The sequence below is a fragment of the Thiorhodovibrio litoralis genome, assembly GCF_033954455.1.
Taxonomy (GTDB): domain Bacteria; phylum Pseudomonadota; class Gammaproteobacteria; order Chromatiales; family Chromatiaceae; genus Thiorhodovibrio; species Thiorhodovibrio litoralis.
The window spans coordinates 3,926,098-4,380,966 of the sequence record NZ_CP121473.1; the positions used below are offsets into that span (position 1 = coordinate 3,926,098).

General features: G+C 61.4%; 435 protein-coding genes, 4 tRNA genes and 11 pseudogenes. 186 read left to right on the forward strand and 264 right to left on the reverse strand.

Annotated features, from left to right (window positions below):
- Positions 1-473: 473 nt before the first annotated feature.
- The 3 genes from Thiosp_RS17750 (at position 474) to Thiosp_RS17760 (ending at position 4,058) form a co-directional block, all read left to right on the forward strand.
- Entirely contained in the window at positions 474-1,565 is a 1,092-nt protein-coding gene (locus Thiosp_RS17750; RefSeq protein ID WP_201067750.1) for a ligand-binding sensor domain-containing protein, read from the forward strand.
- 119 nt (positions 1,566-1,684) lie between these two features.
- Complete coding sequence (locus Thiosp_RS17755; protein ID WP_201067751.1) at positions 1,685-2,359, forward strand: DUF3334 family protein; 675 nt, start codon at positions 1,685-1,687, stop codon at positions 2,357-2,359.
- A 238-nt stretch (positions 2,360-2,597) separates the two neighbouring features.
- Positions 2,598-4,058, forward strand: coding sequence for a hypothetical protein (locus tag Thiosp_RS17760; protein ID WP_201067752.1), 1,461 nt, complete (start codon positions 2,598-2,600; stop codon positions 4,056-4,058).
- A gap of 108 nt (positions 4,059-4,166) precedes the next feature.
- On the opposite strand, the gene Thiosp_RS17765 is transcribed toward Thiosp_RS17760, so the two are convergent.
- From Thiosp_RS17765 to rsxA, 6 genes are all read right to left on the reverse strand, one after another.
- Positions 4,167-4,874, reverse strand: a complete 708-nt coding sequence (locus Thiosp_RS17765; protein ID WP_201067753.1) for an electron transport complex subunit E — start codon at positions 4,872-4,874, stop codon at positions 4,167-4,169.
- Complete coding sequence (rsxG, locus tag Thiosp_RS17770) at positions 4,874-5,599, reverse strand: electron transport complex subunit RsxG (protein ID WP_242518686.1); 726 nt, start codon at positions 5,597-5,599, stop codon at positions 4,874-4,876. Before rsxG ends, Thiosp_RS17765 begins: the two co-directional genes overlap by 1 nt.
- 181 nt (positions 5,600-5,780) lie before the next feature.
- The gene (gene rsxD, locus Thiosp_RS17775) at positions 5,781-6,842 is read right to left on the reverse strand and encodes an electron transport complex subunit RsxD (protein ID WP_207188088.1); all 1,062 of its coding nucleotides are present in this window, start codon (positions 6,840-6,842) and stop codon (positions 5,781-5,783) included.
- The gene (gene rsxC, locus Thiosp_RS17780; RefSeq protein ID WP_201067754.1) at positions 6,839-8,536 is read right to left on the reverse strand and encodes an electron transport complex subunit RsxC; all 1,698 of its coding nucleotides are present in this window, start codon (positions 8,534-8,536) and stop codon (positions 6,839-6,841) included. The genes rsxD and rsxC overlap by 4 nt, the downstream gene beginning before the upstream one ends.
- A gap of 73 nt (positions 8,537-8,609) precedes the next feature.
- Positions 8,610-9,218 carry an electron transport complex subunit RsxB gene (gene rsxB, locus Thiosp_RS17785; RefSeq protein WP_201067755.1) on the reverse strand — a complete coding sequence of 203 codons (609 nt, stop codon included), beginning with the start codon at positions 9,216-9,218 and terminating at the stop codon, positions 8,610-8,612.
- 93 nt (positions 9,219-9,311) lie between these two features.
- Positions 9,312-9,893 carry an electron transport complex subunit RsxA gene (gene rsxA, locus Thiosp_RS17790; RefSeq protein WP_201067756.1) on the reverse strand — a complete coding sequence of 194 codons (582 nt, stop codon included), beginning with the start codon at positions 9,891-9,893 and terminating at the stop codon, positions 9,312-9,314.
- A 173-nt stretch (positions 9,894-10,066) separates the two neighbouring features.
- On the opposite strand from rsxA, the gene Thiosp_RS17795 reads away from it, so the two are divergent.
- Positions 10,067-10,477 (forward strand): hypothetical protein, encoded by a 411-nt coding sequence (locus Thiosp_RS17795; protein WP_201067757.1) that lies wholly within the window; start codon positions 10,067-10,069, stop codon positions 10,475-10,477.
- A 46-nt stretch (positions 10,478-10,523) separates the two neighbouring features.
- Here Thiosp_RS17795 and Thiosp_RS17800 read toward each other — a convergent pair whose 3' ends face one another.
- The 5 genes from Thiosp_RS17800 to Thiosp_RS17820 all read right to left on the reverse strand — a co-directional run bounded on the left by Thiosp_RS17800 (position 10,524) and on the right by Thiosp_RS17820 (position 16,652).
- Positions 10,524-11,075 carry an L-threonylcarbamoyladenylate synthase gene (locus Thiosp_RS17800; RefSeq protein WP_201067758.1) on the reverse strand — a complete coding sequence of 184 codons (552 nt, stop codon included), beginning with the start codon at positions 11,073-11,075 and terminating at the stop codon, positions 10,524-10,526.
- Positions 11,076-11,158: 83 nt separating this feature from the next.
- A complete protein-coding gene (gene topA / locus Thiosp_RS17805; RefSeq protein ID WP_242518687.1) occupies positions 11,159-13,573 on the reverse strand; it encodes a type I DNA topoisomerase in 2,415 nt (804 codons plus the stop codon).
- A gap of 209 nt (positions 13,574-13,782) precedes the next feature.
- Positions 13,783-14,259 (reverse strand): DUF494 family protein, encoded by a 477-nt coding sequence (locus Thiosp_RS17810; protein WP_201067759.1) that lies wholly within the window; start codon positions 14,257-14,259, stop codon positions 13,783-13,785.
- A 98-nt stretch (positions 14,260-14,357) separates the two neighbouring features.
- Complete coding sequence (gene dprA, locus Thiosp_RS17815; RefSeq protein ID WP_242518691.1) at positions 14,358-15,476, reverse strand: DNA-processing protein DprA; 1,119 nt, start codon at positions 15,474-15,476, stop codon at positions 14,358-14,360.
- 45 nt (positions 15,477-15,521) lie between these two features.
- Complete coding sequence (locus Thiosp_RS17820; protein WP_242518692.1) at positions 15,522-16,652, reverse strand: LysM peptidoglycan-binding domain-containing protein; 1,131 nt, start codon at positions 16,650-16,652, stop codon at positions 15,522-15,524.
- A 294-nt stretch (positions 16,653-16,946) separates the two neighbouring features.
- Here Thiosp_RS17820 and def point away from each other — a divergent pair, with 294 nt between their 5' ends.
- The 10 genes from def (at position 16,947) to ubiD (ending at position 29,835) form a co-directional block, all read left to right on the forward strand.
- The gene (gene def, locus Thiosp_RS17825; protein ID WP_201067762.1) at positions 16,947-17,498 is read left to right on the forward strand and encodes a peptide deformylase; all 552 of its coding nucleotides are present in this window, start codon (positions 16,947-16,949) and stop codon (positions 17,496-17,498) included.
- Positions 17,499-17,628: 130 nt separating this feature from the next.
- On the forward strand, positions 17,629-18,570 hold the full coding sequence (gene fmt / locus Thiosp_RS17830) for a methionyl-tRNA formyltransferase (RefSeq protein ID WP_201067763.1): 942 nt from the start codon (positions 17,629-17,631) through the stop codon (positions 18,568-18,570).
- 115 nt (positions 18,571-18,685) lie between these two features.
- On the forward strand, positions 18,686-20,095 hold the full coding sequence (rsmB, locus tag Thiosp_RS17835) for a 16S rRNA (cytosine(967)-C(5))-methyltransferase RsmB (protein WP_323696585.1): 1,410 nt from the start codon (positions 18,686-18,688) through the stop codon (positions 20,093-20,095).
- Positions 20,092-20,733, forward strand: a complete 642-nt coding sequence (locus Thiosp_RS17840; protein ID WP_201067764.1) for a DUF4390 domain-containing protein — start codon at positions 20,092-20,094, stop codon at positions 20,731-20,733. Before rsmB ends, Thiosp_RS17840 begins: the two co-directional genes overlap by 4 nt.
- Before the next feature lie 30 nt (positions 20,734-20,763).
- The gene (locus Thiosp_RS17845; RefSeq protein WP_323696586.1) at positions 20,764-22,998 is read left to right on the forward strand and encodes a sensor histidine kinase; all 2,235 of its coding nucleotides are present in this window, start codon (positions 20,764-20,766) and stop codon (positions 22,996-22,998) included.
- Entirely contained in the window at positions 22,995-24,365 is a 1,371-nt protein-coding gene (locus tag Thiosp_RS17850; RefSeq protein ID WP_201067766.1) for a sigma-54-dependent transcriptional regulator, read from the forward strand. Before Thiosp_RS17845 ends, Thiosp_RS17850 begins: the two co-directional genes overlap by 4 nt.
- A 24-nt stretch (positions 24,366-24,389) precedes the next feature.
- Positions 24,390-25,763: a Trk system potassium transporter TrkA gene (gene trkA, locus Thiosp_RS17855; protein ID WP_201067767.1), complete on the forward strand. Its 1,374-nt coding sequence runs from the start codon at positions 24,390-24,392 to the stop codon at positions 25,761-25,763.
- 302 nt (positions 25,764-26,065) lie between these two features.
- Entirely contained in the window at positions 26,066-27,373 is a 1,308-nt protein-coding gene (gene egtB, locus Thiosp_RS17860; RefSeq protein WP_201067768.1) for an ergothioneine biosynthesis protein EgtB, read from the forward strand.
- Entirely contained in the window at positions 27,370-28,329 is a 960-nt protein-coding gene (egtD, locus tag Thiosp_RS17865) for an L-histidine N(alpha)-methyltransferase (RefSeq protein ID WP_201067769.1), read from the forward strand. The genes egtB and egtD overlap by 4 nt, the downstream gene beginning before the upstream one ends.
- A 27-nt stretch (positions 28,330-28,356) precedes the next feature.
- On the forward strand, positions 28,357-29,835 hold the full coding sequence (gene ubiD, locus Thiosp_RS17870) for a 4-hydroxy-3-polyprenylbenzoate decarboxylase (protein ID WP_201067770.1): 1,479 nt from the start codon (positions 28,357-28,359) through the stop codon (positions 29,833-29,835).
- Positions 29,836-29,876: 41 nt separating this feature from the next.
- Here the strand turns inward: ubiD and pdxH are convergent, their stop codons facing one another.
- The 3 genes from pdxH to Thiosp_RS17885 all read right to left on the reverse strand — a co-directional run bounded on the left by pdxH (position 29,877) and on the right by Thiosp_RS17885 (position 31,564).
- Positions 29,877-30,563 (reverse strand): pyridoxamine 5'-phosphate oxidase, encoded by a 687-nt coding sequence (gene pdxH / locus Thiosp_RS17875; RefSeq protein WP_201067771.1) that lies wholly within the window; start codon positions 30,561-30,563, stop codon positions 29,877-29,879.
- Between the two features lie 75 nt (positions 30,564-30,638).
- A complete protein-coding gene (locus Thiosp_RS17880) occupies positions 30,639-31,151 on the reverse strand; it encodes a DUF2934 domain-containing protein (RefSeq protein ID WP_201067772.1) in 513 nt (170 codons plus the stop codon).
- A 164-nt stretch (positions 31,152-31,315) separates the two neighbouring features.
- Positions 31,316-31,564, reverse strand: a complete 249-nt coding sequence (locus tag Thiosp_RS17885) for a hypothetical protein (protein ID WP_201067773.1) — start codon at positions 31,562-31,564, stop codon at positions 31,316-31,318.
- A 79-nt stretch (positions 31,565-31,643) separates the two neighbouring features.
- On the opposite strand from Thiosp_RS17885, the gene Thiosp_RS17890 reads away from it, so the two are divergent.
- From Thiosp_RS17890 to Thiosp_RS17905, 4 genes are all read left to right on the forward strand, one after another.
- Complete coding sequence (locus Thiosp_RS17890) at positions 31,644-31,769, forward strand: hypothetical protein (RefSeq protein WP_274607944.1); 126 nt, start codon at positions 31,644-31,646, stop codon at positions 31,767-31,769.
- Positions 31,770-31,857: 88 nt separating this feature from the next.
- Complete coding sequence (locus Thiosp_RS17895) at positions 31,858-33,207, forward strand: polysaccharide deacetylase family protein (RefSeq protein WP_201067774.1); 1,350 nt, start codon at positions 31,858-31,860, stop codon at positions 33,205-33,207.
- Positions 33,204-34,670, forward strand: a complete 1,467-nt coding sequence (locus tag Thiosp_RS17900; protein WP_201067775.1) for a glycosyl hydrolase family 57 — start codon at positions 33,204-33,206, stop codon at positions 34,668-34,670. Before Thiosp_RS17895 ends, Thiosp_RS17900 begins: the two co-directional genes overlap by 4 nt.
- 256 nt (positions 34,671-34,926) lie before the next feature.
- Positions 34,927-35,112 carry a hypothetical protein gene (locus Thiosp_RS17905; RefSeq protein WP_201067776.1) on the forward strand — a complete coding sequence of 62 codons (186 nt, stop codon included), beginning with the start codon at positions 34,927-34,929 and terminating at the stop codon, positions 35,110-35,112.
- Between the two features lie 101 nt (positions 35,113-35,213).
- Here Thiosp_RS17905 and coaE read toward each other — a convergent pair whose 3' ends face one another.
- The 10 genes and pseudogenes from coaE to hrcA all read right to left on the reverse strand — a co-directional run bounded on the left by coaE (position 35,214) and on the right by hrcA (position 48,351).
- Complete coding sequence (coaE, locus tag Thiosp_RS17910; RefSeq protein WP_201067777.1) at positions 35,214-35,861, reverse strand: dephospho-CoA kinase; 648 nt, start codon at positions 35,859-35,861, stop codon at positions 35,214-35,216.
- Positions 35,862-36,770, reverse strand: coding sequence for a prepilin peptidase (locus Thiosp_RS17915; protein WP_201067778.1), 909 nt, complete (start codon positions 36,768-36,770; stop codon positions 35,862-35,864).
- Between the two features lie 57 nt (positions 36,771-36,827).
- Entirely contained in the window at positions 36,828-38,066 is a 1,239-nt protein-coding gene (locus Thiosp_RS17920) for a type II secretion system F family protein (RefSeq protein ID WP_201067779.1), read from the reverse strand.
- A gap of 5 nt (positions 38,067-38,071) precedes the next feature.
- A complete protein-coding gene (gene pilB / locus Thiosp_RS17925) occupies positions 38,072-39,784 on the reverse strand; it encodes a type IV-A pilus assembly ATPase PilB (protein WP_201067780.1) in 1,713 nt (570 codons plus the stop codon).
- Positions 39,785-39,946: 162 nt separating this feature from the next.
- Positions 39,947-40,780 carry a LabA-like NYN domain-containing protein gene (locus tag Thiosp_RS17930; protein ID WP_201067794.1) on the reverse strand — a complete coding sequence of 278 codons (834 nt, stop codon included), beginning with the start codon at positions 40,778-40,780 and terminating at the stop codon, positions 39,947-39,949.
- A 148-nt stretch (positions 40,781-40,928) separates the two neighbouring features.
- Positions 40,929-42,875 (reverse strand): acetate--CoA ligase, encoded by a 1,947-nt coding sequence (gene acs / locus Thiosp_RS17935; RefSeq protein WP_201067781.1) that lies wholly within the window; start codon positions 42,873-42,875, stop codon positions 40,929-40,931.
- A gap of 384 nt (positions 42,876-43,259) precedes the next feature.
- Entirely contained in the window at positions 43,260-44,408 is a 1,149-nt protein-coding gene (gene dnaJ / locus Thiosp_RS17940; protein WP_201067782.1) for a molecular chaperone DnaJ, read from the reverse strand.
- A gap of 19 nt (positions 44,409-44,427) precedes the next feature.
- Positions 44,428-46,350 (reverse strand): molecular chaperone DnaK, encoded by a 1,923-nt coding sequence (dnaK, locus tag Thiosp_RS17945; protein WP_201067783.1) that lies wholly within the window; start codon positions 46,348-46,350, stop codon positions 44,428-44,430.
- A 248-nt stretch (positions 46,351-46,598) separates the two neighbouring features.
- Entirely contained in the window at positions 46,599-47,210 is a 612-nt protein-coding gene (gene grpE, locus Thiosp_RS17950) for a nucleotide exchange factor GrpE (protein ID WP_201067784.1), read from the reverse strand.
- An 83-nt stretch (positions 47,211-47,293) separates the two neighbouring features.
- Positions 47,294-48,351: pseudogene (gene hrcA, locus Thiosp_RS17955) on the reverse strand (heat-inducible transcriptional repressor HrcA).
- A 311-nt stretch (positions 48,352-48,662) separates the two neighbouring features.
- On the opposite strand from hrcA, the gene Thiosp_RS17960 reads away from it, so the two are divergent.
- The 3 genes from Thiosp_RS17960 (at position 48,663) to Thiosp_RS17970 (ending at position 51,672) form a co-directional block, all read left to right on the forward strand.
- Entirely contained in the window at positions 48,663-49,610 is a 948-nt protein-coding gene (locus Thiosp_RS17960; RefSeq protein ID WP_201067786.1) for an NAD(+) kinase, read from the forward strand.
- Positions 49,604-51,313 carry a DNA repair protein RecN gene (recN, locus tag Thiosp_RS17965; RefSeq protein ID WP_201067787.1) on the forward strand — a complete coding sequence of 570 codons (1,710 nt, stop codon included), beginning with the start codon at positions 49,604-49,606 and terminating at the stop codon, positions 51,311-51,313. Before Thiosp_RS17960 ends, recN begins: the two co-directional genes overlap by 7 nt.
- Positions 51,314-51,595: 282 nt before the next feature.
- Positions 51,596-51,672 (forward strand) — tRNA-Arg (locus Thiosp_RS17970).
- A gap of 506 nt (positions 51,673-52,178) precedes the next feature.
- Here the strand turns inward: Thiosp_RS17970 and Thiosp_RS17975 are convergent.
- Positions 52,179-52,607, reverse strand: coding sequence for an RpnC/YadD family protein (locus Thiosp_RS17975; RefSeq protein ID WP_201067788.1), 429 nt, complete (start codon positions 52,605-52,607; stop codon positions 52,179-52,181).
- A gap of 77 nt (positions 52,608-52,684) precedes the next feature.
- Here Thiosp_RS17975 and Thiosp_RS17980 point away from each other — a divergent pair, with 77 nt between their 5' ends.
- Together Thiosp_RS17980 and Thiosp_RS17985 are read left to right on the forward strand one after the other, a co-directional pair.
- Entirely contained in the window at positions 52,685-53,032 is a 348-nt protein-coding gene (locus tag Thiosp_RS17980) for an AbrB/MazE/SpoVT family DNA-binding domain-containing protein (RefSeq protein ID WP_242518693.1), read from the forward strand.
- Complete coding sequence (locus tag Thiosp_RS17985) at positions 53,019-53,408, forward strand: type II toxin-antitoxin system VapC family toxin (protein WP_201067789.1); 390 nt, start codon at positions 53,019-53,021, stop codon at positions 53,406-53,408. The genes Thiosp_RS17980 and Thiosp_RS17985 overlap by 14 nt, the downstream gene beginning before the upstream one ends.
- Positions 53,409-54,043: 635 nt before the next feature.
- Here the strand turns inward: Thiosp_RS17985 and Thiosp_RS17990 are convergent.
- Positions 54,044-55,171 (reverse strand): IS110 family RNA-guided transposase, encoded by a 1,128-nt coding sequence (locus Thiosp_RS17990; RefSeq protein ID WP_201068759.1) that lies wholly within the window; start codon positions 55,169-55,171, stop codon positions 54,044-54,046.
- A 736-nt stretch (positions 55,172-55,907) separates the two neighbouring features.
- Between Thiosp_RS17990 and Thiosp_RS17995 the strand changes: the two genes are divergently transcribed.
- From Thiosp_RS17995 to Thiosp_RS18015, 5 genes are all read left to right on the forward strand, one after another.
- Positions 55,908-56,447, forward strand: a complete 540-nt coding sequence (locus Thiosp_RS17995) for a hypothetical protein (RefSeq protein WP_201062934.1) — start codon at positions 55,908-55,910, stop codon at positions 56,445-56,447.
- A gap of 17 nt (positions 56,448-56,464) precedes the next feature.
- Complete coding sequence (istA, locus tag Thiosp_RS18000; protein WP_323696454.1) at positions 56,465-57,964, forward strand: IS21 family transposase; 1,500 nt, start codon at positions 56,465-56,467, stop codon at positions 57,962-57,964.
- A gap of 2 nt (positions 57,965-57,966) precedes the next feature.
- Positions 57,967-58,791 carry an IS21-like element helper ATPase IstB gene (gene istB, locus Thiosp_RS18005; RefSeq protein WP_201062932.1) on the forward strand — a complete coding sequence of 275 codons (825 nt, stop codon included), beginning with the start codon at positions 57,967-57,969 and terminating at the stop codon, positions 58,789-58,791.
- Complete coding sequence (locus tag Thiosp_RS18010) at positions 58,763-58,972, forward strand: hypothetical protein (RefSeq protein ID WP_201062931.1); 210 nt, start codon at positions 58,763-58,765, stop codon at positions 58,970-58,972. Before istB (Thiosp_RS18005) ends, Thiosp_RS18010 begins: the two co-directional genes overlap by 29 nt.
- Positions 58,973-59,789: 817 nt before the next feature.
- Positions 59,790-61,265, forward strand: coding sequence for an ATP-binding protein (locus Thiosp_RS18015; protein ID WP_407702737.1), 1,476 nt, complete (start codon positions 59,790-59,792; stop codon positions 61,263-61,265).
- A 118-nt stretch (positions 61,266-61,383) separates the two neighbouring features.
- Here Thiosp_RS18015 and Thiosp_RS18020 read toward each other — a convergent pair whose 3' ends face one another.
- The gene (locus Thiosp_RS18020) at positions 61,384-61,728 is read right to left on the reverse strand and encodes a hypothetical protein (RefSeq protein ID WP_242518801.1); all 345 of its coding nucleotides are present in this window, start codon (positions 61,726-61,728) and stop codon (positions 61,384-61,386) included.
- Between the two features lie 77 nt (positions 61,729-61,805).
- Here Thiosp_RS18020 and Thiosp_RS18025 point away from each other — a divergent pair, with 77 nt between their 5' ends.
- Entirely contained in the window at positions 61,806-61,943 is a 138-nt protein-coding gene (locus Thiosp_RS18025; protein WP_201068234.1) for a hypothetical protein, read from the forward strand.
- Positions 61,944-61,979: 36 nt separating this feature from the next.
- On the opposite strand, the gene Thiosp_RS18030 is transcribed toward Thiosp_RS18025, so the two are convergent.
- Both Thiosp_RS18030 and Thiosp_RS18035 read right to left on the reverse strand, forming a co-directional pair.
- Entirely contained in the window at positions 61,980-62,402 is a 423-nt protein-coding gene (locus tag Thiosp_RS18030; RefSeq protein ID WP_242518800.1) for a 3-phosphoshikimate 1-carboxyvinyltransferase, read from the reverse strand.
- A 422-nt stretch (positions 62,403-62,824) separates the two neighbouring features.
- Positions 62,825-63,313 carry a hypothetical protein gene (locus Thiosp_RS18035; protein ID WP_201068233.1) on the reverse strand — a complete coding sequence of 163 codons (489 nt, stop codon included), beginning with the start codon at positions 63,311-63,313 and terminating at the stop codon, positions 62,825-62,827.
- Between the two features lie 379 nt (positions 63,314-63,692).
- Here Thiosp_RS18035 and Thiosp_RS18040 point away from each other — a divergent pair, with 379 nt between their 5' ends.
- From Thiosp_RS18040 to Thiosp_RS18070, 7 genes are all read left to right on the forward strand, one after another.
- The gene (locus tag Thiosp_RS18040) at positions 63,693-63,956 is read left to right on the forward strand and encodes an antitoxin (RefSeq protein ID WP_201068232.1); all 264 of its coding nucleotides are present in this window, start codon (positions 63,693-63,695) and stop codon (positions 63,954-63,956) included.
- Positions 63,953-64,363 carry a type II toxin-antitoxin system VapC family toxin gene (locus tag Thiosp_RS18045; protein WP_201068231.1) on the forward strand — a complete coding sequence of 137 codons (411 nt, stop codon included), beginning with the start codon at positions 63,953-63,955 and terminating at the stop codon, positions 64,361-64,363. Before Thiosp_RS18040 ends, Thiosp_RS18045 begins: the two co-directional genes overlap by 4 nt.
- Positions 64,364-64,417: 54 nt before the next feature.
- Positions 64,418-64,936 carry an endonuclease/exonuclease/phosphatase family protein gene (locus tag Thiosp_RS18050; protein WP_323696588.1) on the forward strand — a complete coding sequence of 173 codons (519 nt, stop codon included), beginning with the start codon at positions 64,418-64,420 and terminating at the stop codon, positions 64,934-64,936.
- Positions 64,937-65,253: 317 nt separating this feature from the next.
- Positions 65,254-65,412, forward strand: coding sequence for a hypothetical protein (locus tag Thiosp_RS18055; protein WP_201068229.1), 159 nt, complete (start codon positions 65,254-65,256; stop codon positions 65,410-65,412).
- Positions 65,413-65,454: 42 nt separating this feature from the next.
- A complete protein-coding gene (locus Thiosp_RS18060; RefSeq protein WP_201068228.1) occupies positions 65,455-66,549 on the forward strand; it encodes an Rpn family recombination-promoting nuclease/putative transposase in 1,095 nt (364 codons plus the stop codon).
- A 29-nt stretch (positions 66,550-66,578) separates the two neighbouring features.
- Entirely contained in the window at positions 66,579-67,448 is an 870-nt protein-coding gene (locus tag Thiosp_RS18065) for a DUF2887 domain-containing protein (protein ID WP_323696589.1), read from the forward strand.
- Between the two features lie 73 nt (positions 67,449-67,521).
- Entirely contained in the window at positions 67,522-68,241 is a 720-nt protein-coding gene (locus Thiosp_RS18070; RefSeq protein ID WP_242518799.1) for an RpnC/YadD family protein, read from the forward strand.
- A gap of 363 nt (positions 68,242-68,604) precedes the next feature.
- Here Thiosp_RS18070 and Thiosp_RS18075 read toward each other — a convergent pair whose 3' ends face one another.
- Entirely contained in the window at positions 68,605-69,471 is an 867-nt protein-coding gene (locus Thiosp_RS18075; protein ID WP_201068227.1) for an Rpn family recombination-promoting nuclease/putative transposase, read from the reverse strand.
- 254 nt (positions 69,472-69,725) lie between these two features.
- Between Thiosp_RS18075 and Thiosp_RS18080 the strand changes: the two genes are divergently transcribed.
- From Thiosp_RS18080 to Thiosp_RS18095, 4 genes are all read left to right on the forward strand, one after another.
- A complete protein-coding gene (locus Thiosp_RS18080; protein ID WP_201068226.1) occupies positions 69,726-70,586 on the forward strand; it encodes an endonuclease/exonuclease/phosphatase family protein in 861 nt (286 codons plus the stop codon).
- A gap of 278 nt (positions 70,587-70,864) precedes the next feature.
- The gene (locus Thiosp_RS18085; protein WP_201068225.1) at positions 70,865-71,092 is read left to right on the forward strand and encodes a type II toxin-antitoxin system Phd/YefM family antitoxin; all 228 of its coding nucleotides are present in this window, start codon (positions 70,865-70,867) and stop codon (positions 71,090-71,092) included.
- On the forward strand, positions 71,082-71,522 hold the full coding sequence (locus tag Thiosp_RS18090) for a type II toxin-antitoxin system VapC family toxin (RefSeq protein ID WP_201068224.1): 441 nt from the start codon (positions 71,082-71,084) through the stop codon (positions 71,520-71,522). The genes Thiosp_RS18085 and Thiosp_RS18090 overlap by 11 nt, the downstream gene beginning before the upstream one ends.
- Before the next feature lie 97 nt (positions 71,523-71,619).
- The gene (locus Thiosp_RS18095; protein WP_201068223.1) at positions 71,620-72,276 is read left to right on the forward strand and encodes an endonuclease/exonuclease/phosphatase family protein; all 657 of its coding nucleotides are present in this window, start codon (positions 71,620-71,622) and stop codon (positions 72,274-72,276) included.
- Positions 72,277-72,382: 106 nt separating this feature from the next.
- On the opposite strand, the gene Thiosp_RS18100 is transcribed toward Thiosp_RS18095, so the two are convergent.
- From Thiosp_RS18100 to Thiosp_RS24810, 6 genes are all read right to left on the reverse strand, one after another.
- Positions 72,383-72,514 carry a hypothetical protein gene (locus Thiosp_RS18100; protein WP_274607953.1) on the reverse strand — a complete coding sequence of 44 codons (132 nt, stop codon included), beginning with the start codon at positions 72,512-72,514 and terminating at the stop codon, positions 72,383-72,385.
- Positions 72,511-72,834 carry a hypothetical protein gene (locus tag Thiosp_RS18105; protein ID WP_201068222.1) on the reverse strand — a complete coding sequence of 108 codons (324 nt, stop codon included), beginning with the start codon at positions 72,832-72,834 and terminating at the stop codon, positions 72,511-72,513. Before Thiosp_RS18105 ends, Thiosp_RS18100 begins: the two co-directional genes overlap by 4 nt.
- Positions 72,835-73,030: 196 nt before the next feature.
- On the reverse strand, positions 73,031-73,426 hold the full coding sequence (locus tag Thiosp_RS18110) for a glycosyltransferase (protein ID WP_201068221.1): 396 nt from the start codon (positions 73,424-73,426) through the stop codon (positions 73,031-73,033).
- Between the two features lie 513 nt (positions 73,427-73,939).
- Positions 73,940-74,809 carry an Rpn family recombination-promoting nuclease/putative transposase gene (locus Thiosp_RS18115; protein ID WP_201068220.1) on the reverse strand — a complete coding sequence of 290 codons (870 nt, stop codon included), beginning with the start codon at positions 74,807-74,809 and terminating at the stop codon, positions 73,940-73,942.
- Between the two features lie 227 nt (positions 74,810-75,036).
- The gene (locus Thiosp_RS24805; RefSeq protein ID WP_407702738.1) at positions 75,037-75,504 is read right to left on the reverse strand and encodes an RpnC/YadD family protein; all 468 of its coding nucleotides are present in this window, start codon (positions 75,502-75,504) and stop codon (positions 75,037-75,039) included.
- Complete coding sequence (locus Thiosp_RS24810) at positions 75,468-75,773, reverse strand: hypothetical protein (protein ID WP_407702739.1); 306 nt, start codon at positions 75,771-75,773, stop codon at positions 75,468-75,470. Before Thiosp_RS24810 ends, Thiosp_RS24805 begins: the two co-directional genes overlap by 37 nt.
- A gap of 274 nt (positions 75,774-76,047) precedes the next feature.
- Here Thiosp_RS24810 and Thiosp_RS18125 point away from each other — a divergent pair, with 274 nt between their 5' ends.
- The 3 genes from Thiosp_RS18125 to Thiosp_RS18135 all read left to right on the forward strand — a co-directional run bounded on the left by Thiosp_RS18125 (position 76,048) and on the right by Thiosp_RS18135 (position 78,286).
- Positions 76,048-76,929, forward strand: a complete 882-nt coding sequence (locus tag Thiosp_RS18125; protein ID WP_201068219.1) for an endonuclease/exonuclease/phosphatase family protein — start codon at positions 76,048-76,050, stop codon at positions 76,927-76,929.
- 592 nt (positions 76,930-77,521) lie between these two features.
- Entirely contained in the window at positions 77,522-77,914 is a 393-nt protein-coding gene (locus Thiosp_RS18130; RefSeq protein ID WP_201068218.1) for an FkbM family methyltransferase, read from the forward strand.
- A gap of 111 nt (positions 77,915-78,025) precedes the next feature.
- On the forward strand, positions 78,026-78,286 hold the full coding sequence (locus Thiosp_RS18135; protein ID WP_323696590.1) for a DUF4351 domain-containing protein: 261 nt from the start codon (positions 78,026-78,028) through the stop codon (positions 78,284-78,286).
- A gap of 899 nt (positions 78,287-79,185) precedes the next feature.
- Here the strand turns inward: Thiosp_RS18135 and Thiosp_RS18140 are convergent.
- A complete protein-coding gene (locus Thiosp_RS18140) occupies positions 79,186-80,145 on the reverse strand; it encodes an Rpn family recombination-promoting nuclease/putative transposase (RefSeq protein WP_201068216.1) in 960 nt (319 codons plus the stop codon).
- A gap of 307 nt (positions 80,146-80,452) precedes the next feature.
- Between Thiosp_RS18140 and Thiosp_RS18145 the strand changes: the two genes are divergently transcribed.
- Positions 80,453-81,463, forward strand: coding sequence for an IS110 family RNA-guided transposase (locus Thiosp_RS18145; protein WP_323696591.1), 1,011 nt, complete (start codon positions 80,453-80,455; stop codon positions 81,461-81,463).
- 361 nt (positions 81,464-81,824) lie between these two features.
- On the opposite strand, the gene Thiosp_RS18150 is transcribed toward Thiosp_RS18145, so the two are convergent.
- Positions 81,825-82,595 carry a hypothetical protein gene (locus tag Thiosp_RS18150; protein WP_323696592.1) on the reverse strand — a complete coding sequence of 257 codons (771 nt, stop codon included), beginning with the start codon at positions 82,593-82,595 and terminating at the stop codon, positions 81,825-81,827.
- Between Thiosp_RS18150 and Thiosp_RS18155 the strand changes: the two genes are divergently transcribed.
- Positions 82,594-82,959: a hypothetical protein gene (locus Thiosp_RS18155; RefSeq protein ID WP_323696593.1), complete on the forward strand. Its 366-nt coding sequence runs from the start codon at positions 82,594-82,596 to the stop codon at positions 82,957-82,959. The two genes, Thiosp_RS18150 and Thiosp_RS18155, sit on opposite strands and share 2 nt — an antisense overlap.
- An 889-nt stretch (positions 82,960-83,848) precedes the next feature.
- Here the strand turns inward: Thiosp_RS18155 and Thiosp_RS18160 are convergent.
- The 12 genes and pseudogenes from Thiosp_RS18160 to Thiosp_RS18215 form a co-directional block, all read right to left on the reverse strand.
- The gene (locus Thiosp_RS18160) at positions 83,849-84,976 is read right to left on the reverse strand and encodes an IS110 family RNA-guided transposase (RefSeq protein WP_201068759.1); all 1,128 of its coding nucleotides are present in this window, start codon (positions 84,974-84,976) and stop codon (positions 83,849-83,851) included.
- Positions 84,977-85,124: 148 nt separating this feature from the next.
- Positions 85,125-85,415: a type II toxin-antitoxin system RelE/ParE family toxin gene (locus Thiosp_RS18165; protein WP_201069395.1), complete on the reverse strand. Its 291-nt coding sequence runs from the start codon at positions 85,413-85,415 to the stop codon at positions 85,125-85,127.
- Positions 85,403-85,693: a CopG family ribbon-helix-helix protein gene (locus Thiosp_RS18170; protein WP_201069394.1), complete on the reverse strand. Its 291-nt coding sequence runs from the start codon at positions 85,691-85,693 to the stop codon at positions 85,403-85,405. Before Thiosp_RS18170 ends, Thiosp_RS18165 begins: the two co-directional genes overlap by 13 nt.
- A gap of 147 nt (positions 85,694-85,840) precedes the next feature.
- Positions 85,841-85,975 carry a hypothetical protein gene (locus Thiosp_RS18175; protein WP_274607993.1) on the reverse strand — a complete coding sequence of 45 codons (135 nt, stop codon included), beginning with the start codon at positions 85,973-85,975 and terminating at the stop codon, positions 85,841-85,843.
- Positions 85,976-86,398: 423 nt separating this feature from the next.
- A complete protein-coding gene (locus Thiosp_RS18180) occupies positions 86,399-86,608 on the reverse strand; it encodes a DUF1640 domain-containing protein (protein WP_201069393.1) in 210 nt (69 codons plus the stop codon).
- A gap of 173 nt (positions 86,609-86,781) precedes the next feature.
- On the reverse strand, positions 86,782-87,687 hold the full coding sequence (locus tag Thiosp_RS18185; protein WP_201069392.1) for an O-linked N-acetylglucosamine transferase, SPINDLY family protein: 906 nt from the start codon (positions 87,685-87,687) through the stop codon (positions 86,782-86,784).
- Positions 87,678-88,754 carry a tetratricopeptide repeat protein gene (locus Thiosp_RS18190; RefSeq protein WP_201069391.1) on the reverse strand — a complete coding sequence of 359 codons (1,077 nt, stop codon included), beginning with the start codon at positions 88,752-88,754 and terminating at the stop codon, positions 87,678-87,680. The genes Thiosp_RS18185 and Thiosp_RS18190 overlap by 10 nt, the downstream gene beginning before the upstream one ends.
- Before the next feature lie 20 nt (positions 88,755-88,774).
- The gene (locus tag Thiosp_RS18195) at positions 88,775-89,185 is read right to left on the reverse strand and encodes a putative toxin-antitoxin system toxin component, PIN family (RefSeq protein WP_201069390.1); all 411 of its coding nucleotides are present in this window, start codon (positions 89,183-89,185) and stop codon (positions 88,775-88,777) included.
- A complete protein-coding gene (locus Thiosp_RS18200; RefSeq protein WP_201069389.1) occupies positions 89,169-89,426 on the reverse strand; it encodes a hypothetical protein in 258 nt (85 codons plus the stop codon). Before Thiosp_RS18200 ends, Thiosp_RS18195 begins: the two co-directional genes overlap by 17 nt.
- 9 nt (positions 89,427-89,435) lie before the next feature.
- Positions 89,436-91,262, reverse strand: coding sequence for an O-linked N-acetylglucosamine transferase, SPINDLY family protein (locus Thiosp_RS18205; RefSeq protein ID WP_201069388.1), 1,827 nt, complete (start codon positions 91,260-91,262; stop codon positions 89,436-89,438).
- A gap of 26 nt (positions 91,263-91,288) precedes the next feature.
- Positions 91,289-91,934 (reverse strand): annotated as a pseudogene (locus Thiosp_RS18210) (PD-(D/E)XK nuclease family transposase).
- A gap of 236 nt (positions 91,935-92,170) precedes the next feature.
- On the reverse strand, positions 92,171-92,758 hold the full coding sequence (locus Thiosp_RS18215) for a Uma2 family endonuclease (protein WP_201069387.1): 588 nt from the start codon (positions 92,756-92,758) through the stop codon (positions 92,171-92,173).
- 62 nt (positions 92,759-92,820) lie between these two features.
- On the opposite strand from Thiosp_RS18215, the gene Thiosp_RS18220 reads away from it, so the two are divergent.
- A complete protein-coding gene (locus Thiosp_RS18220; RefSeq protein WP_201069386.1) occupies positions 92,821-93,012 on the forward strand; it encodes a hypothetical protein in 192 nt (63 codons plus the stop codon).
- A gap of 117 nt (positions 93,013-93,129) precedes the next feature.
- Here Thiosp_RS18220 and Thiosp_RS18225 read toward each other — a convergent pair whose 3' ends face one another.
- The 10 genes from Thiosp_RS18225 to Thiosp_RS18270 form a co-directional block, all read right to left on the reverse strand.
- Complete coding sequence (locus tag Thiosp_RS18225) at positions 93,130-93,399, reverse strand: CCDC90 family protein (protein WP_201069385.1); 270 nt, start codon at positions 93,397-93,399, stop codon at positions 93,130-93,132.
- A 76-nt stretch (positions 93,400-93,475) separates the two neighbouring features.
- Positions 93,476-93,736 carry an O-linked N-acetylglucosamine transferase family protein gene (locus tag Thiosp_RS18230; RefSeq protein ID WP_201069384.1) on the reverse strand — a complete coding sequence of 87 codons (261 nt, stop codon included), beginning with the start codon at positions 93,734-93,736 and terminating at the stop codon, positions 93,476-93,478.
- Entirely contained in the window at positions 93,729-93,953 is a 225-nt protein-coding gene (locus Thiosp_RS18235) for a Txe/YoeB family addiction module toxin (protein ID WP_201069383.1), read from the reverse strand. The genes Thiosp_RS18230 and Thiosp_RS18235 overlap by 8 nt, the downstream gene beginning before the upstream one ends.
- Positions 93,946-94,212 (reverse strand): hypothetical protein, encoded by a 267-nt coding sequence (locus Thiosp_RS18240; protein ID WP_201069382.1) that lies wholly within the window; start codon positions 94,210-94,212, stop codon positions 93,946-93,948. The genes Thiosp_RS18235 and Thiosp_RS18240 overlap by 8 nt, the downstream gene beginning before the upstream one ends.
- A gap of 32 nt (positions 94,213-94,244) precedes the next feature.
- Complete coding sequence (locus Thiosp_RS18245; RefSeq protein ID WP_274607991.1) at positions 94,245-94,376, reverse strand: hypothetical protein; 132 nt, start codon at positions 94,374-94,376, stop codon at positions 94,245-94,247.
- Positions 94,377-94,549: 173 nt separating this feature from the next.
- On the reverse strand, positions 94,550-94,765 hold the full coding sequence (locus Thiosp_RS18250) for a DUF2283 domain-containing protein (protein ID WP_009150907.1): 216 nt from the start codon (positions 94,763-94,765) through the stop codon (positions 94,550-94,552).
- A complete protein-coding gene (locus tag Thiosp_RS18255) occupies positions 94,762-95,004 on the reverse strand; it encodes a hypothetical protein (protein WP_201069381.1) in 243 nt (80 codons plus the stop codon). The genes Thiosp_RS18250 and Thiosp_RS18255 overlap by 4 nt, the downstream gene beginning before the upstream one ends.
- 19 nt (positions 95,005-95,023) lie before the next feature.
- On the reverse strand, positions 95,024-95,260 hold the full coding sequence (locus Thiosp_RS18260; RefSeq protein WP_242519071.1) for a Rossmann-fold NAD(P)-binding domain-containing protein: 237 nt from the start codon (positions 95,258-95,260) through the stop codon (positions 95,024-95,026).
- A 148-nt stretch (positions 95,261-95,408) separates the two neighbouring features.
- Entirely contained in the window at positions 95,409-96,344 is a 936-nt protein-coding gene (locus Thiosp_RS18265) for an O-linked N-acetylglucosamine transferase, SPINDLY family protein (RefSeq protein WP_323696595.1), read from the reverse strand.
- A gap of 63 nt (positions 96,345-96,407) precedes the next feature.
- Entirely contained in the window at positions 96,408-97,220 is an 813-nt protein-coding gene (locus Thiosp_RS18270; protein ID WP_201069378.1) for a tetratricopeptide repeat protein, read from the reverse strand.
- A 653-nt stretch (positions 97,221-97,873) separates the two neighbouring features.
- On the opposite strand from Thiosp_RS18270, the gene Thiosp_RS18275 reads away from it, so the two are divergent.
- Positions 97,874-98,305, forward strand: coding sequence for a hypothetical protein (locus Thiosp_RS18275; protein WP_201069377.1), 432 nt, complete (start codon positions 97,874-97,876; stop codon positions 98,303-98,305).
- Positions 98,306-98,626: 321 nt separating this feature from the next.
- Here Thiosp_RS18275 and Thiosp_RS18280 read toward each other — a convergent pair whose 3' ends face one another.
- The 7 genes from Thiosp_RS18280 to Thiosp_RS18310 form a co-directional block, all read right to left on the reverse strand.
- Entirely contained in the window at positions 98,627-99,421 is a 795-nt protein-coding gene (locus Thiosp_RS18280) for an HvfC family RiPP maturation protein (protein WP_242519070.1), read from the reverse strand.
- A 26-nt stretch (positions 99,422-99,447) separates the two neighbouring features.
- Positions 99,448-100,362 (reverse strand): HvfB family MNIO-type RiPP peptide maturase, encoded by a 915-nt coding sequence (locus tag Thiosp_RS18285; protein WP_201069376.1) that lies wholly within the window; start codon positions 100,360-100,362, stop codon positions 99,448-99,450.
- Between the two features lie 17 nt (positions 100,363-100,379).
- On the reverse strand, positions 100,380-100,652 hold the full coding sequence (locus tag Thiosp_RS18290; protein WP_242519068.1) for a low-complexity protein: 273 nt from the start codon (positions 100,650-100,652) through the stop codon (positions 100,380-100,382).
- Positions 100,653-100,863: 211 nt separating this feature from the next.
- On the reverse strand, positions 100,864-102,180 hold the full coding sequence (locus Thiosp_RS18295) for a diguanylate cyclase (RefSeq protein ID WP_201069375.1): 1,317 nt from the start codon (positions 102,178-102,180) through the stop codon (positions 100,864-100,866).
- Positions 102,181-102,277: 97 nt separating this feature from the next.
- Positions 102,278-102,487, reverse strand: coding sequence for an EAL domain-containing protein (locus Thiosp_RS18300; RefSeq protein ID WP_201069374.1), 210 nt, complete (start codon positions 102,485-102,487; stop codon positions 102,278-102,280).
- A gap of 157 nt (positions 102,488-102,644) precedes the next feature.
- Positions 102,645-103,670: an OmpA family protein gene (locus tag Thiosp_RS18305; protein ID WP_201069373.1), complete on the reverse strand. Its 1,026-nt coding sequence runs from the start codon at positions 103,668-103,670 to the stop codon at positions 102,645-102,647.
- A 50-nt stretch (positions 103,671-103,720) separates the two neighbouring features.
- Positions 103,721-104,632 carry an SLAC1 anion channel family protein gene (locus Thiosp_RS18310; RefSeq protein WP_242519075.1) on the reverse strand — a complete coding sequence of 304 codons (912 nt, stop codon included), beginning with the start codon at positions 104,630-104,632 and terminating at the stop codon, positions 103,721-103,723.
- Between the two features lie 107 nt (positions 104,633-104,739).
- On the opposite strand from Thiosp_RS18310, the gene Thiosp_RS18315 reads away from it, so the two are divergent.
- Both Thiosp_RS18315 and Thiosp_RS18320 read left to right on the forward strand, forming a co-directional pair.
- Complete coding sequence (locus tag Thiosp_RS18315) at positions 104,740-104,958, forward strand: hypothetical protein (RefSeq protein WP_323696596.1); 219 nt, start codon at positions 104,740-104,742, stop codon at positions 104,956-104,958.
- A 235-nt stretch (positions 104,959-105,193) separates the two neighbouring features.
- A complete protein-coding gene (locus tag Thiosp_RS18320) occupies positions 105,194-106,786 on the forward strand; it encodes a GAF domain-containing protein (RefSeq protein WP_201069371.1) in 1,593 nt (530 codons plus the stop codon).
- On the opposite strand, the gene Thiosp_RS18325 is transcribed toward Thiosp_RS18320, so the two are convergent.
- Entirely contained in the window at positions 106,775-110,011 is a 3,237-nt protein-coding gene (locus tag Thiosp_RS18325; protein WP_201069370.1) for an ATP-binding protein, read from the reverse strand. The two genes, Thiosp_RS18320 and Thiosp_RS18325, sit on opposite strands and share 12 nt — an antisense overlap.
- Positions 110,012-110,309: 298 nt before the next feature.
- Here Thiosp_RS18325 and Thiosp_RS18330 point away from each other — a divergent pair.
- From Thiosp_RS18330 to Thiosp_RS18365, 8 genes and pseudogenes are all read left to right on the forward strand, one after another.
- A tRNA-Arg gene (locus Thiosp_RS18330) sits at positions 110,310-110,386 on the forward strand.
- Positions 110,387-110,764: 378 nt separating this feature from the next.
- Complete coding sequence (locus tag Thiosp_RS18335; protein WP_242519067.1) at positions 110,765-111,478, forward strand: lipid-binding SYLF domain-containing protein; 714 nt, start codon at positions 110,765-110,767, stop codon at positions 111,476-111,478.
- Between the two features lie 94 nt (positions 111,479-111,572).
- Positions 111,573-112,940: a (Fe-S)-binding protein gene (locus tag Thiosp_RS18340; RefSeq protein ID WP_201069369.1), complete on the forward strand. Its 1,368-nt coding sequence runs from the start codon at positions 111,573-111,575 to the stop codon at positions 112,938-112,940.
- Positions 112,941-113,035: 95 nt separating this feature from the next.
- On the forward strand, positions 113,036-113,686 hold the full coding sequence (coq7, locus tag Thiosp_RS18345; protein WP_201069368.1) for a 2-polyprenyl-3-methyl-6-methoxy-1,4-benzoquinone monooxygenase: 651 nt from the start codon (positions 113,036-113,038) through the stop codon (positions 113,684-113,686).
- Between the two features lie 244 nt (positions 113,687-113,930).
- Positions 113,931-114,233, forward strand: a pseudogene (locus tag Thiosp_RS18350) (Druantia anti-phage system protein DruA); the annotation flags it as partial.
- A 183-nt stretch (positions 114,234-114,416) separates the two neighbouring features.
- Positions 114,417-114,722, forward strand: a pseudogene (locus Thiosp_RS18355) (IS110 family transposase); the annotation flags it as partial.
- Positions 114,723-114,900: 178 nt separating this feature from the next.
- Complete coding sequence (locus tag Thiosp_RS18360) at positions 114,901-115,131, forward strand: type II toxin-antitoxin system ParD family antitoxin (protein WP_323696597.1); 231 nt, start codon at positions 114,901-114,903, stop codon at positions 115,129-115,131.
- Positions 115,128-115,463, forward strand: a complete 336-nt coding sequence (locus Thiosp_RS18365; RefSeq protein ID WP_201069366.1) for a type II toxin-antitoxin system RelE/ParE family toxin — start codon at positions 115,128-115,130, stop codon at positions 115,461-115,463. The genes Thiosp_RS18360 and Thiosp_RS18365 overlap by 4 nt, the downstream gene beginning before the upstream one ends.
- Here Thiosp_RS18365 and Thiosp_RS18370 read toward each other — a convergent pair.
- From Thiosp_RS18370 to Thiosp_RS18380, 3 genes are all read right to left on the reverse strand, one after another.
- Positions 115,449-115,859, reverse strand: coding sequence for a terminase gpA endonuclease subunit (locus Thiosp_RS18370; RefSeq protein ID WP_201069365.1), 411 nt, complete (start codon positions 115,857-115,859; stop codon positions 115,449-115,451). The genes Thiosp_RS18365 and Thiosp_RS18370 overlap by 15 nt on opposite strands.
- A gap of 34 nt (positions 115,860-115,893) precedes the next feature.
- Entirely contained in the window at positions 115,894-116,745 is an 852-nt protein-coding gene (speD, locus tag Thiosp_RS18375; RefSeq protein ID WP_201069364.1) for an adenosylmethionine decarboxylase, read from the reverse strand.
- Between the two features lie 299 nt (positions 116,746-117,044).
- Positions 117,045-117,461: an OsmC family protein gene (locus Thiosp_RS18380; RefSeq protein WP_201069363.1), complete on the reverse strand. Its 417-nt coding sequence runs from the start codon at positions 117,459-117,461 to the stop codon at positions 117,045-117,047.
- 180 nt (positions 117,462-117,641) lie between these two features.
- Between Thiosp_RS18380 and crp the strand changes: the two genes are divergently transcribed.
- On the forward strand, positions 117,642-118,292 hold the full coding sequence (gene crp / locus Thiosp_RS18385) for a cAMP-activated global transcriptional regulator CRP (RefSeq protein ID WP_201069362.1): 651 nt from the start codon (positions 117,642-117,644) through the stop codon (positions 118,290-118,292).
- Positions 118,293-118,373: 81 nt separating this feature from the next.
- On the opposite strand, the gene trpC is transcribed toward crp, so the two are convergent.
- From trpC to Thiosp_RS18400, 3 genes are all read right to left on the reverse strand, one after another.
- Complete coding sequence (gene trpC / locus Thiosp_RS18390; protein ID WP_201069361.1) at positions 118,374-119,177, reverse strand: indole-3-glycerol phosphate synthase TrpC; 804 nt, start codon at positions 119,175-119,177, stop codon at positions 118,374-118,376.
- 7 nt (positions 119,178-119,184) lie between these two features.
- Positions 119,185-120,204 carry an anthranilate phosphoribosyltransferase gene (gene trpD / locus Thiosp_RS18395; protein ID WP_201069360.1) on the reverse strand — a complete coding sequence of 340 codons (1,020 nt, stop codon included), beginning with the start codon at positions 120,202-120,204 and terminating at the stop codon, positions 119,185-119,187.
- Between the two features lie 140 nt (positions 120,205-120,344).
- Positions 120,345-120,935, reverse strand: a complete 591-nt coding sequence (locus Thiosp_RS18400; RefSeq protein WP_201069397.1) for an anthranilate synthase component II — start codon at positions 120,933-120,935, stop codon at positions 120,345-120,347.
- Between the two features lie 331 nt (positions 120,936-121,266).
- Here Thiosp_RS18400 and Thiosp_RS18405 point away from each other — a divergent pair, with 331 nt between their 5' ends.
- Positions 121,267-121,455, forward strand: a complete 189-nt coding sequence (locus Thiosp_RS18405) for a hypothetical protein (protein WP_201069359.1) — start codon at positions 121,267-121,269, stop codon at positions 121,453-121,455.
- 179 nt (positions 121,456-121,634) lie between these two features.
- On the opposite strand, the pseudogene Thiosp_RS18410 reads toward Thiosp_RS18405, so the two are convergent.
- A pseudogene (locus Thiosp_RS18410) lies at positions 121,635-122,330 on the reverse strand (ISNCY family transposase); the annotation flags it as partial.
- A gap of 216 nt (positions 122,331-122,546) precedes the next feature.
- On the opposite strand from Thiosp_RS18410, the gene Thiosp_RS18415 reads away from it, so the two are divergent.
- On the forward strand, positions 122,547-123,266 hold the full coding sequence (locus Thiosp_RS18415; protein ID WP_201069357.1) for a DUF3581 family protein: 720 nt from the start codon (positions 122,547-122,549) through the stop codon (positions 123,264-123,266).
- Positions 123,267-123,297: 31 nt separating this feature from the next.
- Here Thiosp_RS18415 and Thiosp_RS18420 read toward each other — a convergent pair whose 3' ends face one another.
- On the reverse strand, positions 123,298-124,659 hold the full coding sequence (locus Thiosp_RS18420; RefSeq protein ID WP_201069356.1) for an alpha/beta hydrolase: 1,362 nt from the start codon (positions 124,657-124,659) through the stop codon (positions 123,298-123,300).
- Positions 124,660-124,989: 330 nt separating this feature from the next.
- On the opposite strand from Thiosp_RS18420, the gene Thiosp_RS18425 reads away from it, so the two are divergent.
- Together Thiosp_RS18425 and Thiosp_RS18430 are read left to right on the forward strand one after the other, a co-directional pair.
- Entirely contained in the window at positions 124,990-129,153 is a 4,164-nt protein-coding gene (locus Thiosp_RS18425; protein WP_201069355.1) for a PAS domain-containing hybrid sensor histidine kinase/response regulator, read from the forward strand.
- A 169-nt stretch (positions 129,154-129,322) separates the two neighbouring features.
- Positions 129,323-130,228 (forward strand): diguanylate cyclase domain-containing protein, encoded by a 906-nt coding sequence (locus Thiosp_RS18430; RefSeq protein ID WP_201069354.1) that lies wholly within the window; start codon positions 129,323-129,325, stop codon positions 130,226-130,228.
- Between the two features lie 134 nt (positions 130,229-130,362).
- Here Thiosp_RS18430 and trpE read toward each other — a convergent pair whose 3' ends face one another.
- The 3 genes from trpE to rpe are packed head-to-tail and all read right to left on the reverse strand — an operon-like array spanning position 130,363 to position 133,325.
- Positions 130,363-131,868, reverse strand: a complete 1,506-nt coding sequence (trpE, locus tag Thiosp_RS18435) for an anthranilate synthase component I (RefSeq protein ID WP_201069353.1) — start codon at positions 131,866-131,868, stop codon at positions 130,363-130,365.
- The gene (locus Thiosp_RS18440; protein ID WP_201069352.1) at positions 131,865-132,575 is read right to left on the reverse strand and encodes a phosphoglycolate phosphatase; all 711 of its coding nucleotides are present in this window, start codon (positions 132,573-132,575) and stop codon (positions 131,865-131,867) included. The genes trpE and Thiosp_RS18440 overlap by 4 nt, the downstream gene beginning before the upstream one ends.
- A gap of 54 nt (positions 132,576-132,629) precedes the next feature.
- Positions 132,630-133,325, reverse strand: a complete 696-nt coding sequence (rpe, locus tag Thiosp_RS18445) for a ribulose-phosphate 3-epimerase (RefSeq protein ID WP_201069351.1) — start codon at positions 133,323-133,325, stop codon at positions 132,630-132,632.
- Positions 133,326-133,702: 377 nt separating this feature from the next.
- On the opposite strand from rpe, the gene Thiosp_RS18450 reads away from it, so the two are divergent.
- The 5 genes from Thiosp_RS18450 to Thiosp_RS18470 are packed head-to-tail and all read left to right on the forward strand — an operon-like array spanning position 133,703 to position 139,898.
- Positions 133,703-135,376: an NADH-quinone oxidoreductase subunit 5 family protein gene (locus Thiosp_RS18450; protein WP_201069350.1), complete on the forward strand. Its 1,674-nt coding sequence runs from the start codon at positions 133,703-133,705 to the stop codon at positions 135,374-135,376.
- A 13-nt stretch (positions 135,377-135,389) separates the two neighbouring features.
- Positions 135,390-136,187, forward strand: a complete 798-nt coding sequence (locus Thiosp_RS18455; RefSeq protein WP_201069349.1) for a hypothetical protein — start codon at positions 135,390-135,392, stop codon at positions 136,185-136,187.
- On the forward strand, positions 136,184-136,729 hold the full coding sequence (locus Thiosp_RS18460; RefSeq protein ID WP_201069348.1) for a putative inorganic carbon transporter subunit DabA: 546 nt from the start codon (positions 136,184-136,186) through the stop codon (positions 136,727-136,729). The genes Thiosp_RS18455 and Thiosp_RS18460 overlap by 4 nt, the downstream gene beginning before the upstream one ends.
- A complete protein-coding gene (locus tag Thiosp_RS18465; RefSeq protein ID WP_201069347.1) occupies positions 136,726-139,545 on the forward strand; it encodes a DUF2309 domain-containing protein in 2,820 nt (939 codons plus the stop codon). The genes Thiosp_RS18460 and Thiosp_RS18465 overlap by 4 nt, the downstream gene beginning before the upstream one ends.
- 14 nt (positions 139,546-139,559) lie before the next feature.
- Positions 139,560-139,898 (forward strand): P-II family nitrogen regulator, encoded by a 339-nt coding sequence (locus Thiosp_RS18470; protein ID WP_201069346.1) that lies wholly within the window; start codon positions 139,560-139,562, stop codon positions 139,896-139,898.
- An 83-nt stretch (positions 139,899-139,981) separates the two neighbouring features.
- Here Thiosp_RS18470 and Thiosp_RS18475 read toward each other — a convergent pair whose 3' ends face one another.
- The 3 genes from Thiosp_RS18475 to ychF form a co-directional block, all read right to left on the reverse strand.
- Complete coding sequence (locus Thiosp_RS18475) at positions 139,982-140,905, reverse strand: phosphodiester glycosidase family protein (RefSeq protein WP_242519063.1); 924 nt, start codon at positions 140,903-140,905, stop codon at positions 139,982-139,984.
- On the reverse strand, positions 140,895-143,660 hold the full coding sequence (locus Thiosp_RS18480; RefSeq protein ID WP_201069345.1) for a class I SAM-dependent DNA methyltransferase: 2,766 nt from the start codon (positions 143,658-143,660) through the stop codon (positions 140,895-140,897). Before Thiosp_RS18480 ends, Thiosp_RS18475 begins: the two co-directional genes overlap by 11 nt.
- Positions 143,661-143,741: 81 nt before the next feature.
- Positions 143,742-144,833: a redox-regulated ATPase YchF gene (gene ychF, locus Thiosp_RS18485; RefSeq protein WP_201069344.1), complete on the reverse strand. Its 1,092-nt coding sequence runs from the start codon at positions 144,831-144,833 to the stop codon at positions 143,742-143,744.
- Positions 144,834-145,182: 349 nt separating this feature from the next.
- On the opposite strand from ychF, the gene Thiosp_RS18490 reads away from it, so the two are divergent.
- From Thiosp_RS18490 to Thiosp_RS18500, 3 genes are all read left to right on the forward strand, one after another.
- The gene (locus Thiosp_RS18490) at positions 145,183-145,338 is read left to right on the forward strand and encodes a hypothetical protein (RefSeq protein ID WP_201069401.1); all 156 of its coding nucleotides are present in this window, start codon (positions 145,183-145,185) and stop codon (positions 145,336-145,338) included.
- A gap of 237 nt (positions 145,339-145,575) precedes the next feature.
- On the forward strand, positions 145,576-145,827 hold the full coding sequence (locus Thiosp_RS18495; protein WP_201069343.1) for an antitoxin: 252 nt from the start codon (positions 145,576-145,578) through the stop codon (positions 145,825-145,827).
- A gap of 5 nt (positions 145,828-145,832) precedes the next feature.
- Complete coding sequence (locus Thiosp_RS18500) at positions 145,833-146,231, forward strand: type II toxin-antitoxin system VapC family toxin (RefSeq protein ID WP_201069342.1); 399 nt, start codon at positions 145,833-145,835, stop codon at positions 146,229-146,231.
- Positions 146,232-146,434: 203 nt separating this feature from the next.
- Here Thiosp_RS18500 and Thiosp_RS18505 read toward each other — a convergent pair whose 3' ends face one another.
- Together Thiosp_RS18505 and Thiosp_RS18510 are read right to left on the reverse strand one after the other, a co-directional pair.
- The gene (locus Thiosp_RS18505; RefSeq protein ID WP_201069341.1) at positions 146,435-148,798 is read right to left on the reverse strand and encodes a 2OG-Fe(II) oxygenase; all 2,364 of its coding nucleotides are present in this window, start codon (positions 148,796-148,798) and stop codon (positions 146,435-146,437) included.
- Between the two features lie 247 nt (positions 148,799-149,045).
- Complete coding sequence (locus Thiosp_RS18510; protein ID WP_323696447.1) at positions 149,046-150,350, reverse strand: hypothetical protein; 1,305 nt, start codon at positions 150,348-150,350, stop codon at positions 149,046-149,048.
- 48 nt (positions 150,351-150,398) lie between these two features.
- Between Thiosp_RS18510 and Thiosp_RS18515 the strand changes: the two genes are divergently transcribed.
- Positions 150,399-151,172: a YggN family protein gene (locus tag Thiosp_RS18515; protein WP_323696599.1), complete on the forward strand. Its 774-nt coding sequence runs from the start codon at positions 150,399-150,401 to the stop codon at positions 151,170-151,172.
- A gap of 15 nt (positions 151,173-151,187) precedes the next feature.
- Here the strand turns inward: Thiosp_RS18515 and Thiosp_RS18520 are convergent, their stop codons facing one another.
- Positions 151,188-155,117, reverse strand: coding sequence for a DUF3683 domain-containing protein (locus tag Thiosp_RS18520; protein WP_207188078.1), 3,930 nt, complete (start codon positions 155,115-155,117; stop codon positions 151,188-151,190).
- A 331-nt stretch (positions 155,118-155,448) separates the two neighbouring features.
- Here Thiosp_RS18520 and Thiosp_RS18525 point away from each other — a divergent pair, with 331 nt between their 5' ends.
- The 3 genes from Thiosp_RS18525 (at position 155,449) to yhbY (ending at position 157,538) form a co-directional block, all read left to right on the forward strand.
- Positions 155,449-156,000 (forward strand): CREC-EF hand family protein, encoded by a 552-nt coding sequence (locus Thiosp_RS18525; RefSeq protein ID WP_201067527.1) that lies wholly within the window; start codon positions 155,449-155,451, stop codon positions 155,998-156,000.
- Positions 156,001-156,085: 85 nt separating this feature from the next.
- On the forward strand, positions 156,086-157,126 hold the full coding sequence (locus tag Thiosp_RS18530) for an acrylyl-CoA reductase family protein (RefSeq protein WP_201067525.1): 1,041 nt from the start codon (positions 156,086-156,088) through the stop codon (positions 157,124-157,126).
- A 70-nt stretch (positions 157,127-157,196) separates the two neighbouring features.
- The gene (gene yhbY, locus Thiosp_RS18535) at positions 157,197-157,538 is read left to right on the forward strand and encodes a ribosome assembly RNA-binding protein YhbY (RefSeq protein WP_323696600.1); all 342 of its coding nucleotides are present in this window, start codon (positions 157,197-157,199) and stop codon (positions 157,536-157,538) included.
- 6 nt (positions 157,539-157,544) lie between these two features.
- On the opposite strand, the gene Thiosp_RS18540 is transcribed toward yhbY, so the two are convergent.
- From Thiosp_RS18540 to Thiosp_RS18675, 28 genes and pseudogenes are all read right to left on the reverse strand, one after another.
- A complete protein-coding gene (locus Thiosp_RS18540) occupies positions 157,545-158,333 on the reverse strand; it encodes a TatD family hydrolase (protein WP_201067523.1) in 789 nt (262 codons plus the stop codon).
- A 31-nt stretch (positions 158,334-158,364) separates the two neighbouring features.
- Positions 158,365-158,721: a PilZ domain-containing protein gene (locus Thiosp_RS18545; protein ID WP_201067521.1), complete on the reverse strand. Its 357-nt coding sequence runs from the start codon at positions 158,719-158,721 to the stop codon at positions 158,365-158,367.
- Positions 158,722-158,893: 172 nt separating this feature from the next.
- On the reverse strand, positions 158,894-159,946 hold the full coding sequence (locus Thiosp_RS18550) for a DNA polymerase III subunit delta' (protein WP_201067517.1): 1,053 nt from the start codon (positions 159,944-159,946) through the stop codon (positions 158,894-158,896).
- Complete coding sequence (gene tmk / locus Thiosp_RS18555) at positions 159,943-160,638, reverse strand: dTMP kinase (protein ID WP_201067516.1); 696 nt, start codon at positions 160,636-160,638, stop codon at positions 159,943-159,945. The genes Thiosp_RS18550 and tmk overlap by 4 nt, the downstream gene beginning before the upstream one ends.
- Positions 160,635-161,978: an endolytic transglycosylase MltG gene (mltG, locus tag Thiosp_RS18560; RefSeq protein ID WP_242518660.1), complete on the reverse strand. Its 1,344-nt coding sequence runs from the start codon at positions 161,976-161,978 to the stop codon at positions 160,635-160,637. The genes tmk and mltG overlap by 4 nt, the downstream gene beginning before the upstream one ends.
- A 49-nt stretch (positions 161,979-162,027) precedes the next feature.
- Complete coding sequence (gene fabF, locus Thiosp_RS18565; protein ID WP_201067514.1) at positions 162,028-163,266, reverse strand: beta-ketoacyl-ACP synthase II; 1,239 nt, start codon at positions 163,264-163,266, stop codon at positions 162,028-162,030.
- Between the two features lie 151 nt (positions 163,267-163,417).
- Positions 163,418-163,654: an acyl carrier protein gene (gene acpP, locus Thiosp_RS18570; protein WP_201067512.1), complete on the reverse strand. Its 237-nt coding sequence runs from the start codon at positions 163,652-163,654 to the stop codon at positions 163,418-163,420.
- A gap of 98 nt (positions 163,655-163,752) precedes the next feature.
- Positions 163,753-164,493 (reverse strand): 3-oxoacyl-ACP reductase FabG, encoded by a 741-nt coding sequence (gene fabG, locus Thiosp_RS18575; RefSeq protein WP_201067511.1) that lies wholly within the window; start codon positions 164,491-164,493, stop codon positions 163,753-163,755.
- Positions 164,494-164,668: 175 nt separating this feature from the next.
- Positions 164,669-165,607, reverse strand: coding sequence for an ACP S-malonyltransferase (gene fabD, locus Thiosp_RS18580; RefSeq protein WP_201067510.1), 939 nt, complete (start codon positions 165,605-165,607; stop codon positions 164,669-164,671).
- A gap of 301 nt (positions 165,608-165,908) precedes the next feature.
- Entirely contained in the window at positions 165,909-166,865 is a 957-nt protein-coding gene (locus tag Thiosp_RS18585; protein ID WP_201067509.1) for a beta-ketoacyl-ACP synthase III, read from the reverse strand.
- 119 nt (positions 166,866-166,984) lie between these two features.
- Positions 166,985-167,974, reverse strand: a pseudogene (gene plsX, locus Thiosp_RS18590) (phosphate acyltransferase PlsX); the annotation flags it as partial.
- Between the two features lie 214 nt (positions 167,975-168,188).
- A complete protein-coding gene (gene rpmF / locus Thiosp_RS18595) occupies positions 168,189-168,368 on the reverse strand; it encodes a 50S ribosomal protein L32 (protein WP_201067531.1) in 180 nt (59 codons plus the stop codon).
- A 126-nt stretch (positions 168,369-168,494) separates the two neighbouring features.
- A complete protein-coding gene (locus Thiosp_RS18600; RefSeq protein WP_201067508.1) occupies positions 168,495-169,070 on the reverse strand; it encodes a YceD family protein in 576 nt (191 codons plus the stop codon).
- A gap of 85 nt (positions 169,071-169,155) precedes the next feature.
- The gene (locus Thiosp_RS18605; RefSeq protein WP_201067507.1) at positions 169,156-170,289 is read right to left on the reverse strand and encodes a sodium ion-translocating decarboxylase subunit beta; all 1,134 of its coding nucleotides are present in this window, start codon (positions 170,287-170,289) and stop codon (positions 169,156-169,158) included.
- Positions 170,290-170,293: 4 nt separating this feature from the next.
- Complete coding sequence (gene oadA, locus Thiosp_RS18610; protein ID WP_201067506.1) at positions 170,294-172,108, reverse strand: sodium-extruding oxaloacetate decarboxylase subunit alpha; 1,815 nt, start codon at positions 172,106-172,108, stop codon at positions 170,294-170,296.
- A gap of 117 nt (positions 172,109-172,225) precedes the next feature.
- A complete protein-coding gene (locus Thiosp_RS18615; RefSeq protein WP_201067505.1) occupies positions 172,226-172,480 on the reverse strand; it encodes an OadG family protein in 255 nt (84 codons plus the stop codon).
- A gap of 105 nt (positions 172,481-172,585) precedes the next feature.
- Positions 172,586-173,878: an adenylosuccinate synthase gene (locus tag Thiosp_RS18620; RefSeq protein ID WP_201067503.1), complete on the reverse strand. Its 1,293-nt coding sequence runs from the start codon at positions 173,876-173,878 to the stop codon at positions 172,586-172,588.
- A gap of 135 nt (positions 173,879-174,013) precedes the next feature.
- Positions 174,014-175,228: an ATP phosphoribosyltransferase regulatory subunit gene (locus Thiosp_RS18625; protein ID WP_201067501.1), complete on the reverse strand. Its 1,215-nt coding sequence runs from the start codon at positions 175,226-175,228 to the stop codon at positions 174,014-174,016.
- Positions 175,229-175,242: 14 nt separating this feature from the next.
- Positions 175,243-175,428 (reverse strand): DUF2065 domain-containing protein, encoded by a 186-nt coding sequence (locus Thiosp_RS18630; RefSeq protein ID WP_201067499.1) that lies wholly within the window; start codon positions 175,426-175,428, stop codon positions 175,243-175,245.
- Positions 175,429-175,476: 48 nt separating this feature from the next.
- The gene (gene hflC, locus Thiosp_RS18635; RefSeq protein WP_201067497.1) at positions 175,477-176,403 is read right to left on the reverse strand and encodes a protease modulator HflC; all 927 of its coding nucleotides are present in this window, start codon (positions 176,401-176,403) and stop codon (positions 175,477-175,479) included.
- Positions 176,403-177,569, reverse strand: coding sequence for an FtsH protease activity modulator HflK (gene hflK / locus Thiosp_RS18640; protein WP_201067495.1), 1,167 nt, complete (start codon positions 177,567-177,569; stop codon positions 176,403-176,405). Before hflK ends, hflC begins: the two co-directional genes overlap by 1 nt.
- Before the next feature lie 130 nt (positions 177,570-177,699).
- A complete protein-coding gene (gene hflX, locus Thiosp_RS18645) occupies positions 177,700-179,073 on the reverse strand; it encodes a ribosome rescue GTPase HflX (RefSeq protein ID WP_201067494.1) in 1,374 nt (457 codons plus the stop codon).
- A gap of 24 nt (positions 179,074-179,097) precedes the next feature.
- Positions 179,098-179,352, reverse strand: coding sequence for an RNA chaperone Hfq (hfq, locus tag Thiosp_RS18650; protein ID WP_201067492.1), 255 nt, complete (start codon positions 179,350-179,352; stop codon positions 179,098-179,100).
- Between the two features lie 162 nt (positions 179,353-179,514).
- Entirely contained in the window at positions 179,515-180,558 is a 1,044-nt protein-coding gene (gene miaA, locus Thiosp_RS18655) for a tRNA (adenosine(37)-N6)-dimethylallyltransferase MiaA (protein ID WP_201067490.1), read from the reverse strand.
- A gap of 70 nt (positions 180,559-180,628) precedes the next feature.
- Positions 180,629-182,803 (reverse strand): DNA mismatch repair endonuclease MutL, encoded by a 2,175-nt coding sequence (mutL, locus tag Thiosp_RS18660; RefSeq protein ID WP_201067488.1) that lies wholly within the window; start codon positions 182,801-182,803, stop codon positions 180,629-180,631.
- Between the two features lie 314 nt (positions 182,804-183,117).
- Positions 183,118-184,485 carry an N-acetylmuramoyl-L-alanine amidase gene (locus Thiosp_RS18665; RefSeq protein WP_201067486.1) on the reverse strand — a complete coding sequence of 456 codons (1,368 nt, stop codon included), beginning with the start codon at positions 184,483-184,485 and terminating at the stop codon, positions 183,118-183,120.
- A 161-nt stretch (positions 184,486-184,646) separates the two neighbouring features.
- Complete coding sequence (gene tsaE / locus Thiosp_RS18670; RefSeq protein WP_407702796.1) at positions 184,647-185,159, reverse strand: tRNA (adenosine(37)-N6)-threonylcarbamoyltransferase complex ATPase subunit type 1 TsaE; 513 nt, start codon at positions 185,157-185,159, stop codon at positions 184,647-184,649.
- Positions 185,160-185,188: 29 nt separating this feature from the next.
- Positions 185,189-186,766 carry an NAD(P)H-hydrate dehydratase gene (locus tag Thiosp_RS18675; protein WP_201067481.1) on the reverse strand — a complete coding sequence of 526 codons (1,578 nt, stop codon included), beginning with the start codon at positions 186,764-186,766 and terminating at the stop codon, positions 185,189-185,191.
- A 214-nt stretch (positions 186,767-186,980) separates the two neighbouring features.
- Between Thiosp_RS18675 and queG the strand changes: the two genes are divergently transcribed.
- Both queG and Thiosp_RS18685 read left to right on the forward strand, forming a co-directional pair.
- Complete coding sequence (gene queG, locus Thiosp_RS18680; RefSeq protein ID WP_201067480.1) at positions 186,981-188,072, forward strand: tRNA epoxyqueuosine(34) reductase QueG; 1,092 nt, start codon at positions 186,981-186,983, stop codon at positions 188,070-188,072.
- 13 nt (positions 188,073-188,085) lie between these two features.
- Positions 188,086-189,564 carry a 2Fe-2S iron-sulfur cluster-binding protein gene (locus Thiosp_RS18685; RefSeq protein WP_201067479.1) on the forward strand — a complete coding sequence of 493 codons (1,479 nt, stop codon included), beginning with the start codon at positions 188,086-188,088 and terminating at the stop codon, positions 189,562-189,564.
- Positions 189,565-189,719: 155 nt separating this feature from the next.
- Here the strand turns inward: Thiosp_RS18685 and Thiosp_RS18690 are convergent, their stop codons facing one another.
- Positions 189,720-191,759: a putative bifunctional diguanylate cyclase/phosphodiesterase gene (locus Thiosp_RS18690; RefSeq protein ID WP_201067477.1), complete on the reverse strand. Its 2,040-nt coding sequence runs from the start codon at positions 191,757-191,759 to the stop codon at positions 189,720-189,722.
- Positions 191,760-191,803: 44 nt separating this feature from the next.
- Entirely contained in the window at positions 191,804-192,688 is an 885-nt protein-coding gene (locus Thiosp_RS18695) for a sulfurtransferase (protein WP_242518659.1), read from the reverse strand.
- 198 nt (positions 192,689-192,886) lie between these two features.
- On the opposite strand from Thiosp_RS18695, the gene Thiosp_RS18700 reads away from it, so the two are divergent.
- From Thiosp_RS18700 to Thiosp_RS18725, 6 genes are all read left to right on the forward strand, one after another.
- The gene (locus Thiosp_RS18700) at positions 192,887-195,982 is read left to right on the forward strand and encodes an AsmA family protein (protein ID WP_323696601.1); all 3,096 of its coding nucleotides are present in this window, start codon (positions 192,887-192,889) and stop codon (positions 195,980-195,982) included.
- Between the two features lie 3 nt (positions 195,983-195,985).
- On the forward strand, positions 195,986-196,591 hold the full coding sequence (locus tag Thiosp_RS18705) for an AsmA-like C-terminal region-containing protein (RefSeq protein ID WP_201067471.1): 606 nt from the start codon (positions 195,986-195,988) through the stop codon (positions 196,589-196,591).
- Positions 196,592-196,837: 246 nt separating this feature from the next.
- Positions 196,838-197,911 carry a ligand-gated ion channel gene (locus tag Thiosp_RS18710; RefSeq protein WP_201067469.1) on the forward strand — a complete coding sequence of 358 codons (1,074 nt, stop codon included), beginning with the start codon at positions 196,838-196,840 and terminating at the stop codon, positions 197,909-197,911.
- Positions 197,912-198,382: 471 nt separating this feature from the next.
- Entirely contained in the window at positions 198,383-199,264 is an 882-nt protein-coding gene (locus tag Thiosp_RS18715) for a DUF4338 domain-containing protein (RefSeq protein WP_323696489.1), read from the forward strand.
- Entirely contained in the window at positions 199,261-200,631 is a 1,371-nt protein-coding gene (locus tag Thiosp_RS18720) for an IS4 family transposase (RefSeq protein WP_323696602.1), read from the forward strand. Before Thiosp_RS18715 ends, Thiosp_RS18720 begins: the two co-directional genes overlap by 4 nt.
- Positions 200,632-200,680: 49 nt before the next feature.
- Positions 200,681-201,616, forward strand: a complete 936-nt coding sequence (locus Thiosp_RS18725) for a hypothetical protein (RefSeq protein ID WP_201066688.1) — start codon at positions 200,681-200,683, stop codon at positions 201,614-201,616.
- On the opposite strand, the gene Thiosp_RS18730 is transcribed toward Thiosp_RS18725, so the two are convergent.
- Positions 201,577-203,454: a mechanosensitive ion channel family protein gene (locus Thiosp_RS18730; protein WP_201066690.1), complete on the reverse strand. Its 1,878-nt coding sequence runs from the start codon at positions 203,452-203,454 to the stop codon at positions 201,577-201,579. The genes Thiosp_RS18725 and Thiosp_RS18730 overlap by 40 nt on opposite strands.
- 312 nt (positions 203,455-203,766) lie before the next feature.
- Between Thiosp_RS18730 and Thiosp_RS18735 the strand changes: the two genes are divergently transcribed.
- From Thiosp_RS18735 to Thiosp_RS18760, 6 genes are read left to right on the forward strand one after another with little or no spacing between them, the layout of a single operon-like run.
- Positions 203,767-204,870 carry a linear amide C-N hydrolase gene (locus Thiosp_RS18735; RefSeq protein ID WP_201066692.1) on the forward strand — a complete coding sequence of 368 codons (1,104 nt, stop codon included), beginning with the start codon at positions 203,767-203,769 and terminating at the stop codon, positions 204,868-204,870.
- Positions 204,871-204,875: 5 nt separating this feature from the next.
- A complete protein-coding gene (locus Thiosp_RS18740) occupies positions 204,876-205,160 on the forward strand; it encodes a YtcA family lipoprotein (protein WP_201066693.1) in 285 nt (94 codons plus the stop codon).
- 3 nt (positions 205,161-205,163) lie between these two features.
- Positions 205,164-206,231, forward strand: a complete 1,068-nt coding sequence (mdtN, locus tag Thiosp_RS18745; protein ID WP_201066694.1) for a multidrug transporter subunit MdtN — start codon at positions 205,164-205,166, stop codon at positions 206,229-206,231.
- A complete protein-coding gene (locus Thiosp_RS18750; RefSeq protein WP_201066695.1) occupies positions 206,197-208,188 on the forward strand; it encodes an FUSC family protein in 1,992 nt (663 codons plus the stop codon). The genes mdtN and Thiosp_RS18750 overlap by 35 nt, the downstream gene beginning before the upstream one ends.
- A complete protein-coding gene (locus Thiosp_RS18755) occupies positions 208,185-209,765 on the forward strand; it encodes a TolC family protein (RefSeq protein WP_201066696.1) in 1,581 nt (526 codons plus the stop codon). Before Thiosp_RS18750 ends, Thiosp_RS18755 begins: the two co-directional genes overlap by 4 nt.
- A gap of 52 nt (positions 209,766-209,817) precedes the next feature.
- Positions 209,818-210,519: a potassium channel family protein gene (locus Thiosp_RS18760; protein WP_201066697.1), complete on the forward strand. Its 702-nt coding sequence runs from the start codon at positions 209,818-209,820 to the stop codon at positions 210,517-210,519.
- Between the two features lie 100 nt (positions 210,520-210,619).
- Here the strand turns inward: Thiosp_RS18760 and Thiosp_RS18765 are convergent, their stop codons facing one another.
- Positions 210,620-211,087, reverse strand: coding sequence for a trimeric intracellular cation channel family protein (locus Thiosp_RS18765; RefSeq protein WP_242518556.1), 468 nt, complete (start codon positions 211,085-211,087; stop codon positions 210,620-210,622).
- Positions 211,088-211,378: 291 nt separating this feature from the next.
- Between Thiosp_RS18765 and Thiosp_RS18770 the strand changes: the two genes are divergently transcribed.
- Together Thiosp_RS18770 and Thiosp_RS18775 are read left to right on the forward strand one after the other, a co-directional pair.
- Complete coding sequence (locus tag Thiosp_RS18770; RefSeq protein ID WP_323696489.1) at positions 211,379-212,260, forward strand: DUF4338 domain-containing protein; 882 nt, start codon at positions 211,379-211,381, stop codon at positions 212,258-212,260.
- Entirely contained in the window at positions 212,257-213,627 is a 1,371-nt protein-coding gene (locus tag Thiosp_RS18775) for an IS4 family transposase (protein WP_323696602.1), read from the forward strand. Before Thiosp_RS18770 ends, Thiosp_RS18775 begins: the two co-directional genes overlap by 4 nt.
- A 50-nt stretch (positions 213,628-213,677) precedes the next feature.
- Here Thiosp_RS18775 and Thiosp_RS18780 read toward each other — a convergent pair.
- The 4 genes and pseudogenes from Thiosp_RS18780 to Thiosp_RS18795 all read right to left on the reverse strand — a co-directional run bounded on the left by Thiosp_RS18780 (position 213,678) and on the right by Thiosp_RS18795 (position 215,753).
- Positions 213,678-214,747 (reverse strand): annotated as a pseudogene (locus Thiosp_RS18780) (IS110 family RNA-guided transposase).
- A gap of 222 nt (positions 214,748-214,969) precedes the next feature.
- Complete coding sequence (locus Thiosp_RS18785; protein ID WP_201068211.1) at positions 214,970-215,260, reverse strand: type II toxin-antitoxin system RelE/ParE family toxin; 291 nt, start codon at positions 215,258-215,260, stop codon at positions 214,970-214,972.
- On the reverse strand, positions 215,257-215,493 hold the full coding sequence (locus Thiosp_RS18790) for a type II toxin-antitoxin system ParD family antitoxin (RefSeq protein WP_201068210.1): 237 nt from the start codon (positions 215,491-215,493) through the stop codon (positions 215,257-215,259). Before Thiosp_RS18790 ends, Thiosp_RS18785 begins: the two co-directional genes overlap by 4 nt.
- Positions 215,490-215,753 carry a hypothetical protein gene (locus tag Thiosp_RS18795; protein WP_207188112.1) on the reverse strand — a complete coding sequence of 88 codons (264 nt, stop codon included), beginning with the start codon at positions 215,751-215,753 and terminating at the stop codon, positions 215,490-215,492. The genes Thiosp_RS18790 and Thiosp_RS18795 overlap by 4 nt, the downstream gene beginning before the upstream one ends.
- A 245-nt stretch (positions 215,754-215,998) precedes the next feature.
- Here Thiosp_RS18795 and Thiosp_RS18800 point away from each other — a divergent pair.
- Positions 215,999-216,352: pseudogene (locus Thiosp_RS18800) on the forward strand (transposase); the annotation flags it as partial.
- Between the two features lie 354 nt (positions 216,353-216,706).
- Here the strand turns inward: Thiosp_RS18800 and Thiosp_RS18805 are convergent.
- Positions 216,707-216,814 (reverse strand): annotated as a pseudogene (locus Thiosp_RS18805) (transposase); the annotation flags it as partial.
- 178 nt (positions 216,815-216,992) lie between these two features.
- Between Thiosp_RS18805 and Thiosp_RS18810 the strand changes: the two are divergent.
- Positions 216,993-217,337, forward strand: coding sequence for a hypothetical protein (locus Thiosp_RS18810; protein WP_201068208.1), 345 nt, complete (start codon positions 216,993-216,995; stop codon positions 217,335-217,337).
- Positions 217,338-217,367: 30 nt separating this feature from the next.
- On the opposite strand, the gene Thiosp_RS18815 is transcribed toward Thiosp_RS18810, so the two are convergent.
- The 3 genes from Thiosp_RS18815 to Thiosp_RS18825 form a co-directional block, all read right to left on the reverse strand.
- The gene (locus Thiosp_RS18815; protein WP_201068207.1) at positions 217,368-217,589 is read right to left on the reverse strand and encodes a hypothetical protein; all 222 of its coding nucleotides are present in this window, start codon (positions 217,587-217,589) and stop codon (positions 217,368-217,370) included.
- A 46-nt stretch (positions 217,590-217,635) separates the two neighbouring features.
- Entirely contained in the window at positions 217,636-218,244 is a 609-nt protein-coding gene (locus Thiosp_RS18820; protein WP_323696603.1) for a trimeric intracellular cation channel family protein, read from the reverse strand.
- Between the two features lie 239 nt (positions 218,245-218,483).
- Positions 218,484-218,795 carry a YkgJ family cysteine cluster protein gene (locus Thiosp_RS18825; RefSeq protein WP_201068205.1) on the reverse strand — a complete coding sequence of 104 codons (312 nt, stop codon included), beginning with the start codon at positions 218,793-218,795 and terminating at the stop codon, positions 218,484-218,486.
- Between the two features lie 138 nt (positions 218,796-218,933).
- Between Thiosp_RS18825 and Thiosp_RS18830 the strand changes: the two genes are divergently transcribed.
- From Thiosp_RS18830 to Thiosp_RS18840, 3 genes are all read left to right on the forward strand, one after another.
- The gene (locus Thiosp_RS18830) at positions 218,934-220,343 is read left to right on the forward strand and encodes a glutamate decarboxylase (protein WP_201068204.1); all 1,410 of its coding nucleotides are present in this window, start codon (positions 218,934-218,936) and stop codon (positions 220,341-220,343) included.
- A gap of 198 nt (positions 220,344-220,541) precedes the next feature.
- A complete protein-coding gene (locus tag Thiosp_RS18835; RefSeq protein ID WP_201068203.1) occupies positions 220,542-222,401 on the forward strand; it encodes a glycerophosphodiester phosphodiesterase family protein in 1,860 nt (619 codons plus the stop codon).
- Between the two features lie 173 nt (positions 222,402-222,574).
- Complete coding sequence (locus Thiosp_RS18840) at positions 222,575-222,862, forward strand: hypothetical protein (protein WP_242518797.1); 288 nt, start codon at positions 222,575-222,577, stop codon at positions 222,860-222,862.
- Between the two features lie 12 nt (positions 222,863-222,874).
- Here Thiosp_RS18840 and Thiosp_RS18845 read toward each other — a convergent pair whose 3' ends face one another.
- Complete coding sequence (locus tag Thiosp_RS18845; protein ID WP_242518795.1) at positions 222,875-225,382, reverse strand: methyl-accepting chemotaxis protein; 2,508 nt, start codon at positions 225,380-225,382, stop codon at positions 222,875-222,877.
- Positions 225,383-225,729: 347 nt separating this feature from the next.
- On the opposite strand from Thiosp_RS18845, the gene Thiosp_RS18850 reads away from it, so the two are divergent.
- The 10 genes from Thiosp_RS18850 to Thiosp_RS18895 all read left to right on the forward strand — a co-directional run bounded on the left by Thiosp_RS18850 (position 225,730) and on the right by Thiosp_RS18895 (position 240,446).
- A complete protein-coding gene (locus Thiosp_RS18850; protein ID WP_242518794.1) occupies positions 225,730-226,059 on the forward strand; it encodes a pyridoxal-dependent decarboxylase in 330 nt (109 codons plus the stop codon).
- Between the two features lie 190 nt (positions 226,060-226,249).
- Complete coding sequence (gene gltS / locus Thiosp_RS18855) at positions 226,250-227,458, forward strand: sodium/glutamate symporter (protein WP_201068201.1); 1,209 nt, start codon at positions 226,250-226,252, stop codon at positions 227,456-227,458.
- A gap of 2 nt (positions 227,459-227,460) precedes the next feature.
- Positions 227,461-229,131, forward strand: coding sequence for a TAXI family TRAP transporter solute-binding subunit (locus tag Thiosp_RS18860; RefSeq protein ID WP_201068200.1), 1,671 nt, complete (start codon positions 227,461-227,463; stop codon positions 229,129-229,131).
- Between the two features lie 179 nt (positions 229,132-229,310).
- Positions 229,311-229,814: a YybH family protein gene (locus Thiosp_RS18865; protein WP_201068199.1), complete on the forward strand. Its 504-nt coding sequence runs from the start codon at positions 229,311-229,313 to the stop codon at positions 229,812-229,814.
- 12 nt (positions 229,815-229,826) lie between these two features.
- On the forward strand, positions 229,827-230,156 hold the full coding sequence (locus Thiosp_RS18870) for a hypothetical protein (RefSeq protein ID WP_201068198.1): 330 nt from the start codon (positions 229,827-229,829) through the stop codon (positions 230,154-230,156).
- Between the two features lie 63 nt (positions 230,157-230,219).
- Positions 230,220-231,074, forward strand: a complete 855-nt coding sequence (locus Thiosp_RS18875; protein WP_201068197.1) for a hypothetical protein — start codon at positions 230,220-230,222, stop codon at positions 231,072-231,074.
- The gene (locus tag Thiosp_RS18880) at positions 231,071-232,240 is read left to right on the forward strand and encodes a radical SAM/SPASM domain-containing protein (RefSeq protein WP_201068196.1); all 1,170 of its coding nucleotides are present in this window, start codon (positions 231,071-231,073) and stop codon (positions 232,238-232,240) included. Before Thiosp_RS18875 ends, Thiosp_RS18880 begins: the two co-directional genes overlap by 4 nt.
- Positions 232,240-233,877 carry a methyl-accepting chemotaxis protein gene (locus tag Thiosp_RS18885; protein WP_201068195.1) on the forward strand — a complete coding sequence of 546 codons (1,638 nt, stop codon included), beginning with the start codon at positions 232,240-232,242 and terminating at the stop codon, positions 233,875-233,877. The genes Thiosp_RS18880 and Thiosp_RS18885 overlap by 1 nt, the downstream gene beginning before the upstream one ends.
- A gap of 155 nt (positions 233,878-234,032) precedes the next feature.
- A complete protein-coding gene (locus Thiosp_RS18890; RefSeq protein WP_201068194.1) occupies positions 234,033-236,048 on the forward strand; it encodes a PAS domain S-box protein in 2,016 nt (671 codons plus the stop codon).
- A gap of 3 nt (positions 236,049-236,051) precedes the next feature.
- Entirely contained in the window at positions 236,052-240,446 is a 4,395-nt protein-coding gene (locus tag Thiosp_RS18895) for a transporter substrate-binding domain-containing protein (protein ID WP_242518793.1), read from the forward strand.
- 30 nt (positions 240,447-240,476) lie between these two features.
- Here Thiosp_RS18895 and Thiosp_RS18900 read toward each other — a convergent pair whose 3' ends face one another.
- Entirely contained in the window at positions 240,477-241,592 is a 1,116-nt protein-coding gene (locus Thiosp_RS18900; protein ID WP_201068193.1) for a transporter substrate-binding domain-containing protein, read from the reverse strand.
- A gap of 171 nt (positions 241,593-241,763) precedes the next feature.
- On the opposite strand from Thiosp_RS18900, the gene Thiosp_RS18905 reads away from it, so the two are divergent.
- Positions 241,764-242,576 carry a hypothetical protein gene (locus Thiosp_RS18905; RefSeq protein WP_201068192.1) on the forward strand — a complete coding sequence of 271 codons (813 nt, stop codon included), beginning with the start codon at positions 241,764-241,766 and terminating at the stop codon, positions 242,574-242,576.
- 73 nt (positions 242,577-242,649) lie between these two features.
- Here Thiosp_RS18905 and Thiosp_RS18910 read toward each other — a convergent pair whose 3' ends face one another.
- Positions 242,650-244,197, reverse strand: coding sequence for a sensor domain-containing diguanylate cyclase (locus Thiosp_RS18910; RefSeq protein ID WP_201068191.1), 1,548 nt, complete (start codon positions 244,195-244,197; stop codon positions 242,650-242,652).
- On the reverse strand, positions 244,194-246,413 hold the full coding sequence (gene clcA, locus Thiosp_RS18915; protein WP_242518791.1) for a H(+)/Cl(-) exchange transporter ClcA: 2,220 nt from the start codon (positions 246,411-246,413) through the stop codon (positions 244,194-244,196). The genes Thiosp_RS18910 and clcA overlap by 4 nt, the downstream gene beginning before the upstream one ends.
- 318 nt (positions 246,414-246,731) lie before the next feature.
- On the opposite strand from clcA, the gene Thiosp_RS18920 reads away from it, so the two are divergent.
- On the forward strand, positions 246,732-247,415 hold the full coding sequence (locus tag Thiosp_RS18920) for a DedA family protein (RefSeq protein ID WP_323696604.1): 684 nt from the start codon (positions 246,732-246,734) through the stop codon (positions 247,413-247,415).
- Positions 247,416-247,568: 153 nt separating this feature from the next.
- Here the strand turns inward: Thiosp_RS18920 and fdxB are convergent, their stop codons facing one another.
- Genes fdxB through nifE form a run of 6 tightly spaced genes read right to left on the reverse strand, consistent with a single transcriptional unit; the run spans position 247,569 to position 252,372 of the window.
- Complete coding sequence (gene fdxB, locus Thiosp_RS18925) at positions 247,569-247,880, reverse strand: ferredoxin III, nif-specific (protein ID WP_201068190.1); 312 nt, start codon at positions 247,878-247,880, stop codon at positions 247,569-247,571.
- A 22-nt stretch (positions 247,881-247,902) separates the two neighbouring features.
- The gene (locus tag Thiosp_RS18930) at positions 247,903-248,376 is read right to left on the reverse strand and encodes a NifX-associated nitrogen fixation protein (protein WP_201068189.1); all 474 of its coding nucleotides are present in this window, start codon (positions 248,374-248,376) and stop codon (positions 247,903-247,905) included.
- Positions 248,373-248,987: a SoxR reducing system RseC family protein gene (locus tag Thiosp_RS18935; RefSeq protein WP_201068188.1), complete on the reverse strand. Its 615-nt coding sequence runs from the start codon at positions 248,985-248,987 to the stop codon at positions 248,373-248,375. Before Thiosp_RS18935 ends, Thiosp_RS18930 begins: the two co-directional genes overlap by 4 nt.
- Positions 248,984-249,487: a NifB/NifX family molybdenum-iron cluster-binding protein gene (locus Thiosp_RS18940; protein WP_201068187.1), complete on the reverse strand. Its 504-nt coding sequence runs from the start codon at positions 249,485-249,487 to the stop codon at positions 248,984-248,986. The genes Thiosp_RS18935 and Thiosp_RS18940 overlap by 4 nt, the downstream gene beginning before the upstream one ends.
- Positions 249,488-249,497: 10 nt before the next feature.
- The gene (nifN, locus tag Thiosp_RS18945) at positions 249,498-250,883 is read right to left on the reverse strand and encodes a nitrogenase iron-molybdenum cofactor biosynthesis protein NifN (RefSeq protein WP_201068186.1); all 1,386 of its coding nucleotides are present in this window, start codon (positions 250,881-250,883) and stop codon (positions 249,498-249,500) included.
- On the reverse strand, positions 250,876-252,372 hold the full coding sequence (gene nifE, locus Thiosp_RS18950; RefSeq protein WP_201068185.1) for a nitrogenase iron-molybdenum cofactor biosynthesis protein NifE: 1,497 nt from the start codon (positions 252,370-252,372) through the stop codon (positions 250,876-250,878). The genes nifN and nifE overlap by 8 nt, the downstream gene beginning before the upstream one ends.
- 536 nt (positions 252,373-252,908) lie before the next feature.
- On the opposite strand from nifE, the gene Thiosp_RS18955 reads away from it, so the two are divergent.
- The 6 genes from Thiosp_RS18955 (at position 252,909) to Thiosp_RS18980 (ending at position 259,982) form a co-directional block, all read left to right on the forward strand.
- The gene (locus tag Thiosp_RS18955; RefSeq protein ID WP_201068184.1) at positions 252,909-253,295 is read left to right on the forward strand and encodes a hypothetical protein; all 387 of its coding nucleotides are present in this window, start codon (positions 252,909-252,911) and stop codon (positions 253,293-253,295) included.
- A 36-nt stretch (positions 253,296-253,331) separates the two neighbouring features.
- Positions 253,332-254,213, forward strand: a complete 882-nt coding sequence (locus tag Thiosp_RS18960; RefSeq protein WP_323696489.1) for a DUF4338 domain-containing protein — start codon at positions 253,332-253,334, stop codon at positions 254,211-254,213.
- Positions 254,210-255,580 (forward strand): IS4 family transposase, encoded by a 1,371-nt coding sequence (locus tag Thiosp_RS18965; protein WP_323696605.1) that lies wholly within the window; start codon positions 254,210-254,212, stop codon positions 255,578-255,580. The genes Thiosp_RS18960 and Thiosp_RS18965 overlap by 4 nt, the downstream gene beginning before the upstream one ends.
- Positions 255,581-255,584: 4 nt before the next feature.
- Positions 255,585-256,709: a CHASE domain-containing protein gene (locus Thiosp_RS18970; RefSeq protein ID WP_323696606.1), complete on the forward strand. Its 1,125-nt coding sequence runs from the start codon at positions 255,585-255,587 to the stop codon at positions 256,707-256,709.
- A 90-nt stretch (positions 256,710-256,799) separates the two neighbouring features.
- On the forward strand, positions 256,800-258,302 hold the full coding sequence (locus Thiosp_RS18975) for an ISNCY family transposase (RefSeq protein ID WP_323696607.1): 1,503 nt from the start codon (positions 256,800-256,802) through the stop codon (positions 258,300-258,302).
- Positions 258,303-258,428: 126 nt separating this feature from the next.
- Entirely contained in the window at positions 258,429-259,982 is a 1,554-nt protein-coding gene (locus Thiosp_RS18980) for a PAS domain S-box protein (protein WP_323696608.1), read from the forward strand.
- Positions 259,983-260,188: 206 nt separating this feature from the next.
- Here Thiosp_RS18980 and Thiosp_RS18985 read toward each other — a convergent pair.
- Positions 260,189-261,324, reverse strand: a protein-coding gene (locus tag Thiosp_RS18985) for an IS630 family transposase (RefSeq protein ID WP_323696471.1) whose coding sequence is annotated in 2 segments (ribosomal slippage) — positions 260,189-260,898 and positions 260,898-261,324 — 1,137 coding nt in all. Because the reading frame shifts where the segments join, the coding sequence is not laid out codon by codon here.
- Positions 261,325-261,563: 239 nt separating this feature from the next.
- Here Thiosp_RS18985 and Thiosp_RS24815 point away from each other — a divergent pair.
- The 4 genes and pseudogenes from Thiosp_RS24815 (at position 261,564) to Thiosp_RS19000 (ending at position 263,288) form a co-directional block, all read left to right on the forward strand.
- On the forward strand, positions 261,564-262,115 hold the full coding sequence (locus Thiosp_RS24815) for a Uma2 family endonuclease (RefSeq protein WP_201063560.1): 552 nt from the start codon (positions 261,564-261,566) through the stop codon (positions 262,113-262,115).
- A 9-nt stretch (positions 262,116-262,124) separates the two neighbouring features.
- Positions 262,125-262,346, forward strand: a pseudogene (locus Thiosp_RS24820) (ATP-binding protein); the annotation flags it as partial.
- 277 nt (positions 262,347-262,623) lie between these two features.
- Positions 262,624-262,866: a type II toxin-antitoxin system Phd/YefM family antitoxin gene (locus Thiosp_RS18995; RefSeq protein WP_201063562.1), complete on the forward strand. Its 243-nt coding sequence runs from the start codon at positions 262,624-262,626 to the stop codon at positions 262,864-262,866.
- A complete protein-coding gene (locus tag Thiosp_RS19000; RefSeq protein ID WP_201063570.1) occupies positions 262,863-263,288 on the forward strand; it encodes a type II toxin-antitoxin system VapC family toxin in 426 nt (141 codons plus the stop codon). Before Thiosp_RS18995 ends, Thiosp_RS19000 begins: the two co-directional genes overlap by 4 nt.
- Here Thiosp_RS19000 and Thiosp_RS19005 read toward each other — a convergent pair.
- The gene (locus Thiosp_RS19005) at positions 263,280-263,450 is read right to left on the reverse strand and encodes a hypothetical protein (RefSeq protein ID WP_201063572.1); all 171 of its coding nucleotides are present in this window, start codon (positions 263,448-263,450) and stop codon (positions 263,280-263,282) included. The genes Thiosp_RS19000 and Thiosp_RS19005 overlap by 9 nt on opposite strands.
- A gap of 171 nt (positions 263,451-263,621) precedes the next feature.
- Here Thiosp_RS19005 and Thiosp_RS19010 point away from each other — a divergent pair, with 171 nt between their 5' ends.
- The 5 genes from Thiosp_RS19010 (at position 263,622) to Thiosp_RS19030 (ending at position 267,043) form a co-directional block, all read left to right on the forward strand.
- Positions 263,622-263,786, forward strand: a complete 165-nt coding sequence (locus Thiosp_RS19010; RefSeq protein ID WP_242518252.1) for a BrnA antitoxin family protein — start codon at positions 263,622-263,624, stop codon at positions 263,784-263,786.
- A gap of 12 nt (positions 263,787-263,798) precedes the next feature.
- Complete coding sequence (locus Thiosp_RS19015) at positions 263,799-264,869, forward strand: Fic family protein (RefSeq protein WP_201063574.1); 1,071 nt, start codon at positions 263,799-263,801, stop codon at positions 264,867-264,869.
- Positions 264,870-264,939: 70 nt separating this feature from the next.
- A complete protein-coding gene (locus tag Thiosp_RS19020; protein ID WP_201063576.1) occupies positions 264,940-265,266 on the forward strand; it encodes a hypothetical protein in 327 nt (108 codons plus the stop codon).
- Complete coding sequence (locus tag Thiosp_RS19025) at positions 265,250-265,624, forward strand: site-specific integrase (RefSeq protein ID WP_323696609.1); 375 nt, start codon at positions 265,250-265,252, stop codon at positions 265,622-265,624. Before Thiosp_RS19020 ends, Thiosp_RS19025 begins: the two co-directional genes overlap by 17 nt.
- A gap of 168 nt (positions 265,625-265,792) precedes the next feature.
- Entirely contained in the window at positions 265,793-267,043 is a 1,251-nt protein-coding gene (locus Thiosp_RS19030; RefSeq protein ID WP_323696610.1) for a tyrosine-type recombinase/integrase, read from the forward strand.
- A 224-nt stretch (positions 267,044-267,267) separates the two neighbouring features.
- Here the strand turns inward: Thiosp_RS19030 and Thiosp_RS19035 are convergent, their stop codons facing one another.
- The 5 genes from Thiosp_RS19035 to Thiosp_RS19055 form a co-directional block, all read right to left on the reverse strand.
- Complete coding sequence (locus Thiosp_RS19035; RefSeq protein WP_323696578.1) at positions 267,268-267,477, reverse strand: hypothetical protein; 210 nt, start codon at positions 267,475-267,477, stop codon at positions 267,268-267,270.
- Positions 267,449-268,273, reverse strand: a complete 825-nt coding sequence (gene istB / locus Thiosp_RS19040; RefSeq protein ID WP_201062932.1) for an IS21-like element helper ATPase IstB — start codon at positions 268,271-268,273, stop codon at positions 267,449-267,451. Before istB (Thiosp_RS19040) ends, Thiosp_RS19035 begins: the two co-directional genes overlap by 29 nt.
- A 2-nt stretch (positions 268,274-268,275) precedes the next feature.
- Complete coding sequence (gene istA / locus Thiosp_RS19045; protein WP_323696454.1) at positions 268,276-269,775, reverse strand: IS21 family transposase; 1,500 nt, start codon at positions 269,773-269,775, stop codon at positions 268,276-268,278.
- Positions 269,776-269,792: 17 nt separating this feature from the next.
- Positions 269,793-270,332: a hypothetical protein gene (locus Thiosp_RS19050; RefSeq protein WP_201062934.1), complete on the reverse strand. Its 540-nt coding sequence runs from the start codon at positions 270,330-270,332 to the stop codon at positions 269,793-269,795.
- An 834-nt stretch (positions 270,333-271,166) separates the two neighbouring features.
- A complete protein-coding gene (locus tag Thiosp_RS19055) occupies positions 271,167-272,471 on the reverse strand; it encodes a hypothetical protein (protein WP_323696447.1) in 1,305 nt (434 codons plus the stop codon).
- 168 nt (positions 272,472-272,639) lie between these two features.
- On the opposite strand from Thiosp_RS19055, the gene Thiosp_RS19060 reads away from it, so the two are divergent.
- The 7 genes from Thiosp_RS19060 (at position 272,640) to Thiosp_RS19090 (ending at position 277,399) form a co-directional block, all read left to right on the forward strand.
- The gene (locus tag Thiosp_RS19060) at positions 272,640-272,855 is read left to right on the forward strand and encodes a helix-turn-helix transcriptional regulator (RefSeq protein ID WP_201068932.1); all 216 of its coding nucleotides are present in this window, start codon (positions 272,640-272,642) and stop codon (positions 272,853-272,855) included.
- A 10-nt stretch (positions 272,856-272,865) separates the two neighbouring features.
- Complete coding sequence (locus Thiosp_RS19065; protein ID WP_201068931.1) at positions 272,866-275,634, forward strand: DUF3987 domain-containing protein; 2,769 nt, start codon at positions 272,866-272,868, stop codon at positions 275,632-275,634.
- Complete coding sequence (locus Thiosp_RS19070; RefSeq protein WP_201068930.1) at positions 275,631-276,032, forward strand: hypothetical protein; 402 nt, start codon at positions 275,631-275,633, stop codon at positions 276,030-276,032. The genes Thiosp_RS19065 and Thiosp_RS19070 overlap by 4 nt, the downstream gene beginning before the upstream one ends.
- On the forward strand, positions 276,025-276,288 hold the full coding sequence (locus Thiosp_RS19075; protein ID WP_201068929.1) for a hypothetical protein: 264 nt from the start codon (positions 276,025-276,027) through the stop codon (positions 276,286-276,288). Before Thiosp_RS19070 ends, Thiosp_RS19075 begins: the two co-directional genes overlap by 8 nt.
- Before the next feature lie 100 nt (positions 276,289-276,388).
- Complete coding sequence (locus tag Thiosp_RS19080) at positions 276,389-276,709, forward strand: hypothetical protein (RefSeq protein ID WP_201068928.1); 321 nt, start codon at positions 276,389-276,391, stop codon at positions 276,707-276,709.
- Between the two features lie 118 nt (positions 276,710-276,827).
- The gene (locus tag Thiosp_RS19085; RefSeq protein WP_201068927.1) at positions 276,828-277,229 is read left to right on the forward strand and encodes a hypothetical protein; all 402 of its coding nucleotides are present in this window, start codon (positions 276,828-276,830) and stop codon (positions 277,227-277,229) included.
- Positions 277,226-277,399: a hypothetical protein gene (locus Thiosp_RS19090; protein WP_323696611.1), complete on the forward strand. Its 174-nt coding sequence runs from the start codon at positions 277,226-277,228 to the stop codon at positions 277,397-277,399. Before Thiosp_RS19085 ends, Thiosp_RS19090 begins: the two co-directional genes overlap by 4 nt.
- An 82-nt stretch (positions 277,400-277,481) precedes the next feature.
- Here the strand turns inward: Thiosp_RS19090 and Thiosp_RS19095 are convergent.
- From Thiosp_RS19095 to Thiosp_RS19130, 8 genes are all read right to left on the reverse strand, one after another.
- A tRNA-Ser gene (locus tag Thiosp_RS19095) sits at positions 277,482-277,571 on the reverse strand.
- Between the two features lie 158 nt (positions 277,572-277,729).
- Positions 277,730-279,415 (reverse strand): AmpG family muropeptide MFS transporter, encoded by a 1,686-nt coding sequence (locus Thiosp_RS19100; RefSeq protein ID WP_242518209.1) that lies wholly within the window; start codon positions 279,413-279,415, stop codon positions 277,730-277,732.
- Positions 279,416-279,684: 269 nt separating this feature from the next.
- Positions 279,685-280,038 carry a DUF2845 domain-containing protein gene (locus Thiosp_RS19105; protein ID WP_201063302.1) on the reverse strand — a complete coding sequence of 118 codons (354 nt, stop codon included), beginning with the start codon at positions 280,036-280,038 and terminating at the stop codon, positions 279,685-279,687.
- 136 nt (positions 280,039-280,174) lie between these two features.
- Entirely contained in the window at positions 280,175-280,651 is a 477-nt protein-coding gene (greA, locus tag Thiosp_RS19110; protein ID WP_201063301.1) for a transcription elongation factor GreA, read from the reverse strand.
- Positions 280,652-280,884: 233 nt separating this feature from the next.
- Positions 280,885-284,091, reverse strand: a complete 3,207-nt coding sequence (gene carB / locus Thiosp_RS19115; protein ID WP_201063300.1) for a carbamoyl-phosphate synthase large subunit — start codon at positions 284,089-284,091, stop codon at positions 280,885-280,887.
- 82 nt (positions 284,092-284,173) lie between these two features.
- A complete protein-coding gene (gene carA, locus Thiosp_RS19120; protein WP_201063299.1) occupies positions 284,174-285,430 on the reverse strand; it encodes a glutamine-hydrolyzing carbamoyl-phosphate synthase small subunit in 1,257 nt (418 codons plus the stop codon).
- A 282-nt stretch (positions 285,431-285,712) separates the two neighbouring features.
- Positions 285,713-285,952 carry a DUF2835 family protein gene (locus Thiosp_RS19125; protein WP_009146579.1) on the reverse strand — a complete coding sequence of 80 codons (240 nt, stop codon included), beginning with the start codon at positions 285,950-285,952 and terminating at the stop codon, positions 285,713-285,715.
- Between the two features lie 171 nt (positions 285,953-286,123).
- A complete protein-coding gene (locus tag Thiosp_RS19130; protein ID WP_323696612.1) occupies positions 286,124-287,023 on the reverse strand; it encodes a c-type cytochrome in 900 nt (299 codons plus the stop codon).
- A 644-nt stretch (positions 287,024-287,667) separates the two neighbouring features.
- On the opposite strand from Thiosp_RS19130, the gene Thiosp_RS19135 reads away from it, so the two are divergent.
- The 3 genes from Thiosp_RS19135 to Thiosp_RS19145 all read left to right on the forward strand — a co-directional run bounded on the left by Thiosp_RS19135 (position 287,668) and on the right by Thiosp_RS19145 (position 292,853).
- Complete coding sequence (locus Thiosp_RS19135) at positions 287,668-290,565, forward strand: ribonucleoside-diphosphate reductase subunit alpha (RefSeq protein WP_407702797.1); 2,898 nt, start codon at positions 287,668-287,670, stop codon at positions 290,563-290,565.
- 67 nt (positions 290,566-290,632) lie between these two features.
- On the forward strand, positions 290,633-291,178 hold the full coding sequence (locus Thiosp_RS19140) for a hypothetical protein (protein ID WP_201063297.1): 546 nt from the start codon (positions 290,633-290,635) through the stop codon (positions 291,176-291,178).
- A 433-nt stretch (positions 291,179-291,611) separates the two neighbouring features.
- Positions 291,612-292,853, forward strand: a complete 1,242-nt coding sequence (locus tag Thiosp_RS19145) for a ribonucleotide-diphosphate reductase subunit beta (RefSeq protein WP_407702798.1) — start codon at positions 291,612-291,614, stop codon at positions 292,851-292,853.
- Positions 292,854-292,920: 67 nt separating this feature from the next.
- Here Thiosp_RS19145 and Thiosp_RS19150 read toward each other — a convergent pair whose 3' ends face one another.
- From Thiosp_RS19150 to Thiosp_RS19190, 9 genes are all read right to left on the reverse strand, one after another.
- The gene (locus Thiosp_RS19150; protein WP_242518208.1) at positions 292,921-293,313 is read right to left on the reverse strand and encodes a CBS domain-containing protein; all 393 of its coding nucleotides are present in this window, start codon (positions 293,311-293,313) and stop codon (positions 292,921-292,923) included.
- A gap of 220 nt (positions 293,314-293,533) precedes the next feature.
- The gene (locus Thiosp_RS19155; RefSeq protein WP_201063294.1) at positions 293,534-294,793 is read right to left on the reverse strand and encodes a permease; all 1,260 of its coding nucleotides are present in this window, start codon (positions 294,791-294,793) and stop codon (positions 293,534-293,536) included.
- Between the two features lie 137 nt (positions 294,794-294,930).
- Positions 294,931-295,224: a YMGG-like glycine zipper-containing protein gene (locus Thiosp_RS19160; RefSeq protein ID WP_201063293.1), complete on the reverse strand. Its 294-nt coding sequence runs from the start codon at positions 295,222-295,224 to the stop codon at positions 294,931-294,933.
- 124 nt (positions 295,225-295,348) lie between these two features.
- On the reverse strand, positions 295,349-295,585 hold the full coding sequence (locus tag Thiosp_RS19165) for a glycine zipper family protein (RefSeq protein ID WP_201063292.1): 237 nt from the start codon (positions 295,583-295,585) through the stop codon (positions 295,349-295,351).
- Positions 295,586-295,806: 221 nt separating this feature from the next.
- Positions 295,807-296,208, reverse strand: coding sequence for a Rap1a/Tai family immunity protein (locus Thiosp_RS19170; protein WP_201063291.1), 402 nt, complete (start codon positions 296,206-296,208; stop codon positions 295,807-295,809).
- A 192-nt stretch (positions 296,209-296,400) separates the two neighbouring features.
- A complete protein-coding gene (locus Thiosp_RS19175; protein ID WP_323696613.1) occupies positions 296,401-297,153 on the reverse strand; it encodes an NAD-dependent epimerase/dehydratase family protein in 753 nt (250 codons plus the stop codon).
- Positions 297,154-297,434: 281 nt separating this feature from the next.
- Positions 297,435-298,535 (reverse strand): phosphotransferase enzyme family protein, encoded by a 1,101-nt coding sequence (locus Thiosp_RS19180; RefSeq protein ID WP_242518207.1) that lies wholly within the window; start codon positions 298,533-298,535, stop codon positions 297,435-297,437.
- Positions 298,536-298,658: 123 nt separating this feature from the next.
- Positions 298,659-299,849, reverse strand: a complete 1,191-nt coding sequence (locus Thiosp_RS19185; protein WP_201063288.1) for a glycosyltransferase — start codon at positions 299,847-299,849, stop codon at positions 298,659-298,661.
- 50 nt (positions 299,850-299,899) lie between these two features.
- Positions 299,900-300,031 carry a hypothetical protein gene (locus Thiosp_RS19190; protein WP_274607876.1) on the reverse strand — a complete coding sequence of 44 codons (132 nt, stop codon included), beginning with the start codon at positions 300,029-300,031 and terminating at the stop codon, positions 299,900-299,902.
- A gap of 10 nt (positions 300,032-300,041) precedes the next feature.
- Here Thiosp_RS19190 and Thiosp_RS19195 point away from each other — a divergent pair, with 10 nt between their 5' ends.
- The 7 genes from Thiosp_RS19195 (at position 300,042) to Thiosp_RS19225 (ending at position 307,358) form a co-directional block, all read left to right on the forward strand.
- A complete protein-coding gene (locus tag Thiosp_RS19195; protein WP_201063305.1) occupies positions 300,042-301,088 on the forward strand; it encodes a PstS family phosphate ABC transporter substrate-binding protein in 1,047 nt (348 codons plus the stop codon).
- Between the two features lie 171 nt (positions 301,089-301,259).
- A complete protein-coding gene (gene pstC / locus Thiosp_RS19200; protein ID WP_201063287.1) occupies positions 301,260-302,651 on the forward strand; it encodes a phosphate ABC transporter permease subunit PstC in 1,392 nt (463 codons plus the stop codon).
- The gene (gene pstA, locus Thiosp_RS19205) at positions 302,644-304,350 is read left to right on the forward strand and encodes a phosphate ABC transporter permease PstA (protein ID WP_201063286.1); all 1,707 of its coding nucleotides are present in this window, start codon (positions 302,644-302,646) and stop codon (positions 304,348-304,350) included. Before pstC ends, pstA begins: the two co-directional genes overlap by 8 nt.
- Before the next feature lie 430 nt (positions 304,351-304,780).
- A complete protein-coding gene (gene pstB, locus Thiosp_RS19210) occupies positions 304,781-305,527 on the forward strand; it encodes a phosphate ABC transporter ATP-binding protein PstB (RefSeq protein WP_242518210.1) in 747 nt (248 codons plus the stop codon).
- A 100-nt stretch (positions 305,528-305,627) separates the two neighbouring features.
- Positions 305,628-306,062, forward strand: coding sequence for a DUF423 domain-containing protein (locus tag Thiosp_RS19215; protein ID WP_201063285.1), 435 nt, complete (start codon positions 305,628-305,630; stop codon positions 306,060-306,062).
- A gap of 10 nt (positions 306,063-306,072) precedes the next feature.
- Complete coding sequence (locus Thiosp_RS19220) at positions 306,073-306,834, forward strand: 16S rRNA (uracil(1498)-N(3))-methyltransferase (RefSeq protein WP_201063284.1); 762 nt, start codon at positions 306,073-306,075, stop codon at positions 306,832-306,834.
- Complete coding sequence (locus tag Thiosp_RS19225) at positions 306,828-307,358, forward strand: hypothetical protein (protein ID WP_201063283.1); 531 nt, start codon at positions 306,828-306,830, stop codon at positions 307,356-307,358. Before Thiosp_RS19220 ends, Thiosp_RS19225 begins: the two co-directional genes overlap by 7 nt.
- Here Thiosp_RS19225 and Thiosp_RS19230 read toward each other — a convergent pair.
- A complete protein-coding gene (locus Thiosp_RS19230; RefSeq protein WP_201063282.1) occupies positions 307,259-308,002 on the reverse strand; it encodes a SanA/YdcF family protein in 744 nt (247 codons plus the stop codon). The two genes, Thiosp_RS19225 and Thiosp_RS19230, sit on opposite strands and share 100 nt — an antisense overlap.
- 386 nt (positions 308,003-308,388) lie before the next feature.
- Here Thiosp_RS19230 and Thiosp_RS19235 point away from each other — a divergent pair, with 386 nt between their 5' ends.
- The 14 genes from Thiosp_RS19235 (at position 308,389) to Thiosp_RS19300 (ending at position 324,671) form a co-directional block, all read left to right on the forward strand.
- A complete protein-coding gene (locus tag Thiosp_RS19235) occupies positions 308,389-310,317 on the forward strand; it encodes a M61 family metallopeptidase (protein ID WP_201063277.1) in 1,929 nt (642 codons plus the stop codon).
- The gene (birA, locus tag Thiosp_RS19240; protein WP_201063275.1) at positions 310,314-311,393 is read left to right on the forward strand and encodes a bifunctional biotin--[acetyl-CoA-carboxylase] ligase/biotin operon repressor BirA; all 1,080 of its coding nucleotides are present in this window, start codon (positions 310,314-310,316) and stop codon (positions 311,391-311,393) included. Before Thiosp_RS19235 ends, birA begins: the two co-directional genes overlap by 4 nt.
- Positions 311,394-311,439: 46 nt before the next feature.
- A complete protein-coding gene (locus tag Thiosp_RS19245) occupies positions 311,440-312,171 on the forward strand; it encodes a type III pantothenate kinase (RefSeq protein ID WP_201063269.1) in 732 nt (243 codons plus the stop codon).
- Between the two features lie 151 nt (positions 312,172-312,322).
- Positions 312,323-312,398 (forward strand) — tRNA-Thr (locus tag Thiosp_RS19250).
- A gap of 577 nt (positions 312,399-312,975) precedes the next feature.
- Complete coding sequence (locus tag Thiosp_RS19255; RefSeq protein ID WP_201063267.1) at positions 312,976-313,440, forward strand: (2Fe-2S)-binding protein; 465 nt, start codon at positions 312,976-312,978, stop codon at positions 313,438-313,440.
- A 2-nt stretch (positions 313,441-313,442) separates the two neighbouring features.
- Positions 313,443-315,572, forward strand: a complete 2,130-nt coding sequence (locus Thiosp_RS19260; RefSeq protein ID WP_201063265.1) for a xanthine dehydrogenase family protein molybdopterin-binding subunit — start codon at positions 313,443-313,445, stop codon at positions 315,570-315,572.
- 70 nt (positions 315,573-315,642) lie between these two features.
- A complete protein-coding gene (locus Thiosp_RS19265) occupies positions 315,643-316,722 on the forward strand; it encodes an XdhC family protein (RefSeq protein WP_201063264.1) in 1,080 nt (359 codons plus the stop codon).
- Between the two features lie 3 nt (positions 316,723-316,725).
- The gene (locus Thiosp_RS19270; RefSeq protein WP_201063262.1) at positions 316,726-317,262 is read left to right on the forward strand and encodes a nucleotidyltransferase family protein; all 537 of its coding nucleotides are present in this window, start codon (positions 316,726-316,728) and stop codon (positions 317,260-317,262) included.
- A 181-nt stretch (positions 317,263-317,443) separates the two neighbouring features.
- On the forward strand, positions 317,444-318,070 hold the full coding sequence (locus Thiosp_RS19275; RefSeq protein ID WP_201063261.1) for a cation diffusion facilitator family transporter: 627 nt from the start codon (positions 317,444-317,446) through the stop codon (positions 318,068-318,070).
- Positions 318,071-318,167: 97 nt separating this feature from the next.
- Complete coding sequence (locus Thiosp_RS19280) at positions 318,168-319,160, forward strand: aldo/keto reductase (protein ID WP_201063260.1); 993 nt, start codon at positions 318,168-318,170, stop codon at positions 319,158-319,160.
- Entirely contained in the window at positions 319,111-319,473 is a 363-nt protein-coding gene (locus Thiosp_RS24825) for an EAL domain-containing protein (RefSeq protein ID WP_201063259.1), read from the forward strand. The genes Thiosp_RS19280 and Thiosp_RS24825 overlap by 50 nt, the downstream gene beginning before the upstream one ends.
- A 210-nt stretch (positions 319,474-319,683) precedes the next feature.
- Positions 319,684-322,515: a response regulator gene (locus Thiosp_RS19290; protein WP_323696615.1), complete on the forward strand. Its 2,832-nt coding sequence runs from the start codon at positions 319,684-319,686 to the stop codon at positions 322,513-322,515.
- A gap of 152 nt (positions 322,516-322,667) precedes the next feature.
- Positions 322,668-323,525: a metallophosphoesterase family protein gene (locus tag Thiosp_RS19295; RefSeq protein ID WP_201063866.1), complete on the forward strand. Its 858-nt coding sequence runs from the start codon at positions 322,668-322,670 to the stop codon at positions 323,523-323,525.
- 162 nt (positions 323,526-323,687) lie between these two features.
- The gene (locus Thiosp_RS19300) at positions 323,688-324,671 is read left to right on the forward strand and encodes a diacylglycerol kinase family protein (RefSeq protein ID WP_201063868.1); all 984 of its coding nucleotides are present in this window, start codon (positions 323,688-323,690) and stop codon (positions 324,669-324,671) included.
- A 77-nt stretch (positions 324,672-324,748) separates the two neighbouring features.
- Here Thiosp_RS19300 and mobB read toward each other — a convergent pair whose 3' ends face one another.
- The 6 genes from mobB to pilM form a co-directional block, all read right to left on the reverse strand.
- Positions 324,749-325,903, reverse strand: a complete 1,155-nt coding sequence (mobB, locus tag Thiosp_RS19305; RefSeq protein WP_201063870.1) for a molybdopterin-guanine dinucleotide biosynthesis protein B — start codon at positions 325,901-325,903, stop codon at positions 324,749-324,751.
- 151 nt (positions 325,904-326,054) lie between these two features.
- Positions 326,055-328,463, reverse strand: coding sequence for a type IV pilus secretin PilQ (gene pilQ / locus Thiosp_RS19310; RefSeq protein ID WP_201063872.1), 2,409 nt, complete (start codon positions 328,461-328,463; stop codon positions 326,055-326,057).
- 19 nt (positions 328,464-328,482) lie between these two features.
- Positions 328,483-328,941, reverse strand: coding sequence for a pilus assembly protein PilP (locus Thiosp_RS19315; protein ID WP_323696616.1), 459 nt, complete (start codon positions 328,939-328,941; stop codon positions 328,483-328,485).
- Positions 328,942-329,015: 74 nt separating this feature from the next.
- Positions 329,016-329,639: a type IV pilus inner membrane component PilO gene (locus tag Thiosp_RS19320; RefSeq protein ID WP_201063876.1), complete on the reverse strand. Its 624-nt coding sequence runs from the start codon at positions 329,637-329,639 to the stop codon at positions 329,016-329,018.
- Positions 329,640-329,732: 93 nt separating this feature from the next.
- Entirely contained in the window at positions 329,733-330,311 is a 579-nt protein-coding gene (locus Thiosp_RS19325; RefSeq protein ID WP_201063878.1) for a PilN domain-containing protein, read from the reverse strand.
- Positions 330,311-331,405 (reverse strand): type IV pilus assembly protein PilM, encoded by a 1,095-nt coding sequence (pilM, locus tag Thiosp_RS19330; RefSeq protein ID WP_201063879.1) that lies wholly within the window; start codon positions 331,403-331,405, stop codon positions 330,311-330,313. Before pilM ends, Thiosp_RS19325 begins: the two co-directional genes overlap by 1 nt.
- Before the next feature lie 302 nt (positions 331,406-331,707).
- Between pilM and Thiosp_RS19335 the strand changes: the two genes are divergently transcribed.
- Together Thiosp_RS19335 and Thiosp_RS19340 are read left to right on the forward strand one after the other, a co-directional pair.
- On the forward strand, positions 331,708-332,376 hold the full coding sequence (locus Thiosp_RS19335; RefSeq protein WP_242518285.1) for a hypothetical protein: 669 nt from the start codon (positions 331,708-331,710) through the stop codon (positions 332,374-332,376).
- Positions 332,377-332,407: 31 nt separating this feature from the next.
- Complete coding sequence (locus tag Thiosp_RS19340; RefSeq protein ID WP_201063880.1) at positions 332,408-333,022, forward strand: hypothetical protein; 615 nt, start codon at positions 332,408-332,410, stop codon at positions 333,020-333,022.
- 65 nt (positions 333,023-333,087) lie between these two features.
- Here the strand turns inward: Thiosp_RS19340 and galU are convergent, their stop codons facing one another.
- Positions 333,088-333,963, reverse strand: coding sequence for a UTP--glucose-1-phosphate uridylyltransferase GalU (gene galU / locus Thiosp_RS19345; RefSeq protein WP_201063881.1), 876 nt, complete (start codon positions 333,961-333,963; stop codon positions 333,088-333,090).
- 51 nt (positions 333,964-334,014) lie between these two features.
- A complete protein-coding gene (lapB, locus tag Thiosp_RS19350) occupies positions 334,015-335,214 on the reverse strand; it encodes a lipopolysaccharide assembly protein LapB (protein ID WP_201063882.1) in 1,200 nt (399 codons plus the stop codon).
- A 271-nt stretch (positions 335,215-335,485) separates the two neighbouring features.
- Between lapB and Thiosp_RS19355 the strand changes: the two genes are divergently transcribed.
- The 3 genes from Thiosp_RS19355 to Thiosp_RS19365 all read left to right on the forward strand — a co-directional run bounded on the left by Thiosp_RS19355 (position 335,486) and on the right by Thiosp_RS19365 (position 339,045).
- Complete coding sequence (locus tag Thiosp_RS19355; RefSeq protein WP_201063883.1) at positions 335,486-337,327, forward strand: SulP family inorganic anion transporter; 1,842 nt, start codon at positions 335,486-335,488, stop codon at positions 337,325-337,327.
- 123 nt (positions 337,328-337,450) lie between these two features.
- Positions 337,451-338,419, forward strand: a complete 969-nt coding sequence (gene dusA, locus Thiosp_RS19360) for a tRNA dihydrouridine(20/20a) synthase DusA (RefSeq protein ID WP_242518297.1) — start codon at positions 337,451-337,453, stop codon at positions 338,417-338,419.
- Positions 338,420-338,529: 110 nt separating this feature from the next.
- Entirely contained in the window at positions 338,530-339,045 is a 516-nt protein-coding gene (locus Thiosp_RS19365) for a DNA-deoxyinosine glycosylase (protein ID WP_201063885.1), read from the forward strand.
- A 37-nt stretch (positions 339,046-339,082) separates the two neighbouring features.
- Here Thiosp_RS19365 and draG read toward each other — a convergent pair whose 3' ends face one another.
- From draG to nifB, 6 genes are all read right to left on the reverse strand, one after another.
- Positions 339,083-340,039, reverse strand: coding sequence for an ADP-ribosyl-[dinitrogen reductase] hydrolase (gene draG, locus Thiosp_RS19370; protein WP_201063886.1), 957 nt, complete (start codon positions 340,037-340,039; stop codon positions 339,083-339,085).
- Complete coding sequence (locus Thiosp_RS19375; protein WP_242518298.1) at positions 340,020-340,535, reverse strand: nitrogen fixation protein NifQ; 516 nt, start codon at positions 340,533-340,535, stop codon at positions 340,020-340,022. The genes draG and Thiosp_RS19375 overlap by 20 nt, the downstream gene beginning before the upstream one ends.
- A gap of 142 nt (positions 340,536-340,677) precedes the next feature.
- Complete coding sequence (locus tag Thiosp_RS19380; protein WP_201063890.1) at positions 340,678-341,025, reverse strand: 2Fe-2S iron-sulfur cluster-binding protein; 348 nt, start codon at positions 341,023-341,025, stop codon at positions 340,678-340,680.
- A 46-nt stretch (positions 341,026-341,071) separates the two neighbouring features.
- Positions 341,072-341,356, reverse strand: coding sequence for a 2Fe-2S iron-sulfur cluster-binding protein (locus Thiosp_RS19385; RefSeq protein WP_201063893.1), 285 nt, complete (start codon positions 341,354-341,356; stop codon positions 341,072-341,074).
- Positions 341,357-341,454: 98 nt separating this feature from the next.
- Positions 341,455-341,733 carry a 4Fe-4S binding protein gene (locus Thiosp_RS19390; protein WP_201063895.1) on the reverse strand — a complete coding sequence of 93 codons (279 nt, stop codon included), beginning with the start codon at positions 341,731-341,733 and terminating at the stop codon, positions 341,455-341,457.
- A 24-nt stretch (positions 341,734-341,757) separates the two neighbouring features.
- Positions 341,758-343,200 (reverse strand): nitrogenase cofactor biosynthesis protein NifB, encoded by a 1,443-nt coding sequence (gene nifB, locus Thiosp_RS19395; protein WP_323696617.1) that lies wholly within the window; start codon positions 343,198-343,200, stop codon positions 341,758-341,760.
- 345 nt (positions 343,201-343,545) lie between these two features.
- Here nifB and Thiosp_RS19400 point away from each other — a divergent pair, with 345 nt between their 5' ends.
- A complete protein-coding gene (locus tag Thiosp_RS19400; protein ID WP_201063899.1) occupies positions 343,546-344,499 on the forward strand; it encodes a trypsin-like serine protease in 954 nt (317 codons plus the stop codon).
- An 80-nt stretch (positions 344,500-344,579) separates the two neighbouring features.
- Here Thiosp_RS19400 and Thiosp_RS19405 read toward each other — a convergent pair whose 3' ends face one another.
- The 3 genes from Thiosp_RS19405 to Thiosp_RS19415 all read right to left on the reverse strand — a co-directional run bounded on the left by Thiosp_RS19405 (position 344,580) and on the right by Thiosp_RS19415 (position 348,462).
- The gene (locus tag Thiosp_RS19405; RefSeq protein ID WP_242518287.1) at positions 344,580-346,916 is read right to left on the reverse strand and encodes a cytochrome c3 family protein; all 2,337 of its coding nucleotides are present in this window, start codon (positions 346,914-346,916) and stop codon (positions 344,580-344,582) included.
- Between the two features lie 101 nt (positions 346,917-347,017).
- Complete coding sequence (locus Thiosp_RS19410; RefSeq protein WP_201063901.1) at positions 347,018-347,635, reverse strand: cytochrome b/b6 domain-containing protein; 618 nt, start codon at positions 347,633-347,635, stop codon at positions 347,018-347,020.
- On the reverse strand, positions 347,632-348,462 hold the full coding sequence (locus Thiosp_RS19415; RefSeq protein WP_242518293.1) for a cytochrome c3 family protein: 831 nt from the start codon (positions 348,460-348,462) through the stop codon (positions 347,632-347,634). The genes Thiosp_RS19410 and Thiosp_RS19415 overlap by 4 nt, the downstream gene beginning before the upstream one ends.
- Positions 348,463-349,294: 832 nt before the next feature.
- Here Thiosp_RS19415 and Thiosp_RS19420 point away from each other — a divergent pair.
- From Thiosp_RS19420 to Thiosp_RS19445, 6 genes are all read left to right on the forward strand, one after another.
- On the forward strand, positions 349,295-350,605 hold the full coding sequence (locus tag Thiosp_RS19420; protein ID WP_201063903.1) for a hydrogenase small subunit: 1,311 nt from the start codon (positions 349,295-349,297) through the stop codon (positions 350,603-350,605).
- A 15-nt stretch (positions 350,606-350,620) separates the two neighbouring features.
- Positions 350,621-351,655, forward strand: a complete 1,035-nt coding sequence (gene hybA / locus Thiosp_RS19425; RefSeq protein WP_201063905.1) for a hydrogenase 2 operon protein HybA — start codon at positions 350,621-350,623, stop codon at positions 351,653-351,655.
- Positions 351,648-352,781, forward strand: a complete 1,134-nt coding sequence (gene hybB, locus Thiosp_RS19430) for a Ni/Fe-hydrogenase cytochrome b subunit (protein ID WP_201063913.1) — start codon at positions 351,648-351,650, stop codon at positions 352,779-352,781. Before hybA ends, hybB begins: the two co-directional genes overlap by 8 nt.
- 62 nt (positions 352,782-352,843) lie before the next feature.
- Positions 352,844-354,550 carry a nickel-dependent hydrogenase large subunit gene (locus Thiosp_RS19435; protein ID WP_201063916.1) on the forward strand — a complete coding sequence of 569 codons (1,707 nt, stop codon included), beginning with the start codon at positions 352,844-352,846 and terminating at the stop codon, positions 354,548-354,550.
- A 1-nt stretch (position 354,551) separates the two neighbouring features.
- Positions 354,552-355,130, forward strand: a complete 579-nt coding sequence (locus tag Thiosp_RS19440) for a HyaD/HybD family hydrogenase maturation endopeptidase (RefSeq protein WP_207187992.1) — start codon at positions 354,552-354,554, stop codon at positions 355,128-355,130.
- A gap of 180 nt (positions 355,131-355,310) precedes the next feature.
- Entirely contained in the window at positions 355,311-357,380 is a 2,070-nt protein-coding gene (locus Thiosp_RS19445; protein ID WP_201063920.1) for a PAS domain-containing sensor histidine kinase, read from the forward strand.
- Between the two features lie 102 nt (positions 357,381-357,482).
- Here the strand turns inward: Thiosp_RS19445 and Thiosp_RS19450 are convergent, their stop codons facing one another.
- Both Thiosp_RS19450 and pssA read right to left on the reverse strand, forming a co-directional pair.
- Positions 357,483-359,273 (reverse strand): cation:proton antiporter domain-containing protein, encoded by a 1,791-nt coding sequence (locus Thiosp_RS19450; RefSeq protein ID WP_201063922.1) that lies wholly within the window; start codon positions 359,271-359,273, stop codon positions 357,483-357,485.
- An 88-nt stretch (positions 359,274-359,361) separates the two neighbouring features.
- Positions 359,362-360,111, reverse strand: coding sequence for a CDP-diacylglycerol--serine O-phosphatidyltransferase (gene pssA / locus Thiosp_RS19455; protein ID WP_201063924.1), 750 nt, complete (start codon positions 360,109-360,111; stop codon positions 359,362-359,364).
- Between the two features lie 246 nt (positions 360,112-360,357).
- Here pssA and hoxE point away from each other — a divergent pair, with 246 nt between their 5' ends.
- The 8 genes from hoxE to serB all read left to right on the forward strand — a co-directional run bounded on the left by hoxE (position 360,358) and on the right by serB (position 367,847).
- Positions 360,358-360,870: a bidirectional hydrogenase complex protein HoxE gene (gene hoxE, locus Thiosp_RS19460; RefSeq protein WP_201063926.1), complete on the forward strand. Its 513-nt coding sequence runs from the start codon at positions 360,358-360,360 to the stop codon at positions 360,868-360,870.
- The gene (gene nuoF, locus Thiosp_RS19465; RefSeq protein ID WP_201063927.1) at positions 360,867-362,492 is read left to right on the forward strand and encodes an NADH-quinone oxidoreductase subunit NuoF; all 1,626 of its coding nucleotides are present in this window, start codon (positions 360,867-360,869) and stop codon (positions 362,490-362,492) included. The genes hoxE and nuoF overlap by 4 nt, the downstream gene beginning before the upstream one ends.
- A gap of 37 nt (positions 362,493-362,529) precedes the next feature.
- Positions 362,530-363,066, forward strand: a complete 537-nt coding sequence (locus Thiosp_RS19470; RefSeq protein ID WP_201063928.1) for a zinc ribbon domain-containing protein — start codon at positions 362,530-362,532, stop codon at positions 363,064-363,066.
- A gap of 153 nt (positions 363,067-363,219) precedes the next feature.
- Positions 363,220-363,951, forward strand: a complete 732-nt coding sequence (hoxU, locus tag Thiosp_RS19475) for a bidirectional hydrogenase complex protein HoxU (protein WP_201063929.1) — start codon at positions 363,220-363,222, stop codon at positions 363,949-363,951.
- Positions 363,948-364,493 (forward strand): NADH-quinone oxidoreductase subunit B family protein, encoded by a 546-nt coding sequence (locus Thiosp_RS19480; RefSeq protein WP_201063930.1) that lies wholly within the window; start codon positions 363,948-363,950, stop codon positions 364,491-364,493. The genes hoxU and Thiosp_RS19480 overlap by 4 nt, the downstream gene beginning before the upstream one ends.
- A 129-nt stretch (positions 364,494-364,622) precedes the next feature.
- Positions 364,623-366,053, forward strand: a complete 1,431-nt coding sequence (locus Thiosp_RS19485; protein WP_201063932.1) for a Ni/Fe hydrogenase subunit alpha — start codon at positions 364,623-364,625, stop codon at positions 366,051-366,053.
- Complete coding sequence (locus Thiosp_RS19490) at positions 366,050-366,622, forward strand: hydrogenase maturation protease (protein WP_323696620.1); 573 nt, start codon at positions 366,050-366,052, stop codon at positions 366,620-366,622. The genes Thiosp_RS19485 and Thiosp_RS19490 overlap by 4 nt, the downstream gene beginning before the upstream one ends.
- On the forward strand, positions 366,600-367,847 hold the full coding sequence (serB, locus tag Thiosp_RS19495; protein ID WP_201063934.1) for a phosphoserine phosphatase SerB: 1,248 nt from the start codon (positions 366,600-366,602) through the stop codon (positions 367,845-367,847). The genes Thiosp_RS19490 and serB overlap by 23 nt, the downstream gene beginning before the upstream one ends.
- A gap of 29 nt (positions 367,848-367,876) precedes the next feature.
- Here serB and Thiosp_RS19500 read toward each other — a convergent pair whose 3' ends face one another.
- Entirely contained in the window at positions 367,877-368,716 is an 840-nt protein-coding gene (locus Thiosp_RS19500) for a ferritin-like domain-containing protein (RefSeq protein ID WP_201063936.1), read from the reverse strand.
- Positions 368,717-368,948: 232 nt separating this feature from the next.
- On the opposite strand from Thiosp_RS19500, the gene Thiosp_RS19505 reads away from it, so the two are divergent.
- Positions 368,949-369,206, forward strand: coding sequence for a hypothetical protein (locus Thiosp_RS19505; protein ID WP_201063938.1), 258 nt, complete (start codon positions 368,949-368,951; stop codon positions 369,204-369,206).
- A gap of 36 nt (positions 369,207-369,242) precedes the next feature.
- Here Thiosp_RS19505 and tsaB read toward each other — a convergent pair whose 3' ends face one another.
- The 7 genes from tsaB to Thiosp_RS19540 form a co-directional block, all read right to left on the reverse strand.
- Positions 369,243-369,959 (reverse strand): tRNA (adenosine(37)-N6)-threonylcarbamoyltransferase complex dimerization subunit type 1 TsaB, encoded by a 717-nt coding sequence (tsaB, locus tag Thiosp_RS19510; protein WP_201063940.1) that lies wholly within the window; start codon positions 369,957-369,959, stop codon positions 369,243-369,245.
- Between the two features lie 28 nt (positions 369,960-369,987).
- Positions 369,988-370,902, reverse strand: coding sequence for a hypothetical protein (locus Thiosp_RS19515; protein WP_201063942.1), 915 nt, complete (start codon positions 370,900-370,902; stop codon positions 369,988-369,990).
- A gap of 227 nt (positions 370,903-371,129) precedes the next feature.
- The gene (locus Thiosp_RS19520; protein WP_323696622.1) at positions 371,130-372,989 is read right to left on the reverse strand and encodes an ATP-dependent DNA helicase; all 1,860 of its coding nucleotides are present in this window, start codon (positions 372,987-372,989) and stop codon (positions 371,130-371,132) included.
- An 88-nt stretch (positions 372,990-373,077) separates the two neighbouring features.
- Positions 373,078-373,872 (reverse strand): tetratricopeptide repeat protein, encoded by a 795-nt coding sequence (locus Thiosp_RS19525; RefSeq protein ID WP_201063944.1) that lies wholly within the window; start codon positions 373,870-373,872, stop codon positions 373,078-373,080.
- A complete protein-coding gene (mrcB, locus tag Thiosp_RS19530) occupies positions 373,872-376,289 on the reverse strand; it encodes a penicillin-binding protein 1B (protein ID WP_323696624.1) in 2,418 nt (805 codons plus the stop codon). Before mrcB ends, Thiosp_RS19525 begins: the two co-directional genes overlap by 1 nt.
- Positions 376,290-376,348: 59 nt before the next feature.
- Positions 376,349-377,197, reverse strand: coding sequence for an ABC transporter permease (locus Thiosp_RS19535; RefSeq protein ID WP_201063946.1), 849 nt, complete (start codon positions 377,195-377,197; stop codon positions 376,349-376,351).
- A complete protein-coding gene (locus Thiosp_RS19540; RefSeq protein ID WP_201063948.1) occupies positions 377,194-378,156 on the reverse strand; it encodes an ABC transporter ATP-binding protein in 963 nt (320 codons plus the stop codon). Before Thiosp_RS19540 ends, Thiosp_RS19535 begins: the two co-directional genes overlap by 4 nt.
- 154 nt (positions 378,157-378,310) lie before the next feature.
- On the opposite strand from Thiosp_RS19540, the gene Thiosp_RS19545 reads away from it, so the two are divergent.
- A complete protein-coding gene (locus Thiosp_RS19545; RefSeq protein WP_201063950.1) occupies positions 378,311-379,288 on the forward strand; it encodes a UDP-glucuronic acid decarboxylase family protein in 978 nt (325 codons plus the stop codon).
- 87 nt (positions 379,289-379,375) lie between these two features.
- On the opposite strand, the gene Thiosp_RS19550 is transcribed toward Thiosp_RS19545, so the two are convergent.
- From Thiosp_RS19550 to Thiosp_RS19575, 6 genes are all read right to left on the reverse strand, one after another.
- The gene (locus Thiosp_RS19550) at positions 379,376-379,750 is read right to left on the reverse strand and encodes a hypothetical protein (RefSeq protein ID WP_201063971.1); all 375 of its coding nucleotides are present in this window, start codon (positions 379,748-379,750) and stop codon (positions 379,376-379,378) included.
- A gap of 110 nt (positions 379,751-379,860) precedes the next feature.
- Positions 379,861-380,064, reverse strand: coding sequence for a hypothetical protein (locus tag Thiosp_RS19555; RefSeq protein WP_201063952.1), 204 nt, complete (start codon positions 380,062-380,064; stop codon positions 379,861-379,863).
- Positions 380,065-380,437: 373 nt separating this feature from the next.
- Entirely contained in the window at positions 380,438-381,838 is a 1,401-nt protein-coding gene (locus Thiosp_RS19560) for a Fic family protein (RefSeq protein ID WP_201063954.1), read from the reverse strand.
- Between the two features lie 438 nt (positions 381,839-382,276).
- Entirely contained in the window at positions 382,277-382,420 is a 144-nt protein-coding gene (locus Thiosp_RS19565) for a hypothetical protein (protein ID WP_201063956.1), read from the reverse strand.
- 26 nt (positions 382,421-382,446) lie between these two features.
- Entirely contained in the window at positions 382,447-382,932 is a 486-nt protein-coding gene (locus Thiosp_RS19570; RefSeq protein WP_323696625.1) for a hypothetical protein, read from the reverse strand.
- Positions 382,933-383,102: 170 nt separating this feature from the next.
- Positions 383,103-383,435, reverse strand: a complete 333-nt coding sequence (locus Thiosp_RS19575) for a hypothetical protein (protein ID WP_201063959.1) — start codon at positions 383,433-383,435, stop codon at positions 383,103-383,105.
- A gap of 225 nt (positions 383,436-383,660) precedes the next feature.
- Between Thiosp_RS19575 and Thiosp_RS19580 the strand changes: the two genes are divergently transcribed.
- Positions 383,661-384,935, forward strand: coding sequence for an ISAzo13 family transposase (locus Thiosp_RS19580; protein WP_323696627.1), 1,275 nt, complete (start codon positions 383,661-383,663; stop codon positions 384,933-384,935).
- A 15-nt stretch (positions 384,936-384,950) separates the two neighbouring features.
- Here Thiosp_RS19580 and Thiosp_RS19585 read toward each other — a convergent pair whose 3' ends face one another.
- From Thiosp_RS19585 to Thiosp_RS19660, 16 genes and pseudogenes are all read right to left on the reverse strand, one after another.
- A complete protein-coding gene (locus Thiosp_RS19585) occupies positions 384,951-385,088 on the reverse strand; it encodes a type II toxin-antitoxin system RelE family toxin (RefSeq protein WP_323696628.1) in 138 nt (45 codons plus the stop codon).
- On the reverse strand, positions 385,078-385,326 hold the full coding sequence (locus Thiosp_RS19590) for a type II toxin-antitoxin system Phd/YefM family antitoxin (protein WP_323696629.1): 249 nt from the start codon (positions 385,324-385,326) through the stop codon (positions 385,078-385,080). Before Thiosp_RS19590 ends, Thiosp_RS19585 begins: the two co-directional genes overlap by 11 nt.
- Before the next feature lie 390 nt (positions 385,327-385,716).
- Positions 385,717-386,526 carry a DNA-primase RepB domain-containing protein gene (locus Thiosp_RS19595; RefSeq protein ID WP_323696455.1) on the reverse strand — a complete coding sequence of 270 codons (810 nt, stop codon included), beginning with the start codon at positions 386,524-386,526 and terminating at the stop codon, positions 385,717-385,719.
- Positions 386,526-387,377: an ExeA family protein gene (locus Thiosp_RS19600; RefSeq protein WP_323696456.1), complete on the reverse strand. Its 852-nt coding sequence runs from the start codon at positions 387,375-387,377 to the stop codon at positions 386,526-386,528. The genes Thiosp_RS19595 and Thiosp_RS19600 overlap by 1 nt, the downstream gene beginning before the upstream one ends.
- Positions 387,374-388,831, reverse strand: a complete 1,458-nt coding sequence (locus Thiosp_RS19605) for a DDE-type integrase/transposase/recombinase (protein WP_323696457.1) — start codon at positions 388,829-388,831, stop codon at positions 387,374-387,376. The genes Thiosp_RS19600 and Thiosp_RS19605 overlap by 4 nt, the downstream gene beginning before the upstream one ends.
- 93 nt (positions 388,832-388,924) lie before the next feature.
- Complete coding sequence (locus Thiosp_RS19610; RefSeq protein ID WP_323696484.1) at positions 388,925-389,494, reverse strand: hypothetical protein; 570 nt, start codon at positions 389,492-389,494, stop codon at positions 388,925-388,927.
- Positions 389,495-389,800: 306 nt separating this feature from the next.
- Positions 389,801-390,910: a glycosyltransferase family protein gene (locus Thiosp_RS19615; RefSeq protein ID WP_323696630.1), complete on the reverse strand. Its 1,110-nt coding sequence runs from the start codon at positions 390,908-390,910 to the stop codon at positions 389,801-389,803.
- A 92-nt stretch (positions 390,911-391,002) separates the two neighbouring features.
- Positions 391,003-391,194, reverse strand: coding sequence for a hypothetical protein (locus Thiosp_RS19620; RefSeq protein WP_323696631.1), 192 nt, complete (start codon positions 391,192-391,194; stop codon positions 391,003-391,005).
- Complete coding sequence (locus Thiosp_RS19625) at positions 391,181-391,552, reverse strand: hypothetical protein (RefSeq protein WP_323696632.1); 372 nt, start codon at positions 391,550-391,552, stop codon at positions 391,181-391,183. Before Thiosp_RS19625 ends, Thiosp_RS19620 begins: the two co-directional genes overlap by 14 nt.
- Positions 391,553-391,592: 40 nt before the next feature.
- Positions 391,593-391,976: a B12-binding domain-containing radical SAM protein gene (locus Thiosp_RS19630; RefSeq protein WP_323696633.1), complete on the reverse strand. Its 384-nt coding sequence runs from the start codon at positions 391,974-391,976 to the stop codon at positions 391,593-391,595.
- Positions 391,977-392,135: 159 nt separating this feature from the next.
- Positions 392,136-392,660, reverse strand: coding sequence for a hypothetical protein (locus Thiosp_RS19635; RefSeq protein ID WP_323696634.1), 525 nt, complete (start codon positions 392,658-392,660; stop codon positions 392,136-392,138).
- Positions 392,657-392,971 (reverse strand): nucleotidyltransferase family protein, encoded by a 315-nt coding sequence (locus Thiosp_RS19640; RefSeq protein ID WP_323696635.1) that lies wholly within the window; start codon positions 392,969-392,971, stop codon positions 392,657-392,659. Before Thiosp_RS19640 ends, Thiosp_RS19635 begins: the two co-directional genes overlap by 4 nt.
- 117 nt (positions 392,972-393,088) lie before the next feature.
- A complete protein-coding gene (locus Thiosp_RS19645; RefSeq protein ID WP_323696636.1) occupies positions 393,089-393,760 on the reverse strand; it encodes a Uma2 family endonuclease in 672 nt (223 codons plus the stop codon).
- Positions 393,761-394,002: 242 nt separating this feature from the next.
- Entirely contained in the window at positions 394,003-394,290 is a 288-nt protein-coding gene (locus Thiosp_RS19650; RefSeq protein WP_323696637.1) for a hypothetical protein, read from the reverse strand.
- Positions 394,291-394,516: 226 nt separating this feature from the next.
- Complete coding sequence (locus Thiosp_RS19655; protein ID WP_323696638.1) at positions 394,517-395,467, reverse strand: hypothetical protein; 951 nt, start codon at positions 395,465-395,467, stop codon at positions 394,517-394,519.
- Between the two features lie 160 nt (positions 395,468-395,627).
- Positions 395,628-396,035: pseudogene (locus Thiosp_RS19660) on the reverse strand (glycosyltransferase family protein).
- A 94-nt stretch (positions 396,036-396,129) separates the two neighbouring features.
- Between Thiosp_RS19660 and Thiosp_RS19665 the strand changes: the two are divergent.
- The 3 genes from Thiosp_RS19665 (at position 396,130) to Thiosp_RS19675 (ending at position 397,217) form a co-directional block, all read left to right on the forward strand.
- The gene (locus tag Thiosp_RS19665) at positions 396,130-396,408 is read left to right on the forward strand and encodes a type II toxin-antitoxin system RelE/ParE family toxin (RefSeq protein ID WP_323696639.1); all 279 of its coding nucleotides are present in this window, start codon (positions 396,130-396,132) and stop codon (positions 396,406-396,408) included.
- Positions 396,409-396,425: 17 nt separating this feature from the next.
- Positions 396,426-396,728, forward strand: coding sequence for a HigA family addiction module antitoxin (locus Thiosp_RS19670; RefSeq protein WP_323696640.1), 303 nt, complete (start codon positions 396,426-396,428; stop codon positions 396,726-396,728).
- Positions 396,729-397,043: 315 nt separating this feature from the next.
- The gene (locus Thiosp_RS19675; RefSeq protein ID WP_323696641.1) at positions 397,044-397,217 is read left to right on the forward strand and encodes a hypothetical protein; all 174 of its coding nucleotides are present in this window, start codon (positions 397,044-397,046) and stop codon (positions 397,215-397,217) included.
- Positions 397,218-397,319: 102 nt separating this feature from the next.
- On the opposite strand, the gene Thiosp_RS19680 is transcribed toward Thiosp_RS19675, so the two are convergent.
- The 3 genes from Thiosp_RS19680 to Thiosp_RS19690 are packed head-to-tail and all read right to left on the reverse strand — an operon-like array spanning position 397,320 to position 398,755.
- On the reverse strand, positions 397,320-398,189 hold the full coding sequence (locus Thiosp_RS19680; RefSeq protein WP_323696642.1) for a hypothetical protein: 870 nt from the start codon (positions 398,187-398,189) through the stop codon (positions 397,320-397,322).
- 50 nt (positions 398,190-398,239) lie between these two features.
- Entirely contained in the window at positions 398,240-398,572 is a 333-nt protein-coding gene (locus tag Thiosp_RS19685) for a hypothetical protein (protein WP_323696643.1), read from the reverse strand.
- 6 nt (positions 398,573-398,578) lie between these two features.
- Complete coding sequence (locus Thiosp_RS19690; RefSeq protein ID WP_323696644.1) at positions 398,579-398,755, reverse strand: hypothetical protein; 177 nt, start codon at positions 398,753-398,755, stop codon at positions 398,579-398,581.
- A gap of 141 nt (positions 398,756-398,896) precedes the next feature.
- On the opposite strand from Thiosp_RS19690, the gene Thiosp_RS19695 reads away from it, so the two are divergent.
- The 3 genes from Thiosp_RS19695 (at position 398,897) to Thiosp_RS19705 (ending at position 399,932) form a co-directional block, all read left to right on the forward strand.
- Complete coding sequence (locus Thiosp_RS19695) at positions 398,897-399,148, forward strand: type II toxin-antitoxin system prevent-host-death family antitoxin (RefSeq protein ID WP_323696645.1); 252 nt, start codon at positions 398,897-398,899, stop codon at positions 399,146-399,148.
- The gene (locus tag Thiosp_RS19700) at positions 399,135-399,467 is read left to right on the forward strand and encodes a type II toxin-antitoxin system RelE family toxin (protein WP_323696646.1); all 333 of its coding nucleotides are present in this window, start codon (positions 399,135-399,137) and stop codon (positions 399,465-399,467) included. The genes Thiosp_RS19695 and Thiosp_RS19700 overlap by 14 nt, the downstream gene beginning before the upstream one ends.
- 207 nt (positions 399,468-399,674) lie before the next feature.
- On the forward strand, positions 399,675-399,932 hold the full coding sequence (locus Thiosp_RS19705) for a DUF4351 domain-containing protein (RefSeq protein WP_323696647.1): 258 nt from the start codon (positions 399,675-399,677) through the stop codon (positions 399,930-399,932).
- A gap of 79 nt (positions 399,933-400,011) precedes the next feature.
- Here the strand turns inward: Thiosp_RS19705 and Thiosp_RS19710 are convergent, their stop codons facing one another.
- The 42 genes from Thiosp_RS19710 to pepN all read right to left on the reverse strand — a co-directional run bounded on the left by Thiosp_RS19710 (position 400,012) and on the right by pepN (position 440,832).
- Entirely contained in the window at positions 400,012-402,384 is a 2,373-nt protein-coding gene (locus tag Thiosp_RS19710) for a hypothetical protein (protein ID WP_323696648.1), read from the reverse strand.
- A 69-nt stretch (positions 402,385-402,453) separates the two neighbouring features.
- The gene (locus tag Thiosp_RS24830) at positions 402,454-402,702 is read right to left on the reverse strand and encodes a DUF29 family protein (RefSeq protein ID WP_407702741.1); all 249 of its coding nucleotides are present in this window, start codon (positions 402,700-402,702) and stop codon (positions 402,454-402,456) included.
- Position 402,703: 1 nt separating this feature from the next.
- Complete coding sequence (locus Thiosp_RS19715) at positions 402,704-404,146, reverse strand: glycosyltransferase family 4 protein (protein ID WP_323696649.1); 1,443 nt, start codon at positions 404,144-404,146, stop codon at positions 402,704-402,706.
- A complete protein-coding gene (locus Thiosp_RS19720; protein WP_323696650.1) occupies positions 404,134-404,817 on the reverse strand; it encodes a methyltransferase domain-containing protein in 684 nt (227 codons plus the stop codon). Before Thiosp_RS19720 ends, Thiosp_RS19715 begins: the two co-directional genes overlap by 13 nt.
- Positions 404,818-404,826: 9 nt before the next feature.
- Positions 404,827-406,053 carry a glycosyltransferase family 2 protein gene (locus tag Thiosp_RS19725; protein WP_323696651.1) on the reverse strand — a complete coding sequence of 409 codons (1,227 nt, stop codon included), beginning with the start codon at positions 406,051-406,053 and terminating at the stop codon, positions 404,827-404,829.
- Complete coding sequence (locus Thiosp_RS19730; RefSeq protein WP_323696652.1) at positions 406,043-406,741, reverse strand: class I SAM-dependent methyltransferase; 699 nt, start codon at positions 406,739-406,741, stop codon at positions 406,043-406,045. The genes Thiosp_RS19725 and Thiosp_RS19730 overlap by 11 nt, the downstream gene beginning before the upstream one ends.
- A 78-nt stretch (positions 406,742-406,819) precedes the next feature.
- A complete protein-coding gene (locus Thiosp_RS19735) occupies positions 406,820-407,791 on the reverse strand; it encodes a radical SAM protein (RefSeq protein WP_323696653.1) in 972 nt (323 codons plus the stop codon).
- 360 nt (positions 407,792-408,151) lie between these two features.
- Positions 408,152-409,075, reverse strand: coding sequence for a glycosyltransferase family 2 protein (locus tag Thiosp_RS19740; protein WP_323696654.1), 924 nt, complete (start codon positions 409,073-409,075; stop codon positions 408,152-408,154).
- A 643-nt stretch (positions 409,076-409,718) separates the two neighbouring features.
- Positions 409,719-410,147, reverse strand: a complete 429-nt coding sequence (locus tag Thiosp_RS19745; protein ID WP_323696655.1) for a class I SAM-dependent methyltransferase — start codon at positions 410,145-410,147, stop codon at positions 409,719-409,721.
- 4 nt (positions 410,148-410,151) lie between these two features.
- Positions 410,152-411,099: a glycoside hydrolase family protein gene (locus Thiosp_RS19750; RefSeq protein ID WP_323696656.1), complete on the reverse strand. Its 948-nt coding sequence runs from the start codon at positions 411,097-411,099 to the stop codon at positions 410,152-410,154.
- Positions 411,096-412,100, reverse strand: coding sequence for a class I SAM-dependent methyltransferase (locus Thiosp_RS19755; protein WP_323696657.1), 1,005 nt, complete (start codon positions 412,098-412,100; stop codon positions 411,096-411,098). Before Thiosp_RS19755 ends, Thiosp_RS19750 begins: the two co-directional genes overlap by 4 nt.
- On the reverse strand, positions 412,093-412,671 hold the full coding sequence (locus tag Thiosp_RS19760) for a GNAT family N-acetyltransferase (RefSeq protein WP_323696658.1): 579 nt from the start codon (positions 412,669-412,671) through the stop codon (positions 412,093-412,095). Before Thiosp_RS19760 ends, Thiosp_RS19755 begins: the two co-directional genes overlap by 8 nt.
- Positions 412,672-412,702: 31 nt before the next feature.
- Complete coding sequence (locus Thiosp_RS19765) at positions 412,703-413,452, reverse strand: SDR family NAD(P)-dependent oxidoreductase (protein ID WP_323696659.1); 750 nt, start codon at positions 413,450-413,452, stop codon at positions 412,703-412,705.
- 8 nt (positions 413,453-413,460) lie between these two features.
- Positions 413,461-413,685: an acyl carrier protein gene (locus tag Thiosp_RS19770; protein ID WP_323696660.1), complete on the reverse strand. Its 225-nt coding sequence runs from the start codon at positions 413,683-413,685 to the stop codon at positions 413,461-413,463.
- A gap of 22 nt (positions 413,686-413,707) precedes the next feature.
- On the reverse strand, positions 413,708-413,956 hold the full coding sequence (locus tag Thiosp_RS19775; RefSeq protein WP_323696661.1) for a BrnA antitoxin family protein: 249 nt from the start codon (positions 413,954-413,956) through the stop codon (positions 413,708-413,710).
- A gap of 2 nt (positions 413,957-413,958) precedes the next feature.
- Entirely contained in the window at positions 413,959-414,231 is a 273-nt protein-coding gene (locus Thiosp_RS19780) for a BrnT family toxin (protein WP_323696662.1), read from the reverse strand.
- 6 nt (positions 414,232-414,237) lie between these two features.
- Positions 414,238-414,915, reverse strand: a complete 678-nt coding sequence (locus Thiosp_RS19785; protein ID WP_323696663.1) for an LbetaH domain-containing protein — start codon at positions 414,913-414,915, stop codon at positions 414,238-414,240.
- A gap of 2 nt (positions 414,916-414,917) precedes the next feature.
- Entirely contained in the window at positions 414,918-416,489 is a 1,572-nt protein-coding gene (locus tag Thiosp_RS19790; RefSeq protein WP_323696664.1) for an amino acid adenylation domain-containing protein, read from the reverse strand.
- Complete coding sequence (locus Thiosp_RS19795) at positions 416,476-417,177, reverse strand: WbqC family protein (protein WP_323696665.1); 702 nt, start codon at positions 417,175-417,177, stop codon at positions 416,476-416,478. The genes Thiosp_RS19790 and Thiosp_RS19795 overlap by 14 nt, the downstream gene beginning before the upstream one ends.
- A 32-nt stretch (positions 417,178-417,209) precedes the next feature.
- Complete coding sequence (locus tag Thiosp_RS19800) at positions 417,210-418,361, reverse strand: DegT/DnrJ/EryC1/StrS family aminotransferase (protein WP_323696666.1); 1,152 nt, start codon at positions 418,359-418,361, stop codon at positions 417,210-417,212.
- A 72-nt stretch (positions 418,362-418,433) separates the two neighbouring features.
- Positions 418,434-419,543 (reverse strand): FkbM family methyltransferase, encoded by a 1,110-nt coding sequence (locus Thiosp_RS19805; protein WP_323696667.1) that lies wholly within the window; start codon positions 419,541-419,543, stop codon positions 418,434-418,436.
- Positions 419,544-419,682: 139 nt separating this feature from the next.
- Entirely contained in the window at positions 419,683-420,984 is a 1,302-nt protein-coding gene (locus Thiosp_RS19810; RefSeq protein ID WP_323696668.1) for a tetratricopeptide repeat protein, read from the reverse strand.
- Positions 420,985-421,053: 69 nt separating this feature from the next.
- Positions 421,054-422,244 carry an ISAs1 family transposase gene (locus tag Thiosp_RS19815; protein WP_323696571.1) on the reverse strand — a complete coding sequence of 397 codons (1,191 nt, stop codon included), beginning with the start codon at positions 422,242-422,244 and terminating at the stop codon, positions 421,054-421,056.
- 14 nt (positions 422,245-422,258) lie between these two features.
- A complete protein-coding gene (locus Thiosp_RS19820; RefSeq protein WP_201067541.1) occupies positions 422,259-423,812 on the reverse strand; it encodes a tetratricopeptide repeat protein in 1,554 nt (517 codons plus the stop codon).
- A gap of 215 nt (positions 423,813-424,027) precedes the next feature.
- Positions 424,028-424,810 carry a DUF4351 domain-containing protein gene (locus Thiosp_RS19825; protein WP_201067540.1) on the reverse strand — a complete coding sequence of 261 codons (783 nt, stop codon included), beginning with the start codon at positions 424,808-424,810 and terminating at the stop codon, positions 424,028-424,030.
- A 48-nt stretch (positions 424,811-424,858) separates the two neighbouring features.
- Positions 424,859-425,527: an Rpn family recombination-promoting nuclease/putative transposase gene (locus tag Thiosp_RS19830; protein ID WP_242518669.1), complete on the reverse strand. Its 669-nt coding sequence runs from the start codon at positions 425,525-425,527 to the stop codon at positions 424,859-424,861.
- Positions 425,528-425,764: 237 nt separating this feature from the next.
- The gene (locus tag Thiosp_RS19835) at positions 425,765-426,097 is read right to left on the reverse strand and encodes a DUF4351 domain-containing protein (protein ID WP_242518668.1); all 333 of its coding nucleotides are present in this window, start codon (positions 426,095-426,097) and stop codon (positions 425,765-425,767) included.
- Positions 426,098-426,213: 116 nt separating this feature from the next.
- Positions 426,214-426,462, reverse strand: coding sequence for an Rpn family recombination-promoting nuclease/putative transposase (locus Thiosp_RS19840; protein WP_242518666.1), 249 nt, complete (start codon positions 426,460-426,462; stop codon positions 426,214-426,216).
- A 283-nt stretch (positions 426,463-426,745) separates the two neighbouring features.
- Positions 426,746-427,006 (reverse strand): DUF2442 domain-containing protein, encoded by a 261-nt coding sequence (locus Thiosp_RS19845; protein WP_201067539.1) that lies wholly within the window; start codon positions 427,004-427,006, stop codon positions 426,746-426,748.
- 217 nt (positions 427,007-427,223) lie between these two features.
- On the reverse strand, positions 427,224-427,457 hold the full coding sequence (locus tag Thiosp_RS19850) for a hypothetical protein (protein ID WP_201067538.1): 234 nt from the start codon (positions 427,455-427,457) through the stop codon (positions 427,224-427,226).
- A 22-nt stretch (positions 427,458-427,479) separates the two neighbouring features.
- The gene (locus Thiosp_RS19855) at positions 427,480-428,850 is read right to left on the reverse strand and encodes an IS4 family transposase (protein WP_323696669.1); all 1,371 of its coding nucleotides are present in this window, start codon (positions 428,848-428,850) and stop codon (positions 427,480-427,482) included.
- Complete coding sequence (locus tag Thiosp_RS19860) at positions 428,847-429,728, reverse strand: DUF4338 domain-containing protein (protein WP_323696489.1); 882 nt, start codon at positions 429,726-429,728, stop codon at positions 428,847-428,849. The genes Thiosp_RS19855 and Thiosp_RS19860 overlap by 4 nt, the downstream gene beginning before the upstream one ends.
- 255 nt (positions 429,729-429,983) lie before the next feature.
- Positions 429,984-430,922, reverse strand: a complete 939-nt coding sequence (locus tag Thiosp_RS19865; RefSeq protein ID WP_201068687.1) for a hypothetical protein — start codon at positions 430,920-430,922, stop codon at positions 429,984-429,986.
- 52 nt (positions 430,923-430,974) lie between these two features.
- On the reverse strand, positions 430,975-431,832 hold the full coding sequence (locus tag Thiosp_RS19870) for a DUF4338 domain-containing protein (protein WP_201068688.1): 858 nt from the start codon (positions 431,830-431,832) through the stop codon (positions 430,975-430,977).
- Positions 431,829-432,749 carry an IS66 family transposase gene (locus Thiosp_RS19875; RefSeq protein ID WP_201068689.1) on the reverse strand — a complete coding sequence of 307 codons (921 nt, stop codon included), beginning with the start codon at positions 432,747-432,749 and terminating at the stop codon, positions 431,829-431,831. Before Thiosp_RS19875 ends, Thiosp_RS19870 begins: the two co-directional genes overlap by 4 nt.
- Complete coding sequence (locus Thiosp_RS19880; RefSeq protein WP_207188140.1) at positions 432,643-433,578, reverse strand: IS66 family transposase; 936 nt, start codon at positions 433,576-433,578, stop codon at positions 432,643-432,645. Before Thiosp_RS19880 ends, Thiosp_RS19875 begins: the two co-directional genes overlap by 107 nt.
- 242 nt (positions 433,579-433,820) lie before the next feature.
- Positions 433,821-435,926 carry a tetratricopeptide repeat protein gene (locus Thiosp_RS19885; RefSeq protein ID WP_201068691.1) on the reverse strand — a complete coding sequence of 702 codons (2,106 nt, stop codon included), beginning with the start codon at positions 435,924-435,926 and terminating at the stop codon, positions 433,821-433,823.
- A gap of 277 nt (positions 435,927-436,203) precedes the next feature.
- On the reverse strand, positions 436,204-437,124 hold the full coding sequence (gene nikB / locus Thiosp_RS19890; protein ID WP_201068692.1) for a nickel ABC transporter permease: 921 nt from the start codon (positions 437,122-437,124) through the stop codon (positions 436,204-436,206).
- Positions 437,124-437,660 (reverse strand): L,D-transpeptidase family protein, encoded by a 537-nt coding sequence (locus Thiosp_RS19895; RefSeq protein ID WP_407702799.1) that lies wholly within the window; start codon positions 437,658-437,660, stop codon positions 437,124-437,126. Before Thiosp_RS19895 ends, nikB begins: the two co-directional genes overlap by 1 nt.
- A 28-nt stretch (positions 437,661-437,688) precedes the next feature.
- On the reverse strand, positions 437,689-437,886 hold the full coding sequence (locus Thiosp_RS19900) for a DUF2283 domain-containing protein (protein ID WP_201068694.1): 198 nt from the start codon (positions 437,884-437,886) through the stop codon (positions 437,689-437,691).
- Complete coding sequence (locus tag Thiosp_RS24835) at positions 437,886-438,119, reverse strand: hypothetical protein (protein ID WP_407702742.1); 234 nt, start codon at positions 438,117-438,119, stop codon at positions 437,886-437,888. The genes Thiosp_RS19900 and Thiosp_RS24835 overlap by 1 nt, the downstream gene beginning before the upstream one ends.
- Before the next feature lie 25 nt (positions 438,120-438,144).
- Entirely contained in the window at positions 438,145-440,832 is a 2,688-nt protein-coding gene (gene pepN / locus Thiosp_RS19905) for an aminopeptidase N (protein WP_201068695.1), read from the reverse strand.
- A 225-nt stretch (positions 440,833-441,057) separates the two neighbouring features.
- Between pepN and grxC the strand changes: the two genes are divergently transcribed.
- From grxC to Thiosp_RS19925, 4 genes are all read left to right on the forward strand, one after another.
- Positions 441,058-441,324 carry a glutaredoxin 3 gene (gene grxC, locus Thiosp_RS19910; RefSeq protein ID WP_201068696.1) on the forward strand — a complete coding sequence of 89 codons (267 nt, stop codon included), beginning with the start codon at positions 441,058-441,060 and terminating at the stop codon, positions 441,322-441,324.
- 82 nt (positions 441,325-441,406) lie between these two features.
- Positions 441,407-441,829, forward strand: coding sequence for an RNA-binding S4 domain-containing protein (locus Thiosp_RS19915; RefSeq protein ID WP_201068697.1), 423 nt, complete (start codon positions 441,407-441,409; stop codon positions 441,827-441,829).
- A gap of 2 nt (positions 441,830-441,831) precedes the next feature.
- Positions 441,832-442,287, forward strand: a complete 456-nt coding sequence (locus tag Thiosp_RS19920; protein WP_201068698.1) for a hypothetical protein — start codon at positions 441,832-441,834, stop codon at positions 442,285-442,287.
- A 92-nt stretch (positions 442,288-442,379) separates the two neighbouring features.
- A complete protein-coding gene (locus tag Thiosp_RS19925; protein ID WP_201068699.1) occupies positions 442,380-442,817 on the forward strand; it encodes a CoA-binding protein in 438 nt (145 codons plus the stop codon).
- 149 nt (positions 442,818-442,966) lie between these two features.
- On the opposite strand, the gene Thiosp_RS24840 is transcribed toward Thiosp_RS19925, so the two are convergent.
- From Thiosp_RS24840 to Thiosp_RS19975, 10 genes are all read right to left on the reverse strand, one after another.
- Positions 442,967-444,076 (reverse strand): Lcl domain-containing protein, encoded by a 1,110-nt coding sequence (locus Thiosp_RS24840; protein ID WP_407702743.1) that lies wholly within the window; start codon positions 444,074-444,076, stop codon positions 442,967-442,969.
- Positions 444,077-444,084: 8 nt separating this feature from the next.
- Positions 444,085-445,338, reverse strand: coding sequence for a sulfur reduction protein DsrS (locus Thiosp_RS19935; protein ID WP_201068701.1), 1,254 nt, complete (start codon positions 445,336-445,338; stop codon positions 444,085-444,087).
- 63 nt (positions 445,339-445,401) lie between these two features.
- On the reverse strand, positions 445,402-445,716 hold the full coding sequence (locus Thiosp_RS19940; RefSeq protein ID WP_201068702.1) for a HesB/IscA family protein: 315 nt from the start codon (positions 445,714-445,716) through the stop codon (positions 445,402-445,404).
- Between the two features lie 198 nt (positions 445,717-445,914).
- Positions 445,915-447,333: a cobyrinate a,c-diamide synthase gene (locus Thiosp_RS19945; protein WP_201068703.1), complete on the reverse strand. Its 1,419-nt coding sequence runs from the start codon at positions 447,331-447,333 to the stop codon at positions 445,915-445,917.
- A 52-nt stretch (positions 447,334-447,385) separates the two neighbouring features.
- On the reverse strand, positions 447,386-448,624 hold the full coding sequence (gene nrfD / locus Thiosp_RS19950) for an NrfD/PsrC family molybdoenzyme membrane anchor subunit (RefSeq protein ID WP_201068704.1): 1,239 nt from the start codon (positions 448,622-448,624) through the stop codon (positions 447,386-447,388).
- Positions 448,625-448,642: 18 nt separating this feature from the next.
- A complete protein-coding gene (dsrO, locus tag Thiosp_RS19955; RefSeq protein WP_201068705.1) occupies positions 448,643-449,437 on the reverse strand; it encodes a sulfate reduction electron transfer complex DsrMKJOP subunit DsrO in 795 nt (264 codons plus the stop codon).
- Positions 449,434-450,138 carry a cytochrome c3 family protein gene (locus Thiosp_RS19960; protein ID WP_201068706.1) on the reverse strand — a complete coding sequence of 235 codons (705 nt, stop codon included), beginning with the start codon at positions 450,136-450,138 and terminating at the stop codon, positions 449,434-449,436. The genes dsrO and Thiosp_RS19960 overlap by 4 nt, the downstream gene beginning before the upstream one ends.
- 190 nt (positions 450,139-450,328) lie before the next feature.
- Entirely contained in the window at positions 450,329-452,290 is a 1,962-nt protein-coding gene (locus Thiosp_RS19965) for an NAD(P)-binding protein (RefSeq protein WP_201068707.1), read from the reverse strand.
- Between the two features lie 133 nt (positions 452,291-452,423).
- Entirely contained in the window at positions 452,424-453,971 is a 1,548-nt protein-coding gene (gene dsrK / locus Thiosp_RS19970; protein ID WP_201068708.1) for a sulfate reduction electron transfer complex DsrMKJOP subunit DsrK, read from the reverse strand.
- A 136-nt stretch (positions 453,972-454,107) separates the two neighbouring features.
- Entirely contained in the window at positions 454,108-454,839 is a 732-nt protein-coding gene (locus Thiosp_RS19975) for a respiratory nitrate reductase subunit gamma (RefSeq protein ID WP_201068709.1), read from the reverse strand.
- Between the last annotated feature and the right edge of the window lie 30 nt (positions 454,840-454,869).

Below are 454,869 nucleotides of genomic sequence, written 5' to 3' on the forward strand. Positions count from 1 at the left end.
AAAAGTTGAGGCACTGCCGGTCAGTCAGTTAGCAAGACGCAAATTTCCTTGCTGCATCAGCATCGAAAAAGCGATAAATTTCGCACGACTGAGCCGGCTTGTCCTAGATTGGCCGGGAATGCAACTGGGACTAACCTTCGCGCAAGTCAATAGTGGAAGCTTAGTCATGCTGTAAGCCAAAGGCAAGAAAAAGACCGAAAAAGGTAACCTCGACGTCACCGTCAGATGCGCTGGTAGAATCCGCCAAAATTGTTTGGCCACGGCGAGCTCTAACCACCCAATCTGAACGTCCTACCTACCGCAACCGTCGCAAACAAAGTCTGCTGGTCTGCGGCGATTGTCCCAAGGACTACTCAAAACGCGGTGATCGCGCTTGGAGTCAGCACCCGCGCACCCCAATTCGTTAAGGTTAACCCAAACGCTAGCACTGACCCGGAATTGCCGACCGGAGAGCCCCCCGGAGAGAGATCAAGATGCCACCAAAACAACAGAAAACTGCTGCCATTACCGTCGCCGCCATCGGCCTTGTTGTCACCGTCGCCGGGCCGCTGATGCCCGGAGGCGAGCGCCTTGAGCGCAACAGCCCGCCTTACACTGGTCATGTCACCGACCTCGCCGGAGGTAGCGTCAATCCCGCTGACGACCAAAGCCTGCCGTTGCTAGCCGGCACCTCGGCGGGTGAGATCTGGAGCTATCAGGCCGGCCTGTGGCAACACCTGCCGCTCGACTTCGGCGGCCATCCCATCACCACCATTCTCGGCCACCCGAGCGACAACCCGGTGGGCACCGCCGGCGGCGTCTACAACCCGCCGCCCGGCATCAGCTTCACCGGGCGCGTTGGCGACCTGATGCAAACTCCCGCGGGACTGCTCGCCGGCAATGAGCTTGGAATCCATCTGCTCAGCGCCGACGGCAACCGGGTGATGAATCAAGGCATGAACGTTTATCGGTTCATCAGCCAGACCATCAACGGTGAAACCTATCTACACGCCGGCACCGTCGGCGCCGGGGTGCACAGCACCAAGCCGGAGAATATCGCCAGCGACTGGCCGGCTAATAACGCCGGACTGCCAGCCGATGCCTATGTCTACAGCTTTGCCGTCACCGAGGGCGGTAAGCTGATCGCCGGCACCAAATCCGGGCTCTTCTGGCAATCCCGACCGGGCGAGACCTGGCAGCCGCTCGACGCCGAGCATGGCGATACCCGCGTGCTGTCGCTCTACCTGGCACCGTCCAGCAGCAAGCGTTCGCAGCATCTGTGGATTGGCACTGACGGCCACCTGCTGCACGCCGACCTGGTTGAAACCGACACCGACCTGCATGTGCCGGCAACCGCTGTTGCCGTCAAGCAGCCCATGGGCACCCTCCCCTTCGGCATCAGCTGGATTCGCCCGACCCCGGATGGCGTCATGATCAGCGCCGGTGCCGTTTACCACTGGGGCCCGGCGCGCCTCCCCGGCTGGTATTGGATTTCCATCGGCGGCATTGTGCTGCTGCTGATCGCCGGCTGGATGCTTCCCGGCCGGGAGGAGTCATCCGAAGGCGAGCCCGAATCGACAGCCTGACGCCGGGTTTTAGAACCCAACCCACAAGGCCTGCTGCGCGAGCTATACTGAAAGTTCGCGCGGCGTTCTTCATCGACGCCGGTCAACCCTTGAGCGAATCCACCGGCGAAGCCTCCAGCATGCCCAGACCAAAAATTATCTCGACCGAAGCCATCCTGTCCATGCTCTGCAGTTCGGTCACCAAGGTCCTGTCAACCGCCACCAATACCGGCATCAGCTACTCGCCGATGGTGCAGAAGATCACCCGCACCTGTCTGCGCCCCGACATCGGCTGCTTCGTGCTCTTCGATGGCGGTTTTTCCGGCTTGGTCATCATCAACTTCTCGGCCGACTCGGCGATGGAAATCTACCGCGCCTATATGATGACCATGGGCATGCCCGAGTCCGAGCTCGCCACCCAGCACACATCGGAAGAAGTCGGCAACATGCTCGGCGAGCTGATGAACCAGATCGTCGGTGACTTCACCGGCAATGTCGGCCATGAGCTGCTGGTCTCCATCACTCAGAACCAGCCCAAGATGCTCACCATCAACAAGGAGGTCATGGTCAGCATCGACACCAACCTCGACCGCCCCCAGGCCCGGCGCGTCGCCTTCAAGACCAGGGACAATAAGATGTTCTACCTGGAGCTTGCCATGGACAAGACTGAGTTCATCAAGCTCCACGACTTCGAGCGCGAGGAAAACGACCCTGACCGTATCCTCGCCGAACAGGGAAGCCGCGGTGCCGACAAAGAGCCCGACAGCACCCAGTCCGAAGCAGACGCAGCCCTGTTCGACGAGCTAGGAATCTGAGAGACCGATCCCAATCTCGCGCACTCGCGGGCGGATCAACCTCTGGCACTTCCCTTTAAAAAACAAAATTATAAAGAACCTTACGAGATTCCGCCTTCATTAAGACTGAAAATCGTTTCTTTTTCTAGCCTTTTTCCCCTGCAAACACTGCATTTCTGAACTATACTCCAGGCACAGCCGCGGCGTGGGGGACTTTCCAACGCCGGCATTTTTCTGTCCAGGCACTTGGAGGAGTGTGATGAATTTCCAACCTACCCGCTTTTTATTGACCGCGTCCTGCCTAGCGTTGCCCATTGCGGCTTTCGCGGCTATGGAAATCGGTGGCGACCCACAACCAGTCACCGACAACTATAACCTTGGCTATCAAGATGGCTACGCTGCCGGAGTTCCGGTCGGCCGCGAGCAATGCCGGCAAAACCCCTCAAGCTGTTCAATTAATTTAACGAACGTACTACCACCAGCACAATACGGTGAGACCGAACCAAATGACACGTTGATCAGCGCTGACCCATTAACGACAAGTGTCAATTTCTGGGCCCAAAGCTATGGTTGGGAAGACCAAGACTGGTATTACCTGGTTACCCCGGACCAAAATTACAATCTGACCGTCAATTTCTCTTTGCCAGAAGCCAATACTAACCTGATGACCGGATGGAATGTCTCCATTCGAAATGCGGTTGGAATGGTTCTGACTGAGTTCAATACCGACTTCACAACGGTGGAATCTGCCAGGGCCGGAATCTCATACCGCGCGACCGTTGGGCTTGCTGGCGCTTACTATATCGTCGTCAAACCGGTCCTTGACCAATTCAACTACCAGCCCTACAACCTCGCTGTTGCCATGGAGCCATCTCCGTTTGATGGTCCGGCCTTTGCTGGCGGATACTACGACGCCGAAACCGAGCCGAATAACGAATGGAACGCCGCCGACAACATTACGAACGGCGTCTCAATGTATGGCTTGGTCAACCTAGAGTTTTCTGGAGTCGTCGCAGGAGACCCGGACTACACATGGGGCCAGGGCGAAGCTGACTGGTATGTTTACGAAAGTCCCGGCAATGAAATTGTACAGCTTTCGTTTTGTGATCGTCAGTTCTGCTCGAACGGAAATTGGCTGGTGCAATTTTTCGATCAAGCCCGCGCGATGGATCCGCAGGCTTTTGCCGGTAACATCGTATCAGGAGCCGATCCGTACGACGCGGCTGCCCTTGTCAGCTTCAATACGACTAACTGCGGCCTTGAGCCTTGCGACTCTGCATCTGTCTGTCCCACAACATGCGATGCCCGCACAGACCCAGAAGTCTGGAATCTTGGCATTCAACAATCCGGAACATATTACATTCGGGTCAATCACAAACGACTGATTGCGGCACCTTGCGCGGGTTATCAGATTGACAGCAACAACGACGGCCTTCCAGACGGCGGCGCGTGCGGATGTGACACCGGCTATTCTTGCGATATTGACATCCTCAACCCGGGAACGCCGACCACAACTGCAGAGGGAGAACCTGATTATCCGTTTTGCCCCGATGGTAGCGGCGGTGGCACCTCAGCCCAATGCACCGCAGGCTGCATTTGCACAGCATACGGTGGCGTAGTAGCGATCCCCGAAGATTTCTACACCTCTCAATACAACTTCACTTGGATTACTAACCCCTTTGGATCTCCCCTCCCCTTTAACCCTGGACAAACAAATTAGTTGACCAGAACAGAACCTAAGGGCTAGACCCAAGCAAAGAGGGCGCTGGATAAGATCCAGCGCCCTCTTCTTTTTTGACGCCAGAGCGTCTTAAGTAATCTCGAATCGCTAACTATTTGCCAGAACGCCGTCTGGAACCGACTCATGAAGCCCGGCTTGCTGGACCATCCGCCGCCGCTCCGCGCGCTTATCGATCACGTTCTTCAGCGCGACCAGCAGTCCTAGCCCGATAAAAGCTCCAGGGGGAAGAATAGCCAGCAACGCCCCAGGAAAGTTCTCGCCTAGGGACAGGCCGAAGCCGGCAGCGCCCGGTCCGAGCAGCAGATCGGCTTGGTAGAACAGGGTGCCCTGACCCAGCAATTCGCGCAGCCCCCCCAGTACCATCAGCACCAGGGTGAAGCCAAAGCCCATCGCCAGGCCATCGACTAGGGCCTTGTCGAGCGGGGCCTTGGAGGCAAAAGCCTCGGCGCGGCCGATGATGGCGCAGTTGGTCACAATCAGCGGTATGAACAGGCCGAGCACCAGGTAGAGGTCATAGAGGTAAGCCTGCATGGTCAACTCCACCGCGGTGACGAAGGAGGCAATGACCAGCACGAACACCGGCAGGCGCACCTCGGGGCGCACCAGATTGCGGATCAGCGAGACGGTGCCATTGGAGAGCACCAGCACCGCGGTGGTGGCTAGTCCCATGCCGAGGCCGTTGGTGGCAGTAGTGGTGACGGCCAGCAGCGGGCAGAGCCCGAGCATGGCGACCAGGGCCTGGTTATTGCTCCAGAGGCCATCCTGCACGATACCGGCGTAGCTTTGTTCGGCCATCAGGAGGCTCCTGCGCGCTCTGGGTTGGAAGGCCCGACGCGCGTCTGGTCGGTTTGCCCAGGCATCTCCACCCCCTGCTCCTGCTCAGGCGCGTCATCGACACCAATGGCTGGCTCCGCATACAACCGCTGCTCCTGCTGGCCTACATAGATCAAGGTGTCATACACCGCCTCGACGATGGATCGCGGGGTGATGGTGGCGCCGGTGAACTGGTCGAAGACGCCGCCGTCGCGCTTCACATGCCACTGTTCGGCTGGCGGATTGCCAATGGACTTGCCGGTAAATTCCTTGATGATCCAATCGGACTTTTTCTCGTCGATCTTGTCGCCCAAGCCGGGTGTTTCGTGATGCTCAAGCACCCGCACGCCCCCAAGAGTGCCGTCGGGCAGCACCGAGACCAAGAGGCGAATCGCACCGGCATAACCATCGGGAACAATCGGCTGCAGAATCAGCGCGACCGGATCATCACCATCGCGAACGCGAAAGATTTCAGTGGTCTGCCCGCCGAGCAGATCGGGCGCGCTGACTTGAATGCGATCGGCGAGCGGATCATTTTTTACGCGCCCGGCCGGCACAATGGCCTCGAGCTTGTTCAGCATCGCATTGCGTTGGTTGTCGGCGATGCGGTTGTCGGTCATCGCATGGGTCACCGCGACCAGACCAACCCCCGCCACCGAGAAGGCACCGAGGATAAAACCGGCAATCAGGATGGGTGTTTTTTTCATAATGACGCACTCAATTGTCACGATAGCACGCGAGTTTCCAGCAGGAGCTTCCAGTTTCGGGCCGGGTAACGGGCGCGGGGGGTTTCCAGCGGCAGGACGCCGCTGGGAAGCCTACAGGGATGTATTCACGGCGTCCCCCCGCGCCCGTTACCCGGCCCGGAACCAAGCCACTTACTCCCGCCTAGGACTTACCGCGTGCATGGCCAAAGACTCGGGGCTGCGTATAGTGATCGATCGTGGGGGCGGCGATGTTCAACAGCAAGACACCAAAGGCGACTGCGTCCGGGTAGCCGCCCCAGGTGCGGATCACGAAGACGACCGCGCCAATCAGGGCGCCGAAGACCAGTTGCCCGCGTTTGGTGGTCGCAGCGCTGACCGGGTCGGTCGCGATAAAGAAGGCCCCGAGCATGGCGCCGCCGGAGAACAGGTGGAACCAGGGTGCGGGAAAATGATTGGGATCAAACAGCCAGAAGAGCCCGGCCAGCAGTGCCAGACTGCCAAGTAAACTCACAGGGATATGCCAGGTGATCACGCGAATGGCGATCAAATAAAGCCCGCCGAGCAGAAAGCCTGCGGCCACCCACTCCCAGCCCTGGCCGCCGACCCAGCCCCACAGCGGGCTTTGGCGAATGTCCGCCATCAGCACGTTCTGATCCAGCCGGGTGCGCAGTTCATCGAGCGGCGTGGCACCGCTGACAGCATCCCAGGTGGTCTCGAGTGGCAGTCCACCAGTGAAGATCAGCCGCACCGAATCGACGAAGGACAGGTGCACCAGGTCGCGCGCCTCAAGCAAGGATGGCACATCCGGCGGCAGCCAGCTGGTGGTCGCCACCGGGTAGGAAATCAGCAGGAAAACATAGCCCGCCATGGCCGGATTGAAGGGGTTGTAGCCAATCCCGCCGTAGAGCTGCTTGACGATGACAATCGCGAACAGGATGCCAATCAGGGTCAGCCACCAGGGCAGCGTCGGCGGGACCGTGATGGCGAACAGCAGGGCTGTCACCACAGCGCTGAGATCGCGCACAGCGGGCAAGGCTGGACGGCCACGCGCCTTCATCACCAGCGCCTCGGCCGCGACCGCGAAAACGCTTGCCAGCAGCATATTGATGATGATGCCCCAGCCAAAGAACCAGACCATGGCGACCGTGCCCGGAATCAGTGCCAGGCACACCTGCAGCATGACCTGATCGACGCGGCTGATGCGCGCGCTGTGCGGGGAGGATGTCAGTGACCCGGCAATCATGGTGCATTCCCCGCTGTCTCAGTCTGGCGATCGGCCGGCTGTTTGGTGCCTTGAGCGCCAGCGTCGTCTCCACCACCGGCGATGGGTGTTTCACCAGCTCCAGCAGGAGCGGTTTTCTCGGCGCCGCCCACGGAGGCGGATTTGCCCGGCACCGTCTTGGTCTTGGGCGTGATGGCTTCTTTCTTCTTGCGCAGCTTGGCCTTGCGCTCGCGGTCCAGCCGCTCGAGTCGTGCCTCGCGCGCCTCATGACGCTTTTTGGCATGCTCTGATGCGCGTTTTTCGCGCTCGCGCGCCCAGCTCTCGTTCTTGGCGTAGCGGTAATATTGCACCAGCGGGATATGCGCCGGGCACACATGGGCGCAACAGCCGCATTCAATACAATCGAACAGGTTGTAGTCCTGCACCTTGTCGAGATCTTTGGCGCGCGCATGCCAGTAGAGCTGCTGCGGGAGCAGATTGGCCGGGCAGACCTGAGCGCACTGGCCGCAGCGGATGCATGGCGTTGCCGCCCCCGGATCGGGCGACTCCGCCGGTGTCAGCGCCAGGATACAGTTGGTCGCCTTGGTGATGGGCACCGCATCGGTTGCGAGATTTGCGCCCATCATCGGGCCGCCAGCAACCAACTTGGCCAGTTCGCCCGTGTAGCCGCCGCTGGCCGCAACCAGCTCGTTAGCGAGCGTACCGACGCGCACGCGGAAATTGCCGGGTTTGGCGATACCGCGACCGGTAACTGTGACGAAGCGCTCGACCAACGGATGACCACGCAGAACCGCATCCGCCACGGCCGCGACCGTGCCGACGTTCTGACAGACCACGCCGATCTGCGCCGGGATGCCATGGGTGGGCACTTCCTTGCCGGTCAGGATGCGAATTAACTGCTTTTCGCCGCCGCTCGGGTAGAGGGTCGGAATCACCAGCACCTTGATACTCGCGGACGTCTGCGGCTGCTGCTCTGCCACCGCCGCGCGCATAGCGGCTATGGCCTCGGGCTTGTTGTCCTCAATGCCGATCAGGCAGCGCTCAGCACCAAGTAGATGCACAATGATACGCGCGCCGGTGATGATATCCGCGGCGCGATCACGCATCAGCATGTCGTCGCAGGTGATGTAAGGCTCGCATTCGGCGCCGTTCAGCACCAAGGTGTCGATCGGTTGATCCTTGCCCGGATTGAGCTTGACGCTCGAAGGGAAAGACGCGCCGCCCAAGCCGACGATTCCAGCCATCCGCACCCGCGTGCGCAGTGCATCAGCGTCGAGCTGATGAAAATCCGTCACCGGCTCTGGCAGATCGGAGGCCCAGGCATCCTCGCCGTCGGTCTCGATGATCACGCTTGGCGCCGGCAGCCCGGACGGATGCGGCATGGCATGCTGCTCGATGGCCGTCACCACACCTGAGCTCGACGCATGCACGGGCGCGCTGACGTAGCCCTGAGGCTCGCCAATCATCTGCCCTTTAAAGACCCGGTCACCGACCTTCACACAGGGGCGAGTAGGCGCACCGATGTGCTGGGCAAGCGGGATCACCAGGCGCTTTGGCACCGCCGTTGCCACCACCGGCCCTTGGTTGGAGAGATCTTTCTCTTCGGGCAAATGCACGCCACCGTGGAATTTCCACAGCTTTTGCGACGGATTGACCTTGGGATGCGAGGCCAGTCCAGGCGATGCCTGGGTATGTGGTTGACTGCTTGTATTCATATCCGGGTTTTCATGTCCGGAATTTGAGTCCGGGATGGAAATTGGTGATTGCGCCAGATGCGATTATCGACCCTCAGGCCGCCTCACGTTCGTCGTCGCTCTGATTGGAGCTCTCCGCCGGTCGCTCCGACACCACAGACGATGGCGCGAGCGCGATGGGCTGGGGATAGGGCCACTTCCAGTTGGCGAGATTCTCCTCGACCGGGACCATGTGGATGCACTCGACTGGACAGGTGGGGACGCACAGCTCGCAGCTGGTGCACTCGCTGGCAATGACTGCGTGAAGGTTCTTGGCGGCGCCGACAATGGCGTCCACCGGGCAAGATTGCAGGCATTTGGTGCAGCCGATGCAGTCCTGCTCGTTGATCACAGCGAGCGCCTTGGGCTTGGGAACAACATCACCGAGCGCCGCCGGCTCGCGTCCGAGCAAATCGGCCAGCGCCAGCATGGTGCCCTCCCCGCCTGGCGAGCAGAGGTTGATGTCCGCCTCGCCAGAAGCCACCGCCTCGGCATAGGGTCGACAGCCTGGATAGCCGCATTGCCCGCATTGGCTCTGCGGCAACAGCGCCTCGGCCTGATCGGCGATGGGATCGCCGTCGATATGGAAGCGAATGGCGGAGTAGCCGAGCAGCAAGCCGAACACAATGGCCAGCATGGCAACGGCTCCGATGGCAACCAACATGGTGCGATTAACTCCTTCGCAAGTGCGAAACTGTCACAGTCGGGCAGCTGTGCGCCCGCTCTCGCTGTCCGGGCCAGAAGGATCGGACCCTGCTCAATTTGAAACCAATCCAGCAAAACCCATAAAAGCCAGCGACATCAACCCGGCGGTAATCAGGGCAATGGGGCTGCCCTGAAACGGCTCGGGCACATCGGCCACCGCGACCCGCTCGCGCACCGCGGCAAAAAGCGCCAGCACCAGCGAGAATCCGACAGCCGCGCCGAAACCGTAGAGGGTCGCATCGATGAAGCTGCGTTGCTCCTGCAGGTTGAGCAGAGCCACACCGAGCACCGCGCAATTGGTGGTGATCAACGGCAGGAAAATACCCAGCACCTGATAGAGCACCGGGCTGGTCTTGTGCATAACAGTCTCGGTGAACTGCACCACCACGGCGATCACCAGGATAAAAGCGATGGTGCGCAGGTACTCGATGCCCAGGGGCTCAAGCAGGAAGGCATTGACCATCCATGAGGTCACCGACGAGAGCGTCAGCACGAAGGTGGTGGCGAGCCCCATGCCGATCGCGGTCTCGAGCTTCTTGGACACCCCCATGAAGGGACAGAGGCCCAAAAATTTGACCAGAACAAAGTTGTTGACCAGCACGGTGCTGACCAGGATAAGCGCGTACTCGGTCATGCGGGATTCGGGCCTTTTCGGGCAAATGGCATGGGTTTGAAGCGAATCGGCAATCTGCTCGGGGCACTTGGCTTGCTTGACCGACGGATAACAACAGCTGGCCGGATCTAGTCCCGTCTGGCAGCTTCCGGGCACATCGACGCTCGCGCCGATATCGCCCCGGGCGCCGGACCATGACGCCGAACCGCCCGAGCGTTCAAGAACCGCGGCAGCGCCCAACGGCTGCCAAGCCGGAAAGTCTAGCGATCTTTCCGGCGCCAAACAACCGCATAAAACCCTCGCACAGCGAAAGGGCTTTGAGCTTTGCGACCGAGGTCGGCGCCCCAACTGTTCTTGATAGGCAGTTCGCCACCACAGACCGCTCGCGTCGCCGCCTCTATCAGGTCAGACGCCAGCGTTATCAGCAAGCCAGGAGGATCGACCCCGTGGAAATTCATTCTTACGCCAAATTCGAGATGATCGGTTTCTTTGCCTTCGTGGTCTGGTTGTTCTACTACCAGATCACCTCATCGCGCAAAGCGTCGCGCGACGCTGAAGAAAAAAAATCAGACACTGAGTCCTCCGCCAGCACCCCCGGCGAATAACTACGTGTGATCGGCTCGTGCGATCAGCAGGCAAGACAAATGCCGTTCAGGCGCGCAACACCTGGCCGGAACGGCCATCGCGGATGCGCGAGGGTTGGCCGCGACCGCCGCAGTCGCCGACCAGCCCATAATCCGGTTTTGAATCCAGACGCCTGCCGATCTGCCACGCCCGCCGCGCGGGTGGGCGCGAGGCCAGGTTGGCACTGGTCGAGACCAAAGCGCCAGCAAAGGCACGACACAGCGCCGCTGCCAACGGATGGGCCGTGACCCGCACGGCCAGGGTATCGAAACGCCCGGTCAACAGTTGCGATGTGTCGCCGCGAGCCGGGAGCAGCCAGGTATTTGGCCCAGGCCAGCTGGCAAAAATCTCGGCCATGCGCTCGGGCGCAAGCTCCAGCACGAAAGGCCGCAGATCGGCGTAGTCCGCAGCGATGAGGATCAGCCCTTTGTCGGGTGAGCGCTGCTTGAGCGCGAGCAAGCGCTCAAGTGCGCGCTCATTACGCGGATCGCAGCCGAGTCCATAAACCGCCTCGGTCGGATAGGCCAGCACGCCGCCCGAGCGCAGGACATCCCGAGCCAGGCGCAGGCGATGGTTCATGCGCTGTTCCACTGTGATTACAGCTGGGTTTTCCTCTGCGATTCGCGCTGCGATTCTTTAGGCTCCAAGCGCATTCTTTCCGATCAGCCGTCGACCTCGGCCGTCTGTTGGGTCTTGTTGGCACGACTGGCCCCGCCCGTCTCTGGCGCGCTGCTTGATTGCTCAGCATCAGCATTGTCCAAGTTCGCTTCATCCGCCGCCGCCACATAGCCGCATTCCTTTTGCGGGCAAGCAAACTGGGCGCCCTTGGACTTGGTCACCTTGAGCGTCAGCACCGGCCAGCTGCACTGCGGGCAGGGCTGGGCCAGGGGCTCGTTCCAGACCGCGTAGTCGCATTTTGGATAGGTGGAGCAAGAGTAGAACACCTTGCCGCGACGCGAGCGTTTCTTCTGCAAGCTGCCCTTGTTGCACTTGGGGCAGGCGACCCCCGTATCCTCGGGCTTCTCCAGCGGCTCGATATGGCGGCACTTGGGGTAGCCGCTGCAGCCGATGAACTTGCCGTAACGCCCGCGCTTGATTTCCAAGGGCGAACCACAGTCGGGGCAGGTGCGCCCCTCGACGATCTCCGGCTCCTTGGCCGCCGCGTCGCCGTCCTGATGCAGATCGCGGGTGTAGCTGCACTCCGGGTAGTTGGTGCAGCCAATAAAGAGCCCGTTGCGGCCGAGGCGCTTGGACAGCTGCCCTCCGCACTCGGGGCATTTCTCGTCGATGGCCTCCTGGGTCACCTCACTGCGCTGGACGTTTTCCTGGGTGTAATCCACCCGCTCCTTGAACGCCTTCCAGAACTGCTCAAGCACCGGAATCCAGTCGCCCTCCCCGCGCGAGACGGCATCGAGGGAGTCCTCAAGCCGGGCGGTGAAGTCGTAATCCACATAGGAGGTGAAATGCGCGGTGAGGAACTTGTTGACCACCCGCCCCACATCGCTCGGCATGAAGCGCTTGTTATCGAGCGTCACATACTCGCGATCCTGCAATGTGGAGATAATCGAGGCATAGGTCGACGGCCGCCCGATGCCGAATTCCTCCAGCGCCTTGACCAAGGATGCCTCCGAGTAGCGCGGCGGCGGCTCGGTGAAGTGCTGCTCGGGGCGTATTGCCAGCAGATCGACCAGTTCGCCTTCCTCGAGCGCCGGCAACATGCGTTCTTCGTCATCCTCGGCCTGCTTGCTGTCATCACGGCCTTCGAGATAGACGCGCATGAAGCCGGGCTCGGCGACGGTCGAGCCGGTGGCGCGGAAGCGAATCCCCTCGGGCGCGTCGGGCCTGCCGGCGCTCAGCACAATAGCCACCTGATTGATCAGCGCATGCGCCATCTGGCAGGCCAGGGTGCGCTTCCAGACCAGTTCGTACAGGCGGAATTGCTCGGAGCTCAGATGCGCGCGCACCGCCTTGGGCTCACGCAAGATGGACGTGGGGCGCACCGCCTCGTGCGCCTCCTGGGCGTTCTTTGCCTTGGTCTTAAACAGGCGCGGCTTATCGGGCAGATGTTTGGTGTCGTAGCGTTCGGTAACGTAAGCCCGGATTTCATCCAGCGCCTCTTGCGCAAGATTGACCGAGTCGGTACGCATGTAGGTGATCAGACCCACGGCCTCACCGCCCAGATCGACACCCTCGTACAATTGCTGAGCGACGCGCATGGTGCGTTGCGCGGTGAAGCCGAGCTTGCGCGCTGCCTCCTGCTGCAAGGTTGAGGTAATAAAGGGCGGCGCCGGGTTGCGCTTGCGCTGCTTGCGCTCGACCTGATCGACATGCAGCTTGCCTTGGGCCGCATCGGCGATGCGCTTTTCGGCATCCGCCGCCTGCTCGCCATTGACGATACTGAACTGCTCGACCTTCTCCCCGCCCAACTCCACCAGCTTGGCGCTGAAGGGTTTGGGCTCCTTGGCTGCCTCGGGCTTGGCCACATCGGCATCGACGCTCCAATACTCGCGACTGACGAAGGCCTCGATCTCGTTCTCACGCTCGCAAATCAACCGCAGCGCCGGGCTCTGCACGCGCCCGGCAGACAGACCGCGACGGATCTTCTTCCACAGCAGCGGCGAGAGGTTGAAGCCGACCAGATAATCGAGCGCGCGCCGAGCCTGCTGGGCATTGACCAAATCGACCGACAGCTCGCGCGGGTTGGCCACCGCGTCCTGCACCGCGTTCTTGGTAATCTCGTTGAAAACCACGCGGTAGACCGGGCGCTTTCCAATCTGGCGGCGCTTTTTCAGCAGCTCATACAGATGCCAGGAAATCGCCTCGCCTTCGCGGTCCGGGTCAGTTGCGAGATAGAGCGCATCGGCATTCTTGAGCTTTTTGGCGATGGCCTGGACGTGCTTCTCGTTGCGCTCGATGACCTGGTACTTCATCTCAAAGCCATGCTCGGTATCGACCGCGCCCTCCTTGGGCACCAGGTCGCGCACATGGCCGTAGGAGGCCAGGACCTCAAATTCCTTGCCGAGATATTTCTCGATCGTCTTGGCTTTGGCGGGGGATTCGACGATGACCAGATTCATGAAAGCTTCCGTTGGCTCGGCTGGAGCATAAGAGATCGCCGCCGGGGCGGCGCTGTCCTTATCAGGAAAGACGAAGCCGACGCGTACGTCAAGGGATAGAGTGAGATTTACCGCCCTTGTTCTCGGGCGGATCGGCTGCGCCAGCCATGCGCCGGTGCGGAGAATTGGGGGAAACGCTGCCGAAGCAGCCCGCGCGAGCGCGGCGAGCTTCAGTGCAGGTAGGCGGGCGCCTCGTCGTAGACCATGTCTTCCATCTGGAAGAAGGCCTGCTCCTGGCCGGGGCGGTTCATCAGCACCAGCAGGACGATCCACTTGAGCTCCTCGACCGAGACCGCTGCCTGGCGAATGGCCAGGGCGCGGTCGATGACCAGCTCGCGGCTGACTGGATCGAGAATGCCGGTTTGTTCGAGAAACATCAGCAGGCTGCAGCCCTCGACATCAAGCTTGCGCTGCTCGGGCTCGGTATAGACGCGCATGGAGCCGCCGCTGGGCGAGACGCCATCACCGGTGCCCATGCTGCTGGCAAGCTCATCGAGCCAGTTCAGTGCCTGGGAGATTTCCATGGTGCCGAAACCGGCCTGACTGAGCTCCTGTTCAAGCTCGTGTTGGTCGATGGGAGTGGATTCCTCGCCGGCCATGTAGTTCTCGAACAGATAAATCAGGACATCGACCATGGTTTCAGACATGCGTTACCTCAAACTTCGGCTGCTGCACCATTCTACCGGCAAGGCCGGCGCGCGGCGACAGAAAAAAACCACTGCTTACCCAGTATCCCTATTAGCCTTCACGTGCGGCTGTAACGCCCGCCAGGATGCGCGCTGATCAAGCCTTCCAGCTCAAGCAGCAGCAAGGTGGAAGACACCTCGCGCGCTGGCATCCCGCTGCGCGCAATCAGCTCGTCCGCGCTGATCGGATCATAGCCAAGCAGCTCCAGCAGCTTGCGCTGATCGGCATCGAGACCGTCCGCCGCCGACGCAGCGCCCTCGGACGCCCCGGCAAGGTCCGTCAGTGGCTTGAGCTGCGGCAGCAGCTCCTCGAGCAGTTGATCGGTGCTGTCGATCAACTTGGCGCCGTCGCGAATCAGCGCATGGCAACCACGCGCCAGCGGGTTGTGAATGGAGCCAGGAAACGCGAACACATCCCGCCCCTGCTCGACCGCATGCCGGGCGGTGATCAGCGAGCCGCTGCGCGGCGCGGCCTCGGTGACCAGCACGCCCAGACTCAGGCCACTGATAATGCGATTGCGACGTGGGAAGTTGCTGGCATGCGGTCCCACGCCGGGCGAAAATTCCGTCACCAGTGCCCCCGCCTCGGCAATGCGATGCGCCAGGTCGCGATTCCTGCTCGGGTAAATGCGATCCGGCCCTGTTCCGAGCACGGCGATGGTGCGCCCGCTACTCAAAGCCCCCCAGTGCGCGGCACTGTCGACCCCCATGGCCAACCCGCTGGTGATCGTCAGCCCCAGTGCGGCCAGCGCAGCGGCGAACTCGCGTGTGGTCTCAGCACCGCTGCTGGTTGGATTGCGGCTGCCGACAATGCCGAGCTGAGGCTCTTGCAGAACAGACAGATCGCCAACGCCGAACAGCAATGTTGGCGCACCGGCAACCTCGGCCAGCTGGGATGGGTAGGCCGGGTCGGAGAGCGCCAACAGCCAGTTCCCCGCCTGCTCGGCCCAGTCCAGCGTCTGGTCAACTCGCTGCCAGTCGGGTCGGGCGAGTGCAGCCACGACCTCGCCCGGTAAGCCGAGCTCGCGCCACAAACGCTCGCCCGCGCTTAGAGCAGCCTGCGCGCCACCACAGCGCGACAGCAGGCGGTCGATGCGCCGCGGCCCAAGACCTGAGGTCTGTACCAGCGCGATCAGCGCCCGCAAATCGGCAGTGCCTAGCTCCGCCGGAGCCATCATGGGTGCCATCATCCCGGACAGGCAAGGCAGCGCGTGGCACGCACCCTATTGCGGCGGCGCCGATACAAGGTTGCCGACATGGATCGCGGCGCTCGCGGTCATGATGAGCGCGAAGCTCACCCGCGGGAAGGTGCGAAACACCATGGCCGTTCCTGCCGGTAAATTGGGCACGACATAGTTATCAGTCTTCTTGCGCGCCTCGACATGCAGCGGCAGCGGGGCGTTATCGTCGAGCTGATTGCGCCTCCAGCCAGTGATTTCCCAGTCTCCGTACCAAAACTCTGACTTCAGCGGGCTGTCGTTGCGCCAGTTCCACTCGTCCTTTTGTGACTTGACGTTATCGCGCGCCAGATTGCCGCCGCGATAGACACCAAACACGTCTCCCACCTGAACATTATTGTCGCTGCCGCGGTCGATCACTACCACATCATACTGACCGATCTGGGACACACCGTTCATCACCGAGATGATATGGCCCCTGAGCGCCTCGCTCACCGGACGCGGGATGAAGGCGCGAAGTGGTTTTTCCTGCTCAGCGGCGCGCAAACGGTCGCCCGGGGCGGACTGCAGCGCCATGCGGGTGATTTTCAGCGTGGCCGGATCACCGCTCTGTAACAGCTCGGCGCTGCCGACATAAGCCGCCTCAAAGCCCAGGCGCTCGCCGGTTTCATAGTCGAGAAATTCCTTGCCGGGGCGGAGAATTTCCCAGCGCGTTCCGGGCTCGGCGAAGATGCTGCGCACGAAGACCATGTCGCCCACGCCGCCGAGGGCGCGATTGTCCGGAAAACCGACTACATAGGGCGCAGCATCGATTGCCTCCTTCTCCGCCACCACCGGGCGCGACAGGAAGGGCCCCACGGCGCTGACCGGTATCGTCGGGATGGCGGCGTCGAGTTGCTCGGTGCGCACCCGCGGCTGCAGGCGCACCACACGCATGCCGTTCTCCACGCGCACGCGCGGCTCGCCACCGTGGTAAGTGACGGTCAGCACATCGCCCGGGTAAATCAAATTGGGATTCGCCACCCCGGGGTTCTCCTGCCAGATCTCGCGCCAGCGCCAGGGCGCGTCCAGATAGCGCGAGGCGATGTTCCAGAGCGTATCGCCCGACTTGACCGTGTAGCGCTCGGGGTGATCCGGTCGCAGCTCAACCGCGCCAGCGCTAACGATGGCCAGCAAGGAAAGGATCAGCAGCGTAGCTGCCGTCGCGCTTAGCCGCCGCCAGCGCGGCCGGAATTGCTGAATTTGGGATGACCGGGTTTGGAATGGGCGGATTCGGGTTAACCCGAGTTGAACCACTAGCCGAATGTTCCCCAGCATGACGCCTCCTGACGGTGTTTCTGTCGTCCGACCAGGATCGCGGCCGGAACCTGACTCGATGCCTCGCCTGCCCATTTTAATCATGGTGTATCATCTCGATATTAGCATTAAGAGAAAATCTTACCAGTTTTCTGAAGAAAAGAGTTCAACTCCATGGCGAAACTCGAAATCCTGACCTTCCCCGATCCCCGCTTGAGAAAGCATGCAGAAACCGTCGCGCAGGTCGACCAGCGCGTGCGCGACATTGTCGATGATATGCTCGAGACCATGTATGCCGCGCCCGGCATCGGCCTTGCGGCCATTCAGGTTGGCATCGCCAAGCGCATCGTCGTCATCGATATCTCGGAGAACCACGATACGCCGGTGGTGCTGATCAACCCGGAAATTTTTGCCCGCGAAGGCGAAGAGGAAATGGACGAAGGCTGCCTATCAGTGCCTGGCTACTTCGAGACCGTCCAGCGCGCCGAGCGCGTGCGGGTGCGCGCGTTAAACCGCGACGGCGAGCCGTTCGAGCTCGACGCCGACGGCCTGCTCGCGGTCTGCATCCAGCACGAGGTCGATCACCTTGAGGGCAAGCTCTTTGTTGATTATCTCTCGAGTCTCAAGCGCCAGCGCATCCGCCGCAAGCTCGAGAAGGAGCAGCGCGCGCCGCGCCAGCCTCCGCGCCCAGCCTCGACCGTGGCGCAACAGCAAGCCACCATCTGAGCTGGCTGCAACCAACGGGCGCCGCGAGCGCCCGAAGCACTTCGCCTAAGCTCGTCCGCCCCCCTCCTCCGAACAGCGATCAAAAAAATGGCTGTTCGGTTAGTGGTCCCATGCTCGTTCAGGTATTGCCATGTCCGCACCCAAACCGCCGCTGCTGTTCGCCGGCACGCCTGAATTCGCGCGACCGGCCCTCGACGCCCTGCTTGCCGCCGGCTACCCGATCGCATCGGTGTATACCCAGCCCGACCGCCCGGCTGGGCGCGGGCGCAAGCTGCAGCCAAGCCCGGTCAAGCAGGCGGCTCTCGCAGCCGGACTCAGCGTGGAGCAGCCCACCAGCTTCAAGGACCCGAGCGTGATCGCGCGACTCAGAGACAAGCAGGCCGAGTTGATGGTGGTGATTGCCTACGGGCTACTGCTGCCGCCAGCGGTCCTTGACGCGCCGACATTGGGCTGTCTGAACATCCATGCCTCGCTGCTGCCACGCTGGCGCGGCGCCGCCCCGATACAGCGTGCGATCCTTGCCGGCGACAGCCGCACCGGCGTGGAGCTCATGCAGATGGATCAGGGGCTGGACACCGGTCCAGTGTTCGCGCGGGCCGAGACCGAGATCAGCGCCTCCGATACCGGCCGCAGCCTGCACGACCGCCTCGCCGCCCTCGGTGCCGAACTGCTGATCGACACTTTGCCGGACATTCTTGCCGGACGAATCCAGCCGCAACCCCAACCGGCTGAAGGCGCCTGCTACGCGCGCAAGCTGGCTAAGGATGAGGCACTAATCGACTGGACCCAGAACGAGGTCGAGATCGGCCGGCGCATCCGTGCCTTCAATCCCTGGCCGGTGGCCCAAACCCGCCTCGGGGATGAGACCATCCGCCTGTGGGCCGCCGCGCCTGAGCCGCTGAGCACCGCGCACGCGCCGGGCGACATCCTCAGCGCCGACAAGTCCGGCATTCTGGTGGCCACGGGCAGCGGTGCCCTGCGCATCCTTGAACTGCAGCCACCCGGCAAGCGCGCGATGTCAGCGGCGGATTTTCTCAATGCCCGAAAGATTCATGGCGCACGCTTTGGCTAAAGCACCCGCCGCTGGCAAACCGAGCCGCCGCCGACCGCGCCCAACTCGTGGCCTAGGCTCGGGCGCGAATGCTGGTTCGGGCCCTGGCGCTCAAGTCCGCGCGACCGCGGCTCAGGTGCTGACACAGGTTTTGGAGCGGGGACGCTCGCTGACAGCGGCACTGGCCCCCTACAGTTCGCCCCTCCACACGTCCCCCGATAGCGCTGCACCGGCCGCGACCAATGCTTCCCCCAACAACGGCTCTGGCAGCGCCAGCGACTCCACTGGTGACTCCTTTGCTAGCCCCCGCAACAACAGCCAAGACAAAGCCGCCGGCGCACAGCTAACGGCACGCGACCTGCCGCTCCTGCAGGAGCTTTGCTTCGGCGTTCTGCGCACGCTGCCGCGCCTCGACGCCCTGATCGCGCTGCTGCTGCAGCGCCCGCTGAAGGCCCGCGATCAGGACCTGCGCTGCCTGCTGCGCGTCGGTCTCTATCAGCTCGACGCCCTCGCTATGCCCGATCATGCCGCCGTCGCGGCCACCGTCGGTGCCAGCGCGGTACTCGACAAAGCCTGGGCACGGGGGCTGTTGAACGCCACCCTGAGGCGCTTTCTGCGCGAGCGCGATGCACTATGCGAGCATGTCGCGCAGGATGAAACCGCTACCACCCTGTTTCCACCCTGGCTGCTCGCGCGCCTGCGGCGGGCCTGGCCCGATGACTGGCAGCAGGTGGTCGCGGCCAGCAATACCCGGGCGCCAATGTTCCTGCGCGTCAATCCGCTGCGCATTGAGCGCGAAGCCTATCGCGCCCAACTGACTGCCACCGGCATCGCCGCCACGGCCATCGCAGACTGCCCACACGGCCTTCAATTACACACACCTATCCCCGTCAGCCAGCTGCCCGGCTTCCGCGACGGGCTGGTGTCGGTCCAGGATGCCGGCGCCCAGCGGGCCGCGCCCCTGCTCAAGCTGCTGCCCGGTCAGCGGGTGCTGGATGCCTGTGCCGCACCTGGCAACAAAACCGCGCATCAGCAGGAGTTGTCCGACAACCGTCTTGAGCTCCTGGCATTGGATCAAGACCCATCCCGCGTGCAAAGCCTCACCGCCAACCTCGCCCGCCTGAAGCTGCGCGCCGATATCCGCCAGGCCGATGCCACGGCGCCGCGCGGCGACTGGGCCGAGCAGCGTTATGATCGCATCCTGCTCGACGCGCCCTGCTCCGTTACCGGGGTCATCCGCCGCCATCCAGACATCAAGTGGCTGCGTCGCGATGCCGATATCGCTGCGCTCGCCGACACCCAGACCCGGCTGCTCGAGGCGCTCTGGCCGTTGCTTGCCCCTCAGGGCGTCCTTCTTTACGTGACATGTTCCCTGCTGCCGGAGGAAAATGAGCAGCAGATCGCCGCCTTTCTCACGCGCCACGACGACGCCCACGAAGACCCGATCGCCGCTGACTGGGGCCTGGCACGCAGCCACGGCCGCCAACTGCTGCCACGCGAGGACGGCAGCGACGGTTTTTTCTTCGCCCGACTGGTCAAGGAATGACATTGAAGCACGCACCACAAGCCCACTTTCGGGTCTCCAGGGTCTCCCATTTCGCGCAACCGCGGCCAAGCCGCATCCTAAAGCGCGGATGGCTGGCTGCCGTGGCGCTTGCCTTTTTGACCGCTTTCAGCACACTCACTGCTGCCAGCGCTGACTTCAAGGTCATCAGCGCCAGCACCCGCCTGGAAGACGGCCACTTCTTGCTCGACACCCGCATCGATTATGAATTCAGCGACAGGGCACTTGAGGCGTTGGATAACGGCGTACCGCTAACGCTTCTGGTGCACATCCAGGTGCGGCCGGCCAAGTCCTGGGTCTGGACCCCGAGCCTGGTCGATCAGTCGTTTCGCTACCGCATCCGCTACAAGCCGCTGTCGGAATCCTATCTGGTCACGCAGTTGCCGGGCACCAACGGGCGCAGTTATGTCAGCCGCGATGCCGCGATCGATGCCCTGGGCGACATCCGCGACCTGCACTTGCTCAACCGCGACCGCCTCAAGCCCGGCACCGACTACGAGGTGCAAATTCGCGTCTCGCTGGACGTGGAGCAGCTGCCGCTGCCGCTGCGCCCGACGGCCTACCTGCATCCAGCCTGGAAGCAATCCAGCGACTGGACGCACTGGCCACTCGAGCCCTGAGCTCGGCACCCAGCCGCCGCATACTGGTCCATGAGCCGCAAACGCCCGCGCCTGATTAATCCCGGTACCATCGGTATCGGTTTGCTGCTGCTGGTGCTGTTGGTCGCGCTCGACCTGATGAGCAACGCGGTGCAGAACTCCGAGAGTCTGAGCCGAATTTTTGTCCCCCTGCTGTTTCTGGTGCTGATCGGCCTGATCGTGCTGGGCATCACGGTGGTGGTCAGCATCATCCGTCTGGTCAGCCGCTACCGCCGTCAGGCCGCCGGCTCGCGCCTGACCGGGCGCATGCTGGCGCTGTTCGCGCTGATCTCCCTGCTGCCAGCGGGCGTGGTCTATTACTACTCGCTCGGCTTTCTGTTGCGCGGCATCGATAGCTGGTTCGATGTCGAGATCGACCAGGCGATGGAAAACGCCCTGACGCTCAATCAGGCCTCACTCGACCTCAACCAGCGGGTGCTGATGCGCTACGCCTCGCAGTTGCTCGCCGGGGTGGAGGATCGCTCCACCACCGCGCTGACGCTCACCCTGGGGCAATTGCGCCGCCAGGCCGGCGCCCAGGAGCTGACCATCTTCGACAGCTCGGGCGAGGTGATGGGCACCGCCAATGACGACCCCATCCAGCTGGTGCCCGACCGCCCCGAGCGCAAGCTGATGCAGAGCGTGCGCGCTGGCGAGGACTATGTCGGCCTCGAGACCACCGCGGACAATCAACTGCAGATTCGGGTGCTGGTCAATGACCCGCGCGCGCGCCCGATGATCCTGCAGGCCATTTTCCCCACCTCGGCGCGCATCAGTGAGCTCGCCGCCCAACTCGAGGACGCCTACAACCGCTACACCGAGCTGTCCTACCTGCGCCAGTCGCTGAAATTCAGCTTCTCGCTGACGCTGTCCATGGTGTTGATTTTCGGCCTGATGGCCGCGCTGCTGGCCGCCTTTCGCACCGCGCAGCGCCTGGTAGCGCCCATCGCCGACATCGCCCGCGGCACCCGCGCGGTGGCCTCGGGCGACTACGACCAGCAACTGCCGCTGCCGACGCACGATGACGAGCTGGCCTTTCTGGTGTCCTCCTTCAATGCCATGACCAGGCGGGTGGCCCAGGCGCGCGATGAAGCCGCGCGCAGCCAGCAGGAGGTCGAAGAGCACCGCGCCTACCTCGAAACCGTGCTCGGGCGCCTGTCCTCCGGCGTGCTGGCGTTCGACCAGGAGCTGCGCCTGACCACCAGCAACCCGGCTGCGCGGGGGATTCTGCGACTCGAGCCGGCGGCTGGCGAGACGCCCTCGCTTGACGAGCTCGAAGCCCGCCACCCTTGGCTCGGCCAGTGGGCCGAGACGCTGCGGCGGCAGTTCAACGACACCGCCGACTGGCGCGCGGAGGTGACCCTGTTCGGCGGCGAGGGCCGGCAAGTGCTGATGTGCCGGGGCAGCCGGCTGCAGGTCTCAGGCACCGAAACCAGCGGCTATGTGCTGGTGTTCGATGACATCACCCAACTGATCCGTGCCCAGCGCGATGCCGCCTGGGGCGAGGTGGCGCGACGTCTGGCCCATGAGATCAAAAACCCGCTCACCCCGATTCAACTTTCCGCCGAGCGCCTGCGCCACAAGCTACTGAAAAAGCTAGAGGAGCCGGACGCGCGCGTGGTCGACCGCGCCACCAGCACCATCGTTTCGCAGGTCGAGGCGATGAAAGTGATGGTGAACGATTTCAGCAACTATGCCCGCTCACCGGAGATCCAGCACGAGCCGTTTGAGATCGACGCACTCATCCGCGACGTGATCGAGCTCTACCGCAGCGGCCCCGCGCGCATCCAGGCCGAACTTCAGGCGGGGGACGCTCGGATTCGCGGCGACTCCAAGCGGCTGCGCCAGGTCATGCACAATCTGCTCAAGAACGCGATCGAAGCGCTGGATAACCAGTCGCAACCCGAGGTGATTGTGCGCTCGAGCATTCGCCGCGAGCTCGAGAACCCCGCCGTGGTCATTGATGTCGAGGATAATGGCAGCGGCTTCGACGAAGCCCTGCTGCAAAATGCCTTCGAGCCCTACGTCACCAGCAAGGCCAAGGGCACCGGACTGGGACTGGCGATCGTGAAGAAGATCATCGAAGAGCATAGCGGTATCATTGTGGCGCAGAATACGCCGCATGGCGCGCGTATCCGCGCTCAGTTACCCTTGTGGCTGGCGCGGGAAGGACCCGCAACCGCGCATCGCAATCCGGCACCTGAATCACCCGCGGCACCGCCGCGACAGTCCGCAGAGACACCATGAGCGCGAACCACATTTTTGTCGTCGACGATGAGCCCGATATTCGCGAGACCGTCAAGGAGATTCTCGAAGACGAGGGCTTCGTCGTCATCGCCGCCGAGAATGCCGAGGCCGCCCGCCGTGCGCTGCGCGAGCGCCGCCCGGACCTGATGCTGCTCGACATCTGGATGCCCGACCTCGACGGCATCAGCCTGCTGAAAGAATGGGCCGAGGACGGCGACGGACTGCCCTGCCCCATCATCATGATGTCAGGCCATGGCACGGTGGAAACCGCCGTGGAAGCCACCCGGCTCGGCGCCTATGACTTTCTCGAAAAGCCGCTGTCCATGGCCAAGCTGCTGCTCACCGTTGAGCGCGCGCTTGAGGCCGACAAGCTGGCGCGGGAGAACATCGGGCTGCGCCGACGCACCCCCCTGGTGCATGAGCCAGCCGGCCGCTCGGCGGCGATGCAGCGCCTGCGCGAGCAGGTCAAGCGCATCGCGCAACACGACACATGGGTGCTGATCACCGGCGAACCTGGCTCCGGGCGCGAGACCTTCGCGCGTTTTTTGCATTCCCAAAGTGCGCGCAAGGAGCGCCCCTTCGTTGATCTGGGCACCTCGGCTATCACCCGCGGCAATGCCGCGCGCGAGCTCTTTGGCAGCGAGGAGAACGGACGCATTCACTACGGCAGCCTGGAACAAGCCGCCGGCGGCACCCTGCTGCTTGATGAGGTCGCCGACATGGACTTCGAAGCCCAGGGGCAGCTGCTCGGCGCACTCGACACCGGCTCCTTTTTGCGCGTCGCCGGCAGCGAGCCCGTCCCCATTGATGTACGCATCATCGCCGCCACCCAGCGCGACCTCAAGGAGGAAGTCCGCGCCGGGCATTTTCGCGAGGATTTGTTCTACCACCTCAATGTGGTGCCGCTGCACATCCCGCCGCTGCGCGAGCATTCGGAAGACATCCCCGATCTGCTCAACCACTATGTCGACTACTTTTCCGCGCATGAGAAACTCGGCTACCGCCACTTCAGCGTCGGCGCCCAGAATTATCTGCGCAACTACAGCTGGCCTGGCAATATCCGCGAACTCAAAAACCTGGTCCAGCGTGTGCTGATTCTGGGCGCGGGCGACGAGATCACCCTAAGCGAGGTCGAGACCGCGCTCGGCAGCGCCCCCCTGACACCGGCGCAACCGCTCGAGGGCAGTGTCTCCTTCGACCAGCCGCTGCGTCAGGCGCGGGAATTGTTCGAGAAGGCGTACCTCGACTACCAACTCGAAAAGCACAACGGCAATGTCAGCAAAATGGCCAAGGAGGCGGGCATGGAACGCACCCATCTTTACCGCAAGCTGCGCTCGCTCGGCATTGAGATCAAGGAGCGGCGCTGACGCGCTCGTGCTGGACAATCCCCGATGAAAATCATCATCCTTGGCGCCGGTCAGGTCGGCAGCTCGGTGGCCGCCAATCTGGTCAGCGAGGCCAACGACATCACCGTGGTCGACATGGACCCGATCCGCCTGCGCGAGCTGCAGGACCGCTTCGACCTACGCACACTGGAGGGCCACGGCGCCCATCCTGACGTACTCGTGCGCGCCGGCGCCGAGGACGCCGACATGATCATCGCGGTCACCAACAGCGACGAGACCAACATGGTCGCCTGTCAGGTCGCCTATACCCTGTTTCATACCCCAACCAAGATCGCGCGGGTGCGCGCACCAAGCTTTCTCGACCAGGACAAGCTGTTCGACGGCAGCGCCTTCCCGATCGACGTACGCATCAGCCCCGAGCAGTTGGTCACCGACTATGTGATCCGCCTGATCGAGCACCCGGGCGCCCTGCAGGTGACCGACTTCGCCGAAGGTAAAGTCCGGCTGGTGGCCGTGCGGGCCTACTACGGCGGCCCGCTGGTCGGCCACGAGTTAAGCACCCTGCGCGAGCACATGCCGCATATCGAAACCCGGGTCGCGGCCATTTACCGTCAGGACAGGGCGATACACCCGGGGGGAGATACGGTCATCGAGGCCGATGACGAGGTGTTTTTCATCGCCGCGCCCAAGCACATCCGCTCGGTGATGAGCGAGCTGCGGCGACTGGAAAAGCCATACAAACGGCTGATTTTCGCCGGCGGCGGCAACATCGGCACCCGGCTTGCGCGGTCACTCGAAAACCATTACCGGATCAAAATCATCGAGCGCGACCTGTCGCGCTGCCGCCAAATCGCCGAAACCCTCGAGCGGACTATCGTGCTCCATGGCGACGCCGCCGATGAGGAATTACTGCTTGAGGAGAACGTCGCCGACACCGACGTCTTCTGTGCATTAACCAACGACGACGAGGCGAATATCCTCTCGGCCATGCTCGCCAAACGTCTCGGCGCACGCCGGGTCATGGCACTGATCAACCGCCCGGCCTATGTCGACCTGGTGCAGAGTGGCCCCATTGATGTCGCCATCTCTCCCCAACAGGCCACTATCGGCAGCCTGCTGCGCCATGTGCGCCGCGGCGACGTGGTGATGGTCCATTCCCTGCGCCGTGGCGTGGCCGAGGGCATCGAAGCTATCGCCCACGGCGACGCTAACTCGAGCAAGGTGGTCGGTCGCCCGATCGAAGACATCCGCCTGCCCAAGGGCACCAACATCGGCGCCATCGTGCGCGGCAACCAGGTGCTCATCGCCCACCACGACCTGGTCATCGAATCCGACGACCATGTAATCCTGTTCATCCAGGACCGCCAGCGCGTGCCCGAGGTCGAAAAGCTCTTCCAGGTCGGCGTGACCTTCTTCTGATGCCGCGCCCCTGAACAAACCAGAGGGTGACAGCTCTGTTCGCACCATCTCCCGCAGGTCCCTCAGTCAGGTATTCATTTCGACCCCTTGAGATCGGCACTGTCCGCTGACTGCGGCGAGGGGGGTTGCTATCGGGTAGAATGACACAATTTTTTCACGTCTTCTGCCACCAGCCGGCCTGATTTCGAATCAGGATGGCCGATTAGCAATCCCAATCAGGATTTCCGATCAGGATGTCCGATCATAATAGCGGGCGGGCTAATGGCGTTCTTCAAACCTCCCGGTCGATCACGAGTTTTTCCATGCAGACAGCCGACCAGCCCAGGCGCGAGCAACTCGCGCAGCGTTTCCGTAAGGTGCGCGCATTCTCCGAACAACTGTGCGAGCCCCTTGCCCTTGAGGACTACGGACTGCAAACCGCGGTCGAGGCCAGTCCACCCAAGTGGCATATCGCGCATGTGTCCTGGTTCTTCGAGAACTTTTTGCTGCGCCCGCTGCTGCCTGGCTACAAGGTATTTCATCCGCGCTTCGATCACCTGTTCAACTCTTACTACGAGCAGACCGACAGCGGCTTCTGGCCGCGCGCCAAACGCGGACTGCTGTCGCGACCAACGGTCGCCGAAGTCTATGATTACCGCAGACATGTCGATGCCGGCATGCAGCGACTGATCGCGGACTGTGACGCGCAGCACTGGCCGCTCGCGCTCGAACGCATTCACATCGGCCTGAACCACGAGCAGCAGCATCAGGAGCTTCTGCTGACGGACATCAAGCACCATCTGGCCTTTAACCCGCTGCGTCCAGCGTACCGCGCCGATCTCGACACCAGCGCGCCAGAGCAGCCCGTCCCCCTGACCTTCACCACCATCGAGGGCGGCATGACCGAGATCGGTGCCAGCGGCGAAGGTTTCTCCTACGACAACGAGCACCCGCGTCATCCGACCTGGCTCGCGCCCTATCGTTTGGCCGACCGCCTCATCACCAATGGCGAGTATCTGGAGTTCATCGAGGACGGCGCTTACACCAACTCTGCCATCTGGCTCTCAGACGCCTGGGGCATCATCAAGCAGCATGGCTGGCAGGCGCCGCTGTATTGGGAGAAGATCGACGGCGCCTGGCACGAAATGACCCTGGCCGGGCTGATTCCGCTGCGCCAGGCGCTGCCGGTTTGCCATCTGAGCTACTACGAGGCCGAGGCCTACGCACGCTGGGCCGGCAAGCGCCTGCCGAGCGAGGCCGAATGGGAGCATGCCGCGGCTAAGCGGCCAATCACCGGTGAGTTTGTGGACTCCGGCCGCCTGCATCCGCGCGCCGCTGACGCGGGCGAACTCAGCCAGCTTTATGGCGACTGCTGGGAATGGACCGGCTCCGCCTATCTGGCCTACCCCGGCTACCGCCCGGCTGCCGGCGCCATCGGCGAGTACAACGGCAAGTTTATGTGCAATCAGATGGTTCTGCGCGGCGGCTCCTGCGCCAGCTCAAGCGATCATCTGCGCCCGAGCTATCGCAATTTCTTCTACCCGCACGAGCGCTGGCAGTTCAGCGGTCTGCGCCTGGCCGACGGCATCACCGATGGCACAGCTGGGAACACAAATGGAGGGCTGGCATGAAGGTCAGTTTTTTCGATGACCATCCCAAGCCCGCCGATATTCGCGCCGAGGTTCTGACCGGGCTGGCGCTGCCGGAAAAAAAGATTCCGCCCAAGTTCTTTTACGACGAACCGGGCTCGCGGCTGTTCGACGCCATCTGCGAGCTGCCTGAGTATTATCCGACCCGCACCGAAATCAGCATTCTGCGCCAGTATGGCGCCGAGATGGCCGAGTTGCTGGGCCATGAGGTGGTGCTGATTGAACTCGGCAGCGGCAGCAGCCTGAAAATCCGCACCCTGCTCGAAGCGCTGCGCCCGCGCGTCTACATCCCGGTCGACATCTCGCGCGAGCATCTGCTGCGCTCGGCCGAGAACCTGGCCGCTGCCTTCCCGGAGATTGAGGTGCGCGCCGCCTGCGCCGACTATTCGCGCCCCTTCCGGCTGCCCCTGTGTGAAGAAGACCAGCCGCGCGCGGCTTTCTTCCCCGGTTCGTCGGTCGGCAACTTCGAGCCCGCCGATGCCGAGGCCTTTCTGCGCCGGGTCGGCGACATCCTCGGCCCCGGTGGCCATTTGCTGATCGGTGTCGATCTGCGCAAGTCCGAAGACATTCTGCACGCCGCCTACAACGACGCCGCGGGCGTCACCGCCGACTTCAACCTGAACCTGCTCACACGCATCAACCGCGAGCTTGACGGAACCTTCGACCCGGCGGCTTTTCACCACAGTGCCTTCTTCAATCCGCACGACAGCCGGATTGAAATGCACTTGGTCAGCAACGCCCCGCAGGACGTCGAAGTCGCCGGCGAAACCTTCCACCTCACCGAAGGCGAGAGCATCCACACCGAATGCTCCTACAAATACAGCATCGCGGACTTCCACGCGCTGGCGAGCCGCGCCGGTTTTGAGCCAGTGCGCGTCTGGACTGACGATAGTCAGCTCTTCAGCGTCCATGGGCTGCGCCGTCGGGCGGACATCTGACGGAAACTCCGCCCAGACCTCACTCAAATGCAATACCGGGATCTCAGAGACTTCATCGCGCAGCTCGAAACGCGCGGCGAGCTGAAACGCATCCACTTTCCAGTGGACCCTTATCTGGAAGTGACGGAAATCTGCGACCGCACCCTGCGCGCCGGCGGGCCAGCCCTTTTGTTTGAGCGGCCCAAGGGCTCCGACATTCCGCTGCTTGGCAATCTGTTCGGCACGCCCAAGCGGGTCGCGCTCGGCATGGGAGAAGAGTCCACCGAGGCCTTGCGCGAGATCGGCAAGCTGCTGGCATTTCTGAAAGAGCCCGATCCGCCCAAGGGCATGAAGGACGCACTCAGCACTCTGCCGGTGTTCAAAAAGGTGCTGGACATGGCGCCGAAAGTGCGCAAACAGCCTGCCTGTCAGGAGGTAGTGCATGAAGGCGCGGCAGTCGATCTCGGGCGCTTCCCGATCCAGCACTGCTGGCCGGGGGATGCCGCCCCGCTGATCACCTGGGGGCTGGTGGTCACCCGTGGGCCGCACAAGTCGCGGCAGAATCTGGGCATCTACCGCATGCAGGTGCTGGGCCCCAATCGGGTCATCATGCGCTGGCTGGCCCACCGCGGCGGAGCGCTCGACTATCGCGACTGGCAGCAGGCGCATCCGGGCGAGCCTTTCCCCATTTCGGTGGCATTAGGTGCCGATCCGGCGACCATCCTGGGCGCTGTCACCCCGGTGCCGGACAGCCTATCGGAATATGCCTTCGCTGGCCTGCTGCGCGGCAGCCGCACCGAGGTCGCCGACTGCCTGGGCTCGGACCTGCAAGTGCCGGCCAGCGCCGAGATCGTGCTGGAAGGCCATTTGCACCCGGATGACATGGCCGACGAGGGTCCCTACGGCGACCACACCGGCTATTACAACGAGGTCGACCGCTTTCCGGTCTTCACCATTGAGCGCGTCACCCACCGCCACGCCCCCATCTATCACAGCACTTACACCGGCCGTCCGCCCGACGAGCCGGCGATTCTCGGCGTAGCACTCAACGAAGTCTTCATCCCGCTGCTGCAGAAACAATTTCCGGAGATCCTCGACTTCTACCTGCCGCCCGAGGGCTGCTCCTATCGACTCGCGGTGGTGAGCATGAACAAGCAATACCCGGGGCACGCCAAGCGGGTGATGATGGGCGTGTGGTCATTCCTGCGCCAGTTTATGTACACCAAGTTCGTCATCGTGGTGGACGACGACATCAACGCACGCGACTGGAAAGATGTCATCTGGGCCATGACAACACGCATGGACCCGGCGCGCGATACCTTGCTGATCGAAAACACGCCGATCGATTACCTGGATTTTGCCTCACCCGTGTCGGGGCTGGGCTCAAAGATAGGCCTGGACGCAACCAACAAATGGCCCGGGGAGACCAACCGCGAATGGGGTCAACCGATCCGGATGGACCCGGCAGTGCATGCGCGCGTGGACCAGATCTGGGACCAACTCGGTATCGACCTGCCTACGCGCTGAGATCGCCAAACCGCTGCGGTGGGAGAGCAGGTCGCCCCCCTCTAGGGAGCGAGACGCTGCAACGTCCAGCCGGTGTCATCCTCGGCCCGGCGATAGCGAAAGCGGTCATGCAGGCGGTTATCACGCCCCTGCCAGAATTCGATGCACTCCGGCACCACCCGGTAACCTCCCCAGAAATCCGGCAGCGGGATCTGGCCGTCGGCGAAGCGTTCCTTGATCTGCGATACTTTGGCCTCGAGCAGCGCCCGTGAGCGAATCACCTGGCTCTGCGGCGAGGCCCAGGCGCCGATCTTGCTGCCGCGAGCGCGGGTGGCGAAATACTTGAGCGACTCGGCGGTCGAAATGCGCTCGGCGCGACCGTTGACTTGCACTTGGCGGGCGAAGGCCACCCAGGGAAATAGCAGCGCCACACTGGGATGACGCTCGATCTGGAGCGCCTTGTCGCTGCCGTAATTGGTAAAGAAGACAAAGCCTTGCCGATCGTAGAGCTTGAGCAGGACACTGCGCACCCAAGGCTGCCCATTGTGATCAACCGTGGCTAGCGTCATCGCATTGGGCTCGGGAATCTCGGTCGCGCAAGCAAAGGCATACCAACGCTCGAATTGGGCGATGGGGTCCGAGTCAAGATCTGCGCGCCGCAACCCCTCACGCATAAAGTCGGCGCGCCATTGCCCTGGCACGCGGTCGGCCGGGCGGTCGCCAGACGGGTCCAAGGCGGCGTCTGTCATACAATCAACATCCGTGCAATCAACATCCGTGCGGGCGCTTTCGCCAAGAAGCTGCTGCGTCCAGGGTAAAGCCCGTCATTTCGCAACGCGCGAGGCCAGGAGTGCGTCGATCTCCTGCTCGGCGGCCGCCCAGTCATCGGTCTCATGGCCTGCCTCGAATCCGCGGTTCTGCGCGCGATAGTAGGCGGCATCTTGAATCATCTTGTAGCGCTCTTCCGCCGTGACGCCACCGGTTACCTTGGTGGCGCGGGTCGACCCGCGCGCGCTGGTCGCCGTTGTCTTGCGGGGCGCGGTCTTGCTTGTCCTTGCTGCGGTACCCCCGGCGCCCTTGGCCGCGGTGGCAGTCGATGCCTTGCTCGCTGTCGTCTTACTTGCTGTTGTCTTGCTGGGGCTGGCCTTGCCAGTCTGGCTGGTGGCAGCGGCGCTTGCGGACGTCTTGGTCGCCGTGGTCTTGCTCGCGGGCGTGGCGCGTTTCTTGGGCGTGGTTTTCTTTGCCGTTGAACTCGCGCCGGTCGCTGCCGTGCTTCCGATGGGCCGCGCTGCCGCGGTCGATGTCTTGCTGCTAGCGGGTTGCTTTTCTTCAGCCATGATCGTTCTCACTGTTCAGATGGTAGGTAATCGAAAAACGGGATTTCAGACTGAGAATATCCAAGGTTGATCGTGGGCGCTCGCCCGTTTGTTTGTAAGGATACACGAGCAACACGGCGATCCGAAGACCTGACACGCAAAAAATTGATCCTTCTTGTCAGGTATTATTCGGCGCAATCGAGCCAACGGACCAGGTAGTAGAGTTTCTGCCCTTCTGAGGAAGCAGAGGGCCCATAGACAATGGCAGCCTGCCAGCCACGGCACTCCTGAGCTCGTAAGCATGCCTCTTGTTCCGTCGGGGTTGCCTCGACGCAACCGGCCGGAAAACGCGCTCGTGACTTGCGCGTTGCCTTGACCAGCGCCGGCTGCTCGGCCAGGGCGCGGGACTCGGGATCGATGATGATTTGTGCCATGGCAATATCGAGCCGCGAATGAGCGCGGGCCCCTCTGTTAAACTTAGATTCCAGCCCCACCAACGAGGGTTTTAGGGTTGTGATCGCTCTCGCCAAACGTCATTCAAAGGACTGCCAAGTGGACTTCAATATCCTGCGCGTCGCCGCTGTCTTTCTGATCTTCGCGGCCATGTTTGCAACGCCCATCATCGCGCTGCAGCCCTGAGCGCCGCGGCTGCTCCCCGGTCGATGCCGGCTGGCAAGCTCGGCCCTCTGCCCTTATCAACCGGCATTTTTCAACAGGGACAGACGCAATGATCGCCCACCACGCACTGGTTCTCAATCTCCATCAGCCGACTGGGAATCTCGAGCATCTGCTCGACGAGCAAGCCTGGGAGGCGAAGGAGATCCTGTTCGCGCTCGACCGCATGCCGCGCAGCCTGTGGGGCTGGGAGGATCATGCCCGGGTGCACCTGTCGCTTTCCGGCACGCTGCTCGAGACCCTGTCCAACCCGGACTTCCAAAGCCGCGTCTATGGCATCGTCGACTGCGGCAAGTTGCTCTGGCATCTGCAGAATCAAAAGTTGTTCGAGATCCTCGGCACCGGCTACTACCACCCGGTGCTGCCGCTGATTCCGGCGGCGGATCGCGCCGAGCACGTGCAGCGCTGGCACGGCATTGCCCGGCATCTGCTCTGGCGTCAGGATTTCGGCGGTTTCTGGCCGCCGGAAATGAGCTTCTCGCAGGAGCTGATTCCGCTGTTGCGCCGCTTCGGTTATCGCTATGTGATGATCGACAGCGAAAATATCGAGCCCGTCGGCGAGATGAGCTGGCAGGAGTTGCGCTACCGCCCCCACATCGCCCGCCATGGCGAGGACGAGATCATCGTTGTGGTGCGCGACCGCGAGCTGTCCGACGCCCAGGAATCCGGCATGGATCTCGACTGGTTCCTGCGCGAGGTCGCCGAGCGCACCAAGTGGTGCGACTTCCCGCCGCTGGTGGTCACCGCGAGCGATGGCGAAAACGGCGGCTGGTTCCGCAATGTCACCGAGGGGGCCAACTTCTGGAGCGCCTTTTATCTGCCGCTGCTTGAGCAGGCGCGCACCGATCAGGCCCAGGTGCGACCGATCTTCATCGAGGAGTATCTCGATGCGCATGGCGCCCATGGCGAGGTGCGCATCCGCACCGCCGCCTGGAACACCGGCTGGCACAATGGGCTGGGCTTTACCCAATGGACCGGCTCGCAGGCGCAAAGGCGCACCTACTCCGCCTATCAGGACATGAGCGGCCATCTGCATGCCACCCGCAAGCGCCTGGCTGCCCAATCGCACGCACAAGCGGATATCGACGCGGCACTGGAGACCGCGACCTGGCGGCTGCTGCGCGCGGAAACCAGCTGCAACACCTACTGGGGTGAGGCTTGGGTCGAGCGCGCGGAAGCCGACCTCATGGCCGCGCGCGCGGCACTCAAGGAGGCTGAAAGCGCCGCCGCTCAGCTCCGCGCCGCTTCAGCTGCGCAAGAGCCATCAACGTGGAATTCTGACTCCCAAGCGCCCGCGCCCTTGGCTTCCAATTCGCCAGATCCTGATCCGGCCGATTCAGATCACCCGAACTCGGATTCCGAAAGTTCCCTTTCAGCTCATTCACCGGAGACATCCCCATGACCGCACTCCCAGAAACCATCGACGGCCTGCCCAACATCTGCGGCGCCGAGGATCAGATCGCCGCCGCCATGAAGGCCGGCCAGCAACGCAAGCTCGCGCAATCCCCCGGCGGGGTGGACTTCGGGCGCATCCGCGCCGCCGCCGCCATCGCCCTACATCAGCACCAGCCGCTGATCCCGGCCGGCGGTGGCGACCTGCAAACCGCTGCCATCATTAGCAACCTCAAGCACATGATGGACAACCAGGGCATTGGCGATAACCACAACGCCCCGGTGTTCGTCTGGTGCTACAAGCGCATGGGCGAGTTCATCCCGCAACTGATCGGCGAGGGCAAGTCCCCGCGTGTGATGCTCGAGTACTCCGGCACCCTGCTCCACGGCCTGCGCGCCATGGGCGAGGATCACGCTATCGACGCGCTGAAAACCATCACCATGAATCCGGACTTCAACTGGGCAGTGGAATGGCTCGGCATGCCCTGGGGCCACGCGGTCGCGCCCTCCACCCCGGTGCAGGACTACCGGCTGCATGTAAAAGCTTTTCAACACCACTTCGCCGCAATGTTCGGGCTCGAGGCGCTGGAACGGGTGCGCGGCTTCTCCCCCTCGGAAATGGCCCTACCCAACCACCCTGACGTGGCTTATGAGTTCGTCAAGACCCTGCGCGACTGCGGCTATCAATGGGTACTGGTGCAGGAGCACTCAGTCGAGCAGACCGAAAACGGCTGGCATCCGCAGCGCCCACATCTGCCACATCGACTCGTCTGCACCAACTCCAAAGGCGAGACCGCCAGCATCATCGCGCTGATAAAAACCCAAGGCTCGGACACCAAGCTAGTCGCCCAGATGCAGCCCTGGTACGAGGCCCAGAGCCTGGAGCGCTGGGACCTTGCCGGCAAGTCCGTCCCGCCGCTGGTAACGCAGATCGCCGATGGCGAAAACGGCGGCGTGATGATGAACGAATTCCCCGACAAGTTCTTCGAGGCGGTGCGCGGTGCCTCCGGCAGCGATGTCCCCTTGATGAACGGCAGCGAATACATCGAGCAACTCTTCGCCATGGGCATCAAGGAAAGCGACTTCACAGAAATCCGCCCGGTGCAGCAGGGCAAAATCTGGAGCCAGATGCAGCCCGGCGACGGCCCCGAGAAGCTCGAGAAGGTGATTGAAACCCTGAAGAACGAAGACCACCAGTTCCACATGGACGGCGGCAGCTGGACCAATGATCTTTCCTGGGTGAAAGGCTACGACAACGTGCTCGGCCCCATGGAAGAAGCCAGCTCCGCCTTCAATGAGAAGGTGCTCAAGTCCGGTGCCTCAACCAGCGACCCGCACTATCGCAACGCGCTCTACCACCTGATGGCATCACAGACCAGCTGCTACCGCTACTGGGGCCAGGGTGAGTGGACCGACTATGGACGCGAGATCTGCCGCCGCGCCATGGCGATCATTGAGCACGACTTTGCCTAATCGGCCTTGACCAATCTCATCTGCCGCCGCGTTGCGGCAGATGCGGCGATCCGCAACACCGGCTGTATTTGGTCACCGTCCATCGACACCATCGGCCGCAGCGCCATTCATCCGAAGCGATCCTTAAAGAAGCCCCCATGAGGGTGCAGTTTCTTTACTGCGACCAGGATCAATTCGACGGAAAGCCGCTGAAGACTGCCAGAGGCAGTAGCATAGAATCGAAGAGTATTCGAAAACCCATCGAGCAAGGCACCCAATGGCAAAACCCAATTATGCATTCGAGAAGCGCCAGCGCGATCTGGCAAAGAAAGCCAAGCAAGAGGCAAAGCGCCAGCGCAAGTCGGGCACGTCAGAAAACCCGGAAACTACGGACAGCCCTGAACCGGGTGCTCCACCATCGGCAACGGATGATGGGGCAAGCGATGCAAAGACCGATTCTTGAACACCCAATCTGATTCTCGTCTGCAATGCCGACAGCCTTCTGCTTCCCGAGTCAACGCTCACGAAAGCGCAACATCTTCGTAAAAACCGGCGATGGCAAGCTCAATCAGGGCGCAGGTTGGAAGGCACGGAGGATATCCTTCTCTCGTGCGCCGTTGCCAGTTGGCGATACAGGGCATCCAACTCGGCGATCCGCGCATCCAGGGCTTGAACAGCACCTGAGTTGTCGATCAGGTCATCTGCGCCTTCCAGGCGACGCTGGCGGTCGACCTGGCTGTCCAGCACGCCACGGATGGTGGCATCATCCAGGTTGTCGCGCGTGCGTACTCGTTCAATCTGCTGGCGCTCTGGCAGGTCCACCACCAAGACGCGATCAACCAACGCCTGCTGGCTGGTTTCAAAGAGCAGCGGAATGACCAACAGACTGTAGACGCTGGCGGCCTGGTCGCAGCGCGCTAGCATCTCGGTACGGATCATTGGGTGCAGAATGGATTCGAGCTTTTTTCTGGCGCCTGGATCATGAAACACCCGCTCGCGCATCCATGCGCGGTCGAGCGCTCCCGCTAGATTGCTGGCTTTGGGGCCAAAGGCGCTGACGATGGCGGGCATGGCGGCACCATCAGCCGCAGTCAAAGCATGGGAAATGGCATCGGCATCGATTACCGCAATGCCGCGGTGCGCGAAGCAGTTCGCCACGGTGGACTTGCCGCTGCCGATTCCGCCGGTCAGCGCGACGCGCAGCCGCCGCATTCAGGCGAGGCCGCTCCAGCGCAGATAGGCGTTGGTGATATCAGCCCCCCACAGCAGGCTGACCCAACCGGCGATGGCCAGATAGGGGCCGAAGGGCATGGGTGCACGTTGCTGGTGTCGCCCGAAGGCAATCAGCGCGATGCCGACGACGGCACCCGGCACGGCAGATAGCAAGATGATCTGCGGCAGCGCCTGCCAGCCCATCCAGGCACCGAAAACAGCCAGCAGTTTGAAGTCCCCACGCCCCATACCTTCGCGCCCGGTCAGCACCCGGAACAGCTGAAACACCAACCACAAGCTGAGATAACCCGCGATGGCGCCGATGATGGCTGTTTCGGCATCGACGAAGACGCCGAACAGACTCAGCAACAGTCCAAGCCATAACAACGGCAGAGTGATGGCGTCCGGCAGCAATTGGGTGTCGAAGTCGATGATCGCGAGCGCGATCATGGCCCAAGTAAACAACAACGCTGCTGCGGCCTGCGGGGTGAAGCCGAAATACCATACGACCACTAAGCTAAGCGCAGCGGTCAGCATTTCGATCAGCGGATAACGCAGCGCGATTTGCGCGTGACAGGCCGAGCAACGCCCGCGCAGCAGCAAATAACTGATCACCGGGATATTTTCCCACGGGCGAATGCGATGTCCGCAGGCTGGACAGTGCGAGGCCGGGCGCGCGAGGCCGAAGGGTTCGGATTCAGCCGACGGTGGGTCCAGGGATGGCGGCGAGGCCTCGCCGGCAGTGGCCACTTGCAAGTCGGCACAATCGCGCTGCCACTCGAACTCCATCATGCGCGGCAGGCGCAGAATGACGACATTGAGAAAGCTGCCGATCAGCAATCCGAACAGGACGGTGGTGCTGTAGAACAACCAAGGTGTTTCGGCAAAAACGGAAATGAGAGCGGTCATCGGCAAATCCAACACGCGGCTTGCTCTGCGACAAGGTTCCCGGATGAACCCAGCAAATTAAACAACGGCAGCCAACTTAAAGATTGGCAGATACATCGCAACGATCAAGCTGCCCACCAAACCGCCGATGACCACCATGATCATGGGCTCGAGCAGACTACTTAGGGCGTCGACTGCGTTATCCACTTCTTCTTCGTAAAAATCCGCAACTTTTCCCAGCATTGCGTCCAAAGAGCCGGATTCCTCACCAATGGAAGTCATCTGAATCACCATGTGCGGAAACAGGTTGCGCTGGCGCATGGCCAGCTGCAAATTCTGACCGGTCGCGACCTCCTCGCGCATTTTCAGAACAGCATCTGTGTAGACGATATTTCCTGTGGCGCCGGACACGGAACCCAAAGCTTCGACCAAAGGCACGCCCGCCGCAAACATGGTCGAAAGTGTGCGGGCGAAACGGGCAATCGCCGCCTTATTTAGGATGGATCCGATAACCGGGATCTTAAGCGACGCACGATCAACTAACTCACGGAACTTGCGCGATTTTTCGTGCAATTTAGCGATACTGTAACCTGCCGCTCCGAGCCCTATCGCAACGGCCCACCACCATTTCTGCAAAGCATCTGAAAGCCCGATTACCATTAACGTAAAGGCAGGCAAGTCAGCCCCAAAACTATCAAAAAGCTCTTTGAATTGAGGGATGACAAATACCAGCAATACCGCTGTAACGACTATTGCGACCACGATAACCGAAATCGGATAAAAGAGAGCCTTTTTGATCTTACCCTTGATGGATTCGGTCTTTTCTTTATAGGTCGCAATTTTGTCGAGAAGATCGTCAAGCACACCGGCTTGCTCACCCGCGGCGACCAAGTTGCAGACCAGATCGTCAAAATATTTTGGGTGTTTGGACAAGGCGACTGCCATCGCGGAGCCGCTTTCGATGTCGTTTTTGATGCTGAGAATCAATTCTTGCATCGATGGGTTTTCATGGCCGCGGCCAACAATCTCAAAAGACTGCACAAGTGGCACACCAGCACTCATCATGGTGGCCAACTGCCGGGTAAAGACCGAAATATCCCCGGCGGTGATTTTCTTCTTGCCCCCGCCCAGAAGTGGTTCGGCCTTTTTGCGCACCTTGGTTGGATTCACACCCTGCCGGCGCAGATCGGCGCGAATCAATGCAATACTGGCGCCACGGGTTTCACCCTTGACTTTGGACCCGCGCTTATCAAGGCCTTCCCAGGCGAAGTTGTGGCTTTTCTCGACCTTAGCTTTCTTTGTTACGGCGACTGCCATGGCGATTAGTCCTTGGTGATCCGATTGAGTTCTTCAAGACTGGTCACGCCAGCCTTGACTTTGCGCAGACCGGACAGGCGCAAATCGGCATAGCCCTCTTTTGCGGCCAGATCGGCGAGTTCGTAAGAATTACCCCCTGCCATGATCATTTGTCCCATTGCCTCAGACACCTTGATGAGCTGAAAAATACCGACACGCCCTTTGTAGCCATTGTTGCACTGACTGCAGCCCACCGGGCGGTAAATGGTCACACCTTCGTCGACTTCCTCTTGCGTGAAGCCTTCCTCAAGCAGCGCCTCGGCCGGTATCTTCTCGGCCTGACGACACACGGGGCAGAGCTTTCGCGCCAGGCGCTGGGCCAAAATCATCAGCACGGAGGATGCGATATTAAATGGCGGCACGCCCATGTTCGCCAGTCGCGTCAGGGACTGGGGAGCATCGTTGGTGTGCAGGGTAGAGAGCACCAAGTGACCGGTCTGGGCGGCTTTGACCGCGATCTCGGCGGTTTCCAGGTCGCGAATCTCGCCCACCATGACGATGTCAGGGTCCTGACGCAGAAAGGCGCGCAAGGCCGCGGCGAAGGTTAGCCCCCCTTTTGTGTTCAGATTAACCTGATTGATCCCAGGCACCTGAATCTCGACCGGGTCCTCGACGGTGGAGATATTGATCTCCGGCTTATTGAGAATATTGAGCGCGGAATAGAGCGAGACCGTCTTGCCCGAGCCGGTCGGTCCAGTGACCAGAATCATGCCGTAGGGTTTGGCGATGGATTCCAAAAAGTCCTGGCGCTGTTTCTCGTCCATGCCGAGGTTCTCGATGCCCACATTGGCCGCGGAGGAGTCGAGAATTCGCAGCACCACTTTCTCGCCATAGAGAGTGGGCAAGGTATTGACGCGGAAATCAATATCGCGTGAGCGCGATAGCTTGAGCTTGATGCGACCATCCTGGGGCACGCGCCGCTCGGCGATATTCATGCGCGACATCACCTTCAGTCGCGAAATCAGGCGTCCGGCGATATTCAGCGGCGGATTGGCCACCTCACGCAGCATCCCATCCTGGCGAAAGCGCACGCGGAAGCTCTTCTCGTAGGGCTCGAAGTGGATATCCGAGGTTCCACTTGAGATGGCATCGACCAGCATTTTATTGACATAGCGCACGATGGGGGCGTCATCGACATTGGCGTCTGTATCGTCGCGAGTTTCGCTGTCGGGGTCTTGAATGTCGATATTTTCGAGATCGGCATCCGAGACATTGACGCCGCCGGTGGTCGTGCCCTCGATGGCCTTGACCAAGGCGGCGGCCAGCTTGCCCTCCTCCACCAGCACCGACTCGGCGGAAAGCCCAGTGTTGAAGCGAATTTCATCAAGGGCCTGGTCGTTGGTGGGATCGGAGATCGCAAGGAACAGCCGGTTGCCGCGCCGATAAAGCGGCAGGGCGCGGTGCTTGGTAATCAAGCGCTCATCGACCAGAGCGAGCGGCAGCGTTTGGATGTCCATCGCGTTAAGATCGAGCAGCGGCACGCCGAATTCCTGGGAGGCCGCCAGGGCGATGGTGCGGCTATCCAGCGTCTTTTGCTCGACCAGGCTCTGCACGAACGGCTGGCGCCGGCGCAATGATTCTTCTTGAATCTTGAGCGCCGTCTCCTCGGAGATCAGCTCGTCGCGAATCAGTCGGCGCGCGAGCCCTGAGAGATTAACTTCTGACTGTTTGGTCGCCATCGGGCGCTCTTCGCTGCTTGACTGCTCTTAACGTTGCCAGGCTTAGGTTTCGGGTTCTGCGTTTCCCTTATAGTCTAACCGATGATCCGAAATTCGCCGACGCAACATGATGATGAACCCGCACGCTGCGGCTGGGCATCAGCTCAGGGCACCCGTCCCTGACTAGCGATTGACACCAAAGGCCAGGCGCACATTATTCGCGACAAGACCGTTGTCCTTTTGCTCGCTTTCATTCAAATAGAACTCAAAGATGGTTTCGCGATTCATCAACATATCCTCGCTCACGTCCTCGGCCACTTCATTGGCGTGACAGAAAACGCTGGTGTATGGCGAATCCGGCTCGCGCGGATCGGTCACCCAGAGATTGGGGGAGACATGATCCATGAAGCGCAGAAAGCCATAGCCCTTGTCCGGAAACCATTTGGTGCAAACGCCGCGCACGCATGAGCCTGGCTTACCCCAGTCGTTGCGCGGCTCGTAATTGATGGGCAGTAAATCGGGGATCAGATAACCGGACCAGAAAGCATCGACCTGCTTTTGCAGCTGGCGCGATATATTCTTAAAGGCAATCAGCTCCACCCGGCAGCCGGCATTCTGCAGTGCGCTGACCACCTGCAGGAAATCCCCATCCCCGGTGACCAAGATGACCTGCTCCAGCTTGCCGGCCTGCAGCATGGCATCCACCGCCATGTCGAGATCGGCGTTGGCCTTGGTGGAGACGACGCCATTTTCGTCTGTGTAGCGTCGCACATGCTTGACGGTGATCTTCCAGCCGTAATCGCGCACCATCTGCTGATAGGCGCGGGACTTCTTGGCGTATTCAAAATCCTCCCGCGCTCTTTCGCTGTCGTAGGCCAGGTAAGTATTTAAGCGCTGTAGCGGACCATTACAGCGCCCGGCAAAGCGGCGCAGCACGTCATAGCGCATCTGATAGCCGCCGTTGTAGCGGACATTTTCGGCGTCAACAAAGACGCCAACACGTTGAGCGGAATACAAAAACACGTCCTCTATCAAAAACAACAACGCCGCCCTAAGGGCGGCGCTGCCAACAAGTTAACAACATTTAACGCAACAACATGGCGCTACGGCGCATTTTGGACCGGGGCTTCCCCGCGGCAACCTGCCGCAAGCGCCGATTAGCCATTCATTGGTTCGCCCGATTGCCAATCAGATCATCCACCACGGTCGGATCAGCCAGGGTGGAGGTATCGCCCAGGGCGGAGACTTCGTTGGCGGCGATCTTGCGCAGAATGCGGCGCATGATCTTGCCCGAGCGCGTCTTGGGCAGCCCAGGCGCCCACTGGATAATGTCGACGGTCGCGATGGGGCCAATCTCGGTGCGCACCAGCTTGACCAACTCCTGCTTGAGCGCGTCGCTTGGCTCCACACCCGCCATCGGTGTGACATAGGCATAGATGCCCTGCCCTTTGATGTCGTGCGGATAGCCGACTACGGCAGCCTCAGCGACGGATTCGTGCAGCACCAGGGCGGATTCGATCTCGGCGGTGCCCAGGCGATGGCCCGAGACGTTGAGCACATCGTCGATGCGCCCGGTAATCCAATAGTAGCCGTCGGCATCGCGCCGCGCGCCGTCGCCAGAGAAATAATAGCCGGGATACTGCTTGAAGTAGGTATCGATAAAGCGCTGATGGTCGCCATAGACGGTGCGCATCTGCCCTGGCCAAGGACGAGTGATGACCAAGGCGCCCTCGCCGGCACCTTCCATGAGCGTGCCTTCGGCCGGGTCGACCAGCGCCGGCACCACGCCGAAGAAGGGCCGGGTGGCCGAGCCTGGCTTGAGTGGGGTTGCGCCAGGCAGGGGCGTGATCAGATGGCCGCCGGTCTCCGTCTGCCACCAGGTGTCCACCACTGGGCAGCGGCTGTCCCCGACCACCTGGTAGTACCATTCCCAGGCCTCGGGATTGATGGGCTCGCCGACGGTGCCCAGAATCCGCAGCGAGGCGCGCGAGGTGGATTTGACTGGATCGGTGCCGGCGCGCATCAGGGCGCGGATGGCCGTTGGCGCGGTGTAGAAGATATTGACCTGGTGCTTGTCCACCACCTGCCAGAAGCGCGAGTTGTCAGGGTAATTGGGCACCCCTTCGAACATCAGCGTCTTGGCGCCGTTGGCAAGCGGGCCATAAACAATATAGGTATGCCCGGTGACCCAGCCAACATCGGCGGTACACCAGTACATCTCACCGTCCTGGTAGTCGAAGGTGTAGAGGTGGGTCATGGCGGCGAAGACCAGATAGCCGCCGGTAGTGTGCAGCACGCCCTTGGGCTTACCCGTAGAGCCGGAGGTATAAAGAATAAATAGCGGGTCCTCGGCATCCATGGGCTCGGGCTCGCAATCGGGCGAGGCCTCGGCCATGGCCTCGTGGTACCAGAGGTCGCGGCCCTCGGTCCAGACGACATCGCCGCCGGTGCGCTGAATGACCAGACAGGTGCTGACATCGGGGCACTCGGCCAGCGCCTGGTCGGCGTTTTTCTTCAGCGGGACCTGGCGACCACCGCGCAGGCTTTCATCCGCGGTGATCAGCACCCGGCAGTCGGAGTCCAGAATGCGGTCGCGCAGGGAATCGGGCGAAAAGCCGCCAAAGACTACCGAATGCACGGCCCCGATGCGCGCGCAGGCGAGCATGGCAACGGCCGCCTCCGGCACCATGGGCATGTAGATGCAGACACGATCGCCCTTCTTCACACCACGGGATTTCAGCACATTGCCGAGTTTGGAAACCTCGGCATGAAGCTCGCGATAGGTCAGGGAGCGATCGACGCTGGGATCATCTCCTTCCCAGACGATCGCGACCTGATCGCCACGGGTGTCGAGATGTCGGTCGAGGCAGTTGTAAGCCACATTGAGCTTGCCGCCGTCGAACCAGCGGATAAAGACATCATCGGGTCCGTAGCTGTAGTCCATCACCTTGTCCCATTTCTTGAACCAGGTGACGAACTGATCGGCCTGCTCCGCCCAGAAGCCTTCGGGATCCTCGACCGAGCGCTGATACAGGCTTTGGTAGCGGTCGTGATCGATATGGGCGTGCGCGGCGATCTGCGCCGGGACCTCATGGATTTTTGACTCCGACATGCGATGGTCTCTCCTCAAGCGGGCTGCGGTGCGAACCAGCAACAATGACTGGGTCGCGGCCGAAAAATGTGATGAAGCCACCTGATTGGGTCAGCCGCATCATCGGCTGGACAGTCGCCGGTCGATCTATTGGACGATCTCTTCTGCGATCTTTTAGGTGGCGCGCAGGTGCAATACTAACCCCTTGATGGGCCGCCGGCCAGCAATGGGGGCAGCGCCGGTCAGTTCAGCGGCATGGAGCCCAGCGCCGGGAGGAAACGGCGCCGAGCACGCGAGCGGACGCCCTGTTTATGCGGGTAAAAAACCGTGACGAGAGGCCGTGTTGCGACATGTTCCACTGGCACGGGGTTGGGATCATGCCGCGCGGTCAGGCATCATAGCGGCTTACAGGCCCATTTTCTCGAAAAAGTTCTTGGCCTTGTCGACCCAGGAGGTGGAGTTCGGGCTGTGGCGATCCCCGCCGGCGACGAAGCTTTCGTCGAGCTCCCGCAGCAGTTCCTTCTGGCGGTCGGTGAGGTTGATCGGCGTCTCCACCACCACCCGGCAGATCAGGTCGCCGACCGGGCCGCCACGCACCGGTTTGATGCCCTTGCTGCGCATGCGGAACATCTTGCCGCTCTGGGTCCCGTGGGGCACCTTGAGCATCACCTTGCCGTCGAGGGTCGGTACCTGAAACTCCCCGCCAAGCGCGGCGGTGGTGAAGCTGATCGGCACCTCGCAGTAGAGGTTATTGTCATCGCGGGTAAAGATCGGGTGCTCTTGCACCTGGATTTGCACATAGAGATCGCCCGGTGGGCCACCCTGATCGCCAACCTCGCCCTCGCCGGCAAGTCGAATGCGATCGCCGGTATCGACCCCGGCCGGCACCTTGACCGACAGGGTTTTCTCCTCGCGCAGCCGGCCCGAGCCACGGCAATGACTACAAGCTTCCTCGATAATGTGCCCGGAGCCGCGACACTGCGGACAGGCCTGCTGAATGGAGAAAAAGCCTTGCTGCATGCGCACCTGCCCGAGGCCCTGACAGCTCGGGCAGGTCTTGGGCTGAGTGCCGGGCTTGGCGCCGCTGCCACCGCAGTGGTGACACTCCACTGCGGTGGGGATGCGGATTTTGACATCCTTGCCAGAGACGGCCTCTTCGAGCGTCAGGCTCAGGTCGTAGCGCAGGTCGGACCCGCGGTGCACGCGCCGCCCGCCGCCGGGCGCGCGACCACCGCCGAAAATGTCGCCGAAGACTTCGCCGAAGATATCCGAGAAGCTGCCGCCGCCAAAGTCGCCAGGCCCGCCGCCACCAAAGCCGCCCTGAGCGCCACCGACCCCGGCGTGCCCGAACTGATCGTAAGCAGAGCGTTTGCGCGCATCGGTTAAAACATCATGCGCTTCCTTGGCCTCCTTGAACTTGGAAATGGCTTCGGAATCGTCCGGATTGCGGTCCGGGTGGTGCTTCATCGCCAGGCGTCGGAACGCCTTTTTGATGTCCTGCTCGCTCGCGTTGCGGCTGAGGCCCAAGACCTCGTAGTAGTCGCGTTTGGCCATGGTGTGAGCTCAAGATCCCTTATTTCTTGTCGTCCTTGACTTCCTCGAATTCGGCATCGACCACGTCATCGGCAGTCGCATCGGCCGTATCACCAGCGCCATCACCCGGCTCACCGCCCTGCTGGTTGGCATAGAGGCGCTCGGCCATCTTGGAAGACGCCTCGCCCAATGCCTTGGTCAGGGACTCGATGCGGTCCTTGTCCTCGCCCTTCATGGCCTCTTCGAGGTCCTTGATGGCGGAGTCGATGCGGTCCTTCTCGCCGGACTCGAGCTTGTCCTCGCCGATTTGCTCCATGGACTTGCGCGTCGCATGGATCATGCTGTCAGCCTGGTTGCGCACGCCGACCAGCTCCTGGAAGCGGCGGTCGTCCTCGGCATGGGCCTCGGCGTCCTTGACCATGCGGTCAATTTCGCCATCCGACAGACCAGAGGATGCCTTGATGACGATGGACTGCTCCTTGCCGGTCGCCTTGTCCTTGGCCGAGACATTGAGAATGCCGTTGGCGTCGAGATCGAACTTGACCTCGATCTGAGGCACGCCGCGCGGTGCGGGCGGAATGTCGGATAGATCGAAGCGGCCGAGGGACTTGTTATCCGCTGCACGCTGGCGCTCGCCCTGGAGCACATGCACGGTCACAGCGGTCTGGTTGTCGTCGGCGGTGGAGAACACCTGCTCGGCTGAAGTCGGGATGGTGGTGTTCTTCTCGATCAGCTTGGTCATGACGCCGCCGAGGGTCTCGATGCCCAGCGACAGCGGGGTCACGTCGAGCAGCAGCACGTCTTTCACTTCGCCGCCGAGCACGCCGCCCTGAATGGCCGCGCCGATCGCGACGGCTTCGTCCGGGTTCACGTCCTTACGCGGCGCCTTGCCGAAGAACTCCTGCACCTTGGCCTGCACCTTGGGCATGCGGGTCTGGCCGCCGACCAGGATGACCTCGTCGATATCGCCAGCGGTGACGCCGGCATCCTTGAGCGCGGTGCGGCATGGGCCGAGGGTGCGATCAACGAGATCGTCAACCAGAGACTCCAGCTTGGACCGGGTCAATTTGATATTCAGATGCTTAGGCCCGTTCTGATCGGCCGTGATATAGGGCAGATTGATGTCGGTCTGCTGGCTGGAGCTGAGCTCGATCTTGGCCTTCTCGGCGGCTTCTTTCAGGCGTTGCAGCGCGAGCGGATCATTATGCAGATCGACGCCCTGGTCCTTTTTGAACTCATTGGCTAGGAAGTCGATGATGCGCAGATCGAAGTCCTCACCACCGAGGAAGGTGTCGCCATTGGTCGACAGCACCTCGAACTGGTGCTCGCCCTCAATCTCGGCGATCTCAATGATGGAGATATCGAAGGTGCCGCCGCCGAGGTCATAGACGGCGACTTTCTGATCGCCGCGCTGCTTGTCCATGCCGTAGGCCAAGGCAGCAGCCGTGGGCTCATTGATGATGCGCTTGACTTCCAGCCCGGCGATGCGCCCCGCGTCCTTGGTGGCCTGGCGCTGGGAGTCGTTAAAGTAGGCAGGCACGGTGATGACAGCTTCCGAGACTTTCTCGCCCAGGTAGTCCTCGGCGGTGCTCTTCATTTTCTGCAGCACTTTGGCCGAAATCTCCGGCGGGGCCATCTTCTTGCCGTTGACCTCAACCCAGGCATCGCCGTTGTCAGCACGGACGATCTGGTAAGGCACCATGTCCTTGTCCTTGGAGACGACATGGTCCTCATGGCGCCGGCCAATCAGGCGCTTGATGGCAAACAGGGTGTTCTTTGGATTGGTGACCGCCTGCCGTTTGGCGGATTGACCGACCAGTACCTCACCGTCGCTTGAATAAGCAACGATACTCGGCGTGGTGCGATCGCCTTCGGCATTCTCGATCACTTTCGGCTTGTCGCCATCCATCACTGCCACGCAGGAGTTGGTGGTGCCGAGATCGATACCGATGATCTTTCCCATTGTGACTTCTCCGGTTTCTAACTTTTGAATGACTTAATTCGTTGTAAATGCGGCCTGATCCGGCATCGAAGGACCCGGATTAACCGCGCGAGATGTTCTTGCGGACATGCTCAGGCAGGTAAGGCAAAACCCTGCAAAGTTCAAGTCTTACTCTAAGGTTTGCGCCCAATTATTACGCCGAGTTCGGCCGCCAATATCCGGAGCAGACGCCTCTTCAAGCCGCTCCGGCTCTTCGCGCCCCCGCGGCATCAACCCTGCTCAATAGCCTGAGACACCATCACCAGCGCCGGTCGCACCAAACGGCCATTTAGTGTATATCCACGCTGTATCACGGCGACAACGGTGTTGGGATCGACATCGGCGCGTGGCTGCATGGACATGGCCTGGTGGAATTCCGGATTGAACGGCTGATGCATCGGATTGACCTGCTCGACGCCGAATTTGCCCATCACGTCGCCAAGCAGCTTGAGCGTGAGGTCCATGCCCTCGCGCAGCTTGACCAGATCGGCATCCGGCTCGCTCGCCGCGGCCTGCCCGAGTTCCAGGCTGTCGCGCACCTGCAGCAATTCGCGGACAAAGTTCTCGAGCGCGAACTTGTGCGCGTTCTCAAGCTCTTTCGCCTTGCGCCGGGAGATGTTCTCCACCTCGGCGCGGGCGCGCAGGAGCTGATCGCGCGCCGCCTCGCTGCGCGCGCGTTCCTCCTCAATCAGCGCGATCAGCGCGGCCGGATCATCCGGCCAGGCTTCGCCCGTCTGGTCCGCGCCCTGCTCGGTCTGCTGGCTGGCTGGCTCGCCTGCCGGCGTCTCGAACTGCTCGTCAGGCCCTTGCGGTTGTTCCTGTCCCGCCTGGTCATTCATCATGCCCTGTCACCTCCGCGATGGCTCCCGCCGCACCGCGTTCCACTTGTAGGAGCCGCAGCCAGCACGCAAGCCAGGTATCAATGTCAGTTGTGTTGTCTGAGCGCCGCTGCCAGCAGCCGCGCGGTTACGTCCACGACCGGAATCACCCGCTGGTAATCCATGCGGGTGGGGCCGATCACCCCAAGCACTCCGAGCACCTCGCCATCCACCCGGTACGGCGTGGTCACCAAACTGCAGTCGTCGAGTACCTCATAACCGGACTCGCCGCCAAAAAAGATCTGTACGCCATCAGCTTTAATGCAGCGATCGAGCAGGTAGAGAATCTCCCGCTTCTCGCTGAAGGCCTCGAACAACGCCTTGAGCCGGTCCATACTGGCCAGCTCGTCAAAATGCATCAGGTTAGTCTGGCCCGAAACCAGCAGCTGGTCCTTGTGCTCGGCCGACTCCACCACCCGCTGCGCCATTTCCATCGCCTGGTGCAGGAGCTCGTCCATGCGCTCGTGAGTCGCCTGCAAATCCTCCAGCAACCGCCTGCGCACCTCGACCATGTCCTGACCGGTGAACACCTCGGTGAGGAAGTTCGACGCCTCCACCAGCTGCGCCGGAGTGAAGGCGCGCTCGGTGTGGATAATCCTGTTGTGAACCTCTCCCTCACCAGTGACCAGAATGGCCAACACCTTCTTACCCGACAGCGGCAGCAGCTCGATCTGCCGGAAAACGTCGCGCTCGTGCCGCGGCAGCATCACCACGCCGGCCAGACGCGTGACGCCCGAGAGCAATCGCGAAGCTGTATCCACCAACGCCGTGGCGTCATCTAACGGCTCGAACTCGCAACGCAGCGCATTGACGTCGATTTCATCCAGCGGCTTGATGGTCAGCAGACTATCGACAAACAGCCGATAGCCAAGCAGGGTTGGCACCCGTCCCGCCGAGGTATGCGGCGAGGACACCAGCCCCATCTCCTCCAAGTCCGACATCACATTGCGCACCGTGGCCGGCTAAGGTCCAGCCCGGTTTCCTTCGACAGGGTGCGCGACCCGACCGGTTGCCCGTCGCGAATGTGATGCTCGATCAGCGTCTTGAGAAAATGCGACGCTCGCTCGCTGACTTTGGTTTCGCTGCTGCCGTGCGTCCCAGCCATCCCAACCTCTTGTAGAATCAGAGACCGAACAACCAACCGAGCTAACGACCAACAAGGGCGCCCGCCCCGCCGGCCGCAGGCGCCGCAGCTATGGCAACAATGCCGCTGTGCGCCTGCGCGCTTTTGCCGTTAGCACTCACTAACCCAGAGTGCTAACGACCCACCAATTTAGGCACATGCGCCGCGACTGTCAAGCCAGCGGTAGACACCCGCCCTGCTTCGGACCGGAGTTAGCGCCAGCGCCATCCGTTATAATCCCTCGCGTCGCGGTCATTTCGAGCCGCAACCAGCGACCCGGTACAATCACCCGCATGCGCGCTTTTCACACCATCGGCATCATCGGCAAGCAAGAACCGGACACTCGCGTGCCGGCCGCCCTGCAGCGGCTGCTCGAGCACCTCGAGCGGCGCGGCCACCGCACGCTGCTCGAGCCCGCGACAGCCGATCTGCTAAGCGCCGGCCCAGACCACCAGGGCACCCCCTCCCCAGAGGGCGATGCGCATGCCAGTCCCTATGCCGAACTGGCCGCGCAATGCGATCTGATCATCGTCATTGGTGGCGACGGTACTTTCCTGCATGCCGCGCGCGACATCGCCCGCACCGACACGCCGCTGGTTGGCATCAACCTGGGGCGCCTGGGCTTTCTGGTCGACCTGTCACCGGAATGCATCGAGACGCGACTGAATGAAATTCTCGACGGACACTTCGATGTCGAGCACCGCAGCCTGCTCGAGACCCGTCTGCTCGGAGCGGCGGCCGACGCCAGCGACCGCGAAGACAACTGGACCGGCAAGGCGCTGAACGAGGCCGTGATCTCCAAGTGGGATACGGTGCGCATGATTGAGTTCGAGACCTACATCGACGGCGTCTTCATCAACTCGCAACGCTCGGACGGCTTAATCATCGCCACCCCGACCGGCTCCACCGCCTACGCCCTCTCAGGCGGCGGCCCACTCCTGCACCCGGCGCTCGACAGCCTGCTGCTGGTGTCCATCTGCCCCCATACCCTGAGCAATCGGCCGCTGGTCGTCGATGGAGCCAGCGAGATCGAGATACGGCTCTGCCATCGCCACGCCGAAACAGCGCGACTCACCTGCGACGGCCAAGTCGCCTTTTCGCTTGCCGAGGCGCGGGCAGTGCGGATTCGCCGCGGCCAGACCCGGGTGCAGCTATTACATCCGCGCGGGCATGATCACTTTCAACTACTGCGCGCCAAGCTCGGCTGGGGCGCACATGGACAGGAAAGCCCAAGGTGCTAACAGAAATTCTCGTCCATAACCTGGTCATCGTCAGCCGCCTGGAGCTGGAATTCGGCCCCGGCATGACCGCCCTGACCGGCGAGACCGGCGCTGGCAAGTCCATTCTGATCGACGCCCTCGGCCTGACCCTGGGTGAACGCGCCGACGCGAGTATGATTCGCGCCGGCAGCGACAAAGCCGAGGTCAGTGCCCATTTCGACCTGACCAACTGCCCACGCGCACGCGACTGGCTCGCCGAGCAGGAACTGGACGACGACGGCGAGTGCGCCATCCGCCGCGTGCTGCAGCCCAGCGGGCGCTCGCGCGCCTTCATCAACGGCCGCGGCGCCAGCGGCAGCCAGCTCAAGGCTCTGGGCGAGCTGCTGGTGGATATACACGGTCAGCATGCCCACCAATCCCTTCTGCGCGCCACCGCCCAGCGCGAGCTGCTCGATGGCTATGCCGCCCACGGCGACCTGCGCCAGGCAACAGCCCGGCACTTTCGGCATTTCCGCGACTGCGACGAGCGCTGGCAACGCCTGACCGCCGAGGGCGAGCAGCGCGCCGACCGCCTGGAGCTGCTGCGCTTTCAGCTCAATGAGCTCGACGACCTGGCGCTCAGCGCCGGTGAGCTCGACCAACTCGACGTCGACCAACGCCGCCTGGCCAATCAGGAGCGCCTTCAGGAGACCAGCGCGCGCATCCTGCAACTGCTCTACGATGGCGAGCCCGCCCTGCACGACCAACTCGGCCGCGCCGGAAGCGACTTAGCCGAACTCAGCGCCCTGGATGGTCGCCTGGCGCAAAGCGTCGAGCTCGTCGAAGGCGCCGCCGTGCAAATCGAAGAAGCCGCCTCCGACCTGCGCCAGTATCTCGACGCGCTCGACATGGACCCGGCGCGCCTGCAGGAGATTGAAGACCGCCTGAGCCGCATTCACGAGATTGCCCGCAAGTACCGCGTGCTGCCGGCCCAGCTCCCCGAGCTCCACCAGCAGCTCAAGGAGGAATGCGATGCGCTCGAGCAGGCCGACGCCAACCTCGACAGCCTGGCCGCCGAGCGCGACCAGGCCCGCGCGGACTATCTCGCCGCAGCCGAGACACTCAGCGCCGCGCGCCGCGCCGCCGCCGAGCGCCTGGCTGCGACTGTCACCGCCTCGATGCAGGAACTGGGCATGGCCGGCGGCCAGTTCGCCATCGACATCCAACACCAGGACATCGCCAGCGCCGCCGCGCACGGGCTCGATCAGATCAGTTTTCTGGTCAGCGCCAATCCCGGCCAGCCGATGCAGCCCTTGGCCAAGGTCGCCTCCGGTGGCGAACTCTCGCGCATCAGCCTTGCGATTCAGGTCGCCACCGCCAACTGTATTAGCATCCCCGTGCTGGTCTTCGACGAAGTGGACGTCGGCATCGGCGGCGGCGTGGCGGAAATCGTCGGCCGCCAACTGCGCCAGCTCGGCGAGGAGCGCCAGGTGCTTTGCGTCACCCACCTGCCCCAGGTCGCCGCGCAGGCACACCATCAACTGCGAGTGCACAAACAAACCCGCGATGGACAGACCTTTGCCGACATCAACGCCCTCACGGCGGACGAGCGCGTGGAAGAAATCGCCCGCATGCTCGGCGGCACCGACATCACCGCCACCACCCGCGCCCATGCCGCGGAAATGCTGGCACGACCAGAGAAATCTGCCAGCAACAGCACAGACTCATCAGCGCAGGAGTCCTAACCAATGAGCAAAAGCAAAACCAAGGACAAGTGCTGCAAAAACTACAAGAAAGGCAAACGCTGCAAGGACTGCCCCAAGCGCAAGTGACAACGAGGAAGCCTCGGTCTTTTCCGCAAAATGATCGTACCTGGTTATCACCCATGCGTCGCCCCGCGGAAGCGAAGTGAGCTGGGAGGAAAATCGACAGAAATTACCTTGCCGATCGCACGCAGCCGCCAATTCACCAAGACGCCGCGGCGCACCTTTGTTAGGATTTTAACTTCGCCCCCATTAGCTCCACAGGCCCTCGTAGCTCAGCAGGATAGAGCAGCCGCCTCCTAAGCGGCAGGTCACAGGTTCGAATCCTGTCGAGGGCACCATTCGATTCACCACAATACTGATTTATAAAGGCTTTTGTTCCCGCTCGCTTCGATCTAGCCCACACATCCGCCCACACTTTCCGGGCCTGGCTGCGGCGGATGATCGAGGCTGATCTCGGTGGCCTGGTGCTGACGATGGTGTATTTCGTCGGAATACCCATAACCAAGCCATGCCGGAATATGTGCGGCGGTCGAAAAACGCCGAAAATCAACCACTTACTAGCATTGCTACAGCAATGCTAGAGCTTGGCGGGCAGTGTGCGCCCAGATCGACGGGCACAAAAAACCCGACACAGGGCCGGGTTCGCTCGGGGCGTGAAGCTCGTTAAGCCCGAGTCCGCGGTCATCCTGCTCGGTTAACAGGACAACCGCTGCCAGATTACGCTACCCGCGCTTGGCTGTCTACCTGCAATCTTGAATGTTCTCAAGAGTTTAGAGCCGCCAATTTTGGCGACTCTAACTATCTGAGCAAGCAAAAAAAAACCCGGTGCTTGCCGGGGTCTCCATCATTCCTCGCTGATGGGCGGCGGCAATCTCAAATGTTTATGGACTCCATCGGCCAGCACCGCCAGGCTCGCCACCGGCACCTGGTAGGCATCGCGGATTTTGTAATTGTAGGTGAACATCCGCTCGGCAAAGTCGCTTTCCGGATCGCCTTGCACTTCCACATGGGCCAGCACCCAAACCGGCGTCTCATCGCGCCGTGTGACGCCGACGAGTTTGTCGGCATAGCGGCGAGTGGTCCTGGCCTCGCGCACGATCTTCTGGAATTCCTTGTCGAGAAACTGCACGCCTTTGGACCAGTCAATCTCGGCATGGATGGCCGGGAACAGCAGCGCGAAAAACTCCGGGAAGAACTTCTCCACGGCCTCCTTCCAGGGGCTGTCGTAGTCGGGTTTGTCGCCGGTGTCAGCGGCTTGGGTATCGGCTGTCATGGCGGGAGTGTAGCCGATTCGCTGGCGGGGGTGGAGCGCTGCGCCGACGCCTTCTCGCGTCGGAGTGCATTGAAGGCTTGACGTGGGAAAATAATTCGAGCCTGGACCCAATTGTTGCTGGTAAGATCATGTCTTACGTTTTTCGGCCAGCGATCATCAACAACATGGAAACAACACGTCTTTCCAGCAAAGGTCAGGTCATTCTGCCGAAGACGATTCGGGAGAATTATCATTGGTCGGCGGGTACCGAGCTCGAGATCGAAGAATGTCAGGACGGCATCGTCCTGCGGCCGAAGAAGCCGGTCCCGTCAACCCAGCTTAGTGACGTGGTTGGGTGCGCGGGCTACCGAGGTCCGGCCAAATCCCTCGACGAAATGGAGGAAGCCATCGCCCGGGGAGTGCGCGAAAATCATGCTCGCGATTGATACAAATGTCATCGTACGAATTGTCACCAATGACGATCCGGAACAGAGCCCGAGAGCGATAGCACTATTCGAGCGAGAACGTATTTTTCTCACCAAGACGGTGCTGCTAGAAACCGAGTGGGTACTCAGGTTTTCCTACCAACTCTCCCGCGAGGCCATCGTCTGTGCATTGCGAAAAGTGATCGGCCTGCAACAGGTCGAAGTCGAGAATATCGGGGTTGTCGTCATGGCGCTCGACAGGCATGAGCAGGGCATGGACTTTGCCGATGCGTTGCATCTAGCGAGCAGCGCAAAGGCGGCAGAGTTTGCGACCTTTGATGAGAAGCTCGTTAAGTTCGCGAAGAGACTTCAATCGAAGGGCGTTATAGCTCTTTGATAACAATTCAAGCCTGGCCCCTTCTATGAGGCGTGTTTTGTCAAGCCCTTTTGAAAGCCTTGTCCGATTCAGTACCGTCGAGCAAATCAGAACGTTACAGTCGTTCCCGCATTGCATGAGCGCGCAAATCGGCCGATCCGCCGCGCTTCTCTCTCCCCGAAGGGGCGGGCGTGGTTCATCGAAACGCTCGCGCATGGCAACGGCGTCGAGCGCTGTTCACACGCTTTCAAATAGCCTGATCACTCACTTTGAATCGTCACTCGCTTATTCGTTCTCCTGTGCAATGGCGGCCGTTTGGTCAGCGCGTTTTGCTCGGTTTCATCGGCATTGCGAGCGTTGTGACAGCCATGGGTTGTCTCGGTTTGAAAGCCGACGGATTCTGTGCGAATCCGCTCCACCTTCTATCCGTGCCGGGAAGCCCGGTCACCTGAAATTGCATGCGATGTTCGCCGCTGAAACCGATTGAAAAGGAAAGCGCCCCTTCTTTTAAAACGGCATGACCAGGGGTCAGCCCAGGTTCCAGTCGGGCGCTTTCGACAACCTTGACCGTGATCCGTCGCGTTGCTCTCTCCTCGGGCGTTGGCGCTGTGCTTGGCCGTTGGGGGTAACTGGATGTCTTCCGCGGGCGGCGGGCCTTAGCCGGCTTTGAGCACCGCGCCGTCTGGGATCTCGCCCTGTTCGAGATAGCGCCACAAGGCGATGAGCAGCTTGCGCGCCAGGGCGACGATGCCGATGCGACGCATGCGTTTGCCGCCGGTGGCAAAGCGCTCGCGGTACCAGCGGCTCAGGGCGCTGTCAGGCTGATAGCGCAACCACAGCCAGGACAGTTCAACCATGAGCGCGCGGATGCGCCGGTTGCCGGCCTTGCTGATGCCTTGGTCGCGCTGATCATCACCGCTCGCATAGGGCGTGGGGGTGAGCCCGGCACAGGCGGCCAGCTGCTGGCGATTGCGAAAGCCGCGCCAGCTGAAGAATTCCATGACCAAGATCCAGCTCGAAACCCAGCCGATGCCTTTGAGCTCGAGCATGCGTGCGACTTGCTGGTGGGAGACGTCGGTGGCTTGCTCGACGCGGCGCTTTTGTTCTTGCTCGATGGCGCGGATTTGCTCATCAGCCAAGCAATAGCGCTGGTATTCGCGGCGGATCTCTTCTTTGAGGTCGGCGCCAAGGGGCTCGCCGGTGGCGGTGCACAAGTGATCGAGAGTATCGATGACGGTGTCGTTGAGACGCTCGATGACGAGACCCTGGGCGATGAAGAGCGATTTGATTCGGGAGCTGTGGGCGCCACGTTCGCGGATCAGTCGCTCGCGCTCGCGGTTCAGCCGCATCCGATCCTCGGCCCCGGCACTGGGGACGTTCACCACCGCGAGGGCTTTTTTCTCTCCGCCAAGATACCGCATGAGCTGCACCAGCAGCGCTTCGACGTCGACCCGGTCGGTCTTCACGCGCCGCTTCTTGCGGTTGACCTGAATGCTGGCCGAGTCGACCACGCGGCTGTGAATCCCCCAGGATTCCAATGTACGATGAATCCAGAATCCATCCCGGCCGGCTTCGTAAACGCTTTCAATGACACAATCCGCGCTGAGTCCAAGCTTCCCCTTGGCGATCTCGATCTGCTCGTGCAAGGCGGGAAGATCGCGCGCTTCGATGGTCTTGATGCGGATCTTCTCGCCGTTGCTGAAGCCCAGCTTCCAGGTTTTGTTGCTCAGCTCAAGGGCCAGATAGAGGGTGGTCTTCGGCGTTTGGACAGCGGCAGTGGTCATGTTCGGTCTCCTCGTGGCTCGGGGTTAATGTCGAGGCTTAGACTTGGATGGCCTACATAGTTTCTATTCTCTATTCTTGATCCAAATATATGGGTTATTTGTTACCGATACGGGTATTGACGGGGGTTTTCGGCAGGTGGCGACTCGCTATAGATTATGCGCAATCCCATGTCGGGGTCAGACCAGCGCTAGGCCTCGCCAGGACTGGGCTCAGGCCGACTCGCGCGATCTGCTCGCGGCCGGCTTCGCGGCTGATTCGACCGCTTTGAGGTTTGGGCGCCGCCCTTCGGAATTGCCCGGCTGATACTGCCGCATCACTTGCACAAAGGCGTCGAAATCGTCCAAGAAACATGCGCAAAAATGCGACGTGACCTTTGCGTCAATTTCTTCAAGCGCCGTCTGTAGATGGCGCTCAAAAAGCGCTTATAGCCGGTGAATAGCGCAGTCAACCGCCAACGAGGCTGGTGACAAACCCCAGTCTCAGGTTGGTGTGGAAAGGCAGATCCAGGGGCCGAGGAGCGCACACCGGGAAGGAGCCCGGAGGGCGACTGGACGGTGTGCGCTCCTCGGCGCAGCGCCCGCGCGCGGCGGCTTGGTGTTGCGGGAGGGTCGCGTCATCGCCCTCGTCGGGGGTGACAACCGCGGAAAAAGCAGGTAGAGGCTTGGGGCCGTTGAGACAGGCGCGACCGCGGCTTCGACCACCACAGTCTCTCCGCGACCGCGCCCCCAACCGTGCATGGCACGGCCCGCCGGCAGTATCGGCCTGGCGGGAGAATACATCCACCCTCATCGGCGGGAGCCGCCGATGTGCGCCCATTGCGCCCCATGCCTCAGTGCCCGTCTGTTCCTCTGTGCCCGTTGCCGTCAGCAGGTCGTACTCTGCAGTCGCTGTGATCGCGGCAACCGCTATTGCGGCCCCACCTGCGCACAACGTGCCCGGCACGACGCCCAGCGTGCCGCCGCCCGACGCTACCAATCCAGCCGTCGCGGGCGCCATACCCATGCCGCCCGCCAAGCGCGCTACCGCCGTCGCCAGCGCGAAAAAGTGACGCATCAGGGTTCACCCCCGCGCCCATCCGATCAATGCTCCTGTGAGAACACCCCCACGCCGATTGCCGTGGCAGAGCCGGTCGCCGTTCTCAATCCCGCGGCGGTTGCCGATGATGCCCAGGTCCCCGAGGTGCCCTGTCATCGCTGCGGGTGTGAGTGCTCGCCTCTTCTGCGCCAAGGTTTTCTCCGCCGCCCGCAGTCAGGCGTTGCTGGCCGCGACCCCTGAAGCCAACAGGAGCCATCATGACCATCCCTTCCGAGCTCGAAGCCAAGATCCTGCGCTACTTCCTTGCTGAGCACTGGCGCGTCGGCACCATCGCCCAGCAGCTCGGCGTGCATCACGCCACCGTCGATCGGGTGCTGTCCCAGTCCGGACTGCCCAAAGTCGAGCGCGCCGCGCGTCCCTCGCTCATCGACCCCTATCTGCCCTTTGTCGTGGAGACGCTCAAGACCTATCCGCGTCTCACCGCCAGCCGGCTCTATGCCATGGTGCGCGAGCGCGGCTATCGCGGCGGGCCGGATCATTTCCGCCATTTGATTGCCCATGTGCGCCCACGCCCGCAGCCCGAGGCCTTTCTGCGCTTAAAGACCCTGCCCGGTGAGCAGGCCCAAGTCGACTGGGGCCACTTTGGCAAGCTCACCATTGGCCGGGCCACCCGCACCCTGATGGCCTTTGTGATGGTGCTGAGCTTCTCGCGGGCGGTGTTTCTGCGCTTCTTTCTCGATGCCCAGATGGCCAACTTCCTGCGCGGGCATGTCGGCGCCTTCGCGGCCTGGGGCGGCGTGCCGCGGGTGCTGCTGTATGACAACCTCAAAAGCGCGGTGCTTGAGCGCCAGGGCGAGGCAATACGCTTTCATCCAACGCTGTTGGAACTGGCCGGTCATTATCGCTTCGAGCCACGTCCGGTCGCGGTGGCGCGAGGGAATGAAAAAGGCCGCGTGGAGCGGGCGATTCGCTACATTCGCGACAGTTTCTTTGCTGCGCGCACCTTCAGTGATCTGGCGGATTTGAATGCCCAGGCTGATACCTGGTGTCAGGGCCAGGCGGCGGATCGGCCGTGCCCGGAGGACCGCGCGCAGTCAGTGCGCGCGGTTTTTGAACAAGAACGCCCGCATCTGCTGGCCTTGCCGCCGGTTCCCTTTCCTACCGAAGAGCAGGTGGCGGTGTCGGTCGGGAAGACGCCCTATGTGCGCTTTGACCGCAACGACTATTCCATTCCCCACACTCATGTGCGCCGCACGCTCACGGTGGTGGCGTCGCTCGGGCAGGTGCGGGTGCTCGATGGGGCCGCGGTGATCGCCACTCATGCGCGCTCCTTCGATGCCGGGGCGCAGGTGGAGGACCCGGCGCATGTGGCCGAGCTGGTGGCGCGCAAGCGCGCCGCGCGTCAGCACCGGGGGCAGGATCGGTTGATCCAGGCGGTACCGATCAGTCAGACCCTGCTGACCCAGGCCGCTGAACGCGGGGAGCCCTTGGGCAGCATGACGGCGGCTTTGCTGCGCCTGCTCGATTCCTATGGGGCGGCGGAGCTGACAGCGGCAATCGAGGAGGCGCTGGCGCGCGAGGTGCCGCATCCCAATGCGGTGCGCCTGGCGCTGGAGCGCCGCCGCGAGGCGCGCGGACAGCCGCCGCCGATTCCGGTCACCCTGCCGGCGGATGCGCGGGTGCGCGAGGTGGTGGTGCGCACCCCGGCGCTGGGGGATTACGACCAGTTGCATGATGAACCGCCACGGGAGGACTGAGCATGAGTGAACAGGATCCGCAGATGCTGAAACAACGCGCCCAGGCGCTGAAGCTCTATGGGGTGCTGGCGCATTGGGCGGAGGTGGTGGACGCGCCTTGGCTGGTGAGCGTGTTGCAGTGGGAGGAAGAGGCCCGGGCGCAGCGCTCGCTGGAGCGACGCATGAAGCAGGCGCACTTGGGGCGGTTCACACCACTGGCGGATTTCGATTGGAATTGGCCCAAGCGCTGTGATCGCGCGGCGATTGAGGAGTTGATGGGCCTTGGCTTTGTCGCCGAGGCGCTGAATGTGGTGCTGATCGGCCCCAACGGGGTGGGCAAGACGACGATTGCGCGCAATCTGGCGCGGCAGGCGGTGCTGGCCGGGCGCACGGTGCTGTGCACGTCGGCGGCGGCGATGCTCAATGCGCTGCTGGAAGCCGACGGGGAGCGGGCGCTGCGCGCGCGCCTGAATGCCTATGCCCGCGTGCAGCTGTTGCTGATCGATGAGATCGGGTATCTGTCGTATTCCAACCGCCACGCGGATTTGCTCTTTGAGGTGGTGTCACGCCGCTATGAGAGGCATCCGACCCTGGTGACAACGAACCGCCCCTTTGCCGAGTGGGGGGAGGTGTTTCCCAATGCCGCCTGTGTGGTGTCGCTGATCGATCGCTTGGTCCATCACGCGGAGATCATTCAGATCGATGGGGAGTCCTATCGGCTCAAGGAGGCGAAGGAGTCCGCGACGCGGCGGCGTGAGCAGCGCGCGGCACGGACCAAGCCGGCGTCAAAGACGCCTCCAGCACAGCCAGGAGAGGAGCATGTATCCACCCCCGATGATTCCCTATGATTGGTCGCCCGAGCAGGCGCTGGCGGTCGTTGACTGGTTGGAGATGCTCTGCGAGGGAATTTATGAGATCCATGGCCTCGCTATCGCCGAGGCCCGCGAACAGGCCTATCAGGAGCAACTGCGCGATGAACGTCAGCTGCCCTTGCCGTTGTTTCCTTCCTACAACGATGATCCGTTCTGAGTGACCTTCACCGGCCACCGGGCGCGGCTCGCTGTTCGGTGGCTCACCCTTCGCCTTCAGCGAGGGCGTCGCTTTGTCGGGCGGCTGGACTTCACCGTTTATCCGCAGGTTTGTTCAGCCGCTAACACCGTCGCAAACAATTCCCAAGATCTGACCGCAGTGCGGAGTCCTCCGGCAAGATGCTTCGTGATGACATGGTCCGACTCTAAGATTTCGAAACAATCCCCGGAATAGGCTACTAACACCCCGCACAGCGAGGCGGCAACCGAGATGCATATCCCTCTGGTAAGACCACAGATGCATGTCAAATCTCGCTTGATGAACTCTAGCTCCTGATCATCTTCTGGTCGATCCGCCTTCGTGGGCTGTTTTTCGCGGATAGCAACCAGGTATCGATGCAGGCATTCGACGTTAGCATGGAAGGATGGTTCAGTTAGCATCAATGTCGCCTGTGCTGATACACAAAGTTGCGCTGCAATTTAGTTGAGCAGTTTGATGAAGAACTTCTCCAGGGCCTCCTTCCAGGGGCTGTCATAGTCGGGTTTCTCGCCGGTGTCAGCGGCCTGGGTGTCGGCAGTCATGGGAGGAGTGTAGCCGATTCGCTGGCGGGGGAGGAGAGCTTCGCCGACGCCTTCCCGCTGCGGAGCGCATGGAAGGCTTAACGTGGGAAAATAATTCGAGCCTGGATCCATTTGTTTCTCTTTTCCTTGATCGGCTTCAGCGCTAGAGCGACGGAGCTTTCGTAAGCTATTGTGTTTGAATGATATATGGTCGCAGGGTAGGATAAGGTAAAAATTTTTTCCTTAAAGGCGCTTTTATGGGTACGCACGCAGAGTGGGCGTTTTACGGTCGGCAGACGGAGTTGCAACAGCTGCAGAGTATTTTGTCTCGGCGCCGCTGGTTCTTTTTGCAGATTTCAGGGCGACGACGGATCGGCAAAACCACCCTGATTCAGCAGGCGCTGCGTGCAGCGGACGTCACCAAAACGCTCTACATCCAGATTCCGGATTCGGATCCAGCCGGTGTGGTAGCGGCCTGCAATGGTTATCTGGAAACCTTTGGGCTGGAAGAGCGCGTTTACAGTCTCGGGCAGTTTGCCGGCTTGATTGCTCGTCTAGCCAAGGCAGGTTACGTGGTCGCGTTGGACGAATTTCAGTATTTCCACCGAAAGCCACTCTTCGACTTCTGCTCGTTGCTACAGGCGGAGGTGGACCAGCTAAGCGCTCGGGCTGGAGAGGTGGCTGGTGGGTTAATTGTGCTGGGATCTTTGCACGCAGAGATGACGGCCCTGCTCGATGATCGTCAGGCGCCTCTGTTCAACCGAACAACGGACACGCTGGAGCTCGGGCATCTGGATATCCGCGCTGTTCTAGAGATTCTGCGCACGCACGCGGATGAAGATCCTGAACGTCTGCTATTCCTCTGGAATCTGTTCGAAGGGGTCCCGAAATTCTATCGGGATGCTTACGAGCAGGACGTGCTGGATGCGGATCGTAAGACGTTGTTGAAAAAGCTGTTTTTTTCCAGTTCATCGCCGTTGCGTAACGAGGCCGATAACTGGTTTCTGCGCGAGTTGCGTGGGCGATACGACATGGTGCTTCAGTTCCTGGCCTCACATCCAGGGTGTAACAATGCGGACATCGAAGCGCATCTAGCGGCGGTCTCTGGCCCAGGCGAAGCGAGGCAGGTAGGCGGACATCTGAAGATTCTGACCGAGCGATACCGGATGATCGAGCGACGGCTGCCGATCTTCGCCAAACCCAAAGCGCGCAGCGGACGGTACTACATCCGCGATAACTTCTTGCGTGCGTGGTTATCGGCATTGCAAAAGCCAGTGTCGGCGTCTGCTTTCCGACCTTTGGAAACGCTGATTGCTCAGTCGGACGAGCGCTTGGAAGAGATCGAGGGTCACGCTTTAGAAAGTCTGACGGCCCAACTCTACGAGGAACGAAGCCGGTTGGGCTTGGGGGATTTCGCATTGTCCGAGCACATGCAAGGCTACTGGGACCGCTCAGATGTTGAGGTTGACCTAGTGGCGGTTTCGGAGGAGCTGAAGACGATTCGGTTTGGCTCGTGCAAGCGCCAGGCAGATAAACTGGCTGGGTCGCTACCAACACTCGCGGTTGCTGCGACACGTTTTTTGGCCGCGCACAAGATGTACCAGGGCTGGAACGTTGAATACGTGGCCATCGCCCCTCGCATCACGCACGCGCAAGCCGTCGCTATCCGCCGCCAAGGGGGCTCACCACAAAGTCTGGCTGATCTTTGTAATGAGCTGCGAACACATCCATAACCGAAGCGTCATTGTGCATCGCAGACGCGTGATGCATCCGGAGCAATCAGGTAACCCCGCCGCTTCGATGATGGCGACATCGAGCAGCTGGCTTTTCAGAGCCATTTCCAGCTCCAGCTCAACAGACCAAGGCGCCTCGGCGAAGGGTGTGGCGTGGTGGCGGCCAAGGCGAAGACATTGTCGCTAGCTTCCAGCTCCGCCCAGCGCGCGGGCTCCGCGTAGTCGAGCAGCTTGACCATCGGGAAGTCGAATCGGCAGTGCGCCGGGTGGTCTTGGCCTCGCGCACGATCTTCTGGAATTCCTTGTCGAGAAACTGCACGCCCCGCGACCAGTCGATCTCGGCATGGATGGCCGGGAACAAGAGCGCGAGAAACTCCGGGAAGAACTTCTCCAGGGCCTCCTTCCAGGGGCTGTCGTAGTCGGGTTTCTCGCTGGTGTCAGCGGCTTGGGTGTCGGCAGTCATGGGAGGAGTGTAGCCGATTCCCTGGCGGGGGTGGAGCGCTGCGCCGACGCCTTCCCCCTTCCTAGCGCGTTGAAGGCTTGACGTGGGAAAATAATTCGAGCCTGGACCCTATTCTCTGGGACTACCCCGGCGACCGCATTGGCGAGCATCACTCCATTCCCCTGTTGCCAGACATCATTCGCGAACGCGCCGCTGCGGGTGGTGAGATGCAATGAGATATTGCGAAGTTACCGGGGGGTTACCCAACGGATTTAAAGAAAAGCGTCCTTGAACCAACCCCAAATTCCCAAAGAGAATCCGGGAACAAGGTCGATACCAGCTGCCGACTTGGCAAGGTAGAGCGCCAACAGACCCGTCAAGATGCTGAATGTCATGAACACTGTCAGGAATGCAGCCTGCATGAACAGGCCAACCTGCTGCTCGCCTCGGGAAAGCTCGCGGCGATTTCGACCGAGCAGAAAGACCACATAATACCGATGGCGCCAAAACTTCAGGGTGCCGCGCCAATCAATCGCGTGGCGGCCCCATTTGCGTGCACTTAGCGCCAGCTTGAGATAGGCGAGCTGTTCTTCGGAGAAGCTTGCCTGAACAGCGGGCGGCATCCGCGCCAACAGCGGCGTTAAGTCAGAATCCTTGCGCAAATCAGCACACGCATCAGCGACATGGGTCTCCATCCAATAAACTCCGAAGTTGCGTCTGTGTTCGGACATCACGAACGCGGCGAGTGGACAATTGGGCGCATCGAAACGGAGCACGCTCGCGGCAGCCCACGTGAAAGCTATTCGTTTCTGGCACCACTCGATCACTGGCACCATTTGATCAAGTAAATGTTCCCCTCAATGATCGCGGCGCTGTTTGGCCAGCCAGGCTTCGATGGTGTCTGGTTCAAGCCCCTTGCGCCGGTCCTCCGGATCAAACCGCGTCCATGCCGAGATTCTAGCCGATTCGCCGCCACCGGCGGAGGCAGGTGATGGGGTTTACTCGGCATCGGTAGCACTTGGAAAGGTTTTTGTGTTGTGGTGGCTTTGCAAACCAAATCGACCATAAAAGCCCCATGAGCCGTCGGTCTACACTCCGCTGGCCAGTCATCTCGCCGTCAATCGGCGCTCGCTCCTGGGTGAACAGATCCGTCCCTGTTCGCGGCGGCCATAAGGCCTGTACCTGCCGCAAGCTGACTTGGATGGAATCGCCCAAGGTTTCCCCCCAGCCCGACCCGGGCACCGTCCGGCTCAAGCGTGTTCATCATGACCCGGGCATTTTGCCAAGGCTTTTGCCCTGCCGCCACCTGTCGGGTTCTGATTGTTCCTGACAGGCGCAAACCGCGATGTTGCAGCGCCCTGGTGTCGATTTTCTGTCGTAGACCGACGCTCTTTTCAGAGTCTCGCAAGCGCAACAGGACTGACCCATCCTCGGCAAGCCGCACCTGTCCGTGCGTTCCGGCGTGGATTTTCCAGGATTGCAGCCCGGCGCTGAAATTGCCATTCTCTATCAGCGATGGACTCACCTCGATGAAGGGGTCGTAATAGACGCCTAGAAGAAGCGTCAGACATGCCAAGGAGAGAAAAATCCAAGTCTTCCGCTTCATCACGCTTTGGTCCAGATGCTGCTCGCGCGGGTCTGCGGCGAAGCAAAGCCCGCGAGCAACCAGATCACTCGATCCGATTCCCCGGGGCAACCGCGCATGCTCTTACAATCCACCGAGATTTGACTCCCCGTTCAGCATCCTGACCTCCGTAGTCACGCCATGTGGGGGTATATGACCAACCCAGGCAACCCTTATGGCCGGTACCTTGCTTCCATAATAGGTTATTCATGACGCTCGCTCCTTGGCAAGCCAATCATTGGGGAGTACGAATTGTTGCTTCATCACGAATGTTAACGTCACCGATACCGCTTGCCGGAAGGGAGCCAGTTGCGTTACTGTACATACATTATTGTAAATACATCACCGCGCGAGGTGTGACATGCCGACACGGATTACCCGGGTTTTTAACAACGGCAACAGCCAAGCCGTGCGGATTCCCGCAGAGTTCCGAATCGATACCGACCGAGTTCAGATTTCGCGCAACCCAGAGGGCGATCTGTTACTCCACCCGCTGCGTGGGCAACGGGGCGAAGCGCTGATGCAGACCCTGCAGGCGTTAGGTGAAATCGACGAGACCTTTGTCGTTGCGCTGGAAACCGAGGGCCAAGACCGCCTGCCCATCCAAGAGCGCGACCCGCTGTGATCTATTTTCTTGACACCAACATTCTGATCTATCTCATCAAAAACCAGCCGCCCGCCGTCGCGCTGCGCATCGATGCCCTGCCTGAGGACGACAGCCTCAGCATGTCTTTCGTCACCTGGGCAGAACTCCTCAAGGGCGCGGAGCGCAGTCACCGCAAAGCGGACGTTCTGCGCCGACTTGAGATTCTGGCGCGGCAGGTTCCGATTCACTATCCTACAACCCCGGCGATTTGCCACCATTACGCAGAACAGGCCAGCCGCCTGAAAGCGGCGGGCACGCCCATCGGCGCCAACGATCTTTGGATCGCCTGTCACGCGCTCGCCGAAAACGCCACCTTGGTGACCCATAACCTTCGCGAATTTACCCGCGTGTCTGGCCTTCGGGTGCAAGACTGGGCTGAATCATGATCGGCGGATAGGGCTTGATGCCGCACTCAGCAACTCCGCCTAGAGCGCCTCGAATTGCGGGATGACCACATCGGTAAAGGGGCTGGCGCCTTGTGCGCTGTGCTCGATCACGAGGGGCGCAAGGTACGCGCCTGCTCCGTGCACCTCGACGCCAACTGGTCGGACATGCGCGCCGCCGATGGGCGCTTTGAGCTGGCCATCAAAGAATGGGCCAAGATCCTCTGGGTGGAATTCTTCGCGCCCACATCACGCTACCTTGCAGCGCGAGAACTGGTTGACCGGCTCCAGGTCGACAGTGATCTGCCAACCCTGCTCGGCGGCGATTTCAACACCGTCCCGTGGTCCTATCCGATCCGCACCATCACCCGGTCGTTTCGCGATGCCTCGTGGCTGACAAGAAGCTACCTGGAAGGCACCTATCACAAACTCCCTGGCCCTCTTCAACCGCGAATCGATTTTGTCTTTGTTTCGCCATCCCTTCAATCAACACAAGCTGAGGTAGTGCAATGCCCCACGGGTGACCACTACCCGGTGCGGGCCAACGTGCGGTTATCAGGTGAACCGCTGCACTGAGCTGCTATCCGCGGCGGCGAGGAAAAGTAGATGCGGATGCGAAAATGGTGACCCGTCCCGATTTCCCTTTTCCAACCCCGCATCGATTATCATTTTGTTGCCCGTAACTTTCAGGCGCGACAAACGAAGGTAGTCTCTTGCCCGACCGGAGATCATTATCCCGTGCGCGCCGAGTTGCGATTGTGACCATTACTGGCTAGTATTTTTCCCCGAGCGGCGCCAACGCCACATCCCATCTGTGCCTAATCTCCAGAATCGCCGCAACAGATCGCCACGAGGGACTGTTTGATGCTTCCACACCTGCGCAAATACGCCAATTGGAAGCCTCGGACGTGGAGCTTTACCAAGGCCAAGCCTTGCATGCCGAGATCGAAAACTTTCTGGTCGCGGCCGGCTTTCGCGTTGCCGGGCACTTCAATGCGCAGTTCGAGCAAGGCGAGCGCGTTCAGGGCGATTGGTTGTTTCGTCGGATGTGACCAGCTCGGGAGCATCCCCCTGCCATGAACGCCTTCTGATCGATGAAGCCGCGACAGCACCCCCATCAGCAGCGGCGCGAGCCGACCCACGACAGCGGCTACAAACTCCTTTTCGCCCACGCCGCCATGGTGCGCGACCTGCTTCGCGGCTTCGTCCCCGGCGACTGGGTTCAGGCGCTGAATCTCGACACCCTTGAGCGCTGCAGCGGCAGCTACGTCACCGACGACCTGCGCGACCGCGCCGACGATCTCATCTGGCGCCTGCGCTGGGGCGAAGACTGGCTCTATGTCTACCTGCTGCTGGAATTCCAATCCACCATCGACGCCTGGATGGCGGTGCGCATCCAAACCTACCTTGGCCTGCTCTATCAGGATCTCATCCGCGCCGAACAACTGAGCGCCGCCGGACGTCTGCCGCCGGTGTTGCCGATTGTGCTCTACAATGGCGCGCAGGTCTGGAACGCCGCCGACACTATCGAGCCGCTGATTGAACCCGCGCCACCGGTGCTGGCCGCCTATCGGCCCCAACAGCGCTATCTGCTGCTCGACGAGCGGCGCCTGGCCAAATCCGCAAACCTGCCACTGCGCAACCTCAGTGCCGCGCTGTTTCAGCTTGAAGCTAGCCATGGCTCGGACGAGGTCATGACCATCCTGCGCACCCTGGTCGACTGGCTCAAGGATTCCGCTCAAACGAGCCTGCGCCGGGCCTTTGCCGTGTGGTTTGGGCGCATCTTTCTGCCGAAGCGGCTACCGGGTATTGAGTTTCCGCCCTTAAACGATCTCATGGAGGTCTATGACATGCTCGCCAAAAATCTGGAAACCTGGACAGATCAATGGAAACACCAGGGATTGGAGCAGGGTCTGGAGCAGGGTCTGGAGCAGGGTCTGGAGCAGGGTCTGGAGCAGGGTCTGGAGCAGGGTCTGGAGCAAGGCCGAGAGCAAGGTCGGCGGGAGGCCACCCGACACCTGCTCCTCCGCCAAGTCCGCCGCCGCTTTGGCCCAGCCATCGCCGAGCAGAGCGCGCCCCTGCTTGCGCGGATCGTCGATCTCCAACAATTGGAAGAACTCGGTGATCACGTGTTGCTCAGTGCAGACAGCGCGGCCTGGCTCCAGGTGCTCCGCCAAGCCGGCGCCTAGCCGGACACGCGGGATGAGAATCGCCGCTCATGCCTCCATTCATGAAAACCGACCACCCCATTTACCTTTTTCTGTCTGCCGGTGCGGAGGCGTTTCGGGTGTTGACCGGCGGGATGCGGCTGGAAGGCGCCTATCACTTCAGCTCCACCACGCTCAAGACGCTGGAACGGCGTCTGGACGGACTGCTGGAGCCCGAGGGGCACCCCGGGCCGGTGTATGTGGTCGAATTCCAGGGGCAAGGCGCCGAGCGGGCCGGTTACAATCTGCTGGCCAAGATGGGACTCTACGGCGAACAGCATCCGACGCGCGATGTGATCGGCATCGGGGTGTTTCTGCGCGAGCGCGATGTCCCGGTTTATCCCCGCGGGCTTGGCGCCTCGCCCGACCTCGTGCGCATCGTCGTCCTCGACCAGATTTTGCCGGACTGGCTCGCACGCGAGCCGGAGAATTCCTATCTGGCGGTGTTCGCCCCGCTGCTGATCGATGGCGAGGCGGAATTGCGCGCCCGCGCCCCGGCGCTGTGGCAAGGCTTGCAGACCGCGCCGCTCCCGCCCGAGGCGCGCGAGCGGCTGGCGCAAGTGATGGAATTTTGGTTTTTCGAACGCTTCCGCGGTCTGACCGCACAGGAGATCTGGGCCATGTTGAATCTGGCAACCCCCATTCAAGAGACCCGCGCCTATCAATCCATCTTTGCCGAGGGCAAGGCCGAAGGCGAGGCCGAGGGCGAGGCCAAGGGCAAGGCGACCACCCTCAAGCGGCAGATCAAACGGCGGTTCGGTCGTCTGTCCGTTGAGGCCGAGCGGCGCATCGACGCCGCCCCGGTCGCGCAGCTCGATGTCTGGCTCGATGCCATTTTCGACGGCGACAGCGTGGACAGCCTGCTCGGGTCGGAGCGGTAGGCACCCTCCGGTGAATGTCAAGGCCTCGCCGCATGGGCCAGGGTTGCCGTCATCGCCGCCGACAGCCGCTGGCTTGAAAGATCGAGAGAAGGAATCGTCGCATGTCACCGCGTTTTCGCAAGTTCGCCAAACTCCTACAGCGCCCCGGCTGCGCTGGCCGCGGGCGCGGCTGATCTGCTTCGAGCCGCTGATTGAACCCGCGCCACCGGTGCTGGCCGCCTATCGGCCCCAACAGCGCTATCTGCTGCTCGACGAACGACGCCTAGCCAAATCCGCAAATCTGCCGCTACGCAACCTCAGTGCCGCGCTGTTTCAGCTTGAAGCTAGCCATGGCTCGGACGAGGTCATGGCCATCCTGCGCACCCTGGTCGACTGGCTCAAGGATTCCGCTCAAACGAGCCTGCGCCGGGCCTTTGCCGTGTGGTTTGGGCGCATCTTTCTGCCGAAACGGCTGCCGGGTATTGAGTTTCCGCCCCTAAACGATCTCATGGAGGTCTATCACATGCTCGCCGAAAATCTCGAAGCCTGGACAGATCAATGGAAACACCAGGGATTGGAGCAGGGTCTGGAGCAGGGTCTGGAGCAAGGCCGAGAGCAAGGTCGGCGGGAGGCCACCCGACACCTGCTCCTCCGCCAAGTCCGCCGCCGCTTTGGCCCCACTATCGCCGAGCAAAGCGCGCCCCTGCTCGCGCGGATCGTCGATCTCCAACAATTGGAAAAACTCGGTGATCACGTGTTGCTCAGCGCGGACGGCCCGGCCTGGCTCCAGGTTCTCCGCCAAGCCAATGTCTAGCCCAACACGCGGGATGAAAATCGCCGCTCATGCTCCTGAACCCCCCAAAGCGCCGTGATCCGCTTGGAGCTTCCCAGCATGCCAGAGTCATTGTCAACGCCCAACGAGGCGACCCTCGACCAACGGGATCAAATCACGGCAGCCATGCTGCGCGAAGTCTTCCGAGAGACTGACGAGAGTGGCTACGGCAACCGCGGTGCGGGTGCTTGGACGTACAATGGGGAAACTGACCCCGCGATTCCCCCCATTTGTCCTTCCGTTGATTGCACAGGACAGGTAAGAGCGAAGGTATGATGCTCTGCCCGCGTCTCAGGAGAACTCAAAAATAGTTCCACCCTGGCCTCTATTCCGTAGTTTCTATTCCTAATCCGCCTGGTCGCGCAGTTGTGCCTTGAGGCGCTCGATTTCGGCCAGGGCCGATTCTTTCGCGATCCGCTCCTGTTCTTTCGCGATCCGCTCCTGCTCGGCGAACCGCTGCGCTTGCTCTTTTGCCGCTCGCTCCTGCCGCGCCTCGACCTGCAAGGCGTCGAGATGGTGCTGGATACTGATCTGCTGCCGCAGGAAGTTCTGCCGCGCCTGATAAGCGTGGTAGGCGCGTTCTTTCTCGGAGAAGGCTTTTAGGGTGCTCATGGCTTGGTGCATCTCTTGGGTGTGCATCCACTCGGGCAGATGCGATTCGTCGAGGCGGGGCGCTTCGATGAAGAACTTCAGCCAGCGCTCCAGTTCGGTGACCACGTTCTCGGCGGCGAACTTGCTCAGTTCCAATAGGTAGAGACCACCGTGGTCGAGCAGTTCCCGACCCTGGTCGTCGCGCAGCCGAAAGCGGTGAAACCATTCGGACAGGCCGGGACGCAGAGTCTGTCCCAGCAGCCAGATGGCGTAAGTCGGGCGGAGACCTTCATAGGGTTCGCCATCCTGCAACTGGGCGCTGTAGAGATCGGCCCAGCCATAGAGCATGCGTGCGGGCAGTTCAGGGAGGTTGAGCAGTTGCAGTTCGATCTGATAGAGCCGCCCGGCCTGGTCGCGGGCCTTGACGTCGACGATGCTGAGTTTGTCGTCGAGAAACTCGCGCTCGTTGTAGGGGTTGAGGATCTCAACCTCCGTCAGGGGGCCGGCAAGATCCTGACCCAGCGTGGCATTGAGGAAATGGATCAGCAGTGCCCGGTTCGCTTGCGAGCCGAGCAAGGCCTTGAAGACACAATCGATCTTGGGGTCGATGGGATGGCGCATGCGGGCAGTCTAACCAGATGCAAAAGCGCGGACAATCGAGCCGCGTATCGACCTTGCTTGGCCTCTAAGCCGATAGCGATGCGTGGCGGGAGCGCGGTGCGGCCGGATGACGGTAAAATGGGTGACCGGATGCTGTGGAATGCGCAGTGCTTTGCGCCGCGTCTCAGGAGAACTCAAAAATAATTCTACCCTGGCCCCTTGGCTGCGTGCCTCGGGCTATTCAGTATACTTTCCCCAGAATTCATATTCATTTCATGTTCACGCGATTTTTTTTCGTTATTCTGATCGGTGGCGTTCTGTTGTTTTTTTCATCGGTACGAGACGTTGGGTTGGCAGATCACACCGCTTTACAGCCAGCGATCACGCTGACGGCGATGACCTTTAATGTTGGAGATCCTAACCGCAAGCATTTTCCGCTGGATACGGTTGCCGAGTGTATTGTCCGCGACGGGCACCCCGATATTCTTTTTCTGCAAGAAGCCCCGGGTTGTCTTGCTGCGCTGCAACTGCCGGCGCGCCTTGGCTATGATTTCAGCGTGGCGGCATCAGCCGATTCGATCCGCGGGGGCGGGCTGTGCGTTTTGACCAGGTTTCCCATCCTCAACCGCGAGGAATACGCCTTACCACACGACGGCAAAGGGGCTGGCGCCTTGTGCGCCGTCCTCGAGCTCGACGGGGGGCCGCTGCGGGCGTGCTCCATCCATCTTGACGCAAATTGGTCGGAGTTGCGCGCTGCGGATGGACAGTTTCACCTGACCAGCATAGAGCTGGCGCAGCTCGCTTGGGCGGAGTTCTTCGGTCAGACCTCTCGGCACCTGGCCGTACAAGCTTTAATTTGGCAGTTGCGGGGCGAAAGACAGATGCCGACGCTGCTCGGCGGCGATTTTAATACCCTCCCCTGGACTTCCACCATCCGAACCATCAGTCGCTCATTGCGCGACACGGCATGGTTGACCAAGACCTACCTGCGGGGGACCTATCACGACCTCTCCGAATCGTTCCAGCCCCGCATCGATTATCTTTTTGTTTCCCGTAATGTACAGGCGTGGCAAACGCAGGTGGTCTCTTGCCGGACCGGAGATCATTATCCCGTGCGAACCGAGTTGCGATTGTGATCGTTACTGGCTACTATTTCGCCCTGAGCGGCGCCAACGTCCACATCTCATCTGTGCCTAATCCCCAAAATCGCCGAAAAAGACCGCAACCGGGAGCTTTCGCCGAATGTGACCAGCTCGGGACCATCCCCCCCCCCCCCACCATGAACGCCTTCTGATCGACGACGCGGCGACAGCACTCCCATCCGCAGCGGCGCGAGTCTACCGGATTTAAGATTGCCTTCCCATGCCCGACGTGCTGCAATCAAATAAATCGTGACACAAGAGCGGAACATACGGTGAAAGAGCTTAATATTCGAGAGATGCGCGCTAACATGGGTCGTTTGGACGAGCTCGTTGCAGCGGAGGGAGAACTGGTCATCTGCCGTCGTGGTCAGCCCATTGCGCGGGTGTTACCGATGTCGCTTCATCGCCAGCCTCCCGACCATGCTGATCTGCGGCAACGCACAGCGCTGCTGCCGTCGGCTTCGGGAGATCTGATCCGAGTAGAGCGTGATGAGCGCTGATCATCGCGCCTATCTGGATACCAGTGCGCTGGCGAAGTGGTACCTCAATGAGCCCGGTTCTGACGATTTTGTGGCGTTTCTTCAAGGCTTAGACGTGGCAGTGATCAGCAGCCTGACCGTTACGGAAATGCGGTCTTTGCTCAGTCGTCGACGGCGCATGGGCGACTTGCCGGTTGAACTCGAGACCCTGCTTTTTTCGGCCTTTCTCGAGGATATTGATCGCGGGTGGCTGCAACGCTACACGATGGATGATGCCCGGTTTGCTGAGGCGACGAACCTGATTGTGCGCCACCCTGAGCATCCTTTGCGTACGCTTGACGCACTCCACCTGTCGCTGGCAGCCCATGCTGGGATAGCGATGCTGGCAACGGCCGATGCGGTGATGGCTAATGCTGCAACGAGCATGGGTTTTGAGGTTGTTCGCTTTTAGTGCGACCGCGCCGACGACCTGGTCTGGCACCTGCGCTGGGGCGAAAACTGGCTCCATGCGCTGCGTCAAGCCTGCCCGTAGGGGTGCCTTGTGCGCTGTGCTCGACCTCGACGGGCGTCCGCTGCGGGCGTGCTCCATCCATCTTGACGCAAATTGGTCGGAGTTGCGCGCTGCGGATGGACAGTTTCACCTGACCAGCATGGAGCTGGCGCAGCTCGCTTGGGCGGAGTTCTTCGGCCAGACCTCTCGGCGCCTGGCCGTACAAGCTTTAATTTGGCAGTTGCGGGGCGAAAGACAAATGCCGACGCTGCTCGGCGGCGATTTTAATACCCTCCCCTGGTCTTCCACCATTCGAACCATCAGCCGCTCATTGCGCGACACGGCCTGGTTGACCAAAACCTACCTGCGGGGGACCTATCACGACCTCTCCGAATCGTTCCAGCCTCGCATCGATTATCTGTTTGTTTCCCGTAATGTGCAGGCACGGCAAACGCAGGTGGTCTCTTGCCCGACCGGAGATCATTATCCCGTGCGAACCGAGTTGCGAACGCCGGCTTGCTGGGCGGCGCTGCGACACGGCGAAGCCGCCACTTTGGAGCACGATGCAGCGCTCGGGCGCGAGCGATTTGCCACCGTCATCGACGTCGGCGCCAACAAGGGTCAATTCGCCGTTTACACCCGGCTGCGCTGGCCGCGTGCGCGGAAAAAGCTGAAGCCAGCATCAAACGTCTCACGGGATTGCGGCTCGATGTGAATCCTGCTATCGACTTGTATCCGCGCAACCATCCGGGTCGCAGCTTGACTTTCAAAATTACGGATATTGACTGGGGCAGGCTCGATCATCGCTGTGACTGCACCGTTCATGCGTGATGCTCGTTGCGCTGCTGCTCGATGAGTGTTTCAGGCGCCAGCGCGAGTCGGGCATTGATCGACCCGGCGCGCTCGACACAAAGATCGACGACGATGTTGACATCCAGTAAAAGTTGCTTCAAGGCAGACGCCCTTGCTCGCGTCGCGCCGCAAGACGCAACTCCATGGCGGCCCAGCGCTGGCGCTCCTCCTCCGACTCCTCGCCATCCGTCGGCGGCAGGAACCGACACCGCGCGTCCTGGACAACCGCCGCCATGCTTTCCACCTTGGCGCGGATCTCAGGTGAAAAATTCGCAAGGTCATAAGTCGGTAATGCGAAAAGCGTCGGGTTAGCAATCTCTTGATCCGGTATCTCCACACGCACAAGAAATCGCTGATGCTTGAGCGTGAGCGAACGCTGAAATTCGAGTCGGCCTTGGTCGTAGATGGCGTCGATTTGCATGTTCAGGCTCCAAGCTGGACGGTGGAATAAGCGAATTTCGGGTTTACTTGACCGTTATCTGGTGATTCTTGCATGATTTCATGAAATCATAGAGCGTTATATCGGCGAGTTCGGCGGCTTTCGGCAAGGTCACCCGTCCGTCCCGCCTTGAACAGCACGAGGGCACAACTCGCGCGCATTTCGCGCTCGATGGCACTCACCGTCTGCATTTCGACGAAATCATTCGGTTGATTGATGGCGATTTGCATGCCTTTTTTGGCTCATAGATCTCGTCAGGACTGACCGGATTCGTGATCATCTCCTGATAGGCGCGCAGCGCGGCCGCGCGACCGGCGTGGCGCTCGACATAGGCGCGACCATTGGCGCCTAAGCGGGCGCGCTCAGCTGGATCGGCGATCAGACGTTCGACGGCGTCGGCGAAGGCAGTCGGGTCATTGGGCGGGCAGGTGACGAAAGCATCGGAGGCGGCGCGCAGTTGATCGAGCGGCGAGCCGGGTTCGGCGGTGGCGATGAAGGGGCGCGCCGCAGCCATGATCGAATAGATCTTGCTCGGCACCGCGAATGCGGCACCAGCGGGATCTTGCGGCACCATCAGTGATCACGTGTTGCTCAGCGCGGACGGCGCGGCCTGGCTCCAGGTTCTCCGCCAAGCCCGCGCCTAGCCGGACACGCGGGGTGAGAATCGCCGCTCATGCTCCAGAACCACCCAAAGCGCCGTGATCCGCTTGGAGCTTCCCAGCATGCCAGAGTCATTGGCAACGCTCAACGAGGCGACCCTCGACCAACGGGATGAAATCATGGCCGCCATGCTGCGCGAAGTCTTCCGAGAGACTGACGAGAGTGGCTACGGCAACCGCGGTGCGGGTGCTTGGACGTACAATGGGGAAACTGACCCCGCGATTTCCCCCATTTGTCCTTCCGTTGATTGCACAGGACAGGGAAGAGCGAAGGTATGGTGCTCTGCCCGCGTCTCAGGCGAACTCAAAAACAATTCCACCCTGGCCCCTATCCCCCCCACTATTCCACCCCTATTCCACCGACGTGGCGCAAGGAAAATAATTCGAGCCTAATGGACCCTATTCTCTCTCGCGATCCCTTCGTTGATTCAATCGGTCTCCTTCGTGCGTAACGCCTCCACCTGCGCGACAGTCAGCCCCGTGGCCTGAGCGATCTGAACATCGGTCAGGACGCCAAGCCCAATGAGGCTCCGGGCTGTATTGCGAGACGCTTCCTGGCGTCCTTCCTGGCGTCCTTCCTCACGCGCATCCGACAGCAGGCTAGCCTCGTCGCTCAACGCCTTGGCACGCGCCTCGGCCCAGTAGCGCGCCTCTTCGTCGGCGCTCAGCTCACGCAGCTTCTCGATGGCCCGCTGCACCGGGGGATAGGGATTGCTCATGGTCGATTCCTCCCGCCAATGTTCGAAGTAGGCGATCCAGGCCGACAGGCGCTCGGGCAGCTGTCCGAGCCGGTCGGCCTTACGCAGCTCGATGATGTTCAATTGCAGCTCGCGCCCAAGACGCACCTCGGGACGCTCACGGTCGCGCATCTCGAAACACCAGAGCGCTTGGTCGGCCTGCTCCGGCGCCTCGAACAGGGTGAAGTCGAGCAGATGGATCCCGATCACTGGCTTAAGGCGCCGATATTCCGCACCCGCGTCGAGCTGCTCGCTCAGCAGCCGCGCCAGATAGAGGATGCCGCGCCCGCTCCAGTGCGCAAACCGGCGCACCTGCATCTCGATATTGTAGCGTTGACCGCGCTCGTCGATGGCACGCAGGTCGAGGATCAGCGATTTGCCGCTGAGCCGCTCGGGCGTGAGGCGCGGGTTGAGCAGATTGGCCTCGACGATCGGCGGCTCGTCGCTGCGCACCACGCTGATCAGATCGACGAGCAGATCGGGTTCCTCGGAGAACACGCGGAAGAAGACATAGTCGTTCTTGGGATCGAGCAGGTCGGTGATGGCGAGGGGCTCAGGCATGCGGGGAGGCCGGTACGATGAGGGCGAAAAGCGCACTCATGATACCCGCTGACGCACTCATCATTCCAGACCATCGGGCAAGTCGGCCTCGGGCTGGGTCGCTTCGTCCTGCCCTGCCGCTTCGATGATGGCCAAATCGAGCAGCTGGCCGTTAGGGCCATTTCCAGCTCCAGCTCAACCGTCCAGGGCGCCTCGGCAAGGGGGGGGGGCGTGGTGGCGGCCAAGCCTCAGTGAAAAACTGTCTCGGGCGTCTCGGCGGTGAGGATGCGTTTGGACCATTGCAGGAGTTCTTCAGGGTCGGCTGCCACAATGCGCTCGCGGTGCGCTGCGAGCGAATCTGAGCCGAATTTTTCTTCCAGCTGCATCATCAAGATCGTGGCTTCGCCCTGCTGCATCCCCACAATCTTCCCCTTCTCAATCCCCGCTCGCTCAACAGTCGTCACGTATGGCATTTGATATTGCTCCTCGTAGGCATAGAGTTCTCGGCGAAATTCCGCTTCCAGCTCTTCAGGCAGGCGGATCATCCAATCGATCAGCCGGAAGAGTTCGACAATCAGCGCGCGCTCGTAGCCACGCTCATACATCAAGCGCATCAGGCGGAATTTCCAGCGTTTCAGCGTCTCGGCATCGTCGGTGACCTTGGCGCGGATCTGCGCCATCACCACCAGGGCGAAGACGTTGTCGCTCGCTTCCAACTCCGCCCAGCGCTCGGGCTCGGCGTAGTCGAGCAGTTTGACCATCGGGAAGTCGAATCGGCAGTGCGCCGGGTGGTCTTGGCCTCGCGCACGATCTTCTGGAATTCCTTGTCGAGAAACTGCACGCCCCGCGACCAGTCGATCTCGGCATGAATGGCCGGGAACAAGAGCGCGAGAAACTCCGGGAAGAACTTCTCCAGGGCCTCCTTCCACGGGCTGTCGTAGTCGGGTTTCTCGCTGGTGTCAGCGGCTTGGGTGTCGGCAGTCATGGGATGAGTGTAGCCGATTCCCTGGCGGGGGTGGAGCGCTTCGCCGGCGCCTTCTCGCGTCGGAGAGCATTGAAGGCTTGACGTGGGAAAATTATTCGAGCCTGGACCCAATTGTTCCTTTCTTCTTAAACCCAATTGTTTAAATCGACCCTGGATCGACTTAACTATCTGGCGTTCTTAGTCCAGGAATAAAGTATGTCCCTGGATTTCCCCGGTTATAATCCCGGTGGAGGAAGGAGATCGCGGACTGCGGGTTTGCGAGGAGGAGTCGGCCGTGGCCCAACGCTGGGGCGTGATTGTGGTGATTATCGCTGTCCTGTGCGTTGCTGGCTCGGCGCCAGAAGGTCACTCGCCGGCGGCGCAGGATGACGCGCGGCCAGCCGCCACCCTGACGGCCATGACCTTTAATGTTGGCGATCCCAGCCGCCAAGGATTCCCTGTCGATACCCTGGCCGAGTGCATCCTGCGCGACGGGCGCCCGGATATCCTCCTGCTGCAAGAAGCCTCTGGGTGCCGTGCCGCGATGCAACTGCCGGCGCGCCTCGGCTATCACCACAGCCTGGCAGCGTCAGCCGATTCCATTCGCGGGAGTGGGCTCTGCGTCTTGACCAACCTGCCCATCATCGGCAGCAACGAGTACACCTTGCCCGATGAAGGCAAATGGGCTGGCGCCTTGTGCGCTGTGCTCGATCACCAGGGGCGCAAGGTACGCGCCTGCTCCGTGCACCTCGACGCCAACTGGTCGGACATGCGCGCCGCCGATGGGCGCTTTGAGCTGACCATCAGGGAATGGGCCAAGATCCTCTGGGCGGAATTCTTCGCGCCCACATCACGCTACCTTGCAGCGCGGGAACTGGTTGAACGGCTCCAGCTCGACAGTGCACTGCCAACCCTGCTCGGCGGGGATTTCAACACCGTCCCGTGGTCCTATCCGATCCGCACCATCAACCGGTCGTTTCGCGATGCCTCGTGGCTGACAAGAAGCTATCTGGAAGGCACCTATCACAAACTCCCTGGCCCTCTTCAACCGCGAATCGATTTTGTCTTTGTTTCGCCATCACTTCAATCAACACAAGCTGAGGTAGTGCAATGCCCCACCGGTGACCACTACCCGGTGCGGGCCAACGTGCGGTTATCAGGTGAACCGCTGCACTGAGCTGCTATCCGCTGCGGCGAGGAAAAGTAGATGCGGATGCGAAAATGGTGACCCGTCCCGATTTCCCTTTTCCAACCCCGCATCGATTATCATTCTGTTTCCCGTAACTTTCAGGCGCGACAAGCGAAGGTGGTCTCTTGCCCGACCGGAGATCATTATCCCGTGCGCGCCGAGTTGCGATTGTGACCATTACTGGCTAGTATTTTTCCCCGAGCGCCGCCAACGCCACATCCCATCTGTGCCTAATCTCCAGAATCGCCGCAACAGATCGCTACGAGGGACTGTTTGATGCTTCCACACCTGCGCAAGTACGCCAATTTGTTGCGAACACCGGCTTGCTGGTCGGCGCTGCGACACGGCGTTGCCGCCACTTTGGAGCACGATGCAGCGTTTGGGCAAGAGCAATTCGCCACCGTCATCGACGTCGGCGCCAACAAAGGCCAATTCGCCGTTTACGCCCGGCTGCGCTGGCCGCAGGCTCGGCTAATCTGTTTCGAGCCGCTACCCGCCGCGCACCAAGCTCGCGCGCGTCACCCGCGGTCAGGCGGAAATCCACGCCTGCGCCCTCGGCCCCGCGCCCGGCAAGGGCGAAATGCATATCGCCACCCGTGCCGACTCCTCCTCCCTGCTCGCCTTGGGCGAACGACAAAAGACCATCTTTGGCATGGAGGAGTCCGGTCTGCTGCGCGTGCCCATCCAACGACTCGACGCCTGTATCATCCCGCCCGTGGTGCGGCCGAGCTTGCTCAAGATCGATGTCCAGGGCTTTGAGCTGGAAGTGCTCAAAGGCGCCACTGCACTCCTGCCGGAGATCGACACCATCTATGTGGAAGCCTCAGACGTGGAGCTTTACCAAGGCCAAGCCCTGCATGCCGAAATCGAAGACTTTCTGGTCGCGGCCGGCTTTCGCGTTGCCGGGCACTTCAATGCGCAGTTCGAGCAAGGCGAGCGCGTTCAAGCCGATTGGTTGTTTCGTCGGATGTGACCAGCTCGGAACTATCACTCGGCTATGAACGCCCTCCGATCAACGACGCAGCGACAGCATTCCCCTGCTCGCGCGGATCGTCGATCTCTAACCGCACAGGAGATCTGGGCCATGTTGAATCTGGTAACCCCCATTCAAGAGACCCGCGCCTATCAATCCATCTTTGCCGAGGGCGAGGCCAAGGGCGAGGCCAAGGGCGAGGCCAAGGGCAAAGCGACCACCCTCAAGCGGCAGATCAAACGTCGGTGCGGTCATCTATCCGTTGAGGCCGAGCGGCGCATCGACGCCGCCCCGGTCGCGCAGCTCGATGTCTGGCTCGATGCCATTTTCGACGGCGACAGCGTGGACAGCCTACTGGGGCTGGAGCGTTAGGGTGGATAGAGCGCAGCCGGCATCGAATACCCACGGAGCGCGGTGCTTCGAACCGGAGAGTAAGCCGGGGTCTCACCGTGTTTATGTCAACGTTTGTTTTCTCTGTTTTCCGCCTAGTTTCCCGGCGGTGCCACAATATCTTGACCGTGCGCAGCTCGACTCCCGGCTCCTCGCAGAACCGGACTTGGAGTGTTACACCATCCGGCTCCCAGCCTGAGTCTTCCACCCAGGGATGAAGTGGAGAATTTCCCACCCCACCAGCTCCGGATACCTCACTTCCAGCTTGGCATCCACAGCTCTCGCGCATCCCGCGTTCCCATGAGTGTGAAACGCTTCAGCTTGGTTGTCACGCTCTTGAGCCCTCTCAGGGTAGGGGGCATGTGTCACTGCCGCGTTATCTCAGACCGCCACTCCTTTGCTCGACCCGCATTACCGGGCGTCATCGCTCATACGAGTGGCTCCGACTTCCATGCACCACCGCCGGCGTCCTCGCTTTTTACACTTGTTCGCCAGTGCCCGCTTCCCGCGGACCGATGCACGGATCTCCCTGGTTTCCACGTGCTCTCAATATAAGGCTCGACACGGCCTCGGACCCCGGGGAGTATCCATGCCACTGACCATGACGCGACATGCATTGTTGCCTGCCGGGGGGCCAAACCCGTCGGCACTCTCCAACTTAATTTTCGGGGCTCTACACCTTCAGGGGCGGCTTCACCCGTTACCTTTGCACCTCGCCTGTTTTCGTGCCTACGCATGGACGCGTCTGTTACCATTCGCGCCCCAAGGCTCGATACTGGGCTCGCGGCTCACGATTACCCAGGCGGGACTCTAACCCGCTAGAACACGCGGCCTTGCCAGGCCGCACTGGCCCCTATTCCTTTGAGCCTTTTGATTCTCGTTCAATGCAGCACTTCATCGAGACTCCGGGCGTCGAGGATACGGTCAGTCCATTCCATCAGAGTGTCGGCGTTGGCTTCGGTGATCCGCTCGCGAATGGGCTCGCTGGGCGGGCCGAACTTTCGCTCGATTTGACGCAGCAGGGTGATGGCTTGGCCGAGTTGCTTGCCACGCTGTTCACCACGCTGTTCGCCTTGGGCAATGTAGCGGTCGATGAAGGTTTCCATCAGTGGTTCTCCGGAGAAGGTCTGTTCAAGCAGGGCGCGCGCTTGTCGTTCATCAAGGCGGCCTGTTCCTTGGACATAGTAGCGCAGCAAGGATTCAAGTACCGCTATCGCGGTCTCGTCGCGGTTGACCTGGGTGATGAGTTGCAGCAATTCGCGGACTTGCTCGACGGGACGGTTACTATGGATATGGCGCAGCGCGAGTTGGATTAGTCGGGACAAGACCGCGCCCTTGATCTCGGTGCCGCTCCTGGCCGAGATGTCGTGCAGGGCATAGCCGAACTGGGGCACGAAGGGCTTGAGCGCCTCGGGCAGTGGGTCGATCAGTTCGTGGAAGTGCGCGGGCGCGCGCCAGTGTTTCTGGCCATGGTAGAGCACCAGCGGAAAAATGGGCGGCAGGGTCTTGGCCTTGGGGTTCTGGTCGCGGTACAACTCGCCGCTGGCGACGATGTAGCGCAAGATTTGCAGCAGCACCCAGTGCTCGGGCTGGCTTTTGTGCTCGAACAGCAGGTAGACCGACAGGGTGCTGTCGCGATAAGGAATCTGGTAAATCAGGTCAGAGTAGATCTTGCGCAGCGCCTCGGTGACGAAGGTATCGGGGGAGATGACCAGCCGCTCCAGATCGACATCGGCGAGCAGTTCGTCCGGTAGCACATGACGGAGGACATCACGCGCAATGGCCGGGCGCACGAAGTTTTCGCGGAAGAAACAGTCATGCGGTGTTGGCGTGGTGGTCATCGGGGCTGGTCGGTCGCTCGGCTAGTCGCTGATGATGTTGGCATAGGCGCGGGCCGCAGCGGTGCGACCGGTATTGTACTCGACATAGGCGCGACCCTTGGCGCCCAGGCGTGCGCGTTCTACCGGGTCGGCGATCCGATCTTAGAGCGCTTATCATCTAATACAACAGCGCATTGACCTCTGCCGCTCAGCAAACAATTCGAGCCTAATGGGATGGTCCGCCCCGCTCCTACAACGAGCCCGAAGCGGGCAAAATAGGCGATGGAAAACAAACCCACCTATCGTCTATCAAGAAGGGAGCCGACCCATGAAGAAGTTTAGCAAACAACCCGTCGCCACCATCGGGATCGATTTGGCCAAGAATAGCGTACACGTTTTGGGCGTTGATGCCCAAGGCGAGGTCGTCTTCAGCCGCAAGCTCGCGCGCCATGCCTTGAGTGCCTTTATTGCCCAGCAGCCGCCGTGTCGTGTCGCCATGGAAGCCTGCGGCAGCGCGCATCACTGGGCACGCACCTTCCAAGGTCTTGGCCATGAGGTGGTGCTAATCGCGCCGCAGCATGTGAAGCCCTTTGTGAAGACCAACAAAAACGACGACGCCGATGCCGAGGCGATCTGCGAAGCGGCCCAACGCCCCCGGCAGCGGTTTGTGCCGATCAAGAGCGTTGAGCAACAAGACATTCAGGCCATCCACCGCATGCGCTCGCAGGTCATCGGTCAGCGCACCGCGCTGGTCAATCAGGCGCGTGGGCTGTTGGCCGAATACGGCATCGTCATGCCGCAAGGACGCGCGGCGGCCATGCGTCGGCTTCCTAAAATCCTTGAAGACGCCGAGAATGGACTGAGCGAGCGCTTTCGTGCCGAGCTGCACGGGCTCCTTGAAGAACTCCGTCACCTCGATGCGCGCGTCGTTCACTTCGATGCGCAAATCAAGACTGTCGCCGACACCAGCGAGTCGGCCCAGCTGTTGAGGACGATCCCCGGCATCGGCCCCTTGGTGGCCACCGCCTTGCTCGCTACCCTGGGCGATCAGTGGGAGTTGTTCAACAACGGCCGGGCGCTGGCGGCCTGGCTTGGACTGGTGCCACGACAGCACTCCACCGGCGGGAAAGCGCGGTTGCTTGGCATTAGCAAGCGCGGAGATGTGTATCTGCGCCAGCTCTTGATCCATGGCGCCCGCGCGCATCGCCTGGGCGGTGGTGACCACTGGCAAGGCCTTCGACCCGTCGCGCGGCGCGCTCACGAAGCCGGCGGCCGTGACGGCGTAACGCCACACCGGCCACGAACAATCACGTTTAACCAGCCCTTGAACGGGCGATAACCGAGTTCCACACCACGAGTTGCGAAGAGTGAATTTCACTGTGATGGCATGAAAGGTACGACCGCCTTGCTGAAAACCCGGAAGGTTCCAAAGCCAGCTTACGCTGAGACTGTGACCCTGATTGAGGACGGCGAGGTACGCGCATTCCATCAGGGCACGGGGACCACATGGATCCCGATATCGATGCCGGATATATGGCTGCAACGTTTCCTTCTACCAAATCAGCAATTTTCCTCTTGCATCGCGGGGCGGACCATATATGGAACCTTTTCTTCCATTTCTTGGTTTATCGCAAGGTCGAGCGGCTTCGATGTGCGTAATGGCCCGCTCAAGCTCCACCAGCTTGGCCCCGATTCTACCCTCATCCTTCCGGCTGATACTGATCCAGCAGCGCGCGCAGTCGCGCGAGCTCTTCCTTGCTCAGACCGCGCAGGCGCTCCTCTGGCTGAAGCCCGCGCAGGCGCTCCTCTGGCGGTAGCTCCGGCAACATCTTGCGCGCGACATCGCGGCGAAAATCTTCGAAGGTGTAGGACATACTCAGCCCCGCATCGCGATAGTGTTGGTACAACTCGTTGAGAATAGGCAAATGATCGGCGGCCTGCCAGTGAAAATCGCGCGCCCCCTCCGCCACCCGCTCGGCCTCCGCGCTGAACAGCTCCCACAGCGCATTGCGCGGCGCCCGCTCGACCTCGCGTGGGACAATGACGGTGACCACGCGCCCGATGACCATGAGTTGGTAAACGCCAGGCCTGGTTTTGGTTGGCGAGACTTGCTCGAACAGCGCGCGCGGATGCCGTGTCGAGACAGCGTAGAGCCCGAATGCCTCCGCCGCGACATCCGGGGCAAAGGCCTTGCGGTAGTTGACGTAGTGGCCGATCAGCTCCTCGATCGCCCAGGCATCGAGGCTCTCATGCAGCGACTTGTACGTCAATAGATTGTGCGCGCGCAACCCCTCGAGACCATCGCACGGGTCCGGCAGCGCGCGGACCGACCCGGACACCGGCGCGCGGATAATGAGCACGTCCAACAGTTGGCGCTTGCGCGCGAGGTCCTTCTCCAGCTCCACCGCATAGCCAGTGCCGCTGAAATAATCATCCAAGGTCAGGCCGAACAGACGGTGCCAGTTGATCATGGCGAGCAGAATACCAAAGTTTGCCAGCGGCGCGCGCCAGCGCCAGGCCCTTGCTAAGTATCGCCCACGCAGCCCGCTCGGCTGGCATCTGCGCAACCTGATGGAACAATTCATTCTCGGAGAAGCCACCATGGCATACACCCTCGAAGATATGGAACGCGAAGCCCTCGCGGGTTTGACGCAACAGCTTTTGCGCAGCCCGCGCCAGATCGAGCAATTCCTCGCTCGGATTGATCCCGAGGAACGGCTCAAGGGGCTTGACCCCGAGGACATATTCAGTCGCTTTGATCCCGAGGAGCGGCTCAAAGGCCTTGATCCTGCAATCATCGAAGCTTGGCTGGCAAGCCAGGGGCGGCGGCACTGAGGCCTCCGGATTCCTTCTTGCGATGGCGCTCTTGTGTCATGGCGCGCCGCCATCCGCTGCTGCCCGCGATTGTCTCGCGCTGGGCCGCACTTGGGTTGCTCATCGCCGCCGAGGGCCGAGGGAGTGCGGCTAACCACGCCGGTCGATGTCGGGCCGTTTCGCCAACACGCGAAAGCGCGCGAGTGCCGCGAAACCAATCGCGCCAGGCACCGCCAGCATGACAGACCACATGGACGTGCAGCAGGGCGCGAATCAAAAAAATCGAGCCTGGAACCTTCTATGAGGCGTGCTCTGTCAAGCCCTTTTGAAAGCCTTGTCCGATTCAGTACCGTCTAGCAAATCAGAACGTTACAGTCGTTCCCGCATTGCATGAGCGCGCAAATCGGCCGATCCGCCGCGCTTCTCTCTCCCCGAAGGGGCGGGCGTGGTTCATCGAAACGCTCGCGCATGGCAAGGCCGTCGGGCGCTGTTCAGAGGCTTGCAAATCGCGTGATCACTCACCTTGAATCGTCACAGATGCATTGGATCTCCTTGGCGATGGCGGCCGTTTAGTCAGCGCGTTTTGCTCGGTGTCATGGGCATGGCGAGCGTTGTGACAGCCATGGGTTGTCTCGGTTTGAAAGCCGACGGATTCTGTGCGAATCCGCTCCACCTTCTATCCGTGCCGGGAAGCCCGGTCACCTGAAATTGCATGCGATGTTCGCCGCTGAAACCGATTAAAAAGGAAAGCGCCCCTTCTTTTAAAACGGCATGACCAGGGGTCAGCCCAGGTTCCAGTCGGGCGCTTTCGACAACCTTGACCGTGATCCGTCGCGTTGCTCTCTCCTCGGGCGTTGGCGCTGTGCTTGGCCGTTGGGGGTAACTGGATGTCTTCCGCGGGCGGCGGGCCTTAGCCGGCTTTGAGCACCGCGCCGTCTGGGATCTCGCCCTGTTCGAGATAGCGCCACAAGGCGATGAGCAGCTTGCGCGCCAGGGCGACGATGCCGATGCGACGCATGCGTTTGCCGCCGGTGGCAAAGCGCTCGCGGTACCAGCGGCTCAGGGCGCTGTCAGGCTGATAGCGCAACCACAGCCAGGACAGTTCAACCATGAGCGCGCGGATGCGCCGGTTGCCGGCCTTGCTGATGCCTTGGTCGCGCTGATCATCACCGCTCGCATAGGGCGTGGGGGTGAGCCCGGCACAGGCGGCCAGCTGCTGGCGATTGCGAAAGCCGCGCCAGCTGAAGAATTCCATGACCAAGATCCAGCTCGAAACCCAGCCGATGCCTTTGAGCTCGAGCATGCGTGCGACTTGCTGGTGGGAGACGTCGGTGGCTTGCTCGACGCGGCGCTTTTGTTCTTGCTCGATGGCGCGGATTTGCTCATCAGCCAAGCAATAGCGCTGGTATTCGCGGCGGATCTCTTCTTTGAGGTCGGCGCCAAGGGGCTCGCCGGTGGCGGTGCACAAGTGATCGAGAGTATCGATGACGGTGTCGTTGAGACGCTCGATGACGAGACCCTGGGCGATGAAGAGCGATTTGATTCGGGAGCTGTGGGCGCCACGTTCGCGGATCAGTCGCTCGCGCTCGCGGTTCAGCCGCATCCGATCCTCGGCCCCGGCACTGGGGACGTTCACCACCGCGAGGGCTTTTTTCTCTCCGCCAAGATACCGCATGAGCTGCACCAGCAGCGCTTCGACGTCGACCCGGTCGGTCTTCACGCGCCGCTTCTTGCGGTTGACCTGAATGCTGGCCGAGTCGACCACGCGGCTGTGAATCCCCCAGGATTCCAATGTACGATGAATCCAGAATCCATCCCGGCCGGCTTCGTAAACGCTTTCAATGACACAATCCGCGCTGAGTCCAAGCTTCCCCTTGGCGATCTCGATCTGCTCGTGCAAGGCGGGAAGATCGCGCGCTTCGATGGTCTTGATGCGGATCTTCTCGCCGTTGCTGAAGCCCAGCTTCCAGGTTTTGTTGCTCAGCTCAAGGGCCAGATAGAGGGTGGTCTTCGGCGTTTGGACAGCGGCAGTGGTCATGTTCGGTCTCCTCGTGGCTCGGGGTTAATGTCGAGGCTTAGACTTGGATGGCCTACATAGTTTCTTTCATATCGAGCCTTTCATGTCCGAACCTTTCATGTCCCCAGAACTCCCGAACTCCCTCCGTTGATTCGATAATTTCACCACATCAGAAGCCCGCCTCTCTCTGATGCCGCACAGCCAGGATTATGATGATGTCGCTGGCGACGCGATAGCGGACCACATAACCGCTATCACCGAAGTCGATGATCCAATCCCGGAACTCAGCGTCCATGTCCTCAACCGGGCGACCCAGCCCCGGCTGTTGTTCAATTATCTTGACCCCTTGTCTAATCGCTTTCACCGCCCGCTTGGCAACGGCGAGGCTCTTTGGTGCAAGAAATCGATGAAGGCGCTGCACATCACGCAGCGCGGTAGGTGACCATATCAGCCGTGGCATTCAGGTGGCTCGACATCGTCGCCCTGTTCGAGTGTGGTCAGCCAGCCATCGGCTTCTTCGGCTGTCACATGCAATCCGGTCGAGCGAAACGCTTCCCACGCCTGCAAGCTGTCCTGGCGGAATGACTCCCGTCTTTCTTCCCGATCGACATATTGCGTAATTGCCTCACGCATCAGCCAGTGAGAAGTGCGCTGACGCGCTTCGGCTAGACGTTTCAGTCGAGCTTTGATGTCTTCGTCAATCTTGATCGCCACAGGACGAACGGTCGTAACAGTCATGACAGCCCCCAAGCAGGTATCTCTAGGTATCACCTTAGCGTATTACCTTAGCAAACTTTGGGGCCACAAGCTTGATGGCCCCTATGATGACCTGTCACGCGGCGCTTTAACATCCGCCAAGGTCAGACTGGAAGCGGCAGCAATCTGCTAATCGGTCAAAAGGTTGATGGCCATCAGGTTGCGGGCGACTTCTTCGCGGGCCTCCTGCGGTCCCTGCTGCAATCCCTCCCGCTTTGCTTCATTGATGAAGGAGACTTCGTCGTGAAGCGCACGCTCGCGCACGAAAGGGAGGCGGCGGCCATGGTGAGTTCCAGCGTTTGACAAAGGTGACCCAGGCACGCAGCGATCCCGGTGGGAGTCCGAGGCGATCAGCCTTGGTGAGTTCGATCAGGTTCATTTGCAGGATTTTCCCCGACGAGACGCTCGTTCCGGTTGATCCAGTCATCAAACATCGCCGAAAAGCTCTGCTACAGTGGCCGCGCCAGCCCGGGTCCGTCGCAGAGTTCGCTCTGGCGCATGCGCTCGCGTTGGGTTTCGCCGATGCTGCGGCATTGGTCCTGATCTCGGACGTGATGACTTTATCGAGATAGTGAGGCTGTTCCGCTGGGTTGTGAACCGGCGACTTTTTTTCAGCTTTTCCACCCTTTTGGCTTACCGCGCGCCATTAGGCTTTCTCTCTCCCGATCATTGTTGCCATCATCCAACTCAAGGGAAAAACGATTTTAAGACCAATGCCACGACGCCACCAAGTAAAATACCCAACATCCATTTCATGAGCGTCATTTCGCCTGCGAATCGCTTATCGACCCTGACTAGCTGTGCCTCTAAGCGTTCGATGTCCCGGTTCGTCGCGATCTCCGCCTCGCCCGATGCGTCACAGTAGGCAGCAGCAATGCCTTTTTGCTTGCTCATCATTCAACCCATGGTCTTTAAGCGTTTCAACGAATCTGAGCGTATCAAAAGATATTGCAGTCATGATTGATTCCTGTCAGATAAAGAATATCCGCGACTGAGTGGATTATGGCATGTATCTGCGGCTGACAGGCTCAGATTAGCACACGCCCCCATGATAATGATCCGCACGCGTCTCAGGCACTTTGCCAGCGCCGGAACATCTGCTCGAAGCTCTGCTCCAGCGCGCGGGCGAGGCCTTTGCCGTCGCACAGCTCGCTGGCTTGCATCTGTTCGCGCTGAGTTGCGCGGATGTGGCGGCGTTGCTTGGTATCCCGTGCCAGCGCGGTGACGATGGCCACAAATTCATCGGCATCGCGCGCTATCCACTTGCTACGCCCGAGGCCGGTGAGGATGGAGGCCGCCTGGCGTCCGGCGAGTTGATCGCCAAGCAGAGTGACCAGTGGGGTGCCCATCCAGAGGGCGTCGCAGGCGGTGGTGGCGCTGTTGAAGGGAATGGTATCCAATGCTATGTCGATGTGATTGTAAAGCGCCATGTGCTCGCTCCAGGAGGGGGTGCGGGAAAAGAAGCCGATTCGCTCGCGGCTGATGCCGTGGCTATGCATAGCCTCGAGGATGCGCGCCTGCACCAGGGGATCATCGGCTTTTTTGTCCTTGAGGAGGAGCATAGCCTCCGGCAGCGCGTGCATAGCCTGTGCCCAGAGCGCCAGGCTTTGGGCGCGCACCTTGGCGAGATTGTTGAAGCTGCCGAGCCACAGGCGCCCGTCCGGGTCGGGCTGCCAGCGTGGCTCGGGGCATTGGTTCATTGGGTCGTAGGCGTAGCGGGTGCGCGGCAGGCGCCAGACTTGTTCGACAAAATGGCCGTCGTGCTCGGGTGGGATCAGCACGTTATCGCCGATGAAGTAATCCATGGCGCTGAGCCCGGTACTGGCGAAGTAGCCAACGTAATGGGCCTGAACCGGGGCGACGCGGCGCGCGAGGATGCCGAGGCGGTTGTCTTCGGTGTGGCCACTGGTTTCGATCAGGATGTCGAGTTGATCGGCGCGCAAGCGCTCGGCGGCTTGGTCGTCGCTCAGGCCCACCAGCGAGGTCCAGGCCTGGGCGCGCTGCTCGAAGGCTTGCGCGTGCGGGTCGCTGCGCCGCTTGACCGAATACAGAGTAATTCGACGTGCCTGGGGTCGATCTCCCACAGCCAGGAGTTGAGGAAGCAGGCCACCACATGGGCGCCGAATTCGGCTGACAGGATGCCGACGCGCAGTGGCCGGCCAGCCGCCGGGGCGCGGTGGAAGACATGCGCGCTGGCATGGCGTTGTCCGTCATCATCGAGCGCGGCGCGATTCCACCGGCGCGCTTCGCGGCACATGGCCTCGCCACTGCAACGCCCGGCGTAGGCGAGCAGGTAGAGCAGGTTGCCGTAGGCCAGCGCGTGGCTGGGGTCGAGCGCCAGGGCGTGGCGCGAGGCGATTTCCGCTTCCTCGGTGCGGTCGAGGTCGGCCAGCACCAGCGCGAGCTTGGTGTGAGCCATGACATCCCCGGGCTTGAGCGCGATGGCGCGGCGCAGGATGGGCTCGGCGTCCTTCGGGCGGCCCTGGTCCATCAGCAGGGCGCCGAGGTTGGAATAGGCCTCGCCATTGTCCGGCGCGCGGGCAATAACCTGCCGATAGAGCGCCTCGGCTTCCGGGTAGCGTCCGGCGTCCTTAAACACATTACCGAGATTATTGACCGGCTCTGTCAGGTCCGGGGCCAGTGTGATGGCCCGCTGGCAGACGGTCTCAGCCTCGGCGAAGCGGTAAAGCTCGCGCAGCACGCTGCCGAGATTGACGTAGGCGGCGATGAAATCAGGATTACACTGGAGCGCTCGACGCAGGACGACTTCGGCCTCGTTGAATCGGCCAAGTTTCTTGAGCATGACACCAAGGTTGGAATGGGCCGAGGCACTGTCTGAATTGAGACGCGCGGACTGCTCGGCTGCAGTTGCCGCTGACTCATAGTCGCCGGCACGGTAATGACTCTCCGCCAGCATGGTCCAGCCGAAGGGTTGCTCGGGGTGTTGCGCGGTGAATGCGCTGGCGATGGCGATGGCGATGGCCTGCTCTGGCGTTGCCCGGTCACAACGGGCGGCAAGGGCTTCGGTGCTTCGCGGTCCCACAGTTGTGCTTCCTGCAGACGTTAGCGCCAGCGTAGCCATTCAGCCACCGTGATAATCGGGATGCCTCTGAACACTTTTAGCGTCAGCAAATCATCGTCGCCTGATACCAATGCATCGGCACGACCGGCCAAGGCACAAGCAAGAACGGCGTCATCATCGGGGTCTCGACACACAGGTTTGTTGAGCGGCCCGGGATGGACATATTCGGTTAGCGCACTATAGTCCTCAACCAAGCCCAACGGGGTCAAGCCAGCGGAATTGATTCTGCTAGCGAACTTGTCGCGTGCCAGTACTTCTGCCAGTTCAGCAATCAGGCGCTCGCTTGTGACGATGGTGATGCGCTGATGCCGACAAGCTTCAATAATCTGTCGCGGCGCGCCTTTCCACAATAGGCCAGAGACGACCGTATTGGTATCAGCGACGATTCGCATTGGTCTCCAAGTGCTTTTCTGCCCGCACTGTCTGGATTTCCGACTGAATCTCTTTGGTGCTCATCGGTGGCGTATCGAGTGCATCGAGTTGCTCCATCGCCTGCGCAAGCCGCTGACCCGCCGCTTGGCGCGCTTGGTCATGGCGTTGCTTGATGAACTCAAGGAAATCATCGACCTCAACCAACTGACTTGGCGGTAGCGTTTTTAACTTCTGGTAGAGCACTTCGGCTGTCGTGTTCATCGTCTGTCCTCACTCGATCCCTTCGCGCGCGGCGCGTTCGGTCCGGTTCGCTGCCAGCGCGACCATTTGCTCGACGCTCTGTTCCAACGCGCGCGCCAGGTTTGCACCATCGCACAGCTCGCTGTGGCGCATCTGGTCGCGTTGGGTTTGGCGAATGCGCTGGCGCTGTTGGGCATCTTGAGCAAGAACGGCCAGGATGTCGACGAATTGAGTGGCATCGCGCGCGATCCACTCCGGGCGCCCGAGGCCGCTGAGCAGGGACGCGGCTTGGCGGCCGGCGAGGCGGTCGCCGGCCAGGGTGATCAGGGGCGTGCCCATCCAAAGGGCGTCGAAGCCGGTGGTGGCGCTGTTGAATGGCAGGGAGTCGAGCGCGATGTCGATGTCGTTGTAGGCGTCCATGTGGTCGGCCCAGGCGGCGGAGGCGCCGCGAAATTCGACCCGGTCGGGGTGGATGCCTTGTTCCCGCAGGGGGCCGAGAATCCGCGCTTGGACGCTGTGGTCGTGGGCGCGTTTGTCTTTTAGGATCAGGCGGGCTTGGGGAAGTGCGCGCAGCACCTGACTCCAGAGAGCCAGGCTTTCGTGGCGGACCTTGGTCAGGTTATTGAAGCTGCCGAGGCGCAGCTGCCCGTGCCGATCGGGCTGCCAGCGGGGCTCTGGGGCCTGTTGCAGGGGCTCGTAGGCATAGCGGGTGCGCGGCAGGCGCCAGACCTGCTCGGTAAAGTGGCTGTCGTGCTCGGGCGGGATGAGCACGGCGTCACTGATGAAATAATCCATCTCGGTGAGGCCGGTGGTGGCGAAGTGGCCGATGTAATGGCATTGCACCGGCGCCGCGCGCCGCGCGATGACGCCGAGGCGGTTGTTCTCGGTGTGGCCGCTGGTCTCGATCAGCACGTCGATCCCGTCAGCCCGCATGCGCTCGGCCGCCTGGGCGTCGCTCAGGTTGTCGATGGGCGACCAGACATCGGCGAGGTCGCGAAAGCGCTGGGATTCTGGCCCGGGGCGTTCATGGCTGGGGTAGCAGTAGAGGACGAAGCGCTCGCGATCGAGCGCGCGCAGCCAGCTCAAAAGAAAATGCGCGACCGGATGGCGGCCGAATTCAGCCGACAGCAGGCCCAGGCGCAGGCGTCGATCGCGCCGCGGCCGGCTGGAAAATTGCCGCTGGCGTGCCTCGGCCCGTTCATTGGGGCCCAGGACTTCGCGTTCCCACAGTTGCGCTTCCTGGCGTTGGCGCTCTGGTGTCAGGGCGGCGGTGAAAGACTGGGAGAACAAGAGATTGCTGCGCGCGCGGCCGTTGTCGGGGGCCAGGGCCACTGCTTGGCGAAAGGCGAGCATGCTTTCGTCCAATCGGTCGAGGTCGCGCAGGGCGGTGCCGAGGTTATTCCAGGCTTCGGCCAGCGTTGGAGCGCTCTTGAGCGCCTGGCGCAGGGTGGTTTCGGCCGCAGCGGGCTGGCCCTGCATGATCTGCACGATGCCGAGCAGATTGAGGGTTTCTGGTTCCTCAGGGGCGCGTTCCAGCGCTTCGCGCAAAGCCTGCTCGGCCTCGGCCAGTCGCCCGGCGCGCTTGAGCAGGAGGCCGAGGTAGGACCAGTGCCAGGCTGATTGTGGATCGCGCGCGCAGAGTTGTTGGGCGGCCGTGGCAGCGGCGTTCCAGTCGCGCTCGCGCTCGCGCGCCTTGGCGAGAATGGTCCAGCCGGCTGGGCAGTCGGGCCATTGGGTGACATAGTGCTCGGCCGCGGCGCGGAGTTGCTGTTGATCGCCCTGATGGAAAAGTGTGCGTAGGCTAACCAGCGCTTCACTCTGGGGGGCGTCTTGCGCTGCGATCGCGCTTGGCGTCATATATGTCCCCTTTGATTTCGACGGACTCAAGCTAGAGGCTTTTTGGCATCACGCAGGGCTTTGACCGCGTCCTCCGTCAAGCCGGAAGCGGCCGCAATCTGCTCGTCTGTCAAGAGGTTCATGGTCATCAGGTTGCGCGCGACCTCTTCGCGACCGTTTTGCAATCCCTGCTCCAATCCCTGCTCCAAACCCTGCTGCAACCCTTCCCGCTTGGCTTCATTCAGGAAGGAGACTTCGTCGTGCAAGGCACGCTCGCGCACGAAGGCGAGGCGGCGGGCTTCTTCGTCGGCGCTGAGGTCGCGGATGCGGCTCATGGCTTGCTTAACGGGTTCATGGGCGACGGTGGCCATGGTGAGCTCCTCCTGCCAGTGTTTGAAAAAGGTGATCCAGGCGCGCGAGGTAGAACTCTCCGCGCTTGTGCTAGGCGCCATGGCGGCGCACTTGAATCTCGACATTGTAACAATGGCCGTCGGCGTCCCGAGCCAGCACATCGAGGATGATGTATTTGCCGGTGATCTCACTGGGCTCGATGGTGGGGTTGCGGATCTCGGCCGAGGTCATCTTAGGCAGGTCCGGGCGCAGGTCATTGATGAGCGCGACCAGCAGGTTGGGGGCTTCGACGAACAGACGTTTGAAGACGTAGTCGTTGGTGGGGTCGAGCAATGTTGGCATGGCGAATTGATAGATCAAGACCAGACTCGGGGATGCCGCCAGCAAGCGAGCATTTGCTGGACGCTGTGCTCCAAGGCGCGGGCGAGGCTATTGGTCTCCCTGATGGAAAAGTGTGCGTAGGCTAACCCGCGCTTCAGTCTGCGGGTCGCCGTAAGGAGGGGCGTCTTGCGCCGCGGGCGCGCTCATGAAGTCATGTGCCTGGAAAGAATTTTGTTCGTTGTTAAATGCCGCCTCCCTCATGCTCGATCTTGGGGCATCTCGATCTTATCGTAGACTTCGGCCAGCAACAGATGCGCGCCGATCGCCACGAGCGGCACCTGCTGCGCGAGTTGGTCGTAGCTTCGCAGCAACCAGGCGCCGTCATCGGCGCGGGTATAGAGTTCGGCCTGGACCCGATCCTGCGCGACGAGAAGATAGGCCATCAGGCTCGGCAGGGTCCGGTATTGAGCGAATTTGTCGCCACGATCATAGGCCTCGGTGGAATCGGACAGAACTTCGACGATCAGCACCGGGTTAGTGACCACATCCCGGCGCCCGTCGAAATACTGATGCTCGCCGCAGATTGCCATCACATCTGGATAGGCGCTGGCGTCTGCGGCTTCCATGCGGACTTTCAAATCGCCGGAATAGACGCAGCAAGGGCGGCCCTTAAACTGATTGCCCAACTCCCTGACGATATTGGTCGCGATCAGATTGTGCTCGCGCGAGCCACCGGACATGGCAAACACTTCCCCGCGAACGTATTCAGTGCGCCCTTCGGTTTGCAGGCGCTCCCCGGCGAGCCAGTCTTCAAACGTCTCACGCAAGAGGGGCTGAGATGACATTTTCGGTCTCCGTTTCGTTCAATGTGGCGTCTTTCGGAGCGACGGGTTCCTCAGCGAAAAGCATGGATCCATTGCACTTTTCAAGTGTTTTGTTTGGCACGGGTATCGCCACCGCCGCCCTGGAACCAGCGATCAAACATGGTCTCGAACGGCGGTTCCAGCGCACGCGCCAATCCCCGGCCATCGCAGAGCTCGCTCGCGCGCATCCGCTGCCGCTGGGTCTCGCGGACTGGTTGCGCAGGGTGTGCCAGTGATCGGCGAGCGCTGCGGTGGTGGCGCTGTTGAAGGGAATGGTTTTGGCGAATATGCTGACGCTGCGCGGCATCGTGAGCAAGAGCGGCCAAGCTGTCGACGAATTGACATCTCCCAGCTCAAGGGAAAAACGATTTTAAGATCAATGCCACGACGCCCCCAAGTAAAATACCCAACAGCCATTTCATGAGCGTCATTTCGCCCGCTAATCGCGTATCGACCCTGACCAGCTGTGCCTCTAAGCGCTCGATGTCCCGTTTCGTCGCGATCTCCGCCTCGCCGGATGCGTCACGGTAGGCAGCAGCAATGCCTTTTGCTTGCTCATCATTCAACCCATGGTCTTTAAGCGTTTCAACGAATCTGAGCGTATCGAAAGATATTGCAGTCATGATTGATTCCTGTCAGATAAAGAATATCCGGCGACTGAGTGGATTATGGCATGTATCTGCGGCTGACAGGCTCAGATTAGCACACGCCCCCATGATTCCACTCCGGGCACCCGAGTCCGGTGAGGATGGAGACGGCCTGGCGCCCGGCAAGTTGGTCGCCAAGCAGGGTGACCAGTGGGGTACCCATCCAGAGGGCGTCGCAGGCGGTGCTGGCGCTGTTGAAAGGTATGGTATCCAGTGCGATGTCGATGTGGTTGTAAAGCGCCATGTGCTCGCTCCAGGAGGGGGTGCAGGCAAAGGAGCCGATTCGCTCGCGGCTGATGCCGTGGCTATGCATGACCATCTTGGTAAGTGCATACTAAACGATGTTCGTCATTGATTCGCCGACTCCAAAAACCTGACCATTCATGTTTAAGTGGCTCGGGTTTTCCGATTCCCTCGAAGGGGTTGCGCTGGACATCCTTAACCAATGCGTTGACACGCTTCAAGATACGTTTATCTTCTTGCTGCCAATACAAATAATCCTCCCATGCTTGCGGATGCCAGCTAATCATCAATCAAGGCCCGTTCCTCGAAGCGCCCGCGTCTGATGTCCCCAATTGCCTGATCAAGTCGCTCGCGGTTGCGTGCCGAGCTTTTCAGATACGCGGTTTCAAGATACGCACTCTGGTGATCAATCCGCTCTTCAAGCATCTCCAGAGCCAATTGCTCGGGCGTTTGCTCCGCAAGAGTAGCGATGGCAGCGATCTTTTCCCTCAAACGATCAGGAATTTCGATGTTAAGCATGGCTTGCTCCTGTTCAAACGGCGTCATATTCAACCTCACATATTATCGCGCGCATGGCTTTAAGCCAGATCTGGCTGCCAGGGAAGCCCGATCACGCACGGAGCATCGAACGGATGGTCGGGCCGCATGCCAAAGCGCAGCAGGTTGCGGCGACCGACCTCGTCGGCGATGTGCTCGGCTAACTGGCGCACGGTGATGGGGATGCCGGAGCAGATGTTGACCGGCCCCTGTTGTTCGCCGAGCGCGACTTCGGCAATCTACCGACAGGCCTCGCGGACGTCGAGGAAGTCGCGGATTTGAAGCGTCGGCCGCCGCTGGTCTGGAAGGCTGGTTGTAGCTGATGCAGGGTTTCATTTAGCACGCATCAAGCCGCGTCAAGCTGAGTCAAGGGCAAGCAGTTAACCGAAAGCTTGGCTAGGTCGGCCTGGTGGCTGGCGTGTTGAATGTCGATGCCGACCAGCGCGCCGGCGGCATCGTAGTCGAGGACCACGCCATTGGCAATTTCGTCGGAATCGACGGAGGCACGGTCGCTCAGGTGGATGTAAAGCGAGTCCGTAGCGGCGTCGTAGTTAATCTTCATGGCCGAAATCTCCGGTCCGGAAAGGCGTTGTGGATTGTCTGCCCATCGGCCAGGGTCACCACCCGCAGGTAACGATCTAAGGCATCGATCCATATCCAGTGCCGGATGCGCCCGTCGTCCGCTTGCACTTCCCGGCGAATGGGATCGCGAACGGCAGCCTCGCACCATTCGCGCTGGATATAGGGTCGCTTAACCAAGACATTGTCACGGAAATAGTCCGTAATGGGCAGTTCTAGCATGAGTGCTTGAATGAAGCTGTCAATTCGCCTGTACGCGAAGCGCGGGCACTGCGGTGAAAAAACGCGTGCCCCGTTCAGCCAGATCGGCCAGTTGCGCCTTCACCTCCTCGGCAATATTCCAGGGCAAAATCAGCACCGCGTCCGGTGGCGCCTCGCGCAGCGCCGTCGGCGGGTTGATCGGGATGCGACTGCCGGGCAAGTAGCGGCCTTGTTTGGAGGGCGCGGCGTCGCAGACGTACGGCAGCAGATCAAGCATGAATGTCAATTCTGCATTTCGGGACGGTGTAAATGCCGTGCTTGATTGCGTTTTCCGCATCACCCGAAGCGGCAATACGCAGCGACAATGCCTTTAGCCTGATCATCTTTTAACCCATGGTCTTTTAGGGACAGCAGTTTTGTCTTCACTATTCTTGATGCTTGATCGCTTTATTTTCAAACCAAGCATTTAACATCATCTCGAATGATGCTTCGAGCGCGCGCGCCAGGCTTGGGCCATTACAAAGCTCGCTGCCGCGCATCTGCTCCCGTTGGGTTTCGCGAATGTGCCGGCGTTGAGTTGCATCATGCGCTAGGGCGCTCACGATGTCCACGAAGGCATCGGCATCCCGCACGATCCATTCCGCGCGTCCGAGGCCTGTCAGCAAGGAGGCGGCTTGGCGGCCGGCGAGGCGGTCGCCGGTCAGGGTGATCAGCGGGGTGCCCATCCAGAGGGCGTCGAATCCTGTGGTGGCACTGTTGAATGGCAGGGAGTCGAGCGCGATGTCGATGCTGTTGTAGGCGTCCATGTGGTCGGCCCACCTGGCACTGGCACCGTGGAATTCGATCCGGTCGGGGTGGATGCTCTGCTCCTGTAGGCAGGTCAAAATGCGCGTCTGCACGCTCTGATCCAGGGCGCGTTTGTCTTTCAAGATCAAACGCGCCTGGGGGAGTGCTCGCAGCACCTGGCTCCACAGGAGGAGGCTTTCCTGGCGGACCTTGGTGAGGTTATTGAAACTGCCGAGGCGAAGCTGTCCCTGCGGGTGTGGTTGCCAGCGCGGGTCGGGGGCCTGCAGCAGGGGCTCGCAGGCATAGCGGGTCCGTGGCAGTCTCCAGACTTGTTCGCTGAAGTGGCTGTCTTGCTCGGGCGGGATCAGCAGAGCGTCCCCGATGAAATAGTCCATCTCGGTGAGGCCGGTGGTGGCAAAGTAGCCGATGTAGTGACGTTGCACCGGTGCCGCGCGCCGGGCAATCACGCCGAGGCGGTTGTTCTCCATGTGGCCGCTGGTTTCAATCAGCACGTCGATTTTGTCACTGCGAATCTGTTGCACGGCTTGGACATCGCTCAAGCCATCAATGGGCAACCAGACATCGGCCAATTCGCGAAAGCGCGCGGATTCTGGCTCCGGGCGCTCGGGGCTAGGGTATCAGTAGAGCGCGAAGTGTTCGCGGTTGAGGGCGCGCAGCCAACTCAGCAGAAAATGCCCGACTGGGTGACTGCCGAATTCCGCCGATATCAGGCCCAAGCCCAGGCGTCGATCGCGCAACGGCGCAGGGGAGAACGAGCGCCGGCGTGCCTCGGCCCGTACCTCGGTGCTCAGGACCTCGCGTTCCCAACGTCGCGCTTCCTGGCGTTGACGCTCGGGCGTTAGTGCGGCGGTATAGGCTTGCGAGAATAAGAGATTGCTGCGTGCCCGCCCGTTCTCCGCAGCCAGGGCCAGCGCTTGGCGAAAGGCGAGCATGCTTTCATCGAGTCGGTCGAGATCGCGCAGGGCGGTGCCAAGGTTGTTCCAGGCTTCCGCCAGCATGGGCGCACTTTTCAGCGCGCGGCGCAGGGTGTCCTCGGCCGCGCCGGGTTTGCCCTGCATGATCTGCACGATGCCGAGCAGGTTGAGGGTTTCTGGCTCCTCGGGGGCGCGCGTCAGGGCTTCGCGCAGGGCTCGTTCGGCCTCGGCAAGCCGGCCTGCCCGTTTGAGCAGGAGGCCGAGGTAGGACCAATGCCAGGCTGACTCTGGTTTGCGTTCGCACAGTTGTTGGGCTGCCGCCGCGGCGGCGTTCCAGTCGCGCTCGCGCTCGCAGGCTTTAGCGAGGATGGTCCAGCCGGTGGGGCAGTCGGGCCATTGGGTAACATATTGCTCGGCCGCAGGGCGTAATCGCTGTTGATCGTCGCGGTTTAAACCTACACGCAGCGCGGCTATCGCTTCGCTTTGGCTGGGGAAGAGCGCTTCTGAGGCGGTCATAAACGCGTGGCAAATTGACTTCGGGCAATCCAGCCCATCCGGCCGCTTGCTAGCTCACCGAGTCGACGGCAGGACGGAGGTTGCATCGGTTTAACGGTGCGGCAACGCCTGAGCCAATTGCTCGGCAGCCGCCGAGCTGAGCGCAACGCCGTCGAACCAGGCTTGTGGATACAGATAGTCTTCGCCCGATTCGTCAATGAGCCGTATCATGTCATGACCAGCGTTTTTTTCGACGACTTCATAGAGCCGACCGAGTTGGAGGTCGTCGCCGGAGATGTCGCCGGCATTTCCTTGTGTAAGCAGACTACGAATTCTAAAGCCATCGTTTGACCTTCATTTTGGCCTTGCAGGCAACCCGGCGAGGTGTCGGCGTTCGACTTCCAGCGGTTGACCGATCATGACGATATCCTCAATCGTTTCGCGTGGGCGCGGGCAATTTGCTGGAAAGGGGAAGCCGTCGCAGTGGAATATCTCTTTTGATCGGAAGCACCGACTATCGCTCCCATCAGCAGCTTTGCCCAACCAGCGCTGAAACCTGCGATCATGCTAGATCAGCAAGAGCAATGAAGTAAACTCTCCTCATAAGTCTAATTCCAAATAGGCCGAGAAAACGCGACTAAAGCGTTAGCGCATCAGATCAAGGAGAACAGACGATGGCACTTGCCCAAGAAGACCTTCACCAGATTGGCGACTACGTCAAAGAACACATCAGCGACTGGCTGGCCGAGCAAAGCCTGGGCAAGCCGCCCGTGGTCTACGAGATCGAGCTGCGCGAGCGGATGGTGCGCGTCGAGGAAGAACTCAAGCACCAACGGGAGATAATGCGCCAAGGCTTTGAGCGCATGGACGAACGCTTCGTCGCGATGCGCGAAGACATGGACAAACGCTTCGCGCAGGTCGATACGCGTTTCGAGCTGATGCAAGCCGACATGAACAAACGATTCGAACAAGTTGACAAGCGCTTCGAGCAAGTTGACAAGCGCTTCGATGAGATGCTCAAGCGCCACGACCAACACTTCTTATGGCTGGTCGGGTTCATCGCCACAGGCGTTGGCCTGGTCATCACCGCCATGCGCTATCTCTAGGGGATCTGTTTCGCCTGCTCGCAGAATTGTGTTTGCGTGCTTGCCGCACTGGGAATGTCACAGGTAGCGGGCTTTGATCAACGGACCAATAGGCGCGTTAATGTTAGTGCGTCGGGCCTTGGTCTTGGCTCATGTCATGGTAGAAGGCGATTTATTGGATTCGATCTAATTATAGCAGCTCTTTGGTGCAAAAAACCCGCCAGGCGGCGGGACTGCTTCTCTTCTGTCGGTGTCGGTTAGGTGTCCCATGGTCTGCCTCATCTCGTCGGTTTTCATCCACCCGAGTGAGCTGCCTCAAATTTCCATCTAATCTAATCTAATCTAAACCCCGCGCAGTGCTCCGAGGATCACGCCGCGGCTGCGCAGATCTTCGAGCAGGCTGGTGCCGAAGGCGATGACTTGTTGCGGTTGCAGGTGGCCGAGTTCGGTGGCGATTTGGTCGAGCGCGTCCTGGCCGTTGGGGGCGGGTTGCTGTTGCAGCAGTATGAGCAGGCGCTGGGTGACGGCGTTGAGCTCCATGAAGCACACTTGCTCGTTGCGGTCGAGATAGACCAGTAGATGGGTTGGCTGTTCCGGGGCTTGCTGGGGTTGGTAGTCGGGGCCGATGCGATGGACGGGGTAGCGGTAGCTCAGGTTCCAGGCGCGCGGCGATAGCACGGGGCGCCCGGTGAGCAGGTCGCCATCGGGCATCAGATCAGCGGGGGGGTCATTTGGCACGCCGTCGCTTTGTTGCAGGGCCACTTCGACCCACTCGTAGTGCGCCAACTCGAGCAGGAAGGGCGGGTCGCGCGGGTCATCGCGACGGTGATGGCTGAGGAAGTCAAGAAACTCGCGCGGCAGTTCGGGGAACAGCGGTGAGACGGCGCGATGGCGGCGCAGAAAATCGCGCACCAGCTCGCGCCAATGCTCGCGCGGTAGCAGGCGGTAGACGACAGGGAAGTTGCCGGCGAGCAGCGAGGAGAGGTTGTTGAAGATCAAGTCGCGATAGATCTTCATGCGGCGGTCTTCGATGTCTGCCGGAGCCTTTGCCCGCTCGGGGTCGCGCAGATGGGTGGTGAAGCGCTGCTGCTGGCGCATGAAGTCCGGCATGGCTGACTGGGGTGTCGGGGCATTCATTCCTGATTAACCGGCCATGCAGTGCCTCAGCAAGTCGCCAGCGCGGGTTGCTGCGTGGCGCTTTGCGTCTCGCTTTGGTTCGCGGGGGCCGTGGCTGCCGAGCGGCTCGCGTAAGGCCGCTGAATGGCGCGAATGTGGTCGACCTCCCGCAGCATTTCATCGAGCGGCGGGATGTTGAAATCCCGCTCGAGCAGCGTCGGGAAGACGCCGAAGGCTTGGTAGGCAGCGTCGAGCAGTGCCCAGACCGGGTCGATCACCTCGGCACCGTGGGTGTCGATGCGCAAGTCTTCGGCCTCGGCATGGTGTCCGGCAATATGTCCATAGCGAATCCGCTCGCCGGGCAGGCTGTGTAGAAAGGCGAGCGGGTCATAGCCATGGTTGATGGAATTGACGTAAATGTTATTGACGTCGAGTAGCAGGTCGCAATCGGCCTCCGTCAACACCGCGCGGATGAAGTCGCTCTCGGACATTTGCTGGCCTGGGGCGGCGTAGTAGGAGGCATTTTCCAGCGCGATGCGGCGCTCAAGAATATCTTGTACCTGACGGATGCGCGCGGCAACGTGCTGCACGGCTTCCTCTGTGAAGGGGATGGGCAGCAGGTCGTAGAGTTGGCCGTCGTCTGCGCAGTAGGTCAGGTGCTCGGTGTAGTGCTCGACCCCGTGCTGATCGAGAAAGCCTTTGAGCTGGCGCAGAAAGTTGGTATCCACTGGCGCCGCACCGCCGATTGACAGCGACAGCCCATGACAGACGAACGGAAAACGCTCGGTCAGAGCGTGCAGCAGGCGCCCCTTGCGCCCACCGACACCGATCCAGTTCTCGGGCGCGATCTCGTAGAAGTCGACCTGTCCAACTGGTGGAGCCTCGGCCAGGTCGCTCAGGAAGGAGCGCCGCAGGCCGAGGCCGGCGCCGGCGCCGGCGATGGTCTTATGCCGGCTTATCATCAGCGTGGCTCAGGTGCTCAGCTGCTGCCACCGCACTTGCCCTCGCCGTCCTTCTCGCCATCGTCACCGTCCGAAGAGCCGCACTTGCCCTCTTCGCCCTTGCTGCCGCATTTTCCTTCCTCGTCTTTGCTGCCGCACTTACCCTCGGTATCGGCTTCGGCCAGCTGCATGTAGCCGGTGCCGAGATCCTGAGCGACGAAGGGATTGCCTTCTTCAGCCTGGGCGATACCGATGGAACCGGCGAGAGCGATACCAACCAATGCGGTGGCGGAGTCTTTGGTCATATTCATGGCAATTTATCCTTCTTTCAAAGCAGAATTTTTTGATGATGATGTGGGTCTGTCGTCTGCAGGAGCCCCCTGGTGGAGCGAGGCATAACCGACCCGCATGGTCAGGTATGGCGCCGGAAACCCGCGATTCAATGACAAACCGCAAATTTCCTGACGAAATTACCGGGGTATTATTTGACGCTGACACGAGCAAAGCCCGGGCGCAGTGATCTCAGCTCGTTGCCTCAGTAGCGGCGGGCGCCTCGGGCTGCGCCGCGGTCGCTTCATGCGGTGCCAACCCCGGATAGCGCACCTCGACGCGGTTGCGCCCGAGCTCCTTGGCCCGATACAGCGCCTCGTCGGCCTGCTTGATCAGCGCTTCGTGATCCGGGTTGGTCGGATCATCGGTTGCCACGCCCATGCTGATCGTGACGATGCCCTGACTGGAGCCGGGATGGCGCATGCCTAGCCCGGCGACCGCTTCGCGCATGCTCTCGGCGACTTTGACGGCATTGGCCAGCGAGGTGTCCGGCAGCACCACAACAAACTCCTCCCCGCCATAGCGCGCGCAGAAGTCGCCGCCGCGCTTGAGCCCATCGCTTAAAGTCTGGGCCACCGCGCGCAGGCAGCGGTCACCGGCCTGATGGCCGAAGGTGTCGTTGTAGCTTTTGAAGTTATCGATGTCAGAGATAATCAAGGACAAGGGCATGCCCTGACGCCGACCGCGACGAAACTCATCGACGAGATTTTCGGTAAAGTAGCGCCGATTGGGGATGGAGGTCAGGGTATCGAGTATCGCTTGCTGCTTGAGCCGCTCGTGGGACTGCTCCAGCATGCGGGTGGTGAGCAAAATCAATCCGCCGCCGATCAGTCCGATGAGCGCATGGCTGATTATCAGCGACATGGCCGGCACCAGAGCCACGTCCGGCAGAGTCACGCTGATGCCACCGCGCACGTCGCCAAGCTTGTAGCCCTGGTCTTCGTGGCATTTCAGGCAGGGCTTCTCAGTAACCAATGGGGCCATGTAGCGATAGAGCTGGCGCTCGCCAGATTGCATGAACTGCCCGACCTCCGGCGCGCCTTGCTCGAACCGCGCTAGAGCGGCACGCTCCCAGGGCTCAGCGCGATTCTCGGGGCGAATGGGTTTCAGGCTAGTGATGTGGAAATGCACGCCGCTGGTGTCGTCGGCGATCTCGGCCAACTGCCGGGTCATGAAAGCCGGATTGATCGCCGTTAGCGTGAGATCATCCGACACGCGGATATCACGATCTTCAATCTTCAGGTAGGGATTGGGCTGGGTATTATCGGTCACCGGCACATAGACGCCGCCGTGCTGCGCATTCCACTGCCGCGTCAGCACCACCTGCTCGAAAAAGGACCGCGCCGTGCGCAGCGCCAGCTCAGAGCGCGCGTCGTAGGCTTGATGCAGATTCCAGCCCAGGGACGCCAGCACCAGCGCAGTCCAGATCGCAAGCAGCAGCCAGGGTTTGAGCAGTAGTTTCACGTCGGCGGCAGTGGTGTGCACATCGTCTGAATTCTCTTGATGCATGGCAACGCCCACTCCTCCGGCGCGATTGCCGCGAGCAACCCATTTCCGTACAAGTTTAGCGCAAGCTGGCGGTTGTCGAGCAGCCAAGGTGGAGGAATCAGCCGGGGCGCTGATCGCCCGAAAAATCGTCGATCGCCAGCAGCACGCCGAGATCGCGTAGCCCTGAGAGCACCTCAATGCAATGCTGGGGGTCCGCCATCAGCGAGCTCTCGGTTAACTCCAGACACAGGGTCGCAGGCGGCAGTTTCCATGCCTCGAGCAAAGCTTTCACGTCCTCCACCAGGTGTGGCTCGTCAAGCTGGCGCACCGAGAGATTCACCGCAACAAAAAACCTGCCAATGAAATCCGTTTTTCCGGACGGTGTTACCGCGCCAGCCGCGCAACCAAGCGGTGCCGACTTGGCGCTGAACCTGCGTTGAACTGGCGCTTAACCGGCGCTGACCGGTCGCTGATTGGGCGCCGAATCAGCTGTCTTGTTTGGTCGTCTCCAGCAGCAATTCAACCCGTCGGTTCTGCTCGCGGCCCTCGGGCGTGGCGTTGTCAGCGATGGGCTCCTGCTCGCCGCGCCCCTCGGCGCTGAGCTGCTCGGGACTGACTCCCGATGCGATCAACGCCTCACGCACCGCTTCAGCCCGCTCCGCGGACAGCGCCTGATTCGCGTCTTCGCGACCACTAGCGTCGGTATAGCCGATCACCCGTACCTGTAGATCGGGATAATCGTCGAGCCAGGCCGCGAGCGCCTGCAAGCGCTCGCGGTCTGTGTCTTCCGTCAAGTCAGCCGAGCCGCTGGCAAACTGCAGATCGCCTGAAGACAGCGCAATGCGCAGCCCCGAGTCAGTGAGTCGGGTATTCAGATCCATGGCACCAAGATCCGCCAGCAAGGCGCCGCAGCGGGCCGCACCGGCGTTTGCCTGCGCGGCCTCAAGCTGACGTTGCGCCTCCATGATGGCCAGTTCGCCGCTTTCGAGTGCGGACTGATGCTCGGCCAGATCCTCACGCAGGCGCTCGCCTTCCCGCTCAAGCTCGGCGATGCGCTGTTGGGCATCCGCCAGGGCTTCGGCATCTGTCGCCGCGCCAGAATCCCTACCAGAATCCGCATTTTTAGAGTCCGAGTCCGCGCCAGTCGACTCAGAACTGGCCACTTCCGCATTTGCCGCCTGCACGGAGGTTTCCCGGACCTCGACAACCAATTCCTGCGCTTGAGCGCTAGCCCCCAGCGGAGCGAGATCCTGCGACTGACGAACCCGATAGACGGCCTCCATCGCAATCAGCCCAACGCCAAACAGCGCCGCCAGCAAGCTGAGAATGACCGAGGTGCGCAAGCGAATCTGGCGCTCGCAGGGATCGGCTGATGATGGATCGGCTGATGATGGATCGGCTGATGATGGATCGGCTGATGGTGAAGTGGCAGCGGCCGGATTGGCAGCGGCTGGCTCGCCGCTGGCGACGCTCTTGCTCCCGCTGGCTGTTTGATGAGTCTTCCCGGTCATGATCTTGGCTCCGTTGGCTGATTCGCGCGTTTTCGTTGCTTCTTCTCGGCTCATTCAGGGATGCAGATGCCACGCTCACGCACTGCGTTTGCGGTGCTGACCGAGAGCATCGCCACAATGCCGGTCAGCAGGGTTAGCAGCGCGAAGCCAAGGTAAGCATAAAACGCCGCTCCGGTCTGATCGAACATCCGCATGCTGGCGATACTGACCGCCGCGAGCGGAAAGGAGTAAGCCCACCAGGAGAGGAAAAAATCCAGCCGAAAGAACCGTTGTGCCTGACTGAACAGCAGCACGGTTAAGAACACGCCGACAAAGTAAAGCGCCTGCGCGAACACATCGAGCCCGCCATTGAGCTGAAGATAGGCGATGAAGGCAACGGCCGGCGGCGCGATGAGAATAAAGAGCGTCGGCATCAGGCGCGCGTCGATTGATTGATGGAACAGCACCCGGTAGAAAACGATGGTCATCAGCACCGACCACAGCAGCACACCGATGCTAAAGAAAAACCAGGAGATCTCGACGAACCCCAGCGGCACTCCCGCGATAGGCACCAGCACATTACCAACCGCGGGGATAAACCAGGACGGGTTCATGTGGTGAATCTGAAAATGCTGGTGGTGCATCCACACCGAGACGATGTAGAGGGTAAAGCCAAGCTGCACCGTGGCCCCTGTCGCCCACAGCGTCAGGCTGACCACCGGCGGCGCCGTATGCAGCAGCGCGATGGAGAGCAGTAGCAAGCTGATGGAAATGGTCGGCATGAAACTCAGCCTGACCGGGTGTCTGAGCTCGGCCAGCACCGCACCGGGATGGAAGGCGAGCTTTGCCGCATAAACGCCAAACAGCAGGACAAAGACCAAAACACTCAACCCGATCAGCCAGGGCACCAGGCTGAGCTGAACATCCAGCATGGACGCTGCCTTTTCCCACGCAATGGCCAGACCCGCGAGGCCCATGACCATGGCGAAAAAGGACACCGGAAACTGGGCCAGACGCGACGCTGGAAGCGCCGCTCCAGATGCTTGTGGGCCCGATACCGATGGACTAGGTGCCGATGGAGCAGATGCCGATGGACCAGACGCTGGTCGGCCAGTCACTGATGCACCAGACGCTGGTGGAGAGGTTGGCGAATCCGCCTTCCGGGTCACTGTGCTCATTTTCCTGCCTCCCAAATGAATTCGATCGCCAAATTGCTTTACGCCAGTTCGCTGCAGGACAAATCGCTGCACGCCAAGTCAAGTCGCACATCACGGGCGGCCGGTCTGTTACCTGGCCCGGGATGCGCTGAAATCCAGCCTGATTTGCGCATGCCAAGCCAGCGCGCAACTCCAAGCCCGCGCGCATTGGAAAGTGAAAGTTTAGAAACCCCGACACCAGCGTGCATTGATAAAACCCCGAGTAAGACACTCGGGTTTAGCCAGATTCTCCAAGCCGCCGACGGCGAAACCCGCCGGAGGCCAAAACCGTTATACTCAGGCATTGGCTGTTATCGTCAAACATGTCCACCCCGGGAATGGCCCTGTATGACCCCCGAAGCACCCCTGCAAGGTTTTATCGACGAATGCGAGCGCGAGGAGCTGCACCTGACCCGCTTCATTCAGCCCTTCGGCCTGCTGCTGGCCGGGGATACGGGTGACGCACGTATTCGCCACGTCAGCGCCAATGCCGCCGACTGGCTGGGGAAGCCGCCTGAGGATCTGCTCGGCGTCCCACTGCCGGTCGCCATACCGGAATTTCCCCCGCAGGACCCACAAAAAACCGAGAACGCCACCGAGCGCGCGCGCTGGATGTACCCGAGCGCCGACAAGCAGCTCTTCCCCGAGCTCTACAAAGGCCCCGATGGCCCCATGGACGCGTGGTTCTCCTGTACCGACAACAACTGGGTGCTGGAGCTGGAGCATGCCCTGCCGGAGCATCAGCGTCTCAACGCCTATCGGCCGATTCCGCACCGGCTGTTTCGCATGCCCTCGAGTGACGGCGACTGGGCGGCGTATTGCCAGTTTCTGGCCGATACCTTGCGCGAGGCGAGCGGCTTCGAGCGGGTGATGATCTATCGCTTTCGCGACGACGAAAGCGGCGAGGTGATCACCGAGAGTCTGGAGCCCGGCCTTGACCCCTACCTCGGCTTGCGCTATCCGGCCTCTGACATCCCGCTGATCGCGCGCGAACTTTACCTGGCCAACGCACACCGGCAGATTCCCGACCGCGGCGCCGAGCCGGTGGCGATTGTGAGCGCACCCGCCGCGTCCAAGGCCAGCGCGCCCCAAGCGGCGACGCTCGACCTGACCCTGTCGGATCTGCGCGGCGTTTCTCCGGTCCATCTCGAATATCTGAAGAACATGGGCGTCACCGCGTCCCTGTCCTTCTCGGTCGTTCTGGGCCAGCGATTGTGGGGGCTGATCGCCTGCCATCATCGCCAGCCGCGCGATCTGCCGCTGCCGATACGCGAGCGCTGCGCGGCCATGTGCCAAGCATTTTCGCTGGCAATCTCAGGCTATCAGGGCGCGCGCCGGCTGCTTGAGCTCAGCGAAAGTGACGAAGATATCACCCGCCTGCACGAGGCCCTGCGCAAGACTGAGGAAGACGATGCCCGCGGCGAAATCGGCGCCTCAGGGCCCGCTCTGGGAACAATGCTACTGGAGTTGGTGAGTGCCAGCGGTGCCGCCCTGGTCGACGGGGACCACCTGATCCAATTCGGTCAGGCGCCGGACGAGCACGCCATCCGCGATCAGGTCAGCTGGCTGTTGAGCGAGAGCCGGGAACCGATCTTCGCGACCGATCACCTGCCCCGGCTATGCCCGGCCGCCGGCGCTGACATCGCGACCTGCAGCGGGCTCCTCGCTGTGCGGGTGACACAATTCAGCGAAGAGGGCGAGCGGCTCTTTCTGTGGTGGCGTCCGGAGCAGCCGCAAACGGTGACCTGGGCTGGCGACCCGCGCAAAAGCGCGCTCAGCGACCAGGGCCACCAGATGCTCTCGCCGCGATCGTCCTTCGAGCACTGGGTGGAAACCACCACCGGCCATTCCGAGCCCTGGTCCATCAGTGATCTGCTGCGCGCGCGCAAGTTCCGCAGCCTGCTGCTGCGCGACATCAACGCCGACCTACTATCCCCCTGAGTTCTGCGCCGCAGTGACATCGAGCCAGAGGCTCAGCTTGGCATCGAGCTCATCGAACAGAACCGGCTTGGCGAGCAAGTCATCCATACCGGCAGCCAATGCCCGTTCGCGATCCTCGGCAAAGGCGGCCGCAGTCAGCGCAATAATCGGCAGGCGACGATCGGGCTGCTGTGCCTCTTCGGCGCGTATCGCCCGCGTCGTTTCATAGCCGTCGAGCTCGGGCATGCGGCAATCCATCAGGATCAGATCGGGTGCCAAGCCCTCTTGCAGCGTGTCCAGACACTCCCGACCATTAGCGGCCTCGGCCACCCCGTAATGGAGCTTTTTCAGCAGCGCGCGCATCAGCTTGCGGTTGGTCGGCTCGTCATCAACCACAAGAATGCTGGCGCGCACCGATGCTGATTGCCTTGCCCCGTCGGCAGCGGGCGAGTGTTGGCTGGATGCGTGTCCAGCGGCAGGCTCAACCGACAGCGGCTCCAACCGCTGTTTGCTTTGCTCGTCGGACTGGCTTGGTAGTGAGGCCTCGGACTGGGTGACACGCTCGGCGGGTATCCGCACCCAGAATCGGGAGCCCTCGCCCTCCTCGCTCTCCACGCCCGCCTCGCCGCCCATCAAGCGCGCCAGTCGCTTGACAATCGACAGGCCCAACCCGGTCCCGCCGAACATCCGCGCGGTGGAACTGCCGATTTGTGAAAACGGCTGAAACAGATCCCGCTGATGATCCGCCGGAATGCCCGGGCCGCTATCGACCACGGCAAACTCGAGCATCGGGCGCTGACTGCCCGTGCGCGGCTGGCTTCCGGCAACGGTGAGCTCGCCACTTTCGATGCGCACGAAGCCGGTTTTGGTGAATTTGATTGCGTTATTGACCAGATTCGACAGCATCTGCCGCAGCCGATGCGCATCGGCGCGGTAGAAGCAGTCCGGCTCGCCGTTCCAGACCACCTCGTAGTTCAGTCCTTTATCGCGCGCCGACTCGGCAAACAGCCACTGGATCTCGCGCAGCACGGTGGTCGGCTTGAAGTGCACGGCGTCGATTTTCAGCTTGCCGGCCTCGACCTTGGACAAATCGAGAATGTCGTTCAGCAAGGTGAGCAGGGATTTACTTGAATTGAGCAAGGTATTGGCATAATCCTGACGCTCCTCATCGTCGATATCCGCGCGCATCAGTAGTTGTGCCATGCCGGTAATCCCATTGAGCGGCGTGCGGATTTCGTGACTGATGGTGGCGACGAAGCGGCTCTTGGCCATATTGGCTGATTCCGCAGCCAGTCGCGCCTGATGCAGCTCGGTCACATCGACGCGAATCCCCACATGAAAGCCATCCGGCGTGCGCCGCTCGCGCACATTGACCCAGCGCCCGTCGTCGAGTTGCTGCAGGGCCTCGAAGCGCTCCTTATGGTGATCGCGCAGGCGCTCCGCCAGCCATTCTTCCTCGCGCCCGACCGCCTCTGGATATTGTCCGCGCGAGAGACCGTAGCGAAGGATCTCTTCGAAGTTTCGCCCCGGCTCAATGATGGCCGCCGAGGTGCGGTAGAGATTGAGATACTCCTGATTACAATGCACCAGGCGGTCTTGCGGGTCGTAGACAGCAAAGCCCTCGCCAATGGTCTCAACCGCGGCTTTCAGCACAGTTTCGGTGCGACGGAGACTTTCTTCCGCCTCTTTACGCAGCTCCAGGTCAATCAGTCCGCCCAGCTCCAGCGCCGACTGGCGCTGCTCCAGCCACCAGCGGCGGCTGCGCAGCCGCACCGTCTGGCTCCAGGCATCAAAGGACTTGCGCGGGTTGATGCGCCCGTCATCGCCCACCTCGACCGGCTTGTCGGGATTGCCGCCCCAGGAAATCTCGCGCAACTGCTCGCCGCGAAACCACATCAGCGTGACATGGCTCGCGGGATCGAGCGAAAACATGGCCACGCCAGCGGCCTGCCCGGCCCATTGACTCATGTCCGGAAGATGCTCGCTGAGGCAGTCGGTGACATAGAGCGGCGACATCTCGCTGGGGCGTCGCGCGCGCAGGCCCTCCAGAATCATCAGCACCTGCGACTCCGGCGGTGTCTGCCCGCCCAGCACCACATCGCGACCGCGCACCAGGGCAACGCCGTCGGCTCCCACGGCACCGAGCAAATCCGCCCGCCCGGGACCGCGCACGATGTCGGTCAGGCGCGCGCCCTTGCGCATGGCAGCCAGCACGCGCTCACGACTCTGCTTGAGATGCTCCCGCTGCTGGCGACGGCGATCTTGCTCCGAGAGCGTGATCTGGGTGGACAAATCCTGCGCCATCCAGTCGGCTAGCTCGCGCACCGCGAGCGAGATGGGACGCGGGGCGCGATGATGGCAGGCAATCAGCCCCCACAGCTCACCATCGCGCAGCAGCGACAGCGTCAGCGACGCCGCCACGCCCATGTTGCGCATGTACTCGCGGTGCACCGGCGAGACGCTGCGCAGCAGACTGAGTGACAGGTCGAGCGACAGCCCCGCAGGCATCTCGGCGCTGGCCAGCAAGGGCGAGGGATGGTAGTCGGCATCGACAATCACCCGGGTGCGATTGAGCACGTACAAATGCCGCGCCTGGGCCGGAATGTCCGACGCCGGAAAATGCAGTCCGAGATAGGGCGAGAGATCGTGCGCCTTGGCCTCGGCCACCACTTCGCCGTGCCAGTCGACCTCATCGAATCGGTAGATCATCACCCGGTCATAGCCGGTCAGGCGCCGAAACAGCGCGGAGGCGGTCTGCAGTTTTTGCTCGAGCTGCGCCTGCGCGCGCACCGGCGCGAAACCACGCACGGCCTCCCCAAGGGCATCGCCCAAAGCATCCGGCAGGGCATCCGACTCCTTTATCGGCTCGAGCTCAAGCACGATCAGCCCCTCACCCTCGGTGGTGGAGGCCTCATGCACATAGCCGGTGAACTCACCCCGCTCGTTCGGCTCGGACCAATGAAAGGGCACCGGCTCCGTGGGCTGACAGCGAAAACACACGGCCGCATCGCGCACCAGGTCCGCCAGAGCCGGCCCCAGCGCATCGCCGAGCGCTCGCCCGAGCAAATCGGCGGCCTTCACACCCAGATGCGCCTCGGCGCTTGGCGTGGCGATGGCGATATTCAGTCCATCCAGCGTCAGTGCCAGCAGCACCCCATGCGGCTGAATCGCACCGGCCAGGTGAATGGGCTCAGCCTCGCACAGGCTAAGTTCCGTTGTTGGGGCTGTCCCAATCTCGACACGCATTGCTGTCTCCCCCCGAAGCAGCCATCGCTCGCCGCCCCTGCGCGCGACCAGCGCCCGAGCAAGGTGCGGCCAAACGAATTCCCGACCGACTGCGGATAAACTGTTATTTTTGTCTTCTTGCGCCTGACCTGCGCTCCAATGATCCCGGGTCAAGAAACGATGGACAGGCGCAGCCACAGGCAAGATAATAAGCGCTTATCAGCGATTCGCCGCACGCTGCACAGCATAATACCCAATTTTCGCATAGGAAATACAGGATTAGGGCCTGCAATGGTCAGCGCGCGACGCGACAGAACAAGCGCCCGTAGCTCAGTTGGATAGAGTACAGCCCTCCGAAGGCTGGGGTCACAGGTTCGAATCCTGTCGGGCGCGCCAATTCAGTCAGCCGATTCAGTCAGTCGATTCAGGCAGCTGATTTAGGCAGTGGGCCAGCTGGCAATCATCTCCCCTCTCTGTACCTGACTTTATCGTGACGCGGCATCCAAGGCCGGGTAACGCCCACGGGCGACCGCCGGGAAGCCCCCCCCCTTTAGGCTTCCCGGCAGGCTTCCCAGCGGCCTCCTGCCACTTGTGAGACCCCCGCGACCGCGTTAACCGGGCCCAAGACCAAAAGCTCCTTTGTGACGGCTATACCTGAGGCGCGGCCTGTTATGATCCGCCAAGAGCTGCGGTGGTTGCATGCTGGCATCCAGTAGCTCCTACTGGCACCCGTTGGCCAAGCCGCCAAGTTTTCATCCGATTGAGGAAACACTGATGACCATTCGATCCTACTTAGTGCTCTTTGGCCTGATACTCCCCGCCGGGGTTCTTGCCCAGGGCTTGGTCGGGCAACTCAAGGAAGGCGCGAGCGAAGCTGTCACCGCCGTGGGTGTCGCGGGCAGCGGCGCGGTGAAAGCAGTCGGCGAGGCTGCTGGTCAGGCCACCGGCGCGGTGCAGGGCACCATCGACTCCGCCAAGCAGAGCCTGGGCAACGAAGCAACCCCCGAGGAGACGCGGGAAAAGCTTGATCAGATGGCCGCAACCACACTCGAACGGCTGTTTACCGACCACCCCGAGAGCCATGAGCTGTTCGAGCGCAGCGTGGGCTATGCAGTGTTTGACAGACGCGAGGCGAGTTTCTACGTCGTTGCCGGCTACGGACGTGGCGTTGCGGTTGACCGCGAAACCGACGCGCGCACCTACATGAAAATGGCCACCACCGGTGCCGGAGTTGGTTTTGGTCTCGGTGGCTTTGCCTCCCAGGTTGTCATCCTGTTCGAGACCAGCGCCGGTTTTGAGCAGTTCATTCATCAGGGACTCGACGCATCGGCCAAGATCGGCACCATGACGGGTGATCAAACAGACCAACTTAACCTGCGCTTCGATAACGGCAAGGCCGTATTCGTGCTCACCGGAAAGGGCTGGAAGATCGCCGCCCAACTGACGGGAACGCGTTATTGGCCAGACAAGCTTCTTGATAGCGATTGAGCCTTACCGGCATGGGTCGCATGACGCATTCCGCCCTTGGCCGTTGCCGTTCAAGCTCAGATCAGCTGTTGTGCAGCCTGATGTCCCCGCGCTCATGCCCGAGCCACGCGAACTTCTCAAACTCGCCGATCAGTGCGTCAAGTGCGGTTACTGCCTGCCTGCCTGCCCGACCTTTCGCCTACAGCATAGCGAGGCGGAATCGCCGCGGGGCCGCATCGCGCTGATCCAAGGCTGGCTGTCGCAGGAGCTCGCGCCCACGGCAACGCTGTTTCAGCATCTCGATCAGTGCCTCGAATGCCGCGCATGCGAGGCCGCCTGCCCCTCATTGGTGCGCTTTGGCACCCTGATGGACGGCGCGCGCATGATTCGCCAGCGGCGGCGCCCCTGGTGGCAACGCAGGCCGCGACAACTCTGGCTTGGCGCACTTAGCCAGCCAGGCTGGCTGGCGGTCTTTGCCTGGTTGGGAGCAGCCCTGCGGCATCTGGGCCTGTGGCGCTGGCTCGAGCCACGCTGGCCAGGGCTGGCGCTGATGCAGCGTCTGGGACAAACCCTGCGCGCGTCGCGCCAACCACAGGGTCTGGCACGTCACCCCCAAGCACCCGCAAACCAGCAGCAAGCAGACGCGATCGCCGATAACCGCGCGGAGACTGCTTCGCAACAGGCGGCAGAGCTGCCTGAAAGAGCGCCGCCCCAGCCACCCGTGGCGCTGTTCCTCGGCTGCATCGCGCGCGGCACCCAGGGCGCGACCATCGATGCCGCGCGGCGGCTCTTAGACCAGCTCGGCATTGCCTATCAAGAGCCAGCGCAGCAAGGCTGCTGCGGCGCCTTGCAGCGTCATCATGGCTTTGCCGCCGAGGCCGATCGTCAGCGCGCGCACAATGCCGAGGCCTTTCGCGGCCTGACAGTAGTGGGCTTCGCCAGCGCCTGCGTGCTCGAATTACAGGGCGACGCAGGCATCGACGCACAAGAGATTTGCGCCTTTCTGGCCGACTCGCGCGCGCTCGCCCAGGCGAGCCCGCGCCCCCTCCCGGCGCGCGTGCTGGTGCACGAGCCCTGCTCTCAGCGCTTGTTAGCCGGCGGGGCCAGCGCCATCTATCGGCTACTGGGGCAGATTGCGGACCTGGTGGTGGAGCCCTTGCCGGGAAACGACAGTTGCTGCGGCGCGGCCGGCACCTATCTATTGGAGCATCCGCGCACCGCGCTGGCGTTGCTCGCGCCCAAACTCGAAGCCGTGCGCACGCGCCACCCCGATTATGTGGTCACCACCAACAGCGGCTGCGCTCTGCACCTTTCTGGCGGCTTGGCGGCCGCCGGGCTGGACATTCCGGTACTGCACCCGATTGAATTGCTCGAGCGCCAACTCCGGCATCAGGGCGCATCGCCTCAGCCTCACCACCGACCGACGCCCAAGGCACCCGGATTCGCCGGCCCAAAGCCGAAAATGCAGATGCCATCGGTATAATCGCTCCTGACCAGGGCCGAGCCAGAGCCAGAGCCACAGCCCGAGAAGCATCCGACCAGCAACTTAAAACCGCAGCACCGTCCCCTATTTGCACGATGAATAATTCAGCTTCACACCACCATCCCATCGACCGGGCGATTCTGCAATTCGATACCGCCCTGCGCACCCTGTTTGGCAAGCCGAGCGTGACCGAGCGTGACAACCCGGCTCAGGCGTTTCCCGAGATTGAGCTCAGCGGCGATGAGCGCCAGCATGCCGGGCGCCTGATGCGCGTCAACCACACCGGCGAGGTCTGCGCCCAGGCACTCTACCAGGGCCAGGCGCTAACCGCGCGCGACTCCGACGTACGTGCCCGGTTCGAGCGTTCGGCGCAGGAAGAAAACGACCACCTCGCCTGGTGCGATCAGCGCCTGCATGAGCTCGGCAGCCGCAAGAGTCTGCTGAATCCGTTGTGGTACGGCAGCTCACTGACGCTTGGCGCCGTCGCCGGGCTCAGCGGTGACAAATGGAGCCTGGGCTTTGTGGTGGAAACGGAGAATCAGGTGGAAGATCACCTGGCCGAGCACATCGAGCGCCTGCCGATCGCCGACCAGCGCAGCCGCGCGATTCTCGAGCAGATGAAGCGCGACGAAATCCACCATGCCAATGTCGCCCGAGATGCCGGCGCAGCCGAACTCCCCACTCCAGTCAAATGGGCGATGAAGGCGGTGTCCAAGGTCATGACGCGCGGCGCTTATTGGGTTTAGGCTGAGCCTTTAACTGGCGACACGGGCAGGACGAAACCGTTCTCTGACCAATTAACTGAGAGTAGAAGAACTTACCCTCGCATCTGCACATTTCCCCCGTCTGGTTCAAACTGCCGGCCAATATTGATTGGCGAGGCGGCGCGATGAACCTGCACGAGATCACCCTGCGTCTGGTCGCCCCGGATGAAGGGCCGCGCTTCAAAGCCCTGCTCGATGCGCACACTACCTGGGCTCGGCAGCAAAGATCGGTCATACCCTCTGGTACGTCGCCCTCTGGCGGGATCAGTGGCTGGCGTTGCTGGTACTCAGTGCGGCGGCCTGGAAGTGCGCCGCCCGTGATCGCTGGATCGGCTGGGATCGGCGTTACCAGTTCGACCGTCTGCATCTGATCGCTAACAACGCCCGCTTTCTGATTCTGCCCCAGTGGCATGCCCCGAATCTTGCCTCTCGGGTGCTGGGGTTGTGCGAGCAGCGTGTTGGCGCCGATTGGCAGGCGCGTTTCGGGTATCCGCTGTGGCTGCTGGAGACCTTCGTCGATCCGCGTCGGTTTACCGGCACCTGCTATCGCGCCGCCAATTGGCTCGAAGTCGGCCAGACACGCGGTTACCGACGCACGCGCGCCGGCTACAGCGACCGGCCCGATGGCGCCAAGCTCGTTTTTGTCCGCCCCTTGATCGCGCATGCCCAGGCACGCCTGGCCCATCCAAGGCTTGATCCCCTGTACCACTACCGGCGCAAGAGCGCACGCGCGCGCAAGGGCAATCCCTATGTCCGACGGATTCTCTGCGAGGCCGCCCATGCGGCCAGCCGCACCCGCTATGCGTTGGCTGAGAAGTTCAAGGTCTTGCTCGTTCGTCGTGGGCGAAAACGGGCTATCTTCGCGCTGGCCCACAAAATTCTGAAAATCGTCTTCGTGTTGATCCACCGTGGCGATTATTACCGGGATGCCACGGTCAACTACGAAGCCATCAGCGTTGAACGCAACGCACCGCGTTGGATTCGGATGCTCAGGAAGTACCACTACATTCCAGCCTAAGCCGCCGCGACAATCCTTTTTTTTCAGGCCGCCAAGCGGTCAGCGGGTGGTTTGTCTCAAGCTACCTGCATCTTTCACGGTAACAGCTCACGTCGGCTAGAAAGGATTTGCCGCGGTGGTCAATGCTCATCAGCTTGGCAAACCTTGCCAACAGCGGTAGCCTTGCCCCATGAGCACAATGAACATTTCCCTCCCCGAGCCCTTGCGGGTCTTCGTTGACGAACAGGTCGCCAACCGCGGCTATGCCAGTGGCAGCGAGTATCTGCGTGAATTAATCCGCGCCGACCAGGATCGCCAGCATCTGCGCCAATTGCTCCTCGAAGGCGCCCAGTCGCCTTCCACAGTGACCGCCGATGCCGCCTACTTCGCCCGTCTGCGCGAGGGTCTGATCACCGGCGCGAACGCGTGAAGCGCAAACCGGCCGTCCTGCGTGCGCGGGCCGACGCCGACATTGAGGCGGCCATTGCCTATACCCGCACTGCGCATTCCCCAACCACCGCCCTGGCGTTGCTTGACGCCCTCGAACAAGCCTTCGTGCTCCTCGGCGAACAGCCCGGGGTCGGCTCGCCGCGCTACGCGGAACTCCTCGACCTGCCTGGCCTGCGCGTCTGGTCGCTGTCCGGCTACCCTTATCTGGTGTGCTATCTTGAGCGCGCCGATCACCTCGATATCTGGCGCGTTCTTCATGCGAAGCGCGACATCCCCACCTCGCTGCGCGACCCGGACTCAGAGATAGGGTGACGGAATCGCCCGCCGTCGCCGGGGTGTCGGCTTCAGCGGTGGGGTGATGGTGTTGGTCAGGCCGGTCGCTGGCCTGCGCTGGCTCATCGGTTTCTCAGGCAAGGCATCCACCCGCCGATTCAGCGCCAGGCCCATTGCAATCAGTCCGTACAACCCCGCATAGGCATACACCCGGCAATCCAAGGCTTCGTTGCGCCGGTTGTCCGGCTTCGACCAGAACTGCTGGGCGAAGCCATTGACGTAGCGGGTTCGCTTACGCTCAGCGGTCAGCTGCTCGAAATACTGCGCATCGCGATCCAGCGGGAAGTGCGTCGTTCCCGCGCCGGGCGGTGTCTTCTTTAGCCGCGCGAGGATCGCCTCCTTGGCCGCATCGACGCCAACGGAGAACAGATTCACCTTGGCCACACGGGAATTTGGGTTGCTTTGGCACTCATTCCTCTGGCAGGACAGGTCGGCCGGACGTGGTCCAGCGCTCAATTTCCCGGCTCAGATTGCGGCCGTAGTAGATCTCCATCATCTCCCGACGCACTAGCCGCTGAATACGCTGACGCTCCTTATCGGACAAATCGGCGGCATTGATGCAGAACAGGTAATCGTCCAGGCGAAAATCATTCACCACCATCTTGGTGTGGAATAGATTCTCCTGATACACGTTCACATCGATCATCTGATAGCTGTTCTTGGTATCACGCGACAGATAGTTCTGGATGGAACTGATATTGTGATCGATGAAATGCTTACGGCCTTTCACGTCGCGGGTAAAGCCGCGCACCCGGTAGTCCATGATGACAATATCGGATTCAAGCGCGTGAATCAGATAATTCAGCGCTTTTAGCGGTGAGATCAAGCCGCAGGTGGATACATCGATATCTGCACGAAATGTGCTAATCCCATTGTGCGGGTGGCTTTCCGGGTAGGTATGGACCGTTATATGGCTCTTGTCGAGATGTGCCACCACGGCTTCAGGCAAAGGGCCGGGGGTCGCGGAATTACTGATGCTCTCCCCGCCTGGATGCTCCTCGGCGATCAGCATAGTGACGGACGCACCCTGGGGGTCATAGTCCTGGCGCGCCACATTGAGCACATTGGCACCGATGATACTTGCGACTTGGGAGAGGATGGCCGTCAGGCGCTCGGCGTTGTAGGCCTCGTCGATATAGGCAATATAGGCCTGGCGCTGCTCGGGCGAGTCCGTATAGCAGACATCATAGATATTGAAGCTCAGAGACTTCGTCAGATTGTTGAAGCCATGCAGCTTCAGACGCTTCAATGACTGCGGCATCGCTCCCCTCCCAAAAAGAGCGCGAACGTTACTCCCCCCGGCGCTGGGAAGCAACAGATTCCATCAGCCTTCCGGGCATCCCGTTAGAGGCCCGGGTTGGCCATCCCTTCGCCGCCGGCTCTTAGCGACCCCAATGAGGCCTCGGTTTTGGGCCGGGTGACGGGTGCGGGGGTGTTCGATCGCCCTACTCTGATCGGGCGACGCGATCGCAAGCCTACAGGGACGTATTCACGGCGCCCCCGCGACCGTCACGCGGTCCAAAACGAACCACAAGTCCAAGCTTGTCCCGACAACCCGCATCAGGCCGCGCGAATTTCAAAATCGTGCGTCACCTCGGCGCTCGCGCCCAGCATGATCGAGGCCGAGCAGTACTTTTCGGCACTGAGCTTGATCGCGCGCTCAACATGACGTTCGCTCAGGTCATGGCCGGTGACGATAAAATGCGCATGGATGCGGGTGAAAATTTTCGGGTCCGTCTCGGCGCGCTCTGCCTCAAGCTCGACCACACAGTCGGTCACCTGCTGGCGGGCACGGCCCAGAATCAGCATCACGTCGAACTGCGTGCAGCCGCCCATGCCGAGCAACAGCATTTCCATCGGCCGCACACCGAGGTTGCGCCCGCCGAACTCCGGCGGACCATCCATAACCAGCGCATGGCCAGATTCCGACTCGGCCATCATCGCCACACCTTCGATCCACTTCACACGCGCCTTCATCAGCCGACTCCAATATTAAAAGACAATGAAACAGAGTGTTCTCGCAGTCAAAACGCACGCTCGATGCCTTGTTCCATGAAAGACCCCGCTGCTTAGGTATATACTTTGACGGACTCCTTGCAGATGACCATCACCTAAGATTCCGCATGAGACCGATCCATCCAACCCCCAGGAATCGCGATGTCAGCGTACGTTCCTCCGCGCGAGCCTGACTGGCTTGCTCCTTTTCTTAGCTATTGCCATGTCAAGAGCTACCCCAAACGCATCGATGTCCTGCGGCCCGGCACCTCGGCCGAGACCATGTATTACCTGATCGATGGCTCGGTAGCGGCTTTGATCGAAGACGACGACAATCACGAAATTACCCTCGCCTACATCAACCATGGCGAGTTCATCGGCGAGATGGGGCTTTTCACCTCCCAACCGCTGCGCTCGGTGACTGTGCGCACCCGCGTACCCTGCCGCATTGCCGAGATTTCCTACCAACGACTCAGCCAGCTGCTCGAACGCGAGCTCAAACCCCACGCGACCGGGCTGCTGTTTGCCATCGGCCGTCAGCTCTCATCGCGGCTGCGCCAGACCAGCCGCAAGGTCGGCGATCTGGCCTTTGTCGATGTGGCCGGACGCATTGCCAGCGCGCTGCTTGACCTGTGCAAACAGCCCGATGCCATGACGCACCCAGACGGCATGCAGATTCGCATCACCCGCCAGGACATCGGACGCATGGTCGGCTGCTCGCGCGAAATGGCCGGCCGGGTGTTGAAATCGCTTGAACAAGAAGGCGTCCTCAGCGTTTCAGGCAAAACCATCGTGGTGTTCAATACCCGTTAGCAAGGTCTCGCCGCACTTAGTCCCGCAGCTCTCAGGTCCCCCTCGCACTCAGGCCCCGACCGTTATCAGGCTCCGCAGCTCTCAGGCAAAAAGGGTCTGCAACTGGGCACCCGGCTCAGACGCACGCATAAAGGCCTCGCCCACCAGGAAGGCATGGATGCCTTGCTCCCGCATCAGGCGAACATCGTCTCGGGTATGTATACCACTTTCGGTCACTAGCATGCGCCCTTGCGGCACCTGCTCGCGCAAGGCCAGGGTGGTCTCGAGTCGCACATCAAAACTGCGCAGGTCGCGGTTGTTGACACCCAGGACGCAAGCCTTCGGCAGCTTCAGTGCGCGCTCAAGCTCCGCGGCGTCATGGACTTCGACCAGCACATCGAGCTCAAGCTCCAGCGCCAGCGCGGCGAAGTCTTGCAACCGGGCATCGTCGAGACAGGCGGCGATCAGCAGCACGCAGTCCGCACCCAGCACGCGGGATTCCGTGATCTGATAGGGATCAATGATGAAATCCTTGCGCAGTGCGGGCAGATCGCAGGCCGCGCGGGCTTGCTGTAGATAGGCGTCCGCACCCTGAAAGAAATCCTGGTCGGTCAGCACCGACAAACAGGTCGCGCCGCCGGCCGCATAGCTCTTGGCGATGTCGGCGGGGACGAAATCCTCGCGCAGCACGCCTTTGCTCGGGCTGGCTTTCTTGACCTCTGCGATGACCGCCGCACCGCCGGCGTTAATGCACGCATCCAGCGCGGCAGCAAACCCGCGTGGCGGGTCGAGCTCGGACAATTGGGTGATTAGCTCATTGAGCGGCCGACGCGCGGAGCGCTCGGCTACTTCGCTCACCTTGCGCGCGACAATGGTCTTTAGGATGTCCGGTGTTTCCATATCCATGCCGCGGTTAGAAGCTCTGGGTCAGCTTGACCAGGGCATCGAGCCGGGCCTTGGCCGCGCCGTCCGCCAGGACTTTTTGCGCCTGCTCGACCCCCTCACGCAAGCTCGCGGTGCGTCCGGCGACATAAATGGCCGCGCCCGCATTTAAGGCAACGATGTCGCGCGCAGGGCCGGGTTTATTCTCAAGCGCAGCGCGCAGCAATTCCAGGCTGGCTTCCGGTCCATCGACCTGCAGCCCGTCGAGCGGGGCTGTTGTCAGGCCGACGTCCTCCGGATTGAACTCGGAGTCCTTGATGCCCTGATCGCTCAGCTCGGCCACTCGGGTGGGCGCGCCGATGCTGATTTCATCGAGCCCGTCGTGCGAATGCACCACCATGGCATGGCGCGCGCCCAGGCGCTGCAGCACCTCGGCCAGGGGCACGACCAATGCATCGGAGAAGACACCAAGCACCTGATTGGGCACCCCGGCCGGATTAGTCAGGGGCCCCAGCACATTAAAGAGCGTGCGCACCCCAAGCTCCCGGCGCGGGCCGATGGCATGTTTCATCGCCGTGTGATGAGCGGGCGCGAACAAAAAGCCCACGCCCACTTCGCGCACGCAGCGCAGGACCTGATCGGGCGTTAGATCGAGCCGCACGCCGGCCGCCTCGAGCACATCGGCGCTGCCAGAGCGCGATGAGACCGACCGATTGCCATGCTTGGCGACATGGCAGCCGGCCGCCGCTGCGACAAACATGCTTGCGGTCGAGATATTGAACAGCCCGGCGCAATCACCCCCGGTACCGACGATATCGACCGTAAAATCCAAACCGGACACATCCACGCCCAGCGCCAGCTCGCGCATCACAGCGGCGGCGGCGGCGATTTCCTCGGTGCTCTCGCCCTTCATGCGCAGCGCAACCAGCATGCCGGCAACCTGCGCGGTGGTGGCGGCACCGGTCATGATGGCGCGCATGACCGAGGTCATCTGTTCCGCGTCCAGATCCTGGCCGTCGATTACCTGGGAAATGGCTTGTTTAATATCCACTGGACTGAACTCCTCCGCATCACTGGAGCTGTTATCGCAAATGTTGTAAGCGCAAATTCACGCTGAATTTCGATTTCGGGTCATTGCGGCCCCGGTCTCCGGGATTAGGGGACCCAACCCCGCCAGACCGCAAGCCGCATTCAGGACTCGAGAAAATTTTTCAGCAGCTCGTGTCCCTGCTCGCTTGAGATGGATTCCGGATGGAACTGCACCCCTTCGATCGGCCAGTCGCTATGGCGCACGGCCATAATTTCATCGCGGGTCCCCTTGTGCTCGCCATCAGCGTGCGCGGTCCAGGCCGTCACCTCCAGGCAGTCGGGCAAGCTGTCGGCCGCGATCACCAGCGAATGATAGCGCGTCGCAGTCAGCGGATTAGCAAGCCCGGCAAAAACACCCTGCCCTGCGTGATGAATGGGCGAGGTCTTGCCATGCATCACCTCGCGCGCCTTCACGATCTGCCCGCCAAAGGCCTGGCCGATTGACTGATGCCCCAGGCAGACCCCCAGCACCGGCAGCCGACCAGCCGCGGCCTCGATCAGCGCCACCGAAATCCCCGCCTGATCCGGCGTGCAGGGCCCAGGCGAAATGAGGATACGCTCGGGGTTTAGCGCCAGCGCCTGCTCAACGTCAATCTCGTCGTTGCGCACGACCTTGACCTCCGCCCCCAACTCGCCAAGGTATTGCACCAGGTTGTAGGTGAAGGAATCGTAGTTGTCGATCATCAGCACCATGGCATCAAGACCCTTCGCATCGGTGATATCGCCTGTTTTCGCTGCCGCTATTCTAGCAGGAGACAGTGCCTCCATACTCCCAATCGGCTAAGGTTCATGGTGCGGCACCACCCCGGAGGATGAATCTGCTGTTTCACAGTAAACTTGCCCCAGGACCACCGACGGAAACAAAGGGTTCGAGTTCTTTCAACGGCTCGCGCCAATAAGAGACTGACCATGGCCCAATGAATCCCCCATTTGTAGATTGCGCATGGAACAGAACAAGAAGCATCCCTTAGTGCATCGGCCCAGTGCGGAAATCGCCACGCGGGGCCGTCGAACCAGTCGGGTCATGGCGACGGTGACCAGAGACATCCTGGCGCGTGCCCAGGCGCTCAGTGCGGCTCGCTTCCCCATCGGCGAGTATCTGCTGCGCGAGCAGGACTATCGGCAAATCCTGGACTGGGCGGATCACCTCAGCATGGAGCCGGAGGCCGTCATACAGCACCTTGCTCGTAGCCGTAAGATACTTAGTGCCTGACCGAAAACTCGATTTTTTGACAATCCCTTGCCGGAGCCAGCAGCGGAAAGCACGGTTAGTCTACGGCTTTTCTTTGCTGGCAGCGGCGCGGACGCGCTTATTGCGAATAATTCTCATAAATGGCAAGCTCCAGACAGACAACCCCCTGGGACCGCTTGGCAGCGCCCCGCGGAATCGCTTCAGGCGGCGCGTTTTAGGCGCTCGCGTTTGCGTCGCTGGCGCTCAGCCTCCGCATCGCGGGCAATCAGGACGGCCCCAAGGCGATGGATGTTGCGCCCCAGCACCGCAAGAGCGACATAGCGCTCGAAGCCCTCTTCGCCATGGTCGGGACAGCGGTCAAGACCATGGGCTTCTAAGGCGTTGATCGCCGATTCGACCGCCGAGTGCTGGCGTTTGCGCCGGCGGAATTCGGGATCCTGTTCGCGTTCAAGTTCGGCGGCGTTGCACTTGCCTTTCTTGGGCAACACCGGGAAGTCGATGACCTCGGCGAGCTGCTTTTGGTTGCTGGGACTGTGGAAGCCTTTGTCGAAACTGAGGCTTTTGATGCGCGGGTAGCAGGCGCTCAAACGGGTGGCGATGGGCACCGCGACTTGATCGTCGGTTTCGCCGAACATCACCCGATGGTGAAGGATAAAGCCGAACTGATCCTCGCTGATGGCCACACGCACGCCGAGCTCCACCGGGGTGCCGGCCTTGCCTTTAGCGATCCATTCGGTATGGGGCTCAAAGATAGAGAAGACTTTCTCCTCATGAGGAATGCGCTCGCTCTGCAGGACGCGACGCTCGATCTGGTCAATGAGCAGCTCGGCATAGGCGATGCAGTCATCGAGCAGGGTGAATTGTTCAGCCGGGACTGGACAGCTCAACCGGGGCCGATGATCCTTTTGGTGACTAGAGCGATCACCAGCGCTCTTCGTCGGAATCAAGGCGTCCGTATGGATGAGCTGATCGGCCACTAGGGCAAGTATCGCAAGCTCACGCCGACAGCTGCGAGGTTGCCGGACGACAGCCGAGGTCCTGATGAATCATCTCAATGCCGCTTGGGGTGCGAGTAAAATCCCGCGACTCCTCTCCTATCTGGACGACGTCACATGTTTCTTGATTCTTTCCATGCCGACGAAGCTGGCGCCATCCGCATCTCCGCTGCGCAGGGCAGCGCCTTCGCCAAAGATGTCGCGGGTGATTTCAATCCGATCCACGATGCTGACAATCCGCGCTTCTGCGTTCCGGGTGATCTCCTGTTCGCGCTGGTACTGGTAAAGCATGGGGTCGCCAGCCGCATGGAGCTTCGTTTTACCGGGATGGTCGGTGCGGACGTTCCGGTCGCTTTCATCGCGAGGGATGAAGGCGTGACGGTCATCGACGCTGCGGGTAAGTCCTGTCTGGAAGTCGCATCCAGCGGCCCGGTCAGCCGAGATCGCAGCCTGGTCGAGTCGCTGGTGCGCAGTTATGTGGCCTTTTCGGGCCAGAATTTCCCGCATATTCTGGTGCCGCTGATGGAAACGCACGCAGTGATGATCAACCCGGAGCGGCCGCTGGTGATCTATGAGCGGATGTCATTCGAGCTCGACCGGCTGGATAGCGAGCAATTGGACGTGACGCTGGTCGACAGCCAATTGAATGTCACGGGCCGCCGCGGCGAGGCGCGGTTGGAATTTCGACTCAGCGCCGATGCCGAGCCGGTCGGCCGGGGTGCAAAAACGCTGCTGCTGAGCGGCTTGCGTGCGCATGACACCGCCGCCTTGCAGGGATTGGTGGAGCGTTATGAACAGCGCAAGGCGGGATATCTGGCCGCTGCTCAGGTTGCCTGATCTCAGGCTTTGTGCGTAGCTGCGCTTGTCATCATGGCCCATCCGCTGGAAACGTCCAAGTCACCCGGCCGGTCTTGACCAGCTCCCGCCCCGGCTGCCCCAACTTTTTGCCGTAACGGATCAATTCGATCAGATCGGAGCTCACCTGCGGATTGGTGGTGAAGTAGGAGTGGCCGAACAGGTCCGTGCGCTTACCCTCGTAGGAAATCAGGTCGATGCGCCCGACGGCCTCGAAATAGCGCTGGGCACTTTCAGGGATGTCCTCGGTGCGGAGCTGACCGACGCGGTTGCGACTGCGGAACAGGATGCGGGAAACCAGCAGGGCGCGGTCCTCCGGCGAGGCGTAAATGGTCAAGCGGCCACTGAGCGCGCGCGGCAGCCGCCCCTCGGGCCAGACCGTCATCAGCTCCGGATCGGAGAGGAAGCCGGTGATCTGCTGAGCGGCGATATCGACGTCGATGTCCGGCGACAGCAGCACCAGATTGTCGATTTTGTAAAGATCCACAGGCTCCTTGCCGGCGGCGATGGCCTCCGTCACCAGTTCGCTCACGGCGCGCAAGGTTAGGGCCGTGCCGCGGCTGTGGGCAAGGATTTGCAGCCGCTCGAGCCCCGGGGTACTCGCGAGGGTGCGGATGGTCTTCTTGAGATGCGCGACTGCGTAATCGGCCGATTCTGTGGTGGTGGTGTAGGAGATCAGGAAGTTGCCGGTGGTGGAGGCCGGCCAGGTGAAGAAGGCGCAGGCCTGCTCGCGGCCGAGGAAGTGGCATAGCTCCGCAGCAGTAAAGGCCGCGGTGGCGAAGGTCTCGTTGAAACCGTGCACGTAGAGCATGAGCTCTTTCTTCGGCACCGCAGCAAGCCTGCGCTCCACCTCGCCCTGAAGCGCAGCCTTGGCATTGAAATGGCGCGCAAGCTCAGCACGGTCGCGCAGGACCTTGCCGTCGTCGCCCCTGATCACCGAGTAGGGCTCTTCCGGATAGACCCCCAACTCCCGCACCTGACCGAGTTCAAGATTGACCTCCTCGGTGCGCTCCGCAAGCTGGCTCTGCTCGCGAAGCGTGTTCCAGCCCAACGCCGGGACCATCTGTACCTGGGCGGAGCCGAAGGCGATGTGCCGGGCACGTCCTTGGCCGTAAGGAAGCGGCGTCTCGTCCTTGGCTTGCGCCTCGAGCTCTGCGGGCGTTGGCGGAGCGCGGTCGGTAACATAAAGGAGATCAATGTCCTGACTTTGCGCGAGACCCTGACGCGCCTCCACGGCCGGCTCGAACACCGCCTGGCCGCCTGGAAGCTGGTACAGGGTCGGGGTCGGCATCAGTTGGCGCGCGCTGCTGGCGCAGCCGGCAAGCAGGGCAGCGGTCAGCAGCGCGCTACCGAGCTTAAGGACAGGTTGTTGCATAAGATGGTCTCGGGCGTTAGTCGTTCTTGATGAGCGAACCATGACGGCGGAAAAAGGTATCCTGAATAAAAGTTATCCGGAATTGTCTTTGGGGTCTAGTTGACGGGGTCGGATCGCCGACTGCGAGCTCCCCGTCCATGGTCGCCATGCGCTGATGGTTCATAATTTGCGCAGAAGTATTAACCTGACCGACAGCTGCCGAGCGCCAAGTGACGACTGCATTGATCGGCGGTATGATGCGGCGTGACAGTGTGGCGATAACATTGAGCAGGTGTCGCCACGACACCATTGCAGAGTCCACTCCAAGGTCAAGGCTCGAGCAGCCATGCCATGATCTCCAGCAGCAATTCGCCCGCGTCGACAATCGACCCAGATTCGCACGGAACGCCCGCGGCGCCTTCCGGTGAAACGCCGGCGTCCGCCCCCGGGGATGCTCGAGGCCAAGGGCCTGCGGTTGCCCTCTCGCCGCTGCAGCAGGCCCTGCGCCAATTCGTCCAGACCCATCCCGGACTCACCACCCGGGCCCTTGCCGAGGCCTTTGGCCTGCCGCCACCGCAGTGCGCGGAACAATGCGCACTGCTGCGGGACGCTGGACAATTTGTCTGCCAGCCCGATGCGCGCTGGTACGCAGCCGCTGCTGACCAACACACACAGGACCGCGAACTTCCGGCCAATCTCGACCCCCGACATCTGGCCATGCTGTTCGAGCAGTCGCTCGATGGGCTGTTTTTTATGATGCTCGACGAGCCGGTCCGCTGGGACGACGACGTCGACAAGGAGCAGGTGCTTGATCAGGTGTTCGAGCATCAGCGCACGACCCATGTCAACGACGCCATGTGCCGGCAGTACGCCGCCCAGCCGCAGCAATTGCTTGGCCTGCGACCGGGGGACTTCTTCGCCCACGATCTCGCCGAAGGGCGGCGCCAATGGCGCCGTCTGTTCGACACCGGCCGGCTGCACACCGAAACCGACGAGCGCCGCTTTGACGGCACCCCGATTTTCATCGAGGGCGACTACCGCTGCCTGTACGATCACCACGGACGGATTCTCGGCCATTTCGGCGTGCAGCGTGACATGACCGAGCGCAAGCTCGCTCAGCGGCAACTCGCCGAGAGCGAGGCGCGGCTGCAGGACATTATCGCCAGCACCGCGGATTTTATCTGGGAAGTCGACACCCAAGGCCGCTTCCGCTTTGTCGCCGGTCAGGTCGAGGAACTGCTCGGTTATCGCTCCGAAGAGCTGCTCGGCAAGACGCCGTTCGAGCTCATGGACCCGGACGAAGCCGCGCGCATTCAGGCCGTTGTCGAAAGTGCGCGGGTTGAGCGCCGCGCGCTTGGCAAGCACCAGAATTGGCTCAACGCCAAGAATGGCGACAAGCGCTGCTTTGCTTTTGCCGGTGTGCCCATGTTTGACGACCATGGCCAGGTGACCGGCTTTCGTGGTCTTAATCGCGATATTACCGAGCGAAAACGCAGCGATGACGCACTGCGCCACTCCGAACAGCGCCTACGGATGCTGTTTGAGATGTCGCCCGAGAGCATCTTGATTCTCGACCCCGAGACCACCCTGCCACTGCATTTCAACCGCGTCGCCCATGAGCGTTTGGGCTATAGCGCCGAAGAGTTCGCGCGGGTGCCGATTGCCGAGTACGACGCCACCGAGGACGCCAGGGACGTGCGCACCCATGTCGAGAAGATTCGCAAGCATGGCCGCGACGACTTCGAGACCCGGCATCGCTGTCGCGACGGCCGCCTGCTGAATATCATCGTCTCGGTACAGTCGACGGAGATCGACGGACGCCCGGTGCTCTATGCGATGTTCCGCGACGTGACCGAGCTGCGCAGCCTGAGTGAGCGACTGGTGCTTGCCACCAGCGCCGGCGGCATCGGGATTTGGGCGTGGACAATCAACGCCAGCACTCTGTCCTGGGATGAGCAGATGTATCGGCTGTATGGTCTGCCACCCGGTGATGGCGAGGAGCCTTACGCGCGCTGGCTGCTCGCGCTGCATCCCCAGGATCGCCCGCGCATGGAGCGCGAGGTGCAGCAAGTGCTTGAGACCGGGGTCGATCTGAACTCGGAATTCCGCATCCTGATTGGGGATGAGGTCCGCTGGCTGCGTGTCGCCGCGCATCTGGTGCGCGACACCGCAGGCCGACCGATCAAAATGATCGGCTGCAATTGGGACGTGTCCGAACCGCATCAGGCAGAGGAACGCATGGCCCGCAGCGAGGCTCAGTTTCGCGGCGCCTTTGCGATTGCCCCCAACGGAATGGCATTGGTCGATGCCGAGGGCCGCTGGCTGCAGGTCAATCAGGCACTGTGCGAAATGCTTGGCTACAGCGCCGCAGAGCTGCTGGCGCTCGATTTTCAGTCCATTTCCCACCCCGATGACCTGGCCGCCGATTTTGTCTATCTCGATAGTCTGCTGAGCGGTCGGGCCGATCAGGTCCAGATCGACAAGCGCTATCTGCACAAGACGGGGCACGATATTCCGGTTCTCGTCAGCGCCTCGGCGGTGCGAGACGACCAAGGCGAGCTGTCCTTTATGGTGGCCCATTTGCTGGACCTGAGCGAGCGGCGCGCAAGTGAAGCCGCCATGCTCGCCGCCAAGGAGGCGGCCGAGGCGGCCAATCGCGCTAAAAGCGAGTTCCTGGCCAACATGAGCCACGAAATCCGCACGCCGCTCAATGCCATGATCGGTCTGACCGAGCTGACCCTCGACACCGAGCTCGACCAGCGCCAGCGCGACTATCTCAGTAAGGTCCGCCAGAGCTCGCGCGCCCTGCTCGGTATTCTTAACGACATTCTGGACTACGCCAAAATCGAGGCTGGGCGGATCGAACTGGACCAGGCCCAATTTCGCCTTGAGGAACTGCTCGAGCAGCTCAGCGCACTTTTTTCCAGCGCCGCCGACAGCAAAGGGCTGGAGCTGTTCTACCGGATCTCGCCCGAGGTGCCGCGCGAGCTGATTGGCGACCCCATGCGCATCGGACAGGTCCTCAACAACCTGGTCGGCAACGCGGTGAAGTTTACCGAGCAGGGCAGCGTCGAGTTGTCCATCGGCGTCGCACACGAGCATGAAGACCGCATCGAGCTTAAGTTCGCGGTACGCGATAGTGGTATCGGCATGGCACCCGGCATCGTTCAGCGCCTGTTTCAGGCCTTCACCCAGGCTGACAGCTCCATCACCCGCCGCTACGGCGGCACCGGGTTGGGCCTGACCATCAGTCAACGGCTAGTCCTGCTGATGGGCGGTAGCATCCAGGTTGAAAGCGAAGAAGGCCATGGCAGCGTGTTTCGCTTCAATTCCTGGTTCAAGCTTCCAGCAAGCACTCCGCAGCGCGTCGGCGCGCCTCCCCGCCCACTTGAACAGCGCCATGTGCTGATCATCGACGATCGGCCAGTCGCCCGCCGCTTGCTGGCCGACATTCTCACATCCTGGCGCATGGAGGTCACCGAGGCCGATTCTTGCCATTCGGCCACCCGCGCGCTGGCCCAGGCCACTGCCGACGGCAAGCGGGTCGATATCGTCATGCTCGATATCCGCAGCTGCCAGGCATGTCATGAATGCAAGGTGACTGATACGCCACCTGCCAAGCGCGGCATAGCACCGAAAATGTTCGGCGCCCCAGCCACGCCGATCATCCTGCAGGTGAGCTGTGCCGAGCACTCCGAGCTTCTGACCCAAGCCAGCGCCGCCGACCTGCCCCAGCTGTTGGTCAAGCCCGTCACGCCCTCGGCGCTGTTTGACGCCATTGCCAGCATGACGGTCGATGCATCTGAAACCGACAGGGCCAATGCACTCGCCAATAAGACCGCCAATGCACAGCTGGTCGAAGCCCCAGCTGAAGCCGGGGCAAGCATGCGTGGCAAGCGCATTCTGGTGGCGGAGGACAACCCGATCAATCAGATGGTCGTGCGGGAGCTTCTGACCAAGGCGGGGTATCAAGCCGTCATCGCCGGAAATGGCCGCGAAGCGGTGGATCTTGTCTGTTCGCAGCCCTTCGATGCCGTGCTGATGGATCTGCAGATGCCGATCATGGACGGTTTCAGCGCCACCGCGGCAATTCGCGCGCAACACCCAAAGCTGCCGATCATTGCGCTAACAGCGGCCGCCTTCCCGGCTGATCGCGAACGCTGCCTGGCAGCCGGCATGAACGACCACCTTGGCAAGCCGATTCAACCCAAGCGGCTGATCGAAGCGCTCACTCATTGGATCGAATCAGCACCCGAGACGTCAGCGCATGCACCCGCGGAGGCGGCCATTCCTGTTGAGCAGATTGATCAGCTGCGCGAGCTATTGGTTGAAAACGACTATGTTCCTCCCGAGCTACTGGCCGACCTGCGTGACAATGCCCCGCCTCAGATACAACAGGCGGTCGCCAACATCGAGCATGCACTGGCACAATTCGACTATGAAGCAGCTCTAAAAGCGCTCGATCGGCTTCTCGCATCCGCCGAGTCCGGCACCGCGAAGGCCGGGCCAAAGTGATTTAGAGCAAGGCGTGATTCACGGCAACAGCAAGTCGCGACTCCAGGCATGGCACAGCTCAGCACAGTGTGCCCAAGCCCAAGTGCCGTGGATATGCACGTCGCCTAGATAATCTCCAGATCCCGACAATCTCCAGCAAGGCCTACAGAATCCGATGCGGCAGGACACCATGATTTCCAACGCCTCTGTTTTAATCGTCGATGACGTACCAGCCAACATCCAGTTGCTCGCCGAAGCGCTGAAATCCGACTATCGCCTGCGCATCGCCAATCATGGCGCCAAGGCGCTCGAGATCGTCAACTCCGAGACGCCGCCCGACCTGATTCTGCTCGACATCATGATGCCCGGCATCGACGGCTATGAAGTCTGCCAAAAGATCAAAGAGAACCCGCGCACCAGCAATATCCCGATTATCTTCGTCACCGCCAAGAGCGATGTCGATGATGAAGCCTATGGCCTGAACCTTGGCGCCGTCGACTATATCCCCAAGCCGTTTCACTTTCCCGTGGTGCGCGCCAGGGTCAAGACGCACGTCAACCTCAAGCTCAAGACCGATCTGCTTGAGAACCTGGCGCTGATCGACGGCCTGACATTCATTCCCAATCGGCGCCGATTCGACCAACTACTCATCCAGGAATGGGACCGCGCGCGCCGCGAGAGCCAATCGCTGGCGCTGGCGATGATCGACGTGGATCACTTCAAGGCTTACAACGACCACTATGGCCATGGCGCCGGTGATGACTGTCTGCGCAAGCTGGCCGGCGCGCTCAAGCGCAGCTTGCAGCGGCCGGGAGATGTGGTCGCGCGCTATGGCGGCGAGGAGTTCGTCCTGCTGCTTCCCAATACCGACGAATCCGGCGCCTGCGCCACAGCCAAGCGCGCCAGCGATGCCGTGTCAGAGATGAAACTGCCGCATGAGCGCTCGGGCACTGCCGATCATGTCACCATCAGCATTGGCATCGCCGCCACCCATCCGCAAAACGGCGGGCAGGAGGCCCTGCTGAAAGCCGCCGATGACGCGCTTTATGACGCCAAAGGTGCCGGGCGCAATCAGCTGGCCAGCATCACTGTTTAGGTTGATTTTACAATCAGACAGACAACGGCCCGTCACAGACTCAGTTTGGCGATTCGCTCAAGATCAACCACCACTCCGACACCTGTTCGGGATTGAGAAATCGCTAGGTCAGCAGCGCGGTGCGGCCCTGAGATTCAATCCTCTGCCCCAGCGCCCACGCAGGGATGTTGTTCGATACCGGCTTCAGCCATGGCCACGGCGCGGAAAATCGCCCGGCCTTTGTTCATGGTCTCCTTCCACTCCATCTCCGGGATCGAGTCGGCGACCACGCCGGCACCGGCCTGGATGTGCAGCTCGCCGTCCTTGATGACTGCGGTGCGGATGGCGATGGCCGTGTCCATGTTGCCGTTAAAGCCGAGATACCCGACCGCGCCTGAGTAGATGCCGCGTTTGACCGGCTCGAGCTCGTCGATGATCTCCATGGCGCGAATCTTGGGTGCGCCCGAGACGGTTCCGGCCGGGAAGGTGGCGCGCAGCACGTCCATCGCGGTCATGCCCTCGCGCAGCTGCCCGATCACATTGGAGACGATGTGCATCACATGCGAATAGCGCTCGACGATCTTCTGATCCGTCACCGTCACCGAGCCGACTTCCGCCACCCGACCGCAGTCGTTGCGGCCGAGATCGATCAGCATCAGATGCTCGGCAAGCTCCTTGGGGTCAGCCAGCAGCTCGGCCTCGAGCTCCTGGTCCTCCTGCTCGGTGTAGCCGCGCCGGCGCGTCCCGGCGATGGGGCGCACGGTGACAACGCCATCCTCGAGCCGGGTCAGAATCTCGGGCGAGGAGCCGACGATCTGAAACCCGTCGAGATCGAGAAAATACATGTAGGGCGAGGGGTTCAGGCCCCGCAGCGCGCGGTAGAGGTCGAGCGGACGGGCGTGGAAGGGAATGGATAGCCGCTGTGAGAGCACCACCTGCATGCAGTCACCAGCGAGGATATAGTCCTTGATGCGCGCAACAGCCTGCTCGTAGCCGCCGCGGCTGAAGCCAGACACAAAGTCCTGCTCGCTGACTGGACGGCCTACCTCCGCCGGATTTCGCGGCGCGCCGCGCTGCATGCGCTGCACCAACTCTTGGATACGGGCATGGCCGCTGTGGAGATCGTCACCGGCATCCGGGTTGAGATGCACGATGATATAAATGCGCCCGCTCAGGTTGTCGAAAACGACCACCTCCTCAGACAACATGAGCAGGATGTCCGGGGTGCCGAGCTGGTCCGGGTTGGGACAGTCGCGCAGCTTGGGCTCGATGTAACGAATGCTGTCGTAGCCAAAGTAGCCGACCAGACCGCCGGCAAAGCGCGGCATCTCCGGGTGCTCGGCGACGCGGAAGCGTTTCTGGAAGGACTCGATCCAGGCCAGTGGGTCTTCCGACTCAATCTCCTCGATCAGTTGGCCATCGCGCTCAATGCGCAGGGTGCGACCAAACACCTTGAGCACGGTGCGACAGGGCAGACCGATAATGGAGTAGCGACCCCATTTCTCCCCGCCCTGCACCGACTCGAACAGGTAGGAATAGGGCCCTTCGACCAACTTGAGATAGCAGCTAAGCGGGGTGTCGAGGTCGGCTAAGACCTCACACACCAGCGGAATGCGGTTATAGCCCCGGGCGACCAGCGCGCGATATTGCTCGGGCGTCATGCGGCGACTCCGTGCGCAAGGTCCCGCGCGTCAGCCAGAAAATCCGCCAGTTGCGGCAAGGTATCGATGACCGCATCGGGCTGGGCGTCGCGAATATCCTGTCCATGATTGTAGCCGTAGCTCATGCACACGATGGAGAAACCGGCCGCGCGGGCAGCCTTCACATCGCTGATCGAATCGCCCACCATCAGCGCCTGCCGGGGCTCGACGCCGAAATGCTCGGCCGCATGCAGCAGCGGCAGCGGACTCGGCTTCTTTTCGGGCAGGCTGTCGCCGCTGATCACGATCTCAAAAAGCCCGCGCAGATCGAAGTGCGTCAGCAAGGGCTCGGTAAAACAGGCCGACTTGTTGGTCACACACCCCAGCCGGAACCCTTGGGCATGCAGCCAGCCAAGCCCTTCGCGCACGCCAGGATAAAGCACCGAGCGCTGGCAATAGTGCTTGGCGTAAAACTCGACGAAAATCGGGTAGGCGCGCGCGTATTCCTCGGGACTCGGACGATCCTCAAGCGATCCGCTCAGCGCGCGCGACACCAGCCGCTCGACGCCATTGCCGACCCAGTTGCGCACCGCCTTCTCGCCCCGGGGCGGACGCCCGATTTGCTCCATCATCTGATCTACGCAATAGGACAGGTCCGGCACACTGTCGACCAGGGTGCCGTCCAGGTCCATGAGCACCAAACCGGGTCGAAATCCATCGGGCAGCATGGGTTGGAGTATCTCGGGCAAGTTCAAGAACGGGTCAGGGTCAGCAACCCGCACTCAGGCCGCTTTCGCCAGCTCGTCGCGCATCTTGGCGATAATGCTGTTGTAGCGGTTGGGGTCGCTGTCCGAACCCTTGCCGAAGATGCCCGAGCCAGACACGAAGGTATCGGCGCCCGCGGCCTTGATCTCGCCGATGTTGTCCGCTTTGACGCCGCCGTCGATCTCCAGGCGAATCTCCCGCCCACTCGCCTTGATCAGTTCGCGCGCCTGGCGCAGCTTGGTCAAAGCCGAGGGGATGAAGCTCTGCCCGCCAAAGCCTGGATTGACCGACATCAGCAAAATCATGTCGATACGTTCCATCACATACTCGAGCGCATCAAGCGGAGTAGCCGGATTGAACACCAGCCCAGCCTTGCAGCCCTCGGACTGAATTAGCTGGAGCGTACGGTCGATATGCTCGCTGGCCTCGGGATGAAAGGTGATGTAAGTCGCGCCAGCAGCGGCGAAGTCGCCAACAATGCGGTCGACCGGCTTGACCATCAGATGCACATCGATGGGGGCGGTCACGCCATGCTTGCGCAGCGCCTCGCACACCAGCGGGCCGATGGTCAGGTTGGGAACATAATGGTTGTCCATCACGTCGAAATGCACAATGTCCGCGCCGGCGGCAAGCACATTGTCGACTTCCTCGCCAAGCTTGGCGAAGTTGGCAGAAAGGATGGACGGGGCGATCAGGTTATCAAGAGCGGCCATGGCGACATCTCCGCGGCTGACAGTCAGGTGGGCGAGACGCCGCCGAAGCGGGCGTCGCGAAAAATCCAAGCGTATTTCACAATCCGCTACTTTACCCGATCAGTGCGGCTTTTCACCAGCACCCTGACGGAGGGATCAGGAAAAACCTGCCAGAATCACGTCAATTTGCGCTGCGGCTGACGGTGTCCAGCCCGCCAAGGCGCGCAATCTGATCGCGGCCGACTGGCGGCGCCTGGACTGAGCTGCACCGACGCACCGCACCGCAGCTGAACCGGCTTCGCGCCATTCGAAACACTTGGGGTAAACTCGCGCCCTGAAGAAGATCGGACCCGATCAGCCCAGCACAGACCAACCCATTACCCGCACGCGAATCGTCCATGGCTCCCCTTGCTTATGCCCTGCCCCTAGTGATGCTGGCATCCATGCTGGCGGTTCGGCTCAGTGCCGCGCGCCTTGGCGAGTCGGTCGCGCGCATCAGTGTCGGCGCGAGCGCCCTGACACTCGCCCTCGCCCTGGTGCTGTTCGTCGATCAACTCGGCGCTGATTCGGCCCGGCTGGTCGGTGTCGGGCTTGGGCTGTTCACGCTCTACGTCGACTGGCTGAGCACCCTTATGGCGCTTTTGGTCGGCGGCGTCAGTCTGGTGGTGCATGTGTTCTCGGTGCGCTACATGCAGGATGATCCGGCCTATGTCCGCTTCTTTATCCTGCTCGATGGCATCGTTGCGGTGATCCTGCTGATGGTGATGGCCGGCGACCTGCTCACCCTGCTGCTCGCCTGGCATCTGGTCGGCGTCTTTTTGTATTTTCTGCTCAACCACGACACGCGCCGACCGGCCTCGACGCGCTATGCGTTCTGGACGCTGTTCACGCACCGGATCGGCGACCTGCCGCTGCTGGCGGCGGTCGCGCTCATTCATCATGCCTTCGGCACCCTGAGCCTGCCAGCGGTGTTCGCGGCCATGGCGGCGACGCCCGGCACCACCACCCTGCTTGGGCTGCCGCTGGCCGAGACCCTGGGCGTGCTAATCCTGATCGCGGCCTTTGCCAAATCAGCCCAGTTCCCGCTGCATACCTGGCTACCCTATACCATGGACGGACCAACGCCGGTCTCGGCACTCATGCACGCCGGCATCGTCAACTCGGGCGGCTTCCTAATCAACCGCTTCGCGCCCGTTTTCGTGCACACCGACGGGGTGCTCCTGCTGGCGCTGGGGATTGGGCTCATCACCACCATCATGGGCTCGCTGATGATGCTGATGCAGAGCGACATCAAAAAGGCGCTCGGCTACTCGACCATGGGCCAGATGGGCTACATGGTGATGGAATGCGGTCTAGGCGCTTTTTCGCTGGCGATCTATCATCTGATCGCCCATGGTGTGTTCAAGGCGACCCTGTTCCTCGGCTCCGGCGCCATCATCGGCAAGGCGCGCAAGGACCCGAATATCCCTGAGGGGGAGATCTACAAGTTCATGGTCGAACGCAAGGTGCCGCATCCGCCCGTGTCCTGGGTGATCTTCGCCGGCATTACCATCACGGTGCCGCTACTGATCGTCTTTGGCGCCCATCAATTGGTGGATGAGGGCTTTCTGCATCACCAGGGCGCGCTCATCCTGCTGTTGTTCGGCTGGATCACCGGCGCGCAGACGCTGTTCTTCGTCTACAAGATTGGCGGAGAGCAACCCTTCAAGCTGCTGCTCTATGTGGTGTTGTCCTTCGGCCTGGTGATTCTCACCTATGTGCTGGTCGGCCACGCCTTCGATGCCCTGCTCTACCCGGACCCGGCCTTCCGCGAGGCGCTTTACCGGGCCGCCTCGATCAACTTCGCCTCCTTCCTGCCGGTGCTGCTGGTGCTGATTGCCTTGATCGCCGGCGGCTGGCTGCTGGTGTTCCGCGCTACGGCTGAACCTCTTAACAGGCGTTGGCGCGAAGCCTATATCAGCCTCTATGCACTGATGTCGCGCGAGTTTTACATCGCCGATCTCTATAGCCGCGCCGGCGAGACCTTGCTGGCCGCCTCCAAGCGCGTGAATGCGCGGCTGCGCTGGCTTTAGGAGGCGGCGCCCGATGATGCTCACGCTCATTCTATTCCTGCTCGCCGGCACGCTGCTGCCGCTGTTCCCGCTCAGCATGGGCACGAACTGGCTACTGCAAGCCGACCACCCGGGGCGGCTCGGCGAAACCCGCACCCTGGCCGCGCTGCTGTTGCTGATGCCGCTGCTTGGTGTTGGCCTGATCGCGCTCGGCCTGGCGCTTGCTGAGGACCGAGCCGCCGCGCTAACCACCCCGTTCGCGCTCTGGGGCGGAGCCAGCTCGCTGTTTTATGCCTTCCGCCTGCTCAGTGTGCGCGACGGGCGCATCTGGCTCGCCCAACTTTACAGCTCGGCCCTGGCCTTGATCTGGGTCGGCATCGCTCACCAGGTGCCGCCCTTGCTGCCCGCACTCGGACTCACGCTCTCACTGCTGCCGCTGCTGTTTCTGTTCGACAGCCTGGCGCGCCGCTTTGGCATTGCCCGCGCCGGTCTCTACCCCGGTCTTGCTTCGCGCATGCCGCGCTTCTCGGTGCTCTTTGTCGGCGCCGTGCTCTGTGCCGTTGCGGTGCCCTTCTCGCCCGGCTTTTTCGCTATCGTCGATCTCGCCTTCGGCGGTGTCGGCCGCAACGAGTTGCTCACCCTGTTGCCACTGGGCCTGTCCTGGCTGCTGTGGACCTGGGCCGGCATCCAGCTGCTCGGCGGCATCGTTTTTGGCAGCCCGCGCGATGACCTGCGCTATCGCGATCTCGAGCCCGCGGCGGCGCGCGCCCAGAGTGCCGGCCTGCTCGCACTGGCCGTCTTCGGACTCTTTCTGGTGGAAACCGCCCTATGAGCAGCCAGATCCAAATCGCCGCCACGTCGACAAACACGGACGCCCCGAGCCTGGGTCAGCGCCTCAAGATCCGCTCCATGGTGACCATGGCCGGCGAGGTGCTGCCGTTCTTCTGGCCGATGCGCAATTTCATTCACCACAACCCGCTGCACGGGCTTGAACATCTACCGTTCGAGCAGGCCGTGGCCGAGGCCAGCCGCCTGTTCCATGCGCGCGGCTGGCTGCCGCGCACCGAGTATCAGCGCATGCTCGCCGCCGGCGATATCGACCTGGCGGTGCTCGAGGCCTTGGTCAGCGAGCAGGTCGATGCCTGGCTCGCCGCGCACGACGACCAGGTCCCCGTCCGGGATAGCGCCAAAGAGGACGCCGAAAAGGACGCCAAAGAGCGGACCGAAAAGAGCAACGCAGCGGTCGCCCAAGAAGGCGCGCTGCTGAAACGCCTGCTGATGGCCATGCTAACGGAACTGGATCAGCCGGCACCTGGGGATCGCGCGCCGAGCGCAACGGACGTGCTTGCCTGTCTGCGCGAACCGATCTCATGAATCCCGACATGATTCGCATCGACACTGCCAGCGCCGATCGTCCGGGCGCTGATCATCCCGACGTCGATTGCCCAAGCGCTGACGCTGCGAGCGCAGGCACCCCGGGCGCCGTGCCACTCAGCCCCGGTTCCCCAGCGCCCTTAGCCACCGAACTCGGCCACGAGCTGACGCTCTACGATGCTGTCGATCAACTCTTCGGCACCCGCATCGGCGACACCCTGAACGAGCTGCTGATCAAAGGCCTGATGGACTTCTTCGACGAAGGCCAGTCGGTGTGGCCCATGCCCGGGCGCCGCCAGGGCCTGTTCCGTGCCTGGAGCCGCATCGCGCGGCGCAATCGGCGCTTGAACATGCGCGGCATGGACGTGAGCGCGATCCTCGCCGATAGCAATCAGCCCGAGGTCCTGATCGACCGGGTCATGCGCCGCCTCGGCATTCCCGAAGACCACTGGATGGACCACTTTACCCTGGAGCTCAGCAAGCTCCACGGCTGGGCCGGCTTTGTGCGCTGGCGCGCCCAGGCCCGGCACTATTACTGGCAGGAACGCAACCCGGCCGATCTGGTCGATTTTCTTGCCATCCGGCTGGTGCTGGCCCTGGCGCTGCTTGAGGATGCCGGGCGCCGCCTCAAGCGCGAGCTGACCTGGCCGGCGCTCACGGCCTTCATGGACACCCATACGCGCGAGTGCCTGCTGCGGCGCGAGCTCAATGCGGGCACCGTGTTGCCGGAGTTCGCACACCGGGTAGAGGTCGCGCTTGAGCGCGGCGACCCGGCCCGGATCGATGCACTCTATGTCGAGTACGAGGATGCCAAAGGCTCCGGCGAGGCCCGCACCCGCGCGCGCCGCATTCTGGCCATGGCCGAGCGCGCGGGTCTATCGCACGAGCAATTGCTGGCCTATCCCGAAGACAGCCTGCTCAAACTCATCGACGGCATCTACAGCTTCAAGGCCAACGAGGGTATGTTGTGGACGCGAGCGCTGGAGCAAAGCTACACCGCACCTCTGCTCACCGCCATCGGCCCGCGTCTAGCCGACACCCGAGCACCCACACCAGAGCGCACCCAGGATGGCGCCGACGGCGTCCAGGCGCTGTTCTGCATCGATGTGCGCAGCGAGCGCCTGCGCCGCCAGCTCGAGGCGCTCGGCGACTACCAGACCTTCGGGGTCGCCGGATTCTTTGGCATTCCGCTCAGCTTTATTGAATTCGGCAAGGGCCATGAGACCGCGCTCTGTCCCGCCGTGGTGCAGCCGCGCAATGTCGTGGTCGAGATGCCGCACACCCACACCGAGGCGGACCACTCGCTCTATGACCTGGCCCATGAGGTTGTCCATGACCTCAAGAACACCGTGCTCGCACCCTATGTCACGGTCGAGGCTGTCGGACTGCTGTTTGGCTTCGACATGGTCGGCAAGACCTTCGCGCCCCGCGCCTACAACACCTGGCGTCAGCGACTGGAAAGCGACAAGCCGCCCGCACGCCTGCTGATCGACAAAATCGGGGCGGACGAAGCGAGCGAGCTGGTCATCCATCTGCAAGACGAGATGATCATCCGCGCCATTGAGCGACATTTCGGCATCAAGCGCGAGGCACTCACCAGCCCAATGATCCGCGAGCTGCGCGAGATCGCACTCGGGCAAGGCCAGAGCCGGACCGCCTTTGCCCAGGGATTCGACATCGAGCCGGCGACTGAGGCTGTCTTCATCCGCTCGCTGCAGGTGGAATACCGGGTCAACCCGGACCAGGCGCGCATCCAGCTCGAGCATCTGGCCAAGATCGGGTTTCGCCATCAGCGCCAGGCCCAGTTGGTGGGCACCGCGCTGCGCTCGATCGGCCTGACCTCGGGCTTCAGCCGCACCGTCCTGATCGTCGGCCACGGCAGCACCTCGGAGAACAACCCCTACGAATCGGCGCTGGATTGCGGCGCCTGCGGCGGCGATCAGGGGCTCATTAACGCGCGCATTTTCGCCGCCATGGCCAATCGCCGCGAGGTGCGCGCCCTGCTCGCCGAGGATGGCATCCTGATCCCGGAGGACACCTGGTTCATCCCGCTGCTGCACGACACCACCACGGATGAAATCGAGCCGGCCGATCTCGACCAACTGCCGCCCGCCGTGCTCACGCGCATGACCCGTATCCAGGAGGATCTGACAGCCGCCGGGCGCCTGTGCGCGCTCGAGCGCTGCCGGGAACTCGGCGAGCAGGCTGTCGACAGTCCCGCGACCGCCGCCCGGCGGGTGAAGCGTCACGCGCTCGACTGGACCCAGGTGCGCCCCGAATGGGGCCTGTCGAAAAATGCCAGCTTCATCATCGGCCGCCGCGCCCTGACCCAAGGGCTGGACCTGGACGGGCGCGCCTTCCTGCATTCCTACGACCATCGGCTCGATGCCGACGGCCGCCTGCTCGAGAGCATCCTCTCAGGCCCGCTAATTGTCGCCCAGTGGATCAACCTGGAGCATTATTTCTCGGTGGTCGACAACGAGGGTTTTGGCAGCGGCAGCAAGGTGTTCCACAACATCACCGGGCGCTTCGGCGTGATGAGCGGCAACCTGAGCGATCTGCGCACCGGGCTCCCTGCGCAGACGGTGCAGAAGGGAAAGCACGCCTATCACCGCCCGATGCGCCTGGTCACGGTGATCGAGGCACCGCCGGCGCTGGTGCGCGGCCTGCTCGATCGGCTCTACAAACCCCGCGAACTGGTCCACAACGGCTGGATCAAGCTCCTGGTTCTTGACCCCGAGAGCGGGCGCATCCACGGCTTCGAGCAGGGCGACTGGACGCTGATCGAGCCAGGCGCTCTTAGTACACTGCCCTAAGGAGGTATTCGATCATGCAGCCGCTCAAGCAAAGCGCAATGAAAAAACTGGAGATCATCGTCCAGGGGGAATACCAGGAGTTCGTCATCGACCTGCTCGAGCGCGCCGGGGTCAGCGGCTGGACAGTGGTTCACAACTTGTCAGGAAAGGGCTCGCATGGCAGCCATGAGGGCCATCTGATGTTCAATGCCGACGACGTGCTGGTGATGATCATCACCGCCATCCCCGAGGAACTGGCCGACCCGATTCTGGAAGGACTCACGCCCTTCTTTAACAAACACATGGGCGTGGTCTTCACCAGCGACATTTCGGTGACCCGACTCGACAAATTCCACCAGCCCGCGCCGGGCTAGAGCGGCGTTTCAGGCGGCAGATGAGCGGCTTCCTCCCAGCCGACTGCAACGGGGCAGCGATAACGCCCCCGCCCGAGCGCACCTCAGCGCGGGCGAATCCCCAACAGATTGCGCACCCGCTTAAACGGGGGCATCACCACAGCCTCCCCTTCAGGACCATCGGCGAAGAAAAAGCCGGTTGAAGAACCACCGTCGAGATTGATCGCGCGCTCCACCGGCCAGTCGGTCAAACAGCCGGTGGTGGCCAGGCAATCGGCCAGATCGGCCAGGCTGATTGGGTTGCGCGTCGCCCCCAGCGCCCAGTGACCGCGCCAGTCGGTCGCGGCAAAGGTGCGCCGCGCTGGCGGCGTGGTCGACAACCCACGCACCGCCCGGCCGTGCTCGACCAGATAAGGGCCGGTCTGCAAGAGCGCGTCAATGCCAGCATGGTCGCGAAAGGCCGCGTAGCGCACCAGATAGTTACCGCCGGGGTCGCTGTAAAGCACACCGCTCAGCAGCTTGGCGCGTTCAAGTCGGTGAATGCGCTGCCCGTCAGCGATCACCAGCCCCAGCGGTCGCCAGTCCGGATGAAAAAAGCCGCCATTGACGCCGGCCGGAATCCCGGCGGCGAGAAAGGCCTTATCCATGCGCGCTCCATCGGCGTTCAGGCTCGGCTCAAGATCAACCACCGCGAGCCGAAAGGCGCGGGAATGAAACAACGCCAGATGGGCGGTGACGCGCTGATCGTCGGACTGGCGCTGGGCCGAGGCCTCGGCGTAAGCCAGCTCCGCATCCACCGGGGCCAGTGGTCGCGGCTCCAACGGCTGCCAGTCCGCCGCGAGCGCTGGCGCCAGGACCAGCGCCAGCCCGGGCATTAGGCGCGCAAGCCAGGGCCGTCCGCGCAACTGGCGCCCGGGTGAGTTGCGGCGAATTGCCAATCCGCTCAACAACGCGACAACGGCGAATAGATTCGCCCCTAAACATTGACCGCCGCGATCTTTGTTCGCGGCAATGACCTCAGCCGCCATGCAGCATCTCCTCATAGCGCGCCAGCAGATGTTCCACCCGCTCACGCTCGCTGCTGAAGCCACCGCTGAGATAAAGCCTGTCCACTGCGCGGTCGAGTGCCTGATGCGCCCGGCGCAACGCAGTCGGCATCAGGTTGGGATCATAGAGGTCGGCCAGGGTCGCATCTGGGTGCGCGGCACGCGCATCGAGCACTGCCTGCGCCAATGGCTCGAGCTTGGCGAGCCGGTCTTCTCGGGCCTGTGGCAGCGGGAAGGTGTTGTACACCATACCGATTGAATAACGATAACGACTTTCCAGCCGGCCGCCAATGCGCCGCAGCCAGCTCATGTGCATAGCTGAGGTTAGGAACGCGAAAAGCGTAAAGTTTGCATCTGAAAGTACAAAAACCAGGTCGCTCGGGATGACCGGCGGCTCTAGCCAACCAATGGGGACATAATCACGTCGCTCAGAGCTGACTTTTGGAATCACCAGAAAGGGCGAGGTTGGAATCACATTGACATGATACTGTAGGGGCGTTTCAGCCAGTTTTTTCGTCGGCTTGCTTTTGCTGCTCTCGCGAAATGCACGCACCGCCGCAACCCGCTCGCGCACCCTTGGTAAGCGCTTAATCAAGGCGGGCTCGGCGCGATGCAGCGCCAGAATCCAGCGTTCGCCGCCGTTCAAAAACTCCTGACTACCGATGTAAGGCCGCAGAAAAGGCTCAGCCTCCGGCTCGGCGACGAGCAGTTCGGCTTTTTCGGCGGCATTCAGAATATAGTGCCCGCCGTCGATTGGCTTGGAGCCGATAATGAGTTTCGGCAGGCCGTTGATGGGCTGGCCTTGCTCACGCACCACCAGATGCGGGTCGACAAGCTGGCTGGCCTCGAACAAATAGGGCGACAGCGTCTTGAGCGCGGTTTCATGCGGCGCGCCACCGGGGTTGGAATAGTCGAACAGTCGCCTGGGCTCGGGCAGGTCAGCCGCCGGCGCGAGCCCGACAATCACCACGTGAACATGTGCTTTCCCACGCGCGTCGGAGCCCCAGGCAAAGGTCCGATGCGCGAATGCAATCTCCACTCCTTGCTCGAACAGCCGCGGCCAGAGCTGGGCGACTTGCTCGCCCTGAGTGATGGAATTGGTGGCAACAAAGCCGATGCGCGGCCGGTTGTGCGCGGGAACGCCACTCAAATAGGCCGCCGCAGTAATGAACCAGGCAGTGACATAATCCAGGGTGCCGCCGGATGCCCCCAGATTGGCAATGCCTCGGACCTGGGCACGTTGTTTCTCACTTTGGTATTTGGCACCAACAAAGGGCGGGTTACCCAGCAGATAATGGCAGCGCGCCGGCGGCAGCAACTCAGCCCAATCCATTTCCAGCGCATCGGCATTCAAGATATGGGGCGCGGTGCGCAGCGGGATGCGAACATAGCTCTGGCCAAATTCCAGGCTCAGACGCGTGTTCATGATGTGATCCATCATCCAGAGCGCCGTCTCAGCGATGCGCGCCGGGAACTCGATGATCTCGATACCGTAGAACTGATCCACGTTCAGCATCGACAGCTCCGCGGCATCCAGCTCCTGCTGACCGCTCGCCACGCTGTAAGCTCGCAGCTCGCGAATGACCTCGATCTCCAGCAGGCGCAGCTCCCGATAAGCAATGATCAAAAAGTTGCCGCAACCGCAGGCCGGATCGAAAAAGGTCAGGGACGCGAGTTTGCGCTGGAAATCCTGCAGTCGTTTTCGCCGATGGGTGTCACGACGTGCCTTTAGCGCAGCCAGCTCCGCGCGCAAACCATCGAGAAACAATGGCTCAATGACCTTGAGAATATTCTGCTCCGTGGTGTAGTGCGCGCCCTGGCGCCGTCGCTCATCGCGATCCATCACCGACTGGAACAGCGAGCCGAAAATGGCCGGTGAAATTCTCGACCAGTCGAAGGCGCAGGCATCAAGCAGGCGCTGACGCATCCCGGCATCGAAAAACGGAATCAGCAGCGGCTCGCGAAACAGCGCGCCATTCACGAAGGGAAAGCGTGCCAGATCCTCATCGAGATGGGGTGAGCGCTGCTCAGGCGGCGTGTTCAGTATCTGAAACAGACTATTTAGCGAAGCCCCGAGAGTGGTGCCATCCGCATCCGTGCGCTGCTCAATTAGGTCGAGAAAAATATCGCGCGGCTCAAAAATGCCGGTATCGTCAGCGAACAGACAAAACACCAGCCGCACCAGAAAGAGCTCCAGGTCGTGGCCGGTGTAGCCTGACGCCTTCAAGCCATCATGCAGCCGCCCAACCAACTCCGATGCGGCGATATTGACCGGGTCCTGGTCCTTAAAAGACCGTTTTTGCACTCCAACAATGAAGCCGAGCTTCTCGACATGCTCGGGCAACTCAGCCAGGCTAAAGCGGGCCTGCTCGTCCTCCTCAAGATCGTAGAGCTCGAAGCTCTGAAAATCGCTCAGCAGCAGGTAGCGCGGCAGCTCCACATCCTTGAGCCCCGGAAAATAGGTAAAGGCCTGCTCCTTGGCGATGGCCAGATCGCGCCCCAGGCTCTTCTGCTCGACCAGCAGTACCCCTTTCCAGAACGAATCAATATAACCACGTCGATCGCCGAGCTTACGCACCGGCGCCTCGAAGCTCGCCACCCGGCGCACCGGCACCCCAAAGACATCGAACAGATCGCGATAAAAGAGCTGGGTCTGGCCCTTCTCGTAGCCCTGACCGGCCCAGTCACGCGCGAAGGTGGCAGCGCGGGTGCGAATTTCGTTCCAGGACAGATGCACTTTGTCAGGGCTCGTTATTACACCAAACTCACTTGAACTTCTTTACGTTCCGCGCCGAGACCATGAAGGTTACCGGAGCGGTCAGACGTTGAAGCGGAAGTGGACCACATCGCCATCCTTGACGATATACTCCTTGCCCTCCGAGCGCAGGCGCCCGGCGTCCTTGGCGCCCTGCTCGCCTTTGTAGCTGACGAAATCGTCGTAACCGATCACCTCGGCGCGGATGAAACCGCGTTCGAAATCTGTGTGGATCACACCGGCGGCTTGTGGGGCGGTGGCGCCGTGGGGGATGGTCCAGGCGCGCGCTTCCTTGGGACCGGCGGTGAAGTAGGTTTCCAGCCCCAACAGCCGATAGCCGGCGCGCACGACGCGGTTCAGGCCGGGCTCGGCGAGACCTAGATCGGCCAGGAACTCGGCGCGGCTGTCGGCGTCGAGCTCCACCATCTCGGACTCAATCGCGGCGCAGACGGCGACTGTCTCGGCGCCTTCACTCGCGGCCTGGGTCTGCACGCGCTCAAGCAGTGGATTGTTGTCGAAGCCATCCTCGGCCACGTTGGCGATGTAGAGCACCGGCTTGGCAGTCAGCAGGAACAGATCGCGCAGAGCAGCGCTCGCCTCCGCGTCCAGGCCGAGCGTGCGCACCGGTTGACCCTCGTTCAGATGCGCGGCCACCCGTTCGAGCAAATCGCGGCGGGCAGCGGCCAGCTTGTCGCCGGTCTTGGCCTGGCGCGCCGCGCGATCGAGCGCCTTTTCGACCGACTCCATATCGGCCAGTGCCAGCTCAGTGTTAATGACGTCCATATCGCGCAGCGGGTCCACGCTGCCCGCGACATGCACCACATCGTCGTCTTCGAAGCAGCGCACGACCTGGGCAATGGCATCCGTCTCGCGAATATTGGCAAGAAACTGATTGCCCAACCCCTCGCCTTTGGACGCTCCCGCGACCAGCCCGGCAATGTCGACAAACTGCATGCTGGTCGGCACCACCTTGGCGGGTTTGACAATACCGGCGATCACATCCAGGCGATCATCCGGCAAGGGCACCACGCCGACATTGGGGTCGATGGTGCAGAAAGGGTAATTCTCGGCCGCGATGCCGGATTTAGTCAGTGCATTGAAAAGCGTCGACTTGCCCACGTTCGGCAGGCCGACAATGCCGCATTTGAAACCCATGGTCCTGATTCTATAGCTGGTTGGAGAACGGAAAGCCGGCCATCATAGCCGATGCGGGAAGTCCCCGCCTGATCAGCGGACCACTAACGATCGCGCGAATTAGACCTACGCCAAAGCTAGACGATTTTCCACCGCTCGGATCGCTATCGGCTATCAAGCATCTCCGCCGGACCGTCAAGCCGCTATTTTCGTGGGCTTGCCGAAAGGGTGAGGATGAGATCTCCACCGTGGACTCAGCCGCGTCGGATGCACAGTCGCACGGGTCGAGACACGATGGCAGTGGCGGGGATCAGCCTCGGGCGCTAGACTCCGGAATTCCCGCTGTAGCGCCAAGGAGTAACAACAGATCATGGACACCAACCCCGCCGCGCTGTGCCCCGGCTGCTTCCAATCCAAAGGCAGTGCGAACCCCTGCCCGCACTGCGGCTTCGATGAAACCGCCCCGCGTCCGGTGCAAGCGCTGCCATTAGGCACACTGCTCCACGATCTTGGCTTGATGGAATAGCGCGGCAGCGGTTATCCGCGTATGACGCGCGCGATGCGACAATTCAATGGCACTGCGCCCAACCTAGAGCAGGATCGCGAAGAACCCTGGGTTCGGGTGACACTGTGGCGGACACCGCCGGAAACGGTCGCATAGACCGTTCAGGTGGCAGACTCACCCGGAATCGCTCTGGTGACAAGCTGTCATCGCACAATGTACTATGACTCCTTCTTCACCCAAACTCGAAAGAGGTCGTTGATGTCCATTTCAGCCAAACTGTTTATGAGCGGTCGGAGTCAAGCGATTCGTTGGCCAGCGAAACTTCGCCTCAACGCCAGTGAAGTGTTGATCGACCTAGTTGGCGAAGGCTATTTTGTGCAGCCGAAACGAGAACCTCAGTCCAACTTGGGAGAGTGGCTGCGCAACTTTTATGTCACAACTGAGCCGTTGCCAGACGACTTTCTCGCTGAACGTAACGACACGCGACCTCAGTCACGCGACTGGGACTAAAAAACATGCGACGCACACTGGACACCAACATTTGCAGCTATATTCTGCGCAGGCGCCCAGAGATGGTGATCGAGTATTTCGCCGCCCTCAGTCCCGATCAAATTTGGCTGTCGGCGATTGTTGCGGCCGAATTACGTTTTGGCGCCGCAAAACTGGGCACTGCGAAATTCGCGGCGGTTATTGAAACCTGGCTGGCTGGCTTCGACGTGCGGCCCTGGCCGATTGAAGCGACTTATCACTATGCACAGGTACGCGCCGCGCTGGAACGCCAAGGCCAACCCATCGGCAACATGGATCTCATGATTGCCGCCCATGCACTGGCCGAAGAGAGCGTCATCATTACCAACAACGCGCGCGAATTTGAGCGGGTGCCCGGTCTCGCCGTCGAAACTTGGATGTCTTGACGATCCTGGCCGAGGCTGGCACCTCCATGCGAGATAGCGAGGCATTGGAAGCCGCTGACGCACAACCCCAGCCAGTAGACTCACAGATACAGCCTCCAGCGGTTCCGCCATCGAAAACTAAAAACATGGAAGCTGAGAAGTCAGTGCCCGCACCCCAGCCAGAGGATAAATAGAGGGCCTGAAACAAAGCCCGGGCGCTCGGATCAGGCGGTGTCTCCTGTGCCGTTCGGATCGAGCAGCGCATGCAGGTTATCGCTGTCGGCGGCTCGCTGGCGCAGGCGCTTGGCGTAACTGGCCTGATTTTTGGTGCAAACCAGAGTATAAGGTCGGCCACGCTTATCTGTCGTCAAGTCCAAATCGCATCGGGCCGTGCGGATTTGGTGGCTGACGTGGTCGCGGGCCTGTTGCCCGGCCTTCAATCGCCAGGTGGAATCGCTCGGCGATTCGAGGAAGCGGCTCAGCTCCTGGCAATGGGTGCACTGGCACTTGAGCTTGGCGGGACGGCGCCAGTCGGCGGGTGGCTCGAGCGCTTCGGCAATGCGCTGGCGCAAGAGCGCAATCATGGCGTCCTTGAGTTGCTCAGCCAGAGGAGTGTTGGCAGCCAGTGGAGCCTCGCCGGTCTGCACTGCGCGCGCGGCTGGGATCAGGATTTGGTCGGGATCATAGGTTTCCGGGTGTGTGAGAAAGCGCTCGAGTGCCTGTTGCGCGAGCGGATTGACTGATGCCGTGTCAAGTGCCCGGTCGAGGTGCTGGAAAGCCGCTAGGGTCGCGGTCACCAGTTCGGGCGTCATCTTTTCTGGCGCACCATAGTAGCTCCGGGCAGGGGGCGCGATCGGCAGCGCGTCGAGGAGTGCCATGGCCGCCGGCTTGAACGTCTCGGCGGTTAACTCCGGCTTGCCGGCAACCACCTTGGCGAACAGTTCGGCACAAGCACTGGGATCGCGCTGGGCATTGCCGGTGATTAGGCTGTTCAAAATCGCCCCGGCGTGCTCGGCGGGCAGTTCACCGAGGATGGCCAGCAGTGGCGCGTTGTCCTGCGCGCTGTAGCCACCAGCGGCGGCGACCTTGGCGATAAAGTCAACCGTGGTGCGGGTATCCCCAAGCCGATGCAAGGCGTTTAGGAATCGCGCGCTCTTGCCATTGCGGCTGGCAAAGTATGTTGAATGGTCGGACGCTGGCCAACCGGCGCAGATGGCTTGTGCGAGTTGGCGCGCCTCGGCCAGTATCTCGGCATCGGCCCCCGCGCTAGCATCCGCGTCCCCGATTAGCTCGCTCAGCCGAGGCAGGCTGACATCCAGTCCGCCAGCGGCAAGCACGGCACTGCGTTGCCGGCGCGGCCAGAGCACCAGGGCCGCGCACTGGTACTGACGCTCGAAGCTGGCGCCCGCGTTACCGGTGGCTTCGTGGAATTCCGCCTCGGCATCGGCGATCTCCTCGAGCATCGAGGGCGGACAAAGCTCGTGATCGGTGAAGGGCAAGGCCCCCATGGCCGACGAGCGACCATCCGGTCGGCGCCAGCTGTGTAGTTCCTGCACCCGCTCGTCCACCTCGCCGACCTCGAGGTCGTCACCCCAGCGACTGGAGCCAGTGTATTCCGCCCAGCCGGTTTCTTGCACACTGAGCATGGCCAGATGCAGATCGCAGTTGGAGGCGGCAGCTGCATCCCGCACCAGGGCGGCGAGCGTGGCATCGATGCCCTTGAGCGCGCGAAAGCCGAGCTCGGCCTCGGTGTAGGCGTGCTCCAGGGGTAGCACCAGCTTGCGCGGCCAGTTGGCTTGATCCTGATGGTCGCCCTGCCCTTCGCTCCGAGCCTCTCCACGATCCTGACCCTGATCCTGGCTCTGATCTGGCCTGCCGCTCCACAGGCTGAGCAGCCGGGTCAGCTCGGTGCGCGCGCTGTCATGATCCGGTGCTTGCGGCAGCGGGCCGCCATCCCGACGGAACAAGTTGTAGATCAACGCCAGCCGGCAGCCGTCGGTGATCGGCAACACCTGATGGCGGCAGTCGGCATAGAAGGCGGCATAGGCGATGGCGGCTGGATCATCGCGGCGCAGATCCAGGCTCACTTCGCGGTCTTGGTGCTGCACGATCAGCTCGCCGCCGCTGAACTCGGATGGCAGGATCATCACCAGGGTGGCGAACATCCCGGGGCATTTCTCTGTGTCGCGGTGGCTGACGAAAAAACTCCCCTGGTCGTAAATCAGCAGCTTGTACAGCTCCGCCTCGACCTGCCCGGCAACCCCGAGGCCCTCGGCAACGCGCGGCATCAGGGCATTGAGGTCATCCAACCAGCGCTGGCCCTCGAGTGTCAGACGGGTAGCGTCGATCTGCCAGGTGCGACGCACTTCGGTATCGACCAGGGTCTCGCTGCCACGGCCATAGGGGGCCTGCTCGGCGACTTCGATCAGCTGCGAGGCCTGCACCGGCAACAAGGGCAGCGCGATGGTGCCGACGCCCTCCACCCGCAGCCGCGGCGGGTGCATGTCGAGCGTGCCGGTTGCGTAGAAATCCCCAGGGCGGTCGACGCGCTCCAGCAGCGCGGCGAGTTGTTCTTGAATGTTTGGCATGGCACGAGATTCTGGTGATTCCTAAGTCGGTTGAAACATGATTAACTCAGAGGGAGCCAAAGTCACGCAAATCACAGTCGTTCCAGCAATTCCCGCTGCTCCCCATTCGGTCGCGCGCCCGTCGATTGAGCGAGCGTTGCGAAACCCCTGGGCAGAGGAAAACCTCACGGGTAAGCCGTGATGGTGCAAGCTGGCTGTTGGTTATCCCCTGAACATCATCACACGAGCGCTCGGTCACGGCGGTCGTCTAGGAAGTATCCCAGGTCAGGACGAGTTTGGGCGGATCGAAGATGGAGCGATACAGGGCCTCCCAATTTGGGATCAGGCAGAGATTGAAGCGATGGCGTAGCTGATCCCACAACCGGATCTTGCTCTGCGCCGCTGTCATTGCGGTTTGAAACAGCCGACAACAGCGTTGTTGGATCTGGTCGATGAGAAACGCCAGCATCATCAGATGCATCAGCACGGTGCTTAAGTGTTGATCGCCGTGACCGAAGTTGTGCTCGAAGTGATAGCCTTGATTTTTCAGGGTGTTAAAGGTTTCGTTCTCGATTTTCCAGCGGGCGCGGGCTCCTCGCATCAAAGTCATCAGGTTGGTGTCGTCGATGGGAATGTCGGTGACCCAGGAGAAATGGGTCACCTTGCCATCCGGGGCGTGCTCCCAGTACTCGAGGAAATTGACCTCCAGGTCAAAATTGGACTCATTCAATGGGGCACCGTTGAGAGAGCGAAAGCGGTGGCGCGTGCCGTCTTCGTCCTTGTACTCGCGCACGATCGTCGTTGGGGTGTTGGCCACCCAGTCGAACAGAAAGCCATGGTCGCTTTCCTTGGCACCGAGGATGAAGCGCATGTTCAACGCCTGAAGATGGCGGATGTGCGGGGCGTTGGACGCCAAGGCATCCTCAATGACGATGAGTTTCAGGTGCGGATGCTCGCGACGCACATCGCTTAACAACCGCTTGCTGGCGTTGCGCTCGCAGTCGTTTTTCTTCGCCCCATCGGCGCGCATAATGGGCTCTGGTGCCAAGGGAAAGACCTCGCGCTGATCGGGGTGGACCAACACCGCCGCCAGCGCCTGATGGTAGTAGGTGATGGTGCCGTCGCGGTGGTGTTTCTCGGCGCAGTGCTGGCAATGGATGCTCTGTGAGGAGAAGTACCCGGTGCCGTCGAGCGAGAGCAGGTAGTGCCCGTGCAGATAGGCAAACCCTTCCAAGCCCTTGCCCCGCTGCAAGGCGGCCAACAACGCCTTGTACAAGGGGCGCAGATGCTTGGGGTCCATCACATCGAGACGTTGGCGAAACCAGGTATCGCTCGGGGCGCGCTCAATGCCGTAGAGCGTGCGCAGATTCGCTCGCTTGGTTGCATCCTTGCGGTCTTGGTCGAATTGCAGCAAGGAGGGGTATTTCAGTCCGAACAGCGCCAGACCGGACATCAGGTGATCGACCAGCGGGATGTCGCTCGCCGCTTCATCCGGGATTTTCCCGAAGACCGATCGCGCGGTGCGCAGCAGTCCGGCGGCACTCAGCGATTGACGACCAAAAGGCGCACTCATCAGTTCTTACCTCGCAACCTGAGCTTTGCGAGATAATACCCTGATTCTGTGAGAAAGTTTACGAAAACATTTTTCCCACAATCATGCAGTGCATTGTTTTTAAAGCAAATAATTCTTCAACGGGAATTGCTGCAGTCGTTCTTGCACTCGCCGCTCAAACCACGGACGGAATCCTCCGCGGCGCGCCGGTGTAAAAATGTGACTGACAGCAGGTGCGTGGTCTTGCGGCAGGTGGAGCAAAGCTTCAGAATCACTTCCATTGGTCGCATTTTTCATGAAACACCGGCAATGATTATAGGCGCTGAAGATATCGATTTCATCAAGGCCCACATCGGTGAATGGTTGGCCGAGGAGTCGCTCGGCAAGCCACCGAAGGTCTATGAGCTTGAGTTGCGCGAGCGCTCGGTGCGAATCGAGGAGCAGCTCAAGCATCAACGCGACCTCATTCAAACCATTATCGAGCAGAACGATAAGCGTTTCGATGCCTTGCAGCGGCAGATCGATCAGCGCTTCGAGGCTACGTGGTCGCAGATGGATCAGCGCTTCGAGGCTGTACAGTCGCAGATGGATCAGCGCTTCGAGGCCATCGAAAGGCGCTTCGAGGCCATGCAGACGCAGATGGATCAGCGCTTCGAGGCCATGCAGACTCAGATGGACAAGCGCTTCGATGCCGTTGACAAGCGATTTGAAGCCCTGGACAGGAGGTTCGAAGCACTCACGCGGCGCATCGATCGCTTCATGTTCTGGTCCCTGGGCCTGACGATCAGCGTTGCCGGACTGATTATCGCCATGATGCGCATCTGGCCCGCATTTGCGGCCTGATGCGGCTCGCGGGCGTCATAAGAGCACCTGCTCGATTCCTCCCGCACGGAGATTCTCAGTAAACCGCTGCTGCCAATCCTCGCCAAGCTGCCGACGCGCCAGCTCGACCACAATGTAGTCCGTGTCAAGCCCGGTCTGGTCGGTGAACTTGGCCAAGCCCTGCTGGCAGGCGGGGCAGGAGGTCAGCAGTTTTGCCTGGCCATCAGTTGCGCGCGTTTCGCCGGTTAGCGTTTTCAGCCCAGCCGCCAGTTCCTCGGCTTTGCGCAAGCGCACCTGGTTGGCGATGTCCGGTCTGGCGGTGCCCAGGGTGCCGGCTTCACCGCAGCAGCGCTCGGACAGGGTAACCGGCTGACCCATGAGTTTGCTGGCCACCGAGATGGGCTGGTAGGCCTTCATCGGCGTGTGGCAGGGGTCGTGGTAGAGGTATTGCGTCCCGTCGGTCGGGGTGAGCGCCACCTTCTGTTCCATCAGATACTCGTGGATGTCGAGCAGTCGGCAGCCGGGGAAGATGCGCTCGAACTGGTAGCGCGTGAGCTGGTCCATGCAGGTGCCGCAGGAGACTAGCACGGTGTGAATGTCGAGATAATTGAGCGTGTGGGCGACGCGGTGGAATAACACCCGGTTTTCCATGGTGATGCGCTGACCGCGCTGTTCTAATCCCGCACCGCGTTGCGGATAGCCGCAGCAGAGATAACCTGGTGGCAGAATGACCCGCTCGCCCTGGTGGTAGAGCATGGCCAGAGTCGCCAGGCCGATATCGGAGAACAACCGCTCGGAGCCGCAGCCAGGGAAATAGAACACCGCCTGATCATCCTCGCCGTGGGCCCCCTGGGGATCGCACAGAATAGGGATGCGGGTTTTGTCCTCAAGCTGCAGCACCTCCCGATAACCCTGCTTGGGCGGCTCGACCCGGATCGGCCGGCTGATGAGCTGACGCACCTGATCGACCGGTTGCGGCCGGCCGGTGGTGGCGCCGGGGGCCATGGTCGGCCCTTTGGTCAGGCCCAGGCGCGCCGCAAACCGATGCGCCAGGTTGAGACCGGCGAAACCGCCCCGGCCCAGCACTCGGCGCATCAGACGCACCAGGCGCGGGTCGTGCGCATTGAGGAACTGCATCGCCGCCCAGGCGCCGGGGTTGCTGCGTTTTTTGCCGCGCTCGACCAGCATGCGGCGCAGACGCATGGTGACATCGCCAAAGTCGATATTCACCGGACAGGGCGGCTGGCAGTGATGGCAGATGGTGCAATGGTCGGCGATGTCGTTCATCTCGGCGAAATGCCGCTGGGACAGACCGCGACGGGTCTGCTCCTCGTACAAAAAAGCCTCGATAATCAAGCCGGTGCCGAGAATCTTGTTGCGCGGCGAGTAGGACAGATTGGCGCGCGGCACATGGGTCATGCACTTGGGCTTGCATTTGCCGCAGCGCAGACAGTGCTTGACGTCATCGTTCAGCGCGCCGAGCTCGGTTTCCTCCAGAATGATGGCCTCGCGCTCAACCAGCCGCAGCGAGGGGGTGTAAGCAAGCTCCAGTCCGCTACCGGCAAGCAGCTTGCCGGGGTTGAAGCGCCCATTGGGGTCGACCCGCTCCTTGTAGGCGGCAAAGGCGGCGAGCCGGTCGGGCTCCAGATAGCGCACCTTGGTGAGCCCAATGCCATGCTCGCCGGAGATGACACCGCCCAGGTCGGACGCCAACGCCATGATGCGATCGACGATGCGGTCGGCCTCATGCAGCATCTCGTAGTCGGCGGAATGCACCGGAATGTTGGTGTGCACATTGCCGTCGCCCGCGTGCATGTGCAGGGCGACGAACAGCCGCGAGTCGCGAATCTTGCGGTGAATGCCGGCGAGATGCTCGCGCACCGCCGAGAGCTCCTGGCCGGAGAAGAGCTCATTCAGCCGATTGGCGACCTCCTTGCGATAGCTCTGGCGCAGATCGCGGCGCAGCAGCATGGCGAGCAGGGTGTCGTTTCGATTGCTACCTTGATCGCGATCAGGACGCACCAGCCCACGTTCCTTTTCACGCAGCAGGTCGAGGTGGTTCGCGGCCGGTTCATCCAGTGCGGCCAGGATTCGCTGCCAGCGCGCGCGTGCCTCAGCGACCGCCTCGCGCGCCGCCTCGCACTTGGCGGCGAGAATGGCCTGGCCCTCGGCCGAGTCTTCATGATCCAAGGGCGCCGCCTGGGGCATGGGGCCAGACAGATAGTCCAGCACCGCCGCCATGATGCGGTCTTTGTTCTCGATGGACTGCTCGATATTGATGCGCTCGATGGCGCGACTGTAGTCGGCCAGGCGCTCGAGCGGGATGACCACGTCCTCGTTGATCTTGAAGGCATTGGTATGGCGCGAGATGGCCGCGGTGCGGGCGCGGTCGAGCCAGAAGCGCCGGCGCGCCTCGGGGCTGGTGGCGATGAAGCTCTCGCCATCGCGCGCGGTGACGCTTTCGCGCACGGCCGCAGCCGCAGCTCCCAACGCCGCATCGTCATCGGACACCAGATCGGCGAGCAGCACCATCTTGGGCAGCTCGCGCCGCGCGGCCTTGGTGGAATAGTTCACCGCGCGGATGTAGCGCTCGTCGAGATGCTCGAGCCCGGCGATCTGGACCTTGGCCAGGCCATCGATCATGTCCTTGATCTCGACGATGGCCGGCACCGCGCGCTCCAAATCGGCGCCGAAGAATTCCAGGCACAGCGTCAGGGTATGCGCCGGCATGCGATGCAGAATGAAGCGCGCCGAGGTGATGATGCCGTCGCAGCCCTCCTTCTGCACCCCGGGCAGATTACACAGCGCCTTATCGGTCACATCCTTGCCCAGACCGGCCTTGCGGAAGCTACTGCCCGGCACGTCGATCAGCTCCGGCTCGCCGATGGGCGTTTGGCCATCGGTGCCGAAGCGCTGGACGCGAAAGCGCACCCGCTCGGCATCCTGCAACTTGCCCAGGTTGTGCCCGAGGCGCTCGACCGTCAGCCACTGGGCCTCGGGCGTGACCATGCGCCAGGAGGCGAGATTATCCAGCGCAGTGCCCCAGATGACGGCCTTCTTGCCGCCGGCGTTCATGGCCACGTTGCCGCCGATGCAGGAGGCGTCCTGCGAGGTGGGATCGACCGCGAAGGCAAGCCCCCGGGATTCGGCACGCTCCGCCACCCGGCGCGTCACCACCCCGGCGCCGCAGTGCACCGTGGCAACCGGCTCAGCAACGCCAGGCAGCGCGATGGTCTCCACCTGCGACACCGCATCGAGCTTCTCAGTGTCGATCACCGCGGTGCGCGCGGACAAGGGCACACCCGAGCCGGTGTAGCCGGTGTTGCCACCATGGGCAATCAGCGACAGTCCACAGTCGATGCAGGCGGCAACAATGGGCGCGACCTCGGCTTCAGCATCCGGGCTGATGACCACAAAGGGCAGCTCCACGCGCCAGTCGGTCGCGTCCGTGGCATGGGAAACCCGTGCCAGGCCGCCGAACTGGATATTGTCCTTGCGGGTGATGCCAGCCAGGCGCTTGTCGATGCGCGCCCGCAGGGCCAGGTCCTGCGCGAAGCCCTCATCAAAACGCCGCACCGCAGCGCGCCCGGCCGTCAGCAGCGCGGCGGCTTTTTGGTTATCGTTCAGGCGCTGCTCGAACAAATCCAGGCGCTGTCCCAGCCCCTCGATCAACTGCCGTCGGCGCCTGGCGTTGTCCAGCAGATCTTCTTGCAGATAAGGATTGCGGCTGACAACCCACATATCGCCCAACACCTCAAACAACATCTGCGCTGAACGTCCGGTACGGCGCGAGCCACGCAGTTCCTCGATCAGTCGCCAGTTGGCCTCACCAAGAAAGCGAATGACGATCTCGCGATCGGAGAAAGAGGTGTAGTTGTAGGGGATCTCACGGATGCGATGGGCCTGCTCGGGCGGAGCGGCTGGCGGAGAAGTAGGCGGCGAAATGGGCGTTGCAAGCTGAGTCATGCGGTCGGCTGTCTGTCGCGGAACAAAGACGAATTCTAACGCGCCGCGACCGGAACCCTGCAATGCGATCCGGCAGGCCGCGTGCCCATTTCGCCCCGATCTCCCCCGGTTAACTGACCACAGGCGCGCGCGAGTTAAGTTTGCGGCCCGAGCCCGCGCGCATTACTCTGTCGCGGCGATGGCCATTGCGCGCGCACTCGAGCGGCCTGTGGCCCCAAGCTCTGGCAAGATGGCGGCAAACCGAGTCTGCCGCATTGTTTTGAAACCAGTGCCCAATCATTACTTTGTTCTATCTGACAGTTTTTCATTTCGCTACACAGGAGTCATGTCGATGCGCATTCAACGTCCAGTCCCAGCGCTGCTTTCCCTGTCTCTCGCGTCCGCCCTGTTCGCCGGACCGGCATTGGCCCAGGACCCGGCCGGTCCTGATGCCTCCAAGACCCCAACCGAGGCCTTCATGAAGGAGCTCGACACGAACAAGGACGGCCAAGTCTCACTCGATGAAGTCAAGGCGCCCCAGACCGCCCGCTTTGGCGAGACCGACGCCAATGGCGACGGCGCAATCACCACCGAGGAAGCCAGCACAGCCTTCACCAAGCAGGTACCACCTGAAATGATGAAGCAGATGCAAGAGCGCGGCATGCCCGATCCCGGCGAGACCTTCATCAAGAATCTTGACACCAATGGCGACAAGAGCGTCAGCACCGATGAATTCGTGCAACCGGCGGTCGAATCCTTCAGCCGCATGGACAGCAACAGCGACGGCGTCGCCAGCGAAGAAGAAGCCACCGCCTTCTTCGACGAGCTGGAACAGGAAATGCGCAAGCGCATGGAAGAAATGCAGCGTCAGCATCAGCAGATGCAGCCGCCCGCGCAGGAATAACTAAATCTGGCACCAAAGGTCCGCGGTCGCCGCAAGAGCAACCGCGGTAATCAATCACTACCGGATCGCAGGAACACACCCCCACATGATGCAAGCACGCGCATTTCGCATTCATCAGGACGCCGACGGTCACCGCGCCGGGATCGAAGACCTGGAGATTGCGGCCCCGGAACCGAACGCCGCCGCCCCTGCAGCTCAAGACGCGGGAAGCGACCCGTCGCGCGATGACGTGCTGGTGCGGGTGACGCATTCCTCGGTCAACTTCAAGGATGCGCTGGCCGGCACCGGCAAGGGCAAGATCCTGCGACGCTTCCCGCTCACCGGTGGCATTGATGCCGCCGGCATTGTGGAGCAGTCGGTCCACCCAGATTTCAAGCCTGGCGATGCGGTGGTGGCCACCGGCTGGGGGCTCAGTTTCGACCATGACGGCGGCTATGCCGACTACCTGTGCGTGCCGGGAGCCTGGCTGACTCCGCTGCCTCCGGCGCTAGACCCCGCTGCAAGCATGGTGCTGGGCACAGCCGGATTCACGGCTGCCCTGGCGGTGGATCAGATGCTGCGCAATGGCCAGGAGCCGAGCATGGGGCCGATTCTGGTCACCGGGGCCAGCGGCGGCGTCGGCAGCCTGGCCATCGCGATCCTGGCCAAGCTGGGTTTCGAGGTCGCGGCAGTCTCTGGCAAAGCCGATCTGCATCCTTGGCTGCAAAGCCTTGGGGCCAGTCAAATTATCGCGCGCGACCAACTCCCTGGCGGCGAGCGCCCGCTGGAGAAAGCCGTGTGGGGCGGGGCCATCGACAATGTCGGCGGGGCCATGCTGGCGCAAATCACCCGGACCCTGGCTCCCAATGGCTGCATTGCCAGTATTGGTCTCGCCGGCGGAACCGAGCTCAACACCACGGTGATGCCCTTTATACTGCGCGGCATCAAGCTGCTCGGATGTAATTCGGTGGACGTGCCTGCCACGCTGCGCCGCGAGCTATGGCAAAAACTGGCAGGCGAGTGGCGGCCGGATCACACCAAGGTCCACACCGAAACCATTGGTCTTGAGGGCCTGCAGGACGTGTTTGAGCGCATGCTTGCGGGCCGCATCCATGGCCGCATTCTGGTCGAGCTGCAAGCTGCCTGAAGCTGTTACCGCCGGCGTGATGATAGCGCCAAACAGGCGGTTTGAAATTGCCGCCAGGACTTTACCCCCAATGGACTTACATCACGGAAAAGCCACAACATCTACCATGCCGCCGATCACAACCAAAGAACGCCGCTGGCTGAAACAGCAGGCGCATCACCTGAAGCCCGTGGTCATGCTCGGTCAGCATGGACTGACCGAGGCCGTGATGCGCGAAATCGAGCTTGCGCTCTCTCACCACGAACTGATCAAAACCAAAATTGCCGCCGGCGACCGCGAGGAGCGGGACAAGATCATCGCCGCAATCACCCAGGAAACCCACGCCGAGCTGGTTCAGCGGGTGGGCAATACGGCCAGCTTTTACCGCCACAACCCCGACAAAGCCCAACCGCTGACCCTGCCTGCAAGCTAGCCGCACTCAGTCGACTGAGGAAGCTGCGAGAAACAGGCGCTCGAAATTGCGCGTGGTGACTTCCGCGACTTCCGCAAGCTCAAGACCACGAATTTCGGCGATCTTCTCGGCCACCAGAGATACAAAGCGCGGTTCGTTTTTCTTGCCCCGGTGCGGCACCGGAGCCAGGTAGGGGGAATCGGTTTCGATCAACAGCCGCTCCAGCGGCACGCGCCGGGCAACATCCCTGAGCTCCTCAGCGCTTTTGAAAGTCACAATGCCCGAGAAGGAGATATAGAAGCCGAGATCCAGCGCCGCCCGCGCCATATCCCAATTCTCCGTGAAGCAGTGCATGACCCCACCGGCTGCGGAGGCGTCCTGCTCACGCATGATGGTGATGGTGTCCTCACGCGCGTCGCGACTGTGGATGATCAGTGGCTTGCCGCAAGCCCGAGCGGCCTGGATGTGGTTGGCAAAGCGCTGGCGCTGCCAGTCGAGATCGCCCTCGTTGTAATGATTATCCAGGCCAGTCTCGCCAATGGCGACGATGCGCGCGTCCTCTTGCGCCAGCCCGACCAGTTCTTCAACCGACGGCTCGCGGCCCTGCTGTTCATTCGGATGCACACCAACGGAAACCATCACCTCGGCATAGGGCTCGACCAGCGCACGCATCGCGGGATAGTGCTCAAGATCAATGCCGACCGAGAGCATGCGCTGAATGCCGGCGTCACGGGTCTGCGCCATCAGGGCGGCAAAATCCCCGTCGTAAGCGCTGAGATCGAGGCGATCGAGATGACAATGGGAGTCGACAAACATGGGTGATGGTCCGATAGCCCCGGGGCTCGCCTCACATGGTATGGGTGCTGCGGTCGGACTCGAGCGCACCGGCGAGGTATTCCTCGATCTTGCGCCGGGCGATGCCTTTGTCCTGATCACTGAACTGAATGCCGACACCGACGGCGCGATTGCCCTCGGCACCGACCGGAGTGATCCAGATAATCTTGCCGGCAACGGGAATGCGCTCGGACTCGGTCATCAATTGCAGCAGCAAAAACAGCTCATCGCCGAGCTGATAGCGTTTGTTCGTCGGTATGAAGAGCCCGCCGTTTTTGACAAAGGGCATATAGGCGGCATAAAGCGCATTCTTATCCTTAATGGCAAAGCTGAGAATGCGTTGTCGCCCGGATTTTTTCTCGCCTTCCATATCCTGGTCCTGGGATGCGTCCCATAGCGGCACTGAGCACCTGATACCGGCCCGATCAAGCCAAGGACATTGCCGGCTGATCTAGCTCCTGGCTGATCTAGCTCCTGGCTGATCTAGCTCCCGGCTGACCTGGCCCGTTAGTCCCAAGCGCTCACTCAAAAAGCATAACACGTCAGCAGGATCTTGACGGCCCGGCGCGCGTGGCGGCCAACTGCGCCCAGCGCATCATCAGCGACTCGAGCAACAATTGCTTGTTGACCGAGGACTGCACAAGCGAGCGAGCCCGCATCAGCTGCCGCGCAAACTCATGCAACCGCTCGCGCGGCAGGCGCGCCGCCAGTCCTTGCAGCACCTCGCGCAAGTCCGGATTGCCGAGATAGTCCGACTGCGGAGCACCGGCGAGGCGCGCGATATCGCACACCCAGCCCAAGGCGATCTCGAGCAGCGCGGGAACATCCCGCGACTGCCAGGCAGCAGCGACTGCCAAGGGGTCTTCGCGTCCTTCGGCAACTGCCAGAAACTGGGAAAAACCTTGCCGGCGCATGTCGAGGTAGTCCGCCTGCGCCATGCTGAGCGCGCGCAGGGGCGCACCTTGGGCCAGGCGCAACAGCAACTCGGGCGGCGCTGGCGGAGCCCCAATCGCAGCGGTCAACCAGGGCAACGCCTGAGATTCCGCGGGCGGCACAAAGACCAGATGCTGGCAGCGACTGCGAATGGTCGCCGGAAGCCGAGTCGCATCGTCAGCAATCAGCAGCAGCAGGGTGCGATCGGTCGGTTCTTCAAGGGTCTTGAGAAGACTGTTGGCGGCGGTCCGAGTCATCGCCTCGGCCGGCACAATCTCGATGACCTTGTAGTGCCCACGATGGCTAGTGAGATTCTCGAGCCCGATCAGCGCGCGGATTGCTTCAACCTTGATCTCCCCGCTCGCGCTCTCGGCATCGGGCACAATGCGCTGCAAATCCGGATGACTGCCGGCGTCGATCAGGCGACATTCACCGCAAGTACCACAAGGGGCACCATTTTCCGCCGGGTGCTGACACAAGAGCGCGCGCGCCAAACGCTCGGCAAAGTGCCGCTTGCCAAGCCCGACCGGGCCAGCCAACAGCCAGGCATGCCCGAGTCGCTTGCCGCGATGCGCACTCCAGAGTCGCTGCCAATGCGCCTCGAGCCAGGGCGGGAACCCCTGGCCGCGTTCAGGGATCGGTAAAGCCGCCTGGTCGCTCATCGCCCTTTAGCGCCAACGCCACCAGCGCCAGATCCAAAGGCGGCAGCGAATTCGATCACAAGCTCGCGCACCTGTTGACCAACCAGGGCGACAGCCTGAGTGGCATCCAGCACCCGAAAGCGTCCGGGGTTCTGCTCGGCACGCGCCAGGTAGACGCTGCGCGCGCGCTCAAAAAAACTCAGTGTTTCGGCCTCGAAACGGTCCGGGGTCGCGCGCGCTTTGGCGCGCTGCAGGCCAAGCTCGGCCGGTAAGTCGAACAGAAACGTCAGGTCCGGACGGAGCTCACCCTGGACCAGGGATTCGAGCGCGGCGATGGACTCGGTTGGAAGACCACGTCCGCCGCCCTGATAAGCGAAGCTCGCGTCGGTAAAGCGGTCGCACAACACCCAGGTGCCGGACTCCAGCGCCGGGCGCACGGTATGCGCCAGATGCTCGGCGCGCGCAGCAAAGACCAGAAGCAACTCGGCCTGGGCGCACAGGCCTTTGTGGTCCGGATCGAGCAGCAGCGCGCGAATGCGCTCGGCAATGGGCGCCCCACCCGGCTCACGTGTCTGCACGAAGGGAATGCCAAGCTCGTTCAGGGCCGCAGCCAGGGTCTCGCATTGGGTCGATTTGCCAGCGCCTTCAATGCCCTCGAGCGTGATGAAACGCCCGCGCAAGCGCCCTGGACTCAACGCATCCGCCTCATTCATCGAAACCGCGTTGGATCGCACTGACCGCCCCGCTGGAAGCGTTGCACGGCGCAGTTATGTTCATCGAGCGAGGCGGAAAAATAGTGGCTGCCATCGCCGCGAGCAACGAAATAAAGCGTATCGCCATCCTTGGGATGCAGCGCGGCATGAATGGCGGCACGCCCAGGCAGGGCGATGGGCGTTGGCGGAAGTCCCGCGCGGGTGTAAGTGTTGTAAGGTGAATCCGTCTCAAGATGGGCACGCGTCAGGTTGCCGTCGAAGTCCTCGCCCAGCCCGTAGATGACGGTCGGATCGGTCTGCAAGCGCATGCCTTTGTGCAGACGCCGCTCGAAAACGCCCGCAATTTCCGGGCGCTCGCTGCCAAGGCCGGTTTCTTTCTCGATCACCGATGCGAGAATCAGCGCCTCGTAAGGGGTAGCAATTGGAAGATCAGCCTCGCGTTGCCCCCACTCTTCGGCCAGTACCTCGCGCATGCGCTCATGTGCGCGGCGCAAGACCTGAACATCACTTGCTCCGCGGCGGAACAAATAGGTATCCGGAAAGAACCATCCCTCAAGATGATCGATGTCGAGATCGAGCGCCTCGCGTATCTCGGCATCACTCATCCCTTCGAGCTCGTGCTTGAATCCTGGCGCCGCGGCGATATCAGCGAGCACCTCGCGAAAGCTGCGCCCTTCGATCAGAGTCACCGGATATTGGACGGAGCGCCCGGAAACGAGCAGATCGAGCAGTTGCGGCGGGGTCATCCCCGGGGTCAGGGCATATTCGCCGGCTTTGATTTGATCCGCCTGCTGGCGGTTATAGGCCAACGCGATCAAATGATGCGCGTTGCCGATCAGGCCATCTGCCGCCAACCGGCTTGCCAGCGAGCGCAGCCCCTCGCCGAGAGGGACCTCGAGAACGAGCTGCTCAGGAACAGGCGCAGCCTTGCCGGCTTGATCATCGCTGGCTTGATCATCGCTGGCTTGATCATCGCTGGCTTGATCATCGCTGGCTTGATCATCGCTGGCTTGATCATCGCTGGCTTGATCATCGCTGGCTTGATCATCGCTGGCTTGATCATCGCTGGCTCGATCATCGCTGGCTAGACCATCGTCGGCTGAATCATTGTCGCCTAGCTCATTGCCGGCGTGATCATCTTTGGCTGGATCATCGTCAGCCGGACCATTTTCTGCAGAGCCATGCTCAGCACCGTCGCGGTCCACTGTGTCATGGTCCGCGGCGAGGGCAGTCAGATCAATGGGCGTGGACAAAAAGCGCTGGTAATCCTGCCACAGAAAATAGCCTGCGCCCGCGCCGAGACCGACCAGCAGCATCAGGGCGATCAGAGTGTTTTTCATCGCCGCCCGCCAAAGCAAGACCACCGCCAGCCGTTGCGATTCACGACCATCAAGCCTTTGCGAATATCAGTGTTCCGTTGGTGCCGCCAAAGCCGAACGAATTGCTGAGCGCATACTGTATCGGCATTTCGCGGGCCTGGTTGGGCACCACATCCAGATCGCAGTTGGGATCAGGGGTTTCATGATTAATGGTCGGCGGAGCGACCTGATCGCGCAGAGCCAGCACAGAGAAAATGGCCTCGACACCACCGGCCGCGCCAAGCATGTGTCCGGTCATCGACTTGGTTGAGCTCACGGCCACGTGCTTGGCGTGATCACCCATCGCCAGCTTGACGCCCTTAACCTCGGCAATATCGCCTGCCGGGGTGGAGGTTCCGTGAGCGTTGATGTAGTCGATTTGCTCGGGATTCAGCCCGGCATCGGCCAAGGCCAGTTTCATGCAGTTACAGGCGCCCAGGCCATCCTCTGATGGGGCGGTCATATGGTAGGCGTCGGAGTTCATGCCCATGCCAACCAGTTCGGCATGGATGGTGGCGCCCCGGGCACGCGCCATTTCGTACTCCTCAAGCACCATGATGCCGGCACCGTCGCTCAGCACGAAGCCGTCGCGATCCTTATCAAACGGGCGACTGGCCCGCTGAGGATCATCGTTGCGAGTGGAGAGAGCGCGCGCGGCGGCGAAGCCGCCGAGACCAACCGGCGAGGTCGCCATTTCAGCACCACCGGCGATCATGACGTCCACCATGCCGTGACGAATCATCAGAGCCGCTTCGCCGATATTGTGCGTACCGGTGCTGCAAGCGGAAACGATGGAGTAGTTCGGCCCTCTGAGGCCATACTTAATCGACAGGTTACCAGCCACCATATTGACGATGTTGGCCGGAACGAAGAAAGGCGAAATCTTGCGTGGTCCGCCGCTTAGATAGGCGCCGTAGTTGTTTTCGATTCCGGTAATGCCACCGATCCCCGAACCAACCGCGACACCGATGCGGGCGCGATTTTCATCAGTGACCTCAAGCCCGGAGTGGATGATCGCCTGGGTGCCCGCGGCCATGCCGTAATGGATGAAGGCATCCATCTTGCGCAGCTCTTTCTTCGAGACATACTCGGTCGCGTCGAAGTCGTAAATGGGACCGCCAAAACGCGTGCTGAAGGGCGCCACATCGAAGTGCGTAATGGTCTGAATGCCGCTGCGGCCATTCAGGATGCTGTCCCAGGCGGAGGCGATATTGAGCCCGACGGGGGAAATAATACCCAAGCCGGTAACGACGACCCTTCTACCTGACATGTATCACCTCTTCACTTGCTCCTGCTTAACCGATGCTCTTCATAGTGCGGCACCACCCCGGAGGGTGAAGCTGCTGTTTCAAGTCCAAGACGCCCCAAGGGATCACGCCTCCGTGACGGACGGCCCCAAAGAGCGACTGGCGAGTCGCAGCCTAGCCCAAATGGGCGTTGATGTAATCAACCGCCTGCTTGACGGTCGTGATTTTCTCGGCGTCCTCGTCCGGAATTTCAGTCTCGAATTCCTCTTCAAGTGCCATGACCAGTTCGACGGTATCGAGCGAATCGGCACCAAGATCGTCAACGAAGGAAGCCTCCGAAGTGACTTCTTCTTCCTTGACTCCCAACTGTTCGACAACAATTTTCTGGACTCGCTCTTCAACGCTGCTCATTGTTTGACAAACCTCCAGTGAATGAAACCCCCAAGGGTCGAGGGTCGCGGTATTTTAGAGACAAAACCCCAAGGTTGAAAGCCGAAAACCGCGGCTCCCTACCCCATTAGCATCCCGCCATTGACATGCACCGTCTCGCCGGTAATGTACCCGGCCTGCGGCGACGCCAGAAAGGCAACGGCGGCGGCGACTTCCTCGGCCTGGCCAAGACGACCGAGCGGAATGTTCGCGAGCAGCGCTTCGCGGTGCGATTCTGGCAGGGAACTTGTCATGTCGGTGTCGATAAAGCCCGGCGCCACGCAGTTGACCGTCACGCCGCGCGCGCCAATCTCCCGCGCCAGCGACTTGGAAAAACCGACCAACCCAGCCTTGGCAGCGGCATAGTTGGTCTGCCCGGCATTCCCGCTGAAACCCACCACCGAGGTGATATTGATGATCCGGCCATGGCGCGCCTTGGTCATCGCGCGCATGCAGCGCTTGGTCAGGTGAAAAACGGCGCTCAGATTGGTAGCGATGATCGTATCCCACTCCTCGTCTTTCATGCGCATCATCAGGTTGTCCCGGGTGACGCCGGCATTGTTGACGAGAATCGACGGGGGGCCGCCGAGCTCCGAAGCGATGCGATCGAGCGCCGCATCCATGCTGGCCGTGTCTGTCACATTCATGCACAGACCAAGCGCTTGAATGCCTTGATCGTTGAGCTCTTGCTGAATCCGCCCCGCGCCATCTTCGGTGGTGGCCGTCCCGGCGACACGCGCGCCGGCTTGACCAAGGGCCAGAGCAATGGCGCGACCGATGCCGCGACTTGCCCCAGTCACCAATGCAATTTCGTTCTCCATACCCCTCCGCCTCTTTGTATCAGATCCGCAGGCCATCAGATCCGCAGGCTATCAGATCAGCAGGCTTTCAGATCCTCAGCCTGTCAGATTAGCAGCAGGTCTCAGATCATCAGCGTAGCTGCTTGCCATTTCGCGCCTAACCGAACCACACCGGCATAGGCCAACCCGTGAGTGATCAACCGACATCAGCCATGGCTGCCTTGAGCGTTTCCGCGTCCACCACAGGGATAGTTGGGCGCGTTTTGTCAATTCGCTTACCAAGGCCCGCCAGCACCTTGCCCGGCCCGCTTTCGATCAGGCTCTCGACGCCCCGATCGCCAATCGCCTGGATGGTCTCAACCCAGCGTACCGGCCGATACAATTGTTGCGCCAGCAGACCGCGTAGCTGCGCCACATCCTCAGCCACCGACACGCTGGCATTGTGAATCACCGGAATCTCCGGCAGTCGCATCGGGCACTGGTCAAGCGCGGCCTGCAATTGCTCCGCGGCCGGGCGCATCAGCGCGCAGTGCGAGGGCACGCTGACCGGCAACAGCAAGGCGCGCTTGGCGCCAAGCGCCTTTGCCTCCGGCAAGGCCCGCTCCACCGCCTCGCGCTCACCAGCGATCACGACCTGGCCGGGGGAATTAAAATTCACAGCCTCTAGCACCTGATCACCCGCCTGCGCGGCACACAGAGTCACAACCTGCTCATCGGCAAGCCCGAGAATAGCAGCCATGGCACCAACACCGGCAGGCGTGGCCTCCTGCATTAAACGCGCACGCTCGGCCACCAGACGGGCGGCGTCGGTCAGCTCCAGCGCGCCGGCACAGACCAGGGCACTGTATTCACCCAAGCTATGTCCGGCCATGACCTCAGGCATCGGGCCGCCACTGTCACGCCAGCAGCGCCAGACAGCGACGCCGGCAGCTAGCATAGCCGGCTGGGTATTCTGTGTCTGATCAAGCTCCTCACCAGGCCCGGCGCTGACGAGCGACCAAAGGTCTCGACCCAGCACCTCAGACACCTCGGCAAAGGTCTCACCCACCAGCGCAGAAGAAACCGCCAGGTCGCTTAGCATACCGACGGATTGCGAACCCTGCCCAGGAAATACAAAAGCCAGTCGCTTGCTCATTGCCCAATCAATCGTTGCATAAATTCAATCAGTAAAAAATCAGATTTGCCCACGCCTCATGCCACCAGGCGCGCTCCGATTCTTAATCTTTATCTACAGCCATGCCAAATGAGCTTTCGGTTTCGGGCCGGTTGACGGGCGCGGGGGTTTCAGCGGCAGGACGCCGCTGGAAAGCCTACAAGGATGTATTCACGGCGTCCCCCGCGCCCGTCAACCGGCCCGAAACAAACCAAAAATGCGTTTTTTCATACTAGCCCTGGCCCGCATCGATCTAGTCGCCTCGCTCGAATAGCACAGCGGGCTAATAGCGCAACAAGACCGAGCCCCAGGTGAAGCCGCCACCAAAGGCTTCCATCAACAGGGTATGCCCACGCTGGATGCGACCATCGCGCACGGCATCATCAAGCGCCAGCGGGATCGAAGCCGCCGAGGTATTACCGTGCTTGCCGACCGTCACCACCACCTGCTCCATATCCAGGTCCAGCTTGCGCGCGGTGGCCTGGATGATACGCAGATTCGCCTGATGAGGAACCAGCCAGTCGATGTCCGAGCGCTCCATGCCATTGGCATCCAACGCCTCATCGACAATCCGTCCAAGCGTGGTCACAGCAACGCGAAAGACCTCATTGCCCTTCATTTCCAGATAAGGCGAGCCCGTGTTCCCATTGCCAATTCCAGCCGGAACCTGAAGCAAGGATTTGTAGCTTCCGTCCGCGTGCAGATGGGATGAGATAATGCCGGGTTCCTCCGCCGCCCTGAGCACCACGGCCCCGGCCCCATCGCCAAAGAGCACACAAGTAATGCGGTCGGTCCAATCGATGATGCGCGACATGGTCTCAGCACCAACCACCAAGGCCGTGCGTGCAGCACCGGTGCGAATAAACTTTTCCGCCACTGAAAGCGCGTAGACAAAACCCGTGCACACCGCCTGCACGTCGAAAGCCGGGCAACCGTGAATATCGAGCCGATGCTGCAGCAGACAGGCGTTGCTCGGAAAGAGCTGATCGGGCGTTGTGGTGGCGACGATAATCAGGTCGATCTCATCCGCGGCGATGCCGGCGGATTCGATCGCGCGGCGCGCAGCCACCTCGGCCAGATCGACGCAGGTCTCACCCTCCTGCACAACATGGCGTTGTTCGATACCGGTGCGCTCGCGAATCCAGCTATCGGTCGTGTCGACCATCTGCTCAAGATCACGATTGGTCAACACCTTTTCCGGCAGACAACTGCCGGTGCCGAGAATTTTTGCGAATGCCATCAGGCAATTGCCCTCGAGCGCATGCCGGAGTCATTCGCGGTCGCCGCTTCATTCGGCATTTGATGGGCGCCCTCGACAGCTGGGGCGCCAGCCGGCTCGGGCACCACGAAATGCGCAACCACCTCATGCTCGAGGCGCTCGGGGATATTGGTCTGGATTTCCTTGCGTGCGATGTGGATCGCGTTCTCGAAGGCAAGCACATCGGCACCGCCGTGGCTTTTGATGACGATGCCACGCAACCCGAGAAGACTGGCGCCATTGTAGCGGCGCGGATCGACTTCCTGCCGAAACGCGCGCAGCACCGGCAGGGCGATCAGTCCGGACAGGCGTTTGAGCAGGTTCCCGTTGAACTGCGCCTTGAGCAGATGAGCCAGCAGGCGCGCGACACCCTCGCTGGTCTTCAGCGCGATATTGCCAACAAATCCGTCACACACCACCACATCGACATCGCCAAGGTAGATATCGTCTCCCTCGACATAGCCAACAAAGTTCAGTGTGCTTTTGCTGAGCAATTCATACGCCTTGCGCACTTGCTCATTGCCTTTGATCTCTTCTGCGCCAATGTTCAGCAAGCCCACGCGCGGTGCCTTCACGCCATCGACGGCACGCACCAACTCGCTGCCCATGACCGCGAATTGAAACAGATGCTCGGCCGTGCAGTCCACATTGGCGCCGAGATCGAGCATGTGAGTGCGGCCATTGACCGCCGGCACCGCGGTCATGATCGCCGGGCGATCGACATGCGGCAGGGTCTTGAGCACAAAGCGAGCAGTCGCCATCAGGGCGCCGGTATTGCCCGCGCTGACACAGGCATGCGCATGTCCCTGCTTGACCAGGTCCAGCGCCACGCGCATGGACGAATCCTTCTTGTTTCGCAGTGCCTTGGAAGGCAGCTCGTCCATGCCAACTTCCTGCGAGGCAGGGTGCAGACTCAAACGGGGATGTTTCGCCTTGTTTCCCAACAAAGGCCGCAGGCGTTCCTCGCGACCGACCAGGATGAGCGACGTGTCAGGCGCCTTATCGAGAAATTCAATGGCCGCCGGCACAACGACCTCGGGGCCGTGATCGCCTCCCATGGCATCGAGGGCAATGATGTGGCTCGAGCTCAACTCAAGGTTCCTCGATTGCTGTTAGAAGATAACGAAGGCTCGATCAAACCAAGCAAGAAGGGGTGGATAAGAAGCAAAAGGCAAATCGGATCGCTATCGGATCGCTATCGGATCTTTGGCGCCGGTAAACCGTCTGCCAGATAGATGACGATAACAGCCAGGATGCCGCCGCAGCGGCACAGCTCCACCCCGCCGGATGATCCCCGGGGACTGCTCAGTCAGTTGTTTTATCGATGATTTTGCGCCCGCGATAAAAGCCATCGGCGGTCATGTGATGACGGCGGTGAATCTCGCCCGTGGTCCCGTCTTCCGACAAGGTGGGCTTGGAAAGCGCGTCGTGGGAACGGCGCATGCCGCGCTTCGATGGGGTTTTTCGATTTTGTTGAACAGCCATTGGAATCTCCAGAAAAATAAAGCGTAATCGTCCGATTACCGGCACAGACAACTGCCAGGTTCATCGAACGGACTGCAAAACATCAGGCCGAGCCCGCACGAAAACTCGCTCGGCCCGCTAAAAATATCAGGAGCGATCCGCTTTCCAGTCGGCCAGAACGGCAAAGGGCGACTGCACATCGGAGGCTTCTCGCGTCTGCTCGTCTACCGACGCTAACACCGCAGCCGAAGACATCAGCATGTCCGTTTGCGGGTTGGCCATGGGAGAATCCGACTCTTCGCACCGCAGATGCCGCGCAATCGCAGGGATCGCGAGCAGCACCTCGTCCTCGATCAGCACCTGCGGCCGCAGCAGCGTCTCCTCAAGCATCAGCGGGTCATAGCATTCCGGCAGCCTCGCTGCTTCATCAAGGCCCTGCACCAGCGCCAAAACCGACTGCTCATCGACAGGCCAGTCCATCTCCTGCAGACAACGCTGGCACCGCAGACGAAGCACACCATTGGTAGATACTTGAACGACGGCGCGACGCGCATCGTCCCGGCCAAAATGCAAGCTGTAGCTGAGTTCTCCCACTGACTCGGCGACCAAAGCCCGCAACCGCGGCAGTGCGTCAACTGCGAGACTGCCCGCATACTGCTGAGCTTGCGCAACGGCCCGCCACGGGTCGATTAAATCGGGCAAATCGGGCCAATCGTTCGACATCAGCCGCGCAGTATAGTCCGCTGCTCCAGCCCAGGTCAATATCTGAGTTTGTTCAGAGACTTAAAGAAAACCGACAGCGCGTCGCCTAAGTCCCAGTCAGGGCCAGCAAAACCCCGGCGGCAACGGCGGAACCGATCACGCCGGCGACATTAGGCCCCATGGCATGCATGAGCAGGAAGTTTTGATGATTTTCCTCGAGCCCGACGCGATTGACGACGCGCGCAGCCATGGGGACAGCTGACACGCCGGCGGCGCCGATCAGCGGATTCACCTTGCCGCCGGTAACGCGATGCATGATCTTGCCCATGAGCACACCAGCAGCGGTACCGATTGAAAAAGCCAGGGCGCCCAGTGCCAGAATCCCCAGGGTCTCGAGGGTGAGGAACATATCCGCCGACAGCTTGGAACCGACCGCCAGGCCAAGCATGATGGTGACGATGTTGATAATTTCGTTCTGGGCGGCGCGGCTCAGGCGCTCGACCACGCCGCACTCGCGCAGCAAATTGCCGAAGGTGAGCATGCCGATCAGCGGTGCCGCCGACGGCAGCAGCAAGGCGCACAGGAGCAGCACCACAAAGGGAAACAGCATGCGCTCAAGCCGCGACACCGGCCGCAATTGCTGCATGACCACCCCACGTTCTTCCTTGGTGGTGAGCGCACGCATAATGGGCGGCTGAATAATGGGCACCAGCGCCATGTAGGAGTACGCCGCCACGGCGATGGCGCCGAGCAGATCAGGCGCCAGACGCGAGGCGAGAAAAATCGCCGTAGGTCCGTCAGCCCCGCCAATGATGGCGATAGCCGAGGCATCTTGCAGGGTGAAGTCAAAGCCGGGCACGAAATTCAGCGCCACCGCACCAATCAGCGTGGCAAAAATGCCGAACTGCGCGGCAGCACCGAGCAGGAGCGTCGAAGGGCGCGCAATCAGTGCGCCGAAGTCCGTCAGGGCACCGACCCCCATGAAGATCAGCAGCGGAAAGACTCCGGTCTCGACCCCCACGGCATAGATCTGGCCGATCATTCCGTCGTGCCCACCGATGTTTGCGACAGGGATGTTGCTCAGCAGCGCGCCGAAGCCAATCGGAACCAACAACAGCGGCTCGAATTTCTTCGCGATCGCGAGGTAGATCAATACCCCGCCCACGGCCATCATCAACACCTGCCCCCAGGCCATGTTGGCGAGGCCCATGGACTCCCAGAGTTTGAGCAGTTCTTCCACGAGGTTATCCCAGCACCACCAGCGGCGCGCCAAGCGACACTGAGTCGCCATCCTTAGCGCGAATCTCGATCACCTTGCCGGCGCTCGGCGCGCGCACCTCGGTTTCCATTTTCATCGCCTCGAGCACGACCACAACATCGCCAGCAGCAACCGTCTGACCAACACTGACTGGAACCTTGACAATGTTACCCGCCAGCGGAGACTCGACGACATGCTGCTCGCCCCCCGCAGCCGGCGCTGGAGCCGCTGCCGAGGAGGCCGGGGCAAGATGCTCCACGGCGCCCGCAGGAGACACCCGCACATCGTAGCCCTTACCATTGACCTCGACCCGGTAGGCTTCCGGACCCGAGATCGAACCGGCGCCCCCTGCCCCGGACGCCGCAGCGCCAGAATCAGCCGCCTTCGCCGCATCGCGCTGATCGAGCTCCCAGGGGGGCACTTCAAAGGCATCCGGGTTATCGCGATTCTCGAGGAATTTTAGCCCCACCTGCGGGAACATCGCATAGGTGATGACGTCGTCGACCACCGCGTCGGCCAGGCGAATGCCGCGCTCTTTGGCGAGCTTTTTCAACTCGGCAGTGAGTTTGCTCAATTCCGCCTCGATCAGGTCCGCCGGGCGGCAAGTCACCGGCTTGGCGCCTTCGAGCACCCGCGTCTGCAAGTCCTTGTTGACCGGCGCCGGGGTGGAGCCATAGGTTCCTTTCAGCACGCCGGCCGTCTCGCCGGTGATGCTCTTATAGCGCTCACCCATCAGCACATTCAGCACCGCCTGGGAGCCGACGATCTGCGAAGTGGGCGTAACCAGCGCGATATAGCCCAAGTCCTCGCGGACTTTAGGGATTTCCGCCAACACCTCATCGAGGCGGTCGGTCGCACCCTGCTCGCGCAGCTGGTTTTCCATGTTGGTAAGCATGCCGCCCGGCACCTGGGCGACCAGGATGCGCGAGTCCACGCCTTTGAGCGCGCCCTCGAAACGGGCGTATTTCTTGCGCACCTCGCGGAAGTAGGCAGCGATTTCCTCGAGCAGATTGATGTCTAGCCCGGTATCGCGCGGAGTTCCCTGCATGATGGCAACCACGGACTCGGTCGGCGAATGGCCGTAGGTCATGCTCATCGAGGAGATGGACGAGTCGACCATGTCGATGCCGGCCTCGGCAGCCTTGAGGATGGAAGCGGTGCTGAGCCCGGTGGTGGCATGGCACTGCATGCCGATGGGCACCGAGCAGGTTTCCTTCAGGCGCCCAATGAGCTCTTCTGCCACATAGGGGCGCAGCAGCCCGGCCATGTCCTTGATGGCGATTGAATGACAGCCGAGATCCTCGAGCCGCCGGGCGAGATCGACCCAGTAGTCGATGTTGTGCACCGGGCTCACAGTGTAGCTCAGCGCGCCTTGGGCATGGGCGTCGGTCGCCAAGGCCGCCTTGACCGGTCGCTCGAAATTGCGGATGTCGTTCATGGCATCAAAGATGCGGAAGACATCAATGCCGTTCACGACGGCGCGCTCGACGAAGGCATCGACTACATCGTCGGCATAATGGCGGTAGCCGAGCAGATTCTGGGCGCGCAGCAGCATCTGCTGGCGCGTGTTGGGCATGGCAGCCTTGAGCTTGCGCAGGCGCTCCCAAGGGTCCTCGCCCAGGTAGCGGATGCAGGCGTCGAAGGTCGCGCCGCCCCAGGACTCGAGTGACCAGAACCCGACCTGGTCGAGCTTGGCGGCGATGGGCAGCATGTCATCGATGCGCATGCGCGTCGCGAGCAGCGACTGGTGCGCGTCGCGCAGCACCACATCGGTGATGCCGAGAGCTTTGTTCTGGTTCATGGGGAAATCTCGCAACAGTTTCCGTCAGTCATAGGAAAGTCGGCGCGCAAGCATCCGGGAATCAGGACCCGCCCACCCGCAATGATGCATCCGACACGAATCGGCCAGGGCCGCAGCTCAGCCAGGGTGCCGGGCCCGGTAGCGCGCCACCGCGGCAGCAATCACGGCAACCACATCCGCATCATCCGGCGCCGCCCCGGCACCGCCTGCCATCGCGCCAACCGGAGCGTCCTGCAACTCCGCTGGCGCAATGCGCGCCGCAAGCCAGGACATGCCGCGTAAACAAACCACCAGCAGCATCAGAAAAGCAAATACTATGCTCATGCCAATCAGCATCAAGCGCAAGCTTTCGCCAATCATTCCGGCTTCCATGCGCGTTCTCCTTTTGGCTGCATGTTCATAACGTCAGGCTCGTGTTGTGAGGCCAATGTTCTGGGGTGATGTGCTGGGATGATGTTATGGGGTGATGTCCTAGGGCTAGCCGAACGGGTGCTTGAGCACCATCGTCTGCGCGCGATCAGCGCCAGTGGAAACAATGTCGATGGGCCGTTCACCCAGCTCCTCGATCCGCTTGAGGTAGTCTCGCGCAGCCTGGGGCAAGTCGTCCAGCGTGAGCGCACCGGCGGTGGATTCCTGCCAGCCTGGCATGTCGATGTATTTCGGCGTCACCCGCTCGAGATCCTCAGCACCCAGCGGCGGGGTTTCCAACAGCTGCCCGTCGAGCTCATAGGCGGTGCAGATGCGGATGGTCTCCAAGCCGTCGAGCACATCGAGCTTGGTGATACAAAGCCCGGACACGCTGTTGACTGCGAAGGCCCGCCGCAGCGCAACCATGTCCAGCCAGCCGCAACGGCGCTTGCGCCCGGTCGTGGCGCCAAACTCATGGCCGCGCTGGCCGAGGTGGTCGCCGTCGCTGTCGAACAGTTCAGTCGGGAAAGGCCCACCGCCGACGCGGGTGGTGTAAGCCTTGACGATGCCCAGCACATAGTCCAGATCGAGCGGGCCGACGCCGCTGCCCGAGGCCGCCCCGCCGGCCGTGGTGGTCGATGAGGTCACAAAGGGGTAAGTGCCATGATCGATATCGAGCAGCGAGCCTTGGGCCCCCTCGAACAATATTGCTGATCCTTGCGCGCGTAGCTGGTGCAGCCGGCCAGACACGTCTCCGACCAGAGGGCGAATGCGCTCAGCCCAGGCAAGCGCGGTGTCCAGGGTCGCGGAGACATCCACCGGCTCGGCCTTGAAGTAGTGCTTCAGCGCGAAATTGTGATACTCCATGATCTCGCGCAAGCGATCGCTGAAGTGGCTTGCATGCAGCAACTCGCCGAGCCGAATCCCGCGCCGGGCGACCTTGTCCTCGTAAGCGGGGCCGATGCCGCGCCCGGTGGTGCCGATGGCTTTGTTACCGCGCGCTTTCTCGCGCGCCTGATCGAGTGCGATATGGTACGGCAGGATGAGCGCACAACCCTGACTGATGCGCAGACGGTCCGATACTTCAACACCGCCGGCAGCCAGGGTATCGATCTCCGTAAACAGAGCATCCGGCGCCAGCACCACACCATTGCCAATAAAGCATTCAACGCCCGCATGCAGGATGCCAGACGGAATCAGGTGCAGGATGGTCTGCTCGCCATCGATGACCAGGGTATGGCCAGCATTATGCCCACCTTGAAAACGAACAACGGCATCAGCGCGCTCGGTGAGCAGATCGACCACCTTGCCTTTGCCTTCGTCGCCCCATTGCGTTCCGACGATGACGAGATTCTTACCCATAGCCTTTATCGTTGTACTGTTTCGGATACAAAAAACTCAGGATGCGACCTGATGCGTGCAACAAGCCCATTGCTCAAGCTCATTGCTCAATCTCAGCTCAATAGAGCATGCCACCGCGCGATCGTGCCGCGCCAATCAACGCTCGCCGGGACTGACCGGCACCAATTCCCAACGCCCGTCGCGGCGCTCGAGCTGGTGCGTCACGCCGAGATCGTCCGGCCTCCCTTGCTGCCCCGGCAACCAGTTCAGCACGCGCCGACCGGAGGCTCGCAGCTCTTCCACCCTCGCGCGCAGCTCGGGGTCGCGCTCATTCGGCGCCAGTACGGCGCCCGTGACAGTTTCCGACGCGGCTGATCCCGCTCGCGCCAGCGCGAGGCCGATCAGCCCTTTAAGATCTGTACTAAAGCCAACTGCCGGGCGCGCGTGACCGAAGAACTCGCCAATGGCGTCGTAGCGCCCGCCACGCGCGATTTCGAGCCCCCAACCCGGCACGAAGGCCGCAAACACCACACCGGTTTTGTAGGTGTAGCCGCGCAGCTCGCCGAGATCAAAATGCACCGGCACATCGGGCAGCCAGGCGCGCAGCTCGCTTGCGATCAAGCGCAAATTCTCAAGCGCTTGGTGCACCCCGTCGCGCGCGGGCCCCAACAAGCGGCCGGCGCGTTCGAGCGCATCGTCACCGTTGAGCTCGACCAGCGCAAGCAGCATGTCCGCCACGGCTGGCTCCACACCGGATTCTTCGAGCAGCGCGGTCAGCTCGGTGCTGGCCTTGCGCTGCAGGATACCAAAGAGCGCCAGCTCCTGCTCCCGCGAGAATCCTGCCTGCTCGGCCAACCCGCGGAAGATGCCGACATGGCCGAGATCGAGATAGGCGGAATCAATCCCGGCCGTCTGCAGTGTCATCAGCAGCAGCCTCAGAATCTCGACATCGCTCTCGGCGCCGGCATGACCGTAAATATCGGCACCGATCTGCATCGGGCTGCGGGTGCCGGCAAAGCCGTCCGAGCGCGTATGCAGCACCGTTCCGAGATAGCACAGTCGCGTCGGTCCCTCGCGTCGCAGTTGATGGGCGTCGATACGCGCCACCTGCGGGGTCATGTCGGCGCGGACACCAAGCAACCGGCCACTGAGCTGGTCGGTCAGCTTGAAGGTTTGGAGATCAAGATCGCGCCCGGTGCCAGTCAGCAGGCTCTCGAGATAATCGATGAAAGGCGGGATGACCAGATCGTAGCCCCAGGCATCGAACAGATCGAGCAGACAGCGCCGCAGCCGCTCCATCTCGCGCGCCTGCGGCGGCAGGATCTCCTCAATACCGGTGGGCAGCAACCACCTTTCCTGATTGAGTTTCATGGTCGGGTACTGAGTTAGTTGACGAAATACAGCATCGCGACGCCGCCTGCCATGCTCATCAGGCCGGCGACGCGCAAACTGCGATTGGTCTGCTGCGAGACATCGAGCATCATCCGTCGCATCGCCTCGGGCGCCAGGAAGGGCATGACGCCCTCAATGACGAACACCAACGCTAGCGCAACCAGCAAGTCATGCCACATGACACCAGACCCCAGGGCGAGCGACGATAACGACCGGCGTGCGCCGCATTAGCGCACGCGCAGCAGACTCTCGTCCGAAGCCTGTGAACTGCCCGGGGCGGCGACCTGTCCGCGCTGATTGTTGAAGTAACGGAAAAACTCCGAGTCTGGCGCCAACACCATGGTCGTGTCCTTGCCCAAGAAAGATTTCCGGTAGGCATCCAGACTGCGGTAGAAGGCATAGAACTCGCGGTCCTGCTCAAAGGCATCCGCATAGACCTGCGCCGCCTTGGCATCTCCCAGACCACGGGTTTCTTCTGACTCCTTATAGGCATCGGCAAGAGTGACCGTGCGCTGGCGGTCCGCATCGGCGCGGATGCGCTCAGCGGCCTCGTGACCCTTGGCGCGCAGATCGCTTGCCACCCGCTCACGCTCGGCGCGCATGCGGTTGTAGACGGACTCGCTAACCTCGGGTGGCAGGTCAATTTTCTTCACCCGCACATCAACCACCTCGACGCCCAACTCTGTGGCCTGGGTGTCGAGTTTACTGGTCAGCACCTGCATCAGTTCCAGGCGGTCTTCCGAGACCACCTCCTGAATGGTGCGTCGGCCAAACTCGTCACGCAGGCTGGTGTTGATGCGCTCGGCCAGCAGGCGCGCGGCGCGGGCACTGTCGCCGCCGGTGGAGCGGAAAAACTGCGCCGCATTATTGATGCGCCATTTGGCATAGGAGTCGACGATCACGTCTTTCTTCTCGATAGTGAGAAAGCGCTCAGGCTGGGAGTCGAGCGTGCGGATGCGCGCGTCGAATTTGATCACCTTGTTCAGCACCGGCACCTTCCAGTGCAGACCCGGCTGATATTCCGACCCGACGATTTCACCCAGGCGCAGTTTGATCGCGATCTCCCACTGATAAACGATAAAGGCTGAAGCGGCGACCGCCCCGACAAGCACCAGGACGGCGACGCCCGAGAGGAGTTTCATGCGGTCCGTCATCAGCGGGTCCTCCGTTCGCGATTCACATTGCGCATCGGCCGTTGGGCCGTCGAGCTGCTCGTGTCGCTACTCGAGGCGCTCGACAAGCCGCCGGTTGAGGCCTTGCCGCCACCTGCGCCCGTGTTTTTCATCAGTTGATCCAGCGGCAGATACATCAGGCTATTGCTGTCGGGAACATCAATCAGCACCTTCTGGCTGTCGCCGATGACATCCTCCATTGCAGCCAGATACAGACGCTCACGCATCACCTCAGGTGCCTTGCGATACTCCGTCAGCACCGCGAGGAAGCGCGAACTCTCACCCTCGGCCTCAGCAATGACTTGATCGCGATAAGCCTTGGCATCGGCAATCACCCGGGCCGCTTCACCGCGCGCCTGCGGCAGAATCTGATTGGAGTAAGCCTCGGCCTGGTTCTCGGAGCGTTCCTTGTCCTCGCGCGCCTTGATGGCGTCATCGAAAGCCTCTTTGACCTGCTCCGGCGGCTTGGCTGGCTGCATGTTGACAGAGGTGACCAGGAGCCCGGTCTTGTACTCTTTGATCAGGGCCTGGACGCGCTCGCGGATGGTCGCCGCCACGGCGCTACGGCCCTCGGTCAGGATGAAGTCGAGCTTGCTGCCACCGATGGTCTTGCGCACCACGGTTTCGGTCGCATCGCGCAGGGTTTTCTCGGGATTCTGATCCTGGAACAGGTAATTGGACGCATCTTCGATGCGCGACTGCACGGTCAGCTCGACATCGACGATGTTTTCGTCCTGAGTCAGCATCAAGGCTTTATGGCTAAAGGAGGAAATCTCGTCAACATTGACAATCTCGACCTGCTCAACCGGCCAGGGCCAGTGCCAGTGCGGGCCAGGCTGGGTGGTTCTTTCATAGACACCAAAGCGCAGCACCACACCGCGCTCGGCCGGATCGACAATGTAGATGCCAGTGGCGAGCCAGAGCACCAGGATCACACCGATCACGATACCGATGGCCCATTTGCCCAGTTGTCCGACCGGACCGCCCGAGCCTCCCCCACCGGAACCGCCGGCATCACCGCCGAGCAGCCCCTTGATCTTATCCTGCAAGTTGCGCACGATCTCATCGAGATCGGGCGGCCCGCCCTGGTTCCCCTGCTGGGGACCCCAAGGGTCTTTGCCTCCGCCTCCAGGCTCGTTCCAGGCCATAATTACTCCGTCTGGGATAGTCAAGTTAGGTGGTGCACCGCGACCGTCGAGCGGGCATTTTAGGTATTCCGGCCTCGGGGAACAATGCGCGAGGCAACCGCGAAAGGAAAAATCTTGCGCCGAGCGCTCATCAGCAGGCGGCGTCGGCCGGTGTCTCGGCGCCTGATGCGCGCCCATCAGCTGTGCGCCCATCAGCAGCGCACGCGTCAGCTGCGAGCCCATTATTGGGGCGACCGCGGCGCTTTAGCTCCCGCTGCAGTCGTTCGGGGTCGATCATAACCGCCATGGTCGAGCCGCCGTCAGGCGTGGCTTCTTCATCCAAGATCCGGCCATGCCGGTAGAGCCAGGCGCGCAGGGCGCCTTCGCCCGGGCCGAGCTCGAGCCGACAGCTCTCCACCTGACCGCGAAAACGCTCGGCCAGGGCATCAATCAGCAATTCCATGCCGGCGCCTGTCTGCGCCGACAGCCACACCGTCGTGACCTGTCCCGCTGCATCCCGGTCCACCCGCGGGGCATGGCCATGGTGCCCGTCCGCTTCGAGCTGGTCGATCTTGTTCATCACCCGCAGACGCGGGATGTCCTCAGCGCCGATTTCGGCCAGCACCTGCTCGACATCCTGCTCGCGGCGGTCGCGCTCGGGCGTCGCGGCGTCGATCACGTGCAAGAGCAACGCCGCCGAGCGGGTCTCCTGCAGGGTAGCGCGGAAGGCCGCGACCAGCTCATGCGGCAGATGGGAGACAAAGCCGACGGTGTCCGCCAGCACCACCGCCGGTGCATTGGGCAGTTCCAGCCGGCGCAGCGTCGGGTCCAGGGTCGCAAAGAGTTGGTCGGCCTGAAACACACCGGCCTCGGTCAACCGGTTGAACAGGGTCGACTTGCCAGCGTTGGTATAGCCCACCAGAGACACGGTTGCGATCTCGGCGCGGTCGCGCGCCTGACGCCCTTGGGCGCGCTGGACCTCGATGCGCTCGAGGCGTTTGTTCAAGGCAACAATCCGCTTGCCGAGCAGCCGCCGGTCGGTCTCGAGCTGGGTCTCGCCCGGCCCGCGCAGGCCGATGCCACCTTTTTGGCGTTCCAGATGGGTCCAGCCGCGTACCAGGCGCGTCGACAGGTGCCGCAGCTGCGCCAGCTCCACCTGCAGCTTGCCCTCGAAAGAGCGCGCGCGGCGGGCAAAAATATCCAGAATCAGCCCATTGCGATCAACCACCCGACACGACAGGCGGCGCTCCAGATTGCGCTCCTGCGCCGGGCTCAGCGTATGGTCAAAAATGACCAGCTCGGCACCAGATGCAGCCACCTGCTCGGCCAACTCGGCGGCTTTGCCCTGCCCGATAAAGAACCGCGGATCGGGTGCCTCGCGCGTTCCGGTGGCATAGCCGACCTCGCTAGCGCCCGCGGCCTCGACCAGCAGGCGGAATTCATTCGCGGCATCGGCATCCAGCTTGCTGCCGATGGCCAGCTGCACCAAAAGGGCACGCTCGCCCGCATCAGGGCGCTCAAACATCGCGACCCAACATCATGCCCGGCATCATTCGACGTCGGACTCGTCGGACTCGGCATCCTCTTCTGAAGACCATTTGATGTTACGCGTCGGCACCACGGTGGAGATGGCATGCTTGTAGATCATCTGGCTGACGTTGTTCTTCAGCAAGACGACGAACTGATCGAAAGACTCGACCTGTCCCTGCAATTTGATGCCATTGACCAGAAAAATCGAGACCGGCACGCGCTCTCTGCGCAGCGCGTTCAAAAATGGATCCTGAAGACTGTGTCCTTTCGACATAGTTTGAAATTCTCTTGTTGTTGTGCGGTCGTCACATCAACGCCCGATTACGAAGCGCCCGCGCGCGCCAGCCCGCGCCGAGTTAATCGGTTACGTTATCACAGAGCCGCCGGTGCGTGGTCAACTCCATCACCTTAAGAGTCAAAGGAATCGAGATCAGCGCTAGCCGATTCCCGCCGCGGCCAAGGTGTCCAGCGCCCGATCGAGCAGCCCCGGCCCCTCGGGCAGCCACAGACAGTCGCTTTCCGCGCGCAGCCAGGTCAGCTGCCGCTTGGCCAGCTGCCGCGTCGCAGTAATTGCCAGCTCGCGCATGCGGGCGAAATCGTAATCCCCGTCGAGATGGTGCCACATCTGTCGATACCCCACCGAACGCATCGCGGGCAAACCGGGATGCAGATCACCGCGCGCCCGCAGGCGCTCCACCTCGGCAACAAAACCTGCCGCCAGTATGGCATCGAAGCGCTCGGCAATGCGCTCGCGCAACACCTGACGCTCCGTTGCGGGCGTGCTCGACTGCCTTTTTTCCTGGCCTTTTTGCTGGCCTTCTTCCTGGCCTCTTGCCTGGCCGCCTGCCTGCGCGGGCGCCCTGACAAGTTTCACGACGAGATAAGGCAACTCTTGAGCCGCAGCCTGCGCCCAATGTTCACTGAGCGCGCGCCCGGTGGTCAGATAGACCTCAAGCGCGCGCTGGATGCGTTGCGGGTCATTCGGGTGAATGCGCGCCGCACTGGGGGCGTCGAGCACCGCCAGCCAGCGATGCAGCCGTGCCGAGCCCAAGCGCTCGAGCTGGCGGGATAAATCCCGGCGCAGCTCGGGGTCGGCCTGCGGCAGTGGCGCCAGCCCGCGCGTCAGCGCGCGAAAATAGAGCATGGTGCCACCTACCAGCAGTGGCACCCGGCCCGCGCACGTGATCTCCGCCATCGCCTGCAAGGCATCAGCGCGGAAGCGCGCGGCAGAGTAGACCTCGCTTGGATCGCAGATGTCGATCAGCCGGTGCGGCACCCGCGCGCGAATCTCAGGCTCAGGCTTGGCTGTGCCGATATCCATGCCCCGATAGACCAGCGCCGAGTCGACGCTGATGATCTCGCACGGCAGGCGCTCGACCAAATCCAGGGACAGGGAGGTTTTGCCAGAGGCCGTGGGGCCCATCAGGAAAATCGCCGGTGGCAGGCTGTCCCGATCCGCAGGACTCTCCCCAAGGCTCATGGTTGCGCCGGTCCCTGACAATGAACCCGTGAAATCAATGCAAGTTCACCGCCGTTTGCGCTCGCGTTTTTCATCGCCCGCGCAGAAACAGACGGTCGAGCTCTTGCTGGGAGAGCTTTACCCAGGTCGGGCGCCCGTGATTGCATTGATCTGCCCGCTCGGTTGCTTCCATGGATCGCAACAGAGCATTCATCTCCGGCAGAGTCAGCCGGCGATTGGCGCGCACCGAGCCATGACAGGCCATGGTCGCCAGCAAGGCATTGGCCTGCTGCTGCAAACGCGCGCTCTGGCCATGCTCGGCGAGATCGGACAGAACATCCCGCAGCAGCTGCTCGACATCCGCCCCTTGCAGCATGGCCGGAATCTCCCGCACCGCGATCTGTTCCTCGCCCAGGCGGCTGACCGTGAGGCCCAGCGCCTGCAAGTCGGCATCATGCGCTTCGAGCAGATCCACCTCGGCGCGACTCAGCCGCACGCTAACCGGCACCAGCAACGGCTGGCGACGCACCTGACGGTCCGCCTGCCAGGCGGTTTTCAGACGCTCGTAGCACACCCGCTCATGGGCGGCGTGCATGTCCACGATCACCAGGCCATCGCGTGCCTGCGCCAGCACATAGATTCCGTTGAGCTGCCCCAGCGCGAAGCCCAAGGGCGGCACCTCACCTGCGTCATCTTCACCTTTGCCGTTGGCGAGACTGCCGCTGCCGAACGCCGAATTTGGGGCATCAGCCCCGCCTCCTGCCAACTCTCCCTCCGGCCCGCCCGACGTGCCGACTCCAGCCAACGCCTGCTCCGCCGCGGACCAGGGCTGCTGCCAGGCGAAATTGGCGGCATAAGCACCGCTCGATTCCCGCAAGGGCAGCGACCGCTGTGCGCCACCGCTCGGACCGCCGGTCGTCGACATGGACGCAGCTTGCCCGTTAAGGGCCGTTGCTGCGTCAGATGCAGCATGGGGCGATGTCCCAGCAGGGTCACTGGGTGACGATGCCAAAGCCGCACCACTCGAGTGCTCTCCCGAGAAGCGCTGATCCCCTGCCCGATTCTCCCCCTGGCTCACTGCGGGCTGTGCGAGCCCGTCCGGTGTCGCACCTTCCGCCATGGAGCCGCCCACGAGGGTGCCCCCCGCGAGCCGGCGATGCAGGGCGCGAAAAATAAAATCATGCACCTGCCGCGCCTCACGAAAGCGCACCTCCTGCTTGGCGGGGTGGACATTGACATCAACCTGGCGCGGATCAAGCTCAAGAAAGAGCACATAAGCCGGATGACGACTGTGATGCAGCACATCCTGATAGGCCTGGCGCACCGCATGGGTCACCAGCTTGTCGCGAATCATCCGGCCATTGACATAGAAGAACTGCCGGTCCGCCTGCGAGCGACTGAAGGCCGGCTGCGCCACCCAGCCGAACAGGCGCAGCCCGATGGCCTGCTCATCCACCAGCAAAGAGGCGGAAACAAAGTCCCTACCCAGGGTTTGTTCGAGTCGCTGCTGGTGAGTGTCGCCGATGGCCCCTTGCGCAAAGCCCTTGCCAGAACCAGGGCCGGCATCATCTGCGTGCATCTTGGGGTGCGACACGGAATGGGAATCGCCCGACTCACCGTCACCCTGTTCGCGCGGCACACCGACATTGGCCCCATCCTTGGCGCGCAAATCCAATACCGAGCGCCCATTGTGCTCAAGCCGAAAGCCGACTTCCGCATGCGCCAGCGCTAAGCGCCGGATGAGCTGCTCGATATGGCCCAGTTCGGTCTTCTCGGTGCGCAGGAACTTGCGCCGCGCCGGGGTGTTGAAAAACAGATCCTGCACTTCGATACTGGTGCCAGGTGCGTGCGGCGCCGGTTCCACCGCGGGAATCTGGTCGCTGCCATCAGCAGTGATCGCGAATCCGTGCTCCGCATCCGACGGCCGCGAGACAATCCGCAGCCGCGCCACCGAGGCCATGCTGGGCAGCGCCTCACCGCGAAACCCCAGGGTCGCGACTGATTCCAGATCGGCCAGCGAGGCAATCTTGCTGGTGGCATGGCGCGATACCGCCAGCGGCAGTTCCTCCGCCGACATGCCACAGCCGTCATCGCGCACCAGGATGCGCTTGGCGCCGCCGCGCTCCAGCTTCACCTCAATCTGGCGCGCGCCGGAATCCAGACTGTTCTCCACCAGTTCCTTGACGATAGATGCCGGGCGCTCAATCGCCTCGCCGGCGGCGATCTGGTTAATCAACTGAGGTGGCAGCGGCCTGATCCGTGTCATCTAACGATGGAAACAGAAAGGCCGGCGTCTGACAACCGCGTCCAGCAAGTTCCCAGCAAACTTCGAGCAAACCCTTGAGTCTACTCCGAAAAGTCAAAAATCGCATATATTAGAGAATCCTTATGCGTATAACGCATTGGTTATGAGAGTAATTCATTGATAAGAAAACTCTAATATAGGCCCGGTATTGGCTTTTCGGAGGGGACTCACCCTTAAAGCATTGAGGTGCGAACTGGAGCCGCTTGAGCCCCCTGCGCCCGTCAACCAGCCCAAACCGAAAACGCATTTTTGATGGCTACAACAGCACCCGCGACTCAACCCTCTGGAATTTGCAGCACCTGACCGACGCGGATGTGATCGCCATTGAGCTGATTGAGCGAGCGCAGCGAGGGCAGGCTGACCTGGTAGTCGCGGGCGATGTCGAGCAGGGTATCTCCCGGCTCGATGATGTGGCGGACAACATTGGAACGACCACCGTTTTTCATCGCAAACAGCGTCTGCGGCGGCGGGTGCGAATTGAAGTAATGCTTGATCCCGCTGAGGATGGCTTCAGCAACTTTCTGCTGAAAGCCTGGGGTGCGTAAGCGCTTTTCTTCTTCGGGGTTGGAGATAAAGGCTGTTTCGACCAGCATGGACGGGATGTCTGGTGCCTTCAGCACCGCGAAGCCGGCGGACTGAATACGACTCTGGTGCATTTTCCCAAGGTGCCCAAGCTGCTCAAGCACCGGCTTTGCTGCTAGCAAACTGTGCTCCATCGTCATGTTCTGCGTCATGTTCATGAGCACGCCAGCGACTTCTTGGTTGCTCTTGCCGAGATCGATCCCGGCCAGCAGGTCCACTTCATTTTCCTTTTTAGCCAGCCATTTGGCCGCCTCGCTGGTAGCGCCGCGCTCGGACAGGGTAAAGACGGAGGAGCCGCGCACGCTGCGATCGCGAAACGCATCGGCGTGAATCGACACGAACAAATCTGCGCGATGCTTGCGGGCAATGCGAATGCGCTCGCCCAGAATCACGAAACGATCGCTATCACGAATCATGGCCGCGCGCATCCCAGGCTCCTTGTCCACCAGACGCGCAAGATTGCGCGCGATCGAGAGGGTCACATCCTTCTCACGCGTGCCGTGCGCACCGATGGCTCCGGGATCCTTGCCGCCGTGGCCGGCATCGATGGCGATGACGACATCGCGCGCCTTGAGCTTAACCGAACGCTGTTTGACCGACGGATGGTCGCTGAGATCGCGGGAAGCGGCTGCCAACGCATCCTGACGGGCCTCGAGTTCCGACTTGGGCGTGAGATCGACCACCAGGCGATAGCCATGGCGCCCGTCAGGCTGCAGGCAGAAGCTTTTAACCCGCACCTTGCGCTTGAGATCGAGCACAATTCTGAGGCTTTCTCCGGGACGCTCCCCGCTGCGAATGCGAGCCAGCAGAGGGTTGCTCGCGGTGGGCTGACGCAAGGAGCCGGCAAGACCGATTCCAGCTAGGTCGAGAACCAGCCGGTCGGGTGAGTCGAGCGTGAAGATATTGTGCTCAACCACAGGCCCGGAGGTATCCAGCACCAAGCGCGTCATCTCATCCTGACTTGACAGGCGCGCGCCCAGAAGCTCCACCCGAGGGCTGGCGCTTGAGCTCAGTGACAGAAGACTGATCAGCAGGACAGTAATGACAAGGCGATATTTCATGGTGCCCCCCGCGGGAAGCCTCGGACTCCAAAGTCGCAATCGTTTCGACGCCGGTGTCTAGAAGCATAGCAAGTGGCACTAAAATTGTCTAATTTTCCCGATATTTGCCAAGCTTTTCTCAAAGTTGCATAAAGTATGCGCCCAGTGAGGCACCGAAGCACTCAAGAGCCCGTTGCCGCCAGGCCGCGGACTGCAGCGGCGGCGACCTCCCGCCATGGCCCACGCCCGCTCAATGACAGCGCACGACCCGGCGACTGCATGACGATCTCAATGCGCAAGTCCGGCGATGGCAGCAGCCCGGCGCCGCGCTCGGGCCATTCGATCAGCAGCAGACCGCCCTCGCCCAGCAGTTCCTGCCAGCCGAGATAATCGAGCTCTTCGGGGTCGGCCAGGCGATAGAGATCGAGATGAAACACGCGCTTCAGTCCCAAGTCTGTCTCGATGTCGTAGGGCTCGATCAGGGTATAGGTGGGACTGCGCACCGCACCCTCGACACCCAGTGCGCGCAGCAGGCCGCGCACCAGGGTGGTCTTGCCAGCACCGAGCTGCCCGTGCAGGAATATGATCGCACCGCCTTCGGAGCCAATCGGGGCATCGCCTGCAACCTCTATCTCCGAACAGGAGCCCAGCCAGGGCGAGAGTGAATCCGCAAGCCGTTGTCCAGCGCGCAACATTTGCTGTTCATCAGGGATGTAAATCGCCGTCATTGCCCCCTCGCCTCCACGAAACGCCATTGCGCGCGCAGAGCTTGAATCAGGTCAGAGGCCAGCAGACCGCGTTCGCCGTCCCTTGCCGCCCAGTCGGCTGCGGCGGCATGCAGACAGACGCCGGCGGTGGCGGCTTGTTCAAGATCACGCTCATGGATCGGATGCTCGATCGAATTGGTGATCGGCTTCTGAGCCAGTACCTGCGCGAGCAAGCCGCCGATGATGCCGGTCAGGGCATCCCCCATGCCACCACTGGCCATACCGGGATTGCCCGCGCTGCACAGTGCCGGCGCTGACTGCCCTGGCCCGGAGACCAGCGTCCCCGCGCCTTTCAGCACCGCCACGCCACCGTAACGCTGCTGGAGCGCATTCACGGCGGCGAAGCGGTCTTGCGCGATATCCCCCGTCGTGCAACCCAGCAGGCGCGCGGCCTCGCCTGGATGCGGCGTCAGTATCCAATGCTCGCGCTGCAGCGGCCGCTCGGCGAGCAGGTTCAGCGCGTCCGCGTCCAGCACCAGCGCGCGCTGCGCGATGACCTCGTCTCGCATCAACTGCTCAAACAGTGCCCTGCCCCATTGATCGCGCCCAAGACCTGGCCCAAGTGCGACCACATTCACCCGCTCGAGCAGGGGCACGAGTTGATCGGGCGAGCGCACCGCGGCGACCATCAGTTCCGGGCGGGTCAGATTGAGCAGCGCGGCGTGCTCCGGGTGGGTGGCGACCGTCACCAGTCCAGCACCGGTGCGCAGCGCCGCCTCGCCGGCTAGGCGCGCAGCACCACTCATGCCCGGCGCGCCGCCGACGACCAGCACATGACCGCAACGGCCCTTGTGCGCAGTGCGCGGCCGAGGCGAAATCCGCGCGGCTTCCTTCGGCCAGTCCGTGCGCCGCGCCGCGGCGACTTGACTCGCATAGACGGCAGCGGGAACATCCAGCGCATCGAAAAGTATCCGACCCGTGCAATCCAGCGCATCGCCGGTGAACAGCCCCTGCTTCAGGCCGATGAAGCTCAAGGTAGCCGTTGCGCGAATTGCATCGCCCAAAATACAGCCAGTATCGGCGCACAGCCCGGAGGGAATATCCACCGCCAGCACCGGAGCACGGCTCGCGTTGACGCGTGCGATGGCCGCGGCCATGTCGCCTGTGACTACCCGGGCCAGGCCGGTGCCCAGCAGGGCATCGATGATCAGCTCGCTGTCCTCGGGCCACTCGGGCCAGGCCAGCACCGAGCCGCCTGCCTCGGCATAGGCGGCAGCGGCTGTTGCCGCCGCGCCGCTTAGGCGTGCATGATCACCGAGAGCAATCACGCGCGCACGACGGCCGGCCTGCAGCGCCAATCGCGCCACCACATAGCCGTCGCCACCATTGTTGCCGGGGCCGGCCAGCACGGCGATGCGCTCAGCTCGCGGCCAGTCGCGCTCGATCAGCTGCCACAGCGCAGTACCAGCGCGTTCCATCAGAGTTGCGCCAGGAATGCCGAAACGCTCGATGGCGCAGGCATCGAGCGCGCGCACCTGTTCGGCGCGGTAGAGGGCATAAGGGAGGCGATCCTTCTTCGGCATCAGGCGAGTCATTCTTTGCGTATTCCTCAGCGCTCGAATCTTGTCAATATGGGGAACAGACAGCTCAAAATATGGCCATCACACATTCGTTTCCGGTTTTGGGAATCAGTATGATGCCACTGCGAACGCATGCAAGGCCTGAACATTGAAACACGAGCAGACGGATTCTCGAGAACTGCGCAAACCCGATCCACCAACGCCATCACAGCGGGAAAGAGAGGCCCGATTGACCCCCGAAGCGCTCACTGAGCACATCAAAATCTGGGGCCGAGAGCTCGGCTTTCAGCAGCTCGGCATCGCCGGCTGCGATCTGAGCGGCGCGGAGTCCCACCTGCGCGACTGGCTCGCACGCGGTTGGCATGGGGAAATGGACTACATGGCCCGGCACGGCAGCAAACGCAGCCGCCCAGGCGAGCTACTACCGGGCACACTGCGGGTAATCTGCGCGCGTATGGATTATTTACCGGAAGCGCTGGAGGACATCCATACATCCTGTGATCACCCCATCCAGGCCTTCATCTCCCGCTATGCGCTCGGGCGCGATTATCACAAGGTCCTGCGCGCGCGGCTGAAACAGCTCGCCCTTCGCATCGAGGCTGAAATCGGCACCTTCCAGTGGCGCCCGCTGGTCGACTCAGCCCCCGTCATGGAAAAACCACTCGCGCAAGCGGCCGGCCTGGGCTGGATCGGCAAGCACACTAACCTGATCCATCCGCGCGCCGGCTCCTGGTTCTTTTTGGGCGAGCTCTATGTCAACCTGGCCCTACCGGTCGACGAGCCCCTGCCCAGCCACTGCGGGCGCTGCAGCGCGTGCATGGATGTCTGCCCCACCGGCGCTATCGTCAACCCCTACCAACTGGACGCACGCCTGTGCATCTCTTATCTGACCATCGAGCTGGCCGGCGCCATCCCGCAGCCGCTGCGCCCGCTGATCGGTAACCGAATTTATGGCTGCGACGACTGCCAGCTGGTCTGCCCGTGGAACCGTTTTGCCCGACTGACCACCGAGGCCGACTTCCGCCCGCGCGAGGGACTCGACCGCGCCAGCTTGATCACTCTGTTCGCTTGGGATGAAACTGAATTCTTGCAGCGCACCCAAGGCAGCGCAATGAGGCGCATCGGTCACCAGCGCTGGCTGCGCAATATCGCCGTCGCACTCGGCAACGCCGAACCCGACGCAACCGTGGTCCAGGCGCTTCATGCCCGCTGCGACCATCCCAGCGCGCTGGTCCGCGAGCATGTCACCTGGGCGCTGGAACGCCAGCAGCAGCGGCGCCGGTCGACGACGGCAGCACCGAATATCCACAAAAACCAGTGAAGGAGTCCCGCCCATGACCGATCTGCTCAGCCTCTCGCGCGCCGCCCGTCTTGCCGGCGTCAGTCGCGGCACCCTGCAGGCGCAGATCCGCCGCGGCCAGATCGACACCTTCGAGGGGCAGGTGCGGGTGTCGGATCTGCTGCGCATCTACCCCAGCGTCAGCCTGGAGCACAGCGGCATGCTCGAGGAAGTCGAGCAGATCAAAGCAAATGCGATCCCGCGCGAAACCGATCAGGACCACCACTTACCTAGCCCGGAGGTGCTGCTCTCGCGCCTGCGCGCGCTCAGCGACGCCCTGTCCGAACAGCTAGGCCGCGCCAATGGGCTCCAGCGTCTGGTCGCCGACCTGCGCGAGCAACTGACGCAAGCCATCCCCGAGCGCGACACCCGCGAGCGCCTGCTCGGCTGGCTGGATGCGCAATGCGCCGCGCTGGCCGAGGCACCGGAGACCGAAGCCCGCCGCCGGCTGTTCGCCAAAGACAACTTCCTGCGCCTCATGGCGGCGAGCGTCAAGGTCATCCCGAGCGGGCATGAGTTCTTCGTCGAGGGCTCCGAGCCCATCCTGGATGCCGCAGTGCGCGCCGGGCTGCGCATCAACTACGGCTGCACCAATGGCAATTGCGGCTCCTGCAAGGCGCGAATCATCTCTGGCGAAGTCTGGAAGTTGCGCGAGCACGACTATGTGCTCAGCGCCCGCGAGCAACAGATGGGCTACATCCTCGCCTGCTGCCATACGGCGGTGACCGACCTGGTCGTAGAAGCCGCCGAGGCGCATTCCACCGCCGACCTGCCGCACCAGGAGATTCGCGCCCAGATCCGCAAGATCGCGCGCCAGACCGATGATTTAATGCAAATCCAGGTGCAGACACCCCGCACCCAGACCTTGCGTTTCATGGCCGGCCAGTCAGTTCAGTTGCGACTCGACGACGGCTCCGAGACCACCCTGCCGATCGCCAGCTGCCCCTGCAACGGCCGCAATCTCTACTTCTATGTGCGTCGAAGCCCCGATGCCTTCAGCGAAGCCATTTTTCACCAGGGACTCAACCGCGCGCCCGTGCTGGTCAGCGGCCCTTATGGGGAATTCGTCCTGCAAGAGAGCAACCCAACCCCAGCGGTTTTCATTGCCTTCGACGACAGCATCGCGCCGATCAAAAGCCTGCTCGAGCACGCGATTTCCATCGACACCGCAGCCAGTTTTCATCTGTATTGGTCGACCACGGGAACTGACGGCTTTTACCTCGAAGGCTGGTGCCGCGCGCTCAAGGACGCATTGGATAACTTTTCCTTCACCCCGCTGATCGACGCCAATGCCGAGGATCTGCTCGCGCTGATCCGGGCCGACTTGCCTGAACCCGGCAACGCCAGCTATTACCTGGCCGGAAGCTCGGCGCAACTCGCAACCATGGAGCACGCCCTGCAAACCCTCGGACTGACGGATGGCCAGATCGCCACTCTGGAGCCAATCAGCCAGCCCCTCACCGGTGTCCAGTGATACCAGAATAAGAGACAACAGAAACCTCTCCTTCTTCACGCACTGCGTTTGGCAAGTCGTGGCCGCGCAGTCGTGTTCCAGTTGGGAAATGGTGCTGCTATTCGGATCAGCCCGGGCTCGGTTTTCACATACCACAGCAGACTTCTGCGTCTGGCTTAGGGTGCTTTTTGTTCGGTAAAGCGCTCATTCAGCGGCTGGGGCCGTCCGAGCAGATAGCCTTGTCCGTAGTCGATGCCGATCTTGCGCAGCGCGGCGAGCTGCTCTTCGTTCTCGACGAACTCGGCGATGGTGCTCTGCTTGCGCAGCCGGGCGATCTGGTGGATGTAACTGACGGTTTCGTAGTCGACCGGGTCGCTCAGCATATCGCGGATGAAGCTGCCGTCGATCTTGATGCGATCAAAGGGCAGAGATTTCAGATATTCAAAGGATGACAGCCCGGTGCCGAAGTCATCGAGCGCGACCTGCACTCCGAGGGTGCGGCAGCGGGCGATAAAATCCGACGCCTGCGGGAGGTTGCCGACCGCCGAGGTCTCGGTGACTTCTACCACCAGTTTGTGCCAGGGAAAATCCCGTCGCGCTAGGGTGTCGCCGAACCAGGCCTGGAAGTCCGGATGCGTCAATGTGCTGCCGGAGAGGTTAATGCTCGCGAACCCAAGCTCGGCAAGATGTGCTGGGTTTTCCTCCATGGCGGCGAAAAAGGCAGCAAAGACGTGCTGGTCGATGGCGCTCATTAGCTGATAGCGCTCTGCCGCCGGCAAGAAGAGACCGGGGGACAAGAGTTCGCCGTCGCCAGTGCGCAGGCGCAGCAAGATTTCGTAGTTGTTTATCGATGATGCGCTGTCATCGGCGAGTGGAATGATCGGCTGTGCGAACAGTTCGAAGCGGGCCGGCCCTTGCCTTAGAGCTTCCTTGATGGCGCTAGCGGCGAGTCGTTCGGCGCTCTCGCGCTGCTGGCGTTCGGCATCCGCGCGATGGCAATGCAGCTGCTGGTGTCCGCGCAGTTGTGCTTGTTTCAGCGCCGAGTTGGCGGCGGCGATCAGATCGTCGCGGTTGTATTCAAAGGGTCGGAAAGCGACCAGCCCCGCGCTTGCCGTGACATCGAAAGCCGATTGCTCCCAGCGGAAGCGCAGCTCGCCGATGCGCTCGAGCAGCATCCGGGTTTGCGCGCGCGCCTGCTCCTCGTCACAGTCTGGAAGCAGCGCGAAGAATTCATCCCCACCGATGCGCGCCAAATCTGCGGGCGCCGGCCAGTGATCGCGGCATAGCTGTGCAACTTGCCGCAGCAGGTGATCGCCGGCCAGCTGGCCAGCGCTGTCGTTGACCAGTTTGAAAAGATCGAGATCCAGCTCTACCAGAACCTGCGTGGGGCTGGGGCCGTCGTTCTCGCTCTCGCTCCCATAGCGGTCACCGTCAAGCGCCCGCTCGAGAGCGACATAAAGGCCGTGACGGTTGAGGAGTCCGGTCAGGGTGTCATGATGGCTGAGATAACGCAGCTCCTCGGTCGCGCGCACAATCTGATCGATCATGGCGTTATATCCGGCATAGAGTTCGCCGACTTCATTGCGGGCCCGGGTTTGCACCAAGGTGAAGCGGTTGGCGCGCGGGTCGTTGGCGCGCATGACCCGCGCCAGCGCGCTGAAAGGTCGGGTGTAGAGGCCGCCGATCCCGAAGGCGAGCGCCAGGCCGATCAGGAGCGCGAGCGAGTAAAGCACCAGCAGTGACAGGACGCGCTCTTTGAGACCTGTGTGATAACGACCGAGATCGAGCGCATAGCAGCCGGTGCCGAACGTGCCGGCGCCGGCCTGGAGCGGCTCGCACAGCGACAGATGGGTGGCGCTGAGCTCAGGAGTCGGCAAGGCGGCTGGCTTTGCGGGCAGGGCGAAGGTCGCGCCTGGGCGCTGGTAGCGATAGACGGGCTGCGCTTCGGTGCCGAAGAGCACCAGGGCATCGAGAGCCGCAAAGCCGGCGAGGCGAAAGGACAGCTCGGCTTGGCGGTCGATTGATGGCTCGATCACCACGCGGATCAGATCTTGGCTCAACGCGCGGTGCAGTGTGGACGCCTGTTCGAGTGCCATCTCACGACGGTCGCGGACATCGAGCCAGAAGGTCAGCAACAGTACGAGCAGTGCGACCAGCGTAAGCAGTGCGCCGACCAGCACGATAAGCTGGGTGCGAATGCGCAGCTTTTCCCACATATCGGGTTCCTCAGACCGGGTTTTCGTTGATGACCGTTATGCGGTCAAGGCCCGACGATTGGCAGACCGGAATCGTTGCCCCATTCCAGCCAGGAGGCGTCATAGTTGGCGACCTGATAGCCGAGTTCGCGCAGTGCGAGATAGTTGACGGCGGAGACCCGCCCGATGTCGCAATAGAGCACCAGATTGCGCTCCTTGGGCACCTCGGCATAGATTTGCGCGAGTTCATCGAGGTTGCGCAATGCCGAACCGTCGGGTGCCTGCGCGAGATTCCCATGAACAGGTATGTTGATGGCCGAGGGTATATGACCGAAGCGCTTGGCCTTAGAAACCTTGCCGAGATAGGCATCCGGGGAGCGCGCGTCGATTAACTGCTGTTGCGGATCGGTCATCGCCAATTGGGTGGTGAAGCGGGTGGCAATGCGCCTGGGGTCGACCTCGGCAACATAGTCGCTGCGCGCGGGCTTTGGGGTATCCGTTGCGACAGGAAAATCGCGCGCCTGCCAACCGGCAAAACCCTTGTCGAGCAGACGGACATGTTTTAGCCCATAGACCTCGAGAGTCCAGAAAACCCGCGCGCTGCTCAGCAGGCTGCCGTCGTCATAAACGACAAGGGTCGCGTCCGGACGCACGCCGAGTTCGCGCAGCAATTCCTGCATCACCGGCGGCTCGACGATGCGTCCGTCGCGGCCGCGGTCGCGGTAGGTTGCGAGCTCCGGCAGATTCACCGCGCCGGGCAGATGGCCGGCGGCATAATCCGCAGGCGCGCGGGCATCGACCAGAACCATATCCGGCTGTTGCAGATGATCGTTCAGCCACTCGGGGGTGACGCGCAGGGTTTCGGCCGCAGCAGGCAGGGCCCAAAGCAACAGAACTGACAACGCAAGGGCGAGACCGCCGCGAATGCTGTGGTGAAAAAGCCTGTTCATTTTCATGCCGTATCCCTCTGAATAGATTGGCCCATGGTGAGATTGGCCCAGTGAGGCTGCTAGCCCGTTGAGATGACAGGTCGCAGACTCTGCTCGGGAAGAGCAAGGAACCAAATATACAGGAAGGGTGATGGCTTGTTTCCGGCCAATTCGATTCATGCTGAGCCACTTAGGCACCGCCTCCAGTCGTTGTTGTTCATGAAACCAATCAAGATCCTGCTCTGGACCGCCGTGCTGGTTGGTCTTCTCTTGATCGCTGTTGCCGCGCTCCTGCCCGGCTTTCTGGAGAACCATCGGGCGGCGCTGGCTACGGCTGCCAGCGAAGCGCTGGATCGGCCCGTGAGCATCGCGGGTCCCGTGGCTTTGGTCTGGTGGCCGGGGCCCTCCATCGCGCTGGATGGACTGCGCATCGAGAACCCGAGCTGGGCAATGGGGGAAGCCTTCCTGACTGCGCGCCGGGTCAAGGTTCAGATTGATCTCGCCGCGCTGTTGCATCGGCGCATTGAGTTCGCGCGGGTCGTCGTGGAACAGGCGGAACTGCATCTGGAGACCGGATCGCAGGACCGGAATAACTGGAGCTTCGGCACACTCGGCGCGGGCGGTTCAAACGCCTTCGACTTTCGTCTCGATGCCCTTGAGATCCGCGATTCGGCCGTCTCCTTCCAGCCTGCTGAGGCGCCGCCGCGGTCCGTTGCGATCAGTCGGTTCGATCTCCAGGGCTTGGGAAGCCCAAAGTTGAGTCTGACCGCCGCCGTCACCGCGGACGACATCGAGATGGAAATCACCGCGGAGTCCGACGCGGGGGAGCACCCGAGTCGGGACCGCTGGCCGTTCAAACTCCAGGTGGCGACCAAGGACGCGACCTTGCAGGCGGAGGGCAGCTTGCTATGGGAGCGCACCGAGCCGCGGCCGCGGATCACGGGCGATCTGCGCCTGACGAACATCGACCTGACCCGTCTTGCGGGCGATGGCGATGCATCGCCTGCACCTGCACCTGCACCTGCACCTGCACCTGCACCTGCAACTGCATCGGCTTCGGCACAGGCGCGGTCCGCGCCGGATCAAGGCAGGTCTGGGCAAGGTGCGCCCCCGGGATGGCTTGACCAGCCATTTTCGCTCGCGTTTCTCCAGACCTTCGATGCCGATCTGTTGCTCAAGTTCGAGCAGATTGCAGCCGGGCAGGTCGTGGCGACAGACCTGCAGGGCCATATCCTGCTCGACGACGGCCGCCTGAGACTCGAAGACCTCGCGGTCTCGCTGACCGGTGCTGCGTTGACCGGTGAAGCAACTGCCGCTCTGGCAGACGACCCGCCGACGATCGATCTCTCGCTGGCAGCGGAGCAGGTGCAGTTGCCGCAGGCGCTCTCGTTTCTCTCCGCGCCGCCGAAGATCGAGGGCAGGCTGCAAGCCGTCGCGCTCAAGGCCGAGGCGCAAGGTCATACGCCCGCCGCGCTGATCGCATCACTCGACGCCGAGATCACGGCCGCCGTGGCGAGACTGAGACAGCCCGGCGGGCCGACGGATCAGGCCGTGCTGGGTGGGATCAAGCTCTCCAGCGCGCCCGGCGCGCCGGTGCGCTTGCGGGCCGACGTTGCGATCGGCCACCAAGCATTCAGTGCGGACATCGTCGGTGGTCCGCTGGCCGATCTGCTCCGGGGTGAGGGGGCTTGGCCGAGCATCGAGTTCGTCGTGGCCGGCGAGTTCCAAGGAGATGCAGCGCAGCTTCGCGGGAAAGTCGGTCCGCTGAGCGCGCTGCTCGGCGATCGCAGCCTGGCCGTGCAGGACCTGAAGGCCAGCGTCGGCGACAGCGATCTCACTGGGGATCTGTGGATCGACTTCGACGCCAGGCCACGCATACGAGCAACGCTCGCGTCGCGCTCCCTTGACCTGACGTCATCTCAGTCCGCACGCGCCCGCACCGCCAACAGCGCCCGGTCGTGGATGCAGACGCCGCTGCCGTTCGCGGCCCTGCGGCAGCTCGATGCCGACCTGACCCTGCAGGCCGACCTGATCAAGACCGATCAGGTCCAATTAAAAGACCTTGCGGCGCATGCTCTGCTCGACAACGGCCGCTTGCAACTGGAATGCCTGCGTCTCGCGTTGCCGGGAACGACCATCACCGGAGAGGCGGCCGTCGATGCCAGCGCAACCGTGAAAGTGCCAAGGATGACGCTGTCGCTGGCTGCCGAGCGCATCGACCTGCCCCAAGCGCTTTCGTTCCTACCCAAGCCGCCGGCGATCGACGGATCGGTCGCCGCGATCGCGCTCAGTGCAAAGGCGCGCGGAGCAACTCCCGCGCTGCTCATCGAGACCCTGGCCAGCGAAGTGACCGCCGACGGGGCAAGGCTGCGGCTGGCAGCCCGAAAAGGCGGCCCGCAAGACGGCCCCCAAAGCAATCAGTTCACCGAGATCAGCATTGACCAACCGCGGCTCGCCATCGACGCTGGCCAGCCCGTCAGGTTGCGGACCAACCTAACAGTCGAAGGGCAAAGACTCAGTATCGACCTCACCGGTGGCGGGCTTGCCGACTTGCTGACCCAGGCGCAGCCTTGGCCGAAGATCAAGATCAGCGTCAGCCGCGAGTTGTACGACAAAGCGCTCGAGATCCGTGGCCATGTCGGCCCCCTCGGCGCGTTGCTCGCGGCGCGCGACCTCAACATCGACCTGAGCTTGCAGCAGCCTGAAGTCACGGCCAGCGTGCAGGGCATGCTTCCCTCGCTCGATACCTTTGAAGGCAGCACGGTCAACCTCCAGGCCGCCGGGCCGAACCTCTCGGCGCTGGGACTGTTGGCGGGATTGGAACTGCCGGGCGATCAGCCGTTCGACGTCCGGGCGCATCTCGCGGTTGGCACCCAACGCCTGGACGTTCAGTCGCTGGCCGCCACAGTCGGCGACAGCGACCTGCGCGGGGATGTTCGGCTCCGTTTCGGGGACAAGCTACAGGTCGCGGCGACGCTTGCCGCGAGCGCTCTCGACCTCACCCCTTATCTGGCGCGCGGCAATGCCGGTCCAGCGCGGGGCAATCTAAGCCTATCCGATCAGTTGCCGTTGGGGTTGCTGCACACCCTCGACGGCACGCTCGACCTCAGAGCGGACCATCTGCGTAGCGGGGACTTTGGTGTTGACGACGCCAGCCTGAACGCGATCCTGGACGACGGCTACCTGCATCTGTCGACCAAGGCCCTGCAGGAGCGCCTGAACTTGACCCTGGCGCTCCGACCGATAGCGGACCAATGGCAGCTCGATCTCAGTCACAGCGGCAAGCTCGATTTGGCGTGGCTCATTGCGGACTAGCGAATGCGCGCACTGTCGAGACTGCCGATTTCCATCGAGCTGCGTCTGCGCGGTCTTGGTGACTCTCTCGAGGCGTTGCTCGGGTCCGCGAACGGGCGAGTCGAACTTGCGATAGGCGCCGGGCGGTTCAACAAGAAAGCCGCCAAGCTGCCCCTCGGCGCAATCATCGTGACACTGCTGGATGCAGTGAATCCGCTGAGTCAGCAGGGTAAGTTCCAAGAGCTGCAGTGTGCGGTATTGCAGTTCGACATTGCAGATGGCATTGCAACCAGCACCCGGGGGCTCGGGCTGCGAACCGCCGCGCTCAACGTGCTCGGCAGCGGGGCGCTCAACCTGCGCACCGAGCAGATCAGACTCCGCTTCAAGACCGCAAAACGCAAGGGCTTCGGATTCAACCTATTGGGGATCGCGGACAAGTTCATTTATATCAACGGAACGGTTCGCAAGCCGCACGTCGCCGTCGATCCCGGTCAATTGTTGATCGACGGCGGCGCTGCCTGGGCCACAGGCGGCCTAAGCATCCTGTTTGACCAGATCTTGACGCGGCTCACGGCAACCAACGACCCGTGCGAAACCGTCCTGCGGCGAGGGGAGAGGGGAAGCCGATAAACCTATCCATCACGGACACAGCTCGGGCGGCGGAACTGATTATGTCCTTGACGAGGACCTCGGCAAAGGTCTTTGGCTGGGTCGTGGTGCCGATGAGCGCCCTGGGGTTGACCCATCTGGTTGTCATCGCTAGGCTGATCTTTCGGCGGTGCGGAACACTCTGGACCCCGTGGGTTTTCTCCCCGTTCTAAGTTAGCCCTCCCACCGTTCTCGACTCGCGCCGAAGTTCATGTTCACGATGCCTTTATGAAATATCGACTGAATCCAATTTGGCTATTGCTCGCGGCGCTTTGCATCCTGTCATTTCCTTCCACCCTTTTCGCCTTCGATGCCGGAATGCCCAACCCGCCGGCTTCTCCCACCCAGGTTCAGGTCGGCATGTTTGTGGCCGACATCATCGACATGGACGAGGTCAACGAAACCTTTGAGGTCGAATTGATTCTGGTCGGAACCTGGCTGGACCCCCGCTTGGCATTCGACCCTGCTGAGGAAGGGACAAGCAAAAAGATCTTCCAGGGAATCTTCCAGTTCAACGAAGTCTACAGCGCTTGGTGGCCGCAGTTCCTCATTATCAATGAGATCGGCTCCGGCGATATGAATGCGGTCAAGATCGAAGTCTATCCGGATGGCAAGGTGCGCTACCTGGAGGAGCGCAACGTCACACTTGAAACACCGATGGATCTGCGAAAATTTCCTTTTGACGTGCAAACCCTCAAGGCGTTCTTCATCCCTTTCGGTGATAACAAGCAACAGGTTGAATTACAGGTCGATCAGCGCGTACTCGGAGCCACAGAGGAATACTCGGAAAAGGAACATCACGTCCAGATCGCGGAATGGCGCCTGCAAAATGTCGATATCAAGTCCAGCACGACCGACTATCGTTATTTCGGTGACAAGGAAGAGGTTTCCCAGGTCGAGCTGGCCATTACCATGAAACGGAATTCAGCCAATATTATCTGGAAGGTCATCTTTCCGCTGATCATACTCGTCGCCATGATGTGGACCGTTTTCTGGCTCGATATCGACAGCCTCACCGATCGCCTCAATATCTCCTTCATCGGCATCCTCACCATCGTCGCTTACCAGTTTCTCATCGACGGCACCATGCCGCGCATCTCCTATTTCACCTTCACCGACGCTCTGCTGCTCTATTCGTTCGTCATCATGGCGGCGACCATTCTTCAGAGCCTGCTGGTGTTTGACTTGGCCAAACGCGGAAAGACGGCGGCGGCCCATCGCGTCGATACCATCTCACGCTGGGCCTTTCCTGTCGTTTATAGCTTGACCCTCATTTGGAGCTATTACTACTACATTCATTGAACCGCATTGACCTGCATTGAATTGGCAGCTCGGTAATCATCCGACCAAGCTCAATTATGCAACTGCCGGCGCTGGCCTTCCACCTGTTGCCCTTTGAGGGATTGCAAGAATGGACCCCGAACTGGACCCTGGCCTATCTGATCTGGTGGCTTGTCTGGGGGACGTTCGCGCGCTTCATGCCGGCTGCCGAGGTGCTTGCCTGCGCGACCAGCGGCAATGCCGAGCTGCTCGCGCTTTCCGGACAGCGCAGCCCCTATCCGGGTCCCCTCGGCGTCGTCGCGGCGGGAGCGCAGGCTGATCTACTGGTCCTCGATGCTGATCCACTCACCGACATCGAGATCATTGGCGACCCCACGCGGATGAAGCCATACCATTACCCATATCTCCCCGCCCCAGCGTCGTCCGGGGCTGGACACAGCTCCCGAGTTCTGCTGAGATGCCCTTTCATCTTCAGCAAGGGGACGGGAGACCATGGACCAAGCGATTCCAAGCCGTTTATGTGGGCGCCCTTTCAACGAGACCGACTTAGCGCGCATTCGCCAGGAGATCGCGCTGGCGCAGCCGCCGCTGCGCGCGGAGATCGCTCGGCGGGTGTGCCGCGCGCTGGAGTGGACCGATATCCAAGGCCGCCCCAAGCTCATGAGTGCCCGGGTGGGACTGCTGCGGTTGCATCGTGCCGGGCTCATTGTGCTGCCGCCACCGACCTGCGGCAATGGCAATGGGCGGCGCTTCGTCCCGCGCCCCGAGTCCCGGCCCGAACCGATCCCAGTGTCCGTCCCGCTGCGCGCGCTCAGCGGCTTGCGCCTGGCGCGCGTTGATGATCGAAGGGCCTCGCAATTATGGAACGGCCTGATCGAGCGCTACCACTACCTCGGCTACAGTCCCCTGCCTGGTGCGCAGCTGCGCTACCTGATCCAGTGGGATGGCGGTCTGCTCGGCGCCATCGGCTTTGGCGCGGCGGCCTGGAAAGTCGCTGCCCGCGACCGCTGGATTGGCTGGACGCCCGCGCAGCGCCAAGCACACCTGGGACGGGTGCTCAACAACGCCCGCTTCCTCATCCTGCCCTGGGTGCAGGTCAAACACCTCGCCTCCAAGGTGCTGTCCTTGGCCGCGCGGCAAGTCAGTGTCGACTTTCCCGCCCGCTATGGCGAGCGTCTGGTGCTGCTGGAGACCTTTGTCGAGACCCCACGCTTTGCCGGGACCTGTTACCGTGCCGCCAACTGGCACGACTTGGGCGAAACCACCGGGCGCGGCAAGTGCGACCGCACCCATCGGGCCGCGCTGCCGCGCAAGGCGATCTATGTCTACCCGCTGGCGGCGGACTTCCGCGCCGCCCTGGGGGTGGTGGCATGATCGCGCTGGCCTCTGAACTGCAGGACATCTCTCTGGGCGACAAGCGCCTGAATCATCGCGCCCAACAGGTGCTTGAAACCCTCGGCGCCAAGCCGACACAAAGTATTCCCGGGGCTTGCAACGGTTGGTATGAGACCCGGGCCGCCTATCGCTTTTTCGATCATCCCACGGTCACCGCCGAGCAGATCCTCGCACCCCATTTTGCTTGTACCGAAGAACGTCTGCGCGAGCATCCGCGGGTGCTGTGTATCCAAGATACCAGCGAGCTGGACTATACAACCAAAAAAGGCATTGTCGGTCTTGGGCCACTGAACTTTGAGAGCCGCTATGGGATGTACATCCATCCCACCTTGGCGGTCACGCCCGAGCGCCTCGCGCTGGGGCTGCTGGATTTGCACACTTTTGTGCGCGAGCCCGGTAGCCTGGGCCAGGACAAAGACTCGCGCCGCCCACTGGAGGAGAAAGAAAGCGTGCGCTGGGTCGATGGCTACGCGCGCGTCAATGCGCTGGCCGAGGAACTGAGCGACACGCGCTTGACCTATGTTGCCGATCGCGAGGGCGACATCTACGACCTGTTTGTTGAAGCGCCCATCCCCGAGAACAGCGCCGATTGGCTGGTACGGGTGCAGCATCGCGACCGCTGCTTGGCCGATGGCAGAAAGCTCAATGAGGCCCTGGACGCCGCTGCGGTGCTCACCGAGATCACCTTCGAGCGTCCCGCCACCAAGGGGGCCAAAGCACGCCAGGTCAAGCAGGAGATCAAGGTGGTGCGCGTGACCCTGAAGGCACCCTGGCGCCCGGATCGCACCTTGCCCGATGTCACGGTCACGGCCTTGCTCGCCACCGAGGTCAATCCACCCGCCGGCGAGGAGCCACTCAACTGGCTGTTGCTGACCAATCTGGCGGTGCAGAGCGCCGAGGAGGCCATCGAGACGCTCTCCTGGTATCTTTGCAGGTGGCAAGTGGAGATTTTTTTCCGGATCTTAAAAAGTGGCTGCCGCATCGAGGAGCTGCAGCTCGAGACGCGCGAGCGCCTGGAGCCGGCGCTCGCTTTGTACATGATCATCGCGTGGCGGGTGCTGTACCTGACCATGCTCGGGCGCGAGTGCCCGGAGTTGCCTTGCGATGCGGTCTTTGCCGAGGAGGAATGGAAGGCGGTCTATCTGGTCACCCAGAAACAAGCGCCACCCGAGCAGCCGCCCTCGCTCGATACCATGGTGCGCATGGTCGCCTCCCTGGGCGGCTTTCTCAACCGCAAATCCGATGGGTTCCCGGGACCGAAGACGCTCTGGATTGGGTTGCAGCGCATCCCCGATTTTGTCATGGCGCTGGAGGCTTACCGCAGCGTCAGGGATAGTTATGGGTAATGGTATGGGATGAAGCTCATCATGAAAGCCGGCGAAATCATCAAAGACGATGCGTAAACTGCGCCGCTTCGACACGGCTGAGGCGCGCTCGTTTCAGCATGTCTTTCGCCATGCGGAAGAAGGGATCGAGCTGCATTGGAACGCGCGCAACCATCGCAAAGGGCGTTCGCACCCGCTGAAGACGGCCGATGGGGCCTATGCTGCGCGGGTCAGGTATCGCTTGTTTGCCCTTCAGTGGAGATCACTGTCCTGGTGGGTCGCAGCAGTCTTTACCTTCGGCAGCCTTGTCTGGCTGATCAACGGTCTAGGGAGCGTTCTGCCGCTTTCCGATGCGCCTGTGATCAAGGCCGAGGTGCCCATTTGGACAGCGGTGCTCGGTGGTGGGATCTTTCTCATCGGCGCCTATCTTTCCTGGCTGGAGGTGCTGAACGCGCCGCGTTATGTGTTACTGTTCCGCGATGATGAGGCCGGGCATAGCCGCGCCCTGCACGCCGACAATCATCATCTTCGCTGGTTCGGGCTGCGACCGGCCAACTGGGGCTATTGGCTGAATCTGGCGCAGTTGCTTGGCGCGACCATCTTCTTCGTGCCCTGCGTGGTCGGCGCCCTGTTGGCGAAGCACCCTGCCATCAATGCCTTTGCCTGGTTCTGGCTGCCGCAGATGATTGGTGCCAGCTGGTTCATGATTGCAGCCTGGATGGCGATGCGTGAGGTGCAGCCAACCGCGCTAAGACCCGCCTGGAACTCGCTCGGCTGGTGGAGTGGCCTGTTCAATCTGCTGGGCGCCATCGGCTTTTTTCTCTGCGCCTGGTTCGGCTTCAAGTCCGATTTCGAGAACCCGATGCTCAGCAATGGTTCGACCTTTCTTGGCTCATGCTGCTTCCTGATCGCCAGTTATCTGATGCTGATCGAGATCATTAACCCCGAGGGTCCGGAAGGCCGACATCAGCCCCGATCCGCGCCAGGTGAGCCCTCTGGCGGATAGTCGAGCGTGTTGGTGATGCGCTTGCGGTAGGCTTCGTCCAGGTCCGGAAACGGCAACTCATGGGCCGCGGCCCACTCGCGCACGCGCTGCTCCGCCTCCGCGCCTGCGGTTGTGTCGAGCCCCCCGTCGCGGGCCATATAAAGGGTCTGCGCGGGCAGCGCAAAGCCTGTTCCGGCCTCCTTCACGAGCTTCATCAGCCGCAGCATGATGTCTTCTTGGACCGCGAGGAACTCCGCGTACACGCTGGTATCGACATAGGCGCGCAGATCAAGCGTCAGGGCGTTGTCGCAAAAGCCGAGAAAGCGCACCCGGATCGAGTCGGCGTCGGTGTAGGCGATCTTGGGATGACTGTGGAGTAGCTCGCGCAGCCTGGCAAGCAGGTAGCGTAATTGGTCGTCGCTGGTCTCGTAGCGCAGTGCAAAACGTTGCTGCAACAAGAACCTCTCGCAAGCACTGAGATTGACGATATTGCGCTCGGCCAGGTCAGCATTGGGGATGGTAATCACAGTTCGGTCGAACTGCCGGATCTTGGTCGAGCGCAGGCCGATGACCTCGATAGTGCCGACCGGATTCCAGCCCTGGCCGTGGCGCTCGTCGAAGCGGCAGAGGTCACCCACGCGGATCGGCCGGTCCGCAAACAGATTCAGCGCGCCGATGAAGTTTTCCAGCGTCGGGCGGGCTGCGAGCGCAATGGCCAAACCGCCGACCCCAGCGCCTGCCACCAGGCCGTAGACGGGGATGCCGAGGTCCTGCGCCGCAGTGAATAGCAGAACTAGGATAACCAATAGGGAAATGACCCGCGCGACCCACCGGACCAGGCTCGCATCCAGACTCCCGACGCTGATGAGCGGCGAGTCGACCAGCGCATCGGGGATCCACCGCGCTAGCAGCATCACCGTCCACACCAAGGCCAGGCCGCTGGCAAACTCGGCGAGGTAATCCGGCCAGGCGATCATGATGCCGGTGATCTGCACCTGATCATTGAGGAAGCCGCGCATCAGGTGCATGACGACCAGCACGGTCAGCGGCGTGATCAGGCGTCGCAGCAGGCTTCTGAGACTGGCATCCCAGGGCCGGCGGAGAACCCAACGCAGCACTGTCACGATGACGACCAAGGTCAGCGCCAGACTCGCCAGCAGCATGAACCATTTCCACACCACTTGCCCGGCGATGGGACGCTGCGCCCACTCCGGAAGTTGTTCCATCCAGCGCGGCGGCAACATCCAACCGGAGAACCCGAGCGCGGTTGCCGTCAGGTCGTCGACGTCATTGAGGCGCGATGGGCGCACATAGGGCAGCTCGCGCGCCTGCTCGGCATAGGTGCGAGCCGATTCGATCGTCTCCGGACTAAACAGGAACTCCCCGGCACGCCCCTCTTTTTCGACGCGCTGAATGACGATGCCCGTGCCCGGCAGGCGCCATCGCGCCGGTTGCTCCGGCGGGGTAACAGTGTTCGTGTCAGCCGCGACATCCGGGATCGCCTTAGCAGGCGGTAGCTCGACCCGCGCGATCACCTCCCAGAGCCAGATGATGGTCGCGGTGGCAATCTCATGCTGAGCCGCCGGTGGGACTCTGCTGAGGTCCATCAGATTCATGCCTTGATCCACCGCCAGCAGGAACGCCCGTTGGCTTCCTGCGCTCGGGGCCGCGCGATACTCGGCATAGCGCTTAGCGATCTCGTCGGTGAGTTCGAGAAAGCTGGTGAAGGTGGCCCGCGGCGAGGAGGTGTCGGGCGGACCCAGCATGCTGGCCGAAGCCCCCAAAGCACAGATCAGCAACAGCCATGCGGCAAGCCCCGCGCATACTGGCCTGGGTAGAATGATCACTTCAGGCTTCATTCTTCGCATCCTAGTCGTCAGGTTTTCGCTCAATCCTGCAATTTCCGTTGTCTCGGGTTCGAGGGTAGTCTCGGATTCGAGGGTGATGCCGGCCTTTTCGGCCGACGCATTTTCGTTCGGCACCGCATCCGCGTACAATATCCACCCTGCTGATTAAGAATGCAAAGCGTCGCCTCAGGCTCTCCGCCTCGCATCCGGCCTTGCCCCCCAAATGAGGCGAACAGCTGCTGCGCCAGCTGCGTTGAGGCATCGGTCAGATCTCGAGCGCGGAATCGGTGACACCACCGACATCGACACAGAAAGGAGATCTAAATGTGCACATCGCTCGTCTATCGTGACGCAGCCGGAAAGGCCTATTTCGGGCGGACGCTTGAGCTCACGGTCGATCTGCCCTATCAGATCGCCTGGTTCCCCGCAGGCCACGAGATGCATTCGCAGATCGCCGATCATCCGCCCCTGAGCGTCACCACCCGCTACGGTGTGCTGGCTATCACCATGCCGGCGCGCATCCCAACCAAGGAAGCTCCCATCGGCCCGGCCGATCTCAAGGTCTTGGAGGGGCTGAACGATCAAGGCCTGACCTTCAGTCTGCTGTCCTATCCGCTGGCAGCCGGGCCCGAGGCGCCGGTTCCGAGCGAGACGGCGGTGCTTTCTGCTTCGGATCTTGGGCTCTGGGCATTGGGCCAGTTCGGCTCCGTTGCTGAAGTGAAAGCCGCGCTCGCTACGCAACCGGTGATGCTGGAGGCTCTCGCCATGTTGGGTGGCGTGGTGTCGCCCTTCCATTATGTGGTCAACGACGCCACTGGCGCCTCCTTCGTCATCGAGTTCCACAAGGGCGAGATGTCGGTCTACGACAATCCCGTGCGGGTGATGACCAACGCGCCTCGCTTCGACTGGCATTTGACGAATCTCGACAACTACACCTTCCTCAGCAACCTTGATCGACCGACCGCGAGCTTTGGCGACTACCAGGCAGTTCAGCCGGATTCGGGGGTCGCGACCTCGGGCTTGCCGGCCTCCAACACCTCGGTCGGGCGCTTCGTGCGCGCTGCGTTCTACGCGCAATACGCGGAGAAAGCCGACACGCCAGATAAGGCCGTGACGACGCTCGCTCATGTGATGAACAATTTTGACCGCCCGCGAGGGGTGACGATCGATCTTCCCGAGGCCGGGAGCAGTCATCTCGAGGTGCAGGGGCTCGACGCGCCGGGCGCTGGTGCCGCCACCGAGTTCACCTGCTGGACGAGCCTCTCCGACCTGGACCGCAAGCTTTTCTTTCTGCGGTCTTACGACACCTGCAACTACACGCGCTTCGATCTCACGGCGCTCGCTGGATCAGACAAGCCGCTGGTGTCGTCGTTTAAGCGGTTTGGTGGCGATGCGGCAGATGGGACAGCGACCTTGAAGATGGGGTAAAGCCCATGCGCCTCGAAAGCACGGTCGTGAGGCGGATCAGCCTACTTGCACCCCTGTTGCTTGGGCTCCAAGGCTGCGAATTCGCGGCGAGCCCATCGCTACCCTTCTACGGTGCCTACTTTCCCTTCTGGCTGGTCTGCGCTGCCATTGGCGTTCTCGGCTCTGTGCTGGTCCGTGTCCTCTTGATACGTCTGGGGATCGACGAAGGCATGCCGTTGCGCACCCTCGTGTATATCGCGCTCGCCTGCCTGATCGCCTTTGCGATCGCGGCCCACGCATTTGGACGCTAGCGCATGGCCAAGTCCGCCTATGCGCGAAAATACACGGTCGGCGGCATCATTATTGCCCTGGTGATCGTCATCGGCGCGGTCTTGGCAGGGCGCTTGTACGTTCACCGTGCCTCGAACAATCCCATGTCCGAGGATGCCGTGCTGACGGCGAGCCTGGTGAATGTCGCCGCCACCATCGCCGGGCGGGTCGTGACCATCGCGGTGACCGATAACCAGCGCGTCGCCGAGGGCGATCTGCTGTTTGCGCTCGATCCCGAGCCCTACAAGCTCGCTGTGGCGCAGGTCACGGCGGACCTGCGACTCGCCGAGGCGTCGCGCGACGCTCAGCGTCGGACCATCTCGGCCGAGCAGTCGAATGCCGTCGTTGCCTCCCAGCAGGTGGAGCGGGCCCGCGCCAACCTGGCGCTGGCCGAAGCGACGCTCGCACGACTCCTGCCCTTGGCGCCCAAGGGCTATGTGACGGCCCAACAGGTCGATGACGCTCGCACCGCCCGGGATGACGCGCAGACAAGCCTCGATCAAGCGCTGCGCCAGGCCGACGCTGCCGATGCCCTGGTCACCACGCTCGACGCCTCGGAGGCGCTGGTCGCCGCCCGGCAGGCGGCCCTGGCCATCGCCGAGCGGGAACTGGCGGCGACCGAAGTGCGTGCGCCCCATGACGGGCTGGTGGTCGGCCTTACCGTCTCGACCGGGGAGATCGTCGCGCCCGGTCAGTCGCTGTTCACGCTGATCGATACCGAGCACTGGTATGCCTCGGCCACCTTCCCCGAGACCGAGCTTTCCCGCATCCTGATCGGCGACTGCGCGAGCGTCTGCGTGCTGGCCGATCGCTCGCGTCCCGTCGTCGGTCGGGTCGAGAGCATCGGTTGGGGCGTCATCTCTGAGGATTTGGTGAACCTGCCCCGCGGCGTCCCTTACGTTCCGAAGTCGCTCAAGTGGGTGCGCATCATCCAGCGCTTCCCAGTGCGGATCAGGCTTGAGAATCCACCTGCGAACCTGATGCGAGTGGGCGCGTCGGCGGTTGCGGTGGTGCGGCATGGCGAAGGTTGTGGAAGCGGCGCACCCGAGTGACCTTGTCGGCGCGCCGCCGTCGCTCTGGCGCCAGGCGCTAGAGGACCTGCGGCCCTTCCCCGGCCGGGTCGGTATGACGTGGCGGGTTGCGCTGCTGTGCGCCCTGGTGACCGGCGCTGGCATGATGTTCGAGGTCCCCGAGGCGGCGATCAGTTGCTACCTGATCATCTTTTTGATGAAGCCCGACGCCGTGGTGAACATTGGCACCGGAATCGGCTTCTTGGTGCTGCTGCCTGGGCTCATCGCCTTTCTGGTCTGGGTGGTGAACCTGACCAGTGGCTCGACGCTGCACATCATGGTGGCGATCGTCATCACCTCCTGCCTGTTGCTTTACCTCGGCGCGGCGACCCAACTCGGCGAGCAAGGCAGCGTGGCGGCGTTGATCATTGCCTTCGTGCTGACCTTGATCGTCAAGGCACCCTTCGGTGACGCGGCGACCTTCGCCTTGCGCGAGGCCTGGGCGATGGCCGCGCTGCCGATGATCTGGATGGTCGGCTTCAACTTGCTCCTTGGCTTTTCGCCCGTGATGCTGCTGCGCGACAAGCTTCGCGACAGGCTTGCCGCCGCCGCGCAGGCCTTGGAGACGGGTGATCGGGCAGCGTTGCGCGAATTGCTGCGTGAAGGGAACGCGCTCTTCGACCCGCAGGCGCTGGCGGCACGGCTGTTGGGGATGGTTCCGCGCGCGGACGCACGGCAAATCGCGGCGGACGTGCGAGCCGGCTTTGCGCTGATGCTCGCGGTGTCGGCGCTGCCTGCGGATCTCGCCCCGGCGCGGCGCTGCGCGCTCGCGGAACAGATTCGCGCGGCCCATGACGCGCTCGGTAAGGGCGAGGCTCCGCCAGCGCCTCCCGCTGCCGCCTATCACCCGCCCGCAGACGCAGACACAGAAACATCCTCCGCCGAGCGCGCGGCATGGAGCGCGCTCCGCGTGCTCGCCGGCGCGCCTGAACCGGAGGTAGTGCCAGCACCGGCGATTCCGTTCGTCGCACCGGATGCGCTGCGCAATCCCGCCTACATCCGCTTTGCGCTCAAGACCACGGCGGCAGCGGTCATCTGCTTTCTCATCTATACGGCAATTGACTGGCAGGGCATCCATACGGCGATGATCACCTGCTATGTCGCCGCGCTCGGCACCACCGGAGAGACCGTGCACAAGCTCGCGTTGCGCATCACCGGGTGCCTGATCGGGGCGGCCATCGGTGTTGCGGCGATCTTTTGGGTCATTCCTCATATCGATGGGATCGGTGCGCTGATGGTGCTGGTTTTCCTCGGCTGCCTGGTCGGCGCCTGGGTCTCGACTGGCCCCGAGCGCCTCTCCTATGCCGGTGTGCAGGTGGCGCTCGCGTTTCTGCTGACGGTGTTACAGGGCTTCGGCCCGAGTACCAGTCTGGATACGGCACAGGGCCGGATCTTTGGCATTTTGCTCGGCAATCTCGTCGTCTATCTGATCTTTACGCGCATCTGGCCGGCGCCCGTTGTCGACGAGGCCCGTGCCTTCTTCGCGCGTGCCCTCTCGGGGCTGGCGGGGATGGCTCGGCTTGCGCCCACCATGCGACCGAACGCCGTGAGCAGCGCTGCGGCGGTCGAATTGCTGGTCGGCAAGGGCGAGGAGGTGCTGCGCCTGCTGCCCTTCGAGCCCCGCGAGCTGAGACCGACGCCCGCAAGCGAGGCGGCGCTCCATGGTGCGTTCGCCGAGATCGAGGCGCTCAATCGCGCCATCTGGCTGGGCCGCGACGCGGACCTCGCGCAAACCGCTGAGCAACTCGACCTCCTCGCGGAACGGTTTCACGGACCCGGCGGAGAATCCGGGCTCCGCTCTGATCCCGATCCCGACGCTGGCCCCGGCCGCGGCCACGGCCCCGGTCCTTCGGCGTCCCCGGCTCGGCATGCCGGTTCAGTGTTTATCGCCGGCCCCTTCAGCCGCCAACTCGACCAACTCCAGGGAGCCGCGGAATGACGGATCGCCACGCTTTGTTTCACCGCTCCGGCGCTTCAGTTCTCGCTTTCGCTCTGGCTTTGACGCTGGCGCTGGTGCTGGCTCTGACGCTGGCTGGCTGCGCCTCCAACGCAGAGAACATGACCTCCGCTTCGCCCGACCAGCCCTGGACGCCTCGGGGCGACGAGGAGACAGACCTTTGGAGTCTTGCGCGCGCGGGTCAGTCAGCATCAGGGGCAGCGTCAGGGGACGGGCCTGCAAACTTCAGCATCCCCGCGGATGCAGCGCGCGCGCAGCTCACCCTGACCGAGGGAGTTGATCCGGACCGCACCTATCGCCTGCCTGAACTCATCGATCTCGCACAGCGCAGCAACCCGGCAACCCGCGCCGCCTGGCAACAGGCACGGCAGGCGGCGCTGGCGGTCGGCATGGTGGAGGCGACCTATCTGCCCGTCATTACCGCGAGTGTGATCGGCGGGTATCAAGATCTAACGACGCCGCTGCCGGACGTGCTGGGCGAAAGCCTCAGTTTCGACACCACCGAACAGGGTACCGCAGGAATTCTCGCGCTGCAGTGGCTGCTGTTTGACTTCGGCCAGCGCCAGGCACTCGCGACTGCGGCCAAACACACGGCGATCGCGGCGAACATTCTCTTTAATGGCTCGCATCAAAAGCTGATCTTCGAGGTGTCACAGTCCTACTACCTTTATGGTGCCGCGATCCAGCGACGCGGCTTTGCCGAAACCGCGTTGCGCAACGCCGAAGCAGTCAGGACCGCCGTCGAAGCGCGCGAGGCCCAGGGTCTCGCCACCAGCGTGGAGACGGCACAGGCGCGCCAAGCCGTCGCACAGGCCGAATTACGTCGAGTCCAGGCGGACGGGGAGGAACGCGATGCCTACCAGAACCTGCTCGCCGCCGTGGGTGTGAATGCCGCGTTGAAGGTCGATGCGATGAGCGCGGCGCGGCGGCCGCTTCCTGCACCAGCCTCCGCACCGCTCGAGGCGACGATCCGACAGGCGCTGTCTCAGCGGCCCGACGTCGCGGCGAGCTACGCGGCACTGCAAGCCAGCAAGGCCGGTATCAAGGCCGCGCAGGCCGGCTATCTGCCAAAGGTCTATGCCGGCGGCAACCTCGCCGCTGGCACGGGGAATTTCGATGTTTCCGGTCTGCCCACCATCGGTCAGCAGGGCTCAGGCAACGGTCTGCTGCTAGGGGTCACCGTGCCAATCTACGACGCCGGCCTGCGGGATGCTCGGGTCAGCGAAGCGAAGTCCCAGGCCAAGCTGGCCGCTGATGAGTTTCAACGAGTGCAAACCGCTGCGGTAACCGAAATCGTTGGAGCCCGCAATGCGCTGCGCACCGCGCTCGAATCGCACCGCGCCGCCACGGCGCTGGTCGGTGCCGCATCGACCACCTATGATGCCGCCTTGGCGGCTTACCGCAATGGCGTCGGCACGGTCGATGTGGCAACAGAGGCGGACACCGCGCTGCTCGATGCTCGCCAGGCGCAGGCAGAGGCGCATGCGGGCGCGCTAATCGGCGCGGTGAACTTAGCCTTTGTCGTCGGCTCACTCACCTCGCGGGCAAGTTTGCCCTGATGTGACGAGTTTTTCCGGCAATCGCCTAAGCGCCAAGCTTGAGGTCCATCGCATGTTCAAAACTCATCGCCGGAATCAAACAACCAGCGGTTTCGTGCGCGACTCCGAGCCCAAGGCGCGTCCGATGCGTTTCGCCATCCTGCTCTTCAGTCTGCTTGTTCTCGCTGGTGCCAGCGGCTTTGCGACCACTGGCATCGGCGAACTAGTTGGAAACATCGCTGCATCAGCCGTCCTGCTCGCCGGGCTGGCCTCGATGTACCGCAAGAGAATTCTGCTCATTGTCGGCTGCGTGCTTTTGGTGCCAGCACTTGCCGCCCGCTGGACCTTTTTCTGGCTTCAGGCCTCGGCGCTGGCACCAGTATCCATCCTGTTCTCGCTGCTCTTTACCGCCTTTAACGCGGGCGCGCTCTTCGTCTACATCCAGCGCCGCGGATCACCAACCAACGACACGGTTTACGGCGGCATCTGCGTCTACATCCTGCTCGGCTACTGCTTTGCTCTGGTGTTTATGTTGCTGGAGACATTTTCACCAGGCCCCTTCTATTACGCGCATGCAGCCCCGGTTGGCCACGACCAGGTCCAGGGTCAACTGATCTATTTTAGCTTCGTCACCCTGACCACCGTCGGCTTCGGCGACATCACACCATTGACGCAGCCGGCAAAGTCGTTGGCGATGATCGAGGCCGTTGTCGGACCGATGTTCGTTGCCGTATTCCTCGCCCGCCTGGTTGGCATCCGGACCTCGAGCCATTAGTCGCCAACATGCACCCCAAGGCGGTATACACGCATCTTCCCGACCAGCACAGCCTGGATCATGACCACGTTCAGGTTGTGAAGGATAAAAAAGCGCGGCATCAACCGGACTTTGCCTTTGTCATCAACCAATGGGGCACGGTTAAGTCCCAGCGAATCGCAGCCGCGCGCAGCGCGAAGATGATGCCGATGCAGCCGATTGCTGCGGCAGATCGATGGTCCGGGACCCAGGCTAGCAGCGCAACGTAGAGGGTGCAGCCAATCAGCACTGGTGTTGCATAAAGCTCGCGCGTTATCAAGAGCGTCTGGCGGCCCGCCAGTACGTCCCTGAGCAGACCGCCGCCAATGGCCGTGACGATGCCCAGAATGATCGGGGCGAGCGGGCGACCGAAGTCCATGGCCCAGGACTTGTCGACGGTCTGAATCGCAAACAAGGCGGCGCCGAAGCCGTCGATGTAAGGAAATAAAAGGTACCATATATGATCCGCCCCGCGATGCAAGAGGAAAATTGCTGATTTGGTAGAAGGAAACGTTGCAGCCATATATCCGGCATCGATATCGGGATCCATGTGGTCCCCGTGCCCTGATGGAATGCGCGTACCTCGCCGTCCTCAATCAGGATCACAGTCTCAGCGTAAGCTGGCTTTGGAACCTTTCGGGTTTTCAGCAAGGCGGTCGTACCTTTCATGCCATCACAGTGAAATTCACTCTTCGCAACTCGTGGTGTGGAACTCGGTTATCGCCCGTTCAAGGGCCATACCATTACCCATATCTCCCCGCCCCAGCGTCGTCCGGGGCTGGACACAGCTCCCGAGTTCTGCTGAGATGCCCTTTCATCTTCAGCAAGGGGACGGGAGACCATGGACCAAGCGATTCCAAGCCGTTTATGTGGGCGCCCTTTCAACGAGACCGACTTAGCGCGCATTCGCCAGGAGATCGCGCTGGCGCAGCCGCCGCTGCGCGCGGAGATCGCTCGGCGGGTGTGCCGCGCGCTGGAGTGGACCGATATCCAAGGCCGCCCCAAGCTCATGAGTGCCCGGGTGGGACTGCTGCGGTTGCATCGTGCCGGGCTCATTGTGCTGCCGCCACCGACCTGCGGCAATGGCAATGGGCGGCGCTTCGTCCCGCGCCCCGAGTCCCGGCCCGAACCGATCCCAGTGTCCGTCCCGCTGCGCGCGCTCAGCGGCTTGCGCCTGGCGCGCGTTGATGATCGAAGGGCCTCGCAATTATGGAACGGCCTGATCGAGCGCTACCACTACCTCGGCTACAGTCCCCTGCCTGGTGCGCAGCTGCGCTACCTGATCCAGTGGGATGGCGGTCTGCTCGGCGCCATCGGCTTTGGCGCGGCGGCCTGGAAAGTCGCTGCCCGCGACCGCTGGATTGGCTGGACGCCCGCGCAGCGCCAAGCACACCTGGGACGGGTGCTCAACAACGCCCGCTTCCTCATCCTGCCCTGGGTGCAGGTCAAACACCTCGCCTCCAAGGTGCTGTCCTTGGCCGCGCGGCAAGTCAGTGTCGACTTTCCCGCCCGCTATGGCGAGCGTCTGGTGCTGCTGGAGACCTTTGTCGAGACCCCACGCTTTGCCGGGACCTGTTACCGTGCCGCCAACTGGCACGACTTGGGCGAAACCACCGGGCGCGGCAAGTGCGACCGCACCCATCGGGCCGCGCTGCCGCGCAAGGCGATCTATGTCTACCCGCTGGCGGCGGACTTCCGCGCCGCCCTGGGGGTGGTGGCATGATCGCGCTGGCCTCTGAACTGCAGGACATCTCTCTGGGCGACAAGCGCCTGAATCATCGCGCCCAACAGGTGCTTGAAACCCTCGGCGCCAAGCCGACACAAAGTATTCCCGGGGCTTGCAACGGTTGGTATGAGACCCGGGCCGCCTATCGCTTTTTCGATCATCCCACGGTCACCGCCGAGCAGATCCTCGCACCCCATTTTGCTTGTACCGAAGAACGTCTGCGCGAGCATCCGCGGGTGCTGTGTATCCAAGATACCAGCGAGCTGGACTATACAACCAAAAAAGGCATTGTCGGTCTTGGGCCACTGAACTTTGAGAGCCGCTATGGGATGTACATCCATCCCACCTTGGCGGTCACGCCCGAGCGCCTCGCGCTGGGGCTGCTGGATTTGCACACTTTTGTGCGCGAGCCCGGTAGCCTGGGCCAGGACAAAGACTCGCGCCGCCCACTGGAGGAGAAAGAAAGCGTGCGCTGGGTCGATGGCTACGCGCGCGTCAATGCGCTGGCCGAGGAACTGAGCGACACGCGCTTGACCTATGTTGCCGATCGCGAGGGCGACATCTACGACCTGTTTGTTGAAGCGCCCATCCCCGAGAACAGCGCCGATTGGCTGGTACGGGTGCAGCATCGCGACCGCTGCTTGGCCGATGGCAGAAAGCTCAATGAGGCCCTGGACGCCGCTGCGGTGCTCACCGAGATCACCTTCGAGCGTCCCGCCACCAAGGGGGCCAAAGCACGCCAGGTCAAGCAGGAGATCAAGGTGGTGCGCGTGACCCTGAAGGCACCCTGGCGCCCGGATCGCACCTTGCCCGATGTCACGGTCACGGCCTTGCTCGCCACCGAGGTCAATCCACCCGCCGGCGAGGAGCCACTCAACTGGCTGTTGCTGACCAATCTGGCGGTGCAGAGCGCCGAGGAGGCCATCGAGACGCTCTCCTGGTATCTTTGCAGGTGGCAAGTGGAGATTTTTTTCCGGATCTTAAAAAGTGGCTGCCGCATCGAGGAGCTGCAGCTCGAGACGCGCGAGCGCCTGGAGCCGGCGCTCGCTTTGTACATGATCATCGCGTGGCGGGTGCTGTACCTGACCATGCTCGGGCGCGAGTGCCCGGAGTTGCCTTGCGATGCGGTCTTTGCCGAGGAGGAATGGAAGGCGGTCTATCTGGTCACCCAGAAACAAGCGCCACCCGAGCAGCCGCCCTCGCTCGATACCATGGTGCGCATGGTCGCCTCCCTGGGCGGCTTTCTCAACCGCAAATCCGATGGGTTCCCGGGACCGAAGACGCTCTGGATTGGGTTGCAGCGCATCCCCGATTTTGTCATGGCGCTGGAGGCTTACCGCAGCGTCAGGGATAGTTATGGGTAATGGTATGTTCAAGGGCTGGTTAAACGTGATTGTTCGTCGCCGGTGTGGCGTTACGCCGTCACGGCCGCCGGCTTCGTGAGCGCGCCGCGCGACGGGTCGAAGGCCTTGCCAGTGGTGATCACCGCCCAGGCGATGCGCGCGAGCTTGTTAGCCATCGCAACAATGGCGACGTTGGCATGACGACGCTGCTTGAGATCGCGAGCCCAGTGACTGAGGGCGTCCTCCTTTTTCTCAACCCAACGCATCATCGCGCGGGCGCCATGGATCAAGAGTTGGCGCAGATACACATCTCCGCGCTTGCTAATGCCAAGCAACCGCGCTTTCCCGCCGGTGGAGTGCTGTCGTGGCACCAGTCCAAGCCAGGCCGCCAGCGCCCGGCCGTTGTTGAACAACTCCCACTGATCGCCCAGGGTAGCGAGCAAGGCGGTGGCTACCAAGGGGCCGATGCCGGGGATCGTCCTCAACAGCTGGGCCGACTCGCTGGTGTCGGCGACAGTCTTGATTTGCGCATCGAAGTGAACGACGCGCGCATCGAGGTGACGGAGTTCTTCAAGGAGTCCGTGCAGCTCGGCACGAAAGCGCTCGCTCAGTCCATTCTCGGCGTCTTCAAGGATTTCAGGAAGCCGACGCATGGCCGCCGCGCGTCCTTGCGGCATGACGATGCCGTATTCGGCCAACAGCCCACGCGCCTGATTGACCAGCGCGGTGCGCTGACCGATGACCTGCGAGCGCATGCGGTGGATGGCCTGAATGTCTTGTTGCTCAACGCTCTTGATCGGCACAAACCGCTGCCGGGGCGTTGGGCCGCTTCGCAGATCGCCTCGGCATCGGCGGCGTCGTTTTTGTTGGTCTTCACAAAGGGCTTCACATGCTGCGGCGCGATTAGCACCACCTCATGGCCAAAACCTTGGAAGGTGCGTGCCCAGTGATGCGCGCTGCCGCAGGCTTCCATGGCGACATGACACGGCGGCTGCTGGGCAATAAAGGCACTCAAGGCATGGCGCGCGAGCTTGCGGCTGAAGACCACCTCGCCTTGGGCATCAACGCCGAAAACGTGGACGCTATTCTTGGCCAAATCGATCCCGATGGTGGCGACGGGTTGTTTGCTAAACTTCTTCATGGGTCTGCTCCCTTCTTGATAGACGATAGGTGGGTTTGTTTTCCATCGCCTATTTTGCCCGCTTCGGGCTCGTTGTAGGAGCGGGGCGGACCATCCCATTAGGGTCAATTTAATTCCAATTAAGTCAATGAAAATCTAGCTTGCCAAGGTACAAGGTACTTTCGCCTTTTTGAGCGGGATCGGCTTAAAAGAAAAACCGGGGACGCACTGAATAAACAAAGATCAACCAGGATTTGTCCAGTCCTCTCGCCCATGACGCACGCGCAGGATGAAAATGTCATACTTGCGAATCCTGTAGATTACGATATGTGATCCAGCAGGATGAATGCGGCACGCAGGACTCAACTCTGACCGCTCTGGCGCGGCAAGAGGGTTTTCTGCTAAAAATTCGCATGCCTGATGCAGCCGTTGGTGATAGCGCCTGGCTTGGTCGAGACCGAATTCGGTCGCGCCTGCGATGTAAATCTGGAGCAAGTCTTCTTCGGCCGCTTCACTGAGGACGTAAGGCTTCACTGTGGCGCAGCTAGCCTCGCAAGCGCTTCGGCCTCAATATCCTGCATGGAACGCCGTCCTTCTCTGCGCGCGCCTGCTTCATCGATCAACGCTTGCACCCGTGCAATTTTTGCGGTGCGCTCCTGATCGCGCCGAATTAACTCGCGCACATACTCGCTACCGTCGCTGTATTGACCGGAGCGGGAGCATTCATCGATCCAAGCGATCATCGTATCCGGTAAAGATAGATTCATTGTTGCCAACATGTCACCTCTATCAGTCGATCCGGATTGTCATTCTTTCCGCCGCTGTTGTGGGGATTGAGAAGCATGAAGTTAAACAAGGATTTCAATGCACTGTCAAGGTGCGTGGGCAAAAATCCAGACAGCTCGTCGTAACTAGCCGCCACCAGATTGTGGCGCTGGAAGCGCCGCGGCGCAAAAATAATTATGCCTGGATCGTTTTGTTTTCTATCCAGTAAAAGCAATTCGACCCCTGGTTGCTGGCTGGCCAACGACATTCTCTGGCACGCCTAGCCGGCGTTGATCGCCGAGGCGGCAGCGGTGCTGGTGAATCTGCGTACCCTGTCGTGGTTGGGTAGGTCGGTGCCAAGCACCGGATGAGGAGACACCGGAGGCGGTCGCCGCGCTTGAGAGGGCTGGATTTTGGTCAACGTACAGACCCCACCTCTTTGCTCAAAGCACTGACGTCAAACTCTGTCCTATACTCATGCCATCCTTTGGTCATGGCATCACGGCGCTGACGCTCACGCCACTGGAGCTGATCGACCATCTCGCGGCACTCATCCCCCCGCCCAGGCGCCACCGCCATCGCTACCATGGCGTGCTCGCGCCAAACGCGCCGCTGCGTGCGGCAGCCGTCGTCTTGGGGCGTGACCTGACCGACGACCCGAGCGCCTGCGCCGAGCTCGCTGCACCCCGTCGCGCACCGGCCCCGAACGCTCGCTCCCCGGCGCGCTATCTCTGGGCCATGCTGCTGGCGCGGCTGTTCGAATCCCTACCACTGGTCTGCCCCAACTGCGGCGCGGACATGCGCATCATTGCCTTCATCACCGAGGCCGTGCCCGTCGAGCAGATCCTCACCCACATCGGTGAGCCACCGCGTCCACCCCCGATCTCGCCCGCCTGCGGACCGCCCGCCTGGGACGAGGCACCCGAGCCGATGCCGGACTGGGACCTCCTCCAGCAGCTCGAGCCCGACTTCGAGTTCGATCAGCGCGTCGCCTGGTAGCCGTCGTCTCTCTCGCAGGCAACGGTGCAGCCCCTCTCGTCTGCCGGTGGCACGCTGCCTCGCAGATGCACGCGCCAGCACCCCGGAACGCGCGCGCCTGCACCGCCCCGACGTCCGTCAGCCCCGCAGTTGGACGTTGACCGCGCACCTCACCCCCGCTAACCTCCTTCCTCGGGCCAACCTGGACGCTCAGGGTGGCTTGGATTTCCTATCCGTCAGCGGTAGATAGCAATAGTGACCGTAATAGCCGTAGGGGAACCGCCCTTCTTGGTCGCCATGCAACGCATCACCGGTGGCATCCAGGTCAAGGCAGATCGACGCGGGTGGCTTTGCTTCCGGCGGCCTGCGGCGCTAGAGCGATAGCTGCGCTAGTCCTGCAGCGGCAGCGGCAGCGGACGCGGGCAATCGGTCACTGTTGGCGGCTCTTGCGACATCGACATGATGCCAGTCTCACGCGTGCATTAATCAGCCACAGACCCAGCCCCACCTGGAGATCACCTGAATGATATTTGGGCTCAAGCGCCATACTTGCCCGCAGTGTGGCTACCGATTTTCTCTGCGCGAGCGTGCCAGATTCAGCGACGCTCTAGGCCTATCCCGCCGTGCCGCATCCTGTCCAGGCTGCGGCACGGACCTGATCTGGGCCAAGTGGCCATGGCGCTTGCTCTATCTCGGTGTCCTTGGGCTGACACTAGCCATCATCACGCTCCGCTTCGCCCTTACAGCCACCGAGTACACCGATGCCATCGTACTCGCCGTAGAGCTACCACTGATCGCCATGATCCTCGGTTCCGCTTATCGGCTCAGGTTGGTTCCCGCAATGGATCAAGCCAGCGGGCAGGGATAACGAACGCGTACCTCTGCTGGATAGCGGTTCCTACTCCGGACTCTCACCCATGGTCTGATAGTACTGCTTGATGTCTTCGCCGATGGTCGCGGTGATCTGATAGAAGACCTCCTGCGAGATGCGTACCGGCTCATCATCGATCTGATCAGCCTGGGCGCAGGTCTCCGCGATGAGCCGGTAGAGATAGTTGAGCACGAAGCGCGGCTGACGCAGCTTATCGAGTGCGCCAAGGATCTCTCGATGAGGAATCACTGACGCGAACAGCTGATCGAGCTATCCGTGGCCGGACCGCGCTGTCTCAACCGGATTTTGCCTTCGTCATCAACCAATGGGGCACAGTTAAGTCCCAGCGAATCGCAGCCGCGCGCAGGGCGAAGATGGCGCCGATGCAGCCGATTGCGGCGGCAGATCGATGGTCCGGGACCCAGGTCAGCAGCGCAACGTAGAGAGTGCAGCCAATCAGCACTGGTGTTGCATAAAGCTCGCGGGTCATCAAGAGCGTCTGGCGACCCGCCAGCACGTCCCTGAGCAGACCGCCGCCAATGGCCGTGACAATGCCCAGAATAACTGGTGCGAGCGGGCGACCGAAGTCCATGGCCAAGGACTTATCGACGGTCTGAATCGCGAACAAGGCGGCGCCGAAGCCGTCGATGTAAAGCATCAGACGAAAGATCTCTCGTCGCGTTAAGAGCGACTCAGCGAAGAAAGTGACAAGGCTTGCACCGATGGCGACCCACAGGTAGTTAAGATCGACGGACCAGAAGACTGGCACATCGAGGATCAGATCCCTGATGGTGCCGCCACCGACCGCAGTGATAATGCCAAGCACAATGGCGCTGAATAGATCGATGCCCTTGGGTGCGAGGACAAGCACCGCCGTGACGGCAAAGGCGGTAATGCCCGCCATGCCTATCCAATAGCTGAAAGACTGCAACTGGAATCCTCACCACATCATCGTTGTTAACCGCGTCGCTGACGCTTCGGAGAGGCCTCGCGGGGTTCAATCCAAAGACATTTGCCCGAGCAGCGCGTCGGGCCACCGTTCAGGCGGGTTCATGGCTGGGGTAAGGATACCAGCCGAGCAGTGCCTGCAACACGCCATCAGCCTGCTGACTGCCCGCCCCGGCGCGCTACCCCACCACCGAGCTACAAGCGTGCCTGTTCCGCCAGGCAGTCGGGCCCGCCCATCTCCAGTTCGCGGCAGGCCAGGGGGCGCCGAGCATAGATCCCGCAGTTCATCTGCGTGCGGTCCAAGGCTGCGCACCAGCCGTCCTCGAGGCGGCGCATGCGCGTGAAGCCGCCGTCGTCGGACTCGGTGAGATAGTCCGGTATGTCGAAATCGCCGACACTCGGGACTTCAAGCCGGCAGCAGGCGGCCGGGCAGTTAGCGCACTTGATCCGCGCGGGGTTGGTAGGCTTAGCGGGATCGGCGGGATCGGCGGGGTCGGCAGTCGGCAAGGGTGCTTCCTCAATGATGGTGGGCGCGTCCTCTTGGTAGCGGAACTGGTCATACTGTACCCTCCTTGAAAGAGCGAGCGCGAATAAACAGTTGGGGTTCCGATTACCCCTTTTTTCATTGCCGAGGAGTATTCAACGATGCCAAAGCAAAACGACCGGAACCCTATGTACAACCAGACAGAAAACGCCGACGACGAGACTTACGGTTCAAGCGATCTGGCTATGGGCCTTCCGAAGTCGTCCTTCCCTGATGTCGAGCGCGATCCGCGACGCATTTATGCCGCCGTCCGCGACGAACTGATGCTCGATGGGAACTCGCGGCAAAACCTCGCGACCTTCTGCCAGACCTGGGAGGAGCCCGAGATCCATCAGCTGATGGATGCCTGCATCGACAAGAACATGATCGATAAGGACGAATATCCGCAGACCGCCGAGATCGAGGCGCGCTGCGTGCAGATGCTCGCCGATCTCTGGCATTCGCCAGCCAGCGACCACGCGGTTGGCTGTTCCACCACCGGCTCCAGTGAGGCTGCCATGCTGGGTGGGCTGGCGATGAAGCGCCGTTGGGAGGCGCGTCGCCAAGCCGAGGGCAAGCCGACCGACAAGCCTAATCTGATTACTGGGCCGGTCCAGATCTGCTGGCATAAATTCACCCGCTACTGGGATATCGAGCACCGAGAGATCCCGATGGACAAGGGCCGGCTCCTGATGACGCCCGAGGAGGTGCTGAGCCGCTGCAACGAGAACACTATTGGCGTGGTGCCAACCCTGGGCGTAACCTTCACCGGAGAATACGAGCCGGTCAAGCAGGTCAGCGACGCGCTCGACAAGCTCCAGGCCGATACGGGGCTGGACATTCCGATCCACGTCGACGGCGCCAGCGGCGGCTTCCTCGCCCCGTTCTGCGCATCGGAGCTTGAGTGGGACTTCCGTCTGCCGCGGGTGCGCTCGATCAACGCCTCCGGCCACAAGTTCGGCCTCGCCCCACTCGGTGTGGGTTGGGTGCTGTGGCGCGAAGAGCAGGACCTGCCCGAGAGCATGGTGTTCTGGGTGAACTATCTTGGCGGCAACATGCGCGACATCGCGCTGAACTTTTCGCGTCCCGGCGGGCAGATCGTGTGCCAGTACTACAACTTCCTCCGCCTCGGGCGCGAGGGCTACAGCAAGGTCCACGGTGCCTGCTATCGCAGTGCCGAGTATCTGGCCGATGAGATATCGAAGATGGGGCCGTTCGAGATCGTCTTCGGTGGTGACATGGCGCGCGGCATCCCAGCGGTTTCATGGAAGCTCAAAGAGGGCACCGATCCGGGCTTCACCCTGTTCGATCTTGCCGACCGGCTGCGCGTGCGCGGCTGGCAGGTGCCAGCCTATACGCTACCGTCAAATTGTCAGGATCAAGCAATCCAAAGAATCCTGGTCCGCAACGGCGTCAGCCAGGACCTCTGTACACTGCTCATCGAGCACATGAAGGCAGCCCTGGATCATATCGAAGCGCATCCGGTTAAGGAGTCGCTCACCAGCGAAGATGCATCGGGTTTTCATCATTAAAGGCGATGAGACCAAGGCCCATCATGCGGAGAATGTTGACGAGAGTCGAGCGCATTTCCAAGAGGCGCTTGGTGGGGAGGTGCCCCATCTGGTTGTTATCGCCAGCTGGCCGAGGTGATTCAGCACCTGCTGCAAGAGACCGGAGCGCTGTCCGCCGGTTGAAGTACACACTAAGGGTGAGCAAAAAAAGGACCACCAATGACGCTGTTTCGAGAGATCAAAGCCGCCTACCGTGTTGCCTGGAGCTACGCGGCCCCCTTCGCGCTGGTTCATCTGGCACTGCGGCTACTTTCGGCCGCCGTGATCCTGCCCACATCCGGCCTGGTGCTGACGGTCGCGTTGGCAATCGATGGCCAGACGGCGATGACCGACCAGGACATCGCGCGCTTCCTGCTGACCCCGGCCGGATTCGCCGGCGCGCTGGCCATCATCGGCCTATCGATCATTGCCAGCGTGCTCGATCTGACCGTTATGACCAGCACCCTGCGGCGCGATGAGCATCGCGCCACTGCGGCGCTGATCTCCGGCTTGTCGCTGGTGCTGACGCGGTTCACTGCACTGTTCAGCCTGGGCGTCAGGCTGGCGCTGCGGGTGCTGTTGCTCGCCGCGCCCTTCGGCATTGTCGCCGCCGGCATCGCCTGGTTAATGCTCAGCGACTACGACATCAATTACTACCTCACCTACAAGCCGCCGACCTTTCTCATAGCGGTCGGCCTGATCGGCGCGCTGGCACTGGTGTTCGCGGCCGTGCTGCTCGCGCAACTCGCGCACTGGGCGGTGGCGCTGCACTTCCTGCTCTTCCAGCGGGTCGCCCCCAAACGCGCCTTTGCACTCAGCGCAGCCGGGCTGCGTGGTCAGCAATGGGGGGTCATCAGCCGGGTGTTGGCGTGGGTTCTGGTCAGGATTCTGCTCGCTACCCTGGGCGCCACCCTCGGCGGCCTGCTCATCGCCGGCACGCAAGAGCTGTTTGAGCTGCACCTGCGGCTCATCATCGTCTCCACCCTCGTCATACTGGCGGCCTGGTGGCTCGCCGATGCGGTGGTTTCGGCCCTGGCGAACGGGGCGCTCGCCGTCCTGCTGGACGGGTTCTACCAGCGCGTTGGCGGCGAACCGGCTGTCGCTTCTGAGCCGGATGCCTCCCAGCCACCACAGGGTCGCATGGTGCCGCTCCTGCTGTTTTTCGTCATCGCCACCAGCCTGGTGCTGGGCGGGATCGACTTCGCCAGCGATCAGCTCGAGCGCGTCGGCACCGAGCGCAGCGTCGAGATCATCGCTCACCGCGGTGCCGCCGGGGCACGGCCAGAAAATACCCTCGCCGCAGTCGAAACAGCCCTGGAGCATGAGGCCGACTGGGTCGAGATCGACGTCCAGGAAACCGCCGATGGGGAAGTCGTGGTCGCCCACGACAGCGACTTCATGAAACAGGCTGGCGTCAATCTCAAGGTCTGGAACGCCACCCTGACCGATCTGGCCAAGATCGACATTGGCAGCTGGTTCGACCCAGCCTATGCCGCGGAGCGCCCGCCAACCTTGCGCCAGGTGCTGCTCGCCGCAAAGGACCGTGGCCGGGTCCTGATCGAGCTGAAATACTACGGGCATGATGTGCAGCTCGAGCAGCGTGTCGCGCACATTGTCGACGACACCGGGATGAACGACCAGGTTGCCGCCATGTCGCTCAAGCGCCCAGGTGTCGAGAAAATGCAGGTACTGCGGCCTGACTGGCCGCATGGCATCCTCGCGGCCACCGCCATCGGCAACCTCCCGGCAGTGCAGTCGGATTTTCTCGCGCTCAACACCGGGCAGATCACATTGGCGCTGATCCGCAAGGCACAGGCGCAGGGTAAGAAAGTCTATGCCTGGACAGTAGATGAACCGGTGACCATGGTGCGCCTGATCTCCATGGGCATTGACGGCCTGATCACCAATGAGCCGGCCCTGGCGCGCGCCGTGATGGAAACGCGCAATGAGCTCTCGACCCTGGAGCGCCTGGTGCTGTGGTTGACCGATCAGTTCGACCTTGATCGGCTCGAGCTCAGTGCCGACGTGCGCGATGCTTAGTACGCTCCGGACTGTGGGCTCTGGTGTTTTCCGGACGATGTTGACCCTGTTGCCGACTCTGCCTCAGCAAAGGCGGCGTTTTCGGGGTTGCTGGCCGCTGTTGAAGCGGGTGAGACCGTGGCCATCACGCGCCGGGGCGGGTGATTGCCCGGCTAGTACCCGACAAGCCGACCATGGCTGCAGAGGCTTTTCGGCCGTTCTGGGACCACCATGAGGAGATCGATCTGGTGGCGCCGAATGAGCGGCCAGCGGAGCCGATCGGCAACTCGACCGCGCTTGCACTGCTCGAGCGTGGTCTGCCGCTGCTTGCGATCGACAACTGGACCCAGGGCAACAATCGCATCGTCTTTCCGTACCTGCAGCCGGCAAAGTGGTTGGCGATGATCGAGGCCGTTGTCGGCCTGATGTTCGTCGCCGTGTTCCTCGCCCGCCTGGTTGGAGTCCGGACCTCAAGCCACTAGAGGAGGCCGAGGTCATACCTTAAAGCGCCCGACCCGTTCGAGTTGGTCGATCGCGAGCTGCGCCAACTCTGCCGCTGCGTTGTTGATCTCGCGTGAACCCGTGGCGATCTGATCCATCGCCTGGGCGCTGTTGACCAGGTTGCGGTCGACTTCCTCGGCGACCGAGCTTTGCTCCTCGGTCGCGCTGGCAATCTGCATATTCATGTCCCGAATCAGCGCCACCGCCTCGGCGATGCTGACCAGACCAGCGCGCGCGCCCTCAGCCATCTCGGCATTCTTGTCGATCTGTCCGCGTGCCTGGTCCATGGCGCTGACTGCCTGATTGCTGCCTTCCTGCAGGCGCTCGATCATGGTCTGAATTTCGGTGGTGGAATCCTGGGTGCGGCTGGCCAGGGTGCGCACTTCCCCGGCCACGACCGCGAAGCCACGGCCTTGGTCACCGGCCCGCGCGGCCTCAATGGCGGCATTGAGCGCAAGCAGGTTGGTCTGATCGGCAATGCCGCGAATGACGTCGAGCACCTGGCCGATGTTGTCGGCATCCTGGGACAGTCGCCCAACTGCTTCCGCCGTCGATTGAATCTGACGCGCCGTGGTCTGGATAAGCGACGCTGCCTCGCTCATGGTGGACTGGCCCTGCTGGGTTTCCTGATCGGCTGCACGTGCCGCCTCGGCCGCCTCGGCGGCATTGCGCGCCACCTCGGCGACGGTGGCGGTCATTTCATTCATCGCCGTCGCCACTTGATCGGATTCCGACTGCTGCCGACCAATTTGATCGCTGGTGGAACTGCTGGTTGCGGTCAGTTCCTCGGCTGCGGTGGCCACGCGCTGACTGGCGTCAATCACTTGCCCAACGAGATCGCGCACCCGTTTCTGGAATCGGTTAAAGGCGTGTGCAAGTTCGGCCAGCTCATCGTTTCCAGTCTCCGACAGGCTATGCGTCAGATCGCCATCGCCGTCGGCGATGTCGGTCATGGTTCCGCTAGCTGTTTTCACCCGACGCACAATGGCGTGGGCGAGCCAGGACATGCCAGCGACACCGGCAAGCACGCTGATGATCGAGACGATGATCATGACCGCAGCGGCGTGCTGTGTCTCAGCCGCCGCTTCCTGTCCCATGGCGAGTGCCTTGGCCATTGGCACCTTGATCTGCACCGCCCAGGGTGCATTGGTATGACCGACTTTGATCGGTTCCAGGGTGAAGATTTCCTCTGCGCCCGAGGGCGAGACGGACTCGATCTGCAGGGACTCACCACGGGCAACAGCCTGAGCGACCTGATCGCCCTGTCGGTGCAGTCCGGAAACATTCTCGCCAATCAGCTGTGGGTTGCGACTGGTCGCCACGACGGTGCCATTGTGGGACAGCACCGCCACGCTGGCCTCGCCATCGAAAAGATCCTGCGCGGCCTGCTCGACCATGCGCTGTAGCTCGCTCAGGCGCACATCGATGCCCACCATGCCGCGAAAACCACCCTCGAGCATCACCGGCGCGACTAGCGAGGTGATCATGCTCTCCTGACCCTGAATCTGCTCCATGCGCGGGTCGATGATCGCCTCTTGGCCAGTCTGCTTGGGAATCTGATAGAAATCGCCCGCCCCGGATTCAGCGTAATCGGTCACGGCGGCCAAGACGGCGGCGCCATCCCCACCGCGGGTCCAATTGGTCATGAAACGCCCGCTGTCATCAGTGCCTGGGGTGTCCACATAGAACTCGTCCTGGGCATCGAAGGCATCTGGCTCCCAGACGGTATAAACGCTGACAAAGTCCGGGTTCTCTTCCAGTACAGACTTCAGCATCTGATTGATGTCGTTGCGCGAGTAAAAGGCAACGCGATGAGACCAGACTCCGGAGCCGAGAACCCAGTTCCACTCGGGGATCAGGCGGCCGAAAGCAAGCTTGGGCTGGGGCTCGGTGCTTCCCGGCATCGGCCAGCTATAATGCATCCAGCCCTTGCCGTCATCGGCAACTTGTTCATCCATGGCGATGAAGAGGTTCTGGTTGCGCCCCATGGCATTGTCCCACTTGGGATCATCCATGATCTGGCCATCAAGCTGGGGGGCGTCTGGGTGCATCACCAGGCGCGGCACTGGTTTGTGCCTGTCCTGCACCCAGATATAATTTTCGTCTTCATAGCGCATGGAGCGCAGTACATCGATCGCTGCGGCTTGCGCTTCCTCCCGCGTCATCTCGCCGCGCTGCTCGGCGGCGATATAGCGCGCGACGATAGATTTGGCCAAATCCACCGCCGTTTCCAGACGCTTGAAGCGATATTGAAGTCGCCTCCAATCCTCGTTGGTGAGCTTGTCGTCGTCCGGACGGACCGCCGAGACATAGGCCTGTGCCAGCGTTCTGGCCGCATCGAGCGGCGCCTCTAGTGCGGCATCAATGCTCGCCGCCTCCCGACTAGCCGCATTGCGCGCTAGTTCGCGCGCCGCCTCCAACCCGGCCACACGCTGGCTTTCCGCCATGGCCTGCATGCGCGTGACGGCATAGCCGGTGATCACGCCCCCAAGGGCGATCATGCCAACGCCGGACCAAAATGCGATCCGAAACCCAATCGAATGGCGATTAAACATGACGACTCCCTTTCCGCTATCGACCCCGTCTGCTCTCATGCGCCCAAAGGTCTCGGGGTTGCCGACCGCCAGGCTGGTTCGTACCCGGTTTTCGCAGGATTACAGTCAGGGGCCATTTTAGCAGCCGCAGCCAACCACTTCACTGGCGCGGCGCGGCTTAGGCCGCTTCCCGCATCTCCTGCGGACCACCGTTCAGGGCTGGTTCATGGCTGGGGTAAGGATACCAGCCGAGCAGTGCCTGTAACACGCCAGCAGCCTGCTGACTGTGCGCTCCTTGCAGGGGCGAGCTGGCAATGAAGCGCCGTTGGGAGGCGCGTCGCCAGGCCGAGTGCAAGCCCACCGATAAGCCCAATCTGATCACCGGGCCGATCCAGATCTGCTGGCACAAATTCACCCGCTACTGGGATATCGAGCACCGCGAGACCCCGATGGACAAGGGTCGGCTCCTGATGACGCCTGAAGAGGTCCTGAGCCGCTGCGACGAGAACACCATTGGCGTCGTGCCGACGCTGGGCGTGACATTCACCGGAGAATACGAGCCGGTCAGGATCAAGCGATCCATAGGATTTTGGTCCGCAACGGCGTCAGCCAGGGCCTCTGTGCGCTGCTCATCGATCACATGAAGGCAGCACTGGAGCATATCGAAGCGCATCCAGTAAAAGAGTCACTCACCAGCGAAGATGCATCGGGTTTCCATCATTGAGCCCGCAATCTGGCGCAGAATGGTCATCAATGCAGCAGGTTCTTCGATAGACTGAAGGGTAGCAAGCTTCAAGTCGGACGACCCATCGCGGTTGGAGAGGTGTCAGATCTATGGCCATCGAAATCCCCCTGCCACTCACCGTGGTGTTCGCCATCCTGGTGCTTTTGGTTGGCCGCTGGCTGATCGGGCGCATCGACTTTCTGGCCCGCTACAGCATTCCCGATCCAGTGGTGGGCGGGTTGATCGTCGCTGTGGTGCTGACGCTCGTGCGGGTTGGCACCGGGACCGAATTGTCCTTCGACATGGGGCTGCAATCGCCGCTGCTGCTGATCTTCTTCTCCACCGTCGGGCTCGGTGCCGATGTGCGCACCCTGACTCAAGGCGGGCGCAAGCTGTTGTTGCTGCTGGCCGTGGTGGTGGTCGCGCTGGTGCTGCAAAACGTCGTCGGCGTGGCGATTGCGCTGGGGCTCGATCTGAACCCTTTGATGGGCATCCTCGGCGGTTCGGCGACGCTGGCCGGTGGGCATGGCACCGGCGCGGCCTATGGGCAGGTGTTCGGCGAGGTGAACGGTCTGCAGGGTGCGGTCGAGGTGGCCATGGCCTGCGCCACCTTCGGGCTGATCCTGGGCGGTGTCCTCGGCGGGCCGGTGGCGCAATGGCTGATTCGCCGGCATCACTTGCAGCCCGAGGCACAGTCGGTGGCATCGCTCGGCCCCGGCGAGGTGCCGAAGGACGAACGCCGCGCCCTGAGCCCGGAATCCCTGATCGAGACCATCCTGATCCTGATGTTGTGCCTGGGGGTCGGCGCCCTGCTAGCCGAGCGTCTGACCATCCCCGGTATCACCTTGCCGACCTTCGTCTGGTGCTTGCTGGTGGGGATCATCCTGCGCAATGCGCTGAGTCTGAGCGGGCTGTACCGCATCGACGGCCCCACCATCGAGTTGATGGGCACCGTCAGCCTTTCGCTGTTTTTGGCCATGGCGCTGATGTCGCTGCGCTTGTGGGAACTGGTCAATCTGGCCCTGCCGATTCTGATCATACTGGTCGCCCAGGCCTTGCTTACGGTGCTGCTGGTAGTGTTTCTGACCTTCCGTGTCATGGGCCGCAATTATGACGCGGCGGTGATTGCCGCAGGCCAATGCGGCTTTCAGCTTGGCGCAACGCCCACCGCCATTGCCAATATGCAGGCCGTGACCAGTCGCCATGGCTTGTCGCCGATGGCCTTCCTGCTGGTGCCGATCATTGGTGCCTTTTTGATCGACATCTGTAACGCCCTGGTCATACAGGGGTTCTTGGCGCTGCCCTGGTTCGGGTTCTGAACATGGTTACATCAGCACGCATTCCAGCCCGCATTTCCATCGGCATTTCAACTGCTACTCTGACTGGCATGATCACTGGCATGATCGCTGGCATGATCAATGGCATTGCAGCCAGGTTCGCATTGCCTCGCATCATGCAGCTTCTCGCCGCCGCGATGCTCGCGCTGCTCCTGGCCGGTTGCGTCGAGGGTCCAGACCAATCCGGCGTTACCCAAGTGGTGCAGCAGCGCCTGACCCAGGCGCTCGGTGCCGATGCCGTCGAGATCACTCGCCTGCGGCGACTCGGCAGCGGCCCGCTGGACGCGAGCGCCGGCGGACTCAAGCGCCGCATCGTCTATTACAACGCCGTGCTGACCTTGGCCCGTGATCTGGATTTCTCGTCCTGGGATACGCTCAATGTCGCCGCCTTGACGAACCTGCTTGGCGCCACCAAGCGTGGCATCGACGGACTCAAACAGGACGGTAACAGCGCCGGCGACCAAGTCTATGTCCGCGGCAGCGTGAGTTTTGAGAAAGGCGCCGAGGGTTGGACGCCGGTGGATGTCTTTCACCCAGAGATTGGTGTCGCGAGCACAGGTCCAGCCGGCGCCGAGGAATCACGCCGCATCATCGAGCAAATCAACGCGCTGCTGACCAAGCCTGGCAAGGATTCCCAGGAGCGCAAGCGCATCATCACCGAGGTGCTAGATGGCGCCTACGATGACATCACGCTGCGACTCGACCGCTTGGAGCGCGCCCTGGTCATCGCCGGTGGCTCACCGGACGGCGAATATGCGCGCGTGGCGCAGCTGTTGGCAGATGAGCTGACCGCCGAGGGAACGCTATCGAGCGCGGCCCAGAGCAGCGGCAGCAAGGAAAACCTGGAGTTGCTGCGTACCGGCAAGGTCGACATCGCCTTGGTGCAGAACAACGTCGCCGCCCAAGCCCTCCTAGGTGCCGAACCCTTCGCGGTGCTTGGCCCGCACTACACCCTGAATGCCTTGGCTAGCCTGTTCCCGGAGCCGCTGCACGTCATCGTCGCTGCTGATTCGCAGATCACCAGCGTGCAGGATCTGGCCGGCAAACGGGTCGACATCGGCGATCCCGGTTCCGGCTCCTACCTCAATGCTGTCGCGCTGCTCGCCGCTGCCGGCATCGAACTCACCGACCTTGGCGCCATCCATAAGACCGGTCTCGCCGGTGGCTTGAACCTCCTTAATAACGGCGAGGCCGATGCCGTCATCGCCACCATCGGCGCTCCTGCCCGCACCCTGCAGCGAGCTGCTGCTCAAGGCCGGATTCGCTTGCTGCCGCTGAGCGCGGAACTGCGTGAGATGCTGACGCGAGAAGGCGCAGGCTATGTCCCCATCCTGCTGCCTGCGGCCACCTATCCCGGCCAACGCGAGCCAGTGGCCACCGTTGCGGTGACCGCCGTGCTCGCCGCCAACGAGTCACTGCCGAAGGCAGACGTCGATCAGGTACTCACGGCCCTGTTTGACCGCATCGACTTTGTTGCTGCCGGCAGCGCGGCGGGTTCGCAGATCACACCCGAGACGGCCGAGCTCGGGCTGACCATTCCGCTGCACCCGGCGGCCATCGCGTATTACGGGCGGTTTTCGCCATCGTCATCGTCATCGCCATCTCCATCGTCATCAGAGGAAACTGCCCGCCCGGCGGCCCTTGGGCAGGAATGAGTGAATGCATCGGCATCGACAAGACCTACTGGTCCAATAAATCTGGCAGGTCTGGCTATTAACGTGTATAAACGAGACATGAATTTTCCAGGGCAACGACCCCTGCCTGAAGGCAGGAACTGTCGCTGCCGCTATCCCTCCCCGCCCGCTAGGGACGGGGGTTTCTCGCGGAGGAACTGATGAGTAAATTGGCTACCACGACTCTGGCATTGGCAATGAGTATTAGCGCTGGGACTGCGCTTGCGGAGACCAAGCAAACGACGGTCGACGCCGTCAAGGCGCTGTGGGAACAGCAGCATAAGGCACTCGACTCCCACGATATCGATGGCGTCATGGCCACCTATGCCGACAGCGATGACATCATGCTCATGGGCACCGGACCCGGCGAGCATTGGGTTGGCCCGGCGGAGGTCAAGGATGCTTATGAACATTTCATGGATGGATTCGACCCCAACACCATGGAGGTCAAGTGCAGCGACGGTGCCGGCAGCGCGCAGGATGGCGTGACCTGGCTCACGGGCGTGTGCAGCTTCACCGACCAAAAGGCGGAAGAGACTCGCGAGTTCGTGAGCAACATCTCCGCCGTCCTGGTCAAGCAGGACGACGCCTGGCGCTTTCACAGCATGCATTTCTCACAGTTGATCGGCTGCGAGGCACCCGAGTCACAGGCTTCAACGAAATAGAGGGCATTTTCCATGACAGACCAGCATGAATTCGACGCCGTCGAGCGCGACACCGAGGCCAATACCGACACTGCCGAGGAACAAGCATTACAGAGCCGCCGGGGCTTCCTTCTGGGCCTTGGCAAGTGGTCGAGCGCGGTGATTGTAGGGGCCGTCGCCGGTGGCACACTGCTGCCTGATCGGCCCGCACAGGCTGCTGCCTGGATCAACCGCCGCGGTGGCGGTGTCGTTGTAAGAGGCGGTGGTGGCGGTTGGATCGACGGTCGCGGCGGCTATGGCGGCGGCAGTTGGGCCAACCGCCGTGGCGGCGGCTACGGCGGCAGCTGGGCCAACAGACGCTAAACCCCACCCTGGAATGCAGCCCGCCGGCACAGCAAGCCGGCGGGTTCGACCATCCGCCCATCTGTGACCTCTCCCCTCTACCATATCCCGCTCGCGCGCCTGACGGCGTTTCGCGGTCGCGATCTGATCGTGCGCAGCGCTCACCCGAGCGACCTGGCCGATCAACTCCTTGCGGACGACCTGGCAAATCTCGCCTACGTTCAGTTGCTCGGGCTGCCAGGCGATATCGACGCCCTGATGCACTGGGCCGAAGACATCGCCATCGATCTGCCGATGGAGCATCCGACGCGCGACTTCACCAGCCTCTACCGTTACGCCAAGCTGCTCAATAATCATCCGGTGCGGGTATCGCTGCCGGTTGAGACCGGTTTCGAGAATGCCGTCAAACTGGCCTCCTCACTGCACTTTCAGGTCAGGCTGCTCCTCGGTCAACCGCAACCAGCAAGCATCGACGCGCTAGCGCGTCTGCTTCACGACTACCTGCACAGGCCCACGGTGACCCAACCGATCGAGCCTTTCCATAGCCTGCTGCTCGGCTTCTGCCATGCGCAGCCAACTAGCCTGTGGGCAATTCAGGAAGAAGACCCCACGCTCATTCGCTACATTGACGACCAAGGTCGGGAGCGCCTGCCCGGCCGGCTGGTCGACGCAGAAGCCGAGACCAAGGCCGAGACCGAGCATGGCCCGGACCTCAACAACTTTGTCGCGACCTGGAGCAACGAATTAGTGGCTGACGGTGCCGAATGCGCCGACTGCCCGTTCTTTTCCGCATGCCTTGGCTATTTCAAATGGCCCGACCGCGACTACGACTACGACTGCGCCGGCGTGAAGGCCCTGTTCGCCACCCTCAAGCAAGCGGGAGACGAACTGCGACAAGACCTCGCCGCCGCGCCTCCGCTGGCGGGAGACGAAAAGTGATCAACGGCAATCATTTCTCGCTGATCCTGCTATCGACCAACCAATGCAACGCCGCCTGCGACTACTGCTTTGAGCACCTGACCGACGACCGCCTGACTCTCGAACGGCTCCAGCGTATCGTCGATAAGGTGCTGGATCACATGGACGCCCAGCAGATCAGCGCGCTCACCATTCACTGGCAGGGCGGCGAGGCGATGCTGCTGCCACCGAGCTGGTATGCACAGGCCTTCGCGTTGATCGGCGCGGCCGCCGCAACGCGCGGAAAGCACGTCGAGCATGGATTACAAACCAACATGCTGGCGTACAGCCCGGAATGGAACGACATCATCGCCGAGATGTTCGGCAACAGCCTCAGCACCTCGCTGGACTACCCCAATCGACATCGCAAGCAGCCCGGTCGCGATACTGAGCACTACGACGCCCTCTGGAGTCGCAAAGTGCGCATGGCGCGGGATGCCGGCATCGATGTAAAGGCCATCTCGCTGATCAACCAGGGCACGCTTGAGCTGGGTGCGGAGGCGTTCTACAGCCATCTCGTCGATACGCTCGGCGTCACCGACTTTCAGATCAACACCCCATTTCCCGGCGGCGAGGCGAATGCCGTCAAGCAGCAGTTGTCCCCGGATGTGACTCTGGATGTAACGGCACTGGCCCGATTCCACTGCGAGTTGGCCGATCTCTGGCTGGAGCGTGGCTATCGCGACGGCGTGCGCATCGGCCCTTTCGATCAGCTGCTCGACTACTTCAGCCACCGCGACGCCTGCCTGCCCTGCATCTGGGGTGCGAATTGCGCCGATAATTTCATCGCTATCGACGCTCGCGGTCATGTCGCCCAATGCGACTGCTGGGTAACCAGCTATCCGGAGTATCGATTCGGCAACATCCTCGACGACGACAGCCTGACCAACCTGCTCCGCCACAGCCCGGCTCGTGAGCATTTCAACGCGCGCCCAGTGAAGCTCATGCAGGGAGATTGCCTCCAGTGCGATTATCTGTCCATGTGCCACGGCGGCTGCCCAGTGCGCACCTACAGCATGCATCAGAGCCTGTTTGAGAAAGACCCCTACTGTCACCTCTACCAATCCCTGTTCCAGCACATGGAATCCCGCGCGACACAGCTTGCCGGCGCCGCCCTTACGCCAGGCACACGCCTCGGAGCAACATGATGAAATGGTTTCGAGATCTGAATTTCTCCCTGAAAATTATCGGGCTGTTCTCCGTGATCTTCCTGGCCGCCATGCTCCTGTTCGGCAGCCTGCTGATCGACACCATTGTCGACGACTTTCTGGCAGAGAAAACGCTGGTGTCACAGTCAATTCTGGCCCAAGGCGAAGCCATCCGCCGCCAGATGGGAGAAACCTGGCAAGACAGCCTGTTCAAAGAGGAAGTCTGGAAAGACGCGCAGCGCTGCCGCGAGGAAACCGATCGCGCCGCACGCCTTGCCTGCGCTCGCGAGACCAAACTGCACAAGGTAATTCCGGTCATCATGATGCTCGAGACGGGCGCACACGCGGCCGAGGAGGCGGGGTTCCAGCTGCGGGCGGCCAAGCGCACGCGACCGCGCGACCCCAAGGCCCAGGCGACACCGGCTGAACTGCGTCTGCTCGAGCGCATGCAGCAAGAACAGCGTACCGAGCTCTCGCTTAGGGACGAGGAGAGCGGTCAATTTCTCTTCGCCCGGGCAATCAAAGCCGATGCCGGTTGCCTGGTCTGTCACGGCACGCCCCAGACCAACCCGCTCGGGGATGACAAAGACGTCTTCGGGTTTGAGCTGGAAGACTGGCAGATTGGCGAACAGGTGGGCCTGCTGACGCTGACAGCGCCCCTGTCCGAACTGCACGCGGCCCAACGACAGGCGCTGCTGAAGGTCGGCGCGCTGATTCTTGGCATTCTGGTGATTGGCGGTGGCATTTTTGTCAGCGTCATCCGCCGTTTCGTGCAGCAACCCGTGGTTGCCATTTCCGGCGGCCTCACCCAGCTTGCCCAGGGCAATCTATCAGTCAAGGTCGCCACCGAGTGTAACGACGAAGTTGGTCAGGCCGGCAAGGCGCTCAATCAGGCGGCCGCTAAGTTGTCGGAGATTCTCCAAGAAGTGATTTCCTCAGCGGAAAGCGTCTCGGCCTGCAGCGAGGAACTATCCGCCGCCGGCGCTCAGATTGCCGACGGTGCCTCCCGACAAGCCGTCAGTATCGAGCAGACCAGCGCCTCAATGGACCAAATGTCGCAGCAGGTCGCAAGTAATACCGACAATTCAGCGCAGACGGAGCAGATTTCCTCGCGCGCGGCTGCCGATGCGCAGGAAAGCGGCCAAGCGGTGAAGGAATCGGTGGCAGCGATGAAACAAATAGCCGAGAAAATTTCAGTCGTCGAAGAAATCGCTTACCAGACCAACCTGCTGGCTCTCAATGCCGCCATTGAGGCCGCGCGCGCCGGACAGCACGGCAAAGGCTTCGCGGTGGTGGCGACCGAGGTGCGGAAACTGGCCGAACGCAGCCAGACAGCTGCGAGCGAAATCACCCAGATCGCCTCCTCCAGCGTTCAGATTTCGGATAAGGCGGACACTCTGCTGCGGGAGTTGGTCCCGAGAATTCAGGAAACCGCCCGATTGATCCAGGAGATTTCATCCAACAGCCACACCCAACACCGCGGCATTGATCAGATCAATCAGGCCATCCATGAATTGGAAGGCATCATCCAACAAAACGCCAGTGCCTCCGAGGAAATGTCCGCAACAGCGACCAATCTCTCCACGCAATCCTCGCAGTTGTTGCGATCAACCGGCTTTTTCAAGATCAGGAAGTAAGTGTGTTTCACCTTGACGGATGGGCATGAAACCTGTCCGTCGCAGGTGATGACAAATCGCATTGGTTGCACGCATCTAATCAACGACTATGCCCTGCGTGAGTTTTCAACTCGCGTGCGGTTAATCGAGAATCGTGCCATTCCGGAATTCAAGCCATGCAAGACACGCCGACCATCCTGATTGTCGACGACCAAGTCGACAATCTCAAGGTGCTGTTTAACACGCTCAAGCCAAATTATCGCGTGCGCGTAGCAAACTCAGGCGCAGAGGCACTGGAGATTGTGCGCCGCTTTGAGGCGCCGGATCTCTTTCTGCTCGACATCATGATGCCGGAGATGGACGGCTATACCCTGTGCCAGCGGCTCAAGACGACTCCGGGCGCCAGCGAGACGCCGGTGATCTTTCTGACCGCGCGGGATCGCCCCGAGGATGAGGAGCGCGGATTCGATGTTGGCGCGGTGGATTATGTCACCAAGCCGGTGAACGCCCGCCTGGTTCAGGCGCGAATTAAGGCCCAGCTCGCCTTGGCCCGTCAGCTCAACCAGGCGCGCACGGCCTTGCAGGCGAGCAACCGGTTGATCGCGCTCGTGACCCGCGATCGCGATGATCAGGAAACTCAAAACGCCCTGCTGGCGCGCGAAATTGCTGAACGCAAACAGGTCGAGGCGGCCTTGCGCGAAAGCCAAGCCCGTTTCGCGCGCATGACCTCTCAACTGGCCGACCGGCTGTTTTTCTTCACCAACGCACCCAGCGGCGAGCTTGTTTATATCACCGATGGCATCAAGCAACTCTTGGGCGTCGCGCTGCCGGAAGACGCCCTTGGTCAATCCTGGCGCAACCTGGCCGACTGGTCACCGGAGTCGCTTGTCAAGGTGCTTGAGGAAAGTCAGCGCTGGCTGACCCTTGGCGAAAAAACCCGTTTCGGGCTGAGCTTCCGCCATCCGCAGGCGGATTGGCGGCAGCTTGAGATCCATGCTTACCGGGTCTTGGATCAGGAGCGCGGACAGGAACTGATCGAGGGCATCGCGCTTGATGTGACCGAGCAGCGCGCGTTGGATGGGCGTCTTAGGACTCTGGGGCAGGCCGTGGAGCATGCGCCAGTATCCGTGACAGTGACAGATCCAAACGGCAACATCCTCTATGTCAACCCCCATTTCACCCGGCTCTCGGGTTATACCAAGGAGGAAGTGCTGGGGAAGAATCCGCGTTTGCTCTCGTCTGGGGAACACGATGACGCATTCTATCAGGAGATGTGGGCCACCCTGCATCGCGGCGATACCTGGCGTGGCGAATTGATTAATAAAAACAAGCAGGGGGAAATGTATTGGGTGGAAACCGCCATTTCTCCGGTATTCGACGAGCAAGGCGTGCTTCAGAGCTATGTCGCGGTCAAGCAGGACATCAAAGACCGTAAGGAACTCGAACGCATCAAGGAGGATGTCGAGCGCATCATGCGGCATGATCTGAGAACGCCGCTCAATGTCGTGATCAATGTGCCCGATCTGCTGCTGATGGACGACGACTTGAGCGCAGATCTACGGGAAGAGATCGGACTCATCCGCGAAGCCGGTCACCGCATGCTCGGGATGATCGAGCTTTCGCTGGACTTGTTCAAAATGGAGACCGGTCAACTCAACTACAGCGCGAGTCGAGTCGATCTGATCAGGATCCTGCAGGATGTCTGCGCGTCCATTGCGCAACTGCTGAACCGCAAGCAACTGCGCCTGGCGATCCGCCGCAATGGTCAGTCGGTGTCACCAAAGAAGGCTGACTCCGGCGGGCAGTGCGTCGAGATGATCGCCGCCGATGCGCGACTGCTGGTGTCGATGCTGGGAAATCTGCTCACCAATGCTGTGGATGCGTCACCGCCCGGTGAGACCATTAGCCTGGACATCCAGGTGAATGAACAGGACAACCAGACCAAAGAATGGGTTCGACTCGACATCTGCAACCAGGGCGCCGTTCCGCCGCCGATGCGCGGGCATTTTTTCGAGAAATATCGCACGCACGGCAAGGCGGGCGGCACTGGGCTGGGCACCTATTCGGCCAAACTCATGGCCGACACCATGGGCTTCGAACTGACCATGAGCACGTCCGACGCGGATGATCGCACCCGCATTCATTTACGTATGCCATCGGCGGCAACGGCGGCGGCGACAATGGACGAGTAACACATGACCGCAGAGATGTGGTGGGCCTCGCGCGCGCGCATGATCTCTGGCTTGATTGGCCTGCTTTTCCTCCTGAGCGCTGGGTACACCGAGGCCGCGTGTGACGCCTTTGCACTCACCGCCGAGCAACGCGCCTGGCTTGATGCCCATCCGGATATCGTCCTTGGAATGACGGATCAATACCCGCCCGAATTGATCCGCGCGGGCGATGGTGAGCTGTCCGGGATCCTGATAGACGTGCTGGACCTACTCAATCAACGCCTCGGCAGCTCGATTCGCGTGCAGGCGGATACATCCTCGCCGACGCTGATCGAGGAGGCCCGGGCCGGGCGGCTCGACGGTTTACTGGCGGTAGCGCAATTGCCGGTTTGGGATGATCAGTTTCTGCTGACCGACAGTTATTTCGAGACCTACCTTTATCTGTACGCGCGTGACGGCGTCTCCCTCGTGGGCACCGACCTCGCGGCCTTGTCGGGACAGCGCGTCGGAACGCTCCAGGATCACAAACGCATCAATGCCTTGCTCGCGCCGGTTGCCGAGGACATGGAGCACATTGAGTTTGCTTCCAATGAAGCCCTGGCCGCAGCGCTGATCGACGGGCGTATCGATGTGGCGGTGGCGCCTGGCACCTTCGACTGGTGGCGACGGCAAAACACCATGAGCGACTTCGGCATCGCCGGTGTACTCGAAGGCAGCGAGTACCAGCTTGCCATGGCCATTCGCAAGGACTGGGCACCCCTGGTCAATATCCTCAATCTGGGCCTGGCCAGCATTAGCAACGACGAATGGATCGCGATCCTCAGTCACTGGGTCGGTGGGTTGCGGTTCGCGCGCCTGAGCCGGCGCCTCACATTGACTGAAGACGAGCGCCGCTGGCTGGACGAGCATCCAGTCATCCGCTATGGCATCAGCGCCTGGGCGCCGATTGAATACATCGATACCGAGGGCCAGCCGGCCGGCATCGCGCCGGACTATCTGCGCCAGATCGAAGCCCTGCTTGGGGTGCGCTTTGAGCCGCAGACCATCGAGCTTTGGCCCGAGGCGCTGGATGCGCTCGCGGACGGCAATCTTGACTTGCTTCCAGCGGCCATGCCCCGCAGGCAAGACCGCCAGGGGCCTTGTCATTTCACTGCGCCCTATCTGCGGTTTCCCGTCGCCATCTTCGCGCGTGTGGAAACGCCTTTGATCGACAGCCTGAGGCGCCTCGCCGGGAAGCGGGTGCTGGTGAGTGAGGGCTATGCCACCGAGGAATGGCTGCGCGCCGAGCATCCCGAGATCGACCTGGTGCTGGCGCCCGATGTGCGCACAGCCGTGCGCTGGCTGGCCGAGGGGCGGGCCGATGCTCTCGTCGGCAATCTGTTCGCGGTGAGTCAGGCGATCACGCTGGAAGAGTTATTTCAGGTCCGCGTCGCTGGCCATACGGACTACACCTACGAACTGGCCATGGCGACCCGTCCAGATTGGGACATTCTGAACGGGCTGCTTGAGCGTGCGATTGCGGCGATTCCCGTCAGCGAACAGGATGCGATCAAGAGCCGCTGGTTGAGCGCGCAGCCAGTGCCGCGCATCGACACCCGCTTGGTCTGGCAGGTAACGCTGGCGGTTGCCCTGGTGGTGGCCGTTATTCTGGCCTGGAACCTGAGTCTGGCGCGCCAAATCCAGCGCCGCCGGCGTGCCGAAGAGCGCCTGGGCGCCAGCGAGCAGCGCTATCGCGGCATGGTCGAGTCGGCCAGTTCAGTGCTTGTGTTTTATTGCCTGGACAAGCATGGCGTCGTGCTGGATGCGGGGGCTGGCACGCTTGAGCTGTTTGGCATGCAAGAACATGAAATGCTCGGTCGGAACTGGCGCGATATTGCCGCTTGGAGTGGCGACAGCCTGGTGCTGGGCCAGCGGGCGCTGGCGACCTGCTGGCTTGGCCAGGCACCGGCGCCCGTGACCCTCACCTACGAACTGGATGGTGAACGCCGCCATTTGATCAGCTTCCCGCACCCGGTCAAGGATGAAAACAACCGCGTGGTGCGCGTTGAGGGTCTGAATGTCAACTTGACAAAACGTGTTCAACTTGAGGAAGAGGTCCGTGAGCTGGAAACCGATTTTCGCACCCTGTTTGAGCTGTCCCCGCTGCCGATTCTGATTTCAAGCGGCGCCGATGAACGCACGCTGATGGTCAATCAACGCTTTCGCGATCTTGTTGGTTACGAGATCGAAGACATTCCGGATGTCGCGCACTGGTGGCCTAAGGCCTATCCAGACCCGCACTATCGCCAGCAGATTGTGGCGGAATGGCGACAAAAGACGGCGCGCGCTCTGGCGACGCAAAGCCCCCTTGAGCCTGTGGAAGCGCGGGTATGCTGCGGCGATGGACAAACCCGAATCTTTGTTGTCCTCGCCACCGGTCTGCACCAGCGGCATCTGGTGATGTTCGTCGACGTGACCGAACAGCGCGCGACCGAGGCGCGGCTGCGCGCAGCTCAGGAGAAAGCCGAGGCGGCCAATAGCGCCAAGAGCGAGTTTCTCGCCAACATGAGCCACGAAATCCGCACGCCGATGAATGCCATTCTTGGCATGCAGTATCTGTGTCTGGTGACTGAGCTGGATGAGCGCCAGCGCGAGTATCTGACCAAGGCCCAGAGCGCGACCAAGGCGCTGCTTGGATTGCTGAACGACATTCTTGATGTCTCCAAGATCGAGGCCGGGCAGTTACGCTTGTGCGCGCAACCCTTTGCGCTGTCACAAGTTACCGATCAACTGCTCAACATCTTCGGTCGTCAGGCTGAGGATAAGGGGCTAGGTTTTCTGATTGATTGCGCGCCCGAGGTGCCCGAGGCGCTCTACGGCGATGCGCTGCGGCTGAGCCAGATCCTGCTGAACCTGGCGAATAACGCGGTGAAGTTCACCGAACAGGGCGACATTCGCATTGAAGCGCGCCTACTTGAACGCCAGCCGGCGGCGGCCGGGCAAAGCCGCGAGCGGGTGCATCTAGAGTTTCGCGTCCGAGATACCGGCATCGGCCTGAGCGAGGAACAGATCGCCACCCTGTTCCAGCCCTTTCAGCAGGGCGACGGCTCCATCACCCGCCGCTATGGCGGCACCGGGCTGGGATTGTCGATCTGCAAGCGCCTGGCCATCCTGATGGGCGGCACCATAGGCGTGGACAGCCTGCCAGGGGCGGGCAGCACCTTCTGGTTTACCATCTGGAGCCAATGCCTGCTCGCGGACGAGCAACCAGTCAGCCATCAACCCCAACTGTTGACCCAGGCGCCGCACGGTCTGGCCGGTCGGCGGGTGCTGTTGGTCGAAGACAACCCGGTCAATCGCGAGGTCACGCGCGCCATGCTCGAGCGTGCCGGGATTATGGTCAGCGAGGCCGAGCAAGGCATCGCCGCGCTCGCGCTGCTCAGTGAGCAGGGCTGCGAGGCCTTCGATCTGGTGCTCATGGACATTCAGATGCCGGAGATGGATGGGCTGGAAGCGACCCGGCGCATCCGCGCCCGCCCCGATGGCGCCCGGCTGCCGATTATCGGCCTTAGTGCGCATGTCCGCGATGAGGATGTGACCCGCACCCGAGAAGCCGGCATGAACGCCCATCTGGGCAAGCCGCTTGATGTCGCTCGCCTTTATGATTTGTTGGCCGAACAGCTCGGCTTGGATGCGGACAGCCGTGCTGGTGCTGGTGCCGGCGCTGGCAACAAGCGACCCGCCGAGGCGCTTGAGTTGCCTCCGATCCCAGGGCTGGAGCGCGCCGCACTGAGCGCCGCGCTGGGTCCGAATCTGGACATGTGGCCGCAGTTTCTTAGGCGTTTTGGTGATACCCATGCCGAGAGTTTGGCGCGCATCGACGCAGCACTGGCGGCCGGCGACATCGCACTGGCCGAGCGCGAGGCACACAGTTTGGCTGGTGCCGCCAGCAATCTGGGGCTGGTGGAGATTCGCACCGCCGCGCGGGCGCTGGAAGATGCGCTAAGAGACCAGCCGCAAGCGGATGCCACGCTGGCCGAGGCGCGCACGCGACTCGCCGAACGGCTGGAGCCGGCACTGGTCGCCATCGCCGCCTGGCGCGACCAGACCGCTAAGGATCAGGCGGCTGCGGATCAGGCCGCCACTCAGGCACCGACCGAACCGCCCACACCAGTCAGCTGTGAACGCCTGCAAGACCTGCTGGCGCGACTGTACGATTTGACCCAGGCGTACGACCCGCTCGCGGAGGATCTCTGGCTTGAGGAAAATACCCTGCTGCAAGCCGGCCTCGATCCGGATGAATATCGACGCCTGGAGCGCCAAATCACCGGCTATCGGTTTCCCGAAGCCAGTGAGACGCTGGCGCAGTTGCGCGAAGCGATAGCAGCCAGCGCATCAGCGCCGAGCATTAATCGCGCTTCCCAATCGCGATCTGCTTGAGCGCGATTGGGCGGCATTGAGCAAGGGAACTCAGTGCTCGGTTCCCAAATAGCGGTCCAAGAGCCTCAGCCAATCGTTGGAGCGGATAATTTCAAGCAAGGCGACATTGGCGGATTCACGCAACTCACTATCGGGCGGCAGGGCAATGCCATAGTCCTGGCGTCGGAGCACCAAGGGCAAGACGCGCAGTTGTTGGGCGAATGCCTCCGCAATTTCATAGCGCAAGATCGGGGCATCATGGACTACCGCATCCGCCTTGCCCACAGCCAACTGCGTCAGGGCGGCGGGCAGGTCATCGACGGTTCGATGACGGATGCCCTGTTCAGCCAGAAAGCTGTCGCTGGTGCTCCCGCTTAACGCGAGAACGCGCTTCGAGCGCAGATCGTCGACGCCAGTGACCGAGGTATCCAGCACATTCACGGTCAGGGCCGTCGTGATTGCCGCAGTGAAGGTCGAGATCGCGATCAGGCCAGAAAACATCCAAACCATCCCGATGAGTCGCCCGAGGGGCGTCATCGGTGCCTTGTCGCCATAGCCAACCGTGGTCATGGTCACCGCAGACCACCAGAGCCCGGAGCCAATGCCGGACAGGGGCTTTCGACAAAACTGGTCGTTTTTCCGCCGCTCGGCCAGCCAGATCAGCACTCCGACAGCGACCAGGAGTGCAAGCAGCGCAGCAACCACGGCCAAGAATCCAGGCGACATCAAGCGAGCAATCACCGCGAGCAGATTGCTGCTGCGATGCGGCACAGCGACAGCCAGTCCGGAGGTATGAAATGGATGCGAGAAGTCGAGATCCTGCTCGCGATCGCTGGTGATGGTCAGCGCTGCAACAGCCGCATCGACGTCCCCTGTAGCTGTCGCCTCGAGCATCTCGGTCAGCCCAAGCTCGGTGTAGTGGAAGTCGAAGCCGTTCTGCTCGGCGATCTGGTTCCAAAGCTCGATGGCGATGCCGGACCATTGCCCATCGGCATCCTTGAATGCAAAGGGCGGTGCCTCGCGGGTCGCGATGGTCAGCGAGGCTGAAGCGACGGGGTCTGTCGCACTCTCCTGCAGTGTTCCATCGCCTTCTGCTGACTGGGCGCCAACTTGAGCGGCCCAGCAAAGCATTGGCAACAGTAGCAGCCGATTCAAAACATATCGCATCCGGGCCTCCGTTCTATCATCGAACGCAGACTATCTTACGCTAGGCTTCGATCAATCGTGGCAGGTTCGCGAGCGCGTCCCAGTTCAGATTAATATGCTCCAAACACCAGGCCACTGCCGAGGCGGCCATTGAGGCCATTAATGTGCGCCAATGAGCTACAGGGGCATTGCATGACCCAAAAAAACATTACCCAGAAAAACATTAACCAGAAAAACATTACTCAGCAAACCACGACCATCGCAACCAATGGTTCCGAGACCACCGACGCCCTCGGCCAAGCGCTGACGGCGATGGGCCTGGAACCTTCGCGGCGCTTCGGTGTGATGCTGTGGACGGGCCAATACGAGGGTCGGGCTGTGACCCTGAGGATCAGCCGCCAGGGCCGCACGCGCTATGCCGGCGAGGTCCGCTACCGCCAGCAGCTTGGCTTCCGGCTGCGGATCGAACTGCAGACCAAGGTTCTCACCCGCTTCTATCTGGTCCCGGCGGCATTTGCCAACTCCGGCCTGATGCGCCGGATCTACCGCTGGCGCGGCACGCAGGTCATCGACAAGGCGCCCGAAGCACTGACAAACTTCCGCGGCGTGGCGAGGGATGCCCCCTGGGGCGAGCGTCTGCTGGCCTGCTCCGAGCTGATCGACGACATCGCCGGGTTGCTCACTGAGCGGACGCACGGCGGCCTACAGGGCAGCGTCTACTTTGAGCCCGAGACTCTGCACTACGGCAGCGGGATACTCCAACGCGCCGATTTCGAGGTGGACTGGGTCAGGTCCATTCTGGAGCGCCTGGCGCGGATTGCGGCGGTGGCCGATCACCTGCCACCGCCGCAGCGTCAAGACAAGCCGTCGCGCTTTGCGGGATTGGCGCGCCGTCGACCATTGCTGGCGGCCTTACTGATGCTCGGCGGCTTCGTGGGCGTCCTGATGGTGTTCGCGCTGGTGTTAGTGCTGATCCTCTCGCTGATTGCCATTGGATTCAAATAACCCTGGCATTGCGCCAAAGGGCGAAACTGCGCGAACGCAGATTGATCATTGCACTGAGCTTTCGGCAGCTGATCTATTCGATATCAACGCGGTCACGGCCTTCCCGCTTGGCGCGGTAGAGCGCGGCATCGGCGCGCTTGAGCATGTCATCGAGGGTGTCCTTCGGTTGCCATGCGGTCAGGCCCTGGCTCAGGGTCACGGGCTGTCCGGGCGCGGACTCTAGCGCCGCGATCTCGCGCCTGAGCCGCTCGGCAAAAGCCGTCGCACCGCCTTGGCCGGCGCCGGGCAGCAGGATCACGAATTCCTCGCCGCCCCAGCGGGCGGCCAGGTCACCCTTGCGGCTTAAGTCTTTAAGAACGCTTGCCACCTCGCGCAACACGCGGTCGCCGGTTGCGTGGCCGTGGTTGTCGTTGATCCACTTGAAATGATCGAGATCGGCCAGGATCAACGTCATAGGCGTAGCCGTGCGTTCGCTTCTGGCCAGGGCGATCTCGGCGGCATCCATAAAATGGCGGCGATTGGCCAGGCCGGTCAACGTGTCGGTGATAGCGAGCTCGCGCATGGTGGCGGCATCGCGGACATTGCGGATGTACTCCAGGGTGCCAAAGACGATGGACAGACACAGGATGGCACCGCCAATCAGATAGAAAAACAGCTGTTGCCGCCAGGCGCCGAGCGCGGTGCGGGTCTCCTCGCCAACCACCACGATGAAGGGCAGACCGCGGATTTTGCGCAGGGCCCAGATCCTGTCGATGCCATCCACCGGCGAGACCAGGCGATGGGTGACCAGCGCATCGGAACCCGAGCGAGCCAGCGTATTGAGCTTTTCCTCGGCGACGCGCTGGCCAATTTGACTCGCGATCAATGGCTTGCGGGCGAGCAGGCGCGAGTTTAGGTCGAAGATGGAAATCACGTTATGCGGTTCCAGCTCGACCAGGTCCAGCCACTGCTGGAAGAATCCCAGATCAAAGCCCGCCAGCGCGAAGCCCTCCAGCTGTCCCGTCGCTGACAACAGTGGCATGGAGGCGGTCACGTTCATGGCGTTGGTGACCGAGGTGAACATGTTGCTGATCTTGAAGGCGTCAACTGGCTCGCTCTGGGCCAGGGTGCAGTATTCGCGCCCGCGTTCTTGCGCATCGAGCCCGATGTTGCCGCCGATGGATGTGTGGGTGATGACACAATTGGCGTTCAGCATGCCGAGAAAGAGCAGATTGGGCACGGAGGCGGCCTTGTCGATGATCAGCGCGGTCTTGCGCTCATGCAGAGCCGCATTGTCGCTCGGGTAGACCAGCTCATCCGCGTCGAAGCGTTTGACGGTATCGCGCAGCACGTACTCGGTTAGGTCGAAGGATTTGGCGATCCATTCGGCGATCAGAAAGCCTTTGGCCGTGGCGCGCTCGGTGGCGGTGGCGATGGCCAACCGGTGGGAAGCGACTAGCTGCGTCGTGCCGGCGGCGGCGATGGTGGCAATCATCACCACGCAGATCAGCCAGGCATTGCGGGTACGCGCGCTGATCCGGCGTTTCGAATCGCTCTCGCCTTGATCGCGGCGGGCCCGTGCAGCCTGGTCGATGTCAATCGCCGCGGAGCGTGAATCAACGGTTTCGGTGGCAGAGCTCATACAGCGGAAAGCCCTCGGTTGGCGCGGTCGATAACAAGGTGCGGTGGCGGCCGAACCGGGTTGGAAGTCCGTTTTGATGGCGCCTGGATGGGCACGAGCCGCTCGCCGGTCTTCAGCGGGCGGATAATTGGGTCGAGGCGCGTCAGGCTCGGCGGCAGATCCTGCAGCGCTGCCTCAGCTGTCGCAAAATCTGCATATGCGCCGATCAGCACGCTATGCCAGCGCCTAGGCTCGCCGCCTGACTCCAGTCGCAGTGCCCGGCCGACGAGGCCCTCGTCCTGCGCGAAGCGCGCGAGGCTGGCGACGTCGCGGAAGCTGATTAGCTGGATGGTGAAACGAGCGTCTTCAGGGATTGCATCGACGCGATTACTGGGCGCTTCTGTGGGCACTTCTGTAGGCGCTTCACTGGGTGCTTCTGTCGCGGTCGCAGTGGCCGAATCCGCATCAGAGCCCGTGCTGGCATCCCTGACAGCATCCAGGTCTGTGTCAGTGTTGACCGGTCTTTCCGGCAATTCGTCTTCCTGCGGCGATTGATCTTCCCGTGCGACGGCAGTGCTGGGCAAGCGGGGGGACTCAGGTAACACCGTGGCCTCGGCCGCGGCTCCTTCGCCTAGCTCGGGCTTTGCTTCAGCCTCAGCTCTAGCCTCCAACTCGGTCACGGACTCTAACTCGGTCTCAGTCTCAGTCTCAGTCTCAGCCGCAGACTCTAAGTCGCTCTCAATCTCAGTCTCAGTCTTTACCTTGACAACGACAGTAGCCGGGTCCGGCTTCTCCATTTCCGCCGGCGCCGTCACCGCAGCCGCCGACCGCGTCTTCGCCAGCGAGGCGGTTGGTGCCATGCCGGTCCCTTGCCAGGCTACGTCGATCCGCTCGATGGCGATGAAGGCGATCAGGATCATCGCCGCCGCAAAGATTCGCCGAATTGGCGCGCAGGGTGCCGGCTTGTTTTGCAGCGCGAGCAGCGAGCTGTATATCGGTCGCCCGCCGAGGCCTTCGGCGGTGAAGGTCGCGCTGAGGCAGGTGAGGATGATCGGCAGTGCCAGGGCCTGGGCACCTGTGAGCTCAATGACCAGGATGATGCCGGTGAGCGGTGCGCGCACGGTGGCGGCGAAGAGCGCGCCCATGGCGGCGACGGCGAAGACCTCGGGTTGCAGCGCGATTGCTGGCGCAGCAAAGGAGACCAGCACCGCAAAGGCGGCACCGCAGATGGTGCCGAGTGCCAGCATTGGCGCGAAGATGCCACCGGGTAAGCCGAGTCCATAGCTGCCGACCGTGGTCAGCAAGCGCACGGCGAGCAATGCGAGCAGAAAGAAAAGCGCAGGCTGACCATGCAGCAGATTCTCGACCAGGGTCTCACCGCCGCCCACGGTGGCTGGCGCAAACCAGATCAGCGCGCCCAGGAACAGCCCGGTCATGGCAGCAGCGATGTAGGCTCCCGGCGTGCCCAGCGCTCGAAAAGCGGCCACCGAGCCCAGCAGCAAACGGTTGAACAGTCCGCCAAGGGCGCCGATCAGGATGCCAAGGAGCAGGAACAATGGCAGCGAGCGCAGCGGTGCCATGTCCAGGTCTGGCATCGGCATATCCGGCCCCTGACCGAGCATCCAACCGCTGACGATCACCGCCGCGCAGCAGGCCAGGATCACCGATTGGATGGTCGCGAAGCGATAGTCGAAATGCTCGCGCAGCTCCTCGGTGACAAAGACGATCGCAGCGAGCGGGGCGTTGAAGGCGGTGGCCAGCCCAGCTGCTGCGCCTGCTGCGATCAAGGCGCGATTTGCGCCGGGCCGAGGCCCCAGGCGCTCGCTCGCCATCTGACCGAGCGCCGCGCCCATGTGAATGGTCGGCCCCTCGCGGCCCAGCACCAGGCCCGAGCCCACGGCGAGGGTGCCGGCAACGAACTTGATGGGCAGCACGCGCTTCCAGTGCAGCTTGCGCGCGCTAGCGAGGATAGATTCGACCTCTTGCACGCCACTGCCGGCGGTTTCCGGGGCGAAACGGCGCACCAGCCACATGGCGCAGACCAGCACCAGAGCGCCGAGCAGCATCAGCAGCAGCCATCCGGGAACCGGTGCTGAGCCGAGCAGCTCGCGCAGCACGTCTCGGCTCGACGACGCTTGATCGAGCAGGGCATGAAAGGCCCCGCCGATCAGTCCCGCGAATGCGCCAACCAAGGTGGCCGCGAGATAGAGTCGCCAGGGAAAGGTGATGGCCGGCATCGTCTCTTTGGTGTCGGTTGTGACTGTGGCGCCTGAAAACAGCGATGAGTGCGTTGAGCAGAAGGTCGATATTCAACCTGCTGATCAACTAGGTGGCGAAGATACCGGAAAACCATGCCTGGTGTCCTTGGCGGAGGAATTTTGCGGTATAGTTCGGCGATGAGCACAGATCACACAATTCTAAAAGTTTTTGGCAGCCGCCTCGCAGGCGCAGTATTACTGGTCCTGCTGGTAGGTATCGTGGCGCCTCTAGGCAGCGGCAGCACTGCGTTTGCTCAATCGGCACCTTCGCCGGAGCAGCCTCCCGTCACCGAGCCAGTGAAGCACCACAGCGGCGGCGAGCACAAGATTGATGCGCGAGCGCACCGAGTCGCTAAGGCAATTGCCAGCGACATCGAGCGCGTCGAGCCCTATCTGGAGCGCTATGGTTATTGGGCTGTGTTTGCAGCAGTTGGGGTCGAGGGCATCGGTATCCCGGCGCCGGGGCAAACTCTGCTGGAGGCTGGCGCCCTGGTAGCAGCGATTCCAGACAGCAAGCTCAACATCTTCGTGTTGCTTCTTGTCACCATCCTGGCAACAGCGCTCGGGCAGACGATCGGCTATCTGATTGGTCGCTCCGGCGGTCGCGCGGTGCTCAATCGACTGCCGCCGATTCCAGCACGCAGCCTTGAGAACATTGAGCGCGGATTCAACCGCTATGGCGGATGGCTGGTGTTCTTCGGTCGCTTTGTCGATGGCCCGCGCCAGTTCATTGGGCTCTTTTCAGGCATCCTTGCGATGCACTGGGGCCGTTTTATGCTCCTCAACATCGCTGGCGCCGTCCTTTGGGGCAGCTTCTGGGCGCTTGGCGTCTATTATCTCGATCTCCATTTCGATGCCATGGTCACGGCTTTGCGTCAGGTCAATCCCTGGATCGCCGGGCTCACGGTGGTCGGCGTCATCGGCCTGCTGATCCTTGTGCTGATTACCGTCATCCGCCGGCGGAGCAAGACACCGGCTTGAGATAGCGGCTGCAGGCGCGCGGCCGAGTATCACCAACCTCAGCATGAGAACAGCCGCTCAATCCTGGTTAGGATTGGCGGCTGCTATTCACCGGCCGGGTCGGCTACAGCGAGCATGCTGAAGCCGCCAGAGCCTGCGACTCGCAGGTTCTGATCAGGCCGCCAGAGCCTGCGACTCGTGGCTAAGGCACTGCTTGGGACAGACGCGCGAGCAGGATTCGCAGCCGATGCAGTCGAGGACGTTTTTCAGATTCATGACCATGCCCGGTGCTTCGTCGAAGTCATCGTCATCAAAGTCATCATCGTCGTTGAGGTCGAGCTCGTCGCGGTCGACCAGTTCGAAAACGTCGCGCGGGCAAACCTTGAAACAGCGGCCGCAGCCGATGCAGTTGTTTTGGTTCAGCGCCACGATGAAGGCGGGCGTCCACTCAGTGCCGCCGCGGGTCAGTCCGGTGATGGTGCTCATTTCAGTCTGCCTCCTGATCGGTTCAAAGCCCGGCAACCTCGGAATGATTGCCAACCAGCTCTAGCGCAACGGACAGGATTTTGTCGGCCTCGTCCTTCATCTTGGACATGGACGCAAAACCAAAACGATGCACATCGCGCAGCGCACGGTCCATCACCACCAGTTTGCCGACGATAATCATCACGCGCCCAAAGCCTTCGCTGGTCAGGTTGATGACCGGCGAGGCCATCAGTTTGCATTCTTTTTCGATCATGGCCGAAATGGCGTTGTAAAAGGCATTCAGCCGGTCGATGGTCGCAGCATCCGGGTTCGCCACCATCGGAATCTCTCGCCTGCGCTCGGGTGTCAGAATGAACGGATCGAGCAATTCGGCATTCGTCTTCTTCTCTAGCCGACCGTAAGTATCGAAAGCGCGCATGTGGCGCACCAGTTCGACGCCAAAGTCGGTTTGCAGCACCGGATCATCCGCATCGATGGCGATAGCCCCTGTTGTCATCTCAAGCCTCCAGTTGTTGTTTCAGTCTCAGTCATTGTTTCGGTCGCTTTGTCGACGGGATCAGCCATGGCCGCCCGTCCTGTAAAAATGCCATCCGCGTCGGCGACGCGGACATCGGACAGCTCAAATTGCGTCCATGGCGAGCCGGGACTGCGGTCGATCAGCCAGCGTCCCAAGCCGAGCCCGCCAAAAAGCCCTGCTCCAGCAAGCAGCACGCTCAAGCCGTCGCTGCCCCAGAGCGCGCTGCCCCAGCCACTGCTACCTAAATGGGTTCCAAGCAGGGCACCGAGCAGCATCAACACCACCGGCAGAACATAGGCCAGCAACGCAGCGCCGATCAGAGCGCCGGGTGCGATGCCGAGCCGGATGGCATCCCCAGGACGCCAAGGATTCGCATCCGCGCCCGACGAGCCAATGTCCAAGGAGCCAATATCCAAGTCCACCCGCAGCGCGCGCTCGCCAAAAGCTCCGGCCAGCGCTGCGGTGCCGCAGCCAGATGCCTGCTCACAGCCGCCGCACGCGCTACGCCGCGGCAGCTCCACCTGCAGCGACGCGGATTGGCCCTCTGCCGCCGCCCGCACCGCCAGCACCCGGCCGGATTGCTCGATCATTCGCTCCAGCCCTCAGCTTCCATGTCGTCGAACTTGTTCTCCTCGACCTCCGGGGAACGCGGCTGGCGCGCGGCGATGGCCCGCATCAGCCAAGCGCTGGGTCCGTCAGCAAGGTCGCGCTGCAGCTCTGCCAACAGCCGCTTAATGAGTGTCCCCGCCTCAACCTTGAGCGGCTGCACCCCGCGCGCGCGCAGCTGGCTGACCGCCGAGGCACCGACCGCCTGGCAGTACACGGCAACGCAGCCCTCCAGGGCGTCGATCTTGGCCCCGAGCTTGTCCTCGTTGCCATCCATGTCGAGCTGGCCGAACTGCACCACTTCTAGCATCTCGCAGCCGTGACGGTCGACCGCATAAAGCGCGAAGGATTGGGCCGCGCCGAAATGCTGATCGACACGGCGCAAATCGGCCGTCGCGAAGGCGACCTTGATCGCCGTCTCGGTCGCTGACAGCGACGGCGGGGTGTCGCAATTGAGCAGTTTCAGTCGTCGTTCGACAGGCATCGGAGACTCCTCAGGCCGCGGCCTGACACTCAGCCGCCGGCCACTGCTTAAGGCGCGAGCGATAAGGATGAATCTCGCCCTTCTCCAGGCCCAGCATGATGTTGGCCAGGTCAAACAGCGTCTGGCGCGTGCCCTGATAACCGATCCAGCAGCGCTGATAGCCGCCGACGAAGTCGTATTGCGGAAAGCCGGCGCGCAGCAGCGGAATGCCGAGCCGCTCGGCCGAGCCGACGCCATGGGAATTGCAGATCATCACCTCGGCGCCACCCGCGCGGGCGAGTTGCTCGAGGTCCTCGAGATCGCCAATCTTGACCTGCTCGCTGCGCACATCGCGCAGACTTGTGGCATTGGACGGCGCAACCGCCGCGACCGTCTCCGCGCCCATCTCGGCAAGCAGCTCGCTGAAGGCGAGCAGCAGATCACCCTCGGCGGCGACGGCAAAACGCGCCTGACCGAGCGAGAAGTGTGCGTCCAGCATGGCGTCCTGAAGTTGCGAGCGCTGGCGCTCGACGCGCTCAGGTACCGGCTCGGCACTGATGCGGGCGAGCGCGACGACCAGTGCGTCCATGGCATCGATGCCCATCAGGTGATCGAAGCGATAGTCCGGCACCCCGGTGCGCGCCTTGAGCAAATCCGCTGCCCCGCGCATGGAACGGCCGATCACCAGAGTCGCCGCCGCGTCGCCCAGGGTGGCGAGCTCATCGACCAGGGTGCCACCGATGGTGAGCGCGCTGTAATCCGTGTCGGCCAAATGGCCGTCGAGCGCGTCGGAGAGGTCCGGCACCACCACCGGGCGCAGGCGAAAGCGCTCGAGCAGGTCTTTCATGTACTCGATATCGCCTGGTGTGATCGCGGCGCCGACCAGCAGATTCACCTGCCGCTGGCGACGGCCCGGACGGGTGCCGGCGGTGGAGGCCTCGGGCACCAGATCCTCAATCACGCGGGTGACGGCATTGGAATAGCCACTTTCCAGGCAGCCGGCGAAATCCGGCGAGTGCACCGGCACGATGGCGACCTGATCATACTGCGGATAGCGGCTACGGAACTCCTTGAGCGCGCGCTTGGGGTCGCAGCCCTGGGCCTCGGTCAGGCCGGTGGTGGGCACGCCAATCAACGCCGGCGCATGCTTGTCGCAAATCGTGCGCAGGCCTTCGATCAGATTCTCGTCGCTGCCCATGATGGCGCTCACCTGATCGAGCGCCGTGGTCTGCATCGGGATCGGCTCGCGAAAATGCTGAATAAAGAAAATCTTGCCGAAGGCCGTGCAGCCCTGAGAGCCATGCAGCATCGGGATACTGCGGTTGAAGCCCAGAAATGCCAGGGTGGCGCCAACGGTGGCGCTCGCCTTTAGCGGACTGACGGACAGCGCCTTGTTGCGTTTGACGATCTCAGCCATGGGACACCTCCGCGACCGATTGCGTATTTGGCCCCGTGCCGGACCCGGTGGCGAGCGCGGATTGCTTGGCCCCAGGCTGTGCTGAGCCGACCTGCCCTGGTTCAGCCTGCAGCCCCGGCCGCCACGGCGGCGCGCTGCGCACCCGCGACCAGATCGGGCTCGACAGCGTCACATCGATCTGGCGCGCCAGCTCCAGCATGCCATCGTAGCCGGCGTAGCCGAACTCGCGCTCCTGATTCACATCCAGGAAGGGCAAGCGGGCCTTGAGCGCGGTGTATTGGTTGCGCCCGCCGGCGATCATCATGTCGACCTGATAGCGCTTGCACATATCGAGTAGCCCACGCGGGTTGCCGTCCTCGATCATCACCGCCTCCTCGCCCATCAGCTCGCGGATGCGAGCTTTGTCGTCTTCGGTCGACTTGCGGGTGCCGGTGGCCACCACCGTCATGCCGAGATCCTGCAGCGCGCTGATCACCGACCAGGACTTGACCCCGCCGGTGTAGAGCAGCACCTTCTTGCCGGCGAGCTTGGCGCGCCAGGGCTCGAGCGCCTGATGGATGCGCGCTTCCTCGCGCGCAATCAGCGCCTCGGTGCGTTGGGTCAGATCGGGGTCATCGAGCAGGCGGGCGAATTGGCGCAGCGCGTGCGACACATCGGCCACACCATAGAAGCTGCCCTCAAACCAGGGCGTGCCGTAGCTTTCCTGCAGCTTGCGCGCGACATTGATCATCGCCTTGGAGCAGACCATCATGTTTGCCTCACAGCGGTGCATGGTCTGCACCTCCTGAAAGCGCGCATCGCCCGATAGCGTGCACAGCACCCGCAGCCCCAGTTCATCGAACAGCGGCAGCACATGCCACAGCTCGCCGGCAATGTTGTACTCGCCAACCAGGCAGATGTCGTGGACTTTGAAATCCGCCCGCTCGATGCCCGATGGAATCGGGTCTGGCTCACGCGTGCCGCAGACATCGCGCACCATCACCTCACCGGCGATGCGATTGCCGAGATTCTTGGTGCCGTAAAAGCCGGCTGCGTCGACCGAGATGACCGGCTTGTTCCAGCGCTTGCTCGCCGCGCGGCACACTGCACCGACATCATCGCCCGTCAGCGCCGGCACACAGGTGTTGTAGACGAAGACCGCCGCCGGATCGTAATTGTCGATGGCCTGCTTGATGCCGTGAAACAGCCGCTTCTCGCCGCGGCCCATGATCACGTCCTGCTCGGTCAGGTCCGTGGTCATGCCGATCTTAAACAGCTTCGGCCCCGAGGAACGCGTCCCGCGATTGTCCCAGGCACTGCCGGCGCAGGCGATGGAGCCATGCACAATGTGGGCGACATCGGCGATCGGCAGCAGCGCAATCTGCGCGCCGTCGAACGAGCAGCCACCCGCGGTGGCCCCCGGTTTGAGCTTGGCGCAACCGGACTTGGACTTATCGTTGTGCTCGCACGCCGGCTCGTCGAGCAGGGCGGCGATGTCTTTTTGCTTCATGCTGACTCCAGACAAAGGTCTTAATAGAGTCCCGGAAGCAGAGCCCGTGCCAGAATGCCAAGCGATTGATCATGCGAAGATAACGCCGCCCGGCGCCTTGTCGCAAAAGCGACAAGCCCGCATGACGGGACGATTTGCGACAGATGGTGCAGGGGGTTGGTCGATCCCAAAACGACCGCTTAGCGGTTTCGCTTCCGCGGAGTTAATGATCAAACTTCGCCAAGCGCGCGAAGCGGAGTTCCGTGGAGATTGACCGCATTACCTTGGACTCAGGCGTCATGGGGAAACCCCAGCATCCGCGGCCCGCGAGGTTAAGGATGCTTTTCTGTGCACACAGTATCGACTACCAATTTCTGCACGGCACGGGTTAGGGCGAGTAAACTGTTAGTCAGTCTTGAGGAAAAAACGAGATCACAGCCCCTTTTGCCATTGCAAACGGGATAATTTCGCTGGGAGTTGAGTCAGAGCCCCAGCGGCGTAATTTTCAGCACAAGTGTTATTGCTCACACAGATGTCGGGAGTCAGGTCTCATGCGCATGGATTGGGCAAAAGCGTCCTTCAAACCCTTGCTTCGGCGTCTCACGCGGTGGTTACCCAAGTCGTCGCGCGCCCGTGCAATGGTTGCCGTCGGTGTTTTTGGCCTGCTGGTCTTCTCGATGCTCCAGTTGGCCTTTCAATCCTTCGCCATCCGCGAGGCGCAGCACCGCCAACAGGCACTCAACGGCATCGCCAGCGACTACGCGCAGTCCCTGCAACTTAGCCTGACCGACGCGCTCTCGGCCTTGAATGCGCTTGAATCCATTCTGATCATGGAAGACTACAACCCCAGGAAATTCGATCACTGGGGTCAAGCCCATACCATTACCCATATCTCCCCGCCCCAGCGTCGTCCGGGGCTGGACACAGCTCCCGAGTTCTGCTGAGATGCCCTTTCATCTTCAGCAAGGGGACGGGAGACCATGGACCAAGCGATTCCAAGCCGTTTATGTGGGCGCCCTTTCAACGAGACCGACTTAGCGCGCATTCGCCAGGAGATCGCGCTGGCGCAGCCGCCGCTGCGCGCGGAGATCGCTCGGCGGGTGTGCCGCGCGCTGGAGTGGACCGATATCCAAGGCCGCCCCAAGCTCATGAGTGCCCGGGTGGGACTGCTGCGGTTGCATCGTGCCGGGCTCATTGTGCTGCCGCCACCGACCTGCGGCAATGGCAATGGGCGGCGCTTCGTCCCGCGCCCCGAGTCCCGGCCCGAACCGATCCCAGTGTCCGTCCCGCTGCGCGCGCTCAGCGGCTTGCGCCTGGCGCGCGTTGATGATCGAAGGGCCTCGCAATTATGGAACGGCCTGATCGAGCGCTACCACTACCTCGGCTACAGTCCCCTGCCTGGTGCGCAGCTGCGCTACCTGATCCAGTGGGATGGCGGTCTGCTCGGCGCCATCGGCTTTGGCGCGGCGGCCTGGAAAGTCGCTGCCCGCGACCGCTGGATTGGCTGGACGCCCGCGCAGCGCCAAGCACACCTGGGACGGGTGCTCAACAACGCCCGCTTCCTCATCCTGCCCTGGGTGCAGGTCAAACACCTCGCCTCCAAGGTGCTGTCCTTGGCCGCGCGGCAAGTCAGTGTCGACTTTCCCGCCCGCTATGGCGAGCGTCTGGTGCTGCTGGAGACCTTTGTCGAGACCCCACGCTTTGCCGGGACCTGTTACCGTGCCGCCAACTGGCACGACTTGGGCGAAACCACCGGGCGCGGCAAGTGCGACCGCACCCATCGGGCCGCGCTGCCGCGCAAGGCGATCTATGTCTACCCGCTGGCGGCGGACTTCCGCGCCGCCCTGGGGGTGGTGGCATGATCGCGCTGGCCTCTGAACTGCAGGACATCTCTCTGGGCGACAAGCGCCTGAATCATCGCGCCCAACAGGTGCTTGAAACCCTCGGCGCCAAGCCGACACAAAGTATTCCCGGGGCTTGCAACGGTTGGTATGAGACCCGGGCCGCCTATCGCTTTTTCGATCATCCCACGGTCACCGCCGAGCAGATCCTCGCACCCCATTTTGCTTGTACCGAAGAACGTCTGCGCGAGCATCCGCGGGTGCTGTGTATCCAAGATACCAGCGAGCTGGACTATACAACCAAAAAAGGCATTGTCGGTCTTGGGCCACTGAACTTTGAGAGCCGCTATGGGATGTACATCCATCCCACCTTGGCGGTCACGCCCGAGCGCCTCGCGCTGGGGCTGCTGGATTTGCACACTTTTGTGCGCGAGCCCGGTAGCCTGGGCCAGGACAAAGACTCGCGCCGCCCACTGGAGGAGAAAGAAAGCGTGCGCTGGGTCGATGGCTACGCGCGCGTCAATGCGCTGGCCGAGGAACTGAGCGACACGCGCTTGACCTATGTTGCCGATCGCGAGGGCGACATCTACGACCTGTTTGTTGAAGCGCCCATCCCCGAGAACAGCGCCGATTGGCTGGTACGGGTGCAGCATCGCGACCGCTGCTTGGCCGATGGCAGAAAGCTCAATGAGGCCCTGGACGCCGCTGCGGTGCTCACCGAGATCACCTTCGAGCGTCCCGCCACCAAGGGGGCCAAAGCACGCCAGGTCACGCAGGAGATCAAGGTGGTGCGCGTGACCCTGAAGGCACCCTGGCGCCCGGATCGCACCTTGCCCGATGTCACGGTCACGGCCTTGCTCGCCACCGAGGTCAATCCACCCGCCGGCGAGGAGCCACTCAACTGGCTGTTGCTGACCAATCTGGCGGTGCAGAGCGCCCAAGAGGCCATCGAGACGCTCTCCTGGTATCTTTGCAGGTGGCAAGTGGAGATTTTTTTCCGGATCTTAAAAAGTGGCTGCCGCATCGAGGAGCTGCAGCTCGAGACGCGCGAGCGCCTGGAGCCGGCGCTCGCTTTGTACATGATCATCGCGTGGCGGGTGCTGTACCTGACCATGCTCGGGCGCGAGTGCCCGGAGTTGCCTTGCGATGCGGTCTTTGCCGAGGAGGAATGGAAGGCGGTCTATCTGGTCACCCAGAAACAAGCGCCACCCGAGCAGCCGCCCTCGCTCGATACCATGGTGCGCATGGTCGCCTCCCTGGGCGGCTTTCTCAACCGCAAATCCGATGGGTTCCCGGGACCGAAGACGCTCTGGATTGGGTTGCAGCGCATCCCCGATTTTGTCATGGCGCTGGAGGCTTACCGCAGCGTCAGGGATAGTTATGGGTAATGGTATGGGTCAAGCCATCCTCAAAACGACCCACGACATTTCTGCGGTGCAGCTCGCTCCAGCAGGCATTGTGCGTCATGTCGTCCCACGCCAAGGCAATGAGAAGGCATTGGGACATGATTTGCTCGCGGACAGTCGCCGGGATGCTGGCGCCAGAAAAGCCATCGCGCGCGATGCGATTACCTTTGTCGGCCCCGTCCGGCTGATTCAAAACGGCAAAATGGCCATCATCGCGAGGAAGCCCATTTTTCGCCCCAGCAATGATCCTGACGACTTTTGGGGTTTCGTCATCGTGCTGATTGATCTGGATACTCTCCTCAACAATCAACCGCTGTTGACGAACAATCCGGATCTGGCCTGGCGCCTGTTTGGTGAAGATCCCGACAACAATAAATCAACTGGCCACCCGCTGATCGCCGAGTCCGCGAACGCGGGTGCCGTGGAAACCTGGGATCTGTCTTACGACATTGTTGTACCTAACGGCCGCTGGCGAATGCAGTTGGCCGATGTCAAACCATCCAGCAATCAGTGGTTATTGTGGCAAATCCTGGCCGTCTTTGTGACCGCGCTTTTCTGTTGGGCCTTCTATCAGTATCTCAAGCATCAAAATGGCTTGGCCATTCGCCTGCGTTACGAAAGACATTTTGCTGGGTTTTCAAATACGCTTGCGGCGGACAAAACGGACGCGATGAGCTACTGTTTGCAAGATCCTCTCGATGCGGCTCAGTGCTCCCGCGTCTATATTTTTGAGAATTTTGTCGATCAGGAGCAGCGACCGGCGTTTCGGCAGACCCATGAAGTCTGTGCGCACGGCGTTGCATGCCAGTTGGACAATCCAAAATTGCAGCATGTCCTTTGGGAACAGGACGGTTTTGAGCGATGGCAAACTGAGCTTTCGCATGATCGGGTGATCAACGGCGTCATCGCAACCTTTCCTCCAGCGGAACGCGCCATACTCGAGCCGCAAGGTATCAAATCCATTTTAATTAGTGCCTGGCCGAAAAGTGATTTTCAACTGAAAAGACAATGCGTTAGAATACAGAGGCATTGCCAAAGTTTAGTGGATTTCGTGATCGCCCCGTCTCAAGATTGTGCGGAAGACGCTCCCAGGAATCCTGTAACCCACTGAACATTCAGCAACTATCGGAAAGCGCCGGATCAAGGACCTTCCGCGCATCGGGCTTGTTCAATCCAAACTTCGTTCATTCCAGCTTCTCCCATGCGCGACATCATCCGTGCCCAGATGCAACTTGGCGAGTGTGACATCGCCGCCATTGAGTTCGACTGCTTCTCCCGCGACGACATCCCCCGGCTGCTTCGGGGCCTGCAACACATCTACACCACCGAGGCGCTGCGCGAAGAGGTCTTTGCCATCCTCGCCGATGTGCTGCCAGTGCGCGCCGACGGGGAAGAATTCGTCAGCGCCGATACCGGGCGTCCTGGCATGTCACAGTGGCGCATTCTGGTGCTGGGCACCTTGCGCCTGGGCTTGAATGCTGACTTCGACCGGGCGCAGGAACTGGCCAACCAGCACCGCCTGGTGCGCCAGATGCTGGGGCACAGCGACTGGGCCGATGAGTATCGCTACGGCCTTCAGACCATCAAAGACAACCTGCGCCTGTTCACCCCGGAAGTGCTTGAGCGCATCAATGCCGTGGTGGTCAAGGCTGGGCATGATTTAGTCAAACCCCATCCTGACGCCCCGCTGGAAGCGCGCTGCGACTCCGTTGTCGTCGAGACCAACGTGCATTTCCCCACCGACATCAATCTGCTGCTGGACGCCGTGCGCAAGGCCATCGAGATCTCGGCGTCGTTGTGCGCAGACCATGGCCTCACCGACTGGCGCCAAAGCGCCTACAACATCCGTTGTCTGAGAAAGCTCTATCGGCGCCTGCAGCAACTCAAGCGCTCCACCTCCAAGGATGAAGCCAAGCGCGCCGCGCGTCTGGAGGACATTCACGCCGCCTATCGTGCGTATCTCGAGCAGGCCGAGCAGTTCCTCGCGCGCGCCAAGGACACCCGCTACAAGCTCGCGGTGTTTTGCCATGTCCCGGCTGAACAATTCACCCTGCTCGATGACTGCATCGCCTATGCCGAGCTGCTCATTGACCAGATCGAGCGTCGCGTCCTGCAGGGCGAGCGCATTCCTCATGAGGAGAAAGTCTTCTCCATCTTTGAGCCCCATACCGAATGGATCGCTAAAGGCAAGGCCGGCACCCCGGTGGAGCTCGGCGTGCGTGTGGCCATCAGCGAGGATCAGTTCGGCTTTATCCTTCACCATCGGGTGATGTTCGGCGAAACCGACGATCAAGTCGCGGTGCCCATCGCCACCCGTTTGAGCGCCTGCTACCCGCGCATCAAAAGCCTCAGTTTCGACAAAGGCTTCCACAGTCCCAGCAACCAAAAGCAGCTCGCCGAGGTCATCGACTTCCCGGTGTTGCCCAAGAAAGGCAAGTGCAACGCCGCCGAGCTTGAACGCGAACAGGATCCCGAATTCCGCCGGCGCAAACGCCAGCACTCGGCGGTCGAATCGGCGATCAACGCCTTGGAAGCCCATGGTCTTGATCGCTGTCCCGACCATGGCGAAGAGGGCTTCGAGCGCTATGTCGCTCTTGCGGTGCTGGGGCGCAACATCCATCGCCTTGGGGCCGTCCTGATTGCCCGCGATGCGGAAGCTGAGCGCCAGCGACGCAAACGCGAGCGCCTAAAACGCGCCGCCTGAAGCGATTCCGCGGGGCGCTGCCAAGCGGTCCCAAGGGGTTGTCTGTCTGGAGCTTGACCTTTATGCGAATTATTCGCAATAAGCGCGTCCGCGCCGCTGCCAGCAAAGAAAAGTCGTAGACCAACCGTGCTTTCTGCTGCTGGCTCCGGCAAGGGATTGTCAAAAAATCGAGTTTTCGGTCAGGCACTAATTATCCCGATTTGGTCTCACGACCAATGGTTCGGGTTCATTGGGTTTGATGAAGTCCACACAGCAAAACAGTGGACAGATGACGATGTCAATTTGTTGCGCGCCGCCTCGCAGGCCTTAGGTCTGTATCTGGATCGGAAGCAGACGCAAGCCTTGCTCGAAGCGAGCGAGGAAGAATTCCGCGTGGCCTTTCAACATGCGAATGACGGCATTTGCATTGTGGATCTCGCTGGAAAGATCACCCGAGTCAATGACCGGATGTGCGACCTCTTCGGCTATTCCAGGGCCGAGTTTGCCTCCATGACGGTGAATGACCTCACACATGCGAGCGACAAAGATGTTAGTTCACGCTTCATTGCGCGCAGCATTGCCGGAGAGATCACCAGCGACATATTTGAAAAGCGCCATATCCGCAAAGACGGTCAGATGATCTGGAGTCGGATATCCAGCACCCTGGTGCGCGACTCCCAGGGCAAGCCGTTGCACTTTATCTCGCATATGCAGGACATCACGCTGCTGAAAGAAACGGTTCAGGCCCTGGAGGAAGGAGAGGCCAGATATCGCCTGCTGGCTGATCATGCCGCCGATGCGATCTGGACCATGGATGAGCACCAGAACTACACCTTCGTCAGCCCGGCGTTCGAGCGCCTCTATGGTTACAGGTTAGAGGAACTCGGTCGCGGATTGCCGGAAAAGCTGATTCCAGCCGATTCCCGGAAGGTCATTATGAGCCATGAGGCCAAGCGCATGGCGTCCATCAAGGCGGGAAACCCGGATCGTTCTCCTTATCGAATTGAGGTGGAAAAGCACACCAAAGACGGTCGGAGCCTGTGGATTGAATCCACCACTACGCCCGTTTTTGATGAGTATGACAAATACTGCGGCATCGTCGGTGTCAGCCGGGATGTTACTGACCGCAAGCGGGCTGACGATGCGCTCAAAGCCAGTGAAGAAAAAATGCGACTTCTCGCCACCGTTGACGATTTGACGAAACTCCCGAATCGTCGTCACTTTCTTGACCTGGCGAAGCATGAGTTGGAACGCTGCCTCCGTTATCCACATCACTTTTCCCTGATCCTATTCGACGTCGACCATTTCAAGAAGGTCAACGATATCTACGGACATAATGTGGGTGACGGGGTACTCATGGCCATTGCCGCAGCCGTGCTAAGGACACTGCGGGAGGTGGATATCTCCGCCCGTTTTGGCGGCGAGGAGTTCGTGGCAGGGCTGCCCGAAACTGGCATAGAGGAAGCGATGCAGGTCGCCGAGCGCCTGCGCGCAGCCGTCGAGGACACCCAGATCGAGCTTGATGACGACCAGGAACTTCAGGTGACCATCAGCCTGGGTGTGGTCGAGCTCGATGATACCAGTCCCGACCTGGACGCCCTGCTCAAACACGCCGACTTGGCCATGTACGCGGCCAAGCGCAACGGTCGCAATCGGGTCGAACGCCATACGCCAGGCATGGTGCTTGGCGCGGATGAATGATGATCGACATCCCAACATCACCCGCTTTAACGCAAGGTCCGTTTAACGGCGCTGTCTGCAATGACTATCTTGCCGCTCTTTGGGTTTGTCATGCTGGAGAAAACCTCGACAACCTGGCCGTCGCGGTTGATGAGGTACTTGTAGAAGTTCCACTTGGGATACATCCCGGTCTGCGCGGCCAGATACTGAAACAGCGGACTAGTACCTCATTTCAGCTTAACTTGCGGATATAAGTGCTTCAACTTCACACGCGCTTTGTCGTTGGTGAATTGCCAGTCGACGCCGATTTGGGCCTCGTTGCGTTGTTCTGCCCAGGCGGCGGTTTCGCGGCGAAGCGTTTCGATATCGCCGATGCGGCGGTCTAGGCACTGCTTGGTCATGACACTGAGTTCGATTTCGGCAATGTCCAACCAGCTGCCGTGCTTTGGTGTGTAGTGGATTTCCAAGCGCTCGATCAACCGCCGCGCTTCCTCAGGTGGGAAGGCTTTGTACAGAGAGGCGGGCGTATGCGTATTGAGGTTGTCCCAGACGATAACGACTTTCTCGGCGTCGGGATAGTCCACGTCCAGCAATGTCTTGATTTCTTGGGCTAAATCGATCGCGGTTTTGGTTTCGCGCACACTGACTTTGCGCCATTGCCCCAAGGGTTCTGTGATCATGAAGTTCACCGCCGTACCGGCGCGCTCATATTCATAATCGTAGCGTTCGGGTTGGCCCGGTTGCATCGGCAGGGGCTGGCGTGTCTCGGCAATCAACTGGGTCGGTTGTTCATCAATGCAGACAACTGGCTTCTTGGGGTCGTAGGGGCGGCGGTAGACCTCCAGGACATCTTCCATTTGCGCCACAAAGGCGGCGTCTTCCCCGGGGGGAATCACCCAGCACTTGCGCCGATGCGGTTGGAGTGCGTTTTTTTTAGTGCGCGCATCACCGTGGGTGCCGAGATGCTCTCAACGACATCCAGTTCCACCAACTTCCCCGCGAGTAAATTCAACGTCCAGCGCGCGTATCCGGGAGGCGGCTCGCTACAGGCAATTTGCACCAACCGCGCCTGCTTTTCCCCATCGAGCAGGGGCTCGCAGCTCGGGTGCTCACGTTGCTTGCGTGAAAGCGCCGCTTCAAATCCTTGTTCGACGAACCGCTCGCGAATGCTGAAGACAGTGCGCGGCGCGCAACCGAACGCCTCAGCGGCTTGTGCATCGCTCCAATTCGCCCCTTCGGCATCGACCTTGAGCAATACATTCGCATGTTTGATCTTCTGCGCCGCCGCTTGCCCTTTGCTCACCAGGTCTTCCAACAAACCACGCTCTTCATCGCTGAGACGGACTACATATTTCTTTGTCATAGCGGTATCTCCTTCTGCAATGCTCTAAGAGATACCACTAGCGGCTTGTTTTCGCAACATAAGCCGAAATAAGGTACTAGTGATCCATCCCTTTGGCGACGGAACCAAGCCCAGGTCACTGTGCTTGCCGAGTGACGGGATGCGATTCGTAACAGCTTTCCACCGGCCAAGTCGCTGGCGTGAGCGGGCTAGTTGCGCGACGATAGCGGCGTTTCGTCACCATTGCTGGAGGTGCCCTCATGGAAGCACTGAAACTGAACACCCTCGACGATCTGCTCCTGTGCCCGGACGAGCGGATGGAACTGATCAACGGCGACATCGTCCGGCGGCCGATGGCGCGCATCGCGCACGGCGTCGCACAAGGCAACCTGCGCGTCGAGCTCTATCCGTTCGCCAGCCCCGATGGCCCCGGCGGTGGCTGGTGGTTTGCCACCGAGGTCAGCGTGGCCTACGAGGTTCACGAATGCCCATCGCACGATCTGGCCGGCTGGCGACGGGAGCGGCTGCCCCGGCTGCCTGAAGGCGTCATCGATCTGCCGCCGGATTGGGTCTGCGAGATCGTTTCACCGGGACATGAGCGGAAAGACACCCTGGTAGTGCCGCTGCTGCTGAAGCGTCATCGCGTGCCCCATTACTGGCTGATCTGGCCCGAGGAGCGGCGGCTGATCGCCTACCATCTGAGCGATGGCGATTGGCGCGAGATCGCCATTCTTGAGGGCGGCGAGCGCGCCCGTATCCCGCCATTCGACGCTATCGAGCTGGAGCTGGATGCTCTGCTCGGTCGTGGCTGAATTAAAGGCCGGCAATTGCTTGAACTACTCGATGACCGCCACGGCCAGCGCGCCACGCTGATCACCAGCCAGGTGCCGGTGGAGCATTGGCATGGGCTGATCGGTGATCCAACGCTGGCTGACGCAATCCTTGACCGCTTGCTCCATAGCGCCTATCGCCTGACCTTGAAGGGGGAGTCGCTGCGCAAACGCCGCGCACCGAACTTGACCGCTGGGACGGTGAGCGAGTAACAATGAAACCCCTGCGTCGCTTCGCTCCGACTGCCCGGCCGGATGGGCCTGGAAATGGTGGCCGGATGACGGTGGAATAGGTGGCCGGATGCTCTGGAATGCGCAATTGGATCAAAGACACTCTTGAAGTCGAGCCGATGCCCTTCGTGCAAGTGCTCGCTGGGGTGATGGGATCCAGGCGATGAATTCGCGTGAGCTGACCGGGCGATTGGCAGGTGTTACAGAAGCGGCTTCTTGCACTAGACTAGTACATAGACCAGTTTATTGGAGTTTCGCGATGTTTGTTGAAATCGGCTCTTACGATGCGAAGACCAAGCTGCCCGAATTGTTGCGCCAAGTTCAGGGTGGGCGTCACTACAGGATCACGCTACGCGGAAAACCCATGGCCGATCTGGTGCCGACAGACGAATCTCATGCGGACGACAGGTGTGCCGCCATTGCCGCGATGCGTGCCTTCCCGAGGGTGCGGGCTCTTGATCCAGCGACGGTCAGCGACTGGATTCGCGAGGGTCGGCGATGAAGCTGGTACTCGACGCCTCCATGGCGTTGGCCTGGATCTTCGAGCGCGTCGATCCACAAGAAAACGCGCGAGCGGACCAGTTGTTGGAGGCGATGATCGGGCTGGAAGTCGGGGTTCCGGTGCTATGGCATACCGAGGTGGCGAATGCGTTGCTCGTGGCTGAACGACGCAATGTAGTCACTCAGGCGCAAGTCATCGACTATTTGCACCGCTTGTCACGCTTACCGATTGAGACCGATGCCTTAACGGTGGCGAGTCGCCGGGATTTCGTGATGGCACTGGGGCGCGAGCATCGACTGTCAGCCTATGATGCCACCTATCTCGAACTGACCCTGCGGACAGGATCGGTTCTGGCTTCTTTCGACGCCAAACTCGTTGAGGCCGCGCGCCAAGCGGGAGCAAGCATCTACGATTCAGCATAACAGCACCAGAATCATGAACTGCTGGCCGATTCCATTGATGCGCTGATCAAACAGCAAAACCAGGATTTTGACCAGGCGGCCGATTAGGTGTTGACCAAGAATCGCGAGTTGTATCGACGCCTGGCCTGATGCGTCATCTTTCGCTTGGTTGGAATGGGACATCGCGCTGATCTGGACTAATGATTATGCCCGAGAACTATTTAACGACCCGTAACGGGCGCAAAATCTTGCTCAACAAGCGAACAGAAGACGCCGCCATCACAAAAGGCGGCGCTATCCGATCCGGACGCACGCCCGCTAACCGACTCCGAATGGGCAGCAGTCAAACCAGGGTTGCACCATGGCGAGCGCCCCTTGTCGGCCGCACGCCAGGTCTCGACCACCATCTGCTTCGACGCCGACGTGCTCGCTGCAATGGAGGCCACCGGCCCGGGCTGGCAACAGCGCATCAATGACGCCATACGCGCGCTCTTCTTCCAATCAACCCAAAACTCATAGCGGATTGAACCCTTGACAACCACGCTGCGCCTGTTCGCGCTCAATCGTCTGGCTATCGAGCCCAGCACGGCCTGGTATCTGAACGACCTAGGCGAGCTGCGCGGCAAGCAGGAACTCTATACCCAGCAGGCACCACAGCGTCTCAAGGCCCTGCGGGAATCGGCCATGGTCGAAAGCGCGCTGTCATCGAACCGCATCGAGGGCGTCAGTGTTGATCCCCAGCGGGTGCGAGATGTCCTGGCGGCACCACGACCGATCTTCCGTGACCGGGATGAAGAAGAAGTCCGCGGCTATCGCGATGCGCTGGAGCTGATTCACCAGCAGGCCCGCGACTTGTCAATCAGCCAGGAAACAGTCTGCCGCCTCCATGGGCTGGCACGGGGCCAGATCTGGGATGCCGGGCAGTACAAATCGAAAGACAGCGACATCATCGAGCGGTATCCTAACGGCTCAGAGCGGATACGCTTTCGCACCGTTAAGGCGTTGGACACGGAAGCAGCCATGGCGAGCCTGATCCACGACTGGCAGTCGTGCCGCGCTGAGCGCTGGATTCCGCCACTGCTGGCCCTGGCCGCCTTTAATCTGGACTTTTTGTGCATACACCCCTTCCGCGACGGCAATGGTCGTGTCTCGCGTCTGCTATGGCTGTTGCAGAGTCTCCAACTGGGTTACGAGGTCGGTCGTTACATCAGCTTGGAACGCTTGGTGGAGCAGAACAAGGACCGCTATTACGAAACCTTGGAGGAAAGCTCACGAGGCTGGCACACAGCAGAGCACAATCCTTGGCCCTACATCCATTATGTGCTGTCAATCATGAAGGAGGCCTACCGCGACTTCGTCGATCGGGTGGGGGAGATCAAGGCCCCGCGCGGGGAGAAGCGCGAGATGGTTCTCAACGGCATCGAGCGGCTTCTGGCTAAACCGGGCAGCGCCTGCAAAATTAGCGAGCTTGAGCAAGTCTGTCCAAGTGTCAGTCGCGACATGATCCGCCACGTCCTGCGCGAACAGCAATCCCGGGGAATCATCGCCTGCTCGGGGCGCGGCGCGGGTGCGACCTGGTCTCGCGGCGGCGTTCAGGGCTAGAATAAGGGTAATGAATGACCCTTGAATAAGGGTAATGAAAGGGGTAATAACCCATGGATGAGGTGCCAGGATGCTTCCTTCGCTGATCGTTGATGAAGTCCGCCACGGAGTCGCGGAAACCCTGCGGGTGCAGTTTGAGCCGTCGACGGCGCTGTTCCGGGACGCGGTGCGCAGGCTGATCGAGCAGCCGAACTGGATCAAGGGGCCTTATGTGCAGCTTGGGCTGCCCTTTGTTGCTGGCACCCGCGGGCAGGATTTCTTTTCCGGCTTCCAAACCGAGCATCCGGCGCATCTGCACCAGAAGCAGGCCTGGACGCACTGCTACAGCCAAGAGCGTTCCACCCTGATCGCCACCGGTACCGGCTCGGGCAAAACCGAGTGTGAGAAGCTGCGCTGAGTATCGCGACGCTCATTGCCCAAACAGCCAATGGGTTTTCTGTCGCAAGGATGGGTCACGGATGCGCTCTTCAAGCACAGGCTTTGCTAGGGCGTGCAAGGATGTCGGCATCAGCGATTTTCGCTTTCATGATCTCCGCCATACCTGTGCCGCGTGGCTCGTTCAGGCTGGGGTTCCGCTGACCGAAGTCCGAGATGTTCTTGGCCATAGCACGATCAAGATGACCGAGCGTTACGCTCATCTTGCCCCGGAAAATATCCGTAACGCGGTGGCGGTCCTCGACCTTGAGTCACGATTTAGTCACGGTGCCAAATCGACCAAGAATGAGGACGCTCACAAAGATGCTGTAAGTTATTGATTTGGCGGAGAGGGTGTCCGCTGGATACCTGTCCGCACCGTCTGCTACCGTCTGCTAAACCGCTGATATAAATGGGAGTCGCTGTCCTTATCGTCTGCTATTGTCTGGTGCGAGCCGATGCATGTTTGTATACTGGCTTGTATACCGACATCAGCGGAGGGTCCAGACATGGCGGCAATTCACAAGCTCACAGACAGGCAGGCGCAGACCGCGCGCAAGACCATCAGCGACGGCGGCAACCTGTATCTGGTTGTCGGCAAGAATGGTAGCAAGAAATGGGTCTTTCGCTACAGCTACAGCGGCAAGTCCCGCGCGAAAGGACTCGGCAGCTACCCGAGCACAACCCTGGCAGATGCGCGCGACCAGGCGGCTAAGGCGCGCGACCAGCTCAAGGCCGGCGTTGACCCGCTCGATGCTCCCGTCGACGATGCTGATGCAGAGCCGTCGGTCCCTTCCTTCACCCAGGTAGCAGCGCGCTTTATCCGTGGTCGCAAGCGGTCATGGTCTAACCCGAAGCATCGGCGTCAGTGGGTCTCGACCATGCGGACTTACGCGCGGCCAGTCATCGGCAGCAAGCCGGTCGACAGCATCACAACAGCGGATGTGCTGGCTATCCTCGAGCCGATATGGCACTCCCGCACAGAGACGGCAAAGCGGGTGCAAGGTCGGGTGGAGAATATCCTCGACTTCGCATCGGCGCATGGGTGGCGCGATCCGCTCAACCCGGCAAGGTGGCGCGGCCATCTGGACAAGCTCTTGCCAGCGGCGGCGAAGGTGAAGCGGCAAAAGACAGGCGGCGTCACCCGGCATCACCCGGCGCTTGACCACCGAGACCTCCCGCGCTTCTATGCAGAGCTTGTGGCCACCGAGGGTCTGTCCGCGCTGGCGCTTCGCTGGCTGATCCTCACGGCCACCAGGACATCAGAGACGCTCAAAGCGACGTGGTCGGAGATAGACCTCGAGTCAGGCGTCTGGTCGATACCTGGCGAGCGGATGAAGACCCGCGTTGACCACCGCGTCCCGCTCACAGATGAGATGCGCGCCATCCTCGACCAGCTCCCGCGCGTCGACGGCGAAGACTGGCTATTTCCAGGCGAGCGCAAAGGCAAGCCGCTGTCGAATATGGCGCTACTGATGCAGATGCGCCGCATGGGCTACGGCGTCAAAGGCACGCGCGGAGATGCGGTTCCGCATGGCATGCGCGCGACATTCAAGACATGGTCTGGCGAAGTCTCGACCGCACCGAGAGAGATAGTCGAAGCAGCTCTTGCGCATGCGCTCGAGAGCAAGGTGGAGCAGGCTTACCAGAGAGGCGACTTGCTCGCAAAGCGGCGGCGCTTGATGGAGCAGTGGAGCGACTGGTGCACCAGGCCATCGGCTGACGTGGTCGACCTGGCAGAGCGGCGCAAGGCCGGCTGAATTTTCAGCTCCCGAGGGTTTGCGACTGCGACTCTTGCGACTCTTGCGACACTTGGCGGCAAGTTTGGCGCGTCTGTCAGGGTATCAAGACATCCTGTGTTAGCGGCTGAACAAACCTGCGGATAAACGGTGAAGTCCAGCCGCCCGACAAAGCGACGCCCTCGCTGAAGGCGAAGGGTGAGCCACCGAACAGCGAGCCGCGCCCGGTGGCCGGTGAAGGTCACTCAGAACGGATCATCGTTGTAGAAAGGAAACAACGGCAAGGGCAGCTGACGTTCATCGCGCAGTTGCTCCTGATAGGCCTGTTCGCGGGCCTCGGCGATAGCGAGGCCATGGATCTCATAAATTCCCTCGCAGAGCATCTCCAACCAGTCAACGACCGCCAGCGCCTGCTCGGGCGACCAATCATAGGGAATCATCGGGGGTGGATACATGCTCCTCTCCTGGCTGTGCTGGAGGCGTCTTTGACGCCGGCTTGGTCCGTGCCGCGCGCTGCTCACGCCGCCGCGTCGCGGACTCCTTCGCCTCCTTGAGCCGATAGGACTCCCCATCGATCTGAATGATCTCCGCGTGATGGACCAAGCGATCGATCAGCGACACCACACAGGCGGCATTGGGAAACACCTCCCCCCACTCGGCAAAGGGGCGGTTCGTTGTCACCAGGGTCGGATGCCTCTCATAGCGGCGTGACACCACCTCAAAGAGCAAATCCGCGTGGCGGTTGGAATACGACAGATACCCGATCTCATCGATCAGCAACAGCTGCACGCGGGCATAGGCATTCAGGCGCGCGCGCAGCGCCCGCTCCCCGTCGGCTTCCAGCAGCGCATTGAGCATCGCCGCCGCCGACGTGCACAGCACCGTGCGCCCGGCCAGCACCGCCTGCCGCGCCAGATTGCGCGCAATCGTCGTCTTGCCCACCCCGTTGGGGCCGATCAGCACCACATTCAGCGCCTCGGCGACAAAGCCAAGGCCCATCAACTCCTCAATCGCCGCGCGATCACAGCGCTTGGGCCAATTCCAATCGAAATCCGCCAGTGGTGTGAACCGCCCCAAGTGCGCCTGCTTCATGCGTCGCTCCAGCGAGCGCTGCGCCCGGGCCTCTTCCTCCCACTGCAACACGCTCACCAGCCAAGGCGCGTCCACCACCTCCGCCCAATGCGCCAGCACCCCATAGAGCTTCAGCGCCTGGGCGCGTTGTTTCAGCATCTGCGGATCCTGTTCACTCATGCTCAGTCCTCCCGTGGCGGTTCATCATGCAACTGGTCGTAATCCCCCAGCGCCGGGGTGCGCACCACCACCTCGCGCACCCGCGCATCCGCCGGCAGGGTGACCGGAATCGGCGGCGGCTGTCCGCGCGCCTCGCGGCGGCGCTCCAGCGCCAGGCGCACCGCATTGGGATGCGGCACCTCGCGCGCCAGCGCCTCCTCGATTGCCGCTGTCAGCTCCGCCGCCCCATAGGAATCGAGCAGGCGCAGCAAAGCCGCCGTCATGCTGCCCAAGGGCTCCCCGCGTTCAGCGGCCTGGGTCAGCAGGGTCTGACTGATCGGTACCGCCTGGATCAACCGATCCTGCCCCCGGTGCTGACGCGCGGCGCGCTTGCGCGCCACCAGCTCGGCCACATGCGCCGGGTCCTCCACCTGCGCCCCGGCATCGAAGGAGCGCGCATGAGTGGCGATCACCGCGGCCCCATCGAGCACCCGCACCTGCCCGAGCGACGCCACCACCGTGAGCGTGCGGCGCACATGAGTGTGGGGAATGGAATAGTCGTTGCGGTCAAAGCGCACATAGGGCGTCTTCCCGACCGACACCGCCACCTGCTCTTCGGTAGGAAAGGGAACCGGCGGCAAGGCCAGCAGATGCGGGCGTTCTTGTTCAAAAACCGCGCGCACTGACTGCGCGCGGTCCTCCGGGCACGGCCGATCCGCCGCCTGGCCCTGACACCAGGTATCAGCCTGGGCATTCAAATCCGCCAGATCACTGAAGGTGCGCGCAGCAAAGAAACTGTCGCGAATGTAGCGAATCGCCCGCTCCACGCGGCCTTTTTCATTCCCTCGCGCCACCGCGACCGGACGTGGCTCGAAGCGATAATGACCGGCCAGTTCCAACAGCGTTGGATGAAAGCGTATTGCCTCGCCCTGGCGCTCAAGCACCGCGCTTTTGAGGTTGTCATACAGCAGCACCCGCGGCACGCCGCCCCAGGCCGCGAAGGCGCCGACATGCCCGCGCAGGAAGTTGGCCATCTGGGCATCGAGAAAGAAGCGCAGAAACACCGCCCGCGAGAAGCTCAGCACCATCACAAAGGCCATCAGGGTGCGGGTGGCCCGGCCAATGGTGAGCTTGCCAAAGTGGCCCCAGTCGACTTGGGCCTGCTCACCGGGCAGGGTCTTTAAGCGCAGAAAGGCCTCGGGCTGCGGGCGTGGGCGCACATGGGCAATCAAATGGCGGAAATGATCCGGCCCGCCGCGATAGCCGCGCTCGCGCACCATGGCATAGAGCCGGCTGGCGGTGAGACGCGGATAGGTCTTGAGCGTCTCCACGACAAAGGGCAGATAGGGGTCGATGAGCGAGGGACGCGCGGCGCGCTCGACTTTGGGCAGTCCGGACTGGGACAGCACCCGATCGACGGTGGCGTGATGCACGCCGAGCTGCTGGGCGATGGTGCCGACGCGCCAGTGCTCAGCAAGGAAGTAGCGCAGGATCTTGGCTTCGAGCTCGGAAGGGATGGTCATGATGGCTCCTGTTGGCTTCAGGGGTCGCGGCCAGCAACGCCTGACTGCGGGCGGCGGAGAAAACCTTGGCGCAGAAGAGGCGAGCACTCACACCCGCAGCGATGACAGGGCACCTCGGGGACCTGGGCATCATCGGCAACCGCCGCGGGATTGAGAACGGCGACCGGCTCTGCCACGGCAATCGGCGTGGGGGTGTTCTCACAGGAGCATTGATCGGATGGGCGCGGGGGTGAACCCTGATGCGTCACTTTTTCGCGCTGGCGACGGCGGTAGCGCGCTTGGCGGGCGGCATGGGTATGGCGCCCGCGACGGCTGGATTGGTAGCGTCGGGCGGCGGCACGCTGGGCGTCGTGCCGGGCACGTTGTGCGCAGGTGGGGCCGCAATAGCGGTTGCCGCGATCACAGCGACTGCAGAGTACGACCTGCTGACGGCAACGGGCACAGAGGAACAGACGGGCACTGAGGCATGGGGCGCAATGGGCGCACATCGGCGGCTCCCGCCGATGAGGGTGGATGTATTCTCCCGCCAGGCCGATACTGCCGGCGGGCCGTGCCATGCACGGTTGGGGGCGCGGTCGCGGAGAGACTGTGGTGGTCGAAGCCGCGGTCGCGCCTGTCTCAACGGCCCCAAGCCTCTACCTGCTTTTTCCGCGGTTGTCACCCCCGACGAGGGCGATGACGCGACCCTCCCGCAACACCAAGCCGCCGCGCGCGGGCGCTGCGCCGAGGAGCGCACACCGTCCAGTCGCCCTCCGGGCTCCTTCCCGGTGTGCGCTCCTCGGCCCCTGGATCTGCCTTTCCACACCAACCTGAGACTGGGGTTTGTCACCAGCCTCGTTGGCGGTTGACTGCGCTATTCACCGGCTATAAGCGCTTTTTGAGCGCCATCTACAATCCTGTGCTGTCAGTCAACACTGACGCGAATTGACGCCAGTCAAAAAGACTAGATGTTGCGCGTTAGCTCTAACGCGCGCACAAGATATAGTGGTTGACAACGGACGAAAGCAAGGTATTGTGGACAGCTTAGGACAAAAAAAGACCGGAGGTGCTGGTAACACCATCCGGTCCGGTTGTCCGATAGGCTCGGACGGGCGCTTGATGCACTTGTGACCGCTCCGAGCATCCTTGCCGGAGTGATAGGCGTCTGGTCTGTTCGTTTGCGAATAACGCAATATAAGCGACTATAACGGACAATAACGGACAATAGCAAGACCCTGTCCCGCCGGTCAGCAATTCCCGCTGCTCCCCATTCGGTCGCGCGCCCGTCGATTGAGCGAGCGTTGCGAAACCCCTGGGCAGAGGAAAACCTCACGGGTAAGCCGTGATGGTGCAAGCTGGCTGTTGGTTATCCCCTGAACATCATCACACGAGCGCTCGGTCACGGCGGTCGTCTAGGAAGTATCCCAGGTCAGGACGAGTTTGGGCGGATCGAAGATGGAGCGATACAGGGCCTCCCAATTTGGGATCAGGCAGAGATTGAAGCGATGGCGTAGCTGATCCCACAACCGGATCTTGCTCTGCGCCGCTGTCATTGCGGTTTGAAACAGCCGACAACAGCGTTGTTGGATCTGGTCGATGAGAAACGCCAGCATCATCAGATGCATCAGCACGGTGCTTAAGTGTTGATCGCCGTGACCGAAGTTGTGCTCGAAGTGATAGCCTTGATTTTTCAGGGTGTTAAAGGTTTCGTTCTCGATTTTCCAGCGGGCGCGGGCTCCTCGCATCAAAGTCATCAGGTTGGTGTCGTCGATGGGAATGTCGGTGACCCAGGAGAAATGGGTCACCTTGCCATCCGGGGCGTGCTCCCAGTACTCGAGGAAATTGACCTCCAGGTCAAAATTGGACTCATTCAATGGGGCACCGTTGAGAGAGCGAAAGCGGTGGCGCGTGCCGTCTTCGTCCTTGTACTCGCGCACGATCGTCGTTGGGGTGTTGGCCACCCAGTCGAACAGAAAGCCATGGTCGCTTTCCTTGGCACCGAGGATGAAGCGCATGTTCAACGCCTGAAGATGGCGGATGTGCGGGGCGTTGGACGCCAAGGCATCCTCAATGACGATGAGTTTCAGGTGCGGATGCTCGCGACGCACATCGCTTAACAACCGCTTGCTGGCGTTGCGCTCGCAGTCGTTTTTCTTCGCCCCATCGGCGCGCATAATGGGCTCTGGTGCCAAGGGAAAGACCTCGCGCTGATCGGGGTGGACCAACACCGCCGCCAGCGCCTGATGGTAGTAGGTGATGGTGCCGTCGCGGTGGTGTTTCTCGGCGCAGTGCTGGCAATGGATGCTCTGTGAGGAGAAGTACCCGGTGCCGTCGAGCGAGAGCAGGTAGTGCCCGTGCAGATAGGCAAACCCTTCCAAGCCCTTGCCCCGCTGCAAGGCGGCCAACAACGCCTTGTACAAGGGGCGCAGATGCTTGGGGTCCATCACATCGAGACGTTGGCGAAACCAGGTATCGCTCGGGGCGCGCTCAATGCCGTAGAGCGTGCGCAGATTCGCTCGCTTGGTTGCATCCTTGCGGTCTTGGTCGAATTGCAGCAAGGAGGGGTATTTCAGTCCGAACAGCGCCAGACCGGACATCAGGTGATCGACCAGCGGGATGTCGCTCGCCGCTTCATCCGGGATTTTCCCGAAGACCGATCGCGCGGTGCGCAGCAGTCCGGCGGCACTCAGCGATTGACGACCAAAAGGCGCACTCATCAGTTCTTACCTCGCAACCTGAGCTTTGCGAGATAATACCCTGATTCTGTGAGAAAGTTTACGAAAACATTTTTCCCACAATCATGCAGTGCATTGTTTTTAAAGCAAATAATTCTTCAACGGGAATTGCTGCCCGCCGGTATCTTCAGCTCCCGGAGATACTGAAAAATGCAGTCACAGCAACCCACCATCATTCGGCCGTCTGGCATCAAGGCAGCTACCGGCTACGCTCGCTCGACAGCTTACGAGAAGATGAAGCGCGGCGAATTCCCGCAGACCGTTAAGCTCGGAGCGCGCGCGGTCGGCTGGTTAAAGTCGGACGTTGACCAGTGGCTCGCGGAGCGCGTAGCAGCGTCCCGCACTGACCCGTCATCGGCAGCATGAGGGTCAGACAATGCTTACAGACAACAAAGCCGTGGCGGCTGGCACCGCTCACGGCTCAATAGGTTATTGCGCGCTCAATTCTACCACCACCACCGACCCGGAGCCGTTTTCCCTGGCAGCTCCCGAGGTATTCCAGCCACCCGAGCCGCAGCAGATACAGGCGCGGTTTGATGCACTCACAGCCGGCGGATGGACTCAGGCCGGTATCGTATCGGAGGTACGCAAGCGCGGCATCAAGCTCGACCCTGGCGACTTCTCAAACGCACGGCGCGGCAAGCATGGCAAGAAATTGTCGCGCGAGCAGTGGCATGCGCTCCAGGCGCTCCCGGTTGACCACCAGGATGATGTCGTTGTCGACAACCAGAACGACAGCGCTGTCGACCACCAGGATGATGAGCAAGCCGGCGTCGACCTGACCACCCGGCGCGCGGAGGCGGAGCGGTATCTGGCCATCCTCGACAGCGAGGCGGAGAGCTTCACGTTCCAGACCTTCGACGATACCGAGGCAAAGCGCGGCCATCTGGCGCAGACCATCGTCGGAGACCTCGAGTCCGTCTGGTCACAGCTCGAGCGGCTAAACCAGGCTGGCGCGGGTGTATTCGTCACGGTCAATGAGACCCGAGGCCAGACCCGGCGCGCGGGTGACGTGGTCAGGGTGCGCGCATGCTTCGCGGACTACGATCCACCGAAGACAGCGCCAGCACCCGCGCTTGCTGACTATCCGCTCGCACCGGTCATGCTGGTGGAGTCCAGTCCCGGCAAGACACATACCTACTGGACAGTCGACGGACTCGACCTCCTGCACTTCAAGCCGATGCAGCAGGCCATCAGCGGTCGACTCGGATCTGACCCGGCACCGAACGACCTCCCGCGCGTCATGCGACTCCCTGGCTTCTATCACTGCAAAAACCCTGACCATCGGCATCTGGTGCGCGTGGTCTGGACAGATGAGCGGCAACCCTACCAGGCGGAGCAGGTGCGCGCGGCATTCGGCCAGCAGCGCCAGCAGCAGCAGGTGCAGCACCAGGCCACCGAGCAGACCGACACCGCGCGGCCGGCTGACACCGACCCGGTTGTCCAGGCGCTCACGGACAAGGGTTTGCTCTTACAGCGTCGACGCGACGGCGGGTGGCACATTCGCTGTCCGTGGGAGTCGGAGCACACAACACCGTCGACACCGACCTCGAGCACCTATTTCCCGGCGCATACCGGCGGTTATGCAGGCGCGGCGTACAAGTGCCAGCACTCACACTGCGCAGAGCGCGGCATATTCGACCTGAAAGAGCATCTCGGCATTGACCCGTGGCCAGACCTCGAGTCGCTCCACAACATCACCGAGCCGGAGCCTTACCCGCTCGACGCGCTACCAGAGCGCGTGAGAGCCGCTGTCGCGGAGGTGCAGGGCTTCGTCAAGGCACCGCTCCCGCTGGTCGCCACCAGCGCGCTATCGGTGCTGTCAGTGGCAACACAAGGGCATGTCGATGTCGCGCGCGCGGAGAAGCTCAAGGGTCCGAGCAGCTTGTTCATGCTGGCCATTGCGGACTCAGGCGAGCGCAAGAGCACCGTCGACGGGTTTTTCACAGCGGCCATTCGCGAATATGAGGCGAAACAGCACGAGGCGATGAAGTCGGAGCTTGAAGACTACCGCGCGGCAATGAAGAAATGGCAGGCGGAGTGCGATGGACTCTTGACTGGTATTCGGCAGTCGCGAAAGGCCGGCAAGTCCGAAAAGGTGAAAGAGTATGGACTCGCACTGCAAGACCTCGAGCACAGCAAGCCGGCGGAGCCGCGCGTTCCGCGTCTGCTACGCGGAGACGATACACCCGAGGCGCTGGCGTGGTCGTTGGCGAAGCAATGGCCGTCGGCTGGCGTCCTGTCATCCGAGGCCGGCGTCATCTTCGGCGCGCATGGCATGGGCAAAGACAGCGTCATGCGCAACCTGGCGCTGTTGAATATCTTGTGGGACGGCGGCTGTCTCGACATCGGGCGGCGGACAACGGAGAGCTTCACCGTCAAGGGTGCGCGCTTCACCGTGGGTCTGATGGTACAAGAGCAGACCTTGCGCGAATACTTCGACCGAGCCGGCGCGCTGGCGCGTGGGTCAGGGTTTCTTGCGCGCTTTCTCGTTTGCTGGCCGAAGTCGACGCAAGGCATGCGGCCATTCACCGATCCGCCGGAGCACTGGCCGGCGCTGGCGCGGTTCAACTCCCGGCTGTCAGGCATCCTCGAGAGTCCCGTCGTACCGGATGAAGACGGCAGGCTATCACCGCATCTGCTCACGCTGGCACCCGATGCAAAGGCGTTGTGGGTGCAGTTCCATGATGCCATCGAGGCGGAGCTTGCACCCGCCGGAGAGCTTCACGAGGTGCGCGACGTGGCGGCGAAGGTGGCTGATAACGCGGCCAGACTTGCGGCGCTGTTTCACGTCTTCGAGCATAACCTGGCTGACCCTATCGGCGTCGACATCATGGAGCGCGCGGTCCGCATTGTGACCTGGCATTTGTCCGAGGCGCGGAGGTTTTTCGGAGAGCTTGCGGTTCCACCCGCAACCCTGGCAGCAGCGCAGCTCGAGCAGTGGCTTGTGGGTCACTGTCGTGCGCATGGAGTCGATACGGTCAAGCGCAAGGAAGTGCAGCAGCTTGTGACACCGGCGGCACTGAGACGCGGAGACAAGCTCACAGATGCGATCCTGACCCTGGCAGAGCATGGTCGGGTGCGCGAGCGCGTCGACGGCAAGAAAAAGCTCTTGCAGGTGAGGCCGGAGGTGCTCGCAGCATGAAGTTATCCGCTCTTATGCGACCCGGCGCACTCCGAGGTACAGCGCCAACATCAGCGCCAACGGTCGCAACAGTCGCAACAATAGCAGTCGCAAGACCACCAGAGCCGAAAATTGACCCGCCACCGCTCACGGCAGCAGAGCAGGCGGACATCACCGAGGCCGTGGTGGAACGCGCGGCCATCATGGAATTTGATGTTGGACTCCGGCGACCCGAGGCGGAGCAGCAGGCGCGGTCACTGATGAGGGTCTATCGGGTGCTGGTGGCAATGGATGATGAGCCGGCGCGCTGGTGCACGCTGCTTGCTCCCGGATGTGACATCACCCAGGCACAGCGCGCGGCGGTCGCTCAATTCGGCGCAGCGCGGGTGCTCGAGGTGCGGGAGGCTGACCATGTCTAATATCCGCGCGCTCAATAGCGACAACGACGTTATGCGGGAGGCTGAAAGACATGGCGTAGCGGATGCACTGCGCAAAGCTCGCGCAAGAGCAGATGGTCATGTCTCAGCTATCACCACCACAAGCGCGCTGTTCATTGTCTGTGCGACACCACCCGATGATGGATATATCGCTTTTGTGGGAGACGGTCCCGGCGACCTCCCGGAGATACTCGCGCGGCTGAATGGTGCGCGCATCAGCGGTTTAGATGGGAGGTGAAATGGCAGTCAGGCGCGACACACAAGGCCGGTTCACGGTCGGACATCCCGGCGGACCTGGCAGACCGAAGCGGCAGACCGAGGCCGGCTACCTATCAACCATGATGAGCGTGGTCGACCTCGACCAGTGGCGTCGCATCTGCGAGAAGGCGCGAGACGATGCGCTGGCTGGCGATGAAAAAGCGCGGTCCTGGCTGGCGCGGTATCTGGTCGGAGACCCGAGCGCGAAAGCTCCCGCCACCACCGAGGTAATTATTCAGCAGCTCCTACAGCTCGACCCCGCGCTCGACAAAGCGGCGATGCGACTCGCGGCACCCGAGCTAACCAGTGAAGAGTTTCCAGGACTCGCGGCAAAAGAGCGCCATGAGTCGGTTGTCAGAGCAGAAGCGGCGGCGGCCATCCTCCAGGCGGAGGCGGTCTAGCGGGGCTTACACTAACTGTGGGTCCCTCTGGAGCTTGATGCACCACGGGTTGTTCGAGGCGCGGTGTCTGGCTAGTGACAGGAAAAAAAAACTTGGTTGTTTCTTGAGGATGTTTGACATGGCAAAGAGCGACAGCACCGACCCGGTCGGTATTGAAGACGGACTCACAGACCAGCAACGACGCGGCGCAGAGCTTGCGGCGGCTGGCTGGTCAGGCGTGGATATTGCCGGAGAGCTTAACGTCAGGCCGGAGACGGTCAGCAGATGGAGAAAGCTCCCGGCGTGGCAGGCGGCTGTCGACGGCATCTTGTCCGAGGCGCGAGCGGTTATCGGGAGTCGCGTTCTAGACTTGTCCGAGCGCGCGCTTGACCAGCTCGAGCTACTGGTCGAATACCGGCACAACCCGACTATCCGACTCAGAGCTTGCATTGAGATGGTCAGGCTGGCCGGCGTCGGTCGCGCGGTATCGGGTGGCCAGCGGAGCAGCAACCTCCCGACCAGAGCAGCGAGCGGAGAATGAGCCGAAAACAGCTCGAGCCGATGCGCGCGGCAGCAGCAACCACCGACACCGCTGTCGACTTCGATCTGCCGACTGACTTCGACTTACCGGCTGACTTCGACTTGCCGACTGACTTCGACATGCCGACTGACTTCGACATGCCAGCACCACCGAAAAAGACCCGGTACTGATGCGCGTTTGTATACCCGTTTGTATACCGGCGGAGATAGTCAAAGAGAAAGGCGAGAAAAAACAGGATATTGAAAACATGAATGGCGGAGAGGGTGGGATTCGAACCCACGGACCCCATAAGGAGTCACTTGATTTCGAGTCAAGCCCGTTCGACCACTCCGGCACCTCTCCGATAATGGAGGTGGGTTTGCAGCTTGGGTTTACCCACTCTTTGCATGGTAGGTCGCTGCTGGTCTTGCGCCTATCTTACGATGTGCGGCAGCCATTATACGCGGTTAGAGTGGAGTTGGCAGTTTGGCGGAATCGCCAGAGCGCTCCGTCCCCAAGCATCAGGTCTTCGCAGTCTCGTCGATCCGCAGGCTGCGCTGGGCCAGCCACACCAGTAGCAGCACGGGCACGCCGATCAGGGTGGTGAACAGGAAGAAGTAGGGATAGCCGATGCTGTCTACCATGGAGCCGGAATAGCCACCAAGGACTTTCGGCAGCAATGTCATAAGGGAACTGAACAGGGCGTATTGCACGGCGGTGAAGGAGACATTTGTCAGGCTGGAGAGGAAGGCGACGAAAGCGGCACTGGCCAAACCGCCGGCGAGATTGTCGGCCGCGACCGTGACATAGAGCATAGGTATTTGGTGGCCGACATTGGCCAGCACGATAAAGAGCAGGTTGGTGACGGCGGAGAGCACGGCACCGAGCATCAGAATCCGCATCACCCCGAAGCGTGTGGCCATGAGCCCGCCGAGGAATCCGCCGGCGATGCTGACGACCACACCGAAGGTCTTGACCGCGGTGGCGATCTCCGGCTTAGTGAAGCCGATGTCCTGGTAGAACACGTTGGAGATGACGCCCAGCACGATATCGGAGATGCGATAGAGCCCGACCAGCGCCAGCAGCAACAGCGCCGTGCGCAGCCCGTAGCGGCGGAAGAAATCCAGCGCAGGTTCGACCCAGGTCGCGCGCGCGATGCGACGATCGACCGCGCCGAGGCGCACCAGCAGCCAGCCGACGGCGAGCGCACAGGCGACGGCCAGCCCGAAATGCAGGGTCTCGAGCAGGAAGTTCAGAAACGCATCATTGCCGAGCACCTGCTTGATGGCGGTGAACCCGGAGCTGCCGGCAAAGAAAGCCGCGACAAAGGCCGCCGCCGAGACCAGAAACACCAGCACCAGGCGCGTGTAATCGAAGGCGCCGCAGCCATCGTCCAAGCGCACCTGCGCTTCGGGCTCCGACACCACCAGGGTGGTGGCCACGCCAATCAGCATGACGGCAGCCATGACCAGGTAGGTGAGCTGCCAGGCGGTATAGGAATACCCCTGTGCGGCGGAGCCAAAGCTAGCGGCCAGGTAGAGCGCGCCAGCGCCGGCGACCACCATGCCGACACGATAGCCAGCGATGTAGGCCGCAGAAAGCACGCCCTGCATGCGCGCCGGGGCGATTTCGATGCGATAAGCGTCGATGACGATATCCTGGGTCGCGGATGAAAACCCAAGCATTACCGCCGCGAGCGCCATCATCACCAGCGTCTCGCGCCCCTGGGATGGATCATTCAGCGCCATCAGCACAATGGCGCAGATCACGGCAAGCTGGGCAACCAGTAGCCAGCCGCGCCGTCGCCCGAGCAGGCGGGTCAGCAACGGCAGCGGAATGCGGTCGATCAATGGCGCCCAGATGAACTTGAAGGAGTAACCCAGCGCTGCCCAGCTGAAGAAGGTCACGGCGCCACGCTCGACGCCCGCCTCACGCAGCCACAGCGAGAGCGAAGAGAAAATCAGCAGGATCGGCATGCCGGCCGAGAAACCGAGAAACAGCAAAGCCAGGACCCGCATGTCACCCAAGGCCGAGACAGTCGCCGCGATGAAGCCCTTTTTCGACTCGGCTGCCGAGTCGGCTTCCGAATCAGCTACCGGCTCGGCTGTTATCGCGGCTCTTGGCGCGGCCGCCGATCCGGCTCTCGCATTGTCAGGCGGCGCGGTACCTGGCTCGGCTGGCGCCTCAGCTCCCTGTTGGGCGGTCATAGAGGGTTCCTGTCGTGAGGCTATCGCGATGCCGGTGGCACGCAGAGCCGGGAAACATTGACACTGAATACCAGATCGACCTTGACAAGAAGATCGGTATATTAGAAACTATCAATGTACTGATGATCCACTCGATCAGCGGTACACTCCTCCATCCTCCTTTGGTGGTATTTCAAGCGCGGCGCCCGCCGCGCTTTTTTTATGCGCGCGGCTCTGGCTTTGGTGCACTCAATCGGCGCCTGATGGCATGCCCGGGGGCTACCTCAGCCTCAGTAGCCGTACCCGGCCGATTCCATCCCGGTGATGACACCGTCGCGCACGGTGATGCGCATCATGAAGCGCTGCGGGCCGAAGTTGTAGGTCCAAATCTCGTAGGGCAGACTTTCGTATTCGGTCACATAGCCGCCGACGCCATGGTCGTACACCTGCACCGCCCGGCGCTCCTGGCGCTTTTCAACATCCACGGGCTCGCCGCAATAGCGCGTGAGCTTAAGCGTGGAGTCCCCCTCCGCAATCAGGTAATTGCCGCAGCGCAGCGCCCAGGCGTCCGCCGTCATGCCCAGACAGAAGGCCAGCAGCAGCCAGGACCAGCCGCGCGCAGAACTGCGGTGAGAACCATTCACTGCAATCCTGCCCAAGGTTGTCGCGCTCAGCTGGCTGCCGACCCTGTGTCGCCCATGCTGATGGTTCGCAAACATCGGGTTTGCAGACATCGGGTTTGCAGAGATTGGGCTCGCAAACATCGCGTTCCCTGTCGACTCATTCATAGCGCACTTCGAGGATCTGGAACTCGCGCGCGCCGCCGGGGGCTTCCACCACTGCCTGATCGCCTTCGCTCTTGCCGATCAGGGCGCGGGCGATGGGCGAGCTGATGGAGATCATGCCCTTCTTGATGTCGGCCTCGTCCTCGCCCACGATGACAAAGCAGTGCTCCTCATCCTTTTCGACCTCAAGCACATCGACGGTAGCACCGAACATGACCTTGCCGTTCGGCGACAGTTTGGTCACATCAATGATTTCGGCATAGGAGAGCTTGCCTTCAATCTCGCTGATACGACCCTCAATGAACCCCTGCTCCTCGCGCGCGGCGTGGTATTCGGCATTCTCTTTAAGATCGCCGTGGGCACGGGCCTCGGCGATGGCCTCGATGACACGCGGTCTTTCAATCCGCTTGAGCCGCTCGAGCTCCTCGCGTAACTGTTCCGCGCCTCTGACCGTCAGAGGGACTTTATTCATGCGCTGTTATCCTCGTCGGTGATTGTTGCGCCGTCTCGAGCCAACCGGCACTGATCCCGGAGGCGATCCGGTGGATCATCCCATCGCTCACTGCGTTAGGAAGCTCTTTGGGTTGAACCCTTTGGGACCTTCAGGTTTGGGATATGCAGGATGGCGGGCACGGCCGGGGGTTATCTTAACCCAAGTGATTGACAGCCTAACCTTAGCGTATGGCGGCCGTAAAGAACCGGTAATCAGTATAGATCCTGCAGTCTGTTGACGCGCAAGGCCCCGGATTGCTCCAGTGCCAGACAGGTCGCCTCGGCACCGGCCATGGTGGTGGTGTAGCTCACCTTGTATTGCAGCGCGGCGCGGCGGATTTCGGCCGAGTCGGTAATGGCCTGCACCCCTTCGGAGGTGTTGACGATGAAGCTGATGTCCTGATTCTTGATCATGTCGACGATGTGCGGTCGGCCCTCCTTGACCTTGTTCACCCCCTCGCAGGGCAGCCCGGCGGCGCGCATGGCCTCGGCGGTGCCGTGGGTGCCATAGAGCTGAAAGCCGAGTGCAAGCAGGCTGCGGGCGACGCGCTCGAGCCGGCACTTGTCGGCATCGCGCACGCTGAGCATGGCTTTGCCAGGACGCGGCAGCTGGGTCCCGGCACCCTCGACCGCCTTGCCAAAGGCCTCGCCGAAAGTCTCGCCGATGCCCATGACCTCGCCGGTGGATTTCATCTCCGGGCCCAGCACGGTGTCGACACCAGGGAACTTGATGAAGGGGAAGACAGCCTCCTTGACGAAAAAGTGCTTGGGCTTGACCTCGGCATGCAGGCCCTGTTCGGTCAGGCTGCGGCCGACCATGCAGCGTGCGCCCACCTTGGCGAGCGGCACGCCGATGGATTTGGACACAAAGGGCACGGTGCGCGAGGCGCGCGGATTGACCTCAAGAATATAGATGTCGTCGCCCTTGATGGCGAACTGGGCGTTCATCAGACCGCGCACGCCAAGCGCCAGCCCCATCCGGCTCATCTGCTCGCGCAGCCGGTCCTGCACGCTTGCTGACAGAGTGTAGGGGGGCAGCGAGCAGGCCGAGTCGCCGGAGTGGACGCCGGCCTGCTCGATATGCTCCATGATGCCGCCGATCAGCACCCGCTCGCCATCGCAGACGGCATCGACGTCGATCTCGATAGCATCTTCCAGGAAACGATCAAGCAGCACCGGGGATTCGTTCGACACGCTAACCGCCGAGCGGATGTAGCGCGCGAGCTCCTGGTCGTCATAGACCAGTTCCATCGCCCGCCCGCCCAGCACGTAGGACGGGCGCACCACCAGCGGATAGCCGATGGTAGCGGCGAGTCTCAACGCTTCTTCCTCGCTGCGCGCGGTGCAGTTCGGTGGCTGTTTAAGCTCAAGCTGGTGGATGAGCTGCTGGAAGCGCTCACGGTCCTCGGCCAGGTCGATAGAGTCCGGCGAAGTGCCGATGATGGGCACGCCGGCGGCTTCGAGATCGCGCGCCAGTTTGAGCGGAGTCTGACCGCCATATTGGACGATGACGCCGAAGGGCTGCTCCTTGTCGACGATCTCGAGCACGTCCTCGAGCGTGAGCGGCTCGAAATAGAGCCGATCAGAGGTGTCGTAGTCGGTCGAGACGGTCTCCGGGTTACAGTTGACCATGATGGTCTCATAACCATCCTCGCGCATCGCAAAGGCGGCGTGCACGCAGCAGTAGTCAAACTCAATGCCTTGGCCGATGCGGTTCGGTCCGCCGCCGAGGACCATGATTTTCTTGTTGTCAGTCGGCTGGGCTTCGCATTCTTCCTCGTAGGTGGAATACATATAGGCCGTGCTGGCGGCGAACTCAGCGGCACAGGTGTCGACGCGCTTAAACACCGGGCGCACGCCGCAGGCGTGGCGGCGATCGCGGATCTGCTGCTCCGTTGTCCCCGTGAGCGTTGCCAGACGCCGGTCGGAAAAGCCTTTGCGTTTCAGGAGCCGCAGCCGCTGCTCGTCCAAGACATCAATGCCCTGGACTTTGACATCGTGCGCGATGGCGACCAGCTCTTCGATCTGGGCGATGAACCAGGGATCGATGCCGGAGAGTTCCTGAATCTCCTCCGCCGTCATGCCAGCACGCATGCCATCGACCAGATAGAAAATCCGCTCCGCCCCAGGCTGGGCAATCTCGGTGCGCAGCCGTTTGATGGCACTCGGGTCGGCCAGGTCGAGCATGTTGTTCAGGCCGTCTTTGTCGGTCTCGAGCCCGCGCAGGGCTTTTTGCAGCGACTCCTGGAAGGTGCGACCGATGGCCATAACCTCGCCGACCGACTTCATCTGGGTGGTCAGATGGGCATCGGCGAGCGGGAATTTCTCAAACGCGAAGCGTGGCACCTTGGTGACCACATAATCGATGGTCGGCTCGAAAGACGCAGGCGTTGCACCGCCGGTGATCTCGTTGCGCAGCTCATTGAGGGTGTAGCCGACCGCCAGCTTGGCCGCGACCTTGGCGATGGGAAAACCCGTCGCCTTGGATGCGAGCGCGGAGCTGCGCGAGACCCGCGGGTTCATCTCAATGATGATCATGCGCCCGTCTTCGGGGTTGATGGCGAACTGCACATTGGAGCCGCCGGTGTCGACGCCGATCTCGCGCAGCACCGCCAGTGAGGCGTTGCGCATGATCTGATATTCCTTGTCGGTCAGCGTCTGTGCCGGTGCGACCGTGATGGAATCCCCCGTGTGCACTCCCATGGGGTCGAAGTTCTCGATCGAGCAGACGATGATGCAGTTGTCCGCATGGTCGCGCACCACTTCCATCTCGTACTCTTTCCAGCCGAGAGCGGATTCCTCGATCAGCAGTTCGCGCGTCGGGGAAAGGTCCAACCCACGGCGGCAGATTTCCTCGAACTCCTCGGCATTGTAGGCAATACCGCCACCGCTGCCGCCCATGGTGAAGGACGGGCGGATGATGGCGGGAAAGCCGATCTGCGCCTGCACCTGAAAGGCTTCTTCCAGACTGTGGGCGATGACCGAATGCGGCATGTCGAGCCCAATGCGACGCATGGCCTGACGGAACAAATCGCGGTCCTCAGCCTTGTCGATGGCCTCGCGGCTGGCGCCGATCATTTCCACGCCAAAGCGCTCAAGCACCCCATGGCGGGCCAGATCGAGCGCCGTATTGAGCGCCGTCTGCCCACCCATGGTCGGCAGCAGGGCGTCGGGCCGTTCGATCTCGATGATGCGCTCAAGCACCCGCCAGGTAATCGGCTCGATGTAGGTGGCATCGGCCATCTCCGGGTCGGTCATGATGGTGGCCGGATTGCTGTTGACCAGGATGACGCGATAGCCCTCCTCGCGCAGCGCCTTGCACGCCTGGGCGCCGGAGTAGTCGAACTCGCAGGCTTGTCCGATCACAATGGGCCCGGCGCCAATGATCAGAATGCTGTGAATGTCGGTACGCTTTGGCATGAACTGGCCCTTGCTGGCACGGCGATGGCGGGTGTGTGAATGGCGCGGGTGGCGGTGACTGAAACAGGCAAAAAGAACCGGATCAAGCGGCGCGGCCTTCGCGCATCAGCTCGATAAAGTGCGCGAACAGCGGTTCAACATCATGCGGGCCGGGGCTGGCCTCCGGATGGCCCTGAAAGCTAAAGGCCGGGCGCTCACGATGGTGAATGCCCTGCAGGGAACCATCGAACAGTGAGCGATGGGTGGCCATGACCGTCTCTGGCAGGCTTTGTTCATCGACCGCAAAGCCATGGTTCTGGCTGCTGATCATCACCCGGTGGCTGGCGAGATCCTCGACCGGATGATTGGCACCGTGATGGCCAAATTTCATTTTCACCGTGCGCGCGCCGCAAGCCAGACCCAGTAGCTGATGCCCCAGACAGATGCCAAAGAGCGGCACGCCGGCATCAAGCAGTTCGCGAATCGCCGTGATGGCGTAGTCGCAGGGTTCGGGGTCACCGGGGCCGTTGCTGAGGAATACGCCATCGGGGTGGAGGGCCATGACTTCCGCTGCGGGCGTTTGTGCCGGCACCACGGTGACCTGACAGCCGTGCGCAACCAGAATGCGCAGGATGTTGCGCTTGATGCCGAAGTCGTAAGCCACCACCCGAAAGCTGCTGGCTGGGCCAGTGCCGTTCGCAGCAGCACCGCTTGCAAGACAGCCGCTTGTGCTATTGCCGTTCGCACCAGGGTCGACGCGCCCGGCATCGGTTGAATCTCGACCGCCCGAACTCCCCTCCGCACTATCGCGCGGCCCATACCCGTCCTCGCGCGTCCACACGCCCTGATGCCAATCATAGGCCTCGGCGGTACTGACCTCGCGCGCCAGGTCCATGCCTTTCAGCCCGGGGAAGGCGCGCGCTTGCTCCAGCGCCGCCTGCTCGTCGATGCCCGCACCAGCCTGCAGGCAGCCATTTTGGGCGCCCTTCTCGCGCAGCAACCGAGTCAGGCGCCGGGTGTCGACATCGCTGATTGCGACCACACCCTGCTCGCGCAGGTAGTCACCCAGGTCCTGCTGCCGCCGCCAGTTGCTGGCCAGTGCGGGAAGATCGCGCACAATCAAACCAGCCGCCTGAACCCCGGGGGATTCTTCATCCTCAGCGTTAGTGCCGGTGTTGCCGATGTGCGGATAGGTCAGAGTCACCAGCTGACGGCGATAGGACGGATCGGTCAGGATCTCCTGATAGCCGGTCATGGCCGTGTTGAAGACGACCTCGCCGACACTTTCGCCAGACGCGCCAATGGCGGTCCCGCGGAAGACCGAACCATCTTCCAGAACCAGGACAGCAGCTGATTGCACAGGGGACTCCGAAAACAGAAGATTCAAAACACGAAGATGGACGGGGCTAGCGGGCTGCCCTGTCAGGTGACGCCCGCAAAGGCATCAGGACCGCAGCGCAGCTTAAAGCATCCGACCCGGAATATTACCCGCAAGCCGAGAAGGCTGTCTAATGCACCGTCCGCAATTGGGACAGGACGCCAAATGGCCACTGGCCTCTTCCCCGGCTCGCGGACACCGGCTTGCTTGCTTGAAAATCGGCCAGGGGCTGCGAGGCTGAGCGGCAGCGGATCAGTCAATCCGTCATACGGCGAGCCGCTGAAGCTCGATTAAGCGATGCTCGTCGGTCACCAGAACGCGAAAATACCCCCTGAGGCCGAAATGATCGATGTAACGGCGAAACGCCTCGGCCGGCAGCTCTAGGCGCAGGCCATTGTTGGCCACCACGCTGATGCTGCGCGAGCGGCCTTCATAAAAGGCGAGGAGATCCTCGCGCGGAATCCGTAGAGAAAATTCGTAAGTCTTCAACGCTTTCGCGGTCACCCAGTGCCGCCTCAATGTTCCCCTGGTCTCGCCCCGGTTTGCTGGCGGCATTTGTAACCGCATCCGCCACCACCGCTAACCTGGTGCCCATCAAACAACATGGCAGCCGACGCCGCGCAAGGCCGCCGACTGCCGCTCAGGGCTCTAGAGCCCGACTCAGCCAGTCGACCGTCACCGACCGCTGGCGCCAAATGGCGGCTCCGGCAAGGGCGGCAGCGGCGGTAGCTCTGGTAGCTGGGGCGGTGGCGGCGGCTCTGGCGGCTGCAGAGGCAGCGGCATCGGCGGGGGCACGCCCAACATGGCATCGCGCACATAGCCGGGGAAGTCTGGATTCACCCAGCCATCCCGGCCAAGCTTCTCGGCAGGCGGGCGCAGGCGGGCAACATAGTCCAGCACCGCGCTTTCTTGTTGCGGCGTGAATCCCTCAATCTGCTTGACCATCTCGGAATCTGCGTTCTTGCGCGCGCCGCTGCGGATCGCATCGAACTGCCGGATCAGATAATTGAAATGCTGACCTGCAATGGCCGGGATATGGTCCTGCGCATCGCCCTGCCCGCGCTCTCCGTGGCAATCGACGCAGTTCTCCTGAAAAAGCTGCTCGCCCAAGGCTAGATCGACGCCCGGACCCACGTCATTATGCGGCGTCATCGGCAATTGCGACACATAGGCGGCGACATCGGCCATTTGCTGCGGCCCACCAAGAATGCGCGGCACCGAAAAGGGATACATCAGCGGATTGCTGCGATTGCCGGCACGAAAATCCGCCAGTTGCTTGATGATAACGCTTGGCAGCTGACCGGCGATCTGCGGATAGACACCATCGACCGTGCCCCAGCCCTCGGGCCGGTGACAAACCGCGCAGGTGAGATAGACCTTGCGCCCGTTCTCCGGGTCGGCCTGTTTCGCCAGCGCCTGCTCGTACTCCGCGAGCGCGGCATCCAGTTCCGCCTGTCCGGCCAGCACCGGGGTCATCACGCCAGCAAGTGCCAAGCCAAGGCCTAAACGCCCGCAAGTAACCACCGCCCGCGAGCCCTTGTGCCAAGCAGTTGGCGTCTGTCGCGCCCTCTCCACCCGGCTGTCTCGCGTCCATCTTGTTCTGATCCCACGTGTTCTGATGCCACGTGTTCTGATCAAGCTCGTTCTGATCACAGGCAAACTCCTCCATTCCGATCGATCCAGAAATCGGCCCATCAACCGATCCGGAAAAAGTATCGCACCCAAGACCGCGCTTTGTCTCGCACAAAGCCGGCCGGGTTATGCCAAGGCCCGCCACAAGCGCCAGCGCGGGCCTCGCCTGGGCCTGCAATGCACAGGTTATCCACAGGCTTCACCGGCGCCATCCACCGCCTTATTCACAATATATTGTGATTTGACAGCCGCCCTGACACTAGATATTGTTTCCACCCACTGGATTTCGCGGCAACTGCGTCCTTGTCTGTAAACCCCAGTGAATAAGTCACCCATGGCCCGCCCGGCATTCATTTCACCGCTGACAACCACATCGGAGGACTTCCACCATGGCTAGCACGTCGCCCGCCGCCTCGGCTGAACAACACCCATCACAGCCTCCGGTCATCGGTACCCAGCCGACCGCCTCCTCCCAGCCGCCGATCGGGCCAAGGTCCAGCTCCCAGCCCGGCAACCACGCAGGTTCCGAGCCCGGCACCCAATCCAGCTCCCAACAACGCCCCCAGCACAGCCCCAGACCCGGCGAGCTGCAGGTTATTCGCCGCAACGGCAAGGTCACGCACTTCGATCCCAACAAGATCAAGGTCGCCATGACCAAGGCCTTTCTTGCGGTTGAAGGCGGGCATGCCGCGGCCTCGAGCCGGATTCATGATCAGGTCGAGCAGCTCGCCGAGCAGGTCACGGCGGCCCTGACCCGCCGACTGCCGGGCGGCGGCACCGTGCATATTGAGGACATTCAGGATCAGGTCGAACTGGCACTGATGCGGGCCGGCGAGCACAAGGTCGCGCGCGACTATGTGATCTACCGCGATGCCCGGGCGCGCGAGCGCGCGGCCAATGTCCAAGGCTCCGAAGCCGTGCAAGCCACCCAAGGGCTGAGCGTTACCCTGAGCGACGGGCGCTCGGTTCCGCTTGATCAGGAAAAACTCGCGACCCTGGTCACCGACGTCTGCGCCGGGCTCGAGGCAGTCGAGCCGCAGTTGGTGCTGGACGACGCCTGCCGCAACCTGTTCGACGGCGTCAAGGAGCAGGATGTCGATCAGTCCTTGATTATGTCCGCGCGCGCGCTGATTGAGCGCGAACCGGCCTATAGCCAGGTCGCAGCGCGTCTGCTGCTCGAGAGCCTGCGCAAAGAGGCGCTGGGTTTTCTTGGCCTGCCGACGGCGACCACTGGCAGAACAACTGACCCAATCGCTGGTGAAACAGCCGCCAGCGCCGCGTGCGTGACCGACTGGGCACAGTCCTATGCTGAGTACTTCAGCGCCTATGTCAAGCAGGGTGCCGAGCTGGAGCTGCTCGACACCGAGCTAACCCGCTACGACCTCGCCCGGCTCGGCGCCGCATTGCAGCCAGAGCGCGACCGTCAGTTTACCTATCTTGGCCTGCAGACCCTTTACGACCGCTACTTTATCCATAAAAACGGCGTGCGCTTTGAGATGCCCCAGGCCTTTTTCATGCGCGTGGCCATGGGTCTGGCGATTAATGAGATCGACCGCGAAGCCCGCGCAATCGAATTCTACGAGCTACTCTCGCGCTTCGACTTCATGAGCTCGACGCCGACGCTATTCAACTCCGGCACCCTGCGTCCACAGCTGAGCTCCTGCTACCTGACCACGGTGCCGGATGACCTTGACGGCATCTATGGCGCCATCAAGGACAACGCGCTGCTGAGCAAATTCGCCGGCGGCCTGGGCAACGACTGGACTCAGGTGCGCGGCATGGGCGCGCACATCAAGGGCACCAACGGCAAGAGCCAGGGCGTGGTGCCATTCCTCAAGGTAGCCAATGACACAGCTGTAGCGGTTAACCAGGGCGGCAAGCGCAAGGGGGCAGTTTGTGCCTATCTCGAGACCTGGCACATTGATGTCGAGGAATTTCTCGAGCTGCGCAAGAACACCGGCGATGACCGCCGCCGCTGCCACGATATGAACAGCGCCAACTGGGTGCCGGATTTATTCATGAAACGCGTCGCCGAGGAAGGCGACTGGACGCTGTTCTCCCCGAATGAAACGCCGGATTTGCATGATCTGACCGGCCAGGCCTTCGAGCAGGCTTATTTGGCCTATGAGGCGCGCGCGGCGGCTGGCGAAATGAGCGTCAGCAAGACGGTCAAAGCCGTTGACCTGTGGCGCAAAATGCTCGCGATGCTGTTCGAGACCGGCCATCCCTGGATTGCGTTCAAAGACCCCTGCAACCTCCGCTACACCAACCAGCACGCTGGCGTGGTGCACAGCTCCAACCTTTGCACCGAGATTACCCTGCACACCAATGATCAGGAAATCGCCGTGTGCAATCTCGGCAGCATCAATCTGGCGGCGCATGTGACCGAGCGCGGCCTGGATACCGAGAAGCTGCAAAAGACCGCGCGCACCGCCATGCGCATGCTCGACAACGTCATCGACTACAACTTCTACAACGTGCCTCAGGCACGCAGCTCCAATCTGCGTCATCGCCCGGTCGGGCTCGGGCTCATGGGCTTTCAGGATGCGCTCTACAAACTGCGCATGCCCTACACCAGCCAGGAGGCGGTCAGCTTTGCCGACCGCAGCATGGAACTGATCTCCTATTACGCCATCGAGGCCAGCGCCGACCTGGCGGCCGAGCGCGGCAGCTATACCAGCTTCCCCGGCTCGCTGTGGAGCCAGGGTGTGCTGCCCATCGACTCCATCGCACTGCTCGAACAGGGTCGCGGCGGTTATCTGCAAACCAATCGCGACAGCACGCTGGATTGGGACCGCCTGCGCGAGAAAGTCCGCGGCCAGGGCATGCGCAACTCCAACTGCATGGCCATCGCGCCGACCGCGACCATCAGCAACATCGTCGGTGTGAGCCAGTCCATCGAGCCGACCTACCAGAACCTGTTCGTCAAATCCAATCTGTCCGGCGAGTTCACCGTGGTCAATCCCTACCTGGTCGCTGACCTCAAGGCGCTTGGCCTATGGGACAGCGTCATGGTCAATGACCTCAAGTACTACGACGGCTCGGTGCAGCCCATCGATCGCGTCCCGGATGAGCTCAAGGCGCTCTATGCCACCGCCTTCGAGATCGACCCGCGTTGGCTGGTCGAGGCCGCCAGCCGTCGGCAGAAATGGCTCGACCAGGCACAAAGCCTGAATCTCTATATGCGCGAGCCCAACGGCAAGAAGCTCGATAACCTCTACAAACTCGCCTGGGTGCGGGGGCTGAAAACCACCTACTACCTCCGCTCCATGGGCGCCACCCATGTCGAGAAATCCACCATGAGCGACAGCAGCCGTGCCAATCAGCTAAGCGCCGTCGGCGGCAGTTATCTGGCGGTCAATCGCGGCAAGCCGGATGGCCAGGGCAATGGCGGCCAAGCCAATGCGGGTCATAACAAAGGCAATGGCGCCAGCGCCCCGAGCGCCTGTTCCATCGATGATCCCGAGTGCGAGAGCTGCCAGTAGGGGCCTTGTCGATCAGCCCGCCGTCAGCAGAACCCGCAACCACGGAACCAAGCCACCGGGAGGCCGGATGAACTACACCGAAGTTCTAAAAGCCCTGAATGAGGCCAGCCTGTTCGACCTCTACCGGTTGAATGCGGCCATCAACAACCAACTCGCAGACCCAGCCCGACTGGCGGCGGTCAAGCGGGCTTTGGTTCTCGGGCAAAAGCTCCGCTATTTCGATGGCCCCCGCAATCGGCTGATCGAAGCCACCTTGCTGCGGATTGATCGCACGCGCGCCACGGTCAAGGATGTCGAAGACGGTCAACAATGGCGCATTCCCTTCTTCATGATCGATCTCGAGGGCAGGGACGTGCAAATCGCCGCCACCAGCAACCGCGGTCTCGACCGCAACAGCCTAAGCGTTGGTGATCGGGTGGCCTTTCAGGACCGCAACGGTCAGGAGCGCTACGGTGAAGTCATCAAGCTGAACACAAAAACCGCGAGTGTGCTCGTCAAAGGCTCACGCTGGCGCGTCGCTTACGCCTTGCTCTCCCCAGTGATCGATGGCGACCTCGGCGCACCGGAACCGGAACTGCTTCCTGCTCACCGCCCTGCTCTGAGCGGGTCGTGAGCGGATATTGAACCGACAGACCAAGACGGACGACAGGCGCCTGGCGATTAATCATCCAATCCGATGCACCGAGATCAATTTTGGATTCACTGTCACTGCCGCCATTCCGGCACCGCATGCCAGGGGTCTTTGATCCTCTTCCACGCTGCCGTCGCCTATTCGAGCCCAAAACTACCGACTACTAGCCACTGCCCAGGAGACCCCAACCATGCTGAACTGGGAAGACCCCCTTGCCGATCTGAAATCTCAATCAAAACAGAACCCACCGCCCTTCGACGCCGCTTCCTATCCGGATGCGGATATCCCGGCGCGCAGCAAAGATGCAACCAGAGAATGGAGTCATGAAGAGAGCTCCCGCAATGGTGAGCGAGAGATCACTTCAGCGGCTCCAACGCCCCGCCCCGGCTTGGGCCTGGTCGAAAACAGCGCCCTGATGGCCACCGCCGGCGCTGCGCCCGTGGTCAACCCGAATCCGCTTCCGTCCCAAGCCTCCCTGCTACCCGATGAGGATAACAGCGCCTGGCAGCCCTTGGATGCGCGAGCGGAACAGGAACAATCAGCCGCGCTCGATCCCAACGCAAACCAGGAGCCAAAGGCTGAGACAGACCGGCAACCCGCCGGCGGCGCCACTGGGCTCGAAGACCTGGAAATGGGGGCCGGCCGCATTCGTGTTGACGACAAGCGCATCATCAATTGCAATGCCGACCTCAACCAGCTCGTCCCATTCAAATACGACTGGGCCTGGCAGAAATACCTGGATGCCTGCGCCAACCATTGGATGCCGCAAGAAATCAATATGAACGCGGACATCGCCCTATGGAAAGACCCCAATGGTCTGACCGAGGACGAGCGCACCATCATCAAGCGCAACCTGGGCTTTTTCTCGACCGCCGATTCCCTGGTGGCCAACAATCTGGTGCTGGCCGTCTATCGCCACATCACCAACCCAGAATGCCGGCAGTATCTGCTGCGCCAGGCTTTCGAGGAGGCGCTGCATACGCATGCCTATCAATACGTGGTCGAAAGCCTGGGGCTGGATGAAGGCGAAATCTTCAATATGTACCGCGAGGTGCCCTCGGTCGCACGCAAGGCCGAATGGGCGCTGCCATTTACCCAGTATCTCGCCGACCCGCATTTCAAAACCGGCACCCCGGCCAATGATCGCCGTCTACTGCGCGAAATGGTGGCCTTCTATATCATCTTCGAGGGGATTTTCTTCTACGTTGGCTTTGTGCAGGTGCTGAGCATGGGGCGGCGCAACAAAATGACTGGTACTGCCGAGCAGTTCCAATACATCCTGCGCGATGAATCCATGCACATGAACTTCGGCATCGACGTAATCAATCAGATCAAGATTGAAAACCCACACTTGTGGACCGAGACCTTCCGCCAGGAACTGAGCGACATGATCACCGAGGCCGTCGAACTCGAAGCCCGGTACGCCCACGAAACCATGCCGCGCGGCGTGCTGGGACTCAACGCACCTATGTTCGAGGAATACTTGCACTTCATCGCCAACCGCCGCTGCGCCCAGATCGGCCTGTCGGAGCAGTACCCAGGCGCCACCAATCCCTTCCCGTGGATGTCCGAAGTGCTGGACCTGAAAAAAGAGAAGAACTTCTTTGAAACCCGAGTAACCGAATATCAGACCGGAGGCACCCTGTCCTGGGACTGAGCTGCCCTGAGATTGAAGGTCATCGGCCGCGACCTCCCTGACAGCGGGACGCTCCGAGGAACGGCCTTCAATCCACCAGCTTTCGCATCGCCTGCAGCAGATCGCGCCAGGTCAGGATGCCAACCAGAGCATTGTCTTGATCGACTACGGGCAGGCAGGAGACATGGTGGTCCTCGAACAACCGCAGGGCGTCGCCGATGCCCTGATTCTGCTCGATCACCACCGGTTGTCGGGACATGACCTGATGAGCTCGGCGCGACAGCCCGGCACGGTCCAGATTGCTCTCCGCTGGCGTGCCGACGCCCGGACTGAGCGCCTTGAACAGGTCGCGGTCTGATAAGACGCCGAAAATCCTGCCCTCTTCAAGCACCGCGAGGTGGTGAAAATGGGTGTTGTCAAAGATATTTTTGACCACCCCCAGAGTGTCGTCCATTTCGACAGTCACCACGGGGGTGGTCATCAGATCTCTGATCTTCTGGTTAGATGCGCGCATGGGTTAAGAAACCGCTTGGAGTCACCGGGAGATGAAACGGGCAAAGTTGCATGACGGGAATCTAGGTTGCATAACGGGCATTTCGCGCCTGCTTGACTCGACCCCACCCTCTTGTCCGCTCTGACGCCTAGTATTCTGGCTCCAAATGAAGCTAGGTACCAGCCCGCGACGCACCCGGAGCGCCGGCTCAGGTTTCTTGATTCAACGCCTTGAGCTGAAATCCTGCCTGCTCGACGGCTTCGCGCAGGGCGTCAGCACGCACCCCTTCGGCGGCCCGGAGCCTCACGCGCCCTGAACTCAGCTCCGGTATCGCTTCTTCCACCTGATCAACAGCCTCAAGGGCGTTTTTCACGCTCGCCACGCAATGCCCGCAAGTCATACCGCCGACCTGCAACACCATGCCGCCCTGATTTCCACTTTCAACGCGAGCTGCGGCTTCTCGCTCCATCTGACGCTGGCGCTGGCGTCGAAATTCAAGAAACCCGAGCAGAGCCAGCAGCAAAATTGCAGAAAGATAGTTAAGCCAACCACCATGCTCGCCATGCGCATGGCCGGCGCCAAGGTCGACACTCAGCAACTGATCGAACATCAGCCCGAAGCCCAGGCTGGAGAGAATCACAGTCGCCAGATAGATGGTGATCACGCGCGGCCCCAGTGTGCGATAGACGGCGCCAATGGTCGCGACATTGGTTGCCGGTCCGGCCATCAGAAACACCAACGCTGACCCGGCCGGCAAGCCCGCTGCAATCAGAGAAGCGGCAATGGGCACCGAGGCGGTGGTGCAGACGTAAAGCGGCAGCGAGATCGCAAGCACCACCAGCATGCCGAGCAGGCCGCTCGACCATGCCTGGCTGGCAAAGAAGTCTTCGGGAGTCAGTGCCGTCACCAAGGCAGCGGCGAGAATGCCAAAAATCAGCCATCTGTCGATCGCGCCAAGCAGATCAAAGACCGCATAACGCACCGCACCCCACAAACCGCGCGTCTTGCCATCCTGTGCACCACACTGGCTATCTGCCTCGCTCTCAGGCCCAAGACCATCCCGTCGGGGCACCAAGCGATTGGTCAGCACGCCACCCGCGATGCCAGTCACGAAAGCCGCAATCAACTTGAAGATGGCAAAGGGCCAACCAAGAAAAGCAGCACTGACCAGAATCGCATCAACGCCCGTCTGCGGCGTACTGATCAGGAAGGATGTTGTGGCGCCAGGAGATGCACCCTCCTTGCGCAGACCGAGGGCGGTTGGAATGACGCCACAGGAGCAAAGAGGCAGCGGAACACCAATCAGCGAGGCCCGGGTGACGCTGCGCCAATCGTTTCCACTCAATCCACGATGAACGAACCCATCGGGCATATAGGCATGCATTAACCCCGCAATGAGCAGCCCGAGCAACAGCGACGGGGACAGCTCAAGCAGGATCTGCCAAAGTATCTGGAGAAAACTCAGCATGCCGACTCATTCCCAAGGCAAGCGCCCCAGCGCCTGTTATCGACACATCCGCAACACGGATCAGAAGGCTTTGGGGTCTCCAAAGGCCTTGGGGTCAGAAGGGTCAGACCAGAAGGTAGACCCTCACCGAACAGCATTTAGCCCCGCGGTCCCCGATAGGGTTGCTGCTGGTAGCGAGGCGGCGGCGGCCTTCTATGGGTGCTCCTTTGATCAGCATCATACATGGCGCCTCCGAGAGCGCCGATGCCGGCTCCGATCGCGGCGCCCTTACCTGCATTGGCACTTTCCGACCCTACTGCAGCACCGGCCGCTGCGCCCAGTGCAGCCCCACCAAGAACACGTTCTCCGCTGCGTGGGCCGGCGCAGCCTGCCAGCACCAGCGTCAAGACGGCGATGGTTGCGAGCAAAAATTGGTTTTTTCGAATTCCCATAAAAACCTCGTCAGTTTGGAGACATCTTCAAGCAAAGAAGCACGAAAACAGTTGCGCAACGGAAACTGCTGCAGTGGTATCAGCCAAGAGTAACGCCTGCGACTAAAACTCGCAGGCATCACATTTAGTCGATATAGCCTTTCTCGTGCTGATCGTAGAGGTAACCACCGAGCGCACCGGCACCGGCACCGATGAGCGCGCCCGCACCCGCGTTCGCGGACAGCGAACCAACCAGAGCACCACCTGCCGCGCCCATGAGCGCGCCACTGCCAGCTCTCGAGCCGGTGGTGGTACCACAGCCCGACACCGATACACCAATTGCCAGGACTGCGGTCACAGCAATCAAAGAAGACTGTTTCATTCTCTTGCTACCTCGTGTGAATCGCGCCTAAGCCAGCCGCGATCAATCAATAAATTACCTTTACTTTCGCACAGACCCCAGCACCCCGGGGGCAAACCGCCATTTGCGAATCTATCGCCCGACGGCCCGTTTTCGGTGCAGAAAAATGCGGGTCTGAGCCTTGCTAACCGTCATGGTGCGGCACCATCCCGGAGGATGACGCTGCTGTTTCACCGCAAGGGCTATGGGCAAGGGTAAGCCTGCGAGAGTGAGCGCATCAAACCGACGACTGGCTGCTCTTTTCTCAGTTTCTTATCCTTCCGATTCTTTGCGCCCCATTCGATGAAGACCTGGCGGGCGTCTTCAATGGTGACAGTCTCGTTGTAACAGACGAGTCGTTTCAGATTCTGGCGGTCGACGACTTCATCGTGGTACTGCACAGTCGCCTCGATAAATGCCCGGCAAGCCAGTGCGGCCGGCACATGCTCGGGCACATCCACAGGAGTTGAGCAGACTTCGTACAAATCTTCCGTTGTGTCGAACCCAAAGTCCTCTGGATCGGTTGCCAAGACCGCTTGAGAGGATAGCAACAAGACCGCGGCGACAGCCGTGGCAGCATGCAGTGAGTAGAACGAAATCTTCATGGTTTAGTTCCTTAAAAGTAAGGTTAGGACATCAGCATGGACCAGAGTATCCGTGACCATCGACGATCAAGCACAGACGCTCATAAATAGTCGGGATCGCGAGGCGAGTCTAACAATCCCGTCCCGCTTGCGGTAGTGCCAAAGCGAGCAAGCATCTGTAACCGCGATGCTGTTCGCAACTCAGCATTGTTGTCACGCGGCCCGCACTTCAGCCAAGCCAGCGGCGAGATCAGGGTAGCGCAAAATAACCCCGAGCTCCTCGCGCAAGCGCCTGTTGTCGAGCCGCCGCGACTCGCGCAAATAGGAGAGCATGCCTGGTGAAAGCTGGCCATCGCTTTCTTGCAAATCAATCTGCGGCGGTGGCGGAAGACCAGCGGCCTGTGCCACGCGTAAAAAGTAATCCGTCATGGTGCTCGGATGCCCGTCACACACGTTATATATCGCACCGGCGGGAGCACGCCCTGCAGCTGCCAGGCAAACGGCGACGAGATCGGCGGCATGGATGCGATTCGTCCAGGGTGCCTGTTCTGGCTTGACCACTGGCGCGCGCTGGCGGATGCGCTCAAGCGGCAGACGATCGGCCGCGTAAATCCCGGCAACGCGAAGAATGATGAGGTCAGCCCCGCTCGCCTTGGCCCAAACCTGCAACTGCTGCTCGGCATGGACGCGCCGCTGCGAGCGCGCTGCGCCCGGCCGCAAAGGCCAGGCCTCATCGACCCATTGCCCCTGGCAATCGCCATAGACGCCAGTGGTGCTAATGTAGATCAGGCGCCGCGGATGTCCGTGATGCGCGAAATGCTCAATCAAGCGCGCGGTGCGGGGGTCTTCCTCACCATCCGGTGGTGGAGGGATGAAATGAAACACCAGCGCCCCCTTGGTGGGGAGGGAGTCAAGCGCTTGCTTATCCAGATCAGCATTCGGATCGAGATCCAGGTCAAGCTGCAACGGCTGGCCTCCCGCCGCTGCGATTGCCGCCAGAGTATCCTTGCATCTCGCCACACCGATTATGCCCTGGTCTGGCGTTCGTTCACTTTCGCCTATCGCCTGATCAGGTGCGACCAGAGAGCGCAGCAGCCGTTGGCCAACATAACCGCAACCGAGAATGATCGTCCGCTCCAAGTTTTCCCCCACTCTATCGAGACCACTGGTTAACAGATCGGAGCTGTTGCGCGAAACCCAAGGCGCACCCCGGGTCTTTTAAGGGTCGGCTAATAAATCTCGGCAGGTCAAGGTCGGCTAGCATCAGCATCGAAACAGCGTCCGAGATCGCGCAACTGCTTCTCTTGACGCTCAATGTCAGCCACCAGCGCCAGTTGCGCCTTGGCTTTCTCAAGATTCTCGCCGCGATAACGTACCCGAAAGTAGCGATCACCGCGCAGGTGATCGACCAGAAAACGGATGCTGAGCTCCAGCGGGATGAGTCGCACCGCGTCGAACAGAAGCTCGATCTCGCTCTTGCGAAGCAGGCCTGGGGCCGCCTCGGCATAACCGCGAAGGAGCGCTGCGGCAAGGTGTGCATCGAAGCTGACCTGCCCTGGACGACTGCTCTCGCCGGCGGGATTACAGCAGGAGCGCAAACAATCACCGATATCGTGCAAAATGAGTCCAGGTTGGACCGTATCGAGGTCGATCAGACAAAGAGCCTGGCGTCCCTCGGCATCGAACAGCACATTGTCCCGCTTCGGGTCGCCATGAACCAGAGTGTTGTGGATCAGTCCGGCATCGCGCGCGTCACGCAAACACCCCAGCACCGGGTCGCGCGCGCGCACTTGGTCAATGAGTGCATCGAGGCCGGGGATTGCATCCAGACCAGCCGCCACGGCATCACCGCCAGGGGCAAAATCCGGCGCAGCGGCAAGCGCAGCGTCCAATGCTGATCGATAACCAAGGGTGTCATGGGACTGCGGCAGAGTGATGTGAAAATCCGTCACCGCGAGATCAGCGCCAAAACGGTGAAAGACCCCGAGGACGCGGCCAATCGAGGCTGCCTGCGCAGGGTTTTCCACGCGCGTAAGCGGAACGCCATGCTCAATGCGCTCCATTAACCGCCAGTAATGCCCATCTCGATCCCGCGCACAAAGCGATCCGTTGCCAGGCTGAAAGAGGCGCGGCAGTCGCGGCGCCGAAAGACCTGATTCCATCGCTGCGTGTTGCAAGCGTGCCAGATTCGCCATGATCAGAGGCGGATTGGGGAATACCGCTGAGTTGATTCGCTGAAGAACAAAATGCCCACCGCGGGCCTGCACCGCGAAGGTGGCATTGATCAGCCCGTTCCCAAGCGGATTCACAGCCTGAATCTGCTGACACACCGGGAACTGAACCGCCATGTCCTTCGCTAGCGCAAGGGCTGAATCAAGAGCCGACCCGGACTCAGTCCGGCCTGTGACCTGATCCTCCGTCATCGCCGCTGCCTCGCAGTGGTGGACAGCTGATGCCTTATCACTGATGCATCAACCAACGGGCACCTCCCCGGCGGATCGAGCGGCATTGCGCGCTTCAATCACCCGTCCATAGAAGGCGAGCATGCGCCTTGCCATCGCCGGCGCGGACCAGTCCTTCGCGTAAGCGACCGCGCGCTTGCCGAGCGTTGCCCGCAGTTCGGTGTTTGTGAGCAGCCGCACCACCTGGCGCGCAAAGGCGTCCTCGTCCTCTTCGGCGATCAGGCAACCTTCACCATCGCGCAACACCTCGGCGCTGCCCATGACGGCCGTTGAAACCACGGGGGTGCCAAGAGCCATGGACTCCAGTAGCACCAGTCCTTGGGTCTCTGTCCGCGACGCGAAAACAAAGACATCTCCGGCACAATAGCAGTCCTCCAGCGAGCCATCGCGCTGCAGGTAGCCAACAAAGCGAACCTGATCGGTCAAACCCAGTTTCCGCGTCAGTGCCTTGAGCATATTTCTTGCCGGCCCCTCGCCCGCAATGGCCAGCAGCGCATCGGGACAGTGCTGTTTGATCCTTGCCATCGCATGCAGCAGAAACTCGACATTTTTCTCGAATGCGAGACGCCCGACATGCACCAATAACGGCTGCTCGGCTGGAATGCCGTGCTGACGCCGGAACCGACTCCCGTCGCCCTGGCTAAACTGTTGCAGCTCGATGCCGGTGGGCACAACCTCGGCTTGGGTTTCAATTCCGTAACTGCGCAACACCTTCAGCATCGCCTGCGACGGCACGGCCAGCCCATCGACATCCCTGCACTGACTGCTCGAGAAGCGCCGCGCGGCATGACGCAGCCAGGCACCCGGAACCAACGGGACATACTTGTCCAGATATTGCTCGAAGAAGGTGTGATAGCTCTCGATCACCGGCACACCCAGGCGCCGTGCGAGAGCCAAGCCGGCATAGTGGGCGACGAACGGCGTGTGAACGTGCAGCAGGTCGAAGCCTGCCTGAATCAGCATGGGCTCATGCGCCCGCAGTCGGCCCCAGCGCAGAATGCGGTCCTCAGGGTCAAACGGCAGATAGCGCGACGGAATGCGAATCACCTCGAAAGGTTCGCTGCCCTGCGCGCCATAGTCTGGCGCGATCAAGGTCACCTGGTGGCCAGCGGCGGAGAATTCCCGCGCAAAGGTCTGGATGGACGTCGAGACCCCGTTGATCCGAGGGAAATAGACATCCGAAATCATCAAAACGCGCATGGCCCGGCTCAGACTCCGTCCTAAATCAGAAATGACACCACAATGAATGCTCAATTTCCATCATCACCTGCGTCCGCCCCGCGCCAGCCGTCGTCATCATTTCGCAACATTTCAGTCATAAAATCGCCATCTCCGACCGCCACAATGCCTGCTGCTTTTGTCAACTGGCTCACGGAGCTCATGGAGTAAATGATGAAAAAGACTCTGATCGCAGCAAGTATTGCAGGTGCAATGGCCGTTTCCTCGCAGGCGATGGCGGCGCGCGACTACATCTATATCGTCGGTTCCTCGACGGTCTTTCCCTTCGCGACCGTGGTCGCCGAGACCTTCGGCAAGAAGACCAACTTCAACACCCCCAAGATCGAGTCCACCGGCTCCGGCGGCGGCATGAAGCTGTTCTGCGAGGGCGTGGGAGTCGAGCATCCGGATATCACCAATGCCTCGCGCCGCATGAAGGTCTCTGAGTTCGAGAAGTGCCAGGAAAATGGCGTCGCGGACATCACCGAGGTAGTCATTGGCTATGACGGCATCGCCATTGCCAACGCCAAGAGCGCCCCTGAGTTTGATCTGACCCTGCGCGATATCTACCTGGCGCTGGCAAAGGACGTTCCGAACCCCGAGAACGAAGAAGAGTTGATCGCCAACCCTTACAAGACCTGGAAGGACGTCAACCCTGATCTGCCCGATGTCGAGATCGAAGTGCTGGGTCCGCCGCCAACGTCTGGCACCCGCGATGCCTTCGCCGAACTGGCAATGGAAGGTGGCTGCAAGACCTTCGACTCCATCAAGGCGATGAAGAAGGAAGACAAGAAAAAGTACAAGGCGGTCTGCCATGGCATCCGTGAAGACGGCGCCTATGTCGAGGCCGGCGAGAATGACAACCTGATCGTGCAGAAGCTCGAAAAGAATCCAGACGCACTGGGCGTCTTCGGCTTTAGCTTCCTGGATCAGAACGCCGACAAGGTCAAAGGTGCCAAGATTGACGGCATCGAGCCGACCTTCGACACCATCTCCGATGGCAGCTACCCGGTCTCGCGCTCGCTCTACTTTTATGTCAAGAACGCCCATGTTGGGACCATTCCTGGCATTGAGGAGTACGTGACCGAGTTCACCAGCGACACCGCCTGGAGCGAGGACGGTTACCTGGCGGACAAGGGTCTGATTCCGCTACACGATGACATGCGCGGCGAGATGGCCAAGAACGCCCAGAGCCTGACGCCCATGTCGAGCCCGGAATAAGGGCTGCCCGAGCGGATGCAGTCCCGGAGTCGGTTGAAGAATCTTCGCCAGGCCCGGGAGCTGAGCACGAAAACCCTTTCGCGCTCAGCATCCGCAGTTGATTGACACCGGCGCGGCCGGCGACCCCAAGGTCGCCAGTCGCGTCCTTATTTTTAGCCGCACCCAACAGCCATGACCCTGCCCCTGCTTCTACTGCTGATCCTCGTCGCCATGGCGCTGGCCTATCACCTGGTGCGCAAACAGGCCATTCAGAGAGTCGGGGGCGTCAGCGGCATCAAGCAGCTCCATTCCCTGCCGGCCTACTATGGCTATTACGCGGCGTTCTGGGTCGGCATCCCGGCGCTGTTGATTCTGCTGGCCTGGTTCGGCTTGCAGGATCGCATCATCACCGCGCTGATGATCGACCATCTGCCAGACTCCATCACCGCTGGACAGTCGAGCGGTCAGATCAGCTTGATTATCAACGACATCAAGAACCTGGCTACCGGGAACATTACCTCCGGCACCATCACCGAGGACATCCAGGCTGCCGCCGATCACTACGCGCGCCTGCAGGGCATCGCGAAAATGTCGCTCTGGGTGCTGATCCTGGCTGCCGCGCTGGCCGGCATGTCCCTGGCCTGGCGCCGCGCCAAGCCGGATTTCCGCGCCCGCAATCGGGTCGAGAATGCCGTGCTGGTGGTCATGATCGTATTCTCGTCCATCGCCATCATCACCACCCTTGGCATCGTGCTCTCGGTGCTTTTTGAGTCCATTCTGTTTTTCCAGGAAATCCCCTGGACGCAATTTTTCTTTGGCACCGAGTGGAGCCCGCAGATCGCACTGCGCGCCGATCAGGTTGGCGCATCCGGGGCCTTTGGTGCCATTCCACTATTCACTGGCACCCTGCTGATTTCCGCCATTGCCATGCTGGTCGCCGTGCCAATCGGCCTGTTCTCGGCCATTTACCTGTCGGAATACGCCGCCCCCGCCGTGCGCGGCATCGCCAAGCCGCTGCTCGAAATTCTGGCTGGCATCCCGACCGTGGTCTATGGCTTTTTTGCGGCGCTCACGGTGGCGCCCTACATCCGTGAACTGGGCGAAAGCATGGGGCTGAACGTTGCCTCAGAAAGCGCCCTGGCCGCTGGATTGGTCATGGGCATCATGATCATCCCCTTTGTGTCATCGCTTTCTGATGACGTAATCAACGCCGTGCCCCAGTCGATGCGCGACGGCTCCCACGCGCTGGGCGCGACCCAGTCCGAGACCATCCGCCGGGTCATTTTCCCCGCCGCCCTGCCCGGCATTGTCGGCGGCGTTCTGCTGGCCGTTTCCCGCGCCATCGGTGAGACCATGATTGTGGTCATGGCCGCCGGCCTGGCGGCCAACCTGACGGCCAATCCGCTCGACAGCGTCACCACGGTCACGGTGCAGATTGTCACCCTGCTGACAGGTGATCAGGAATTCGACAGCGCCAAAACCCTGGCCGCCTTTGCTCTAGGACTGACGCTCTTCGTGGTCACCCTGGCGCTCAATGTCATCGCCCTCCATATCGTGCGCAAATATCGCGAGCAGTATGAATAATCCATCTTCCAGACCGGATGCCGGAAACGGCCCCGCTGCGCCTCGGCCCATCGACATTGTCAATGCGAGCCTCAAGCGACGCTATGCCGCCGAGCGACGATTTCGGGTCATGGGTGCCATAGCCGTCGCACTTGGGTTGCTGTTCGTTGCCATTCTCTTTGCCAGCATCATCGGCAATGGCTACACGGCCTTCCAGCAAACCTACGTCGAGCTGCCGGTGTCGTTCGACGCCGAGGCCATCGATCCCGATGGTCTGATCCGCGCTGGCAAACTGACTCCGAATGAGATCAACAAAGCGCTGATTCGAGTCAATTTCCTCAAAATCGCGCGGGATGCGCTAACCGCCACATTCCCCGAGGTAAAGGGCCGCTCGGCCAAGCGCAAACTCTACGGCCTGTTGAGCCCCGGCGTGCCGCAGCAGTTGCGCGAGATGATCACCCGCCATCCCCAATGGATCGGCGAAGAACGCAAGGTCTGGCTGATCGCCAATGATGACCTGGATATGTTGATGAAAGGCCGCTCGACGCCGATCAAGCACCTGCAAACCAGCGGTCGTGCGACTGTCACCGCTGACGCTGACATGAGCGAGCTACAAATCACCTCCGACGGGTCTGACTTCAGCATCGTGCTGGATGCCCTGCACGCCCAATCGCTCGACAAGGGCGCCAAGACCGAACAACACCTCGCCGATTCGGAACCATCCCTAGCCGATACCGCGGGAAGTCGCGAGACGCTCGACGCCGAGATGCCCAGCTATCTGGTCGCCATTAATGGCGGGCTGGTGAAGGTCGAATCCATTAGCGACCGCGAAGTGACCGGCAAGATTCTGCGCCCCTTGACCAGCGAAGCGCCTTCCGCGCCCGGCACCTGGGAGCTGCTCGAACTCACCAACCCGCAAGGCGCGCGCCGGTTGAAAGATCAGGAAATCGCCTGGGCGCTGTCGCTGAAAGATGCCGGCGCGCTGAAAAAGCGCTTCAACAGCCTGTTCTTCACCCAGGGCTCCTCGCGCGAACCCGAACTGGCCGGCATTGGCGGCGCCTTTATGGGCTCGCTCTTCACTCTGACGCTGACCCTGCTGTTCTCCTTCCCCATCGCCGTCGGCACCGCGATTTATCTGGAAGAATTCGCGCCCAAGAACCGCTGGACCGACCTGATCGAAATCAACATCAATAACCTGGCAGCTGTGCCATCCATTGTTTTTGGCCTGCTTGGGCTGGCAGTCTTCATCAATTTCTTCGGCGTGCCGCGCTCCACGCCGCTGGTCGCCGCCATGGTGCTAACGCTCATGACCCTGCCGACCATTATCATCGCCAGCCGCGCGGCGCTGAAATCCGTGCCGCCGTCCATCCGCGAAGCCGCGCTGGGCGTGGGTGCCTCGCCGCTGCAAACGCAGTTCCATCATGTGCTGCCGCTCGCCATGCCTGGCATGCTGACCGGCACCATCATCGGCATGGCTCAGGCGCTCGGCGAGACAGCCCCGCTGCTGATGATTGGCATGATCGCCTTCATCGTCGACATTCCCGGCGGCTTCACCGACCCATCCACGGTGCTGCCAGTGCAGATTTTCCTCTGGGCCGACAGCCCCGAGCGCGGCTTTGTCGAGCGCACCTCGGCAGCCATCATGGTGCTACTGGGTTTTTTGATCATGATGAATCTGCTCGCGGTGCTGTTGCGACGTCGCTTTGAGCGGCGTTGGTAACGGGCGCAGCATACCGGACGTCCATGATCCCGGCCTTCCCAGAGTATGAAAACGGCTGTTTCATGGTAGACACAACCACCATGATTGAACCTTTAACGAGACCAAAACTCACGGATTGCCTCAATCCTCCGATCCACCACGGGCGATACCCCTTATCCACCTCCCTTGGCAATGCGCAAGGCAAGGATACTCACTGATGAGTGATAATCCTCCCAGGAAAATGCCAAGCGATGTTTCCGAGGCGATCATGGATAATGCGCCGAAAGAGCATGACTCGAGAGAGTTCGCGATGAATACCTCCGCAGCCGCGGCCATTCAGGCCTCCGACTTTCCACGGCAAGACACCAAAGCCTCCGCGGCCCCCGTCAGCCGTGATGCAAGTCACGCCTTTTCCGAGACCCTCGGCGACATCAGCTGCCCCAGCCCGCGCATGCAATGCCGCGGTGTCGACGTCTGGTATGCCGACAAACAGGCCATTAACAACGTCAGCCTCGACATCGGCCGCAACGAAGTCGTCGCAATGATTGGCCCCTCCGGCTGCGGAAAATCCACCTTTCTGCGTTGTCTCAATCGCATGAATGACAGCATCCCCATTGCCCGGGTGACGGGTTCGATTAAAATCGACGGGCAGGAAATCCTCGCCAAGCACATCGATGTGGTCCCTCTACGCGCGCGGGTCGGCATGGTGTTCCAAAAGCCCAACCCCTTCCCCAAGTCCATCTACGAGAACATTGCCTATGGGCCGCGCATTCATGGTCTGACCAATCACCGCGCCGAGCTCGACGAACTTGTTGAAACCAGCCTGCGCAAGGCCGGCTTGTGGGAGGAGGTCAAGGATCGCCTCGACCAACCCGGCACGGGGCTCTCAGGTGGTCAGCAACAGCGCCTGTGCATCGCCCGCACCATCGCCGTCTCGCCCGAAGTCATACTGATGGACGAACCCTGCTCGGCACTCGATCCCATTGCCACCGCGAAGGTCGAGGAACTGATCGACGAGCTGCGCGCCAATTACAGCATCGCCATCGTCACCCACTCCATGCAGCAGGCCGCGCGCGTCTCCCAGCGCACGGCGTACTTTCATCTCGGCGATCTAATCGAAGTCGGCACCACCGAGCAGATATTCAACCAGCCCCAGCACCGACTGACAGAGGACTACATCACCGGCCGCTTTGGTTAGAGGCTTTCCCGACCCGCTTATGGGCAAGGGCGTCTGGGAATAAGGGCGACGGGACAAGCGGCGACTGGACAAGTGACAGCGTTGCACGGATCATTCCCCCATGACTGTGCCGCCCAAACCCCAAGTTGCTAGCTCCCTGTTGTCACGACGCATTGGCATTGCCGGTGCCCTGCTTGCAGGACTTGCGGTCGGGCTTGGCGCCTTTGGTGCCCATGGACTCAAGGGTCAGGTATCGCCCGAACATCTCGCCGTGTGGAACACCGCAAGCGACTACCTTGCCTGGCATGGTGTCGCGCTGCTTGCGCTCGCCGCCCTCTTCCGCAGCAACGCTGACCTGGCTCTGGCGCCTTTTGCCCGCATCGCAGCCTATCTGCTGCTGGCCGGCATCCTTGTTTTCAGCGGCAGCCTCTTCCTTCTGGTGCTGACCGGTGTGGGTCTTTGGGGTGCCGTCACGCCCCTTGGGGGTAGCGCGCTGATCCTCGGTTGGCTGGGGCTCGCGTTTGCAATTTGGCGGTGCGAAGTCAACCAGAACTGAGCCCAGGCCAATGTCACAAGAGCGTCTCTCCCGTGTTTACACAAACCGCTCCTTGGCGGCCAACACCGAGATTGAGCTCCAACCAGGCGCGGCAAAACACCTGCAACATGTCTTGCGCCTGCGCCGAGGCGATCGCTTTATTTTGTTTGACGGACACGGCCACGACTTTGCGGCGGAAATCCGAGACCTGCGCGGCACCAACCTAATCGCCTGCGTCGGCGCCGCCGGACCGCCCGAGCCGGCACCGGCGCTGCGGATTCATCTCGGCATCGGCGTCTCCAAGGGGGAGCGGATGGAGTTTGCCATTCAAAAAGCGGTCGAACTGGGCGTGACAGAACTCACCCCGCTCTGGACTTGCCGCGGAGTGGTCAAGCTGGACGGCGAGCGGCTCGCGCGCAAAGTCACGCGCTGGCAGAGCATCATCATCTCCGCCTGCGAGCAGAGCGGCCGTCGCGTCCTGCCGCGACTGCATCAGCCAGTCAAGCTCGCCGACTGGCTCGCGCACGACCACCCCGGCGGTGTGTTGCTGGATCACCGGGCCGAGGCGACACTCGATCGGCTCTCAGCGCCCCACGCGGACACACCGATATCTCTGGCCATCGGCCCAGAGGGCGGACTCTCCAAGGATGAGCGCGCGCTTGCGACCGCAAAAGGGTTCACTCCCGTGCGCATGGGTCCGCGTGTGATGCGCACAGAAACGGCGCCACTTGCCGCTATCGCCGCAATGCAAGCCCTGTGGGGCGATTTTCGCACTGAGACCGACAGATGCTGAATGCCAGGCCATCACATCCGCCGCCCGAGACTCGCAGCATCCGTCGCTACAGCGCGTTTTTTCGCACCTGGGCACAAGCCTTCGGCGAACATGAGCTGATTGAGGACCCGGATAACGCATTGCGCTGGCTGATCGGCCCCAACCAACTCGGGTTCATTTTAAACACGAGCCTTCGCCGTCAGCTCTATGCCCTGCTGCTTGGACGCCATGCCCACCCACCACCACGGCTGAGACTCACTAGAGAGTCCCTGCAACTCGGCCAACACTATTGGATGCCCGCACGGGCGCCAGAACCCGTTTACCAGCTGCTGCAGCGGATACTCGCCAACAAAGGAGCACTGCATTTGTTTCAGAGCTACCATCTGATCTTCCCGGCTGGCACCCGCATCCTAACACTCAGTCAACAGGCACCCATGCCATTGATCTACCGGGAAATCGCCGCCGTTGAACTGGAAGTCGACGCAGGGCTGTTGGGCGGCGTAACAGACGCCGCAGCGGTGGAATCGCCCGGTCCATCAGACTGATTTTCCGCTGCATGCGGCAGAGCGCCAGTGGCGTCGTCAGCCTGCCGATCCGCAACCTCCGGCTGACCACCGGTCGTCGCGTCAGACCGCGTACTCGGCATCCCGGATTCAGAGCCCTGACTATCGACAGGGTCCGCCTTGACCTTCACCGGCTCGGGCTCGCCGAGAAACTTCGGTTCGCGCCCGCTCAGCACATCCCAGATCGCCACCACGCGCGCGCCAATCTCCCGCAGCCGAACCCGAAAACCGGCCGCACCACCAGGGTCTTCGGCCGCATAGCCATAGGCGTCAATCCCATGCGCCCGGGCGATGAACACACCACGCTCGACATGATAGCTCTGACTGACGATCAAAAACCGCTCCAAGCCAAACACCCGCTTGGCCCGCACTACCGAGTCGAGCGTGCGAAACCCGGCATAATCCAGCGTGACATGCGCGTCCGGAACACCCAGTGCAATCAAATCCCGACGCATGGCCTCGGGCTCGTTGTAGTACCGCGAGCCATTGTCGCCGCTCACCAGAATACCCTGCACCCGGCCTTGATGGTAAAGCGCGGCGGCTGCCTCGAGCCGCGCACGATAGAATTGATTGGGCCGCCCACGATGCGTGCGGCGCGCCGTACCAAGAACCAAAGCCACAGGCATTGGCTCTACCTGCGACAAATCGCGCGCGACCCAGGGCGCAGTCCGCCAAGAGACCCACAAGTCGCCAATTAACGCGGCAGCAACCAGCGCCGCAGCAAGCCCGACTGCGCCCAGCCCAAGCCTCCGCCAAAGCTTCCAGCGGCGCGGAACAACCGCCCTGTCGGCTGATCCGGTTGCACAAGTTTGCTGCTCCATTCAGACTCCAGGTTAAACTCCCGGCCAGACGCCCGATCACGTCGGGTCAGACTGCAAGAAGACTCCGATCAGGCTATCGCCGCAGCGACCGAAGCAACATTCAGCTCCTCCACCAGCGCCAACCCCACTCACCCAAGACATCATCGTGCCGCGCAGTCACTGCGCACGCGTCTCAGTCATATCCAATCACCATGACCGCATCCGGCATTCTCCGCTACCGTGTCGCCAGTCGACGGCCACACGCGCATCTGTTCGATCTGACCCTGTCCATTCCAGAACTGCCACAGCCTTCAGCATTGCGAGACGAAGAAGCAAATGCGCAAAGTTCAGACAAGAGCGCAGGCGGCGAGATCAAGCAAGCACGTCCGCTGACATTCAGCCTGCCAGCCTGGATTCCCGGCAGCTACATGATCCGCGATTTTGCGCGCCATCTGATGAAAGTGCACGCGCAAGATGCGACCGGTCCGGTAGTGATCGAAAAACGCGACAAGCAGACCTGGCACCTGCCCGCCGCCCGCGGGACCGTCAGCCTGAGCTACCAGGTCTACGCTGGCGATCTCAGCGTGCGGGGGGCTGATCTGGATCATACCCATGGTTATTTCAACGGCGCCTGCCTGTTTCTGCAAGTCGCCGGGTGCGAAAACTGGCCTTGCGAGCTCAACATCGAACGCCCGGCGGACCCCTGCGCAACCGATTGGCGTCTCGCCACCAGCATGCCCAGCGCCGGGGCTTCAGCTTGGGGATTTGGACGCTACCGCGCGGAGAACTATGCCGAACTGATCGACCATCCGGTGGAAATGGGCCGGTTCGCACTGGTGGAATTCAAGGTCCACGGCATTCCGCACACCATGGCAATCAGCGGCCATCAGCGTGCTGATCTTGAGCGCATGGGCCGCGACCTCACCCGAGTTTGCGAACAGCAAGCCGCGCTCTTCGGCGAGCTACCCATCGATCGCTACCTGTTCCTCACCCAGGTGGTGGGCGACGGCTATGGCGGCCTCGAGCACCGCGCCTCATCCAGTCTGATCTGCAAGCGCGACGACCTGCCCGCGCCGGGCGAGAGCGAGATTTCTGAAGGCTATCGGCGGTTTCTCGGGCTGTGCAGTCATGAGTATTTTCATCTGTGGAACGTCAAGCGCATTCGCCCGCATGTCTTTGCCGAGCAGGGGCTTGAGCGTGAAGTCCATACCCGGCTGCTGTGGGCCTTCGAAGGCATCACCTCCTATTACGACGATCTGGCCCTGGCGCGCAGCGGCCTGATCAGCCCGAAGGAATACCTTGGCCTGCTGGCCAACAGCATCAGCCGCGTGCTGCGCGACCCCGGGCGCCTGCGCCAGACGGTGGCCGAGTCGAGCTTCGACGCCTGGACCAAATTCTACAAACAAGACGCCAACGCCCCCAATGCCATCGTCAGCTATTACGTCAAGGGGGCGCTGATTGCGCTGGCGCTTGATCTGACCATACGCCATCGCACGGACGGCCACCAGAGCCTCGACGATGTGATGCGCGCGCTCTGGCAACGCAACGGCCGCAGCGACATCGGCGTGCCCGAGCGGGAACCCGAGCGCCTCGCCATGGAGGTCACCGGACTCGACCTGCAGAGCTTTTTTGCCCAAGCGCTCGATGACACCCAAGACCTCGACCTGACGCCGCTGCTGGCGTCCGTCGGTGTGACCCTGCATCTGCGACCGGCCAAGCATGACAAGGACCTCGGCGGCGCCAGCGACCAACCAACGCCGATCGAGCCGATCCCGTCCATCGGCGCGCGTCTGCAGGCACAGGGCACGGAAATCAAGCTCGCCGCCGTCATCAACGACCGTCCGGCCGAGCGAGCCGGCCTGGCGCCCGGAGATATGCTGGTGGCTATCGACGGCCTGCGTGTCGATGCCGATACCATCAAGACCCAACTCGCCCGTCTTCCGATCGGAAAGCCGGTGACCGTGCACGCCTTTCGCCGCGATGAGCTGCACGTTTTCGAGCTCGTCCCAGAGCCCGCACCGGCGGAGATCTGCGAGCTGATCCTGTTGCCGGACCCGCCGGCCACCGACTTGGAGGCCAGTGCCGCCTGGCTCCATCTCCAATCGCCTGGCACGCGCATTCCTGACCGCCCCAAGCAATGAGTCCTGCTGATTCTCGGCAACAGCCCGCCACCTTGGTCCGCAACGGAACGCGAGGGACCCTGGACACCGGAGCCAATCTGATCCGTCGGCTCGCCGACGGACAGCGTCACTCAGGCGCAGCCCTGGCCAGCGAGCTCGGCATCAGCCGCGCCGCGGTCTGGAAGGCCGTTCGCCGCACCAGCCAGCGCTTCGGCCTCGAGATTCTCGCCACCAGGGGGCAAGGCTACCAACTTGCCACCCCGCTTGAGCTACTCAATGCCGAACGAATTGACGCCACACTCTCGCCAGCGGTCCGGGAGCGGGTTGGACCAATTCACTGCTTTGCAGAGCTCGATTCCACCAACACCTGGCTACTCGAACAGGCCGCTGAGGGCGCTCCGAGTGGCACCTGCGTGCTGGCGGAACGTCAAACGGCTGGGCGCGGCCGCCGCGGACGCAACTGGCATTCTCCGTTCGCAGCCAACCTCTACCTATCCATCCTCTGGCGTTTCGACACCGGACCCGCTGCACTCGGCGCCCTCAGCCTGGCCGCGGGTGCCACTGTCGCACAAGCCGTTGAAGCCTTTGGCGTCAAAGGCGTGCAACTCAAATGGCCCAATGACATCCACTGGCAGGAACGCAAACTGGGTGGGCTACTGATCGAAGTGGCCGGCGAAACCCAGGGCCCCAGCCGCGCAGTCCTTGGTCTGGGACTCAACCTCAATATGCCCGCTACCGCAGGCAACAGCATCGACCAGCCTTGGGTCGACGTGCGCGAGGCATGCGAGGGCCAGTCACTGGAGCGCAATACCATCGCCGCCGCTTGCATCGAGCGACTGACAACACTGCTCGCTTCCTTTCTGCATCAAGGCCCCAAACCCTTCATCGACGCCTGGCGGCGTTTCGACGGCTATCGAGACCAACCCGCGAGCCTGCACTGGAGCGAGCACCAGGTCCAAGGTATCTATCGCGGCATCGACGATCATGGCGCCCTGCTGCTGCAAGTCGGCACCGAAACCCGCCATTTCGCCGCCGGCGAGTTCAGTCTGCGCCCGACCCGCGCAGCGGCCAACAACTCCGACACCCAGCCTCGTTAGCCATTGATAATTCGGAAAAAAACCAAGCAGTCCTCCAAATTCGACCATGCACCTGATCATTGACATCGGTAACACGAGCATAAAATGGGCCCTGTGGGACGGAACCGCCCTGTCCGACATGCAGCGCGCCCGCCATCACGGCGCCCTGCCTATCGACCTGCTCGCCGCTTGGGAGTCGCTCGAAGGCGTGACGGCGGTTCGCGCCAGCAACGTCGGCCCGGCAGCGGTCAAAGAAGCCGTCGCCAACATCTGCCAGACCCTGTGGCAGCAATCGCCGCAGTTCATCAACATCGACCCAGCCCGTTCACCGGTGCGCATCGCCTACCCCGACCCCAGCCGGCTCGGCGTCGACCGCTGGCTATCGCTCTGCGCCGCCCATCGCCTCTACCCCGGTCCCAAGCTCATTATGCACATCGGCACCGCCATCACCTTCGACGCACTACTCGAGGACGGACAACATCTCGGCGGCCACATCCTCCCCGGCATCGAAGCCTTGCGCGCCACACTCTTCAGCACCACCCAAATCCCGCCCGAGGACAGAACCGACCCGGACAATACCCTCTGGGGCACCAACACCGGTCAATGCATCGCCGCCGCCTGCCTCCACGCCCCCGCCGCCCTCGCCGACCGTCTCTGGCACCAACTACGCAAGCAAACCGCAACCACCCCCCGCCTGCTCATCACCGGCGGCGACGCCGAACGCCTGAGCCCCCTGCTCACCCACCCCAGCTTTCACCACCCCGACCTAGTCCTCCAAGGCATCGTCCAGCAACCCTGAAAACATCCGCTCGCCACAACTCATCCAAACGAAGAATTGCGAAAACCCACTTCCAGACCCGGCCCCCTTTCGACTAGAATCATCCCCACGGGAAAGACGCACCAGTGCGCATCAGCCGCCACCCACCCCAGGCGTCCCCTCCCCGCCCAACGCTGGCGTAGCTCAGTTGGTAGAGCAGCTGATTTGTAATCAGCAGGTCGTCGGTTCGAATCCGTCCGCCAGCTCCATTAAAAACAAGGGTTTGCGTTATTCCGCAAACCCTTTATTTTTGCCTTCACCATTGCTGGTAGCCGTTTGTCGCTGGCTAGGACCAGGAAATTTCCTCGGTAGCCTTTGGACGACCAGGGACTCGAGCCATCCCGGGGACGCTGCGGAGCGTTGGCCATCCCGGTAGACCGAACGACCCCCGAGCGGAATTCGCCTGCGATCCACGGTGCCATGCGCAGGCCAGCCGCAAGGATCATGCATTTTTTCCCGGCGCGAAGTTCGCTCTTCCGATCAATTGTCGGGCTCTGTATTCGCGCCAGCCAAGCTCCCTGATCACCGCGCAATCGGCGGACGCATCAGGAACTCGACTGCATGCGCACCCTCCTTGGCTTCATCTCTTGGCATCCCTTACGAAGCGGGTTCAACTGCCGCAGCCGATCAGAATCAGTATCTGAGTTTAGGACTCCAAGGGAGCATTTCCACCAGCAACAGAGGCCGCTTGATGATGGCCCGCTTGATCGGCGCGACTCGGCACGTTAGTGTGAGAGTGAAGCGCTTTGTCGAACCGATTCACGTCCATCCAATTGCGAGATCAATATGATCACATTAACCGTCAATGGCGAGCAAAGAGAGATCGAGGTCGATCCGCAGACACCGCTGTTGTGGGTCTTGCGCGATCACCTCGGGCTGACCGGCACCAAGTTTAGCTGCGGGATCGCCCAGTGCGGGGCTTGCACTGTGCATGTCGACGGTGTCGCCACCCGCTCCTGCTCCACGCCGGTGTCGGCGGTGGCTGGGCGCGAGATTGTCACCATTGAGGGCCTATCGGAGAACGCCGATCACCCGGTGCAGCGGGCCTGGGTGGAGCTGGACGTGCCGCAGTGTGGCTTTTGCCAGTCCGGTCAGATCATGGCTGCGGCCTCGCTGCTGGAGAATAACCCGAAACCATCCGATGCGGACATCGACCAGGGCATGGGCGGCGTTCTGTGCCGCTGCGGAACCTATAACGACATCCGCGCCGCTGTGAAGCGTGCCGCTGAGATCGCGAGCGAGGAGGCCTGATCATGGAAATGACACGACGTACTTTTCTGCGCACCAGTCTGCACGCCAGCGCCCTAGCCGGCGGCGGTCTGCTGATTGGCTTCCGCATCCCCGCCGCTGAGGCCGCCACCGCGCCGGTGGCCGATGATGAGTTTGCGCCCAACGCCTGGGTGCGTATTGCTCCTGACGGCAAGATCACCGCCGTGGTCGGCAGTTCCGAGATGGGCCAAGGCGTGATGACCGCTATTCCGATGCTGTTGGCCGAGGAGCTGGATGCCGACTGGCAAGCGGTGCGGGCCGAATTCGCCCCCGCTGACGCGGCCTACACCAACCCCATCATCGGCCAGCAGCTCACCGGTGGCAGCACGGCGGTGCGCGGCTTCTGGACGCCGGTGCGCGAGGCCGGCGCGGCGGCGCGCATGATGCTGCTGGCGACCGCAGCCAAGCGCTGGGGTGTCGATGAGAACGCCTGCACCGCCCGCAACAGCGAAATTATCCATGAGGCGAGCGGGCGCCGTCTCAGTTACGGCGCGTTGGCCACAGACGCCGCCAAACAGCCTGTGCCGAACTCGGCCTTCCTCAAGGATCCCAGCGATTTCACCTTGCTCGGCACGCGCCAGAAGCGCCTGGATACACCGGCTAAGTGCGATGGCAGCGCACTCTTCGCGCAAGACATCCAGCGCCCGAAGATGCTGACGGCGGTGGTTCAACGCTGCCCTGTCTTCGGCGGCAAGCGCACGGGTTTCGATGCCGAGAGCGCGCGCCGAGTCCCCGGGGTGGTGGATGTGCTGCCGCTGCACGAGGATGCTGTGGCCGTGGTGGCCGAGGGCTGGTGGCCGGCCCAGCAGGCGCGCGGCAAGCTGCGCATCGACTGGGATTTCGGCGACCATGGCGCACTTTCCAGCGCGACCATTACGCGCCAGTTCGAGCAGGCGGTCGACAGCGGCATCAATGCCCGCAGCGAGGGGGATGTCGCCCAGGCGCTCAAGGACGCGCCCAAGACTCTGGAGGCGACCTACGAGGTGCCTTACCTGGCGCATGCCTGCATGGAGCCCATGACCTGTGTCGCTGAGATTAGCGAAACTGGCTGCGATGTCTGGGTCGGCACCCAGGCGCAGACCCGCACCCAGCAGACGGCGATCGAGATCACCGGGCTGCCGCAAGAGAAGGTGTGGGTGCACACGCTCTTTCTTGGCGGTGGTTTTGGGCGCCGCTCGGAGCAGGATTTTGTGCGCGATGCGGTCAGTCTGGCCAAGCAGACCGGGCGCCCGGTCAAGGTCATCTGGAGCCGCGAGGACGACATCCAGCACGACTATTACCGCCCCGCGACCTACAACCGGCTCGCTGCCGCGCTGGACAGCGACGGCAAGCCGCTGGCCTGGCGTCATCGCATCGCCGGGCCTTCGATTCGCGCGCGCAACTCCGCGCAAGTGCGCGAGAGTGGCATGGACGGCTCCTCGGTGGAGGGAGCTAAGAACCTGCCCTACGCCATCGACAATCTGGAAGTGACCTATGCGATGGTCAATCCGCCGGTGCCAGTCGGCTATTGGCGCTCGGTCGGCAGCTCGCAGAATGCCTTTGTCACCGAAGCCTTCTTCGACGAACTGGCGCGCGCGGCCGGTCGCGATCCCTACGAACTGCGCCTTGAACTGCTGGCCAAGCAGCCCCGCCATCTCGGTGTCCTCAAGCTGGCGGCGGAGAAGGCCGGCTGGGGTGCGCCCTTGCCGGACGGGCGCGCGCGCGGCATCGCGGTGGCCGAGGCCTTCGGCAGCTACTGCGCCGAGGTGGCGGAGGTCGAGCTTGAGGACAAGACCGTGAAGGTCAAGCGGGTGGTCTGCGCCATCGACTGCGGTCAGATCGTCAATCCGGCCATCATCGAGGCGCAGATGGAGAGCGCCATCGCCTATGGCCTGAACGCTACCCTGAACGGCGAGATCACCATCGGCAATGGCCGCGTTCAGCAGGGCAACTTCGATGACTACCCGCTGATCAACATCGCCGAGATGCCGGCGGTCGAGGTGCATATCGTCAAGTCTGACGCCTCACCGGGCGGCGTCGGCGAGCCGGGCACACCGCCGATTGCCCCGGCGGTTGCCAATGCCCTGCTGGCGCTGACCGGCAAGCCGGTGCGCCGGCTGCCGATCCGCCTGTGATGATCCTATCCAGTGACCATCGCCATTCGGCGATGATCCGATCCGGTGATGATCTGGTCATGGCCGCGTGATGATCCCGGCGGATCAGGCGATCCTGGAGGCCGCCGTCGACTGGCTGAATGCCGGTCGCAGCGTCCATCTGGTCATGGTGCTGCGCACTTGGGGCTCCTCGCCGCGACCAGTCGGCTCACTCTGGGCGCTTGCCGACGACGGGGCCAGCGTCGGCTCCATCTCGGGTGGCTGCCTTGAGGAGGAAGTGACGCGGCGGCTGCGCGAAGCGCCCCCCCTGCCCCGGCCGGAAATCCTGCGCTACGGCGTGACCGCTGACGAGGCACGGCGCTTCGCGCTGCCCTGCGGTGGACAGGTCGAACTGCTCGCCGAGCGGCTCACCGATCCGCAACCGCTTCAAAGCATCCTCGACATCCTCTGCGAGCGTCGGCGCATCGCCCGGCGGATCGACCTCGCGGACGGTGCGACCCGCTTGATACCGGCCACGCGCGACACGGCAGCGGTGCAACGAGAGGAAGGCGCCGTGGTGCGGCTGTTCGGTCCCGTGTGGCGGCTGCTGCTAATCGGCGACGGCGCCATCGCCCGGCTGGTGGCGGAGATGGCACAGGCGCTGGATATCGAGGTGATCCTCTGCGATCCGCGCATCGAGGACCCGGCGAGCTGGTCGCTGCCCGGCGTGCGGCTTGAAACCGCCATGCCCGACGATGCGGTGCTCGCACAGGCGACCGATCCCCGCAGCGCGGTCATGACCCTGGCGCATGACCCGCGCCTGGACGACCTGGCCCTGCTCGAAGCCTTGCAAGCCGACACCGGCTATGTCGGCGCCCTCGGCTCCCGTGCCAGCAACGCCCAGCGGCGCGAGCGACTCGCCACGCTCGGCGTGCCGGAACATCGATTGGCGCGCCTGCGTGGCCCCATCGGCTTGGGCATTGGCGGGCGCACCCCGGCTGAGATCGCTATCTCCGCCATCGCCGAGCTGGTCGCGGTGCGCAATGGCTCGCCACTGGCACAACGCGAACGAGACCCTGCCGATAAGGATCGGGATGGGTCTGCGGATACGGCTTCAGCTGCTGCGGCTTCAGCTGCTGCGGCGGCGGCTGCTGCGGCTGCGGCTGCGGCTGGCACAGCAGCCCAGGCCTGACGCATGCCGGTCGGCGTCCTGCTTGCGGCAGGCAGCAGCCAACGTTTCGGCAGCGACAAACGGCTGCATCGGCTCCCGGACGGCACGCCTATGGCGGTGCAGTCCGCACGCACCCTGCAACGCGCACTACCCCGGGTGCTGGCCGTGGTGCGGGAAGCCGACGAGGTCGCAGACCGATTGGCCGCCGAGGGACTCGAAGTGATCCTCTGCCCGGCGGCCATCAATGGCATGGGTCACAGTATCGCCTGCGGCGTCGCGGCGAGCGCTGACGCCGACGGCTGGCTGATTGCGCTCGCGGATATGCCTTGGATCCAACCGCAGAGCATCACCGCCGTCGCGACGGCCTTAGCTGAAGGTGCCGCCATCGCACGCCCGGTCTATGCCGGTCAACAAGGTCACCCCGTTGGCTTCAGCGCCGCTTTCGGTCCCGCACTGCAAGGCTTGCAGGGCGACCAAGGGGCGCGCCACCTGCTGCGCAGGGCAGCGCTGACCGAAGTCCCTTGCCCAGACCCAGGTGTCCTTCGCGACCTCGACCGATAGAATGGGTGGTCGATGGGCTGATTATTGAGCCGATACGCCAACACTGGACGTAGAAAGGTTTGCATGACATCAGGCGAGGATGTTCAGGGTTGCACTCGATAGCCAATATCCGAGGCGGCGCGTTTTGCGCAATGAGAGGATTGCTCCCAATCGGCACCCCACTGCCCTAGGAGGAAATACCATGACGTCGTCATCTGCTGCGGACAAACCCAAACCCCCAATCGCCGTCTACGGCGCCATGGCGGCGAATGGCGTGATCGCGGTTGCCAAGGGCGTCGCGGCCCTCTTTACCGGCAGCTCGGCGATGTTCTCGGAGTGCATTCATTCGCTGGTCGATACCGCCAATGAGGGGTTGCTGCTCCATGGCATGAAGCGCTCTGCGCACAAGCCGGACCAAGCGCATCCCTTCGGAACGGGCAACCCGATCTGGGACGGCATCGCTTCCATGATGATTGGTTTGACCCTGGCCAGCGTTGCGCTCATCCTCGCTTACGAGAGCCGTAGCCTGTTGATCGGCGAAGCGGCGGACCCATTGGTTATCGACAGCATTCGCCAACTCGCCCGCGAAGACGCGGACGTGGTCGAAGCTGGTCGTCCGCTGACCATGCATTTGGGACCCGATGAGGTTCTGCTGAATCTGGATGTCCGGTTCCGCTCCAGCCTGTCGTCTGAGACTATCATGGCCGTGGTGGACCGGCTGGAACGTGGCATTAGAGAACGCCATCCGGAGATCAAACGCATCTTCATCGAGGCCGAGTCATTGCGTCGGGAAGGCGCTGGTGCTGTTAGCGGCACTCCCCCCGTCTGAGCCGGGCGCTCCGCTACCCGATCACCGCATCAAGCGAGCGCCCGATCATCCGCTGACAATCCTCATAGCTGACAACGCGTGACACGCAGGAGCAAGCATGGAATACACCAAATTGGGCAGCAGCGATCTGACCGTCTCTCGAATCGGACTGGGCACCTGGGCCATCGGCGGCTGGATGTGGGGCGGCACGGACGAGGACACCTCCATCGAAACCATCCGCCATGCCGTCGAGCTCGGCGTGACCTTGATCGACACCGCGCCGGTCTACGGCATGGGTCGCTCAGAAGAAATCGTCGGCAAGGCCATCGCCCGCCACGGACTGCGCGATCAGGTGGTGCTAGCGACCAAATGCGCGCTGAACTGGTCCGACGACGAGACCAAGGTCTGGCGCGAAGCCACGCGCGCGCGCATTGAGCGCGAAGTCGAAGACTCACTGCGCCGCCTGGGCACCGACCGCATCGACCTCTATCAGATCCATTGGCCGGATGCGAAAACGCCCATGGAAGAGACCGCGCGCGCGATGGACGACCTCCACAGCGCCGGCAAGATCCGCGCGATCGGCGTCTCCAATTTCTCTCCTGAGCAGATGGACGCCTTCCGCGCGTCCGCCCCACTGCACGCGAATCAACCCCCTTACAATCTATTTGAACGCGAAGCGGGCGATGCCGTGCTGCCCTATTGCGCGCGCCACGACATCGGCACCCTCACCTACGGCGCGCTCTGCCGGGGACTGCTCAGTGGAAAGATGACGCGCGAGCGCCAATTCGGCGGCGACGATCTGCGCCGGAACGACCCGAAATTCCAACAGCCGCGCTTCGATCAGTACCTGGCCGCGGTCGCGGCGCTTGAGCATTTCGCTCGCGAGCACTGCGACAAGGACGTCATGGCACTGGCCCTGCGCTGGCTGCTCGACCAACCCGGTCACAGCGTCGCCCTCTGGGGCGGGCGCAGCCCCGAGCAGATGGACCCGGTCAACATCATCGACGGCTGGAGCCTCGACCGTCAGGCGCTCGATGCCATCGACCAAATCGTGCGGGAGCATGTCACCGACCCCGTGGGGCCGGAATTCATGGCGCCACCGACTCGCTGATCAGGCGTGGAAGCTGTCCGGTTGCGATGAACTGGGCGAGGTTCTCCCGGAGCGCATCATCGATATTGCTGAGCGCAACGGCCTGGTCAATGCCATCGGCGACTGGGTTCTGCGACCTGCCTGCCGCCAGGCCCGGCAGTGGCTCGACCGCGAGCTCAAATTCGGGCGCATCGCGGTCAACCTCTCTGGTCAGCAGATTCGCGGCAGTGACTTTGACACCCATCTCAGCGCCATTGTGAACGAAACGGGCCACCCCGGCCCAGTTTCGCCTGGTGGCCGAAGGGGTCGAGACGGAGACCCTGATGGACCTTAGCCGCACCGTCGGTTTCACCCACGCTCAAGGCTACCTGATTGCACGGCCGTCGCCGTCGTTGTCGCCGACAAGCTGAACCCGCACCTTACCTATCCGCCAGAAGCGACCACCGCACATCGGAAAGCAAGGTTTTGCTTTTGTGTTATTCTAGCCTTCGATTCTTGAGGCTTCGCCACCAACACTGAGTACTCAAAGATCAAGAGGTTTGTCATGGCAGCAAATCCTAACGCCACGCCTGTGCTTCCCGACCTCAGTCAATGCGAGGCCGAGCCGATTCATCTCTCAGGCGCCATTCAGCCGCATGGGGTCCTGCTCGCCCTGCACGGGCCAGATTGGCGGATTGTCCAGACCACCGCCACCTGCCGCGAGTTGCTCGGCATCGCCGCAGAGGACTTGCTCGAGCAAACGCTGGAACAAGCCCTGGGCGCAGCGCTGGTCAGCGCCGTGCAAGACGCCTTGGCGGGTTACCAGGCACAACCTAGCGCCCCCTATTCGTTTCAGTGGCCCTCGCCGCTGGATGCCCGCGCCCTGACCGGCTATGTGCACGAGTCCGACGGCCTGGTGCTGCTGGAATTGGAGCCGGAACTGCCCGCCGGCGCCGTCCCAGGCGATCTGCTCGCCATGGCCGTGCGCGGGCTCAACCCGATCCGCGCGCAAAAAGACCTGACGGCAAAGCTGCACAACGCCGCCGCCTTGTTGCGTGATCTGACCGGCTACGACCGGGTGATGATCTACCGTCTCGACCCGGTGGATTGGCATGGCGAGGTGGTCGCCGAATCGCGTCGGGACACCCTGGAGCCCTATCTGGGGCTACACTATCCGGCCTCCGACATTCCGTTGCAGGCCCGGCAGCTGTATTTGATCAACCGCACCCGGGCGATCGTCGATATCGACTATGTCCCAGTGCCGCTCACGCCGGCGCTCAATCCCCTCAGCGGCCAGCCGCTCGACCTCTCGCACAGCCTGCTGCGCAGCGTCTCGCCGGTGCATGTGGAATATCTGCGCAACATGGGCGTGCGCGCCACCTTGACGCTATCGCTCTACCGCGAAGATCAGCTATGGGGACTGATCGCCTGCCACCATCAGACACCCTATCTGGTCTCAGAGAAGCTCCGCCGGGTCATGGACTGGATGGCGCAAGATCTGGAGACGCAGATCCAACTCGCCGAAGACGCTTGCCATCGCCGCGCGGAACATGACCTGAAAACCTGCCGCGAGCGCGTGGTAGCCGCTATGCGCCAAGGTGCACGGCTCTCCGCCTTGCTTGAGGATCCGCATCAGTCTGACCTGCTCGGCGCGGTCGGAGCCGAAGGTGTCGCACTCATCGTTGGCGAGCATGTTCACACCGGCAGCGAGACACCGGATGCTGCGCGCATCGCCGCGCTGGCTGCCGAGCTGTGCGCGCGCACCAGCGCTGACAAGGCCCCGGTCTTCGCCACCGATTGTCTGAGTGACCACATCCCCGACACCCGAGACCTAGGGGCTACGGCGGCCGGCCTGGTCTTCCTGCGCTTGACCTCGGCGCCGGATCTTGCGCTGCTCTGGTTTCGCGCCGAGCAGGTGCGCCACCTCAGCTGGGGCGGCGATCCCAACAAGCCGGTCACCATCGAGACGGATGGTCGCATTAGTCCGCGCAAGTCATTCGCGGCCTGGACGCAGACGGTGCATTTGCATAGCTGGCGCTGGAGCGACGAGGAACTGGCATCGGCGAGCAAGCTGGGCGCCTTGATCGATATCGAGCTGCGCTATCAGGCCGAGGCAGCGCGCAGCCAGACACAAGCGGAGCTAATCGACGCCAAGGAGCGGGCCGAGGCCGCCAGTCGGGCCAAGTCCGAGTTCCTGGCCAACATGAGCCACGAAGTCCGCACGCCCCTCAACGGCGTCATGGGCTATCTCCAGCTCATGGAGATGTCGGATCTGGATGAGGAAATGGCCGAATATGTGAAATCGGCGAAGGCGTCCTCCCAGAGCTTGCTGACCGTAATCAACGACATCCTCGACTTTTCCAAGATCGAGGCCGGCATGTTGTCCATCGCGCGCGAACCTTTTACCTTGGGCGCCCTCTTGGAACAGATCAAAGCGGCCTTTGGGCCGCAGGTCGCGGCCAAAGGCATCGCGCTGCACTCACACATCGCCCCCGAGGTGCCCGCGGAATTGATCGGCGACGCCGCGCGGCTGCGCCAGGTGCTATTCAACCTGGTTGGCAACGCCGTCAAGTTCACCGTCAAGGGAGAGGTGCGCTTGGACGCCCGGGTACTCGAGCCGAGCGAAGCCGGGAGCCTGCGTCTGCAATGCGCGGTGACCGATACGGGCGTCGGCATCGCTGCGGACAGAATCGACGAGTTGTTCGAGCCCTTCACCCAGGTCGATAGCTCCTCCATTCGGCGTTTCCAGGGCACGGGTCTGGGTCTATCCATTGTCAAACGACTGGTTGGCCTGATGGACGGGCAGGTCGCCATTGAAAGCGCCCTGGGCCAAGGAACCACCGTGCGGTTCGATATCGCGGTGGGCATCCTCGCCGCAGAACCGACCGCCCGCGAGCCGGCCATCACCGAGGCGAACATCACAGAGCCGGTCACCACCGAGCCGACTATCCCAGGGCCAACTATCCCAGAGCTGGCCCAGGCAACGCCCCAGAGCGCGGAGCCGTCCTCGACCAAGCGTCTGCGCATCATGATCGTCGAGGACGACCCGACCAGCTCGCAGATCATGGCGATGTTGCTGGAGCGCTGGGGGCATCGCGTCTGCACAGCCTTCAATGGCCTCCAGGCACTGGAAGCCATGTCGGGGCAGGCGTACGATCTGGTGTTCATGGACGTGCAGATGCCGGAGATGGATGGCATCGCGGCCACCCGGCACATCCGGGAGAACCGCAACGGCGACATCGATCCCTCGGTCACCATCATCGCCATGACGGCCCATGCCCTGAAGGGCGATCGGGAGACCTGTCTCGCCGCTGGCATGGATGACTATCTGTCCAAACCTGTTGACGCGCAGGCCCTGCGGGCAGTGCTGGACCGGTGGGCTACCCAGAACGAGTGAAGAGGCCGTGCGCGCCCTCCCCATCTCGCGCAAGCCACTGTGGTCTGGTTGTTGTACCCTGAACCCTTTTAACCTGCTGAATCCCCAGCGTCCCGCCGATCCAAATCAGGCTCTGGACGCCCGACAGAGGCTAAACACCATGCCTGGCTCCCATGCATGATCCTTACGTACTCTTCCACCTGAGCGACATCCATTTCGGGCTTGAAGACCCGCGCGCGCTCGACTGGGTAAAGCAAGAAATCTCCAAGAAGCGTCCCGATGCGGTGGCGATCACCGGCGATCTGACGATGCGCGCCAGGCTGCGCGAGTTCGACGCGGCCTGCGCCTGGATTCGCGCGCTCGATGCCCCAGTCACCGTCGGGGTGGGCAATCACGACCTGCCGTATTTCAACCCGATCCAGCGCTTTTTCGACCCTTACCAGCGGATACAGGCGATCGCGGACAAGGTGGAGGTGGACATCAACTTACCCGGGCTTGCCATCGTGCCGCTCAAGACGGTGGCCCGCTGGCAACCGCGCCTGAACTGGTCGAAAGGCTGCGTGACCGACGCGGCGCTCGCGCATTGCCTCGCAGCGCTCGATGCGCTGCCCAAGGGGACCTGCGCACTGATAACCGCCCACCATCCCCTGCGTGAAGTGGGCACCAAAGGCACCGCGCTGACCATAAACGGCCAAAAATCCCTGACGGAGCTTGCCAAGCGCAAGGTACTTGCCGTGCTCTCGGGCCATGTCCATGACGCTTTCGACCTCACCGAGCAGACAGCGCAGGGGCCGGTGCGTATGATCGGCGCCGGCACCTTGTCGCGGCGCCTGCGCTCAACCCCGCCGAGCTTCAACGAGCTGCGCTGGGATGGCGAGCAGTTGAGCGTCACTGTGCGCAATCTCGGGGACCACGCCACGCCCGACATGATGATCGGCGATGTTCCCGAGGACGCGACACCTCCACGCAGTCCGCTCGAGCCGGTCGCCCCGGTCGAGCAGGTCCCGGATATCAAGCCGCCGGTGCATTGATCATGCTTGAGCAAAGGGTCGTGCAATGTCCATTAATCAAGCGCCAGATCTGATGATCGCCGACAGCATCGCCCCCCGCGCGCGACCTGACCCACGCGGCCACTCTGAGCAATGAATCAGGCAGGATCTGACAACGAAAGCAACAGGACGGCGAACCAGCCAGTGCCTGGGCGCAAGGTGACGCCGGGTGATGACCAGAGCGCATTCTGGTCCCGGAACGACGCAGGTGGTTCCCGCAAGAGGCGGGTACTGGCGGTCTTCAACCCCGCCGCCGGCGATGTGCCCGCCGCACGGGACGCCCAGACCGCCCTGCTCAGTCGGTTGCAGGCGGGCCTGGCTGCGCATGGTCTGCAACTGGAGCGAATCGCCTTCAACCCAGAGCGTTTTTCGCAAGTCCTGCAAGAGCGTCTGGGCGATGACCTGTGCGCCATTTTCGTCCTCGGCGGCGATGGCACCGTGCTGGCCGTGGTTGAGGCCTTGCATGGCGCTCAGATACCGGTAGGCATCCTGCCCGGCGGCACCATGAATTGGCTTGCGCGCGATTTGGGACTTCCTCCCGATCCCGAGCAGGCGCTAACAGCGCTGTTGAACCCCGCCTTGCGCCAGATCGATCTTGGCCGGGTCAATGGCCACCCATTTCTCTGTGCCTGCATGGTCGGGGTCGCCGCACTGCTCGCGCGCTACCGCGAACGCCATCGTCAGCAACCGCGCTGGCGGCGCTGGCCGGGATTGTTCTTGAGCGCACTGAAGTTGTGGGGGCGTTATCCGCATCTGCGCATGAGCTTGGTGACGAATGGTCAAATCCACCGGCTGCGCTCGCGCACTCTGGTGGTGGTCAACAACCGCGTGGAACCAGCGGTGCGTCTCATCCCAGGTCGCCCGCGTCTGGACGAGGGCGTGCTGGCGCTCTATGCCATGCGCCGCGCGACCCTGCCGCGTTTGCGCTCCCTGCTCGCGCGCTTGATGTCCGAGGCCTGGAGCATCGAGGATGTGCTTCTGACCGAGACGGGCACGAGCCTGTGCGTCGAGCTGCCCGGCATCAAAACCTTGCCGGTGCTGTTGGATGGCGAAATCCGGCGGCTGCAGGCGCCATTGCAGTTCAGTATCGAGGCCCGCGCAGTGCCGGTGCTTGTCCCGGCCAATTAACCGTAGGCAATACAGCCCTGCGCATCATCGCACCCTTGGGATGGGTCTGCCGCTGACGGCAACATCCTCGCCAGCCATTAGGCTGCTGTCGACACAATCTTCCTGATCTTCGCGGAATGTTCCAGCGCGCAGGTCCACTGATAGGCTTGTCGCAGACTCTCGCCCCAAGCATAGACCCCATGCGTCGCCACCATCGCAACCGGGGATGTGCCGAGCGCTGCGGCGACTCGCTCAGGCACCAGTGCGCAGTAGGCCTCGAAGCTCTCTGGAATGGGCACGATCGGCACCTGCGAAAAATAGTGCCGCCCTTCAAAATCGGCTGGCTCGAATGACTTGCCCGCGCAACTCGCGGCAATCGAATAGGCACCATGGCTGTGCAGGATGCCCTGCGCCTGCGGTTGACTTCGATACACCGCCTGATGCAATCCGGCATCGAAGGATGCGCCCGCGGGGATAGGTCCTTCCACCGAACAGGGCAGCAGGTCCTCTGGCCTTAGATCATCCCCACCGGCGCCGCTTGGCGTGATCAAAAATCCGGTATCCGTGCGAACTGAAGCGTTGCCAGACTGCGCATCATTAAAGCCGTAACGGCGCAGTAGGCGGTAGTAAAACACAAGCTGCTCGCGCAAGTCGCGCGGCGGCAGCCCGCCACCGCAGCCATGATCGGCGTGCCGGCCCCTTGCCATCGGTCCCTGTGCGGCTATTCCGATACGCGGGTTTTGGAGAAGAAAATCGGCAATTGCCTCGGGCTGGTTCAACGGCAACAGCGGCAGATTCACCGGCACCTGATCGGGAGCATCGCTCGCTACCGCAATCAGATCGGGATCATCGAAGTTTGAAAACGCGCAGCCTGAAGCGAGCCGATGCACTGCAATGCGCGGAAAGGAGGCCCCATGCCAGCCCTCGATCAGGATCAGGTCGGTCAATTCCGGGTCAAAGTGCGACAGCAAAGCCTCGAAACCCGGAGCACCCGTCTGCTGACCTGACGCGAAACCTTCCTGCAACAGTGCCCAGCGTTGGGATGAAGCGATAAGCACAGAACCTGCGCCGGCCGCACGCAGCCTGAAGCTGTCCTTGCCGGGCACATCCAGGTCGAAGCCATGATGGGCGTGCTTAAGATAACCCAGCCGCAGACCGCGGGCGCGCAGCACCGGGACCAGTTGCGCCAGCAGGGTTGTCTTTCCGGTACCGCTGGGTGCCGCGAATCCGACATGCGCAATGCCATGAGTCATGGCTTCGGGCCTCTGGCCATGCTTTTCCGCACGATAAAACACAGCCAGTTAAAGGGATACAAAATCAGTTTTCGGTTTTGGAACGAAATCCCTTGGCTGCTCTGCTCGAGATATGCGACGCCTTGAGCTCAGGCCGCACACTCGTAATCTGTTAACCGCCAGCCATTTCACCTTTGAGGATTTTGGGCGTCACGAAGATTAGCAGTTCCGTGTTAGATTCTGCTCGAGCCGTGGTCTTGAACAAATTCCCCAGCACCGGCAGGTCGCCAAGCCAGGGCACCTGCTCGCGACTGTAGGTCTTGGTCCCGTCAAATACGCCTCCTAGCACGATGGTCTCACCATTGTTCACTAGCACTGACGTCTCGACAGATCGCGTGTCGATCGGCGGGGTGCCCAGCACCTCCCGCGTCCAGTCCGGGTTATCCTTGTTCACGGCAAGGTCCATGATGATCCGATCGTCAGGTGTAATCTGCGGTGTCACGTCCAGTTGCAATAGCGCTTCTTTGAAGCTTACCGTGGTTCCACCGCCAAGTCCGCCAGCAGCCGATTGGTAGGGGATTTCCTGGCCCAGCTTGATGGTGGCCTGATGCCCATCCGAGGTGACCACCCGAGGTGCTGAAACAATCTCGCCGCGGCCTTCTTTCTGCATTGCCGAAAGCTCAAGCTGCAACAAATGGGAGCCGACTTTTCCGAGCAGGAAATTCACAGCGCCCGATGGGGTGTTTGCTGGCAGATTAACCAGTAGTGCCTCGGCACCACCCAAGTCAAGCCCGGAGTTATACGGAGCCTGCGGATTGGCTGCATTCGGTGACGGTGGATTCGTGGATGGGTTCTGATAAAAGCTGGTGTCATAAACCCCCATGAAAGGTCCCTTGTCGATCGTTTCAGAGCCTTCCAAATGACCATCCTGACCACCCGCGACAAGCAACTCATTGCTGCCTGATTCGCCCATTGAACCCGATATCCCAAAGCGCACGCCGAGATCCCGAGAGAAATTATTATCCGCAATCACCACGCGCGACTCCACCAGCACCTGTCGCACTGGGATATCGAGACGCAGCACCAGCGAGCGGATTTCTTCCAGTTTGTTTCCAGTATCCTGGACCAGCAAAGTATTGGTGCGCTGATCGACAGTCACTGCACCGCGCTCGGAGAGCAGGTTATTCCCCTCGGATTTGATCAGGGATGCCAGATCCGCTGCCTTGGCATAGTTGACCTGAATGAACTCAGAGCGCAGCGGAGCAAGCTCCTCGATCTGCTGCTGGGACTCAAGCTCAAGTTTCTCCTGTGCGGCGATTTCCTGCGTGGGCGCGACCATGACCACATTACCGGTCTGGCGCATCGACAGGCCCTTGGTTTTGAGCACGATATCCAGCGCTTGATCCCAAGGGACATTCTGCAGCCGCAGCGTGATGTTGCCGCGCACGGTATCACTGGCGACCAGATTCAGGCCGGTGAAGTCGGCGAGTAGCTGAAGCACTGCGCGCACTTCAATATCCTGGAAGTTCAGCGACAGTCGATCACCGTCGTAAACGATTTTTTCCCGCTCGAGTTGTTCTTTTTCGGCCGGTGTCAAGGCGCGAAACTCAACGGTGAACAGGTTATCGCTCTGGTAGGCCAAATAGTCGTAGTCTTCGGTCGTGTCGATCTTGACCTGGATATCCTCGCCTTCGGCACGCGACTCTACCGCGACCACGGGCGTGGCGAAGTCAACCACGTCAAGCCGGCGAAACAGCCGTTGCGGAAGCTGGGTGTTGCCGATATCAACCATCACCGAGGTGCCTTGCTCGCGCACATTCACGGGCGTGGTACTGGAAGGCAGGCTGATGATCACCCGCCCGGCGCCATCGGCACCGCGACGGAAATCGATATTCTTCAGTGCCGCGCGGCGGTTCGCGGTTGCCGAGCGCCCGAAGCGCGAGGTGCGCACGGCACCAATCTGACGCGGCATTTCAGCCGCGGTCGCAGCCGGCGGGATAGTTTCGCTGGCGGACTCACTGGCACCGGTGGGCTGCGCGGCCACCTCTGGCGTCGCGGCCGGCTCTTCCCCGGCAGCGCCTGGCCGCAGATCTTCCTCGGCGACATCTTCCGCCGTGATCACATTCGCTGGCGGCAGGTTCAGGCCGACGATGATGCGGTTGCCCTCAGTTCTCAACTCGTAGGGGACGGAATCGGCGAGGTTCAGCACCACTCTAGTGCGGCTACCGGCCTGAATGGCGTTCAAGCTCTGCGCCACGCCGATCTCGATCGGCAACTCCTTACTGGCAAGCTCGGTATTCACATCCGGCAGGTCGATGGCAATGCGCGCCGGATTGTCCGTCGCGAAATCCGTTGCCGTTGGCGGCGTGCCCGAGAAGATCAAATCCACCTCGACCGCATTCCCCGGCAAGGAGGAAAACTCGACGTCTTTGAGCACAGTGGCCGCTGCGGCTTCCAACGGCCACAGGAGGCCCACCAACAGAATCGGACCACAGCGTCTGCCAAGCGCCACGGCGGCGCGTCGAAACAGCCGCAGGTTGCACCCGCGGATAGCGTAATGATCTGGCGTGCGTCTGGTCATGGCGAAAATCTCCGGTCGATCATTCGCTGAGCTTGATCGATGCTTGGCGTTCAACCCATTCGTTCAAACCCTCGTTGACGAGTTCCGTCAACTGGATTCCCTGTTGATTAATGCTGGTCACGACACCGTAGTTGCGGCCCATGTAATTGCCGACCGTCACCCGGTGCAGAATGCCATCAGGGGATGTGATCAGCCCCCAGATGGTGTCGTTCTGATCTAAGGTCCCGACCATGCGCAATGAATCGAGCGAGTACTGCTCAAGAACTTCCTTGCGTCTCAGTGGGTCCGGCGCCAGCCCGCTGTCGCCAGCTGATTCGGGCGTGATCGCATCGACGCTCTGCTCGTCCATTTCAAACGGACTGCGCCGGCCGTCGTCCTCGTAAATAAAATTATCGATTTGCTTCATCTGCGGCACCGGTTCCAAGGGTGCCGGCCGACGTTCCTTGACGTCCTGGACGAAGTCTTGAAGCTCATTCATACGCGCATCACCACAGCCGCCGAGTCCGACTGCCGCAGTCAGCGCAATGGCAGACACCTGGCGGACTGAGATACTCATTGCAGTGTATTCTCTTCTAGGTAGCGATAAGTCTTGACGGTTGCATCCAGCGTGAGCGAATCACCTGGCCCCGCAGCGGCGCCGCGCCCGCGCCCGCCACCGTTATCACCCTGGATGGCGATGTTGTGGATCGTCACGATGCGCGGCAAGGCCGCCAAGCCGCTGACAAACTCCCCAAACTGATGGTACTGGCCCGTCACGCGGACCTTGATCGGATATTCCGCGTAGAAATCTCGCGCTTGCTCACCCGTGGGCTGGAACAGCTCGAACTCAAGTCCGGATGCGAGCCCTGTCTGAGACACATCGATCAGCAAATCATCGACCTCGGTCTGATTGGGCAAACGCTTCAGCATGGCGCCAAAGGACTCATCCATGTCAGCCAACTGCTGCTTGTAGGCATCCAGATTGGCAGCTTTCTTTTGCTTGGTCTCAAATGTTTGTTTCAGCTCGGTCTCTTTGCGCTCTGCCGTCTTCAGTTGCTCGATCTGCTTGCTGGTACTGAAGTGATACCAGCCATAGCCCACGGCCGCGCACAGGAGCAAAATGATCACTGCCTTGACCGGAACCGGTGCTTCGCCAAGATTATTGAAATCGAGCTCGTTCAGTTGATTGAGATCCATGCTGTTTCTCGATGCAATTTTTCTGGAATCTTGGCTGCTGAAATCGTGGGGGCTGCTGTCTTGGGCAATTGAACCCGCTGCAATGTCTCTGATCTAACCCGCTTCGCCCTGCCCGTCCTGATCGTCTTTTTTCTTGCGCTGCTGCTTGAAGCTCAGGCGAAAATGCGAAAGGCCCGTGCCGGTCTGGTCTTTGTTCTCAATGACCAGCAGTTGCGGCGAGCCGATCCATTCGGAATCCTCAATATTGCGCATCAGCGCCGAGACCCGCGCGTTCGACTGGGCGCGCCCCTGAACCGTGATATTGCCGTCGTTTTGCTTAAGGTCGACCAGAAAGACCCCTTCTGGTATGGCGCGGACCAACTCATCGAACAGACGAACGATCTCGGGCCGACTCTCCTGCAGGGTTTGGATGATCTTCATCCGCGCAAGCAGGTCTTGCTTGCGGGACTCCAGCCGATCGATCTCCTTGATGATCTCGTCGAGCTTGCGAATCTCTTCCGTCAGATACTCGTTGCGCCGGTTCTGACTGTCGATCATGCTGGAAAACTGCATTTGCACGGCGAAGCCGGCAAGCAGGGTTACGACCACGCCCGCGATGATGGCCGAGACGAAGTCACGCTGGCGGCGCTGGCGGCGCTCTTCGCGCCACGGCAGGAGATTGATTCTGGCCATTAGTTAAACCCTCGCAGCGCAAGCCCGACAGCAATCATCATGCCGGGTGCGGCCCGCTCGAGGCCGTTGCGATCGACGTTCCGCGCCAGCACCATATCCTCGAACGGATTCGCCACTTGCACCGGAAAACCGAGCCGCTGCTCGACCAGGTCCGCGATGTCCGGCAAGCGCGCTGCGCCTCCGGCGAGGATGAGCTGGTCGGTGCGACCGAAACTACTCGCGGAGTAGAAGAACTGCAGCGCGCGACTGACCTGCTGCGCCAACGCCTCCTTGAACGGACCTATGACTTCGGTCTGGGCATTTTCCGGCAGCCCGCCTTCCGACGACGGCAAATCCAGCTGATTCAGCCCCGCCAGCGCCTGCTCGCGCGAGAGGTCGTAGCGGCGCTCCAGGTCGTCAAGCAACTGATTGCCACCGAAGTTCTGCTCACGCGTATAGACGATGGTGCCGCCATTGAGCACATGCAGGGTGGTGGTGGTGGCGCCGACATCGGCCACCGCGATGGTCTTGGATTCGAGCGCCTCGTCGATGTTCGCTAACTGCAGCGCGCAGGCGTTCTCCATCGCGTAGGTCTCGATATCCACCACCTGGGCTGTAAGCCCGGCCAATTCGAGTGCCGCGACCCGGTTATCGACATTCTCGCGCCGTGAAGCGGCGAGCAGCACATCGACCATGTCCGCCGAAATAGTGGAAGTTCCCAGCACATCGAAATCCAGGTTAACTTCCTCAAGCGGATAAGGGATGTACTGATCGGCCTCGAGCTGAATCTGTGCTTCCATTTCGCTTTCAGACAGCGCCGAGGACATGGCGATGGTCTTGGTGATGGCTGCCGATGCCGGCACGGCTACTGCCGCCAGCTTGGTTTTCGAGCGCGAGCGGGCCAAGGCTTTTTCGACGGCTGCGCCGACCACTTCGACATCGGCGATTTTCTTTTCCGTCACCGCGCCGGCTGGCAACGGCTCCTGCGAGAAAGCCTCCACGCGATACATGCCGGCCGAGTAACTGCCGGTGCGCGTCAACTCGACCAGCTTGATTGAGGTGGAGCTGATGTCGATGCCGAGAATGGACTGTTTCTTGCGGCCTAAATTGAACATGGCATGCAGCGGCGCTGAGAATCGCAGACTTTGAAAGGTTGTTTCGAGTTTAGATTATAAAAGCGTCTTAAACAAGTGCACTAGCTGGACTTTTTTTCTTGTTGGTTCGAGTATAGACCAAGTTCAGAAGTCTGTAAGGCTTGATCGGAACCCGCTGTTTCTGGCCCACGAGCGCGACAGCCCTGCCTCCCAAGCCGGGTTTCGGCTTGCGCGCCGCCGCCGCTCGGTGCAGGATGCTGCTTGAGCCAACCAGATCAGCCGCGCGAGCTGACACTGTCGCGACAACACCAGCGCGATGCACCATGCCCCGAAAGCACTCCCACAAACGCCAAGCGCAGCCGCAGCCTGCCGGCAAGAGCACCCGCCGACAGTCACCCCAACTGGCGGCCCAACGCCAGCAGCTTGCCTACGCAGCGGCGCGGATTATGGTGGACGAGCATATCAGTGCTTTCGAGCACGCTCGACGCAAGGCAGCCGAGCGCATGGGCATCAGCAACCGACGGCTGTGGCCCGACAACGAAGAGATTCAACAACGGCTGTTGGAGCAGCAGCGGCTCTTTGGTCGGGAATCGCACCAGCGCGAATGGCGCGAGTTGCTGCAGCAGGCGCTGAACGCGATGCGGCTGTTCGATGCGTTCAGCCCCCGCCTGGTCGGACCCGCCCTGGCTGGCACCGCGACTCGCGCACAAGGCATCGAATTACAGGTGTTTGCCGAGAGCACCGAAGAGGTGATATGGACCTTGATTGATCGGCAGATACCCTGGAGCCCGGATCAGGCGCAGTTTCGTTACGCTGGCAATCAGCGCCTGGACCACCCCATTGTGCGCTTCGTGGCGGGAGCAGTGCCGATCCAGGTCGATGTGCTGCCGCCAAACGCCAGACGCAATCCGCCACTCGACCCTGTCTCCAACCGGCCTCAACGCGGCGCGAGCCACAGCGAAGTTGAGACACTTCTGGACGAAATTCCATAAGATTCAGCGAATCACACAGAAGGACATCAAGATGCGAAACACCAGAACCCTGCAAACCCTTTGCGCTCTGCTGATGCTCCTCGGCGCCGTGACTCCCGGTGCGGCAGATCCGGTGACGGACCAAATCGACGCTGCTTTGCAGGCCTATCGCGAGGGCGAGTCCAGGATCGCCATTCAGGCGTTGCAATTTGCCGCCGCGCAGATCGAGGAGCAACTGGCCGAGCAACGCGCCCTGCTGTTACCTGAGCCACTCAAAGGCTGGAGCGCGGAAGCGGCGGACAGTACTTCCGGGGGGCTCATTGGTCTGTTGACCGGTACCAGCATCTCTCGCAGTTATCGCCAGGACGAGAGCAGCGCACGCGTTGGCATCACAGTCACGGCCGACTCGCCGCTGTTGGCGATGATGAACATGCTGATGGCCACCCCCATGTTGATGCAGGCGGAACCCGGCACCAAGCCCTACAGCTTCGGCGCCTATCGCGGCATGCTGCAGACGGACAGCAATGGCGACGCTCAGCTATCCCTGATGCTTGGCACCCGCATCTTGCTGCAACTTGACGGCAGCGGCGGAGCCACGAAAGATATGCTTGAGGCCTATCTGAAAGCCATTGATCTCAAAGCGCTGGAAAAAGCGCTGATCGGCTGAGTACGGGGCAGCAGCAGCCCTAGGCCCAGGCCCACTTTGCGATCAAGCAGCCCGGAGCCTGCACGTCAGGAAATCAAGCGCTTGAGATACTTGGCAAACTCTTCGCCCAACTCGGGATGCTCGAGCGCCAACTCGACCGTTGCCTCGAGGTAACCCTGCTTGCTGCCGCAGTCGTAGCGCTTGCCGACAAAGGGATGGGCAACGACGAGTTCCTTTTCGAGCAAACGCGCGATCCCGTCGGTAAGCTGAATCTCACCGCCAGCACCAGCCTCGGTCGCCTCCAGCTCGGCAAAGATCGTCGGGTTGAGCAGATAGCGGCCGACCACCGCGAGATTGGACGGCGCGCGAGAAGGGTCCGGCTTCTCGACAATTGACGTGACCCTGAGCGATCCATCCGCCTGACGCTCGGTCTCGACGATACCGTATTTGTTGGTCTCGCTCGGCGGGACCTCCTCCACGCTCAGCACGCTCGCTCCGGTGCGCGCGTGAACCTCGGCCATCTGCTCGACCACACCCGGGCCGCCCGGATTGCGGATCAGGTCGTCCGCCAGCACCACCGCGAAAGGCTCATTGCCAACCACGGGTTTGGAACAAAGCACCGCATGCCCCAGGCCCAAAGCCTCTGCCTGGCGCAGGTAGATGCAGTCGACATGGTCCGGCAACACGCTCTGGACAATTTTCAGCAGCTTGGTCTTCCCCGCCCGCTCGAGCTCGATTTCCAGTTCATAGGCCTTGTCGAAATGGTCTTCGATCGAGCGCTTGCTGCGCCCGGTGACAAAGACCAACTGCTCGGCACCGGCTGCTTCCGCCTCCTCGGCGGCGTATTGAATCAAAGGCTTATCGACAACCGGCAGCATTTCTTTGGGGCTCGCCTTGGTTGCCGGAAGAAAGCGGGTTCCAAGCCCCGCTACTGGAAATACCGTCTTGCCAATGGTTGCCATAATGACTCCTGAAATCTGTTACAAATGGGCTGCTGCCATTGAATTCGTATTTTATGCGATGCGGCGTTGTCGCAGCGGTGCCGCATCAGTGACCAAAGGGTCAGGTTCGACCGCTTTGATACTCCCCCAATGCTTGCAACTCGGGCACTGCCAGTGCAGTGCCCGCGCCTCGAAACCGCAATGATCGCACTGATAGGCTGGTCGCGCGGAGAGCAAATGCCGCACCACACCGAGCACGATTTCCGCGCTCGAATCGACCGCCCCACCCTGCTCACGCTGCTGACGAACCCGCAGCTCAAGCAAACGCTCGGCACCGGCCAGATCGGCATGCTCGCGCAGGTAATGGATTAAGAAAGCCTCCGCGGCCCCGGCGCCCTGCTCACGCTCGAGCGCCTCGGACAATTCCAGCATCAGCGGCGGGCTGGGTTGTGCCTGGAACAATTCGCTAAGCTCGTCTGCCACGCGTTCATGGCCAAGCTGGTGATAGCAGTCAAGCAAACCTGGCAGCATGGCCGGCACATAGCGAGGACCGCGTTCGACGACGCGCGCATAGAGGCCGAGCGCCGCCTTCGCATCACCACTTGCCATGTCCATCTCGGCCTGAAGCAGACTCGCGCGGATGCAGTCCGGATCAGCTTGTTGGGCGTCAGTTAAATGCCGTCGCGCCGAGCGACTATCCTGCTCGCGCAGGCATTGTTCGGCCAATTCGCAGTGGAACTGCGCAATCTCACCGCGCAACGGGGTCTCGCCGGCCGCTTCGAGCTGCTGTGCGGTTTCAAGACAGCGCTGCCAGTCCTTTTCTTGCTGGTAGATGTCGATGAGCGCTCGCAGCGCCGGGCGAACCTGCAGTTGGGTTTCCGCAAGTTCCAGAAAGAGACTTTCCGCCCGGTCCAGCAGACCGGCGCGCATATAGTCCAGCCCCAACTCGTAGAGTGCAAAGGCACGCTGCTGAGCGGTCAGCTTGGGTCGCGCGACCAGATCCTGATGAATGCGAATCGCGCGATCGACTTCACCGCGGCGACGAAAAAGTGCCCCCAGCGCCAGATGCGTTTCGGCCGTTTCGCGGTCAACCTCGGCCAGCTCGAGAAAAACATCGATCGCCTTATCCGGCTGCTCGTTGAGCAGGTAATTCAGGCCTCGGAAGTATTCCGGGCCCGGACCACAACCCGCTGCGCGCTTCCCGTCGCCACGCCGTCCAACCCACCAACCAGAGGCGGCGGCAACCGGCAATAGCAGAAACAACCATTCCATCAATAAACCCCGGCGGCAGTGGTCGAACCCCGCCCGCAAAACCCGCGTTGCCCGTATAATACAGGCAAGCGCCCGAGGTCGCATCGCCGTTTCCGAATCTCTTTAAGAAAACGTTGCTCCTCAAACGAAAAACCCAGTCCACCTCCAACCGGCTCTTGGCGCCAACCGCGACCAACTGCTTCACGGCGGTTTTTTCGCCTTCTTTAGATTTGGCTGCAAACTCCAGTTGCTGGCCTGTGTTGATGATTCCGCCCGCATGGAGGCACGCTCGATGCCGACCTCTACCAGACAATTTCATTGGTCCGTTAATTGGTCCGTTCTTTGGCCCTTCGCCCGCTGGCTGCCGCAGGTAACGGCGCAGGATCTGCGCGCCGATATGCTCGCCGCGCTGACCGGAGCCATCATCGTGCTGCCGCAGGGCGTCGCCTTCGCTACCATCGCCGGCATGCCGCCGGAGTATGGGCTCTATGCCGGCATGGTGCCCGCCATCATCGCCGCCTTTTTTGGCTCGTCCCGTCATCTCGTTTCAGGGCCCACCACAGCGGCATCGGTGGTGCTGTTTTCTTCGCTGTCACTGATGGCGGCGCCAGGCACGCCGGATTATGTCGCTCTGGCGCTCACGCTCACTTTCATGGTCGGGGTGATCGAGCTCGCCCTCGGCTTCGCCCGCCTTGGCGCACTGGTGAATTTTATTTCCCACTCAGTGGTGGTCGGGTTTACCGCTGGCGCTGCGTTTTTGATCGCGGCCAAGCAGTTGAAGCATTTCTTTGGCATCGAAATGGACAGCGGCGGCCATTTCCACGACATCCTGATCGAGTTCGGCCGCCATGCGGTGGACATCAATCCCTATGCGACTCTGGTTGGGGTGATCACACTTGCGGTCGGAATCCTGGTGCGGCGATGCATACCGAAGTTCCCGTACATGATCGCGGCGATGCTGTGCGGGAGTGTCGCGGCTGTGCTCTTCGATCTCGTACTTGGCCCCGAGTACACGGGCATCGCCACCGTCGGTGCCTTGCCAGCAAGCCTGCCGCCACTGTCGACACCGGACTTCTCACTCAACCATATCAAAGAGCTCGCCCCTACCGCACTCGCGGTGACACTGTTTGCGCTGACGGAGGCTGTTTCCATCGGCCGCTCTCTGGCTGCTCGCGGTGGCTATCGGATCGACGGGAATCAGGAGTTCATTGGGCAGGGGTTGTCGAACATTGCCGGGGCGTTTTTCTCGGGTTATGTGGCGACCGGTTCGTTCAATCGCAGCGGCGTGAATTTCGAAGCAGGCGCGCGCACCCCGCTAGCTGCGGTATTCGCGGCACTCTTGCTGATGGTGATCGTCCTGCTGGTGGCCCCGCTGGCCAGTTACCTGCCCAAGGCGGCCATGGCCGGCGTGCTCTTCCTGGTGGCCTGGGGGCTGATCGACCGCAAGGAAATCCGCCACATACTGCATGCTTCCCCGCGCCAGACCGCGGTGGTGGGCGTGACCTTCTTCTCGGCGCTCTTCCTGGAGCTTGAATTCGCGATCTTTGCCGGTGTGCTGCTCTCGCTGGTGCTTTACCTTGAGCGCACATCCAAACCGCGCATCGTCACCCTGGCCCCCGATCCGCGTCTGCCCAAGCGTGCATTCTCCGATGAGAACGAAGTAGTCCAGTGCCCACAGGTGAGGTTTATTCGCATCGACGGCTCGCTGTTTTTCGGCTCGGTCGCGCATGTGGAGCGGGCTTTCGACATTCTGCGGGCACGTTTCTCTGACCAGAAGCATCTCGCCATCATGGCCGACGGGATCAACTTCGTCGATCTCCAGGGCGCGCAGACACTGCTTGATGAGGCGGACAGGCGGCGTCAGGCAGGCGGCAGCTTGTATTTAATCAACGTCAAGCCCGGCTTGTGGGAGAGGCTCGATGCCGCGGGCTGTCTCGACGCCATTGGGGTTCGCAATGTTTTTCAGTCGAAGGAGGCTGCCGTTCGGGGCATCTATCAGAAGCTAGATCGCACCCTTTGCGAGACCTGCGAGAAGCGGATTTTTATTGAATGTGGGCCACCGCATCATTTCTTAGTCCCGGCGGCCAAGGGTAAGACACCAAGCAGTGGTGGCGGCACGACAAGCATGACCTAGCCGCCGACTTTACGCAGACTGATCCTATGCAAGGGGGCGCCGGAGTTTCACTGCCGTATGACTGACGAAGGATCATCGAATATGCTGCAACCGTGCGGTGTTAGAGGGCTTTCCATCGCCCCGATGCTGGATTGGACTGACCGGCATTTTCGCTTCTTTGCTCGACTGATCAGTCGGCATGTCTGGCTCTATTCAGAGATGGTAACGACCGGGGCGCTGATTCATGGGGATCGCGCCCGGTTTCTGCCCTTCGATGCGACGGAGCATCCGGTTGCACTGCAGCTTGGGGGCTCTGATCCAGCCGATCTGGCACGTTGCGCGCGCTTGGGGGCGGACTGGGGCTATGACGAGATCAATCTGAATGTCGGTTGTCCGTCGGATCGGGTTCAGAATGGACGCTTTGGCGCTTGCTTGATGGCGGAGCCCGGACTGGTGGCGGATTGTGTCGCGGCGATGAAGGATGCTGTGTCGGTGCCGGTTTCAGTGAAGACACGTATTGGCATCGATGACCGCGACAGCTACGACGAACTGGCCGATTTTTCCGGCAAGGTCAGGGCTGCGGGCTGCGATTTGCTGATTTTGCATGCGCGCAAGGCCTGGCTGCAGGGCTTAAGTCCGCGTGAGAATCGGGAGGTGCCGCCGTTGCGCTATGACGTGGCGGTGCGGCTGCATTCAGATTTCCCTGATCTGCCGCTGGTGCTGAATGGCGGCATCACCACGCTTGAACAGGCGCGGCATTGGTGCGAGCAGCTTGATGGGGTGATGATTGGGCGCGAGGCTTATCAGAACCCCTGGTTGCTGGCGTTGGCGGATCGGGAGTTGTTTGCTGATCCGCATCCGCTGCCGAGTCGCCATCAAGTCTTGGAGCAGTTCTATCCCTATGTGGAGCGGTGCCTTGCCGAGGGCGTGCCTTTGAACAGCATCAGCCGACATCTGCTCGGGCTCTTCAACAGCTGTCCGGGCGCGCGGCGCTGGCGGCGGGTGCTGAGTGAGCAAGCGCATCGGGCCGGCGCCGGCGTGGAGGTGCTGAGGCAGGCCGCGGCGCAGGTGGTTGAGCCTGAGGAGCATGCTGCGGCGGCCGCAGCCGGCTGAATGACTCCGCTGGCAGGTGGCGGTCTGCACTGGTTGCGGGAATAGTTACCTGAATTGCATGGAATTCCGGCTCATCTTTAGTCGCTCTGCAATCGTCATCACCAAGCGCAATGACCCAGTATCTCGAAGGCTTTCCGCCGATCCTCGGCCCTGTCCCGCAGGTGCTGGTGTTGGGTTCGATGCCGAGTGCGGCATCGCTGCGGGAGGGGCAATATTACGGCCACCCGCGCAACGCATTCTGGCCCGTCATGGCGCGACTGTTTGGCTGGCCGAATGATCTGCCTTATGCGAAACGCTGCGCGGCGCTGGCCGCGCGCGGGGTGGCGCTTTGGGATGTGATTGGCCGTTGCGCGCGCAAGGGCAGCGCCGACGCGGCTATTGAGCCTGACAGTATTCTGGTCAATCCAATCGCTGGCTTGATCGCGGATCAGCCCAGCTTAAAAGCAGTGATTTTCAATGGTGGCACCGCGGCACGCGAGTTCAACCGGCGCGTTCGGCCCGCGCTGGCGCATCAGGCATTGCCACACTATCAGCTGCCGTCGACCAGTCCGGCAATGGCGCGCCTCACCCTGGAGGGGAAAGTCGAGGCCTGGCGCATTCTGCGCGATCTCCTCGCCGACAACTGAGTGCGTTATGCCGGCGCGTGGAGTACGTTGGCCGCTGCTACCTGACCTGCCCGCTGCGCACAAAGGGCGAGAGTGCGAGCAGCGCATGCGCTTGGCTGACCGCCTCCTGCTTGACGGGACGCTTGAGATGCCGGCTCCAGCGCACCGGAATTGCTGCTGGCCCGTGCAGCGCGCCAGCGATCATGCCGACGATGGCGCCCGTGGTGTCGGCATCGCCGCCGCGGTTGACGGCTTCGATCAGTGCACTCTCGAAACTGTCGGTGGCGAACAGCGCTTGAAAGACGACCTTGAGCGTGTCGACGATATAGGCACTGGGGTTTTCGAGCCGTTTGCGCTCAAAGCCGAAACGGCGCTCCTGCGCCACCAACGACTCGGCCAGCAGCTTGAGCCCGGTCTTGTCGCCGCCAAGGATCGCTGCCTGCACCATGCGGATGACGCACAGGGTGCCGGCATCGGAGAGGATGTGATGGTGGGTGACATGAGCCTGGATCCGATTGGCCTGATCGACCGCTTCGATATCGGCACCGAGCGTCGCCAAGGCGATCGGCAGACAGCGCATGCAGGCGCCATTGCCGGCGTCGTAGTCGTTCTCGGGCATTTCGGTTTCGCCGGTTTGGCGAAAATGCGCGATACCGCGGCGCACGGTGTTGCCAATGTCGACCGGCTTGGTGCTCATCCAGTCGCTGAACGCCTCGGCGGCAGCGGTTGCATCGACACGGCCCGCCTGCACGATGCTGCGTCCAAGCGCCAGGGCCATTTCGGTGTCGTCGGTGACCTGCCCTTTGCGCAGCTTCAGCCAGCCGCCGCCGATCATCTCCTGATGCACGCGATATTCGGCCTGAATTTCCCGCGGCATCATGAACTCCACGGTGGCACCAAGCGCATCACCTACGGCCAGGCCGAGATAGGCGCCGACCGCGCGACGGCGGATCAGCTCGCCAGAGTCAGCCTTGGCGAGGAACAGGGCTTCAGGATCAAGGACCGAAACAAGCATGATAGTCGACACACTCCCCGCAACTTGGCGCGCGACAGGTGTAGATACCCTCGGACTCGCACAACTGTTTGTAGAGAAAGCGTTTCCACTTCATATCCTTGATGTTGCGCGCAGCCAGACCAGGAAAGTTGCGCTGCATCAAGGCTGTTAGCTCGGAGCGATCCCACAGCCCCAGATCCTGCCACAGGTGATCGTCCCCGCAGCAGCCAACGGCGACGATGTGCGCCATCCACACCTCGGAGGGTGAGTCGCCGGCTTTGTCCATCAACAGGATGCGCACCAGATCGGCGACTTCATCGAACCGCTCCGGTGCCAGGCGCGCGCCTGTCGCGACTGCCCCGCCAAGCTCCACGCCGGGAAAATGCCAGCGCATCAGGCAGCCGAAGGCGGCAGGCTCCAAGCCCAGCCAGTCGGGCAGCGCGCCCAGACCGCTGCACCGGCTGGCAATCATGCAGGCAAAGGCACGATCGTTACCGCGACCGGCCGCATGCTGCATCAACCGGCTGAAGCGATCGGGCGCGTCGCGCGCGTCATCGATACCAAAAGAACCGATCTCCGGCACCGGACGATGGGCCTCGCGCGCCGCAACCGCTGAGACGCTGGCGCGCACCGGAGGAGACACGCTGGCGCGCATTGGATCAGTACTCCACGAGAATGTCTTCGTCGCGGACGATCATCTGGCAGGCCAACCGCCATTCGCTTGGCATGTCGTCCACATGCAACGCGTCGATCTGATCCTGGGTCAGCTTGCCGAGTTCCTTGAGGACGTTCTGCTCCTTGTCGGTCAGGAAGTAGCCCATGCGGTCTTTGTTGTCGACACTGGTGACCCGCACCAGACAGTGCCCGCACTCGCCATCCTGGCAGTCAAAATTGACCGGGACCTTGTTTTCCTTGGCGAGTTTCAGCAGGGTCTCGGTGTGGCTGCCGGCGACTGCGTAGACGGTCTTGTCTTTGAAGTCGGGGTTAGAGAATGTCACTAAAGCCATCGTTTCGATGCTCCATCAATTTCAAGCGGTAAGACGGGGGTATGGATTAAGCAGGCTTGACTGTGCAGTCGCCGATAATCTGCGCCTGGCAGGCCAGACGGTCATGACGGCTGGCCATGTTCTCGCGCAGGACTTTTTCCTCCAGCACCGAGGGCTCGGTCAGATTGTTCCAGCCTTCCGTCACATGCATCATGCAGGTGCCGCAGTCGCCCTCGCGGCAGCCGTAGATGATGCCAGCGCCGATTTTCTCGGAGACGTCGATCACGCGAATGCCGGCTGGGACATTCACGGTCTGGCCGATGTCTTCGAAAGTGACTTTTGCTTTTGCCATGGGGTTTTGACTCCTGTTTGGTCGATTTAAAAAAGGTATGTGCTCGCCACACGGCGGTTGCGCTTCGCGCGCATCCGCTCGGCGGCGGGTCTGAAGACTCAACGCGCCTGAATCGCCGCCTGTGTCTGCTGCCAGATAGCCGGGGGAATGCCAGTCAGCGAGCCGGGCGGATTCACCGGCGCGCCGCTTGGGTCGAGAATGGCGCCTTCAATCGGGCAGATACTGGCGCACTGGGGTTCGGCAAAGTCGCCTTCGCAACCGGTGCAACGGGCTGAATCGATACGGAAATGCGGTTCAGCGGCAAACACCGCCTGGCTTGGGCACAGGGGTTCGCAGGCCCAGCAGTTCACACAGTCGTCTGTAATGCGATAGGACATTTGGAAGACTCCCCAATGCGGACTTCAGGCCGAGAGCGCGCGGCCCGTCGTGTCGGTGTTGGTTTCATGCGCGCCAGGCCAATCGGAATAGGCGTTTGCAAGTGCCGCGGTGATTGCCGCGCCGGCCTCCGCCGTCAGCGGACGGATTCCGGCGGCTTCCAGTTGCTGCCAGGCATCGAAGCCGATCCGCGTGCACAGCACGGCATCACAATCATCGAGGGCAGTGATCGCCGCAGGCTTGTCCGCACCCGCGGCGCCTTCATTGCCAGCTTGTAGCTGGGCAATGACTTCACGCGTCGCGATTTGCCGGGCACCCTGGGCGTCGAGCCGGTAGATCAAAAACGCGTTCGCCTCAGTAAAGGCCTGATCAACTGCACGTCCGTCACCACTGGCCACAGCGACTTGAAACGCCTTTGCACTGGAAGCGACTTGGGCGTTACCCACATCCGCGCCGGTCAAGCCAGGCTTCGCCTTGGTGGTGCGCGTTAGGCGATCAAGCGACACCAGAACGCGCGACGGCTGCGCGGCTGCGCGGTTGGCTTCGATCTCCTTATGCACCTGCCTGCGGCGCTCCATCGCGGCGGCGTGGTCGATCTCCAGCTTGTCGATGCGCTCAAGGGTGAATTCGGCATGGCGATCCTGCCCCAGCATGCCGATGGCGTCGGCGCGACATTGGCGGCAGTGACTCATGATCTCCATGTCGTTCGCGCATTGCTCCTGCACGGCTTTGAGCTCATCCGCCGTGGGCGAGCGCTGCCCCATCAGGCCGAAGAAGGTGCCGTGCTCAGGCTCCGCAATCAGCGGCATGATGTTGTGCAGGAAGGCGCCTTTTTCTTTGACAACGCGGCTGACTTCAGCGAGATGCTGATCGTTGACACCGGGGATGAGCACCGAGTTGATCTTGACCAGCACGCCCCGTTCGGCCAGCATTTCGAGGCCCTTGAGCTGTTGATCGATCAGAATGGCGGCGGCCTTGGCACCGCGGATACGCCGATGCTCCCAGAAGATCCAGGGATAGATCTGCGCGCCGATCTCTGGATCGATGCAATTTATCGTGATGGTGACGTGGTCGATGTTGTACTTGCACAGCTCCTCGACATGCTGCGGCAGCATCAGGCCGTTAGTCGAGACGCACAGGCGGATATCCGGCGCCTTGTCGGTCAAGGCCGCAAAGGTCGCGAAGGTGCGCTCGGGATTGGCCAGCGGATCGCCCGGCCCAGCAATGCCGAGCACTGTGAGCTGCGGAATCTCTGCCGCGACCGCCAAGGTCTTTTTGACCGCCTGCTCGGGCGTGAGCAGTTCGGAGACCACGCCGGGGCGGGACTCGTTGGAACAGTCGTACTTACGGTTGCAATAATGGCATTGGATGTTGCATGCAGGCGCCACCGCCACATGCATGCGCGCATAATGGTGATGCGCGTCTTTCGAGAAGCAGGGGTGATTGCGGATTTTGTCCTGCACGTTCACCGGGCCCGGTGTTGCTGCGGGCGTCTGCTCCCCGCACGCACTCTGGCGAGTGGATACGCTTGGGCTCTTAGATGCTTCTGTAATGTTGGATGCTTTTGCACTGGCTCCACCGCAGCCAGTCCCCGAGCCGTCCCGGCTGCCGTCGCAGCTCGCACCCGATGCGACCGCGCGATCTGAAGACTGACACCGGCTCCGTACAGCACCGGACGGATCAACAACCTTTAACTCCATGATGCCTCCCGTCGAAATCGACAGCACCGCCACGCAGCGCCTGAAACGCGAATTACAGGCATCAATGCAAAACGCATGCCCACCATTGCGCAGCGAAACAAAAGCTGTAATTCAATGTCTTGCAAACGCTTGAACGGGACCTTGTCGCAAGCGCGACAGGTCCTGATGGGCCTTTGTGCGATCCGCGACCCGCGCCGCAGGCGGCCAATCGCCGCGCTCGTGCTGCTGCTCGCCGCAGCCCCGGCGTGCGCCCTGCATCAGGGAAAGGTCGACATTGGGGGGCAGTATCCAGCGGTGGTTAAGATCGCGACCGAGGCTGACGGCAGCCTGTGCAGCGCAACCAAAATCAGCGCGCATTGGCTACTTACCGCGGCCCATTGTCTGGTGGAGCCGCAAAGCGGCGAGCTGCGGGAGGCGTTTAAACCCGGCGGTGAAATTCTGCTGAGCAACACCCCGGTGCAGCGCTCAGCCGATGACGCGCATCCCGTGGTGATCGATAAAGCACACCTGGCACCAGCCTATGCGCGAGGTCTGCAGGCTTTTCAAGCCTACAAGCGTGATCGCTTGGCTGCGGCGCGCGAGCGCGAGCTTGACGCCTCGGCCATGCCGACGCTAAGCCCAGAGGCGGCGCTCGAGAAACGACTGCGGCTGCGCTATCACTTCGCGGCGCGCTATCCCGATGTGGCCTTACTGCGGCTACGCACCGCCACGCCGGATATACCCACCCTCGCCGTTGAACCCAAGGTACCGGATGCGGACACTGAAGTAACTTTGGTCGGCTATGGTTGCGCCGCGCCCGGTGCCGATTCAACTCACCCGATGCGACGTGTTTGGGGGACGACCCGAGTGATCCGCGCGGATGCGATCAACTTCTACACCATGGGCGGGCAAATGCGCGAGGGCGCCCCATCACTGTGCCCTGGCAACTCCGGCGGGCCGGTGCTGCACAAAGGGCGGGTGATTGGAGTCAATACGGTGGTCTATGGCCTCAATGCAAGGCACGGAGCACGGTCCAACATGGCCGTCAACCTTGCTCCACTGGCCGACTGGCTCGAGATGGCGCGATGAGCGCAGGGGCTGCCAACGCAGTGCGCGGCCCGCATTGCACGGGCCGCGCGTTTGTAATGTTGAACTGCCGCCAGCGGCGATTACGGACGCCCGTAGGGAGCTGCGGGCCGAGCGACTGACATGAGATTGGAGTGGACAGGTCCGGCGGGGTGCGCATTCGCGCGCGCCTCGACCGGCGGCCGCGGCTTTGCTTGATCCGCGGGTTGGTCGGCCGGCTGATCAGGCGCTTGCCCAGGCGCGTTGGAACCGGCATTGCTCAGACTCTTGCCGCTGTTTTTCAGGCCTTCCAGGTCCTGCAGCTCAGCGATGCGCTCGGGTGAGTAGGCCAGCTCGGCAAAGTCCATGACGCCATTCGGATCGTGGCATTCCTTGCACTCGCGCCCCTTGCCATTGATGCCGTGATTGACCATCAGGGTGCCCATCTGGCGCATCCAGTGGGGCTCGACATTGACCAGCTCGCCGTCATCGGTCATCGGGAAGTGCGGCGACCAGCCTTGCATGACTCCGAAGTAGTACATGAACTCATCCATCATGTAGACCTTGAAGGGCGTCTGATACATGCGCTTGACGATGGGATCGCTGATAGCCACCTTGACCGCGGCCTTGGGGTCGCCAGTCTCATAGTAGGTCGAGTAGTCGAACGGCAAGATCATGGCGCCGAAGGGGCCTTGGTTACCCATGTCCTCATACATCATGGCATTGAAGACTTTGAACGGATAAATGCGGCTTTCGCCTTCGTTCATCGCCACTTTGAGGTTTTTGTCGATCATCTCGCGGCGCTTGGCGAGCATCTCTGGCGTGAGTTGGCTTAACGGATCAGTCGCCTTCCTGACATAGTCATCGACGTCGATGTCGGGATAGGTCTCTTTGAGCTTCTCAGCCGCGGCGCGAATCTCAGCGAGTGCTTCCGGATCATCGATTCTGACCATCTGGTTCATCAGCGGATTGTAGGCACCGGTGCCCTCGGGATTGTTGCCGAGCGCATTGGCCAAGAAGGTGCCGTTGCCGTTGAACCACAGGAACTTAAAGCCTTTGCCGGGCTCACCGGATTGATAGATGTCGGTGTATTCCCAGACGCCCTCCTCTGCATTCCAGGTCGGATGCACCCAGTCGCGCAGCACCACGCTGTTGTGCTCCAACTCCTTGATGTGGCAGGTCTCGCAGGCCATGCGGGCGATATGGCCATTGAGCAGAGCCTTGTCCTCGGAGTTGTTGTGCGGTGCCTCGGTGTGGCAACTGGAACAGGTCACGTCCTTATCCGGCAAGTCGTTGGCGACCAGATCGACACCCATGCGCCCGCGCGGGATCTTGTGGCCTTCTGGCTCATGGCAGTCGGTGCATTGAATACCGGCAGCGGCATGGACGTCGTCTTGCGGACTGAAGGGATTACCGCGTTTGGCGCCATGGTGCAGCAGGCGCTGGTTTTCGTCGCCCAACTGGGTGGCGGCAAAGTTATGCGCGTAGATGTCACCGCCCATGTTGTGTTGATGACAGCGCAGGCAGTTGTCGCTGCGGATCTCGGCCACGGTCAGGGCCGCACGCATGCTGCGATCCTGGTTCCAGCGGGTGCCCTTGTCGTCCTTGAGGACATAGCGCTTGTTCATGTCATAGGTGCGCGAGTGGCAGATCAGGCAGTCGATGCCCTGCTTCGCCATATCGGGCACGTCGCCGATGGGCATCATCTTCTCGGTGGCGGGCTGGTAATTGCCGCCGATGTGGCACTGACCACAGCCCTCGCTACGCATCTCGACTTCGCCCCCGGCGCGCTCCGGGCGGCTCTCGACCAGCGCGGCCCAGCCAGTCCAGGTGAAGCTGCCGGGGATGCCGCAGGCACGGTCGATCTTGCCGACTGGAATCTTGTGCGGGCCGGCGTTGACCTGACGCCCGTCGTAGCCATAAGTCGAAAAGCCACCGCCGGAAGTCTGGAACTTAAAATGCACCGAATTGACGATGTCCTCTAAGGTGTTGACTGTCTTGAGCTCGCCCTCGCCGTGATTGACGGTGATGGTTTCATGGCAGCGCAGGCAGGTTTCCGGTCCGACGTACTTGCGAATGCCGGCCTCACGGAAATACTCGATATGCTTGGGTTCCACCTCGCTGACGAAGGATGGGGTATTCATCAGCATCTCGATCTTGACTTTGCGCGCGAGCGGGTCCTGATCCTCGCGCACCACCGCAGCGGCTTTGTCGTAGCGCGCTTCCTCGCTCAGTTCGCGTGCGAGGACTTCGAACTCGAGGTCGGTCAGTTCCTGGCTGCTGCTATAGCTGAGCGGCGCGTTGGTCTTGCCGACGTAGGCATCGAAAAACAGCGGATATAAAAATTTGTACGCCAGAATGACCGCAAGCAGCAGACCGCCGATGATCAAAAAACGGCGTTTGGACTTGGGGCTGACAAGTGTTTCCGTCAGGGTGCTCATGTTTGCTTCTCTTCAGTCAGGCGCGCCAGTCTCGCGCGGTGCCAGTGGATCATTGAATCCCGATTTGCGACTTAAGTCGGACAGTCGCGTTGCGGGGAAATTCAGTGATCCGTCTCCCGATGCCAACCTGTGAACATCGCCCGCAGATTGGTCAGGATGGTTTCGCCAGTTGTGATGATGTACATGTGAACAATCAAAAACAGAACCAGGAAATACGCCAGGGTCAAATGCGCCATAGCGATGATCCACAGGGTTCCAATACCGAAAAGCGTTTCCGGCAGGTACACCGAATACAGAAATGACCAGCCGCTGATAATTAATAGCGGCATCAGGGCATACATGACACCGATGTAGCTCAGCTGCTGCAAGGTATTGAGCTTTTCTTCTTCGGTGACATGAAAGGGATGCGGCGCATTGTGGAAAATGCCATAGCCGTAATAGGTCATCTGGGCGAACAAGCGCTTGAACAGGCCACGGAAGCGTACCCGGTAATGTCGCCCATTGGTGGTGAACAGATTGCCGAGCACGAAAACCACCCAGCTGATAGTCAGCAGAATGCCGGTGGCGTTGTGAATCGGCACTGCGGTATCGAACGGCAGCAGCCAGGGCATGCCGGCGAAATGCATGCTCGCGCCGGTGACCATCAGCACGATAAACAGCAGCGCGTTGAGCCAGTGCCACAGGCGCAGCCACACGGGGTACAGATAGAGTGCGCTCATTGCTTGTCTCCTTCGCTCGCAGCAGCCTGTTGTTCGCGTAACGCGCGGTATGCCCGATAACGGCCGTAACCATGGCCAGCCAGGACGAGAACGGTCAACCCGATGATGATCAAGGCGAGAAGATCGATCAGCGAATTGCGGCTCATGCCAACCACATAGGCATCATTGAAGACCGCCTTGGCAAAGAAACCGCGGCTTTCGATGTCCTGCTGCGAACGATACTCATACAGCCTGGCCAACAGCCCCTGCCCCTGGGTGTGGCAATTGACGCAGTTCACGTTGCTTTGCTCGGCACTCAGAATCTGGTGGGACACTGGCCGGCCACTTTCGCTCAAGGGGGTATGACAGTCGAGACAGCGCACAGACTCCCAATGCTTGCTGGGGTTGGGCAGCCAGGAGTGCGACAGGCTAAGCGGATCACGCAGGTCGTCGTGGCAGGACATGCAGATCTGATTGTCATAGGCCACGATGTCAGGAATCTCCCGCCCCAACAGGGAGGCGCGGAAGGCATGCGGATCATGGCAGGAGTGGCAGTTGAAGCCTTGCGCCTCCGGGTCATCAGACATGGCATGGACGCTGGCCTGATACTCCTCGTTGATCAGGCTGAAATCGAGCCTGTCGGTATTTTCCGGATGATCCTCATGGCAGGCAACGCAGTTAAGCTCCGCCGCCGAAAGCTCCGGCGGATGGGGATAGCCTTGGTAGTCGCCCCCATGGCATTTGCTACAGGCCAGATCGCCATGCACCGAGTGCCCGAACAGTTCCCGATCGACAGCAAGATTGACGATCTCCCCGGTCTCCGCGTCGCGATAGCCGAGTGTTGCCATCCCATGGCAGCGCAGGCAGGCGCGGTTTTCCTCCGCAGCTTGCGGGTCAGGGGTCTTGAGCGCAGCGCCCTGCTGAGCCGCTGGCGTTGCAGATATTTGACCCGCAGATATTTGCCCCGCGGCCGGACCCGTTTCCAGACCCACTACCGGACCGGACGCCGATGCAGGGGCTGAAGGGTTAGCACCTGGCTGCGCCATCAAGGCGCCGGCATGAACCAACATGGCCGATAGCGCTAACAAGAGCCAACCGGTCCTGCCACTCGGCACCATTGGGCCCCGGCGCGGATCGCGAGTTTTTGTGTGGTTTTTCTTCATGATCGATCAGCTAACAGAAAACTGTCCCCCAAGATCGTAATTGTTCGAGACCGGGTTCGGGACGGTCCAGGCTCCCGCACACCCCATACACAACGGTCCCCGGCGATTCTTTCACTTTGACGATAACGCCAAACGCGCAGCCTTGCCCGGGAAAAACGCCGCTAATTGATCCGGGGCAATTTGACCCGGGTCAATCGACGGCGACTCAACAGAGCGCGAACCCCCATCTCCCCAATCCCTGTCACCAACCCGGCGACCAATACGCAAGTGCGCCGCAATGCCGCGCTGCTGCAATGCGAAAACGCAATCGAATACTTAATTGCCATTTCGCGCGAATAACCCAGAAAAACACTAATGAATCGCATGGTTTCAATTTAGCTAACAAGCGACGGCGATCCTGGACACCTGAGCAAAATCGGTCTATAAGTAATATAGCACATAAGCATATTAGTACCTTCGCATATTCTGACAGACTAAACAGGCAAATCCCGCAGGCGACAGAGGTAGGGCAGCGCGCATGAACATCGAACAACAGCCATTCTTGAATGCAGCAACGCAGGACGCGGTCGCGCCCGCCCACGCAGACGGCCAGGCAAAGAGTCCGGTAAAGAGCCCCACGCAGCGAATTTCGGACAATCTCGCCGAGCACCTCGATCTGCACGACATCAGCCGTCGTCGGTTCCTGCAGTTCGCCACCACCATCACCGCGGCCATGGGCCTGCCGGCGGCCATGTCCGGAAAAGTGCTTGCCGCAGTTGAGCAAAACGCCGCTAGCCCGGCGCGCCCGCCGGTGATCTGGCTGCATTTTCAGGAATGCACCGGCTGCACCGAGTCCCTGCTGCGCGCCACCCATCCCACGGTCGAGGGGCTGATCCTTGATCTGATCTCGCTCGATTACTCCGAGACCCTGCTCGCCGCCGCTGGTCATCAAGCAGAGCAGGCACTGCACAACTCGCTCGAGAAGAACAAGGGCAACTTCATTCTGGTGGTCGAGGGCTCGGTGCCCACGGCCGGTGACGGCAACTTCTGCAAGGTGGCGGGCAAGATTCCGCAGCAGATGCTGCGCGAGATCGCTCCGCATGCGGCCGCGGTGATTGCGATTGGCTCCTGCGCCTCCTGGGGTGGTGTGCAGAGCGCGGCGCCCAATCCGACCGGAGCGATTGGCATTCATGACGCGCTGAGCCTCTATGGCATCACCAAGACCGATGGCATGCCACTACCTGTCATCAATCTGCCCGGCTGCCCGGCCTCGCCCTACAACATTCTTTCGACGGTTCTCTACTACCTGACGCTCAATCAGCTGCCCGAGCTCGACGCCAAGAATCGGCCAAAGTTCGCCTACGGACGTTTGATTCACGAGAACTGCGAGCGCCGTCCGCACTTCGACGCCGGGCGCTTTGCCGAGGAATATGGCGACGACGGCCATCGCCATGGCTGGTGCCTGTACAAGCTCGGCTGCAAGGGACCAGAGACCTACGCCAACTGTCCGGTGATCGAGTTTGGCGATGTCGGCGGCAACACCTGGCCGGTCGGCATTGGCCATCCCTGCTTTGGCTGCTCCGAGCAGGGAGTGGGCTTTAACAAGCCGCTGCATGAGCAGGCCGAGAATGTCTCGGTCGCCTCACCGTCCATCTTCCCCGGAATCATTACCGAGCACCCGGGTGGGGTCACCATGACCTCCGCCGCGGTGGCCGGCGCTATTGGCGGCGGCGCCCTGGTTTATGCGCTCGGCGCCAACAGCAAGCTCAAGGCGCTTGAGGAGGCCGAGGCCCAAAACAGCGCCCAGCAAGCTGCACAGAACAAGTCATCCGAAGTCAGTGATGCCTAGCAAGGAGGTACACCCATGAACATCGATCGTCGTCAGTTTTTCAAAGTCATGGCCGCCGGTAGCGCGGTCGCCGTGGGTGCTTCTCCAGTGCAGGCCCGCCCGTGCAAGACCCTGCCGCCCGATGCCATCGGCATTCTCTACGATGCCAACCTGTGCATCGGCTGCAAGGCGTGCGAGCATGCGTGCAAGGATGCCAATGACATGCCCATCAGCGGCAATGGCCCCATCGATCAGGCGCATGGCGTCCAGGGTGCCTGGGATGGCGACGACGACCTGAACGGTCGCACCATGAATAAGATCAAGGCCTATGTGGCCGAGGGCAGCCGCACCGCTCTCGAAGATCCGGATGCCAGCTTCATCAAGCGCGCCTGCATGCACTGCATCGACCCGGACTGCGTCTCCGCCTGTCCGGTCAGCGCCCTGACCAAAGACACCTTCACCGGCATCGTCAGCTACAACCCGGACGCCTGCATCGGCTGCCGCTATTGTCAGCTCGCCTGCCCGTTTAATATCCCGAAGTTCCAGTACGACAAGACTTTCCCGCAGATCGTCAAATGCCAGATGTGCGCCCCGCGCATCGCCGAGGGCGAGATCCCGGCCTGCTGCGACGCCTGCCCAACAGGTGCGAGCCTGTTCGGTCGCGTCGAGGACTTGCGCGTGGAAGGTCACCGTCGGCTCGCCATGCAGCCCGGCGAGCGCGTGGAATTTCCGCTCAATCAACTCGGCGGCAAGACCCGCGAGGCTGAGGCAAAGAAATACCTACCACACCTTTATGGTGAGACCGAGAGCGGCGGCACCCAGTATCTGATGGTGGCCGGCGTACCCTTCGAAGAACTTGGCATGCCACCGGTGGGTGACGAGTCCCGCGCGCGGCTATCCGAGACGCTGCAGCACACCCTCTACAAGGGCATGGTCGCCCCCGGCTTGCTGCTGGGCGGTCTGGTCTACGCGGCCTATCAGCACACCAAGGAAGACCGGGAAGATCATCCCGAGCATGAAACGTCCTTAACGGACGAGCGCGACCCGAAACCGGAGAGCCGTGATGACTGAGGCATTCCGCCCGCTCGGCGGTAAGCTGCTGACCCGGCATTTCTATTTCATGGGAGTGCTGGTGTTGATATGCGGCTATTTTCTGGTGCGCCGCTTTGTCTTTGGTATCGGGGATGTCTCGCATCTGAGCGACGGCTTCCCCTGGGGCCTGTGGATCACCTATGACGTGGTCACAGGCACCGCCATTGCCTGCGGCGGTTATGCCATGGCGCTGCTGGTCTACGTGTTCAACCGCGGGCAGTTCCACCCGATGATCCGCGTCGCCCTGCTGACCAGCGTCTTTGGTTATACGCTGGCCGGCGCCTCCATCGTGGTGGATGTGGGCCGCTACTGGCAGCTGTATAACGTCTTTTTGCCGCAGTACATCAATCTCAACTCCGTGATGCTGGAGGTCGCGCTCTGCGTCACCCTCTACACCCTGGTGTTGTGGATTGAGTTCTCCCCGGCCATCCTGGAGGCGATGAAGGCGAACCGGCTGCTGCGCTTCATGCGCCATATCCTGTTCTTTTTCATTGGCGTTGGCATTCTGCTGCCGACCATGCACCAGTCCTCGCTCGGCTCACTGCTGTTGATTGCCGGCTACAAGGTGCATGACCTGTGGCAGACGACCATCATCCCGCTGCTGTTTTTGATCACCGCCATCACCATGGGCTATGGCATCGTGGTGTTTGAGTCGCTCTATGCCTCGGTGAATCTCGGGCGCAAACTCGAAACGCCAATGCTCGCCAAGATCAGCGCCATCATCCCTTGGCTGCTAGGTGCTTATCTGGTGCTACGCATCGGCGACCTGTTCCTGACCGGTAACATCCGCGCCATTGCCGAGCCCGGCTTCGAGCCCTGGCTGTTCCTGGTCGAGATCGCGCTCTTCGTCTTCGCCATCGTGACTCTGGCCGACAAGTATCATCGCACCCGCCCGACCATTCTGTTCTGGAGCTCGCTCGCAGTGGTGCTCGGTGGCGCGCTCTATCGCTTCGACGCCTTCATGATCGCCTTCGACCCCGGCCCCGGCTGGCATTACTTCCCGTCGGTGGGCGAGATGAGTATCACCCTCGGCATCGTCGCCTTCGAGATCATGGCCTATCTGTTCTTCGTGAAGAAGACGCCAATCATGGCCACCGAGCACTAACCCAAACCCTGTTATCAGGCCGCGCCCAATACCGCTGAGCGAATTCCAAGGAGACACCACAGGTGAGCATCAACCGCATAACAGTCGATCCCGTGACGCGCATCGAAGGGCATCTGCGCGTCGATTGCGATATCCAAGACGGCAAGGTCGTCAATGCCTGGTCGAGCGGCCAGATGTGGCGCGGCATCGAGACCATTCTCACCGGGCGCGACCCGCGCGATGCCTGGCTCTATACCCAGCGCATCTGCGGTGTCTGCACCACGGTGCATGCCATTGTCTCAGTGCGCGCGGTGGAGAATGCGCTGGACATGGAAATCCCGCTCAATGCCCAGTTGATCAGAAACATCATCATGGCCGCCCACGGCATCCATGACCATATCGTGCATTTCTATCACCTCTCGGCGCTGGACTGGGTGGATGTGGTCTCGGCGCTGAGTGCTGATCCGAAACAGACCGCGCAACTGGCCCAGAGCCTGTCGAACTGGCCGAACAACAGCGCCGATCACTTCGCCCAAGTGCAGGCGAAGGTGAAGAAGTTCGTCGAAAGTGGCCAGCTTGGTATCTTTGCCAACGGCTACTGGGGCCATCCGGCCATGATTCTGCCGCCCGAGGCCAACCTGATGGCCGTGGCCCATTATCTGGAAGCATTGGAGTACCAGCGCAAGGCGAATCAGATCACCGCGATTCTTGGCGCCAAGACCCCGCATATTCAAAATCTCGCCGTCGGCGGCGTGGCCAACCCGATCAACCCCAATGAGCAATCCGCGCTCAACATGGAACGCCTGGCCTACGTCAAGACGCTAATGGATGAGATTAAAGGTTTCATCCGCGAGGTTTATCTGCCCGATGTCACCGCCATCGCCGCGCTCTATGCCGATTGGCTGCCCTATGGCGAGGGCGTAACCAATTATCTCTCAGCGCCCGATTTCCCCAAGGACGGCAAGGGCACGGAATTCGCCATGCCCGGCGGCTACATCCCCAATGGCGATCTGAGCCAATTTCATCAGATCACCCATTTCGGTGATCCCTTCTTCGAGCAGAACGTCAAGGAAAGCATCAAGCATGCGTGGTATGACGGCGACTGGACGCGCTCGCCCTATCAGGAAGACACCATCCCGAAATACACCGATTTCGACGAAAACGGCGCTTACTCTTGGGTAAAGGCACCCAGCTTTGCCGACAAGCCCGCCCAAGTCGGCCCGCTGGCCAATGTGCTGGCCATGGTCGCGGCTGGCGATGAGCGCACCAAGCATTATCTGGATGTCGCCATGCAGCGCATCGGTGCCATCACCCGCTCGGAGGTTCCGCTTAAGGTGCTGCACTCCACCCTCGGCCGCCATGCCGCGCGCTGCGTGCGCACCCAGGTGCTCTACGATATGCTGGAGGACAACTACAACGCACTCATCAGCAATATCGCCAGTGGCGACATGACCACCTTCAACCCGCCGACCTTCCCCAAGGGCGAGCAAATGGGCTTTGGCTTCCACGAGGCCCCGCGCGGCATCCTGTCGCACTGGATCGTGATCGAGAATGGCAAGATCAAAAACTACCAGGCGGTGGTACCATCGACTTGGAACGCCGGACCGCGCAACCAGAACGACGAGCAGGGCCCCTACGAGGCATCTTTGATGGACAATCCAATCCTGGTCGAAGAACAACCTCTTGAGGTGCTGCGCACCGTGCACTCCTTCGACCCCTGCCTGGCCTGCGCCATCCATCTGCACGACAACCAGGGCCGCGACATCGTTCGTGTCAACACCAACCTCTGATTTGGCCTCCCAACCAGGACCAGCCGCCGAGCCCGATGCACTCATCATCGGACTCGGTAACCTCCTGCTCAGCGACGAAGGCGTCGGCATCCATGTCCTGCGCCGGCTCGAACAAGGCTTTGCCTTCACTCCCAAGATAGAGCTGGTCGACGGCGGCACCACAGGTCTCGACCTGCTTGAGCTGTTCCGTCAGCACGACTACATCCTGCTGCTCGACGCCCTGTTCGCACCAGAGGGCGCGCCCGGAGACATCCAGATCCTGCGCAACGACGCCATCCTCGCCGCCCTGTCGAAAAAGCTGTCCATGCATCATCTCGGCATCAGTGACGTGCTGGCCCTGACGCGACTGCTCGACTACCGCCCGCAAGAAATCGCCCTGCTTGGCGTGGTGCCGGAAAACCTCGAGCTCGGCACCGAGCTGTCCGCGCCGGTTGAACGCCAGCTCCCCGCCATTTTGTCCAGCGTCGAAGCAATTCTTCGCGACTGGCACATCAGGATGCAGCCGCGCCAGCCCGGCGTTGCTACCCCCTCCCCGACCGGCACCGCGCTCTTTCGCGGTGACGCCGCTGGCTCGGATTGACCGCGACGACAAAATCAAGCAGTCGAGCCCCCGCGCAGCTCCTCGACCAGTCTAAGAAGACTGGAGAGTTCCGCACATTCTCTGGCCGTTACCAGTGGTAACATTCTTGCTTTGGCAAGCGCCGCGGGCTCACCACGCTGATGCGCGCGCCGCGATAAAAATTCCGGCCTGAGGTACCTGATGCAGCACAAACAACTGGACGAGCCCCAGAGTGCAGCGGACTTGGGTCCCTGGCAATGGAAAGTGGCGGCCCTTTCAGCAGTGGTCGAGCATAGCGACGCCATTGTGGTGGTCAAGGACCTGGACCTGCGGGTCGTGGCCGCGAACGCCGCCTTTGCCAGCGTAGCCGGGAAGCCCTCGGTCGAGTCGCTGATCGGCAAGACCGATGCCGAGATCTTTGATGTTTCCCCGGATACTGAGCCGGTGCGCACCTACATGGCCGATGAGCGCGCCGCCCAGCGCCTGCCTGCAGGCGAGGTCATCGTGCGCGAAGAGCCCGTCATGGCGCACGACGGCAGCACACGCTACTACCTGACCAAAAAGCACCCGATCTTCAGCCCCCAAGGCGAGCTCGTGGGCACGGGCAATATCTCGGTCGACATCACCGAACGCCACGAGCTTGAAGACCAGCTGCGCGCCAGCAATGAGGCCCTGACCAAGGCCGTGACCCGAGCAGAAGCCGCGGCCGAGGTGAAAAGCGCCTTTCTCGCGCGCATGAGCCACGAAATCCGCACCCCGATGAACGGCGTTCTCGGCCTGGCGGAACTGGCCCTGCGCCGCCCGTTGGATGACACCACGCGCCAATACCTGCAAGAACTGCATCAATCCGGCGAGCAGTTGCTTGGCATTCTCAATGACATTCTCGATCAGTCGAAGATCGACTCCGGCGAGCTCAGCCTGGAGAGCGTCCCCTTCGACCGCGAGGCGCTGTTCGAGAGCGAACGCTCTCTGTTCGCGCCCATGGCCCAGAGCAAAGGCTTGCAGCTGGTCTCCTCCTGTGATCCGGCCGTGCCACGCTGGCTGATCGGCGATCCTCTGCGCCTGCGCCAGGTCTTATCCAACCTGCTGAGCAACGCGATCAAGTTTACCGAACACGGCGAAATCAGCCTGTGCCTGCAATGCCTGGAGCAGAGCGAGGATGCGGTGCGACTGCGCTGGTCAGTGGGCGACACCGGCATCGGCATGGATCAGGACACCCAGGCACGGCTGTTTCAGCCTTTCACCCAGGGCGATAATTCCATCGCGCGTCGCTTCGGCGGCACCGGGCTGGGCTTGAGCATCAGCCGCCATCTGGTCGAGCGCATGGGCGGGCGGCTGGAGATCGAAAGTACTCCCGAAGTCGGCAGCCGCTTCTCCTTCGAGATCAGCCTCGTTCCGACCCAGGCGCCAAGTGAGTTCGCCAGCGCCGACTCCTCCGCCAGCCGCGCAGCAAACGCCGCCGACCTGGACCTGCGCGGGCGGCGCATCCTGGTCGCCGAGGATCAGCCCATCAACCAGCGCATTATCCACGACATGCTGTGCTTGTTCGGCGCCGAGGTCACGCTGGCGCCGAACGGTCGCGAGGCACTGCAGCGTCTGGCCGAGAGCGACTTCGACCTGGTGCTGATGGACATCCAGATGCCGGAGATGGACGGCCTGAGCGCCACCGAGCAACTGCGCAATAACCCTGCCTGGGCCAAGCTGCCGGTCGTTGCGCTCACCGCCGGCGTCACCACCACCGAGCGCGAGCGCATCCGCACCGCCGGCCTCAGCGACCTACTGGCCAAGCCACTGCGATTGAGCGAGCTGAAAAGCATACTCGGGCGCTGGTTGCCGTCCGCGGTGAGCGGCGCCGGGAGCGAGCCAGGCCCGAGCTCGATCAGTCCAGATCCGCCAGCCGCGACCCCGTCATTCAACACTGAGGCAGAAAGCGCCGCAGCCGACGTCGACCTCGAGCACCTTTTCGCGCTGCTCGGCGATCGTGCCGAGTGCAACGAGTTGCTGCGCGACTTTGCGCAATCCTCGAGCCTCGATATGGACGCCATCACCGCTGCCCTCGGAGCCGAAAACCGCTCCGAAGCCCGCGCCATCGCCCACCGCCTGCGCGGCGCTGCCGGCAATGTTGGCGCCAATCGGCTCAGTGCCGCAGCCGATCGCCTGGAAAAGGCGCTCGATGCTGGTCAGACGACTTATCAAGACATCCTGACCGACCTGCGCGCAGCCCATAAAGCCGCGGTTGCAGAGATTGCGCGAAGCTGCGGGGATGATTGACGTGTCATCGCTTCCCTCTCCAGACCCGCCTCGCGAAAATCCCGAAATCGACAGGAATGATCATCGCGCTCTGATCATCTCGATCCAGGTTGTCGCGGGATCTTAAGCGGCACCCGACTCGCTCTGCGCAGGCGTCTCCTCTGTGCGCGCCATCGGCTCAGCCACCCGGCCGAGATCTTCCGGCACCTCCTCACGCACCAGGGCATAGCCGCCGCCGCGGGCGTTGTCGAGCAGGATATCGACTTCCTCGGTCGCGAGATCCAGCGCGCTCAGGGTTTCGGCAGCCAGGCGCAGGCTGGCTTCCACCGCTTCAGGGAAGGCACGGGTGGCGCCGGCGCGCAGCAACGCATCGCAGGTTGTCAAATCGCGCGCGCGGGCGACGATTTTCACCCCGGGGGCATAGGCGCGGATCAGCTCGGTCGCTTTAATCGCGGCGCGCTGGTCGTCGATGGTCAGCACCACCAACTCGACCTGCTCGATATCCACCGCCTCGAGCAGGTGCGGGTCGCCCATGTCGCCGAAATACACGGGGCACCCCTCGCGACGCCAGTTCGCAACCAGCTGTGGGCTGGACTCGAAAGCAATGTACGGAATACCGTTCCCGGACAAAATGGCGCCGATGGTATGCCCCACCCGCCCAAAGCCGCCGATCACCACCCGCGGCGGCCCTTGGTCTGCGCGATTCGACTCCAGCCGCAGGGATGGATCGACATCGCCTTCGCGATCCGGCGCCAGGCGCGCCAGCCCTTCGCCGAGCTTCACCAGCAGCGGGGTCAGCAGCATGCTGACCGAAATCACGCCGACCACCAGCACAAAGGTGCGGTCGTCGATCATCTCCAGCGCCTTGGCTGCGCCGAACAGCACAAACCCGAACTCCCCGGCCTGAGACAGCAAAAAGGCCACCCGCACCGCCGCGGCGCGGGTGATGCCGAACAGCAGGCAGAGGACAAACAGCACCAAGATTTTGATCGCCAGCAGACTGCCCAGGTGCATGGCGAAGCGCTCAGGCTGCTGGGCCAGCACACCAATATCTACGGACATGCCGACGGCCACAAAGAACAGACTCATCAAGAGCCCTTTGTGGGGCTCGACCAATGCCTGAATCTGCAGGTTGTAGCGCGAGCCCGACAGCATCACGCCCATCAGAAAAGCACCGAGCGCCATCGACAGACCGGCAGTTTTCATTGCGAAGGCAGCCAGAAAGACCGAGGCCAGCACCACCAGGAAGAAGGCATCGCGATTGCCCTGGTGCATCAGTCGCTCAAGCAGCCAGGGCACCAGGTAGCGCCCGACCAGGATCACGGCGCCGACCAGCAGTGCCACAATGGCGAGCTGCTCCCACAGCGGAATCTCAACCGGCAGCGGCCCGACATCCGCCAGCACGGGGATCATGGCCAACAGGGGCACCACGGCCAAGTCCTGCATCAGCAGGATGGCAAAGGCCGTCTGCCCGTGATGGCTGGCGATCTCCGCACGTTCCTGCAGCAGCTGCATCACCAACGCTGTCGAGGACAAGGCCAAACTCATGCCGAGCAGAAGCGCTGTTGACCAATCGGGTTGAAACAGCCGGAAATAGGCCGCCAAACAGCCGCCGCTGATCAAAACCTGCAGGGACCCGAGGCCAAAAAGCGTGCGGCGCATCTCCCATAGCCGCCCGGGGTGCATTTCAAGCCCGATGACGAACAACAAAAGCACCACACCGAGTTCGGCGAAGTGGCGCAGGTCTTCAACGTCGCTGGTAATGGACGGGCCCGGGGTATGGGGGCCGAGCAAAATGCCGGCGACCAAGAGACCGAGAATCGAGCCGAGGCCGAAATGCCGAAACAAGGCCACGGCTGTCGCTGCCACGACGAGCAGCAAGACGGCTGAAGAGACAAAAGATTCCGGGTCCATTAGGTGCTCGGATGTTGGCTCAGATACTGGCTGAAATAGTGGCTCGGATCGGAGTCCGATAGTGGCCGGGGAGTTGGCGGATTGCCCTCTAACGCTCGCGCCGTCGGGCGCTCAGCCTCTGATTGCGCTGAATCAGAGTCATCAGAGGCCCGGAGATTGCAAAGGCAAGAAAGAGCGCGAACAACACGATGGGCGGATCAAGCACCACCAGCGCAAAGCCAAGCATCACAGCCACCATGACCACGAATGGCACACGACCATGGACATCCAGTTCCTTGAAGCTGTGGTAGCGAAAATTGCTCACCATGAGCAATCCGGCCCCAGCGGTCATCGGCACGGCCAGCCAGCCGAGATAAGCGCCCGCGAGTGCGTTGTCCGTGCCGATCCAGACCGCCCCGGCCAGGATGGCAGCAGCGGCAGGACTCGGCAGGCCCTGAAAATAGCGCTTGTCAGCCACGCCGATCTGGGTGTTAAAGCGCGCCAGACGCAACGCGGCGCCTGCGGTGTAGACAAAGGCCGCCAGCCAGCCCAGCTTGCCAAGCCCAGTCAGCGCCCAGTTGTAGACCACCAGTGCCGGCGCCACCCCAAAGGCGACCATGTCCGAAAGGCTGTCGTATTCAGCGCCAAAATCGCTCTGGGTGTTGGTCATGCGGGCGATGCGCCCGTCGAAGCCATCGAACAACATGGCGGCGAAGATGCCCAGGGCGGCGGCCTCAAAGCGGCCCTGATCGGCTGCCAGAATGGCGAAGAAACCGGAGAACAGCGCTGCCGTGGTGAACAGATTCGGCAGCAGATAGATGCCCCCGCGCCGCGGTGGTTTGTCGTTTTCTGGTTGCATGGCCCGTTGGAAAGCGGTGATTGAAGACTCTAGAGACTGCAAAGTATGCAGGATTGTGGGCGCTCTGACATCCACGCTTGCTGGTCGAATTCCTCACTTCTCAACCACGCAGTGCCGGCCGACATCAAATCTTTACTTGGCGCACCCGCCCCACTCGCGTTTTAATGGCGCCTGTCAGGGTCGCGCCCGCCGCCGGTGGACGCAATCGTCGAATGATCGAGGCCAAGCAATGGATTCCCCCGTACTATGACCATGCAACGCCCCCGCCCGAGCCTGCCCAGCAACGATAAGCGCTGGAAGCTCGTCAATGCCACCATGCGCCGTTCCGGCTACGCCGAGCATGCGCTGATCGAGGCGCTGCACAGCGTGCAGGATGCCTTTGGTTATCTGGATGAGGATGCGATGATGTTCGTCGCCGACTCGCTCGACCTGCCGCTGAGCAAGGTCTATGGCGTCGCGACCTTCTATCATCTGTTCATGCTCAAGCCGCAGGGGCGCCATAGCTGCGTAGTCTGCACCGGCACCGCCTGCTACATTCAGGGCGCGGGTGCGCTGATCGAGGGGCTGGAACAGCACTTCGGCGTCAATCCGAGCGAAACGACCGAAGATGGCGCCCTGTCGGTCATGACCGCGCGCTGCGTCGGTGCTTGCGGGTTGGCACCCGCGGTGGTGATCGACGGACAGGTCTCGGGCAAGCTCGACAGTGATGCACTTAACGCCAAGCTCGCCGAGAAGATCAAGCAGGAGATCGCGCAATGAATGTCGATGATCTCGAAGAACTCGCCAACAAGCATCGCGACGAAAACGCCACGGTCAAGACCGAGATCCGCGTCTGCACCGCCGCGAGCTGCCAGTCCTCGGGTGCGATGCCGGTGCTCGACGCACTCACGCAAGGCTGCACTGAGGATGAACACCCCGGCTGCCGTGTCAAGCAGGTCGGCTGCATGGGCCTGTGCTCTGCCGGCCCGCTGGTGGCGGTCGCGGAGCGCGATGCCTCACTTGATGATGCGAGCATTTATCGCGATGTCACCGCCGCCGATGCACCTGAGATACTGACCGGCGCCAAGACCGGAGCGCCCGTCGAGCGCCTACGCTGCCCCAACGACATGCCGTTTTTTGCCCGTCAGCAGCGCGTGGTGCTAGAAAACTCAGGCGTGGTAGACCCCAACAGCTTTAAGGGGTATGTCGCCCTTGGCGGCTATCAGGCCATGGTGCAGGCACTGACGGAAATGACCCCGGCTGAGGTCATCGCCGAGGTGACCACCAGCGGGCTGCGCGGCCGCGGTGGTGGCGGTTATCCGACCGGCCTTAAATGGTCGACCGTCGCCAAGATGCCAACGCGACAAAAATACGTAATCTGCAACGCCGACGAAGGCGATCCCGGCGCATTCATGGACCGCGCCATTCTCGAGTCCGACCCCCACCGGGTGCTCGAGGGCATGGCGATTGCCGCCTACGCCATCGGCGCCGACAAAGGTTTTGTTTATATCCGCGCCGAGTATCCGCTGGCGGTCGAACGGCTGAAAACCGCCATTCGCAAAGCCAAGCGCGCCGGCTTTCTCGGCCATCACATCTGCGTGACCGAGTTCAACTTCGATATCGAAATTCGCCTTGGCGCCGGTGCCTTCGTCTGTGGCGAGGAAACCGCGCTCATGGCCTCAGTTGAAGGCGGACGCGGTCAGCCGCGCCCGCGCCCACCCTACCCGGCCGAGTCCGGACTCTGGGGCTGCCCGACACTGATCAACAATGTCGAGACATTCGCCAATATCGCCCCCATCGTCCGCGAGGGCGGCAACTGGTACGCTGGCATCGGCACCGAGCGCTCCAAGGGGACCAAAGTCTTTGCGCTCGCCGGTGCCATTCGCAACACTGGCCTCATTGAAGTGCCCATGGGCACCCCGCTGCGCGATATTATAGAGTCCATCGGCGGCGGCATCCCCAACGACAAGGCCTTCAAGGCGGTGCAAACCGGCGGCCCATCCGGCGGCTGCATCCCTGAGTCGCATCTCGACACTCCGGTGGACTACGATAGCCTCAAAACCCTGGGTACCATCATGGGCTCAGGCGGTATGATCGTGATGGACGAGACCTCCAGCATGGTCGAGGTAGCGCGCTTTTTCATGGAGTTCTGCATGTCGGAGTCCTGCGGCAAGTGCATCCCCTGCCGCGCCGGCACCGCGCAGATGCACGAACTGCTCGACCGCATCGCCAAGGCGCAGGCGACACAGGACGACCTCGCGCTACTCGAGGAACTCTGCGAGGTAGTCCAGGCCACCAGCCTGTGTGGACTCGGACAAACCGCACCCAATCCGGTGGTCAGCACCCTGCGCTACTTCCGCGACGAATACGAACAACGGCTGCGCCAGAAAGACGCGGCCTGAATCACAATCGACAACTGACATCGATAGCGAGCGACGAATGGCACTGATTCAATGCCCTGAATGCGAAGGCAAGGTCTCCGACCAGGCCCCGGTCTGCCCTCATTGCGGTTTTCCGCTACGCAGCGACACCGGGTCTTCCTCTAGTTCCTCCTCTGCTCTGGCCGACCCGGCGCACAGCAGCGAAGAAGGATCGGCATCGCCGCAGCTAAGCCCAAACGCCTACCCCGGCAAGCCCTACCACTGGTCGGACCGAATACCTGTCGCCTTTATCCTGTTCTGGGGCGGCATGCTGGTTGGTGTCATGGGTAGCAACGGCGACATGGTCGACAGCCTTCAGGGCAATGGCATTCAGGCGAGCGAGCGCACGCCCATTGGCTGGCTTGCCTGGGCCATGGTTATTGGCGGAGTCATCTGGTTCGTCGGCAAGAACCTGCTTGCGTACCTGCATTACCGCAATTGGAAAATCGACAACCTGCACAAAGAAATGATCGAAGAAGCCGAACAGGCTGAACAAGCGGCCACCGGTCAAAACGCTGGCCAAGATGCTGGCCAAAATTCAGGCAGCGCCGCCTGATGTCGGGCAACGGCCTGATATCGCGCATCGGATGATACCGACTGCCTGATGCCGAGCCGCTGACAGCGAGCCTTTCGCGCTCGCCGACCAGCAAAGACCTTCCATCGCAACCCAGCCCGAAAACCACCAGCCGAGCCGAGCGGAGTCCAGCGCATGCCATTGCCAACGCCAGCCAGCAATGTCCGGGTCGTCACCCTGCGGATCGACGGCCAGGACCTGTCGGCCCGCGAGGATGAAACCATCATCGAGGTCTGTCGGGAAAATCAGATTCCGATCCCCAGTCTGTGCTATCTCGACGGCCTGTCGATTCTTGGCGGCTGCCGCCTGTGCCTAGTCGAGCTCGAAGGCCAGAACCGCCTGTTCGCCGCCTGCTCGACCCGGGTCGCCGAGGGCATGCATGTCATCACCAACACCGAGCGGCTGCAGCGCTACCGGCGCACCATCGTCGAGCTGCTCTTCGCCGAGCGCAATCATGTTTGCTCGGTATGCGTCTCCAACGGCCACTGCGAGCTGCAGAATCTCGCCCAAGGCTGTGGTGTCAATCACGTCCACATGCCTTATCGCTATCACCAGTATCAGGTCGACAGCTCTCATGAGATGTTCCGCGTCGACCACAACCGCTGCGTACTCTGCACAAGGTGTGTGCGCGTCTGCGACGAAATCGAGGGCGCTCACACCTGGGACATCATGGGCCGCGGCAGCGACTGCCAGGTGATCACCGACATGGCCCGCCCCTGGGGCGATAGCACCACCTGCACCAGCTGCGGCAAGTGCGTGCAAGTCTGCCCGACCGGCGCACTGGTCAAGCAGGGCACTTCTGCCGGGGAAATGGTCAAAGATCAGAGCTTCCTGCCGATTCTTGCCCGCCGGAGACACCAGCGATGAGCGCATCCGCCACCAAAATCACGGTCGCCACCACCTGGCTCGACGGCTGCTCAGGCTGCCACATGTCCTTTCTCGACATGGACGAGCGGCTGGTGGCCTTGGCCGGTCAGATCGACATGGTCTATAGCCCGCTGGTCGATGCCAAAGAGCTACCCGAGCAGGTCGATCTTGGCATCATTGAGGGCTCGGTCAGCAACGATGACGACTTCGAGAAGGCCAAGGCCTTTCGCAAGCATTGCAAGTTTCTGATCAGCCTCGGCGACTGCGCGGTCAATGGCAATGTCCCGGCGATGCGCAATGCGTTCAAGCTCGATGCCGTCATTGAGCGCGCCTATCGGGAAAATGTCGATATCAACCCGCAGATTCCGACCGAGGGGGTTCCGCGCCTGCGCCAGACCGTGCTGCCGCTGCATGCCGTGGTGCCGGTGGATCTCTACGTACCAGGCTGCCCGCCGCCAGCAGATGCCATTCATTTTGTGCTGAGCGAGCTGATCGCCGGGCGCACGCCTGACTCCAACGAGCTCACCCGATTCGGTGCCTGAGCTACCGCGACGGCCGATATTCGTTCATTTCCGCCCGTTCCGCGCCATCCAGCCCGCAGCATTCGGAGCTGACATCGACACCGTCAACAGCTATCTCGTCAACCGCCATCCAGCCAAGAGCCGCCGACCATGAGCCGCACCATCACCATTGAGCCGGTCACCCGCATCGAGGGACATGCGCGCATTTCGTTGCAGCTTGCCGACACCGGCGAGGTGGAAGACGCCAAGTTCCACCTGACCCAGTTCCGCGGCTTCGAGAAGTTCTGCGAAGGCCGCCCCTATCGGGAAATGCCGGCGCTAACCGCGCGCACCTGCGGTATCTGCCCGGTCAGCCACCTGCTGGCATCCAACAAAGCCTGCGACGACCTGCTCGCCGTCACCATCCCGCCAACGGCAGAAAAGCTGCGCCAAATCATGAATCTGGGGCAAATCGTGCAGTCGCATGCGCTGTCCTTCTTTCATCTGTCGTCGCCCGATCTGCTGCTTGGCTGGGAGGCCGACCCTAAGACGCGAAATGTCTTCGGCGTCATGCAGCAAGAGCCTGAGCTAGCGCGGGATGGCATCCGCCTGCGCCAGATTGGCCAGACCATCATCGAGATTCTGGGTGGTAAGAAAATCCACCCCACCTGGGTGGTGCCCGGCGGTGTCAGCGAGGCCCTGTCGGAAGAAAAGCGCGACGCCATCCAGGCCATGCTCCCAGACGCCCTGGAAATCGCCAAGCGCACTTACGCCAGCTTCAAAAGCCTGCTGCCAAAGTTCAAGCACGAGGCCGAGAGTTTCGGCACCATGCCGACCCTGTTTCTGAGTCTGGTTTCCGAGACCGGCCAGCTCGAGCACACCACCGGCCTGCTGCGCGTCAAGGACGCCAAGGGCCGCATCATCGAGGACAAGGTCCCGCCGCGCGACTACAAGCGCCTGATCGGCGAGGCGGTGGAGGACTTCAGCTACATGAAGTTCCCCTACTACAGGCCCATGGGCTACCCGCGGGGCATCTATCGCGTCGGCCCGCTGGCCAGGCTGAACAATGCCGATTCCTGCGGCACCCCCTACGCCGATGTCGCCCTGGCCGAATTCCGCACCCTGCAGGAAGACTCGGGGCCAATCACTTCGAGCTTCCACTACCACTACGCGCGCCTGGTCGAAATTATCTTTGCCATTGAGCGCATGCAGCGAATTCTAAAAGAGCCGGATATTCTCGACCACCGGGTGCGCGCCCACGCACGCGGCAACCGTTACGAAGGCATCGGCGTATCCGAAGCGCCGCGCGGCACCCTGATGCACCATTACAAGATCGACGATCATGGCCTCATCACCTGGGTCGACCTGATCATCGCCACCGGCCACAACAACTTGGCCATGAATCGCAGCATCAAGCAAGTGGCCGATACCTATGTCGACGGCAACAAGCTCAACGAAAGCATGCTCAATCGCGTCGAGGCTGTCATCCGCTGCTACGATCCCTGCCTGTCCTGCGCCTCACACGCCTTCGGGCAGATGCCGCTGGTGATTGAGCTGACAGACCCGGCAGGCAAGGTGGTCGACCGACTGGTGCGGGATTGATCCATTCCGCTCGACCGGCCAAGGGCAAACCGGCTCCGAGCCGACCACTGCCAGACCGCTCCGCGTTGGTCATCGGCTACGGCAGCCCAATTCGCGGTGACGATGCCATTGGCCCAATCGTCGCTGACCGGCTGCAACAACAACACCTGCCCGACTGGGTGCGCGTCGAGGCGCGCCACATCCTGACCGCCGAGCTCGCCGCAGACCTGGCTCAGGTTGAGCAGGTGATTTTTCTCGACGCCGCCGTGGATCTGCCACCCGGGGAGCTGCGCCTGCAAGCGCTGCAGCCCGACGCCTCCGCGCTCTCGACCATGGCCCATTTTCACGACCCACGCGAGCTGCTGGCCTGGAGCCAAGGCCTCTATGGCCGGGTGCCTGAGGCCTGGCTGATCACCGCCGGTGGCGCGGACTTCGACTATGGACATTTTCGCCTGAGCGAGACCGCCGCCGCCGCCGTGCAGCCGATGATCGACGCGGTGCTGGAACGACTCGGCATCCAGCAACCCATCACTGACCCCATCACCGACCCCGTCACCGAACACAGCGATGCAAGAAGTTGTTCTGATTGAAGTCACCGGGCGCGACCGCCCCGGTATCACCATGACCCTGACCGAGGCCCTAGCAGGCGACCGGGTGCGCATTCTCGACATCGGTCAGTCGGTCATCCATAACACCCTGGCACTCGGCATTCTGGTCGAACTGCCAGCCGACAGCACCGGCTGCCAGGTGTTTCGCGAGCTGCTGTTCACCGCCCACCGCCTAGGGCTCGATGCGCGCTTCACGCCGATCGAATCCGACGCCTACGAAGATTGGGTGCGCGAGCAGGGCCAGCCACGTCATATACTGACCCTTCTCGGTGCTGTGATTAACGCCGAACAACTCGCCCGCGTCGCCGGGGTCGTCAGCCGTCATGGGCTCAATATCGACCAGATCACGCGTTTGTCTGGTCGCATTTCCCAGCGCGAGAGCGGGGGCGACACGTCCGCCCGCGCATCAGGCATACGCCCCGCCTGCGTGGAGTTCTGGCTGCGCGGGCCGGTGCCCGATATCTCCAGCCTCCATGCCAGCTTTCTGGAGCTTGGCAATCAGCTCGATATCGACATTGCCATTCAGGAAGATGACATCTTCCGCCGCAACCGCCGGTTGGTCTGCTTCGACATGGACTCGACGCTCATCCAGGCCGAGGTGATCGACGAGCTCGCCGCCGCCGCTGGCGTTGGCGAGCAGGTCGCCGCCATCACCGAGCGCGCCATGCGCGGCGAGCTGGACTTCAATGCCAGCTTCCGCGAGCGGGTTGCCTTGCTGAAGGGCCTGGAGGAGTCCGTGCTGGCCGAGATCGCGGCCCGCCTTCCGATTACCGAGGGCGCCGAACGGCTCATCAGCAGTCTGAAAGCCCTTGGCTACCGCATCGCCATTCTCTCTGGCGGCTTCACCTACTTTGCCGAGCATCTCAAACAACGACTTGGCATCGATATCGTTCACGCCAATCCGCTCGATTTCCAGGGCGGCCGCCTGAGTGGAGAGGTCACCGCCCCCATCGTCGACGGTGCCCGCAAAGCCCAGCTGTTGCGCGACATCGCCGCACAGGAAGGCATCCGCCTTGAGCAGGTTATCGCCGTCGGCGACGGCGCCAATGATCTGCCAATGCTCGCCATCGCCGGCCTTGGCATTGCTTTTCACGCTAAGCCGCTGGTCAAGGAACAGGCCAGGCACTCACTGGCCGCCGTCGGCCTCGACGGCATTCTCTACCTGCTCGGCATGCGCGACCGCGACCTCGAGCATTTGCAGCGATAACAGCGATCGCATCATCCAAACGGGATGAATCATCCCTCGGCACAGAGCTTTGCGAGCTGCTCAAGCTCGGCCTGGTCGAATCCGGCCCGGCGGCGGTCGGCGAGATTGACCGGACAGGGAACCCGACCTTTCATGTGCTGGCGTAGCAGGGCGACATAGGTCGAGGCCGGGTCGCACTCACGTTGCTCGCACAGATAAGCAAACCAGTGCGATCCGGCTGCCACATGGCCAACTTCGTCGCGCAGAATAATCCCGAGCGCATCGGCACTGGCATCGTCGCCAACCTGGCGCAAGCGCTCGATCATACCGGGGGTGACATCCAGCCCGCGCGCCTCAAGCCCGCGTGGCACCAGCGCCATGCGCGCGAGCGCATCATCGGCGGTGGCGGTGGCCATCTCCCAGAGTCCGTCGTGGGCGGGGAAATCGCCGTAGTCGAAGCCTAGCGTGCGCAGGCGCTCGCGCATGAGCGCGAAGTGCGAGGCCTCCTCTGCCGCGACCCGCACCCAGTCGTCGTAATACGCGCGCGGCAACCCGGCAAAACGCTGCACGGCATCGAGCGCCAGATTGATGGCGTTAAATTCAATGTGAGCGACAGCGTGCAGCAGCGCGGCACGTCCCTCCGCCGTGCCGAGCCCGCGTCTGGGCAGGTCGCGCGGCGACACAAGCAGCGGGCGCGCCGGACGCCCGACGGACTCGGGCGGGCATGCCGTGGCGGTGTCCTCGACAGCCAGCTCCCCCGCACGCCAGCGCGCCGCCAGCGACTCGGTGGCGCTCAGCTTGGTCTCAATGTCGCACAGCCGCAGCACATCCCGCGCCCCCGCCTGCAGCTTGTTGCTGCAGCCTGGAGATTGTGAAAAATTATCGTGCATCAATCGGATTCATCCGCCCAGGTGATCGGGACCCACGAAGCGCAAAAACACCTGAATCATGGATGACACCATAGAGAAATAGGGGAAAACGCAATTCCAGCGCGTGCCATGATCAGGTATGCTACCAGCATTGATCGAGACCCGTTGTTGACCCAAGTCCGGGAGCGGCCCAGGCCTGATCGCCAAACAGGCTGCATGGTCCGGCTGCGTTACCGGCACCGCGAGGCCTTTGATGAAACTTTGCCCCAAATGCTCAAGCAGCCCCTGGCCCTTCGCCATGGTCGCCATACTGGCCGGCATCATTACCTTCCTGACCTGGCTCATGCTGGGCTTCGCACAGACAAGCCCGCTGGCTCGCACACTCGGCAGCGCAGCGGTTTTTCTCGGCGTAGGCCTGACTCTGACTCAGTACGTGCTGACCTGTCTGCGCCGCCACTGCCCGCATCGGCACCAGGCCAGCGACTGCCACTCTTCAGGCTCGGGCGCATAAGCAAGACTTAGGCGATTTCTGTCAGTCGCCTAAAGATCACACCGCCGGCGGCACGCCTGCCGGTTTTGTTGCGACCTGGTCGCGCAGATAGACCGGCAGCCCCTGCTCAGGTGGCACCGTCTCCCCCGACGCAACCGCACTGGCGGCAAGTTCGGCGATATCGGCTGCGGTGCAGCTTAAATCGGCATCGATGCGATCATCACCTAGGCCAGTGCGCGCGATCAGCGCATCGCGATAAAGCGACCAGCCATTGCCCACCCCGAAATCCAGCAGCCTATCAAAGGCACGCAACCCGGCTGTTACATCCACTCGCTCCGCTGCGCTGACCTGTTCGGGTTGCAGCGCGCTCGCCCGCCCCTGCCCTGCAATCTCAAACAGCCCCCAGTAAAGCTCGCCGATGCGGGCATCAATGACTGCAAGCACAGTCGTGTGCCCGTGTTGGCGCCAGCCGGCATGGGCCAGCGCAGCCAGGGTTGAAATGCCCACCAAGGGCACGCCTGCACCGAAGGCCACCCCTTGCGCCACGGCCGCGGCAATGCGCACGCCGGTAAAAGACCCAGGGCCGCGACCAAAGGCAATGGCATCGAGTTGCTTAAGCCGCACGCCCCCGCGCGCGAGCACTTCCTCCATCATCGGCAACAGACGCTCGCCATGGCGGCGCGGGGCCTCCTCATGCAGGCCAAGCACGTCGCCGTCGCACAAGAGCGCGGCGGAGCAAAAGACGCCGGAGGTCTCAAGCGCCAGAATTTTCATGGACGCGGAGAAGGATGGGGAAAGACCGTCAGGCCTGAACGGACGCGGTGGTGCCGTGATTGACCGAGTCGATGAACTCGCGAAACGCCTCCGGGGGGCGCACCACCCAACCGCGGAAGGACTGCGCCAGCGCGCCTTCGAACATCAGCGGCGGCTCGTCCTGGGTGACTTCCACCTTGATCAGGCCAGTCTGCCCCACGAGTCCGTTCGGGTCCTGGAGGCGCGTCTCGCTAGCCCAGCGCTTGAGCTCTTTGAAGAAGTCCTCGGTCTTGGCCCGCCGGTTGGTGAGACGATCGGCCAGGCCCAGCAGCAAGGCGCGCTTGTATTCGATCTCGGCGTCAAATTCCTCATCAAAAATCGATACGCTGAAGTCAGATGTGAGCTGCACCATGCCGCGCACCACGAGATAGACGAAGAGATCGTGCAGATCGCGCCAGGTATGCTGCGGTAGCGGGCGGTCCCAGTCGATGCCGTAGCGGATCTGACGGGTGAAGAAGCGGAACAGATGCTGCAGCACCCAGATGCGCTCGCTGTCGTCATCGGCGTGGCGGCTGCTCTGGGTGCGGTCGATCTCGTGCAGGGTCTTGCGCAGGTTGTAAATCATCAGCAGCAGCAGACGCTGCTCGAGGGTATTGGCGTTGTTTTTTGTTGGCGCCGGTCCGCGCGGCTTGGGCAGACTGGCAATCGCCTTCAGCACCGGTTTCTTGACGCAGTGCATGACGGTGATGCGCTCCTCGGCGCCGAGCGTCTCGCGCGCGATCCGCTCAAGCTCCATCATCAACGCAGGCAGCGCCTGGCGCAGCCCGCGGCTGCGCAGCGACAGAATACGCTCGCAAATGGCGCTTGCCCCGGAGTCAGGCTCTTCAATGGTTTCACTCTCGGCGAGCAGTTCGCGAAGTTCTTCGCTGTCGACCTCCTTGAGCGAATAGTCATCGTCTAGCATACCCCGCCCCGCGATACCGACCAGAAAAGCGCTGTTTGCAATATGCCGCGGAGGCCGCGCGACTTCAAGATAGAACGCCCCATGTCATCAAGACCAAATGAAAACCACGCAAGCGCGCGGGTGAGCAAATTTCTCAGCACCCGATCACAAAATAAACACCCCACACTATAGCCCCTTGTGGGCGCAATCCCAAATCGGCGCGGGCACAAAAACCGCAAACAGACGCATCAGTTGGCTTCCCCAGTGCTTGCTGGCGCGGACGGCGGCAAGGAAGTCCCGAAAAACGCGCGCACATCCGCCAGGGACTCCGTGCGCGTCATCGGCGGCAGGCTCTTGACGAAGGCGGCACCATAAGGCTTGCTAGCCAGGCGCGGATCGCACAGCACGAATAAGCCGCGGTCGCTGGTATCACGAATCAAACGGCCAGCGCCCTGCTTTAGTGCAATCACCGCACGCGGCAGCTGGAAATCACGAAACGGCTGACCACCCGCCTCGCGCAGGGCGTCGATGCGCGCGCGCACGACTGGATCGGCGGGAGACGCGAACGGCAGCTTGTCGACAATCACGCAGGAGAGCGCCTCCCCGCGCACGTCGACCCCCTCCCAGAAGCTGGCGCTGCCAAGCAGCACGGCGTTGCCATGCTCGCGAAAGCGGCGGATCAATTCAGCGCGCGGGGCCTGCCCATGCACCAGCAGCGGATAGTCGAGCGCGCCCTCGAGCAGCCTGGCCACCTGCTGCAGCGCGCGGTGACTGGTGAAGAGCACGAACATGCGCCCGCGAGTGATCGGGGCAAGCTCGCGCACCAACTCGGCGACGCTGGCGTCATGCGTCGCATCGGCTGGCTCGGGCATCTGCGGCGGCGTGAGCCAAAGGGCCTGTCGCGCGTGATCGAACGGACTTTCCCAGCGCGCGGTGCGGGCGTCCTCAAGTCCCATCTGGCGGGCGAAGTGCGTGAAGGACTCGCCCACCGCCAGCGTGGCGGAGGTGAAGACCCAGGCTGCGGGCAAGCGCGCGCGATGCGCCTGAAAGCTGCTGGCCACCTCGAGCGGGGTCTGATGCAGACGAAAGCCGCGTCCCTGGGCATCAAGCCAGCGCACCTGATCGGTGGTCTCCTCGGCGGCGAAGAGCTCCAGGCGCTCGCGCAGATCGCGACAGCGCTCATGGTCGCGATCGAGTGTCTTGGAATGCCCGGCGATGGTCTCAAGGTTTGCGTCGATCTGCTCAAGCAGCTCCCCGAGCGCCGCGCGCGCGTCTTGCACCCGCGGCTCCGCGCTGATCTCGGCCCAGGCAGAGCGCCGGTCTTCGGTGCCGAACGCCAGGCGCAAGCTCTGCACCGCCGGGCGCAGCTGCTCGAGCGGCGCGGACAAATCAATGAGCCCACGGGCCTCGCGGGTCAAATCGGCGCTGAGATCGCGGGCGAAATCGAGCAGCTGATAGCTGCTGAGCGAGCGGCCGAAAAACACCCCGGCTACCTCAGGCAACTGATGCGCCTCGTCGATGACAAAGCAATCAGCTCCCGGAAGCACTTCGCCCAGGCCTTCCTGGCGCAGCGCCATATCGGCGCACAATAGATGGTGATTGATCACCACCAGGTCGGCCTCCTGCGCCTGGCGGCGCGCCACCACCAGGTGACAGTCGCCCCAGTGGGCGCAGTCCTGCCCGAGGCAATTATCCGCGGTGGAGGTCACCAGCGGCCATAGCGGCGAACGCTCGGGCAGGCCGGACTCGGCCACATCACCGCTGCGCGTGACTCGCGCCCAGTCACGCACGCTTGCAAGCTCCACGCGCAGACCGGGGTCGCGCTTGGCGCGGTCCGCGCCGGTTTGCTCCAGTCGCTGCAGGCACAGGTAGTTGGCCCGCCCTTTGAGCAGTGCCACCCGCACCGGGATGCCGAGCAGGCGCCGGGCCAAGGGCAAGTCTTGGTGAAAGAGCTGGTCCTGTAGGGTGCGGGTGCCGGTGGAGATGACCACCTTGCGCCCGCACAGCAAGGCGGGGATCAGATAGGCGAGGGTCTTGCCGGTGCCGGTGCCAGCCTCGCAGATGAGGGTGCCGCCCTCGGCGATCTCTTCGGCCACCGTGGTCGCCATCGCCAGCTGTTGCGGCCTGACGCCAAAATGATGCAAGTGCCGCGCAAGCCGCCCGCGTGGGCCGAAGATCGATTGGAGCTCAATCGGCTCAACCTCCCGAAGCCTTGAGTTGGGCTTCCTGCGCGCCCTGGATGTCTCCGGTGCGACGACGCGCGTCCGATATCACCAGCCAGTTGTCGCGTTTCAGGTTGCTGCTGTCGCCAGAGAGGTCATTCGCGCGCTTGGCGAGATTAGCCGCCTGACTTGCCAGCCCTTGTTCCAGGCGCACATGGGCCAGACGATTCCACAGATAGCCTTCACGTGACTGCAGGCGCAGCGCCCGCTCCAACGTCGCAGCAGCGCCGGCATAGTCGCTGCTCTGGCGCTGACGCTCGGCTTGCGTGACCAGCGCATCGACCGCCGGAGTCATCTGCGGAGCCTGGAGCGCGCCGGAGGAGGCAACCCGCGTCTCCGGTGCCGGAAGCGCAGGCGTCATCGAGCCGGGCTCGGCCGCCGGCGGCGGGGCTATCGGCGGCACGGCACTGGCTTGCCCACCAGCGGCCGGTTGCGGTTGCGCTTGCCCAGCCGGCCCTCCAGCCCGGGCTTCAGGGCTCTGAGCCAGGGCGCCGGTCTGGGCATTCGCAGCCACGCCAGGCGCCCCCGGAACCGCGCCCGGGGGCGGGCTCTCAGTCATCGGCTGGTAGGCGTAAACCCGCGCCGGCTCAGGCGGCGGAGTCTGTTGGCGCTGACTGGGGGTCACCGCTGCGGGTGGAGGACGTCGGGCATCCACAATGGGCGCTGGCGGTTCCTGGCGCTGCGGGGTGCTGCAGCCGCTGGCCACCGCTGCGACCAAGACCCCGGTCAGTATGCCTAGGGGGAAGCGGAATTGTTTGTGCTCAATCATCAGTTACCATAAAAATCGCTGAGGAAAAGATTGCGCGAGCCCCGATCCTCTCGGCTGGGGGCAGGCTTTGGACGCTCAGACCCTGTCTCCTGCGCCGCACCCTCGGGAGCCGCGTCACTATTGGCCTCCGCCACTGCCTCGCCGCTTGGGGCCGGGCAGGCGGCGACCGCGGCAAACTCGGCATTGACCGGCACTGTCAGTCCGCCACAGCCCTGGGTCATGACCACGCCATCGGGCGGAACATCGCTCAAGGGCTGATTGTCGATGCTGGCCATCAGGTCACCCCACACACGCAGTGCCCCGCTCGAGCCGGTCAGACCGCTTGACTGATTATTATCGCGTCCGACCCAAACCACTGTCACCTTGTCCCCACTGAAACCGGCAAACCAGCTGTCGCGCAGGTCATTGGTGGTGCCCGTTTTGCCGGCCACGCTCAGCCCTTCAGGCAGGCGCTGCTTGAGCCAGACGGCCGTGCCCTGCTCCACCACCTGGCGCATGGCCCATTGGGTCATGAAGGCCGCATCGCCACGCACCACCGGCTCCACGGCCAGCGGATAACGGCTCAAGGGGCGACCGGAGGCATCGAGTACTTCGCGAATAGCACGCAGCGGCGTGCGGAAGCCGCCGGCGGCAATGGTTTGATACACCTGCGCGACTTCGATCGGAGCCAGGGACACCGAGCCCAGCAGCATGGCGGGCACCGGGTTGATCTGGCGCATGGCACCCAGCTGCCTGAGGGTCGCCGCCACCTGATCGACCCCCAGCTCCAGCCCCAGGTTCACCGCGGCCAGGTTGTAGGACTTAGCCAGTGCGCGGTAAAGCGGCACGTCGCCGTGAACGCGATGATCGTAGTTTTTCGGTTCCCAGACATCGACACCGACGCGCACGCTAACAGGCCGGTCTGAAATCGGGGTCACTAAGGAGTATCGTTCAGGTTGCTCGAGCGCGGTGAGATAAATGGCCGGCTTGACCGCAGAGCCAATCGATCGCACCGCATCCAGCGCGCGGTTGAACCCTTCGAACGCGGAATTGCGGCTACCGACCAGCGCCAGCACTTCCCCTTGCGCGACCGAGGTCACCACCGCGGCTGATTCAAGCGTGCCGGAGCGAAAGCCGCGCTGCTTCTCAAGCTTCGGCAGCCGGTCTTGAATCGCGCGCTCGGCGGCGGTCTGGACCAATGGGTCCAGGGTGGTGAAAATCTTCAGGCCTTCTGAACGCAGATCCTCCTCGCGGTAGTCGCGCTGCAGCTGGCGCCGCACCAGTTGCACAAAAGCCGGATAGTCCCCGCTCGGTCGCGCACCGCCCTCGCGCAGGCCGAGCGGGTCGGCCTTGGCCTGCTCGGCCGCGGCGGCGGTGATGATCTGGTGATGCGCCATGATGTCGATCACCAGGTTGCGGCGTTCCAGCGCCTTTTCTGGATGACGGCGGGGGTTGTACTCGGACGGTCCTTTGAGCACCGCCACCAGCAGTGCGGTGTCCGCCACGCTGAGCTCCGAGAGCGGACGGTCAAAATAGAAGCGACTGGCGAGACCAAAGCCGTGAATCGCGCGGCTGCCATCCTGGCCCATGTAGATCTCGTTGGCGTAGGCGGTGAGGATGTCATCCTTGCTATAGCGCAGGTCGAGCAATATCGCCATCAAGGCTTCGTTCAATTTGCGCTCAAGCGTGCGCTCTTGGTTGAGGTAGAAGTTCTTGACCAACTGCTGAGTCAGGGTGCTGGCACCTTCCACGGTGCGCCCGGCCATTAGATTCTTGTAGGCAGCGCGCAGGATGCCTTTGGGATCGACGCCGATGTGCTGGTAGAACTTGCGGTCTTCCACCGCGAGAAGAGTCTTGATCAAGAGGTCCGGCAACTGCGCGCGTCGCAGCAGCACCCGGTCCTCCATATGGGTGGGGTAAATACTCGCGATCAGCGCCGGATCAAGCCGCACCAGCGCGATTTCCGGCCCCTGATCCAGCGTTGTCACCGAGGCGACCTGCCCGTCGGCAAAGGCCACATCCAGCAGCGCCGAGCGCTCGGCGCCGTCCCAGAAGCGAAAGCCGTGGGTGTAGAAGCGCACCCGCTCGCCGTCGCGCAGGTAGGTGCCGGGGCGGTCAACCTCAGGTACCGGGAGATACTTTAGCCGCTTAAGCTCCGCCACCAGCGCCTCTGGCGTCAGCACCCGGCCCTGGTAGAGCTCGAGTGGGCGGGCATAGACTCGCGCCGGCAGCGCCCAGCGCTTGCCCTCAAACTTGGAGCGCACAACATCGTCGAGTTGCAGCGCATACATCCCCAGCACCCCGGCGCCACCGAGCGCCAGCAATACCCCAAGGCCGAGCAGGAAGCTCCAGAAACCGCCACGCTGGGCACGCGCGAGCGCGCGCCGCCGGTGGCGCGCCATCAACGACCCCGTGGCGCGAAATTGTGCTTTATCCATAACGGGAATCATCCCACCGCCGCGCGGATACCTCAAGCCGGGTCAACACCGCCGCTGGGTCAGCTCTTGATGCCGACGCCGCGCCGCAGCAACACCAAGCTAAACGAGCTGAGCAATGCAATACAGAACCCAACCAGAGAAAATGCGATCCACAAGGGGATATCGCTCACGCCGAGAAGGCCATAGCGAAACGCATTGACCATGTAAAGAACGGGATTAAGCAGTGAGACATTCTGCCAGAACTCTGGCAGCAGCGAGATGGAATAGAACACCCCGCCAAGGTAAGTGAGCGGCGTCAGCACAAAGGTAGGAATAATGGAAATATCGTCAAAACTGTTGGCAAAGATTGCGTTGATGAAGCCCCCCAATGCGAACAGAATGGCTGTCATTAAAAAAATCAGCAGCGTAACCAGATAACTGTGGATACTCAAATCGGTAAAAATAAAGGCAACCAGGGTGACCGCCACGCCGACGCTCAGTCCGCGCAGCACGCCGCCGGTGACATAGCCGGCCAGAATCACCCAGTTGGGGGTGGGCGAGACCAAAAGCTCCTCAATGTAATGAGAGAACTTGCTGCTGTAAAAGGATGACACCACATTGGAGTAGGCATTGGTAATCACCGACATCAGCACCAGCCCAGGCACAATGAACTCAAGGTAGCTGAAGCCCTCCATCGGACCAATCCGCTCGCCAATCAGCCGCCCGAAGATGACGAAATACAATGTCGTGGTAATCACCGATGGCAACAGCGTCTGTATCCAGATCCGCGTGAAACGCAGGGTTTCCTTGGTTACCAGCGTCTCGTAGGCGACCCAGTACCGATACCAGCGGCTCCTGACTGAGCCCTCAGTTGGGCTCCCAGTTGGGCTCCCAGTTGGGATAAGGGTTGGACTCGGGTCTGAGCTCATGATTGGGCTCCCGCGAAGGCATCCTGTTCGGCCTCTGGCTGAAGATCGTCACGATTGTCCACCAAATCTAGGAACAGCTTCTCCAAACGGTTTTGCTTGTTGCGCATGCTGATCACTTCAATGCCGCACCGTGACAATGCCTCGAACAGACCATTGATGCTGTGGTCGCGACTGACTTCCACTTCCAGCGTGCTCTCATCGATGGTTTCCAAGACGAAACCGCCCAGTGCCGGGAGTTCCGTCACCCGTCCACGCAGATTGAGCACGAAGGTCTCCGAGCGCAGTCCCTTGAGCATCTCGGCAATATCGGCCCGCGCCACAATCTCGCCATGATTGATGATGGCCAGATGCCGGCACAGGCTCTCGGCTTCTTCCAGGTAATGTGTTGTCAGGATAATCGTGGTGCCACCGGCATTGAGCTCGCGCAGGTAATGCCACATGGCACGGCGAATTTCGATATCCACCCCGGCCGTGGGCTCGTCGAGAATCAACACCCGCGGCTGGTGCACCAGAGCGCGCGCGATCATCAAGCGTCGCTTGAGGCCGCCCGAGAGCTGGCGCATTTGTGTTTCGCGCCTGTCCCACAGATCGAGCTTGCGCAGGTAATACTCCGCGCGCACGCGCGCCTCGCGCCGCGGAATGCCGAAATAACCGGCCTGGTTGATCACCACCTCCAGCACCGGCAGGAAAAGATTAAAATTGAACTCCTGCGGCACCACGCCGAGTTGAGCGCGCACCTGCTCCGGCTCGCGGTCAAGATCGTGCCCAAAGACATGCACCGTCCCGGCCGTCTTGTTCACCAGGGATGTCAAAATCCCGATTAGCGTCGACTTGCCCGCACCATTCGGCCCGAGCAGCGCGAAAAAATCACCGGCCTCGACCGTCAGATCGACGCCTTTCAGCGCCTGAAGCCCCGAGGGATAGACTTTTCGCAGTTCGCTTGCAATGAGTGCCGACATGGATGCAGAGACCACGGTTGACCAAGCAAATTCAACCCGCCACCCTACCCTAGGGCGCTGGCAGCGGCAACCAGGCGCGACCAGCTAATCTCCAACCGCGCGATGCAACAACCCATGGGCACCGGCGGGTGCCCGTGATTGATAGGAAAATCACATGATCAGAAACCACCGCCAGCAGATCCTGGTAACCGGCGGCGCCGGATTCCTCGGCAGCCACCTCTGCGAGCGTCTACTCGCGGACGGAGAAGACGTGCTGTGCCTGGACAACTTCTACACCGGCACCAAGGACAACATCCGCCATCTGCTCGCCGATCCGCACTTCGAGCTGATGCGCCATGACGTGACCTTTCCGCTTTATGTCGAGGTTGATGAAATCTACAACCTCGCCTGCCCGGCCTCGCCGGTGCATTATCAGTTGGACCCGGTGCAGACAACCAAGACCAGCGTCCATGGTGCGATCAATATGCTCGGACTGTCCAAGCGCACCAAGGCAAAAATCCTGCAAGCCTCGACCAGCGAGGTGTATGGCGACCCGGAGGTCCACCCGCAACCAGAAGACTACTGGGGACGCGTCAATCCAATCGGCATCCGCGCCTGCTACGACGAAGGCAAGCGTTGCGCCGAGACGCTGTTTTTCGACTACCACCGGATGCACGACTTGCGCGTCAAGGTTACCCGCATTTTCAACACCTACGGGCCACGCATGCATCCCAATGATGGCCGCGTGGTGTCCAACTTCATCGTCCAAGCGTTGCGGAATGAGCCCATCACCCTCTATGGCGACGGCGAGCAGAGCCGATCTTTCTGCTATGTCGATGACCTGATCGACGGGCTAGTCCGGCTAATGAACAGCCCGGATGCGCTCACTGGCCCGATCAATCTCGGCAACCCGAAAGAATTTCGCATGCGCGAGCTCGCCGAGAAAATCCGCGAACTCTGCGGCTCGCGCTCCGAACTCATCCACAAGCCGCTACCTAAGGACGACCCGCGCCAACGCCAACCCGTCATCGAACAGGCCAGGGAGCGCCTCGGTTGGGAACCAAAAATCCCGCTCGAACACGGCCTAAGAGCCACCATCGGCTACTTCGAGACCTTGCTGCGCACTCAGAATCAGGCCAGATTCAGCCATTAGCCGCTGACGGCAATCATCCATCTTGTCCCAAGTCCGTTTTCCGCGGCCCACGGGGCTCCGTTATCTCCGGTGGCCAGACTGAGCCCGCTAGGGCCAAAGCTTGAGGATACCGACAATCAGGCCGCCAGTACCCATCGTGATGCCGAACGACCAGCGCATGAAACTGTCCATGCGTTGCTGTAGCCCTCGGATATCTTGCTGCACACTCTCAAAGCGCTTATCGACTTGCTCGAACCGTTTTTCAACTTGCTCGAAGCGCTTCTCCATCTGGTTGAAACCTTCACGCATCAACTCGCGCTGGTTTTTGAGCTCTTCTTCAACGCGCACCATGCGCTCACGCAATTCGATCTCATAGACAACCGGGGGCTTGCCGAGGCTTTGCTCGACCAGCCAGTCGCTGAGATTGTCTTTGACGTAGTCGCCAATTTCCTGCTTGATGAGGTTGAGGTCTTCTTGGAACATCATGAAGATGGCGCAGTGAGTATCCTATCTTACCAGCCCTGGGTTAGGCACCGGAGGTCGATCCGCAACAAAGCGAAATATAGCGCGTGTAGTCTCTTTCATGCTGATGCTTATGTGGTCAAGAAACAGCCGAACGTGTATTTTCGGATCACAATCCACCACGGCGACGATAACCAGGCCTTGGTCACGCGCGGCGTAGACGTATCTCGGTAGTGTTCGGGCAGTGCCGCACGCACGGCAGCCAGCCAAGCTTCGGCATCGGCGCTCAGCAATAGCTGATCGCCGAGTTCTTCAGAATTGAGCCAGATCGTCAATGCGCGCGAGCAAGGGCGCACTTTGATCAGCCCATGCAGAACCCAAAACGGCGCCGCACCTGGCGCAGTAAGAGATGGCGAGCAGCTTCTCGGCCCTCTTTGCGGCCCCGTTCAAGCCCCTGTTGTCACCATTGATCGGTGCAGGCTTCCAAGTTTTCGGCCAGCATGTGACACACTTCCGTTAAATCGCTCATCGGTGGTAGGGAAACGTTGCGGCAGCGGCGGACCGAAAATCGCCGCCACTGTAAAATCGCCATCGCCTGCCCTGCGTCGCACCTTATAATGCCGCAAAATGGCGCCTAATGCGGCTCCTCAATGAGCGGGATTGGGATCGCCAGCGGATACTGGATCTTTTCGCCATCATCGTTACTCATCATCCCAGGCGGGCCGAGCCTGATCCGGGGTCGAGGCTCAGAACAGCCTCTTCGATCGCGTCAAACACCGGACTCGGCACCGTTAGATGAAACTGTTTGCGGCGGTTTTTCGACACCTTGCCTTTATTCTGCAGGGCACCGATGACCAGTGTGGTGAGCACATTTCCTCGCACATCGAAACGCTGATCGATACAGCGATACACTTGGTCATAGCGCTGCAGAAACGCGGTCTCATCGCGCAAGTCCTTCTCCAGTGCCTGACGCGCCATGTCGAGGGTGAATTCCACGACCGCTGTCGCATCCCAATAGCGATAAAGCGACGCGTCCCCTCGGAAGCGAAAATCGTAGGTCTCATCGCCGAGCCAGCGCACCTCCCAACGGCGACGCATTGGCGCGGAATAGTGCTGTAAGGCCTTAAGGTAAGCCGCCTCGTTGCGTTTCATCGCCACTGAGACAGGCAACAGCAACCCATGGCGCAAACGCCCGGATTGGCAGAGCGCATAGTGAAATAGAAAGCGAGACAGGCGCCCGTTGCCATCCATGAAGGGGTGAACGAAAACCAAGCCGAAGGCGGCGATGGCCGCCGCGACCAGTGGGTCGATCACCTTCGGCAGGGTATTCGCGAACCCCAACACGCCGTCCATGAGTTCATGCACCTGCTCGGGCGGCGGCGGCACATAGGTGATGCCGGCCGCACCCCGCAGCGGTCCGCGCAGCCAGTTCTGCTCATGGCGGTAGGCCGCCGCTCGATCAAACGGATTCGTGATAGCCGCATTCTGCAGTTCGACCAAATAGTCCTCGTCCATCTGTCGTGGCTGATGAGCCTGTTGTAACAGAGCCACGAAAGCCTCGGCCTTGTCCTGGGACGGCGTCTCGCGCTCGATGGCGAAGGAATTTTCGGTCTCGTGCAGATAGGCCCAGGCAAGCGCCCGATCCGTTGCCAGCTGACCCAGCGCCTCCACAAAGGCATTGGCCCGGCCCAGAATGTCGAGAGCCAGTCGCTGTTCAATCTCCGGTGTGCGCTCGACGGTCACGCAATACTGCAGCGAGCCCAGCCCGTTGAAGTTAACGCGCCAGCGTGCGTTGCGTTGGCCTGGCGTGGTTAGATAGCGTTGGGCATCAAACAGGTCGACGGTCGGCCCCGCGATCGCGCAGTCACCGGCCAACTCGCGTCCCTGAAAGGCCTCCCACAGAAACCCCAGCACCCGCACATAGCGACTCGAGGGCGTGGCCTGCAACCGCTGAAGCAAGTCGGTTTCGGGGATCTGCTTGAGCGCCTGGGCCAGGATCTGCAGATTGACCCCTTCATGCTTAAGCGCAAACAGTAACTGGTCGAGCGGCTGGTCCGCCGTCGGTGCAACGGGCGCCGGCACCAACAGGGCTTCGGCGGTACGCGTCACCCGCGACACGGGCGCAACCCGGGCCGGACAGCTCGGTGAAAACGCCGAGATCCTAAGGGTCTCGCAAAGATGCTGGTAGCCGACGGAAGCCAAATTTTGTTAACTGAAGCGCGTTTTTCTTAAATATGGACCATTATGCAGGATTTTTCTTAACGTTGACCTGCCTCGCCAGTCCATGTCAATTTCAGCGCTCCCCCGACTGTTCGACGCGCGTTTACACCAAGCATGACTCGGCCTGCACAGTGAATGCCGACTTGTGAGGTTTGTTGGCGAAGAACCGGAACTCGTTGATTATCTGGACTACCATTGACGGAGGAGCGACAAGTCATGAATGCTATGCATAACCCTGCCCACCCCGGCGAAATACTCAAGGATGGCTGGCCCGAAGCAGTCACCATCACAGAAGGAGCGAAACAACTCGGAGTAACACGCGCCGCTTTAATCGCCCATCGGTGGTCGTGACACGTTCGGCAGGAGCTGGGGCAGAAAGATGCGTCCGAACCAGACGACAAAGGCGCGGCGCAGAGTCAGATGCTCCGGGACCTGAAGCCAACCGACCAGCGCTTGCTGCAAAATCGCCATCGCCTGCCCTGCGTCGCTGCTCGCCTCTAGGGCCAAAGCCTTAGGATCCCGACGACCAGGCCGCCGGTGCCCATCGTGATGCCGAACGACCATCGCATGAAACTATCCATGCGTTGCTGTAGCCCTCGGATATCTTGCTGCACACTCTCAAAGCGCTTGTCGATTTGCTCGAAGCGCTTATCGATTTGCTCGAACCGTTTTTCGACATGTTCGAAGCGCTTATCGATCTGTTCGAAGCGCCTATCGACCTGCTCGAATCGCTTGTCGACCTGCTCGAAGCGTTTTTCAACTTGCTCGAAGCGCTTCTCCATCTGGTTGAAACCTTCACGCATCAACTCGCGCTGGTTTTTGAGCTCTTCTTCAACGCGCACCATGCGCTCACGCAATTCGATCTCATAGACAACCGGGGGCTTGCCAAGGCTTTGCTCAACCAGCCAGTCGCTGAGATTGTCTTTGACGTAGTCGCCAATTTCCTGCTTGATGAGGTTGAGGTCTTCTTGGGCAAGGGCCATGGTTGTGGTCTCCTTGGAGCATCATGAAAATGGTGCAGTGCGAATCCTATCTTACCAGCCCTGGGTTAGGCACCGGAGGCCGATCGGCAACGAAGCAAGATCGAACGCGGGGCAGCAGACCGAGAATCCAGACAGCCCTATTCGTTCGCCAGCGCGCTCGGCAGAACGCATCATCCGCCCAACGCCAGAACGGTCGGAACTCGGAGATGCAGATTTTCGTAGCATCGCCTGATCGTCTCTTCTATCGCCCGCGCAAAGGCAACCGAGGCGACCAGATAGCCATCGCAATCCAGGCGCATGGCCTCCTCCAGGCTGATGATTCTGTAGTCGAGTAATAGCAGCCCGTGGAGTTTCGGATTACAGTCCACCACGGCGACGATAACCAGGCCTTGCTCGCGCGCGGCTGTCAGCATGGTCAGGCCGATCTGGCCCGCGCCATTCGGCCTTGAGAAATCCTGGAAACGCCGCCGTGACCATGCCCTGAGGCCAGCGCAGTTCATCATGCAGATAGAGGCTCCGAACAGCCTCTTCGATCGCGTCAAACACCGGACTCAGCACCGTTAGCTGAAACTGTTTGCGGCGGCTTTTCGACACCTTGGAACGCTTCATTAAAGACTTAAACATCTTTCCTCAGAAAGATTTCTTGCAAGAGCTGTATCCTCTTGAAAAAGAGGCCGTCCGATGCGAGCATTCGTTTCGTTCGTGGAATCTTTTCAGGAGCGGCTATCATGAACGAATTTCCCGGTTACGGTCCAGCACATGAACAGCTGATGCGTCGCTACAGTCGCTCGCTACCGGAAGATCATCGACGCCGGTACGCGGCAGTTGAAGCGGAAAAGATCGGCTATGGCGGCGTCGCTTATGTCGCCCGGGTGCTGGGGATGAGTCGCGCCACCGTTCATAGCGGTTTGCGCGAGCTTGAGGAGTTTGATAGCGACCACCCGCAACGCCCGAGTGGTGACCCGCAGCGCGTGCGTCGCCCGGGAGCGGGGCGCCCGCCGCGGCTGGAAACCGACCCGGGGGCTGAAGAGACCTTCAAAGAGGTTATGGAGGCCCACAGTGCCGGCAGCCCCACCGATGAGCGGGTGCGTTGGAGCGATCTCAATCCCGGGCGCCTGGCGCAGGAACTGCTTGAGCGCGGCATCGCCATCAGCCGCAACACCGCCGCGGCCTGGCTGGAGCAAGCGGGCTTTCGCCCGCGCGCATTGCGCAAGGAGTTGGTCACCGGCGTGGTTGACCCCCAAGAGCGCGACACACAGTTTCGTTACATTGCCGAGTTGCGCCGCCAGGCATACCAACAAGACATCCCGGTGTTCAGTGTCGATACCAAAAAGAAAGAACTGCTCGGCGCGCTGCATCGCCGTGGGACCTGCTACAGCAGCGAGGAGCAATATGTCTATGACCATGATTTTCGCCATTTGGCCGATGGGGTGTTAGTGCCGCACGGGGTCTACGACTGCGCGCGCAACCTCGCCTTCATGACGCTGGGTACCTCGCGCGAGACCAGCGCCTTCGTCTGTGACGCCATCGCGCTGGCTTGGCTCACGTGCTTCCAAACCCTCTACCCCAGCGCGCGCGAAGCGCTGCTGTTGTTCGATTGCGGCGGCGCCAATGCCGCTCGCTCCTTGCGCTTCAAAGAAGATCTGATCGACCTGTCCGCGCGGCTCGGCCTGCGCTTGCGCATTGCCCACTATCCGCCCTACACCTCCAAATGGAACCCCATCGAGCATCGTCTGTTCAGCCAGATCGAACGACGCTGGCGCGGCGTCATCCTCGACACCCCGCAGAAGGCGCTCTCGACCCTGGAGCAGACCCGAACGAAAACCGGTCTGCACGTGGTCGGCCAGATCCTTGATCAATGCTATGAGATCGGCCGCACTTGTTCTGAGACTTTCCGCAGCATTAAAGACAATTTTATTCGCCATGATACGGTTCTTGGCGGATGGAATTACGTTGTTGATGCGAATGGTTTCGATGCATACAGTTGTTTAGCTAATTATTGAATCGTTACCTTGCCGTTATTCCGCAGGATGGCCACGCAGGTAAGGATTCTCAAGACGCTCGGCGAGCTTTTTCTTGAACTGCCCACGAATGGAACCATCCAGGCGTCGCCACTCATTGAGCGCGTCTTCCTTGAAGCGAAGCTCAAAGCTCATCCAGACTGATCACAATTTCTTTTTGGCTGGCTCGCGCATCAGCGGTAGCGTTAAGCTCCAGGTCCTCAAGCTTTTCCAACAGCGCCTCGAAAACATCGGCTGGCACGCAATAAAAAGCCGGTTTGTTTCGATTGAGGATGGCAACCGGCTCAACTTCACCAGCCGCGAGAATTTCCATGGGGTTGCGCTTGAGTTCGGAGATACTCGCGGCCACACGAGACAGAACAAGATGCGACATGAATATCCTCCTGATACTGAGGACAGCTAGGGAGAAAACCTCACTCGGCGAGGTGCGGATAAGGCATGACCGGGTTTCCATGGTTGCATGGACTAGTCAGATTCAGGAAGTCTAATCGACTAGCCAGCCGGGCGCGAGCGGCAAGATATTTTTGCGGCAATTTCAAAGTCGCCAAGATCATGGACTATCGTGACCAGCTCGAGGCGCTGCTCGAGGAGACCAACCCCTTCGCGCCCGTTGAGCGTAATCACGATAATTGCGGGACCCATTTCCAAGCCATTTGAAGGACATGGAATGCGTGTGGGATCACGGGGGCCGTTACTGGCCGACAGCGGGAAGCCGGAATCGTGAACCACGCTCCCCCCCTGAGGGGGGAGAGACGCAGCGGGTTCAGTTGCCTCTAGCGCTCTGGCGAATGGCGCGAGCGAGGGTGTAGCGGGCATAGCGCTCGGCATCGGCTCCGCGACGCGGGGACGCGCGCTCGAGCAAGCGCTGGTAGACCGTGGTCGGTGCAAGGCCCGCCTCAAGAGCGCCGCAGACCCAGCCCCATTCGCGGGCGGATTCGGACGGATCCCCGGTGGATAAGCGCGCCCGTGGAGCGCAGTTGACGACTGGCGGCGGAGCCGGAGCCATCGTTGGCAAGGCCGGAGTTGGATCCCAGACGCGCTCCTGCGGGCTTGGTCGCCGAAGGACATTGACCCACTCCCCGCCACGCTTGGCATTCTTCATCCCGGCGAGCCGACCGAGGTGCTCACCGGAGACCGAGCCCGGATCGGCGCCAACGCGCGGGATCAGCCAACGCTGCACATCACAGCGCTGCGCCTCATCGAGCGCGCGGGTCAGCCGTAGCCACAGGTGGCAGCCCCCGAGCGTCGAAGTCTGCACCACCAGGGCCGCATAGTGCCGAGCGATGCGCTGCGCCATCGGCCGTGCGACATCATCGAGAAACACCATTGGCCAGGGATAGCCGCGGGCTGGACGGATATAAATATCGGCCTGTTGGACATTGCGCGCTCTGGCCAGCCCCAACGGAAGCTGATCCAAAGAGCGATCATGGAACCACAGCATCGTCGCCTTGGCGGTGCGCACCGCCAAATCGGCACGCACGATGCCAGCGTCGTGCCATGCCTCAAGCATCACGGCGGTGTGTCTTGCCGCTGTCATGGCCTGGTGCGGGCGCTCAGCGCTCAAGCGGCTCATCAGGCGCCCGCCCTGGCACTCGGGCGTTGGCGGGCGTTGCCCGCCGCTGAACCAAACACCTCAAGGTAGAGTTGTTCATCGAGCTGCGCGCGTTCGAGCCGAGCAGCCTGCGCCAGCAATTCTGCCGCCATGGTCGTGAGCACGCGATAATTGCCCAACGCATGCTCAGCGAGCGTCTTCATCAGCCCTGCGCTCATCAGACTCGCATTGCCGGCACTGTGTTGTAAATGCTCCAGGCAGGCGACCAGCGCCTCGCGACTGGCATACTCCATACTCAGGCGCGTACGGATACGACTGCCCAGCGGCAGCAACTCCTCACGGCGCAGCTTGGTCGCCAGGCGGCCATCGCCGGCCAGGATCACGCTCAACAACGTGCGCGAATCGAACTGCATGGAGGTCAGCAGACGCAGCTCATTGAGCACCGTCGGATGCATCTCCTGCGCCTCGTCGATGAGCAACACCGGGCGCAACAGCGTCGTCTCCAGATGCGCCAGCCAGCGCTCGCGCAGGATCTTGAAGCCACCCCAGCGGTTATGGGGCTTGAGGTCAACGGCGAACAGATCGCCCATCTCGCGGTAGAAGTCCGCCACCTTCGAGCTGGGATGCGTGAGCGCCCCAACGCTGATATCGGGCAGCTGGCGCAGACGCTCATCGAGCAGGCGCAGTACCGCACTCTTGCCGGTACCCGGATCACCTTGAATGAGCGCAAAACCGCCTTCGCGGATCAGGCTCTGCTCGATGCGCCAGCAAAACTGCTCCACCGGCGCGCTGCGATGCAGTGCCGCCGTCGGCAGCTCCGGGGAGAACGGATTGAACTTCAGTCCATAGAGGGCCAGCAGGGTCTTGTTCATCGACTGGATTCCAGGTCATCGTGTTTTGGCAGATAGGCCGGCGGCAGACCGGTGGCGGCATACTCGGCGAGCAAGTCGCGCAGCAACGGTGGCAGCGTCGTGGCGCGTTGTGATGGCGGTGGCGGTGCGCCGGCGGGCTCAAGGCGCCGACGCTGCCCGGAGGCATTGGCGGCTTTATCGAGGGGATAGAGGCGGCAGAGGATGGCGCCCGAGTGGGGATCAACCACGTCCACAGCACTCAGATCCCAGCGGGCATAAGCGATATGCAGTTGCTCAAGGTGACGCAAGCGCGCCGGCACCTCGAAGCGCTTGCCCGCCAGGCTGAGCGTCCCATCGCTGCGGCGCTGACGGCGTTGGACGCGACAACGAAAAGCGGCGCGGACCTGCTCGCTGTCCGGACAGGGGCGCCCCACGTTGGGCGCATCGAGAAGACGCGCAAGCGGCGTGGCGGCGGTCTCACTGTGGACCTTGCGGTGGTACTCCTGCTCCACCCACGCCTGAGTGAGGGTGTTGAGCCGCTGCAGGCTCAGCTCCTCCAGCCCCTTAAGCATCGCCATCAGGCGGCCTTCCAGCGTGGCCCAGAAGCGCTCCTGCTTGGCGTTCTGATACGGGCTGTACGGCAGGGTCGGCTCGTGGAGGATGCCCAGCGCATGCAATCCGGCGGTGAATTCCTCGGCCTGCATTGCCGCGCCGTTATCGCTCATCAGGGCGCGCGGCAGCCCGCGCTTGTGCAACGCCTGTCCCAGACCATGCACCAAGGTCTCGGTGGTCTCATCGAGGTACCACTGCAGATGGCAGATCAGGCGCGAGTGATCGTCGATGACCGCCAGCAGCAGGGGCTTGACCCAGACGCCACCCCGGGTGAGGACGTTGCGCGAGCCATGATGAAAGTCCAGATGCCACAAGGCATGGACATACTGGGCTTCATAGCTGCGCACCTCGCAGGCCTCCAGGCGCCGCGCGGCCTGCTCGGCCCCGGGTGTCTTGCGCGCCGGGACACGCCGGCGGTGCAGGCCCGCGCGCTTCATGAAGCGGCGCACGGTGGCATAGGAGGGCAGCGGCCCCAGGGTTTCATCGCCCGCGCACAAGGCGGCGAGGTTGTCGTAATGCAGCTGCACCGTCCAACCGGGGTAGTCGCGGTATTGCGCCTGTACGGCCTCCATCAGGCGCGGGCTCAGCGCGCGCTGCTCCCCGGCATCGCTGCGCCGGCGCGGGCGCAGTGCGGTCACCGGGTCTTGGGCATCGCGTGCGAGGTAATACCAGCGCTCCAAGGTCCCAAAGCTAAAACTGACCGCCCGCCCAGTCACCGGATGACGCCATGACTTGGCCGCTAGCGCCTTCAGCCGCGCGCCCAGCGCGTTCGCCGGCGCAGGATCAGCCAATAAAGGACCAATAATGGCAAAGCGCAACCGCGCCCAACCATCGGGATCACCGAGGCCGTTGTCATCGGACATTCGTCTTCACCTCCCAGTTGTTTCACACATCACCGGGAGTCTAGAAGGCGCCGCCCAGCGGCGCGATGAGGTCTTCTGCGGGTTGGCGTTGCCCTACAGCGAGCCTGTCGCTGTCGTGCTCGGGGCGATCAATATCAGCAGTTGCACGACGCGCTCGGACAACGCTTTTGCGCTCAATTTTTCCAGCAGGGATCCTGGCAGGTGCTCGGTGGCGATCGGCGGCATCAACAGACCAGCCAAGGATCGAAAGCAGCGGGTTTGCACAAACTGCTCACGCCACCAGTGCTGCCACCGCCGCAGGGTTTGGACGGTGACACCGAGCGTCTTGATCAAGCGCTGGCGACGCGATGCGCTCAGCCCGCAATGCAGGGCGGAAATCAGCACGACGATGACCCCGAGATAGACCTTGCGGCCCAGAAACCGAACGGAAGGCGGGGTGCTGCGCCGCCGGCACCCGTCCGCGGCACAGCAGAAACTCAGACGGCTCTGGTAGCTCTCATCCAAGACGCCACGCACAACACCTCGGGGCTTACGCGGATAACGGGCGCTGTGCAACGCACCACCGCAGTCACAGCCGCCCGCGCGGACTTCCTCGGCAATCGACTCGTCGATCCGGGTGAGCAGGTGGTAAAAGTTCGTGTCGGCAAGAAAGGCGTGACACACTGGGACTGTCTCCTGGTTTTTGGCGAAATTCGGAGACAGCCCTCTCGGGCAACTTGCGTCAAGTTGTTTGAGGGGGTTTTTTGTTTTCCCTCACTGAATTTGCTCAGAATCGCGGCCGATTCCCGCAAATAGTCTGCTCAGGCTCAGCCCGTCACCGCGGTGCACCTGCTCACCCAGCAACGGCGGGGAGACCAGGCCGGGCGTTACGCCGCAAAATGGCGTCTAACGCGGCTACTCTATGAGCGCGATTGCACTAAGGCGCGGCAGACCGCAATGTGGAATCCACCCATCAGATCGCGCGTCTGCTCAGGCCAGCAGCACGCTCCACACCGGCGCGGCTAGGTCATACAGGGGAACGAGCGTCGCGCGGCCTTGGTGCGCGGAAAGATCCCGATAGATGGCCGGCCCCGAGGTTTCGGCGGCAATTAGGATGATGCCAGGTTGCAGGTGCTCGATGGCCTCCGGGCCGACGATGGGCCAGTGGCGCAGGGTCTTGCCGGCCAGGCGGCGGTCGGCAAAGCCAAGCAACCGGACAGCTGTTGCCTCGGCCAACACTGGGGTGATCTGATCGACCATCTCGCCCTGGGCGCCATAGATCAGCAGGGTCTCACCGGTGCGCGCGAGCAGGGCCAGCAACTCGCGCAGGGGCTGAAGGTAGGCGGCTTCGGTCAGAAAAGAGGCGTCAGCACTGGTGGTCAGGATGACATCGTTCACCAAGCGGCCCGTTGGCAGCGGGTCCAGCGCGCGCAGCGCATCCAAATCACTGCTGCGATAGGCGCGCAGCGCGGCGGCGGCCTGATGGGGCCGGACCAACAGGTTGCACAGCGGGGGCGCGCGCAGTTCCGGATTATCGTTCACGAGCTGAAACGCACCGCAGCCGGCGACCTCGAAATGCCGCAGCTTGGTCTGCGGGCGCCCTTCCCCATCGGCGCTGAAACCGGTGTTGACGACGATTCGCGCCTGGTGATAAATGCTTACCAATTCATCCTGCTCGGGAAAGCCGCGATGCCGGCGGTGCAGGGTCGGGTGGTGATCCCAACCATGGCCAAAGAGCGCAAAGTCAATCCCTTGCCGCTGACAAATGGCATCAAGCTCGACCAGCGTCTGCTGGCGATCCCAGCCCTCGCGCACATAGTGCTCGGGGTTATTGCGCTGGCTCATGTTGGCGCCAGCAAACACCACGTCATAGCGCTTGCCCGCCGGAGCGGCGGCACCTGAGCCAGGATGAAACAGCGCCGGGTTGTAACCCCAGGGCAGATACGCGACCTGTGCCCGGCAGTCTCCCGCGCGGGATAGCGCCAGACGCCGCTCCACCCCGGCGCGCGAGGGCGAGTAGATGCGATCATAGCGATGATCGCAGGCGGCGTTCTGCTGAAACCAGACCTCGGGGTCGTCATCGGCGTGAAAAGCGATCACCTCCAGACCGGCCCCGCGTGCCCGCTCGAAAAAGTATCGCTAAACTCGGCCTGTACCGATTCGGAATAGAAAAACAGCTGCGCGAAGCCGCCCTACTGAATCAGCCGGCAGAGATACTGTTCCGTCAACTCACGGGAATAGGCGCTGCGCAGCGGCGCGATATCCACAAAGGCGGCGTCATAGGACTGTCGCAGCGGTGCCACCCAGTTGTCGCGCACAAAGCGGATCGACAGCGCGCCGACCATCAAGATGCGGCCGCTCGCGCGCGCCTCAGGGGCGGGCATCAGGGACGGCATGATCTCGGCCGGCGCTCATAAGGGTCGCATCGTCCCGTCCATGGTGGGCGCTTTGCGCTACCAAAACCGTTGATCCGTCAGGAAAAGCCTGCGTCATCCGCTCCCGCAGCCAGGCACGGAATGCGGCCGAGTCCAGAATCCGCTCGCGCGCCCGCGCGACCAGCCGATCGCGGTAGCCGCGTGGCACATAGGCTTCAAGCTGTTCTTGCGTCAGGGTATCGGTGCGCGCCACCGCCTTGCCGGCACCATCAAAGCGCTCCCAGTCTCCCGCCTGGAGCCACCCCTTCGCCACAAAGTGGTCATACATCTTGGTACCGGGAAAAGGCGTGGCGATGGAGAACTGCACGCTGTCCGCCGGCAGGGGCGTCGCGAGCGCGATGGTCTTTTCATTTGACCGTGTGCAGACCGGCGGCCTTCAGCTGCGTCAGCAGCTCTTCATCCATGCGATCAGCGCGACACATGGCGCCCCAGGGCAGATCGGTGATGCCGCGCGCTTGCAACTCCCGCGCGAAAGCCAGCACATGGCGGCGATCGATATTGAAGGTATCGTCATCGACATAGAAGCTGCGATAGGCGACCTTGGCGAGATTGGCCTCGATCTCATCGACCACGTCTTTCGGATCGCGACGGCGGTAGGAATGGCCTCTGTAAACCATCTGCGGCCACACACAAAAAATGCAGCCGCAGGGGCAGCCGCGCGAGGTCATGATTTGCAGCTGTGGCCGCCCGAGCCCACCGGCCTGGTCGAAATAATGCTCCGCCGGCAGCATGTCCCGCTCCGGCCAGGGGAGATCATCCAGCGGCGCTAGCGCGGCAGCCGGTGCTTTGACGATGCGCTCGGGGCCACCGCCTCCACGATCGCGATAGAGCAGATGTCCAATGCGGTCGCAGCCACCGCTCGCGCGTCGTCCCGTTCTTTACTTGCTTGATCATGCTCTTAAGGCGCGCTCCAACACCTCATGGAGTTCAGTATCCAGCGGGCGGCAATCCAGCCATTGCTGGCAGAAAGACACTAACCGCGCAGCAATCTGCACCAGTTCCGGCAATTCCGCATGAATTTGGTTGAAGTGCGCGGCCGTGACAGCCGGCTGAAGATCATAGTCGTGGGCCGCTTGGTTACGCATTTTTCGCACTCTGTGCCATTGTGCCACCGAGGTAATCACGCGGTGCTTCTCAAAAAAAACCAGGACACTTAAAAATGTCGGCGCGGGTTCCGCCAGCATGAACGCCGTATGACGCATGACTGAACCCAACACATCCTGCAGTTTGGCAAAGCGTTCATTCAACGCGGCTAATGGCTCGAACCAGTCGCCATCCAGGCGATGTTCGCGCAAGGCTGCTACCGTCAGAGGCCAAGTGACTTTACCATCGACCAGCAGCGCAAAGTAGGCGCAGCGCTCAAGTGCGGTGAGTTGTTCGGCCAGATACAAGTGTTCCGCGGACTCGGCGTTCATCTAACATCCTCCTGAACTGGCGGGATGTCACGCGCACGAGCTAGCGCCAACTGCTCGAAGGCGCTGCGCGGCCCTTGTTGATCAATCACCACAATATCCACTGGCAGCCCTAGTTCCAGCTCCAGTTGCCAACCCAGATCAGCCTTTTGAGCGAGCGAAACGGGCGTTTCTGCACGCAAGAGCAAATCCACATCACCGCCATAAGCGGCATCGTTCAGCCGTGATCCAAAGAGCTGCACCCGCACGCGCTCCCCAAGCTGCTCGCGGGTCAAGCGGTGAATCGTCTGGCGTTGTTCGGCATTCAAGCGCATCGAGTTTATTTCCGTCGGCCCCGTGCGAATCAGATCATCGCTCAATCGGCTTTCGTCGGCAGCTGGTGGGCGTCGAACCAGGCCTCCAACTCGGCGGGGGCGCTCCCAGGCGGGTGCCTAGAGCCTAGCCGCGAGTTGGTCCTTAAAGGCATTGTGTTCCGGGGTTTTTAGGCCGGTCGCCGCGGTTGCTAGCACGTCTTGCATTTTCATCTCAAGGAGTGAGGAAACGTTTAGCCACAGACCTGGAAACACTTGGCTTTTGAGGGTGCAGTTTTGGTCAGCATCCAAGGATAGGTATCGGCCATCTGTCAGAAAAAACCAGTCAAGGCGCTGGTCCTCGACCTGCCATAGCACATACTCTGCAACGCCGTTGCGGCAGTAGACGCGCATTTTTTCGTGCCGATCATAAGAGGCGCTGCTGCTGGCGACCTCGACGATCAGCTCCGGCGGGCCGGCAAGATAATCGTCCTCGGTCATCCGTGATTGACCACCCGCGCGTTCGTCAATGCGCATCAGGGCATCTGGCTGCACTTCGTTAGTGGCATCAAGCCGCAGAGTGGCATTATCGGCAACTTCCACCGCAGGCAGGGCGGCGGCGTAGTAGCCGAGCCAGGTCATGATCTGGCTATGTGGGCATGCATGGTGGCGGTAGCGTAAGGGCGATGCCGTATACACAATCCCTTCGACCAATTCAGCCTTTCTTTGTCTGGGCATCGCTTGATAGCGGCGCTCAAATTCCTCGCGGGTGAGGTGGTCGCCATTTTCAAGCCAGGCGGTTGGATCATGCACGGCGACTGCTAAGCCACTTGCGTCACCAGCCGTGCTTACCCCGCCCTTATGCATAAGACTGGGAGTACTCATGCTGCATGTCTTCAATACCACATTTTGCTCTATTGAGATGTTTGGTTAGCACATCCGGCGCGACAGCGCCTGCATGGTGGCGACGTTGGTGGTCGGGTGGGCGAAACTCATTCGTTAGGATAGCGCACCATCGCAGTCTCTGATCGCCTGCGGCGTCCAAAACAACTCCATCATTCAGATGCATCAAGTTGACGGCGCGTTGCAGCGCGTCGAGCTGCAAACTTCGCCTCCACCTCAGCTGCAGGCACCAATTTGCCGGCGTTCGCTGAATCCAATCCGATTTTTACCTGGCGGAGAAACCAATCCTCATGTTCGGACGTCTCTTGATGCTGTCGCACAAACTCGCGCATGAATTCCCGAAGAAGCTGTGCCCCGTTCTGATCACAAGATTTAGCTGCCCGCGTGAATTGATCTTTAAGGACGTCATCGACTTGGAACCTAAAGGTTGCTTCGCTCATGGCTGCCCCAGCATATTCAAAAACTTAAAAAACGTATCAACAGCACTATCGTAGCGACCTTCCACTGGCCATAAATCTCCCCTCGCAACGAACCATCAACATCCCACCAGCAAGCCGCACTCCGCCGCCAGCGGCAGACCAACGCGACGGCAGAAAACGGGGACGGGTTCGGTTTTTGCGCTTAAATGAGTGCCATTCGGATCTGGGTCCTTTGATTTTTTTATTCTCAATGATCACGCCGCAGTTTAGCCAGCCAGGCTTCGATGGTGGCTGGTTCAAGTCCCCGGAGCCGGTCCTCGGGATCAAGTCCCCGGAGCCGGTCCTCGGGATCAAGTCCCCGGAGCCGATCCTCTGGATCAAGCCCCCGGAGCCGATCCTCGGGATCAAGCCCCCGGAGCCGGTCCTCGGGGTCAAACCGCTTGAGAATCGCTTCGGGATCGCTGCGGATGGCCTCGTCGATGACCATCTCGTGGGTCTCGCGCAGAAATTGTTTCATCGTGTAGGCCATGTCAGGCTCCTCGCGTCGGTAGAGTCGATACAGGTGTTCGAGCAGCTCCCAGTAGCCCTCGTCTTCCGCATGCGTGTGGCGTGCGCGGTAGTGCGCCAGCCCTTGGCGCATCCGATCTTGTTCGCTGGCAAAGAGTTCCCAGGCGGCGTTGCGCGGGTGCGGCTCAATGCGGTTGAGCACGATGACCCGCACCACCTGACCGCCCCAGGGCAGGTCATAGACGCCGTCCCAGTTGGTGGGTTGCAACGGATGCGCGTGCGTGAGCTGCTCGGGGTAGCGTGCGGCCACCGCATACAGGCCAAAGGCATCGGGCGGATAGCGCTTGCCATCGTTTGCAACCCGCTGCTTGCGGTAATTAACGTAGTGCCCGGTCAGTTCGTCAAGCACCCAGGCGGTGAGCGCTTCGTGATGGGATTTGTACGTCAGCAGGTTGTGCGCGCGCAGGTTCTCCAGGCCATCGGGCAATTCGGGCGGTTTCTGGCGAGGCGTCTCCTGGCTCGCCGATTCGATGATCGCAACATCAAGCAATTGGCTTTTTAGGGCCATTTCCAGTTCCAGCTCAACCACCCAGGGGGCCTCGGCGAAGACATCCATCAGCGCAATGCCGAAGGCCCGATGCCACTGGCGCAGCGGGTCTTTGTCTGACGAGGTGGGCGCGTCACTGTCCATGCCGTTAGTCTAGCCGATTCCCTTCCACCGTTGGCGGCTTGGGGTGGGATTTAACTAGCATTGGCGCGAGCCGTGGCTGCTGCCAGCAATGGGTTGTTCAATATTCGGCGCTTTCTCTGGAGGCGCTCTGGCGTCAGGCGCGCATCAAGCGGGGTGATTCTCAGCCATGGTACCGGTCGGTCAGCCGCTCGGCGGCGGCGATGGCTTCCCGCTCCTCATCGTGCTCCAGGTAATACCGCAGTTTGGCCTCCAGTTCCGCCATATCGCGGTAGAAGACCATTTACCGGTCGGGCTCGAACAGCTCGCGCAATTCCGGATTGTCCTTCACCAGCTGAAACGCACCGCAGCCGGCCACCTCGAAATGCCGGAGCTTGGTCTGCGGGCGCCCTTCCCCATCGGCGCTGAATGAGGTGTTGACCACGATTCGCGCCTGGTGATAAATGCTTACCAATTCATCCTGCTCGGGAAAGCCGCGATGCCGACGGTGCAGAGTCGGGTGGTGATCCCAACCCCATTGCGGTGATGATCGCCATGGCCTGCTAGTGAAATCCGGCCAGGCTGCGATCATGCTCGGTCCCCGTCCTTAATTGTCCAAAATTCGCGACAGCGCAAATGTCTCACCCCAAGTTGCATACCGTATAGTCACGCTATACCATGACGCCATGATCCGAAGTTTTCGCCACAAAGGGCTTGAAACCTTCTACCGAACAGGCAGCAAGGCTGGCATTCAACCGCACCACGCCAAACGCCTGCGCGCTCAGTTATCTGCCCTAGACGCGGCAACCTGTCCAGAAGACATGGGTTTTCCTGCTTGGCGCTTGCACCATTTGTCAGGCGAGTTTTCTGGCTTCTGGTCTATCTCCGTCAACGGGAATTGGCGCGTAATCTTTCGATTTGTTGGCGAAGAACCAGAACTCGTTGATTATCTGGACTACCATTGACTGAGGAACGACGAGTCATGAATTCTATGCATAACCCTGCCCACCCCGGCGAAATACTCAAGGATGGCTGGCCCGAAGCGGTCACCATCACAGAGGGAGCGAAACAACTCGGAGTAACACGCGCCGCTTTATCAAGAATTCTGAATGGCCATGCCAGCATCAGTGCCGACATGGCTCTACGCCTTCAAGATTGGCTTGGAATTGATGCGGCGATGTGGCTGCGCATGCAATCCGCTTATGATCTTTGGCGAGCCAAGCAGAAGCAAAATCGCCCACCGATCCAGCTGCTTAGTTCTCAAATCCACGCCCCACCACAATGATCGAACCTCCTTTCTCCATGGTTACCCTGCACCAGTGGCACACCTCTGGTAAATCGCCCATCGGTGGGCGTGACACGTTTGGCAGGCTCTTGGGCAGAAAGACGCGTCCGAACCAGGCGGCAAAGGCCCGGCGCATAGACAGTTGCTCCGGGGCCTGAAGCCACTCGAACAGGGGTTGCTGCAAAATCGCCATCGCCTGCCCTGCGTCGCGTTAGTCAACATTACCGACCCGGTGCCGTTGCCCAACTGAGAAATTGCTCGACACGTCAAGTCCCATGCCCACGCAATTTTGTCAGCGTGGCAGAACATGCTGGCGTGCATCAGCGAATGGGCCCCGGCAGCCGCAAACGCCGCGCCTATTCGCGGGTCTTTCTCGCGCGCCTGTTGGTGACGCTGAAAAGCTGCCAACGCACGCTCGAGGAACTGGTTGATGCCATCGGGCTACTGGATGAATGGGTCGCGAACGATCATGACGCGCTGCTCGCCTAGCCACCCTGCAAGGCTGATTATGTGGGGATACATCAGGGACGGGTTCGGTTTTTGCGCCTGCATGAGTGTCATTCGGATCTGGGTCCTTTGATTTTTTTATTCTCAATGATCGCGCCGCAGTTTAGCCAGCCAGGCTTCGATGGTGGCTGGATCAAGCCCCCGGAGCCGATCCTCGGGATCAAGCCCCCGGAGCCGGTCCTCGGGGTCAAACCGCTTGAGAATCGCTTCGGGATCGCTGCGGATGGCCTCGTTGATGACCATCTCGTGGGTCTCGCGCAGAAATTGTTTCATCGTGTAGGCCATGTCAGGCTCCTCGCGTCGGTAGAGTCGATACAGGTGTTCGAGCAGCTCCCAGTAGCCCTCGTCTTCCGCATGCGTGTGGCGTGCGCGGTAGTGCGCCAGCCCTTGGCGCATCCGATCTTGTTCGCTGGCAAAGAGTTCCCATGCGGCGTTGCGCGGGTGCGGTTCAATGCGGTTGAGCACGATGACCCGCACCACATGACCGCCCCAGGGCAGGTCATAGACGCCGTCCCAGTTGGTGGGTTGCAACGGATGCGCGTGCGTGAGCTGCTCGGGGTAGCGTGCGGCCACCGCATACAGGCCAAAGGCATCGGGCGGATGGCGCTTGCCATCGTTTGCAACCCGCTGCTTGCGGTAATTAACGTAGTGCCCGGTCAGTTCGTCAAGCACCCAGGCGGTGAGCGCTTCGTGATGGGATTTGTACGTCAGCAGGTTGTGCGCGCGCAGGTTCTCCAGGCCATCGGGCAATTCGGGCGGTTCCTGGCGAGGTGTCTCTTGGCCTGCCGATTCGATGATCGCAACATCAAGCAATTGGCTTTTTAGGGCCATTTCCAGTTCCAGCTCAACGACCCAGGGGGCCTCGGCGAAGACATCCATCAGCGCAATGCCGAAGGCCCGATGCCACTGGCGCAGCGGGTCTTTGTCTGACGGGGTAGGCATGTCACTGTCCATGCCGTTAGTCTAGCCGATTCCCTTCCGCCGTTGGCGGCTTGGGGTGGGATTTAACTAGCATTGGCGCGAGCCGTGGCTTCTGCCAGCAATGGGTTGTTCAATACTATGCGCTTTCTCTGGAGGCGCTCTGGGGTTAGGCGCGCGGCTAGGTCATAGAGGGGAACGAGCGTTGCGCGGCCTTGGTGCGCGTAAAGATCCCGATAGATGGCCGACCCCGAGGTTTCGGCGACAATTAGGATGATGCCGGGTTGCAGGTGCTCGATGGCCTCCGGGCCGACGATCGGCCAGTGGCGCAGGGTCTTGCCGGCCAGGCGACGGTCGGCGAAGCCAAGCAGCTGGACAGCTGTTGCCTCGGCCAGCACAGGGGTGATCTGATCAACCATCTCGCCCTAGGCGCCATAGATCAGCAAGGTCTCGCCGGTGCGCGCGAGCAAGGCCAGCAACGCGCGCAGGGGCTGAAGATAGGCGGCTTCGGTCAGAAAAGAGGCGTCAGCACTGGTGGTCAGGATCACGTCGTTCACCAAGCGGCCGGTTGGCAGCGGGTCCAGCGCGTGCAGCGCGTCCAAATCACCGCTGTGATAGGCGCGCAGCGCGGCGGCGGCCTGGTGGGCAATGTCCCGGGACGGGACATCTAAGTAATTAATTATCTTGAAAAAGCACCTTATTTGGCGCTATATTTGTAGCCGACACATTAGAGAGGAATGACCATGAAAGCGATCTATGCCGACTACACCATTAGCATGTCGGAGTTTAAACGCAACCCGGCGCAGGTGCTGCGCACTGCTGGTGAGAAGCCCGTGGCTGTGCTCAACCACAATCGCCCGGCCTTCTACATGATCACCCCCAAGCTCTTTGAGGCGCTGGTTGAAGAGGCCGCTGACCGCGACTTGGTCGAACTTGTGCGCAGCCGCCTGGCTTCCGAAGACCAAGCCATCGAGGTCGACATTGACAAAATCTGACGCTAAGAAGACCGCCGCCCGGTACCGCTTGAAGTTTGTGCCGCAGGCGCTGGCCGAGTGGGAAGCCTTGGACGGCAGCGTCAAGGAGCCGTTAAGAAAAGCCCTCAAAAAGCGTATTGAGCAACCCCATGTGCCGGGCTCCCTATTGCATGGCGACTTGCATCACTGCTACAAGATCAAACTGCGCAAACAGGGCTGGCGCCTGATCTATCGGGTCAAGGATGAAGTTTTAATCGTCATGGTGATGGCAGTCGCTAAACGTGAGGATGGTGTTGCCTATCGGCTCGCTGTCGAACGCATGGCATCGGATAAAAATTAAGCTTGGGGTGGGTTTTTACGAGCATCGGCGCGAGCCGCAGCGTGAAGGGTTTGACCTAGAAAATGAATTCGTGCCCCTTTGATTCAAAAGAATCGCGCGCTAGTCCAGATTGGCGAATAATCGACTGCAAGGTTCCAGCAGGCGTCGCCGCGTCTCCTCTGCGGGCGAGGGCGGCAACAATTGGAACAACTGGAGAGGAACAACAAGATGCCATACGTCACCTCGGTTGAACGCATTGGAATCGAGAAAGGCATGCAGCAGGGTCTGAAGAAGGGCATGCAGGAAGGCATGCAGCAGGGCATGCAGCAGGGCGCAGCCGGGGTACTCTTACAACTGATGGCCCGCCGTTTCGGCCCCCTGGATGAAGCCACCCGCGCGCGCATCGCCAAAGCCGATCCAGACAGATTACTCGAGTGGTCTGAGCGCATTCTCGACGCCCCGACGCTCAATGACGTGCTCCACTAAAAACTGGGCGAGCGGTTAGGCAGCATGACCGAGAATCCAGACAACCCCATGTCTTCGTCAACGGGCTTGTTTGAACGCTCTATCGGCCCAACGCCAAAATGGCCGGAACCCGTAGCTGCCGATTTTCGTAACATCGCCTGATCGTCTCTTCTATCGCCCGCGCGAAGGCAACCGAGGCGACCAGATAGCCATCGCAGCCCAGGCGCATAGCCTCTTCCAGGCTGATGATTTTGTGGCCGAGCAACCGCAGCCCGTGGAGTTTCGGATTACTGTCCACCACGGCGACGATGGCCAGGCCCTGCTCGCGCGCGGCTGTCAGCATGGTCAGGCCGATCTGGCCGGCGCCATAGAGCGCGACCTTGCGCAAACCCTGCTCAAGGGCGCGCTCAACCAGCGTCTGGGCGAGAAACCGATAGTCGGTATCGTTAAACAGCCGGCGCCGTTCGGCCTTAAGAAATCCTGGATACGCCGCTGTGACAACGCCTTGCGGCCAGCGCAGTTCATCGTACAGATAGCCCCAGCCGCCACGGGCGCGCTGCATGAAAGCTTCCGGCCCCAGCTCGGCCAGCAGCGCCTGGTCAGCCTCGGTGCAGATCCGACTGCGCGCGTCAGTCCCGACATTGTCCTCGAACTCCAAGCGCCCGATTGCCCGCGCTTCCGCCGCCGTCGGCAGTTCCAGCAAGCGCTCTAATTGCCGCCCCAGCGCCAAGCGGGCCGCCGGGGTGAGAAAATGCTCTGGTTTCACAAAGGCGGTCGCATGCGCCACATGCTGCCAAGCCAACGTCATGCCGCGCCGACCGCTGTCGATCAGCCGCTGTTGCGGCGGGTTTTCGACCCAATGCGCGGTGACGGGCTCGACCCGCCCTGCGGCATTTCGCCGGTAGCCGAGCGTCGTCCCGATGCCCTGAGTCAGCAACACCTCAATGACCTCATGACTGCGATTCACCAGCTGAGCGAGGCGCAGCCCTTCAGGATCAAACCCGAAAAAGCTCAGGAACCGATGCCCGTCGAGCACATGCTCCAGCGCGTTGGCCTTGGCGTGAAAAAGATAATGCGTCAGCTCCCGTTTCTCCGCCGCCTTCGGATCAGCGATGGATTGGGCCAAATTTGCCAGCGTATCGCCATTCGGACCCAGATCGACAAAACCAACGCGCGCCGCTGGCCCGAGCACCTGCTGGCTATACTCCCGCAACAGCGCACGCGCCTCGGCACTTGCGATGCGCGCCTGCTCCTGCACCGGCGCCGAACTAACCCAAGCAGAAAACGCCGGATCGCTCACCAGATCACGCAGCCGCTCATCCAGCCGCCCGACCAGTGCGCCGTCCGGGAGCGGCAGGCGCAGTTCCCTGATCAGATCGCGCAGCCGAAAATGCCGCCTACGCACATAATGATCGAGCGCCCGCGCATCCAGCGCCTCCATCGCGGGCACGAAAGCCGCGCGTCGGGACACATAAAAATCCACAACCGGAATCGGATGCCCCAGATGCTGACCCGCAGCGCGCAGCAAAGGCCCAAACACAGTCGCCTCCCGCATCACAGGACAGAGCAACTCGAGCCGGCGCGCAATCGCATCTTGCATCACCCAGAGCGCGAAGAAGGCCAAGGGCGGCCCAAGCACCATCGCGCCAAGGTCGAACAAGGCCACCCCATCGGGATCGGCAGTAACGTCAGGCGATGCCGCCGGCAGAGAACCAAGCCCCCGCGCGGCACGCGACACATCGCCGTTAGATTGGGACATCCCCAGCAGCGCCTCGCGTTCGCGCCAATCGCCTTGGTTGGCAGCGACCGAAAAATGACGGGCATGCAAACCAAGCGCCCGAGGTTGCAGCACATCGCTGCTCAGATTGTCCCCAATGTGCAGAATCTCATCGGGTTTGATGGGCGCGACCTGATCGAGCAATACACCGAAAAGCGCCCCATCCGTCTTACTCTTGCAGTGTTCATTCGACAGCACCAGCGCCGGAAAAGCATCCCCCGAAATGCCGGCTTTCGCGAGCAAGCGGATGATGAACGCGCGGGAAAAGTAGGTATCCGAAGTCAGGCAGAGCGAAATGCCTCGCGCCCCGGCTGTTATCAGAAAATCGCGCGTATAAGGGTTTGGGAAACTCAGCGCGTACTCGACTTCGAGCTCAAGCTCCAGCAGTCGCCCCGGTTCCGGCAGCGTAGGCGGTGCCTCGGCCCAGATGTGCTCAAGCGTCACCTCACTCGACCCGGTCTCCGAGCGCGCCCGCTGTCGCGCCCGGCGCTGCATGCGCACGCGCAATTCCGCGAAGCCATGCGGATCAAGCGGCGGGGCGAGCAAGCCCTCGGAGATGGCCTGCTCCCCCAAATAAAGGAAGACATCGCGCGGGTCGCCCACCGCGCGATGCAACAAGGTATCGAAAATATCGAGCGAAATCAGTCGGCAGGCAGGGGGGATCTGGCCGCAGAAAGTAGCATCACACCAGCTCATTCGTCATCCACACCAAAGCCGCCCTTTCAGTTTGGTCCGTCTAGGTTTAAGCGGGCAGCAATGAGCCAATCAGGAATCCCCTGCGCCAAGCGGCCAAAAGCTCGAATAACTCACTTGCTCGTAAGTCCACGGACACTTCTCAGGAAATACCTCCGGGCCAAGGCCCGTTTCGCGCACCGCACCCGTCACAGCATAACTATAGGCGGTTTCGATCAACTCCGGTAACTTCGCAACCAGCCCGGGATCTTCCGAAAGATGCCCGGCAATTCGTCTGCGCTGCTCAATAATCGTATTAACCTTAGCCGAATGAACCGTCAAACTACCGATTGGCTAGCAATACGCGCCACAATTCTACTAGATATTTTGAATTACGAATTGGCGCAAATTCACCATTTAGCAGGGAACTAGCCCGCGACAGCATCTGCTCTCGCACCGACACTTCCGATAACAATGCGTCACTAAGACAACTCATGAGCGAAGAAAGAGAACCTGGGGCAGCAAGCCAACCGGTTTCACCATGTCTTATCAAATCCGGTATGCTTGCAACCGATGTTGTCAAAACAGGCACGCCCGCAGCGAGCGATTCGATCAATACAGTCGGCAGGCCGTCCGAATCATTTTTTCCGTCAATTCGGCACGGCAAAACAAACAAGTCTGAATATTTCAACACCTCAGCAATTTCCTTCCGCGTCTTGAATTTACGCTCAATATGAATCCTAGAGTCTCCCTCCGCCAGTGAACGATACTGTTCATATAGCCGACCTTCGCCCACAACATGCAGGCGAAGATCGCTGTCACTCACTGCGCGAAATGCACGGATAATAAGATCAAAGCCCTTTTTCTCAACATACCGGCCCACTGCAATAATTCTCTTAATTCTTGGCGCAAGCTTCTTCCGATCTGAGTTAAAATAACGTGCCCAATCTGTCACATTTCTAACGAGATGTACAGATTCGGGTGGCACGCCTTGACGTATTAGAAAGCAATGGTGATAGTAACCCAAAGCAAACACTGCAAGACAATACGGACTACGGCCAATTTTTTTAATTCGATTTGCGCGCTGATAGTCTTGTCTGAAAATATCGTAAGCATGGGGCTTAACAGTAAACGGAATTTCTAGCGACTCGCAAATATTTGCTACCATCGCCGCGCAATGCGGCTCGACAAAATGAGTGTGAATAATATCTGGCCGAAATCCCTCAACACACTCTTTTAAGGTTACCCATTTACCCCTTAGTCCACTAGCACTGAAGGCACTTTTGGAAACTGAAGGTACAGCAAGAACTATAACCTCGACACCCAGATTGCGGACAGCCTCAATTTCGTCTTTTACAAAGGTTTGGCTCGTTACTGGATATTCGTGCAGGATGTAAGCCACTCGTAAAGCCGTCTGGGATTGTGCATCGCCTGTGACCTGTCGCTGCCTAGCTACAACACTAATTGGCTGGGTTCTACTAATGTTAATCTTTTCTAAAAGAACTCCGTCAATTTCTATTTTGCTCTCAAAGATCCCCATATCGATAAGTTGCTCTCGAATAGAGTCCCAGTAAACGCTAGCGACCAGGATTTGATCAAAATCCATTGAAAAAACCACCTCGGGAGAAACAATCTCATGCCCGCATATGTATTCTCCCCACTTACAAGAATCATTATCGCATACTGCCACAACCTTAGACTCTTTATCCAAACGCCCAAACAGGTCGAGCCCGCCACCTCCGGCACCAAATACGACTATTTTCTTTATCGACACTAGCGCTTCCATCCCAGCAGAATTCGCTCTCTTGGCAACAACCCATGGAGTTCTGCGACGCCAACGCTAGGAGAAACAACTTCCATCGAAAAGCCCGCTAATCTGCAAAGTTCTATAAAGTCTCGACCGTAAATTCTCAAGTGGTCAAACTGCCCGAACCGTTTCTCTCGCTCTTCTGGTTGAATTGGGCCGAGGTCTTCATCTGTATATTCTGCATTCTCATTCATTGGTACATTTATTAAAGCCCACCCCTCCGGCTTAAGTACCCGAAACAACTCATTAAGGGCTCCAACGTCATCTTTAACATGCTCGAGAACATGAACACATAGGATTCCATCAAAACTTTCGTACCCAAAAGGCATTTGTTCGATGTTCATTTGCACATTCACTTCGCTCGAAGACAAATCAGCCGATACATGCAGCAAATTATATTCGGTTTTAATCACAGCAGATAGAGCTCTTGTAGGCGCAATATCAAGAAGATTGCAATCGTCCGTCAAAAGTCGGCGCTCTTGAATGTAATACCAAATCAAGCGGTGTCTTTCAACACAGCCGCAATGCGGGCACCGCGCATTTTTTCTTGGCTTTACACCGAACGCTCGAAACTCCTCCGCTTCAAACCCACACAATGGGCAAACAATCTTCTTGGCAATTTTGCCGAAATCTCTCTTGTTGTATTGCATATCGGTAGCTCAAATATAAATAACCTCTGGGGGAGGTCGCCCTTCTGGCCAAGCCCTTACAATTTCGTTATATATTTCCTCCCCGAACTCGGCCGAGGCTACTATAAATCTTTTTTCTCCCATTTCTATTGCATCCGACAAAGTAACGACAGAATAACCATTGACGATAAATGATTCTCCTGAAGCTCTGCTATCAACTACACTGCTAATGATCAACCCGGCATCCAGTAATTGGGGAAGTATCTCCCTAAAATAGCGCCCGGCGCCGCATATAACTGCAGATGTCCAACCGCTCTCTCGAACAGCATCAAGAAGTTTTTCCCTCCCTGGCGCCCTATCAAAATCAGGGCTCTTTCTCCGAAAAGCCTCTCGCATGCTGCGCACAGCAAATGTCAGACGAATTTTCCCTCTCATCAAAGCAAGAGCTATTGGAATTAATGCTGCAGTGAAGCCGTGATTAAAACCCAAAGTAATAAATATTTTATGTCGCTTAAGATATCCTTCGAATGAAAATGTCGAAGGCCACTCTTGTTCATTCGCCCACGCTAACGATTGGCGCGCATCAAAATTTCTTGAAATTCGATCCGGATAGAATTGATTGTCCCAGATATACAATGGGTCCCGCACCATCAAAAAAGTTGTTCCAGCCTTCTCTAACCGAATACAAAAATCGTAGTCTTGATGCCTCCGGATTTCCCGAAATCGTACTTCTCGCGCAAGGTCTCGCGCAAGCAAAAGACCACTCGTCTGAATAAATCCGTCCCTACAGAACATATAGTCTAACACTGGCTCCCCTTGTGCGATCTCCCAATATGGAACAACATCCGCGCATTCTGAACCCTCCCACTTAATTGCCCGACAATAAACTGCAACACGTGAGGGATTCTGAGAGGCAAGGATGCAACTTACCTGTTGTTCAATCTTCGACGGAAACCATACATCATCGCTGTCAAGGAAGGCCACTATTTCCCCCTGAGCCGCGTCAATACCGATATTTCGAGCGCTTCCACCACCTTGATTACATTTAAGCCGGATTAGTCGGACCCTTCCATCCTTCCTGATAATCCGCTCTACCTTCCAAGTGGTATCATCAGTGGAAGCATCATCAATTACGATAACCTCAATTTCCTGATACGTCTGCGACAGCACGCTAGCGACGGCAGCATCAATTGATCGTTCACGATTATATGCAGGGACGATTACTGAAACAACCGGCTTTGAAAATTCAATTCCCATTGCGCAATGCGCTCCAAACTGACTCACCTTGCCGTTGACACATCACGTCCCAATAACCATTGGGAGTCAACGCAATGCCTGTCATGTGCCATTCAGTCAATAATAGCTCGTTAACTGCACGCACTACGCCATATGCGATGGCACTTGTAGGAGACCAAAGAGTATAATCATTAAAAATCAAACACCCTTTTTGCTGCAGCTTCTCAACAGCCATTTCAATATCCTTTGCAACACCAGAATAGCTATGGTCACCATCAATGTAAATGAGGTCAAATGATTCAGATGGTAGCTTTCCAAGATTTGACGATGAATCCCCTTGATGGAAAACAACCTGCGGTGACTTTAAAAGATTTTCTCGGACTTTGGTAAAGTCGATATCAAAAAGATGTAGTAATGTTGGATTTAGGGTATCTAACAAAAACTCTGCCCAATCCCCTCTGTCTGTTCCCACTTCAGCAATTATTGGCATTCTTGATACTGCGGCTACTTTCCATAATAAAGCTTCTCTATTGGGAAATACCTTAGCACCATGAAGCGCTTCTTCCGGCACCAAAGGAGCATTAATATCGAGGAAAAACCGACAATTCATTTTATATGTTTCACGGTAACTTTTCAGTGCCTGTCGAAACTGACGAAGACGCTGGCTTACCATTTCTCTCGCTGACACCTTGTCGACATGATTTGTCACTGCACACTCTCCTAGGGCTTCTGGCTCATGGCTGATTTAAAAACTTTTTTTTCACCACACTGAACTTAGCCTTAAAATTTAAAGATTAGTCAAATAGCAGCATTTCAAACAAGATTGCGGATAGTAACCTGTTGCCTGTACGTGCTTTTCTATTTCAACCAAAAACTTTGTCCGGCCCTCACTTTCCCACAAATGTCGTAGTGAATTCATAGAGAGATTCCCTAGCAAACGATATTTGCAAAAGAACAAATTGCCCTTATGGTTAATTTTAACTTCTCTGTAAATGTTTTTGCAAACAACGCGATCAGCATCTAAACCTTGCCTAGCTAATTCTTGGTCGTCAGCAATGAAAGCACGTACTGACTCTTCAAATGCAGGTTCCTCCGAATAAGGGGGAAGTTTCACTTCCGGATGATATAAATTTATAAGACGAAGCTGTTCTCTTAGCAAGAGCTTATCTGATTTCGATAATAGACTATTATCAACTAAAGGCGCGAACCGCAGGGGAACATTTTGCTCTGCAAAAAAATCAGCAATTTGCAACATACTTGAGATATTCTCTGAGCACACCACGCAGCTCACAAACATATTTACGTCAGGTTTTGCATCTTGTAAGGCTTTGATCCCTGAAATAACTCTATCAAATACGTTTGCCCCAACGAGCTGATTATGAACAGGGCCGAGGCCGTGAACAGATACGCAGATCCATTCGAAATTGACGAGGTGCTCGCAAAAGTTCAAAAGACGAACGCCATTCGTAACGAGCGACATATTGAATCCACGAGCTATAAGCTCACGTACAAGATCTCGGAATCTACGATAGACAGTGGGCTCCCCGGCTCCTACGAGCCGTATGTTCACTAACTCCGGCGAGGTATAGACTTCAAATTGTCCTAAATACCACTCCAACGATTGTCCTTCGCCTTTGCCAAACTCACCTACACAACAAAATTTACACTGCAGGTTACAGGTATTAGTCAGCTCTAGATGCACAGAAGTTGGAAGGCTGGAGATTTGCATATTCATCATTTTACCTGTCAGTATGGCCACTAAACTAGCATGGTGAAATCACTACTTTTATCTAACCAAGCAACGCCTTCACAAGTATCTCTCTTGCAGAATTAGTTCAATGGTGAAGTTGATATCTATTGCTTTCGTGCATTATCTTGGCCGATTTTCTCCACAAAGGGGTGTTACGATGATGGAGCGTGCTTACTCTGAGCGCGCAGCCTAAGGTAATCTTTAACGCGAGCATGGCAACAAAGACATATTTGTTTTAGTGCACTCGTCATTGCGCAAGAAGAACGGGCGCACCTCTGAAAGATTCCTTTTTTATAAAATTGCGCTCTAAGTTTCGGAACGCGATATCGCTTAAGCAACGCCTGCCGTAAAACTACCACCATAAAATCGTTAACGCTTCTTTAGCCCGTTTGCGATCGATATTTTTCTATTATGAAAGGCAATCACCTCTGCTGCTTTGGCCTCGTATTTAAATTCATGCATTTCGTCAAGCAGATGGATCAGTTTGATTCGATCCTGATGAAATCTGTCTATAACGAGTCGTGAAGAGGTAATCCCTCCATCATGTTTACGATAAACACTCATAACACCAGCTACTTTAACGATTGGTCCATGTGCTGACGCCACCGAAAAATGATACATATCACCACTCGTTACCCTAGGCATAGTCATTAATCTAGGACTAATCTTGGATCGAAAAATAAATGACGAGGTATGAAATGGTGCATAGGCAGCGATCGTATCCTCTGCTTTCAACTCAGATTTAATCGTCACGCCATATTTTCGCCCGGTAAATTCTCCATTAAAAATAACCTCAGTCTCATGGAATGAACTCGAATATTTAGGACATAACTGAAGGGCAGAGACCTGCTTTTCCAGTTTACTACTATCAATCCAATAATCATCCCCTTCGCAGAGAGCAATGTACTCTCCTTTCACCCTGGGATAAAGGAAAATCGACATTGGGTACTTCTTCTTGCTGTATTGATTTTCCATCTGCAAAATTGGATAAACTATTTGCGGGTGGCGGGCAGCGTATATTCGAATGATCTCCGCAGTGCCGTCTACCGATGCGTCGTCATGAATCAACACCTCTACAGGGAAGGTCGTCTCCTGCTTCAGAAAGCCATCCAGGCATTCAGCTATGAAGCGTTCGTGATTGTAGGTAAGGCAGCAGATGCTAACCAACGGCACGGTTTCCACCGGCCAAACCTGCTCAGTGATGCGGATTGGGTGTGACAAAGGTACATAGGCGGGGGGTGTTTGAGCGATAGCTATGCGCGACCCGTGGTTTGAAGGTGTTGACTTAGGCATAATTCGAGCCTAGCCCCGAATGCCAGAGGGCGCGCGTGATCACAAAGCCTTGCGCAAACAGGAGAAACAGGAGCACCGTCAGCGCAAAGCCCCCGGCGCGCCAGATGGCACCGAGCGACCAGACTGGACGGTCCCGCTGTTCCGCTATACGTCGAAAATCAGCCGTCAGGTGCTGAGGTTTTTCAAACACTCGTTTCTCTCGCCGCCGTCTCCTGCGCTATATGAGGCCAAATTGCGGCCATTATTGGAGACGTACCTGTGAAAATGAACCGGACACCGTTGCCACAAAACTATTATAGCTGTTTGATCTACTGGCCGGAATGAGGATGTAGCGCAGACTTCCACCCGGCGCGGATCGCCTATCTGGATATCAAATGCGATGGCTGTAACTTTAAGTTCCGTTTTTCGGCGAAGCCAAAATAACCCGCCACGCGTATTCCGTAAAAGTCATCATCCTGAGTGCCAAGTCTGATGTTCATAAAACGGGAATAGAGCGCCAACTCCAAATCCCGAGGTTCCGAGAAGCCAACCAGACGGCTGCCGTTGCGCAGTTCATAGGGATCATTCTCGATTCGGTAGGTGATCCTATCCAACGGGAACGCATCCCGAAAAATGAAATTATCCGAGTGTGGAACCGAAAAAATCAGCCCCCCCCCAGACGCAACACACGTGCGATCTCCGCAAGGTTATCGTCGAAATTGTCACCGTCTTCGAGATAGTACATGCTATGACATGCGAGCACCGCATCGAAACTGGCATCGTCGAAGGGGATGCGCGCATTTGTCCCAACTCGGAGATCAAGCTCAACGCCCTTAAAGCGCTCTTGCGCCAAGGCGACAATATCCTCTGTTATCTCAACGCCAGCAATTTTGCAGTAGAGGTTGATGAGTAGCGGAAAATTTCGACCGTCACCAAAGCCAAGGTCGAGCACTGCTGCCCCATCCCAGCTCTCCCGAAAAGCGTGACGGGGATAAGTCCCAAGCATTGTGCGCACAACAAATTCGGTTGGATAAAGATGGACACCGCGCTCGGCCCATTGCCGATAGAGATTAGAAAAGGCTCCTGTACTCATTACTTTAGTTCTCTGCGATTGCTATGCCGAACCCTGCCTGGCCAAACCCGTTACCGCAATAAAACAACAAGGTTTGGTCATCTGTTTGGAGCACGGCAGGATAAGCAACCATCTCGCTGTCCCAACCAGTTGCGGATGGTTTCAAACCGACAAGGTCGTCGTTGCGGGTCCATGTTTTTAGGTCATCTGAGACGGCACAGCCAATACGATAGCCACGTTCCGCTGATCGGAAGTCAGTTCCATAACGGTAGGAGAACAGCATTGTCCAGCGTCCGTTGTGACGAAACACTGTTGGTGTCGTCTGGCATTCATCTTCCACAACGAGCGGGAGGAACGGCTGCCCCTCTCGTTGCCAATGTTGCCCATCTTTTGATGTCGCGTGAAATAGGCGGTATATCGGTTCAACCTCCTTGCTTTGCCATTCAATTCCGGTTCCATACCAAAGGTGCCACAGGTCACCTTCTCGCTGAACATGCGGGCAGGCATGGAGAAAAGGCTCGTCCTGTGTGGCGCCAATGATTGGTCCCTTGCCTTGACGCTTGAAGGTCTCGCCACCGTCTCGGCTGATCGCAAGACCAATGGCCCAATCAAAGGGCACCGATACTTTGCGAGTCCACCCCACATAGTACATCCAAAGGTCACCGGTATTCGGATGTCGGATGACGCTTTGCACCATCGTCCCAAACTCATCGAACTCGCCTCGTCCGCCCAACGGCATGATCGGTTCCTCGGCTATCGTGAGCAGCCGGGTCGGATTTTCGCGGTCAAGGTCAGCATAGGCCACACGGGCGCAATAATTGCCATTGGCGTCTGGTGGTGGGCGAACGTTACAGTAAACGCGCATACGATCCTCAAGCAACAAAGGCGTCGGATTCTGTGCATGGCTGCCGATCCAGGCGACAGCAGGCGCATCGAAAGCTAGACCGTGTTTTCGCCAAATAATGGGCTTCATAACTCGCCTCCTCTGGTATCAGATGAGGCTTTGATCAATTGATCAAGCCAGGTGTGGAGGCTAACCCCTGACTTTTGCGCTTGTTCTTGAGCGCGCTGCTTAGCTTCCGGACTAACGCCCTCCAGTTGGCCATAATAGCGTGTCCGGTGCGTGCCGCCGCGTCGACCGGGTATATCAAAATCCAAGTCTGCGTAGGGTTCTCCTTCCCCTACCGTGAAGGAAATAACATAAAAGACACCGCCAATGATCCATTCACAGGTCACGTCGCGGGCCTCGACTGGAATGTGCTCGAATGGAACCGGACAACGGTAATGTGGGTTCGAGTTCATGAGTACCCGTCCCATCTCTGTCTCGCGCAGCCAAATCGGCATGTTCTCGTCACCAATCACGACCCGACCGCCGGGCTTGGTGACGCGCACTGCCTCCCGAAGGCAGCGGTCGATCTCGGAGAACATGTTTAGTCCGCCAAAATGGAAAACGGCATCAACACTGTTGTCGGCCATTGGCAGGTAACTGCCATTAGCCAAGGCTACTTCAGTTGGAGTTTCAAGCTGCTGCGCCTTTTCGCGTGCCTTCACGAGCACAGGTCGAGCCAACTCTTGGAGGAAAATCTGTCCGCTTGCTCCCAGCCACTCGGCTAGCAGTGCGGTTGTACGTCCGGTACCGCAGCCGAACTCCAAAACCGTTTGACCTGATTGGAGATGCAAGCGCTCCACCATTTTGGTGCGTTCGGTGATTTCATCGGCCCTGAAGGTGTCGAAGGTCAGGTGAATATATTTGTCGTAAACGTCAGCGACCTCTTCATATATCGATTGAGCCTGACGCTCAGATGCCTCTAAGGTGCGTGGCCAAATGAGATCGGGAATACCATCACTGACGAAGAACTTAACACCATCTTTGCCCAATAATGCATTGATATCCCCATGTGGATCTGTCTCTGAGATAAGGCGCGTGCCGTTCAGGGGATGGCGGTATACATTTGATAATTCAGTACTACACAAATGACTCTTCCTCAGCAGGCCGTCTATGGAGTTCACGCCAAATCAGGTTATGCCAGCAACCATCTTTTTCAAAGGCGCGCAGTTCGGTACCAATGATTCTGGCACCGAGTCGTTCGGCTACTCGGCCAGAACTTGGATTGTCCTTGGCATTGGCAATAAGAAGTTTCTCCAACCCAAGCGAGCCGAAAGCCAAGTCCGCGACCATTGCACTTGCGCGGCTGGCGAGACCGCACCCCTGAGCCTCCGGTGCGATCCAGTAGGCCATCTCCGCTCGGTCCAAACGCCATGTTCGGTGGGTTCGCCGGACATCTATCAGTGATACCAAACCAACTGGATGATCGTTTAACAACACTGTCCAGTGCCAGGCTTTGCCGTCACTCTGAGCGCCCTCCAGTGCAGCTAGAACTGAGCGCGTCTCCTCAACAGTGACATGCGGCGCCCAGGCAAGAAAACGAGAAAGGGCTGGGTCTGCCATCGCCGGGAAAAGCGCGTCGGCATCTTGGATACGAACAGGACGAACGGCTAGAACCCCGTCCTGCCGGACTAAATTACAAGGCGTTATCAATGACATCAGGCGACAAGGGTCGTTTTACTACCAGCAGTCATAACCGCAACCCCCCATCTAATTCCAACACCCGTCCATTAAAATAATCCGCCTGCAAGATCCACAGCAGCGCATCGACCATTTCTTCAACCTTTCCCATGCGTTTGAGCGGCACTTGATCGACCCAGCTCGCGAGTTGGGCGGCTTCCAGCGCGTCGGCGGTGCCTTGGGTATCGCAAAAGCCGGGGGCGATAGCGGCGACGCGGATGCCGAGGCGGCCAAGCTCTTTGGCCCAGACGACGGTGAGGGCTTCGACGGCGGCCTTGGCGGCGGAGTAGGCGCTTTGGCCGGCGTTGCCACGGGCGCTGATGGAGCTGACATTGACGATGACGCCGCGCGCGCGGCGCTGGAGCATGTCGGCGGCGACGGCGCGGGTCAGGTAGAAGACCCCGTTGAGGTTGACATCCAGCACTTGGTGCCAGAGGTCGAGCGGGTGGCGCGGGTCGGTGCGGTCGAGCGGGTTGAGCAGCGGCGCGCTGCGCATGATGCCGGCGTTGTTGATGAGGATGCGGATGCCGCCGAGGCGCTCGGTGACTTGGGCCACAGCGGCTTCGACGGCGGCGGGGTCGGCGACATCGCAGACGATGGGGAGCACCTCCGGCTGCTCGGCCGCGAGTTGGGCGAGGCGCTCGCCGTCGCAGTCGAGCGCGGCGACGCGGGCGCCTTCGGCGAGCAGGCGCTCAGTGAGCGCGCGGCCGAAGCCGGCGGCGGCGCCGGTGATCAGAGTCGGTTGGTCGGTTAGGTCCATTCGCCCCCTCAGGCCTCTTTTTGGTTAATCAAGGTGCGAATGGCGCTGACCGATGTCAGGTCGGCGATTTCATCTCCGCTGAGGCGCAAGCCGTAGGCGCTTTCGATGGCAAGAATCAAGTCCATGTGCGAGAGCGAGTCCCAGGTAGGGATGTCGCCCAGGCGCAGGTCGTCGAGCTGGGCCGGGTCGTTGAGCTTGAAGGCGTTGAGCAGGATGGCGTTCAGGTCTGGCATGGTGGTGAAATTCGTTGTTTGCTCAGGCGGCTGGAAGCATTTCATGCAACACTTGTCGCAGCTTGGCCTCGGTCAGTGGGGCGGCGTCCGCTAATAGATTCGCGCGCAGGGTGTCGTTGATCAAACTTTGGTAGCCCTGCCCCGAGGCTGCCGCGCGTTCGCGGCAAGCGGCCAGCAGGTCATCATCCAGATAAAGTGTCACCGGCGTCTTACCCGCGTTGTCAAGCACGGCTCCGCGTTGGCCGCGGGTGAAATCATATTCTTCACGCATGGTTAAGACTCCTGTTCGTAGCGCTGGCGCTCTCGGCGGCTGGCCGTCCGGGCTGAGATGACACGCAGTTCGTTCTTGCCCCGATAATGATAGGCGATGACGAGAATCCGACCGCGATGGTCCTGACCGATGGTCAGGAAGCGTTCTTCATCATGATCGCGATCTTCAATCGTCCTGGCACTAGGATCGTATAAAACAGCTTCAACCTCGGCCAGGTCAACGCCATGCTCTTTCAGATTGATCGCTCGCTTGCGCGGATCATAAACAACACGCATGCCCGGCTAGACCCTGAAAAAAGCCGACAGCCGCGCGAACTGATCGGCATTGAGGCGGTGCGGCTCGGTATCGGGCGCGATCACCACGGTGCCAGCGGCTAGCGGCTTGCTGGTAAGGGTGTGAGCACCGAGCAGGCAGCGCTCGCCGAGGGTGATTTCGTGGCCAATGGTGGCGTTGAGGCCCACAAAGCTGCCAGCGCCCAGTTCGGTGGCGCCGCCGATGGCGCAGCCGCCGGTGAGCCAGCAGTGGTCGCCGATGCGGGTGTGGTGGCCGATCATCGCACCGCCCCAGACGAAGACATTATCGCCCAGAGTGACTGCCGGCTGGATGACGGCGCCGTCCATGACGATGCTGTTTTCGCCAAGGGTATAGTCGCCGGGCACCAGGGGGCTGCGATAGCTGGCGAGCCGATAGCCTTGGGCGCGCGCCCAGGCGACCTTGTCGGCGCGCAGACGGTTGATGCCCTGGTAGCCGAGGGCGACGAACAGCCGGTGCTCGTCCGCTGGGTAGGCGGCTGGAAGGTCGTCGCTGGCGAGCAGCGGCTTGCCAAGGAAGGCGTCGCCCTGACGGTACATCGGATCGCAGGCGTAGGCGAGGATGCGGAAGTCGCTATCGCGCTCGAAGAAATGGGTCGCAGCTTGGGCGATCTTTCCAGCGCCAAAGATGAGCAGGGGCTCGGACATGCTCAGGGATTTCGGTTTCCGTTGCGCTGAGGTTCGCGCTCCATTAGCGCCAGTCGCTCAATTTTGCCATTGCGATTGCGCGGCAGGCGGTCATGAAACGCATAGCGCCCCGGCAGCATGTAGGCCGGCAGGCGCTCGGCGAGCTGGGCGCGCAGGTCGGCTTCGGTTTGGTCGGTGCAGAGGGCGGCGAGAATACTGGGCGAAGCGCCGCTCGGGTCGGGCACCGCCACCACGGCCGCCTCGCGCACGCCAGGCAGCGCGACCAGCGCGGCTTCGATCTCGTCGAGCTCGATGCGGTAGCCCATGCGCTTGATTTGCCGATCCGCGCGGCCGACGAAATGGAGCAGCCCGCTCATCGGGTCTTGGCGCACCCGGTCGCCGGTGCGATAGAGGAGATCGCGATAGTCTTGATGGGTCGGGTTCTGGATGAAGGCCGCCGCGGTGCGCTGCGGATCGCGGTAATAGCCGAGTGCGATTTGCGGGCCGCCGAGCAGCAGTTCGCCGACCTCGCCTGCTGGCAATGGCTTGAGCTGGTCATCGACGATCAGGCCGCTGAAATTGGGCGTCAAGGGGCCGAGCGGCAGCAGGGTCTCGCCGTCGAGGTCGGCAGGTTGCACTGGATGGCTGGAGCAGATGCAGGTCCCTTCGGTGGGGCCGTAGGCGTTGATAAACTGGGTATGCTCGCCGAGCAAGGCATGCAGATCGCGCAGCGCAGGCTTGGGAAAGCCCTCGCCGCCGAACAGCAGCCGACGCAGATCCGGCAAATCACCCGGCTCCAGCGCCCGCAGGCGCAGCAGATAGACCAGCAGCGAGGGCACCGAGAACCATAGGGTGCAGCGCGCGGCGGCAACAGCCTTGATCAGATGGCGCGGGTTCTTGGCCAGGGCATCGGGCATGGGCGCCAGTGTCGCGCCGGCAAACAGGGCAGCATGCACATCGAAGACGGCATTGTCGAAGTGCAGCGGGTTGATGCCGGTGAGCACCTCATCTGGGCCGATGGCCATCTCCTGCTGGCACCAGCGGATGAAGTTCAGCGCGCTGTGCTGGGCAATGACGACGCCTTTGGGGATGCCGGTGGAGCCGGAGGTGAACATCAAGTAGGCCGGCGCATGGCCGGGAACTTGGTGATCGGCCGGGCGTGGTTTGAGCGGGTGGTGCGCGGCTGCAAAACCGCTCGCACTATAGTCCAGCGTGGGCGGCAGCGCTGCCAGGTCGCGCAGGGCGGCGATGATCGGTGCATGACTGCTGGCATGGGCCAGCAGCGCCGGGCGCAAGGTCGCCAGCATCCGTTGCAGACGCGCGGGCGGACTGCCGGGGTCGAGGTTGGAGTAGAGCACGCCCAGGCGCAGGCAGGCCAGCATCAGGGCATAGGCGGTGGGGCTTTTGTCGTTCAGGATGGCGAGGGAGGCGCCCAAGCCAATGCCCCGCTCGTGCAGCCAGGCCGCCAGGTGGCCGGTCAGGTCATCCAGTTCCGCATAGGTCAGGGTCGCACCCTCGGGCCAGCGCAGGGCGATGCGCTGCGGATGGCGAGCTGCGATGTCGGCGAAAGCCAGGCCGAGGTTAAGCCAGTTCATCGGTCACCAGTTCATACTGCGGCAGCAGTGCTCGGGTGCCAGCGAGGCCCGCAAACATCAGGGTATCGACGATGGACAGGTGCGGCACGAAGGGCGCATGGGATTGCCGATAAGCCGGCGCTTGCGAGCGCAGAAACCGCAGCGCGATGCCCTGCTCGGCAAAGGCGGTCGCCTGGTAAAGCGCGCGGCCATTGATGGGGTTGATGTAAAGCCCGGCACCTTCGCGCGCGCAGCGTTGCAGGATGCGGGCTTGGGCGTCCGTCGCTGGCGGCAGCGGATCAGCGCTACTGCGTTTGAAGTGGGCCGACAGACCCAGCGCGGCGGCCAGCGTGCGCAGGGAGTCTTCCAGCCAGTCGATCAGCCAGGGGCTTGATTGGTGCAACAGCGGCTCGATCAGCGCCTGGGTTTCGCCAAAGTAGGTCGCCTTGGCGTAGGCGTGCGCTAGGGTCTTGAGCCACTTCTGGCGCCAGGCTGCCAGCCAGTCGGCCAGGCGCAGATTTTTGATCAGCACATTCTGGCTGGCATTGGCCAATGGCAGGGTGAACAACCAGGGCGCGCCATTGACCAGCAGTCGGTTGCGGTTGATCCAGCCGCGATTGATGTAGGTCACATCGTCGTAGAGCACCAAGGTATCGACCGCGTGCAGCAGTTGGAAGTAGCCCAGGTATGGGAAAAGGTAGGGCTGCATTATGGCCAACCGATGAGCGCCTTCTTCTGAGTTCATCCTGACGCAGATCCGCCGCCACCGAAGGCCGCCAGAATGGCCTCGATATTCTCCACATGCACCATCTCCAGCTCGGGATAGATCGGCAGGCACAGCACCTGCTCGGCTTTGGCGTGGGCCATTGGCAAATTCGCTGGTGCCGCGCTTGGCAGATTGCGATAGGCGCTGAAGCTTGCGATCAGCGGGTAGAAGTAGCGCCGCCCGAAGTAGTTGTAGCTCTTCAGATGCTCGTAAACGGCATCGCGGCTGTGGCCGTAGGCTACGGCGTCGATAAAGATGGGAAAATAGGCCTCGTTGTAATCCACCTCCGGTGCCGGGTGCAGGCAGGAAATACCCGGAATATCGGCCAGTAACGCCCGATAACGCTCGGCCAGGGCACGGCGGGCGGCGATGGCTGGCTCAATATGTTTAAGTTGCAAGAGCCCCAGCCCGGCCTGGAACTCATTCAGCTTGGCGTTGATACCAGGCGCCACCACTACGGTTTCGTCGGCAAAGCCGAAGTTCTTCAGAAAATCGATCCGCGTCTTGGTGCGCTTGTCGTGACAGATGATCGCTCCGCCCTCAAAGGTATGGAGCACCTTCGTAGCATGAAAGCTCAGGATGCTTAAATCCCCATGGGTCAGCACTGAGATGCCCTGCTGCCGCACGCCAAAAGCATGGGCGGCGTCGTAGAGGAGCGTGAGCCCATAACGGTCGGCGATGGTCTGATAGGCCTCCACCGGTGCCGGATGACCATAGACATGCACCGGCAGCAGGCCGGTAGTTTGGGGAGTGATGGCGCTTTCGATGCGTTCGGGATCAAGATGGCAATAGCCAGGCTCGATGTCGACGAAGACGGGCTTGATGTTGTTCCACCAAAGCGCATGGGTGGTGGCAGCAAAGCTGTAGGGGGTGGTAATAACCTCGCCCGTGACGCGCAGGGCTTGCAGGGCAGTGACCAACGCCAGGGTGCCGTTGGCAAACAGGCTGATGTAGGGCACGCCGAGATATGCGGACAAAGCCTGTTCGAATTGCTGGTGCATCGGCCCGTTGTTGGTTAGGCAACGGCTTTCCCAAATGCCCGACAGCATTTTGGTAGTCTCTTCCAGCGGAGGGAGGAAGGGGCGGGTGACTAGGATGGGGGCTTGGGCGCAGAAGGGCGAACTCATGTTTACTTGTTTAAACCACACTGTCGGCATTGCAGTGCGGTAGTTAACCTTAAGTGTTAGATGGCGCTCAACTTAACGAGGCGAAGCATAGAGTACCGTTTCCTCAGCATGGATGGTGTGGTGATCCAAATAGAAGTCATAATATGGAAAGGCGGCGGCAATGAAGTGCGGGATTGCAACAAAATCAACTATCTTGTGATAGAGCGAAATGGCAAGCTTGGGCCGATATCGCTTAATTGTTGCGCTTGCGCCCTGCAGGGCAGCCAGTTCCGCGCCCTCAATGTCGAGTTTGATGAAATCCAACCGTTCCTGGGGATGCTGCGCAAGGTAGTCATCGAGCGCAACGACCGGCAAACCACTCTCGCGCCCGAGGATGCTGAAGCCTGGGACGACAGCACCTTTCGTCTGAATAATAGCTTCGCTTTGGTCGGCTTCTTGCTGATCGGGAGGGAGGGCAAAGGTGACATTCGTTTTGGCTCCGAGCGCATAAGGTAACACTTTGATGGTGTCAAGCTCATTGAGCTTGGCATTGTGTTGGGTCGCCTTTTGATGCTGCGGCAAGGGATCGAAGCTTAGCACCCGGCCGGTCTCGCCCGCCGAAATAGCAAAAGCCACTGCGGTCTCGCCCAGACAAGCGCCCCCGTCGATGATCCAATCGCCAGGTTCTGGTGCAATACGCACGCCGGCACGCTCGAAATAGTACTGTCGGGGTTGCGCCAGAAATGAACACGCCACACTGCCTGCCCAAGCATCTAGGGTGATGGTGCGCCCGAAAGCAGTGCCCCGATATCGCTTCACGGCCCCGAAAAGGCCGCTCAGCGAAAGTTCAGCGGGACCGACTTCCCAGCCTTGCGCTTTCTCGAACACCGCTTGCTGTTCCATGTAATAATCGACACCGGGGCGAATCACCACATGACGATGGCCAAGTAGGCGGAAGAGAATAAGCCTATCCAATAGTGTACGACTGTCGTCGTCCCTGAGCAACAGCCAGGTGGCGAATAGTTCGGCCGAATGATCAATAAACCAGTTTAGATAGTTCGCATGGAGCGATACGTTATTCGCCTGCGAGCGATCTATACCATCATAGGAAAACCGCTGTTTATCGTAATTATTATTAACATTAATACCCATCAGCCTGAAAAACTCACCGAGCAGAGCGCGGCGCCATTGGTCTTGATCCATTGAATTATCCATATGCCAAAACATGCCCGATAATCACAGTAAAAACACTCGATTATAATATCGAATCACTCCGGAAGTAAAAAGAAGTGGTCCAAGATTGGTTTTCCGGATCTGCCGCAATCTCAGCCAACAACGCGTACTAAGATCTTGCGTAAACAAAAGGCCATGAAACTTCGTCTTGAGCAACCAAATTAGCCAATTCAGTAACAGTCACCCGAGCTTTGGGCTTAACTATATTGCCAATCACTAGGTAATTGGAGCAGTATTCAGTTAATTTAATCCGATCCATCACAGCCTTTGCCTCACTTTTCCGACCGAGTTTATTTAGCAATAATGTATAGGTTGGCCAATATTTTGGTCTCATGCTATTTTGCTTATATTCCGCAGACATTAGCCGCTCTGCGAGTTCCAGATTTCCTGACTCCAGATGCGCAAACCCTATGTAGGTGACCCAATCTGGATTTTTCAGATATTGAAGATAGGACTCCCAACTTAGACCCCGTCCGGTCGCAGCTTCGAACAAGCGGTCAAACAATTCGTTTGGATACTGGCGTTTCAGTGAAATATCACGTTGATAAAGATTGCGACAAAATGACTCCCCGCGACCAAGCAAAAACCCCCAATAGCCGAGCATGGTGTAGCCCCCTTTTATACTCGGTACTTCTGCGTAAGCCTCGTCCATCAGCTCTATTGCTTTATCAATCGACTCAACAATCGCGGTCGCCAAAGCGTAGTATTGTCTCCAAGGGCCAGTTAGTCGTCCTTGCATTCGATCGCGTAAGATCCATTGACGCGCTGTATTCCACTCTGCGGCATCAGCACCTAAAGACCATCCCACATTTGCAAATCCATCTTTTATAAACGCATCTTCATCATAGGCTGCTAAAATCAAATGCTTTGCTTTTTCAAAAAAGCCATTTTGTCCATACAATTGCGCTAGTTTTAATTTCCAATCTATTGACAATCTATTCGCCCGAAGATCCCGCTCCGTTAGAGCTATCGCTTTTTGGCAATCTCCGGTTTCGTTATATATCGTCCAGCCTATAGTTGCAAATCCATTTTTTCTATTTGCATCTTCGTCATATAATGCAGCAATCAATTTCTCTGCTTTTTCAAAAAGACCTTTCAGTCTATACAATTGGGCCAGCTTCCATTTGCCAGCTAATGATAATCTATTAGCTAGAAGATCCCGCTCCGCTAAAGCTATCGCCTCTTGCGAATCTCCAGTTTCCTTATCTATGGTCCAGCCTATAGCTGCAAATCCATCTTGTATATTTGCATCTTCGTCATACACTGCGACAATCAAATTTTCTGCTTTTTCAAAAAAGCCATTGCGTCCATACATTTGGGCAAGCTTCAATTTCCAAGCTGGCGACAATCTATTCGATCGAAGATCCCGCTCTGCTAAAGCTATCGCCTTTTCACAATCACCATCATTCATCATCTGCCACCAAAGCTGTGCGATTTCGCCGGCTGAACATAAGTTTTTTTCGTGGGCAGGGCAATCGCATCAAGGTCCACTAATATTCGAGTCGCCTGACATCGTCTTCCGCCGTGGCGGATCGGGCGGCTCAAAAAGCAGTTTTCCCAGGTATTTCTCATTCCACCCAGCCGTCAATCGCTTGTTGTGAATCCCCAGTTTATGCGTGGAGTCCTTTTTCAGCCGAGTCAGGGCAAGATGTCTCAAGACCGCGAAGTTCTCCCGTGCAACCGGCTCGCGCAGGCGCGACTCATCTTCACGAAAGCCGATGTCCAGACACCAGTGAACCGCATTTTCGATCCCCCAATGGCCGCGCGCGGCTGTGGCAAAGGTGTCGGCGTTGATGCCACAGCTCCCGATGTAGTAGCGTGTCTCTTGCGTGATCTTGCCGTTGCAGGTGCGCTCACTCTGCACCATGCCGATCATGTTCATCCCCTTCCAGCCTTCGCTGTGTGGCACCGCGCTGAGGTCTTCAAGCGTGCGGTAGCGACGGGTTTCGACGCGGCCATGTCCGCTGTCGCGCGTTTCAACGCCCTCAGAGACCAGTCCGGCATAGCCGCGCGCATCGGCTTCAATGAACGCTTCATTGACCTCTTCGACCAGGTGACCTTGGTTGCCTTTGAGGGCCAGCAAGTAGTCGCCGCCTTGGTCGATAATTTGCGCGGCAATGGCTTTCTGGCAGCCCATGGCATCGATCGTGACGATGCATCCGCGCAGGCAGAGCAGTTCCAGCAACTTCGGAATCGCGGTGATCTCGTTGGACTTCGCTTCGGTGGCAACCTGTCCCAGCACCATCCGGTTCGCCGTGGCCCATGCGCTGACCATATGCAATGCCCCCAGTCCGCGTGCCCGATCAAAGGAGTGACGCAGGGTCTTGCCATCAATGGCCACCACCTCCGCCGGGATCAGTTCGCGAATCGATTCGGCCCACGAGCGGAAGCAGGCTTGAAAGGCCGCCGGCTCGATCAGCGAAAACACCCGCCCGAAGGTATCGTGGGACGGAATCCCATTGGGCAAGTCCAGAAACTGCCGCAGCCACGCCTCCTTGCTGCGCCCAAACTGTGCGATCGCCGCGAAGCCCTCGGCCCCGCCAAGAATAGCGGCGATGGCGATCACGATCATCTCCAGAAGAATGTGCCGCCGCTGCGTGGGGTTGCGCGGATCGACAAGTGGGGCAAAGTGCCGCGTGAGTGCGTGATCAAGGGCAGTAGCAGATGGCATGGCAGGTCTCCGAGTCAGGCAAGTATTTTCAGCTGATTATCTTGGAAACCTCTACCTGTGTCTAAAAGTATATTATTAAGCGTTGATGCGATAGCCCTGTTTTCGTGGGCTCTTTCAAACCATTCTTGAGCGTCCCACGCGTCTTTCGTAAGCTGCAATATCTCGCCGTAGTCTGTCCACCGGCGGGGAGATAGTCTCTGTGCCCGCGCATCTTGATCAAACCAATGTCTTACTTGCACGTGATCCTGTTTTCTTAAGGAGTCCTGCCCAAGGTCAGCAAAGCCGTCACGCAAACCCGGGTCCTGGGCGTAGAGCGTGCTGACAAGTCTCTCGGCTTCATCTTCCCGGCCCATTTGCAGATGCCAAAGGGCGGTGCGCACCTCGGCTTGGGGCGTTAGGCGTCCGAGTTTGCGATCCTGCTCGACCAGATCGAAGGCTGCGGGCCAGTGTTTGGTGTCTGCGAAGCCTTCGGCGAGGCGGGCGAAGCAGTCTTTTGCTTCTGGGTTTTCTGCGTACCGTTTGCGGAAATGCTCGTCGGTTGCTTGGCGGCTTTCTGCGGCCATGTAGGGGTAGCCGAAGGAGCGCAGTTGCGCGAACAGTTCGTCTGGGCCGATCAGGTCTTCGCGGCCGAGCATGTTGTCGCAGAAGCTTTGCTGGGCGGCGGTGATGGGCTCGAACGGGATTGGCGCTTCGGCTGGGTCTTGTTCTGGCAGGAATAGGGTTTCCCAGTGCTTTAGGCGCGCGGAGAGTTCTGGACTGCGCTGGCTGCCGAGCACGTTTTTGAAGTCAGCGGAGATTGTGGAGACGCTTTTGGCTGGCTCCCAGGCGACGAAGGGGACGCCGGCGACCAGGGAGGCAAAGACGTGGCCGCCGGGGAAGGCGCCGAGGGCGAGGTTGCTCAGGCGCAGCAGGTGCAGCAGGCGGAACAGAAAGTCTGGGTCGCTCAGGTGGCCGGCGCTGACGACGGGGAGCCCGGCCTTTTTGAATGGCCGGTGTTTGCCGTGGGCGATATCTTGCCAATGGATGCAGACGGACAGCGGCAGCAGGTGGTCGTGGCCGGCTTGTTTTTGTTGCTGGCAATATTGCTTGAGCTTTGTGATGACCTGGTCGAGGTCGATCTCGCGTTTGATGTGGCCGGTGGAGCGCGGCAGGAAGTAGATGGTGCCGCTACGGGCTTCTGGCATCGGGGGGCCGAAGTGCTGGTCCATGAGCCGTTGCGCATAGAGCAGTGGCGAGGCAGATGGGATGACGCGCAGGTCGGTCTGCGCGCGCCAGAGCTTGGTGCGAAAGTCCGGGTAGCTCATTACGCCGGGCAGACCGCATTGGCGTTCCATGTCGTAGAGGCGTTGGTCGTCGAAGTAGACGCCGTGGGTGAGCAGCACGGGGAGCGGTTTGTCGAATGGGTGGCCGCTGTAGGCCTTGAGGATGGTCGCGAAGCCGTAGTTGTCGTTGGCGTGGTATTTCTCCCACGGCGGCATGATGCGCGGGTCGCACAGGGCTTCCAGCTGCTTTTGGTCCCGCAACGTTTGTTGCAGGGAGATGGGCTGAAAGTTGAGGGGTTGCGCCATGGATTGGTTTGCTGTTTAGGCTGGACGGGGTTGCTTTAGGGTTATCGACGCAGGCGGCTCTTGCTTGAGGGGGCCTGCGATCTCCAAGTCTTTAAGCAGGATATCCAAAGCGCGCGACTTGGGCACGTTAGATTTGACTCTCGAGCTGCTGTTTAAACGCGGCATGGCTTGATAACGTCGCCCCAGTCTCGCATGGGCGATTGACGAAGATGCGATTAGGCGTGTCGCAGTTCTTCATCCAGCCAGGCATCCAGGTCGGCGGCATCGGTGAAGTCGAGCAGGGCTTCGCCGAGTGCTTCTAGTTGTGCCAAGGTCAGGGCTTCGAGACGCTTGTGCTGTGCGGCGGATAGCCTGCCAAGACGGCGAGCGAGCAGGCGCCGGATCAAGCCGCTGGCTTCTTCTTGGCGGCCTTCATCGCGGCCTTCTTTGCAGCCTTCGTCGCGACCCTCCTTGATCCAGATTGGTCGATTTCTCGCGACGATATCCTGGTACGCGCGGGTTTGTTCCAAGGGGGTGAGTTCGCCGAGCATGGTGAGTATCTCCTCGATGGTCAGGGTCGGGAAACGGGCCATTATCCAGGATTGAAATACATCCCGGCATTGTCGCCGGACAGGTTCCGGGAGTGGGGCTTGTTGGATGATACGATAGGCCGCTGGGGCTTGTGTGCGCAGTTGTGCTTGGTCTTCGATCAAAAAGGGCAGAAAGGTTGCCAGCAGCGGGTGGTCAGGATCGGTTTGCCGCAGGTCGTGCAGGACATCAATCAGGTAAACCCGCCGGATGGGCGGGTCGGGATCACGCTCGATGAGGTCCGGCCAGGGCGGGGTTTGGGGATCGTGCTCGGGGATGAGGAAGAGCAGCAGTCCGCGCACCTCGCGCTTGGGATGGGCTTCCATCAGCAGGCCCATGTCGATGAGCATTCTGGCGTATATGCCCGGGTCGCACCAGCCTTGGACTTCGATAGCGTGAATCGGTTCTTGTTGGTTGGCGGGCAGGACCACACCGTCGAGGCGGCGTTCTCCGGTTGGTTCCTGAGTCGTCGCCCCGCCTCAATGCGGATCGAAGACCGCGCTGAGGGTGGGGGCGTCGAGGATGCGGTCACTCCAGGGCTCGAGTTGTTCTTGGGTGGCGTGTTGCAGGCGCGCTTGGGTGCTTTCGTCGAGTGGGCCGAAGCGTTTGGTGAGTTGGCGTCGGAGCATGGCGGCTTGGCCCTTGTGCTCTCCTTCGCGCAAGGCAAAGTTGCGTTCGGTGACGGCATCGCTCAGGGCGCGTTCGCGTGCCAGGGCTTTGTAGCGTTCTTCCTCATCGGCGCTGATGCGTTGGAGGTCGTTCCAGGCTTGTTGGACGGGGGCGGAGTCGAGGGCGCTCATGGTGGTGTGCTCCTTCCAGTGTTTGAAGAATTTGATCCAGGCTTGGAGGTCAGTCTCCAGGCGGTCGGTCAGGCCGAGCCGGTCGGCTTTGGGCAATTCGATGATGTGCAGGATGAGTTGGTCGCTCAAGCGGACGCTTGGCTGGCGGCGGTCGCGAAACTCGAACCGCCAGTGGGCTTGTTGGCGCTGGTTTTTGGTCTCTGTGAAGAGTTCAAAGTCGACCAGGTGGATGCCGATGACGGGCCGCGCTTGGCTATAATCTTCGCCGGTCTTTAGTTGCTGCGCATAGACCTTGGCAAGGTAGAACAGGTTTCGGACGCTCAGGGCGGACGGCGTTGATGAGGGCAACTAGCAGTTCTGGCGCGCGGACGAACAGCCGTTTGAAGACGTAGTCGTTCTTCGGGTCAAGTAGGTCGGGGCTGGTATCCACGGGTCTCACCGCTGTTGGCCAGTTTGACGTGTTTGATCAGCTGCTGGTCAAAGATTGGATTAGCACTGCCGGTAGGCGTGGGCCGCCCGACGGGAAATCTCGACCGGTGATCTCGCGGTTCCAGGCTCACATCGCCGATTACCGCAAGATACCGATTAGGCGCGCCGCAGTTCTTGATCCAGCCAGGCGTCCAGGTCGGCGGCATCGGTAAAGTCCAGCAGGGCTTCGCCGAGTGCTTCGAGTTGTGTCAAGGTCAGTGCTTCGAGTCCTTTCTCCTGTGCGGCGGATAGACTGCCAAGCCGGCGAGCGAGCTGACGCCGGATCAAGCCGTTGGCTTCCTCCTGGCAGCCTTCTTTGCGGCCTTCCTTGATCCATATTGGCCGATTTCTTGCAATGATATCCTGGTAAGCGCGGGTTTGTTCCAAGGGAGTGAGTTCGCCGAGCATGGTGAGTATCTCCTCGATAGTCAGGGTCGGGAAACGGGCCATTATCCAGGATTGAAACACGCCCCGGCATTGTCGCCGCACAGGTTCCGGAAGCGGGGCTTGTTGGATGATGCGATAAGCTGCTGGGGCTTGCGTGCGCAGTTGAGCTTGGTCCTCGATCAAAAAGGGAAGAAAGGTTGCCAGCAGCTGGCGTATATGCCCGGGTCGCACCAGCCTTGGACTTCAATAGCGTAAATCGGTTCTTGTTGGTTGGCGGGCAGGACCACGCCGTCGAGGCGGCGTTCCAATGCCTTGAAATCTATGGCGTCAAATTGATAGGGACCGACTACAGTTAGACCACCGCAAAGGATGCGCAGGAATTCGTCGTCAGTGCGCAGGAGTAGGTAAATTTCCTTGTCTGTTTGCATGGGCGGCCGGTGTGGAGTGCTGGAGGAAGTAGTTGGCGCCACTGCGGTGTCGACGCGGGCGGCTCTTGCTTGAAGGGATCCGCAGGCTCTAGGGCTGAAGGCCGCACCCGGACTGCGCTGTTTGGGCGCAGTGGTTGTCTTCTCTAAGCATAGCGCGGATTCTTGGGATGCCTAGATGCGTTAAATCAATTTGATGGGCGTGGTTTTTCGATTGGCGGTGAAGTTTGGTCACGCGGACCGTCACCTTTTTTGGGCTAGCGCAATCAACTTATTATCAAGGACGTTATAGGCGCCGATAGCGAGCTAGGCTTTCAGGTGCCAGATCTTCGCCCTCGGGCCAGGTCAGCGCATCCAGTGGGTCGATGCTAACTTGGCTGAAATACCGGTCTTGCCGCAATCGCCAGTAAGCCTCGCGGCGCTGAATCAATTGGGCGAGGTCTATCACCCAGTGTTCGCCGCTGTGCAGCAGGACTCCCAGACAATGCTGCTCAAGGGGCGTGGCATCGATCACCCGGGGCCAGGGCGAATTAGCTGCTGAGTTCATTCCATTTCTCCATAAGTTCAGCGTGATTGCTGCAAATAAACTGCTGAATCTTTTTCGACTGTGTTGGTGGCCCAACGCGAATCGCCACAGCCACCCCAGCGCATCAGGCCTGTTTTTCCGCGGTGACCGCCGAGGAGGCGGCGCTCATGGTGGTTTGATCCTTCCAGTGTTTGAAGAATTTGATCCAGGCTTGGACAGCTCTTGGTGACATGAGAGTTCAATGACTGGAATCGTCGATAATGCTGGCAAGCGGTTCCGTCCGCCCGTTATCGATCTCGGCCAGCACCTGTTGAACCATTGCATCCCATTTCGCATCGCTTGTGTGGTCGAAGACCTCTTGCCAATGGGCGTTATCCCGCAGTTCATCGAGGACCAGTGTGGCAATGGCATCTTGAACCATTGCAGGGCGCTTCGCGACCTCGGCCATGGCCTGTTCAAACAGTTGGGTCATCGTTGGTCTTCAACCCATACCATTACCCATAACTATCCCTGACGCTGCGGTAAGCCTCCAGCGCCATGACAAAATCGGGGATGCGCTGCAACCCAATCCAGAGCGTCTTCGGTCCCGGGAACCCATCGGATTTGCGGTTGAGAAAGCCGCCCAGGGAGGCGACCATGCGCACCATGGTATCGAGCGAGGGCGGCTGCTCGGGTGGCGCTTGTTTCTGGGTGACCAGATAGACCGCCTTCCATTCCTCCTCGGCAAAGACCGCATCGCAAGGCAACTCCGGGCACTCGCGCCCGAGCATGGTCAGGTACAGCACCCGCCACGCGATGATCATGTACAAAGCGAGCGCCGGCTCCAGGCGCTCGCGCGTCTCGAGCTGCAGCTCCTCGATGCGGCAGCCACTTTTTAAGATCCGGAAAAAAATTTCCACTTGCCACCTGCAAAGATACCAGGAGAGCGTCTCGATGGCCTCTTGGGCGCTCTGCACCGCCAGATTGGTCAGCAACAGCCAGTTGAGTGGCTCCTCGCCGGCGGGTGGATTGACCTCGGTGGCGAGCAAGGCCGTGACCGTGACATCGGGCAAGGTGCGATCCGGGCGCCAGGGTGCCTTCAGGGTCACGCGCACCACCTTGATCTCCTGCTTGACCTGGCGTGCTTTGGCCCCCTTGGTGGCGGGACGCTCGAAGGTGATCTCGGTGAGCACCGCAGCGGCGTCCAGGGCCTCATTGAGCTTTCTGCCATCGGCCAAGCAGCGGTCGCGATGCTGCACCCGTACCAGCCAATCGGCGCTGTTCTCGGGGATGGGCGCTTCAACAAACAGGTCGTAGATGTCGCCCTCGCGATCGGCAACATAGGTCAAGCGCGTGTCGCTCAGTTCCTCGGCCAGCGCATTGACGCGCGCGTAGCCATCGACCCAGCGCACGCTTTCTTTCTCCTCCAGTGGGCGGCGCGAGTCTTTGTCCTGGCCCAGGCTACCGGGCTCGCGCACAAAAGTGTGCAAATCCAGCAGCCCCAGCGCGAGGCGCTCGGGCGTGACCGCCAAGGTGGGATGGATGTACATCCCATAGCGGCTCTCAAAGTTCAGTGGCCCAAGACCGACAATGCCTTTTTTGGTTGTATAGTCCAGCTCGCTGGTATCTTGGATACACAGCACCCGCGGATGCTCGCGCAGACGTTCTTCGGTACAAGCAAAATGGGGTGCGAGGATCTGCTCGGCGGTGACCGTGGGATGATCGAAAAAGCGATAGGCGGCCCGGGTCTCATACCAACCGTTGCAAGCCCCGGGAATACTTTGTGTCGGCTTGGCGCCGAGGGTTTCAAGCACCTGTTGGGCGCGATGATTCAGGCGCTTGTCGCCCAGAGAGATGTCCTGCAGTTCAGAGGCCAGCGCGATCATGCCACCACCCCCAGGGCGGCGCGGAAGTCCGCCGCCAGCGGGTAGACATAGATCGCCTTGCGCGGCAGCGCGGCCCGATGGGTGCGGTCGCACTTGCCGCGCCCGGTGGTTTCGCCCAAGTCGTGCCAGTTGGCGGCACGGTAACAGGTCCCGGCAAAGCGTGGGGTCTCGACAAAGGTCTCCAGCAGCACCAGACGCTCGCCATAGCGGGCGGGAAAGTCGACACTGACTTGCCGCGCGGCCAAGGACAGCACCTTGGAGGCGAGGTGTTTGACCTGCACCCAGGGCAGGATGAGGAAGCGGGCGTTGTTGAGCACCCGTCCCAGGTGTGCTTGGCGCTGCGCGGGCGTCCAGCCAATCCAGCGGTCGCGGGCAGCGACTTTCCAGGCCGCCGCGCCAAAGCCGATGGCGCCGAGCAGACCGCCATCCCACTGGATCAGGTAGCGCAGCTGCGCACCAGGCAGGGGACTGTAGCCGAGGTAGTGGTAGCGCTCGATCAGGCCGTTCCATAATTGCGAGGCCCTTCGATCATCAACGCGCGCCAGGCGCAAGCCGCTGAGCGCGCGCAGCGGGACGGACACTGGGATCGGTTCGGGCCGGGACTCGGGGCGCGGGACGAAGCGCCGCCCATTGCCATTGCCGCAGGTCGGTGGCGGCAGCACAATGAGCCCGGCACGATGCAACCGCAGCAGTCCCACCCGGGCACTCATGAGCTTGGGGCGGCCTTGGATATCGGTCCACTCCAGCGCGCGGCACACCCGCCGAGCGATCTCCGCGCGCAGCGGCGGCTGCGCCAGCGCGATCTCCTGGCGAATGCGCGCTAAGTCGGTCTCGTTGAAAGGGCGCCCACATAAACGGCTTGGAATCGCTTGGTCCATGGTCTCCCGTCCCCTTGCTGAAGATGAAAGGGCATCTCAGCAGAACTCGGGAGCTGTGTCCAGCCCCGGACGACGCTGGGGCGGGGAGATATGGGTAATGGTATGTCTTCAACCAGCCACATAGTCAAGATAACGTTATGCCTTGCATGAGCTTGACGAGTGGTTCCGTTCGCTTGTCATCAATCTCGGCCTGAGCCTTTCGAACAATGGGCACCCAATTCTCATTGCTCGTGTGGGCGTGCGGGGTGCTTCCCGTTAGTGATCCCGGCGCTGTTTGGCGAGCCAGGCTTCAATCACCTTGGGATCAAGACCTTTGAGCCGATCCTCGGGATCAAGTCCCTTGAGCCGTTGCTCGGGGTCGAGTCCCTTGAGCCGAGCTTCGGGATCGAGTCCCTTGAGCAGTTGCTCGGGATCGAAGTGTTTGAGGATCGCTTCGGGATCCTGCTGGATGACGTCCTCGATTACCATCTGATGTGTTTCGCGGATGAACTGTTCCATGGTGTAGGCCATTGTTGGTGCCTCGCGTCGGTAGAGTAGGTAAAGACGTTCGAGCAGCTCCCAGTGGCCGCGTTGCGGCGTGCCGCGATGGTGTGCGCGGTAGTGCTCCAGCCCCTGGCGCATCCGATCCCGTTCACTGGCAAAGAGTTCCCAGGCGGCATTGCGGGGGTGTTGTTCGATCCGGTTGAGCACGATGATTCGCACCCGATGAGCGCCCCAAGGCAGATCATAAACGCCTTTCCAGGCGGTGGGTTGCAGATCATAGTCGCGCGCGAGCCCCTCGGGATAGCGTGTGGCGACCGAATAAAGGCCGAAGGCGGCGAGCGGGTGGCGGGCGTTCTCGGCATTCAGGTTGACCTTGCGGTAGAGCACGAAGTAACTGATCAATTCGTCCAGCGACCAGGCATCCAGCGGCTCGTGGCGGGATTTGTAGCTCAGCAGGTTGATGGCGCGCAGATTCTCCAGCCCATCAGGTAGCGGATCGGGCAGGCGCGGCCGTTTCCGTCTCGATGGAGCAGCGGCCTCGACTTCTTCGATAATAGCCACATCGAGCTCTTGGCTGATCAGCGCCAGTTCTTGCTCGAGTTCCACCCGCCAAGGTGCGCCGGCAAAGACGTCGACCAGCGCGATGCCAAAGGCCCGGTGCCAATCGCGTAGCCGCTCTTCGTCAGGATTGTTGCGAGATTCGGAGGTCATGGGCGAAGTTTAGCCGACATGTAAATATTCGATCTACCCTTTGCCATAAGAATCAGCGGGTAAGGATTTCGCGAAAGCGTCGATCCAGCGGGTAAGTCCATATATCCTTGATTGCGACACTCTGGATGCCGGCCGGTCCGAGTTTGCCACGGCCTTTGGTTTGTCCCAAGTAGGTCCAGTTGGCCGCCTTGTAGCAGGTGCCGCGAAAGCGCGGTGTCTCGACAAAGGTCTCCAACAGCAGCGGGCGGTAGCCGTAGATGGCCAACCAATCCTCGGGTAGGAGTTTCGCCGCCTGCGCCAAGAGCATCGAGGCCAGATTCTTGGAGCGGACCCAGGGCAAGATCAAGAAGCGGGCATTGTTGACCACCCGATGCAGATGGCGCTGACGTTGCTCATGCGTCCAGCCAATGAAGTGATCGCGCGGAGCGCACATCCAAGCCGCAGCGCCAAAGCCGAGCGCGGCAACGGGCTGCTCGGCGCTGTAGACCAAATAGCGCAGCTGCGCCCCCGGCAGTGGCGTATGCCCGAGGTAGTGGTAGCGCTCGATGAGCTCGTTGTACAGGCGTGATTGAGCCTTCTCGCGCACGCACGAGAAGACCAAGGGTCTGAGCACCGCAGCCGGTTGCTCAAGCACTGGTTGCGGATCACTGAGCGCGCTGAGGCGCACGCGCGCATCGGGGCGGGGGTTGCGCGGCGGCGGCAACGTGATGAGCCCGTCCTCGTGCATGCGCAGCATCGCCACCCGAGCGGACATGTCCTTCAAGCCACCGTCAGGCTTGTGCCAGGCGAGTACCTGGCAGGTCAGGCGCGAGAGTGCGGCGCGGGTGCGGGTTGGATCCTCGGCAATCAGCGCGCGAATCAGCGCGATGTCATCGGCCTGGAACTCGCGCCCGCAATAGCGATGACTCATGAACTGTCGATGCCAGGAGGTGACTCAGTGGCATTCGCCAGCGCCGCCGGCCGACACAGCTCGGCACGGCGCGCCGCGTCCATCGACCAAGGGAGGAACCTCTCCAGATCACTCGGCGCCTGCCCGCCGGCCTCGGCGCAAGCGCTGAGATAGGCGCTCAGCCAGGCACGCGGATTCATGCCCCACAGCGCCAGGGTCTGGAAGATGGAGAACAGCATGGCCGCAAGCTGCGCGCTCCAAATACTCCCGTAGCCATAATAATTCTTTCGCCCACAGACCGGCGTGCGAATCGTTTCTTCGGCACGATTGTTATCCATCGGCACCTCGGGGTGCGCGACAAAGACCGTCAGCCCCGACCAATGCGTGAGCAGACTGCTGAGCACCTTGTTGCGCCGGACGTAAGCGGTCTTCGGCAAAGCCGCTTCGGTGGTGTCTTGTGCCAACAGCCGTTCGGCCTCAGAGCGCATGTCCGCGAGCGCCGCCTGCAAAGCCGCATGGGGTTGTTGAAACCCGCCACCTTGCTCGGCCACCGGACGCTCGGGATCCCAATGCGCCAGGCGCTGTTGGTTGAGGTGGTAGAGCGTGGCGATGCGCGCCTTCCACTGTAGCGCCCAGTCTTCCAACGCCGGCAGCGCGCGTCCGGCTTCCAAAAAGTCGCGACGCACATGCGCCCAACAGAACGCCAGCAGGATGTTCTCGGCCAGGCGCGCGAGCTTTTTGTAGGCGCTGTAGCGATCACAGACAATGATCACCCGCTGGCCCTGCAAGCCGGCAAAATGCGCGCCGGGCACCGCTGCGCTGCGGCTCGGATCAATGCAGTAAAAGACCACCGAGGTCGAGCGCGTCAGCCACAGATACCAGCGGGTGCCGACCTTGCCCTCCAGATCCGACGAAGACTTCCCAGCGCGTCTCGTCATTGTGAAACAGCGCCTCGCTCATCTGCTTGCAGTACAGCGCCTCAAGCACGAGCTCGAACAGCCCGGCAAGGCGTTGCAGACCACCGGCCAGCGTGCCGGGTGAGACCGGCAGGCTCCGATCGGCAAGGTCTTGCAGCCAACGGTGGCTGGGTTGGCTATAGCGGTATTTGCTCAGCAGCGCCTCGACCCAGAAGCTCACGCCAAAGGGACTGCGTGGAATCAATCGCGCCGGTGGCGGGGCGCTGATCACCGCCGGGGTGTCGTCGCAGCAACAACCGGGGTGGCGGGTGTAGGCACAACGGGTGATGCGTCGGGTATAGGCGCGCACCTCCACCTCAATGACGTCGCTTTGCTCGTCCAGCCCCGGGGCACGCTGGTAGGGTAAGCCGCAGTGCGCGCAGCTGCCCGCCCTGTCGGGCAGATCCTGCGTTTCGGTGAGCACCGGCAGCGATGGACGCGGGGTGCGCCCATGCCCGGGGCTGCCGGGTTGCTGACCGCGCGGGCGCTTGGATTCGCCCTCGCCCTCAGCCTTGTCTTTGGCCTTGTCCTTCTCCGAGGGCAGCGGGCTGTGCTTCTCGCTTTTCTTGCCAAACAGCCGCTGTTTGAGGTCTTTGATGGTGGCGTCTTTGTGCGCCAGTTCCTGCTTCAGCGCCTCGATCTGGACCTTGGCGCGATCATGCTGCGCTTGCCAGTAGGCTGCTTGCGCGCGCAGCTCGATCAGCTCTTGCTTGCTGATCGCTTCCCACTCTTGAGCGAACGGCAGACCCTGGACGCCATCCGCGTGCTGGCTCGGATGTGGAGATGGATCGAGATGCGCCATGGCTTCCATGGCGAACGTTGTACGATATTTTTTCCGTTGTGTCCCGTACTATTTTCGGATCCCGAAGGGCGGGACCGAATATTTACGCCGACATCACCGTAAGCCCTTGTTTCTATATTTTCTCAAAAAAAATAGCCCACCAAAACTGTTGTTTGGAAATCGCGACTCGAACGCGCTGCCATGACGGAACTTTGTGTACACCCATCTGTTGGGTTCCGAAAAAGTTTAAATCTGTGTATTTCTAACTTGGGTTAGACAGCCGACACTTTGTGAAATTGCAGCCAGGCCAGGCGGGCGAAGCCGTCTTGGACGGTTTCATCAATGGCATAGGCTTGCTCGATGAGCTTCTCGGCTTGCGCTAGGTCGTCGAGGTAGCCGTGCAGCAATGCGAGTAGGATCAGGCCCTCCCCTGTTTTGGCGTGCTGATCGGCTTTGGTCATGGCTTGCAGGAAGGCTCGGGAGCTGAGCCATTGCGGTTTGTAATGGATGATTGCATGGCCGATGCCTTCGCAATGATGGGCTGTTTGGCTGAAGAGCTCGGCGAGTTTGCCCCAGTAGTGAATGGTCGGTGGCTCCGGGGTCTGTGGTGCGGGAACAGGCGGCTTTGGCGCATCCAGTTCGGCGAGTTTGATGGCGAGCAGCAGGCTGCGTTGGGCGCTGGGTTGGGTGCAGGCGGCCTGGAGTGGCTCATTGATAGCGACTAGCCCGGGATACCAGGGCGGGTTGGGCTGAGCATGCCTGATCCAGCCGCCGCCGAGCATCCAGACGTTGGCGCCTGTTGCTCCCGCCAGTGAGGTGACGGCGGTGTTGGGGCCGATGATCAGGTCGAGCGCCTGGTAGAGGGCGGCGCAGTCATCGAGGTCGTCTTTCAGGTCAAGCTCCTGTCCGCCGAAATTGACGATGTCGACACCGAAGCTGTCTCGCGCGTGGGCAAGCTCGTCGGCGCATTCGCCGTATTGCAGGTTGATGAATTTGTTGCCGGGCAGGGAGAGAATCGGACCCCAGTCGTCGATGTCGGTGTAGCCAACGTCGCGCCGCGCGCTGCGCAGACCGCTGCGCCAGGCGAAGCCGACTTTGCGGCCTTGGCCTAGCGCGGCGAGGCGGGCTTTCCAGTAGGCGACGCGCTCCGGGTCCGGCTTGAGGTAGCCCTGGTGTTGCCCTTGTCCGGGAAAGTCGGCGAGCCTTTTGCGGTAGATGCCGGGGAGGCTGCCAGCAGCGATCTGGTAGTCGACCTCTTGGCCGGCTGGCAGCTTGGGCTTGGGGCCGGTTTTGTTTCTGGCGCGGTCGACCGGGTGGATGATGGCTTGGGGGAAGGAGCGCGCGAACAGGGGGGCAAGGCGCGGGTCGCAGTCGATGATGACCTGGCCTGCGTCGCGAATCAGATCGGGGAGGCAGTTGGCGAAGAGGATTTCATCGCCGACGCCCTGTTCAGCGTAGACCAGGATGGTTTTGTCGCTGATGTCGCCCGGCCCTGCTGGCGGATCGGGGCTGCCTGCGTTGTCGGGGGCCTGTCCATTGGATCGGTGCCCATTGGGTTGCAGCCCATCGGGCGGGAGCAAATGCGGATACGGATAGCGGGCATGGGCGAGGGGCGTCAGCCGCTTGCGCGTCTCATACGCGGACCAGCCGTTGGCAAGGTCGCCGCCGGCGAGCCGCTCGATGGACTGGTTATAGGCGGCGGCGGGCTCGTCGGGGTTGAGCTCGAGCGCGCGCTGGTAGCAACGGCTGCCTTCTTGCGGCTGATTGCAGGCGGAGAGGACGTCGCCCAGGTTGGTCCAGGCGCAAGCGTTTTTGGGGTCGAGCTCGACGGTTTTTTCGAGGATGGGGCGGGCTTCTTCGAGCTTGCCCTGTTCCCGCAGCGCGGAGCCAAGGTTGCTGTAGTAGTGGCTGTTGCCGGGTTGCAGCTGCGCGGCGCGAACAAAGGCGTTGGTGGCCTGCTCGTACTCGCGCAGCCGGATGTGCATGGCGCCGAGGTTGTTCCAGGCGTCGGCGTGGCCGGGGTTTCGTGCAATGGTCTGTTCGAAGGCGGCGGCGGCGTCGCGGATGCGACCGATGGGCTCGAGCGCCAGGCCGAGCATGAAGTGCAGCTCGGCGCGTTCGGGGGCTTCGATCAGCGCCTGGCGCAAGTACTTGGCGGCCTGTTCGTGCTGGCCTTGATCGAGCAGCGCGGTGGCGAGCTCGGCCAGCGCCTGGGGGTCGTAGGGGTCTTCGGCGAGACGGGCGCGTGCGGTGGCTTCCGCCTGGGTTGAGAGCGGGGTTGCTCGCGCGGGCGATGGTTGGTTGACGGCGCGTGCCTCGGGCTCGGCAACAGTGGCGGTCTCGGTCATGCTGCCGTCCAACGGTCGGGTCTCTTTCATTGCCCCTTCATTCCCTCAGGGCGCCGTGCTGCGCCAGATCAGGCGTTCGAAGCCCAGCGCGACCACGGCGTGGGGTCTTTGAAAGACCGCAGCCAAAATCAGGCTGAGCAAATCCAATGTTTTAAGATTGTTCCAGCGATGCGGTGTTCCATCGCGCCTTTCCGTCAGTCTAGCCGATTTGGTCAAGGCTGGGAGCAACGCGGCGCGACGGCTCCATACGTCAAGGTGAAACATGCACTTGGTCATCCAGCTGGCGGGACCATTGGTGTTCCTCCAGTTAAGCCCGCCCAATGCGCGGATCGACCCACAGGTAGACCAAGTCGGTCAGGGTATTGACGCCGACATAGATCAGGCTGATCAGCAGCACGCAGCCCTGGGCGACTGGGTAGTCACGGGCTTTGATGGCGTCGACCAACAGGCTGCCGATGCCGGGCCAGGAAAAGACGGTCTCGGTGATGACGGCGCCGCCGAGCAGGCCGCCGAGTTGCAGGCCGAGCAGAGTCAGGATGGGCAGGGCGGCGTTGCGCAGGGCGTGATGCCAGAGCACGGCGGATTCACTGAGGCCCTTGGCGCGCGCGGTGCGGATGTAGTCCTCGCTCAGCACTTCGAGCAAGCTGGCGCGCACCATGCGGGCGAGCAGCGCGGCCAGTCCGGTGCCGAGCGTCAGGGCTGGCAGAATCAGGCTATTCCAGCCCTCGCGGCCGCTGACCGGGGTCCAGCCGAGCCACAAGGAGAACACCAGGATGAGCATGGGGCCGAGCCAGAAATTAGGCACCGCCATGCCGAGCACCGAGAAGCCCATGGCGGCGGAATCGAGCGGTCTGCCCTGATGGCGCGCTGCCAGCACGCCGAGCGGCAGGGCGATGATCACGGCCAGGGTCAGCGCGGCGAGCGTGAGCTGCAGAGTGGCGGGGAAACGCTCGGCGATCATCGCGGTGACTGGGCGCTGGTCGGTGAAGGATTCGCCCAGGTCAAGCCGGAGAAGGCCACTCAGATAGTCGCGATACTGCACCGCAAGCGGTCGATCCAGGCCAAGACGGGTGCGCAGGGCGGCCTGATCGGCCGGCCGCGCGCTTTCGCCAAGCATGGCTTCGACTGGGTCGCCGGGGACCAGATGCAGCAGCAGAAACACCAAGGTGCAGACGCCCAGCATGACGACCAGCGCGGCGCCCAGGCGCCCGAGCAAGGGGCCTGCCATCAGCCCGCTGCCGGCGCGATGGTTGGCGGCACCATCACCGAGGACAGAATGTCCGGAGACAGCGGATCGGTCAGAATGCGCACCAAGGCACCCTTGGGCGTGCGCGCGAACAAGTCGATAAGATCCGCATCATGCATGCGGATGCAGCCATGGGAATGCGGCTCGCCCATGGGCTCGGTATCCGGGCAGCCGTGGATGTAGATAAAGCGGCGCAGGGTATCGCGCTGACCACCACGGTTGCGCCCTGGCTCCAGCCCGCTCAGCCACAGGATGCGTGTGAGAATCCAGTCGCGCTCAGGGTATTGCGCGGCCAGTTCTGGGCTGTAGATTTCTCCAGTGGGTCGTCGGGCGCGAAACACGGTACCCGGTGCAGCGCCCTCGCCGATTTTCAGTCGCACCCGATGCAAGCCGCGCGGTGTGCAGCCGCTGCCATTGCGCTCTCCTGGTCCGTTAAGTGCGGTGGAGACGGGATAGATGCGGCCGCGACCGTCGCCACTGAGCAACGCCAGGCGTTGCTCGGACAGCGAAATATGCAATTCCACTGGGGCTTGGACCAAACGGCAATCAGGCGGCGATTTGTTCGAACGAAAAACTCGGAGAGTTTGCCCGTTGGTGTGCATGCTCAATGGTAATACCGCAAAGAGTCCCGGCATTATCCAGATCAATGAGGGTATCCTCGTCCAAATCCCGCGTTTCAGCGATCTCCGCACTGCGCAGTTCAATATAGAGCGTGTCGGTATCCTGAAAGTATTTGATTTTCATCACGCGAACCCTCGATCGAAAAATGCGTTGTGGACGGTTGTTCCATCTGCCAAGAGGATAACTCGAAGATATCTGCCATCAGCCTCACGAATGGGTGCCCAACGGCGAATCCTCCCGTCTTGCTGGATCACTTCTTTGACTGGATTCTCAATGACGTGCTGAATCCAGGCAATATCAATACAAGCTCGATCCGATCGCTGACGGGTCGCGAGGAAGTATTGCGTATATTGCATCGTATCGCCTGAAATTTCCTTGCCATCACCCGCCCAACGTCTTGCTCAGCACCTCGAACAAATCTGGCGAGATGCCATCGCGCCCGCGCAGTCCCTCCAGTTCGGCACGCATCCGCGCTTGGCGCCCGGTATCGTAACGTCGCCACTGGGTGAGCGGGTATAGCAGGCGCGCTGCTAGCTGCGGGTTGAGCGGATCGAGACGGCTAACCTGCTCGGCCAGCAGGCGATAGCCGCCACCGTCTGCGGCATGAAAGCAGACCGGATTGCCGCTGGCGAAGGCGCCGATCAGGCTGCGCACGCGGTTGGGATTGCCGATGGAGAAGTCTTTATGCACCAGCAGCTGCTCGACGCGGCGCAGGGTGCCCGGTGCGCTGACCTGGGCCTGAATGGCAAACCATTTATCCAGCACCAGCGGGTCTTGCGACCATTGCTGGTAGAAATCTGCCAACGCATGCTCGGGAATATCGGAATCCTCTGTATCGCGCAACCGCACGAGGGCGCGCAGCGCGGCGATGCGGTCGGTCATGGTGACGGCGGTGGCGAACTGCCGCTGGCAGAGTTGCAGAACCGGCTCATCCGGCGCGCGCATCAAATAGGCGAGGCAGAGGTTCTTGAGTGCGCGTCGGCCCATGGCGGCGAATGACAGTTCTGGCTCGCTCCCGGTCTGATGTGCGGCCTGATCCGCAACCGGTTCAGCCGCTTGCAATGCCTGATAGGTCTCCAGCAGCTCGGCACTCAAGGCACTGGCGATCTGCGCCATCAGCGCCTCGCGCGCGCGGTGAATGCCCTCAACATCCACCACGTCCATTTGATCGCCCAGGTAGGACTCGGACGGCAATGCCAGTACCTCGGCCAGCAACGCTGGATCGGCATCCGGATCTCGCAGCGCAGCGGCAAAGGCGTCGATGAACGCCTGCGGAGCCTGGCTGCCTGGTGCCGCGACCATAGCTAAGAGCACTCGCTCGGAAAGCTGCTGAGCGGCATTCCAGCGCGCGAAACCATCGCTGTCCGCGGCCATCAAGCGGGTGAGTTCTTCATCGGAGTAAGGAAAGCGCAACTTGACCGGCGCCGAAAAGCCGCGCAGCAGCGAGGGCACCGGGCGCTCGCTGAGGCCGACGAATTCAAACACCTGCCGCGCCTCGCGCAGCTCCAGCACCCGGGTACCGGGCCCGATTGGCGCGGGCTCGCCGGCCAGTTGCACCGGGAGCTCTCGTCCGTCGGTACCGATCAGCCCGAGCGCGAGCGGCATGTGCTGCGGTGACTTCTCGGGCTGGCCCGGGGTGAGGTCGGTGTGCTGGCGCACTTCCAACCGATAAGTGCCCTGCCCTGTCTCCCAGTCCGCCGTGCACTCGAGCACCGGCGTGCCGGCCTGCTCATACCAGCGGCGGAATTGGGTCAGGTCCAGGCCGCTCGCGTCTTCCATGCAGCGCACGAAGTCTTCGGTCGTCACCGCCTGGCCGTCGTGGCGCTCAAAGTACAGATCGGTCGCGGCGCGGAAGCGCTCAGGGCCGAGCAGCCGTGCCTGCATGCGCACCAGCTCGGCGCCCTTCTCGTAAACCGTCGCGGTGTAGAAGTTGTTGATTTCGATATAGCTGTCGGGGCGCACCGGATGCGCCATGGGGCCGGCATCCTCCGGGAACTGGCGCGCGCGCAGAGCGCGAACATCGGCGATGCGCTGGACATCACCATTGCCTTGGTCGGCACTGAATTCCTGGTCCCGAAACACGGTGAAACCTTCCTTCAGGCTCAGTTGAAACCAGTCGCGGCAGGTGATGCGGTTGCCGGTCCAGTTGTGGAAGTATTCGTGCGCCACCACCGACTCGATGCCGGCGAAGTCCTGATCGGTTGCGGTCTCGGGGCTGGCAAGGACATACTTGGCATTGAAGATATTCAGCCCCTTGTTCTCCATGGCGCCCATATTGAAGTGGCTAACGGCGACGATCATGAACAAGTCCAGATCGTACTCGCGCCCATAGCGCTGCTCGTCCCAGCGCATAGCGGCTTTGAGCGAGCGCATCGCATGGTCGCATTTGTCGCGGTTTTGTGGCTCCATGTAGAGATGCAGCGCCACCTCGCGTCCGGAGGCGGTGGTGAAGCTGTCCTCAATGCGCGCCAGATTGCCAGCCACCAGCGCAAACAGGTAAGTGGGCTTGGGGAAAGGGTCCTCCCAGCGCGCCAGATGGCGGCCGTCGGGCATGGTCTCCTGGCCGACTGGATTGCCGTTTGACAGCAGCACCGGATAACGCGCCGCATCCGCCACCAGGGTGACCGAAAAGCGCGTCATCACATCCGGGCGATCGAGAAAATAGGTCAGGCGCCGAAAGCCCTCGGCCTCGCACTGGGTGCAGAGCATGTCGCCAGACACATAGAGCCCCTCGAGCGCGGTATTCGCGGCCGGATGAATCCGCACCCGGGTGCGCAGCCGGAAGCGGTCCGGCACCCTTTGCACCACCAGCGCCTGATCCTCCGCGCGATATTCAACCGGCGGCAGCACCCGCTCATCGAGCGCGACCTCCAGCAGCTCTAGCTGCTCGCCATCGAGCCGCAGCGCGCCATCGCCGCGCTTGGCCGCCGGGTTGCGACGCATCTCCAGTTCCGCGCTGACCAGGGTCTCGGTCGCTTCCAGGTCGAAGCGCAGGTCGGCGCGGTCGATCAGGAACTCAGGCGGCTGGTAATCTTGCAGGCGGGTTGGCTGGGGGGTATCGCGATACATGTTGGGGTGCATCCTGGTCGGTGGTCGATTGGTGGGCGGGTCGCCAACAGATTGCCAAAGCGGCGCTGCGCAAGACGCTCGCGATGCGGCGGCACTCGCCGCTTGCAATGGCGACTGCTAATCTTAACCTTTGGCTGGACTGGCGCGTGGCAAGCTCGCGCGGCTGCGCAAACGCCGCCAATCCATCTGCATCAGGCTCAGGCAATCAAGCATTCGAGACGCACAATGGTCAAGATCGAGATGTACAGTACCGCAGCCTGCCCCTATTGTGTGCGGGCGCGACGGCTTTTGCACAAGAAGGGCGTGGAATTCAACGAAATCCGCATTGATGAAGAACCCTCGCGCGAGGCCGAGATGATCCAGCGCAGCGAGCGCTTCACGGTGCCGCAGATTTTCATCGGCGAGCGCCATATCGGCGGCTATGATGACATGGCCGAGCTCGACATGGACGATGCGCTCGACCCGCTGCTGCGCGGTGAAGAGCCGGTATGAACGCCTCTGTTTGTTCCGATCCGGCCACCAATATGGTGCATGTTATGAACCCTGCGCTTGTTCCTGACATGGAGAACCGGTCATGAGCGCGGCGACCGACGCCAACGAGGCCAGTCAGCGGCTCGACAAATGGCTGTGGGCGGCGCGTTTCTTTAAGACCCGGCAGCTCGCAGTCGATGCCGTCAATGGCGGCAAGGTGCAGGTCGACGGCCAGCGCTGCAAGCCCAGCCGCGCGCTGCGCCCTGGTGCCCGGCTGCACATTCAGAAAGGCGAGCTGGCGTGGGAGATAGAAGTCCGCGCTCTGTCCAAGCAGCGTCGGCCCGCCAGCGAGGCCGTGCTAATGTACGAGGAAGATGAAGCCAGCCGCCTGCGTCGTCAGGAGCTCGCTCGCGCGGCGCGCGAAAATGTCCATCTTGGCCCCCGCACGCGCGGTCGGCCAACAAAACGCGACCGGCGTCAGCTTGAGGCCTTTAACTCGCGGCAAAAAGAGGCCGGAAGCGATTAGTCATGGACACTCAGGCGTTGCGCGAGACTTATGATGAAATCAACGAATGCGCCTGCCCCTACGAGAAGGCCATTCTGACCGGGCAATGCGAGTGCTCGCGCGCCGACCGTTTTTGCCTCGCCGAGCGCGAAGGCGTGCGCTGCAATGCCGAGCCAGCCCAGGCGCGTTGCCTGAAGCTGATCGAGACCCTGCGCGGTCAGGCCCGTTTTGCGCTGAAGACACTCGATCAGCAGGCCGCTTTGGCCCACAACAAGGCGCTGCGGGTGCAGGTAGGCGGCTTGCAGGGCCTGCACAAGGCACTCTGGCCCAAGCAAAAACTGCCGTTGATGATTGGCGATATCGATGCCTTAATCGAGCGCGCCATCGCTGAGTTTGGCAGCCTCGATGCCCTGCCCTTCGGCCAGATCGTGCAGCAGCTCGCCGCTTACAAGGGCCGGCGCCGGCGACGAGCGCGTTAGTCGGTGGCGTTGACAGGACGACATGGAATTTCGGCGCGTTTTGGTCCGGAAACGCATGTGTAATCGCTTAATGTGTTGTGAGAGACATCATCATGGCTTCTAATTTCGAGACCTTTTTCGACTTCAATCGCTATGCCGTGGTCGGTCACTCGGCCGCCAAGCCCTTTCCGATTCTGACCTACAAGGGGCTGAAAAAGCTTGGTAAACGGGTGTTTGCCATTGATGCCAGCGCGAAGAACATCGATGGCGATGCCGCCTATGCCGACCTGAGCGCGCTGCCGGAGACGGTGGAAGCTGTGGTGATCGAGGCACCGAAAGAGGAAACCCGAGACTGGGTGGCCCGCGCAGCTGAGGCTGGCATTAAGGATGTCTGGATTCACATGGCCCATGAAACGCCAGAAGCTGTTGCCTTGGCGGAGGAAAAACACATCAATCTGCGCACCGGAACCTGCGCGGTGATGTACCTGAAACCCGGTTTTTCTCCGCACGGCCTGCATGGACTGATCATGAAGGCCTTGGGCAAATACTGAGTCCTGTTCCTTCGGATACCGGCCAGTTCCTTCGGAGGGCGACCAGCTCCTTCGGATAGAGGCAACCACAGCTGACACAAGTCACGTGACCCAAGTTCAGAGACTCGGCCACACGCCAACAGCCTGTTTTGGTTATTGCTGAACCGCGCCTAATTTGCCGCGGGTGGGTTCGCTGCCGGTGGATTCGCCGCAGGCTGCTCCCCTGGTTCAGGCCCGGCCGGCGCAACAGTGCCAGCAGGGCCTGGCAGTAGCGAGGGGTTAGCAGCGCCGTCAGCGACGCCACCAGCTTGTGCCGGGGGCTGATTCTGGTTACCGCCAGCGTTTTGAGCTGCAGCCGGATCAGCATTCGGGTCCGCCGGCTGATCCGCAGTCGGGAGCGTCGGTGCTGGTGCGCCAGCCTCACCATCCGCTCCTGGCGGCGCGTTCTGTCCAACCTGGCCAGCAGCTCCCGGATCAGCTCCCGGAAGCGCATCCTGTCCAGCTTGGCCCTGATCGTTATCGCCTGGCTGCGGTTCGGTGGCTCCCTGCCCGGCTTGGGCATCGCCCGGCTGACCTGCCGGGGGAGGACCTCCTAGAGGAGGATCTGCCGGAGGTTGGCCCGCGGGATCAGTTGGCGGCGCGGCGCCCGGCGCTGGTTCTGCACCTCCTTGCTGGGCAGCGCCTGCCTGAGCGGCATCGTCCGCGGCCGGTTCTTCGGGCACCTCCCGCACCAGGCGCAGGTGCACGACGTTGCGCTGATTGGCGCTGAAATCCTCGCCAAAGGCGAAACCAAGCTGACCCGCGCGCGGGGAATTGTTGTCCTCGGCGGAGTCGTACCAAAACCAACCCGAGGGCGTGTAAGGAAAAAGCGAGAGATTGACCGCCGGAAGTTGGCACCCAGGCTGGATGATCTGGCGCAATTCGTCCAGCTTGGGGATGCGCCAATCATCAAAGCCGGCGAAAGTGCTTTTCTCGGCGATCTCAAGCGCTTTCTCCCAGGTGACATACTTGAGGCGACCTTCGCTGCAGCGATCGCCGCGCAAACCTTCGGTGCATCGCTTCCAGATCAGGCCGTTTTCCTCATCGCCGACGGTCCCATCGTCCGTCGGTTTCCAGCGTTCTTCGTCGAAGTCGTCCTCGGCTCCACGCCCGCAGCTGGGTTCTTGCTGCTGCTGCGCGGCTGCGACGGCAGACAGCAGCAAGAGTCCGCACAATATGATGGCACGCAGCATCGCCACAGGCCCTGATGCCGGAGTCAAAAAGCAGCCTGCCAATGGCATTGGTCTGTTCAGCGGCCTTTGGCGCGCAGGCAGGCGATAGCGGCCTGCAGCGGGTCGATCACCGGGGTCAGCTTGCGCCGCATCAGGGTGCCGAGGGTGGTCGGGTCCGGCAGCACGGGGCGCATGGTGGCATAGCTGACGCCGGAGAGCAGGCGCATGGCGGCGATCTCACCCGCGAGGGCCGGTGCCTGGGTCAGGCAAGCCTGCACAGCCTCTTGCAGGCCCGGAGCGCTGGGTACGGCAGGCTCACTAGGCACGCCAGTCTTGTCGGGCATGCCAGACTGTTCAGGTTTGGCAGGCTTATCGGGCATGCGGGCCATTTCCATTCCGGCTAGGCGCTCGGCCTCGGCTTGCGTTCCGACTAAGCGCTCCGCCTCGGTCTGGAGCTCGGTGATCGGCAGGCCGGGGTCGCCCTCGGGACGCATGGGCGCGAAATACTCACACATCAGCGCGAAGGTAGCGGCGACCACGTCCTGATTCGGCGGCTTGGCCAGCACTTTCGAGAGGGTATCGAGAAACCGCTGCCCTGCCCCGCTGCCACAGCGCAGCAACAGGCGCGCGACGGGGTTTTCGGCCTCCGCCAGTGGCGTCAGGGCTTGCTGTAGCCGCGGGTAATCACCGCGGTCGGCCAGCGGCTCGGGCAGATCGTCCGGCAGCGCGCGCAGAAAACCCACCAGGTACGCCTGCTTGCGTGCCGACTTCTGCCATAGGTCATCGCGCCGCGCGGTGTCGATGAGGCCTGGCTGCAGCACCAGGCGCACGGAATCCATGATCTTGTCGCTCTCGGTCTCGAACGGCAGATACTCGATCAGGTAGTCGGCCAGTTCGCCGCCCAGCCCGCTTGCGACAATGGTTGGATTTGCCAGCATGCGTCTGGCGTTCTCGGCGTCTTCCATCGCCCACCAGGCGCGCCGGGCGAGCTCTTCGGTCAGCCCGGGCGAGCAAACGGCGGCGACCACGGCCTCGGGCTCGCCGAGCATCAGCAGTTGCTCAAGACTTTCATCGCGCATCTGGCCCATGCGCGTCCAGCGGCGCAGATAGACCGGATAGCCGCCAGGTGAGCCGAGAATGTGGCCGGAAATTAGCTCACGGACCGCCCGCAGGTAGGTCTCCGGGCGACCTGTCGGGTGCAGGTTGACGCTGAGCTCGCCTTTGCCGGACAGGCCGGAGACGATGAGCTTGGACTCATCGATACGGATCGCCTGCGGTTTGTTGGCCAGCAGGACGTTAAGCCTCAGATTGTCTTCGCTCGACAGCTCCAAGGCGGCACCTATCGGGCTTGGGTGCGCGGTTGGACCTCGGCCATGGCGGCATCGGAGGCGATATCAGGCATCGCTCGGCGGCTTGTAGGTTGGATCCTTGGGATTGAGGAATATGAAATGCTGATTGCCGTCGTCGAGGGTGACAAAGTCCATCACCGCGGTGTCGAGCAAGGGCACAGACTCTGGCGCGATAACAACATCTACACCTTCTGAGGTGAAGCGAATGTCGTCCTCGCCGATTTCGTCGAAGCCCATGCGATAGTCAATGGAGCCGTCAGGATTTTGCGCTGCCGCCAACCTCAGCGACAGCCCCTCGGTACCGCCCTGCTGCGCGGCTTTGGCGACTTGTTCCGCCGCTGTTGGAGTCACTTTGAACATAAACCCATCTCTTGTTCTCAGTCGCGATCACGCTTGCGCGCTCGCCGCGTCGTGATCGCCAATGAATGGTCAGTTTTCGCCGAAACCCGGTGCGGCTTCGGCAAACAATAGCACTTGCCACCACAAGGTTGTTTGCGGAAACTCGTTTTTCAACCTTGCGCGGCAGCTGCCGGCTCAGTGGATCATTGGATCAGTGGCTCAGTCGCCCAGCGATGCGCGGATGGCCGCCACGAACCGCTCCGGCCAGCGATTGCCGCCAACCCCGCGCAGATGCGAATAGCTGGCCAGCAGGCGCTTGTGCACGATGCCGTCGTGACGGCCATCAACACCAGTGCCGCGCAGCACCTGGTAGGCAAAGGTCCAGTCGGGATCGGCATTGACCACCGCGGAATGATGGAACTCATGTGCCTGAATGTCGCCGTCACCCGCCACGCCCGACCAGGGGCTGGTGCCGGTCTCGCGCAGCCGGACATAGCCACGCCCCTGCGGCTTGGCATGCATGGCCACGTCCGCTTGCAGCACGCCGCACATGCGTGCCGAGCGCTCCTGCCAATGCAGGCGCTCGCACAGGTACATCAGCCCGCCACATTCCGCGTAGACCGGTTTGCCGGAGGCGACAAAATCCGCAACCGCCGCGCGCATGCCGCGGTTGGCCTCAAGCGCCTCCATATGAAACTCCGGAAAGCCACCACCGAGCAGCAGCGCGTCTACCTCCGGCAGCTCGGGCGAATCGAGCGGGCTGAAACTGATGAGGTCCGCGCCTGCGCGCTCGAGTGCGGCCAGATCATCCGGGTAATAAAAACCAAAGGCCGCATCGCGTGCGATGCCGATGGTCAGGCGAGGCTGGGATGAGCCGACGGTCGGATTAGCCCGGGTTTTGGCAGCGGCGACCGTGTCAGCGGCCTCGAAAACACCCTCGCCCGCCGGGCCTTCCGGCTGCCGAGAGGCTACCTCCAGCAAGGCGTCAAGGTCGACATGCTCGGCCACACGGGTGCGGATGCGCTCGATCTTGTCCTCTGCGGCCCGGGCTTCGTTGCTCGGCACCAGTCCGAGATGGCGTTCGTCGATATCGAGTTCGGCCAGGCGCGGCAGCATGCCGAGCACGGGCAGGTCGGTATAGTGCTCGACCACCCGCAGCAGATTATCGCCATGCCGACCGCCGCCAATCCGGTTGAGAATCACCCCGGCAATGGGCAAATCGGGATCAAACGCCTGAAACCCGAGCAGCAAAGGCGCGATCCCCCGCCCGAGGCCCTTGCAGTCGATCACCAGCACCAGTGGGACGCTAAGCAGCTTGACCAGCTCGGCATTGCTGCCTTCACCGTGCAAGTGAACGCTGTCGTAGAGGCCGACATTGCCCTCGATCAGGCGAAGATCAGCGCCCTGGCCGTCGCGTTGAAAGGACGCGCGTATCTCATCCGGCGCCTGGGTGTGGAAATCGAGATTGAAGCAGGAGCGTCCCGCGGCGAGCCCAAGCCACATCGGGTCGATGTAGTCAGGCCCCTTCTTGAAGGGCGCAACAGCCAGGCCGCGACGACGCATTTCCGCAGTCACGCCGATGCTGATGGTGGTTTTGCCGGATGACTTATGCGCCGCGGAGAAATAGAGACTGGGCATTGGAAGCGGCGCAGGGGCCCAAAGGCCCCGCTACTAGACGGCAGGTCTGGGGCTAACGTCCGCGCGCTTCGGCTGCGGCCACATGCGGGTCGACGGCACGATCAGCCAGCGACTCAGGCAGGAACTGCAGCACCCGAATGCCTACCGTGGTGATCAGCAGCGCCACGGCGACACCGCCGATGCCGAGCAGCAACTCCGGCAGGCTGGGCCAGTATGGTGCCACGGCCCCGCCAATATCGCCCGGCGTGCCGAATTCGATCACCGTTTTGCCAGGGAACATCTCCTGCGGGTAGGCCTGGCTGCCGATGATGATGACATACATGGCTGCCAAGCCACCGAAGATGACCAGCGCGCTCGCCAGCGCGATGGCTTTGGGGTTCTTGCTGTGCTCTGGATGATAGATGATGCCGAGCGGCAGCAGACTGCCGACAATGATCCAGCAAAGCCAGAACGCCAAGGTGTAGATTCCGCCGGTCAACAGCAGAAAATGCTCGATATTTTGTGTCTGCGCGCCATAGAGGCGGGTCAGATGGTAAATCAGCGTGAAGTAGAGTACGCCGGCAACGAACAGGCCGAGCAAGTCTTTCAACCGCTTAAGCATCAGCGGGCCAATCGGGCGGTCATCCTGCTCGAAACTGTACATCAGCACCAAGATGTAGATCGCCAGACCGTAGGCGAAGGACATGACCACGAACATCGGCGCCAGCACGGCGGTGTCGTAGGCTTCGCGCCCCACCAGAAAGCCAAAGATGGAGCCGGTACCCGTTGTCAGCGCCAGCCGCCAGAGAAACGCGAAGGTGCCCACGGGCTTTTTGTAGGGGTTACCTTTGCGATCAGCCATGGTCCAGAGGTAGGCGATCACAATGGCCACGAAGCCGGTGTAGAGGAAAATGTTCCAGGCAAAGATGGAGCTGAAATTGTAGGTGGTCATGGCCACCGCGAGACGATCAGGGCGGCCAAGATCAAGCACCAGCACCAGCAAGCCACCAACCAGCAGCGCCGCCGCCAGCAGCCCCGACAGCCGCCCGAGCGGCTTGTAGAAGGACTTATCAAAAACGGTACCGATGGAGGCGACGTTCAGCGCGCCCGAGGCCGAGATAATCAGAAAGACCGCAAAGATGTGTGGCGTTCCCCACACCACCGAGTTGGTCATGCCGGTGACCCAGTGACCATGGTGCTCCATGTAGAGCGCGGCAAGGCCGCCGATAGCGATCACGCCGGCCAGAATGGCCAGCATGCTCCAGTAGCGCGATGACTCAATGCGCCATTCCCGATAGACAATTCTTCTCATAACCGCAAGCCTCGCGGACTAGATGCCGGCGTAGCGCACGCCAGTATTGAGCTCGAGATCCTCGCGGATCTGACGGCTGTTGACCTCGCGCAGGGCATCACGCAGTGGCCCGTTAGGAGCGTTGAGGTCACCAAAAATGATGGCGGCGTGGCCAGCCTCGCGGCACGCCTCGGCGCAGGCGGTGGTGTCCTCGCCATTGTCGAGCCGATGCACGCAGAGATTGCAGCTCTCGACGCAGCCCTTGCCGCGCGGCGCGCGGGTGAGCTTGTGCGCAACGCGCTCGTGAATGAACGAACGTGCCTTATAAGGGCAAGCCATCATGCAGTAACGGCAGCCGATGCAGGTGTGGCGGTCGACCATAACGATGCCATCGGCGCGCTTGAAGGACGCACCGGTCGGGCAGACGTCGACACAAGGCGGCTGCTCGCAATGCTGACACATCAGCGGCAGATTGGTGATGCGCCCGGTCAGGTTGTCGCGCAACTTGACCTTTCTGATCCAGGTTGAACGCTGGTTGTCCCATTTAAGCGGATTGATGCCCTCGGGCGCCTCTTGCAGGTCGAGGCCATTTTCATGTTCGCAGGCTTCCACGCAGGCGCTGCAGCCATCGGCGCATTTGGCCGTGTCGACTAACATGCCCCAGCGCTTGATGTCGGTGACCGGCGTGGTGCGCGGGGCTGCGACGGCCGCCGTGTGCAGGACGACGCCCGCTGCAACGGCTGCGCTGGTCAAGCCCGCAGCCTTGGCGAGAAAGTCACGCCGGCCGGCGTCGGGCTGGTGGCTGGTGTCTGGCTGTTGCTTGTGCTCGCTCATCGCTGTTGAGACTCCTCCTGACGGGTCAGGGCGGGTACCTGCTGATGGGGCGCCACTCCAGGTAACTGCGCTCTCGGTATCTGGGCGAAAGGCACTTGGGCTAAGGGCAACCGAGCTACAGGCGCCTGGGCTGCGGGCACCTGCGCAAGCGCTGCACTACCGAGCTGAACCCCAGCGGGTTTCGGTGTGACAGGCGCGCCAGCAGACATCGGGTGCGGATGCCTGACCTGATGCGGGTTCGCTCGAACCTCCTCGGTCACCTGATTCCAGGACTCGCCGTCCGGCACCGTGGCATGACAGTCGAAACAGTTCAATGTGACTGCGGCGGTTTCATGGCAGGCGTTGCAGAACTGACCATGATTACTGACGGGGACTGGCACGCCTTTGGCGTCATGCGCCGCATGACAGTCCACACAGCCGGATAGGCTGTACTTGGTGTGGCGAATGCCGTCGTAGACCGTGGTGTCGCGCTGATGGCGGATGTATTTCATGTGATAGCGGCGCATCGCGCGGGTCGGCTCGACACAGCTGTCGAGCTTGGCTGCACGTGAGCCAGGCACGACGAAGCCACCGAGCGGCTCTGCGTGCGCCACCCCGATGCCTGCCAGCCCCAGCAGGAACACACCGACACAAGATGCGATCCAGCCGGTCCGCCAAATCGATTTTCTCGATTTGGAGTTGGTGACTTTCGCTTCCGTCATGGACGCCTCCGGATATCCTGTCTTCTCTCGCATGAGTCCGTTATCGCTCTACCCGTAATCGCTCTAACCGTTATCGCTCTACAGGCCGATAGCATGCAGCGGTCGAATGGCAATGCAGCGGACGGGGCTCGCCGGTCGCCGCCTCTGCAGTCAGAGCCAACGAAGGCGAGCAACTCCCGCGACGCAGCCCTTACTCGCCCAGCCCCATCTTGATGTAGCCGGTCGGACAGACGTCGGCACAGATATGGCATCCGATGCATTTGGCATAGTCGGTGTCGACATAGCGCCCAGTGGTGCTTGCGTCTTTATTGACGCGGAAGACGGCGTCTTGCGGACAGAAAATGACGCAGTTGTCACACTCGAAGCACATGCCGCAGCTCATGCAGCGCTTAGCCTCGTTGATGGCTTCCTCTTCGGAGTAGCCGATCACGCGCTCCTTGAAATGGCCCAGCACCTCTTCAGCACTCGGAACCTCTTCCTTGCGGTGAACGCGCGGGGTGAAGGGGAAATGCCCGAGGTAGAGCTCTTCATGCGGAATGACTTCGGCGTTCGAGCGGTCCTCGTAGTTGTGAATGGCATACTTCGCGTCGGAGGTGCCACGCAGATCGCCGCCATCGCCGGCTTTGAATTCCTCGGGGGCCAGCTCGGCCTCGTTCAGCTTGGCGAGCAGGTTGAAGTGATGCACGTCCACCTTCGGGCGGCGCTTGTGCTCGGCCTGGCCCAGATACTCGTCGATTGACTCGACCGCGATCCAGGCTTGGCCGATGGCCGTGGTCAACAAGTGCGGGCGGATGATGTCGCCAGCGACAAAATGCCCCGGCTTGTCCGGCACCTGGTAGAACTTGTCGGAGTTCATCAGGCCGCGACCGTTGTCGAATTGCTCGAGCCCCGTCAACTCGCCACCCTGACCGATGGCGGAGACAATCAGGTCGGCGTCGAGCACGCGCTCAGTGCCCTCGACGGGCGTCGGGCGACCATCGGTCATCTTGCAGTCGGCCACTTTGAGCCCGATGGCACGGCCGGCATCGTTCTTGATCACCTCGGTCGGCATGACACCATCAAGGACGGTCACGCCTTCCATCAGAGCGTCGTCCACCTCATGCTCGGCAGCGGTCATCTTGTCGCGCTCGAACAGCGAGGTGAGGGTCACGGTCGCGCCCTCGGCGGCAGCGGTAGTGGCCGCGTCATGCGCCACATAACCGTCGTGGATCACAGTCTCGGGCAGATCGCTCTTGCCGCTCTTGGAAATGTGACCAAGACGACGTGCAACCGAGACCACGTCGATGGAGGTATCGCCGCCACCAACGCAGACGACCTTCTCTGCAGTGACCTTCATACGCCCCTCGTTGAAGGCTTTCAGGAAGGCAACGCCAGAGACGCAGTTGGGCGTGTTGTCCCAGCCGGGCACGGGCAGGCCGCGACCGCTCTGACAGCCGATGGCCCAGAGCACCGCGTCGTAGTCTTTCTCGAGCTGATCGACCGTGATATCGACACCAACCTTGGTGTTGAGCTTCACCTCGATCTTGCCCATGTCGAGGATGCGGTTGATCTCGGCATCAAGTGCATCACGCGGCACGCGGTAGCCCGGGATGCCGAAGCGGAACATGCCGCCAAGACCCGAGTTGGCCTCGAAGATGACCGCAGCATGGCCCTTGCGCCGCAGCTGGTAGGCGGCGGCGAGACCCGCCGGACCGCCGCCGATGACGGCTACGGTCTTACCGGTGTCGGCCGGCGCTGGCTCGAACTTGTAGCCATTGGTAATGGCCGTGTCGCCGATGAACTGCTCGACCGCGTTGATGCCGACAAAGTCCTCGACCTCGTTGCGGTTGCAGCCGTCCTGACAGGGCGCCGGACAGACGCGGCCCATCATCGACGGGAAAGGGTTGGCGTCGGTGGAGCGGCGGAAGGCGTACTCTTGCCAGGTCATGTCCTTGGGCGGTTGCTCAAGGCCGCGGACAATCTGCAGCCAGCCACGGATATCCTCGCCCGAGGGACAGCTACCCTGACAGGGCGGCGTCTTATGGACATAGGTCGGGCATTTGTGCGAGGTATCCTGAAGGAAGATCTTTTCGGTCAGGTTATCCCAGACATTGTCGCCGTCTTCATAACGGCGCCAGGACAGCTTGCTCATTTCTTCGCTCGAAGTCGCCATCGCGTCACTCTCCTCCGCACTGGAACCACAAAGGGTCCGTGTCTCAATATCCGTTGCTCAGGTCTGACCCGGTCGGTATCGATCGGGCCCGGTAAAAAATAAATCTCTCGCCGCGCCAGCGTCATCGCGGTACTTAGGCCGCGGCATTTTCAGGCTCCCCGCTGGGCGCATCATCCGAATCATCGCTCTCCTGACCGGTCAGGACGAGCGCATTGGAGACCAGCTGATGCACGCTCACGATTTGATCCATGTCCATGCCGTAATAGGGCAGCACCTTGGTGAACTGGCTCTTGCAGATCGCGCAGATCGCGGCCATGTGGGTGACGCCTTTTTCCTGGATGACGTGGTTCAGCGCCTCGACACGCGGCTGCGCGCCCTTCACCCGTACTTCCATCAGATCGTCGGTCAGCAGACCACCACCGCCGCCGCAGCAGAAGGTGCGATCACGGATGGTCTCCTCGTCCATGTCGTAAAAGTTGTTGCACACCCTGCGAATGATCGCGCGCGGAATATCGAACTGACCACCCGGCTTGTCGCCCATGCGCGAGGCGCGCGCGACATTGCAGGAGTCGTGATAGGTCAGCACCATGTCATCGTTCTGCGACTTGTCGATCTTCAGCTTGCCCTGCTGAATCAGGTCGTAGGTGAACTCACAGATGTGCTGCGGGACCGGGTAACGCGGATCGAGAAAATCCCAAGGTCCGGCCAAGGTGTTCAGGAAGCTATAGGCCACCCGCCAGGCGTGACCACACTCGCCGAAAACAATGCGCTTGACACCAAGCTTGATGGCGGCCTCACGGATGCGCAGCGCAACGCGGCGCATGTTGTCGTAGGAACCAATGAACATGCCGAAGTTGGCCGCTTCTGACGCATAGGAGCTCAGCGTCCAGCTGACTCCAGCCTCGTGGAAGACCTTACCGTAGCCAATCAGGCCATCGACATGAGGCTCGGCGAAGAAGTCCGCCGAGGGGGTGACCAGCAGGATATCGGCGCCTTCCTGGTCCACCGGGTACTTGACCTCTACGCCGGTCTCATCGAAAACGTCCTCTTCCAGCCCCTCAAGCGTGTCCGCGAGCGCTGGTCCGGGCAGGCCAAGATTGTTGCCAATCTTGTAGACCTTGCCGATGATCTCGTTGCAGTATTTCTGCCCGATGCCAATGTGGTCCATGATCTCGCGCGCGGCCATGGATATTTCGGCCGTGTCGATACCGTAGGGGCAGAACACCGAACAGCGCCGACACTGAGAGCACTGGTGGAAGTAGTTGTACCAGTCGCCGAGGACTTCTTCGGTCAGGTCGGTTGCGCCGACCAGATCCGGAAACAGGCGCCCAGCGAGTGTGAAATAGCGCCGGTAGACCTTACGCAGCAGATCTTGCCGACCCACTGGCATGTTTTTCGGGTCATGGGTGCCGAGGTAGTAGTGGCATTTGTCGGTACAGGCCCCACACTTAACACAGGAATCCAGATAAACCCGCAGCGAGCGATAGCGCCCGAGCAAGTCGCCCATCTTGTTGATGGCCTGCTTTTGCCAGTCCTCAACCAGCTCCCCGGGGAATCCCAGCGCCTCTTGAAACTCCGGCTTGGACTTGTACGGCTTGGAGTGTGCCATGACACCCGGATTGATCTCCGGAATCTCGGCATACTCCTTGAGCGCGGGAACTTCGAAATTTGCCTTAGCCATGTATCAACCTCGGAATCCGGCAGCCATTGTCCACTTTACTCTTATCAGGCTCTTATCAGGCGCTCTTGCCAGGCGTCTGTTACCGGCTCTCTCTGGCCGGTTTAGCCATTGATGCGATGCCGTCTCTGCCGCCTCTTTATTCTTGCTCGAGCCGTTTCGCCCAAGGCGCGATATGTCGCCGCTCGCGGGGATTGTCGACCTGATTGCGCGTCGGGCTGAAGAACAGTCCAGGCGCGTGCAAGAGCTTGCTGTAAGGGAAGATAATCATCAGCAGCGCGACCAGCAGCAGATGCAGCAGCAACACGGGATCGGCCGGCAGGGTCACAACCTGCAAGTTGTAGAGCCCGGCAAAAAATTCTTTAACCCGAATAATGTCGGTATGCAGCACAAAGCGCATCATTAGTCCGGACGCCCCGATGGCCACCAGCAGCGCGAGAATCAGATGATCGGAGCGCGAGGAAATGTAGCGCACGCGGTCTACGAAAAAGCGCCGCGCCCAGAGGCCTGCGAGACCAACCACCATCGCCATGCCGCCATAGATACCAAATGGCTGGATCATCTGAATCGGAACAGGCACTGGATCGATGAAATAACGCAGATGGCGCAGGGTCACCAACAGCAGACCAAAATGGAACATCCAGCTGAAGATCCAGGTCCACTTATTACCGCGGAAAAGGCTCTCGAACAGCACCACCTCCCGGGTCATGCGCAACGCCACACCGGTCTTGGTCGTTGGCGCAGGCGTTGTCGGGATCTTCAGCGGCGCCGGCGTGCGGGCATACTGCAGAATTTTTAGCGCCAGTCCACCCAGCAACACCAGGGTCGCAAAGTAGAACAGGTAGGCGTAGATATCCGAGATAAAGGACATGATCGCGCGACCTCTGTCTTCAGTCGATGC

Bases quoted from the DNA above. Each gene is read 5' to 3' on its own strand.
- Thiosp_RS19480 (WP_201063930.1), top strand. From the start codon at position 363,948: ATGAGCGCATCCGCCACCAAAATCACGGTCGCCACCACCTGGCTCGAC.
- Thiosp_RS19445 (WP_201063920.1), top strand. From the start codon at position 355,311: ATGCAGCACAAACAACTGGACGAGCCCCAGAGTGCAGCGGACTTGGGT.
- Thiosp_RS18735 (WP_201066692.1), top strand. From the start codon at position 203,767: ATGTGCACATCGCTCGTCTATCGTGACGCAGCCGGAAAGGCCTATTTC.
- Thiosp_RS19190 (WP_274607876.1), bottom strand. From the start codon at position 300,031: ATGAGCTCCGTGAGCCAGTTGACAAAAGCAGCAGGCATTGTGGCGGTC.
- Thiosp_RS19740 (WP_323696654.1), bottom strand. From the start codon at position 409,075: ATGCCTAAGTCAACACCTTCAAACCACGGGTCGCGCATAGCTATCGCT.
- fabD (WP_201067510.1), bottom strand. From the start codon at position 165,607: ATGAGCAAGCGACTGGCTTTTGTATTTCCTGGGCAGGGTTCGCAATCC.
- oadA (WP_201067506.1), bottom strand. From the start codon at position 172,108: ATGAACCAGAACAAAGCTCTCGGCATCACCGATGTGGTGCTGCGCGAC.
- Thiosp_RS18200 (WP_201069389.1), bottom strand. From the start codon at position 89,426: ATGAACACGACAGCCGAAGTGCTCTACCAGAAGTTAAAAACGCTACCG.
- Thiosp_RS19815 (WP_323696571.1), bottom strand. From the start codon at position 422,244: ATGCCATCTGCTACTGCCCTTGATCACGCACTCACGCGGCACTTTGCC.
- Thiosp_RS18830 (WP_201068204.1), top strand. From the start codon at position 218,934: ATGCCAAAGCAAAACGACCGGAACCCTATGTACAACCAGACAGAAAAC.
- Thiosp_RS17765 (WP_201067753.1), bottom strand. From the start codon at position 4,874: ATGGCCGAACAAAGCTACGCCGGTATCGTGCAGGATGGCCTCTGGAGC.
- Thiosp_RS18845 (WP_242518795.1), bottom strand. From the start codon at position 225,382: ATGATCGCCCTTGGGGGCGTGATCACCGGCTATGCCGTCACGCGCATG.
- Thiosp_RS18470 (WP_201069346.1), top strand. From the start codon at position 139,560: ATGCAGCCGCTCAAGCAAAGCGCAATGAAAAAACTGGAGATCATCGTC.
- dusA (WP_242518297.1), top strand. From the start codon at position 337,451: ATGCTGGATTGGACTGACCGGCATTTTCGCTTCTTTGCTCGACTGATC.
- dsrO (WP_201068705.1), bottom strand. From the start codon at position 449,437: ATGAGCGAGCACAAGCAACAGCCAGACACCAGCCACCAGCCCGACGCC.
- pstB (WP_242518210.1), top strand. From the start codon at position 304,781: ATGCAATGCCGCGGTGTCGACGTCTGGTATGCCGACAAACAGGCCATT.
- Thiosp_RS19005 (WP_201063572.1), bottom strand. From the start codon at position 263,450: ATGTCCCATTCCAACCAAGCGAAAGATGACGCATCAGGCCAGGCGTCG.
- rsxG (WP_242518686.1), bottom strand. From the start codon at position 5,599: ATGAAAAAAACACCCATCCTGATTGCCGGTTTTATCCTCGGTGCCTTC.
- Thiosp_RS19665 (WP_323696639.1), top strand. From the start codon at position 396,130: ATGATCCGAAGTTTTCGCCACAAAGGGCTTGAAACCTTCTACCGAACA.
- Thiosp_RS18255 (WP_201069381.1), bottom strand. From the start codon at position 95,004: ATGCTAGAACTGCCCATTACGGACTATTTCCGTGACAATGTCTTGGTT.
- Thiosp_RS19885 (WP_201068691.1), bottom strand. From the start codon at position 435,926: ATGAAAGAGACCCGACCGTTGGACGGCAGCATGACCGAGACCGCCACT.
- Thiosp_RS19570 (WP_323696625.1), bottom strand. From the start codon at position 382,932: ATGGCCCTTGCCCAAGAAGACCTCAACCTCATCAAGCAGGAAATTGGC.
- Thiosp_RS17880 (WP_201067772.1), bottom strand. From the start codon at position 31,151: ATGGCTGAAGAAAAGCAACCCGCTAGCAGCAAGACATCGACCGCGGCA.
- Thiosp_RS18930 (WP_201068189.1), bottom strand. From the start codon at position 248,376: ATGACAACAGGGGCTATCGCCATCGATGCGGATGATCCGGTGCTGCAA.
- Thiosp_RS17850 (WP_201067766.1), top strand. From the start codon at position 22,995: ATGAGCGCGAACCACATTTTTGTCGTCGACGATGAGCCCGATATTCGC.
- Thiosp_RS19920 (WP_201068698.1), top strand. From the start codon at position 441,832: ATGGACACTCAGGCGTTGCGCGAGACTTATGATGAAATCAACGAATGC.
- Thiosp_RS19150 (WP_242518208.1), bottom strand. From the start codon at position 293,313: ATGACCACCCCCGTGGTGACTGTCGAAATGGACGACACTCTGGGGGTG.
- Thiosp_RS18720 (WP_323696602.1), top strand. From the start codon at position 199,261: ATGATCGCGCTGGCCTCTGAACTGCAGGACATCTCTCTGGGCGACAAG.
- Thiosp_RS19875 (WP_201068689.1), bottom strand. From the start codon at position 432,749: ATGACGAGACGCGCTGGGAAGTCTTCGTCGGATCTGGAGGGCAAGGTC.
- trpE (WP_201069353.1), bottom strand. From the start codon at position 131,868: ATGACGCCCGAGCAATATCGCGCGCTGGTCGCCCGGGGCTATAACCGC.
- istB (WP_201062932.1), top strand. From the start codon at position 57,967: ATGAGTGAACAGGATCCGCAGATGCTGAAACAACGCGCCCAGGCGCTG.
- Thiosp_RS19145 (WP_407702798.1), top strand. From the start codon at position 291,612: ATGGCCACCGCCGGCGCTGCGCCCGTGGTCAACCCGAATCCGCTTCCG.
- egtB (WP_201067768.1), top strand. From the start codon at position 26,066: ATGCAGACAGCCGACCAGCCCAGGCGCGAGCAACTCGCGCAGCGTTTC.
- Thiosp_RS19835 (WP_242518668.1), bottom strand. From the start codon at position 426,097: ATGGCCCGTTTCCCGACCCTGACTATCGAGGAGATACTCACCATGCTC.
- Thiosp_RS19780 (WP_323696662.1), bottom strand. From the start codon at position 414,231: ATGCGTGTTGTTTATGATCCGCGCAAGCGAGCGATCAATCTGAAAGAG.
- Thiosp_RS18995 (WP_201063562.1), top strand. From the start codon at position 262,624: ATGTTTGTTGAAATCGGCTCTTACGATGCGAAGACCAAGCTGCCCGAA.
- Thiosp_RS19515 (WP_201063942.1), bottom strand. From the start codon at position 370,902: ATGCTAGACGATGACTATTCGCTCAAGGAGGTCGACAGCGAAGAACTT.
- Thiosp_RS18325 (WP_201069370.1), bottom strand. From the start codon at position 110,011: ATGCGTGTCGAGATTGGGACAGCCCCAACAACGGAACTTAGCCTGTGC.
- Thiosp_RS19865 (WP_201068687.1), bottom strand. From the start codon at position 430,922: ATGACCTCCGAATCTCGCAACAATCCTGACGAAGAGCGGCTACGCGAT.
- Thiosp_RS19390 (WP_201063895.1), bottom strand. From the start codon at position 341,733: ATGTCCTATCGCATTACAGACGACTGTGTGAACTGCTGGGCCTGCGAA.
- Thiosp_RS18490 (WP_201069401.1), top strand. From the start codon at position 145,183: ATGGACACCAACCCCGCCGCGCTGTGCCCCGGCTGCTTCCAATCCAAA.
- Thiosp_RS19565 (WP_201063956.1), bottom strand. From the start codon at position 382,420: ATGGCGATTTTGCAGCAAGCGCTGGTCGGTTGGCTTCAGGTCCCGGAG.
- Thiosp_RS18520 (WP_207188078.1), bottom strand. From the start codon at position 155,117: ATGACTCAGCTTGCAACGCCCATTTCGCCGCCTACTTCTCCGCCAGCC.
- Thiosp_RS18335 (WP_242519067.1), top strand. From the start codon at position 110,765: ATGACCATTCGATCCTACTTAGTGCTCTTTGGCCTGATACTCCCCGCC.
- Thiosp_RS18810 (WP_201068208.1), top strand. From the start codon at position 216,993: ATGATATTTGGGCTCAAGCGCCATACTTGCCCGCAGTGTGGCTACCGA.
- Thiosp_RS19965 (WP_201068707.1), bottom strand. From the start codon at position 452,290: ATGGCGACTTCGAGCGAAGAAATGAGCAAGCTGTCCTGGCGCCGTTAT.
- Thiosp_RS17895 (WP_201067774.1), top strand. From the start codon at position 31,858: ATGATCGCCCACCACGCACTGGTTCTCAATCTCCATCAGCCGACTGGG.
- fdxB (WP_201068190.1), bottom strand. From the start codon at position 247,880: ATGAGCACCATCACCGGACTGACCCGCGGCGGCACTGAGTGGACGCCC.
- Thiosp_RS19470 (WP_201063928.1), top strand. From the start codon at position 362,530: ATGGCACTGATTCAATGCCCTGAATGCGAAGGCAAGGTCTCCGACCAG.
- Thiosp_RS19335 (WP_242518285.1), top strand. From the start codon at position 331,708: ATGCCCCGAAAGCACTCCCACAAACGCCAAGCGCAGCCGCAGCCTGCC.
- Thiosp_RS19915 (WP_201068697.1), top strand. From the start codon at position 441,407: ATGAGCGCGGCGACCGACGCCAACGAGGCCAGTCAGCGGCTCGACAAA.
- Thiosp_RS18905 (WP_201068192.1), top strand. From the start codon at position 241,764: ATGACCCAAAAAAACATTACCCAGAAAAACATTAACCAGAAAAACATT.
- Thiosp_RS17760 (WP_201067752.1), top strand. From the start codon at position 2,598: ATGAATTTCCAACCTACCCGCTTTTTATTGACCGCGTCCTGCCTAGCG.
- Thiosp_RS19405 (WP_242518287.1), bottom strand. From the start codon at position 346,916: ATGAGCACCCTGACGGAAACACTTGTCAGCCCCAAGTCCAAACGCCGT.
- gltS (WP_201068201.1), top strand. From the start codon at position 226,250: ATGGCCATCGAAATCCCCCTGCCACTCACCGTGGTGTTCGCCATCCTG.
- Thiosp_RS24835 (WP_407702742.1), bottom strand. From the start codon at position 438,119: ATGCAATATACGCAATACTTCCTCGCGACCCGTCAGCGATCGGATCGA.
- Thiosp_RS19245 (WP_201063269.1), top strand. From the start codon at position 311,440: ATGCACCTGATCATTGACATCGGTAACACGAGCATAAAATGGGCCCTG.
- Thiosp_RS18820 (WP_323696603.1), bottom strand. From the start codon at position 218,244: ATGGCGGGCATTACCGCCTTTGCCGTCACGGCGGTGCTTGTCCTCGCA.
- Thiosp_RS18940 (WP_201068187.1), bottom strand. From the start codon at position 249,487: ATGCCTGTCGAACGACGACTGAAACTGCTCAATTGCGACACCCCGCCG.
- Thiosp_RS19085 (WP_201068927.1), top strand. From the start codon at position 276,828: ATGGCAAAGAGCGACAGCACCGACCCGGTCGGTATTGAAGACGGACTC.
- rsxC (WP_201067754.1), bottom strand. From the start codon at position 8,536: ATGAATACAAGCAGTCAACCACATACCCAGGCATCGCCTGGACTGGCC.
- Thiosp_RS18890 (WP_201068194.1), top strand. From the start codon at position 234,033: ATGCAAGACACGCCGACCATCCTGATTGTCGACGACCAAGTCGACAAT.
- serB (WP_201063934.1), top strand. From the start codon at position 366,600: ATGCAAGAAGTTGTTCTGATTGAAGTCACCGGGCGCGACCGCCCCGGT.
- Thiosp_RS18620 (WP_201067503.1), bottom strand. From the start codon at position 173,878: ATGGGTAAGAATCTCGTCATCGTCGGAACGCAATGGGGCGACGAAGGC.
- Thiosp_RS19230 (WP_201063282.1), bottom strand. From the start codon at position 308,002: ATGCCTGTGGCTTTGGTTCTTGGTACGGCGCGCCGCACGCATCGTGGG.
- Thiosp_RS18030 (WP_242518800.1), bottom strand. From the start codon at position 62,402: ATGGAGACCCATGTCGCTGATGCGTGTGCTGATTTGCGCAAGGATTCT.
- carB (WP_201063300.1), bottom strand. From the start codon at position 284,091: ATGCCAAAGCGTACCGACATTCACAGCATTCTGATCATTGGCGCCGGG.
- Thiosp_RS19790 (WP_323696664.1), bottom strand. From the start codon at position 416,489: ATGAACTGGCTTAACCTCGGCCTGGCTTTCGCCGACATCGCAGCTCGC.
- Thiosp_RS19000 (WP_201063570.1), top strand. From the start codon at position 262,863: ATGAAGCTGGTACTCGACGCCTCCATGGCGTTGGCCTGGATCTTCGAG.
- Thiosp_RS19170 (WP_201063291.1), bottom strand. From the start codon at position 296,208: ATGAAGATTTCGTTCTACTCACTGCATGCTGCCACGGCTGTCGCCGCG.
- Thiosp_RS19220 (WP_201063284.1), top strand. From the start codon at position 306,073: ATGTCACAAGAGCGTCTCTCCCGTGTTTACACAAACCGCTCCTTGGCG.
- Thiosp_RS17750 (WP_201067750.1), top strand. From the start codon at position 474: ATGCCACCAAAACAACAGAAAACTGCTGCCATTACCGTCGCCGCCATC.
- tsaE (WP_407702796.1), bottom strand. From the start codon at position 185,159: ATGTTGCGCGCTGGACAACGGCTTGCGGATTCACTCTCGCCCTGGCTG.
- Thiosp_RS24810 (WP_407702739.1), bottom strand. From the start codon at position 75,773: ATGACTGCCGACACCCAAGCCGCTGACACCAGCGAGAAACCCGACTAC.
- Thiosp_RS18170 (WP_201069394.1), bottom strand. From the start codon at position 85,693: ATGACTGTTACGACCGTTCGTCCTGTGGCGATCAAGATTGACGAAGAC.
- Thiosp_RS18770 (WP_323696489.1), top strand. From the start codon at position 211,379: ATGGACCAAGCGATTCCAAGCCGTTTATGTGGGCGCCCTTTCAACGAG.
- rsxB (WP_201067755.1), bottom strand. From the start codon at position 9,218: ATGTTGGTTGCCATCGGAGCCGTTGCCATGCTGGCCATTGTGTTCGGC.
- Thiosp_RS19260 (WP_201063265.1), top strand. From the start codon at position 313,443: ATGGAAATGACACGACGTACTTTTCTGCGCACCAGTCTGCACGCCAGC.
- Thiosp_RS18075 (WP_201068227.1), bottom strand. From the start codon at position 69,471: ATGCGCCATCCCATCGACCCCAAGATCGATTGTGTCTTCAAGGCCTTG.
- rpmF (WP_201067531.1), bottom strand. From the start codon at position 168,368: ATGGCTGTTCAACAAAATCGAAAAACCCCATCGAAGCGCGGCATGCGC.
- acpP (WP_201067512.1), bottom strand. From the start codon at position 163,654: ATGAGCAGCGTTGAAGAGCGAGTCCAGAAAATTGTTGTCGAACAGTTG.
- Thiosp_RS18700 (WP_323696601.1), top strand. From the start codon at position 192,887: ATGAAACCAATCAAGATCCTGCTCTGGACCGCCGTGCTGGTTGGTCTT.
- Thiosp_RS18600 (WP_201067508.1), bottom strand. From the start codon at position 169,070: ATGTCGAACGATTGGCCCGATTTGCCCGATTTAATCGACCCGTGGCGG.
- Thiosp_RS17755 (WP_201067751.1), top strand. From the start codon at position 1,685: ATGCCCAGACCAAAAATTATCTCGACCGAAGCCATCCTGTCCATGCTC.
- Thiosp_RS19380 (WP_201063890.1), bottom strand. From the start codon at position 341,025: ATGGCTTTAGTGACATTCTCTAACCCCGACTTCAAAGACAAGACCGTC.
- Thiosp_RS19500 (WP_201063936.1), bottom strand. From the start codon at position 368,716: ATGCACGATAATTTTTCACAATCTCCAGGCTGCAGCAACAAGCTGCAG.
- pdxH (WP_201067771.1), bottom strand. From the start codon at position 30,563: ATGACAGACGCCGCCTTGGACCCGTCTGGCGACCGCCCGGCCGACCGC.
- pssA (WP_201063924.1), bottom strand. From the start codon at position 360,111: ATGCAACCAGAAAACGACAAACCACCGCGGCGCGGGGGCATCTATCTG.
- Thiosp_RS18235 (WP_201069383.1), bottom strand. From the start codon at position 93,953: ATGATTAGCTGGCATCCGCAAGCATGGGAGGATTATTTGTATTGGCAG.
- Thiosp_RS18725 (WP_201066688.1), top strand. From the start codon at position 200,681: ATGCGTAAACTGCGCCGCTTCGACACGGCTGAGGCGCGCTCGTTTCAG.
- Thiosp_RS18765 (WP_242518556.1), bottom strand. From the start codon at position 211,087: ATGGATCCCGATATCGATGCCGGATATATGGCTGCAACGTTTCCTTCT.
- Thiosp_RS18285 (WP_201069376.1), bottom strand. From the start codon at position 100,362: ATGATAAGCCGGCATAAGACCATCGCCGGCGCCGGCGCCGGCCTCGGC.
- Thiosp_RS18310 (WP_242519075.1), bottom strand. From the start codon at position 104,632: ATGGTCATGGGCCTCGCGGGTCTGGCCATTGCGTGGGAAAAGGCAGCG.
- coq7 (WP_201069368.1), top strand. From the start codon at position 113,036: ATGAATAATTCAGCTTCACACCACCATCCCATCGACCGGGCGATTCTG.
- Thiosp_RS18970 (WP_323696606.1), top strand. From the start codon at position 255,585: ATGGGTCAAGCCATCCTCAAAACGACCCACGACATTTCTGCGGTGCAG.
- Thiosp_RS19685 (WP_323696643.1), bottom strand. From the start codon at position 398,572: ATGGTTGATCAGATCACCCCTGTGCTGGCCGAGGCAACAGCTGTCCAG.
- Thiosp_RS18305 (WP_201069373.1), bottom strand. From the start codon at position 103,670: ATGACCGGGAAGACTCATCAAACAGCCAGCGGGAGCAAGAGCGTCGCC.
- Thiosp_RS18550 (WP_201067517.1), bottom strand. From the start codon at position 159,946: ATGAGCGACCAGGCGGCTTTACCGATCCCTGAACGCGGCCAGGGGTTC.
- Thiosp_RS18280 (WP_242519070.1), bottom strand. From the start codon at position 99,421: ATGAATGCCCCGACACCCCAGTCAGCCATGCCGGACTTCATGCGCCAG.
- ychF (WP_201069344.1), bottom strand. From the start codon at position 144,833: ATGGGTTTCAAATGCGGCATTGTCGGCCTGCCGAACGTGGGCAAGTCG.
- dsrK (WP_201068708.1), bottom strand. From the start codon at position 453,971: ATGGCTAAGGCAAATTTCGAAGTTCCCGCGCTCAAGGAGTATGCCGAG.
- Thiosp_RS19065 (WP_201068931.1), top strand. From the start codon at position 272,866: ATGCTTACAGACAACAAAGCCGTGGCGGCTGGCACCGCTCACGGCTCA.
- istA (WP_323696454.1), top strand. From the start codon at position 56,465: ATGACCATCCCTTCCGAGCTCGAAGCCAAGATCCTGCGCTACTTCCTT.
- Thiosp_RS19550 (WP_201063971.1), bottom strand. From the start codon at position 379,750: ATGTTCCAAGAAGACCTCAACCTCATCAAGCAGGAAATTGGCGACTAC.
- Thiosp_RS19605 (WP_323696457.1), bottom strand. From the start codon at position 388,831: ATGTCCGATGACAACGGCCTCGGTGATCCCGATGGTTGGGCGCGGTTG.
- Thiosp_RS18615 (WP_201067505.1), bottom strand. From the start codon at position 172,480: ATGGAAGCCGGAATGATTGGCGAAAGCTTGCGCTTGATGCTGATTGGC.
- Thiosp_RS18250 (WP_009150907.1), bottom strand. From the start codon at position 94,765: ATGAAGATTAACTACGACGCCGCTACGGACTCGCTTTACATCCACCTG.
- Thiosp_RS19800 (WP_323696666.1), bottom strand. From the start codon at position 418,361: ATGAGTTCGCCCTTCTGCGCCCAAGCCCCCATCCTAGTCACCCGCCCC.
- Thiosp_RS18295 (WP_201069375.1), bottom strand. From the start codon at position 102,180: ATGCATCAAGAGAATTCAGACGATGTGCACACCACTGCCGCCGACGTG.
- Thiosp_RS18910 (WP_201068191.1), bottom strand. From the start codon at position 244,197: ATGAGCTCTGCCACCGAAACCGTTGATTCACGCTCCGCGGCGATTGAC.
- Thiosp_RS19180 (WP_242518207.1), bottom strand. From the start codon at position 298,535: ATGGCGGTTCAGTTCCCGGTGTGTCAGCAGATTCAGGCTGTGAATCCG.
- Thiosp_RS19960 (WP_201068706.1), bottom strand. From the start codon at position 450,138: ATGACGGAAGCGAAAGTCACCAACTCCAAATCGAGAAAATCGATTTGG.
- Thiosp_RS17915 (WP_201067778.1), bottom strand. From the start codon at position 36,770: ATGACCGCTCTCATTTCCGTTTTTGCCGAAACACCTTGGTTGTTCTAC.
- hfq (WP_201067492.1), bottom strand. From the start codon at position 179,352: ATGTCGAAAGGACACAGTCTTCAGGATCCATTTTTGAACGCGCTGCGC.
- Thiosp_RS18015 (WP_407702737.1), top strand. From the start codon at position 59,790: ATGGGTACGCACGCAGAGTGGGCGTTTTACGGTCGGCAGACGGAGTTG.
- Thiosp_RS18065 (WP_323696589.1), top strand. From the start codon at position 66,579: ATGCCTCCATTCATGAAAACCGACCACCCCATTTACCTTTTTCTGTCT.
- Thiosp_RS19695 (WP_323696645.1), top strand. From the start codon at position 398,897: ATGAAAGCGATCTATGCCGACTACACCATTAGCATGTCGGAGTTTAAA.
- Thiosp_RS18885 (WP_201068195.1), top strand. From the start codon at position 232,240: ATGAAATGGTTTCGAGATCTGAATTTCTCCCTGAAAATTATCGGGCTG.
- Thiosp_RS19400 (WP_201063899.1), top strand. From the start codon at position 343,546: ATGTCTTGCAAACGCTTGAACGGGACCTTGTCGCAAGCGCGACAGGTC.
- Thiosp_RS19745 (WP_323696655.1), bottom strand. From the start codon at position 410,147: ATGAGTACAGGAGCCTTTTCTAATCTCTATCGGCAATGGGCCGAGCGC.
- Thiosp_RS19355 (WP_201063883.1), top strand. From the start codon at position 335,486: ATGCCGACCTCTACCAGACAATTTCATTGGTCCGTTAATTGGTCCGTT.
- fmt (WP_201067763.1), top strand. From the start codon at position 17,629: ATGTCCGCACCCAAACCGCCGCTGCTGTTCGCCGGCACGCCTGAATTC.
- Thiosp_RS19595 (WP_323696455.1), bottom strand. From the start codon at position 386,526: ATGAGCCGCTTGAGCGCTGAGCGCCCGCACCAGGCCATGACAGCGGCA.
- Thiosp_RS17800 (WP_201067758.1), bottom strand. From the start codon at position 11,075: ATGAACCATCGCCTGCGCCTGGCTCGGGATGTCCTGCGCTCGGGCGGC.
- Thiosp_RS19295 (WP_201063866.1), top strand. From the start codon at position 322,668: ATGCATGATCCTTACGTACTCTTCCACCTGAGCGACATCCATTTCGGG.
- dnaK (WP_201067783.1), bottom strand. From the start codon at position 46,350: ATGGGAAAGATCATCGGTATCGATCTCGGCACCACCAACTCCTGCGTG.
- Thiosp_RS18150 (WP_323696592.1), bottom strand. From the start codon at position 82,595: ATGATCAACTGGCACCGTCTGTTCGGCCTGACCTTGGATGATTATTTC.
- def (WP_201067762.1), top strand. From the start codon at position 16,947: ATGGCGAAACTCGAAATCCTGACCTTCCCCGATCCCCGCTTGAGAAAG.
- Thiosp_RS19215 (WP_201063285.1), top strand. From the start codon at position 305,628: ATGACTGTGCCGCCCAAACCCCAAGTTGCTAGCTCCCTGTTGTCACGA.
- Thiosp_RS17845 (WP_323696586.1), top strand. From the start codon at position 20,764: ATGAGCCGCAAACGCCCGCGCCTGATTAATCCCGGTACCATCGGTATC.
- Thiosp_RS18320 (WP_201069371.1), top strand. From the start codon at position 105,194: ATGACCCCCGAAGCACCCCTGCAAGGTTTTATCGACGAATGCGAGCGC.
- Thiosp_RS18475 (WP_242519063.1), bottom strand. From the start codon at position 140,905: ATGGCGGCTGAGGTCATTGCCGCGAACAAAGATCGCGGCGGTCAATGT.
- Thiosp_RS18975 (WP_323696607.1), top strand. From the start codon at position 256,800: ATGCGCGACATCATCCGTGCCCAGATGCAACTTGGCGAGTGTGACATC.
- Thiosp_RS18625 (WP_201067501.1), bottom strand. From the start codon at position 175,228: ATGAAACTCAATCAGGAAAGGTGGTTGCTGCCCACCGGTATTGAGGAG.
- Thiosp_RS19375 (WP_242518298.1), bottom strand. From the start codon at position 340,535: ATGCAGCATGCGGCCGGTCGCGGTAACGATCGTGCCTTTGCCTGCATG.
- Thiosp_RS17795 (WP_201067757.1), top strand. From the start codon at position 10,067: ATGACGCCGAACCGCCCGAGCGTTCAAGAACCGCGGCAGCGCCCAACG.
- Thiosp_RS19620 (WP_323696631.1), bottom strand. From the start codon at position 391,194: ATGCCCGCCCCTGAGGCGCGCGCGAGCGGCCGCATCTTGATGGTCGGC.
- crp (WP_201069362.1), top strand. From the start codon at position 117,642: ATGTCAGCGTACGTTCCTCCGCGCGAGCCTGACTGGCTTGCTCCTTTT.
- Thiosp_RS18040 (WP_201068232.1), top strand. From the start codon at position 63,693: ATGCCGACACGGATTACCCGGGTTTTTAACAACGGCAACAGCCAAGCC.
- Thiosp_RS19640 (WP_323696635.1), bottom strand. From the start codon at position 392,971: ATGCGCTTGAATGCCGAACAACGCCAGACGATTCACCGCTTGACCCGC.
- Thiosp_RS19255 (WP_201063267.1), top strand. From the start codon at position 312,976: ATGATCACATTAACCGTCAATGGCGAGCAAAGAGAGATCGAGGTCGAT.
- Thiosp_RS24825 (WP_201063259.1), top strand. From the start codon at position 319,111: ATGTCACCGACCCCGTGGGGCCGGAATTCATGGCGCCACCGACTCGCT.
- Thiosp_RS19585 (WP_323696628.1), bottom strand. From the start codon at position 385,088: ATGAGCTTTGAGCTTCGCTTCAAGGAAGACGCGCTCAATGAGTGGCGA.
- Thiosp_RS18360 (WP_323696597.1), top strand. From the start codon at position 114,901: ATGAACATTTCCCTCCCCGAGCCCTTGCGGGTCTTCGTTGACGAACAG.
- Thiosp_RS18405 (WP_201069359.1), top strand. From the start codon at position 121,267: ATGGCGACGGTGACCAGAGACATCCTGGCGCGTGCCCAGGCGCTCAGT.
- pepN (WP_201068695.1), bottom strand. From the start codon at position 440,832: ATGTATCGCGATACCCCCCAGCCAACCCGCCTGCAAGATTACCAGCCG.
- tsaB (WP_201063940.1), bottom strand. From the start codon at position 369,959: ATGAAAATTCTGGCGCTTGAGACCTCCGGCGTCTTTTGCTCCGCCGCG.
- Thiosp_RS19185 (WP_201063288.1), bottom strand. From the start codon at position 299,849: ATGCGCGTTTTGATGATTTCGGATGTCTATTTCCCTCGGATCAACGGG.
- hybB (WP_201063913.1), top strand. From the start codon at position 351,648: ATGACTGAGGCATTCCGCCCGCTCGGCGGTAAGCTGCTGACCCGGCAT.
- Thiosp_RS19055 (WP_323696447.1), bottom strand. From the start codon at position 272,471: ATGAGTGCGCCTTTTGGTCGTCAATCGCTGAGTGCCGCCGGACTGCTG.
- Thiosp_RS19340 (WP_201063880.1), top strand. From the start codon at position 332,408: ATGCGAAACACCAGAACCCTGCAAACCCTTTGCGCTCTGCTGATGCTC.
- Thiosp_RS19600 (WP_323696456.1), bottom strand. From the start codon at position 387,377: ATGAACAAGACCCTGCTGGCCCTCTATGGACTGAAGTTCAATCCGTTC.
- egtD (WP_201067769.1), top strand. From the start codon at position 27,370: ATGAAGGTCAGTTTTTTCGATGACCATCCCAAGCCCGCCGATATTCGC.
- yhbY (WP_323696600.1), top strand. From the start codon at position 157,197: ATGGACTTACATCACGGAAAAGCCACAACATCTACCATGCCGCCGATC.
- acs (WP_201067781.1), bottom strand. From the start codon at position 42,875: ATGTCGGAGTCAAAAATCCATGAGGTCCCGGCGCAGATCGCCGCGCAC.
- Thiosp_RS19060 (WP_201068932.1), top strand. From the start codon at position 272,640: ATGCAGTCACAGCAACCCACCATCATTCGGCCGTCTGGCATCAAGGCA.
- hflX (WP_201067494.1), bottom strand. From the start codon at position 179,073: ATGTTTGAGCGCCCTGATGCGGGCGAGCGTGCCCTTTTGGTGCAGCTG.
- Thiosp_RS19845 (WP_201067539.1), bottom strand. From the start codon at position 427,006: ATGAACTCAGCAGCTAATTCGCCCTGGCCCCGGGTGATCGATGCCACG.
- mobB (WP_201063870.1), bottom strand. From the start codon at position 325,903: ATGACTCATGGCATTGCGCATGTCGGATTCGCGGCACCCAGCGGTACC.
- nikB (WP_201068692.1), bottom strand. From the start codon at position 437,124: ATGGCAGGCCCCTTGCTCGGGCGCCTGGGCGCCGCGCTGGTCGTCATG.
- Thiosp_RS19235 (WP_201063277.1), top strand. From the start codon at position 308,389: ATGACCGCATCCGGCATTCTCCGCTACCGTGTCGCCAGTCGACGGCCA.
- Thiosp_RS19035 (WP_323696578.1), bottom strand. From the start codon at position 267,477: ATGTATCCACCCCCGATGATTCCCTATGATTGGTCGCCCGAGCAGGCG.
- Thiosp_RS18525 (WP_201067527.1), top strand. From the start codon at position 155,449: ATGCGCATTCAACGTCCAGTCCCAGCGCTGCTTTCCCTGTCTCTCGCG.
- mdtN (WP_201066694.1), top strand. From the start codon at position 205,164: ATGGCCAAGTCCGCCTATGCGCGAAAATACACGGTCGGCGGCATCATT.
- Thiosp_RS18010 (WP_201062931.1), top strand. From the start codon at position 58,763: ATGTATCCACCCCCGATGATTCCCTATGATTGGTCGCCCGAGCAGGCG.
- Thiosp_RS19080 (WP_201068928.1), top strand. From the start codon at position 276,389: ATGATGAGCGTGGTCGACCTCGACCAGTGGCGTCGCATCTGCGAGAAG.
- Thiosp_RS18675 (WP_201067481.1), bottom strand. From the start codon at position 186,766: ATGACTCGCCTGATGCCGAAGAAGGATCGCCTCCCTTATGCCCTCTAC.
- Thiosp_RS19575 (WP_201063959.1), bottom strand. From the start codon at position 383,435: ATGATGAACTGCGCTGGCCTCAGGGCATGGTCACGGCGGCGTTTCCAG.
- Thiosp_RS19715 (WP_323696649.1), bottom strand. From the start codon at position 404,146: ATGGAAGCGCTAGTGTCGATAAAGAAAATAGTCGTATTTGGTGCCGGA.
- Thiosp_RS18260 (WP_242519071.1), bottom strand. From the start codon at position 95,260: ATGCTTGATCTGCTGCCGTACGTCTGCGACGCCGCGCCCTCCAAACAA.
- istA (WP_323696454.1), bottom strand. From the start codon at position 269,775: ATGACCATCCCTTCCGAGCTCGAAGCCAAGATCCTGCGCTACTTCCTT.
- Thiosp_RS19270 (WP_201063262.1), top strand. From the start codon at position 316,726: ATGCCGGTCGGCGTCCTGCTTGCGGCAGGCAGCAGCCAACGTTTCGGC.
- Thiosp_RS18020 (WP_242518801.1), bottom strand. From the start codon at position 61,728: ATGACTGCCGACACCCAAGCCGCTGACACCAGCGAGAAACCCGACTAC.
- Thiosp_RS19655 (WP_323696638.1), bottom strand. From the start codon at position 395,467: ATGGACAGTGACGCGCCCACCTCGTCAGACAAAGACCCGCTGCGCCAG.
- Thiosp_RS18540 (WP_201067523.1), bottom strand. From the start codon at position 158,333: ATGTTTGTCGACTCCCATTGTCATCTCGATCGCCTCGATCTCAGCGCT.
- topA (WP_242518687.1), bottom strand. From the start codon at position 13,573: ATGAATCTGGTCATCGTCGAATCCCCCGCCAAAGCCAAGACGATCGAG.
- Thiosp_RS18510 (WP_323696447.1), bottom strand. From the start codon at position 150,350: ATGAGTGCGCCTTTTGGTCGTCAATCGCTGAGTGCCGCCGGACTGCTG.
- Thiosp_RS19050 (WP_201062934.1), bottom strand. From the start codon at position 270,332: ATGGCACGGCCCGCCGGCAGTATCGGCCTGGCGGGAGAATACATCCAC.
- Thiosp_RS18135 (WP_323696590.1), top strand. From the start codon at position 78,026: ATGTTGAATCTGGTAACCCCCATTCAAGAGACCCGCGCCTATCAATCC.
- Thiosp_RS18140 (WP_201068216.1), bottom strand. From the start codon at position 80,145: ATGACCACCACGCCAACACCGCATGACTGTTTCTTCCGCGAAAACTTC.
- galU (WP_201063881.1), bottom strand. From the start codon at position 333,963: ATGGCAACCATTGGCAAGACGGTATTTCCAGTAGCGGGGCTTGGAACC.
- ubiD (WP_201067770.1), top strand. From the start codon at position 28,357: ATGCAATACCGGGATCTCAGAGACTTCATCGCGCAGCTCGAAACGCGC.
- Thiosp_RS18750 (WP_201066695.1), top strand. From the start codon at position 206,197: ATGGCGAAGGTTGTGGAAGCGGCGCACCCGAGTGACCTTGTCGGCGCG.
- fabF (WP_201067514.1), bottom strand. From the start codon at position 163,266: ATGTCAGGTAGAAGGGTCGTCGTTACCGGCTTGGGTATTATTTCCCCC.
- Thiosp_RS19860 (WP_323696489.1), bottom strand. From the start codon at position 429,728: ATGGACCAAGCGATTCCAAGCCGTTTATGTGGGCGCCCTTTCAACGAG.
- trpC (WP_201069361.1), bottom strand. From the start codon at position 119,177: ATGGATATGGAAACACCGGACATCCTAAAGACCATTGTCGCGCGCAAG.
- Thiosp_RS18430 (WP_201069354.1), top strand. From the start codon at position 129,323: ATGATTTCCAACGCCTCTGTTTTAATCGTCGATGACGTACCAGCCAAC.
- Thiosp_RS19765 (WP_323696659.1), bottom strand. From the start codon at position 413,452: ATGGACCTAACCGACCAACCGACTCTGATCACCGGCGCCGCCGCCGGC.
- istB (WP_201062932.1), bottom strand. From the start codon at position 268,273: ATGAGTGAACAGGATCCGCAGATGCTGAAACAACGCGCCCAGGCGCTG.
- Thiosp_RS18420 (WP_201069356.1), bottom strand. From the start codon at position 124,659: ATGCAACAACCTGTCCTTAAGCTCGGTAGCGCGCTGCTGACCGCTGCC.
- Thiosp_RS19070 (WP_201068930.1), top strand. From the start codon at position 275,631: ATGAAGTTATCCGCTCTTATGCGACCCGGCGCACTCCGAGGTACAGCG.
- Thiosp_RS19880 (WP_207188140.1), bottom strand. From the start codon at position 433,578: ATGGAAGCCATGGCGCATCTCGATCCATCTCCACATCCGAGCCAGCAC.
- Thiosp_RS19195 (WP_201063305.1), top strand. From the start codon at position 300,042: ATGAAAAAGACTCTGATCGCAGCAAGTATTGCAGGTGCAATGGCCGTT.
- Thiosp_RS18705 (WP_201067471.1), top strand. From the start codon at position 195,986: ATGCGCGCACTGTCGAGACTGCCGATTTCCATCGAGCTGCGTCTGCGC.
- hybA (WP_201063905.1), top strand. From the start codon at position 350,621: ATGAACATCGATCGTCGTCAGTTTTTCAAAGTCATGGCCGCCGGTAGC.
- Thiosp_RS19325 (WP_201063878.1), bottom strand. From the start codon at position 330,311: ATGGCCAGAATCAATCTCCTGCCGTGGCGCGAAGAGCGCCGCCAGCGC.
- Thiosp_RS24840 (WP_407702743.1), bottom strand. From the start codon at position 444,076: ATGCCATTGGCAGGCTGCTTTTTGACTCCGGCATCAGGGCCTGTGGCG.
- Thiosp_RS18840 (WP_242518797.1), top strand. From the start codon at position 222,575: ATGGCTGCAGAGGCTTTTCGGCCGTTCTGGGACCACCATGAGGAGATC.
- Thiosp_RS18115 (WP_201068220.1), bottom strand. From the start codon at position 74,809: ATGCCTGAGCCCCTCGCCATCACCGACCTGCTCGATCCCAAGAACGAC.
- Thiosp_RS19925 (WP_201068699.1), top strand. From the start codon at position 442,380: ATGGCTTCTAATTTCGAGACCTTTTTCGACTTCAATCGCTATGCCGTG.
- Thiosp_RS19650 (WP_323696637.1), bottom strand. From the start codon at position 394,290: ATGAGCGAAGCAACCTTTAGGTTCCAAGTCGATGACGTCCTTAAAGAT.
- Thiosp_RS19265 (WP_201063264.1), top strand. From the start codon at position 315,643: ATGATCCCGGCGGATCAGGCGATCCTGGAGGCCGCCGTCGACTGGCTG.
- Thiosp_RS18690 (WP_201067477.1), bottom strand. From the start codon at position 191,759: ATGTGGGAAAAGCTGCGCATTCGCACCCAGCTTATCGTGCTGGTCGGC.
- mutL (WP_201067488.1), bottom strand. From the start codon at position 182,803: ATGACACGGATCAGGCCGCTGCCACCTCAGTTGATTAACCAGATCGCC.
- Thiosp_RS18455 (WP_201069349.1), top strand. From the start codon at position 135,390: ATGATGCTCACGCTCATTCTATTCCTGCTCGCCGGCACGCTGCTGCCG.
- Thiosp_RS18585 (WP_201067509.1), bottom strand. From the start codon at position 166,865: ATGGCATTCGCAAAAATTCTCGGCACCGGCAGTTGTCTGCCGGAAAAG.
- Thiosp_RS18270 (WP_201069378.1), bottom strand. From the start codon at position 97,220: ATGACCGCCTCAGAAGCGCTCTTCCCCAGCCAAAGCGAAGCGATAGCC.
- Thiosp_RS18965 (WP_323696605.1), top strand. From the start codon at position 254,210: ATGATCGCGCTGGCCTCTGAACTGCAGGACATCTCTCTGGGCGACAAG.
- mltG (WP_242518660.1), bottom strand. From the start codon at position 161,978: ATGAAAAACACTCTGATCGCCCTGATGCTGCTGGTCGGTCTCGGCGCG.
- Thiosp_RS19940 (WP_201068702.1), bottom strand. From the start codon at position 445,716: ATGTTCAAAGTGACTCCAACAGCGGCGGAACAAGTCGCCAAAGCCGCG.
- Thiosp_RS19030 (WP_323696610.1), top strand. From the start codon at position 265,793: ATGGCGGCAATTCACAAGCTCACAGACAGGCAGGCGCAGACCGCGCGC.
- Thiosp_RS19290 (WP_323696615.1), top strand. From the start codon at position 319,684: ATGGCAGCAAATCCTAACGCCACGCCTGTGCTTCCCGACCTCAGTCAA.
- Thiosp_RS19275 (WP_201063261.1), top strand. From the start codon at position 317,444: ATGACGTCGTCATCTGCTGCGGACAAACCCAAACCCCCAATCGCCGTC.
- Thiosp_RS19680 (WP_323696642.1), bottom strand. From the start codon at position 398,189: ATGGACAGTGACATGCCTACCCCGTCAGACAAAGACCCGCTGCGCCAG.
- Thiosp_RS18715 (WP_323696489.1), top strand. From the start codon at position 198,383: ATGGACCAAGCGATTCCAAGCCGTTTATGTGGGCGCCCTTTCAACGAG.
- Thiosp_RS18240 (WP_201069382.1), bottom strand. From the start codon at position 94,212: ATGACGCCGTTTGAACAGGAGCAAGCCATGCTTAACATCGAAATTCCT.
- Thiosp_RS17920 (WP_201067779.1), bottom strand. From the start codon at position 38,066: ATGGCAGTCGCCGTAACAAAGAAAGCTAAGGTCGAGAAAAGCCACAAC.
- Thiosp_RS18665 (WP_201067486.1), bottom strand. From the start codon at position 184,485: ATGAAATATCGCCTTGTCATTACTGTCCTGCTGATCAGTCTTCTGTCA.
- Thiosp_RS18315 (WP_323696596.1), top strand. From the start codon at position 104,740: ATGGACCAGACGCTGGTCGGCCAGTCACTGATGCACCAGACGCTGGTG.
- Thiosp_RS19140 (WP_201063297.1), top strand. From the start codon at position 290,633: ATGAACTACACCGAAGTTCTAAAAGCCCTGAATGAGGCCAGCCTGTTC.
- Thiosp_RS18180 (WP_201069393.1), bottom strand. From the start codon at position 86,608: ATGATGAGCAAGCAAAAAGGCATTGCTGCTGCCTACTGTGACGCATCG.
- Thiosp_RS24815 (WP_201063560.1), top strand. From the start codon at position 261,564: ATGGAAGCACTGAAACTGAACACCCTCGACGATCTGCTCCTGTGCCCG.
- Thiosp_RS18755 (WP_201066696.1), top strand. From the start codon at position 208,185: ATGACGGATCGCCACGCTTTGTTTCACCGCTCCGGCGCTTCAGTTCTC.
- Thiosp_RS19710 (WP_323696648.1), bottom strand. From the start codon at position 402,384: ATGAGCTGGTGTGATGCTACTTTCTGCGGCCAGATCCCCCCTGCCTGC.
- Thiosp_RS19820 (WP_201067541.1), bottom strand. From the start codon at position 423,812: ATGGCGCAACCCCTCAACTTTCAGCCCATCTCCCTGCAACAAACGTTG.
- Thiosp_RS19855 (WP_323696669.1), bottom strand. From the start codon at position 428,850: ATGATCGCGCTGGCCTCTGAACTGCAGGACATCTCTCTGGGCGACAAG.
- Thiosp_RS17900 (WP_201067775.1), top strand. From the start codon at position 33,204: ATGACCGCACTCCCAGAAACCATCGACGGCCTGCCCAACATCTGCGGC.
- Thiosp_RS19165 (WP_201063292.1), bottom strand. From the start codon at position 295,585: ATGAAACAGTCTTCTTTGATTGCTGTGACCGCAGTCCTGGCAATTGGT.
- mrcB (WP_323696624.1), bottom strand. From the start codon at position 376,289: ATGGATAAAGCACAATTTCGCGCCACGGGGTCGTTGATGGCGCGCCAC.
- Thiosp_RS19630 (WP_323696633.1), bottom strand. From the start codon at position 391,976: ATGCTGCCGGCGGAGCATTATTTCGACCAGGCCGGTGGGCTCGGGCGG.
- birA (WP_201063275.1), top strand. From the start codon at position 310,314: ATGAGTCCTGCTGATTCTCGGCAACAGCCCGCCACCTTGGTCCGCAAC.
- Thiosp_RS19225 (WP_201063283.1), top strand. From the start codon at position 306,828: ATGCTGAATGCCAGGCCATCACATCCGCCGCCCGAGACTCGCAGCATC.
- Thiosp_RS18960 (WP_323696489.1), top strand. From the start codon at position 253,332: ATGGACCAAGCGATTCCAAGCCGTTTATGTGGGCGCCCTTTCAACGAG.
- hoxE (WP_201063926.1), top strand. From the start codon at position 360,358: ATGACCATGCAACGCCCCCGCCCGAGCCTGCCCAGCAACGATAAGCGC.
- Thiosp_RS19485 (WP_201063932.1), top strand. From the start codon at position 364,623: ATGAGCCGCACCATCACCATTGAGCCGGTCACCCGCATCGAGGGACAT.
- rpe (WP_201069351.1), bottom strand. From the start codon at position 133,325: ATGGCCGCTCTTGATAACCTGATCGCCCCGTCCATCCTTTCTGCCAAC.
- Thiosp_RS18775 (WP_323696602.1), top strand. From the start codon at position 212,257: ATGATCGCGCTGGCCTCTGAACTGCAGGACATCTCTCTGGGCGACAAG.
- Thiosp_RS19535 (WP_201063946.1), bottom strand. From the start codon at position 377,197: ATGAGCTCAGACCCGAGTCCAACCCTTATCCCAACTGGGAGCCCAACT.
- greA (WP_201063301.1), bottom strand. From the start codon at position 280,651: ATGAATAAAGTCCCTCTGACGGTCAGAGGCGCGGAACAGTTACGCGAG.
- Thiosp_RS18465 (WP_201069347.1), top strand. From the start codon at position 136,726: ATGAATCCCGACATGATTCGCATCGACACTGCCAGCGCCGATCGTCCG.
- pilM (WP_201063879.1), bottom strand. From the start codon at position 331,405: ATGTTCAATTTAGGCCGCAAGAAACAGTCCATTCTCGGCATCGACATC.
- Thiosp_RS18195 (WP_201069390.1), bottom strand. From the start codon at position 89,185: ATGCGAATCGTCGCTGATACCAATACGGTCGTCTCTGGCCTATTGTGG.
- Thiosp_RS17985 (WP_201067789.1), top strand. From the start codon at position 53,019: ATGCTCGCGATTGATACAAATGTCATCGTACGAATTGTCACCAATGAC.
- Thiosp_RS19900 (WP_201068694.1), bottom strand. From the start codon at position 437,886: ATGAAAATCAAATACTTTCAGGATACCGACACGCTCTATATTGAACTG.
- nifN (WP_201068186.1), bottom strand. From the start codon at position 250,883: ATGGCTGAGATCGTCAAACGCAACAAGGCGCTGTCCGTCAGTCCGCTA.
- Thiosp_RS19545 (WP_201063950.1), top strand. From the start codon at position 378,311: ATGATCAGAAACCACCGCCAGCAGATCCTGGTAACCGGCGGCGCCGGA.
- Thiosp_RS19760 (WP_323696658.1), bottom strand. From the start codon at position 412,671: ATGTCATTGATAACGCCTTGTAATTTAGTCCGGCAGGACGGGGTTCTA.
- nuoF (WP_201063927.1), top strand. From the start codon at position 360,867: ATGAATGTCGATGATCTCGAAGAACTCGCCAACAAGCATCGCGACGAA.
- Thiosp_RS18460 (WP_201069348.1), top strand. From the start codon at position 136,184: ATGAGCAGCCAGATCCAAATCGCCGCCACGTCGACAAACACGGACGCC.
- Thiosp_RS19420 (WP_201063903.1), top strand. From the start codon at position 349,295: ATGAACATCGAACAACAGCCATTCTTGAATGCAGCAACGCAGGACGCG.
- Thiosp_RS19590 (WP_323696629.1), bottom strand. From the start codon at position 385,326: ATGTCGCATCTTGTTCTGTCTCGTGTGGCCGCGAGTATCTCCGAACTC.
- Thiosp_RS17885 (WP_201067773.1), bottom strand. From the start codon at position 31,564: ATGGCACAAATCATCATCGATCCCGAGTCCCGCGCCCTGGCCGAGCAG.
- Thiosp_RS19160 (WP_201063293.1), bottom strand. From the start codon at position 295,224: ATGGGAATTCGAAAAAACCAATTTTTGCTCGCAACCATCGCCGTCTTG.
- nrfD (WP_201068704.1), bottom strand. From the start codon at position 448,624: ATGAGAAGAATTGTCTATCGGGAATGGCGCATTGAGTCATCGCGCTAC.
- Thiosp_RS19975 (WP_201068709.1), bottom strand. From the start codon at position 454,839: ATGTCCTTTATCTCGGATATCTACGCCTACCTGTTCTACTTTGCGACC.
- Thiosp_RS18380 (WP_201069363.1), bottom strand. From the start codon at position 117,461: ATGAAGGCGCGTGTGAAGTGGATCGAAGGTGTGGCGATGATGGCCGAG.
- Thiosp_RS17960 (WP_201067786.1), top strand. From the start codon at position 48,663: ATGCGCGCTTTTCACACCATCGGCATCATCGGCAAGCAAGAACCGGAC.
- Thiosp_RS18835 (WP_201068203.1), top strand. From the start codon at position 220,542: ATGACGCTGTTTCGAGAGATCAAAGCCGCCTACCGTGTTGCCTGGAGC.
- Thiosp_RS19075 (WP_201068929.1), top strand. From the start codon at position 276,025: ATGTCTAATATCCGCGCGCTCAATAGCGACAACGACGTTATGCGGGAG.
- Thiosp_RS19870 (WP_201068688.1), bottom strand. From the start codon at position 431,832: ATGAGTCATCGCTATTGCGGGCGCGAGTTCCAGGCCGATGACATCGCG.
- Thiosp_RS19770 (WP_323696660.1), bottom strand. From the start codon at position 413,685: ATGCCAGACCTGAACGCCATCCTGCTCAACGCCTTCAAGCTCAACGAC.
- Thiosp_RS17905 (WP_201067776.1), top strand. From the start codon at position 34,927: ATGGCAAAACCCAATTATGCATTCGAGAAGCGCCAGCGCGATCTGGCA.
- dnaJ (WP_201067782.1), bottom strand. From the start codon at position 44,408: ATGGCCAAACGCGACTACTACGAGGTCTTGGGCCTCAGCCGCAACGCG.
- Thiosp_RS17840 (WP_201067764.1), top strand. From the start codon at position 20,092: ATGACATTGAAGCACGCACCACAAGCCCACTTTCGGGTCTCCAGGGTC.
- Thiosp_RS18860 (WP_201068200.1), top strand. From the start codon at position 227,461: ATGGTTACATCAGCACGCATTCCAGCCCGCATTTCCATCGGCATTTCA.
- Thiosp_RS18215 (WP_201069387.1), bottom strand. From the start codon at position 92,758: ATGTCATCTCAGCCCCTCTTGCGTGAGACGTTTGAAGACTGGCTCGCC.
- Thiosp_RS18850 (WP_242518794.1), top strand. From the start codon at position 225,730: ATGAAGCGCCGTTGGGAGGCGCGTCGCCAGGCCGAGTGCAAGCCCACC.
- Thiosp_RS18160 (WP_201068759.1), bottom strand. From the start codon at position 84,976: ATGACCACTGCCGCTGTCCAAACGCCGAAGACCACCCTCTATCTGGCC.
- Thiosp_RS19635 (WP_323696634.1), bottom strand. From the start codon at position 392,660: ATGAACGCCGAGTCCGCGGAACACTTGTATCTGGCCGAACAACTCACC.
- Thiosp_RS18865 (WP_201068199.1), top strand. From the start codon at position 229,311: ATGAGTAAATTGGCTACCACGACTCTGGCATTGGCAATGAGTATTAGC.
- Thiosp_RS18340 (WP_201069369.1), top strand. From the start codon at position 111,573: ATGCCCGAGCCACGCGAACTTCTCAAACTCGCCGATCAGTGCGTCAAG.
- Thiosp_RS18500 (WP_201069342.1), top strand. From the start codon at position 145,833: ATGCGACGCACACTGGACACCAACATTTGCAGCTATATTCTGCGCAGG.
- Thiosp_RS18415 (WP_201069357.1), top strand. From the start codon at position 122,547: ATGTTTCTTGATTCTTTCCATGCCGACGAAGCTGGCGCCATCCGCATC.
- Thiosp_RS19805 (WP_323696667.1), bottom strand. From the start codon at position 419,543: ATGGATCAAGACCAATGGCGCCGCGCTCTGCTCGGTGAGTTTTTCAGG.
- Thiosp_RS18440 (WP_201069352.1), bottom strand. From the start codon at position 132,575: ATGCTGCCCGATGGATTTCGACCCGGTTTGGTGCTCATGGACCTGGAC.
- Thiosp_RS18545 (WP_201067521.1), bottom strand. From the start codon at position 158,721: ATGGAAGGCGAGAAAAAATCCGGGCGACAACGCATTCTCAGCTTTGCC.
- Thiosp_RS19540 (WP_201063948.1), bottom strand. From the start codon at position 378,156: ATGTCGGCACTCATTGCAAGCGAACTGCGAAAAGTCTATCCCTCGGGG.
- Thiosp_RS18275 (WP_201069377.1), top strand. From the start codon at position 97,874: ATGGCACTTGCCCAAGAAGACCTTCACCAGATTGGCGACTACGTCAAA.
- Thiosp_RS19365 (WP_201063885.1), top strand. From the start codon at position 338,530: ATGACCCAGTATCTCGAAGGCTTTCCGCCGATCCTCGGCCCTGTCCCG.
- Thiosp_RS19090 (WP_323696611.1), top strand. From the start codon at position 277,226: ATGAGCCGAAAACAGCTCGAGCCGATGCGCGCGGCAGCAGCAACCACC.
- Thiosp_RS19705 (WP_323696647.1), top strand. From the start codon at position 399,675: ATGCCATACGTCACCTCGGTTGAACGCATTGGAATCGAGAAAGGCATG.
- Thiosp_RS19810 (WP_323696668.1), bottom strand. From the start codon at position 420,984: ATGAATGATGGTGATTGTGAAAAGGCGATAGCTTTAGCAGAGCGGGAT.
- Thiosp_RS18090 (WP_201068224.1), top strand. From the start codon at position 71,082: ATGAGCGCTGATCATCGCGCCTATCTGGATACCAGTGCGCTGGCGAAG.
- Thiosp_RS18695 (WP_242518659.1), bottom strand. From the start codon at position 192,688: ATGAACAGGCTTTTTCACCACAGCATTCGCGGCGGTCTCGCCCTTGCG.
- Thiosp_RS18225 (WP_201069385.1), bottom strand. From the start codon at position 93,399: ATGACTGCAATATCTTTCGATACGCTCAGATTCGTTGAAACGCTTAAA.
- Thiosp_RS19450 (WP_201063922.1), bottom strand. From the start codon at position 359,273: ATGGACCCGGAATCTTTTGTCTCTTCAGCCGTCTTGCTGCTCGTCGTG.
- Thiosp_RS19020 (WP_201063576.1), top strand. From the start codon at position 264,940: ATGCTTCCTTCGCTGATCGTTGATGAAGTCCGCCACGGAGTCGCGGAA.
- Thiosp_RS18955 (WP_201068184.1), top strand. From the start codon at position 252,909: ATGGATTGGGCAAAAGCGTCCTTCAAACCCTTGCTTCGGCGTCTCACG.
- fabG (WP_201067511.1), bottom strand. From the start codon at position 164,493: ATGGAGAACGAAATTGCATTGGTGACTGGGGCAAGTCGCGGCATCGGT.
- Thiosp_RS19385 (WP_201063893.1), bottom strand. From the start codon at position 341,356: ATGGCAAAAGCAAAAGTCACTTTCGAAGACATCGGCCAGACCGTGAAT.
- Thiosp_RS18110 (WP_201068221.1), bottom strand. From the start codon at position 73,426: ATGGTGCCGCAAGATCCCGCTGGTGCCGCATTCGCGGTGCCGAGCAAG.
- Thiosp_RS19720 (WP_323696650.1), bottom strand. From the start codon at position 404,817: ATGCAATACAACAAGAGAGATTTCGGCAAAATTGCCAAGAAGATTGTT.
- Thiosp_RS18130 (WP_201068218.1), top strand. From the start codon at position 77,522: ATGCATATCGCCACCCGTGCCGACTCCTCCTCCCTGCTCGCCTTGGGC.
- Thiosp_RS18530 (WP_201067525.1), top strand. From the start codon at position 156,086: ATGATGCAAGCACGCGCATTTCGCATTCATCAGGACGCCGACGGTCAC.
- Thiosp_RS18450 (WP_201069350.1), top strand. From the start codon at position 133,703: ATGGCTCCCCTTGCTTATGCCCTGCCCCTAGTGATGCTGGCATCCATG.
- Thiosp_RS19525 (WP_201063944.1), bottom strand. From the start codon at position 373,872: ATGATTGAGCACAAACAATTCCGCTTCCCCCTAGGCATACTGACCGGG.
- miaA (WP_201067490.1), bottom strand. From the start codon at position 180,558: ATGAGCCTTGGGGAGAGTCCTGCGGATCGGGACAGCCTGCCACCGGCG.
- hflK (WP_201067495.1), bottom strand. From the start codon at position 177,569: ATGGCCTGGAACGAGCCTGGAGGCGGAGGCAAAGACCCTTGGGGTCCC.
- Thiosp_RS19840 (WP_242518666.1), bottom strand. From the start codon at position 426,462: ATGCAAACAGACAAGGAAATTTACCTACTCCTGCGCACTGACGACGAA.
- Thiosp_RS19505 (WP_201063938.1), top strand. From the start codon at position 368,949: ATGAAACTTTGCCCCAAATGCTCAAGCAGCCCCTGGCCCTTCGCCATG.
- Thiosp_RS19785 (WP_323696663.1), bottom strand. From the start codon at position 414,915: ATGTCCGAGCCCCTGCTCATCTTTGGCGCTGGAAAGATCGCCCAAGCT.
- pilB (WP_201067780.1), bottom strand. From the start codon at position 39,784: ATGGCGACCAAACAGTCAGAAGTTAATCTCTCAGGGCTCGCGCGCCGA.
- Thiosp_RS17975 (WP_201067788.1), bottom strand. From the start codon at position 52,607: ATGACAGCCGATACCCAAGCCGCTGACACCGGCGACAAACCCGACTAC.
- Thiosp_RS18870 (WP_201068198.1), top strand. From the start codon at position 229,827: ATGACAGACCAGCATGAATTCGACGCCGTCGAGCGCGACACCGAGGCC.
- Thiosp_RS18290 (WP_242519068.1), bottom strand. From the start codon at position 100,652: ATGAATATGACCAAAGACTCCGCCACCGCATTGGTTGGTATCGCTCTC.
- draG (WP_201063886.1), bottom strand. From the start codon at position 340,039: ATGCTTGTTTCGGTCCTTGATCCTGAAGCCCTGTTCCTCGCCAAGGCT.
- Thiosp_RS18155 (WP_323696593.1), top strand. From the start codon at position 82,594: ATGGCGAGCAGAATACCAAAGTTTGCCAGCGGCGCGCGCCAGCGCCAG.
- Thiosp_RS19850 (WP_201067538.1), bottom strand. From the start codon at position 427,457: ATGACCCAACTGTTTGAACAGGCCATGGCCGAGGTCGCGAAGCGCCCT.
- Thiosp_RS19775 (WP_323696661.1), bottom strand. From the start codon at position 413,956: ATGCGTGAAGAATATGATTTCACCCGCGGCCAACGCGGAGCCGTGCTT.
- Thiosp_RS17995 (WP_201062934.1), top strand. From the start codon at position 55,908: ATGGCACGGCCCGCCGGCAGTATCGGCCTGGCGGGAGAATACATCCAC.
- Thiosp_RS19725 (WP_323696651.1), bottom strand. From the start codon at position 406,053: ATGGGAATTGAATTTTCAAAGCCGGTTGTTTCAGTAATCGTCCCTGCA.
- Thiosp_RS17990 (WP_201068759.1), bottom strand. From the start codon at position 55,171: ATGACCACTGCCGCTGTCCAAACGCCGAAGACCACCCTCTATCTGGCC.
- coaE (WP_201067777.1), bottom strand. From the start codon at position 35,861: ATGCGGCGGCTGCGCGTCGCGCTGACCGGCGGAATCGGCAGCGGCAAG.
- Thiosp_RS18495 (WP_201069343.1), top strand. From the start codon at position 145,576: ATGTCCATTTCAGCCAAACTGTTTATGAGCGGTCGGAGTCAAGCGATT.
- grpE (WP_201067784.1), bottom strand. From the start codon at position 47,210: ATGATGAATGACCAGGCGGGACAGGAACAACCGCAAGGGCCTGACGAG.
- Thiosp_RS19795 (WP_323696665.1), bottom strand. From the start codon at position 417,177: ATGCAGCCCTACCTTTTCCCATACCTGGGCTACTTCCAACTGCTGCAC.
- Thiosp_RS19520 (WP_323696622.1), bottom strand. From the start codon at position 372,989: ATGGCGACCACGGTGGCCGAAGAGATCGCCGAGGGCGGCACCCTCATC.
- pilQ (WP_201063872.1), bottom strand. From the start codon at position 328,463: ATGACCAGACGCACGCCAGATCATTACGCTATCCGCGGGTGCAACCTG.
- lapB (WP_201063882.1), bottom strand. From the start codon at position 335,214: ATGGAATGGTTGTTTCTGCTATTGCCGGTTGCCGCCGCCTCTGGTTGG.
- Thiosp_RS18895 (WP_242518793.1), top strand. From the start codon at position 236,052: ATGACCGCAGAGATGTGGTGGGCCTCGCGCGCGCGCATGATCTCTGGC.
- Thiosp_RS19320 (WP_201063876.1), bottom strand. From the start codon at position 329,639: ATGGATCTCAATCAACTGAACGAGCTCGATTTCAATAATCTTGGCGAA.
- Thiosp_RS18760 (WP_201066697.1), top strand. From the start codon at position 209,818: ATGTTCAAAACTCATCGCCGGAATCAAACAACCAGCGGTTTCGTGCGC.
- pstA (WP_201063286.1), top strand. From the start codon at position 302,644: ATGAATAATCCATCTTCCAGACCGGATGCCGGAAACGGCCCCGCTGCG.
- Thiosp_RS19580 (WP_323696627.1), top strand. From the start codon at position 383,661: ATGAACGAATTTCCCGGTTACGGTCCAGCACATGAACAGCTGATGCGT.
- Thiosp_RS19280 (WP_201063260.1), top strand. From the start codon at position 318,168: ATGGAATACACCAAATTGGGCAGCAGCGATCTGACCGTCTCTCGAATC.
- Thiosp_RS18400 (WP_201069397.1), bottom strand. From the start codon at position 120,935: ATGGTGCTGATGATCGACAACTACGATTCCTTCACCTACAACCTGGTG.
- Thiosp_RS18035 (WP_201068233.1), bottom strand. From the start codon at position 63,313: ATGAAGCGGAAGACTTGGATTTTTCTCTCCTTGGCATGTCTGACGCTT.
- Thiosp_RS18165 (WP_201069395.1), bottom strand. From the start codon at position 85,415: ATGCCACGGCTGATATGGTCACCTACCGCGCTGCGTGATGTGCAGCGC.
- Thiosp_RS18425 (WP_201069355.1), top strand. From the start codon at position 124,990: ATGATCTCCAGCAGCAATTCGCCCGCGTCGACAATCGACCCAGATTCG.
- Thiosp_RS18710 (WP_201067469.1), top strand. From the start codon at position 196,838: ATGAAATATCGACTGAATCCAATTTGGCTATTGCTCGCGGCGCTTTGC.
- Thiosp_RS18630 (WP_201067499.1), bottom strand. From the start codon at position 175,428: ATGTGGCATGACTTGCTGGTTGCGCTAGCGTTGGTGTTCGTCATTGAG.
- Thiosp_RS19750 (WP_323696656.1), bottom strand. From the start codon at position 411,099: ATGAAGCCCATTATTTGGCGAAAACACGGTCTAGCTTTCGATGCGCCT.
- hflC (WP_201067497.1), bottom strand. From the start codon at position 176,403: ATGACGGACCGCATGAAACTCCTCTCGGGCGTCGCCGTCCTGGTGCTT.
- Thiosp_RS18105 (WP_201068222.1), bottom strand. From the start codon at position 72,834: ATGCAAATCGACGCCATCTACGACCAAGGCCGACTCGAATTTCAGCGT.
- Thiosp_RS18740 (WP_201066693.1), top strand. From the start codon at position 204,876: ATGCGCCTCGAAAGCACGGTCGTGAGGCGGATCAGCCTACTTGCACCC.
- Thiosp_RS19670 (WP_323696640.1), top strand. From the start codon at position 396,426: ATGAATTCTATGCATAACCCTGCCCACCCCGGCGAAATACTCAAGGAT.
- Thiosp_RS19945 (WP_201068703.1), bottom strand. From the start codon at position 447,333: ATGCCCAGTCTCTATTTCTCCGCGGCGCATAAGTCATCCGGCAAAACC.
- Thiosp_RS18230 (WP_201069384.1), bottom strand. From the start codon at position 93,736: ATGCATAGCCACGGCATCAGCCGCGAGCGAATCGGCTCCTTTGCCTGC.
- Thiosp_RS18060 (WP_201068228.1), top strand. From the start codon at position 65,455: ATGAAGCCGCGACAGCACCCCCATCAGCAGCGGCGCGAGCCGACCCAC.
- hoxU (WP_201063929.1), top strand. From the start codon at position 363,220: ATGCCATTGCCAACGCCAGCCAGCAATGTCCGGGTCGTCACCCTGCGG.
- Thiosp_RS18080 (WP_201068226.1), top strand. From the start codon at position 69,726: ATGTTCACGCGATTTTTTTTCGTTATTCTGATCGGTGGCGTTCTGTTG.
- rsxD (WP_207188088.1), bottom strand. From the start codon at position 6,842: ATGATTGCCGGGTCACTGACATCCTCCCCGCACAGCGCGCGCATCAGC.
- Thiosp_RS19410 (WP_201063901.1), bottom strand. From the start codon at position 347,635: ATGAGCGCACTCTATCTGTACCCCGTGTGGCTGCGCCTGTGGCACTGG.
- Thiosp_RS19315 (WP_323696616.1), bottom strand. From the start codon at position 328,941: ATGAATGAGCTTCAAGACTTCGTCCAGGACGTCAAGGAACGTCGGCCG.
- tmk (WP_201067516.1), bottom strand. From the start codon at position 160,638: ATGAATGAGGCGGATGCGTTGAGTCCAGGGCGCTTGCGCGGGCGTTTC.
- Thiosp_RS19100 (WP_242518209.1), bottom strand. From the start codon at position 279,415: ATGACCGCCCAACAGGGAGCTGAGGCGCCAGCCGAGCCAGGTACCGCG.
- Thiosp_RS18685 (WP_201067479.1), top strand. From the start codon at position 188,086: ATGACCGATCTGCTCAGCCTCTCGCGCGCCGCCCGTCTTGCCGGCGTC.
- grxC (WP_201068696.1), top strand. From the start codon at position 441,058: ATGGTCAAGATCGAGATGTACAGTACCGCAGCCTGCCCCTATTGTGTG.
- dprA (WP_242518691.1), bottom strand. From the start codon at position 15,476: ATGATGGCTCCGGCGGAGCTAGGCACTGCCGATTTGCGGGCGCTGATC.
- Thiosp_RS18730 (WP_201066690.1), bottom strand. From the start codon at position 203,454: ATGAAGCCTGAAGTGATCATTCTACCCAGGCCAGTATGCGCGGGGCTT.
- Thiosp_RS18145 (WP_323696591.1), top strand. From the start codon at position 80,453: ATGAAGAAGTTTAGCAAACAACCCGTCGCCACCATCGGGATCGATTTG.
- Thiosp_RS19155 (WP_201063294.1), bottom strand. From the start codon at position 294,793: ATGCTGAGTTTTCTCCAGATACTTTGGCAGATCCTGCTTGAGCTGTCC.
- pstC (WP_201063287.1), top strand. From the start codon at position 301,260: ATGACCCTGCCCCTGCTTCTACTGCTGATCCTCGTCGCCATGGCGCTG.
- Thiosp_RS17810 (WP_201067759.1), bottom strand. From the start codon at position 14,259: ATGTCTGAAACCATGGTCGATGTCCTGATTTATCTGTTCGAGAACTAC.
- trkA (WP_201067767.1), top strand. From the start codon at position 24,390: ATGAAAATCATCATCCTTGGCGCCGGTCAGGTCGGCAGCTCGGTGGCC.
- Thiosp_RS19415 (WP_242518293.1), bottom strand. From the start codon at position 348,462: ATGGCAACACTCGGCTATCGCGACGCGGAGACCGGGGAGATCGTCAAT.
- Thiosp_RS18505 (WP_201069341.1), bottom strand. From the start codon at position 148,798: ATGCCAAACATTCAAGAACAACTCGCCGCGCTGCTGGAGCGCGTCGAC.
- clcA (WP_242518791.1), bottom strand. From the start codon at position 246,413: ATGCCGGCCATCACCTTTCCCTGGCGACTCTATCTCGCGGCCACCTTG.
- nifE (WP_201068185.1), bottom strand. From the start codon at position 252,372: ATGAAGCAAAAAGACATCGCCGCCCTGCTCGACGAGCCGGCGTGCGAG.
- Thiosp_RS18790 (WP_201068210.1), bottom strand. From the start codon at position 215,493: ATGAATCTATCTTTACCGGATACGATGATCGCTTGGATCGATGAATGC.
- rsxA (WP_201067756.1), bottom strand. From the start codon at position 9,893: ATGACCGAGTACGCGCTTATCCTGGTCAGCACCGTGCTGGTCAACAAC.
- Thiosp_RS18205 (WP_201069388.1), bottom strand. From the start codon at position 91,262: ATGACGCCAAGCGCGATCGCAGCGCAAGACGCCCCCCAGAGTGAAGCG.
- Thiosp_RS18900 (WP_201068193.1), bottom strand. From the start codon at position 241,592: ATGCGATATGTTTTGAATCGGCTGCTACTGTTGCCAATGCTTTGCTGG.
- Thiosp_RS18220 (WP_201069386.1), top strand. From the start codon at position 92,821: ATGGATCCATTGCACTTTTCAAGTGTTTTGTTTGGCACGGGTATCGCC.
- Thiosp_RS18935 (WP_201068188.1), bottom strand. From the start codon at position 248,987: ATGATCGAGCAATCCGGCCGGGTGCTGGCGGTGCGGGCGGCGGCAGAG.
- speD (WP_201069364.1), bottom strand. From the start codon at position 116,745: ATGCCGCAGTCATTGAAGCGTCTGAAGCTGCATGGCTTCAACAATCTG.